Here is a 461373-nt window from a genome sequence, read left to right as displayed (position 1 = left end):
TAAACGAACACGCCTAATGAAACTAAAATAGACGCAGAGCCAACAAATGTTACAAAACTCAAAGGCTTAGTAGAAAAAGACGTAATGCCATCTATAGCAAACGAAATCATCTTTTTAAGCGGATACTTAGACACGCCAGCTTCGCGCTTGCCTCGCACATACTCAACTTTTGTTGACTTAAAACCAATCGATGGAACTATACCACGCAAGAAAAGATTAACTTCTTTGTATTCCAAAAGAGCCTTCAACGCATTCTTGCCCATAAGTCTATAATCGGCATGATTTGGCACAGTTTCTGCGCCCATCCACTTGAAAACACCGTAAAAAGCTAATGCAGTGTTACGCTTAAACCACGTGTCTGTTTTTCTAGACGAGCGAACGCCATACACAACCTCGTAGCCTTCCACGTATTTTGCAATAAACTCGTCAACAACATTAACATCGTCTTGCAAATCGGCGTCCATAGAAATTGCAGCATCGCAACCAGATTTATATGCTGTAGTTAAGCCAGCAAGCAAAGCATTCTGATGGCCACGATTATGCGCAAGCTTTACTCCGCCAAAAAGCGAAGGATTTGACTTGTGCAAATCGCAAATAATATTCCAAGTTGAATCTTTAGATCCATCGTCAACAAAAAGAATACGGCTTGAATCTGAAATAATCTTATTTTCAATAAGAAAAGTAACTTTGCTTAAAAGAATACTAGAAGTCTGCGGAAGAACAGGCTCCTCATTGTAGCAAGGAAGAACAAAATATATGCATGGACGCTTGCTGTTTTGCAATGTTTCAAGCAATATTAATCCTTTCTAAAAGCCACAATTTAGCATTAAAAATCCAGAAAAGTGACGATTTGCAATAATTATTTTAGAAAATCACTCATAATCTTGGAAATTTTGCTATTATCTCCCCAAACTGCTGGAGAATCGTACGGCCTATCTGGGAATGCGCCATATTCAAGCGAAATATCAAGATTATTCTCACGAATGTAACGCTCAACGCGATCTGCCAGCGAAACAGGCTCCCCCGTGCAGCAATTAATTACGCCATTTACTTTATCTTGCAAAACGGTTGCAGCAATTTGCTTAGCCAAAACATCTACATTAATAAAATCGTACTTGTTCTTGCCAGTAGTAAACGGGAAAGTCTTCTTTCCATCTTGAGCAGCCTGAAGAAGCTTAGAGAAAATAGAGTTTCCACGAGCGTCGTCACCAACAATGTAGTACGCGCGAATCCACTGAACAGTAGCTTCATACTCTTTACCTAAAAGCAAAGTAGCTTCACGCAAAGCATTCTTAGAAATGCCATACATGGAAGCTGGCTTGCAAGGCGTGTTCTCGTCAATAGCGCCCTCCCAGTAGCCAACTTCGTGCATAGAACCCATAACAGCAATCTGCTTTAGACCACCCTGAAGCATAAGTCGAATAAAGCGGTAATGGTTAGATAAATCTTCCATATGAGTGTCTGCAGCATGCTTAAAACCATTACGCCAAGCCATATGCAAGCAAACGTCTGGAGACCCAAGCTTTGTAAATAAATCAGCATCATCGCTAAAAATATTCGCTTCAATACGCGTTGCACGCTCGTCAACGCCGTCAAGACGCAAATCGGACGCAATTACTTGCGCACCAGCATCCAACAACGCTTTAACAACATGACGACCAATATATCCACCAGCACCGGTAACAAGAATTCGCTTACTCATAATTGACAAGTTTAGCAGTGTATAAAAACTTTCAAACATACCAAGCACAGTAAAGCTATAAACAAAAGCAACCTAACACAAAACACGTGCTAGTTATTAGCCCAAATCAATCCCCAAATGTAAACTAGAACGAAGTTGTAAGTGTGCAATACCGCTAAATTCGTAAGAAAGGCAACGATGACAGCAAAGTCTGACGCCATCTATCATCCTGGTAAAAGCAAAGGCCTGATTGACATTCCAAGATACCTTTATTTGCTTGACCTACTTGTAAAAAAAGAAGTGCGTATTCGATACCGTGGCTCTTGGCTGGGCATGGCTTGGACGTATGTGAAGCCGATTACACAATTTATAGTGTTTTACGTAGCAATGGGAATTTTCCTAGGGCTTGGCCGCGGAGGCGGAATTCAAGCCTACCCACTGTACCTTTTTAGCGGAATCATAGTAACGAACTTCTTCGTAGAAGCATTCTCTAATTGCACAAGATCCATACTTTCTAACGCTGGACTGATACAAAAAATCTACCTTCCTAGAGAGCTGTTCCCGCTTGCTTCTTTGCGCGTAGCTCTCGTACACTTCTTCCCACAAGTAATAGTGCTTATAATCGGAGCATTTTGCATGGGATGGATTCCAGATTTCGCAGGCATAATAGTTGCGATAGTCGGATTCGTATCAATATGCACTTTTGCCTTCGGATTAGGATTATTCTTTGGAGCAATTAACGTTTTCTACAGGGATGCAGAAAATATTACAGACTTGGTTGCAATGATTGCAGTGTGGTTAGCTCCATGCTTTTACACTTGGCAAATGGTGGCCATTCACGTTCCAGCGTGGGCACTGGAAGTCTACTACGCGAATCCTATTGCAATATGCGTTGAAGCATTCCACCGCGGTTTCTGGCTAAATGCCACAGATCACACGTTCCAATTTGCGGGTGCATGGTCCTTAAGACTTTGCGAAAGCCTGTTTGTTGCTTTTGCAGTTCTGCTCATTGGCGAAGGAACTTTTAGACATCTTGAAGGCAAGTTCGCCCAGGAAATTTAAGCCGCTTAGGATTAGCGAATTTACTTTTAGGGGTTACGCAGGAGTTACATATGAATAATCTTTCCAACACTCTTCCAGAAGACGTTGTGTTAGACGTTTGCAACGTTAGCAAACGATTTTCGTTACGTGCAAATCATTCAATTAAAGAATCGATAGTAAACTTATTGACACCGCCGTCAAAAAGGCACGCAACGCAAAATTTCACAGCTTTAGACAACGTTAATTTTGCTATTAAACGCGGAGAAACCGTTGGACTCATAGGCATGAATGGTTCTGGAAAGTCAACAATGTTAAAGCTGCTTTCCGGCGTTATGCAACCAGACGAAGGTCAAGTCTGCGTGCGTGGAAGAATCGCAGGATTGATTGAAGTTGGAGCTGGTTTTGCAGCCGACTTAACTGGCCGCGAAAACGTGTATCTTAACGGCGCAATTCTTGGAATGACAAAAGAAGAAATAGACGCTAAATATCAGTCAATAGTAGATTTTAGCGAAATAGAACCTTTTATGGACACGGAAGTAAAGTTCTATTCTTCCGGAATGTTCTTACGATTAGCGTTCTCTGTAGCAGTACACAGCGATCCTGATATCTTCCTAATAGACGAGATTTTAGCCGTTGGAGATGAAGCGTTTCAGCATAAGTGCATAACAAGACTTAAAGAGCAGCAAAAACGCGGACAAACAATGGTTATTGTTTCGCACAGCGAAGATCAAATTAAGCAACTTTGCTCTCGCTGCATTGTGCTTTCACATTCGCACATGATTTACGACGGCGACACAGAACCAGCGTTTAATGTAATGCGCAAAAGCTTAGCGTAAAAATCTTTCCAAGAAAGGCAGATAACAAGATATTATGGAAAATATGACTAACGCTACAAATTTTGAGCCAAAAAACATAATCGTAACCGGCGGATGCGGATTCATAGGATCTAACTTTGTGCACTACGTAGTGAACAATCATCCAGAAACTCATGTAACAGTATTAGACGCACTCACCTACGCCGGAAATATTGAAAATATTGCAGGGTTGCCAGAAGACAGAGTTGATTTTGTGCACGGCAATATTTGCGATGCAGAGCTTTTAGATAAGATCGTTCCAGGACACGATGCAATTGTGCATTATGCTGCAGAATCGCATAATGACAACAGCATTGCAGACCCTGAACCATTCCTTAAAACCAATGTTGAAGGCACTTTTAGACTTCTAGAAGCTGTACGTAAATATGGAATACGCTACCATCACATTTCTACCGATGAAGTATACGGAGACTTAGCGTTAGACGACCCAGCTAAATTCACTGAAGAAACCCCATATCATCCATCCAGCCCATACAGCTCCACAAAAGCAGCTTCAGATATGCTGGTACGCGCATGGACGCGCACTTACGGCTTGCACACAACAATCAGCAACTGCTCAAACAACTACGGACCATACCAGCATGTTGAAAAGTTTATTCCTCGACAAATCACTAACATTCTTGAAGGTATTAGACCAAAATTATACGGTCAAGGCTTAAACGTGCGAGATTGGATTCACACCGAAGATCACAGTAGCGCTGTTTGGACAATACTCACCAAAGGCGAAATAGGTAACACGTATTTGATTGGCGCAAATGGCGAGAAGAATAATATAACAGTTCTACGCATGATTCTTGAAATGATGGGCAAAGATGCAGACGACTTTGATCTTGTAAAAGATCGCCCAGGCCACGATCGCCGTTACGCAATCGACAGCACAAAATTGCAAACGCAGCTTGGATGGAAGCCAAAACACACAGACTTTACAACAGGCTTAGAGCAAACAATCAAATGGTACACGGAAAATCGAGCATGGTGGGAAGGCGCTAAAAGCGCAACCGAAGCGAAATATAAAGCACAAGGACAGTGATACAATCACCCTTATAAGTTTGTGAAGTCTATAAAATTCATAAAAGTCAGCTCTGCTTGCTTTAGTAAACGAATTTAATCACAAATAAAAGAATTTGTAGGATGCTATGGAATTTGAAAAAGAACTAAGCGTTACAAAAACTAACATTCCTGGTCTGCTAGTATTCGACCTTCCGGTACACGGAGATAACCGAGGATGGTTCAAAGAAAACTGGCAACGAGCCAAAATGACTGCTCTAGGATTACCAGACTTTGGACCAGTGCAAAACAACATTTCGTTCAACGAAAAACGCGGAGTAACCAGAGGCATACACGCAGAGCCATGGGATAAATACATTAGCATCGCAACCGGCGAAGTATTCGGAGCATGGGTTGACTTAAGACCAGGAGAAAGCTTCGGACAAGTTTATACAACTACGCTAAACCCAAGCAAAGCAATATACGTCCCTAGAGGCGTAGGCAACAGCTTCCAAGCACTGCAAGACGGCACAGCATACACTTACTTAGTAAATGCACACTGGTCGTTAGAACAAAAGAAAACATACACTTTTGTGAACCTTGCAGACCCAGAATTACACATTAACTGGCCAATACCGCTCGAAGAATCCGAGCGCAGCGAAGCAGACTTACACCATCCAATGCTAAAAGACGCAAAACCAATGGCACCAAAACGCACCCTCATAACGGGATGCAACGGACAACTTGGATGCGCGATCAAAGACTACGCTCAAAAGCATAATTTAGAAGGATTTGAATACGTAGACTTAGATAGTTTCGATATAGCAAATAAATCCGATTACAACAGCTACGACTGGGATTTATACGGCACAATTATTAACACTGCAGCATACACAGCAGTTGATAAAGCAGAAACCCCAGAAGGAAGACGCGCAGCATGGCGCAGCAACGTTACGGGAGTTGCAAATCTTGCAAAAATTGCGCAAGACCACCATATTACGCTAATACATATTTCTAGCGACTACGTTTTCGACGGAAGTGAAGAATACCACAAAGAAACAGAAGAGTTTTCACCTCTCGGCGTATATGGTCAAACAAAAGCCGCTGCCGACGCTCTTGTAGAAAACGTTTCGCAACATTACATTATTCGATCAAGCTGGATTGTTGGCGAAGGACACAATTTTGTAACCAGAATGATTGATTTTGCAAACCACTGCAATAATGGCGAAAACATAAATGTTCAAGCGCCAATAGATCAAGTTGGAAGATTAACTTTTGCCAGCGATTTAGTTGAAGGAATATTCCACCTTCTAAATACGAATGCAGAATACGGAACATATAATCTTACCTGCTCTGGAAAACCTGCATCATGGTATGAGATTGCGGAAAAAATATTCAAATTAGTCGGAGCAAACACAAGCGAAATTGAAGCGAATCATGTAGACGATTATACGAGAATATCTCACGGCTCTCCACGTCCGCATCATTGCTCGCTTGACTTATCAAAAATAGAATCTACTGGTTTTAAGCCAGAAAATTGGGAACAACTACTCGAAACATACGTAAAAAACCATAACGAGTAAAGGACTTATACGAACAATGAAGGGAATTATTCTCGCCGGCGGATCAGGCACACGACTTTACCCTCTTACTACAGTAACCTCAAAGCAGCTGTTACCTGTGTACGATAAGCCAATGGTCTACTACCCTCTTAGCGTGCTTATGATGGCTGGCATTAGGGATATTCTTGTAATTTCCACGCCAAAAGATTTACCAAACTTCGAAAAGTTACTTGGAGACGGTAAACAATTCGGCATCAACTTGTCTTATGAAGTTCAGCCATCCCCAGACGGATTAGCACAAGCGTTTATTATTGGAGAAAAGTTCATAAACGGCGACTCCTGCGCTCTTGTGCTTGGAGATAATATATTCTACGGAAACGGCCTTGGAGGTATTCTAAAGCACGCTGCACGCGTAGAACACGGAGCTACGGTATTCGGATACTATGTTGACGATCCAGAACGCTACGGCGTTGTGGAATTTGACGAGAATCACAAAGCCATCAGCATAGTTGAAAAACCAGAGCACCCTGCATCAAACTACGCTATTACAGGCTTATACTTCTACGATTCAAGAGTAACTGAATTTGCTAAGCAAGTTAAACCTTCCGCACGCGGAGAATTAGAAATAACTGATCTTAACAAAATATATCTTGAAAACGGTTCACTAAACGTAATGACGCTCGGCAGAGGCTACGCGTGGCTAGACACTGGCACAATGGATTCATTGTATGAGGCAGGCGAATTCGTGCGCACTATAGAAAAAGCTCAAGGATTGCCAATTGCTGTTCTTGAAGAAATCGCTTACGAAAATCAGTGGATTGACCGCGAGCAGCTTATGGAATCTGCTGAAAAATATGGTAAAAGCAACTACGGAAAGCATCTAAAGCAGGTTGCCGAAAATCGTATTATTATATCCAAAGATTTATTCACAGATTAGTAAAAAATAAATTAGTAACTTAAATTAATAAAAAGCACTTAATAAAAAGGCCGAGCGGTTTACGCCCGGTCTTTTTACTATATTTACTTAACTTTACTATTTTACATAAAGATTAAGAATCACACTTTGAAAGCGTAAGTCTTAGTATCTTTAAGAGTACCATCGGAAGAATAAGCTTCGAAATGAGTCCAATAGATACCAGGCTTAGGATTCCACAAAGCCCACGGACCTCTAAACTGACTAATCCACTGCTTTGCATTGTAATCGTAAATCTTTATGATCGTATAACCGTTAGGATTGTTGGTAATTGCACCCAAAAGAACGTTTCCACCACGCCATCCAGCGTAAGTACTAGAAACTACAGTATTTCCAACAAAGTCAGAAGTATTGTTGCTTCCACCAGGATTATCTTGTACAGAAGGAGCACTCTTCATAGGGTTATTAACACTGTAATGGAAAGCTATAGTTTTCACAGCTACAGCAGAATTTGTTCCAGCAACACGAACTTCGCAGTGAAGCCAATAATCACCGTTATTAGTCACCCAAGAAGCCCAATTTCCTGGAGTCCAATCAGAAATAGTTTCCCACTGCTTAGTAGTCAAATTGTATGAAAGCCAACGGTATTCCAAATTACTTGCAGCAGTATTTACTACCGAAGCACCAACAGCTATATCACTATCGCGAACAATCCAAGTGAAGTTTACTGCAGGAGTGTTGTACCTTTCGCTAGTAACAGTACCAAATTCAGAAGTACCGTTAATTTCTCCGCCATCAGCCATACCAAAAGCGTTCAAATCTACAGAACCATTAATTCCTGCAACATTCCCGCTGGAAGTGTACTGCCATCCACGCAAAGCGCTCGTAAAATTGTATCCCGTGCGCGAACCGTAGCTAGCAACCCAACTGGTACGATTATGAATGTAATGAGAATTAAGTGGGCCGCGCAAATAGTTAGAGTATGAATACACACCAAGCTTTGTATACCCAGCATAAACAAGCTGATTCCACCATGAAGCAACAATATCCTGATACACGTATGGAGAAGTTGGAGCTTCATGACCAGCCCAAGTCCATTTTTCCAAATCGTAGTAAACAGGATAAGTCAAATCTGATGGGCTAACTCCAGCACCGCGCAAAAGCTTAACCAAGCTCACGCCCTCAGAAGCACCATCTTCTGGCTTTTCAGCGTAAGAATAAAGGTAAATACCAAAAGGAATTCCTAAACGCTTACATTCATTAATGTTGTAAATGGCCTGCTTATCGTAACCATTATCCCAACCGTAGCCAATGCGAATAATAGCGCCGTCTACTCCGGAAGCTTTTACGGCATTCCAATCAATCAAATTCTGATGTTCAGAAACATCAATAACACCTTTAGCGTTTCTTACAAACGGAGTTCCATCAGATTCAAAGAATGTAGGAGTTCCATATTGATCACCCCAATAAACGCCATACTCATTAGCCGAAAGCGAAGTTTGACGAACAACTCCAGAAGGATGAGTTTGCAGAATCGGCTTAAAAGTAGAATTATTAGAACCGACCACATCCGTATTTGGCACAATATCGTCGTGAACGTTTGCTTTATTAACTAAACTTAACTTATTTTGATTGCCATTAACTTCGCTTAGTACAGACGCTACATGCTGCTTAGCAGGTATGAAATTCATACTAAAAGCGGTAGCAACAGAAATAAAACCAGCGAATAATCGCACAATAACCTGTTTCACAAGTCCTCCATATACATGTTTTCAGACTTAAACAACTAACTACCTTAGCAACATGCCACTAATAACATCACCAATAAGAAGGCATATATTAATAAAATTCTTGAAAAATTAACACAAATAACTCAGATAGCGTGTAAAAGTAAGCTAACGTATAAGCAATTTATTTTATAATCACACGAAACAAACGCGATTATTTACACATTTACTAAAAAACTATTTATATACAAGTTTTTTCACTTTAAATTACGACATATGCGCGTTATATAATCTATAAAGTTATTTGTTTTAGCTTTTTATATAAAGTGAGAAAGAGAATGTACGGGAACGATTATTATCAGGATTCACTAGCTAGGCTCGCACAAGATAACGTGCAAAATCCACAAGTGAATATGACGCAACCTATGCCGCAACAACCTATGCCACAACAACAAACGCCGCAGTACCCAATGCAGCAACAAATGACGCAACCTGCTCAACAACCACAGTATCAGCCGGATCCTTATCTTCCAGCACTATACGATCAGTCGTACTCACAACCACAAATGCCGTACGTTTACAACGCTCCTACTTCAAATCCGTCACCTATAGTTGTGCAAAATCAATCGTCAACGCCTTCAACAATATACATACAGCAGCCTGTTATAATACAACAAAACGCACCATATAGCGGTTTTGCAATAGCAGCATTATCTGTCGGCATTGTTGGAGCTATACTTTTTTGGGTTCCATATCTTGATTTAATACTTGGCGCACTTGCTTTAATCTTCGGATGCTGCGGCATGTATGTAACAAACAACCACAAAAAGCGCGGACTTGGAATGGGTGTAGCAGGATTGATTCTAGGCATAATCACGCTAGCCATAGGAATTTATATTCAGATGGTCATAGTTAACGCATACAATCAGTACAATCAGTACAGAAATTCATACGGTTATTCTGGCTACTACAATCCTTCGTACAATTCTTACAACGGATATAGCGGATACAACGGATATAACAATTACTCTAATTCCAGTGATTCTTCGAATAATGATTACAGTTCGAGTAGTGACAGTTCGAGTAGTGACAACTATAGTAGCGATGATTCAAGCAGTTCATCAGACGACACGTCTAATGATTATTCAAATGACTCGTCGAGCACTTACGACAATGACGACTGATACAAATAAGCATAATTATCAGCCAAATAAAAACTGGAAATACTTGTAAAGCTAGCAACGGCGACACTGGCAATACCGTAAATACTGGCAATAACGGCAAAAACAAAACGGAAGGTTACTATTACTATGTTCTGCGAAAATTGTGGGAAAAGAATTGCTGACATAAGTAAATTTTGTGCTTTTTGTGGAACTAAAGTAGCATCACCAAATTATGCAGATAATATACAGCAAAATGCAGAAAATGCTGCACAAAATAGGCAAGAAATCCTAGAACCAGACGAAATTTTAGAGCCAGGTGAAATTCCCAGCCAACCAAAAATCAACCAACAAAACAGCACATTCAATGCTCAACCTAACATTGCACAGCATATGTTCCAAACGAACATTCCACAAAAGCAACATACGATGAGCAGAAGTAAACGAATTGCAATAACAATAACGAGCACAATAGCAGCAATTGCCGTAATAGCATCCGGAGCAATATGGTACTTCATAACTGACCATCCAATTAATGTTCCAAAAGCCTACGCAGGAGAGCCTATATCACGCGTAGTAAAAGAAATAAAAAAACAAGGTGCGCAAGTAAAAATCATAGACGAATTTAGTGGCAAAAAAGCAGGAACCTTCCTACGCTACATAAACACAAAATCTGGAGATAAAATCTCATCCCACATACCAGTAGTAATCGCAAAATCAAAAGGGCCAGGAATACCAGAAAAAGGCGTAGTTGGCGAATCACTAAAGAAAGCCGAAAAAATCGTCAAATCAATGGGATTGCCAGTAGAAGTTAACAGAGTAATTTCTGACGACCCAGGCAAAATTATTGCATCAAGCCCTATGCCTGGATACGCAGTCACAAAAAACGACATAATACACCTAGCAGTTGGAACGTACGGCGACGGCATACCTATTAACTTGTTCGGAGAAAATAAAAACAAAGCATACGATAAGCTTGTAAGCAGAGGATACAACGTAACATTGCATCCAAAATTCTCATCACGAAGAATGCTAGGGAAAATAGTAGGTTCTAACCCATCGTTAGGAAGTCCAGTAACAAAAGGCGAAGTAACACTCTACTATGGCGTTGATGCATCACAAACAAAATCAGTATTCACAAACAAAGATGAATTTGGCACAAACGCAAAAATGGATCCACAATCTGTTCAAGGAACATGGTGCACAAAATTAGGAGATTGCGTCAAATTTGAATCTTATGATTCAGATCGAAGCAGAGATCCAAACTACACGGACGATTTATTATTACTGTCAACTGATAAACACTACTCAGCTAACACTGACGAAAACTTCTACAATTCGCTTGACTTGTGCAATGCAACACATGATCCAACAAACTGTGGAGCATCAAAAGACAGGCCTTCAGAAAACCCTATGAAAAACCATCTGCTTTTTGGTAACACAGGAGCCGTAGAAATATACAGGGGTCACGGAGCGCCTTACTGCGGAAGTGAACGCGTAGATGATTCAGTAGCATTCGCATGCGTAAATGGAAAAGTGATTGACGAATTCGAGTTACCGGAAAGTATGAAGCAGTATGGAAATCCAGAAAAAATACCGGGCTTTGCAAAAGGATCAAGCTTTAAGATGAGCGACTTCTTCGTATTAGTGCCAGTTAACACAAGATTCGATGATCTTATAAAATCCGGATATTTCGCAGGAAAAGGCGAAATAAAACCAGATTTAGACAGGCCGTTTATATTAAAACGCGATCCTAAATTATACAAAGAGACGGAAGCGAAAGCAGACAACATGGAATGGTCTGTGCAATCAAATCCGTTCGTACCAACAGTCAACCACAGGCCGGTACCATTTGCTCCAGCCCCGGATGATAGAAACGTTTACTATCTTATGGAAGAACCATTTGACTGGACTACGCTTCCTGGAGATATGCTGCAGTAAGAGACTGTGGCGAGTATATGCAGTAAGGGTATGCAGTAAGGCTCAGTTAGGAATTCAAAACTCAGTATAAAAACAAAAAGAGTGAGTAAAATTTCTAACTTTTACACCATTGATGCACTACTCTGTTATACAATTGCAATGTTTATACTCTGCGAAGAGCATTTACAAGATTGTTTAGCGAGCGAGCAAGCAATAGGGTATACATCGTAGCTCAAGCTGGCACCGCTCTTAATCCATGGAGGAAGAAAATGGAAGAAAACAACCAGCAAGACTACAATCAGTCTGTTCCACAAGCACAACCTGTACAACCAAATTACTCTGCGCAGCCTGTTCCACAGGCACAGCCACAAATGCCACAGATGCCACAGATGCCGTATGGTCAGAATCAAATGTATGCAAAGAAACCTGTAAACGGTCTCGCAATAGCAGCTATGGTTATTGGAATTGTAGGTATATTCTTCTTCTCAATTATTCTCGGACCTTTAGCTATAGTCTTAGCAGCATTCGCACTTCGTAATGGCAACGAAAAATCAGGACGAGGAATGGCAATAGCTGGATTGGTTCTCGGAATTATTGATACTGTGCTTGCTGTTATTCTTTTAATTCTTGCTCAAGCCGCAATTAATAGCTTGAAAAGCACGCTTGTTTACGGTAGTTTCGTAGTTTTCACTACTCTATTTGCGTAGTAGAACTTAAATTTTCGAAATATACTGAAATGTAAAAACTATACTGAAATATAGAAAAACTAAAAGGGCAAGTACGTAAAGTACCTGCCCTTTTTTGAAACCTAAAATATTAAGCGGAATATCATGCATATCCACTTAAGAATCAAGTGGAGCGGACGACGGGAATCGGACCCGCGTAATCAGTTTGGAAGACTGAGACTCTACCATTGAGCTACGTCCGCAATCAATCACTGACTCACACGAAACATTCATGCGCAAACAGCAACTTGTTCAAGTATACAGATACCAATGACATCAGGCAAGACACAAAACTTACTAATTAAAATTTTTGATTAAAAGCTCAAGTATTACTACTGCAGAGGCAATAGCCGTTTCGTCAGCTAAACGCCCATCGTGAGTGAGAGAAACATGCCAACGCACTACAGAATCTTTAGCAGAAAATTTCACAAGCGATTTTGTAAGCTTCTCTTCCACACTTGCACTAAGTTGTACACTTGGGCAACCATGCGAATCGTCAATAATCTCAATCTCATTCCAAGGCGTGTTGTCTAATGTGTAAGGATATTCTCCGCCACAAGCGCTTAAAGCCTCCGACCAGGCCTTTATTACAGCTTCTTTACCAGCCCAACGAGCGGCCACATGCAAAGACTCATCATCATTTTTCGCCTCAGCGCGCAAAGCACACTGACGAAGCTCACGAGTAGAAAAAAGCTTACGCCAGCCTGTAGTATCGCGCATCTGCTGAGCAAACTGCTGCACGCAAACAATATCATGCCCGAGTCCTGCAATCATGTACACCTCTTTTTAAACTGCGTACTATTACTATAACTAAGCATACCTAAGTAAAAAGTAAAGGCGGATGCACAAAACACCCGCTTTCTTAAGTACATTTTCAATTATTGCTAAATAACTACACAATTACATAAATTATTATTACAAAATTACTTTATGCAAATTTAATAGTTATAAGAACGAGAATAGCCACTCAAATTATTTACAGTATTAACAACAGCATTAATCTTGCTCACCACAGTAATTTGAATATACGCAGCAATAACAAGTGTTATAATTCCAAGAACTAATCCTGCAATAGCCATACCATGACCACGCTTAGCACCTGGAACATCAACCTTGGTGTTACGCATTGCAACAACACCAAAAATAACAGCCAAAATGCCCATAACCCACCAAATAATGGTGAAGAAAGGTACCCAAGCAAATATAACACCAAGAATTCCAAGAACTAATCCTGCAACAGCTAAGCCAGAAACTGTAGATTGCTGAGCATACATTGGTTGCTGCATATATGGTTGCTGCATATATGGTTGCTGAGCGTAATTCTGCTGTGCGTAAGGCTGTTGAGTGTAAGGTTGCTGAGCAGGCTGAGCATAATTCTGCTGAGGTTGCTGAGCATATTGCTGCTGAGCATATTGTTGCTGTTGGACTGGCTGAGCGTAAGGCTGCTGAGCCGGCTGAGCCTGAGGAACCTGTTGGTTATTTTCGTCCATTTTCCCTCCATCTGCAAAAGCAATATAAGTAATGCAATAACATGCACTATTAACGCAACAGTATGCACTATTAATGCAATAAAATCTATGTAACTTATAACGCTTTTCAAATAATTTCGATTGTCAAACAATAAGACAAACACTGCGATTATACAACATGTATGAGTCATGCAAAAATTGAGTAAGTAAGTGAGTAAGTAAGTAGGCAGGTAAGTAAGTAGGCAGGTAGGTAGGCAAACAAGAAAACAAGAAAACAAGCGCTAGTAAATAAAGCAAATGGGGGCACTAACGACGGTTTTTATGCACATTTTGTTTTTTCACCAAATCTCCCGATGAAATCGACAAAATGCAAGACGAAACTGTCGAAAACACCAAACCATTTGGTGAAATAAACAAAATGCAAGACGAAACTGTCGAAAACACCAAACCATCTGGTGAAATCGACAAAACGCGATCCAAGAATCACAAATAGCATCGCAAACCGAAGATTTCGCAATCTCCGCACTTCGTACACCACATTCTCCGTCAGCATACCAAAACAAAAGAGGCACTAACGCATTTTCGCAATACGTTAGTGCCCTATTTGCCTTTTGCACTCGCTAGTTTTAGATCGCTTACGAACGATTAGAGTGCTTTGGACAAGCTACAAACCACAACAGTCGTAAGCAGCTCAGCAGTAATAGCCGTTAGCGTTAAGACGAGCTTCAGGATTAAGCAGCATCGCCTTTTCTGCCTCGTGGCCGTCATAGCGAGTGCCGTCCGGAAGACGAGTACCATCCTTGAGCAAGTGGCGATTATCCACAGGCTCGAATAGCGCCACATGACCCATCATGCCTTCCTCAAGCCTCCTCTGTCCTGCAGCTAAGCGAGCGTTTGCTTTAGCGCGCCACTCCTCCAGCGCCTCAGAACCAGCGGTAGCAGCCACAGCCGCCTCAAACGCACCCGGATGAACCAAGGCTACAAATCCGCTAACGTGACCAAAGCCCAGCGAAGTTGCGAGCGCAGCCTTCACTACGCCAGAGCCAGATCCGCCAACAATGCGCATCGGCTCACGCAACCAAACCATGTGATCGTCGCGCGCAAGCTTAGGATCCACGCAATCAAGCGACGCATTTGCCGGAATTACGCCACTTCTAAACAGCTGCGTCAAACCGTTGATTTGGAAGATGCACGCGCCACCCTTTGCGTGACCGGTTAGCGTCTTTTGGCTGATTACGAACAGCGGATTTCCGTCCGTACGTCCGATTGCGTGCGCAAGAGTATTGTGCAACTCGGATTCGTTCGGATCGTTTGCGTTCGTGGAAGTATCGTGCTTAGAAACCACTGCAATATCGTCTGGTGTAACGCCGAGAGCTGCCAAATCGCGCACGAGCTTAGACTTAGCTCCACCCATTCCTGCAGCCAAAGCACCCAAGCCTGGAGCAGGAATAGAAGTATGGATGCCGTCAGCGTAGGAGTGAATAAACCCAACTACGCCAGCAACAGGCAAACCGAGCTTAAGCGCAATATCTCCGCGCGTAACCAAAATCGTACCGCCGCCTTGCGCTTCAAGGAAGCCTCCGCGTCTGCGATCGTTTGCGCGAGAGAAGAATCGAGGATTTATACCCTTCGCGTACATTTCTTCGCTATTGGCAGTTGCGTTCATATTGCCGAAGCCGACCACGGATTCCACGCCGATATCGTCAATTGCGCCGGTTACTACGAAGTCAGCTTTGCCGAGCGCAATCTTATCAACGCCTTCTTCGAGCGAAACTGCTGCAGTTGCGCATGCCGACACAGGCTGAACCATGTTTCCGTAACCGCCGATGTAAGTTTGCATTACGTGCGCTGCCACCACGTTTGGTAGCGCTTCTTGCAGCACGTCGGTTGGGATTTCGTGGTTAAGGAAGCGATCCAAGTATAGGTTTCGCATTGAGCTCATACCGCCAAAACCGGTTCCTTGCGTGGAAGCAACCAGCGACGGATGCACGGCTTGCAAAATTTCCGAAGGCGTGAAACCGGCGGAAATGTAAGCGTCCACTGTTGCGACGATATTCCACAACGCAATCGTGTCAACACTTCCAACCATTGAAGCTGGAATTCCCCACTTGAGCGGGTCGAAGCCCTTAGGGAATTGTCCGCCGACGGTTCTGGTCATCGCAGCCCTGCGTGGCACGCGAATCATGGAACCTGCCTTGCGCGTAACTGTCCATTCGCCAGATTCTGCATCGCGAGCAATTGCAGTATGCGCTTCGTCGAGTGCCACGTATTCGCGCGCAATCGTTTCTGTTGGTACGCTGAAGCTTACGTCGTGGTCGAGGAATATTTCTGCTTCTTCTTCGTTCGCTCCGTCCTTGTAGTCGCCGCCCATTCCGGTTTCGAATGGTCGAATACCGGAACGTGCTACTACTTCGTCGCGATATTTCTCTGCAATATCTTCTTCTGGAACAAGCGTGCCTTCAGCATCGTACCAGCCTGGCTTTGGCGAGTCTTGCCAAGTAAGCAAGCCCATATTCCAAGCCAATTCCAGCACAGCTCCTGCAGAAAGATCTACGGAACCGTCTTCCTTAATTCCAAGCTCTGCTTCGAAACGAGTACGTCCAGAACCCCATGGTCCAAGCTCGCCGACTGAGACGATTACGATTTCGTCTTCAGGACGCGCTGTTACGTTCTTCCAATCAGACAAGTTGACTTGTGGCTGAGTTGGTGCGTAAGGGGTAGGAAGAGCCTTGCTAGTTAACTTTACAGAAGATTCGACAGTTCCTTCCGCAGCAGATTGTGAAGCAGATTCCGCAGATTTTGCTGCTTCTTCCGCACGCTTCTGATCTTCCAGCGCTTCTGCACGAAGAGCGTTCAAATCGAGAGGCTCCTTGCCTAATCCGCCTGTAAAATCTACGTCCAGAGGAGCGATTGCAGCCTGCTTACGCGACTCTTTTGTGCACAACTCAAGCAAACGATCAGCCATTTCTTGCGTAGAGTATGTAGTTAATCCATGACGCTCAACTACGGCAACCAACGGATCATTACCGCCCATTAAGCCAGTTCCACGCACCCAGCCAATCTTAGGATGAGCGAATGTAACGCGATCCGACCACACACTTTCTGCATGCGCACGATTCACAATCGCATCGAAAGCACTCTTGACTTCGCCGTAAGCACCGTCGCCGCCGAACATACCGCGGTTTGGAGATCCAGGTAGCACAACGTGCATACGATGTTGCACATCCGTGTCTGCTCCAATTTGCGCAAATCCAGCAATTGCGCGCTCTACACCCCATAGCATAAGTCTTGATTGCGATTCAAAAAGCGAACCGGAATCAGCCAAAGTACCGTGAACTGGTGGAGCTGCGAACGGGAAGAACATACTAGGCTCGTAAGCAGGCTTCAAAATAGTAGTAGTTGCGCCACTGACTTTCTTTGAAACCGTTCCAACCCACTTTACAAGCGCGTCAACATCGCGGTAGCTAGACAAGTTTGCTGGCACAAGCCACAACTTTGCGCCCATTTGAGCGTTCTCGCGATAAGCTTTCTTTGCCCAAGACTTAACACTCGGCTTGAAACTGTGCGAAGTTGCAATAACTGTAGCACCGCCTTTAAGCAAGCCTGTTACTACGCGAGCAGCGATTGAATTAGGAGCAACTCCAGTAACAACCGCAACTTCTCCTGCAAAACGAGTTGCTTCAGCAAAATCAGCCGCATCAGATTCGTGCGATTTTGCAATTTTGGTGCGCGCATCACGAGCAATAGCAGAAAGAACAGTAGATAGATTGCTTAATTTGCGCGAATCAGCAAGACCAGCAAACCATTCAGCTTCTGAAGCTACTGCTTCCCCAGCACCAAGGAAACTACCAAAATCATTTAAGATTTCAGAAACTTCAGTTATCTGAATATCAACATTCTTTCCAGCATACTTGTAGTACAAGCGAGCAACGTCTTCGCGAGCAGAAGCCCAACGATCGTCGAAAAGAATCGCCTTACGCTCATCAAATCGAGGAGCAACCTGCTTTGGCCAATCAGAACCAAGCTCAGCTTCAACAGCAGCCACAACAGCCGCGTTTTCGTCGCTCTCAGTTTCTGCTTGAGGCGCCTCAACACCAAGCTTTGCTAACACAAACTTAGCTGTTGCAGCAAGTACACCATCCGCGCCAACAACCTGCTCAGCAAAAGCGTCAAGAGCTGCGGAATCAACAACAGCACCGCCCGCGCCGCCGGCAGCACCAGGCTGAGAAACGCTAACGCTGTGAGCTTGTGCAACTTGAGCGATTGCAGCGTCAATTAACGCATCCGCAGCAGCAGTATTCTTTGCTGGTTCAGTTGAAATTTGCGCAAGATTTTCGCCACGCACGCTAGCACCTTCACGCGTTTGCAAAACCAAAGCCGCAAGCACATGAGCACGCCAACCCTCACCTAACTGCCAAACTTCCAAAATACGCTTGTCGATTTGCGATGGCTTCACGCCTGCCGCACCGAAAAGCGCACGCAAACGTTCGCGCACAATATCGGAAAGCACAGCGCCAAATGCTTTATAGCGCGGAGCAACAGAATCAACTAGCTTACGAAGAGCACTCATTGGAGCTTCTGCCGCACCGTCCACACTTGCTACACCAAGCTCGGAACTAATATCCATAAGAAGCTGGTTTCTGCGTGAAGATACGCCGTTCGTAAGTGTATCCGTTGTGTCGGTATCACCAATTTGATCGAGGCGAATTTTTGCACTATAAGCAATAAGCATTGAAATTGCGTCAGATGCTTTGAATGGCAGATCTGCTACAGGCCCGCTTGCTGCAGGAGCAGAAGGAGCAGCAGTTGCGGCAGGTGCTGCAGTTGCGGCAGGTGCTGCAGTTGCGGCAGGTGCTGCAGACGGTACAGAAGCGGCAGGAGCAGCTTCAGTAGTGCTATCTTCCTCATCAAATACTTCTGGCACAAGCGAATCAGTGTCCGTCATATAGACGCGACCTTCATCTCGACCAACGTTATAAACGGTCACCTTTTCGCCACTAAACTGCGGCAAAGCGAGAGTTTTAGCACCAAGATTTGCCAAAGTTGGAGCGTTTCCTAAACCAACTTCCACGTATTCTTCAACACCAAGACCGCCGCGAGCGCGATCCGCAAACATAAGAGCCTGCGTCTCAATCCAACGAACTGGAGAAGCAAACTGCCAGGAAAGAAGTTCCGTAAGAAGCAGTCTACCAAGCTTTTGCTCATCATCTGCGTAAGATTTCCAAGTTGCCTCGTCTTCCAAAGCAGCTTCAATACGCTCGGATGGAACAACATCCAAAATCTTCTGCGCAAACTCGCGAGTAAGCTCAAACGGGCATGCTACAAGGTTTGGAATATAACGATCTACAAGAACCGAGTAGTCAATATACTCTGGCAGCAGAGAGTCAAGCTTATCGCGGAATTCCGGCACGCCTTTACGAAGAATGCGAGAATGGAACGGTACGTCAATTCCAGGAACAAACATGAACGGCGGTTTACCACCATATTCTTTTGCTCGCTTAGAAGCGTCGGCTTGCAAAGCTTTCAAGCCCTTAATAGTTCCAGCAATCGCATACTGCTGACCAGCCAAATTGTAGTTTACAATTTGCAAGAATTCGCCAGTAGCTTTAGCAATGCTATCAACGTAAGCGTTAACACCTTCATCATCCACACCGAACTGGTTTGGACGAAGTGCGCCCATGCGATAGTTTGAGCGACCTTGTGCATCTCGATCAATCAAATGATGCATTGTAGATCCGCGATGGAACACTAATTCGAGCACAGTTTCGAGTGGAATAATCTGAGCGAAGGAGCTCAAAGCATTGTACTCACCAAGCGAGTGACCGGCAAAGTATGCTGGCCAAATATCGCATCCGGCTTCACGCAGACGAGCTGTTTGCGCAAAAGCAACTGTTGCGAGCGCAACTTGCGTAAACTGCGTCAAATTCAGCAATCCTTCAGGATGACGGTAAGTTACGCCGTGAGCTGTAAGTTCCTTAGGATTATCTCGCACGACTGCGAGTATTGAGAATCCAAGCTTTTCGCGAGTAAGCTTGTCTGCTCTTTCCCAAGTGTCACGTACTGCAGGCGATTTTGCTCGCTCATCCAGCGACATTCCTTGCTTTTGAATACCCTGACCTGGGTATACGAAGGCTGCTCGTGGAGCGCGAGTAAGTGCGCTTGCTTTAGATACGATTTGTCCGTTAACTCGGCACGTAACTTCCAAAGCGAGTCCGCCGCGGCGAACTTTACCAACGCGTTCAACCGTAATTTCTACTTCATCATCAAGCTGAACCATGCCATACATGTTGTAAGACCAGCCGATTAACTCATAGCGAGCGCCCTTTTCATCAACTGCTTGAGCTACATGTTGAGCTGTTGCGGAAAGCCACATTCCGTGCACAAGTGGCGCAGAAAGACCGGAAATCGCAGCTCCCCTAGCAGAAGTGTGAATTGGGTTGAAATCTCCAGAAGTGCGTGCGAAAGCCGTCATATCGTGAGGAGCGCGAACTACTACTCTGCGCAAAGCGCGACGAGGAGTGTCTTCAATTTCGTATCCGTGCAATCCTGCCGCATCACCGTACTCTTTAGCTGGTACAGGAAGTGCCGAACTAAAGCTGCGTCCGCGAATAGCGAAACGTTCTGTTTCGTGAGCCAAACGGGTTCCATCTGCCGCAGTATGCACTACGTGAATTGTTACAACTCGTCCGGAAGCAGATTCTGCGTAAGGTTCTGCCCAGCCGAGTAAATTAATTCGCTTATCAACATACTTGCGGAGATCTTCAACATCAACGTCAAACTCAATTAGATGATCCAAATGAACGGCGTTAAGAAGACCCTCAATAATCGGGTATCCGTCAACCATTACAGAGCCTAAAGCAGAGTAAATAGTTGGCCAAGCAGGACCAACTAGCGCGTCTGGCACAATGCGAGAAGCAAGAAGTCCGTCTGGGAGTCTTCCAGCAGTAGCTGACTCGTGATCTATTCCAAGATTGCGAGAGAAAGTATAAGACGAGTGAACTAATCCAAATGGGAAATCTTTATAACCTTCTTCCAGCAAATCTTCCGGCAACTTCGCTATACTGCCATCTTCTTTTAGCGTCTCAACCTTAGGCATAGCATCAAGAACATCACCTGTAATCGCAGTATTTCCAATACCAGCGGTTGCTGCAAGCATATTGTAAACATGCTTTGGTAAGCGTTCGCGGTCGACTACTGGTATGCTTCCTGCTCGAGTTGCGTCAACTGTAAGCGGAATAACAATATCTCGTACAGCGTGCTTGCGTTTTTGAGATACTGCAGCGTTTTTGGCTGCGTGTTGCGCTTCTTGATTTTCTTGAGAATCCCAGAAAGTATCGAGTTTTATGTCCAAATCTAGGGAAATTAAGTCAGCATCTGTAGAAGTTACGTTAATAACGTAATTCTTATCGCCAATTTCAGTTCCGTAAGCTGGGTTTGTAGTTACGTGACCAACCCACGAAATATTAGGGCATGAACGAACGTAAGCTTCAACGTTTTTAGCTGCAGAAATCTGACTAAATGCAGCTTTTGTAACGCTACTTTCAGATTTATTTTCAGACTTACTCTCTGCTTTATTTTCTGCTTCTGCACGATTTAGCATAGCTGCTTCAAAACGGCCTAGAATATCCGCAATCGGCTCATCCATAGTAGTGATACCGGCCACAGAAATAGGGCCAGGTATTACGCGCACAGCATCAGCCGAATAGCGCGAATCTTCCGACTGCCAAAGCTGATCCTGACCCCACCAGCGCAACAAATCGTTGTCAATAACTGGCACGAATGGCATTGGCTTAGGGTATTCGCGCACCAAAGTTGGGAACCAAGCAGCATCCATTGGCACAACGTTAAGTTCACGAGCTTGAGGCAAAGCTTCAAGTAAAGCATCCAAGGCAGCTTGAGGATGTTCGCCAACTTGCGCACGAGTTGGCAAAATCGACGTAAACTCACCAGAATCTTGGCTCACTAAACGAGCTTCAATACGCTGCAGTAAGTGCATGTAGCGATCTGCATAAGTAGGATCTACCCACGGGTATGCCAAATCAAGGAAACGCTGAGCAAACTGAGCGTAAGTCATGCTTTCCAAGTCACCGAAATACGGTTTTGCAGTAGCATTAAGTGCTGCAATTACTTCGTCTCGGCGAGTTTCAAGCTCTTCAGGATGCTTCATCATGTGTACAAGCAGGCGGCCGCAGCGTGCAGAAGCGTTTTCAAGCTCATAAATATCCGCATGCAAATGACTTAAGCCGCTAGTTACACCACCAACAACTTTTCCAGAAGGCACCCAGCGTTCACCTAATGGCGCAAACGGATCTTCATCAAAACCTTCTACACTTGAAGCCTTAGGCATAACAATTCCTGGCGTTTCAACCAGCATGCGTTTTACTTCAGGACTTGTATGAGCCTCCTTTGCTGTCATTGCAGCCGTGCCAATCATCACAGCATCAACAGGCATATTTGGCAAACCATACTCGCGCGCCCATTCGCCGGAAATGTAGTCTGCAGCACGCTCAGGTGTACCAATACCGCCACCTGCAACAAGCACCAAATTATCACAATCGCGAACTTGTGCGTAAGTTGTCATAAGAAGATCGTCAAGAGACTCCCACGAATGGTGACCACCAGCGGCGCCGCCTTCAACCTGCACGATAATCATTGCAGGAGAAACAGCCTTAGCGATTCGCACAACTTGACGAATCTGATCAACTGTTCCAGGCTTAAACGTTACGTAAGGGAAGCCATCAGACTGTAAAGAAGCCACTAATTCTTTAGCTTCATCAAGTTCTGGGATTCCGGCAGAAATAACTACGCCATCAATTGGAGCACCAGACTGTCGCTTTTTTGGTACGATTCTCTTCGAACCAAACTGCAAATTCCACAAGTATCGATCCATAAACATGGCGTTAAATTCAACCGTTGCGCCTTCTCGAAGCTGAGAGCAAAGAGACTTCATATGACGGTCGAAAACTTCAGAAGTTACCTGACCACCTCCAGCAAGCTCAGCCCAATATCCAGCGTTCGCTGCAGCAGCAACTATTTCCGGCTCCACTGTGGTTGGAGTCATGCCAGCAAGAAGAACCGGCGCTTTTCCAGTAAGTTTGCTGAATTTTGTAAGAACTTTGCGTCCTGCAGGAGTGTCGATTACGCGAGGCGCAAAATCATTCCAGCAGCCTGTTCGAGTAGGCTCTAAGTCCATTGTGGAAAGCTCTGCACGATTGCGAACAGTTGCAGCTTCTACTACACCAGCACCTGTACCTTGCACCAGCACGCCAGTAAGTTTTCCAAGCACTTCGCTAGGTCCCATATCCATAATCCAAAGCGAACGCGCATCGTTTTGATCCAAAACTTCGCTAATTTGAGCAGACCAATCAACAGGCTTCACAAGCACAGCATTAGCTAATTCGCGAGCAAGAACTGTATTTAATCCAGCTTCTCGCGCCCAAGATTCCACCTGATCAACAGCAGTTTCAAGCATTGGCGAATGGAACGGTACTGTAACATCTAAATATTCAGCAACAGGAGCAAACACAGCACCGCCGCGCACCTTCATTTTGCGCAATTTTTGCGAGCGTTGTGCTTCTTTCTGAGCTTCGTTATCAACAGCTTCCATATCTTCTGGATAGCCTGCAATAACTACGTGATTATAAGCGTTTTTAACCGCAATTGACACTTCGCCACGAGTGCGTTCTACGCGAGAAATCAAAGCTTTTGCTTGCTTTTGCGTTACGCCTTTAAGCGAGAGCATTGGCGTACGTTCGCCGTCTCCCGTGATTTCAAGCATTCTGGATTCACGATCCCCAGCTGCGCCAATAAGATAAGCGATTGCAAGCAGTTCTTCTATTTGCGCACGAGCCTTCTGCCAAGATTTAGCTTTTATGCGCGCTTTTACCATTTCCGCTGCGATTACTCCCTGCGAGTGCCCCAATACTGCGCAAGGTTTGTTTACTTCAAAGTTGTAGCCAAGATTGGTTAAATCGCGCACTGCTCCTAGCTGAGCTAAAGTAATTCCCGGCACGCTAAAAAGCGCGTTTGCAGCGTTAATATGCTTATTTTCCAAAGCATCGAAAACGTTTACGTCTCCTCCTGCGTTTGCTAAAAGCTCAGCATATATTGGCGAGAGTAACGTTTTCGCGTTAGCTTCGTACTCGTGAAGTTCCGCGTTTAATTCTTCATCTGAACTAAGTTCACGTAAAGCTTCAACCCATGGAGTTGATTGGCCTGCAAACACAAGCGCGTGTGGATCATAAGCGAGGCGGTCGAAAAAGTATGTCGTCATGATGTTTCCTTCTCGTTGATATCCGATAAAACTATCGTTTGTTTGATTGATTTGGTTTATTTACTTGCGATCTAGTTTTATTTTCTGCACTCACTGAAATCACATTGGCTGATTTCCGTGATGCTTTCCAGTTCTCGAAACTCGCTTTTTACTTCTTAAAAGTTTTAGCGAGTTAGCTATTGCATCGCGCGTCTGCTCAGGATCAATCATTGCGTCAATCTGACCAGTTTCCAGCGAAAGATTCGCGTTTACAGTAGTTGCCTCATACTCGTCAACCAGCTGTTTTCTAAGAGCATCAACATCCTGTCCACGCTCTTTAGCTTTTTGCAAATCCTTGCGATGAATAATATTCACAGCACCTTGAGCGCCTAAAACAGCGATCTGGCTGGTTGGCCACGCGTAATTTACGTCCGCACCCATAGATTTTGAGCCCATAACAATGTAAGCTCCACCAAAAGCTTTGCGCAAAATCACTGTTACAAGCGGAACTTGAGCATTCGCGTAAGCGTAAATCACTTTTGCGCCCCTACGAATAATTCCAGCATGCTCTTGATCTGAACCAGGCTTATAACCAGGAGTATCAACCAAGGTAACAACTGGCAGATTAAACGCATCGCATAATCGCACAAATCGCGCTACTTTTTCGGAAGAATTAACATCCAAAATACCAGCGTTCACCTTCGGCTGATTTGCAACTATCCCAACAGGATGCCCTTCAATGCAAGCAAAACCAACTACTGCAGAAGCAGCATATAATTCCTGAACTTGCACAAACTCACCGTAATCAACGATTCTACGAATTACGTCTAGCACGTCGTAAGGCTGACGATCGTTATCTGGAACAATATTCGCCAACTCGCGCGCAGTTTCGCGGTCCGATCGCGTTGCAGCGTAGGCAAAAATAGGAGGCTCAGACTCGCAGCTAGATGGCAAATAAGCCAAAACTGTGCGCGTATAGTCGATTGCGTCAGCTTCATCTTCGCCCAAATAGTGAGCAACGCCGGAAGTTGCGTTATGCACAAGGCCGCCGCCCAAATCGTCCATGCTAATAGCCTCGCCGGTTGCAGCTTTAACAACATCCGGGCCGGTGACGAACATGTTTGAATGTTCGCGAGTCATAATAATCAAATCTGTTAATGCAGGGCAATAAACTGCACCACCAGCGCAAGGACCAAGAATTAGTGAGATTTGCGGAATCAATCCACTTGCTTCACAAGTTTTTTTGAAAATTCGTCCGTATTGCATAAGCGCGCTAACGCCTTCCTGAATGCGAGCGCCGCCGGAATCAATTACTGCAACAACAGGTACTCGAAGCTGTAAAGCCATGTCCAAAAGATGGCAGATTTTCTCACCTTCAGCTTTGCCTAAAGTTCCGCCGCGCACAGAAAAGTCTTGAGCGTAAACTGCAACTTTTCTGCCATACACTTCACCAAAACCAGTGATTACAGCGCATCCTGCAACATCATTATTAATATCGCCGCCGTTAAAACGACCAATTTCTTCAAAAGAGCCGGTGTCAAATAGCAAGTCGAGACGCTCGCGAGCAGTGCTTTTGCCTTTTGCATGCTGGCGCTCACAAGCTTTCTGTTCCGCGTCACGAGCAAGCTGTGCTGCGTGCTGAACTGCAGCTTTTCCACGACGAGGCTGCAAGTTGCTCTCTTCGGCAGAATTACTAGCGGCAGAATTATTGGCAGTTTTCGCTGAAGTTTCAGAAATTTCAAACTTTTCTTTTACTAAAGCGCTCATTTCTGCTCTCCTTCCGACTTTTCAGAAGGCTTTTCAGAAGATTTTTCGGAAGATTTTGCACTTTCGGAAGATTCGGAAGACTTATCCGCGCTATTATCCGCGCTTTTATCTCCAGCAAGATCAATCGTCACAAGCTTTGCGCCCGATTCCACGCCATCGCCAGGCCCCACAAAAATTCCAGTAACAGTGCCTGCCGCCGGAGCGTAAACGTAATTTTCCATCTTCATAGACTCAAGCACCACAAGCAAATCGCCCTTAGCAACCTGCTGGCCTTCAGCAACATTCACGCGCGTAATAACAGCTTGCATAGGTGCCGCAATTACGCCAGGAATCTGCTTTTGCTCTTCAGATTTGTGAGTGCTACCGCGAAGCGAACGACCGCGAAGAGGCTGCGAAGCTCTAGAAACGCTACGAACTCTAGCCGATCCAGTCAAATTATCAACAATATCTTGCGGAATCGTAAGCTTTACGCGCTTATTATCAACTTCAATAATGAAGGATTCCATTGCAGGCTGCTTATTTTCGGAATCATCCGCAGACTTTCCAGAAACAAGCGAAGCCGGCTGCCCACCCAAAGAAGCTGCAGGAACGCGGTTCAAATACTTGCGTTCCATCCACTTAGTAGACACGTCAAAACTGTGATTTTCCGCAGTAAACTCAGGGTCGTTAAAAATCTGCTCAAAAAGTTTCGCAGGAGTTGGCACGCCCTCAATACAAAGTTCCTTCAAAGCGCGACGCACGCGAGCAACAGCAGTTTCGCGACTTTGCGCAGTAATAATAAGCTTGCCCATCATCGAATCGAATTTTGGCGAAATATTGTCTCCAACTTCAACACCAAAATCGACGCGAATACCAGGGCCGGAAGGCCACTTAATCTTCGTCAAAGTGCCAGAGCTTGGAGTCAAATTCGTAGCAGGATCTTCCGAAGTAATGCGAAGCTCAAAGCTGTGTCCGCGCGGCTCCGGATCCTTAATCAACTCACCGCCGTCAGCAATATTGAGCTGCTCGCGCACCAAATCAAGTCCACTAACTTCCTCACTAACCGTGTGCTCAACTTGCAATCGCGGATTAACTTCCAAGAAGTAGACTTTATGCTGAGAAGTCACCATATATTCGCACGTGCCAAGACCAACGTAGTCAACAGCTTCAAATAGGTTACGAGAATATCGGTAAAGCTGATCTTTTTCATCGTCGGTCAAGAACGGTGCCGGAGCTTCCTCAACCAGCTTTTGGTTTCGGCGCTGCACCGAGCAATCGCGCGTGGAATATACGGTGAAATTTCCGTGAGCGTCGCGGCCGCACTGAGTTTCAACGTGCCTGGCTTTGTCAATAAAACGCTCAATAAAATATTCGTCTAAGTCGCCGCCTTGTAAAGCGTCGTGATTCATATAAAAACCGCGCAACTCGTCGTCGTTACGAACGACTGTAATGCCTCGTCCGCCGCCGCCATCCGTGCGCTTCATCATCACCGGATAGCCGTGCGTTTGCGCAAAAGTCAAAAGTTCTCGAATATCTTTTACAGGCTCCGAAATGCCTGGAACTGGCGGCACTTTCGCGCGAACTGCCACGCGACGAGCCGTAATCTTATCTCCCAAATCAATAAGCGCTTCCGGGCGCGGGCCAATCCAAATAACCCCAGCATCGTTGACTTTCTTCGCAAAAGACGCAACTTCCGAAAGGAAACCATAACCCGGGTGAACAGCATCCGTGCCGCTTCTTTTAATAATGTCAAGAATTGCGTCCTCGTTTAAATAAGTATCGCGATACGTGTCTCCAGAAAGTGCGTACGCTTCGTCTGCCATTTCTACAAACTGCGCGTTTCGATCAGTCGGCGCGTAAATTGCAACGGTAGAAATGCCCATTTCGTGAGCCGTGCGAATAACTCGCAAAGCGATTTCACCGCGGTTTGCGATGAGAATTTTTTTGATATTCGTAACCATACGTTACAAGATATTAGAAAAGTCGCGTTTGCGTATGAGCCGACATACACAAAAGCTTGCGCAAAATTTTGTACACTTCTCCAATGCAATTGATTTTTTACGCACGTAATGTGTTTAGCGAAAACGGAAACGTTTAAAAAACCGAAAGAAGGTTTATATGACTGACATGCATCAAAATAATGCTGCAACAACAAATTCTCTTGAAACTGTTGCGCATAAAGTTAAGACTGCTGCAACTTGGCTTGCTAAGCCGGTTCTTCTTACTGTGCTTTTGGCTCTTTCTACTATGGCAGGCGCAATTTATATTTATCCTATTACTCCTGTGCCAATTACCTTGCAAACTCTCGTTTTGTGCATTGCTGGTTTAACTTTGGATTGGCGCAAAGGCGTAGCCTCAGTAATTATGTATCTTGCTATTGGCGCTGCAGGCGCGCCTGTGTTCGCTGGTGGTAAGGGCGGCTGGGCTGTTTTTGTTGGCCCTACTGCAGGATTCTTGGCAGGATTTATTTTTGGCGTTGCTGCAATTGCCGCTTTGAAGCACGTATTTGACATTGCTCTCGACGCTATGATGCCAGAACACTCATTCAAGAAGACTTTCGCACGTTTCTGCACTTATTCCGTGGCTTCTATAATCGGCACAATCGTTATCTACGCATTTGGTATTTTTGGCCAAAGCTACTTAACTGGCATGCCACTTTCGACTGCTGCAGCTACTTTGATCATCTTCATGATTGGTGATCTTATTAAAGCTTTTCTCGCGAGTGTCGTTTGTTCAGGGGTATATGATATGCTCAAAGAGAAACATGCGTAAGGGTGTTTATCTTTCTACCTTTTCGTATTTTTCCCATCTTTCAGGTCGTGGTAACAATTCCCGGTTGCCACGGCCTGTCTCTTTTATATCTAGCTAATTTCTTCAACAACTTGCGCAGTCAGCGCTCAGGAAAAACGTCCTCGTCGTACGCAACAGCGTGAACATCACCGCTTTTTACAACAATATCTTCGCCTGTTTTTGCACGAATAGTAAGCGACGCATTTTTTCCAATACAAACTGCAGTACCTGTTATTACACTTCCGTCAACAGGATGTACATTTACCTCCCTACCGAGTGTCCAACACACGCAAGTTACTTCTTTAAGCAAATCTGCCACATTATTTTGATAATCTTTAACAAAATCGTATAAACGCGAGCGCAAACGCGTTACTATACTTGCTGCAATAACGTCACGCAATTCTTGAGCTTCCGGCAGTTTTGTAATGTGCATTTGTAGAGAAGTTGCTTTTTTAATTGGAAGAACTTCTTGCGGAACGTACAAGTTCATACCGATTCCAAATACAACTCCCATAAGATCTTCTCTTCCAGGAACTGCTACGAGTTCTGTTAAAATTCCACCTTCTTTGCAATCGTGCAAGAATATGTCGTTAGGCCACTTGAGTTTTAGTTTGCAATCTTCTCCATGCATAAATGAACTTTTGTACTTACTAAATACGTCTAAAAGTGCGTCTCTTGCAGACAGTCCGGCAATAATCGGAAGCCAACCGTTTATATCCGCGTTAGTAACTATTTTTTTAGGAAGAAGAGTTAAGAAAGATACTAGAAAACTTTCTCCCGGCCTGCTTACCCACTCTCTGCCAAGCCTTCCGCGACCGGCAGTTTGATCATCTGCAGCAATAGCAAAAATTGTAGGCTTTCCGTCACTTCTTTCTGATATTTCATTATTTTGCACTATTTCTCGCGCAAAATTTTGCGTTGAATCTGTGATACTAAAAAGTTTTACATAATCTGCTACTTTTGCAGTTTGTGGCATGCTAGCCACACTTTGCGAAGAAAATAAACTCATATGTATAATTTTATACACCGTGTTAAGTGATCGCTACTGCGAGACTTTGTGCAAAAAGAAAAGATTTGCGCGAAAGATCTGCGCAAAAAGATTTGCGTAAATTTAGCACGGTGACAAAGGTTGCGAAAATTTGGTAGGTGTTTACAGGTATGAAATTGGCAGAAAGCAAGGATTTCGGTAGTAAATCTAGCAAAACTGAAGCTAGTATGCTCGAATCCTTAGCGCCAAAACCTGCAGACTCTAATAAAAGCAACAAATTTATAAAAATATTAGGCGTAGTTTTTAATTATTTTCTAGGAATTCTCGTTTGTTCGCTACTAAGTTTTTGCACAAGCGTAGGATTTATATTTCGCAGCAGCTTACACACCAAACATTTAGGTTCTATTACAGATTTTGGTGTTAGTAATGCGATTATTTTTTTGATTTCCTTTATAATTTACTCTTGCATTCTTTTCTCACTTGTAATTTTTAGCAAGTCTAAAAAAGCAGTAAATTTTTTGGAAAAAGTCAAGTATTTTCTTATATCTAAATGGCACGATTTAACTGAATTAATACATACTGAAGCGCACAAGAAATTATTGCGCAGGAACGTACCTCATTTTCTTGCTAAAGCAGCTTCTGCAGCAATAGAAATATCTAATCTCGCGATACTTTGTATACGCTGGTGCGTTTTCCACCTAACACATAGGCAGCGCAATCTTTTCATCACATTCATACTAGGCTGGCTGTGGGCGCCGGTTACTTTTCTTGCAGCTTACGGAGCTGACCTCTGCTCGCAAATTCGCGAATACAGTTGGGCTTGGAATCAAATCACGGGATTAAAACAGCCATATATTGGATTCTTCAGCTTCGTACCAGCAGACATCTACCCTACTGCTCACTACTTGTGGCCATCTAATCCAACATATTTAAGCGATCAGCACAACATAGTTCTTACTGTTATTTACGGCTCTGTTGCGGCAGTTTCGCGTTATTTTACAGATTCTAACGATGCTGGAATCGTACTTCTGGCTTTTATGCAATTTGTTTTTGCAGCCTTCTGTTTTGCTGCCACAGCAAATCGTTTTCTAAATCGACCGTGGCTTATATCTAAATACAATTACGATAAAAACAATAACTTGCGAAAGCACAATAAAAAATACAAAACTTACGCAATTTACGCAAATGCAGAAACGCCGATGATAGCGCGCGTAATAGTTCTGCTTCTACTTCTGTTTAATCCTTTAGTTATTTTATCTACAATTTCACTAACAAAATCACCGCTTTTTGCATTCGCTTTTACATGGTGGGTTGGCGTCTGTTACGAAATCAATAGCATTTATTTCGATAAAAATACTTGCGAAAATAGCGACTACATAAAACGCAAAAGCCGCAGAAAACTTCCAATTCACACTATAATTGAGCTAGTTATAAGCGTATCTGTAATGCTAATCGCAGCTAAATACGCTTGGTATATTCTTACAATTCAATTCGCACTGCTACTTATAGCGCATATAAAACATTGGAAACTGTGGCTTTGTGGAATCCTACTGCCGACTGTGCTTATTCACGGATCAATCACAATGCTTATCTCAAGCGGCGCAATCATAAACGGCGACCCTATTGAAAGTCGCGGAGTACAATTACAGCAGATTGCTAGAATCGCAAAAGTAGATCCAAAAAGCATACCGCACTGCGCAAAACGCGCGATATCGCGAATTTTTAATCTAGATCAAGCAGCAGAAGCATACAAACCGAACGATGCGGATCCTGTAAAATCTTCTGGATTGCAATCAAAAAAAGTTAGTTACAGATGGAGATACGTAACTAAATCCGATATTAAACAGCTAGACAAAGCATGGTGGAAAACAATTACTAACAGTCCACTTGTAGCAACAGACGCTCTTGTAGCAAAATCTTACGGATATTTTGATATTCTCGACACGCCTTACGTTGGTCCAGAATATTATCTCAACACAGACAGCATACACAAATCTGTATGGATAAAACTATGGAATCCGCGACTTAGATCCAAAATCTCAAAAAATATTAATGAATTAAGCGAAGAAAGCACATTAAGATTCCTAATTCACGGTAATACTTATGTGATTGGAACTCTACTAATTGGAGTTGCTGAAATTATTTTGAGACGCTGGAAAACAGTGATATGGCATATTCCTCTAGCACTGTTAATGGGCGTAATGATTATGGCTCCGGCTAATAATTTTGAAAGGCATATGCTTCCGCTTACTTTTGTATTCTGTTTTGTGCTTCTAGCGTTTTGGAGAGATACGTTGAAAGCTGTTAAAAAATTATGACTCTGCGCTTAGTTAATCTGCGTTTAGTTAAATGGAGCTAGCTTCTGCAATTTATAAAAGTGGCGGGTATTAAGAAGTAAACACTAGGAGTAGACGCAAAGCGCAAATACTAAGCAGACGCAAAGCGCAAAAGCACTTGCGAGCCGCACATTTACTAGAAAGCAACTATAAGACTATAATAGAAAAGATGATTGCTAATTATTGCTGCAACTAAGGGCACAGGATGGACGAGATTAATTCAAACCAGTTTGCGCAAGCACAGAGTGCTCATTCCGATGCCGCATCCTTAAATAATACTGAAGTAAACGCTTCAGATACATATCACGCAATGGCGAGTGACGAATCAGATGCGAATCAAAAATTCACAAATCTAAATGATGATTTTCTTTCACTTTTAACAGGAGTGCAAATTTGCGCAATACAAAAGCAGTTAAAGCAGTTAGAAAAATCAGAACAATCAAATCAATCAAATGAGCTGGTAAATCAGTCGGCACTTTCCGCAACTGTTGCAACAAAAGAAGAATCTACTAAATCTTCCACAAACAACAAAGACGATGTTGAAGAAAAACGAAAGCACCATTTGTGGAGACGCAAAAATACAAATCAAGATCGCGAGAATACTACTGTAGAAGAAGCGCCACACTTTACGCCACTTCCTTGCGCACCAGCAGTTGAGCCGTTTGGGATTTTCGATACTCGCGACGGTCAAGTTTTTGACGCTGCCACTCGCCTACGCTTACACACTATTATTGCAACGTGTCTTATGAACGGCATTGCAGATCAGAGAGTAAACGCTTTAATACACCTATTGCAATGGCCTGATACGCCGAAAATAATCGTTATAGCTGGTACTTACGGCGCAAAAATTACTAAAGATGATGGCCCTACGCGCAAAAAAGACTCTCCAGTAATTCCAGATAATACAGACACATTACGCCGCAATATTTGGCCACAATTAGGAAACTGCAACGCATATGACGCAATAGTCGAACGCGCGCAAAATAGCGCTTTACAGCGTATTAACAGATCGTGGCAAACAACGAATCTATTTGCCAGTAGCACTACCGGTAGCGCAGGTAGTGAAAGTAGCGCAGGTAGCGCAAATTCAAGCGAGACTTTCTCATCACCATCCCATATAGTCTTGCTAGCAGTTCGTGAAACCCCAAGCGAGCAGTCGCTAGAAAAACTGTGTCAAATATTTACAGCATCCAAAAAGCCAGTATGCATAAGCGGAATAGTGCAGGGAGTAGATCGAGTATCATCTGCTTTAACAGCCACGCTTTCAGCAATTGCAGTAGCGCCAGCTGTTAAACATTTGCCGCAAATAATTCACGCGGATGATGTATTAGCTGAGCGCGCTCTTATTGGAGACAGCACTGCAGTAGAAAGCTTATACAACGACGTTTATCAAAGCCTAGCTCCGTATAATCGCGACGATCCGACTCTTAGTACAGTAGACATGTTCCTTAGATTTGGCGGAGCACTTGATCAGACAGCGCACGAACTTAATGTGCATCCAAATACTGTGAGATACCGTTTGCGCAAAGTAGCGCAAACAACTGGTTGGGATGCTACCGACCCTCGCGCAGCGTACGTACTGCAGACGGCCATTACCATAGGCCGCATCCGCGACGCGCGCTCGCACATTATGTAGTATCTAAGTCGCCAACTCACCAATCAAGAGACACTCACGCAAAAACCGTACTGCACGCGTGCCTCACTATTAAAAAACGCTGAGAAGCGCTCGCAAATGAGCACATTCTCAGCGTTTATAAGCTTTATACTTGATTTACTTCGCGAATCTCGCGCTTTCGCACAAGCTACGCTAGCAATAAATCAGGCAGCGATGCTTGCAATATCCACTGGAACACCAGGAGCCATTGTGGAGGTAACAGTCACCTTAGTGATGTAACGACCCTTAATGGTGGTTGGCTTCAAGCGGCGGATTTCGTCTGCAACAGCCTTGAAGTTCTCTTCAAGAGCCTTAGCATCGAAGGAGAGCTTGCCGAAGAGGAATGACAGGTTGCCCTGGCGATCCACGCGGAACTCAATCTTACCGCCCTTAATATCAGCAACAGCCTTAGCTACATCCATGGTAACGGTGCCAGTCTTTGGATTTGGCATCAAGCTACGAGGGCCGAGAACACGACCCAAGCGGCCAACCTTACCCATCATATCTGGGGTTGCAACGACTGCATCGAAGTCAAGGAAGCCACCGGCAACCTTTTCGATAAGCTCGTCATCACCAACGATGTCAGCGCCAGCTTCCTGAGCCTCAGTAGCCTTTGGGCCACGAGCGAACACCAAAACCTTAGCGGTTTTACCGGTGCCGTTTGGCAAGTTTACTACGCCACGAACCAACTGGTCAGCCTTGCGAGGATCAACGTTAAGGCGCATAACAGCCTCAACGGACTCGTCAAAAGCGTGCTTTGGCATGCTCTGCAACAAAGCGATAGCTTCAGCTGGGGTGTACAGGTTATTGCGGTCGATCTTCTCAGCCGCTTCACGATACTTCTTAGAACGCTTAGCCATTTCTACACTCCCTTTCAGTCGGTAACGGTAATACCCATCGAGCGAGCAGTACCCGCGATGATCTTCATACCGGCCTCGACGTCACGTGCGGAGAGGTCAGGCATCTTAATTTCGGCGATTTCGCGCACCTGAGCCTTGGTCACAGAACCAACCTTGTGAGTCAATGGGTTCTCGGTGCCCTTCTGAATGCCAGCAGCCTTAAGCAGCAAAGCAGCAGCAGGTGGAGTCTTCAAAATGAAGGTGAAAGAACGATCTTCGTAAACGGTGATCTCTACTGGGACGATCTGACCCATCTTGTCCTTCGTCTGGTCGTTATAGGCCTTGCAGAAGTCCATGATGTTCACGCCGTGGGAGCCTAATGCTGGGCCCAGTGGTGGGGCTGGATTTGCCTTGCCAGCCTGAATCTCGAGCTTAATAAGCGCGGAGACTTTCTTTTTCGGAGCCATAATATGGTTCTTCTTTCTTTTACAAGCGGTCCAAACGGTTGCTACAAACGCTGATACATAGACGTTACACTTAATTTTTATGCATAAACGTTGCTATAAAGCCGTTTTGAAGCTTCCTCCCGCATCTTGTATTGCTGTGCTGTGCTAGCGGATTTCTCCTCCAGTCACAAGCTTTCCTATTATGTCACATCTTCGCGACACGCTGCAGTACGAAAGCTGCAGCTATTTTCGCACATATAACTAATCGATACACGCGGTGATATTTTTGCAGTGAATAGAAAATGTCGAAAACATCGGGAGATTATGTGTTTTCGACAGTTTCAGCTCGCGTTTTGTTTATTTCATCGGTTGATTTGGTGTTTTAGACAGTTTTGCCCTACATTTTGTCTATTTCACCAAACGATTTGGTATTTTCGACAGTTTCAACTCACATTCTGTTCATTTCACCAAACAATTTGGTATTTTCGACAACTCCAGCTCACAGTCATCTTTACGCGCTTCGTATCAGCTTCGATTAAATGCCAAGCAGTATCGCTTAACTACAGTACGCGGCTTCAATGGCTGAGGTTCATCTCATTCAGTGCGAAAAATCTCAAATCTCTACCACACTAATAACAAAGCATCTTCGACCAAGCAATACCCACCCCTCACTCGTAAATTCACCCACCGTTGTTATTTAGCGTACCTGTTTTTTACAACAACGCTAGTAATTTCATGCAAATTAAACTACGAACAGGGCTGGTAGATAATGTGAGTCTAGGATTTAGTTAAGTAAACCCTAGACTCACACTTTGCTATTAGACTACAAGACCAGCTTTAGAAAGCAGATCAAGCGTTCTGCTGTTCTTCTTCCTTGCGATTGCGCACGTACATAATCACGCTCGCAACAATAAGAACCATGCCCACGACAGCGAAAATCAGTATTCCGTAAGCACCAGTTGCAGGAAGATTGAACCAGAAGCTCTTGCCATCAATGTTATGTTCTGGAATATTCGGGAATTCTACAACATAAGGATCTGTCACAGTATTTGTTGTAGCGACCGTAACTTCCTTTATAACATTAGAAAGCTTATAGCCTGTAGGAGCTTTAACCTCAACAAGATAAACAGGCACGCCAGCGCGAGTCTTGTATGCAGCCGCGAAGTTACCTTTATCATTTGTTGTAGCAGTCTGCACATCAGTAGCAGCAGCGCCAGCTGGTTGGGAAGCAGCAGCTGCTGCAGCAGCATCACCAATAAGTTGACGCAGCCTTGCACTCCTTCGGAAGCTGAGGCTCTTCATTCGCAACTCTGTCAGTGCTGTTACCATTATCTTTCGCAGAATCAACGTCTTTCTTTTGGGCACCTTTAACGTTGTTCTTTACAGCAGTCTCAGCTGACTTAGCCTTATCAACACCATTGTTAACAGCAGTCTTCGGCTCCTCAACAGACTTCGATTCCTTATTATTAGTTAAAGTGCTTGGAGAGCCAGTATTATTCTTATTAAGCTCAGCACTATTAGGTTCACTCTGCTCAGTCTGCTTCTGCTCACCCTCAGTCTTAGCAGAACCAGACTTAGTACCAGCAGTATTCTCAGTAACAGTAGCACTCTCACCAGCACTTAAAGCATAAGTTGGAGCAATCACAAAAGTAGCAAGCAACGTTGCAGATGCTACAAATAACGAAAGTAACGCTCGACTCGTGCACGAACCGCACGCTTTTCGAGACGCGTTTTTAGATGATTTTATGAACGCGTTTTTGGACGCGTTTGAGCGCAAATCGGCGCAAGAAGACTTTTGAGACTCTCTTGCAACGCCAGAGTCAATGTGACGAGCAACAAAATCTCTAATCGCACGTACACACTTTAAAAATGTATTAGATTCCGGAGCAGTCATAACATACTCTCCTTATATAATCATAAACAATTTTTAAACTTAATGGCCCAAAAATTAACGAAACCCAAAGGCTCACATTAACAATCAGGCAGAATGCGTCCCCTTTCGTAATGTACAGCTGAGAGTATACCCCCCCCCCATGGTGAGATTCAAGTAAAACTACTTACTTTGGAAATATTTATTATTTAGATTGATAAAAGCACTGCGGCTACAAGAAAATCTATCATTTTACGGCGTGTCGCAGTAAATAAACAAAACTAAGCGAAACTAAAAAACCGGAGCACGAATAACGCACCCCGGTTTGTAAAAGTTTTATAAAAGCTCAAACAATCGGCTCCACCTGATGGAATCCAAGTTCCACAGGAGTCTCTCGACCAAAGATAGAAACCAAAACTGTAAGCTTCTGAGTTGTAGGCTCCACATCGGAAACCACAGCAGCCATAGTCGCAAATGGACCATCCGTAACTGTAACCTGATCTCCAACCTTGTAAGCCACCTCAACAGTACGCTTACGAGCAGCAGCTGGCTTATCACCAGCATTCTTCAAAGCCTCAGAAGCAATCATAGGAGCCATCATAGCCACAACTTCTTTGCGGCTAAGCGGAGCTGGTTCCTTAGAAGGACCAACAAAACCAGTCACACCCTCAGTTTCGCGCACAATACGGCGAGCATTCTCGTCCGGCCACATACGAATCAGCACATAGCCTGGCACGCGCACGCGAGTAATAACCTTCTTGCCTTTCTCGGTATGCTTTTCAACTTCCTCCATCGGAACTTCAATCTGGAAAATCTTATCTTCCAAACCAAAGCTTTGCACACGAGACTCAACATTAGTTTTCACTCGCTTCTCGTAGCCGGAGTAGGTGTGCAGAACATACCACTTACCTTCCAGCGTACGCAACTTTTGCGAAAACTCTTTTACAGCCAAAGCGCCAGCATCAGTAGGATCAACTTCTGCAGTAGAAGTTTCCGAAGAGTCAGCAGCTTCAGTAGATTCTTCAGAGCCAGTGGAATCAGCAGCTTCAACCGAGCCAGCAGTCACATCTTCAGCATTCACATCAGCAGAAGTGTCTTCATCAGACTCAGCAGGCTCAACTACTGCATCATCAACTACAGCATCATCAACAGAATCAAGCGCCTCAAGATTAATCTCAGCTGCTTCATTATCAGTCATATCAGCATCAGTCATTTCTTCGTCAGTCATTTTGTAAACCCTCGAATCTCAACTCAGCCAAACATCCACATAACGGACTTGCCTAAGCCGAAGTCCATGAAAGTAACAAACACCATCAAGAAAATAACGAAAATAAATACAGAAGCTGACCATGCGAAAAGTTCCTTACCATGAGGAGCTATCACCTTACGAGTCTCGTCAATAGTCTGCTTAACGAACCTGATGATACGCACGAACAAATTTGGCTTTTTCGCTTTTTTACTATCGCGTGCCTGTGTCATGCCTAAACCCTTCGCTAACTGATTGATAAAATGAAACTGGCAGGGACGGCGGGACTCGAACCCACAACCTACGGTTTTGGAGACCGTTGCGCTACCAATTGCGCCACATCCCTAGGTGAACTTGCTAATCATACCCCAAAACAGAGAATATAGCAAAACCGCCAAATAGCTATGTTAGCGGAAGGCCACGATTTCCGCACCAAAACTTCAATTATTGAGTGTCGTAGAAGAAATTAGAAATTGAAACAGTTTAAGCTTCAACCCACTTCTTCATACGACGCATACCTTCCGCAAGCTGATCGTCAGCAAGAGCGCAAGAGAAACGCAAATATCCAGGAGCACCAAAAGCCTCTCCCGGAACAGCAGCAACATGCGCTTCATCAAGCAACATCTCAGCAAAACGAGAAGAAGTATGCGGCATCTCGCGCTTATCTCCAAGCGGACGCTCAAGCAGCGCCTCAACGTTAGCAAACGCGTAAAAAGCTCCATGAGGAAGAGGGCAAGTAACACCATCAATATTGTTCAACGCTTCCACAATCGCTTTTCTACGAGCATCAAAAGCCTCACGCATAGTGGAAACCACATCCAGCGAGCCGCCGACTGCAGCAATTGCCGCACGCTGCGAAATATTAGAAACGTTGGAAGTCATGTGGCTTTGCAACTTTACAGCAGACTTCGCCACATCTGCCGGAGCAACCATCCAACCGACGCGCCAACCCGGCATAGCGTAAGTTTTAGCAACGCCATTCAAAATCAGCAGCTGATTGCGGATCTCTGGCACCTCGACGCCAATATACGAAGTCGAAATGCCGTCGTAATGTAAGTGCTCGTAAATTTCGTCAGAAAGCACCCAAATATGGTGTTCAAGCGCCCATTTTCCGATTGCGCGAATAGTTTGCGCACTCCAAATAGCGCCCGTAGGATTGGAAGGCGAAGTTACGATGATTGCGCGCGTGCGCGGTGTGCGAGCAGCCTCAATCGCCGCAATATCTGGCTCAAAACCGCGCTCTGCACCTGCTAAAACCGGCACAGGTACGCCGCCGGCAAGCTTTACCGCTTCCGGATAACTCGTCCAATACGGAGCTGGAATAATAACTTCGTCACCATCGTTTAAAAGAATTTGGCAAGCTTCGTAAACTGCTTGCTTTCCGCCGTTTGTTACAACGACTTGATTTGGGGAAACTTCGTAGCCGGAATCTCGCTGCACTTTGCGCGCAATCGCCTCTCTAAGCTCCGGCAAACCAGCTGTGGCAGTATAACGATAGTTGCGCGGGTCTTTGCAAGCAGCTGCGGCGGCTTCAACAATGTAAGAAGGAGTAGGGAAATCAGGCTCGCCTGCGCCAAAGCTTACAACGTCGATGCCATCAGCTTTCATAGCTTTCGCCTTGCCGTCTACTGCTAAAGTCGCGCTCGGAGCGACTCGGTTAATGCGCTCGCTTAATACGCGCCAATTTTCTTGCGATGAAGTTTCTGCAATATTATCTGCCATGTATTCCAGTGTAACCTTAAGCCGAGAAACGACGAATCTGCCGGAAATTACCAGGCGCTTGCGCGACGAACTGTTTTCGCACTTAAAGCGTAGCGCGCGATGACTTGCTTTCTGCGCGAGTGTCTCATTTTGTTTGTTTTGAGACACTAGTGCAGTACTGTTACTGCGTTATTGTCTCTGTTTGGCTGTTTTCGGACATTCGCGCAGTTATCGTTCTGCAAGAGTGTCTCATTTTGCTCATTTTGAGACACTAGTGCAGTACTGTTACTGCGCGAGTGTCTCAAGACCGGCGTAGTGAAACATTTTCCGGAAAATTCCCGGCAAATGTAGTTGCAGTTAATTTACACAAGCACAAGATTGTCGCGATGCACCACCGGATGCGCATACTGCCGTCCAAGCGACTTCTCAAGCTCATCGCTCGTGCGCCCCATAATCTCCGGAATCTCCTCCGCATCAAAAGCAACCAATCCTTTAGCTAAATGATTGCCCTGCTCATCATCAATCCACACCGGATCCGTCGCCGAAAACTCGCCGCGCACATCAACAATTCCAGCCGCAAGAAGACTTGCGCGACCTCCACGAACCGCCTCCGCAGCACCAGCATCAACAACCAAAGTTCCATGCGGATAAGAAGCAAAACCAATCCAAAGTCGCCTTGAAGAATCACGCGTATTAACAGGCGCAAACGCAGTACCAACAGCATCGCCTGCAAGAGCCGGCCCAGCGTTACTCGCGCAAGTTAACACGGTAGGAATACCCGAAACTGCAGCAACGTGCGCAGCTTCAATCTTTGTGATCATTCCGCCGGTACCAACTCCAGAAACGCTTGAACCAACTTTTACTTTCTCTAAAGCACGCGTCACATCTGGCACAAAACTTACACGCTTAGCTCCAGGCTCGCTCGGAGGAGCAGTATACAAAGCATCAACATCCGTAAGCAATACCAACGCTTCCGCACGCACCACATTTGCTACAAGCGCAGCAAGACGATCATTATCGCCAAAACGAATTTCGTTACTAGAAAGCGCGTCGTTCTCGTTTACGATCGGTATTACGCCAAGCTCCAGCAAACGAAGCATTGTTCGCTGCGCATTGCGGTAACGCGAAGGCGAAATAGTAACATCCGCTGTAAGCAGCATCTGCCCTACTCTGAAACCAAATTGCGCAAACGCAGACTCATACTGAGCCATAAGCAAGCCTTGACCAACCGAAGCCGTCGCCTGCTGAGTTGGCACATCCTTAGGACGCTCATCAAAACCAAGAAGTCCAAAACCTGCTGCAATAGCGCCAGAAGAAACTAGTACTACACGCGCACCCATCATTTGCACGTGACTAATCGCAGCTACAAGCGCACGCAATTTTTGCACATCAAGATGACCTGACGCGTCAGTAAGCGAACTTGAACCAACTTTTACTACGATTGTGCGCGCCTCACGAATTGAACGCCGAACCCCTTCTTCGGTTAGCTCAATTGCAGGATTACTCATAAAATTCCTCTTGATTCTACTAGTTTTTACTCTTCACCGCGGCCGAATAAGCTATTTTCGTCATGACGATCATCGTCAACAGATGGATCTGCCCAGTGCCCCGACTTACGTTCGGCCATCATTGCGTCGCGAACAGCACTCTTAGCGTCCATCATGCTGTGATAGTCGCGTCTACGCTCCGCATTAGTACGACGAGAGTTCCTAGGATCATTCGCCTCAAGACGCAAATCCCTACCACGAGCACCCAAGCTTGCTCCATCAAGACCTTCTGCTCCAGCAGCAATACTTGGATCCCAGTCAAAGCAAACCATACGATTTCCGCGGCCAATGCGAATCTCATCTCCAGGACGAGCACCCTTCTTACGCAACTCATCCTCAACACCAAGCTTCGCAAGACGATCAGCCAAATATCCAACAGCTTCATCGTTATCAAAGTTCGTTTGAACAACCCAACGCTCAGGTTTCATGCCAGTAACGGTAAACCAAAAATCACCGTTTTTGTCTTCTTCACGTTCAATAGTGAAGTCCGCACTATTTCCACGTCCATCATCGCGGCGGCGACGCAACGCTGAAGTCTGCTGCTCAAGCGGCTGAATAACAACACGCTCTTCTTCTCGCGCTGCTTCCTCAGCAGCAAGCTTCTCACGCATCTTTTCAACCAATCGTCCGAGAGCAAAACCAAGCTCTTTCAAACCTTCATGCGATGCGGTAGAGATTTCAAATACGTCTAATCCCATCGCCTCAAATTCGCCGCGCACAAAATCAGCTAGTTCTTTAGCTTCAGGCACATCGACCTTGTTTAGCACAATAATGCGCGGACGTTCAGGAATCGGAATAGCGCCCAGCGGAAGCTCAAGCTTATCAGCATACTGCGCAAGCTCATGCTCAAGAGCGTGATAATCGCTAATAGGGTCGCGATTTGGCTCCAAAGTTGCGCAATCGATCACGTGAGCAATAATTTCAGTACGCTCAATATGACGCAAAAACTCAAGTCCCAAACCCTTACCTTCAGAAGCGCCTGGAATCAAGCCTGGAACGTCAGCAATCGTATAACGATAGTTGCCAAAACTTACAACTCCCAGATTTGGCACGAGAGTAGTAAACGGGTAGTCAGCAATTTTCGGCTTAGCTGCACTAATAGACGCAACTAAACTTGATTTTCCGGCAGAAGGGAAACCGACTAAAGCCACGTCTGCAATTGATTTAAGTTCCAAAATTACGTCACGCTCTTCGCCAGGCTCTCCTAAAAGAGCAAATCCTGGAGCACGACGAGTTTTATTAGCGAGAGCAGCATTTCCAAGACCGCCAGCGCCACCAGCAGCAGCAACAAAACGATCACCCGGTTGCTTTAAATCAGCCAAAACTTCACCCGGACGTTTTGCAGAACCAGCCGCGCCTTTAGCAGTAAAAATAACTGTACCAACAGGAACAGGAAGTACTAAATCAGCGCCCTTTGAACCGTCTTTTGTATCACCCAAACCCATTGTGCCATCTTCAGCAGTACGATGCGGCATAAAACGATAGTCAAGAAGGCTATTTGCGTTACGATCTGCTACAAAAATAACAGAACCACCATCGCCTCCGTTGCCACCATTTGGACCAGCTAAAGGCTTGTACTTTTCGCGACGCACGCCGGCAGAACCATTGCCGCCGTCGCCACCCTTCACGTGCACTGTTACGCGATCCACAAAATCACTCATATCGCTACCTTACCTGAATAGCACAACACTTAACTTCCACGTTTTAGTACTCTTAAAAACGCAAAATGAGGAGAACAAAAAAAAGCCGCACCGAACTGGGTGCGGCTAAAAAGATGATAATCGAAGCGACTCAGGCAGTCACAACGTCAACAACCTTGCGGTCGCGACGAATGCCGAACTTCACATTGCCGTCCACCAAAGCGTACAGCGTGTGATCCTTACCCAAAGCCACGTTCTGACCAGCATGGAACTTGGTGCCGCGCTGACGAACGATAATGTTGCCAGCCACCACAGCTTCACCGCCGAACTTCTTAACGCCAAGATACTGCGCCTGTGAATCGCGACCGTTGCGCGAGCTAGACGCACCCTTCTTATGTGCCATCTTGCTGTCCTTTCAGGTTTATAACACCGTCAATCAGGCAATGGCCGTGATCTTGACGAGAGTCAACTTCTGACGATGACCCTTGCGACGAGCCACGCCAGTCTTGTTCTTAAACTTCATAATGCTGATCTTCGGACCCTTGGCTTCGTCGTTTACAACTTCGCCCTTTACCGAGATCTTTGCAAGATCCTTAGCGCTTAAGATAACCTTAGCGCCGTCAACTACGAGCGCGACCGGGAATTCCACGGTATCGCCCTTCTTTGCATCGAGACGGTTCACGAGGATGGCATCTCCAACCTCGACCTTCTCTTGATGGCCACCGGCCTTCACAATCGCGTACATAATTCGTTCCTTGCTCAATTGAAAGCTTCTTGTCTAACGCGCAGCAGTCAGGAGCACGTCAAGACACCGACTATCAAAATTACACCCACCCCTGTACTTACGTCAAGAGCTTATTTTTTATAGCCAGAATAGACAATAGTCAATATTGTACTCATGCCACATACTTCATTGATTATTGTCTATTATTTCGCCGCTTTCCAACACACTTATTTTGGTTGAATTACAGGAAATTCTGTAGTTATTTCTGCAGGTTCACTAACTTTCCCGTTATCTTTCTGATTTTCAGAAATATCTGATTTAACTGACTCTTTAGCAGCATTTACAATATCAACTTCCAGCTTAGCTACAGATTCAGCAGAAATTTCCGCATGCGCAGAAGAGTCACCATTATCAGTAACGGAATCCAAAGATTCTACAGCATGCAAAGCTGCGGAATCTTCAGCAGAAACATTTACTGCAGCGCCGGAATTATTAGAGCCGGAATTATCAGCGTCAGAATTATCAGTAAATTCCGAAGACGACGAATCGTCATTATTTTTATCAGAAGAATCTACAGTAGTAGTTGCCGCAGCAATTTGCGCAAACTTAGCTCGCACATCAGCACTAGAACCCTGCTGCTTAACAGTCGCAGACTCGACTAAACTACCATGACCGTGTTTATTAGTTTTAATAAACGGATCTCCACCCTTAAGCGCATAAGGATCAGCATACTCAGAAGAAACAGTCGGCTCATCATGCAAAATAAAGCCACGCCCCTTACAAGTTGGGCACTCCTCAGAGAAAGCTTCAACCAAGCCCTGTCCTACGCGCTTACGCGTCATTTGCACAAGACCAAGCGAAGTTACTTCCGCAACCTGATGCTTAGTGCGGTCTCGAGCCAAGCACTCAAGCAGTCTACGAAGAACCAAATCGCGATTTGCTGGCATAACCATATCAACATAATCAATCATGACCATGCCACCAATATCACGCAAACGCAACTGACGAGCAATCTCTTCAGACGCTTCCAAATTGCAGCGAGTTACAGTCTCTTCCAAAGACTTACCGCGACCAATAAATCGGCCAGTATTCACGTCAATCGTAGTCATAGCCTCAGTTCTATCAATAACAATCGAACCGCCAGACTGCAAATAAACTTGACGTTCCATACCCTTACGAAGCTGACTATCAATCTGCCACTTATCAAATATATCTTTGCCCTCATGCTCAGCAGGATCCCAATACTCAATCTTGCTCAACAAATCAGGAGCCATCATCTCAAGATATTCTTTAATTCGCTGGCACACGCCTTCGCCTTCAACGATAAGCTTCTGGAAATCATCGTTGAAAATATCGCGCACAACACGAATAGCCACATCCGGCTCGCCTTGAAGCAACTTCGGACGTTTGCCGTGCAAAAACTCCTGTCGCTTTTCTTCAATACGCTCCCACTGACGCATAAGCGACTCAAGATCCTTCTGTATCGCTTCCTCAGTAGCGCCCTCAGCGGCAGTACGAATAATCACACCCATATCTTTTGGCGCAATCTTAGAAACAATTCCGCGCAAACGCGAGCGCTCGCGGTCAGAAAGCTTTCGACTCACGCCAGTCATACCGCCAGAAGGAACCAATACTAAGAATCTACCGGCAATAGTCACCTGGGAAGTTAAACGCGCACCCTTATGTCCAATAGGATCCTTCGTAACCTGCACAAGAACAGGATCTCCAGACTTAAAAGCAAGCTCAATTCTTCTAGGCTGACCTTCCAAACGGGTCATATCCCAGTTGACTTCACCTGCGTAAAGCACACCATTTCGCGCTTGACCAATATCCACAAACGCAGCTTCCATGCTAGGCAAAACGTTTTGAATACGGCCAAGGTAAATATTCCCTACTGTAGCAACTTCCTGAATATCAGAAACGTAATGTTCTACGAGAATATTGTCTTCTATAACGGAAATTTGCGTGTGACGATCACGTTCTCGCACAACCATAAGTCGCTCAACATTTTCACGACGCGCTAGGAAATCTTGCTCCATAATCATGTTCTGACGGCTGCGCTCGCGACGATTATCACGACGACGCTGACGTTTCGCTTCTAGTCTTGTGGAGCCTTCAATATCGGTGATCTCATCAATATACTGCTGCTTGCGAGAGCGGCGTGGAGAACTATCTTCAGAGCTTGCGTCTGATATTGTGCTGTTTGCAGCATCATCCGAAGATTTCGAACGGCGGCGACGACGGCGACGAGTGTAAAGCGTCTCCTCTTCTTCCGCGCTTGCTCTAAGCTCATCAGGATCTGGAATAATATCGCTATCGTCCTGAGAAATTTCTCCATTATCCTGTTTAAGAGTTGTACGAGAACGACGACGCCTGCTGCCACTGTATGTGAAGTTATCGCTGTCTTCAGAATCTTTACTTAGATTTTCGATGGCGTTATCGATGGCGTTATCTCTAGCATCATTACTTGCATCATTACTTGCATCATTACTTGCGTTATCGCCGTAATTGCCGTTATCAGCGTTTGCGCTCTCTTCTTTAGCTCTACTTCCACGACGGCGACGACGACGAATAATCATCCCATCTTCGCTGTCATTGTCATAGTTTTTGTCATTATCGCGAATGCTGCTACTGTCGCTGCTATCACGACCGTCTCGACCATCACGATCTCGACCGTCTCGACCGTCGCGCTTTCTACTGTCGCGCTCGCTTCTGCCAGTTCTTTCGCCAGTTCTTTCGCTATCAAATAAGTCGCTTATATCAAGCGTCTCTTCAACACCGCGCGTAATTGGGGCATAAACTATATCGTCATAAACTAAATCTTCCTCAATTTTTTCAACTTCCGCCGCAGCACGACGTTCTGAAGCGTTCAAGCGGCGAGAACTGCGAGATCTGGAAGAAGTTTCGTCAAGAGTACGCTTTTGACGGCGGCTAACTGCGCGAGTATCTTCAGAATCACGATAGTCTTTAGTATTTCGACTGTCTCGATTTTTACGATTATTGCGACCGTCTCTACGACTTTGATCAGCGCTACTGCTGCGAGAATCGCTACTATTACGAATATCGTCATTATTACGGCTGTCAGCATCGTCTCGATCAGCGTCATTGTTACGAGAATTACGCAAATCGCGAGAGTTACGGGAGTTGCGAGAACTCGCGCTTTCTGATAGATCATCTAGTTCGTCTGTATCAGAATTTCCACGGCTTGCGCGCCTTCCTTTATACTCTGCTTTAGAGGAAGCTCGCCTATTTTTCTCACTATTCGAACGCTCATCGAAAGAGTCAGTATCGTTCGAATTCTCAGTATTATAACTACGATTAGGCAAAACTGGTTCTTGGAAAAGAAGCGAAGTTATTGGCCTAGCTGCATACGGAGCACTTGTATCCTGAACGTGCAATTTCATCGCTTCACCGGCAGCGCCAGCAACTCTAACTACTCTACGCGATCCACGACGGCGACGCGTAGTGACATCAGAATCACTCACACTGCGCACAAACGAAGTTCCGTTTTGTGCAGTAACGCCAGAAGTATCAGACTCATTATTAGAAGTCTTATTTACAACAGTATTTTCTTTGGTATTATCTGGCTGCAACGTTGAAGACTTTTGATTGTCTTGCACATACGATGCGCCTTCCCCAGCTTCAGGCACATTGAAGCCATCTCTTGTTATTCCGGGCACTATGCTCCTCACGAAACGCTGCATCGTTTCGTATCCTTGGCTTAGCATGGTTTCACTTATGTGAATCACACTTAAGCTCTCTATAAAGTCTAGCTGCGCGACGGCGGACACCAGCCTCACTTAAACCCTTGCGAGGGGATCGACGCCATCGAATGCTTCGGCGGCTTGCAGTGCCACCGCTCTCTAGTATGCCATATTGCAACGTCAAATAACATGCAATCTATATGTGTGCACCATAGTTTTTTCTACTTTTTCGATATACTTTCGATATACTTTTTCGATATACTTTCGTGCGTTATTTAAAAGACCATTTTCATATAACGCACTATTACGCAACAAACTCACTATTACGCAACAAACTCGCGAACTTATACGCAACTACCACAATCCAATAATCAGCGCTAGAATCATGGGCATGGGTTTAATCAGCGCTATGCAAGGGTTTTGCGTAATCGGCATTGTTATTATCGCAGGCTATATCACTGCTCGCATGCGAGTTGGCGGATCGCAAGCTCAAATGGTAATGAACAGAGTAAGTTTTTTCGTTTCCAGCCCTTGTTTAATGTTTGCAATTCTTTCCAAACAGCCAATTTTTGAGATTTTTCATTCTTCAATCTTTGTTGCATTCTTTTCTGCAATGATTGTTGGCGTTGCGTTTGTGTTGCTTAATCGCATTTGTTTCCATCTTCCTGCGTCTGATTGCACTATTGGCGCGCTTAACTCGCTTTATTTGAACTCGAATAATATTGGCTTGCCGGTTGCGACTTATATTTTGGGAAATCCTGCGCTTGTTGCTCCGATTTTAGTTATGCAACAGGCTGTATTTACTCCTGTTGGCTTGACGGTTTTAGACATTACAACTACAGGAAAATTCTCGCTTAAGCGCATTGCTCAGCAGCCCCTAAAGCAGCCACTTTTAATTGGTTCACTTGGAGGAATTATTATTTCCGCAATTTCCGCAAAAGTTGGCTATTTCCCTGTTCCGAATTTTCTTTACGATCCTATTAAAATGATTGGCAATTCTGCAGTTCCAATGATTTTAATGGCTTTCGGAATGTCTCTTTACGGCAGCAAGCCTTTGCAAAAAGATTCCAATCGCGCTGCTATTGCGACAGTTGCGATTTTGAAAAACTTGATTATGCCAATTGTTGCGTTTTTGCTGGCTTATTTTGTTATGGATTTTCGCGGCGCAACGCTTTACGCTTGCGTTGTGTTAGCGGCGCTTCCGACTGGCCAGAACGTTTACAATTACGCTGCTCGTTACGATGTTGGCTTGAGTTTTGCTCGCGATGGAATCCTGTTTTCGACTGTTACTAGCCCACTTTGTATTGCCGTAATTGCCGCCGTTTTAGGGTAACTTTAGCTGCGTATTTGCAACTCTTTGCAATCAACTCGCTTACATCTACGCAATATTTTTGCAGTCAATAGAAAATGTCGAAAACATCGGGCAATTTTGTATTTTCGACAGTTTTGGCTTGCGTTTTGTTTATTTCACCAGCTGATTTGGTGTTTTCGACAATTCCAGCTCACATTCTGTTTATTTCACCAGCTGATTTGGTGTTTTCGACAGTTTTGGCTTGCGTTTTGTTCATTTCACCAAACGATTTTGTGTTTTCGACAATTTCGCCTTGCGTTTTATTTATTTCACCAGCTGATTTGGTATTTTCGACAATTCCGCCCCACATTCTGTCTATTTCACCAGTTGATTTGGTGTTTTCGACATTTTAGTAAGCTGCAAAAATCAGAGCAGACGCACTACATAGCAGTACTCAAGCAGGTCGTCGCGGTAATTCATTAAGACTTTAAAAAACTTTAAGACTTTTCAATCAGCCAATCAACCACATACTTCACGCGAATCCCATCTATTGAATCGACACCAGCATATCTGCCTGTAATAAGGAATTTCGCGTAATTATCGCGTATTTTAAGCAAATTATCTGTTTCATGCGTATTCTCTGGCAACTGCTGAGTAACCTGATAATATTCAACTACATCGCCTTTGCGCGCAATAAAATCTACTTCGCTACCCTCAACTCGAGCAACATCAACGTCATATCCTCTTCGCAGCAACTCCAAAAATACAATATTTTCTAAGCGATTACCCATATTCCCAAGACGATGACTAACTGCCTGATTCCTCAAACCGCTGTCAACAATAAAATACTTTGCATTCTGCCTCAAGTATGCTTTACCTCGAATATCGTACGGGCGAACTTCAAAGAACAGATAAGCATTTTGCAAAAGCTCTAAATACCTAGAAATAGTATGATTCGAAACTTCTATCCGCTCGTTTTTTAAAAGACTCGTAACTTTGGAAGCATTAACTAGCTGACCAACATTATCAGCCAAAAATGCAACTATTCTTTTAAGAGTAAAACTGTCTTTTATTTGAGCGCGAGCAGCAATATCGTTAAGAATAATGGAATCATATATGCCGGAAAGAATAGTGTATCTAAGCGGCTCATCCGCAAGCACGACACTAGGAAATCCGCCATATTGTTCATATTCTTTATACGCCAGATCTACTTCCCTAGAATTAACGTCGATTTGCTTCGCTCCCAAAAATTCCTTGAACGAGAACGGGTACACTGGTATTTCAACGTACCTTCCACTTAAATTAGTGGCAAGCTCGCCAGAAAGAAGTTTTGCATTAGAACCCGTTATAACAATATCGCAATTAAAACTAACTCTAAGCGCGTTAATGGCTTTTTGCCAACCATCTACAAACTGTATTTCGTCTATCAAAATGTATGTTTTTGGTTGATTTACATTTGTTTGTTGACTTTTGCCACTGTTCGAATTTTCGCCAGTGCTCGAATTTTTACCATTTTGCATTTTTGAACAGATAACATCCATAAGATTGGAATCTGTAAGCACATCTCGATATTCAAAACTTTCAAGATTTATGTATATTATGTGCGAGTCTGGCACTCCAAGCTTGCGAAGAGAATCCATGTATTGTTTAAGGATTACCGATTTTCCGCAGCGGCGTACACCTGTTATCACTTTTACAAAATCGGTGTCTTTAAAAGCAAAAAGCTTATTAAGATACTCAGTTCTCGAATACATACGTTTGCCTTTCGCAAGTTGGAAGTCTACTTCCAAGTTTAGTGCAAAATGGCAAAAGTTGGAAGTCTACTTCCAGATTACAAATCTCTTCGCGCAACTAGCGAATCTATACACGCGTTAAATATTTTTGCGGTCAATAGAAAATGTCGAAAACATCGGGCAATTTTGTATTTTCGACAGTTTTGGCTTGCGTTTTGTTTATTTCACCAGTTGATTTGGTGTTTTCGACAGTTTTGGCTCACATTCTGTCGATTTCACCAGTTGATTTGGTGTTTTCGACAATTCCGCACTACATCGCAGCACTCAAACAGGTCGTTACGCAGCTACCGTCGCGCAGCTAACGAATCGAGGCGAGCGCGGAAAGACGGCCAATCCGTGCGCATCGCCGTAAGCAACTTCAGCTTAGGCACGTCGTCAATCGGCACCCACTTAATTTCCATACTCTCGTCGTCATGCGCGCACGGATCCACACTATGCCCTGGCTTTTCAAACGCAAAAACCGTTGTGTAGCACCAATTTCCATGATCCTCGCGGTAAGCTCCAACAACTTCAATATCTCCCGAAGTAATATTTGCTTCCTCGAAAGACTCACGCAATGCGCCCTCAATCGCGCTTTCTCCGTCGGAAATTGCGCCACCAGGAATGCCCCAAGTGCCACCTTCAGCGCTCCAAAGCGCGCGATGTTGCATAACAACGTGCGTCACGCGACCAGTTTCAGCATCTCGCCTAGCAAGCAGCACGCCGGCAGCACCGTTATGACCCCAATGCCTGCGGCCACAATTGCAATGCACCCAACCATCTCCCGGCTGATGAACATTTTCTTTAGGGACCTCCGTGGAAGTAGGATCGTTCTTTTCGCCAACTTCTTCCAAACTTTTCTTATTCCACAAATCCGGCCAAGCGTATCCAAGCTCGGTAACCATACTGCGAAGCAGCGGCAAGCTGATTCCAAGAACACCGTGCGGATCTCCATTAATGCTTTCAATGAAAGCTCCGCCAAAACCTTCTAGCGTAAAGGATCCTGCAACTTCCAGAGGCTCTCCGGTTGCCACATACGCGCGAATTTCCGCGTCACTCATTTGCGCAAAAGTTACGCTTGCGTGGCTTGTTTTGCAAATAGTTTTGCCAGTTTTTGCGTCGATTAAGCAGTGACCAGTCCACAATTGTCCTGTTTTTCCGCTCATTTGCTTGATTCGCTCAAATGCCACTTCAGGAGTATGCGGCTTCCCGTAGCACTCGCCATCGAGCAGGAACATGGAATCGCAGCCAACAATCAGCACACCGCTACAATCATTAGAAGATTTATTCGTATACGCAAAATCGTGAATATCGAAAGTTTTTGTAGGAACAGTAACACCTGAAAAATCGCGAGTTTGCGCCGTATCTACGTTATGCGTTACATCTGATTGCGAATCGCTTGCTAAAGCGTTACTAGAAGATTCAGAGGATTCAGAAGTTTCAGCAGATTCAGTTTCAGCAGATTCAGCAGATCCCGCATGTTCAGCTTCCAGCGGATACCCCACAACTAAATCACCACTAGCCGAAGCCGCCGCATCTGCAACAAGTTTCCACGCATTGTACACAGCTTTAGCTTTTGCGCGAGCCAAAATAGAAACTCGCTGCTCAGCACTCAACTCTTCAACGTTTGTTCCGCGCTCACTAGCGGCATCGCGCAAAGCCGCCGGCTCATCCACTTCGCTTACGTGAATTATCGGAATCACGCCAGCAGCCGCCAAAACCGCTCTACGCGCCGGAGACTGTGAGGCCAAAATCAACGAAACTGTCATACCTTACTCTTCCTTTTACGCCTTTACAACTTCGCACAGCTTATTCGCGAGTTATTGCAACGCTGCCTGTAGCTGGCATTGTTCATTATGCATCTGAGCATCTCTCAAAATCAAAGATTGCAAATACTTGCTTTTATTTGGCATGCCATCTCTCTTAGCAGCGCGAGAAATATATTCACTCCACGATTTAGGAACACGAAAACGCTCTTGAACACTGCTTTCGCGTCTTTCTTTCGAATTTGGTCTTCCCGGTCCAGATAAAGATGCAAATATTGCAGTTGCATCAGAATCTTCAGAAAGTAAAGTTTGCATAATTTTTGCAGCTTCTTCGCCAGAAAATTGCATTACAGGAGGATTATTTGGAGCAGACACATTTTCATCAGCTAAATTCTCATACATATCCATTTTAATCACCTCATTTGCCCCATCTTTTCCAATATTTATACCATTTATCAGTAAGATGCTCTACATTAAACACGAGAAAATCTTTACCTTGAGGCCTTTTGCAAGCACTTCAATTAAATCATCTTCCCATGCGCCTGGATGCCTTAAACATATGACCAGTGCTACAACTCTTCCCCTTGAACTAGGTGGATTTGACACATCATCAGGATTAACTAAAGCAAACCATATAGGTTTAGCCATAGCCTTTCGTATCTCTTCCTCATTTAGATGATCTTCATCAAAATGTTTATACGCAGATTTGGGATCAAACCTAATAACCATTGTGTAATTGTACCACAATTTATTGACTTGCTAATTCTCAACATTTCGCACAGCTTATTCGCGAGTTATTGCGACGCCAGTAGAATCAACCGGTACGTGCAAAACGCGCCAGCCAGCACGCGAAAGCCACGGCTCAGCAATTGCGTCGATTTTTTGAGCAGCACTCTTGTTATACTCAGCGTCTCCTGCATAAAATACAGCAACGCACGATCCTGCTCCCGAAATCGCTGCCGCAAAACCATTCTCGCGCAACGTTTCCACTAACTTCCACGAATCTTTCATAAGATTTGCACGATACGGTTGATGAAGAGCATCTTGAGTTGCTGCAAAAAGTAACGCATTTCGCGAAATATCAGATTTTACTGTGTTTGATTTATTTTCAGAATCACTATTTAACTCACCAAAAGCAACCGGAAGAATTGCAGCTCGCGATACGTTAAATATTGCGTCACCGTACGGTACTTTTGCTGGAAGTGCGCGTCTAGCAAGCTCTGTAGAAAGCTCAAAATTAGGAACAAATACAGACACGGAAATATCTTGCGAAACTTTGTATCGTACCGTATGAAAACCGGTAGGAAGAGGCGCTTCACCATCTCCAGCCACGCGCACGGAACCTTTGCCTTCTCCAGCATCAAGCTTCCAGCTCATCGTCAATCCGCCAAAAACCGCAGGAGCTACGTTATCTGGATGGCCTTCAATTGCGGCCGCAATTTCGAAAATTGCTTCGCGATTAAGCTCACCTTCGTGCGCAAAAGACCAAGCAGCAGCAACTGCAGCCACAATCGCTTCTGCAGAAGATCCCATACCGCGCGCTTGCGGAATCCGATTATGCGCTTCTAACGTAAACCGTAAGTTTGGCAGACCAAATATTTTGCAAGCTTTGCGAAAAGTTGATACAACTAGATGCGTTTCATCTTTTGGAAGCGTATCCTCGCCTTCGCCGTGAATAATTACGCGCACGTTTCCAGCATAATCAAGTGAATTTTCAGACTGATTATCATCTAAAGTAAAAACTAAAGAATCCGCATAATCAAGCGCAATACCGGCTGTATCAAACCCAGAACCAAGATTTGCGCTAGTTGCTGGCACGCGCACGGAAACACTATTACATACTGGCTTCATACGATCACCTGCAGTTTTTCTACTTTATAACGCGCAAAACTAGCGGCTTTCCGCACACAACGTCCAACTTCTGCAAATCCTCGCAAATAGCTTTAACTGCAGCTTCTGAACATTCGCGCACAAGCACACGCATACTGCCAGGCCCACCAAGACCGCACTCTGGGCAATCCGAATCACCATTAGTTTGCGCATACTTAGCTTGGCATGCCGAAGCCAAACGCTCAGCCGCGACGCTATGATCTGCAAAAACATCCATAACTTCGCTGCACAAAGCCAAAGAAGTATCTTCCATATTGCAACGAATCACAAAATCTGCTCTAGTCTGCTCGCTAGAAGCAGGAACATACTTGTGGTACATTGGCACGCCAAAACCAGAGCATCCGCGTACAAGATTTCGAGCCGCGCTAACAACATCTCCCACAACAGCACTTGCAGTTGGAGCGCCGCCAGCGCCACGACCATAGAACATTAAGTCGTCAGCAGCCTTAGCTTTCACAAACACAGCGTTGAAACTGCCATGAACCGAAGCCAAAGGATGCTCATCACCAACAAGAGCCGGATACACACTAACGCTTACGCCAGCATCTGCACTTGACTCGCCGTCTGCGTTTGACTCGCAGTCACCCTGCCTTTCAACTGCCGCAAGCAACTTAATTACACGCTTTTCTGCACTCGCTGCTGCAATATCTTCAGAGTCAATCGCGCTAATTCCCTCAACGGAAACGTCATCAATACTTACTGGCATCTGGAATGCGAGAGTTGCTAAGATAGCAGCCTTATTTGCAGCGTCAAAACCTTCAACATCTCCAGTTGGATCCGCCTCAGCATAACCCTTTTCTTGAGCTGCGCGTAAAGCCGAGTCAAAATCAAGTCCGCGCACAGTCATTTCGTCAAGAATATAATTTGTAGTTCCGTTTACGATTCCGAAAATTTGCGTAATTTCGTCGCCAATAAGTGACTCACGAAGCGGGCGAACAATAGGAATTGCCCCAGCAACAGCCGCCTCAAAGTACAAGTCCACTCCGTGAGTTTCTGCACACTCGTATAATTCAGGGCCAAACTTTGCAAGCAACGCCTTATTTGCAGTAACAACAGATTTTCCGTTGCACAGTGCGCTTTTTACGAAAGTATGCGCTGGCTCAAGTCCGCCAATAAGCTCGATTACAATATCAACGTCCTCGCGAGCGCACAACGATGCCGTGTCTGTAGTCAATAAATCGCGCTTAATCCAAGGAGCGTCAACTTCTTCCGGACGCAAGCACGCAACTCCAGCAAGCTCAATATTTGCGCCAATTCTAGCCGCAAGCTCATCACTCTGTTCAACTATAAGTCTCGCTGTCTGCGAACCGACTGTTCCTGCGCCAAGCAATCCAACGCGAATTGTTTTGTCAAAAGATTGTTTGTTCGGCATAGCAATCGCTCCTTCGTTTTGTATAGATTACGATAAACGTTTATTTTTAATTTACACTCTGCCCGTACACTCTGCCCGTGTATCATTTCAAAAAACAAATTTATTGCGCAAAAAGCATCAATATTGTAAATATCGAACCAATTACGATAAAAGATATAACACTCGCAGACCCGTATAATGCTTTCGTACCACGCGAGCCACTAATCTCATTAGGAGCTTCGAAAAATACTAGATAATGCTTGCATCTTGCCAAAATAACTATGCCAAAAATAAGCATTCCTAACATAAACATTCCATAAAAACCAATTATGAGAATATTTAACGGTATCTGTGAAAGCTCGCTTTTAGCAAGTTTATTAATATTTATCATTTTCCCATTTGCATTAACAAGCTGCCGCATAATCAAAATTGGGATTACAGAACCCTGCAAATTAATAATCATGTGAAGCAATATGCTGTAACGCAAACGCGAAGTGCGCACATACATATAGCCGAACAGTAATCCGACTCCAAAAGTATAGAAGAATTGGAACAAATTCATGTGGAAAAGCGCAAAAGCTAATGCAGAAAATACTATGGCTCTTTTTTCACCGTACATTCTTAAACGGTCTAAAATCAGCTTTCTAAAAACAAACTCTTCAACAATAGGCGCAATAATTACAAAAAATAGAATATTTTGCAAAATTCCGCTAGAAAGCGCTAATTTTTCTACACGATTTAGCGAATAGCCATCCGAAAGAAGATAAGACAGAAAAGTGCCAATATAATTGCCAACAAAAATAATAGGATAACTTACAGCAAAAAATCCTATAAATTGCTTAGTTGTCATAGTAAATTGCGAGGCTTTTGCAACTGGCACATTTCTCATAATCGAAAATGAAATAGGCAAAGCTATAACATACTGGCATATGAGAGAAATCAGAATAAGTACTAAAGGAGTTTTGTACAAATTTTCTGGCATAAGTTCTTTAGCAACAGCACTTAAGAATAAGCAAGAACAAACCATTGAAATTAGAAACACAAATAACGACGTTCCTACTGTGCTTTGATTGCTGCGAGCTGTTAAGTATTCTTCGTCGTCAATCATTTCTTGCATTCTCACCCCTTGCAGTATGCGATTTAGTACTATCTGATTTAGTACTACACTTACAAAACATTACTTTTCTGATTAAAGGATTCCTTCAATAAGTTTCGTAATTAAATCACTGTAGCTTATTCCGGTTGCTTCCCACGCTTTCGGATACATGGAAATTGGCGTAAACCCAGGCATTGTGTTGATTTCGTTAAGAATTACGCGCCCGTCTTTAGTTACAAAAGAGTCCACGCGACTTAGTCCTCTGCCATCTGCCGCTTTGAACGCTGCAAGCGCAGTCTTACGCACACGCTCCAAAGTTTCCTCAGGAAGATCTGCTGGAACTTCCACGTGAGAAGCTGCAGAATCCATGTATTTGCTGTCAAAATCGTAGAACTGGTCTTCGCCAGCCTCGCGCTTATCGAGCACAACTTCTCCAGGCAAGCTAGCTTTCGGCTCTTCTCCGTCATGAGCTGCAAGAATAGCGCACTCAATTTCGCGCGCGTCAATTCCCTGCTCCACTAACACTCGCCAATCGTGCTTCGAAGCCTCAAAAATGGCTTGCGCTAAAGCTTTAGCATCGCGCATTTCCACTTTTGTAACTCCAAAGCTAGATCCTGCTCGGCTTGGCTTTACGAAAAGCGGATACTCGAGTTTTGCCCCTTCAACTTGCTCAAGAATTTCGTTTGCGTAAGCAGCAAAATGATTTGCTGAATCGCTTGCAAACTTTCGCGCGTCTAAAGCGATTCCTGGAGCAACTGCAATTCCGGCAGCCTTAAAAAGTTGCTTTGCATAATACTTATCCATGCATGCAGCCGAAGCCAACACTCCGCAACCAACGTACGGCACTTGCATCATTTCAAGTAAGCCTTGCAAAGTTCCATCTTCACCGTTTGGCCCGTGAAGTACAGGGAAAACAGCGTCAATATGACCCAAACTCGTAAGAGTACCGTCCGCCTCGCGCACTAAAAATCCGTCTGCTCCCTTGGCTGGGTCTAAAACAACATCGCGCGTTTCAGCAGTTTTTGTGATTACCGGCAACTCTCCTTCTTCCATGCGGAAGTTACGCGGATCTTCGCCACCAACAATCCACTCGCCTTTTTTAGTAATCGCAATGCGAATAATATCAAAACAACTTTCGTCTACAGCACTGAGTACTCCAGCAGCAGATATGCAAGAAATCGAATGCTCGTCTGCTTTACCGCCGTACAAGAACACTACACGCTTTTTCGTCATTTTTTTCCTTCAGATTATTATTTTGGTTATTTCAAATTATTTTGGATTATTTACGCACTTTGCTACTCTTCGCAAACGTCGTCGTCAAAAAGCATTGCAAGCATTTCTTGGCAGGAGATTCCTTCTTCAAGCACGCGAGCCATTGCGCTTGCAAGCGGAGTTGCAACACCCAATCGCTTACCCATTGCCACAACCGCGCTAGTAGTTGGCACGCCTTCCGCAACGCCATTGCTTACGGCGGTTGCTTCTTCAACGCTCATGCCTTTTCCGAGATTTGATCCAAAAGTATAGTTACGGCTTAGAGGAGATCCGCAAGTTGCAACTAAATCACCGAAGCCTGCAAGACCTGCGAAAGTGCGCGAATCTGCACCTTCTGCAACTCCCAAAGCCGTTAATTCTGCAAGCCCACGCGTTTCGATCATAGCCGCTGTATTTTCACCATATCCTGCGCCTCGAGCCATTCCAACTGCGAGCGCAACCACGTTTTTAAGCGATCCGCACATTTCTACGCCGATTACGTCGGTTGACACAAACGCTTTAAAGTAGCTATTTGAGCAGGCTTTTGCAACTACTTCTGCCTGATGCTTTTCGGCGCAAGCAACTACTGCTGCGGCAGGCTGTCGAGATGCTACTTCTTTACTTAAGTTTGGACCTGAAAGTGCAGCGAAACGGTTGCGCGGCAATTTCAAGGCTTCGCACACTACTTCGTCCATGCGTTTGCCTGTTGTGCGCTCAATGCCTTTCATAAGCGAAACTACAATCGCATTTTGCGGAATCAAATCCACAAATTCTGCTAACGCAACGCGTGCAAATTGTGCAGCAATCGCTACGACTACAATATCCGCATTCGCAACAGCTTCCGCACGATCCCCAGTTGCCGTCATGTTTTCCGGCAATTTTTCTACGCTTGGCAGGCGCACTGCGTTATGATGATGGTCGCGAATTCCTTCAACGATTTCTGGCTCTATTGCCCACATCGTTACTTGATTTCCTGCGTCCGCAAGCACTTGACCAAACGCAGTTCCCCAAGCACCAGCACCCAACACCGTAACGTTCATGTTTACGCCTTGCCTTTCGGTTACAATCTCTATTTTTGCGACTTTAGCCTTTATTTTTGATTTTTACTATTTCTAGTATTTGCGACTAATCACACTATTACGTAATTCTACACACGACGCTTTACGGCTTTATAAAACGCGAGTTTACTTATGATTATTACGCTTGTGATTATTACACTTGTGATTATTCCGCAACTCTTTTCATCTGCCTGTAGTCAAAATACCCATCTGGCGCTTTTTCGCCGCGAATTTCTTCCATAATTTGCGTCATGCGCACGCGCACTCGACGAGCTAGCTCTTCAGCAGATTCAATTGGAGGTAATTCTCCCCAATTTTCGCTGCCCTTAAGTAAGTCGGAATAATCAAGTTGGGTATCGTAGCACATTACAACGTTTTTCTTAGGCCACGGCCACCAATGATTAATGCTTGCAGCACCCCACACGACTGCACAAAATAGCGGAATCTGATGACCTAATCTACGTGATGCTTCGAGAGCAATAATTCCAATTCCTGGTTTCATGCTCATAGGCCATTTTTTAGGATCGCGTGTTAAAGTGCCTTCTGGCCAAATGCTTAAAGGTCTTCCGTTTGTGAGAATTTTAATTGATTCTTCCTCAATTTCGCGCGCTTTTCCGCTTCTTCGTGGCACTGATTGCATACCTACTAGTTGGAACCATTTGCCTAAGATCGGCCAGTGCGCAAGTTCCGCTTTTGCCATGTAACGCGGCCTACGCCCTTGATGAAACAGAGCGGTCATAGGTATGAAAACGTCAAACATTGTCACGTGCGTGCAAGCGGTTATAAACACTCCTTCTTCCGGAACGTTTTCCAATCCCCACGCGCGTACTTTGCAACGCGACCGTAGAACTCGAGAAGTACCTTCAAGTAATCTTTCTGCAGCTTTAGGATTTTGCGCATTTATTTCTGCCACATTTGGCTTACGCTTATCCGCAGGATAATAGTAGGTTGGATCCACTAAATTATGTTTTTTTGCTAAACGTTCTACCTGCTCATCGCTGAGTGGTTTTACTGCACTTCTAGGCGAAGGTTTTCCTTTTGATACCATACGTCTATTGTGCAGCATGCTATAAACTACACTTACTGCTAAGTTACTTATAACTTACTGCTCGTTGCAATTTTGGTAAAACTTTTGCTACTAACCCATGCTTAGGTGATAGAACCCAAGCAAGAATAAATAACGCTGTTGCCACAAGCACGATAGTTCCGCCAGTTGCAGTATCAAAACTCCAAGAAACGTACATTCCAACTACTGAAGAAGTGCATCCCAGCAAAGGAGCCAAAAACATCATTCTCGATAATCTATCTGTTAAAAGACGAGCAGTTGCAGCAGGAGTAACAAGAAGCGCAAGAACAAGCACATTACCAATAATCTGCACTGAAACAACTACCGCAATCGCAACAAGCACATAAAGCATGCCATCGAGAAAAGCAACAGGCAAACCCATTGCGCGAGAAGTTTCTCTATCCATAGATACGCAAACCAGCTCTTTGTGGAACATAAAAAGCAAAGTAATAATAATTAAGCCAGTAATAGCAATCAAACTAATATCAGAATCTGGAATGCCTGTAATAGAGCCAAAAAGGAACGATTCTAAAGAACCTGCATAACCTGAAGCTTTCGAAATAATCACTATTCCGAGAGCAAAAGCAGATACGAAGAATACGCCAATAAACGAGTCTTCACGAAGCCTACGATTTTGGCTAAAAATAGACACTATAAGCGCTGTAGCAACTCCAGCAATTGCTCCACCAAAAAGCAAATTTCCTTGCAGAACAAAAGCTATAGCAAGACCAGGAAACACTGAGTGTGCTACAGCATCGCCAATAAACGCCATTCCTCTAAGCACAACATAGCAGCCAACCGCTCCACAAATAACGCTAGAAAGGCAAGCAACTATAAGAGCTTTTAATAAAAACCACAGATCTGGGTTAGTTAAATCTTGAATAAACTCAATTGGAGATAACATTATCGTCGCACCTCGTTAAAAATTTCGCTACTATCACGATTTTCATATTTTTCATTACTAATAACGCGTTCCACTGCTTTTATTAGCGGATTTTGTGGAGCAACATGGAAAGTATTAACCCATTGTTCAACGTTTAACGATTCTGGCGTACCATCTCCAACAATACTTCCGTCAAATAGCATTATTCTCGAACAAGAATTAATTGAGCCGATAATATCGTGCGAACTCATCAAAATCGCCTCGCCTGAATCAGCTAAATTAAGGAACAACTCAGTAAGCAACTCCTGAGTAGGCATATCTAATCCAGTAAACGGCTCATCGAGTAAAAGCAAACGTGGCTCACCAGCAAGAGCGCGCGCAACCAAAACTCTTTGACGCTGACCTCCAGAAAGCTCACCGATAGTACGATTACGAAAATCTACCATTCCTGTACGTTCTAAAGCAGTAAGCGCAATCTCGTAATCTTCTTTTTTTGCACGACGCACATAGCCGATATGACGAATTCTTCCCATCAAAACAACGTCTAGTACAGAAAGCGGAAAATCCCAAGCAATATCGTGACGCTGCGGCACATAACCAACGTATGAAACACGACTATTTAAAGCAACACCATTAGTTCCATTAGTTTTTGGAGCTTTAACCTCAAGAGTTCCTCTGTGCGGAATCAAACCCATGATTGCACGAAATAGAGTAGTTTTACCGGCACCATTTGCGCCAAGTAAACCAACAAATTCGCCACTTTTAATTGTAAAAGAAACATTTTTAACAACATGTCTACTTCCGTAAGAAATATTCAAGTTTTGTGCGCAAATAACTGAATTCTGTTCCATAATTTTCACCTTTAAACCTACTATTTCAAACATTCTGCTAAGGAATCCGCGTTAGCGCGCATCATATCCGCGTACGAATGTACTTTTGAATCAAAAGCGTCACCATAAATTGGACACACTTTTACGTGAGATTCAGAAGCCACTTCTTTTAGAACCGACGAGCGTGATATCAAATTAGGTTCCAAAAAAACAGCTGGAATTTCCAAGTCTCGTAACACCTGCGAAAGCCTACGTCTATCTTCTATACTCGGCTCACTAGAAGGGTTGATAGTCACGAAACCTGCAATTTTTACGCCGTAAGCTTTACCCAAGTATGCGAAAGCATCGTGAGTTGTTACTAAATTGCGTCTCTCTTTTGGAATCGAGTCTACTTTTTTGCGAATGTACGCGTCCACGTCGAGAAGCTTATTAATATAACGTTCTGCATTCGCACGATATTTTTTAGCATTTTTATGATCAACTTCACACAAACGATCTGCTATAGTGCGCACATAAGCTATACCATTTTTTACAGACTGCCACAAATGAGGATCAATATCTCCGTGAACATGTTTTCCTAAAACTGCTTGAGGAAGCTGGTAAAGTTTTTCGCGAGGAGAACCTAAGAAACGATACCCTTGCTCTGCTGGAATTTCTTTTAAAGCATTAGTTGGAACTTCTACTACCACATCGTTTGGTGCGTAATAAACTCTTTTTGGCACAGTGGAATGATTTTCTTGCAAAGTGTCAACTCTGTACAAAAATCCGCGTTTTGATAAATCGTAAGCTAAATCAGCATGCCCTTGATTTAAAACTACGCTAGCTCCACGTTTTTTCGCGAGTTTCTGCGCATTAATACCGACAGCAAAACGCATACTAGTATTGCCTAAGCTAGAAATTCGCATTCCTTGTGCATCAAGTATATCAGCGTGCAAATCGAGAATGTACTCTCCTGGTTTACTAAAAGCCCAGCTTAAATGAGTGTGAGCATCCGCCGGCAGATCTACATGATCGTCGTCATTTATGCCATTTGCAGAATTAATATACGTTTCAACACTTCCAAAAGTGCCTGTTAAGTACGCAAAAAGAGAGCCAGGTCCTTTAACTTTCGTGGCAGTTAAACGAATTCTATCCGAACGTTTCATATTGTATGCGTTCGGTTTCATAACTGTTGAACGGCCTTGCTCGGTTGCGGTAGAAGGAGCATTTGATTGAGAAGACTGACCAGACTGATTTAACTTATCAGACTTTTCTTGAGTTTTCTCTTGTGCGCTATCTTTCGTGCTATCTTTCTCGCTATCTTTCGCTTCTTTAGCTTCCTCAATAGGCTGCGAAGTTTGTCGTTCTGTTGCAAGACCAAGCCAAATCGTATCTAAAGACACATCTTCAACCATAGGAATAATATCTGCAGCATGTTTCACGCTTTCTTCCGCAAGCTGAACATTCGGCACACCTTTTTTAAGATTTGCGTCTAAAGCTGTAATAACGCTATGCTCTTCAAGCATCATGTAGTTGCTAAAAGCTAAATCTGCATAAACTACGTCACGAATAGATCGAAGACGCGGCTCGTAGGAGTGTGGGTCTGCGTTATCAGGAACTATTGAAGTTACGTTTGCAGCGTCTCCTGCTACGTTAGCTACCATATCTCGCAGAATTCCGGTTGTAGTTACTACATTTATACGACCGTCTTTGTGACCTGCACGACTGTCATTGTTTATACTGCAGGCAGTAAGCGGCAAACTGATCGCAATTGCGCAAGCTGCTGCAACAAGAGTTTTACTAAATCTCCTGCTTTTACAACCCACTATTTCACACTCCTACAATTAATTTCATGCAAATAATCTCAATTTGACATATTGCACATATTGCACAATTTAGTTTTAATATCTCAGCAACCAACTTAAGTTGATCAATCCTCGCTTATACAAAATCCAGAATCCTGTTCCCAAAACGGATAGCACTAGCGAAGTTCCAACACCTAGAAGCGTATAAGCAGCTGTAGGGTTTCGTTTGAATAGCCCAGAAATACCTTTAGGCTCATCTTCTACAGAATCAACTTTTTCAGCTAACTTTTTCCTGTACGATGCTGGAGAAAGTTTGTTTTTGTTGATTTTTGATACAAGACCTTTTGGTTTTTTGTCATCACTATTCTTTTTCTCAGATTTTGGAAGGCTTTTACCAGAAACTACTTTGCCAGCAAAACCTGATACTGCGCGTGTAAATGATTTATTTGCACCACTGTTTCCACCGGAAGTTGCTAGATTCGTAATAGGATTAATTGGTTGAGAAATATTGTTTTCTTTGCCATCATCCTTTTTCTGTGAAGAAAGCGGCTTAAATGGGTTTTTTACAACATCAGTTTTGCTAGTTTCATCCGAATTGTTATTTACACTGCAAGACATTGGTGTTTCTTGAGGATCTACTCCAACAGCAACGTGAATATTGCGAGTTATTGTAGAATTTCCGTCAGAAGCCTGGAATTGCAAAGTGTAATACCCTGGTTCTGAGAAATCCCAATTCGCATGAGCGTGGGTGTTGGAAGGTATTGTATAGTCGGTTTCTCCTTGCGTGGAGAAAATCTCCTGATCTCCTCCGCCTAAGCCACCAAACATCCATACGCGCACGTCACCAGGCCCATCGACACCAGTCAAACTAAGTTGCGTTGGCTTATGTGGGTTCATGGATTGGTTGTTCCATCCCATCCATGGCACGCCATCAATTTGCGTTTGTGGAATACGGTACAAGCCGTTAGTTTTACCAGCGTCGTCTACTGCGAATACTACAGAATCTGCGTCTCGCAAAACGTGACTTCCTGTAACGTCCTCTTGTATAGCAAGATTAACTTTATTTGATTCGTCGGTGTAAACCGCTACATCCACATGCCCATGGTCAATTACAAGCTTTTCGCCTTTTATGTCTTTAAATTTGCTGCACTTTTTAGCTTTTTTCTCTGATTGTTCTTTATCAATTCTTTCTACTAAAGATAAAGATCCGTTGTTCGTATTCTTAGCATTAGTTTTTAATCCTCGCACGCTAACAAGTCCACGACCATGTTTTATAGCATCCGATGGCGTCACATACACAGTGTTATTGTTACCGTTTATAAAGAAAGCTCCGTTACTCTGCTGAAGATTAATGCCGCCACCGTAGTTAGAATCAGCATCAGAATCTTCAGAATCTTCTTCGTCTTCGCTATCTTCGTCACCGTCACCACCGTCAAACGACGGCCCGTCATAGTCAGCAAAATCACCAGCTGTTACATCATGATTAGTGACGTGGAATGTATAAATCTGCTCAGAACTTTGTTCCTCGACACCAACGGTAGCAGTAGCCTTCATTTTTAACTTGTACACACCAGGACGGTTAAAAGACCAGTACATGTGCTCGTGTTTACCTTTAGTATCAGTAATATCCACATCTTTCGGCCAGCCATCAGCAGAGCCAAGCATTTTTTCATAACCGTCACCGCTGCGAGTGTACATAAAAACTTCGCCGTTGTGAGGTGCTTCGATACCAGTTAATGACAGTTTGACTGTTGGATTAACTTCTGTAGAACCAGCTCCCTCATATAACGGTCTAGTATCTAAACCAGGCCATAATGCACCAGTATTACCAGCTCCCGACTGATCAAAGAACCAGACTACACCTTCGCGAGTTGTTGCGTAGATTTCTTTTATTACCGAATTGTTCTCATCTTTGGAAAGCTGCATGATGTTTTTGGAGCCGACTTCAAAAATAAGTCGATTCGTATCGTAACGGACGCCATTATTATCATCCTCTTCAAACGCATCACCCAAAGTGCCTAATACCATGCGCTTGCTTGTAACATCAAAGAAAGTTGCAAAAACGTCAGCATGACCTTTATACGCGTGGCACATTGCAGCTTTACTATCAGCTGCAGGCTGTGAAGCAGTTTTATCTAATTTAGCAGCTGCACACGCTTCAAAATTAGCTTTCTTTATTGCGTCAAAATCTTTAGAAGATTTCTTTCTGCTTACAACAGTTGCGTCACTACCATTGCCAGCAGCAAAAGATGAAGGAGTGCCAATCACTAAAGCGCACAAGCATACGCATGCCATAATCACTCGCGAAGTGCGCGTAATATTCTTAAGAATAGCTTGCATCGCAATCACTCATTCCCTTGATTTGGCTTAATCGGTGTCATTACAGTTGTTGGCTGATCTTTTACTAAATCTGATAAATTATTTTCAGCATTTAGTGTGCTCGAAGTATGTTGTTGCGAATAATTATCACGTGTTTTTTGCGATAAAACTTGCTTTTCTAAAGCCTGCTTACGCGCTTTTTTACTCTTAACTACAGCAATAACAATGAATAACACAATTATTACTGCAATAATCGCAACAATAATTCCAACAAATTGCAGTATTACTGCAGTATCGTCACTGTTTGCAGATTTCTTACTTGAGTGTTTCAAAGAGTGCTTTGAAGAGTGTTTTCCATTCTGATGAGCATCTTCTTCAGAAGCGTCGCCATCAGTTCCTTCACTATTATCTTCATCTTGAGATTCTTCATCTTGACCCTGATCGTCGCTATCGTCAGAAGCTTCACTCAATGCTGCATTCGGGTCAGTTCCTTCACCAACAGCAAAGTTAAGCACTCGAGTATCACTTACAGCGCGACCATTCTTCAACTTTCCGGAAAAAGTAAGCTTTACATGATAAATACCAGGCTTAGAGAATACCCAATTCACATGAGTATGCGCATTAGTTTCAATCCAAGTATTTTGTGGATAACCTTTAGTACTATCCCAAAGCTGCTGTGGAGCGTTGTTACCATTTTCTAAATAAACATGCAATTTTCCAGGACCGCTTACTGCCTCAAGAGAAAGGTTTGCACCTCGATCAAGTTCGTTGAGAACTCCGCCTTCCTGAGTGTTCCATCCAAGCCAAACTACATCAGGATTCTGCGTTTGCGGAATTACGTAAAGTTTCGTACCAGGATTTTCTCCAATAAAACTGTAGGTAGCATCATCAGGCATAGGAATAATTGAGTTATTACCTAAACGGAACACAACATTCTCAGGATCACGCCAAACAGGTTCATCTCCGGAATCATCGCGAATCTTAATCTTCCACTTGTTGTTAATAAGCGTAGGACCAAAATCAGCATGACCTGCTTGAATCATAACTGGCTGATCACTAGCAGAAGCTACTCTCACCAATGGTGACTGTAAACAGAAAGATGAAACTAGTACTACTAAAGAAAACAGAAGAGCTATAAATCTGCTAGAAAATGAGTGTTTTAATACAGAATTAGTCATATTTTTGCATTTGTGGTTCATAATTTTAGATTCCTTATAACGTATATAACTTTCGTTTTTCACTATTTACAGCATTTTGATTCGAGGTTTAATTAATACCCCGCATATTCCAGTAGCAGCACACAATCCGACACTTGCTGTACCAGCTGTAGCGGCAATAAACGTAGATGAATGATTACTGCTTGTTTCTTCGGAAGTTTGCTCATTATCGTCATTTTCTGCGCTATCTTGAGAAGAATTATTATCAGAAAGTTCAACTACAGGCTTAGCAGAATTATCATCGCTATTTTTCCCAGAAGTTTCGAAATTGCGAACAGTTTGAGAAGATCCACCTAGCTTTTGTGTTTTATTAGAGATATCTTTTTTGCTCGCTTTTTTTGCTTTATTACCTTTATTGGATTTACCGGTTTTATTCAAATTGCTTAAGCTTCTTGTAAATGAGGAACCGCTGGAATTCTCAGTTCTTTTAAAAGAACCAGAAGAAGAACCAAAGGAACCGGAAGAAGAACTTGAAGAGCTGGAAGAAGAAATCCTCTCAATAAGACTCTTCTGAGCAACATTCTGATTAATGCCGTTCTTCTGGTTAACGTTCTTTTTTACACTATGACTATTCTGTTTAAAAGATTTTGATTTTTTGCGGAATTCACTAAAGAAATTATTACTAAACTGGAAACCGTTTTCGCTTTCAGACCCAAAAATTCCAGAATCTTCATTATTAGGTATTCCGAAACCATTCATTCCGAAACCATTCATTCCGAAACCATTTCCCATATTTTGGGTTCCAAAATAATTTCCGTTACCTAAACCATTATTTGAGCTTCTGCCAAAAAGTTTATTCGCAAAACTGCCGTTTCCAGAAGCACGTTTAATGATTTTTGATTTCTTTTTGCGCTTCTTACTATGCTTTTTTGCGTGAGGATTCTCATCATCTTTTGAATCCGAACCGCTTTGATCATCATCGCCATCATTGCTATGAGAGTGAGGAACACCCTTCATCTCAATAACATAATCGCAAAACTCATCAAATTTGCTATTTCTGTAAAGCTCACCGTTCTTTAAAACTAAGGAAGGACGAATCGTTGCACCTTGCATTGATGCATCAAGCTTTAGCTCCAACTTGCTACTAACAGCACCAGGAATGCGTTTAAATTCGCTTTCCCCTTCCTTTTTCATCAACCAAACATAGTCTTTAACAATGGAAGTTACAGGATTCGTAGGGTCATCGATTGGATCACCAGTAGTAGCATCGGTTGCAACATGAGGGTTAAGCAATACTGTTTTCGCGTGTAAAGTATCCCCTGGCTTAAAACGCTTATAAGGAACAATCGCTTTTACTACAGGATGCCCATCAGAACCGTGATCTTCAACAGCGATTGTTGCAGATGCAGTATCTTTGCCAACTTGCGTTTCGCCTTCAGTTGCGTGAGCATACACCTTCATTTTGTTCATTGCAGGCTCAGCTGGAAGCTGCAATCTCTCAGCAAAAAGAGTGGTCCCATACGCGTCAGGACCTTCGTCAGCGCGCACATATCTCCACTCAATGCGAGCACCTTTTGGTTTGTTAACTACTTTTAAGTCTAAACCGCCATAGCCCTCGTATGAATGATAATGTGGGTGTTCTCCGGAATCGCGAATATTGCCGATGCGCATATCGCCGCCATCGTCTTTATCCGTGTCTTTATGTTCTTCGGAAGCTTTGTGCGCTTCTTCATCATCGCCTGGATTAATAAAATCACCGCGACGATGCAAATCAAGAGTTTCTGGGATTCCGGAAGAAGGCACTTCGCCTGAATATGTGTCTTCTACTTCAAAAGTGTATTCTGCAGGCTCGGTTGTGATCTGCTTTTTAGTGTTCTTATTTGTAATAGTTGCTGATACTTTTAGTTTGTAAACGCCAGGTTGCGTAAATCCCCAGTTTGCATGCATGTGACCAGCAGTATGTTGGTGGATTACGCCAGGTAGCATAAATCGGCTGCCTTCAGTATCAGGCTCGTCGTCTAAATCGTTCTCTTCAAATGATAATTTCTTCGAATTTTTGCCAACGCCCTCGGTAGTCCAAAGCAGAATACGCCCGTTCATAGGCCCAGTAACTTGCTGAATTGCAATATCTGCTGTTGCGTCATCTGCATGTGATGCGCCAACTAAAGTTGCAGCATAACCTGTGTCCCAACCCGGGAAGAGAGGATTTCCTTTTTGATTTCCGGAACTATCAAGATAGTAGTATTCAGTAGCGAGAGCAGGAAGTTGCGATTTTGTAGTATACGTGCTTTTTGCTACGCGCAAAGTAGTGTTTTCAGGCTTTAAGAAAGTGGCAGCGTCTTTTTCGACGGCCATAATGAATTTACCATTGTATTGAATTGGGTAAAATACGTCTGTATGACCGTGACTTAGCACTTCTCTTTTTGTAGGATCGTATTTTTCGCCAGGATTACTATTTTCTAATGCAACTGCCGGTAAAGCTGCACTAAATCCTGAAACGAGAACAGCGAACGCGACAATGGCTATACCTGCCATTGCGAACGCGCGTTTCAGTATACTCTTCATGACCTGAGTCATTATTATTTCGCTCTCTACACTTCATCTTCTTCAGTCTTATCTGCTCTCTTCTAATACAGATAATTATTGAAGATATCTTTACAACGTGTATCAATAATAATAATGATTCTCATTAATAGCAAGTCGACACTCCGAATAAACAAAAACGCCGGCAGCTAAAAGCAACCAGCGTCGATTATTTAATAACTTTTGATGATTATTTGATGATTATTTAATAATTTTAAGCAATTATCAGCCTTCTACAATATCCGCATTAAGGCAAGTCTTAAAGTGGCGCAAAGCCCATTCGTGACCTTGAGGATCAAAGCTTGCGACTGCATCTTTGTGAACCACGATTTTGAAGCCAAGATTATACGCATCAACAGCAGTGTGAAGCACGCAAATATCCGTGCAAACTCCCACCAAATGCAGCTCTTCAATATGACGCTCGCGCAGCTTAATCAGCAAATCCGTGCCATTAAACGAAGAATAGCGAGTTTTATGAATGTAATACACGTTGCTTTTATCTTTATTTGCTTCGTAAAAATCACCAAGCGCACCATATAACTTCTGGCCGTTAGTTCCGGCAATATTGTGAGGTGGGAAAAGCTTAGTTTCAGGATGATACGGGTCGTTCAAATGATGCGTATCAATCGCAAAAACTACGAACTCGCCAGCGTCGAGAAATTCCTGCGAAATCTCAGTAATACGCTTCTCTAGCTTTTGCGCAGGCTCGCCTACTGTAAGAGAGCCGTCGCTTGCAACGAAATCATTCGTATAATCAATGTTAATAAGGGCTTTATTCATACCTACTCCTTGTATGAAATTTGCAGAATAATCGCTAATACAATTACCTCTAATCGCACTATTTCTAATGCCATATTATTGCAAATAGCACTACTGTAATAGCATAATCGCTTTAGTTACAATATTCCGCATTCTTAATTGCTTGATTTTATTTCAATTGATAGCCCAATTATCAACTCAATTGCTGGCCCAATTGCAATCGGCGCAATATATTAATACTCAAAGAATACTCAAAGCTCACTTGCTTCTGCACCGACTATCATCATTTAATCACTACCTTGCGGCAAACCACTGATTACTGCTCCATTCCCGAGACAACTCTCTCGCGTTTGGAGGGTGTCGGCTTGCGTTTTGCTCCATTTGCGAGAGGACGCTCTCATGTTTGGAGGGTTTGATTCAACTGAATGCTCCAATCCCGAGAGCTTTGTCTCGCTTTTGGAGGGTGTCGGCTTGCGTTTTGCTCCATTTACGAGAGGACACTCTCGCTTTTGGAGGGTTTATTTTCGCAATACGCTCCATTCGCGAGAGGACTCTCTCATGTTTGGAGGGTTTAGTGTCAGTATTTGCTCCATTTGCGAGAGTGTGTTTGTTTACGATTTTTTTGCTGATTACTTAAAATTGTCGAAAACACATAATCAGTTGGTGAAATAAACAAAAATCATGGTGATTTTGTCGAAAACACCAAATCAACCGATATTTTCTACAAAAAGCAAGCCGAAATTGTCGAAAACACATAATCAGCCGATGTTATAAACATTTTCTAACAACTACAAAAATTATTTAATGCGCGCTCAAGCATGTTGTCGCGCCCACGTTTGGAGTTGATTCAGTTGTTTACTACTCCATTTGTGAGACTACTTTCTCGCTTTTGGAGGGTGTCGGCTTGCGTTTTGCTCCAATTGTGAGACTACTCTCTCGCTTTTGGAGGGTTTATTGTTGTGCAGTGCTCCATTCGCGAGAGGACAGTCTCGCGTTTGGAGGTTTAACTTAGACTTACTGCTCCATTTGTGAGAGGACACTCTCGCGTTTGGAGGGTTTATTGTTGTGCAGTGCTCCATTTGCGAGAGGACGCTCTCACGTTTGGAGTTGATTCAGTTGATTACTGCTCCATTTGCGAGAGAGTGTTCTCGTAAATGGAGTTGTTGATTAGATTATTTGCTCCATTTGTGAGACTACTAGCACGTAAATAGAGGATTACAAAAAAACAAGAGTAAAAAAAAACAAAAAAGCGGGGAACAATCAAGTTCCCCGCTAGAAAAATAATGCGGCAGCGTGCTAGTCTCCCACACCCTATCGAGTGCAGTACCCTCACCGTGTCAGGCCTTAGCTTCCGGGTTCGGAATGGGACCGGGCGTCTCACCTGAGCCATGACCACCGCAAAACTATATTATACACTCACAAACCAGTAAGTGGAAACGTGGCAGTCTGGGAACCGGACATGAACGCGAGCAAAAAACTTTTACCAACCAATCGTTAAACGAAACATTTAGCACTCAATACTATCACAGAAGAATACTAGTCAAGAAACTCACACACCCAACCCCCAAAAAAGGAGATCAAGAAATGTCACCATCACCCATTAGTACTAGTCAGCTCCACCCCTTACAGGGCTTCCACATCTAGCCTATCAACCACGTGTTCTACATGGGGGCTCACACACTAAAGTGCATGGAATGCTTATCTTGGAGCAGGCTTCCCGCTTAGATGCTTTCAGCGGTTATCCCTCCCGAACGTAGCTAACCGGCGGCGCCACTGGCGTGACGACCGGCATACCAGAGGTTCGTCCACCCAGGTCCTCTCGTACTATGGGCAGGCCTCCTCAACATTCCAACGAGCGCAGAGGATAGAGACCAAACTGTCTCACGACGTTCTGAACCCAGCTCGCGTGCCGCTTTAATCGGCGAACAGCCGAACCCTTGGGACCTGCTCCAGCCCCAGGATGCGACGAGCCGACATCGAGGTGCCAAACCATCCCGTCGATATGGACTCTTGGGAATGATCAGCCTGTTATCCCCGGGGTACCTTTTATCCGTTGAGCGATGCCACGTCCGTACGCCGGCACCGGATCACTATCTCCGACTTTCGTCCCTGCTCGACCCGTCAGTCTCACAGTCAAGCCCGCTTGTGCGATTACACTCAAAACCCGATTGCCAACCGGGTTGAGCGGACCATTGAGCGCCTCCGTTACTCTTTAGGAGGCAACCGCCCCAGTTAAACTACCCGCCAGGCACTGTCCCTAACACGGATAACGTGCTGAGGTTAGACGCCAGATATGGAAAGAGCGGTATTTCACTATTCGACTCCACGCAAGCTAGCGCCCACGCTTCACAGCCTCCCGCCTATGCTACACGATCCACACCTAACGACAATACCAAGGTATAGTAAAGGTCCCGGGGTCTTTTCGTCCTTCTGCGCTTAACGAGCATCTTTACTCGTACTGCAATTTCGCCGGGCTCCTGGCCGAGACAGTGGGGAAGTCGTTACGCCATTCGTGCAGGTCGGAACTTACCCGACAAGGAATTTCGCTACCTTAGGATGGTTATAGTTACCACCGCCGTTTACCGGGGCTTAAATTCACCGCTTCGCAAAAACTAACGGATCCTCTTAACCTTCCGGCACCGGGCAGGCGTCAGAGCGTATACAGCGGCTTACGCCTTCGCACGCTCCTGTGTTTTTGGTAAACAGTCGCTACCCCCTAGCTTGTGCCACCCCCAACAGCTCAACAATGTAAAACCATATCACCATCAGGGGTCTCCCTTATGCCGAAGGCACGGGAGTAATTTGCCGAGTTCCTTGGCCAGGATTCGCCCGATCGCTTCGGTATACTCTACCAGACCACCAGTGTCGGTTTAGGGTACGAGCGGAATCACACCTCACGTTGAAGCTTTTCTTGGCAAACAGGATCACCGGAATCAGCCATACAGCCTACCCATCACGCCTCAGCTTAAATATCCCCCGGATTTACCTAGAGGACAGCCCACACGCTTAGCCACGGAAAACCACCTCCGCAGCCGGCTACCTACCCGCGTCACTCCCACGCTAACCTACTACCAATACAGTCCCAAAACCAAACCAGCCAAAAACCCCGAAAGGAAATCAACCAGAATAATCAAGGTTAGTACTCTCAGATTCAGTTCGAACGGTATAACACCGGTACGGGAATATCAACCCGTTCATCCATTCGACTACGCCTGTCGGCCTCGCCTTAGGACTCGACTCACCCGGGGACGACGAACGTGGCCCCGGAACCCTTAGTCATCCAGCGGACGGGATTCACACCCGTCTCTCGCTACTCATGTCTGCATTCTCACTCCTGTAAAGTCCACGACAAGTTCACACTGCCGCTTCACCCCATACAGGACGCTCTCCTACCCCGCATGAAAAAATCACACAGTCGCGTCTTCGGTGGCGTGCTTAAGCCCCGCTACATTGTCGGCGCGGAACCACTAGACCAGTGAGCTGTTACGCACTCTTTCAAGGGTGGCTGCTTCTAAGCCAACCTCCTGGCTGTCTATGCGACTCCACATCCTTTCCCACTTAGCACACGCTTAGGGACCTTAGACGACGATCAGGGCTGTTTCCCTTTTGACGACGGAGCTTATCCCCCGCCGACTCACTGCCGTGATAAACCTAACAGGTATTCGGAGTTTGGCTGCTATTAGTACCCGGTATGGGCCCGCAAGCATCCAGTAGCTCTACCCCCTGTAAGCAATAACACGACGCTGCACCTAAATGCATTTCGGAGAGAACCAGCTATCACGGAATTTGATTGGCCTTTCACCCCTAACCCCAAGTCATCCCCCCAGTTTTCAACCTAGGTGGGTTCGGTCCTCCACACGGTCTTACCCGCGCTTCAACCTGCTCAGGGCTAGATCATCCCGCTTCGGGTCCAGGACATGCGACTAAAACGCCTTTTAAAACTCGCTTTCGCTACGGCTCCCCCACCCGGGTTAGCCTCGCCACATACCACTGACTCGCAGACTCATTTTTCGATAGGCACGCCGTCACCCCACAAAAAGGCTCCGACGGATTGTAAGCGCACGGTTTCAGGAACTATTTCACTCCCCTCCCGGGGTGCTTTTCACCTTTCCCTCACGGTACTAGTACACTATCGGTCAGACAGGAATACTTAGGCTTACCCAACGGTCTGGGCAGATTCACGCGGGATTCCACGAGGCCCGCGCTACTTGGGAATAAGCATAAAGAGACATCGCACGACAAGCTACGGGGCCATCACCCTCTACGGCTGGGAATTCAATCCCATTCACCTAGCACGACATTTTATCACTCTCCTCAACCCCGTCAGAGGCTGAACAACCAATCCCACGACCCCGAATGCGCAACACCTGACGGTTATCACACGCACCCGGTTTAGCCTGATCCGCTTTCGCTCGCCACTACTCACGGAGTATCCTTTCCTGCAGGTACTGAGATGTTTCACTTCCCTGCGTACCCCCCACAAAACTGTGGTGACCACCCATAACAGTGGCCGGGTCTCCCCATTCGGAAATCCTCGGATCAAAGCCCACTCGGCAGCTCCCCGAGGCATATCGCAGCCCGTCACGTCCTTCATCGGTCCTGTCTACCAAGGCATCCACCATACGCCCTTACCAGTGACACCCACTAGCAAGAAACCTACCAGTAAACTCCTAGACAACAAATCATCACACTAAACGATCACAAAACGATCAAGACGACTCCACCAAAATGGAGCCGGTCGAAATTGATAAAAGCAAAAAACAAGACAAAACAAAAACGAATCATCTCATCAATTACTCGCGTCCACTATCCAGTTCTCAAACCACCACAACACCAAGAACCCAAGCCAAAACCAAAAAGCCTCAACCTGAAATCCAAGAGTCAGGACCGCAACCCCAAAACAAAAGGGGGGTGGCAATCCGGGAACCCAAAAGCATGCCCACACTACAAACAGTCAACAACCATTTCCACACCAGCAAACCACACTCAACCGAGCGTGCACAAAAACTCCGTAGAAAGGAGGTGATCCAGCCGCACCTTCCGGTACGGCTACCTTGTTACGACTTAGTCCCAATCACGAGCCTCACCTTAGACGGCTCCCTCCAAAAAGGTCAGGCCACCGGCTTCGGGTGCTGCCCACTTTCATGACTTGACGGGCGGTGTGTACAAGGCCCGGGAACGCATTCACCGCGACGTTGCTGATTCGCGATTACTAGCGACTCCGCCTTCACGTAGTCGAGTTGCAGACTACGATCCGAACTGAGACCGGTTTTAAGGGATCCGCTCCATGTCACCATGTCGCATCCCGTTGTACCGGCCATTGTAGCATGCGTGAAGCCCTGGACGTAAGGGGCATGATGATCTGACGTCATCCCCACCTTCCTCCGAGTTAACCCCGGCGGTCCCCCGTGAGTTCCCGGCATAACCCGCTGGCAACACAGGGCGAGGGTTGCGCTCGTTGCGGGACTTAACCCAACATCTCACGACACGAGCTGACGACGACCATGCACCACCTGTGAACCTGCCCCGAAAGGAAACCACATCTCTGCAGCAATCAGGCACATGTCAAGCCCAGGTAAGGTTCTTCGCGTTGCATCGAATTAATCCGCATGCTCCGCCGCTTGTGCGGGCCCCCGTCAATTTCTTTGAGTTTTAGCCTTGCGGCCGTACTCCCCAGGCGGGACGCTTAACGCGTTAGCTCCGACACGGAACCCGTGGAATGGGCCCCACATCCAGCGTCCACCGTTTACGGCGTGGACTACCAGGGTATCTAATCCTGTTCGCTCCCCACGCTTTCGCTTCTCAGCGTCAGTAACAGCCCAGAGACCTGCCTTCGCCATTGGTGTTCTTCCCGATATCTACACATTCCACCGTTACACCGGGAATTCCAGTCTCCCCTACTGCACTCTAGCCCGCCCGTACCCGGCGCAAACCCACCGTTAAGCGATGGGCTTTCACACCAGACGCGACGAACCGCCTACAAGCTCTTTACGCCCAATAATTCCGGATAACGCTTGCGCCCTACGTATTACCGCGGCTGCTGGCACGTAGTTAGCCGGCGCTTATTCGAAAGGTACACTCACCCGAAAGCTTGCTCCCAATCAAAAGCGGTTTACAACCCGAAGGCCTTCATCCCGCACGCGGCGTCGCTGCGTCAGGGTTTCCCCCATTGCGCAATATTCCCCACTGCTGCCTCCCGTAGGAGTCTGGGCCGTATCTCAGTCCCAATGTGGCCGTCCGCCCTCTCAGGCCGGCTACCCGTCGAAGCCTAGGTGGGCCATTACCCCGCCTACAAGCTGATAGGACGCGACCCCATCCCATGCCACTAAACACTTTCCCAACAAGACATGCGTCAAGTTGGAGCATCCAGCATTACCACCCGTTTCCAGGAGCTATTCTGGAGCATGGGGCAGGTTGGTCACGCATTACTCACCCGTTCGCCACTCTCACCAACCAGCAAGCTGGTCAGATCCCGTTCGACTTGCATGTGTTAAGCACGCCGCCAGCGTTCATCCTGAGCCAGAATCGAACCCTCCACGAAAAAATTCAATGAAGAGCCAACAAAAGGCTCCAAAAAATAAGAAAAAGACGAGACATCCTTATAAGGAAAGGACATCCCAACAAAACCTCACCACCATTTAACCATCTCTCAGGCACCCCACAACTTGTGAGGCTGACAATGAACTGGCAATCATTAACTATATAAGTAGTACAAACACGCTCTTGAGTTCTCAAACCACCACCACACCAGCCGGCTCATCAACCCCAGAAGGAGAACCAGCCGCGCTGAGCAGCAAGAGATAAACTTACACCAAACAACACCCAAAAGCAAATCCCCCTCCAGCAAACACCACAAAACCATTGAAAACAAGCCAAAACACCGGCGTGTCGAAAACACGAAAAAACAAGACAAAAACCAACACCAAACCAAAAACCCAACCCAAAACCAACAAAAAATAAACAAAAAACACGCCACAAACCAAAAAACCGGGCGTGTCACAAACCAAAAACACAAAAACAAACCAAAAACGGAAACAAAAAACAAATATCCCGTCAAAAATTAAAAGCACAAACGCAGTCTTCTAATAAAGTAAAGAAAAAACAAAGAAAAAACTTAAGAAACTCGCATATTAAACCTATCAGCTAAAACAGCTATATTAGGCTCCCCATATTTTTCAACGAGCTGCATCCACTTTCTAGCGTTACTCTCACCAAAACGAGCCGCTTTACGCCTGTAAGAGTCTACTGTCAAAAATCTAGGCGGAATCGATTTACTATTGTACTTATCTGCAACCATAACAATTTCCTGCTCAACAGTGAGCGGCAGGTAATCAGCATAAGGCAAAGGAAGCTTTTGAGCAATCACTTGTTCTTTAGTTAAACCAACACCAGTATGATTGCGCGCAAATTGCGCAGCTTCTTCACTAACGCCATGTTTAAGTAAATAGTTATAGCCCCTAATGCCATGCAAAATGTAGCGAGGACCGTCAAAACGTAACTCGTCGTCGTCAGAACTACCATTCTTCGCAAGAACCTTATACGTTCCTATATCATGCAATAAGCCACCAATGCATGCAGCATACTCATCAACATAACGCGTAGGAGCATAACCGCCAACTACTTCAGGCAGAGGATTATCTCCTATCAAATTAATCATTCCATCTTTTGCGAGTGAAGCTCTTTTACGCAATACATCACTCATAGGAACGTCAGTTTTCGCAGCAAGCAAAACGTTTTGATGATGAGCAAGCTGCCATGAAATAGTCGCAATAACAACACAATGAGAGTGAATAAGATTGTACGCTGCAGAAGAAGGCGAAATCTCGCAATGCAAATGCTCAACTTCTGAAAAATCAGGCAGATTTACAATACGAACATCGTTGACTCGATTTTCGCACGATGCAGAAAACTCATCGTTTGCAGCGTAAACCATAATGGCACTCACTTACGAGATTTTGCGGAATTTTTCTTACTAGCTGATTTTTTATCAGAAGACTTATCTGATACAGACTTATCTGATACAGACTTATCTGATACAGACTCAGTTTCAGCAGACTCAGCTGGAGTAGACTCAGCTGGAGTAGACTCAGCTGAAACAACAGACTCAGCTGGAATAGCTTCAATAGAGGAAGACTCGTCTAAAGAATTCGCAGTATCATCCGACTCAGCTTCTTCTGTCATGCGAACCATAGCAGCAAGACGCGAATCTCCATTAATATTCGCAGGCAAAGGAGCAACAATCCTAGTCTCAACTATTGGTGAAATATTACCAGTGTTCGAAATCTTATCGTCTGCAATAATCACATTAGCTGAAGCAATATCATTCACATTCATAACAGCAGTTTGCTCTGCATCCGAATTATCGCTTACTTTGCTTACTTTGTTGCCAACAGACTGCATATTTTGCGTTTTAACAGAATCAGAATTCATATGCAAGGCATCTAAATTCTGAGTTTTCTCAACATCGCGTAATGTTCGAATTACTTCAGTAGAAGAAGTAGCAGAAGCAGAAACCTCTCCAACAGCAGCAGCTTGCTTAGAACGCACTGCCCTCGATTCATACTCTTCACGCTTAAGACGCGGAGGCCTGCGAGTAGAGACAAATAAAGGCTGCACTTCAACAATCGGATTATAAGGCGCAAGTCCAAACCACTTAACAGGCGTTCCTGCAATATGACGAATGGCATACTTCATTTTTAGAGACAAAGCCGCGCGTGCAGAAATATTAGATTCAGGCATCAAAGCTTTGTGAAGAAGAACGTAACGAATTGGACCAATATCAGGATCCGCATCTACCTTCGGATAAACAGATTTCTGTTGCGGAAGTTCACCTGTATGCGATAAATCGTGCATAATCTGATGCAAATACGCTGGTATAGAAGGCGAAACTTTAAAACCAAGTTTTATACGCACTCTAAATAGATAGTCAGTTCCGAAATTTTCTACGCAATATTCACGAGTAAACGGAGAATCATCAGTTTCAACTGACACAGCCCACCAAGCTCTAGCACGCTTAGGGTGATCCGCGAAAATTGAGAAGAAAATACCAGTATCGAGACGCTTCATTTCTCTATCAGACGTCAAATACACGATATTATCTGCAAAATACGGGATACGAAAATCTCCATGCAGCTTATCAAGCACAGGCAGAAAATCTTTAGGCTTCATGTGCAAACGCTGAGAACGCTCAATTTTAGTGCCATCATTCCACGTAATCATAATAATCAAAATGGAAGCACCGAGAAGCATAGTAAACCAGCCGCCGTGCATAAACTTCGCCATAGAAGCTATGAAGAACGTAACCTCGATAAGCAAGAATACAGCTGCAAAAATAAACGCACCAAAACGCTTACGCTGATACCACATATGCACTGCAAGAAGTGTAGTTGTAGCTAACATAGTTAAGGTAAGCGCCAAACCGTAGGCTCCAGAAATATGCTCTGAATCTTTGAATACTGCGAGCACTGTTAAAGTCGCTAGGCACAATACAAAATTAACTACAGGAATATAGAGCTGTCCTCTTGTACGAGCTGGATATCTTACCTGCAAATGAGGCATCCAATTCAAGCTTGTAGCTTCAGAAACCATTGTGTACGCGCCGGTAATAAGAGCTTGAGAGGCTATAATACCTGCAGTTACTGAAAGAACAACAGCAATATAACGCACATCAGGGCTTAGCATTTGGAAGAACGGATTTAAAGCATCAACATTCCACAGGTCTTTATCTCCCTTATGCTGAAGCATCCAAGAGCCTTGACCAAAGTAGTTAAGTAGAAGCGCAATTTTAATAAACGGCCACGTTACGTAAACATTTCCTCTACCGACATGACCCATATCAGAATATAAAGCTTCAGCACCAGTGGTTGAAAGGAAGATAATACCCATCAACGCAAGGCCTTGAACATTATTCGGACTGAACAAGAATTTTATGCCGTAAACAGGGTTAAGAGCTTCAAAAATAGTCCAGTCGCTTCCAATATTCACTATGCCGGTAAGAGCGAGGAATGCAAACCAAACCATAACTACGATTCCGAACACTTTACCAATGCGTTCTGTACCGCGCTGCTGAACTGAGAAAAGTAGCACAATGATCACTATCGTAATCATCAATGATAAGTTCTCATTTTCTAAGAAAACAGGCCTAAATGCTTCAATAGTGCGCAAACCTTCGACTGCAGAAGAAATAGATACTGCAGGCGTAAGAACAGAATCTGCTAGAAAAGCGGCTCCACCAATCATTGCAGGTATCACTAACCATGCTGCTCGCCTACGAATAAGCGAGTAGAGAGCAAAAATACCACCTTCACCATTATTGTCGGTTCGCATAGCAACAAACACATACTTCACGGTGGTAATAAGCGTAATAGACCAGAACAGTAGCGAAAGCATGCCAAATATTGCTTCGCGATTAATGTTCTGCAATCCACCTTGTCCAGCTAAAAATGTTTGAGCCGTATAAAGAGGGGACGTACCTATGTCTCCATACACAACGCCAAGAGCAACAATTGCCATGCCGAGAGTAAAACGGTCGGAGCTGGTTTGTATTTTAGCCCACCAACGTCCGAACGGTCCACTAATTGCACTAGCTACGAGTTTTTCTGCTTCTTTTACTTCTTTAGCCTGCTGCTGCGCTAAAACTTCTCGTTCTTCTCGAGTAGTAGTTTTATGCGAAACTTTCGGAGCTTTCGTAAATGAAGCTGCTCGTAAGATAGCATCTTTTTGACTCTTTGGAGTCTTCGGACTTTTCTCGGAATCTTTCGCGCCGTTGCGAGGATCCTTCAGACCATCATTCGATGGTTCGGAAACGCGTGACTTCGTCATGCTAGATTGTTCCTCCATAAGCCAAGTTTCTCACACAATACGCACGAGAAAACCTTGCCCACACCTTCACAGTTTTATTCCGTCTTGGATTATTGTATACAACTCAGGCTATATCTCGCAAAGTGGCAACGCTACGAAATCAAAAACCGTATATCTTTCGAGTATTCAAACGCGTCTCTTTAGCAACTGTTAGTAGTGGAAGATTAAGCGTATCTGCTAGTGCGCACAATGTATACGGCACCATATAAGGCGCATTAGGACGCCCTCGATACGGCATAGGCGTAAGATATGGAGCGTCAGTTTCTACTGTTATGTGACTTAATCCAATAATTCTTGCAGATTCTCGTAAATCTTCGTTTCCTTTGTAGCTTAATGTTCCTGAAAAACTTGCGTACCAGCCGTTTTCTTTTATAACTTCGGCTAGATCCACTCCTCCAGCGTAACTATGAAATACTGTTCTAGAAGGAGCTCCATCCTGTAATAATATTTTTACAACGTCTTCGTGAGCATCACGATCGTGAATTTGCAAAGGTAGATTTAACTCTTTTGCTAGAGCAATATGATCTCGAAAAGCTTCTCGCTGCGCGTTACGAGCTGCCTCTCCCGTACGAAAATAATCTAATCCTGTTTCGCCAATTGCAACCACTTCTTTTGAATTTTCTACTACTAAAGAGTGTAGATGTTGCATCGCTTCATCGAATGGAATATCGTGATAAGGCTTGTAAGCAAGAGGTAAACCATCCGGCCCTGTTGCTCCACGATGCCCGTGTAAAACAGCTTCATTAGGATGCACTGCTAATGCTGCACGCACAGAATCTTCGTGATTCTTTGCAAAAGAAATTGTTGGCTCCCAATCTGGATATTCGCAACCTACTTCTAGCATATTCGAAACTCCAGCTGAGTTTGCTTGCGCAATTAGATCTTCTGCAGTCGGCTCAACTATTAAATCACGCCCCTTTTCTTCTAGCTCTTTGTTTAGATTATGCGCGAAATCTACTACGCTAAGCATGTGAGTGTGATCGTCAGCTATTCTTATTCCTTCTTTAATAAGATTTTCCCATACTGATGATCTCGGCTCTTCAGTTACGCTTTCGCCTTCCGCAAGTGACGCTAATGCGGGTGCCCAATTATGCTCGCGATGATGTTTACTCATACTGTTTAGTTTACTCACGCAGCTTCACACTCGCGCAAACACTTACTTCACACTCGCGCAAACGCTTACTTCACGCTCACGCAACCGCTTGGCGAATTGCAGCATACTGCGATTGAACAAGACGATAATACGATCCTTTTGCGGCCATAAGTTCATTGTGTGTGCCACGTTCCATAATTTGCCCATGGTCTATTACGCAAATCAAATCAGCGTTTTCAATTGTTGAAAGTCTGTGCGCGATTACGAAAGAAGTGCGATTTTTTAGCAGCTGAGCTAAGCCAGCCTGTAATGCTTCTTCTGTGCGAGTATCGATATTGCTTGTTGCTTCGTCGAGAATCAAAATGCGTGGGTTCGCTAGTAAAACTCTTGCAAAAGATATAAGTTGCCTTTGTCCTGCAGAAAGAGTTGCTCCTCTTTCCTCGATTTGCGTATCGTAACCTTTAGGCAATTCTTCAATAAACTCGTGCGCATGAACTACTCGAGCCGCGGCTTCGATTTCTTCGTCAGTTGCGTCGAGTTTACCGTATCGAATATTTTCACGAATTGTTCCGCTGAAAATAAAACTGTCTTGCAGCATAACGCCCATTTGTTTACGCAAAGAGGCTAATGTTACTGAACGCACGTCGTGACCGTCTATGGTAATTGAACCTTCCGATACGTCATAGAATCTGGAAAGAAGACTTACGAGAGTTGTTTTTCCTGCACCTGTAGGCCCTACTAGAGCCACAGTAGTACCAGGTTTAACATGCAAATCAACCAAATTCAAAATTGGTTTTCCATCATCTTCATATCTGAATACAACATCATTTATGTCCACTTTGCCTTTAATTTTCGGCAATTCTATAGCATCATCTTTGTCGATAATATTTGGCTTGATTTTAAGCGTTTCAAAAATGCGCTCAAGATACACTGAACAAGTAACTAGCTGAGTATAAAAATTACCAATATTTACTACTGGCTCCCAGAATGTGCTTGAATACCATACGAAAGCTATAAGAGTTCCAGTGCTTACATTCATATTTCCTATGTTTGAAATTCCTACATAGTACAGTAAAGAAATTGCAGCACTTTCAATAATGAATGCTCCTGGCCATAAAAGCATTTGCACGCTTACATTACGCATCCACGCGCTACGAACATCTGACTGTTGTTCTTGGAAAGTAGCGTATTGTTCAGCTTCTCTTGCGAAAGTTTGTGTAGTTTTTACTCCCGCAATCGACTCGTGTAAGTATGCGTTTAGATTACTCTGCTTATTTGATAGTTTACGTGAAGCTTTGCGCTGCAATATTTGTAGCGTACGCGTCCATATAAGAAATAGTGGGAATAGTACAAGACTCCACAACGCCATCCGCCAGTCTATAACGAACATGGCGATCATGGTGATAATAAGTACAAATAAATCCGAAAATACGTTAATTAAACCTGACGAGAGCGTGTCAGATAACGTATTTATGTAGTTCACTATACGAATTAAGATTTTCCCATGCGGACGAGAATCAAAATAGTCAAAAGATAATGATTGCACATGCGTGAAAATATCTCGACGCATGTCTTTAATCATAAGCTGACCAATACGCGTGATTGCTAATGTTCTGTATGCTAAACCTAACTCATACAGTATGATTAACACGGCAAATACGGCGATAATTTCGTACAAGTATGTGACATTTTTGCTCGGAAGAACAACGTCTATGAGTGTTTTGGTGATCATAGGCATTGCTGTCATAATTATGCTTCCGCTAATAACTACAAGTATTACGCGCAACAACTGCCATAAGTAAGGTTTCATATATTTTCGAACTTGCAGCAGTTCTCGCACATTAACGCGTTCTTCTTGACTTTCGTCTTCTCGGAATGTGTTGCGTTTCGACACTGTTACTCCCCTTTTGTTTCAAATCCTGAAGCATTGCCGATTTGCACGCCTAATTGCTTACTGTAAATTTCCCAGTATCGTCCGTGCGCTGCAACAAGCTGCTCATGAGTTCCGCGTTCAACTATTTTTCCGTGATCTAGCACAACAATTATGTCTGCATCTTTAACTGATGAAATACGATGCGCGATTGTGATCACTGTGCGCGTACCGTCAAGTTTTTTCAACTCTTTTTGTATATGTGCTTCTGTTTCCATATCTACTGCAGAAGTAGTGTCGTCCATAATCAAAATTGCAGGATTATTTGCTAGCGCGCGAGCCAAACTCAATCTTTGTTTTTGCCCACCAGAAAGTCCTACTCCGCGCTCACCTACTACTGTTTCGTAGCCTTCTGGCATGCTCATAATAAATTCATCTGCTGCAGCTATACGTGCAACTCGTCGAATATCTTTGCTGAATGACTCATTATTTTCATTAGCAGAAGTCAATCCGAAGCTAATATTTCCTGCAATAGTATCGGAAAACAGGAATGTTTCCTGAGCAACAACACTTACTTTACTTCTTAATACTTCTAACGGCCAATCCTTAATATCTTTTCCATCTATTAATACTCTGCCTTTAGTTGGATCATAAAAACGTGAAATAAGGCTTACAAGTGTTGACTTTCCAGAACCAGTTTCGCCTAAAATACCGAGTTTGCTACCTGCCGGAACATCTAAATTAATATCGCGCAAAATAGGTGCATCTTGATCATCTGGAAAAGCGAAGTCAACATGCTCAAAACGAATTTCTCCAAGCATATCACTTTGCTTTTTTGCAGATTTGGAATCAACAATATGCGATTTTTCGGTTAGCAACTTGCGAATATTTACGCATCCTGCATTGAATCGCTGCCAATCGTTAATAAGCCATCCTGTCATTCTTACAGGCATATTAAGCATCCACAGGAAGCTATTAAATGTTACGAATGCGCCTAGAGTCATACTTCCGTTTAATACTAACCAACCGCCAAAGCCTACTGTTATAAGCTCTAGAATAAATCCCATGCCGTCAATCCAAGGCATGTATTTTTGAGTGTTTTTTGCCAGGGTAATATTTCTTTGGAAATAATCTTCGTTACGTTCATCGAATTTTTCCGTTTCGAAAGATTCTCGCACGAAAGCTTTTACTACGCGATTACCTTCGATATTTTCTTCTACCATGGAATTCATTCGTGCGAATGATTCGCGAATTGCTAAGAATTTTGGTCTAGCTTTTTTACTAAGAGCTCGTGTAAGCAAAAATAGTATTGGAGTTGTGGCAGCTAAAGCTAATGCTAGTCTCCACTCGATTGTTGTCATAATGCTTAAAGCGCATATAAACATAACAACACAATCTAATGCTTGATATGATACCCAGCTTAAAACGTGACGAATTGCATCAGTGTCGGAAGTCATGCGACTCATAATGTCGCCTGTGCGCGTGTGATTAAAATATGTAAAGTCTAGTGAATGTAATTTTTCATACTCGTCACTTACGAGTCTATACACTGCATTTTGACCAAACTTTTCCATAAGCATTTGGTACGCATAGCGAGTTCCGACTCTAAATATTGTTAGCACTATCATCAGTATGCATATGCGAGTTAGTAAATTGTGGTGACGTCCTACAATAATTTGATCGACTATGTAACCGGATAGCAGTGGCATAATCATTGCGATAGTGTCGTTTATGACAAAAAGTATAAGAGATACCCCAACTTTCCACATATCTGGTTTGCAATATTGAAGTATCCAGCGCACGTTACTTGCTTCTTTGCGTTTGGTTGGGTTTACGTACATGCGCTGTTTTCTCCTTGTTCTCTCGCGACTTTACTTTTACGACCTTGCTTTTGCGAAAAGACTAAATAATTTTATACCTTAGACAAAAATGTGTGGCGCGCAATCGTAAGATTACACGCCACACGTATACAAGATAGTTTTAGTAAAACTTTAAGTTCACATAATATTATGCAATCTTAAGATTTTACTCACTTCTGCCAACCCATATCTTCTGGGTAGACGCTTGCATATCCTGCAGGACCTGCGTTAGCAAAGCCCTTCTTGTAAATATGGTAGATTGGAGGAGCAGAAACTGGGATTGTGCCATACTCTGCGAAGGCCATAGATTCAGCCTTGTTAGCATAATCAGTCTGTTCCTTGTAATCGTAGGTCTTACCAACCTTGGCGAGGACTTCATCAATCTTCTTATTGCCAACGAGACCGAGGTTGGAATCACTATCAGACTTGTAAACCTGGCTTGCTGCAGACAAGAAGCTCAATGGTGATGTGGACTGCCATGCCAATGGAAGAACTTCGTAATTGTGAGCTGCAACAACCTTCTGGAACTTAGCAGCAGGCTGGTTTACGGTCTTGCACTTGATGCCGGCCTTCTTCATCATGGCCTGGAATGCATTAGCAAGAGCAGCCTGGAGAGAATCGTCACCGAAGAAGGTGAAGGAAACCTCAAGTGTCTTACCATCCTTAGCATAGTAGCCATCGCTGCCCATCTTATAGCCAGCAGCTTCAAGAGTCTTCTTTGCGTTAGCAACGTTGTACTTGGCTTCTGCTGGAAGATTATTCTTGTAGCCTTCCTGGAACATGGAGAGAAGCTCAGAACCTGGCTGCTCACTCTTCCAGTTCATACCCTGGAACTGAATCTTGTTGTATGTAGCTGGATCGAATGCCTGAACAACAGCCTTACGAACAGCCTTATCCTTAAGAGCACCAGCCGTACCGTTGAAGTTCAACACGCGAATCTTGGTGCTGTAGCCGTAACGAAGCTGAGCATCCTTAACACTACGAGCGGTAGTGATCTGTTCCTTAGAGCTGATGGCATCTGTTACAGCGTCAATTTCGCCATTCTTGAAAGCGTTCATAGAAGCAGTATCTTCCATACGCTTCACAACAACCTTGTCAAGCTTTGCCTTCTTGCCCCACCACTTAGGGTTACGCACGAAAACAACCTGATCTTCGGTAGCAGACTGAATCTTGAATGGACCTGCAGCCCATTCGTTGTGAGGATTGTCAACCCAGCCTTGGTTGAAGGTCTTAACATCCACTGACTTCGGGTTAACGAGTGGAGCAAAGAGCAATTCCCAAGTGGCGCATGGCTTATCGTAGGTTACAACAACCTGCTTTGGATTAGAGCCCTTCTCAACGCTCTTAATGCAGTCATAGCCTTCAGTGGAAGCCACTGAGTAATCAGGATCTGCACCGTTCATAGTTTGCCAGGTTGCCTTGAAAGCAGTCCAGTCGATGTCAGTGCCATCATTCCACTTTGCTTTTGGATTCAAGTTGTACTGAACTACGAGTGGATTATCGCTGACTTTCTTCACAGAAGTGATGTAGTCAGGATTGTACTTAATCTTTTCACCCTTTACAGTGTCGTAAGCCATAAGATTTGGCTGGTAGAAGCTCCACAAAGTAGCCATGTAACTAGAGTTACCGTCATTAGAAGCGTAATTCCAGTTTGGACCGATAGTTGGCATAGCTACTGTGTAAGTGCCGCCATCCTTAACGTTTTCACGTGGCTGTGGATTATCGTAACGCTTGTTTATATCTGGCATCGGGAGTGCACCAGTGTAGGATGTGTCAACACCAGCTGGAGACTCAGTGATTGTAGCCTTTCCAGACTTGCCAGAGCCACCGCATGCTCCAAGTAGCATTGCTACTGAAAGAGCAGCTGCAGCAAATACAGTGAGTTTACCTGCATTTGTATTTTTCATGATTCCTCTCATTCCCCGGATGATGTCCATTCTTCCGGTATGTGTGTAGAGTATAGCCAATCTTCTGACATTTTGTGTTACGAGTTTTTTAAAAAAATGTGTATATCAACTTTTGTTATTCGGTATTTACGCTAAAAAGCTACAATTCATTATTAAAAAATCAACATACAGAAAATTTTTTAGTTAAAATCATATAAAAAACAAAATATTTTACTTTTTTTGATTTTTTCAAGATTGAACGAAAAAAATCGCGCATGTCGACATGACACACGCGATTTTTCTAAACCTAAATTCTTATAAACAAATGTTTAGATAAACAAACAAATGCTAGTTCAGAATACTTGGAACATCATCAAAATTATCTTCTTCAGAAAGAATAATACGCTGACGATGCTTCTCAACAGTAGGATCTGGAATTGGCACAGCACTAATCAGAGCCTTTGTGTACGGATGCTGAGGATTATCAAACACAGCATCAGTCTCACCAGATTCCACAATTCGCCCGTGATACATAACTGCAATACGGCTAGAAATGTGACGAACTACAGCCATATTATGAGCCACGAACAAATAAGCAACACCAAGCTTATCTTGCAAATCCTCAAGCAAGTTGATAATACCTGCCTGAATAGAAACATCCAATGCAGATACAGGTTCATCGAGAAGAAGCAACTTAGGGTTCACAGCCAAAGCGCGAGCAATAGCGATACGCTGACGTTGACCACCAGAGAACTGAGTTGGGAATCTATCAACCTGATCTGGATTCAACTCAACCAACTGCATAAGCTCCGCAATACGATCACGAATCTCATCCCTTGACTTATGCTGCACATGTAAAGGCTCAGCCAAAATATCGTAAACAAGCATACGAGGATCAAGTGAGCTCATAGGATCCTGGAACACGTACTGAATCTTAGAGCGAAGAACTCGCTTTTCATCGCGAGTGAGCTTATCGTTCAGATCAGTGCCAAAAACGCGAATAGAACCAGACTCAGGCTTCTTTAAGCTCATAATCTCCATTAACGTGGTGGACTTTCCAGAACCAGACTCACCCACCAAAGCCACAGTCTCGCCTTCGCGAACTTCAAGACTTACGTCATTAACTGCGCGAACTTCACCAACTTTACGACGTAAGAAACCGCCGCCAGTTACAGGGAAAGTTTTAACTAAATGCTTTACATCCAGCACGATATCTCTCTGCTCACGAGGAATACCATCAAAAATAGGCTTAATCGGCGTTTCAGTTTCTTCACGCATCAAGCTACGAACAGTTTCACTTTCAGCCTCAAGACCAATCATGGAGCTATCGTCACCGGACTTTTCGCTTTCAACAAGCATATCCATAGTTGGTTTAGAAATTGGTGTCAAGCGACGAGTGCGCTTCTGATCAACGCGAGGAACAGCACCAAGCAAACCAATGGTATAAGGCTGAGTTGGGTGAGCAAAAATCTCTTCTACGCTATTATGCTCAACCAAATGTCCTGCATACATAACAATAACTTCATCAGCAACACCGGCGATAACACCTAAATCGTGAGTAATGAAGATCATTGCAGCACCAGTTTCACGCTGTGCTTTCTTCAAAACATCCAAAACCTGAGCCTGAATAGTCACATCCAAAGCAGTAGTAGGCTCATCAGCAATAATAATATCTGGATTGTTAGCAATAGCCATAGCAATCATAACGCGCTGACGCATACCACCAGAAAACTCATGAGGGAAAGCTTTCAAACGTTCCTCTGGTCTAGTAATACCGACCAAATTTAGAAGCTCAATAGAACGTTCGCGAATCTGCTCCGCAGTCATATGAGGATTGTGAATTACAAGAGCTTCCTTAAGCTGATCTCCAATAGAGAAAACTGGAGTAAGCGCGGAAAGAGGATCCTGGAAGACCATAGCAATATTCTTGCCACGGATCTTACTCATCTCAAGATCAGTCTTTGTTAAAAGTTCTTCGCCCTTGTAAGTCACAGAACCTTTAACTGATGAGTTCTTATCGAGAAGACCCATAACTGCCAAAGAGGTAACAGACTTACCGGAACCAGATTCACCAACAATACCAATCGTTTTACCACGGTACAAATCAAAATTCATACCTTGAACGGCATGTACAGTACCAGCTTCAGAAGCGAAGCTAACCTGCAAATCACGCACAGAAAGCAAAGGCTGATCTTCGCTCCAAGCATTTTCTTCAGATACAGAATCATCTGAACCGTCAGCTGCTTTAAGATCAACAGAATCAGCATCTTCAGAAGTAAGTTGAGACTCAGTGTTCTTATCTTCCATCTTATCTTTTTCCTTCATATCTTCATTCAACATATCTGCAGTCATAAACACACCCCCAAATATGCTTTACTCGGCCTTACCAACAGACTTGGAGTAAGGATCGATAGCATCACGAAGACCGTCGCCAATAAGCTGAACAGAAAAAGTGAGCAAAACTAGCACAACAGAAGGAGCCAAAATAATCCAAGGAGAAGTCTGCACGCTAGCCTGACCAATTTTAAGCAATGTGCCCAATGAGGTATCAGGAGCTTTAATACCAAGACCCAAGAAGCTTAATGCTGTTTCACCGTTAATAGCACCAATAACACCAAGAACTGTATTAATAATCAAAACAGATCCCAAGTTTGGCACCAAATGACGAACAATAATGCGGAAGGAAGAAACACCTTCGAACTTAGCTGCACTAATATACTCGCGCTCTCTCAAACTCAAAGTCAGAGTTCGAAGAGTACGAGCGTAACCGATCCAACCAAAAGCAGTTAAACCGAAAGTAAGCCATAGCCAATCATTGCCGTCGCTAGCAGCTCCAGTAAACAAAGCAATAAGCAAGAAGGAAGGAACAATAAGAAGCATATCCAAAATCCACATGCCAACTTGTTCGAACCAACCTTCAAAGTATGAAATTGCCGTACCAACAAGAGCAGCAATAATCGTAATAGTAATTGAGCTTACAATACCAATTGATAATGAGCGACCCAAGCCTCGCACAACCATAGCGTACATATCCGATCCACCAGTAGTTGTACCAAGCCAATGTTCCGAAGAAGGCGGCTGATCAAGAGCATCAAAATCAGGATCGTCGTAACTCCACTTAGAGAACGCAGAACCAAAAATAGCGAAAATAATCAAAATAATCAGCATAATCAAGCCGACTACTGCAGACGGGCGCCTAAAGAAACGGCGCGTATACAGCGTCATCTTGCCAGTACGCTTAAAATTCTTCCAAGGACTTGCAGCAGTTGCTTTATTTTCACTAGACGCTTTAACGTCATTATCAACCGCAGCAACAGAGCCATCAGTAATATTCAAATCTTTATTAGCTTCAAGCTCTTCTGGCTTGTTAGATTTACCAAATTTTTTCATAACAATTCACCTACTGTACTGCAATCAGCTCAAACGGATACGAGGATCAAGCCAAGCAGAGAATATATCTGCAAGCAAGGCACCAACTAAAGTACACACAGCACCAAATGCAGCAATAGCAACAGCACCATTAATATCGTTATTAGAAATAGTTTGTACGAAATAGCTTCCAAGACCATTAATTGCAAACACAGATTCGGTAATAACAGCGCCAGTGAACACACCTGCAATCGAGAATGCAACATCAACAGCAGTAGGAATTAAAGAAGTACGCAAAGCATGACGACGAATAGCCTTATTAAGTGGCAATCCTTTAGCACGAGCAGTACGCACATAATCAGCATTCATAGTATCGAGTAAATAAGTACGTTGGGTTAAGTGATAACCAACCATGCCAGGAATTGTCATAACAATAGTCGGCAAAATTAGATGCTGCAAGAAATCAGCAATATACATGAATGGATCAGAACCTTGATACGAATGCAATCCAGTCACATAGAAAATGCGAAAATCTGAAAGATCATTTAAGTTAATAGCCGCAATAACAACAAGCAAGCCAAGCACTGCAGCAGGAACAACTAGCAAGAATGTTGCAATAGAATTAAGAACACGATCTTGCCACTTGTACTGACGAATAGCAGTATAAACACCAATGCTTACACCGAAAATTATGCCAAGTATTGTAGCTCCAGTAACCAGCTGCACTGATGCGCTAATACGATAAGAAATAGCACCGGTAACAGGAGCTTGATCTGGGCTTAATCCCCAATCCCAGCGAGTAAGAATACCTTTCAACCAGCGGAAATAGCGCACAAAAATAGGAGTTTGATCGTTAATATTCGCCAAATCAAGAGAACGATTAATGGAATTAATAGGAGGATGCGGATGCCTAGACATGTAATTAGAACGCGGACACATAAAAGCACTCGCTAAGAAATACGTCATAGATGTTGCAACAAACAACATCACAACATAGTTCAGGCACCGTTTAACGATGTATCGAATCATTGTGACTCTTTTCTCCGCCTAATTTCGTTCACTAGCAAGTCGCGAATTGCGGAAAATTCGCTCATGCCGACTTATTTATACAGCAACACACGCAAAAAGACGCGCAAAACTGACCCCTTACATAAGGGACATGATTAGTACATTCTTAGACAAGCTATGTACAAAATGCAAAAACAGAAAATATTTTACTTAGCGATTTTGCGCGTATATCTCTTTTAAAAATCATTATTCAAAATATAATTCAGTAACAAGTAAGCGTAAAGAAATGGCGGAATATCAAAGTTTTAACAATATTTTTATTAGTACGAACATAGTAGTTTTTAGGCGCTAATCGAAACAAAATTGCTATTGCTATACATGAAAACGCAAAATATTAAAACCGTAAAAAATTCAAAATTTATTAAATATAATAGAATATTTACCACAATTTTACATTTTTCCCAAAATTAGTTACGCCTATTTTTATAAATGCCGTAAATGAGACAAAAACAAAACGCGCATAAGGCATTATTCGGGCTACAATAACTCTTATTCATACATTGATAATACGTCGCTGGCACTGCCAATGATCCGTACAAACAAAAGGAGTTAAGGAAAACTTATGGCTGAAAACGTCAAAGCAGTAACACTTGAACACGTAAATTCCTACTCAAAGCACTTCAACGAACAGCGCGCTAATCTTCTAGCCGCGAATGCATCTGTAGCAAACGGAGTGCTAAAAGCAGCCACTAGCTACCAAGCACAGCGTAAACTTCAACGCGAATTCTCTGTAGAGCTTAAGCAAGGAAGCATCACTAACCAGCTTCATTCAGGCCGCTGCTGGATGTTTGCTTCACTTAACACATTACGTTACGAGTTAATGCACAAGTGGAATTTAGACGACTTTGAGTTTTCAGAAAGCTATTTGTTCTTCTGGGACAAGATTGAAAAAGCAAATGCATACCTTGAAAACGTTTTAGACACATTAGATGAGCCAATTGATAGCAGACTCTTCCAAATTATCAACGAAGGACCAATCGACGACGGCGGTTGGTGGCAGATGTTTGTCAACCTTGTAAACAAGTACGGACTTGTACCAAAGTCAGCTTATCCAGATTCGCAGAATGCTACCGACTCCGACACATTCGTACAGTATATTAACAGCAAGTTGCGCGAGTTCGCTGCGGAACTGCGAGAAGCCCACAAGAATGGTACTTCTTTGGAAGAGTTGCGAGAAATGAAAGTTCGCGACTTGGAAACCGTATATCGCATGACTGCTATTGCACTAGGCGAACCACCAGAGCATTTTGATTTTATTGCGCGCACAAAAGACGACGAAGACGAAGATAAAAAAGACGGAAAGAAAGACGAAAAGTCTGAAAATAGCGAAAAGTCTGAAGATAAGAAAGATAAAAAAGAAGAAAAACCAAAGACTGGTAAAGACGATCGCCCTATGATTTGCGAAATCGGAATTACACCTCTAGAATTCGCCAAAAAGTACGTACCAGTTGACGTAAACGATTTCGTCACTTTAAGCAACTCCCCTATGGAACGCACTCCATTTAATAAGCTGTATCAAATCAAATACAGCACAAACGTTGCTGAAACAAAAGGAATGGAATTCGTAAACGTTCCAATCGATGTATTCCGAAAAGCAGCTGTAGCGCAGCTCAATGCAGGTCATCCAATTTGGTTTGCCTGCGATTGCACTCAGTTCTCTTTGCGAGAAGCGGGCTTCTTCGATCCTGCAGTTGTTCGCGTTGACGAACTTTTCGACGTGAAATTCAACTTCACAAAGGCTCAGGGACTAGAATACATGGACAGTCCAAGCAACCACGCAATGACCTTCACTGGCGTGAACATCAATAAAGATGGCGAGCCAGATCGTTGGAAGATTGAAAACAGCTGGGGTAAAGATGCTGGAGAAGACGGTTACTACGTTGGTTCTGCTGAATGGTTTGACCGCTACGTGACTGAAATAATCATCAACAAGAAGTATCTCGATGAGGAAACTCTCGAAATTCTGAAACAAGAGCCTGTAATGGTAGAACCTTGGGAACCACTTACTAAGCGTTGCAACTGAAGTAACTAAAGCGACTGAAGTAATTAAATTAACTGAAGTTTTAACATTACGAATTTAACAAAAGCGTAGATTGCGATTAGCGATCTGCGCTTTTTAATTAGTTCTAGCTAGCTTTAGTTAGTTCTATTTGATAAAAACTATTTGATAAAAAAGAAGCCCGGCGGGAAGAGATAAAACCCGCCGGGGCAGAGAGAAAGAGAGAAGAAGGTTTCAGTTATGGGGTTCGAAAACGAACCTCACTGGCAGCGAACCACCAGCATTTTTTATTATAACAACATACTTTATGAAAAACTATACTAAAACACAAAAATTTTCTTAATTTTTTTATTTTTTCTAAGAAATTCCTGCTTTTAGTTATCTTCGTCACATTTTTGCAAAGTTTCTTGCGCTTTTTCGAACCTTTCTTTTTCGACACGCCTACGCTCAGCTAATGCAGTTTCGAAACGATCAAGCTCTTCCTGCACTGCTTCCTTAGGAATTTTTGCAAAAATCGGCTCTGGCTTTGGAACAGGAGTGCCGACAACTAGCTCCTCACTCTCCCAAGGATGCACGGTCTCGCCCAAACGATAATCACCAGTAATAATCGGATAATTAAACCCAGGCTTATCGAGATCCTCAACTTCTTCAATATGAGGCAACGGCGAGAACACACCCGTACCACCAAGAGCTTCCCAAACTTTTTGCGCAGAATGAGGCAAGAATGGTGCAAGAAGATGATTAGCATCCGACACAGCTTGAGCTGCAACATGCAAAACGGTACCAAGTCGAGCTTCATCATCCTTAATCTTCCAAGGCTCAGTGGCAGAAATATACTTATTGATATCAGCTACCACTCGCATAGCTTCAGTCAAAGCATTCTTCTGACGATGACGTTCAATAAGACCACCAACTACTTCGAAGGAATCAGAAGTTTGATCAAGAAGAGCACGATCCATAAGAGTCATTGAATCTTCATCAAGAGGAGGAATAGCGCCAAAATTCTTATGTATAAGATTAGCCACGCGGTTTACCAAATTACCCCAGCTGGCAGCAAGTTCCTCATTGTTATGACGCACAAACTCAGCCCAAGTAAAATCTGCATCCGACATTTCAGGACCAGCTACAGAAATGTAGTAACGAACCGCATCTACAGGATAACGCGACAAAATATCTTTCACGTAAATCACAATTCCGCGGGAAGAACTAAACTTTTTGCCTTCCATAGTCATAAACTCTGAAGCCACAACCTGCTCAGGCATATTAAGCGGACCGTAAACTCCAACTTCTCCACCTTTAGAACCTGCACCATTGTAAGCAAGCATTTCAGAAGGCCAAATCTGAGAGTGGAAAGTAATATTATCCTTACCCATAAAGTAATAGCCAGGAGACTTTGGATCACACCACCAGTCTCTCCAAGCATCCGGCTTGCCTTGTCTACGCGCCCATTCGATAGAAGCAGACAAGTAACCAATTACAGCATCAAACCACACGTACAAACGCTTGTTAGGGTTATCTACCCAACCTTCTACAGGAACAGGAATACCCCAATCAATATCTCGCGTAATCGCACGCGGCTTAACTTCCTTGAAAAGACCAATCGAGAAATTGATAACGTTAGTACGCCAACCATCTCGAGAATTTAACCAACTCAAATTAGCATCAGCTAAAGCAGGCAAATCTAAGAAATAGTGCTCCGTTTCTTCAAAACGTGGAGTTTCTCCGTTAATTTTAGATACAGGATTAATAAGTTCGTCCGGATCAAGTTCGTTTCCGCAAGCATCACACTGATCTCCGCGAGCACCATCAGCGCCACAAAGAGGACATGTACCTTCAATATATCGATCTGGAAGAGTACGTCCTGTAGAAGGAGAAATTGCTACCTTCTGAGTGCCCTTATATATGTAGCCGTTCTTCAAGCATTGACGGAACATTTCCTGCACAACATGCTCATGGTTTCCGGTTGTTGTGCGCGTGAATAAATCGTAACTCAATCCCAAATCGCATAAATCTTTTGTAATTACTCGATTGTAACGATTCGCAAGTTCTTGAGCAGAAATTCCTTCTTTATCTGCCTCAACCAAAATCGGCGTGCCGTGCTCGTCTGTTCCAGACACCATTAACACGTCATTACCCTTCATACGCTCATAGCGCGCGTACACGTCCGAAGGTACCCCAAAGCCTGCAACGTGACCAATATGACGGGGACCATTAGCGTATGGCCAAGCAACATTCACCAAAATATGACTCATAGCCCAATATTATCTTGTTCAGCGCGGACAGTGCTACAAGATAATACTATTTTCTTACATAATTATTTAATATTTTTGAAGATAAAATGCGATTTTGCGCAGAGAAAATTAAGTTATGCACATATCCACATTTTTATAAATAAAAGTAGCGTACTCGAGAAAAAATTTTTAATCTATTACAACTAAGATTTTTTAGCCGAAATTAATTGAACGCAAAATAAACGTGATAACTAAGAAGGAATAAAACCACATGTAATAAGACGAAACATAGAGGGGGAAATTATGTTAGAAGCAAAAATAGATTCAATAATGCTTAACAGAGTACGTGAGAACATAAGCAAAACGGATACAGATATAATTCCTGCTTTAATGGACACAACTCATTTACCGGGTCCATTGTGTGTTAATAAACTTTCTAAATATGGAGCTATAAATCAACTCACATCGCAAAGTGGCTACTCATTCCAACACGCTAATTCTGTAATAGGAAGAAGCGAAATCATTATGAAAATACTTCATAACAAAGGCACAATATGTCTTTTTACTGCTGCCTGGATATGGATTGGAGGAGATTTTCCCGAAAATATAGACATTATTGCCTATAGCAACTATCGCAGAAAAACGCATGACAGATCTATACGCATGTTTCACAGAAAAATATCTGCAAAAGAGTGCAATACCGTGGGGAAATTACATATTACAACACCAATACGCACAGTGTGTGATATAGCTTTTACGCCGTCTGAAAGTCCACAAGAAGAATTATTTAGGCAGCAAACAGTTCATATTCTAATGGAACAGTACGGCATACGCTTCTACGATTGCTTGCATATTTTTCAAGAAAACCCATATTTTCCAGGAGCATCTATGGCAAAAATTTGGTTAAAAAAGGTAATGCAAGATGACTATGAAATAAATACTAAAAAGCAAGTACTGGGGGTAAAAATATGCAGAAAACACAAAATTTAAAATTAAATATTCCACCCAAGCCGCCTATAGTGCTAACTCCTCAAGTAGCATGCAATCCAGATACTCCGGCTACAATACTCTGGCATATAGCAGAAAATGTACCTTCTCTACGTAAATGGGTAATCGCTAACCCTTCTGCAGATGCTCACATGCTGGAATACATATCGCAAAAAGGCGGTCCTGATGTACGCCACAGCTTAGAAGTACTGTTTGCTGCATACGATTATGCGCAATCAAACAGTTAGGTAAAGCAAGAAAGTAATTTTAAGACTAATCGTCGCTTTTTTGAGACAAGCACTCTGCATAAACTTGCTTACGGTTAGCAAAAGAACCGTCTGAAAGTGGATGCTCTTTTACTACGCGAGTAATTGCATCTTTAATACGAATACCATTAGTTTCAGAACAGCTGATAGCAAGTTGCGCAAGCTCAGATACAGTAATCTCAGAAGAATCTTCACGTATTTCTTCATCACTAGCACCAGCGACTACCAAAACAATCTCTCCTCGAGGAGGATCTGATAGAACACCATCGTGAATTTCTTGCACAGTGCCACGCCTTATTTGCTCAAAATCTTTCGTAAGCTCACGGCACAATGCCATGCGTCTATTAGGACCAATAATAGACAATATGTCTTGCATGCTTTCGACAATTCTGTGAGGGGTTTCATACCAAACTATAGTGCGACGCTCGGCTTTACATGCACGCAAATGCTGTTGACGTTCACCTGATTTTCTAGGCAAAAAACCTTCATAGCAGAATCGATCTGTTGGCAAACCCGACAACGCAAGCGCATCTAATACAGCACTAGGTCCAGGAGCGCACGTAACAGGCAAATCCCTGTCTATTGCGCGACGAACTATTGCCAAACCAGGATCATTAATAGTTGGCATTCCAGCATCAGAAACAACTAAAACCGTGGAGCCTTGCTCAACCTCATCTAAAATACCATCTGCTTTATTGCGCTCATTGTGATCATGGTATGCGACTACTCTCCCGTTTACACGAACTCCCAAACGATTAGCCAAATCGTAGAGCCTGCGCGTATCTTCAGCAGCAACCAAGTCTGCAGTTTCAAGCAATCGTATTAGACGCGCAGAAGCATCACCCATATTACCGATTGGAGTAGCAGCCAAAACTACTTTACCGAAGCTACTGTTACTATGGTCATCACTTGAAAAATCTTTTTCTTCCCCACTTTTTTCGCTTAACGCAAATTCTCCGAAGGATTCGTTGCAATCAGGCAACTGATCAGCTTCTTCACAATGATTATCACTCATAATAATGCTTTCTAATAAAGTTTCGGAATATTTTACTTACCACAGCTAGTACGTTTACTATCAAACATAATACTTTGTGCACATTATGAGCAGCAAACTCGTAAACGATTTTATAAAACTTCGCAACACAATTTATTACGCATAAAAATATAAAAAATATAAAAATATGATTAAGTAAAAAATATATGTATATAGAAGATTATGCTTATGTATTAGCACTTAAGTACTCAAAATCAATTACGAAAGTAAAAGAAACAAAAGAGTAAAAGAGGCACACATGAAAATTATTGAGCAAAAAATACAAGGCATTGACGGAAGTTCAGCAACACTTACCGGATATGTTATTAACAATAGTGATGAGATAGATCCTGAACGCACTCGTCCAGCTGTTTTAATTCTGCCTGGCGGCGGATTTGCTATAGTTTCTGACCGCGAATCTGAGCCAATTGCATTACAATTTGCGAGCGCAGGATTCCAAGCTTTTGTTCTGAAATATTCGATTGTACCTAGCAGCCACCCAACACAGCTTCTTGAAGTAGCGCAAGCGATGAAACTAATTCGCGATAACGCTGATGCTTGGCACGTAAACCCTAATGCTGTTGCTATTCTAGGCTTCTCTGCAGGCGGACAGGTTGCAGCAAATATAGCAACTACAGCTAGTGACAGTGTGGAAGAAGAACACGGTTATAATGCAGACAGCGTGAGACCAAATGCACTTATGCTAGCTTACCCTGTAATTACTGCCGGCGAGTGGGGGCACAAGCCAAGTTTTGCAAGGCTGATAGGAGACGTAAGCGAAAAGCGTCACGAAGAATTAGTAGAAGAATTATCTATGGAAAAACATGTTGACGCTAAAACACCTCCAGTATTTGTGTGGCAGACTGTTACTGACCAGGTTGTGTCTGTTAAAAATTCAATTATGTTTATTGACGCATGCGTAAGTGCTGGAGTAAGCGTCGAAGCGCATTTATTCCCGAACGGTCCGCACGGATTGGCTCTTGCAAGTAAAGAAACAGCTAAGCCGGGAACTGAAGCTAATTTTGTACAAACTAATGTGCAAAAGTGGGTTCCTCTTGCTTGCGATTGGCTACATAGGATTTTTGAAAAGTAAAATATTAAATAATTACAGCAGAAATCAATATTTATTATCAAATAATATTGCCCGCAAGGAATTTAATCCTACGCGGGCAATATTTTTAATCACATAAACGCGTCAAATATAACGCGTCAGATATAACGCGTCACACGATTTTTGGCATTGGAGTCGTAAGAGAAGCAGTGAGATTAACCTGCACTACTCCGGCACCAGCGTGAACTTCAACTTTTTTCAAAGTAACAGTTCGTTCCTCTAGAGGCTTACGATCGTCATCTGTCATAGTTGCAGGAGATTTCACAGCTACAAGTACAAGGTCGTTAAATTCTACGCCAGCTTTTGAGCACAAATCTTCAGCTTCTTCAACAGACTTAGCAAAGCCATCCTTCTCAACAACTCGATCTTTTGGAACACCATAAGATTCTTCGCATACTAATTCGATGCGATTACGCAAATCTTTTCCACGGTAACTTTCAGGAATGCTTTTGACTGCAGGAACTTCTGATGAAATTACAGACACAAAATCATCAAGCTGATTCGCTAAACCATCGCCACCGTCGCGGAACAAATTTCCAACAATAGGACTACGGAAGCCAAGATCTTCGGCCTGTTTACGCAATGCTGGAATCTTACTATCTTCGCCCTCCCACAAATTAATAAGAGGGAATGTAGGAATATGCAAAGACTCAAGATGCTCAACATGGAACGGGTAACGCCAAGCTAAATCTGGGTCATCGCACCAAGTTGTGGCGCGCGTAACAACAACTGCAGCAGAAGGCCACTTAGCACCAAACTCGCGAGAAGCAACATCAAGCCATTTTTGTGCACCAGCATCCGTACCGTATCCTGCTTCAACTACAACAACATCATGCTCAGCACAAGCCATCTCAACGCTAACCAAGCTTGGAATTCCAAGAGAAACATTAGCAAATGGACCACAATGAATATAAATTGGAGAACCATTAACAGTGGTAGTTTTTGCAGGTTTTACAGCGTCGGAAAGAATATTAGTAATTCTCCACAAATCGACAAAATCGCCAAACTTAACAGGATTACCGTCTTTTGTTCCAGCAATCATTGAAGATACGCGACGAGAAATCTCATCCATACTGCGAGATAACACAACAATCTGCATAAGTTCGCATGTTGGAGTTAATACCATTTTCTCCGGAACAGTTCCCTTACCAAAATCAACAGCAATACTACGCAACGAGCGCGAAGGAACTTCACTTACTCGCGGAACTATAACAGTATCAAGCAAACCCTCATCAATTGCTTTTTCAGCAAACGAAACAAGAAGGTTCTGTGCGCAAGCAATAGCAGCCATTTCTCCGCACAAGCCCCAATCGATCAACTCAGGGTGAGAAAGTGAAGATTTACCGCCGCCAGAAGCGCCTCCTTTTGATCCAGCTGCTGTAATACCCATGCTCGGCTGACGCAATACTGCAGCTGCATCAATTCCACGTTCACGCAACGCATCAACAAGCGCAATTGTTGTAGTTGTTTTACCTTCACCGCGTGAAGCTTTTAACGGAGTATCTGCAGTAACAAGTACGATTTTGCCGTGTTTTCTTGGAAGCTCTGGATGCTTGTCAAGATAATCCATAAATCCGAAAGCATCAATTTTTTCAACCAATCCAAACGGTGTAGTAAATGAATCAAGAATGCTCATGTTCCCCACTTTCATAGGCATAAAACGCATAAAACGCGCGCGGATAATGTGTAAGTGAACAAGATTTATACTATACGAACGCATGGGCGCAGCATAGTCACATTAACTTATTAATATGCGCGTTATTAGTAACATCTATAACAAGATAACAAAAGATAACAAAAGTGCCTTCCGTATGAAATAAAAAGTTCATTTCTTAGGAAAGCACTTAAGTTACTAAATTATTTTCGCAAGTTTTCTGTATCAAATTAAATTATTTGCGAGAAAACTTATTTAATTACATTTCAGTGATCGGAACGATTAAAACCATTCTTCATACGCATGCTAGTGATGTACAGCACTGTGTCAAGCAAAGAATCGGTTTCTTTCTTCAACTTTGCTGCCATATCGTCGTTTGCTTCAGCCAAAGCCTCACGCACTTTGTCGTTACGAAGCTCTGCAATAATAGCTTCAGGATCGCGAACTAAATCATCGTAATCTTCGCCCTCATCACCTTCACGCTCTGGCTCGTAATCTCTCAAAGAAACGCCAAGAAGATCTGCCACGGCAGCATCCGTAGACTTAACCATTGCGTGACCAAGAGAGCCGACAACTTCCTGGTAGCGCTCAATCGCGTTTGCAGTGTCGTTAAAAGCAGCATCCGCAAGAGCTGCAATAATTCGATTCTCCCAATAGAAGTTTTCGCTTGTTACGCGAGTAGTCGTATCTTCCAAATACTTTGGAGTGCGATTTACGTTTGGATAGAACGGAATCAAAGAGTTGAAAGGATTAGAACCGTAAGTAATCCACTGAATTGCGCGCATTGCTTCCGGCACGTAAGGGCGGATTTGCATTACAGCAAGCTCGCTTTGACGATTGATTCCGATTGGTCGGAAAAGATGACGAGTATGCTCATCGCCAAGCTTGCCGTAAGGATCATACTCAGTGCCCTGATAGTGCGAGCTTAAAACGTACTTAATATCCTCAACTGTAACTTTGCGCTCAGGCTGGCGAGCCCAAGGAATATCGTTGCTATCTGGCTTATGGTCAGCGTCCTTACCATCCCACACTTCGTCATAAGGATTCAAGAAACGCTCCATAAACCATGCGCGAGGAGTGTTGTACACGTGGTCGGCATCCGAATGAGAGCCGAAAGCATCACGAGGGTTAAACGGAGAAGCGTTTTCAACCGACAAATCCAAGTGGTTTTCTTCAATAAACTCAAGCAAATCAGCCGAGCACATATGCTCTTCTTGGTCCCCCAAAGCGTCTTCAAAATCGAACTCGTCGATTCCAAGCTGGTTTGGCATAACAACATAAGCCTCATCTGGTACGCGCTTAGCAATCCAGTGGTGTCCGCCAACAGTTTCCATCCACCAAATCTCGTTTACGTCCGAGAACGCAACGCCGTTCATCTCGTAAGTGCCGTACTTTTCGAGCAATTCACCCAAACGCTCAACACCTTCGCGAGCGCTACGAATATAAGGCAAAACAAGCGTTAAGAAATCTTCTTCGCCAATTCCACCAGGCACTTCCGGCTTGTAGTCAGCATCTGAAACTTTGCCTTGTTCTTTTTGAAGCTCAACCATTGGATCTGCGCCTAACACGCGCTCGTTGGATGTAAGCGTTTCAGTTGCGCTCATTGCAACGTTTGCTTCGTTAACGCCAGCTTCTCCCCAAATTCCTTCGCGCAAGTCTGCGTTTGGCACGCTTGTGTATTGCATTGGATTATCCGGCAACTCAACTGTTACGTGGCTAAGAACAGACTTATAAACGCGAGGCTGATCTTCCGGCTTTACTACCACTAAACGCTTTGGATTAAACTCGCCATTTGCCGAGTCTTCGTTACGCGCAATAAGTGTGGATCCGTCGTAACTTGCTTTTCGACCAACAAGAATTGTTGTGCATGCCATATTTGCATCCTCTGTTTTTAGATTTTATATTTTATTTTTAGATTTGTTACTGTTTGATTCTAACGCTTAGACGTTAACTGCTAACCTAATTGGCTGCTCTCGTGCTTACGTTTAGGCTTTACCAGTAAGGAACATTCCACCAGCATCTACACCTGAAGTTACGTTTCTTACTTCGCGTAACAATTCATTCATGTAGAATCCCGGCTTAAGATTTGGCAAAGGCTTTTCTGTGCCAAAAACTTCAAACATGTATTCGTGATCTTTATCAGGAGGCTGCGGGCCGTTGTAACGCATGGTAATTGCTGGATCAGTGCAACCAATAAATCTGCTTGCTTGCGAGTTACGTCCTTGAAGCGCTTCTGGAATCATAGAAGTCATTGTGCGAGAAAAATCTTCCGGTATTTGCAAAGCGTGAGAATCGTTAAAATCAAACATTAACGCTTCAACAGGCACGTTTGCAGCAGTCCAGTGAATCCACTCAAAACCGCATACTGGAATTGCGTCGTCGTCAACAAAACGCCAATGCAAATAATGCACAAAAGATGGCATATTATCAACGTAAAACGGGAAAGAAACTACCGGAACTCCGCTGATCTTATTCTGCTCCGTCGCAGCTTTAGAATAATCATCAGGAATAGTAGTGAAATCTGTAGAAATATTCATACTTTAAGTATCTACTATTAGACAGAGCGAATCAACTTAAAATAATTATTTGCAAACTTCAATGACTATTTTTCTTAGCATTTTGCTGCTTCTGTTTAATTTCTTCCACAAACTTAGCGTGAGCTACGGCCGGCATCCAGCCTTTATTTACTACATTAACCTGCCAAACGCACGCAATAGCAAAAAATAGCAGAGCAAAAATTATCAAAGCAACAGAACCTTCAAAAGCACCAAAATTAGCAAAATTACCAACTAATGTACCAACCCAACCAAAATCAGCATCAGCAAAAGTAGAATTCGCTAAACCAAATGATCCCATAACAGTGAGCAGCATTGCCGGAAGGAAAGTAATAATAAAACCGTTAACAAAACCACCAACTAAAGCACCTCTGCGACCGCCAGTAGCATTACCAAACACTCCAGCACCACCGCCATCAAAGAAATGAGGAACCATACCAGGAAGAATTAAAGCCAAACCCCATACAGGTCCAAGCCAAACCGCAATAACTGCAAGAGCAACAAGTCCTCCAAAAAGAGAAGACAAAAAACCAATCAAAGAAGCGTTAGCAGCATACTGAAACACAATAGGAACGTCCAAAGCTGGGCGAGCACCAGGAACAACCTTTCTAGCAATACCATGGAATGCTGGAACAAGCTCACCCAAAATAATGCGAACGCCATAAAGAATAATGCTCACACCAATACCAAATTGCAAAGCCTGAGCAAAAGCAGCCATAAGAAAATCACTGTAATCCTTAGGCTTAGAAGAAAAGATTTTCAAAACTTCCTTCATCGGCAGAACTATAGAAGACCACACCGCAAACACTAAGTAGAGAACAATCATAAGCAATGTAGTTGATAGCATGGAATCACGCAAAAAACTTAAGCTTTTAGGGAAATTAATATCCTCAGTAGATTTAGACTTCTTACCAACTGCAGTGCCTACAGCTCCGGAAATTATGTAGCTTAAAGAATTAAAATGCCCAATTGCAATATTGTCACTGCCAGTTATGCGGCTCATAAAAGGCTGCGCAAAAGCAGGCAAAGAAACCATAGCGGTCGCCATAATAACAGAGCCAACAATCACAATAAGTATCTGATTGGCAGTCCCAAACCCAACAGATAGCACAACAGACATAAGAACCGACATAAATACAATATGATGGCCGGTTAAGAAAATATATTTAAGAGGCGTAAAACGGGCGGCAAGAAGCATTAAAACGAAGCTTAAAACGATCATGTAAGCAGATGTAGAACCAATATAAGCTGAACCTACACCATGCTGGTTGTAAGCTTGTGCAGTAATAACCTCGTTTGTGGGGACAACACCGTGAGCGCCAGTGCATTTGAATACTAAAGCGCCAAATGGGGAAAGCGCAGAAACCACAACTCCAGCACCAGCACCAAGAATAAGATAGCCCATAGCAGCTTTCAATCCGCCAGCAATAACTTGACCAGCGTTACGTTTCAAAGCAATCAAACCTATTGCAGCTATAATTCCAATCAAATATGCTGGAACATTCAAAATTTGTTTGCTTATGAAACACAAAATCTGAACAGCAATGTCCATATCTTGCTTCTTTCTGCTATCTTCTTACGTATACGCTTACGTAGGTAAACAGAAATTCACCTAAAGCGTTTAAGATTTCACAGCCATGCGAGCTAAGACTTTCACGTCTCAGCAAACGCATAGCAGTGAACTCATGTTAATAAAACTACTCGTAGCGCTTAAGCACTTCCTTAATCTCTTCAACATCCATAAAGTTTTCAATACTTTCTACAGGTGTTGACGTGCCTTTAAGCTCCGATGCCAACTGAGGTGAAGTCATAACCACATCATTCATGTTTGCAGTGCCTTTAGCGCTGCCAACATCTGAAGTAGTTACAGACACATCCATACCAAGGTCTTCAGCAGCAGCCTCAACACTAATCTTGAGTAGCACTGAAGTACCAATCCCGTTACCGCATACGCACAGGATATTCATATCATCCTCGTTTCTATTAACCTTTAAAACTTTTAAAAACTCTCACAATTCCATCGAGCGTACTCAGCTTTGAAGAATCGCACGAATCTTCTCCGCACTGTCGGCCTTAGACAGCGCGTCCAATTTTGCTGGTTTAGTAAGCGCAGCCGCAATCGTAGACATAACACCAACGTGCTCATTGTCATCGTGACCAGCGAGGCCAATCACCAGAGAAACTGGATCATTTGCGGCATTACCGAACTTCACTGGGCTGCTAAGCCGAATCCAACTTAAACCACTTTTTAGTACCGCCTTTGACGGCCGTGAATGCGCCAGCGCTAAGCCTGGAGCAATCACTACGTAAGGCCCCATGCTTTCCACGGTATTAATCATCTCGTCAGTGTATACATTAGTCGTAAAACCTGCTTCTCGCAAAGCATCACCTGCTAAACGAATTACACTGCGCCAATCTTTTGCTTGCACATCAAGTTTAACAGCAATATTCGGAAGCAGCGAATTAATGTCTACACTCATACATTTCCTCCATAACCTACTTATAATAGCCGCCCAATATATTTGCTAATAAACAAGAACTCTAATCTTGCATAACAGAGCTATACCACTCCCCAGAAAGCGCTGCACAAGCCTGCTCATAAGCTTGCTGCAATGTAACATTTGAAAGCTTAAAACGCACGTCATCTAAAGCAGCAGGTGTCATAGAAAGCGAAGTAACACCTAAACCTACCAAAACAACAGCGAGATTAGGATCAGCAGCAGCCTCTCCACAAACACAAACAGGCGTGTTATGTAACTTACCAGCATCAACAATCATTTTTATAGCGCGCAAAACAGCAGGATGCCAAGTAGTCTGATAGTTAGCTACAGAACCTAAAGTTCTATCAGCAGCAAGCAAATACTGAGTTAAATCGTTCGTACCGATTGAAATAAAATCAGCAATTTGAGCGACTTCATCCGCCATAAAAGCGATCGAAGGAACTTCCGCCATAATACCGACTTTTTTCAAACCTTTAGATTTTCCAAGTTTAACAAAATACTCAGTTTCTTGCTCGTCTGCAACCATAGGAGCCATAACACACAAATCAGAATTTGTTACAGAATTTGCTCGAGAAAGAGCTTCCAACTGACATTCTAAAACGTCACGATGCTTGCACAATGTGCGCAAACCACGAAGACCTAAAGCAGGATTTGGTTCGTTTCCTGAAGCTAGGAAAGGAAGCGGCTTGTCTGCTCCTGCGTCGAGCAATCGGATAACAACTTGCTTACCTTCAAATTTTGATAAAAGACTCACATATGCATCAGTCTGCTCATCGATACTAGGAGGCTTCTCGTTGCCGATAAACAAAAATTCTGTACGAAACAGTCCAACACCCTCAGCACCATATTCGCAAGCAATACCAGCACCTTCAGGAGTGCCAACATTAGCCAACAACGGAATCTTATGCCCGTCACTAGTGCAGCCGCACATACCGCGAAGATCCTTGGCACGACTTTTACGTTCTCTTGCCTCACGTAATCTTTCAAGCTCATCTTCAGTAGGATCTGCAATAACAACACCGTTTGCAGCATCAACCAAAACCATTTGATTATTTTGCAAAACTGAAGATTCTTTTACTCCAACAACTGCCACGATCCCTCGAGCACGAGCAATAATAGCCGTATGACTAGTTGGACCTCCTTCACTAGTAACAACAGCTAAAACTTTCGTAAGATCTAAAGAAGCAGTATCTGCTGGAGAAATATCTTGAGCTACTAAAACAAAAGGCTCATCACTTTCCGGTATTCCAGGAGCTTCAACACCCAACAGTATGGCAATAACTCTTTGACAAATATCATGTAAATCTCTTACGCGTTCAGCAACATATCCGCCTAAACTGCGCAAAGTTTCTTCAAAACCAGCAAAACCTTCCCATACTGCTCTAGCAGCAGTTTTTCCGTCCAATACTGAATTATTAATTGCAGAATAAAGAGCAGGATCAATTGCAATCTGAGCGAGCGCTTGCATAATAGCAGCAGCTTTCTTACCAGCTTCATCCCCTTTTAACGCTGCCCTAGCGCAAGTTTTAAGATACTCACTGACAGTGCGCAAAGCGTTCTGCACATTTTGCATAACTTCTTCAACTGATTCATCAGACGAACGTGGCGTATCGTTCGGCTCCGCTATAGGCTGACCCATTCGCAATACTTTGCCAGCAGCCATTTCGCGACCTATACCTACGCCTGTAAGCCTCATTGAAACTCCTTAATCACCCAACTCATAAAACATACATTAGTAAAATATTTATACAACTTAAACGCAACTAGATAAATTTTCGCCATATTACGCTATGTTTGGAATTGAAGTGTGAAATTAGTGATTTTGGCCGCACTCATTGCGCATGTAATGAAACCAAAATGTAATCCTCTTACTAGCGGAAATACTCAAGGAGCAGAAATGGTCACCGCAATACGAACTCTTACTATTCAAGATTCTGTCGGTATTCACGCGCGACCTGCTTCTGATTTTTCGCAAGCTTCTATACGTTCCGGATGCGAAGTAGTTATTTCAAAAGGTGACGGAAACCCAGTAAACGCAAATAGTATTCTTTCGATTATAGGGTTAGGAATTACTCGCGGAGACACTATCACGATTAGAGTTGAAGGAGAGCGTGCAGAAGAAGTTGCAGATGATTTAATATCAATACTCGCAGAATCTTAAATACGCTTTTGAATATTTCCTAATACAGAAGCGCGCAAAAAAGAGCTTCAAAAACTAAAGTAGGATTACCGTTACCTACGAGTCTTCTTCTAGCTTTAGAAATCTCATCAACACACAGTAAAGCACGTTTGATAGTGAAATCTTTAGCAAGATTATTTATATCCGCATAAAAATCTTGATTAATAATAGGCGATGACTCTTGAGCATTGTTTAATACCATAAGAATATCCCTATAAACACTTTCTACTGCGTTTAAAGCACGATTTAATACGTCTCTACTAGTACGAGTAACTTTGCGTTTAACTTCATCTTTTTTGCCAATAGCATTATATGCTGCACGCAACTTTGAAGGTATACGATCATCTTTAGTTAACCCGTTAATCCTGCGAAACTCGTCCTGCTCAGCTTCAACCCCACTCTGAACTTCAGTTTCAGCTTGTGCTTTAGAATCGTCGATAAGATTTCCGGCTAGAATTACAGCGTCTGTTGCAGCACGCATGTGTAGCAGCCCGTATACGAGTTCATTTCTACGAGACAACGCACGTTCGTCTGAGGCATAAAGCTCAGCTAATTGCAAATTACCTTGCGCTATTCTCGCAACACTATTAGAAAGACTTTTGTCGGCACCAGTTTTATCAGCAATATATTTAGAAACCGATTTTTCATCTGCCGTAGTCAGTTGCACGATTTGTGTACGAGAACGAATAGTTGGTAGAACATCCTGCACGCTGGAAGCACAAAGTATCCAAATAGTGTGTGGACTTGGCTCCTCAATTTCTTTTAAAAGCACATTTGTACTGCGTTCAAGCATCCGCTGAATGTCTTCGATAATAATTATTCGCCAATAAGCTGTACTCGGCATTTGTTCGGAAATAGAAACAATTTCTCGAACATCATCAATGCTTATAGTTACAGCATCAGTACTTAAAGTGTTAACATCCGGATGCGAGCCTGCTAAAACTTCGCGCGCCACCTGCGAAAGCTCCCCTTCGCTTTCACCATGATCTGGACTTTCAAGAGCTGCAGCAAATGCGCGAGCAAGAGTTACAGCACCAAAACCTTCAGCTCCACAAATAAGCCAGGATTGCGCTAGAGCGCTTGAATCTCCACAAGCTGCGGCACGGAGTCTTTTAACTGCTTGCTCCTGCCCTACTACGCAATCCCAAACGCTCATTTAATCACGCTCCGCAAGTAAAGAATCAACATCCTCCGCAATTAATTTTGATAACTTTTCTGGAGAACAAGAAGCATCAAGAACACGATAACGGCTGTGATCATCATCCGCTAAATCAAGAAAAGCTTCTCTAGTTCGACGCGCAAAATCCAAACCTGCAGATTCCATACGATCAGCTTTACCGTGGAGTCTTTCAAAAGCCGCTTCCGGAAGCATATCAAGTAAGTAAGTTCGCTTAGGCCACAAAGAGTCAGTCGCCCATTCGCTTAAATTGCGAACGTCTTCCATTGTTAACTCTCTACCGCCAGACTGATACGCAAGAGAAGAATCAATATAACGGTCTGTTATCACCACAGCACCACGACTAAGTGCCGGTCGAATGATTTGCGCAACATGCTGTGCTCTATCGGCCGCAAAAAGTAAAGCTTCTGCTCGAGAAGAAATAAAACCTCCGTGAAGAAGAATTTCTCTTAAAGATTTACCAAGCGAAGTTCCGCCAGGTTCAAGCGTAACTACAACTTCTTTGCCGAGATCTTCTAAATGCTTTCTTAAAGCTTCAACCTGTGTGGTTTTACCTACTCCATCAATACCTTCAAAAGATATAAACAACCCTTTGTTGGTTGATACGTGATTTGAGCAACCGCAATTTCCGCCGCATGCGCAGGCTGTGGAAAAATCTTCAGAAAAATCTTCAGAAAATCCGCTATCTTGAGATTCCATAAGTAATTACCTACTTTGCTGCAGCTGACTTCGTAGTTTTTCTTGTAGTCGATTTTGCTACAGTAGATTTTTTCGAAGATGTTTTCTTTGCTGTAGATTTAGCAGCGCTTTTTGCAGTCGTACGCTTCTTACGTTTTACAGGTCCGGCTGCACGCTTCTGAGCTAACAGCGCAAAAGCTTCCTGTGGATCAATCGATTCAGGCGTATACTGTTTTGGCAAAGTACGGTTCGTTTCACCATCTGTAATATAAGCTCCATAGAAGCCGTCTTTAATTACCACAGGCTTACCAGTTTCAGGATCCGCACCTAATTCGCGAAGAGGCGGCTTTGCTGCAGCTCTAGTACGTTTACCATACTTTGGTTGACTAAACAAATCTTGAGCTTCTTGCAAAGTGATAGAGAAAATAGCGTCCTCACTAGTAAGAGAACGAGTTTCTGGTTTTGCTGCGGAGGAATCAGAGGAAGATTCGCCCGAAGACTCATAGGATTTTGTTAAGTAAGCACCGTAACGTCCGTTATTCGCTTCAATTCGTGCGCGCTTAATATTACCTTCAGAATCTTTTTCTTCAAATTCACCAACTAATCGTGGCAAACGCAGCAACTGTAAAGCTTCCTGCAATGTTATAGTTGCAGGATCCATAGTCTTAAATAGGGAAGCCATTTTTGGTTTCTCAGCAGACTTATTTTCGCTACTTTCAGAAGAATCAGAAGATGATACTGAAGATGCTGATACGAGCGCAACGTAAGGACCAAATCTTCCGTTACGAACTTCCACACTTCCACCAGTTTCCGGATCAACTCCCAAAACTCGAGGACCTTCAGCATTATTTTCCAGCAAATCTCTAGCAACTTTAACTGTTAACTCATCAGGAGCTAAAGTTTCCGGCAATGAAGCGTGAAGAGGATTACCTTCAGAATCTAAATGTTTAGTATCTTCCAAATACGGGCCGTAACGACCAACTCGAACATTTAAACCATCGCCAATTTCAATAGTGTTGATTTCACGAGCATCAATCTCACCAAGCTCAGCAACCTGCTGCTGCAAACCGGCATGAACCTGATCTTTAGAATTCAAAGACTCGTCGCCGTCACCAAAGTAGAATCTAGTAAGCCAATCCTTACCAGCTTCCTCTCCGTGAGCAATACGATCCAAACCATTTTCCATATCAGCAGTAAACGCGTAATCAACATACTTTGGGAAATTAGATTCCAAAAGCTTAATCACAGCAAAAGCAAGCCACGAAGGTATTAGTGCACGACCGCGCTCATAAACGTATCCGCGATCAAAAATAGTCGCAATAATACTCGCGTAAGTAGAAGGGCGTCCAATTTCTTTAGCTTCCAAAGTTTTTACTAAAGAAGCTTCAGTATATCGAGCAGGAGGCTGCGTTTCGTGAGCTTCAGCAGTAACGTCAGAAGTTGACAAAATATCTCCGCGAGACATTGGCGGTAAAGCTTTAGACTCCTCATCAGATCCAGCTTTGACGCCACCATATACTTTCATAAAACCTGCGAAAGTAATAACAGTTCCAGAAGCTTGGAAAGTAGCCTCTCCAAAACTAGCAGCATCAGCATTCAGCTTAACTGTAGCAGTGAAACCAGTAGCATCGGCCATTTGAGAAGCTAAAGTGCGCTGCCAAATAAGCGTATACAACTTCAACTGATCAGCAGGAAGAACACCAGCTAAATCACTTGGATTACGGAAACTTGCGCCGGCAGGTCGTATACATTCATGCGCTTCCTGCGCACCTGCAGTAGTAGTAGTGTACTGTTTTGGAGCATCCGCAACATATTCTGATCCAAAATTCTCCGCAGCAGCAGACCTAGCTGCAGCAATAGCCTCTTGAGAAAGCGTTACAGAATCAGTACGCATATAAGTAATGTAGCCGTTTTCGTACAAAGATTGAGCTGCTCGCATAGTTTGACGAGAGCTCATAGATAAACGGTTTCCTGCAGTTTGCTGCAAAGTTGACGTAGTAAACGGCGGAAGTGGACGGCGACGATACGGTTTCGTATCCATCGAGTCAACAATAAAATTAGATTTTCTAAGTTCTTCTGCAATTTTAGAAGCTTCAGACTCATCAAGATGTAACGCAAAAGTAGAGTCTTTATCAGCAACAAGCTCTCCCTTAGAATTAAAATCTTTAGAAGTAGCTATGCGTTTACCTTTAAGAGAAGTCATACGAGCATCAAACTCAACTTCTTTACCATCCGCATCAGGAGCACGCAAAACAGCAGTCAAATCCCAATAGGATGCTCGAATAAACGCCATACGTTCGCGCTCGCGCTCAACAATAAGCCTTGTGGCAACTGATTGTACGCGACCTGCAGAAAGACCTGGGCCAACTTTTCGCCAAAGTACAGGAGAAAGTTCGTAACCGTACAAGCGATCCAACACTCTACGCGTTTCCTGCGCATCAACCATATTATCGTCTACGTCACGAGTGTTACGTAAGGAAGCGTTAATAGCATCCTTAGTTATCTCGTGAAATACCATTCGCTTTACTGGCACTTTTGGCTTCAAAGCCTCTACAAGATGCCAAGCAATAGCCTCACCCTCACGATCCTCATCAGTTGCAAGATAAAGCTCATCAGCTTGAGCTAGAGCACTTTTTAATTCAGCAACAGTTTTCTTCTTATCTGCCCCAACCACGTAATAAGGAGCAAACCCGTGATCAACATCTACGCCAAATTTACCGTACTCAGCTTTATGTGAAGCTGGAACTTGGCTTGGTTGAGCGAGGTCGCGAATATGCCCCACTGAAGCCATTACCGTGTATCCATTACCAAGATACCCGCCAATCTTACGTGCCTTAGTGGGAGACTCTACAATGACCAGCTTATTCTCTGCTGTCATATTCGCTCCTTTCATAAACTAAATTAACTAACACACTTACACAACACATCATCTACACAAGTCATCGCGTAAACCGCATCCGGCAATGCGTACGCTAAGACATGTGCTGCATTACGATCACGTATTAAAACGTAAACGCATACCAACTCATAAGTAACTCTACCGAAACTTACACTGCATACCTAACAAATACTGCCTATGTGGATACAAGCACGCGGGGTAAACAATACTTGGTATAAGCTACTACTTTGCTTGCGGAGGCATCGGCGGCGCACCGACTAAACCAATACGGCTCAGCGGCGCTGCAGTTGCCTGACGCATCACCATTAATACGCCATACACAAACAACGATACACCTGCAATAGACCAGTATGTAGCAATATACGACACGCCAACAGCCCAACGTGCAAACAAATCAACTCCAGGAAGTATTTGCCAAATCAAGTATGCAGCGTACATGCACATCATCACACCCAAAGTAATCATTGATGTACCAACGATTTGCACACTAATTGAAGAACGCCTGGAACCAGGAATATCCATTCCTGATTTTCTTGTAAAAGCGAGAACCAGCAAAGTTATAGCGCCAACGATAAGCACAGAAACAATCACATCCGAAGGCCTGTGCCAGTGACCTGCTACAAGAGAGCATGAAACCAGGAAAACAAGTGCTGAAGAAGCTAAAGCAGACCATGCTCTAAATCCACGGCTAGCGCAACAAACTATTAAAGCACAAGACGCTGCAATAATTAAAGCATGACCAGAAGGAGCAGAATTTGATGCTAAATACTCAATACTAATCAGCATTGGACGCGGAAGTATCTTTTTTAACGGTTCAGCAATAATTGAAAGCAATATAATTGCTGCGCACTGACCAACAAGCCACCAACGCTTACGCATAACAGCCAAAATCAGCGAACAAACTGTTATAACTGCCCCCAAAACCATTATGCCCATTGAATTTCTTAACGGCATAAGCACAATCGATAATGCAGAAGGCACACCGTTTACACCAAATCCTGCAATAACCATCTCCTCATAGCCTTGTCCCAAAACGGTTTGTACGGTAACCCACCACAAAAATGTTGCAATAGAAAGCATCATAACTGCTAACACAACACACCATATTCGCGTAGATAAACGAGGAAGATTCAAAAGCGGATCCTGCTGAGAAGTGTCAGGAATTTGCGCATTTTTACTCTTGCTGGCTGAAGATGATGAAGAACCGTAAAGTATAGAATCAACGTTAGTGTTATTTAACTTTTCGTAATACTCTTCGTCGTTATTTTTATCAATCGGCTTAAAACCATTAAGTCCAGAAAAAGTGTCAGAATCTGAATCGTTTTGCTCAACAGTAGCCTCTTTGAGCGCTGAATCAGAATCAGATACTTTATTTTTACTTTCGTAAGGTTTAAAAGAACTATCGTTAGTATCAAATGATGAGTCTGCACTATTTTTAGATTCATCAAAATTTTGGCTCGAGTCTTCGCGCATCTTTGCATCCTCATCCGCAGCCTTGTTAAGCGCAGCATCCATTGAAGCCGCTACACCTGAATCACTTGACGAATGTGCAGTTACGGAATTATCCTGCTGATTATCATCTTTCTGTGATGACATGAATTCTTCACTCATACTGTAGACTTTACGACAGTCTCTGCGATATCGCTAGTTTTGACATAATAAAAACCTCCACGCACCCACCAGAGGCCACTTACCCTTGCTGCATTTCTGCCCTGGGGGGATTGGGTGACGTAGTGCCACGCGGAGGCTCTATCTATATTACACTATTTTTTCTACTTGTCGAGTTTATCTAAACTACGCGCGCCAAACGCTTTTACCGTGCTCTTTAGCATTCTCAACATCTGCATCAAGTTGGGATTCATCAGCCTCAACTTTTCCAGCAATATACTGCTCTACTAATTCTCGCGCTTCACCATCTTCATGCTGAACAGCAGGAGACTTCATAAAGTAGGAGCTAGGAGCCAAAATCGGTCCGGATAGCTTACGATCTAAAGCAATTTTTGCAGCGCGAACAGCATCGATTACAATACCTGCAGAATTAGGAGAATCCCAAACTTCAAGCTTGTATTCCAAATTTAGTGGAACATCGCCAAAAGTAGTTCCTTCCAAACGCACAAAAGCAAACTTACGGTCATCTAACCAAGCCACGTAATCAGATGGTCCAATATGAACATTGTGCTCATCCATCTCATGAGGAACGATTGATGTTACTGCGCGAGTCTTAGAAATCTTCTTAGATTCAAGCCTTGAACGTTGAAGCATGTTCATAAAGTCCATGTTTCCACCAACATTCAGCTGATATGTTCTATCTAGACGTACGCCACGATCTTCGAATAATCGAGCCATAACTCGATGAGTAATTGTTGCACCAACTTGACTTTTAATATCGTCGCCAATAATCGGCACTCCAGCATCACGGAACTTTTGCGCCCACTCGGGATCAGAAGCAATAAACACTGGAAGGCAATTTACGAATGCACATCCTGCTTCCATTGCAGCAGTTGCATAAGCTTTATCTGCTTGCTCAGAGCCTACAGGAAGATAGGAAACCAAAACGTCAACATGCTTATCGCGCAAAACTTGAGCAACGTCAACAGGCTCCTTTTCTGACTCGTCAATCATTTCACGATAATAATCACCTAAACCGTCGTAAGTTGGTCCACGTAAAACTTCTACACCTAAATTAGGCACATCAGCAAAACGAATAGTGTTATTTTGAGAAGCTCCAATTGCTTCGCTTAAATCATGTCCAACTTTCAAAGAGTCAACGTCGAAAGCCGTTACAAACTCAATGTCTCTAACACGATACGAGCCAAATACAGCGTGCATCAACCCAGGAATTTTATCACCGTCATCAGCGTTCTTGTAATATTCGACGCCCTGAACCAGCGACGAAGCACAATTGCCCACGCCGGCAATGGCTACGCGGATGCTCATATAGACTCCTTGCCTGCAAAATTAGCGACACTACTTAGTGCCGTCATTACACAAATACTATACCTTTTCATAATAATCGTTAGCCAATATAGGCGTTTTATATAGTAATAGTTATTACGCTAATTTACTAAAATTTTATGCTAGTTTAGCATTCTAAAAATTCTACGATACGCGCATAAGAAGAATATATTTTGGAAATTTACTTAATTACCATATTAAATACTGTTAAATCATAATAAAATAATATAAATTCAATCTAAACTCGATCTAAACTAACTCTAAATTCAAGCCCGGGCGCTACGGTGTAAGTATGGTTGAACAAAGGGACAGGCGAAATTCTACTTCAGCACGCGCAAGAACAACGAGAAGTACAATACGACAATCGCAATCGAGCGCAACGCAAGGATCTAACTATTCAGAGTTTCAGCAGGGATACGCCACAAACTCTGCTTATGGCAGCCAATATTCCAATTCAAATCAACCAAGACACGGTCAAAGTAGAAAAAATGCAAGCGGTGCAAGAGGATCAAAAAACTCAAAAAATCGGCACTTACCTTGGCGAAAACGTCACCCAATAATATTTTGGATGCTCATAATTATTTTGACGCCTATACTTCTTGGTATTTTAACCATACTTATAATGTATGCAACTACTGAAATACCGGCTCCAGATAAAGTCGCAATGGCAGATAAAACCAAGGTATACTATTCGGACGGAAAAACAGAAATAGGATCTTTTGCTGAACAAAATCGCGAAATAATTAGCTGTGACGCACTTCCAAAATACGTTGGAAACGCAATAGTAGCATCAGAAAACCGCTCGTTCTACGAAGATAAAGGAATTGATCTTAAAGGAATCGGTCGAGCACTTATACACAACATGACTAAGCGCGGCCGTTGGGGCGGATCTACAATAACCCAACAGTACGCAGAACGCTATTATTTGGGAGAAACAAAAAGCTACTTTGGAAAGTTACGCGAAGCTATTCTTGCCGTTAAAATTGCGCAAACTCAAGATAAGAAAACAGTTTTATGCAACTACATGAACACTATTTATCTTGGCAGAGGAGCATACGGTATTCAAGCCGCTTCGAAAGCTTACTTTGGAGTTGACGCTAAAGATTTAACACTTTCACAAGCTGCACTTTTAGCCGGCATAATACCAGCTCCTAGTAAATGGGATCCTGCAGTAGGACCAAAAGAAGCAGGAATACGATTTAAGCGCGTTTTACGAATAATGAAAGAAGATCACTACATCAGCGAAAAAGAAGCGAAAGAAGCTACCATTCCGCAAACTATACAAAATAAGCAAAATAACGTTTATTCAGGACCTCACGGATATCTTCTTCGCATGGTTAGAGACGAACTAACTCGTAATGGATCTTTTACTCAAGACGATCTGGACACAGGCGGATACCGTATTGTTACGACTATAGACAAGCCTCGTCAAGACATGATGTTTAAGGTTGCAAGTCCTTCACAAGATGGTAAAAATATTGTGCCGCAAGGATTGCAAATAGGAGCAATGTCTATAAACGCAAAAGACGGCTCTATTATTTCCGTTTATGCCGGAGACGACTATCTTTCTAAACCTCTTAATAACGCTACGCAAGCACTGTACGAACCAGGATCAACAATGAAACCTTTCGCACTACTTGGAGCAATACAAGCTGGTACTAGTTTAGACACGCAATTTAATGGAAATTCTCCACAGCAGTTTAGCGGAATTACGGCTCCCGTAAGCAATTTTGCAAACGTAAGCTACGGAAATATTAATTTATACCAGGCAACAGCAAATTCAGTTAACACAGTTTACATGCAGTTACAAAATAAGCTTGGCGCAAACAAAGTAGCTGAAACTGCTGTAAAAGCTGGGTTGGATCCAAAACGTATGAACGGTAAAAACCCATTCACCGTACTAGGAAATGATCCAGTGCACGTAAGTGAAATAGCCAGAGCCTACGCAACCTTTGCAAATCAAGGAAAACTCCCAGATCTACATATTGTTGCAAGCGTAAAAAATCCGGATGGCAAAGAATTTTATCGAGCGCCTGTAGAAGGAACGCAAGTATTCAACAGTAACGATACGAATCTTGCGGCGAAAGCGTTGACTGGCGTAGTACAACAAGGTACTGCAAAAGAAGCACGCTCAGTTGGTAAAACTCTTGGCGGAAAGTCTGGTACAGCAAACGATAAAACTGCTGGAAGTTTCGTTGGATTTACTCCTAATGTTGTTACCGTATTTGCAATGTGGTACCCGGATGCAAACGGAAATCCTCAAAAAATACCAGCATTCCGCGGATATTCTGGAGGCAGCGATTACCCTATACACATGTTCACTCGTTACATGCGTCAAGCGCTTGCTGGGGAGCAAAATACTAAATTCCCTGAAGCAAAAGATGACGGAAAAGTAGGCGGATTGGACGGAACATGGGGATTAGGTCGTAAAGAAGAAGTTGACGATACTGCGGAAAATCAAGACGCAGAAGCCGATAAAGACGAGAACAAATCTGACGCCAATAAAGATAATCTTGGAACTGCTTCTGGAGCAGGTGCTGGTAGTGGAGCTGGCGCTGGATCTGGTGCTGGAAGCGGAACTGGTAGTAGTGCTGGCGCTGGCGCAGGTAGTGGCGCTGGTACCGATTTGAGCGGAGGAAGCAACCCCACTGGATCAGGTGGATCTGTCGGTTCTGAAGCTGATACAAATCAGAAAAATAGCGGCATAGGCGGAGACTCAAATGATTGAAAATCAAGCGGAGTTAGATAAGTTTCGTTCATAAAAGCGAATAAACGCAAAAAGAAAGCAAAAAAAAAACGCAAATAAAAATAACGGACGCTACAAAACGTCCGTTATAGAATTTTGCTTAAAAAATACTATTTTTAGTGATTTTTATGCATTGATTCGCTTGTAAACGTAGCCTTCCAAAACGTCTGCAGTTACGTTATTGTATCCGTTTAATTCCGCAAATTGTGGCCCGTTTTGTATGTGCGAACGAGAAAATGCTGTTTGAGCGATAGTAGTAGCACCAGAGTCTGCTGCGGCAGTAAGACCAGAAATTGAATCTTCAAGCGCAACGCAATACGCCATTTGCTTTCTAATTTCTTCTTCAGTACCAGAAATTCCCACTATTTTACCGGCTGCAATATAAGGCTCTGCGCTTGGTTTAGGAGCATAACCGTCATCGCCACAAACATAACCAGCAAAAGCGCCTTTAGGAGCTTGATTTACTATATTTTCAACCAAACTTCTCGGCGAATTGCTTACAAGAATCGAAGGAATACCGGCATCCGATAGGCTTTTTAATACGTCGAGCACTCCTGGAGTCCACGGAACATGCTCAGCTTCACGAGCAGCCACGTAATCTACCATACCCTTGCCGATTTCTTCTACAGTAAGTTTTGTGCCGCTTGGAATCATCTTATCGGCAACTGTTTTCAAAGAACCGCCTGAACATTCCCAAGCTAAATCTTCATCCCAATATCCCCCATATTTTTTCACTAAATAAAATTCCGACTCATGCCAATACGGCTCTGAATCCACAAGAGTTCCGTCCATATCCCAAAAAACTGCGCGCAATAATCTATCCGAATTATTCAATTTTGTACTTTTTACTGTCATTCACTTCACTTTATTTATTTAATTACTTACATAGTTTTATTTGACATCGTTCTATGGTACACACACTGCTTACATACGCATGTCACGAAATTTATTGCAGTAAAAACTCTTACTACTTAATGATTTTTAAAAATTAATTGCAGAGTACATAGCGCCTAAAGAAGCCACGCTCGCCATAAAACCATAGATTTTTCGTCATCTGCTTTTGCACTATTTTTAGCAGAATTTCTGCTATTACCATTCGTAGAACTGGAAGAAGGCAATTCCTTACGCACAGTTTTAATGTCACTTCGCCAATTGCGAGCGTTTCTTGAACGTTGAACTTCAAAAACATCTCCATCAGCGTTTGCGGCAAAAATATTTCTTGCAGACGACTCAGCTTCATCACGCAACCTGCGTAATTGTCTTTTAAGCTGACGGTTTTCTTCTTTTAATTCAAGAATACGCATAATTCCAGCAAGATTTATTCCTTCAGACTGACTTAAACGCTGCGTTTGCACTAATCGATCTATATCTCTTAGCGAATACCTGCGAGCGCCGCCATCGGTCCGTTGAGGCATAATTAGCTTTAGACGATCGTACTGCCTTAGCGTTTGAGGATGTGTATTAGTTAAGGTAGCTACGTGACTTACCGTAAATATTGGCAGATCTATTTCAAAACCTACTTCATCGGCACCGTCTAAAGTTGCGTTACCGCGCACTAAAGCTACAGCACACATTTCATATAGTGCTTTTGTTTCTCGCTCTATATGCACCATAATGCAACCTTTCTTACTAATAACTTGCTGGAATTAAGGTGAGTAAATACTAAACTAAAATCACTAAAGTAACGCTAGAAAACGCGTTTTTAGTTTTCTCTCATATTAGCGATACTTTCAGCGAATTCACTACCTGCAGCTTTGTCAAATTCTTTCGCCGCATGCTTAAGAATTAGACCTGGCTTTTTCGGAATTTGTATCTCAACTATTCCTACGAAATCTCCATTGGTACCCGGTACTCCCTTACCTTCGACGCGAGTTTCAGTACCGCTTGATGCTCCTGCTGGAATTTTGAAAGTAACAGATTTGCCATCTACGTCTAATACTGTAACTTTCGCACCTGCAACAGCTTCACCAAGGGTTACTGGAATGTTGGTAACTAGGTTGTTCCCTTCAAGCTTGAACTTTTTATCTTCAGCAACATGCACTTTAAGATACATGTCTCCGCTAGTTCCACCGAACTCTCCCGGTTTACCTTTTCCAGATAAGCGAATTTTTTGTCCATCTCTAACGCCTGCAGGAACGCGAGTTTTGAAGCTTTCTCCGTTAGATTTTAACGATACTGTCGCACCTTTGTATGCTTGGCGAAATGTTAAGTTTATGGATGTTGTAATATCTTCGCCACGTTTAGGAGTTTCAGGATTACCGTACGAGCCGTTTCCATATTCTGACTCTTCAAATCCTGCGGAAGCTCTGGAATTACGACCAGTCCGTGCACTTTGCGCAGCATTAAACATGGAGAAAATATCTCCCATATTTGGAACACCGCCGGTTGTACTGAAACGTACATGCGTATTTCCATTGCCCATTCCGTTCATTCCAGCACCACTAAACATGGAGAAAATGTCGGAAAAACCTGATGCGTCGAATCCGCCATTACCCGCTCCACCAGCAAAACGAGCACCACCAGCACCAAATTGACGAATAGCGTCATAACGCTGGCGAGTTTGACTGTCTTTCAGCACATCATAAGCTTCAGAAACATCCTTAAATTTTTCTTCTGCTTCTTTTGTTTTGTTTAAATCAGGGTGATATTTGCGAGCAAGTTTACGATACGCTTTAGTAATCGTTGCCTCATCTGCATCTTTGGAGACACCGAGAACCTTATAAAAATCCTTAGCTAACCATTCATTTTCAGCCATTTGTGCCTCCTTTCACATCAGCACATTGGCATATTTACGCTATATTTTTGACCCAATATAACCTACTCGTGCTGACTTATGAGATTAAAGCCAACACGAGTAAGTATGTAAATCAATTCTTAATCACTATTAACGCTTAAATTTATAATGCGTTAATTGCAATTAATTGTTATTTGGCGACGCTACTACAACACGAGCTGCGCGAATAACGCGATCTCCAATTCGGTAGCCTGCTTCGACTACAGCATCTACAGTTTCTTTGGTTGCGTTTGGATCCGGACGATGCAAAATAGCATCATGCTTAGTGGGATCGAAATCCTCGCCTTTTTGACCAAACTTTTCAACACCGAATTTTTCGAACGCTTTATCTAATTTTGCAGCAACAGCTTTAAACGAATCATCCATATCACTATGTTCGCGTATGCGATCAATATCATCTAAGGCTGGAAGTAATGCAGTTAGTACGTCGATAATTCCGTGCTGGCGGAAACGATCCTGCTCTTTCGCCGAACGATTGCGGAAGTTAATAAACTCTGCTCGTTCACGCTGCAATGCTTCTAAATATTCTGCAGCCTCTTTTTTAGCTTTTCCGAGTGGAGTAAGTGAATCATCTTTTGTAGATTCCGCACTATCCTTAGAGTCTGCATTATCAGAAGTTACGGCGTCATCTGTGTCCGAAGCGTTATCTGCTTGAGAGCTTGCTGTAGCGTTAGAAGAATCCTCTTGCTTTTTATTCTCGCCTTCGCTATGGGTAGACGAGTCAGAAAAATCGCCGGTACCGGCTGATGCTTTTTCAGCATCGCCAGTACCTGCATTATTTTTTAACGACTCAGCATCATCCATACCGTTGAGGTAATCGTTGGTGTTGAAGTCGGACATTACTTGTTGTCCTTATCGTCCTTGTCGTCGTCCACCACTTCGGCGTCAACTACATCATCGTCTTTTGCGGAAGGCTTAGCACCTGCAGCAGAAGCAGATGCAGAAGCATTATCTCCTGCAGCACCCTGCTGAGCGTAAAGCTGCTGACCAATCTTCTGAGCAGAAGTCATCAACTCGCTTTGAGCAGACTTAATCTTCTCAATGTCGTCACCCTTCAAAGCTTCCTTCAAAGCATTAACTTTGTCGGTAACTTCCTTAGAGATTTCGTCGGAAAGCTTGTCTTTATTGTCGTTCACGAGCTTTTCAGTCTGGTAAGCAAAGGCTTCTGCCTGGTTACGAACTTCAGCTTCTTCCTTACGCTTCTTATCTTCAGCTTCGTGAGCTTCAGCTTCCTTCACCATACGGTCAATTTCGTCCTTTGGAAGACCAGAACCACCGGTAATAGTCATGGACTGTTCCTTACCAGTGCCCTTATCCTTAGCGGAGACGTGCACAATGCCGTTAGCATCGATATCGAAAGTAACTTCAATCTGAGGAACGCCACGAGGAGCTGGAGCAATACCAGTCAATTCAAAAGTACCGAGAGGCTTGTTATCGCGAGCAAACTCACGTTCACCCTGGTAAACCTGAATCAACACGGATGGCTGATTATCTTCGGCAGTAGAGAATACTTCCGAGCGCTTCGTAGGAATAGCAGTGTTACGATCGATAAGCTTTGTCATAATTCCACCCTTGGTTTCAATACCCAAGGAAAGTGGAGTTACATCAATAAGCAGAACGTCCTTACGGTCTCCCTTAATAACGCCAGACTGCACGGCTGCACCAACTGCAACAACCTCATCTGGGTTCACAGACTGGTTAGCTTCCTTACCGCCGGTAAGCTCCTTCACAAGATCCTTAACAGCTGGCATACGAGTTGAACCACCGACAAGAACCACGTGATCAATCTGGCTTACTGAAATACCAGCGTCAGCAAGCACGTTGTTGAATGGAGTACGGCAGCGACCGAGCAAGTCGGAAGTCATTTCCTCAAAGTGAGCACGAGTCAAAGTCTCATCCAAATGCACTGGAGTGCCATCAGGAGTCATTGCCAAGTACTGCATAGAAATTGAGGTGGAAGTAGAAGAGCTAAGTTCCTTCTTTGCCTGCTCAGCAGCTTCCTTCAAGCGCTGCAAAGCAATCTTATCCTTGCTCAAATCAACGCCATACTTGTTCTTAACTTCGCCAACGAGCCAATCGATAATCTTCTGATCCCAGTCATCGCCACCCAAGTGGTTATCACCGTTAGTGGCCTGAACCTGGATTGTGGAGAATCCATCGTCATCCTTACCAATTTCAAGCAAGGACACATCGAAAGTACCGCCACCCAAGTCGAATACCAAAATGCGCTCATCTTCCTTGCCTTTTTCAAGGCCGTAAGCCAAAGCTGCAGCAGTTGGTTCGTTAATAATACGAAGAACGTTCAAGCCTGCAATCTTGCCTGCATCCTTAGTTGCCTGACGCTGAGCATCGTTGAAGTAAGCTGGGCATGTAATAACAGCGTCTGTTACCGGCTCACCCAAGTAAGCTTCAGCATCGCGCTTCAACTTCATCAAAACCTGTGCGGAAATCTCCTGTGGAGTCCACTTCTTACCGTCGATTTCAACAGTCCAATCAGTACCCATGTGACGCTTTACAGAGCTAATCGTGCGATCAACGTTTGTTACGGCCTGACGCTTAGCAACTTCACCAACCAAGATCTCGCCAGACTTGCTAAATGCTACAACAGATGGCGTGGTACGAGCGCCTTCAGCGTTTACAATAACGGTTGGGCTGCCACCTTCAAGAGTAGCGATGCAAGAGTTAGTTGTACCCAAATCAATACCTACTGCGCGTCCCATAATTTCTCCTTGTTTCTTTTTGCGCGTTACCGCGTAAATATTATTTTTTCGTCTAAGTTTTGTTATTACATAAGCTGCGCTTTTATTAACTTCCGTATTTATTAACTTCCGTATGGTAGCTAATAATCAGCAGCAGCTTTTTTACTTTCCAAAACCTGAGCCTACTACACTCAACTTCCCAAAGTCAACTTTTATTCCCAAAAATTATAAAAAACTTTATACCACTAGACTCAAGTTTTAAATAAAAGCATAATTTAAGGAGAAATTACGCACGTCTCACGCGCTGAATTTAAAATGACGTAAGGAATTATTAAGCGCATTGTAACGCGCTAAAACGCCAATAAGCGGCGTGCCAATACCGGTTATGAGTTTGATTGCTTCAGTTGCCATCATTGCGCCAACAATAGCTGCAGTCGCGCCTAATACAGCCGATTTTGGCACTTTTTCTTTAGGCGGAGGGCAAGCGTACAAATCACGCAAACCAGGACCTTTTCCTGGCACAAAAACGCTTACTTGACCTTCATAATAAAGTACCGAGCCGTAAACTTCCGGCGTACCAGCGCCCCAAGCAGCATCCGCAATCAAAAAGCGAGTAGAAAAATTATCACAACCATCAATTATCAAGTCGTGACTTTCTACAAGCTGTTTTGCGTTATCTTCATTAAATCTATTTACAAGGTTGATTTTTAAACCTGGAGATAACGCCTGCAAACGCTTAGCTGCAAGTTGCGCTTTAGATTTGCCGCACTGATCGACAGTATATAAAGTCTGCCTTTGCAAATTAGAAAGCTCAACAACGTCGTCGTCACAAATCGTGATTTCGCCAACTCCTGCTGCAGCAAGCGAAAGCAAGCACGGCGAACCAAGTCCACCTGCACCAACCATGCAGATTTTCGCATCGCGAAGTAACTGCTGATGCTCATGCGTAAAGCCCGGCAGGAGCAAGTGGCGGCAAGTGCGTTCCGCCTCAAGCTCCTGCAGGCTGCTATACGAATCGTCGCAAAACGTATTGCTCACAGAACCGAATCCGCCCAAGCGCGACCTTCAACAGGCGAAGAAGCGAGCGCATGTTCACGCTTAGGAATACGGCCAGCATCGTGAGCAAGCTTGCCAGCAGTAACAGCAGCAGCCATTGCGCGACCCATCTTAACTGGATCTGGGCAGCGAGTTACAGCGCTTGCAAGGAGCACGCCCGAGCAACCAATTTCGAAAGCTTTAACAACATCGGAAGCAGTTCCAACACCAGCATCCAAAATCACAGGAACGCCAGCTTCCTTGCATTCGCGCACAATCAGCTCAATATTTCGAGGATTCAGAATACCAAGACCAGTTCCAATTGGAGCACCCCCTGGCATAACAGCTTTCACGCCAAGCGACACAAGGCGACGAGCCACAATCGGGTCGTCATTCGTGTAGCAAAGCACGCTAAAACCTTCTTCAATAAGCTTTTCAGCAGCAAGCAAAACTTCGCGAGTATCTGGGAGCAAAGTATCATCGTCTGCAATCACTTCGAGCTTAATCCAGTCAGTTCCAAGCGATTCACGAGCCATTTTTGCTGTAAGAACAGCATCATGCGCAGTTTTGCAACCAGCAGTATTTGGCAAAACGTTAATATTATGGCGTTGCAACATACCGTAAATATCAACGCCAGTTTTTGCGTGACGACGTATTGCAACAGTCGCTACTTCCGCACCTGAAGCTACCAGCGTCTTTTCCATAATGTCAATACTCGTCATGCCACCAGTGCCAAGCAAAAGCCTTGAATGTAAAGTCTTACCGCAAAGCTGCCAAGTATCGGCATTTTCTTCTTCATTATTTTCTGTATTATTTTCTGACATTTTAAGCCTTTTATATAAATTTTTTGAAACTATACTCAAATTATTTGAAATCAGCCGCTTATTTGAAATCAGCCACCCTGAACTGCACTGAGAATTTCGATTCTATCCCCATCGCAGATAATGCTTGATTTCCATTGCGCGCGCGAAAGTACATCGTCGCCAATCGCAACAGCTATACCAGGACCTGCATCTGGGCCATAAAGATGCGCAACAAGATCTGCCACAGTCGACCCATCTTGAACTTGAGTAGTTTCACCATTGACGACGATTTGCATAGTTCAACCTTTATTAACGTCTATTAAAACTTGCGTTACTAGAACGCTTACTAGAAACTTGCGTAACTAGAAACTTTCGCTACTAGAAACGAGCAGGATTGCAGCTCTCCAAGAAGCCCTTTTCCTTCTCAGTCAACTCTTGCTCAAGCACAAGCTTTGTAGTCAAAGAAGAACCCAAAGCGGTGAGCAAAATGCCGTGACGGAAGTAACCGGTGGAAATCGTTGTATGCGTCTTAGGATCAATGCCAATGAATGGCAAATCATCTGGAGTTCCAGGACGGCCACCAGCGGTAACCTCAGTAATCGAGCATTCCTGAATGCCAGGAAGCACGCTTGCTGCATCGCGAAGCAAGTCGAGCACGCCGCCAACCTTTGGAATATCGCGGTCATCTTCGCGAGAAGTAGCGCCGAGCACAAGCTCGCCAGTTTCCTTAGCGCGAGGCACCAAATAAACTGGGCGGTCATGCACAAATCCACGAACCACAGAGCTCAAAATTGGACGCAAAGGCTCTGGAATAGTCATACGAATCATATCGCCCCACACAGCGCGAAGCTTAAGCTGCGGAAGCATATCCTTAGCACCCAAACCAGATGCCAAAACTGTGTCTGGACCCAAATCGTCTGGAGTGCTTGCGCGACGCTCAATAACAACACCACGCTTTTCAAGTGCATCAATCATTGCTGCAGTGAACTGACGAGGATTAATCTGATGATCATCCGGCACACTTACAGCGCCTGCAATCGTCGGCGAAAGCGCAGGCTCAATTTCACGAAGCTTACTCACAGAAATATGCTCAGCTCTACGTCCATAACGATGCTGCAAGTTTAGCAACTCGTTCACGTGCTCGTTATCTGCAGCGTCACCACCGATTACGTAAGAGCCGCACTCTAAGTAGCCAGTTGGCTTATCGGTGTACTTTGCAACCGAATCAACCAATTCCTTATACATAGTTGCAGACTCAAACATAAGAGGATACAACGCTTCTTGTTGATATTGCATTTCTGCGGTAGGAGCTAACATGCCGGCAGCATGGTGAGAAGCGCCTGAGACTGGATCTGGATCAATTATGCTAACTTTTACGCCAGCTTCCGTAAGTCTCCAAGCTGTTGCTAAACCAATAATACCTGCACCAATAATACGAATATTTCGCATAATACTCCTTCCCTACGGCGGCATTACCCGCATCAGGTTTACGGTCGGCTTTCGCCCTCTCAGCCTGTGTAGAACAAGCTCCCGCGTTTCGTAGCTTTGACTTTCAAAACTGCGATTGTAAAACGCTGTAATATTGCCAACTTTAGCGATATTACAAACGCTACAGATAGACGCAACGAAAATATGTGAGCTTCGTCACACTATCGTGCAGCATTTTAACACTTCCACAGAAAATCTGTTAATTTAGCCGGTATGCCAAATCGCAAAACTAAGCATTTTCGTTACTAACGCAGATTGTGTTCTGCATTAGTGACTCTAATCGGCTGTTTTGGGACACTCGCGCAGTACGCGTTCTGCATTAGGGTCTGATTTTGCTTATCTTCGGACACTCGTGCAGTATGCGTTCTGCATTAGTAACGTATAATTGCGTTTTTTCGTTACTATTGCAGATTGCGTACTGCGCTAGTAACGCACATTGCCTCTTTTTCGTTCTTCTTGCAGTACGCGTTCTGCGCCAGTAACGTATAATTGCGTTTTTTCGTTACTAGCGCAGATTGTGTTCTGCGCGCGTAACGATGCGCGTATTAATTGAGTTGATTTTGGTGTGGCGCGACTGTGAGATTGAGATGTGTGTGAGGAGCGCGTGAGGTGTGGGTGTTACTTGTCTCGCAGCGCTACGCTCTTATACTTTACTTGAACTTAACGGTTGCATAGTTAAGTTTAGTTTCTTACTTACTTTCCCTGCAAAAACAGTTATTAATCAACAAGATTATTAACATCGCTCCGCTTTTATATTGCTCGACCAAGCAACACCCACTCCTCACACACAACAGCCAAATCTACTCACAGTAGACTAATTGGTTTTAATCATAGGGATATTAGTGTGGTAGAGATTTGAGATTTTTCGCACAGAGCGAAATGAACCTCAGCATCTTTGATGGTGATTCATTGAGCGAAGAAGAAAAATCGAAAAATCTCTGTGATAAACCCGGTTGTTAACGAATTAGCACGCAGAAGTTTGGGGGGATTTCTCTACGAGCACTAAAAGAGGACTGAGCGAACGTAAGTACAACATAAGCAAAGTTCTTTTACGTTAATAATGTTTTGCATGACTATGTAGCGAAGGCCGGGAGGTGCGAGGAGAGAAATCCCACCAAACTCGCGCCACGTCAAAAATAACTAATAACACGGTTTAAGTGAATATTGTGCGATGTGAGGAGTGCATAGTGCATATGAAAATCCCTCGCGGATTATCGAAGGATAACCTGCGAGGGAATTTGCTTAGTTATGAGCGAAACTACTCGTTAGAGTGCTTGCGACGGCGAGAAGCTACGCCTGCAACACCAAGACCAGCGAAGGCCGCAGCAATACTTGCAAACATTGAAGTCTCAGCACCAGTCTTAGCGAGCTTCAAACCAGAAGCACCGGAAGCACCACGCAAACTATTAAGCAACGCAACCCTAGCAGCCTTAAGATTCCTCAACGCCGCATCAACCTGAGCCTGAGTAGCATTCTCATCTGCAAGCACGCGACGAGCTTCAGCCAAAGCCTTTCTATAAGCTCTAGCCTCCGCAGTGTTAGCGTTGGTCTCTACAGCATTATTAACTTCAACTTGCAAAGCAGACTTATCAACCGAAGCACTCTGAGAATCATTAGCCTCAACTGCAAAACCATTCCCAGCATTAGGGTCATAGCCGCTACCGATTCCAACACCACTGCCAGTACCAAACGGGTGATTAAGCTTATACTTAGCAGCCTGAAGCTTCCTCAAAGCCTCATCAACCTGAGCCTGAGTAGCATTAGGATCTGCAAGCACGCTACGAGCCTCAGCCAAAGCATTCTCATACGCTTCAATATCAGCCTTGTTACCAATAATGAAGTACACAGACTTACGGAACTTAGCATCATCATCCGCCTCAGACTGTAGCCCAGACTTATCCGTGCCATTCTCAGACCTAAGCTTGGCCTTAGCCTCTTGAAGCTTCTTCAAAGCCGCGTCAACCTCAGACTGCGTTGCATTAGGATCATCGAGCACAGAATTAGCCTCGTCAAGCGCGTTCTTGTACTCGTCAAGAGCCTGCTTAGACGCATCATCACCCTTAGCTTGAGCATTCTGATACTCAGGAGACTTAGTGAAGTCATCACCAGCCTCTTGACGCAAATCATACTTGATTGTGCTGTACTCGTCTTCAATCTTCTTCTTAGCAGCTTGCAATGCATCTAGAGCATCGTAAAGCTCTTTTTGGGTTGGAGCCGCAGTCATGCCTTGAGGGAAATACTTCTTGTCTTTTACGCTTCCATCGTTGCGATTGAAGGCGCCGAGAAGCTTCTTAGCAGCTTCAAGCTTGTCGTTGTAATCCTTAAGAGCTTGCTTAGACGCATCATCACCCTTAGCAGTCGCGTTTTTGAACGCAGGAGTGTTCTCGAACACGTCATCACGCTTGTCTTTATCTCCATCCTTAGACTTGTCAACTTCTTGCTGAAGCTCAGTAGGACTCGTCTTGTAGTCAGCAGTAATCTTGTCCTTGATTTCCTTCAGCTTCTTAAGAGCCTCGTCAACTTTTTGCTGGGTTGGAACATCCTTAACACCAGAATTTGGCTTACCATCCTTATCGAACTTGCCAAGCAAAGTTCTAGCATTCTTCAACGCTTCATTATAAGCAGTGATGTCAGCATTATCCTTGCCGTCATCAGTCTTCTTAGAATCAGCGTTCTTGAACTCAGTAGTAGCCTCAAAGTCATCTTTACCAACGGTAGTTACACCGTCAGCAGTAGACTTCGCAGACTCATCCTTCAAAGCCTTAGCATTGGTCGTAAAGGAATCTTTGATAGCTTTCTTTGCATCTTGCAAAGCCTTAAGAGCCTCATCAACCTTCGCTTGAGTTGGACGATCTTCTGGCTTCGCGTTCGGATCTGGATTATTCACCTTGTTAATAAGATTCTGCGCAACCTTAAACTTATCGTTATAATCTTGAAGCTTCTTGGTGGCAGAGTCATTACCAGTTGCAGCATCGCCAGTTTCGGACTGCTTCTTATACAGAGCATTCTTGTATGGAATCGACTCCTCAAATGGAGGTATTACAGGCTTGTTGTCTTTATCCTTGTCGCCAACCTCCTTTTCAAGAGGCTTTGTGTCGGTCTTGTACTCATCTTCCACTGCCTTGCGAGCTTTGCTGAGCTTATCAAGCGCAGAATCAACCTGATCCTGAGTTGGAATATCAGTTGCGTTAGCCTTCGGCTTGCCATCTTTACCAAACTTGTTGAGCATAGTCGTAACTTCAGCTAGAGCATCCTTGTATGCCTTAAGCTTAGCATTGTCACTGCCGCCTTCACCCTTCTTAGCTTCGGCGTTCTTGTACTCTGGGCTCTTAGTAAATGCTCCACCGTCCTCTCCGAGCGTTGCTTCGTCTTGGAGAGCCGTTGCATCGGTCTTGTAGCCATCGGTAATAGCTTGCTTTGCCTTCTTCAACGTTTCGAGAGCATCATCAATCTGCTTCTGAGTTGGACGCTCACTGAGATTAGTAGCGTCTTTCTTAGAAAGTAAATCACGCGCAGCCTTCAAAGCCTTCTTATAGGCATCGACTTCGTCATTGTCTACCTTATTGCCGCTATCGTCATCCTTCTTCTTGGCGTCGGCATTCTTGAACTCTGGCGTAGCTTCAAAGTCTGCATCGGCTACTGTAGCACCGTCTGCAGTAGACTTCTTCGCTTCCTCGTCAAGCTTAGAAGTATCGGTCTTGTAGGCATCAAGAGCTTTACGCTTCTTATTTAGCTCTGTCAAAGCATCGTCAATCTGCTTCTGAGTTGGCTTAGCGTCGAGAGGCGTATTAGCATCATCGTGCTTTGAGATCAACTCCTGAGCCTCGGCCAACGCCTTGTCGTAAGCGGCCTTAGCCTGCTTGGCTTCATCATTCTTCTTGGTGTCAGGCTTACCCTGATCATTCAAGAAGTGAGGATCGGAGGCGTTGCGGTATGCGTCGGAATCCTTTGTACCTTCAACAGCAGGATCTGAACCCTCTGCGTCTTTACCGTTCTTATCAACGCTTTCTTTAAGCTTGGCGACGTCGGTGTTGTACTTGTCAAGCTCTTTGCGAGCATTGTCGAGGGCGGTCTTGGTGTCGTTGATTTCCTTTTGCGTTGCATCAGGCTTCTTGAGCAAGCCCTTAGCTGCATCAAGAGCATCGTCGTAAGCAGTCTTTGCAGCAGATGCTTCACTGTTCTTATTAGTATCAGCAGTCGTACCATCTTCGCCCTTATAGTCAGGATCTTTCGTATTCTTATACGCAGGCGTCTGCTTGGTATTGTCGTCCTCGTTAATCGACTTAATCAGCTCGTCGGTCTTAGTCTTAAACTCATCCAGGCCTTTAACAGCATCATTAAGCTTTGCGAGGAGCTTTGTTACGTCCCTATTCAAAGGCTGACCCTTAGCATGGGACTGGATGTTCTTAAGATAGTCAGGGCTACTAGTGTCTCCATCCTTTACAGGAATATTATCTGTTGAGATTGCAGCACTACCAGGCTTGCCGTCGACCGTATCTTGAGGCATCTTATCATCGAAGGCATCTTGCAAAGCCTTAAGAGCATCATCGTAGGCTTGCTTGGCCTTCTTAGCATCCTCACTTGCATCAGTAGCGGACGCGTTTTTATATGCCGGGCTATTAGTAATAGCCAAGCTGTGAAGCAGCGCCGCCGAAATCTTGCTAGTGTCAGTTGCGTACTTATCGATGACTTTACGCGCGTCAAGAAGTTGTTTCTTAACCGCATCCGCCTGATCCTGCGTTACCGTGCTATTTGGCTTCTTAATATCCGTAAGCAAGTCTTTTGCAGCGTGATAAGCATCATTGTAGGCTTTGAAGTCATTAGCAGCTTGTTTAGCCTTCTCAGCATCGGCAGGATCTTTGCTTTGTGACAAATCAAATGCGTTGAAGTACGCAGGCATCAAGTAGCCGCTTACATTATCTGCAATAGCTTCAGCTAAATCAGTTGACTTTGTTTGATACTTATCAGCATGAAGTGCTGCTTCAGCGTCTTCAAGCGCTTTCTTAGCGTCCTCAACATCTTTCTTGGTGGCGTTTTTGTCTGCGAGAACATCCTTGGCTTTCTTTAGAGCGTCGTCGTAATTCTTAACAGCTTGCTGGGCATCAGGATCATTAGTCTTACCCTTGGCGTTCTTATAGAACACACTTTGCTTGTCAGGTTTGGTTGGATCAGGATTATCGAAGCTCTTTTGAACGGCAGCATCAAGAGGAGACTTGTCGGTTGCGTTCTTGTCGAGCGCAGCCTTGGCTTCCTTAAGCTTCTTGATGGCGTCGTTCACTTCCTTCTGGGAAGCGTTAGGATCTTTGGAGACCTCATCAGCTTTCTTAACAGCGTCGTCGTAGGCTTTGCGCTGTTCAGGAGTAGAATTCTGGTAGGTTGGGTCGGCAGTCTTAAGCTTCTCGTTAGGATCGGTCTTAGTCGAATCGCCCGTGTTCACCTTGCCATGCTGAGCGATGGCATTATTCAACTCATCCTTGTTGGTGGTGAAGTCGTTAAGCTTCTTGCGAGCTTCGTCCAGCTTCGCCTTGGCGTCGTCAACCTGAGTCTGCGTGGCGTTGGTGTTGTCCTTTACCTTCTTGGCTTCTTCGAGAGCCTTGTCGTAAGCTTCCTTGGCTTTCTTAGCTGCCTCATTCCTTTCGGTGTCATCAGAACCGTCGGCCTTCTTAAAGTCAGGGTCGCTCACATTCTTAAACTGGTTCGTTGCTTGCGTGCCAGACGCAGCAGTTTGACCTTCTTGAGCCTTACCATTAGCATTAATCGACTTATTCAGCTCTTCTTTCTTAGTATCATCACCATCAAGAGCCTCACGAGCCTTATTCAAAGCAATCGTTGCGTTATCAACCTCAGCCTTAAGCTCTTCAGATAACTTATCGTCTGTGGTAGTTCCAACTTTTTCAAGCGTTTCTTTGGCAGCAGCAAGTGCCTTGTCGTACGCATCTTTCTTATCGGCAGACGCGTTGTAGTACTTAGACTCAGTTGGAGTCTTCTTGTCATCAGCAAGCTTGTGCTCGCCAATCGACTTAGAAAGATCATCCTTCTTATTCTTCGTTTGCGGCACAAAGATAACGTTAATTGCCTTAGGCGTGTTGTTGATGTTCTTCCCATCCGGGAACGCGTACAAGTGCTGGTAGTACTCCATGCCATATGGTGCAACAAACAGACGCGCCCTATAAATCTTGCCACCCTTAGAAGCAAGTTTTACAGGCTGAGCTTCGTCATCCCACTTATATGTGTCAGTCTTTGCGAGCACATCACCCATATCCACATCGGTGCCTGTGATCTTAATGTCGCCTTTCCAATAGCCGCTGCTAATAACGCCAAGCGTAAGCGCGCCAGTTGGTTCGTCACCTTGCAACGCATAGTGCATGTGCGACTTGCGCGGCTTACCATCTGAGCCTTCATAGTCAAGCTTCTCGCTGCCCTTAAGCTCGCGCAAACCAGAGTTTTTGCCATTTGGCGTAGCTGTAAGCAGCTTGGTAACGTCGTCAGAATTGAATGCAGTAGCCTTGGTTGGGTCGTAGCGATAAATGATAGTCTTCTTATCTTCGCTCCATGAGAGGCCTTCGTCGGAGTCGCGACCCTTAATCTTGGACTTATCTTTCTCCCACGAAACGGTGTAATCCTTGCGAATATTTGGAAGCTTTGTAAGCTTACTCTCTTTTACATTAGAGGTAAACTTTGCAAATGCCTTATCGGTCTTGATTTTAACGGTAATAGTGTTTTCCGCCATACCGTTCGAGATACCTATATTTTCATGACCAATGACAGTATCACCTTTGACATATTCAAGCGAAATCTGACTCTTGTAATCTTTTTCACTCAGACCAAGCTTTTCATTGTCTTTATTAGCTTTGTAAATAGCTGTCTTGATTCGGTCAAGTTCGGCGCTTGAATATCCAAGCGGATTAGCCACAAAGACTGCTTTATCGCCAGTCGGAACAACAACATCACCTACAGCAACTCTTGTAAGCACTAAGTCACTCAAAGGAATCTTTGGATCATCTTGCGGACTTAAGCCATCGAAGTCGATTGTTGCAGTGCCTTTGCCGTCAAACGTAACTTTGTCGGTAGATACGCCATTAAGTTTTGCAAGATTCTTTCTGATTTGAATCTTTTGATCATCTGTAAGCCTGCTAAAATCAACTGTCTCCACAACCGGCTTCTCAATGCGAGTGCTATAGCGCACTACAGTAAGAGGTATTTCTGGAGACTTCATTCCCAAATCTGTTACCAGATACGTTTTAAGCTTTCGCTCGCCAAATGAGTAATCTCCACTATCATTCTTCTTATTGATTGCTTCGAACATAGTTCCGTCATAAGAACCCATGTCTTTCGGAATTTTTGCGTCTACCGTATCTGGAGTGTTATTAACAGTGCTTTCATCAACTCGTAAACCAACACCAGCTGACTTACTTTGAGCAACAAGCTGATCAGCTACACTACTACCAGCCTTATGTTCAGTAGGAAGATTTACTGCTTTGTGAAGTACTTCTCGTACTTTATCTGCCGACAATCTCTCGTTATACTTTAAGACGATTGATCCTGCTGTTTTTGGCGGAACAAGCGTTGCAACACGGAAGTTATTAGATGTTTGGTCATGCTGCAAATTATCCTTATCATAATACAAGAAGATTGAGCGATTTGCACAATAGCCTTGACCCGAAGATATGCCGCCATCACTGAATGGCTGCTTCATAATCAAGTCCACGCTACCGTCAGACTCATTCGTCTTTAACTCGTAAATTCCAGAATAGCTTTGGCGCCTGTCCTTTACATGCTCAGAATCAAATTCGATGATTTTCTCGTAAGCACTAGGATCATCAGTATTAATACTATCTTTTGAATCTGGAAGAATTACTACGCGTACAACCGGCTTATTATCCTTCTTTGGCAAATGGTACACGATTTCTTGCTTTTCAAGCTTCTCGTCAAACGTGTTGCTAGGAGTTGCCCAACCATAAATATTTGGCAGGTTTTTGGAAAAATCTAGCACATTAGACTTTTTCTCAGTGCCAGCGCGATTTTCTCCCTGAGGTACTGCGCTTGCAGTAGTTTCCGCAGGGGCGCTACTGGCTGCATAAGTGCTAGTTTCTACAGGACTTTCTACAGGAGTGCTATTAGTTACAGGAGTGTTAGTTTCCGAAGTAGGGTCATTAGCTACAGGAGCGCTATCTGTAGAAGCCTTCTCGCCAGTCTCATTATCTACATGCTTAGTGCCATCAGAGTTCTTATCATCAGTCTTTACTACAGTCCGCTCAGACTGCTGATTCTTCTGCTCATTCTTCTGCTCATTCTTCCGTTCATTCTTCTGCTCAGTTTCAGACTCATTCTTCTGATCAGAATCTTTATTAGTGGAAATCTGCTCCTTCTTTTCTCCCTTATCATCAGGCTTATTACCCGACTTCTTATCAATAGTTACAGGAGCTTGAGTTGAATTCGTCTTATTCGCAGCATCAGTCACACCATCATCCGCAGCCATCGCCGGAGTTGCTCCAAAAGCGAACGCCGCACCAGCCAATACTCCAGCGGCACCAACCGTAAACGCCGCCACTTTGCGCGCGTCAACAGCCTTTTCAATCGCATTATTTACTGCAGCATCCAGCGTTACCTTACGCGCGTGCTTTCTGGATTTTGATACCATGATATTCTTCTTTCACTTAGCGATTCAATACAAAGGCAGATTTGCACGCCCGCCTATGGACATGCAAAATGCAAATTTTCAACAACTATTATTTAAAATTTTCATAGCGCACATTTATAAAATCGCAGGCTATCTTTGTTAGGTTATTATAACAATTTAAAAATTTTTTTGAAGATGAATAACATGTGTTTAAATCAAAAAAGCCTATAATGCCCCCCCCCCCAAGCCATATTTTTCAACGGTTTTGGGGATTAATATTTTTTTGTAAATATTTTGAATAGGGGCGTTTTTTCACAACTTTTCATTAACCAATCTAAACATTTGTTATGATACAAATCCTGATTTTAACAATACTAATTTACTGAAAAAGAACACCATTTACTCAACCGAGCGCAGTAAAATCTCTTCAAGCACGCGCTTTACAGAAACAGGCAAAGTACAACGCCACTGCGCCCACTTCATTACAGAATCCTGATCGGTTGCTCTAGAGTTAAGCATATCCACGCTATTCCGCTGCACTAAAGCCTCTTCGTTGCTATCGTATTCAAGAGCCGCAAGCGCACTCAAAGCACTCGCACTACCGCCCGACTCACGAATCGCATCAAAAGCCATTTCCTTACCGCGGTACGGCACTTGCGCTTGAAGCAGGAATCTATAAGCATCTCCAACTTTAGGGTCAGCAGCAATCTGCAAGCCGCCATCAACAATTACGCGAACTTCTGAACGCGATGGCACATCTTTTACAGAAACCGACAAGCTCAAAGTCGATTCTTCACCTTCGTAAGAAACTGCGAACTCATTTGCATTAAGCTCTCTACTTCCAACAAACACTCGAACGTGCGAAAAATCAGGGCAAGCTACTCCCCTAAACACCACATTCCAGTCGCGAGTTTGTGGCACAGATTCTATAGCAGCATCACATCCTGCAACACCAGAAATAACAAATTGCGAAGAAGAATTACCATCTCGCCACACAAAATTCATGCGAGTATTGGCAGTATTCCCAGCAGATGCTGCAGCAAAGTCACCATTATCTTCGCGCATAACGAATTCGCCGTCAGCTCCAGGGAACGCAAGAACGCACAAAGCCCGCGGATTTTCAATACTATTCACCGATTCAGCAGCCTCATCGTTACGAGCGCAATCTTCAACACTTGGCAAAACTTGCGTTGGCACAATAGCTCCGGAGTGCGCAAATACTGGCACGCGGTCAAGCGCACGCCACGCTTCAAAGCGACGGCCATTCCAACCGCGAGACACGTATCTGCGTCCGTCAAAGAAATCGTACCAATCTCCCTCAGGCAGCCACACTCCAGCCGACCCACGCAAAGCAGCAGCATCGTTAGAAGAAACTATAGGAGACACTATCAGCTCACTACCAAACCGATATTCGTCGCGCATTTCGTAAGCAATACCAACTTCTGGAGACTGCCAATACATTGGCTCCACAATCGGACGATTCTCAAAAGCTGCGCGATAATTCATCGTATAAACGTATGGCAAAAGTTCTGCGCGCAAACGCAACATTTTTACCATAGCTTCACGAGTCTCTTGAGGGAAATTCCACGGCTCTTTGCCAGCAAACGGCGAACAGGTGGAATGTAAACGATTAATAGGACTAAACACTCCAAGTTCATACCATCGCGCTTCCAACTCGTTATCTCGCACGCCAAGCATATGGCCACCAATATCGTGGCTCCACCAACCATAACCAATATTCGAAGCAGTAGAGGTGAAGTACGCTTGAAAAGCCAGCGAATCCCAAGTAGTAACAGTATCTCCCGAGAATCCAACCGGGTAGCGATGCGAACCAGGACCAGCATAACGAGAGAACGTAAGAGGCCAGCGACCACCGCGCGCAGAATCCTCATAATGCATATGATTTAGCATCCAAAGAGGATCCAAACCAGGCTCGCGCGTCACGCCTCCCTGCTGCCAATCAACCCACCAGAATCGCACGCCTTCATCTTCCATGCGATGATGCATATTAAAATACGCTTGAACAAATTGCGGATTAGTTAAATCAAATTCCACAGCTTTACCACTTGCAGGATCAATGCCCATATCTCGCGCAACTTGCGGATAATCTCTTTCAAACGCACGCACGCCATCGCGCGGATGCAAATTCAAAGTCGCAGAAAGACCTTCCTGAGAAAGCTTCCGCAAAAAAGCTTTATGATCAGGGAAAAGCTCCTCATTCCACGTGTAGCCAGTCCAGCCGGAACCATATTTCGCATCAACATCCGTAACATGCCAGTCCATATCAATAACAGCCGTGCTAAACGGTATACCTTCACGCTTAAAACGATTATGCAATTGCAAATATTCATCTTGATGATAGCGATAATACCTACTCCACCAATTTCCAAGAGCAAATCTAGGAAGCAGAGGCTGAGAGCCAGTCAGTTTGTAAAAATCTTCAATAGCCTTAATATATTCGTGTCCGTAGCCGAAGAAATACAAATCCTCGTAGTTACCATCTCCAACTAAGCTCTTACGCGGCAGCACCCAAGCGTCGTACGGATTATGTTTTCCACGAATTTCCTTCTCTGGCACTATTACGCAGGAATTCGAATCGTCTAAAATAGCCCAACCATCTCTGGAAATAATTCCATCACCGAGTTTTACTGGGCCGTCAACCTGATCTAAAGTTCTGAAAGTGCCTAAAAGATTACCTGGGCAATCGTCACCATAATGCCAAGTGTTAAACTGCGACCATGGTACTCCACGAACCACAACACTTAAGCCTTCTTTACTAAAAGCTTCACGATTGTACGTAAGAAGTAGCTTGCTGGTTTCGATTTCAAGTAACCCATCTTCACGATTTCGCACAGAAAATTGAGGAAGATTTTTTTCGTCGTAAAAATCGCGGTACAGTACAGTCTGCGTTGGAACGTCAACAAATTTGCCTTCATCGCTCCATTCAAGACGCAGCAGCGAATCGGTAATTACCGTAATCCTCCATTTATCTCCTTGCACTATTTGCTGAGAGCAAGCTTTTGCTCTTTTAGCATTCGCAAACTTAGCAAAAATTTCAGAATTATCGCACTGCATTGTACTTATCCCCTATTCGACATTATTTTTTATTTTATTTTCACGAAATTTTGCAGAATTTAACGAAATTTTGCGGCATTTTGCGAAATTTTACAGAAATTTGCTACATTTTACAGCATAAAAATTACCGCTCAATACTGCTAAATATCACTCAATACCGCTTAAATAAATGCAAAAATTGAGCCCAACAAAAGTATCATTGGATACCACACGTACATAATCCAACGGAACTGCTTAGTTGGCTTTACTCCATCCCCATAAGGACTGCGGTAGTGAAGCACTGCAACACCAATACCCGGGCCGAGCATAGAAACTGCACCGAACATTCCTGCAGTCATCTCCATAGTAATTTCGCGCTTCTTCAAGAATTCAAAAAGAAGTACGAAAATAAGCAACGTTATGCCACCAAAGAAAATTCCGTGCTGTACAAAAACTTTTCCTAGTAAATTCCAAAGAAGGCCAGCAATTACAACTATAGTAATTGCAAAACCTTTACTGAATCCGCTGAAACGTTCTCGAATCGTATCTATACTCGAAAGTACGAATAGTGCTATAACCATTGCAAATACTGGATTTTGCGAGCGCATATCGAAGAAACATTTGGAATTAACTAAATCGTATGGCACTTCGCAAATCACTGCCAAAATAAACAGTCTCAGCATGTAAAGATTCAAGTTATGAGTGTTGTGATATCCACGCACTAGTATCCACGCATACCACGGTACAGCAGTCCAACTTATAAATTCACAGACCAATATAATTGTTAATGCGAGCATATTATCTGTTACTGTTTCGCCGAACATTCGCGCGATTACTGTGTTACTAAATGCGCCTAGCATAAGCATAAAAGCACCGAGCATTTTAAGCTTATTAAGCGTTATACCAGTTTTTATGTTGCGATCAGCACGAATTGGTTTGCCGTTTGCGTCTAGCATTTCCTTATTCGTGTTTTCGCTATCGTGCATTATCGCTTTATCACTATTAATACTCATTACACGTCCTTGTTTATTTGCGCATGCCTAGTTTATATAAAACTTTATCGATAGTTGCGTATCTACTTGACTTGTAAGCTACACTTTACATTCCAAACACTTTACATTCCAAACACTGCAAAACTTTGAGCGCCGAGTGTTAAGCAATCACCATTAACTGATGTTTCTCCAATTTTAAGTAATGGATTGTAAGCAGATTCTTGCGTAAGATTCGCTAAGGTGTTTAATTGCACAGTTTCGCTATTTACGCCCGGGTTCATAACCACAATGCTTCGTTCTGCAGCTGATTCTCCCGCGTCACCTTTTGCGCAACGCTCGTAAGCAAATCCGCGGCCGTCAACCGGAGCATACAAAACTCTCCAAGACGCGTCAGCTTGTAAAGATTTGCGATTATGACGAAGCACAATAAGCGAGCACACCCACGAAAGGAAGGAATCTTCGCAATTAATTTGCGCAGAAACAGTTGGAATTTCGCCACTTTCTACTGCTTGTTTGCGAGAGTTTGCGCAAGTTCTTCCGTCTGCTCGAGCTTCAACAGGCAAGTATAATTTAGATTTTGCAGCAGTTGAGAAGCCAAAATTCTTTGCATCATCCCATTGCATTGGCGTACGCGTGCCCGTACGAGCGTAACCGCCCTCTTTTGTTGGAATATCGCGATATTTCATTCCGATTTCGTCGCCGTAGTATACAAATGGCACGCCTGGCATAGTAAGAATCATGCCGAAAGCCACTCGACGCTCACGATCGTCAAGACGCGGAGCTAAACGCGGCGTATCGTGATTACAAGTGATGAAACTAAAGTAACCTTGGTTGCAAGTTGACTCATATTGTGGGCAATAATCGTCTAAAAATGGGCAAATACTGCCGCCGCCGCGCGCATTAAAGTAGCTGTGATCATGCTCAGGATTGCTGTCTAAAGCGTTATCAACATCACGAGCTAAACGTGCGTAGCCGTTAGGATTTCCATCCCAGCGCCAATTCAAATAGAAGTCCATGTCGAATCCGGCAGCAAGAGCCTGACGTGGCCTACCCCATTCGGAAACAAAAGCAGCCTGCGTATACTCTTCTTTTACAGCACCCAGCATCTCCTGCCATACGCGAATCGTATTGTCTTTGCCAAGACTTCCTTCGCCATTGTTGTCATCGTTTTTTACAAGCGAATCAGCCATATCAACTCGGAATCCATCCGCGCCGAGTGAAAGCCAGAATTTCATAACATCAACCATTGCAGCGCGAGTTTCTGCCGCTTCTTTGGAATCTGGAGCGGATTGCCAAGCTCGATCCCTATGCGCAAAACCGTAATTTAACGCAGGCTGGCACTTAAAGAAGTTCAGAATATACGTGGCATCACGCTCAGTTTCACCACCAATAAACGGCATAGAATAGCCGCTAAACGCACTGTCTGTCCAAATATATCGCTTGCTAAACTCGTTTTCTTCAGCTTTCGAGCTTTTCTTAAACCACTCGTGCTCTTCACTCGTGTGACCTGGCACTAAGTCAAGCAATATGCGGATTCCTCGATTGTGAGCTTCATTAAAAAGTTGCTTTAGATCTTCGTTCGTTCCGTAGCGTGCGGCTACTTTTTTGTAATCGCGCACGTCATATCCCGCATCTTTAAAAGGCGAATCATAGCAAGGATTAAGCCATATTGCGTTGCAACCAAGCGATTTTACATAGTCTAACTTTTCAATAATCCCCTGAATATCGCCTATACCATCGCCATTGGAATCACAAAAACTTTGCGGATAAATTTCGTAAAATACTGCATTTTTAAGCCACTCTGGATGGTTACCTAACGTCATAATTACCCCTCATGCCTGTACGTCTAGTCTATTTAAATTCTACGCTTAACTCAGTTAAGCCTCACGGAGGAATTATAAAATACAAATAAAATACAAAATATACTATATTTTTTAATTAAACTTGCCTAGAAAATGGCTCTATTTCAACAAAATAGTTAGCAACACTCGCGACATGATTTGCGAACAGTTTCACATTCGTGTATACTTCACATTGCTTATAAACGGATTTCTGTATACGTGACGTTGCTGAACGCAACAATAACGCGATGAGGCGCCGCGTAGAAGTCCGATGTTACGCCACCAAGAGACATGCCAAGATGGCATGAAATAGGAGGTCAAGGATGACGAATATTAAGAAGATTCTAGGAGCCGGTGTCGCTGCCGCAACTTTGTTTGGTTTCGCAGCTTGCGGTTCAAACAAGAGTGATACTCCAAAGGTCGCCGATAAGTCTGCTCCAGTTCAGCTCACTGTTTGGGCATCTCAAGAGGATCAGAAGGCTGGCGGCTGGGTTGACACAGTCGAAAAAGAGTTTACTAAGACTCACCCGAACGTTACATTTAAGAATGCTGCTGTAGAGCCACCAAAAGCTGCAGAATCCGTCAAGAAGGATGCTAAGGCTGCAGCTGATGTTTATCTCTTCCCTAATGATCAGATCGGCGACTTGGTAAAGGCAAAGGCTATCGGCACTCTTACCGATGCTGCTACAAACCAGGTTAAGGAACAGAATGAGCAGACTTTGGTAGATTCTGTTACCGCACAGGATGGAAAGTTGTACGGCGTTCCTTACACTGGTAACACTTGGTACATGTACTACAACAAGTCCAAGTTCTCTGCTGACGACGTCAAGTCCCTCGACAAGATGCTTGAAAAGGGCAAGGTTGCATTCGACATTGCTAACGCTTGGTATCTCCCAGGCTTCTACCTCGATGGCAACATGACACTCTTCGGCGAGAAGGGTTCCGATGCTAAAGCTGGAATGAAGCTCAGCGACAAGGCTCCAGAAATTACAAAGTATCTTGCAAAGCTCGTTGCTAACAAGCACTTTGTTCTCGATGAAAACAAAGCAGGTTTGGCTGGCTTGAAGGACGGCTCCGTTGATGCAATATTCTCCGGTTCTTGGGATGCTGCCGACGTTAAGGATGCTTTGAAGGATAACTACGCTGCAGCTGCTCTTCCAAGCTTCAAGACCGAATCCGGCGAACATCAGATGAAGTCCTTCGCTGGCTCTAAGGCTGTTGCTTACAATCCTCATTCTAAGGCTCCAGAGATGGCCGCCGAGTTTGCTGCATTCTTAGGCTCTAAGGAATCCCAGAAGATTGCTTATGAGAAGGAGAATGTCATTCCTTGCGATAAGTCCCTTGCTGATAGCGTGAAGGGCGATCCAGCTGCTGCTGCTCAGATGGAAACCATTGCTAAGACTTCTGTCTTGCAGCCATCGATCCCTGAAATGGGTAACTTCTGGGATCCAACAAAGACCTTCGGAACTTCTCTTGCTAACAAGGAAATTAATGAAGGCAACGCTGCAGCAAAGACCGCAGACTTTGCTAAGGATTTGAACACAGCAAAGTAATAACAAGCTGAGTTTATAAAAAAATCTTATTTAGATGTGCGGTAATTTCATTGCACATAGCGAGTAATACGCCCCAGTCCCCAAGCTGGTGAAAAGGGGCGGGGCGTATTATTTGTATACATTTCTTTTAAAATACTCATTGTTTATTTGAAAGGTATGTCATGACTGGCACGACATCCACAAAGCGAAGGAGACGCCAGAAGACGTCAACTGCAGAATGCTTTGCTCCTTCACCGTATTCTTTGAAAGAAGCTGTAAAACATGCAGACGCGCTTTCATGGATTTCTATTATCATATTTGGCTTTGGTAATTTAGTACGCAAACAATATACTAAAGGCGTTTTGTTCCTAGTATGCGAAGTAGCTATTCTCGGATTCTTGTTCAACACTGGTGCTGACTATCTTCCAGATTTCTTTACTTTAGGAACTAGAGTTACACGCACTGTTACAATCAACGGCTTCCCATACCAAGTTGATGGTGACAACTCTATAGAGATTTTGCTTTATAGTGTCATGTCTTTAGCAGCAATTGTTCTGCTTGTATATTTGGCAACTCTTGCTCTTCGCAGTGCATATAAAGCTCAGGTAGCTATAGCAAATGGGAAAAAGCCTATTAAGTTTGTTGATGATGCTAAATCTTTACTTGATGAAAAAGCTCATATAGGTTTTATGACTCTTCCAACGGCTGGAATTGTTCTATTCACAATTTTGCCATTAATCTTTATGATTTCCATGGCATTCACGAACTATGACAAGAAACATTATCCACTGTTCACTTGGGTTGGTTTTGACAATTTCTTGAGTATAGGTAGCACTGGAAGTTCAATCAGTGCTTCTACGTTCATAGATGTTCTTACATGGACGCTTATTTGGGCATTCTTTGCCACATTCCTGAACTTCTTCTTCGGAATGTTTATTGCAATGGTAATTAACAGAAAGTCCACTCGACTTAAGGGATTATGGCGCACTTGCTTCTCCCTTACAATTGCAGTTCCACAATTTGTGTCCTTGTTAATTATGAACAACATGCTTCAGCGTAATGGTGCTATTAACCGTATCTTCTTGGAAAATGGTTGGATCAGCGAACCGTTACCATTCTTCCAGGATGCGACTTGGGCACGCGTAACAGTGATTCTTATCAACCTTTGGGTTGGTATTCCATTCACCATCATGCAGATTACAGGTATTTTGCAGAACGTTCCTGCGGAACTCTACGAAGCTGCAGAACTCGATGGCGCAGGCTGGTGGCAGCGCTTTATGAATGTCACAATGCCATACATCATCTTCGTTATGACTCCATACTTGATTACCACCTTCACTGGCAATATCAATAACTTCAACGTTATCTACCTCTTGTCTGGCGGTGCACCGAACGTATCCGGTTCTTCTGCAGGTAAAACCGATTTGCTCATCACATGGCTTTACAAGCTTACAGTGGACAGGCAGTACTATGATGCGGGTGCTGTAATTGGTATTTTGACCTTCGTTGTTCTCGCTGTTATTGCATTGATTACGTATCGCAGCTCTGGATCTTATAAGAACGAGGAGGGATTCCGGTGAGTAAGAAAGATGAGACCAAGAACGAGGAAGTTGTAGTACACAGCTCTCGTACCGTTCCTCTTCTTCAGGATCAACATTTCAGGAGAGTGCTTGGAGATATATTCTCGCACCTGTTCTTGATTGTGTTGTCAATTATTTGGCTTATTCCAATCGTATGGGTTGTGCTGGAAAGCTTCAATAAGGATCAGTCTCCATTCCAGAAGACCTTCTTCCCTACTCAATACTCATTCGATAACTACATACGATTGTTTACAGAGCGAGAAGTGCTGGACTTCCCACGAATGTTCTTGAACACCTTGATTGTGTCCATTTTCGTGTGCATTATTTCCCTGTTCTTCGTATTGGCAGTATCTTTCTGCATGTCTCGCCTTCGTTTCAAGGGACGTAAGACATTCATGAATATTGCTTTGATCTTGGGTATGTTCCCTGGAATTATGGCTGTTATAGCTATTTACTTCATTTTGAAGGCATTGGGATTAACCAACGGTTCTGTAATACTCATAGCTCTGATTATTGTATATTCAGCAGGTAGTGGCGCAGGCTTCTACGTAATGAAGGGCTACATGGATACTATTCCAAAGTCTTTGGATGAAGCTGCATACTTGGATGGCTGCACAAAATGGCAAGTATTCTGGAAGATTATTCTTCCAATCTGCAAGCCAATGATTGTGTTCCAAGCTATTACCAGCTTCTTAGGTCCATGGCTTGACTTCGTTATGGTTAAGACGATTGCTAATACTCAAGATAATTACACAGTTGCACTTGGTTTATGGCAAATGCTTCAGAAGGAGTACATATTCCAGTGGTTCGCACGATTCTGCGCAGGTGCTGTGTGTGTCTCTATCCCAATCTCAATCCTGTTTATCGTTATGCAGCGCTTCTACGAAGAGTCCATGTCTGGCTCCGTTAAGGGCTGATCTCACATAAATTTGCGGGATTAATATGAAGGCCGAAACGCTTAAAAGGCGCCTCGGCCTTCACTATACTTAAATTAATTCACAAAATTAAAACGCTATTTTCACAATTTCTAGCTAACTATCTAACCAATTATTTACCTACCTAATATCTACCTAATTAAAATTAATAAGACTTATTCAAAAACGAAATAAATACAAACTAAACGAAAATAAAAATAAAAATAAAAACAAAAACGAAATAAATACACACAAAATACGAATAAAACCAAATCAACGCGCTAAAATTTTATTTATAACAACATGCATTAAATATTCGTTAAAGGCGTAAAAATACAAAGCACACTAACGCATATTAAATGCAAGAAAGAAACAGGATTTTATTTATGGCATTCTCATCTTCAGCACAATGGCCAGTATATGAAGGTCAACTAGGCTTTAAACTAAACACAAAATCTACAACTTTTACAGTATGGTCTCCTACCGCTCAAACCGTTACATTGCGCCTTTTTGAAACAGGAAACAACAGCGAAGCTTCACAAACTTACGATATGAAACCTCTTCGTGATGGCGCATGGCACGTAAACATTCGAGAACGCTTGGACGGAGTCTACTACGATTACGTAATCAAATTCCCTGATGGAAACACTAGCCGAACTAGTGATCCTTGGGGCATAGCTAGCGGAGTAAACGGCGAACGAAGCTTAGTAATTGACGAAGAGCGTGTTTCTCCTGCAGGATGGCACAATGATAAATCTCCTAAATTTGTACGCCATTCAACAGTAGTGTGGGAAACTCACGTAGCAGATTTCAGCAGCGATGTTAATGGCGGCTTCAACCCTGCACATCGCGGACAATACCTTGCTTTTACCGACGAGCACACGACTTTGCAAAATTCAGATTCTTCTGACTGCAAATTCCCTACTGGATTAGATTATTTAAAGCAGCTTGGCGTTACTCACGTACAATTAGAACCAATTTATGATTTTGCTACAGTAGACGAAACAAAAATTTACGAAGCACGCAAAAATGGTGCTAATGCTGAAGAAATGGATTCGCTATACAACTGGGGCTATGATCCTCACGCTTATAACGTTCCAGAAGGTGTATATTCTAGCAACCCTTACGATGGCACTGTTCGCATACGCGAATGTAAGGCCATGATTGCAGCTCTTCACAAAAACGGATTCCGTGTAATCATGGACGTAGTGTATAACCACATGTTTGAAGCTGCATCTAATGCTTTCGAAAAAACTGCTCCAGGATACTTCTGCAGACGCAAAGAAGACGGATCGTTTGCTAATGGTTCCGGCTGTGGCAATGAAATGGCTTCCGAACATCCTATGTTCCGCAGATTCTTTATTGAGTCTTTGTTGCACTGGGCGCGCTGCTATCATATTGACGGTTTCCGTTTTGATCTTATGGGTCTTACCGATACTGAAACTCTTAACGAAGCAAGAGCGAAATTAGATAAGCTTCCAGGCGGACACAATATTCTTATGTACGGCGAACCTTGGGGTGCTACTGCTGCTTCCGTAGAAAAAAATATTCCTACAGGAGATAAAGAAGGTCGCAGTACGCTTAACGAACGTATTGGATGGTTTAGTGATGAAAGCCGAGATACTCTTAAAGGCAACGTTATGAACCATTACGATCGCGGTTACATAAATGGCAATGAATCATGGTGCGCAGATCCAGCAAGAAACGCACTAAACGCTTGGCGCGGCACACCTTCTTCTGGTAAAGAAGCAGGTCAAATAGTGCAGTACATTTCAGCTCATGACGATTTGACGCTATGGGATAAACTCAGTATTTCTATGCACGAAAATGCTGGCAATGCTGAATATGATGCTGTAGACGAAGCACAAGTTTCCGACATCTTTAACGCAAATATGCTGGCAGCCGGAATGATCTTATGCTCTTCTGGAATTCCTTTCATGCTCAGCGGCGAGGAATTTGGACGCACAAAGCATGGTTGCGATAATTCGTTCAACTGCGGCGTAGCAATGAACCAGCTGGATTGGCAGCGAGCTAAACGATTCAAGCCTCTAGTCGACTGGTATAGTAAGCTGATTTCCCTTCGTGCTACATATAAGTCGTTATATGACGGCGAACGCAAGAATTTGGAAACTTCAAACGCTACTGTAATTGCTCAACTCGTAGGAGAAGACGTAATTATTTGCGTAAATCCTATGTACAACGAATCAGCTACTGTACAACTTCCTAATTTGCAAGACGGTAATCCTGCACGCTGGAAGTGTGTGGCAGATTCAACTGGTTATTTTGCTGAGTGGACGCACAATTCCGCTTCAGATACTGTATCTGTTGAAAATAATACTGAAACGAATACCAGTACTTTGCACATACCTAGCAGAACTTTTGTTGTGCTTAGCACCAAGTAATATTTAAAATTTACACTTTGTAGATTAAATATTCTAAAAATAAACCCAACTGTTCTTAATATTTTTTAATATTACGGCAGTTGGGTTTTTATTTTACGTATGCTGAGCATATTAACTAATCTGTTTACAAAAATTAGTTTCACGTTGTTTCATATATTGTTTCATACGCTGTTTCACAAACTGTTTCATACTGCAGTATCATTATCCTATAAATTAACCAAGTGCTCATCAGCAAACAAGTAAGCATAAAATCATTGACAAATCAAGCAAAACACGCCATCGAACACTGGCATTTCTATTTGCAAACGCTATCAGTAATCCATATAATTGAAACCTAGGGTGCATCTTAATCCAGAGATGTATGAGGATGCATGCTATATAGCATCGTTGCACGTTTGGCACGATTACGACGAAGTTAGAAATGTGCCAAATTTTAATAGAAGGAGCATTATGAGCACAACAGATGCTGGTAAAGCTGAGACTGCTAAGCCAATAGAAGAAAGCGCAGAGCGTCTTGCTCGTCCGCTGATTAAACTAGCAAAAGCATGCGGAGTTGCAACTTTTTACATTGATCAACAAGGAAGCTACACGGAAATTACCGATGAAGCTCTTGTTGGAGTGCTTGAAGCATTGGGAATGCCTGCAGACACTCCAGCAAAAATCGAAAAATCATACGAAACAGTGCTTAAGAAGCGCGAAAGTGAGCTTCTGCCGCCTACTGTCGTGTCGTTTAATGGCACAAAAACTTGCGTACACATTCACGCAGGAGATGCAAGTAAAGAGGATATTCACATCTCCCTTACTCTTGAAGACGGTACAGAATACGAAGGGGCACTAGACAACATTCAGAGCGAAAAAGATGGCGAGCTTTATGTTGAGCTTCCAGATGATTTGCCAATGGGCTACCATACTTTGCGCGCTTGCGTAAACGATTCACGCGGAAATATTAAGTTGCGTACTAAGTCTGCTCTGATTGCTGCACCTGCTCGCATACCTCTTCCTGAGAGTGTTAAGCAGCGTCACCGCTGGGGTTATATGACTCAAATGTATTCCGTTCGCTCTAAAGATTCGTGGGGCGTTGGTGATTATGGAGATTTGAAACGTCTTCTTAAGGATGCTGGCGAAATTGGTAAGGCTGATTTCATGCTCATTAACCCAATTCACGCTTGCGCACCTGTAACACCTCTTGAGCCTTCGCCATACTTGCCTGAGTCTCGTAGGTTCCTGAATGTTACTTATATTCGTCCTCAAGATATTCCTGAATATGCTGAACTTCAGGGTGAGGATCTTGCGAAAGTTGAACAGTTGCACGCTTCCGTTGCAGCACAGAATGATGATCCAAATCCTATAGATATAAACGCAGCTTGGGATGCTAAACTTCCAGCTTTGCGCATAATATTCAATCAGCCAAGATCCGCTGAACGCGAGCGCGAATTTACCGAATTCAAAGAGCGCTCTGGCGACGATTTAGACGCTTTTGCAACTTGGTGCGTAGCGTTTGAAGTTTGGGGAGCTCCTTGGGGAGATAATCTTTGGTTTGATACTACTGGAAAAGGTACTCCGCAGATTGATGCTCTTAAGCATGAACACGCTGATCTGTTTGAATTCCACCGCTGGTTGCAGTGGATTGCAGATGAGCAAGTAGCTGCTGCACACGCCGAAGCTAAGGCTGCAGGAATGGCTATTGGCCTTATGCAGGATATGGCTGTTGGTGTGCACGGCTATGGTGCTGACGTTTGGTGGAGCCCTGAACGATTTGCTAATGGCGTAAGCGTTGGCGCTCCTCCTGATTTCTACAATCAGCAGGGTCAAGATTGGGGTCAGCCTCCATTTGATCCTAATTACTTGGATGAAACTGGCTATATTGCTTACCGCGATATGGTTCATAACGTGTTCTTGCATGCAGGCGCTGCAAGAATCGACCACGTGCTTGGTCTTTTCCGCTTGTGGTGGATTCCACAAGGACAGGGTGCTAGAAACGGCGCTTATGTTTATTACAACGTCGATGCCATGCTTGCAGTACTTACAATTGAGGCCACTCGCGCAGGCGGTTTGGTTATTGGAGAAGATTTAGGTACTGTACCGAAGTACGTTTCTAAAGTGCTTGCGGCTCACGGAGTATTAGGCACTGTAGTTGAGTGGTTTACTCACGATGATGATGCTGAAGCAGCCAGCAAGAAGGCAGGCAAGAAGGAGATTATATTCGCTAATCCTTCTACTTACCGCGAGTATGCGCTTGCTTCTGTTACTACTCACGATATGCCACCTACCGCAGGATATCTTGCTTTCGAGCATGTAAAGCTTCGTGAAGAGCTTCATCTTCTCACGGATTCTGTAGAAAGCTTCCAAAAGGCTGCAACTGCTGAGCGAGATGCAATGATGAAGATGCTTCTTGAAGGAGGCTGGATCAGTAAAGCCGCTTCTGAAGATGCAGAAGGCCACGTGCAAGAGATTGTGGAGGCAATGCACGCAATTATGCGCACTTCCCCATCTCTGCTCCTACAGGTGGCTTTGGTTGATGCTGTAGGCGAGCGTCGTTCACAAAATCAGCCTGGCACAAGTATTGAATATCCAAACTGGCGTATTCCACTTGCTGATTCTGACGGTCACGTAGTACACACTGATGAAGTATTCAAGTCTCCGCGAGTACTATCAATGGCTGCAGTTATGCAGGGCAAAAATACAGAGCTGTGAGTATAATTTAGGAGTTGGTTACCTGAAAAAGTAACTCAATTCCCCCCGTAAGAAACAGGGTTTGCACAGTAGCAAATTAAAATGTTTCTTGCAATGATGTCCTAAATGAGGCGCGTATCTGTGTCGATGCGCGCCTTATTTGTTTATTTCAAATCAAAAGTTATAAGAAATTAGACTATAAGCAAATTAGACTATAGGCAAATTACTTCACGTATTTTGCAAATACTTTTTCTAGAAGAAATTCATGGAACATAATTAACGATCCCCATCCCATGAACACTAGCAGAGGAAGACCCTGCGGTAGATAAATAATTGATGCGATAATTAATATCACAAATAAAACGTCCATAATCACCATAGAAAGCGTAGTAACCCAGTACGAAACGCCAAAAATAAGAGAATTAATAATCGTTTTTCCAAGAGAATTACTAAAACGCGCCTGAAGAGCAAACACCCATTCGGCCATAATAATCCACAATATACTCAAAATAAATTTAGGAACAAGTAAAGCTATAGGCCATACTGCAATCCATAGCCAAATAATAGCAAGCAAAACTGGTCCCATTACAGCCCAAATAATGGTTGATTCCAAAAAATTACTAGCAAAAGCACGAAAATATGCTGCAGTAATATGTCCTTCACCTTGCTCTATACGCCTTGCAGCATCATGCCCGGCAGAAAGAGAAGCACCGATAGTAATCAATGGAATGCTTGTTATAACCATCAATATAGTAAGCCATACAGCGTCGGCAAACGTTTCCATGCCTTGCGAAAACTTTGAGTCTGGGCTTCCAAACGAGAAAAACATTCTTTTACTATCTCCTAGTTTTATCTACTATTTTCGCTCTACTAAATATTCATAGATACTTCTAATAACGAACTCTACCATCTAATTACAAACTAAAGTAATCATTAAAACAAAGTGGCGGTGCGCGCAAACATCATAGTCTACGCGCGCCACCACTTTTATTACCACCTGAGATTTAAGAGGGGGAGGAATCTCAGCCTTTCACCGCACCTGACATAACACCTTTGATAATGTACTTCTGGCAGATGAGGTAGAAAATTATAATTGGGATAATTGCCATAACCAAGCAACTCATCATGGCACCCATCTCAACGGATCCATAACCGCCTTGCAAATATTGAACGGCTACAGAAATAGTCTTGTATTGAGTAAGATCAAGTGTTAGGAACGGAAGAAGGAAGTCGTTCCAAATCCACATTGCTTGCAAAATCGAAACAGAGATTATAGCAGGACGCATAATAGGTACAATAATCTGGAAGAATATGCGTGGCACGGAAGCACCATCAATCATTGCAGACTCTTCCATTTCTTGTGGAATTCCCTTGATTACACCAGTGAAAATAAATACTGCAAGTCCTGCACCAAAGCCTAAGTAAATAATCCACAATCCCCATGGAGTATTCAACTTTAGAGCGGTTGTAATATAAGCAAGAGTGAACATAACCATTTGGAATGGCACAATCATGTTGAATAGGAACAACACGTAGAGCAATTTCGCAAACCAATTATTAACTCTAACAATCCACCATGCACACATCGATGTGCACAGAAGAATGAGGATCACAGAACCAACGGTTACAACCACAGTCCATAAGAAGCTCATAGGAAAATCGGTGCGCTGTGAACCTAACTCGTAATTACCCATTCCAACGAAATATTTTGGATTAAGCGAGAAAGGCTCACTAGAAATATTTACCTTAGATTTGAAAGAGTTCAATACAACCAGAGCTATAGGAAAAATCCACAATAAACTTACGATAGTGAACAGCAAGGTCCATAACGCAGGATGCTTTGCTTTCTCGTTCATGCCGCTACCTCCTTAGACCTGGTAAGCATATTTTGAATCAAAGCAATCGCAGCAACAAGTACGAAGAACATAACAGCTTTTGCTTGACCAATGCCTGCACTGTGATTACCGTTTCCATAGAATGTGTTATAGATATTAAGAGCTAACATTTCAGACTTCTTAGACGGAGCACCATTAGTTAATGCTAAGTTTTGATCAAACAGCTTGAAGCCGTTGGTAACTGTTAAGAATGTGCAAACAGTAATAGAAGGCATCATCAATGGAATAGTAATCTTAAATAAAGTTTGCCTTGGACTTGCGCCATCGACAGCTGCAGCTTCCATAACATCTCCAGGAAGAGCCTGCATACCAGCAATGTAAATAATCATCATGTAGCCAATTTGCTGCCAGCAAACTACAATTACAAGACCCCAGAAGCCGTATATTCCAGAATACGTAATCGTACGGTTGAAACAACCACGCAGCACGCCATTTATCAAGAGCTGCCAAACATAACTTAAAATAATTCCACCAATAAGATTTGGCATGAAGAACACGGCTCTGAATATCGTCGTGCCTTTGAACTTCTTGGTAAGTAAATATGCAATTGCAAAAGCAACAACATTAATAATTATTGTTGTAACAATTGCAAAAAGTGCAGTAAATACGAACGAATATACAAGATTAGGATCACGTTCGAATGCCCTATAGTAATTACGAAGACCTACGAACTTGCCATCAGTTACGGTAACGAATTTTCTGAAGCTTAAATACACTCCCATAACAAATGGCATTAAAAAGCCGATGATAAAAGCAGCAAACGTAGGCAGTGCAAATAGCCACCACCACTTACGTATTGCCTTACCGCTCATACTAATCATGACTCGCCACTTCCTCCTCTTTGAGTGCAGCATCACCTACGACACCGCTGTCTCGAATCAATACTCTTTCATATTAGCTATCTGAACAATCGATGTCAAACGTTGTCATTTTTTGCATGTCGCAACGTTTTGCGCAACATTCAGTAAATAAAAAAATCGTTATTTTCCGTTGGCAATACAACAAAAGCTGATAGAATTGAACTGTTGCAAACGTTTGTTAATAAAGAGGGAATTAACGTATTTTGCAAACGATTACGATGTGCGAATAAAGGAGTTCACATGCCGGCAAATATTCAAGATGTAGCAAATGAAGCACACGTATCTGTTTCTACCGTATCACGCGCATTTACTAGACCTGACTTAGTTTCAGCAGCTACTCGCAATAAAGTACTTGAAATAGCAGATCAGTTGAATTTTTCCATTTCACGCTCTGCAGCAGCACTAAAATCTGGTCGCACGCTGCGAATTGCAGTACTTTTAAGCGATAATTTAAGATCCTGGTTCAACGCATCAGTATTCCAAGGATTAAACAAAGTTTTTCACGAAGCCGGCTACGACTTATCTATTTTTCAAATTTCGAGTGCAGAAGAACGCCGAGAATTTTTCGAAATTTTACCAATAAGAAGAAACGCTGATGCAGTAATCGTTTCTTCTTTCGATATAAACGAGTCAGAAGTTGCTGAACTCAAAAAAACTGGCGTGCCAGTTGTAGGAATTAATTGCTTAGATCCGCAAAGCTGCGGATTTGACGCAACTATAAATATAGACGATGTACACGGCGCGCAACTTATGGCACGTCATCTTATAGGACTAGGACACAGAAATATAGTGTACGTTAGTACGTCGCGAGACGTATCTTTACGTTTTAGCATAGTGCAACGTTATAAAGCGTTTGTCAGCGAATGCAAAAATAATGGCATCACACCTATTGAAATTGGTGTTCCTGCAGGCCCAAATCGTATAAACACTATTCTTTCAGAATTGTTAAGTGAAAACGATATGCCTACAGCCATTGCATGCCAAGAAGACGGTATCGCTATTCCGCTCATGTTTCAGCTTGCTAGAAGCGGATATAATACTCCTGGAGATTTGTCAATTATAGGCTTTGACGATAGTTTTTACGCTGAAGAAACTGGATTAACTACCATACGTCAAGATCCTATAGATATGGCAGCAAAAGCTGCAGAAATGACACTTTCACTTATATCTGGCAAAGAAATTGATAATACGCATGTGATAGTTCCAGCAACTTTAGTTGTGCGCGCTAGCACTTCCTCACTTTCCTGAACTAGCAAATAATTAAATACAATATAGTTTCTCGGCACTCTTTTATAAAAATTAGTTTGCAAATTATCGCAACTACTATGCGAGTGCTGTATCTATATATATTTTGCAAAATAACGACTTTGCAAAATAATGACTTATTTGTAAATACAAAAATAGGTCTGCTGATTCTTTATGAATCAACAGACCTATATTTATTAAATTTTATGAATATCAGTCGTCATCATCTTCGTGAGCCTGAGCATACTCCTTAGCCCAGCCGTCCACGAATGCAGTCTTAACCTTATCCCACTTGCCTGTACCCTGAGCGTACTCGAGCAAAGCAGAACCAAGATCGTTCTTCCAGTTTTCAGATGGCATCATAGTGAAGTTCCAGCTTACCTGAGTCTTACCGGACTTAGCATCCTCAACAGCAGCTTGAATCAATGGGTTATCAGACTTAACATCACCGAAAGTCTTGAATGGAGTGGTGAAGCCCATCTTCTTGGAGAGAGCATCCTTACCTTCGTTAGAGGTAATGAGCCACTTCAGGAAGTCCTTCGTAGCCTTCTTGTTAGCATCCGAAGACTTCTCATTAATGCACCAGTAGTTCTCAGAACCAGTAGCCAAGCCCTGCTTCTCTTCACCCTTAGCGCCAATGTAAATTGGGAGCATGCCGAGCTGATCAGCCTTCATACCGGCCTTGGAGAGGTCAGTCCAAGCCCAAGTACCATTCTGGTAGAACACAGCCTTGCCAAGAGCAAACTCAGAATTAGCATCCTCACCAGTCTTAGAGCTCAACTGAGTTGCAGGAGTTGTGGAATCAGTAATATAAAGATCGAAGATCTTCTTATATCCATCAAGGAAGCTACCCTTTACCTTCGCAGGCTGCTTTGCAACTTTACCTTCCTTAAACTCATAGTACAGAGGAAGATTTGCAAGGTGAGTCTTGAAGCGCCAATCGGAGCTTGGATCGAAGCCTGCAGAAGTGAAAGCACCCTGCACGCCAAGTTCTGACTTATGCTTTTGAATATCATCTGCAACAGCCTTCAACTTATCGAAGGAATTAATTTCAGCAGCAGACTTTACCTTAGCATCACTAAGATCAGTATACTTCTTAAGCAAAGTCTTGTTGTAAATCAAGCCGTAGGTTTCCATTGCGTAAGGAACACCAACAACCTTGTCTCCATCCTTAAGAGCAATATCCTGATTCTGAAGCTGCTTATAAATTTCAGTATCCTTCAAATCAGCTGTGTAATCCTTCCAGTTAGCGTAGCCGACTGGACCATTAACCTGGAACAATGTAGGTGCATCGTCACCCTTGCCGATTTCACTCTTCAACTGCTGCTCATAAGTACCTGCTGCTGCAGTCTGAACCTTAACCTCAACACCAGTTTTCTTTGTGTACTCTTTAGCAACTTCCTTCCACTGATCAGCTGCTTCTGGCTTGAAGTTCAGGAAGTAAACTTTACCCTTACCATTAGAGCTGCTATTGGAAGAACCACATGCAGCAAGCGCGCCGAACGCCATTGCAGAGCATGCCACCAATGCGATTGTTGACTTAATCGTACGATTCATCATCGAACCTTTCTCTATGTCTCGACCCCACGTTGAGCCGTTGCACTTTTAAGTGCTCTTTCGACATATTTATTATGCAACAAATATGTTTTTTTTGCAAACGATGGCATTTTAATTAAAACAATGTGTGTCGCGTAACGTTACTAGCATTTGCATCGCATTAAGAAAACAACACAATTTATATCCTTAGCGAAAAGACAATGTGTACGCAACCGTTTGCCGAAAGCGCAGACAAATTAACTCAAAACTAAATTAATTAGGCTAACTCTTACTGTGAGCAATATTATATTCCTTAGCCCAGCCGTCAACGAATGCTTTCTTAAGAGTATTCCATGCATTATTAGCACTAGTAGAAGTCATACCGTCTTTTGTTGCTTGAGCGTATGTAAGCAGATCAGAGCCAACATCGTCTTTCCAACCGTTAGATGGCATGGTAACAAACACCCACGTAACAGGCACTTTGCCTTCTTTAGCAGTGTAATCAACAGCAGCCTGAACAAGAGGATTTTTTGCTTTAGGGAAATTTTTGAAAGGAGTATCAAAGCCCAGCCTATGAGCTAAAACATCCTGAGCCCAGCTGTCAGTAAGTAACCACTGCAAGAACTTATTAGTCGCCTCTTGATTCTTTTCTGAAGCCTGTTTATTAATGCACCAATAGTTTTCAGAACCGGTAGCCAAGCCCTGCTTCTCTTCACCGGGAGCACCAATGTAAATTGGGAGCATGCCAACGTCATCAGATTTTATGCCAGCATTTGCAAGATCACCCCAAGCCCAAGTACCATTCTGGTAGAACACAGCTTTACCAAGAGCAAACTCATAAACAGCATCCTCGCCAGTTTTAGTGCTTAACTGACTTACAGGGGTTGTGGAATCAGAAATATAAAGGTCAAAAATCTTCCTGAAATTATCTAAATAGCTGCCTTTTATTTCTGCAGGCTGCTTAGTGTCGCCATTAAACTCGTAATAAAGAGGCATATTTGCAAGATGGGTCTTGAAGCGCCAATCGGAACTGGAATCGAAACCAGCAGAAGTGAAGGCACCATCAACACCAAGCTCATCCTTGCGTTGTTGAATATCATCGGCAACTTCTTTCAACTTTTTGAAAGAAGTTATTTGATCTTCAAAAGATTTACCATCTTCTTCTGGAGCCAACTTTGAATTATGAAGATCCGCATATCTAGCAAGCAAAGCTTTGTTATAAATCAAGCCGTAATTTTCAGTAACATATGGCACACCAACCGGCTTACTATCTTTATCCTTAATTGCAAGCTTTGGATTAGTAAGTTGCTTATAAAGAGGGGAATTACTTAAATCAGCCGTGTAATCTTTCCATTTAGCGTAGCCAACAGGACCGTTAATCTGGAATAAGGTAGGCATAGCATCAGGATTATTTTTAACAGCATCACGAAGCTCATCTTCGTAACTGTTGCTTTGCGGAGTCTTGACATCTATATCAGCCCCCGGATGAGTTCTTTTATACTCATTAGCAACCTCTACCCAAATATCCTTGCCTTCAGGCTTGAAGTTGAAGAAAATAACCTTTCCGCCAGCAGACCTATCGGTATTTGCGCCAAAAGACTTAGAAAAACCAAAAGCAGTAAACGCGCAAGCCGCCAAAACAGCGCAAACTACTAGCGCAATAATCGACTTAACTGAACGACTCATCATCGAACCTTTCCACATACTGCTAATCTCTTATAAACTAACTAATTACCGCTATTGAATACTGTTTAAACCACAGTAGTGAACTAATAATACAGCAAATGCAAGACTCAAATATATAAACGTATATGCAATAAAAATTGTGCGAATCGCAATAAAATATCTGAAATTCTAAACCGTATTTCAGCAATTCCAATGCACGATTACATTGTCGCCTTTATATGTGCCCAATACAGAATAATGCGCAGTATCGAGACGCAACAATCGCGCAAAATCTGGGCTTACTCCAAGCCAGCGCGCAGTAAGAATACGCAATACGTGCGCGTGCGCAACAACAAGTACATCCTTACCTAATTTCAATTTAGGCATTGCCATGTCAATAATCTTTTGAGTACGATCCGAAACCTCTTGCAAGCTTTCTCCCGAAGTCCTGTGCACATCCACTGCTTCTCCACTAGGAAGTACTTCTTTAGCGTCACTAACCATGTGAGAAGGAAGAACTTTAGGACCATGTTTCCACACATCCCACGCCTCAACGCCACTTAATGCCGCAACATCACCTCTAGTGCGACCTTCAGCAGCGCCATAATCCCACTCAGCAATGTCATCACAAACAGTATATGTAGAATATCCTGCATTTTGAGCTGTTTGCCGCGCGCGACGAAGTGGGCTTACAAGCACACAATCCTGATTAAAACCTTGCGGAAATTCTTCACGCAAGCGCACACCAGCCTCTTTTGCCTGCTCAACACCTACTTCAGTAAGCGGCAAATCCGTGCGCCCAGTATGCTGGCCAGACACACTCCAAGCAGTTTGGCCGTGTCTTAATAGAATTAAGCAACCGTAATTATTACTACAGCACTCATTATTATCAACGCTTTTTACATTATTAACGTTTTCCACAACACATGCCCCCTTAAGCGCAAATTATTACGCAATCGACATTGTATGCCAATTGCCAAAAGCCTGATTCCTACAATGCATTGGCGTCGCTGCCAACATATTGTAATACTGTTATATATTACAGCTACATTTGGTATTTCGTTACCATTAACATAGATAATATGACGCAATTATCATCGGCAAATAATAAATCTGCTCACTCTCATCTTGCAGCTCAAGCTGCCGTGCAACAACTTAATGCAACAAATCGTAAAATTGATGCACTTCGCGAGCGCCGATTAAAAAATCAAAATACTTTAGGAGATTCCTTACTAAAACATGCACTACCTTCTTTTGCAACGTTTATGGCAGGACAGTTAGCGCACTTAATATGGAAAAAGAATTTTGATACTAAAAAAACTAATCTAAGATCTAATAAGCGTTCTAACAATCTTTCTAAAGAAAAAATTGCACAAAAGAAGCAAGCTAAACAAGAAGAACCATTGCTAATGGCACTAGGATTTGCAGTATTTTCTGCTATTATCACTACGCTTGTTGGGCGATTTGTAGGACGCGGAACTTCGTCTTATATTGCACACAGGCAAAGAAAGCGTCAGTTTAGAAAAAATAAATTCTAATTTTGAACAAATGAACTGAGAATACAGAAATAAGCGAAAAATAGTCGAAATAATAAGAAGATAATAAGGAAATAATAAGGGACAAGAGAAACGTGCAAAACTTACGTCATAACGAAACTATTGATACTTTACTGAACCGCCGCTCTATTCGAGCTTTTTGCAATGAAGCGATTGACGAAGATACAGTTTCCACTCTCGAAACCGTAGCACAACATGCTGCTTGCAGCCAATTTTTGAACGACTGGTCAGCGATTAGAATTACTGACGCTTCAATCAAGCAGAAGCTTGCCGAAATTGGCAATCAAACATATATTGCTACAGCTCCACTACTGTACGTTTTTATTATTGACGAGCATAGGAATGCTGTAATCGCACGTAAAAATGGTGTAGATACCAGTAGCGACGAGTTTATGCTTAAAACGCGCTACCGCTTTACTCAAGCACAAAATGACGTAGTTTTGGCACTTCATGCAATGGAAACTGCCGCAGAATCTTTAGGGCTTGGTTGCGTAATTCTCGGTTCAATTTTGAACAGTAGAACTCAGCTTATTGATATTTTGAATTTGCCTGAATATACGTACCCTGTGCTCGGCTTAGCAATTGGTAAGCCTGCGCAAAATCCGGAATTAAAGCCGCGAATGAGCGCCAGCATGCAGATTTTTGAAAACCGCTACCCTACCGATGAAGCTAAATTATTAGAAAATATTGCAGATTTTGACGCGCGCGTGCATAAATATTATGATTTGCGAAATGCCAGTCGACCAGTTGACGCTTTTAGTGCACAAATTGTTGCGCTAGCAAAGGATAGTAGCGCGAAAAAACATGAGGAAGAAGACGTTGAGCAGGTTGCAAGGCAAGGATTTAACGTCGCGTAAGTTTAGTGCGATTTTAACTTAGCGTCGTCTCGGTTTATATCCGCGTTTTCTCGATTTTGGCTTAGTAGTTTCAAAATGCGAGCGCGTATCGCAATATTTGTGAATTGCAGGATTTGAATGAGTTAAATGCCAGCAACTGCAATATTCGCATTTGTAAACCCAAAGTTGCGTTCCGCGCTCTCTAAGACTTTTATCCGCTGCAATAAGAGCCTGCCCTTTATTTGCATACATTATTTTTTGAGTAGATTCACATCTGCGCGGAGTAAAGAAATACATGTAATTCATGGTATCACTACAGCAAAATGCGCAAGTAAACCCGATAACAAAAGCATTACAAGACTATAGATTGCGCAAAATCGTATTCAAATAGATCAAAATAAGTTCAATTTAATGTCTTTTAGTTCAATTACTTAATTAAAATTCAATTCAAACTTAATCAAAATTCAATTTTTCTATTATTTTTTGAAAAACTACTGTACAAATCTGGCTCTCGTGAGTAATATTGGGCAAATAATTCAATTTAATACTTATACTTTGAACTTTGTTGTGAACTTTATTCTCAGTTTGTTCAATTTATAAACGCTGATTTTACGAGAAAGAAAGATTATGACACAGAATTTTGCTGATGAGCTTAAGAAAGCTATGAAACGCAAGGGTTACAAGCAGATTGACGTAATCGAGCTTGCAGCAAAAAATGGTCATAAACTTGGCAAAAGCCAGTTAAGCCAGTATTTAAGCGGCAAAACTGAGCCTCGCAAAGACGTGCGTAACATGCTTGCTGAAATTCTTGGAATCAGCGGCGACGGAATAAAAGGTGGGCATTCCTGCGCAAAAATCGAGCAAAACTGCCAATCTGCAGAAGAATCACAATTAAATCAGCCACAGCTTACAGAAGATGAACTTTCCGAAACCCTAAAACATAGAAACTTCAACAAATCAAGCAAACTTGAGCACGTGCTTTACGACGTTCGCGGCCCGGTTGTTGAAGAAGCAAACCGCATGGAAGCAAACGGAACGCATATTCTAAAGCTGAACATTGGAAATCCTGCTCCTTTCGGTTTTCGTGCTCCAGACGAAGTGATTTACGACATGCAACAGCAGCTTATTGACTGCGAAGGCTACTCGGATAGTCGCGGACTTTTCTCTGCACGCAAGGCGATTATGCAATACGATCAGCTTAAGGGCATTCCAGGCGTGCAAATGGAAGATATTTACACTGGAAACGGTGTTTCCGAGCTGATTAATCTTTCTATGCAAGCGTTGCTTGATTGCGGCGACGAGATTCTTATCCCAAGCCCAGACTATCCTCTGTGGACTGCGTGCGCGAGCTTGGCCGGCGGCAATCCTGTGCACTACATGTGTGACGAAAAGTCGCATTGGTACCCAGATATTGCCGACATTCGCTCTAAAATCACGCCTCGCACTAAAGCAATCGTGATTATTAACCCGAATAATCCTACGGGCGTTCTGTATAGCCGCGAAGTTTTGGAAGAGATCGTTAAGATTGCGCGCGAGTTTAATTTGATTATTTTTGCTGACGAGATTTACGACCGTCTTGTTATGGACGGCAAGAAGCATATTTCGATTGCTTCTCTTGCTCCAGACGTATTCTGCGTAACCTTTAGCGGACTTTCTAAATCGCATATGATTGCTGGCTTCCGTATTGGTTGGATGAGCCTTTCGGGAGACAAATCCAAGGCTCGCGACTACATTATGGGGCTTAACATGCTGTCTAATATGCGCTTGTGCTCGAACGTTCCTGCGCAGTCGATTATTCAGACTGCTTTGGGCGGATACCAGAGCGTTGAAAAGTATTTGGAGCCGGGCGGACGCGTGTATGAGCAGCGCGAGTATTGCTATAACGCACTTCAGGAGATGGATGGCGTAAGTGTTGAGCGACCAGACGCTGCTTTCTACATGTTTGTAAAGCTTGATCCTGCTCGCTACAACATTCACGATGACGAACAGTTTGCGCTTGATTTGCTACGAGATCAGAAGTTGCTGATTGTGCACGGAAAAGGCTTTAATTGGCAGACTCCGGGCTACTTCCGCGTAGTCTACTTGCCGCGCTTGCAGACGCTTCGTGACGCAATGAGCAAACTCTCCAACTTCCTCTCCTACTATCGCCAGTAGCCGCAACCACTGCATATAAACTGCAACAAAACACTCATTTCACTCACAGTCCAGAAAAAGGTGTATATCAAAAGGCATATATCATTCAGAATATGAAGGACATTCATAACATGAAAGAAAGAAAAAAAAGAGAAGGAAATGAACGCTGCGGCACGGATTCGCAAAACTCTTATTATTGCCGTTTTATCGCTTAATGCTTTTCTTATAACAAGCTGTAGATTTGGCGTAAGTCTATATCTTTTAATACATGTCGACTTATCTCACGCAGCGCTTAACGCGGTTTCCGTAGCGCTTATGACCTGCATAGCAGCACCGCTTGGCGGCATTATCGCAGATAAATATCCACCAACTAGATTGTTTATAGCGCTAACGTTCTGCTTTGCCTTGTTGTGTACTGGATACGGTTTCGCTTTAGTAGCACAGCATAATCTTATTGCTATTACGGTTACACTACTCGGCATAATATTCGGGTTCTTTACTGCATTTTCTTCGCCTAATCAAAAAGTATTGATGGCGTATAGCGCACCAACTGGCGAAAAAACCAAATTTTTAGCAAGCATGCGTATGTGGATTAATCTCAGTAGGCTTGCCGCACCAGCGATTACTGGCATATTTGTTGATATATGTAATCCGCTCATTTTCTTTACGAGCATTGCTGTTGTGATGATACTAGCGGCGCTACCTCTACTGTTAGTTAATCTAAACCAGCAAGCACAAAATAGCGCAAACAATACGAAAACAGGAAACAATAAAACTGCTGGTTTTGCAGCTTCTCTACACTATATGAAATCTACACCATGGTTAATAGTCTTAGGAGTAGTATCAGCATTACAATCAGGCTCATGGCTTGCTGCATTCAGACTAATGGGAGCACACCATTGTCTCACGCTTTTTCATTCGGCATCCACATGGGGATCAATAGTCAGCATATTTAACATTGGCATGATTGTAGGTTCGCTATTATGCAAATATATTGTGCTGCATTATGAGATTTTATACTCTATTTTATTACCTGGATTCCTTTCTATTCCTTTACTTATTTTCGCACTTAATAATTGGATTGCTCTTTTTCTTTGCTCTGCTTTCATTGCAGGTATTATTTTTGACGCAACCATCGTCTATGGGCAAACAGCTCTTCTCGACGGCATACCAACACACATTCTCGGCGCGACTACTACTTTTACTTCTATTATGGAGCAATGCGGCATTATCGTAGGGTATGCAAGCGTACTAGCATGGGGAAATCTAAATTCATCATTATTTATAATGATTGCTTCTGGCATAATACTTGTTTCAACAGGTATAGCCTTATGGATTATTCAAGCTCGTAAACAAACATACCCATCAATGCTTACCAAAGATTATTGGACACCATCAACATGGGTAAAAAGAAGCATATAACAAGCTATTTAGCGCAAAAGCACAATAAAGCTATACAAATGCAATTACATCACAGGACAATTAGTTTGCACATCCTGTTGGAATCCTGATGGATCTCCCAGTTTTGCTTTGCGCATGTGCTCTTTGAAAAAGTTTCGCGTTGCATCATCACAACGGTCTGGACCCATAAACGGCATGCTAGGCACTTTTTCAAGCTCATGCAAAGCTTTACTTGCCGCTTGCTCATCACTAGCATACGTGTCTAGCCATTGCCGCTCCCAAGCACACTGATAATAATTAGATGCTTGCGTATCGCCATATCCACTCTGGAACTGACTGTCTTTTTCTTCTCCAACCAAGTTTGCAGGAGCTTTATATTTTTCAGGCCAACTAAGCTTTGCAACGGACTCCTGGTATTCCTTCTCTATATGAGCAAAATCAACAGTCTCTCTAGGCGAACTATTTTGCGAGCGCGCACCACCCACACCACTCGAATTATTGTTGCCTATTCCTCCACACGCATTAAACATAAGAAGCGCACTAAGTACACCAACAATAAGAGTTGCTTTACCAATAGTATGATTATTCATTATTCCTTCTTTCTTATTTTTTGAAAATTAGCGCAATGCTAATGCTGGTTGTAAACGTGATGCTTTTATTGCCGGCACCACACTTCCAGCAAGCGCTGTAATAAAAGCCGCAATAACAGCTCCAATAGCGGCTTCATATGGGTAAACTGGCGGACTAACTGGGCTTGCTGCATCCCAAAAACTTGATGTCATAGACACAAGACCAAAAGAAACAGCGACGGCAGCAATCGAAACTATCAGCGCTAAAATAATCGCACTGCCTAACACGAGTGAAGCAATCGACCATCTAGTAGCGCCCAAAGCTCTGCGTATAAGCAGTTCATGCGTGCGCTGCTCCAACGATGCTAAACCAATATTGATTAAACCTAGCGCGGAAACAAAAAGCAATAATGCTGCTACGATAGCAAAACTTAATTGCAATACTGTTATCACATTCTCGTAATCATCACTATTATCATGTCTTCTAATTTCGTTTACTTGTCCACCGCAACAGTCGTAAAGAGCATCTGAAACATAAGATTTAATTGATTTTTGAGGACGATTTTCTTTATTCAACCAGTAGATTGAGCCTTGAGCTTCTTTTCCAGAATATTCCCAAAGAGTTGGAGCGTAACGTAATAATCCTAGAATATTCACGTATACTTTTGCTGAGTCTACTCCATCGTTCACAACTCCAACAATCCTTATAGGACTCATTTGTGTTGTTTTGCGAGAAGTAATAAATGCTACTTCACCAATCTTGTATCTTTTGCTAGCAGATTGGTTTACTACCATTTCTAATGCGTTGCTTTTAGCGCTATTACTAAACCATCTTCCACTTACAATAGGTAAGTTATAAACTTTGTTATATCCTGCCGTAGTGTAAACAGCGTCAACATATTGAAGATTGCTAGTTTTATATTCTTCGCTTATTTTTACACTCTTCGAGGCTGGCATAGAAGCACTAAACAGTAGTCCAGTGTTTGGTTGTAGCATAACATTAGCGTTACGGTTTGCGGATTCAATGCGATTTAAGAATTTGTTAAATACTGAATATTCGTCAAAATTTTGTGCTGAAAAAGTAATCTCATATGTTGGTCTACGACCGTTTAGCTGTTCGTTAGTTGCAATAAGATAGTCCTTACCAACCGTGCCGATAAGCACTGACGCAATAACGGCAATGATGCCTATAAACATTGAAAAACCTGTGAGGAAGGATCTCATAGGAGATAGGCGCAAATCTTTAAGCAGCATGATCATAAAGAACACCGCCTTCCATAGTAAAAATGTGAGAGCAAGAACGAGCCACTTTCATATCATGAGTGACTAATAGTAATGTTGTTCCAGATTCTTGAACACGATCATGCAACACTTGAAGCACTTTTTCTCCCGTACTACTATCGAGCGCACCAGTTGGCTCGTCACAAATAAGTAATTCGGGATTAGTAACGAGAGCACGCGCTATCGCGACTCTCTGCTGTTCACCGCCTGATAGCCTTCCAGGGTATTCGTTTAGTTTATCTTGCAATCCAACAGCACATAACGCTTCTTCTATCGTTTTTCTTCTTGTCTGCTTGCTTTGTTGCAGTCCTGCGTATAAAAGCGGCAACTCAACATTTTCTCTAATACTTAAATGCTTAATGAGAGAATAGTTTTGAAAAACAAAACCAATATTTCTAGCGCGCATATGCGATACTGTATTATCACTACACTTTTGGATTGACTTGCCAGAATAATAGTATTTTCCAGTAAAATTTTTATTCAAAAATCCAATAATAGAAATAAGACTTGTTTTGCCAGAACCAGACCTGCCAACTACAGCGTATGTTTCACCTTGATTAAGTAGCATAGACGTAGAGTTGACAGTGGTAAGCCATTCGCCATTGCCTAGTTTTACACGCGCTGACACGTCTTGTAGTTCAACCAGTGGAACAGGATTGTTCTCCATAATCATTGCACTCCTGGAATGAGATCAGGAGAAACACCTGCTACAACATCACCCTCATTCAAGCCAGACGTAATTTCAATATTAGCGCCGTCACTGATTCCAAGACCAACTTCTTTACTCTCCCAATTATCGCCTTTTTTGTATGAAACTAAGCCTTTTTGAACTCTTCCAGCAACAGCACTAACAGGCAGTGTTAGAACCGATTGTTTATGCTTGCCATTAAAAACAAGCGTCGCATTTTGGCCTGATTCTACTTCTGTGCTTTTATCTATTAAACACGTTAAAACTTTTGACGATACACTAGGTGTACTTTGCTCACTCGACTCATCTGTTTGAGTTGAATCAGCATTATCATTCTTGCTACTACCCGAAGCTGCAATATCGGTAGAAGTTCCACCGCTTTGTACTATTTGCAAACAATTGGTTGGCCCAACACCGTCTTCAACTTGGAAGCGACCTTTAACATCTGTAATATCCGCAGAACGAAGTAAAGCTTTTGCGTTAAGGCTTATTGAAAAACCTTCATATTTAAGAGTGAATAGTGGGAAAGATTTAGGCACGTCCGCAGATGATTCAGCTACTGACACAACTTTAGTGTCTACGGGAGCAATAATTTTGTTACCAGCATTGTAACCTAGAATGCTTCCAGCTTTTACAGCACTTCCTGCTTTTACCGATGGAGAAAAATTCCCTCTACTTACAGCAGTGATAACAAAGGCAGACGATTGTTCTATTGCTGCTTTACCCGATACAACTTGTGTTAAAGGCTGTTTTTTGACTGAAACAAGTGGAACTGAATCATGTGATGCCTGCTGTTGACTATCATCAACTGCTCTACCAGAGCATGCAGTAAGCAAATACACTGGCAGAGCAGCTAACAAGAATACTTTCGTAAACTTACGCATAACACAAAGCTCCTTACTCTCCAAACTCGTAAACGCATAGGATGCGTCGAAACAAGCCTCTCAAACTGATCCAAAATAAATAAAGGGCTCGGTAATGCTGCAATTAACGCTTTTATGATTACCACTTTATTTAGAATTTCAGCTTTTGGTTAATAGCCTATAATCGCCGTAAAGAGTTTGCATCACACTAAATGATGATTTTTATTTATGATTCTTGAAGCTTGTGTAATACCAGGGAATGATTTATTTTGCATAGAGTTTATACACTACTAAGCGACTTACTTGTGCCAAGCCTCAACCACATTGTGATTAAATCACTAAGCTTTAAGCGAACTTATTCGCTGCGGAGTAACCCCCGTAAGCTCCGCAACTACCTTTATACAATCTACTTTGTAAAGGTTTTCCTAGACAAGATATTCATCATACAAATTCAAGTACTATTATTACTTAAATAATGCTTTTCTAAAGGAGCAGTATGATAGCAAAGCGTATTACTGTTGGCATTGTTGATGATGATTGTTTTTGTCTACACGGCCTAAAAACATATATTGAACAGGTCGTTCCGTCCTGCAGTATTTGCTGGTTGTCCACGTGCGCCGATCAAGCAATTCAGTTTTGTCAAAATCAATGCCCAGACGTGCTGCTAATTGACATGTATATGTCTGGGGTTTCGGGAATTAAAATATTATACGAATTGCGAAGAAGATACTCACTCCCAATAATAATTGCTATAACTTCATTCCCTATCAACGATTATGCTTTAAAAGCATCAACAGCAGGCGCGCAAGGCATTGTTGGAAAGAACCACCCCGAAACTATTTGCGCCATGCTTAGCAGTATTATCCAAGGCGCGTTCAAGCCACAAATAATAGGCGATCTTCATTTTGACGACACGATGACAGCATTTCAACGTTTGCAAAATAAACCAAAAAAGGGACGCCTTGCTTTAACGGATCATGAGGCTGAAATTGTAAAGTTGTGCAGTAAAGGCATGACCAATGCGCAAGTCGCTAAACGTTTATTTGTTGAAACTTGTACTGTGGAAACTATCCTTCGTCGCGTGTTCAAAAAGTTGAATGTGACAAATCGTTCACAACTTATTACTACATGGTTGCATGATGAATATTTAGGAAATGATACACAATGATTATTTTCTTAATACGTCGTTTGCGAGAAAAGCTTATTGACAATAAAACATTTTTACTATTGGGATGTTTGTCGAGCGCAATGGATGCGTATATTTACTCCAATAGCGACAATAGCACAATACAACTTGTTATAGTTTACATGATTCTTGCTGCTATAAATCTGTTCCTTTGCTTGCGCCCGCATTTTATGAGCATGTGCTATATTTTTGTACATCTCAGCATTCTTGCTATTCCTAGTCTGAATCTTCCACCAGTAACTTTCGGGCTCATCATATCATTTGTTTTTATTTCGTATTTATATCCGATTCAATTTACACTACCTTTATTCTTAGTGCTAGATGCATTACACTACGTTGCATACCGATACTTATCAACTTTGTCTTTCAAGTATCTTATTGCTTACCTTTTAATAAATATATTTTGCGTTTGCACTGGTATTATTTTGCGCATTTCTCACCAAAAAATGGTTCTTTATGAAAAAGATAAGCAAACAATTAATAATCTTCATCTGGCTGTGCGAATGCACGATAAATTAACTAATAAGATTGCAGATATTGCACTACAAAGTAAAATAGCATTACTTGACAAGTCTATTTCTAAAAAGCAGCGAAGTGCTATTGAGAAAATAAATGATTTGGCAGATCAGGCTTTTGAAGAAGGTCATAATATTATCGACATTCTACGTGGAAATACTGCTAAGCAAGATGCTCGAAGCGAGTTCATTCAGCGCATTGAAGATACGCTACAAATGAATGACTCAATCAATGAATCATGTGGATTAAAAGGAAGATCCATATGCAATATATCTAGTAACGATATTCCTGAAGATATTAACGATGAAATCATCTGTGAAGTTATTGAATTAATCGAAGAACTATATTTGAACATGCGAAAATATGCTTCCTTAGTTTATCACATTAGAATTTCGATACGCGAAAAACAAATTGTTATAAAACAGTTCAATGTTCGATTTTTGGGCGGGAAAAGTAAAGATGTGATTCGCGCAGTATCTCAAAAAGGACTTCTGCTTCATCGCGATACCATAAAGCATTTAGGCGGTTCACTCTATTTTCGAGCCTTTGGTAAGTATTGGGAATGTAATGCAGTTATCCCTTTCAAAAATGAACATAACTATATAGATAGTATGCTTTACTGATTCAGTTTAAAAGATTAATGAATCTTAAGCAGTTTTAGTTAGTAATTATTTGTAAAGGTTTTCATATACAAGATATTGTTTACCTTTTAACACGCCATTAATTTATAAATTGTCAAAGTTTTATATACACAATTATTTTCTTGTATTAGAAGGAGAAGAATATGAGTAATTTAGAAGATACAAAAGCACAAATTCCGTCCGTATTTTGGACAATAGCCAATGGCGTATTTCTTGCTAGCGGAATTGCGCTGATTGTAATGCGTAATGATTATCTATGGGGAGTGCCTCAAATTACCGCTGGATTATTTGGCCTTGCAACCATGTTTCTCATTAAAAAACCGTGGTGCGCACAGCTATATTTTATCGTATCTTCACTAGCTGTAATAGCAAATGGGCTTATGGAAATATTCGGCATAATCCACGGATCTGGATACGGTTATGTTCCGCTGATTATTGGCATAATCGTGCTTCTATTTATAGGCCTTGACAAGGATGAAAGTTCAAAAGCTCTTGGCATAGCCAAAAATAAGTAAAAGCATTAGACTGCGAATTTTAATATAAAAACATATCACAATTTTCAAAGGTCAAGCTGTAGCCACACATCCTACGGCTTGACCTTTGATTATTTATCTGTTAATGATTTGTTTTGCATAGAGTTTATACGTTACCGAGTGATTGACTTGCTCAGAGGTCTAATATCACTCTATTAAATCACCGCTTAAGGCTATCCTCGTTAAGCAAAAAATCGAATAGATCCATGGTGACTACCCCACGATTATCTCTTGTAGCATGCAACCCATTTTTCGTAACTACTATCTTTTTGAAAGAATTATCAATATAGTAAAGCGAGCGCTTTTCTTGCAATGATTTTTCTTCCGTCGTCATAGCGAGCGCAGATTGTATATAATATTTTTCACTTCCCAAAGTAGCAATAAAATCTATTTCCAAAGATTTTTGCGCATAAATATCATGGTTATTTTTATCTTTTCGACCAGTATTTTCGGCAATATTCATTTCGCCAATATCCACGTTATATCCGCGATATCTTAACTCGTTGTATATAACATTTTCCATGATATGCGACTCTTCGATTTGCCTAAAATTAAGCAAAGCGTTGCGTACTCCAATATCTTCAAAGTAAATTTTGAACAAGGAATCAATGTATTTTTTGCCCTTAATATTGTACTTCTGAGCTTTGCTTACAAGAAAAGCATCACTGTAGTAGTCTATAAAACGACTAACAGTTTCTGAAGTAATTTCTCCATATCCGTGGCTAATAAACGTGTTAGAAAGTTTCCTTGTGTTAACAGGAGCGCCTATTGACGAAGCTATTACTTGCAGCGTTTCAAAAAGCGCCTGCTCTTTTCGCACGCCGTTTCGCTGAACTACATCTTTCAAATAAGTTTCTTTAACAAGATTTTCAAGGTATTTTATTTGTTCCTCAACATTTTGCATTTTAGCTACAAGCGGTATTCCGCCAGTAACAATGTAATCTGCCCAAGATTCTGAAACCGTTTTGCTAGAACTTTCCATGTATTCAGCAAAAGTAAGAGGTTGAACGTGAACTTCTGTGCTTCTCCCCTTAAATTCAGTAACAATGTCTGATGAAAGAAAACGGGAGTTAGATCCAGTAACATATATGTCTAAATTTGCGTGCCTTAAGTAACTGTTAAGTGTGCCAACAAAATTATCAAGCAATTGCACTTCGTCGAGGAAAATGTAAAACTGGTCACTATCATTTATTTGCGACGCAATGTAGCGACGGAACACTTTAGCATTTATAACGTAGCCAAGTTTTTTATCTGCGATTTTTACTGGCTCGCCATTTGCAAATGGCTCAAGACGATCAATATCTTCGTCTGCATCAAATGCAAACCGAATAATATTACTCTGCAAAACACCTTGAGAAATAAGAGAATTATAGAACAGCTCGTTAAGAATGAAGGATTTTCCCGCGCGGCGCACACCAGTAATGATTTTAACCAGGCCGTTCCAACTAAGCTGGTTCAGTTTCTTTATGCACCTTTGACGATTGAAAATCATTCACATTCCTTTTCTTTCCACTTCTATCTTCAATTTAGCAAAGTACTTTGGATTTCGCAAGATAGAATCAGCGAAAATAGGGCATATTTGGCACTTCTATCTGATATTTTCCAAAGTACTTTGGATTTTGCAAGATAGATTGGTTTTTGTGGAACTACTTTTCTTGCGCAAGTTCGATTGGCGGATGCTCCGCGCGGAAAGCATTTACGTGCGCTTCAGACGCATACCCTAACGCAAAACCAGTAATCAGCGCATACTCCGGCGGAATGTCGAATACTTCGTCAAGCGGTGAACGCCATGTAGCAAGAACGCCAAGCGGGCATGAATCTACGCCTTGCTCTTTGGCAGCCAACAGTAACGTTTGCAGCATAATTCCAGCATCCAGCGCAGCAAACGGCAGAAAATCGCGACGAACAAGCACAAATCCCATAACTGGCGCACCAAATGCCTGGAAGTTGCGTAAAGTGTGAGCATTTCGAGCAGGAAAATCTTTACGATCAATATTTAAATGTTTATACAACGCCAATCCTAAACGCGCACTGCGCTCTTTAAGTGATTGTGGATACGGAGCCATTACAGGAAAATCTCCATCCGGCTGGCTCATTTTCTGAGCTATAATGCGCTCTTCTTCGCTAAGAGTTGCGTCTTTAGTACGAAACATTGTTTTGCATTTTTGCGTATAAGCATCAATAAGCTGCTGCTTACGTTCTCCTTGAGCAATAGCAAGCATGTAGCCACGAGTGTTAGACCAACTCGGCGATTGTGCAGCTGTTTGCAAAATAGTTTCAAGGATTTTAGAATCGACTGGTTTATTTAGAAAATCACGTGCGGAAAATCGCGACTTTGCGAGTGCTTCAAAAGTTTGTGTAATCATGCTTTTTAGTATATCTCACCAAATACGTACGCAGTACTCTCTCGCGTTTGGAGGGTTTAGTGTCAGTATTTGCTCCATTTGCGAGAGTGTGTTTGTTTACGATTTTTTTGCTGATTACTTAAAATTGTCGAAAACACATAATCAGTTGGTGAAATAAACAAAAATCATGGTGATTTTGTCGAAAACACCAAATCAACCGATATTTTCTACAAAAAGCAAGCCGAAATTGTCGAAAACACATAATCAGCCGATGTTATAAACATTTTCTAACAACTACAAAAATTATTTAATGCGCGCTCAAGCATGTTGTCGCGCCCACGATTGGAGTTGATTCAGTTGTTTACTACTCCATTTGTGAGACTACTTTCTCGCTTTTGGAGGGTGTCGGCTTGCGTTTTGCTCCAATTGTGAGACTACTCTCTCGCTTTTGGAGGGTTTATTGTTGTGCAGTGCTCCATTCGCGAGAGGACAGTCTCGCGTTTGGAGGTTTAACTTAGACTTACTGCTCCATTTGTGAGAGGACACTCTCGCGTTTGGAGGGTTTATTGTTGTGCAGTGCTCCATTTGCGAGAGGACGCTCTCACGTTTGGAGTTGATTCAGTTGATTACTGCTCCATTTGCGAGAGAGTGTTCTCGTAAATGGAGTTGTTGATTAGATTATTTGCTCCATTTGTGAGACTACTAGCACGTAAATAGAGGATTACAAAAAAACAAGAGTAAAAAAAACAAAAAAGCGGGGAACAATCAAGTTCCCCGCTAGAAAAATAATGCGGCAGCGTGCTAGTCTCCCACACCCTATCGAGTGCAGTACCCTCACCGTGTCAGGCCTTAGCTTCCGGGTTCGGAATGGGACCGGGCGTCTCACCTGAGCCATGACCACCGCAAAACTATATTATACACTCACAAACCAGTAAGTGGAAACGTGGCAGTCTGGGAACCGGACATGAACGCGAGAAAAAACTTTTACCAACCAATCGTTAAACGAAACATTTAGCACTCAATACTATCACAGAAGAATACTAGTCAAGAAACTCACACACCCAACCCCCCAAAAAAAGGAGATCAAGAAATGTCACCATCACCCATTAGTACTAGTCAGCTCCACCCCTTACAGGGCTTCCACATCTAGCCTATCAACCACGTGTTCTACATGGGGGCTCACACACTAAAGTGCATGGAATGCTTATCTTGGAGCAGGCTTCCCGCTTAGATGCTTTCAGCGGTTATCCCTCCCGAACGTAGCTAACCGGCGGCGCCACTGGCGTGACGACCGGCATACCAGAGGTTCGTCCACCCAGGTCCTCTCGTACTATGGGCAGGCCTCCTCAACATTCCAACGAGCGCAGAGGATAGAGACCAAACTGTCTCACGACGTTCTGAACCCAGCTCGCGTGCCGCTTTAATCGGCGAACAGCCGAACCCTTGGGACCTGCTCCAGCCCCAGGATGCGACGAGCCGACATCGAGGTGCCAAACCATCCCGTCGATATGGACTCTTGGGAATGATCAGCCTGTTATCCCCGGGGTACCTTTTATCCGTTGAGCGATGCCACGTCCGTACGCCGGCACCGGATCACTATCTCCGACTTTCGTCCCTGCTCGACCCGTCAGTCTCACAGTCAAGCCCGCTTGTGCGATTACACTCAAAACCCGATTGCCAACCGGGTTGAGCGGACCATTGAGCGCCTCCGTTACTCTTTAGGAGGCAACCGCCCCAGTTAAACTACCCGCCAGGCACTGTCCCTAACACGGATAACGTGCTGAGGTTAGACGCCAGATATGGAAAGAGCGGTATTTCACTATTCGACTCCACGCAAGCTAGCGCCCACGCTTCACAGCCTCCCGCCTATGCTACACGATCCACACCTAACGACAATACCAAGGTATAGTAAAGGTCCCGGGGTCTTTTCGTCCTTCTGCGCTTAACGAGCATCTTTACTCGTACTGCAATTTCGCCGGGCTCCTGGCCGAGACAGTGGGGAAGTCGTTACGCCATTCGTGCAGGTCGGAACTTACCCGACAAGGAATTTCGCTACCTTAGGATGGTTATAGTTACCACCGCCGTTTACCGGGGCTTAAATTCACCGCTTCGCAAAAACTAACGGATCCTCTTAACCTTCCGGCACCGGGCAGGCGTCAGAGCGTATACAGCGGCTTACGCCTTCGCACGCTCCTGTGTTTTTGGTAAACAGTCGCTACCCCCTAGCTTGTGCCACCCCCAACAGCTCAACAATGTAAAACCATATCACCATCAGGGGTCTCCCTTATGCCGAAGGCACGGGAGTAATTTGCCGAGTTCCTTGGCCAGGATTCGCCCGATCGCTTCGGTATACTCTACCAGACCACCAGTGTCGGTTTAGGGTACGAGCGGAATCACACCTCACGTTGAAGCTTTTCTTGGCAAACAGGATCACCGGAATCAGCCATACAGCCTACCCATCACGCCTCAGCTTAAATATCCCCCGGATTTACCTAGAGGACAGCCCACACGCTTAGCCACGGAAAACCACCTCCGCAGCCGGCTACCTACCCGCGTCACTCCCACGCTAACCTACTACCAATACAGTCCCAAAACCAAACCAGCCAAAAACCCCGAAAGGAAATCAACCAGAATAATCAAGGTTAGTACTCTCAGATTCAGTTCGAACGGTATAACACCGGTACGGGAATATCAACCCGTTCATCCATTCGACTACGCCTGTCGGCCTCGCCTTAGGACTCGACTCACCCGGGGACGACGAACGTGGCCCCGGAACCCTTAGTCATCCAGCGGACGGGATTCACACCCGTCTCTCGCTACTCATGTCTGCATTCTCACTCCTGTAAAGTCCACGACAAGTTCACACTGCCGCTTCACCCCATACAGGACGCTCTCCTACCCCGCATGAAAAAATCACACAGTCGCGTCTTCGGTGGCGTGCTTAAGCCCCGCTACATTGTCGGCGCGGAACCACTAGACCAGTGAGCTGTTACGCACTCTTTCAAGGGTGGCTGCTTCTAAGCCAACCTCCTGGCTGTCTATGCGACTCCACATCCTTTCCCACTTAGCACACGCTTAGGGACCTTAGACGACGATCAGGGCTGTTTCCCTTTTGACGACGGAGCTTATCCCCCGCCGACTCACTGCCGTGATAAACCTAACAGGTATTCGGAGTTTGGCTGCTATTAGTACCCGGTATGGGCCCGCAAGCATCCAGTAGCTCTACCCCCTGTAAGCAATAACACGACGCTGCACCTAAATGCATTTCGGAGAGAACCAGCTATCACGGAATTTGATTGGCCTTTCACCCCTAACCCCAAGTCATCCCCCCAGTTTTCAACCTAGGTGGGTTCGGTCCTCCACACGGTCTTACCCGCGCTTCAACCTGCTCAGGGCTAGATCATCCCGCTTCGGGTCCAGGACATGCGACTAAAACGCCTTTTAAAACTCGCTTTCGCTACGGCTCCCCCACCCGGGTTAGCCTCGCCACATACCACTGACTCGCAGACTCATTTTTCGATAGGCACGCCGTCACCCCACAAAAAGGCTCCGACGGATTGTAAGCGCACGGTTTCAGGAACTATTTCACTCCCCTCCCGGGGTGCTTTTCACCTTTCCCTCACGGTACTAGTACACTATCGGTCAGACAGGAATACTTAGGCTTACCCAACGGTCTGGGCAGATTCACGCGGGATTCCACGAGGCCCGCGCTACTTGGGAATAAGCATAAAGAGACATCGCACGACAAGCTACGGGGCCATCACCCTCTACGGCTGGGAATTCAATCCCATTCACCTAGCACGACATTTTATCACTCTCCTCAACCCCGTCAGAGGCTGAACAACCAATCCCACGACCCCGAATGCGCAACACCTGACGGTTATCACACGCACCCGGTTTAGCCTGATCCGCTTTCGCTCGCCACTACTCACGGAGTATCCTTTCCTGCAGGTACTGAGATGTTTCACTTCCCTGCGTACCCCCCACAAAACTGTGGTGACCACCCATAACAGTGGCCGGGTCTCCCCATTCGGAAATCCTCGGATCAAAGCCCACTCGGCAGCTCCCCGAGGCATATCGCAGCCCGTCACGTCCTTCATCGGTCCTGTCTACCAAGGCATCCACCATACGCCCTTACCAGTGACACCCACTAGCAAGAAACCTACCAGTAAACTCCTAGACAACAAATCATCACACTAAACGATCACAAAACGATCAAGACGACTCCACCAAAATGGAGCCGGTCGAAATTGATAAAAGCAAAAAACAAGACAAAACAAAAACGAATCATCTCATCAATTACTCGCGTCCACTATCCAGTTCTCAAACCACCACAACACCAAGAACCCAAGCCAAAACCAAAAAGCCTCAACCCGTAATCCAAGGATCGCAAAGGACCGCAACCCCAAAACAAAAGGGGGGTGGCAATCCGGGAACCCAAAAGCATGCCCACACTACAAACAGTCAACAACCATTTCCACACCAGCAAACCACACTCAACCGAGCGTGCACAAAAACTCCGTAGAAAGGAGGTGATCCAGCCGCACCTTCCGGTACGGCTACCTTGTTACGACTTAGTCCCAATCACGAGCCTCACCTTAGACGGCTCCCTCCAAAAAGGTCAGGCCACCGGCTTCGGGTGCTGCCCACTTTCATGACTTGACGGGCGGTGTGTACAAGGCCCGGGAACGCATTCACCGCGACGTTGCTGATTCGCGATTACTAGCGACTCCGCCTTCACGTAGTCGAGTTGCAGACTACGATCCGAACTGAGACCGGTTTTAAGGGATCCGCTCCATGTCACCATGTCGCATCCCGTTGTACCGGCCATTGTAGCATGCGTGAAGCCCTGGACGTAAGGGGCATGATGATCTGACGTCATCCCCACCTTCCTCCGAGTTAACCCCGGCGGTCCCCCGTGAGTTCCCGGCATAACCCGCTGGCAACACAGGGCGAGGGTTGCGCTCGTTGCGGGACTTAACCCAACATCTCACGACACGAGCTGACGACGACCATGCACCACCTGTGAACCTGCCCCGAAAGGAAACCACATCTCTGCAGCAATCAGGCACATGTCAAGCCCAGGTAAGGTTCTTCGCGTTGCATCGAATTAATCCGCATGCTCCGCCGCTTGTGCGGGCCCCCGTCAATTTCTTTGAGTTTTAGCCTTGCGGCCGTACTCCCCAGGCGGGACGCTTAACGCGTTAGCTCCGACACGGAACCCGTGGAATGGGCCCCACATCCAGCGTCCACCGTTTACGGCGTGGACTACCAGGGTATCTAATCCTGTTCGCTCCCCACGCTTTCGCTTCTCAGCGTCAGTAACAGCCCAGAGACCTGCCTTCGCCATTGGTGTTCTTCCCGATATCTACACATTCCACCGTTACACCGGGAATTCCAGTCTCCCCTACTGCACTCTAGCCCGCCCGTACCCGGCGCAAACCCACCGTTAAGCGATGGGCTTTCACACCAGACGCGACGAACCGCCTACAAGCTCTTTACGCCCAATAATTCCGGATAACGCTTGCGCCCTACGTATTACCGCGGCTGCTGGCACGTAGTTAGCCGGCGCTTATTCGAAAGGTACACTCACCCGAAGGCTTGCTCCCAATCAAAAGCGGTTTACAACCCGAAGGCCTTCATCCCGCACGCGGCGTCGCTGCGTCAGGGTTTCCCCCATTGCGCAATATTCCCCACTGCTGCCTCCCGTAGGAGTCTGGGCCGTATCTCAGTCCCAATGTGGCCGTCCGCCCTCTCAGGCCGGCTACCCGTCGAAGCCTAGGTGGGCCATTACCCCGCCTACAAGCTGATAGGACGCGACCCCATCCCATGCCACTAAACACTTTCCCAACAAGACATGCGTCAAGTTGGAGCATCCAGCATTACCACCCGTTTCCAGGAGCTATTCTGGAGCATGGGGCAGGTTGGTCACGCATTACTCACCCGTTCGCCACTCTCACCAACCAGCAAGCTGGTCAGATCCCGTTCGACTTGCATGTGTTAAGCACGCCGCCAGCGTTCATCCTGAGCCAGAATCGAACCCTCCACGAAAAAATTCAATGAAGAGCCAACAAAAGGCTCCAAAAAATAAGAAAAAGACGAGACATCCTTATAAGGAAAGGACATCCCAACAAAACCTCACCACCATTTAACCATCTCTCAGGCACCCCACAACTTGTGAGGCTGACAATGAACTGGCAATCATTAACTATATAAGTAGTACAAACACGCTCTTGAGTTCTCAAACCACCACCACACCAGCCGGCTCATCAACCCCAGAAGGAGAACCAGCCGCGCTGAGCAGCAAGAGATAAACTTACACCAAACAACACCCAAAAGCAAATCCCCCTCCAGTAAACACCACAAAACCATTGAAAACAAGCCAAAACACCGGCGTGTCGAAAACACGAAAAAACAAGACAAAAACCAACACCAAACCAAAAACCCAACCCAAAACCAACAAAAAATAAACAAAAAACACGCCACAAACCAAAAAACCGGGCGTGTCACAAACCAAAAACACAAAAACAAACCAAAAACGGAAACAGAAACGGAAACAAAAAACAGCTATCCAATCGTAATTATTCAAATATTCAACCAACCGCAATATGTAAGTACTATATATCTATATAAAAGCTAAATATAAAATCAACCACAAAAGAAAACGAGAATAGCACTATGAGCACCATCAACAACAGTACACATAAAAACAATCACAGCCATCATATAGTAGTACTAACTGGAGCTGGCATATCTACTAGCGCAGGAATACCCGATTTTCGCGGTCCAGACGGCGTATGGACTAAGCATCCAGAGCAAATGAGCGTTTATGACATAGACGCATTCCTAAGCAGCGAAGAAGATCGCGTTTACTCTTGGCGCTGGCAAAAAGAATCACCTGTTTGGAACGCTCAGCCAGGAACAGCACACAAGGCGCTTGTAAAACTTGAGCAAGCTGGAATGCTAGATCTAATCGCCACACAAAATTTTGATGCACTTCACGAAAAAGCTGGAAATAACCCAGATATTATAGTGAACTTGCACGGCAGCATCGGAACATCACACTGCATGAGCTGCCATGCAAGCTACAAAACTGCCGATATTATGGCAGATTTGGATGCACATCCAGATCCGCATTGCAGACGCGCTCTGCCGTACAGTGGCAATATGCCTTGCAATGGCTTAATTAAAACTGACGTTGTGTATTTTGGAGAAGCACTTCCTGAAGGCGCTATGGAAAGAAGCGCGCAAGCAATAGTTAAAGCAGACGAATTGTGGGTTATTGGATCAACTCTTGAAGTATTTCCAGCTGCTTCTCTAGTACCGCTAGCTGCGCGTGCAGGAGTGCCGATTACGATAATGAATCTAGGCTCTACGCAATACGACTATTTGGCAGAGCGCATTATTCGAGAAGATATTGCGAAAGCTCTGCCAAAATTAGTAGACGAAACTATTGCAAAGTGATTATTAAAAAATAACTATTACAAAATAACTATCACAAAGTGACAGCAATACCTTCCCAAGGAGATAGTGTGCCATTTTTAAGCGATATAAGCGCGTGATTTACGTCGTAGGTTGTAACTATTACGTCACCTTCTACAAAGCTGTCAGAAGCGCTATTTTGCAATAATTGCGCACTTTCTGCGGGGATAGGAACAGTTGAGTCGGTCATATTAACCATTACGAGCATGCGTTCTGTAGAATCTTCCTGCTCTTTGCAATCAGATTTAAGCTCGCGCAAAAAAGCGTACACACACTCGTCGTCAGCATCAACCAAATTCCAAGAACCTGCGGAAACAATCGGCTCCGAATGGCGCAAAGCAATCAAATACTTGTAAAAAGCGTAAACAGAATCTGAATCTTCCATCTGCTCAGCCGCATTAATATCCGCATAGTTAGGATTCACACTAATCCATGGCTCCGCGTTATTTTTCGATGCGACATTAAAAGGCATAAATCCCGCATATTTAGAAGCATTCCACTGCATTGGAGTTCGAGAATTATCGCGACCACGCTTTGCGAGCGCATCCATCATCGACTCAGCAGACTGAATATGTGCTTCTTCTACGCGCTGCTTAAACATATTCAACGCTTCCAAATCACAATACTGCTCGAGACGCGTAAAGTGCGCGTTAGTCATGCCAATTTCTTCACCCTGATACACGTAAGGGGTTCCGCGATGCATGTGGAGAAGCATTGCAATCGCCTTAGCGGAGCGAACTCGCATCTCGTCGCTAGCCTCACTACCCCAGCGAGAAAGCGCACGTGGCTGATCGTGATTATTAAAGAACAGGCTCGCCCAACCAGCATCCGCTACAGCCTGCTGCTGTTCAGCCATCACACGCTTTAATGCCGTAAGCTTAAGCGGTACAGGATTCCACTTAGTTCCGTTTTCGCAATCAATATCCACGTGGTTGAACAGGAACAACATGTCGAGTTCTTTGTGAGCAGGATCCGTAATATATGTGTTGCGATGCGCTGAAATTCCCGGAGCCTCACCAACAGTAAGATAACCTTCGCGCCCTTCGAAAACTTCTGCACGCATCTCGCGCAAGAATTCGTCTAAACGAGGACCATCCGAGCAGAACGGAAATGGAGAAGAATAGCCGTCGGCGCCAGCCGGCAAATCTTCAATCTTGCAACCAACCTCACCCGGCAAACGGCCTTCAGAATCAACATGCTTTGAAATCTGCGTAATCACATCCATTCGGAAGCCGTCGATTCCGCGATCCATCCACCAATTCATCATCTTGTACACTGCAATGCGAACCGCAGGATTTTCCCAATTCAAATCTGGCTGCTTTGGTGAATACTGGTGAAGGAAGTATTCTCCGCGCTTTGGATCATAAGTCCACGCGGAACCACCGAAATACGAGCCCCACTTATTTGGCTCTGCACCCGGCTCACCAGGCACGCAACCTTCACGCGCAGGTCTCCACCAATACCAATCCGCATAATCACTAGAAGCATCTCTTGAAGCCTGGAACCAAGCATGTTCGTCAGAAGTGTGATTTACTACCAAATCCATCACAACTTTAAGACCGCGCTCGTGAGCTCCAGCCAGAAGCTCGTCCATATCTTCCAAAGTTCCAAAAAGCGGATCAATATCTTGATAGTCGGAAATATCGTAACCGTTATCGTCTTGTGGTGACTTGTAAACAGGGCTAAGCCAGAGCACGTCAACACCTAAATCGGCCAAATAGTCAAGGCGTGATGTAATGCCCTTCAAATCGCCAATTCCGTCGCCATTAGTATCCTGAAAGCTTCGCGGATAAATCTGATACACTACAGCATTTGCCCACCAAGGGTTTGGTGTAGCGCCGTTTGTGCGCACGGATTCTGGCAAGTTCGCTCTGTCAAAAGTAGTCATTTAATCCCCATTAATTAGCAGTTAAGTAAACAAAGATATATTAACGTTACTAGACAACACTAATGCGTCGCATAACAATATAAGAGAATCTACTTTAGTATCTCATGTTCATATTCGAAAAGTTAAATTCACTATTTTTGCGAGCACGCCTCTTCTTTCGCAAAATTATGAAAACACATAGACATACTATGATAAGCAGTACAAATAGCAACAGAAGTGTGATTATAAATACAGGTATTCCGCTAGAGGATTTATTTTCTTCACACTTTTCAACTGTAATTGTAGTTGCAGCGGAAAGATCGCCTGATTTTACTGTAATTTTATGTTTACCAAGTGAAGTACTAATAGGAATCTCAACTAAATCATCCACATACATACTCTTAGGAACCGTATAAGAACCGATGTATTTTTCATCGATAAGAATCTGCAATTTAGACTTTCTGTTGAAATATCCAGCAATAAATTTAGTATTATCACCCTGTTTAATCTTGTAATTAGATAATTTAATAAACTGATTACCTTTAGACGGCTTACCGTTAATTACAGCGATCGTATTTTTATCAATTAATTTTTCAAAACCAGGAGTTGAATCACACGCATCACCTACACCATCTTTATCCGTGTCAGATTGGCTTTGATTAGCTACAGTAGGGCAATTATCGTGAGCATCATCAATCAAATCACCATCTTTTGTAATATCAACACGAGTAGATCCTAAAGCGATCAAACCATTACTGTCAGTTATTCTCACTACTACATTCCCACCGTAAATATCACTAAAAGTATGCTTTATTGTAGGTTCAGTAGTTGTAGCATCATATTCACCATCATCGTTGAAATCCCATTCGTATTTAACAATTTTGTTTCCACTAGGAGAATATGAATTTCTTGCACTAAATTCAATAGTGGAACCAGTTTGCGCAACATAAGGACCATCTAGCCAAGCAAACGGCTTATCTAAAGATGAACCAAGCGCTGAATTTATAGACTTTACTATTTCATCAGTGTTATTTGCATTATAAATTTTACCAGATGTTTCATCTGCAACTTTTTTAAGCGTACTATCGCCGCTGAGTAAATAACCTGTATCTATAGGATATACTTCTACAGGATCAACATCATGTGAATGTTTTATGATTTTCTCAGCTGTTAGACCAGAGGCTGGTTCTGGATCTTTTGCAGGCGCATCACCAAATACTAACGCTATTTTTTTAACACCATGTGCCCAATTTAGATTTAAAGCAGTGTTTAAACCGCTGTACACAGTTTCTGCTTCATCTCCACCGCCATCAACATTCAGTGAAGCAAGTTTATTTTTAATATCAATGGCTTTTGTTGTAAAATCCTGTTCCAGCTTAGATGTGTAATCATCAGGAGAACCACCATTATTTGGATCATCCTTATAAGTGATTAAAGCAAATCTGGCATGACTCGAATGACTTTTAACATTATCAATAATGCTATTAATATTTTCGCAAACAGTTGCTATATCGTCTTGCATAGATCCTGTTGCATCAACCACAAATGCAACATCAATAGGATTAGAAGTAGTAGAATAATCATTGTCTTTCTTGTCTTTAATAATTTCATCAATATTGAGACTATTCACTAAATTTTCAGCCATTTTTTCATGACCGGTAATATTTGGATGATACCACTCGAGTTGATTAATAGAAAAACTAGCCCTTGTTTTCTCATTGCCGTTTTGTATTCCAGCAGTTTCCACTAACTCATTAATCCACCGCTTAGGATTTGATCTTAATTTTGCAATTCTAGTAGCTGCATCAACAATATTACTAATAACATGTTTTTTATCTAGAGTAACATCTGGAAGGGCAGCAAAGACACTACTACTAGGATTTGGTTCATGCTGATCCTTATCGAAAATACCAGTGTTATCTACGAAAGATACTTTAAGATTAGTTTTTTTCGCATTCCATTTTTTTACTAATTCTTTCTGTTTTTTAACAGCTTCTCTTCCAAGTTTTCTTACTTCCAAGGCTGCAGAATAGGGCTCAGTAAATAAATCTATTAACGTATTATAATCCTTCGCAATATAATGTATTCCAGAATTTATTAATGCTGTTAAAGCTGCTCCAACAAGTCCTGCAACATCAGTACATGCTCCACTACACCATTCCTTTGTTAAATCTTTAGCTGCAGAAGAACCTGAAGAAATGCCTTCTATAAAACTAGTAAAGACAGTAGAACTTGAATGAGTAAGAGTATAGTCAGTATTGGTACTTAGTAGAGGGTACCCCATGAGTACCACATGTGCTTTACGACCATTCGCAATACGATTTTCTAATTTCTCAAGCAGGTCATTTGTACTATTAATAACTTTATCAAGCTTATTATGAGCTTTTTTGACAGATTCTTTACATTTATCATAATTAGGAAGAGCAAAACAGCTAGTAACTATTTTATTAAAATCTACATCGTTGCCACCAGCTGTAAAAGCAACCAAATCAGCATCTTTAGGTAATTTATCTACTTGTTTAAGAATATATCCGTCACTTTGAGAATCTTCAGCAGTGATAGTAGAACCACTATTTGCATAATTACCATAAATAACAGAATAACCTCTGCTATTTAATAAACGAACAGCATCTTCACCATAATTTCTATGGCTTCTAAGAGATTCAGCCTTTTCATATTTATTTTTCTTATACCCTTCGCCGTAGTAACCTCCTTCATTTGCATACTCTTTAGAACCAACTGTGCCATTACCAGCAGTATATGAATCTCCTATAACATAGAATTTCAAGACATTTGGCAAACTAACTTCGGCGTGCGCAACAGGAGCCTCCTCAAAAACACAAACCGCAATACACATAAAAATACTTAACAAGCTACTTACTGCACGCCTAAAACCTATAACTACTACCTTCTTCATATAAACCCACTTATAACTAACAAAACATCTATGTATTGATTAGTATCACTGAGTAACAGAAATACACTCTCAGTTTTCAGAATACTACCGTTAAACTCAACTAACAATAAAAAGAACTGTCGGATACGTGAATAAAAAAATAAAGATACAAAAAAGCGGCTCGCAGTAAAAAACCGCGAGCCGCACCTCCTTCTCATTCATGGTACGTTCTGTAAAAAATTAAATACCGCTCATTTCTGATTATGCAGCTTGAATGCAAGTTCCGCCAAATGCACGCCGTGAGTTAAGAACTCGTGAGTGCGGCAAACATAATCGTTTTCGCGACCAAGCTTCGCAATATATCCGTTGATATAATCAACTTCCGTTTTGCGACCGCGGCTCATATCTTGGTACATAGAAGGATAATGCAAAGGATTTGCGACTCTGCTCACATAGTCAATAGCCTCCAGCTCCTGCTGACGCGTATTAACCATACGAATTCCTGCACGATCGCACACGTCGTACGCTTCGTTAATAAGCTGTCGAGCCATATCCATAGCTCCAGGATAAGAAATAAACTGACCCATCTGAATCTGATACATTGTGCACAAAGTGTTAACTACGGAATTGAAAACTACCTTAGCCATGCACGTACCCTTGAAATCTTCCGTAATTGTAGGGTTAAGTCCAGCAGCTTTAAAATCGTCTCGCATAGCAAGCTCAACATCGCTCACCTGCTCGTTCAATGCGCACATATTCATTGTGCCAACGCCAACTTTGCCAATAAAATCAACATCACCCGGGCCGTTCAAAACGGTTGCAATCATTGCAGTACCGCCGTAAATACGATCGTCCGAGAAATACTGTTGAAGCTTCTCAAAATGACCCCAACCGTTCATTGCAGCAAACACAACCTTATGCTCTTTGAACAAATGCTTACAACGCTCCAACATTTCCGCAAGCTGCATTTGCTTCATAAATACAATCCACACATCTGGATCACCGTCGTAATCTTCAGGCGTATACATATTTATTGGCACAAGATGACGGTTTTCATGGTCTCGGCTCACCATTACGCCGCCCTGTTCACGAACCTTATTCACATTTTCATCCCAGGCGTCAATGAAATCAACATGAATACCGGCCGTTTCCTGCAACAAAACGCCATAGCGATACCCCATAGCTCCCGAACCGATCATTGCATATTTCATGCCACTCATAGTGACACCTCCTTTTAGATAAAAATGTGCTTAGGCGAGATTCATGCGTTTTACAGGAATTACGTCGAAGCGACTGCAGATATAATAAAAACCAAAACGAAACCGAGACTAAATCAGCAAATATAAGAAGATTTAGAGTCGACTCATTTTTGGTTTTTATAGCATATTACACAGTTTTGGATAAATGTCAAAATTTTTATGTATTAATTTACAATTATCGGTGATTCTCAAAAAAGTTTCGCAAGAGTTGAGCACACTCAGATTCACATACTGAACCAATAACTTCCGGATATGATCCTACATGAGGATCTCGCAAAATATCCCAAACAGATCCGCACGCACCTAGTTTTGCGTCCCATGCTCCAAAAATTACACGCTTAAGTCGCGTCTGCAACACAGCCCCAGCACACATAGGGCAAGGTTCAAGAGTTACTACAAGAGTGCAGTCAGATAAATTCCAAGATCTTCGCGAAAAAGCAGCAGATTTCATAGCAAGCACTTCAGCGTGAGCCAAAGGATCAGCTTTCTGTTCTCGCATGTTTGCGCCTTTGCCAATAATATTCCCATCACCATCAAGCACAACTGCTCCAACTGGAACCTCGCCTGCAGAAGCAGATTCTCGAGCCAAAACTAAGGCTTGATTCATTGCAAATACTATCTCATCGCTCATGTTCATGAAATCACTTTACAAACTAAGAAACAAATAAAAATCGAATAAATCTACATAAACCTAAGTGAATCTCTACATAAGCCCAGAAGAAATATCGTGAGTAATAAACCATCTACGAATATCTCCGATTTCATTCATATCAACAGAATGATCGAGACCTCGGTAACGACGTTCTTCAAGCCAAGTGTGCTCCTCAAGCCATGCTGCGGCAGCTGAAAATTCGTAAGGTGGAATCACATCATCTTCTAAACCGTAACCGAAAAATACTGGAGTATTACGCTCCGCTAGATCATCATCTTTCAACACAATTTCAGACGCAAAAGCAGGAACATTAGGTGCTATAAAACCAGAAAGTGAAACAGCAGCACGATAGCGCGCAGGATTCAAACGCAAAACATGTACTGCGAGCGCAGCACCTTGTGAAAAACCAAATGGCACAATATCGCGATTCTCTGGAACATTTTCACACACCCATTCGTCTATCGCGGCGGCAGCAGCATACATATCGTAATCTAAATCTTCGCGCTGCGGCACAGCATCATGAAACCAGCTGTAAGCACCTTCCGCAAGTTTAAGCGGAGCTCGTAGTGCAATTGCATCATTGTAAGGCGCTACTACTCTCAACAAATCAAGAAGATCTTCTTCGTTGGATCCCCAACCGTGCAGCAAAAGAAGTAGCGGATGAGCAGGGTATGCCGTTGCGTTACCTCTCGAATACTTAGCACACGTTACTTCAAGCGGCTCTCCAAAATGCCCTCTAATTATGTTAGATTCGCGACCAATATGAGATTCATATGTTTTAGCAGACATGAGATTATTACTATTATTGATGCTATTCGTAGACTTATTAGTATTCATAGAATCATCAGAATTAATAGTTTCATTCATAATTTCACCAGCGTTCTTTGCTTTGTTGTGCTAAAAAAATTTAACCCCGGCGTCACGCGCCGGGGAAATAAAGGAGAGAAGAAAGAATAATTCATGTGCGCTTTTGGCGCCCATCTTTTTTGTTGATATTATTATCTAAACATATAATTCTTAACACTTCACAAAGATTATCTGTGAATTGTCTGAGAATTTCCTACTTTTCTACCGAAAATCTCGTTTTTAGAGACTCTTCTTTCCCAAATTGCAATTCAGTCATCCAAATCAGCGCGATAAAAATGCTCGTATGAACGAGAAGGTGTTGGACCACGCTGACCCTGATAGTGAGAGCCGTTCACTGATGAACCATACGGATGCACGCAAGGGGAGCTCATCTGGAAGAAGCACATTTGGCCGATTTTCATGCCAGGCCACAATTTAACCGGCAAAGTGCTCACGTTAGAAAGTTCCAAAGTAATATGACCTTCGAAACCAGGATCAATAAAACCGGCAGTAGAGTGCGTCAAAATTCCGAGACGTCCGAGAGAACTTTTGCCTTCCAAACGCGCAGCAATAGTTGCATCAAGTTTCACATACTCCCAAGTAGAACCTAAAGCAAACTCACCTGGGTGCAGAATCCAAGGCTCACCAGGTTTAACAGCAAACTCTTCAGTAAGCTCACCCTGATTTTCCGCAGGGTCAACATACGTATACGCGTGATTATTAAATAATCTGAAGAAACGATCAAGACGCACGTCAATTGACGCAGGCTGTACCATTTCCGGAGTCCACGGAGTCAAATCAATATGACCCTCATCATGAGCTTTGAGAATGTCGCGATCAGACAACAGCATAACGTCAAATCTCCTTGCAAAAGACTGTATAAAAGCAACTTCATCGTTCGCACGAAATATTTTTATAATCTATTTTGCGCGAAAATTACAATATGCACAATTGTAGCGCGTGCTGCAGTCTGTACTTGATTACAAAAAATTTTACAGAAACTAAAAACACAAAAACGCGGTACAAAACGTAGGTGATGCAAGAAAACCACGTACTGTACCGCGTATTTGAGAATTGCTATAATGCACTTATTTCGTTAAGCAGGCATTGTCAAAGCTCCTGCAGCTTTGCGTTTAGCCATAAAACGCAAAACACATTTACGCAGCTCAGAGCCAATTAGCACAACCATCGAAAGGCCTAGGCATTCGAACCATTCAGTCCAGTCAAGCGGCACAGTACCAAATGGCTCGTTCAGGAACGGTATATAAATTACCGCAAGCTGAAGTACTACAGAAACCGCTATAGCAGCCCAAAGCCAACGGTTTGCAAACAATCCCACGAACACACTCTGCAAATTAGAACGCGAAGCAAGTGCGTTCAACATTTGAGCAAACACAAGAATTGTGAAGCCCATAGTGCGCGCATGTGTCATTTGAGCAGCGTGACTCATAACTCCAACTGAACGATCCGTAAACAATCCGCCTGCCAAATGCATATCCATGCCAATCAAAGTGATAGCAGCCATCAGTACGCCAATGAATACAATATCTCCCCACATTGGTCGGTCAATAACGCTATCTGTGAGTTTTCGAGGCTTTCTATCCATTACATCGTCAGTTTGCGGATCAACACCCATTGCGAGCGCAGGAGCCGCGTCCGTAAGCAGATTAATCCACAAAAGCTGCGTTGCGAGCAAAGGCAGTGTAACGCCTGTAGAGTTTGGTTGAGTAATTCCCAACGCTCCAGCGAAAACAACGCCGCCAAAAACAGTGAATACTTCACCAACATTAGAGCTAAGCAAGTATCGCAAGAATTTACGAATATTGTCGAAAATTCCGCGGCCTTCGCGCACTGCTGCAACAATTGTAGAGAAGTTATCGTCAGCCAAAATCATCTTGGCAGACTCTTTAGTTACTTCAGTACCAGTAATGCCCATTGCAACGCCAATATCGGCAGATTTTACTGCAGGAGCGTCATTCACACCGTCGCCTGTCATAGCAACAATATTTCCTTGACGTTGAAGCGAAGAAACAATTGCCAACTTGTGTTCAGGAGCTACTCGCGCGTACACGCTAGTTTTACTGATAGCTTCATCAAAAGCAATATTATCGTCGTCGCGTGAAAGCAAATCGTCAAGTTCGTCGCCTGTAAGCGCATGCCCATCTTTTCCAATAATTCCAAGATCTCGAGCAATACGCGTAGCTGTAAGAGGATGATCGCCTGTAATCATAACAGTGCGGATTCCAGCGCGATGAGCTTGAGCTACGCTATCTCGAACTTCAATTCGCGGAGGATCAATAATTCCAACCATACCGTTCCAAATCAAATCAGATTCTAGTACGTCACTTTGTTCCGCAACGTCCGCGATTTGACCTGCAGCGTTAGAAACCATGCCATCAACTTTTGAAAGACTATCGACTCCAAGCGGCCTATAAGCCATTCCAAGCGTGCGGTAGGCTTCTCCTGAAAGACGTTCAACAGTTGCTAAAATATCTTCGCGATCGCCGTCAGTAAGCGGACGCACGGCACCAGCTACTGCAATACGCGTGCAATAAGAAAGAAGAACGTCCGGAGCACCTTTAGCGCAAACCATAAGATTGCCGGAATCCGAACCATCTTTAACAACAACAGACATACGCTTGCGTTCAGAAGTAAAAGGTACTTCCGCAACTCGAGTCAAATGAGCGTAACGTTTGTCTGCTTTTGTTTTACGCGCTGCTACTATTAGCGAAACTTCTGTAGGATCTCCCACAGGCTGCCAATTTTTAGCAGTTTCGTCATAGTGTAAATCGCCGTCGTTAGCTAAACATCCAGAGCCTAAAGCACCTAATACTTCTGTAGCAAGATTTTGCGGAACTGCCAGATCTGCATCCTCAGAACCAATTAATATCATGCGACCTTCAGGCTTGTAACCGCTTCCCGTAAGCTGAACTTCGCCGCTAGGTGTTATTACGCGCTCAACAGTCATCTCGTTTCGAGTTAAAGTGCCTGTTTTATCGGAGCAAATAACAGAAGCAGAACCAAGTGTTTCCACAGATGAAAGCTTTTTTACAACAGCATGATGTTTCACCATTCGTTGCACACCAAGAGCAAGAACCACAGTAAGAACAGCTGCTAAACCTTCTGGAACAGCAGCAACAGCTAGGGAAACAGAAAGCAGCAAAGAATCAATAATATCTTGAATAGTATGGAAACCTTCAAGAATCCACATTGATGCAAGAACTACAACAGCAATAATGCACACCGCAATTCCAAGAACTTTAGAAACGCGTACCATTTCTTTCTCAAGAGGTGTTGCTTCATCATCCGACTTTGAAAGCATATCCGCAATTTTGCCAACTTGCGTGCGCATTCCTGTAGCTGTAACTACAGCGCGGCCAGTTCCTTGCGTAACAGCGGTTCCGTTGAAAACCATATTTGTACGATCGCCTAAAGCTTTTGCAGATTGTAAAGTATCAGGTTTCTTACTTACCGCAACAGACTCCCCGGTAAGACTTGCCTCTGCTACGCGTAACGATGCTGCAGCAAGTAATCTTGCGTCCGCTGAAACCGCATCGCCTTCGCCAAGCACAAGAATATCTCCAGGAACAACTTCTGCAGTATTAATGCGCACAACGCTACCATTGCGCAAAACTGAAGTTTGCGGAGCGCTCATTCTAGCTAAAGCTTCGACTGCTTCTTCTGCTCGCGACTCTTGAATATAGCCGAGAACTGCGTTTGCAATCAAAATAATGATAATTACGATTGAATCAAACGGCAGAATCTCTCCACCACTATTGCCTTTATGTTGAGAACGCTCAACAAACCATGCTATTGCAGAAATAATAGTTGCTGCAATAAGCAAATAAACGAGCGGATCTTTAAATTGTTCAAGGAATCGTTTCCATGCTGGAATTTTAGGAGCTGCAGCTAAAGCATTTGGGCCAAATTGTTCAAGTCTACGAGCTGCTTCTTCAGAACTTAAACCTTGCGCAACATTAACATGTAAAGCTTCAGCAACAGTTTTGGAATCCTCTAAAGATGGGTCTTTCTGATAAGCACCAGAGTCTTTAATTTCGGATTGATCAATAGCGTGATCAACCATATTTTCCCCCTTGGGAATGCCGCGGAGTAGTCAATAATCGCAATGCTAACGCTATTTTTAGCGATTCGTATTGTAACTATTGCGCGGTTGTGGAATATTGCAATAGTTTGCAACAATTAAGTACCGTTCTATTATGCCATACAACTCGCCAAGCTTAGAAGCAGCAAACTTTGGACACTTCGAAAAGCTATTAATAGCAATGCCTCGGGGGCATGTGAGAATAGTAGTATGAATATGAAAAAGGGGCCGACCAAGGGGTCAGGCGGAAAACATCGTAATGCATTACGCGGAAAAGGACCTACACCAAAAGCTGAAGATCGCGTATATCATAAAGCTTATTTTGCTAAGAAAGCTGCAATTAAGCGCACTTTTGCGGATCCGCGACTAGCAGCAAGAAGAAGAGTGGATAAGCTGGGAACTGATTCAGACGAGTTGGTAATTGGACGCAATGCTGTGCTGGAAGCACTTCGAGTTGGCGTACCAAGCACACAGCTTTATGTAGCAAACCGTATAGAACACGATGATCGCACTCGCGAAATCGTTAAGTTAGCTGGCATGCAAGGGCTAAGACTTCTTGAGGCAGACCGTTTAGAAATGGATCGAATAGCTCGATCTGGTAATCATCAAGGAATTATTCTTAAAGTTCAGCCGTATCAATACCACTCTTTGCAGGAACTAGTAGATAAAGCAGAGAAAAAAGCTCGCGCTATGCAGGAAGCTGATTCTTTGGCTGCACGCATTAACGCTAGACCATTGTTTATTGCGTTGGACGGCGTTACAGATCCGCAAAATTTGGGTGCTGTTATTCGTTCTGCAGCAGCTTTCGGTGCTAATGGCGTTATCTTACCTGAGCGTAGAAGCGCTTCTGTAACTGCTGCCGCTTGGAAGGTTTCTGCCGGCGCTGCAGCTCACTTGCCGGTTGCTCGAGTTGTGAATTTAAATAAAGCTATTCAAAGCTTACGCGAGCGCGGATGGTATGCAATTGGTCTTGATGGCGGCGGCGATAAGCTCGTTGGAGAAACTGGTTTTGAAACTGATCCGCTAGTTGTTGTGCTCGGCTCCGAAGGTAAGGGAATGAGTCGCCTTACGCGAGAAGCGTGCGATGCTATTGCTGGAATCCCAATTTCTAGCACGGTTGAATCTCTTAACGCTTCAGTTGCAGCAGGTATTAGTTTGTACGCTGTAGCAAACGCTCGCCGACTAGCAGCACTTTAAAAAGTAGATTTTAGGTAGACTTTAAGTAGACTTTATCTAGTCTTTAGTTAGTCATACCAGAAATAGACTATTGAAAATAACGGCAGAAAATAAACTTTTACAACCAAGAGAAAAGTGTTTATGACCGAGAAAAAATCTTTAGCTCAACTATCATTACGTTCACGGCTTAAAGAACACCCTCGTACAGTCACTTTTTCCGCTTATCTTGCGGTAATAGTGATAGTGATGTGCTTCCATGAACCTTGGTTTGATGAGGCACAAAGTTGGCTTATTGCGCGCGACTCGTCATTTTCTGAGTTGCTTACTTTAAGACCACACTACGAGGGTCACCCTCCTTTATGGACTCTTATTCTTTCAATTCCAGCAAAAACTGGTGTTCCGTACGAGATTGGTCTTAAAAGTGTTCAATTTTTGTGCGCAATAGTTTTAGGTTCTTGGCTTATTTTCCGAGCACCGTTTAACCGTTTGACACTTACACTTCTGCCGTTTACTTACTTTTTCTGCTTCCAATACGGTGTTACTTCTCGACCATATGCTCTTCTTTGCACTACTCTGCTTATGGTTGCGTATTATTGGAGCAGAACTGATAAGAAACCGTCTGATACTTGGAAATTAACTTTTACGCTTATACTTATGTGTCTATTAAGCGCATATGGTATTGCTCTTGCAGCTGGTTTTGCTATTGTTTGGGTTCTTCAAACTATTCTAAAAGCTGGAATTTCTAAAAGCCCTAAAGCATTATTATCTTTGTTTTATGACAAGAATCGTCTTCTAGGCTGGATTCTATTAGCTATTGTAGGCGTAACATGTTTGGTCTGTATCTGCCCTTATCCGGATGCTTTTGGAGCTCGAATAACTTACGACGGAAACTCTCCTATTATGCAGTTCCTTGCTTTCTTCTTTGTTCTTCCTTCTGAAAGCATGTTTACTCAATTTGCTGGCGATGTTTCTATACGCAAAATGCCATTGCATTTCTTCCCTTCAATATTTGCTGTAATTCTTTCTATTGCTATTTGGATGTTTGCAATTCGTATAGCACGACGCAGAAAAACTCTCATAGTTTTAACTATCCCGTATTTTATCTTCTCAATAATTGCAAATAGATATTTCACACTACATCATGTAGGTCTTATTTTCGTATTCTTCGTTGCTCAATTATGGATTTGCGTTGATAAAAAACCTCTTGATGCTGACGACGTTCCAATAATTTTTACTAAATTATGGAAAGCTTTTACTAAAAATAAGAAACTTGATAGCAAGAAAACTAATTCACGACTTATCGTTCTTGTACTACTGCCAAGTCTCGTTTGGAACACGGTTGCTTGCGTAAGTGATATTTTATTTGATTATTCTGGGTCGCGCGCTATTGCTCAGTACGTCATTTCAAAAAATGCGCAGCATAAGCTTTGGATGACAACATGGCTTAAAGACAAAGCAATTTACGATAGTGACGGCAATTTACAGCAGGCTCCTGGCAACGATACTCATCAATATGCTTGGCAAATTATCAACGCAAACCCATATTTTGATAGTAATCTTTTAAGCTGCAGCTACCAGAATCGCTCGTTTATTACAAATAAGAGAGCAACAGATAAGCAGATTAAGCAAGAAATTGAAAATTGTGCAGCTAAAGGTGAACCTGATTTCTTTATTTTCGTTATAAAAGATCCGCAGTATTACTTTAAAAAGCTTAATTACAATGTTAAACACTATAATTTGCATGTTATAGCTCGCGTACTTTCAGCTTGGAAAGCTGGAGTTGGCTACACGGAAATTAAGGTTTACGAGCGGAAACCGCTTTCTGAAATAAATAAATAGAATAAATAAATAGTTATAAAAATTATTAAACAGCTGCTATATAAATAGTTACTAAATACATAACTAAATATATGCAGCTGTTTAATAACGAAACTTACGTATGATTTTTGCGAGTCTTAGCAGATTAGCAAATCTTGCAAAAATTGCACAAGGATTATGACAATTCAGCGCAAAACTAACGACGCGCAAAACCCACAGTTTATAGCTTAAGCGCTAAGCGCTAAGCTATTCTGTTTACCAGAATCCGAATGGGTCTACAATTCCGCCGTCATCACCGTCGTCGTCACCACCGCCACGCGAGAACGGAATATCGTCATCATCGTCAGATTTACCATCAGAACCAGGCTTTTTTTTCGGAGTAGAATCAGGCTTCTGATTAGCATCCTGCTTATTGTTGCCTATTACTGAAGCTTCTTCCTGATCAAATTTAACTTTCAGTTTTACAATGCTTCCGTTTCTAACCACACTAATAACAGCAGTATCGTTCAAAGCTGTAGCTCGTACAAATCCTAACAAAGCGTAATTGCTAGAAACAGGCTTATCGTTAAAAGCTACGATCGTATCTCCACTATGCATACCAGCTTTAGACGCAGGAGCACCATTGTTAACAGAAACAACCTGTGCGCCACCTCTGGTTACGCCACCAGATTCTACAGCAACACTTTTAATGGTTATTCCAAGAGCAACGTGCTTTACATATCCACGTTTAATTATTTCTGAAACTACGCGCTTTACTAAGTTAGCAGGAATTGCGAAACCTATACCAATAGAACCTGCCGTTCCGCTTTTAGCTGATGTTGCTGCAATAGAAGAATTAATACCGATTACTTTTCCAGCAGCATTGAAAGTTGGGCCACCAGAATTACCAGGATTAATTGCAGCATCAATCTGAATTGCGTTTGTTACGATTTCCGAACGGCTCTTATCATCCATAACGGACACAGGCCTATTTAGAGCAGAAACAATACCAGTAGTTGCAGTATCGTCGTATCCCAATGGGTTACCTATTGCCATAACAGGCTCACCGACTGCTAACGAATCTGAATCAGCAAATTCAGAAGTTTTAAGATTTTTCGGAGGATTGTCTAATTTCAAAACTGCTAAATCAGTAGTCTTGTCAGCACCAACTAAAGTTGCACTGCACATCTGACCATTTGCAAGAGTTACCTGAATCTGCTTAGCTCCAGAAATAACATGGTTGTTTGTAACAATATGACCATCTTTGTCGATAATCACACCGGAGCCTTTACCCATTCCTTCCGCAAGTTGCGTTTGGATTGAAACTACAGAACCAGAGACTTGCTGAGCTACGCCCTTCCAATCTGGAGCTTGACCGCCCTTAACAATAGCCGTTCCTTTTGCAGATCTCGAAGATTTACCAATATCAGCCAAAGATTCAGAACTTGGTATAGTAATAAGTCCTTGCGTAATAGCAAAACATATGACTACAACGCAAACTACTGCAGAAACAGCAGAAGATAAAATAGCAACTACAAAGTTAGGAACTTTATTGCTGCTAGTTTTACGCTCTTTGTTACCAGTTCCGTTCTGAGTACCGTTTTTAAAAGAAGAATTATTCGAATCTTGGCTAGCAGGATATGGGTTATTAAACATTCCGTAACCGGGGCGCCTTTGTAATTCTTGATTTTGTGAATTATCAGACGCATATCCAGGTTGATTCGCGAAATTGCTTCCGTTACCACCCTCAGCAGGCTGATAGGAAGGTGGCTGATTGTTAGTAGTATTTACAGGACCGTACGCACCAAATTCTGGAGCTGGACTGTAAACTTGAGTAGGTTGTGATTCTTGTCCCTGAGTTGGCTGCTCTGCTGCCTGTGCAGGTTGAAATTCCTGATTATAGGATTGATTGGCCTGATTATCATAAGCCTCTTGCTTATTAGTGCCATAAATATCTTCAGCCATTAACTCTCCTTAAAAAGCCATTCCACACAATAATAAACCATTCCGTCACAAATCAATACAGTTATTTTTACACGCAACTACATCATTTTATATGCATATGCTCTACATGTCACAATATTTTTATAACTCAACATTACTAACTATTCTTCATGCCATCTAATAAAGTAAATAATATGACAAGTCTTCTTGAGCATCCACGCGGAGCAGAACCTGGTAAACCAGGCGATCGAAGTGAATTTTATTTTACAACAACTACTCGTTTATCAAATAGTGCTGAAGGTAAGGGGCGTGACGGCGCTAGGTACGGACGCACAGGCGTAATACATACACCGCACGGAGATATTCAAACTCCTGCTTTTGTGCCAGTAGCAACTCAAGCCGCTATGAAAGCAGTGCTTCCGGAAAATATTAAAGATTTAGGCGCACAATGCATGCTTTCTAACGCTTTTCATCTTTATGAGCGTCCTGGTGAAGATATTCTTGATGAAGCAGGCGGATTGGGAAAGTTTATGAATTGGGATAAGCCAACTTTCACCGATTCCGGCGGCTTCCAAGTGCTTTCTCTGGGTGCTGGTTTCAAAAAAACTCTTGCAATGGATGTTACGGGCATGAAGTCCGACGATGTTATTGCTGAAGGAAAAGAGCGCATGGCATTCGTCGATGAGGATGGCGTAACTTTTAAGTCTCCTCTTAACGGAGCTAAGCATCGTTTTAGCGCCGAAATTTCTATGGGAATTCAGCATAAGCTTGGCGCAGATATTATGTTTGCTTTCGATGAGCTTACAACTTTGATGAATACTCGCAGATATCAAGAGGAGTCGGTTGAGCGCACCTTCCGCTGGGCAAAGCGTTGCATTGCTGAGCATAAGCGTTTAACGCAGGAGCGCTTAGGTAAACCTTATCAAGCGTTATACGGTGTTGTTCAGGGAGCAAATTACGAAGATTTGCGTAGGCATGCTGCTGAACAGATTGCTTCTCTTGATTTTGACGGAGTTGGTATTGGCGGCGCAATTGAAAAGCGTATTATTGGAGACACTTGCGCTTGGATTTGTGACGCTATGCCAGAAAATAGACCACGTCACGTGCTTGGTATTGCAGCCGTGGATGATATTTTTGCTTGCGTAGAAAACGGCGGAGATACTTTTGATTGCGTGGCTCCAGCTCGTTGCGGCCGAAATGGTGCGATTTTTACTAGACATGGTCGCTACAATGTAAAGCGTGCTGAGTTTAAGCATGATCAAGGCCCTCTGGAAGAAGGTTGTGATTGCTACACTTGCACGCATTATTCACGCATGTATTTAAATCATTTGCTTCGCGCTAAGGAAATGAACGGATACACTCTTGCAACAATTCATAATGAGCGTTTCTTTGTGAAACTGCTTGACGATATTCGTGCGTCTATTAATGGAGGCTATTTCGAAGAATTTCGAGATGAATCCTTAGCACACTACTATGAGAATGGATCGCGCGGATAATAATTATTTTTTTGAGCATTATTACTACCAACACGCTTATATTTATTTGAATATTTTATTTGCTAAATAAGCGTAAATATGGTAGTTTTATGCTCTGTATGCGAACGTGGCGGAATGGTAGACGCGCTGTCTTCAGGTGGCAGTGAGTGTATACTCGTGCGGGTTCAAGTCCCGCCGTTCGCACTCTTAAGAACGTTGATATTTCAACGTTCTTGTTTTATCTAATGAAAGTCGACTCAACGAAATATCTAAAATTTCGTAATTTATTTTCTGTGCAAATCTGAACAAGTAGCACTAATAATATTGGCTAAACCTTCCATAATGCCGTTTATTGGAGATGCAGAACGCCATTGCAAATAAAGCGATCTGTAAGGTTTAGGATCAACAAATTCTCTTAACACAACTCCAGCAGGCTGCACTATAGGCGGCAAAGTTGATAAACGTGGAAGTAAAGTTACATCTTTACTGCTAGGTATCATATAACGCAATGTTTCAAGCGAAGTTGCAGAAAATTCAGACTGATTAGCCCCAACTTTATTACAAACATCAATCATATTTCTTCGCATGCAATGCCCTTCTTCTAAAAGAAGCACGCGCTGCGAGGAAAGTTTTGAAATCTCAATAGGGCTGGTCTCGTGACCAAAAGCAGAATTTGTAGATGCAGCCAACAAAAAATCTTCGTCAAATAAGTGTTTAACACTAATAGACGCTCTAGCAAAACCTTCGCTAAAAATTGCTGCATCAATCTGACCGTCATCTAATAACTGGCGTAATTCCCCTGATTTTTCTTCAACAAATCTCACTGTAAGATTCGGCTTATATTTTCGCAAAACGGGCGCTAAACGCGGCAGAAGGTATGTGCAAAGAGTAGGAAATATTCCAATAACAATTGTTGACGACCACGGGTCTTCTGCACATCTAGCTGCTTGACGAATATGTGACATATCTGCTTGTATTCGCTTTGCGTAATACAATACTTCTCGCCCTGCAGGAGTAAGTAATTGTTTACCAGGATTTCGCTCAATAAGATCTACTCCTAGAGTTTCCTCAAGTTTTCTTATTTGAGTAGACAACGTCGGCTGGGAGACTTTCGCTCGTGCGGCTGCTTTTGTAAAACTCTCTTCTTGTGCAAAAGCTATAAGATATTCAAGCGCTCTTACGTTCACCAAAGCCTCCATTAATTTTTAACCAAATTCTGCACATATTTCATGCAGAAAGCAAAAATTTTAGTTTATTTAATTTTTCTGCGGTCTACGAATAATATAGTCAAAAGCGGAAAGTGCTGCAGTTGCACCAGATCCATATGCTGTAACTATTTGCTTATACGGCTCATTTGAGCAGTCTCCTGCAGCAAAAATACCTGGGATTTTTGTGCAGCCGCTGCGATCTGTAATAATCTCGCCACGCTTATTCAACTCTACCTGATTATTCAACCAATTGGTATTAGGAACTAAACCGATTTGTACAAATACGCCATCAGTAGTAATAACATTTTCTATATCAGATTTTTCAGCATTATCTACGCGACTGCGATATCGCACGGAAGTTACTTTTTTACCGTTACCATCAATACCGCTTACAGCAGCACTTGTGATTACGTCAATATTAGGCAAATTATGTAGAGTGTTTAGCAAAACTTTATCTGCTTTAAGAGTTTCCATAAATTCGACTACTGTGACGTGCTTTGCAATACCAGCTAAATCTATTGCAGCTTCGACACCAGAGTTTCCTCCGCCTACAACTACAACATTTTTATCTTTAAACAATGGCCCATCGCAATGAGGGCAGAATGAGACACCTTTATTGCGATATTCTTCTTCACCTGGCACTCTAAGAGTGCGCCATGTTGCACCAGTTGCAATAATCACAGCTTGAGCTTTCAATTCACCACCAGAGCGAGCGTGTACTGTGTGCAAACCGTAAGGCTTAGAAGATATATCAATAGAATCAACCCAGTCTGGAGTAAATACATCTATATCGTACTGAGAAATATGATCAGTTAGATTTGCAGCAAGTTTAGCTCCTGTAGTGTGAGGCTGAGAAATATGATTTTCAATACTCTCTGTTTCTACCACTTGCCCACCGCGATGATCCATAATCATTGCCGTGCTTAAGCCTTTTCTAGCTGTATAAATCGCAGCCGCAGAAGCAGCAGGTCCTCCTCCGACGATCACAATATCATACGGATTTTGAGAATTCATTTTTTGCGCAATAGTACGACTAGCAGGCGAATTTTCACGTGAAACACTAGCGTCGAATTTAGTTGATGAGCCGTCACTTGATTTTTCTTTCTCAAGCTGAGAAAGCACAGACACAAGTTCGTCAATACCAAGCCGCCCAGATGCAATAAGTTCGCCATTTTCGAACACTGCTGGCACACTCATTACACCTAGATTATCTACTTCTTCGCGAAAAGCGCTACCTTCTACAGCAGTGTGACGAATCGCAGGGTTAATAATAGAAATTGTGTTAAGAGATTGCACAACCTCCGGGCAATTTAAACACGTTACAGACATATAAGTAGTTAAATCATGAGAACCAAGTTGCAAAATTGCAGATTTCTGTTCTGGAGTAATTTTTGCAGCGTAACCACTCACCTGAAGCAGTGCAAGTACGAGTGAACTAAATTCGTGGCCTAAAGGCAGACCCGCGAAAGTAACTTCTATATTATTTTCTTTGTTTTGATTATTTTGTGATTCTGTACTGCGTATTACAAAACTTGGTTTGCGCATAATATTGCACGAAATACCTGCTTTTTCTCCGTCAATAACACTAATTTTTTCACTTTGTTGAGATACTTCTTTTAAAAGATTACTAACTTTTTGAGATGTTTCCGAATCGTCAAGATACGCTACAATCTCAACTGGCGATACCATTTTCTTCAATAATTGCGCCAACTGATCAGTTAAAGACGTATTCAACAAAGACATAAAACTTTACTTCTTTCAAAATTTTTTATAACAATTAATTATGGTAAAAATCATGCGCGCAGGAAATTAAAAACTTCCTACGCGCTTTTAGAAAAATCAGATCTTTCCAACTAAATCAATAGAAGGAGCCAATGTTTCTTCTCCCTGCTCCCACTTTGCAGGGCATACTTCGCCTGGGTGATCTGCAATATACTGTGCTGCTTTAACTTTGCGAAGAAGCTCATCAGCATTTCGACCAATGCCGTCGGCAGTCATTTCGAAGAATTGAATAATGCCTTGAGGATCAACCAGGAATGTAGCACGATGCGCCAAACCAGATTCTTCATTCCAAGCGTCAAAGTTACGCGAAAGAGCACCAGAAGGGTCACCCAACATTGTGTATTTTACTTTGCCAATTGCTTCAGAATCATCATGCCAAGCTTTGTGTACGAAATGCGTATCTGTTGAAACTGAATACACTTCTACTCCAAGCTTCTGCAACTCTTCGTAGTGGTTAGCTAAATCTTCCAACTCAGTTGGGCACACGAAGGAAAAATCTGCTGGATAGAAGAAGAAAATTGCCCATTTGCCGAGTACGTCAGCGTCACTTACTTCAGTAAACTCGCCATTTTTATAAGCATTTACTTTAAATGGAAGAATGTGCGTATTCATTAAACTCATAACTACTCCTAAATTCTGATTTTGCGCTTTCTTTGCGTTTATCTTTCAATATCAAAAATAGATTACATCTATTAAAAATTCTAGATTTATAGGCATTTTCTATAGTGCTTATGTGAATCATCAATAAAAATCAACAAAATAATAATTTCATATTTTGATCGAAAATAATATCAGCAATTTGTACACAAAATGCGCATCATTTGCACATTTAGCCTATTTTTAAGGCGTAAAAACAAGCCAAAAACGTTGATATACCAACGTTTTCCACGTGGAGCGGATGACGGGAGTCGAACCCGCCTCTGAAGCTTGGGAAGCTTCCATTCTACCGATGAACTACATCCGCATGTTGCACAATAAATTACAAGTGCTAAAACAAAAACACTTCAATAAATGTGCAACTTTTTAAGACTAGCACGTACTATTGAGCACTTCAGCACAATAGACGCAACTATTTATTCATTTAATGCAATCTTTACGAGATCAGCAGTAGAAACTACCTTCTTACGAGTGCGCTGCTCTTTGGCACCAGATTCACGCTCATAAGCATCAACACGTTTCCAGCCAGCATAGTCTATTGCCTTTATGCCACGAGACTCAAGTAATTTATTTATAGACTGAGTATCTCTATCTATATTTACAAAACCACTTTTTGCAAGATCTTCCAACATGTTGCCAACTATGAACAGAGCATCCGATTTTGTAGAACCGATTAATCCAACAGGTCCACGCTTAGCCCAGCCAGTAGCATACAATCGTTCTCTAACTTCACCATCTTCTGCAGCAGTTGTAATGCGTCCTTCACTATTTGCAAGCAAAGTACGTTTTTCATCGTAAGCAATGCCAGGAACTTCAGCAGGATGATAACCAATTGCATGATACACTGCTTGCACAGGATACTCTTCAAATTCTCCAGTACGAGACATTATTCCGTCTGCGCTAGTTTTAGTACGCTCAACGCGAATCGCTTTAACATGCCCGTCTTCGCCAATAATTTCTACTGGAGCTGAATTGAAGTGAATTACGTAACGTTTATTAGCAGTTTTCCCTTCAAAATCAACGTTTCCAGCATCTTCCATATCTTCAGCCATATCGCGAATAGCAAACAGTTCCTCAACCATTTGGCGAGTAAGCTTATCGTTACCAGCTACTTCTATTGTTTCTTCATCAAGCTCAAAATCATCCTCATTTATAACAATCTGAACTCCGGATAACTTTTCCATTTCACGTAATTCTTGAACTGAGAATTTTGCTTGAGCAACACCACGGCGAATAAATAAATGCAAAGTTTGCGTACTGTTTTGCTGTAATCCTTCATAAACATCATCAGGAATATCAGTATGAGCACGCAAATAATCAGGATCTCTAAGAAGCTCGCGAGCAACGTCCATTGCCACGTTTCCGCCACCAATAACAGCAACTTCCTTAGCTTCAAGAGGCCACGTGCGCTTACTAGTTGGATATCCGTCGTACCATTCTACAAATTTTGCAGCACCATAAACACCATCTAGATCAGCACCCACCACTCCTTTAAGTGGCCTATCTTCAACAGCGCCAGTAGCGAAAAGCACAGCATCGTAGCGAGCTAATAAATCTTCAAGAGTAATATCTTTACCAAATTCAACATTCGCATAAAGATGAATATTTGGATTATCAAGAGTTTTTTCTAAAGCATCGGCAATAAATTTAATACTTGGATGATCTGGAGCCACACCGTAACGCACTAAACCGAAAGGTACAGGCAATTTTTCAAAAAGATCAATGCGAGCGCTTGCACCAAGCCCTAATTCTTCTCCTTGTTTTGAAAGTTGTCGCAAGAAAATATCTGAAGAATATACCCCTGCAGGACCAGCTCCTATAACAGCAATACGCAATTCAGGCTCACTGTTAAAAGCTTTTTCATTTATATTATCTTTTTCCATTATTATCCCCATATTGAACTGTATAATACGGCAATTTTGCCGTTTTTTCGCGCATTCTGCACGGTCTTCAAGCATGGGATGCCTTCGCATGCTATCTTTAGCACTCAACAATCAAAAGCTTCCGCGTATGCTTTCATATTTAGACTAGCGCATAGTTAAGTATTAGAAAATGCTTACGAAAATAAATTTCTGCTACTATTGTTAACTATTTTCTTATTAACCATTTTCTTAATCTACTTCTTTATTTGGTCGCAAAGCTGTTAACGCCCAAGTGATAGAAATTACGTCAATAATTTCTTGCATCATGGCTCCTAGAACCGCAGGAATAAATCCAAAAGCTGCAAAAATCATACTAATAATTGCTAAACCAATTCCCAGCAAAACTGATTGAATCATAACAATTTTTGTACGTTTTGCCACGCTTATAGCACTTGCTACCGCAGAAATATTATTGTTCATAATAACAACTTGCGCACATTCAGATGCTGCAGTATCAGTTCCATCTGTAACAGCTACGCCAATATCGGCAGCCGCAAGAACCGGAGCATCGTTTACACCGTCTCCTACCATCATTGTTACTGCTGCAGGTTTACGAACATTAGAATCACTGTAATCATTTTGCTTTACGTATCTAAGCTTATCTTCAGGAAGTAAATCAGCATGTACAGAATCTATTCCAACGCTTGAAGCTATTGTTTTTGCTGCCTGCAAACCGTCTCCAGTAAGCATTGCTATAGAGCGCACTCCTAGCGAACGCAATTTTTTGATAGTTGATTTTGCATTATCTCGCGGAACATCTTTTAGTACAATGCGACCTACAAGCTTTCCATTGAACGATACGTAAGTTGCCATTTCGTCTGAAGCAAGAGGTTTTCCTGTAGCATAATTATCTTCTTGCTCTGTTACATACTTTCTGCGTCCTACACGTACTGTAATACCATCTACAATGCCTTGAATACCCTGTCCTGCTGTTTCCTTAACACTGTTAACTACAGGATATTCTCGCACGCTAGGAATCTGCGGAGTAGATGATGGATGCTCACGCTCCCATAAAACAGAACCCGCTTTTGCAATACCACCAGCGAGAATATGCTGAGAATATGTTTCCAGCACGCCAGCAAGCATAACTATGCGATTAGCTTTTTGCGTAGTATCAATTACTTCTACTGTAACAACTTGCGGCTGTTTTACAGTTAACGTGCCAGTTTTGTCGAAAAATACGTCAGTTACGCGGCTTAACTGTTCAAGTACATTTTGACTTTTTACTACGATTCCAAGCTTTGCTAAACGACCCGTACCAGCCATACAAGCTACAGGAACAGCTATCAGCAGAGGACACGGCGTTGCCAACACTAGCACCTGCGCGAATCGCAAAGGCTCTCCTGAAATAATCCAAGCTGCAGCAGCTAGCATAAACGAAAATACTGTAAACGGTACTGAAAGCATATCTGCAAATCGCACAACAGCTGCGCGAGAAGATTTAGCTGATTCGACAAGCTGCATAATTTTTTGATACTGCGAATTTTTAGACAGTTTTGTTACGCGCATAATAAGCACAACACCACCGTTTACGCAGCCTGATAGCACTGACGCTCCAGCATAAACTTCTCGAGGTACAGATTCACCATTAATAGCACTTGTATCTAAAACAGCTGAACCACTTAATAGTTCTCCGTCAACAGGAACAGTTTCGCCAGGAAGAACAATAATAACGTTGCCAATTTTTAAATCATCAACAGGAATCGTAGTGTAACGCTGTAATTTTGAGACAATAGAACTATCTGTTTTTGCTTGCAAAAATGGGCAGACATTGCGTTTATGAGCGCAATTATGGAGTTGATCATAATCTTCTGCAGAATCTGTAGCATAAGCAGTATCTGCTTTCCTAAATTCAGCATGCTGACAAAGAGCACATAAAGTTGGCTTGCATTGATTGTCATTTGCGCATGGCGGATTGTAATCTTCAATCGCATTTTGAATATGATGTGTTTCATGTTCAATACCAGGCAATGTCATAAGATGGGCTGTTTTAGGAGAAGCATTTACTAAAAGTGACAAGTTGCGTTGAGCTTTCATATTAGCAAAATCTTCAATCGCCTCTCCGGTCCAAACCATTACAACAATAAGATAGCTTGCCCAAAACTCCCCTGTACCAAGTGTTGCTAATAGTGCAACGAAAGCAAGCAAATCTATACCCAACGTTCCATTTTTTAAATCGCGAATCATGCTACACAACGAAATAACACACGTGTAGGCTACAAAAATAACGATAATAAACTGGCCAACTGTTAAATTTATTGCAATATTGTAATTGATACGTGCAAAATCGAAAATTTGCTGCAATAATTTAGAAAATTGCTTACCGAACGCTGTTAATACAGAAGTATTCGATACATATAAAACCGCAATAAACGGCAATGCAAGAGTAACAATTGTTAATTGTGGAACACGACGGCAATACGCTAAAAGTTTACGCATATACTTTCCTTACGCTGATCAGGTTAACTACGAGAAACGTTGCTAACACGATTTCACGCCTTGTTAACCCACTGAGAGCAGCAAGATCATAAGATTTAATGCACTCAATACACGGCGTAAAGATACTAATATTTATTTATTAATATTCATTATAATAACATGCCTTGATGAGAAAGATTCTCAAAAAAATTCGACACTAAGCAACAATCTATAAAATAAGGCGGGAACTGTTACATTTAACAGCCCCGCCTTTGTTTTTAAGATATTAAAGCACTACTCAGTGATCACTCATCAACGTGTGCTGGAAGAGCACCAGTGTGCCAAATGCGATCGAGGTAATCTTCGATAGAGCGGTCAGAAGAGAAGTAACCAGAGTTGGCTACGTTCAAGACTGCCATGCGAGCCCACTTCATTGGATCGCGGTAAGTTTCCTCAATCTGAGCCTGAATATCCATGTAAGAGCTGAAGTCAGCCATTGCCATGAAGTAATCATGGGTAAGCCAATCGTTAACGAGTGGCTCATACACGCTCTTGTCACCGTTGGAGAAGGTGCCGTCAGCAACCATATCCACAGCAGTCTTCAAGCGAGGATCAGACTCGTAGTACTTACGAGATCCGCCGTGATCGTAGCCTTCAGCGTAGAGCTTATCAACTTCGTCAACGGTCATGCCGAAGAGGAAGAAGTTCTCAGCGCCAACGCGCTCGCGAATCTCAACGTTTGCACCATCGAGAGTACCAACAGTCAAAGCACCGTTCAAAGCGAACTTCATGTTACCGGTGCCGGAAGCTTCCTTACCAGCCTGAGAAATCTGCTCGTCCAAATCGGTGGCAGGAATCAAGTTCATTGCCAACTCGATGTTGTAGTTTGGTGGGAAGAACACTGCAAGCTTGCCCTTGCATGCTGGGTCGTTATTCACCACGCGAGCAACATTGTTAATGAGCTGAATGGTGAGTTTTGCCATAGCATAGCCTGGAGCGGATTTAGCGCCGAAGAACACGGTGCGTGGAAGCATCTTGTCGACGTCGATTGTGCCATTCTTGATTCCAGCGTATGTGGAGATAACCTGGAGGATCTTCATGGACTGGCGCTTGTACTCGTGCAAACGCTTAACAATGGTGTTGAACATAGTGTCTGGGTTGATTTCAAAGCCATACTTCTGCTTTGCGAAATCAACGAAGGCGAGCTTGTTCTCTTGCTTAACCTTAGCAAACTTCTTAACGAAGGAAGGATCGTCAGCCAATGGCTTCAAACCTTCGAGAAGCTCCAAATCACCCTGCCATGCGTCGGTGCCCAAGCCCTCAGTAATAAGAGCAGACATGCGTGGGTTGCTCAAGCGCACGAAGCGACGAGGAGTTACGCCGTTAGTAACATTCTTGAACTTATCTGGGTAAACGCTGGAGAAGTCCTTCAAAGTGACATCCTTCAACAACTCAGAGTGAAGCTCAGCAACACCGTTAACGTAAGAGCCGCCGTAGGTAGCCAAGTAAGCCATGCGAACTACAGCACCTTCGCCATTTTCGTCAGCGTCGGTAGCGATGCGCATGCGCTCAACCTGATCCTCAGCAACACCCTTTCCGCGAAGCTCGTTGCGGAACTGCTCGCTGATGCCCTGAATAATCTCAAGGTGGCGTGGCAAAAGTTCGCCGATAAGCTTGGCTGGCCAAACTTCCAAAGCTTCTGGAAGCAAAGTGTGGCAAGTGTAGTTGAAGGTCTTGGTGGTGATACCCCAAGCGGTGTTCCAATCGTAGCCGTACTCGTCCATAAGAACGCGCATAAGCTCTGGAATGCCGATAACTGGGTGAGTATCGTTCAACTGGAAGTTGATCTTGCTTGGGAAGGTGGTGAGATCCGGCTTATCCTGACCTGGATAGAATACGCGGATAGCATCATGAATAGAAGCAGCTACGAAGAAGTACTGCTGTTCAAGACGCAAAGCCTTACCTTCTGGAGTGGAATCTTCTGGGTAAAGAATCTTAGAAATGTTTTCCGCTGCAACCTGTGGCTTTACAGCATCCAAGTACTCAGACTTGTTGAAAGTGAGCAAATCAAACTCGTCGTAAGACTTAGCAGTCCACAAACGAAGAGTGTTTACGCGACCAGAATTATAACCTGGAACCATGTAATCAACTGGTACTGCACGAACAGACCAAGCTGGCTTCCATACGCGCTTGCCGTTTTCTTCTACAACTTCACCACCGAAGTTGACGCGCTGGTCACGACCATAATCAATGTGACCCCATGGCTCTTCATTGCTAAGCCAGTAATCAGGGGTTTCAACCTGCTTACCTTCTTCATCAAAGCGCTGCTTGAAGATGCCGTAACGATACTGGATGCCGTAGCCAAATGCTGGAACGCCAATAGAGGCGAGTGAATCAATGAAGCAGGCTGCGAGACGACCCAAACCGCCGTTACCCAAACCTGGCTCATACTCAGCATCAATAACAGCTCGTGGGTCGAAACCGAGCTTAGTTACAGCCTTGTTGAACTGGTCAGTAAGACCAGCGTTCAACAAAGCGTTCTCAAGCTGCTTGCCCATCAAGAACTCTGCGCTTAAATAGCCCACAGCCTTGGTATTGCCGTTAACCATGTCATGCTGGGTCTGCATCCAAGAGTCCATCAAGTGACGACGAACTGCGGTAGCAGCGGCAACATACACATCTGCCGTAGTGGCCTGCTCTGGCGTTACACCCTGGGTGTACTTGAGGTGCTCTTGAAGTTCTTTGGCAAATGCCGTCGCAGTAGTTTTGGCTTTCGGCGCGACGTGTTTAGTCATATTTGACTCCTTGTGCCGTTTGTTATATTTCCTAAAAAGTGTGCTGCCCGAAACTTTATGTTTAGGCAATTAAACCGATACCGTGTTGTAGTTATCTACAAAAAGGCATGAAGGAATACACACGATTTCATTGTCAGATAATAGCACAACCCGAACCCTTATATTATGTGCAGTAAAACATATAGATAATATTGTAAATTGCAGAAATTATTACATAAAAATCTCCCATTTTCCGATTATTTTTGAGAAATATTGATATTTTTACTGCGACATCGACACACTTAATACTTACCTACAGGTTCGTTTGTTAAAAAAAGTAATCAAAATTTGTGCGATTACGTGCTAAAAGTGATTATTTTTAATCTAAGAAATGTTATAGAAATGGCATTACTCATTTCTAAACGCTAATGCATAATGCTTAATATGGCAGTAATTCTTGAACGAGATATGAAAAAAGGGAAAAACTCACTAAATAAGTGGAAAACGCAAGCGCAACAAGAAGCTATCAGAGGAACAAAATTCCAGGAAATAGATAGTCAGATTATGGAAGTTACAAAATCTGATGAAGCTATGGCAGTTCGATATTCGCTGTATCTACTAGAACTACGCGCTCCTGGCAATTGCGTTGAAGTTCGAGTATCCCCATGGGGAGCTGTGAAAATCTTAGAAGGTCCAGAATCTGACCCTCACAACTTAACCCCTCCAGACGTTATAGAATTAGAGCCAAGTGTTTGGTTGCGATTAGTTTGCGCAATAAGCACATGGGATGAAGAAAAAGAAGCTGGAAACATAAGCGCAATGGGTGAACGAGACAATTTGAGCGCAATATTACCGCTAGAAATATAAAATCCGGGTAAATTGCGCTACAAACTGCAACAATACTATGCAAAAAGCAAAAGTTACGTACTGCTTTTACTCACTTATCACTTTTTTTATGCATGAAACTTGGCAAAGGCATAGGAATATGATGATGTGCAGGAGTATGCGCTGCATTAGAACCTGCGTTTTCGCTACTTACAGCCTTGGCAGCAGCTTCAGCAGCCCACTTAGCATACTCGTCTAGATCATCAAGCTCGTTTGCACTATTATCCTCATGTTCTGCTGCATTATCTTGAGCTTGGTTGACGTTGACATCCGTTGGATTACCTTCAGCATCAAAGTCCTCGCTCGATGCAAACGGATCATAAGATCCCTGGCCTGGCTCATGCGCATTAAGCTCTTTAGCGAGCTCGTCATAATCCGTATCGGTCGTCAGGTACTTGAGCTTACGGGCAATTTTCTGTTGCTTTGCCTTCTGTCGTCCGCGGCCCATCTGACCCCCTCTATCTACCGTAGCAATGAATTCATCACACAAAGCGTACCACTTTGCCGCAACAGAGTGCCTTGTCTGTGTAAACTTTTACGATAAAAGCCATATTTTAAGCGCGAAATAAATGCTTTCTAAGGAGTAAATCATGGCTGAAGAAACGCAGGTAACTGCAGCAGGTAACGAGATTAGTGCAAGTTTCGTCGCAGCTCAGCAACGTTCTGATAGAACATTAGAAAAATTAAAAGCAAACCCGTCAGCATTTACTATGCTAACTGGAGATCGTCCTACTGGAAGATTGCATCTAGGCCACTACTTCGGTTCCATTAGAGAGCGCGTTGCGATGCAAAATCGCGGCGTAAATACAAACATCATTATCGCCGACTATCAGGTTATTACCGACCGAGACACTACAGAACATATTGAAGATAACGTACTGAATTTAGTACTCGACTACATGGCAGCAGGAATCGATCCTCAAAAAACCATGATCTTCACACATTCCGCTGTTCCTGCAGAAAATCAGCTTATGCTGCCTTTCCTTTCGCTTGTTACAGAAGCAGAGTTGCACAGAAATCCTACAGTTAAATCCGAAATGGAAGCTTCAGGACACGCTCTTACTGGACTTTTGTTAACTTATCCTGTTCACCAAGCTTGCGATATTTTGTTCTGCAAGGCAACAGTTGTGCCGATTGGTAAAGATAATTTGCCGCACATTGAAATTACGCGCACTATTGCTCGCAGATTCAACGAACGTTATGCAAAAAAGAATCCTATATTCCCAGAGCCTTCTGCAATTCTTTCTGATACTCCTGAAATCCCAGGCTTAGACGGACGAAAGATGAGCAAATCTTACGGAAATTCGATTATGCTGGGCGCAACTGCTGAAGAAACTGCGAAACTGATTAAGAAGAGCCCAACTGATTCTGAGCGAATGATTACATTTGATCCAATAGCTCGACCACAAGTTTCTGCACTTCTTACAACCGCAGGTTTAGTTACAGGTCGCGATCCAAAAGATATTGCTGAAGAAATTGGTAACGCTGGAGCAGGTGCATTGAAAGCTTACGTAATTGAAAACGTAAATAATTTCTTAGCTCCTCACCGTGAGCGTCGTGCAGAACTTGCAAAAGATATGGATAGCATTCGCGATATTTTACATGACGGCAATAAGCGCGCAAATGCTATTGCAGAAGAAACTCTTGCTCAAGTGCGAGACGCTATGGGAATGAAATATTAAATAAATAACAGCTCGCAAATTAGAAATTTTATAAGAATTTTATAAGAATTTTATAAGAATTTTATAAGCAAAATAATAGAAGCCGCTTGCATAATTTGTAAGCGGCTTCTAATTTTTTGATCAACAAAACGTAGTATTAAATCAAACGTCGTAACGCCAATTTTTATCAGTAATAACTCGAGCTACAGCAAGACCTAACGGCAAGCAAATAATTACCATAAAAGCTCGGAAGGTCCAATCTAAAGCCGGAAGAGTATTAAATTGGCCTAAATAGAACATTGCACGATACATATAAAGTCCCGGAACCATAATCACAATAGACGGAACAGTGAGACTAATTCGCGGATAACCTAAATATTGCGGTGCTAAACCGTGTCGAACTATCGTCCTCCAGGCGGATGCAAGCAAGCCAGCCAAAAGAGCGCCAGTAAATGCTGCTATTTCGGCAGCAACACCAAAATCAGCCATGGTAAGACGAAGCGTATCAGTAATAGCTCCAATAACACCAGCAACTAAGCACATTCTTTGCGGAGAATTAAACAGAACAGAGAAGCCCCACACGCCTGCAAAAGCAGTAATAAGTCGCAAAATAGCGTTAAGCCAAGGGTTTAATCCTAAAGGAGTGAAACCTTGAGGATTAAGCTGAACAAGGCTTGCTACCATCCATCCAGCAAGCGTTCCCATTAGAATAATCGCCATCGTGTAACATAAGCGTTGAATTCCTGAAGGAAAATCAATTTTCGCTATATCTAAACCGCCTGTAATAAGCGGGAATCCAGGAATCACGAACAAAACTGAACCAATGTACGCAGTGTTATGTTTAAGTGCTGCAGGATCAAAATATCCAATAAGTCGCAAAGAGCAAATGCAAGAAAGAGCACCTATTGCAACCGCAATAAAAGTTACTACAAACTGATTTAAATGATGCATAAACATTCGGCGACGAACATAGTGGCCAATTCCAGCTCCAATAAAAGCTCCGAGCATATCGTACGGGCCACCGCCAAGCAAAAATGCGAAGGAAGCGCAAGCAACAGCAGAAGCAAGTCCTGCAAACCAAGGCTTATAAAGCGGCTTACGGTTTTTAATTAAATCAAGCCTATCGTGTACTTCTCTAACAGTAAGCGGTTTATTTGCATTTTCAGCATCATCACCATATCCGTGATTTATATGATCGAAATGCTGTTCGTAAACGTGCTCTGGTTTAAGAGCAAAAATTCCGTGAGGCTTTTCGTTTTTAATTTTTTCTTGTAAAGCCTTATCTTTTTCAAATTTTGCAGCTTTTTCTTCAGACTGTTTCGCAGTTTGCACAATAGTTTTTTCATCATCCGAAGCGTGCAAAGTGTCAACTAATTCTTTCGAAACTGTTGCTTTTGAATGGTATAGAGAATCGTTTCCAAGCTTTACATTAAACCAATCTGCAAAGTGCTCTAAAAGCCATATACGTTCTGTATTTACGCCGGTTGTAGGCAAATCAACTACTTCAGTGATTCTCTCATGCTTGTCTGTGCAAGTTGCTTCTATGTCCGTAAGATTCACGTCTGCTCTTACATTTACACCCATAGGTTCGCCAACTCTATGCATTAGCTCTCTCACTCGGTAGCTACCAGTTCCGGCACCTAATCCGAGAGCACCTACGCGAATAATAATGCTAGATTTTGCTGCGATTCCAGCCTCCGTAACAGGCTTATCCCAGTCACGCTCAACGTCGTCCATATCGAGAGGAATGGCATGCGTATGGAATCGTCCTGACGGTTTTCCTACAATATGACCATTTGGAAGAATTTCCGGAATATTATTACTATTGCCGTCGCTTCCGTCGAAATTATTGTTTGCATTATTGTCTGCTGTGCTCACAATTTTTCAGTATACGCACTACCGTTACCTAGATCAGGTTTATTATTTAGCTCAGTTAAACCCAATTAAGCTCAATTTAGCTTGCGTATTAATTTTCAGTCCGGTGGTAGTTTAACAATTATGTTGGTATCTCGCTGGAAACAGAGGCTGTGGGCTCGCAACTTTTGACCTACATAACCGCGGAGGAGCCGCGGAAGTCAGCTGACCGAGCAACCTTATGACTGGCGTAAGGAGGTCTGATGGCTGATCAAAATCAACAGGTCAATCCAGCAGACGCCACTATTGTGACGTCTGGTTTAGGTCGAAAAGGACCAGAGGAGCGTGACCTTCCAGAATCGCTTAAGCAAGACATGGATTTATGCTTGCATATTCTTCGCGATGTTCTTGGAGAATTTGATGAAAAATTGCTTGCAGTATTCGATGAAGTACGTCTAAACGCTGTCGAAGCAAGCTCTGCACATTTTGCACAAATGGTTGATGCAGAATCTACTGCAGATGATGGTCTAAGCAAGGCTGTTGAAAAAATTAACGGCATGGAATTGCCTGATATGCAGCTACTTGCGCGCGCTTTTGCAACATACTTCCACCTGGCAAATTTGTGCGAAGAGAATTATCGCGTTTCTGTTCTGCACCAGCGTGAGTGTGAAGTAAGCGATGCAAATCCTGTAGATCCAGTTAATGAGTTGACTTGCGCATATCACAAACTTCTTACAGAAATGGGTCCTGCTGAAGCCAAGGAATTGCTTTCAAAACTTGAATTCCATCCTGTTTTCACAGCTCACCCAACTGAAGCTCGTCGTAAAGCTGTTGCTGGTAAGATTCGCCGTATTTCTAAGCTTTTAAGCGAACATGATAGACTTGGCGGATCTGATAAGCGCGAAAATTATCGTCGTTTGTATAACGAGATTGACGCTTTGCTTCGCACTTCTCCTATAGCTTTGAAGAAGCCAACTCCTGTTGAAGAAGCAGATACAATTCTTGATATTTTTGACGCAACCTTGTTCGATACAATTCCGCTGGTTTATCGCAGATTTGACGACTGGCTGCTCGGTAAGAAAGCCGGCTTGGTTCCACCTCGCTGCCCTGCTTTCTTCCACCCAGGTAGCTGGATTGGTTCCGACCGCGATGGAAACCCGAATGTTACTGCTAAAGTAAGCCGTCAAGTTGCACGCAAGTTTAGCGATCATGTTTTGACTGCTTTAGAAGCTCGTACTCGCGAAGTCGGCAAATGCTTGACTATGGAAACTCGCACAACGCCACCAAGTATAGAACTTCTTGAGTTGTGGAATCGTCAGCGTGAGATGAGCGAACAGCTCACAGAGAGCGCATCAGATGTTTCTAATAGCGAACCGCATCGCGCCGTGATGCTTGTTATGGCTGATCGTTTACATCGTACGATTAGCCGCGATACAGATTTGATGTATCATTCTTGCGAAGATTTTATTGAAGATTTACATATTGTTCAGCGTTCACTTGCTGAAGGTGGAGATCCTCGAGCCGCTTACGGTCCTTTGCAAGATTTGATTTGGCAAGCGCAAACCTTCGGATTCCACATGGTTGAAATGGAATTCCGCCAGCATTCTCTTGTACATTCTCGTGCTTTGGAAGATATTCGTGAGCACGGATTACACGGTGAGCGCGGTCCACTTCAGCCTATGACGCGCGAAGTTCTTGATACTTTCCGCGCTTTGGGAGCAATTCAGAAGCGTAACGGTATGCGCGCTGCTCGCCGTTATATTATTTCCTTCGCAAAGTCTGCTCAGCATGTTCGTGACGTTTTTGAATTAAATCGTCTTGCTTTCGCTCACCCACAGGATGCGCCAACAATTGACGTTATTCCACTGTTTGAGCAGTTGGAAGATTTGCAGAACTCTGTTAACGTGCTTGAGGAGATTATTAAGATTCCTGAAGTTCAGGCTCGTCTTAAGGCTACTGGCCGCAAGATGGAAGTTATGCTTGGCTACTCGGATTCTTCCAAGGATGCCGGCCCTACTTCCGCAACTCTGGCTTTGCACTCTGCTCAGGAGCGTATAGCTAAGTGGGCTAAGAAGCACGATATTGATTTGACGCTTTTCCACGGACGCGGTGGCGCTGTTGGTCGCGGTGGCGGTCCTGCAAACCGTGCAGTTCTTGCTCAACCTGTTGGTTCCGTCAATTGCCGATTTAAGTTAACCGAACAGGGCGAAGTTATTTTTGCTCGTTACGGTAACCCAATTTTAGCAATTCGTCACTTAGAGTCTGTTGCTGCTGCAACTTTGCTTCAGTCTTCGCCAAGCGTTGAGAAAACAAATACTGAGATGACACACAAGTATGCTGATATGGCTCAAAAGCTTGATGTTTCAGCTCATGAGCGTTTCCTTGATTTGCTTCAAACAGATGATTTCACTCCATGGTTCTCTACAGTTACACCGCTTAGTGAAATTGGTTTGCTCCCAATCGGTTCTCGCCCTGCAAAACGTGGTTTGGGCGCAAAGTCTTTGGATGACTTGCGTACTATTCCGTGGGTGTTCTCTTGGGCACAGGCTCGCATTAATCTTGCTGCATGGTACGGCTTGGGTACAGCTTGCGAAAAGTTTGGCGATTTGGAAACTTTGCGTCGCGCTTACGAAGAGTGGCCTCTGTTTAGTACTTTTATTGACAATATTGAGATGTCTTTGGCTAAAACGGATGAGCGTATTGCTCGCATGTACTTAAGCCTTGGAGATCGCGAAGATTTGAGCGATAAAGTGCTTTCGGAAATGCAGCTTACTCGCAAGTGGGTTTTGCAGATAGTTGATGATAAGTGGCCGTTGCAGCATCGTCATGTTCTCGGCCAAGCAATTCGCGTGCGTTCGCCGTATGTTGATGCTTTGTCTGTAATTCAGTCACTTGCTTTGCGCAAACTTCGCAACAAAGTAGATAAGGAAGAATTGAGCGAAAGCCAGCAGGCAGAGTTTATTTACCTTATCTTGTGCACTGTTTCTGGTGTTGCTGCAGGCTTGCAGAATACTGGATGATTTTAAAAGGTTTCAGTGTTGAGAAAGCCTTCGCATTGCTATTTGATTAATTAATTTTATTTTTCAATTTAGCTTGCGAAGGTTTTCTTATATTTGCTTATTTTATTTTCGCTTATGTTCATATTTCTAAGCATTTTATTTTTGAGTATCTTATTTTAAGCATCTTTCGCTAAACGTCTTTGTGAATATAGAATGTTGTAGGTAATAAAAAAGCTTGTTTTAGCTCCGTACTAAGAGGTTATTATGCAAGATAATTCAATTAATGAAGATTCCTTGTTAGCAACATCAATATTGAGTTCGCTTCTTGCAGGAAATCGTAGATTTGCACAGAATAAATCTTCTCACGCCGGAGTAGATAGTAAAACTCGCGAATCACTTATTAATGGTCAAAATCCGGGAACTGTGGTGCTTTCTTGTGCAGATTCGAGAGTAGCTCCAGAATTTGTTTTTGATGCAGGACTTGGGGATATTTTTTCTGTACGAACGGCTGGCGAAACCGTAGACGACGCTGTTATAGAGACTTTAGAATACGCTGTAGCTGATTTGGGAGTGAAAGTACTTATCGTACTAGGACACGAACATTGCGGGGCTGTAAAAGCTGTTTTGCAGAAAGTTTTGCAACTTGTTGATCAGTATGGCGAAGACATTGCGAGCGATATGGTTGAGTCTTCAGACTCAATCTTGGTGCGCTATTTAGGCCCAGCAGTTGTTTCGGGTATTGAAGAAGAGCTTGGAACTGATGATATTGAGCGCATCCACATTTCTAATGTTCTAGCTGATATTTGTGATAAATCTCAAATTATTCGCGAAGCTGTTTTCAACGATCAATTAATGATAGTTGGCGCAAGATACCGCATGAGTGACGGTCTTGTTGAAATGCTTTCGTGCTGACTTAAAGTTTTTAAAATAATGGGAAAACAAATGAGCGCAAGTTCTTCGCCTGTAAATTGCGCGTGTTCACAACGCAGTAAGTTTTCTAAAAAAACTCGCGAAAGTTCAGCAAATTACCTGTATCTTATAGCTGGAACGCCTGTTCTCGCTCTTCTTATTGCTATGGCTCCAGCCTTGCAAGCAAAAAATCCTTGGCTGCTCATAGATGCAACTACAAGAGGTATATCCGGATTGCTTCTTCAAGCAGTTCCTTTTACTCTTATTGGCGCTTTAGTCTCTGCTGCGGTTGAAACTTGGGTGACTTCAAAATATATTGAAAAGCATGCTCCTAAGTCTACTGCTGGCGGATTTTTGCTCGCAATTATAGCTGGAGTTTGTGTACCTGTTTGTGATTGTGTAATAGTTCCTACTTTTTCACGATTAGTTGCACGTAAACTTCCATTATCTTGTGCTGTAACGTTTTTGTGCGCTGTTCCTGTTGTAAATCCAATATCTATTTGGGCAACTTGGTACGCTTTCTACGATGTTCCCGCAATCGTAATTATGCGCATTGCTTTAGGCGTTGCCGTTGCAATACTAGTTGGATTAAGTTTCGTAATATTTCCACAGAAAACACCAGTTTTGCGAGAAAAAATAATGTCAGATGTTGATTGTGCTTGCTGTGAGCATAATAGTCCAATTCCTATAAACCGCTCGTTTATAGGCGATATTAAACGTTACGTGAAGCATTTAATGGGAGATATTCTTGTTCTTTTGCCAATAATTGTTTTTGGAGCTGCTGTTGCTTCTCTTATACGCGCGTGGCTTGGAAGCGATCCCGCATCTCGTATTAATGCCACTACCGCACTTGTAGCTATACCAGCAATGATGCTGGTTGCTTACGCAAGTTCTTTATGCTCAAGCTCTGATGCTGTTATAGCTCGTAGTTTGGCCGCTTCTCTACCCATGTCTTCTGTAATGGTATTTTTGCTTTTTGGACCTATGTTAGATTTAAAAAATACGCTTATGCTGGTTTCAGATTGCAAAGCTAAATTTGTATTAAGACTTACTTTAACTATTGCTATAATGTGCTTTTTTGCTGCCTTGCTAACAAACTTTGCTTGGGGAAGTGCACTATGGTAGAAAATAGTCACAAGTGGCCAAAGTTTGCTGATTATGTTTCAGCATTATGCTTATTTTGTTTTTCATTATCTCTTGCGATAAGTGCTTTTTCTGGAAGCTACACTGTGCTTACCACTCCTCGCGCATATTTGTATCTTTTATTAGCGTCTTTTCTTTTACTGGTTTTGTCTATATGCGCAGCTTTTGGAATATTTAATTTTAGTGCAAAAGATTCGTTTAGAATTTTTGTTGCGCTAGTAGTTCCAACTCTTCTTATAGTCATACCTTTAAGCAATGCTCAAAATTCTCGTAGTTTAGACGGTTTTGATCAATATTCTGGGGGCAGAGCTATAGCTATAAGAAAAGAAGTTGGAGTGCACAAGTTGCGCGGATTAGACGAAAAAAATCGTACTATTCGAATTAGCGACGACGATTTTGGTTTATGGTATGACGAAATTGATCATAATCAAAAAAAATATTTGGGGTACCGAATAATAGTTAATGGTTTTGTAAGTCGAAATAACACTTTGGGTGTTAGTCAATTTCGTATTTCTAGACAATTTATGTCTTGCTGCATTTTGGATATGTCACCATTTGGTTTTGTAGTTGAGTCTTCACAAAAAACGAGACTTAATGAGCATAAGTGGATTAGTCTTGTTGCCACTGTTAGTAAAGGAAATATTGGCATACCCGGCTACCAGCATTACGGCTCTGTACTTAAATTAGTGTCAGTCAGTGAAGTTAAAAAAATTCCAACAGGATATTTTTATAGACCGTAACTGTTTTTATATTTTGTTTCACAAATTATTGTATTGATATCAGCCAGAAGTCAACTAAGATAGCAAATATGGCTCTGGGTTTAAATATTGCGCTGATTTTTGTTTTTCTGCTTTTTGGTTCCGTTTTTGCGGCCACAGAGCTTGCATTAGTTAGCCTTAGAAGTTCACAAATAGATCGCATGGAATTGCAAGATTCTAGAGGTGCTAGGGTTGCGAAAATAGCTAGAGATCCTAATACTTTCTTATCAACTTTGCAAATTGGCGTAACACTTTCCGGATTCTTGTCTGCTTCTTTTGGAGAATCTGCCATAGCTCCATGCGTAGTTCCACATGTGCACGAGTGGGGTGTTCCAAAGAATATTGCTGGACCTCTTACAACAATCGTTTTAACTTTGATCATTTCGTACTGTTCTATAGTTATTTCAGAGCTTGTTCCTAAACGTATCGCTATGCAGCGCGCTGAGCAGATCGCTAGAGCCACGGTACCAGCTGTAGATATTTTCTCGAAAATTTGTAAACCTCTTATATGGCTTATTGCTAAAAATACAAATGGTTTTGTTCGACTTCTCGGTTTTGACCCGAATGAGAAAGAGAGTGAAGTTTCAGACGAGGAGCTACGAGTTCTTGTAAATTCAAATAAAAAACTTAGCCAGGATGAGCGTAACATTTTGGATGATGTTTTTGATGCTTCTGAAACTATTGTTGCTGAAGTAATGCGACCTCGTGCGGATGTGGAGTTTTTGGAAGGATCTTTAAGTCTAGAAGAAGCGGCTAAGAAGATTCGCGAGTTGCCGTACTCTCGCTACCCTGTTACTGGGAAAGATTTTGACGATGTGATTGGTTTTGTACATGTTCGAGATTTGCTTGATGTGCGTAATCCGAACGCAAAAACAGTTGCGGATGTTACTCGAGAAGGTATTAGTTTGCCTGGTACTTCTAAGCTTTTGCCTAGCTTGGAACTTTTACGTAAGCGTGGAATACATTTAGCTGTTGTTATAGACGAGTATGGCGGCACAGATGGCATTGTTACGCTTGAGGATATGACAGAAGAACTTGTTGGTGATATTCGCGACGAGTACGATTTGCCAGACGGTTATGATCAGAATCATGCCAATAAGTCAACAGTGTTTGTAAATGGCGTTGCTACTGTTGACGGTGGAATGACTATCGAAGATTTTGCTGATATTACTGGAATAGAGCTTGAAGATGGCCCTTACGAGACGGTAGCTGGATATTTCCTTGCTCACACTGGTTCTATGGGCTCTGTTGGCGCTGTTCTTCATGATGCTGATGGATATGATATGACTGTGACTGAAGTGGAAGGAAGGCGTATCGCAACTATTGAAGTTCGAAAGCAAGCAGAAAAGGAAGATGCTGAAGAAAATAAACTTTAAACGAGTAATCTTTTTCAGCTGACTCTAATTTTTTGGATGTAAAATAAAACAGTAAAGCAACAATAGTTAATCATAATTAGTAATTAAGTTGCATGTTGAAAAATAAGCGGAAGGATGTCTAAATGACTCTAATGCATGTGTTACCAGGTCTCGATGAAGTGACAAGTGAAAAAACTGTTGCTATTTTGCAGAATCGTTTAAGCCAAGAGCAGGAAGCTGCTTTATTGCTTAAGCATGCTCATTGGAACGTAACAGGTCCAGATTTTATTGCCGTGCATGAAATGCTTGACCCACAGGTTGCTGAAGTTTTAGCACAGGCTGATGAGACAGCAGAACGTATTGCAACTCTTGGTGGTTCTCCGCTAGGTCGCGCTGACGATGTTATTGGCGTTCGCACTTGGAAGCGTTTTGCTTTGACTGGTCGAAAGTCTACAAAAGAGTATTTGCAGGCTTTGATTGAATACTATAACGATATGATCGCTAACGATCGTAAAGCTATTACTCAACTTGATGAGCTTGATGTTATTAGTTCAAATATTATGCAAGATCATGTGCAGCAGTTGGAAAAGTTCCAGTGGTTTATGCGCAGCCATTTGGAGTAGTTTTTGGCTAAATACTAGTCTTTTCTGCTGTAATAATTAATTTATGAATTAAAAACCGCAACATGCTATTTTTTATTTTATGGCGTGTTGCGGTTTGACATTTTCTGTGGGTGTGCTACTGTATCTACTTGTATGTTTTAGGTATACAAGTTGGGCCCGTAGCTCAGGTGGTTAGAGCGCATCCCTGATAAGGATGAGGTCGGAGGTTCAAGTCCTCCCGGGCCCACGGTTTTGGATGGTTTTCCATTCGATACCAATGGGGCTATGGCGCAGCTGGTAGCGCATCTGCTTTGCAAGCAGAGGGTCAGGAGTTCGAGTCTCCTTAGCTCCACAAATAGGGTTTCTAGCCAATTGCTAGAAGCCCTATTTTCATATTTGTCAGTTTATAATTGGGATATAAGCTCCTTCTTACCTATAACCCCATTTATTTGCACATTATTAAAAAGGCTTTACTTCACACATTGTATGAAATAAAGCCTTTTTACTGTATTTATTTTTACTATATTTATTTATTTGCGAATCACTTAATTATAGTTTTAAGCAATTCATTATGCTTCCTATATGGGATCAGTCGTTCTTTACAGTTTCAGCAAAGCGTGGCCACAATGTGGTGCCCCAGTTGCTGATAGTGCGCTGACGAACGAGCGGCAAATCAGAACGGTTATAAACGGTACGCCATGGTTCCCATACTAAACCGGTCTTCTCTTCCAACTTAATGCGGAGATTGCGCACATTGCCCTTGAACTGAATTGTTGTGTTGAAGTGTGCAGTGCGATACTTTCCGTTACCTTCCCAAGCGCGCGAACGTACGTAAGGCGTTCCATCGATATCAGTGCCATACTCATCCCAGTAGATGTAGTAGCGAGCTACATAAGCGCCACGGTGATCCAAAGTCAAGTAACCATCGCGGTAGGAAGAAACCTTAGTCTCAATGTAGTCACTATTGGTCTGCAAGGTAGCTACTTCATTATCCTTTACGAAAGAAGTAGTGTAAGCAATTGGCACAGCTGGGCTGGAGGTGCTCATATTTGCACCTTCCTGAATCAATGACTTCAAGGTATCAACGTTGCCGGTAACAACCTTAGCTGCACCGTCTGCGCTACCGCCAAGAATTACTGCAGTAACAGAAGTATTCTGCAAAATACGATGGAACTCAGTATTTGGCTTGATTTCCACACCCTTAATAGCAGCTTCTACAGCAGCCTGGAAGTCAGTGCTCTTGCTTGTGGTGTCGAACTTTACGTACATAGAACGACCATAGGAAACGTTAGACACATATACAGGCGGATGCTTGCTGTCTACACCACGCCTCTTCAAGTTATCGGCTGTGGTGCATGGAGCGAAGAAATCTGCTGGGCTGTCTGGAGCATCAACACTTACGGTGTAGTAAGTCTGCTTGAAGTTTACAACTTGTGTTTGCTTCTCGCCCTTGTGAACTGCATCAAAATCAATCTTCAGAGGTACACCAATTTTGGCAAAGTCAGCGCCAAACTTAGCCTTAAGCTGATTCATGCTTTGAGCACTCACAGAATCGTACTGCATACGTGCTGCCACCGTGTGGTTTGCAGCGTACTGAGTGTTCCACTTATCTACTAAACCGTTAACTGCAGATGTAACAGCGCTCTTAGTAGGGCGCTGTACAGTCACAGCACTTTCACCGCCATGGAAGCCTGGCAAATCAACACTCAAAGTAATTGGAGCACGATTTGCTGAAATCAGGCTTGGCATATTGTCCATCAAATTTTGATCAGCACGGAACAGTGCACCTGGATAAACGCGGTCATCGTTTGCGGAAGTAACCGACAAGTTTGACGTTGTGTTGGTGATGTTCTTCTTTTGATGTTCAACAACAACAAACTCTCCATTCTTGCTGAAGCTATCGTTGGAGAATTTATTGTCTACACTCTCGCCATGGCGAGCGAGAATATTTGTTTTATCGTATTGCAAATCCCACAAATAATTGTTCAGTGCATCTTTACTAGCAGCGCAAGATGCCTCCTGGGTTGCAGCTTCTTTAGCAGGAGCTGCAATCGCTGGAACTGCCAAGCATTGTGGAATAATAGTTGCGCCCGCGAGCAACAACATTGCTGCATTACGGTAGAACGGTTTGTTCTTCATATGTGTCCTTCGACTATAACTTAATTATTGATAGTGAAATGTTGTTAAACTAGTGCAACAGTGCTATGATGCTTCAATGCGTCTTTAAACAACGCTTCACTAAAAGTCAGTGTATCACTGTTATTATCCGCAGAATAGCAGTAATTAATTAAAATTTATATTACTTTTTAAACGATTCTATATAATGACGAAATATCAACGTTTTTGTTTATTTTTTTAAAATTTACCAACATTTGTCCGCGTGTCGCAAAATGCAATATGTGAATTATTTGTGTTCATCTCGCGTATATTTAAAACTTATTTTTGCGAAACTTTTTAAAAATGATAATAGAACAAAATAAAAGCGACTACGCATAGCGCAGTCGCCTGTTAATAAAGTATGAAAAATTACTTAGCCGTCTCAGCTGTATCTGTAACTTCTTCTTCCTCTTCCTTATCAACACCTAAGTCAATTGGAGAAGAGCTATTTTCCCACGGCTCCTCCCAAGGATCATAATCAGGATTGTGCTGCTTATAAACATAAAGGGCAGCAAGACCTGCGAGCAATGCTCCAAAGAGCAGTGCAAAGAACTTCCAACCGCCAGAGGACTTGTTCTCCATGATGGCTCCTTTCGGGCTAAGCTGACCCGCTTATCCACGTCGACAATTAAATTAAACGATGTTAATCGTATTTACCATCATAGTGAATTTTTTCTTTTATCGCATCTTTTTTAATCGGTGTTCCTATTCTTGTACATAAATTTTAGTACTAAATCCACTCTCGTAAACAATTCATTGTATTTGGTTGCCTCAATTGGCTAATGTGTATCTATGAGCAATTTAAACGTAAAAGCTATTTTTACTAATATTCGCAGAAACTGCAAATACGCTACAGCGCTTATAGTGTACGCTTGCGTAATAATATGGGCTGTAGAAATGGTTTTGAGAGTAATCTCACTAGAAGCATATTCATCTTTTATTGGAGAAACAGCCTTTATACCTTTTTATGCTTTGAAAACTCCGTGGACTTGGTTCACTTCTATGTTTGTTCACGCTCCTAATTTCACACACATTTTCTTTAACATGTTGTGCTTGTGGATGTTAGGTTCTGAGCTTGAAAGATTCTTTGGTAAATTAAAATTCTTTGGATTATACATACTTTCAGGCTTTGGTGGCAATGTTGCATCGGTAATTTGGTGCACTATAACAAACAATTGGGAGTCTGCTTCTTACGGTGCTTCTGGCGCAATTATGGGTCTTATTGGATCTTTAGCAATAGCGCAGTGGCGATTAGGCGAAGAGATGCGTGGAACTATAGTTTGGATTCTTCTAACTCTTGCTATGCCGCTTATTATTCCTAATATCGCTTGGCAGGCTCACGTTGGAGGTCTTGTAGTTGGTACACTTATGGGATTACTTCTTGCAGTACAAAATCCTCTGTTAAGAAAAGCTTCATTTAATACGCGATTTTTAGTGTATTTTGTTTCACTTTTTGTGATCCTTTCCGCATGTTCTATATTCTGCTTAACACTTCCAGTCAGTCAAATTACAAGCTTGTAGTTTTACACAAGTGTGGATAGAAAAGTGGATAACTTGGGCATAAGTTGGGTACAACTTGAGGATATCTAATAGAGTTATCCACATTGTTATGCACAAACGTTGATAACTTAGGATTTTTTAGCTTGTGGATAAGTGTACAGAAGTTATCCACACTCATCTAACTTCTGTACACTCACTAAATTAATTGCACTTTTACATATTCTGCTTAGACCTACAATAAAGAAAATTATGCAAAACTCTTCTAACGAAAAATCAGTTCTCACGCAGCCAAATTCAGTATTACTGCCTAATGAAGAAACAAGAAAATTCATATTAGAGCATATATCTTTATCTCCTACAGAAACCGCTCTTTTAGCTCACAATAAACCAAATGTTGACGCTGTTTTCGCATTAAATCAAATAGCAGGAAAACAAATAGCAAAGCAGAAACTACCGTTATGGGCGCAATGTGAAGAAGTAATATACCCAACACATCTATCTATGGAACAATGCTCTTCTCAAGCTACAGCAAAATATAAGGCGCAACTTGCAAAAAATTTACTATCAGAACTTGAAACAAACTCTGAAAAAATACTTGTAGATCTTACAGGAGGCTTTGGTGTTGACTGCACACTAATGTCGGAGGTTTTTGATTCCGCAATATGCATAGAGCAACAGAGTGAACTATCAAGCATTTCACAACATAATATGAACGCATTATGCCATTCACGCGTAAATTGCTATAACAACAATTGCATAGAAGCTTTAGAAGCAATTGAAAAAGCAACAATAATATATATTGATCCAGCACGTCGAAATGCGAACGGCGAGCGCACATATGCTATAGAAGACTGCACGCCGAACGTACTAAATTTAAAAAATAAGCTATTGAAAAAAGCAAAAATAGTTATTGTTAAGCTTTCACCAATGCTCGACTGGCATAAAGCTGTGCAAGATTTTAAGGGAAACGTATCTTCACTACACATAATTGCATCACATAACGAATGTAAAGAATTATTGCTGGTAGTGGATTCACAAATACATGAAGATTTAAAAGTGTACTGTGTAAACGATCAGCAGATTACTAAAATACGAGCATCATATGATAGTGAAACTCAGCAAGTAAAAGCAGAATCTATAGAATATTGCGAATCTAAAGAAGATACAGAAAATTCAATCTGCGATAAAAACTCATGGCAGAATTATGCAAAATATGTTTATGAACCAAATGCTGCACTTATGAAAATTGGATGTTTTTCGCTTATTGAAAAGCAGTATCACACACTGCAATTGCAAACCAATAGTCACGTATTCGTGTCTTATACTTATAACAAAAGATTTCCAGGAAAAATATGGAAAATCGAAAACGTGTGCAGTATGAACAAAAAAGAAATCAAAAAAGCATTAGAAAATCTTACTCACGCAAATATAGTAACTAGAAACTTCCCAATGTCTGCAGAAACTTTAAGAAAACGTTTACACATACAAAATGGCGGTAATACGCGACTGATTGCTACAACAGACAGCAATAATCAACACATTCTTATTCGAGCAGCAGAAACAGAAACAGAAAAATAGACAGCAAATAAAAATAGCTGCACGAATTGTGCAGCTATCATATAAGCGTTTGAGTAAATTTAAAAACTTACGCAAACTAAATTAACGCCACCACATGGTCATTACGAATCCTGCCATAACTATTACTAAAGCAATAACTAGATTCCAAGCACCAATGCCAGGAACCGGCAAATTAGGATTCAAATAATACACAACAGCCCACAGTAAGCCAATAATCATGAGTGCACAAAACAGAGGTACAAACCAGCTTGCGTTAGCTTTAGTGCCTTTGATGCTTTCCTCAACACGGCGAGTATTTTCTGCCTGGCGCTGCATCATACGCTGCATTTGTGGCGTTAGCGTAGCTTTATCAGCCGTAGCATTCAATACTGCTTCTACCTTATCCATTGGAACACCGTAGAATGTATCATCTGTTTTATTTTCTTCAGCATCATCTGTTGCTGCAGTAGTATTTAGCGGTTGCAATTCTTCGTCAGCCATAACGTTAACTCTCCAATCAATCGGCTACACGCTATAATAGTGGTTACACTCGAACGCAGAAAGAAAATGGGAAATTATGGCAAAACGTACAGGTAAGCACAGTAGCAAACACCCATCATTGGGTAGTTTTGCTGTTGCTATTGCAGTGTGCTTAACAGGCTTTCTGTTTGTAACTAATCTTCGAGTAAATCGCACAGCTTTCGTAACTTCTAATACTGGTCAAATGGTTGAGAGAAATTCTCAACGAACAAAAACTTTGCGAGAAGATATAAAATCTTTAGACTCTAAAATTACTCTTCTTAATAAAACTTTAGTAGACAGCGGTAGTGTAGCTAAAATTTCTTCAGATACAGGAAGCAGCACAGTACTTCCTAAATTAGAAGGACCAGGAATTACAGTTACTCTTAACGACTCACCTTTGTGGAAAAATGCGGTAAACGGAACTGGCAGTACAAGCAACATTAATGATTATGTTGTTCACCAACAAGATGTTGAAGCTGTGGTTAACGCATTGTGGAAGGGTGGAGCTGAAGCGATGATGATTCAGGATCAGCGTGTACTGTTTAATTCGGCAGTTATTTGCATAGGTAATGTACTAATGTTGCAAGGACATCAGTACTCACCACCATATAGAATATCTGCTATTGGCCCGGTGGATTCTATGGATGAAGCTCTAAATAATTCACCAGCTGTACAAACTTATAAAGATTATGTGAGTACATTTGGCTTAGGATGGAAGATTGAAAAAAAGAATAAGTTACGATTCCCTGAATCGTCTGCTTTACTTCAACCTCTGCGATACGCTACAGTTTCTCAAGGTTCTGCAGGTAACACCGCGTTTTAAGATGTTATTAACAAATAAAGGGGTACATAATGCGTTCTAGCCATTCAAACGAAGAAAGCACTAAAAAAAGCAAATCAAGCTTTTTGTGGCAAACTGTTGGTGTTATTGGCGAAATATTAATTGCCTCTGCTATTGTTTGCGTGCTTTATATCGTGTGGCAAATGTGGTGGACAGGTGCTCAAGCTGAGCATATACAGGTAGAAGCACGTCAAGCCACTTCGTGGACTAACCCTCAAGGCGGAGACAAAACCAAAATCGCTATTCCACAAACAGACGATCCTCCTGCTCTTAAAGATAAGAACAATATAGGCGATCTTATAGCTCGTTTATACATACCTCGATTCGGAAATCAGTGGGAACGTAACGTTGTAGAAGGTACTTCTAACGACATCCTTAACTTGCGTGGTTTAGGACATTATCATGAGTCAGCAATGCCTGGCGAAATTGGTAACTTTGCGGTAGCAGGCCACCGTGCAGGCTATGGTCAACCTTTAGGTGATGTTGACTTGCTGCAACCAGGAGATCCTATAATTGTTCGCACAAAAGACTACTGGTTCGTATACAAGTACACAACACACAAGATTGTTACACCAGATCACGGTGAAGTTGTTGCTCCAAATCCTGAACATCCTGATGAGAAACCAACTAAGAGAATGCTTACCCTTACAACTTGTGAGCCAAAGTATTCTGTTCCAACTCATCGTTGGATCAGCTATGGTGAATTCGTTTACTGGGCTAAGATTAAGGATGGTATTCCTAAAGAGCTTTCTACTTTGGACGAAAACGGACACGTTAGGTTTATAAACAACGAACAGCAATCTCTTATTTCTAGGCTTGACTCATTAGTTCCAGTCATGCTTGTTGTAATTGCTATCTACATTGTTATTTTTGCTGCAGGTGCTGTCGCTTGGAAATGGCCAGAGCTTCGTCTCATTCGCACAGGCCGCAAAGCTAAGCCAGATGCGAGTATTTTCGGAAGTATTTTGAGATATCAGCCAGGAATTAAACCTATTCGTTGGGTTTTATCATTGCTGATTTACTTTTTTATTACACTTGTACTGCTTCAGTGGATTTTCCCTTTTGCAGCCGCAACCGTACCGTTCCTGCATCAAATGTCTAACTATACGCTTGCGTAGCTTACAAGGCGCATAACAAGGCTTATAGGGGCGCTTAAATAAATAAAGGCAATTGCGATTACGCAGTTGCCTTTATTTTTTGCTTGCTTTATAACTTTAAATAAAGTATTACGACGCAGAACAGTAAGAATAATATTATTATTCTAAAATCCTTGCTTATTATGTTGCTAATACTGATGCTATTGGCATGCTTAAGGCATTTTACTAACAGACTATTTACTAACAGGCTTCTAAATAAATTAGGCGAAAAACTTTCGCTTTCCGCCTAATCTTATTCTCATTAAAACAGTTGAACTGCTTATTATTTAGAACTTTACTACTGCTTTGATGTAGAATCAGAATCTAAATCATCAGATGTTCCAGCACTACTACCAGTACTGCTACCACTACTACCGCTAGTACTACTGCTTCCAGTCGCTGCTGCTGGTTTAGTTACAAGGGTAATAGCAGTGCCCTTGCTCACACTAGTTCCAGCTTCTTCTGACATAGAAATTACAATATCGTCATCATTAGCGATGGCAGCTGTCGTAACTCTTAATCCTTTGGCTTCAAGAGTTTGTCGAGCTTGCTTAAGTGTTACAGTACCCAAAGCAATACGAGGAATTTCTACTTTTGGAGAACCTTTAGACACATAAACCGTTATAGAACTATGTGCTTTCACGGAACTTCCAGAAGCTGGATCTAAACGTATTACTGAATCTTCTGGAACATCATCAGACTCTTCAGTTACAGTATTCGTGTTGAATCCCATATTCTGTAGCTGACTAATTACACTATCTTTATTTTGTCCGATCAGATTATCAGGAATCTTAATAATTCCAGAAGAAACGTACAGTGTAATTGAAGTACCTTTATCTGCAAACGAGTCAGAATCAGGATCAGTACGAGTTACGTGATCTTTTTTCACTTCCGCACTATCTTCAACGCGTACGCTTGCTATCTTAAAACCAGCTTTTTCAAGAATTCTTCTCGCGTCGTCTTGAGATTTACCAGTAACATCTGGAACTCTAGAAGACTGCGGTCCTACTGAGAACCAAAGTTTAACCTTTGAACCTACTTCTACTCGTTCTCCACCATTCGGGTACTGTTTAGTTAAAGCACCTTCAGGTTTAGAAGATTGATTATCATCCAATATTTCTGGAATCAATCCAAGAGCATGCAATTTTTCACTAGCAGCATCCTTAGTAGTTGTGCTACTGAACGTTGGTACAGTAACCTCTCCATTCATGCGAGCACGGCTTAGCATAAACATTATGCCAGCTAATACGAGTATTGCTGAAAGTACACCAACAATTGAACCTATAACAACACGTTTACGCCTACGAGCCTGCATTGTTGCACGCTGTGCCGCACGAGTACTTACACCAGTGTTATAAGAATCAAACTGACCTGTTATAGGATTAAAGCTCTGAGTTGCAGACACATCTTTTATGCCATTTAAAGCCATAGTAGCAGCAGTCTGTTCAGCCTGCTTCCTTGCATTCATATTAGAAAGATCATTCAGAGGATTAAAAGCCTCTGCGGTAGGTACATTCCCACTCATGAATGCCAAAATATCGTTTTTGAATTCAGCTGCAGTAGCATAACGATTTTGACGATCTTTCGCCATAGCTTTAGCACAAATCTTATCCCACATAACTGGCAGACCAGGTACCAAAGTACTTAATGGTGTAGCTACTTCAGAAACATGCTGATATGCAATAGCTACAGCAGAATCACCAGTAAATGGAGGACGTCCTGTAAGCATTTCATACAACACACAACCGGCAGAATATAAGTCGGAACGCATGTCTACTTGCTCTCCGCGAGCCTGCTCAGGAGACAAGTACTGTGCTGTTCCAACAACGCCTTGTGACTGTGTCATAGTTGTTGCAGAATCATCAAGAGCTCTAGCAATGCCGAAGTCCATCACTTTCACCATGCCCTGTTCGGAAATCATAATATTTCCAGGCTTAATATCACGGTGAATAATGCCCATGCGGTGAGAATACTCTAAAGCATTCAACACGCCAATCATAACTTGTTCAGCATCGCGTTGGTTTAAAGCACCATTCATTTTAAGAATGTCGCGTAAAGTTTTACCTTGTACATACTCCATAACTAAGTATGGAAGTCTCTCTTGCGTGCCATTGTCTACAACAACTGTTTCTTCTCCAGAATCGTAAATGTTTACGATATTTGGATTATTCATTTGTGCAATGGCGTGTGCTTCCCTGCGGAATCTGGAAAGGAAGATTTCATCATTAGCTAAATCAGAACGCATGATTTTTACAGCAACAGTACGACCTAAGCGCCTATCTGTGGCAACACGTACTTCTGCCATGCCTCCACGTCCAATAAGCTCTCCTAATTCGTATCGACCATTCGCTAACGAAGTGGGCATTGTGGTATTCATTGCTGCTCCTTGCGATTATTGGTATTAAAAATGCTAATAATATCAACTTGATTTTGAGGTATGCTTCTTACACGTCTAAGTGATCTAGATCCAGGAAGAGAAAGAACTGAAGTTTTATCATTAAACAACGTCTGCTGATCCAACAATCTTCTTTCAATTCGAGCCAAAATTTTTGAAACCACTAAAGCATCTTTAGGGCGATCTTCAGGATTTTTAGCGAGCATAGACATAACAAACTGTCTAAGCTGAAGATCTATATTTTCCGGAAGTGGAGGAACTGGATCATTTACATGAGCTGCTGCAATATCAACAGGTGTTGCTCCAGTAAATGGCCTATGTCCGCACAAACCCTCGTAGGCTACTACTCCGAGAGAATAAATATCTGACTGTGCTGTAGCCTGCTCACCTTGAGCTTGTTCTGGGGAAATATATTGCGCTGTACCAACTACCATTCCATCTTGAGTAATCTGTTCCTGATCGCTAGAATATGAAACACCAAAATCAGTTATTTTCACATTTCCTGTTTCAGAAACCATAATATTAGCTGGTTTCACATCACGATGAATAACACCATGTGAGTGTGCTACAAACAGTCCTCTGGCTGTTTGAATAAGAATCGGTAGAAGACGAGTAGGTTCTACAGCACCTTCTTTTCTGTATAAATCAGCTAAAGACTTGCTCGGAACATATTCCATTATTAGGAAACCTATTCCGTCATGCTCATAATAGTCGAAAAGTGCAGCAATATTTGGATGAGCCAAATTTGCTGAATTATGAGCTTCAGCACGTAAACGTCTTAATTTTGCTTCAACATTACTCGTATCTGTTCGTAAAGCTTTTACTGCTACTATTCGCCCAAGCTGTATATCAAAACCCTTCCAAACTTCTCCCATACCGCCTTGAGCTAGACGTTGATCGAGACGATAACGGTGATGAACTAACTGCCCTTCAACAAGTTTCATTTCGTAAGCGCCTCCTTCATTATTTGTTTCATAATAGGTCCAGCAGAATAGCTTCCATAAGTATTAGCATTGTGCACTATAACAGCTATAGCTATTTTAGGATCTTCCGCGGGAGCAAAACCAATTACCCAACCATTTACTTTTTTGCTTCTAGCACCGAGTTGTGCAGTACCTGTTTTTACGGCAACACGAATATTACCTAGCGCAAGATTAGGGTTTTCTTTTGTTACTACAGCTTGCATCATTCCGGTAAGTTTTTCTGCAGTATCACTGCTCATAACTTGTCCCATAACAGTCGGCGAAGTCTGTGAAAGTGCAGATAAATCGCTTGCTCTAACGCAATCAACAAGCGTAGGTTTCATAAGGACACCCTTATTAGCTATTGCTGAAGCGATCATTGCACCCTGAAGAGGAGTAATTTTTGAATCCCCTTGTCCAACAGATTCCAATGCTAATCTATCTGGTGTAGGTTTTATAGAGAATTTAGACGTTACCGGCCTCATAGGAAGACTATTAGAATCAGAACCGTCTAATGTAAATGATCCAAAGAAACCAAATTTCTTTGCTTGCTTAACAATCGCATCCGACCCTAAAGAAACACCAAGTTGAGCAAATGCAGTGTTAGATGAATACGCTAACGCATCTTCGAAAGATATTTGACCATCAACACCGTTTGCTAGATGATTAGAATTTATAAGAGGCGTTTTAGTGCCAGGTAAAGTGTAGCTAGCTCCTGCAGGTATTTTTGTATCCGGCTGATATTTTCCAGATTCAAGAGCTGCAGCTGCAACTACTGTTTTAAATACTGATCCAGGAGCATACAACTCAGATATGCTACGATTTAGCATAGGATTTGAAGCATCTGAAGTTAAACGCGCATAAGCTTTATTAACATTACCAATATTATGTAACGCTAATTCGCTAGGGTCATAACTTGGCGTACTAACCATAGCTAGAATACGTCCAGTTTTAGGTTCTATTGCAACTACTGCACCATCTTTACCTTTCATAAGATTGTATGCAAGAGTTTGCAATTTTGAATCAATAGATGTTTCGATAGAAGCACCTTTGTCTTCAGCACCCGTAAATAGAGATTTAATTCGTTTCAAGAAAAGAGCATCCGATTGTCCACTTAAAAGATCATTTCTTGATGCTTCAATTCCTCTATCTGCTCTCTGACTTATAGAGAAATAACCTGTAATAGGAGAATATATTTCACCTTGCGCATACATTCTTTGATATACGAAAGCATCTTTTGAAGGTTCAGATTTTGCTATAACTGTACCGTCGGAAGTTAATATAGCACCTCTAGGAGCGCCAAATTCGTGATATAAAGCACGACGATTACGAGGATCAGCATTCAACTTACTTGCATGTATAGAAGTAATATAAGTTGTTGATAATCCGAGTATTAAAAATAGAAAAACTACTGCTGTAAAAAGTTGACGTAAACATTTATTCATTTTGCTCACCTCCTTGCACTACTGGCATAGTGCTTGTTGAAGGCGATTCTTCCTCAAACAAATTTTCATTCTCGTTAGGATACGAGTTTACGTTATTATTTACTGCAAAATTCTCGTAAGAAGATTGTTCAAAAGGAATTTGTTCTTCACTCTTACGTGATTCTTTATCACTTTCTCTTTCTTTAAGCTCACGTTCACGAAGTGCCGCCAAAGCTTCATATTGGAAAGTATCAGACATGACATTAACTTCAGGCTTATTAGCAGAATTAGATATAACTATAAGAATTGCTACAAGAATATAATTTGCTACAAGAGAAGAACCTCCAGCAGCCATATAGGGCATAGTTAAGCCAGTTAGTGGAATTACAAGCGTAATACCTCCAACAACTGTAAATACTTGGAATGCCATAGTAAAAACTAAACCAGAAGCAAGAAGTTTACCAAAACCATCTTTAATTTTCATTGCTGTAATCATTCCAGAAGAAATAATTATCAAATAAAGCATAAGTACGGCAAGTAAACCAGATAAACCGAGCTCTTCACCAATTGATGCATAAATAAAATCAGAATTAGCCAACGGAGTTAGAGCAGGATGACCTTGTCCTAAACCTGTTCCAGTTGATCCACCTGCAGCTAATCCAAATAAACCTGATACAATCTGAGCGGAACCGCCTGGGAAGCGGTTATATACTACTGGATCAAACGGGTGAAGCCAAGAATCAACACGATACTGTACGTGAGCAAAAAGTTTTACTGCAGCTAAACATCCAATTACGAAAGCTACGCAACCAATTGCAAGCCATCCTTTTCTGCCTGTTGAAACATACAACATTGACACGAACATTGCAAAGAACATTAATGAAGTTCCTAAATCATGCTGAACAACCAAAACTGCCATAGAAGCTGCCCACACGATTGCAATAGGGCCCATGTCTTTGACTCTAGGCATATGCAAGCCTAATATCTTTTTGCCACCTACAGCTAATCTGTCTCGATGATTAAACAAATATGCTGCAAAGAAGAATGCTAAGAATAATTTTGCAAACTCTCCAGGCTGAATAGTGTGGCTTCCAAAACCAATCCAAATTCTAGCTCCACCAATTTCTTTTCCTAATCCTGGAGTCATTGGAGAAAGTAAAAGTATAAGACCAATAATCATACTTATATATGAGAATCGTCTTAATACTCTATAATCGTTGAAAACTGCCACAAATATGATTGTCAGAACAAGAGCTGCACAAACCCATATCAGCTGTTTCATAGCTACATTAGTATTGTTTTGCCTGTCTATGCGAGCAATCATCACAGTGCCAATAGCAGTTAGTAACACCATGCACGGGAGAATAGCTTGACTGCAATACGGCTGCTTTATAAGTAACACTCCCCACAATATTACGAACAGTAGCGTTACGAGAGATAGCATACCAATGTAATTTGTAGATATGTATCCGTCTATTCGGAAGAACATTTGAACAAATGCTATTGCACTAATAACAAGCGAAAGAAGAAGTAGCGTAGCTTGACGTATTCGCATTATTACCATACTCATGAAGCGTTACCTCCTTGAGTAGAGTTATTCTGCTGATCACTCTGTTGCTGATTATTCTGCTGCTGATTATTCTGCTGATCAGTATTAGTAGAGTTACTATTCGTACTATTTGCAGTGTTATTAGTATCAGAAGAATTCTTCTTCTGCTCTTCCTTACGTTTCTCAATCTCACGCTCACGCATTTCTTTGCGAATAAGCTTAATATGACCGCGAGCTTCTTTAAGATTTCCGAAAGTAATACCATCTTTAAGCTGATCTTGCCAAGATTTGTCTAGATTTTTAACACAAATATTTGTTTCTTCAATCTTGTGAGAAAGTTCAAAACCAAAAATGTTAGTAGGAACACCCTGATAAATAACTACATGGCTACTATCTTTACCAATGTAATACTGAGTTTGTGTCCACAAATATACACCGTAACCACCTAAAGCTGCTAATACTAAGAACATTAGTACAGCCAAAGTTATACCAATTCTTGTCCAACGTAAACGAATACGTTTAGCTTTATGAGCCTCATCTTGCTCATGTTTTACAGCGCGAGCAACATCCGGGTCTCTAGGATCAGTTGAAATTCTGCCATTTTTCTTAGTAACAATAGGTATTTCGTTAGTATCAGTATTATGAAATTCTCCTTCTTCTTCTCTAATATGCGATGGTTGTACTATTCGAGATAAAGAAGTTTTATTTTCATCATCTGATTTTTCTGACTCATTGTTTTGAGCTAAAGCTGCAGCACGCTGTGCAGGAGAATTTTTACCTTCTCTAAGTTCTGGAGTGGAAGCTACTGCTTTATTAACAATATCTGCTATTGCTTCTAAATCTTTTCCTGCAGCACCGCCTACTAATGGCGTTTGGTGAGGAAGATCAAAAGCATCTGCGTCTAACGCTAAAGTGGCATCCGCTATTACTGCAGTAACATTATCTGTACTTCCGGCTTTCAAAGCCATTGAAACTAGCTTTTGCGCGCACTCTTCTTGATTAGAAATAGTACTCAAAGTTTCTTGAATTGTTGAATCTTCTAGTACTCCACATAAACCATCTGAACATAAAAGCCAACGATCTGAAGGATGAGCAGCACGCAAAGCTACATCTGGACGAGGATCAATATCAAAATCACCAAGAACTCTCATAACAACATTACGCTGAGGATGATTGCGCGCTTCTTCTGGAGTAATATGACCTGTATCAATTAAATGCTGCACATAACTGTGATCTGATGTCATGCGCATAAGATGATTATCTCTAAGAAGATACGCTCTAGAATCACCTAAATGAGCTAAAACCCAGTAACCGTGTACTAAAGTAACAGCAGTAACTGTAGTTCCCATTCCTGCAAGTTTGCGTTCTCTTTTTGCTTTTCCAACTATTGCATCGTGAGCTGCCATAATTGAAGTTTCAAGCATAGAAGACACAATTTTTACATCATTAGGGCGAGAATCTTGCTCAATATGAGCTAATGAGCGTATTGCAATAGTAGAAGCTGTATCGCCGCCTGCATGGCCACCCATTCCATCACATATTGCGGCAAGATGTTCTCCAGCAAATGCAGAATCTTGATTATTACTTCTTACAGTACCAACATCACTCACTGCTGTTGCATACATAAAAAGCGTTGTATCAGCAATAAAATCTTTATTATTAACTAAATTAACATCATTGTTGTTTGAATCGTTTGGTGTCATATTATCACCTCAATTCAAACATTGTTGCGCCTATACGAACTGAAGTACGAGGCTCTAATACTACTGGTTCAGTTACACGAGAGTGTCCTATCATAGTTCCATTTGTGCTTCCTAAATCTTCAAGAATCCAGGATTGCACAGTTTGGTTGAAATACACTCTTGCATGATGCGAAGAAACAAACTCATCGTTTAGAACAACAGTATTTGAAGGAGCACGGCCTAAAGTAACACCTGCAGCATCCAACGGGAATGATGATCCAGCTAAAGGACCATCAATAATAACCAATAATGTAGGTCTCTCTACTGTATTAGAAGTACGCTGTTGAACCATTGGCTGAGGTGGCACAGGAGGATGTGCGATAACTGGTTGCGCTGGCATAGGCTGACGATTAGGAACAGCTTTAGATGAGTGACGATTTTTCTTCTTCCAAGAAAAAGATTTCTTTGGACTGAAAATTTCGATATCTCTGCGCAAAGATCGAACGGCACACCATACGAAAACCCAAAGTAGAATTAAAAATCCATACTTTAGTATCGCAAAAGTTAATTCAGTAAATATCATGGGTGCTTCGTCTCCTTGTGAGAAGTTTCAGTTACTCCTGCTCTTGAGAAGAAGCCCAGTAAAGAATACGAGTACGACCAATAGTAATCGTATTGCCATCAAGAAGTGTTGCTGCAGGTACTTGATGACCTTCTACGTATGTGCCATTCGTAGATCCAAGATCACGAGCTATAACGCCATCAGGAGTTATATCAATACCAAGGTGACGCCTAGAAATACCAGGATCATCAATAACAATATCGCAGCCAGAACCGCGTCCTAAAATAGTGCGATCTTTAGTCAATAAGTACTGATTTCCATTAATTTCCAACATTGGATGACTTTGAGACTGATCGTCAGTTGTAACAGGAACCGCATTACCTTGAACAGACTCAGAAGTTAAGTGGAAATTACCTTTTGTAAGCTCTAAATCTTCCTCAAAAATAACAACTACAGGACCTACAAAAGCATAATGCTGACTTTTTGCGTACTGAGTTAAATTATCAGCTAGCTCATTAGCTAACGCTTCACTACCCCACTGCTCAATACGATCGAAATCAGGAGTACTCAACTTAAAACGGTATTCGTTAGGAGCAACAGTATGATCTCTACCAATCGGCATAGCTTCAGCATCAATTTCTCTTTCCAACGCGCTGGAAAGATCAACTGGCTGCAAATCTTTGGAGCCGAATTTTGCGAAGACGCCGTTCATTGCACCTTCCACGCTCTTCTCAAATCGGTCAAACACGCTCATGATAAACCCTTTCTATCTGTTCATCATAGTACTCGTCACCGCGTACGGTATTCAACTCATGTAAGTTTCTTATTTTACTACAGTTACAATATTGCATTAATAGTTTATCAAAACTATTCATTTTTCTGTGATTTTACGTGATTTGAGTGTACTCTTGAGTGTACTCTTAAAAGTATGACGAATAATACTCAAAATAGCGGCGATGCACGTTTTTCACTACTCAGAAATATGACAACTTCAATAACGCTTATTCTTGCAGTATGCGTTCCATGTATTGGTAAGAGTTTACTTGTTTCTCCTGAAGAACGTTCTTACGAAACAACTATAGTTTCTTGGTTTCATAAGAATTCGCCATCATTTTTAGCAGGTTTTTCTAATATTCTTGCAACTGTTTTTTCTACAAAAGGTTGCATAGTATTAATAATTTTGTTAGCAATTCTCTCTTATATTCTTATTAGAGACTGGCATGTACTTTTAATACAGCTTCTTATTTCTCTGCTACCTATGGTTTATATTTTTGCAGTTAAGTTTGCTGTTCATCGCCCTAGACCATATATAGGATTGTCTTTGAAATTACCTCCTGATCCTAGTTTCCCAAGTGGTCACACTTCTGCAGCAGTTGCAGTATGCACAATGCTTATGCTAATTATTTATGTTGTTAAGCCTAAACTTACGCAAATTATGCTTATTTTGTGCGGTGTTGTTGTTATCATCGTGGCAATTTCTAGACTTATTGTTGCAGCTCACTTCCCTACTGACGTTTTAGCAGCAGCAATTATTTATCCTCTTCTTTCTGCAACTTTACTGAAAGTATTCCAAAATCACGGTTTATACATATCTAATGAAAACTAACAGATTGCGAAATCTCATATATTTATTAGAAAGAAGTAATTGTGATTAAAGGATTTAAAAAATTTATTTCAAGAGGCAGCGTTATTGATATGGCTGTCGGTGTTGTTATGGGTAGTGCAGTTACTTCCGTAGTAACAGCAATAGTAAAACATATTATTAACCCTCTTATAGCAATAATCTGCGGAAAAACGGAACTTAATGGAGTATTAACTATAACCATTAATGGCGCAACAATTTCTTTCGGAGCTGTTCTTGGTGCCATATTAAATTTTCTTATAGTAGGAGCTTCCGTATACTTCTTCATTGTTTTACCAATTAACAAATTAAGAGAAGTAAGCGCTAATCTTCTTCAAATTGGTCAAGAAAAAACTGATGAAGAAAAACGTAAAGAGCGTGAAGAAAAAACTATTATTCTTTTGCAAGAAATTAGAGATGAGTTAGTTAAAAAAGAAAAGTAAACTCATAAAAGTTTGAAATAAAATATTTTAAGCAAAATAAAGCCCCACTTAAAATGGTAAGCGGGGCTATTTTATAACCATGTAATACACTGATGATTACATGAAAATTAATTAGTGAAGATATTAATCATCACCTAAAGTTACGTGGATACCACCAACAAGAGCACCAACAACGTTATATAGAAGTGCAGTAATAGCAGAAAGAATAGTAATAATAACTATTTCTACGATAGACAAAATAGTTACAGCACTAAGCACAGTTGGAAGTGAGAAAACATCCGCAAGATTAAGACCATTACTATCAAGACCTGTTGAAGAAACAATTTGCGTAACTTGGTCGAAAACACCAACCATATTCAGGAACAACCAAACTAATCCGGATGCTATAACTTGAATAATTCCTCCTGCAACACTTAGAAGGAAAGTTACTTTTGCAACAGACCAGGCATCTACTTTAACAAGTGACAAACTCATTCTTCTAGCACGAGGATGAGTCTTAGAACGGTGAGAATTATTTTCTATTCCAGAAGTAGTTGAAGCCATACCTCCAACTGTTCTAGGAGTACTATTAGCTACTCGAGCAGAAGATGAATAAGATGATGATCTTATATCACTAAATGGTGATACTCTCAACCCTGCTGCAGACGCTCTATCTGCTTCTTCTTCTGTCATTTCTACTCTAGCAGAAGGAAAATTATATTCTGAGGAAGAACCAGATTCTTCACGATGAGGAAACACTGAAGAATTACTCTCGTTAGTTGAGTTACTCAATGGCTCAAAATTCTCACTCATCTCGATATTCCTTCTATTTTGTAGGTTATACCACGTTTGTTTATATCAATGAGAGTATCAGTAAAAACGGACTATAAACCACTTGTTTTTACTAATACTCTCATTAAATTATTTAATTTTTATTATTTTATTTAAAACTGATTTTATTTAAGCTACTGAATTATTACTAGCTTCTACAGATTCCGTAACTGATTCTGTAGAATCATTATTTTCAGATTCAGAAATATCATCAGTTGTTTCTTCGTTACGAGCGATAGAAATAATTTCATCACCCTTATCTGGCTTAGCTAAAGTCACGCCTTGAGTAGTTCTACCTGTACGCTTCACTTCATTAACGTCAGAGCGAATTACTTTACCGGACTTCATAATTGCCATTACTTGATCTGTTTCTTCAACAATCAAAGCTCCAACTAATGAGCCGCGACCTTCTGCAAGTTGAACAGCTTTAACACCATAGCCGTTTCTTCCTTGCAAACGATACTCTTCAATGGCAGTTCTCTTAGCAAAACCTTCATTAGTAACAACGAGAAGATCTTTGCTTGTTTCAGCAGAAACAACATCCATATCAAGCAATTCGTCGCCATCTCTAAACCGCATGCCTTGTACGCCTGCAGTTTGACGACCCATTGGTCGAAGTTGTTCATCATCTGCTCTAAACTTCAAACTCATTCCAAGCTTAGAAACAAGAATAATGTCATCTTCTGAATTGCATAAAGCTGCACCAATAAGTTCATCAGCAGGTTCACCTGTTTCTTCGTTTGCCATCAAGCGTACTGCAATCAAACCGCCTTGACGTGGAGAATCATATTCTTGTAAAGCAGTTTTCTTAACTTTTCCAGAACGAGTTGCCAAAACCAAATATTTAGCAACATCATAATTTGGAATTGATAACACTGCTTGAATTGTTTCTCCAGGAGTAAACTGAAGCAAATTAGCAACATGCTGACCTTTAGAATCGCGAGATCCTTCTGGAAGTTCGTAAGCTTTCAGACGGTAAACTCGACCACGATTAGTGAAGAACAACAACCAATTGTGTGTAGAAGTTAAGAAGAAGTGATCAACTACATCATCTTCACGAAGCTTTGCTCCCTTAATTCCTTTACCACCGCGATGCTGAGCACGATACTCGTCTGCTTTAGTACGCTTAATATAACCTGCGCGAGTTACGGTAACAACAACGTTTTCTTCAGCAATAAGATCTTCAACATTCATTTCACCAGAGAATGGAAGAATCTTAGTTCTACGCTCATCACCATATTTAGCAACAATTTCATCAAGTTCATCGCCAACAATTTTACGTTGGCGTTCTGGGCTTGCCAAAATATCGTTATAATCAGCAATCTTGCGCATCAAATCTTCATGCTCGTCGAGAATCTTCTGACGTTCCAAAGCTGCAAGTCTACGAAGCTGCATTGCAAGAATAGCATCTGCTTGAACATCATCAACATCAAGCAAATTCATCAAACCAGTGCGAGCAGTATCAACATCTTTAGATGAACGAATTAAAGCAACAACTTCATCGATCATATCCAAAGCTTTCAAATAGCCTTGCAAAATATGATCTCGCTCTTCAGCCTCACGCTTTAAATAACGAGTACGACGATCAATTACTTCAAGCTGATGAGTTACCCAATGACGAATAAACGCATCCAAGCTCAAAGTTCTAGGAACGCCATCAACCAAAGCAAGCATATTTGCGCCGAAAGTTTGCTGCAATTGCGAATGCTTATACAAGTTATTTAAAACAACTTTTGGAACAGCATCTCTTTTAAGAACAAGAACCAAACGCTGACCAGTACGACCAGACGTTTCATCGCGCATATCTGCAATGCCTTGAATCTTGCCATCTCGTACAGCTTCCCTAATAGAAGCAGCTAAACGATCAGGATTAACTTGGTATGGAAGCTCGGTAACAACCAAGCACATACGTCCCTTAATTTCCTCAGTATTAACTACTGCTCGCATTGTAATTAAGCCGCGACCTGTACGGTACGCTTGCTCAATTCCTTTGTGACCTAAAATGGTTGCTCCAGTAGGAAAATCAGGTCCTTTAATTCTCTGAATTAAAGCTTCAAGAAGTTCTTCTTTGCTTGCATCAGGATGATCCAAAGCCCAGTGCACACCATCAGCCACTTCACGCATATTATGAGGTGGAATATTGGTTGCCATACCAACAGCAATACCAGCAGAACCATTAACTAAAAGATTTGGGAAACGAGCTGGCAAAACAGTAGGCTCTTGAGTTTTACCATCATAATTTGGCAGGAAATCAACGGTATCTTTATCAATATCTCGTACCATTTCCATAGCCAAAGGTGCCATACGACATTCCGTATAACGCATTGCTGCTGCAGGATCGTCTCCTGGGGAACCAAAGTTTCCTTGACCATCAACAAGCATATAGCGCATTGACCAAGACTGAGCCATACGCACCAAAGTGTCATAGATAGCAGAATCACCATGAGGGTGATACTTACCCATAACATCGCCAACAACGCGAGAGCACTTGTTATATCCGCGATCAGGCCTATAACCACCGTCATACATAGCGTAAATAACGCGGCGATGAACAGGCTTTAAACCATCTCGAACATCTGGCAAAGCACGCTCAACAATAACGGAAAGTGCATAAGCAAGATATGATTCGCGCATTTCCTGCTGCAAATCCATATGCTTTACACGAGCACCCTTCATTAAGCCATAATCAGTATTATCTGCTTCCTGCGGGCTTTGAGGCTCCATTGATCCGTCCGGCAGCTGCTCTTCACCATCATTATTGACGGAATTAATTTCATCTACCAATGTAATTCCTTTTTCTTACTATATTTAAGTATTTTTAGCAACTAACAATTATTAATATTGTTAAGTTTTAGGCATCAATAAACCTTGCATCATGAGCATTTCTTTGAATGAAGAGTCTACGAGGCTCTACTTCATCGCCCATAAGCATGGAGAATGTTTCATCGGCACGAGCAGCATCTTCAATATGAATTTGCTTCAAAATACGATGTTCAGGATCCATAGTTGTTTCCCACAGCTCCTGATAGCTCATCTCACCCAAGCCCTTATATCGCTGAATACCTTCACCTTTAGGAAGTTGACGACCAGCAGCTTTACCTTCTGCCAAAACTCTGTCTCGCTCAGCATCCGTATAAACAAAGTCATGTGCTCCCTTACTCCACTTCAAACGGTAAAGAGGAGGCATAGCAACATAAACGTATCCGGCTGTAATCATAGGACGCATATAACGGAAGAATAGTGTCAAATTCAAAGTAGCAATATGAGCACCATCAACATCAGCATCAGCCATAATAATAACTTTGTGATATCGAACCTTGCTTAAATCGAAGTCTTCACCATAACCGCCACCAACAGCAGTAATCAAAGATTCAATAGTTTCAGACTTCATCATTCTATCGATTGAAGCGCGCTCAGTGTTCAAAATCTTACCGCGCAAAGGCAAAATAGCTTGCGTAATAGGATCACGACCTTGAATTGCTGAGCCACCTGCAGAATCACCCTCGACTATGAATAATTCGCATTCTTCAGGATTACTTGACTGGCAATCTTTCAACTTATCTGGCATGCCAGCAGTTTCAAAAATAGACTTACGACGAGTATTTTCGCGAGCTTTTTTAGCAGCAAGTCGAGCACGAGAAGCTTCCATAGCTTTTTGAATAATATTTTTTGCTTCACTTGGATGAGCATCAAGCCAGTCACCAAGTTTTTCAGTCATAACTCTCTGCACAAAAGTCTTAGCTTCAGAATTGCCAAGCTTTGTTTTAGTCTGACCTTCAAACTGTGGAGTTGTAAGCTTTACTGAAACAACTGCTGTTAAGCCTTCGCGAACGTCATCACCAGAAAGATTAGTATCTTTTTCTTTTAAGATATTCTTTTCGCGAGCGTAACGATTAACTAAAGAGGTAAGTGCTGCACGGAAACCTTCTTCGTGAGTACCACCTTCAGTAGTTGAAATAGTATTAGCAAAAGTGTGAACTGCTTCCGAATAAGCAACAGTCCATTGCATAGCAATTTCCGCAGAAATACCAATTTCAAGATCTTCAGCCTCAAAATCAATAACATCTGGCTCTACTGGAACAGCTTTTCGTGATTTAACCAAGTAATCAACATAGTCTTTAATACCATGCTCATACTGATAACTCACGCTTCTATGCTTTTCTTCACTAGAAGATTCAGAATCTCCAGCAACCTCATCCCCAGCTTCATCTGGCTTACGTAAATCGGTTAAAGAAATCTTCAAACCTTTATTTAAGAAAGCCATCTGTTGGAAACGAGAACGCAAGGTTTCAAAATCATAAATAGTTGTTTCAAAAATTGCGCCATCCGGCCAGAATGTTACAGATGTACCAGTAGATTCCCCTTCTTCCATTGGCTTACCTTTTGCTAAAGGAGCTGTAGGATGCTGATCTACATAAGTTTGAGTCCAGTGGAATCCTTGACGACGAACTTCAATTTCTACTCTTGTAGAAAGTGCATTAACAACGGAAATACCAACTCCATGCAAGCCACCTGAAACAGCGTAACCGCCGCCACCAAACTTACCACCAGCATGAAGCTTAGTCATAACTGTTTCAACACCTGAAACACCTTCACCTGGAACTTCATCTACTGGAATACCACGTCCATCATCAACAACTTTAATAGCATTATCTGGAAGAATAGTAACTTCAATATGAGAAGCGTATCCAGCTAAAGCTTCATCAACGGAATTGTCAACAATTTCGTACACTAAGTGATGCAATCCTCTAGGGCCTGTTGAACCAATGTACATACCTGGACGAATACGAACTGCCTCTAAACCTTCGAGTACTCGAAGATCACTTGCATCATAATGTTCAGGAGCTAATGAATCATCAAGTTGAGCATCATCAAGTTTATGTTCTTCAACAGTACTCTTCATCGAATCATCTTCAGTGTTTGACACTTTCGATCCCTTCCCGTATTACCTCATGCCAAGAGGCATTTACGAGGTTGATACACGCTAGAAAGCACAAAAAAGGCTCTTATAGCGATTGAACTACAATACATGACATTCTACACACACATAATGACCGCTCTTTAATAAGAGGCATTATTTAATTTCGATTATTTTTTAATAATTTTGCGTAAAATTACTTGATTTTTCGTAAAATTATCGTTTCCAAGAGCCTAGTTTTGTAGTCGTCGGACCAATAACTCTAATTTCACTAATAAAAATATTCGGTAATTCTTTAGATATTTTTTCTTTTAAAGAAGGAAGTAAGTAAGAAAGTTGAGTAGACCAAACTGCAGACTGCGTTCTAATATAAAGTATTCCATCTCTTATTTGCGCAATTTCGCAATGATTAGCAATCCCATCCCCCACTACACTATTCCAAGATGATCTTAGTTTTGCTATATCTAACTGCTGATTCCACTTGTTATTTGTTGCAAAAACTTGAAGAATACTAATAAAATTATTCGGATCTCTTCCAGGCTTTCCAAAGTTTTCAAAAGCTTCTTCAGCAATATTTTCCCTATTAATATCTCTAGTAGATTTTGCAAAAATTGGTTCAAAAACAATTGCAGGTAATTTTCTAGTATCAAGATGTAATAATTTATACGCAGGAATGTTCATAACACACTACTTTCACAACTACTACTATCTTGTTCTTGTTCAAGATTTTCATCATCCAAACTGTAGTTAATATTATTACGCAACTGAGCAATATTTTTAGCTATTTTAATATTTTCATCATCATCAAAATTATTTTCTTTTTTAAGAGAAGAAATATCAACTAAATTAGCTTTATCTAATATTCTACTTTCTGGAATATCTCGTAAAGAAGTTGTAGTAATAAAAACTTGACCTTGTTTAGTAGCAAAATCAAGAATTTGTTCTCTTCTGCTTTCATCAAGCTGAGCAAAAACATCATCTAAAATAATTATTGGCTTATTATTATAAGAATCTTCTAAAGCTTTAAGTAAAGCCATTTTTAAAGCAAGAGCAAGTGTCCAAGATTCACCGTTTGAAGCAAATTCTTTAGCAGGAAGATTATCTAAAGTAATAATAAAATCATCACGATGAGGGCCTATAAGATTGTATCCTCTTGCAACTTCACCTAAATACAAGCGCTGAAAATGCTCGCTAATAAGAGTATTTGCTAGCATGTTTTCAGAATTACTATTTAAATCTAATTCTTCAAATGAAGGTTTATAAGAAATATCAGAATTCTGTCCTTCAGAAAGATTGTGAACTATTTCAGAAAAATAAGGTTTAAGTAGATTAATAGTTTTGTTGCGAAGTCTAGTTAAAACTATTCCAGTTTCTATAAGTTTTCCTGTCCAAATTTCAAGAGTAGAAAGATATAACTGCTTTTCTTGAATATTATTTTCTTTAATATTTTTTAAGCAAGCTGCACGCTGTTGTGCTGTATGAACGTATTCTTGCAAATATTTAGCATAATTAGGTATTAATAATATTCCTGCTTGATTAATAAAGTTACGTCTTGAAGAAGGATCTCCCATAATAATTGATTGATCTTGCGGAGTAAAAGAAACAGATAGTAGCTTTCCAAGAATATCTCGCATATAGCAGGATTTTCCTTCATTAATTCTTGCTCTGTTAGCTCCTCTTGCAAATAAAGTAACTTCTAAAGTTGTATTTTCACTGCTATTACTATCTTTATAAAGATTGCATCGAATAGTTGCAGAAGTTTTTTCTCTTTCAATAAGAGGCAAAACTGAAGATACTCTGTGACTAGTTCCCGTAGAAAGTACTTCAATAGCTTCTACAATATTGGTTTTTCCAAAACCATTTTTTCCATATAAAATATTAATTCCATTTTCGCAGTGAAGTAAACAATTATTCCACGAGCGAAAATGATCTAAAGCAAGTCGCGAAATATACATTGTTTACTTTCTTTGAAAATATAAAATTAAATAAAAAGTCTACCAATTTTCTTGGTTTTACCTAAAATTTAAGTAAAACCAAGAAAAATATAGTAATTTTTATAAAAATCAACTGTTTAAGCGCATAGGAACTAAAAGATAACGATAATTCATTGATTCATCGCCATCACTTTCCTGTTGACCATTAAATTCTACAGGCTTTACAGCAGTAACCATTTTCATATGAACGTAAGGCTCACTAATTGCACTTAAACCTTCAATAAGATATGTAGGATTAAATGCAACAGTAATATCTTCTCCATCCATATCAATATCGAGAATTTCATGCGCTTGAGATTCGTCTACATTACCAGCGCTAAGTGCTAATTCATTTCCAGAAAAAGTCATGCGAATTGGAGCACTCTTCTCTGCAACTAAAGAAACACGTTTAATAGCATTAATAAGTGTAGATCTATTAATAACAGCATGTATTGGATAATCATCAATAAAAAGACGATCAACAGTAGGAAATTCTCCATCAATAAGTTGTGAAGTACTTGTTCTTCCAGCATTTTCAAAACCTAGTAATGAAGGATTTTCACTGTTTAAGTGAAGAGTAACGTTTTGATGTTCATCAAAAGAACGGGCAATATCACGAAGTAAAGTACCTTTAACAAGAGTTGTTGACTGAATATTATTTTGTTCAGGACTCCAAGTGAAAGTTGATCGAGATAATCTGAAGCGATCAGTTGATGTCATAATAACCGTGTCATCTTCAAATTGCATACGAATTCCTGTTAATACAGGACGATTTTCTTCATGAGAAATAGAAACAGATGCCTGATTTACAGCCTGAATAAATGTTGGAGCATCAACTTTTCCTAATGTTTCAGGAATTTCAGGCAAATCTGGGTACTCCCCTTGTGGCATTAATTGCAGTGTAAAAGTTGATTTTCCTGAAGTAATAGTAAGAGTAGTTTCGTTGCTAGTTAAGCAAGTTTTTTCGTTAGGTAAAGATTTAGTAATATCTGCCATTAATCTACCTAAAACGAGTACACTACCTGCTTCTTCTACGCCAGCTTCAATATGGTGACGACTAGAAATTTGGTAGTTAAAAGCAGAAAGTTGAAGTGAACCATCTTTTGCTTCAATTTTAAGACCTGCAAGAATCGGATTTGCAGGACGATTATCAATAACTCTTGTAGTCCAAGCTACTGCATCAGCAAGTGATGCAGAGTTAACTTCTACTTTCATGCTTCCTCGTTTCGTAATATTTCTGAATTTATCTTATCGTAAGGGCTACTTTAAATGCTTCTTTCTTTTTCAGATTTTCGTAACTTATTTTTATGAGCATTATTATTTAAAAAATAAAAATAATAGTAGTAATAAGCACTGTGAGTATGTGGATAACTCGAAAAAAGCTTTTAATAACAACGTTATGCACACCTCACACTTGTTAATAAAATCTTCAAATCAATGTGTATAACTAGCTGAGTTATCCACACTCTTAGCTATTAAAATTTTTATTAACAAAAAATCTTTATTTATCAACTACTTATTAACTTTTTTATACGGCGTTTTCCACGACTTATACACGGATTTTACCCACATTTGTTATTAACTATGTGGATAACTTTTATTTTCTTAATTAACAAAGTAAGAACAAAACTGTGGAAAACAGTAAATAATAAAAATCTAAAAATAAAAAAATTACTAAATTAAATTAAGAAAACAAAAAATTAGAAGAAAATAATATTAAGCATTATTCTTCTTAACAGGATTTTGCTTTAAGCGAACAGTTAATTCCATAACATAGTTATAAATTTCCTGCTTTTCCTGCATTTCCCCGCTTACTCGAGTATAAGCGTGCATAACAGTAGTATGATCTCTTCCACCAAAAACTTCACCAATATCAACTAGGCTCATGCTTGTCATCTCTCTAGCAAGATACATGGCAATTTGTCTAGCAAGAGCAACGTTTTTAGTGCGCTGTCTACCTACTAACTCATCAAAAGTGAGATGGAAATATTGAGCAACCTGACCAATAATATCCGTAGGACGAACCTCAATATCTATAGCAAAGAAATCTTGCAAAGCCTGCTCAGCAAGCGCTTTACTAACAGGCTGATTGCTAAGAGATGCAACTGCAGTAACGCGAGTTAAAGCACCCTCAAGCTCGCGTATATTCTCAGTAAAACGTTCAGCAATAAGATCAAAAACGTCACTAGGTATAGTAGTGTTGCTCATCATAGCCATCATTCTCAAAATAGCTATACGAGTTTCCAAATCAGGTGGCTTAATATCAACAGTTAAACCAGACTCAAATCGAGAAATTAAACGAGATTCAAAGCCCTTCAAATTTTTAGGAGCCACATCAGAAGCAATAACAATGCGCTTACTAGCCTGATATAAAGCATTAAAAGTATGGAAGAATTGCTCTAAAGTAGCTTCTTTACCACCCAAAAACTGAATATCGTCGATAAGAAGAACATCTACTTCGCGATAACGTTTGTTAAAATCAGCAATCTGTCCTTGACTCTGATTCGGATTTTGAAGAGCCTCAATAAATTCGTTAGTAAATTCCTCACTCGTAACATAACGCACTTTAAGTGAAGAATCTTTTACTAAAGCATAGTTTCCAATAGCATTTAGCAAGTGAGTTTTACCAAGGCCTGATCCACCATAAATACATAACGGGTTAAAATCACGACCTGAACCTTCAGCAACAGCCAAAGCAACAGTGCGAGCAAAACGATTAGAATCACCCGGAACAAAAGTATCGAAAGTAGCGCAAGTATTAAGATGCGTTACAGGATCTCTCTTAACAGAAATTGACATTTTACCGGTTTGATTAGGGATAGAAGAAAGCATAGTAGTTTTCTGCAAATCAGATAAACCGGTAGCGTGATCAAAATCAGGTTGTGCAGGTAAATCGTTTATTTTAGAAGAATTATTTTCCTCTAAACTTACTTTATCGGAAGAAGATGAATAATCAGAATTATTTAAATCACTTTTATTAGCGTAATTTTTATCATTTTCCGCAAAATTCTGAACATTATTATCAGAATTGCTGTTTGCATATGAATTATTTATATCTCTATTTTCTTGAACAAAAGTTTTTGCCGCGTGATTATTAGAAGAAACGTAGTTAGCATCACTTATAGCAGACTGAACATATGTAGGTTCCTGTCGTTGCTCATGTTGAGGAACGATTTTAAAAGCAGGAAACATATCTTTTCCAGTGCAAATTTTTAGAGCAGTAAGTAGCGGCGCATTAAGCTCATTTTGTAAAGCTTGCTGAGCTTCCGCATTAGAAACACATAAAACTATTGTTGTACCAAAAACCGCTTCAGGCTGTACACCTTCAAACCAGCCCTTATCTCTAGCAGTCAAGAGGGCATTATGCTGCAACACAGTAAGAGTACTCGACCAGATTATGGCAGCTTGTGCCGCTGGGTCGCCTAATGTTTCAGCCATTTCACCCCCCAAGATTATAAATATCACGCATTTAGATGATATTTTTATGTTTTGGTTTCGAAGAAAAAATTTCGCACATTTAGTGCGGAAAAATTTTTCCTTCACAATCCTAGTGCATAAAAGTAACCAGTAGAATATGTTTACTCCAACCCTAAGAAGTTATCCACAGCCTAGCGTGTTGAAAATACTCAAATGTGAATAACATGTGTGTAATTTGTGGATAAATATATTTGAGGAATACCGCTATTTTTCAAGGATTAAGTAACACTTATTTTTGTGAAGAAAATGTGAAATAGAAAAATATTTTTAATATTTAACTTCTAACTCAATTGTGTACAACTGATAATAATTTGACTCTTGGTGAGGGGTAAGAGTATTTTAGTAGAGCTTGACTCATACGGGGCCATGCTTTTGCGTGGCTGAATACAGGAGCATTAGTTATGAAGAGGACATTCCAGCCAAATAACCGTCGTCGTCACATGAAGCACGGCTTCCGCGTTCGTATGCGTACGCGTGCTGGCCGCGCAGTGATTAATCGTCGTCGCGCCAAGGGCCGTAAGTCGCTGTCTGCCTGAGTTAGGGTAGCGTCGTAAAGCATGGAAAGGCTGAAAAGCCATCGCGATTTCGTCGCGGTACTTAAAAAACGACGCAAAGTGAGTTCGCGGGATATCGTCGCGCATTATGTAATGCGTGGCGATATAGCCGTAAGTAACGCACTTAACGAGGATAGAAGCGTAAAATTAGAATCTGCCACGGGTTTAGTAAGTAGTAATCCCGCGGCTTTTTCTGATACCCTAACGCAGGAACAGCAAAAAAGTTTGGCGCGAAGGCTAGGTCTTGCTGTATCTAAATCAGTAGGTAAGGCTGTAGTTCGCAACAAAGTGAAGCGACGCCTGCGAGTGATTGCTAAAGAATTCGAATTACTTTTGCCGCAAAACTGTGACGTTATTTTACGCGCAAAGCCAACTGCAGCGGAAGTTTCGTTTGATTCGTTACGTTTACAAATCGAGAAGCTTTTCAAGAAGATAAGTAGCGTTGCGGCAGGTACAGATGAGCATAATCACAAAGAAGACGCGTCATAATCGCAGTATGGCAGCAAAAGCTGCTATAAGAGCTATTAGATGGTATCAACGCAAAATTTCTGCGAATAGGCCAGCTTGCTGCCGTTACTATCCAACGTGCTCACAATATGCGATTGAAGCTGTTTCGCGTTTTGGTATTTGCAGAGGCGGTTTACTTGCAGTGCTAAGACTTTTGCGCTGCAGACCTTGGACAAGTTGTAGTATTGACGACGTACCACAAAAATATTCAATTTTTTACCGTTGCGCTTGGTCAAAGGCGCATGAAGAGCCACGGCTAACTCCCTTGGCTGGTGAGGACAAGGAAAACTGATGTTTAATCAAGATCATTTTATGCTTGACAACGGCTTTATAGGCTGGTTCTACAAGATTTTGACGCCAATTGAGTGGTTGATGACTCAAATTATGGTTTTATTCCATAAATTCTTAACTCTTCTTGGCATGAACGAAGTTGGTGCCGCTTGGATTTTGTCGATAGTATTTTTGGTGCTAGTAGTTCACGCATGCATTTTCCCAGCTTTTATTAAAAGCATTAAGGGAATGCGACAAATGCAAGCAATCGCTCCAAAAGTAAAGAAAATCCAGCAAAAATACAAAGGTAAAAACGACCCTGCAAGCAAAGAAGCTATGCGCAGGGAAATGATGAAACTTTACCAGGATAGCAATGCTAATCCTGCAGGATCATGCCTTCCTATGATGATCCAAGGCCCAGCATTCATGAGTATTTGGTACACGCTTTCTTTAATTCCATTTATTGCTAGAGGAAAGCACGCTGCATTTGGTGCGTTTGATATTTCTACTGCAAAACAGTTTGTTAAAACGCATTTGTTTGGCGTAGGAGTCTCGGATACGTTTATGACAGTAGACGGCGGCGGAAAGGCTGTTATAGTCACGTTTGTGGTGCTTATGTGTGCTGCAATGTGGTATATGCAGTTTAATAATATTCGCAAGAATTTGCCGCCTGAATCTATGCAAGGTAGCCAGTATAAGGTTCAAAAACTTATGATGTGGGGCTTCCCGCTGATTTATGTGTTCTCTGCTTTTGCGCTTCCATTTGCAATGCTTGTTTACTGGTTAGCAAACAATATTGTTAATATGCTTCGCTCTATCTGGCAGGTTTATACCTTCCCAACGCCTGGATCTCCAGCTGCTATTGAGAAAGAGCAACGAGATTATGTGAAAGAAAATGCGCGTAGAAAGCGTGAAGGTTTGCCTTCTCTTGAGGAAGAAAAGCTTCAGAAAGCGCGTGAGGAAGCAGAACGCAGGGAAGTGGAAGGATTCCAGCGTAAGCAACCACAGCGTAAGCGTAAGGGTGCTAAAAAGTAGTTTTAATAATTGCTTGTAATAATTGCTTGTAAATACTGGCTACAGTGTTTGTTTGACTGTATTGTCAGCTACACTGTAGTTCAGTATGTGCAGTGAGAATGCGTGAATATCACGTTAAGAGTAAGTGTGGAAACGTAAGGAGTAAGCGATGGCACAAGAAGAGCAGAAAAGCATAAATCAGCTCAATGAAGAAGCTGATATCGCTGCGGACTACTTAGAGGGTTTGCTTGATATTGCCGATTATGATGGTGATATTGAGATGGGTATTCGCAATAATCGTCCTATGATTCAGATTGTTGCGGATGATGATGAAGATATTCGTCATTTGATTGGTAGAAACGGGGAAGTTGTAGACGCGCTTCAGCAGCTTAGTCGTCTCGCTGTGCAACAAAAGACTGGTGATAGGTCTCATTTAATTGTTGATGTGGATGGCTTCTTGAAGCGTAAGCGCCAAAGGCTTCGCGATATTGCGCTGGATGCTGTGGATGACGTTCGAGAAACCGGTGAAGCTGTGAATTTGAAGCCGATGAACTCGTTTGAGCGTAAGATTATTCACGATACTGTGCGTGAGGAAGGTTTGCGCTCTAGGTCTCATGGTGAAGAGCCGCATCGTTATGTGACTGTTTATATGTCTGCAAATGCCGTTGATAATTTAGATGACGATGTTGATGATGTGGACGACGTGGATGTGGATGACATTGACGTTGTTGATGACGCTGATATGAATGTTGATGATTTGTATGATGAGCGCGACGTTGACGATGATGATGTTGACGACGTGGATGACGATTATGCAGATGATGAAGATGATTCGGATGATTCAGATTTGGAAGATGCTGACTATGATGCAGATGCAGATTCCATTGATGATGAGCGATAGTAGGCAATAAGCGAAACAGAAAACGGAAAGTAAAAATAAATAGTACTCGCTACTTTTGCTGAGTTGTTTTATTTGCTTTGTTAATTTTGCTTACTTCACGGATGATATTTATAAATTTAAACAGAAAGTAACACGATAGAACAAAAATGTTTTATTATGTTACTTTTTGTTTTTGTGTTTTTGTTAAGGAGTGCATCAAATGGAAGTTAGTGAATCTGCTGAACCTATAGAAAATGTAGCTGATGAGCTAGAATCTTCCCCAATATTGCAAGAAATCTTAGGAGATGCGCTTCCGAAATGCACAATGTTCCACGTGAAACTTCAGAAAGAAGGATTAATTAGAGGTCTAGTGGGGCCTAGAGATATGGGTATTTTGTGGGAAAGACACATATTAAATTCTGCAGCAGTTGTACCTTTTATTGATGAAGTTACGAAAAAGAGTAATAAAAAACGTGTGGCAGACGTCGGCAGCGGTGGAGGTTTCCCTGGAATTGTATTAGCTGCTTGCTTACCTGAAGTACAAGTAACTTTGATTGAGCCGATGGAAAGACGAGTTGCGTGGTTAGATGAGTGCGTAAAACTTATGGAATTAAATAACGTAACTATTTTCCACGGAAGATCTGACGAAGTAATAGAAAAAGTAAAATCTCACGAAATACCTGCTTTTGATGCTGTAACATGCCGCGCTGTAGCTCCAATGACAAAATTAGCTGCGTGGACGATTCCACTTTTAAAAACGCATGGTCAGTTAGTAGCATTAAAAGGTAAATCTGCAGCAGCAGAGATCGAAAAGGCGGCGAAAATGATTCGCAAAGCTGGTGGATTAAATCCTCGTGTAGTTGAAGCTCCTGTTGGACCTGGTTTGCAATCAACGTCAGTTGTGATAGTCGACAAAGCGTAATTTGCTAAAACATTTTTAATGTACAAGATTCGTAATTTTATATTTACGTTTTGAGTATTGTTTCATGTGAAACATATCCATTTTATGCATCTGAATATTCATCAGTTTTAATGTGGTTTTGCTTTTTATTATTTTATTATTTTTTATTATGAACTTTTTCGTAAATTTTGAGAATTTATTATATGATTCTTTTCGATTTAAAAGCTGTTATTTTTATTTAAATTTATTCTGTTTCACGTGAAACAGCATGCTATTTTTACGTGTTTTATGTCCATAGAAGAATAGAAACTTGACACTACATGGTTGTAAAAAAGAGGGCGGGGGTGATACAAAATGGTGGAATCAGCTGCGGAAACCATTAAACGTATTTTTGGAGATTCACCATCTTCATTAGGTAACGAATTAGCGGATGTTACTACAAGATATCACGCTCTTGAGGGCGTAGTTTATCCAAAACCTTCTGATACGAGAATAATTGCTGTTGCAAATCAGAAAGGTGGAGTTGGTAAAACAAGTTCTACCGTGAACCTAGCTGCAGCTATGGCAGTTGGTGGTTGCAAAGTTCTCGTAATTGATATGGATCCGCAAGGCAACGCGTCTACAGCTCTTAACGTGCCGCATGCTTCCGGAAATCTCTCAGTTTATGATGTTCTTGAGGGTCGTAAAACAGTTTCGGAAGTAAAACAACCATGCCCGGATATTGATAGTATTGATGTAGTTCCAGCATCTATTGACTTAAGTGGAGCTGAGCTGGAAGTTGCGGAAATGCAGGATCGCAACAATCTTCTGAAGAATGCACTACTTGAGTTTTTAAATAATAGTGACGAACACTATGATTACGTTTTTATTGATTGTGCTCCGTCATTAGGATTGCTTGTTATTAATTCCATGTGTGCGGCGAAGGAAATGCTAATACCAATTCAAGCTGAATATTATGCCCTTGAAGGATTAGGTCAGCTTATTAATACGATTGGTCTTGTGCAAAAGCATTACAATCCTTCGCTAGTAGTTTCTACAATGTTAGTTACTATGTTTGATAGGCGAACGCTTTTGAGTCGCGAAGTTTTCCAAGAAGTTAAGCAACATTATCCGCATATTGTGCTTGAAACTACAATTCCGCGAACAGTAAAAATTTCAGAAGCGCCAAGCTTTGCGAAAACTGTAATAAGTTATGATTCACATGGAACAGGTGCTGTATCTTATAGGGAAGCTGCTTTAGAAATTGCTCAAAGATCAGAAACAGTGTTAGCAAATATTGCTGTAAGACAGAAGGGGAATGAAAAATGAGTTCAACCAAATCTCGTTTAGGTAAAGGTTTGGGTGCTCTGTTCCCAACGCTGCCAGGAGAAGACGATTTAGCTGCTGTTGCTCCTCAAGCTGAAGTTGAAACCAAGTCGACATTGCAGGAAAACGTCAATAGTGCTGAAACTGAGTCTCGTGTTTCACGTGAAACTGTAGATAATTATGATGCAGATTCTAATAGTGTATCTGCAAAAAATTCAGAAAAAATTTCTCAAAAAGCGCAACATGTTTCACGTGAAACTGTTATGCCAAGCATAAAACAAGCAATTGCTCCGCATAAAGATAAAAATGACGCAAATGGTAACAATGGTACAAATGAAGAGCAATATTCGCATGTTTCACGTGAAACGGGTGATTATTTAAGTACAAAACACACTCGATCAATTAAACGAGCAACTGTACCATCTTTCAATGATGTAGTGCGTCCAATGGATCTTTTCTTCGGCGATAATGTATCAAAAAATCAACGAAAAGAAGAAAACGAAGCTGAAGATAATAGCAACAGAAATTCACTAAATAACACGACAAATTCTGAAGCATCTGCTGAAAATGCTGATACAACTGCGGAAGATCAAGGTTTAAAGCCAATTAAAGGTGGTTATTTAGAATATATAAAGCCGTTAGATATAGTGCCAAATTCAAAGCAGCCACGTACTGTTTTTGATGAAGAAGAGTTGCGCGAACTTGCTGCATCTATAAAAGAGGTGGGTGTTCTGCAGCCAATAGTCGTGAGAAAAATCAACGACGAACAAGAAACGGCACATTACGAGCTGATTATGGGTGAACGCCGTTGGAGAGCATCGCAGCTAGCCGGATTAGAAGTGGTTCCTGCAATAGTGAAAACCACAGCCGACGAGGATATGCTCCGTGATGCACTTTTGGAAAACTTGCATCGCGTGGCGTTAAATCCGTTGGAAGAGGCTGCAGCATACGCGCAAATGATTGACGATTTTGGTTTGACTCAAGCGCAGTTGTCAAAGTCTGTTTCGAAGTCGCGTCCACAAATTGCCAACATGTTGCGATTACTAAATCTTCCAGCTTCAGTGCAAAAGCATGTTTCTGCAGGAGTATTATCTTCTGGTCACGCTCGTGCACTTCTCGGATTAGATAATCCAGAAGAAATGGAATCTCTTGCCCAGCGCATTATTACTGAAGGATTATCTGTAAGAAGCACTGAAGAAATCGTATCGATGAAAAATAATGAGGCGAGTGGCAATCAGGTGCGTTCGCGCAGACAAAGAAACGACCGCTGGGCTGCATCGCCTATACGCAAGAAACTTGAAACGAAATTCGAGACGAAAGTGTCTATAAAAGGTAGTGAGAATCACGGTCGCATAGAAATAGTGTTCTCGTCTCCTGAAGACATGAATCGAATTGTCGACATTCTTATTGGACAGTAGTGCGGTAGTAGTGATGCAGTAGTGCTCTCGTAATATTGCACTACTGCAGTAGCGTGGTGTTGCGGTGTTGCGGTAGTGTGGTCGACTGCAGTAACGTGACAGTGCTGCTGAAGTAGATGACAGTACTGCAGCACTGTTATCCCTCTCATATTCTTACTTCAATAAGTGGTACAACAAGTCTTCTGTAGTGTATTTTGAAAATTTCTTTAGATAAATTGCACCAAAATTGGTACAAAAATGTTTCTATATTATATAATGAACAATAAAAGACAATATTGAAATTGAAAAATTGTTGTAAAGCTTGTTGAAAGAGGATGTATGATTTCGGGTAATATTAAAGCGTTACGTCGCTCAAAAAAATTAACGCAGCAGGAATTTGCTAATGTTTTAGGTGTCTCTCGTAACAGTATTAGTCGTTATGAAAACGGTACGAGTGTTATTTCGACAAATTTGATAGATAAGATTTGCAATAAATTCAATGTTTCTGTTTTTGATATATTACAAGAAAAGGAATTGACATCTGAAGAGAAATACGATTTGAATATGAAAATCGAAGTTCTTAAAGAGCGTGGTGCGCAAATATTGGCTCGCATATATAAGTATGAAGACAGCATGAATATCAAAATTGACGATTCTTCTAATGCGTGGATTGCGATGAGCGATGATTTAGCTGACGTGATCAACACAAGAGTATATAAATTGCGCAATTTTGAAGATATAAATCGTTATAACGGTTATTTAGATGGTATAGAGCGTTTGCTTGATGCTGTAAATAAGAATAATCGAAAATACTTGATAAGTGCTAAATAAATAATCGATAATAACTATGTAAATGTAAGTTTTGGTGTGATGTGGCAGTAGAAAATTTTAGTGAAGAATATTTTACTCGGTGTTTGCATAGGAATTTGCGTGCTTTGCAAATAGGTAAACATGCAAGTTCGTAGCCTCAAGCCATATTGCTCGGTGGCCAGAGTGGTGCAGGCAAAAGCACCATTCACATCATAAAACAGAAAGAATTTGATAACAATATAATTATTCTTGATGCTGACAGTTATAGACCACAACATCCAAATTATTATCAATTATTGGATGTGTATGGTAAGGAAAGCGTTAAATATACTAGTAGCTTTTCTTCAAAAATGGTGAGAAGTTTAATAGAAAAGTTAAGTCTTGAAAATTACAATTTAGTAATTGAAGGTACGTTGCGTAGTGTTGAAGTTCCGCTTAATACTGCAAAATCGTTACTAAATTGTGGTTATAATGTTTCACTTGCTGTTATTGCCACTAAACCAGAATTATCTTGGCTTAGTACATTAATTCGATATAATGAAATGCGTCTTGAAAATCCTATAAGCGCTAGAGCGACGCCTAAAGAACATCACGATAATATTGTTGATCACATAGTACAAAATCTATCTGAATTGGAAAAAGCCAAAATATTCGATAGAATCCAGATTTACAGAAGAGATGAAAATTGTATATATGATTCTAACAATTACAAAAATGTTCCTGCAGAGTTTACTGCTGCCGATGTTCTTAATGAAGCGCTTTTTGGAAGAGAAACAATGGACGAATTGAAGATGATTCGTCATGCTAAAAAGAGATTAAGAGAATTATTAAAACAAGAGAGCAATAACATATGAAATTAAGTATTTAGTAATCGAATTATATAACCGAATTATATAAATTAGGATTATTGAGTTTTTGTGGTTGTGCATTGGTATTGGTGTGTACTTGTATGCCAAATCTTAATAGAACTGCTACGGTCCACTAATGGCCGTTAGGTGCTGCGCTCAAGCATGTCGTCGCGCCCGCTTTTGGAGGGTTTATCGTCGTCTGCCGCTCCAATCCCGAGAGCTTTGTCTCGTATTTGGAGGTTTTATTTACGTCATCTGCTCCAATCGTGAGAGAGTGTTCTCGTAATTGGAGCTGTCTACCTTACGTTTTGCTCCATTTGCGAGAGGTGAGTATCGTGTTTGGAGGGGGTGTCGGTGTTTCGTCTGGTATGGTTCTTGGTTTGTAGTGAATGCTTATTTATGGAAAGTATCGTGAGTTAGTATCACAAACGGTATTGTTTCAAATCTAAATAAACTAAAAATCGAATAAGAATTGATTCCGATTCAATACATAGAGACTCTTGCGAAAAGTAAAATAATGAGTATAACTTATATAGAAGAAAGTTAACACTGAGGTTTTTCTTTTATAAATTTTGTATTTTTCATAAAAGTTAAAAGATTTAAATTATTATCAAAATTTTATCAAAGGAGATTGTGATGGTGAATGAGAATGCATCTGAAGATAGTAATGAAAACAATAAAAATGAATTGCTTGATTGTTTGATTGGAAAAAGAGGTTTATTTTTTACTGGATCAGGAATCAGCATTGAATCTGGGGTTGCAAAAGTTTATGATGTCTTACAACATACTTGTAATAAATTCTTGGTGGGATTTGATAAATGTTATACGTTTGTTCCCCAATGTGTTCCCCAAAAAGAAATGTCTCGTAAAGATTATATTTGTAAAATGGTTCAACCAGAATTATTTTATTCAGTACTACTGGAATGTACAGAGGATGATCGCGTTTTAGAGATGTGGAATTGTCTTAAAAGAGACCATTTCACGAAGGACTATACACCGCAACCCAATATAATACATTATTTCATAGTAGCTTATTCGCATTTTGCAAAGGTTCCAATTTTTACCGTGAATTATGATAAAATGTTCGAATCAGCTTGCGAAAAGCTTAGGTTGCCATATCATGTTTATGTTGATCGTCCAACTGATAAATCAGTTGAATCACAAGTAGTAATCTGTAAATTGCATGGAAATTTAAGAGAAAATTCAGGGAATGCAGTAACAAGCGATGATATTGCAACAACAATGCCAGGTATTTCCAAAAAAAGCGATTTTGCAGATTATGTAAAAAGAAATATTAAGACGTATGACGTGTGTATTTGGGGATATAGCGGAAGAGACGCGGATTATTTTCCGATTTTGCAAAATAGTCATTATGAGGACAGAAAATTTTTCTGGACGATTGGAAATCCTAAAGAATCTGAAATTGATAAGCAAACAGAAGACAATGCTTCATCATTGCATAATGTAGTCAAGATAACAGGATATCCATCCAATATGAAAGATAAGTTGATGAATGTGTTATTAACTTTTAAAGGCGGCAAAGATATTGTTGATCGTATTCGTGAACTAACTAAGGACAACTCAGTTTCTGCAGAAGAAAAAGAAAAATTTTTAAAAGGAATTGAGTCACAAATTGATGCGGAAAATATATCTTTTAATAAAGAAATATTCTGGATGTTGCTTTTGCAAAGAACTGGGCAAAATAAAGATTTAGGACATATGATTAATCAATACGAAGAATTAACTAGCAAAGAAAAAATTATATTGCTAAAAGCGAAGAGTTCCTTTGCAAGAGAAAGTGCGAATTTTGATAAATATCGTCAACTTGCGAAAGAACTAAAGAAAGCAGCAAAGAAATACAGATTGCCATCTAAAGACAGACGTAAATATTTAGCAGAGTCAAAAATCGAATATGTGTCTTCGTTGCAAATGCGTGTTCCATCGAGCCTTTTTTTAAAAGTTCCGTTATTAAGAAGAAAGTACGTTTTATTGCTTTTTGTTAGGTTCCGTTTTGCACTTTTGAATAGCATGTTTATTCGTGATAAAGAATTGTATAAGAATGACGAAGTCGTTGCACAAGAATGTGAACTTAGGTCTTTGGCAATAGACTGTAAAATTCCATTTTTAAAGGAACGTACAAAAAGAAAACTTAGAAGTTTATTGGCAAGAGCTAAGGCTATAGGTAATCACGCAACAATGACTGGAGCTTGTAAGTATCTCTGCAGATTATATCCATACAATAAAGATGAGTATGATCACATGGTTAAAATCGTTGGAACTATAGGCAGTGATTTGAGTGCATTGTCTATTATTCATAGGGATGAAGATGTTAATAAATCTTTAGAAGAAGCTAAGGAAAATGGTAACACTTTGAACATCGTGAAAGCTATTTTTAAAAAGAAGTCTCTTATAAATGATTGTGCGGATTTGACAATTAGTGATGAAGAAAAAGAATTGTTATTTAATTCCATCAAAAAGATTACTCCAAAAAGTTTGAAGAAAACGCTTTTGATCATAGGAGAACGAGAGGGTTTATTTTTGAAAAATAGCAAATAAAAGTCATATATAAAATTTAAATCGGTTGCAGAAGAAGATAAATCGACAGAACGTGGGGTGGATTTGTCTAAAACACAAAATCAGCCGATGTTATCGACAAAACGCAAGTCGAAACTGTCGAAAATACCAAATCGTTTGGTGAAATCGACAGAATGTGAGTCGAAATTGTTTAAAACGCATAATCGTTTGGTGAAATCGACAAAAATCAGGGTGATTTTGTCGAAAACATAAAATCAGCCGATGTTATCGACATTTTCTATTGACTGCCAAAATTATTAATGCGCGCTCAAGCATGTCGTCGCGCTCCAATCGTGAGAGCCTTGTCTCACGTTTGGAGCGTGTCGGTGCGTGTTTTGCTCCATTTGCGGGCGCGACGACCTGCTTGAGCGCTGCGATTTAGCGCGCGAAAGCAACTCGGAGCGGAAACTCGCTTAGGTTGGAAGTCCAGTGGACTTCCAACGCGAGTTTCGTAGCGAGCGCTTATAGCGCGAGCGTCATCTCGCATTTGGAGGGTTGTCATCTGTGTTTTGCTCCATTTGCGAGAGAGTGTTCTCGCGAATGGAGGTTTTATTTACGTCATCTGCTCCAATCACGAGAGAGTTGTCTCGCTTTTGGAGGGTTTATCATCGTATGTTGCTCCAAATGCGAGAGGACTGTCTCGTGTTTGGAGGGGGTATCGGTGTGTCGCGCGAAAGTGGCGGTTTTGCAACGTTTTATGGAAGCTCGGGTAGGGTATGCGCGAGTTTCCTGAGAGTTTCCTGGGAAAAATCTTAAAATTTCTTAAAAACGTATTTTTTATAGTAAAAAACTACTTATAACAATACTTTTTACAGCATATGGTTAGATTATCGTATTTTCTTTAGCAGATTTTCGTATATTTTACTGTAGTGATGCTTAGGTTGCCTCTTGACTTTTTCAAACGGGGGGGGGGTATCTTAATTGCAGGTATCAACCAGAGTCCTAGTTTGGCTGATGCTAAACACGAATCCGAATCCTACCTAGATGGATGAGGTCAGAAAAGGTAATTCGTGTTGCAAATTTTCTTCGTGTTCCTAGCACGAAGGAGAAGAAGAAAGGAAATTATTATGTTGAATAAGAAGGCTATCGCCGCATTTGCTGCTGGCGCCACCCTCCTCTCCGGTATGGCATTCGCCGCTCCAGCTTTCGCTGAGACCGCTCCAAAGAAGCCAACTGCTGAACAGTGCAAGACTGCTCAAGACAATATTAATGATGCTAAGGCTGCTTTGCAGGATGCAAAGGATGATCTTGTTACCGCTAATGCTGCTAAGCGTCGTGCTCATGTTAAGCTTGACAAGGCTACAGCTCTTGTAGATGCTTATAAGAAGGCTCTTAAGGATTATAATGACGCTAAGGCTGAAGAGACAGCTGCAGGTAATGATAATGTTAAGAAGGCTCAGGCTGGGGTTAAGAAGGCTCAGGCTGAAGTTGCTTTTGAAGCGGCACGCAAGGCTGCAGAAGACGCTAATTCTGGTATAGCTCTTGGTGGTGCTGCTAAGACTGCAGAAACAGCAACTGCTGATGATTACAAGGATAAGCTCACTGCTCTCGATACCAAGGCTCTTGATGAGGCTGCTCAGAAGGCTGAGGATAAGGTATCTGCAGCCCAGGATAAGCTTGATCTTGCTAAGATTCATTTGACGAATCTTGGTTGCCAGGCCAGTGGTAGTGAGCAGAATCCTCCAAAGAATCCACCTGTTACCCCAGCTCAGCCAGGTTCTAAGGAAGAGGCTATTAAGAATGTTCTTTCTAAGAAGGTAGATGTTGATGCTGCTTCGCACAACTTTGCTGAGAAGAAGGAAGCTTATACTAAGGCTGCTGCTGCTTTGACTGCTGCTAAGGCTGAGCTTGATGCTGCTAATAAGGCTGCTGCTGTTGCTGCTCAGAATTTGTCTGATTTTGAGGCTTCTGGCGTGAATGATTCTGCTAAGTTGAAGAGCTTGAAAGAGGCTGTTGATCGTGCTGATGCTCATGTAGTTCGTACTACTGCTGCTTTCAACAAGGCTTTAGCTGATTTCAATGATGCTAAGACTGCTGATTTGGCTGCTCAGGCTGCTTACAATGCTGCTAAGGATGCTTATGATGAGGCTTACAATGCTGCTATCAAGCTTGGTGTGAATCCTGCTTTGCTTCCTTCTGTGACTGCTGTTGACCCATTGTCTCCTGCTTTCCCACAGCTTGCTCAGGCTCAGAAGATTTATGCTGATGCTTTGGCTGGTAAGTTCGGTGCTGCTGCTCAGAAGGCTGTTCAGAAGGCTGAGGCTGCTAAGGCTCCTGCCGCTGCTGCTGCTGATAAGAAGGCTGATAAGCAGGGTAAGATTACTGTTGAGAAGGGTAAGGATAAGGCTGGTAAGAACCTTCCTAAGACCGGTGCTGCTATTGCTTTGACTGCTTTGGCTGCTTCTGTTCTTGCTGGTATGGGTGCTGCTGTCCGTAAGGTCCGCCACTAAGCAATAGTTAAATGTGAGTATTCCAACGCGTGGCATAAAGCCCAAAGTTGTTCTGTAAGTTTTATGCCACAACTTTAATTCGATATCCGGTTTGTAACGCTAGTTGCTAGAGCATTTCCTTTTCTTGCTAGCGCGCTTGCCAGATATATGAATTTAAGTGTAGGAATGCTTAGTCTAGTATTCAGTGCTACTAGGGATTGCACCGATTGCTAGATACTTTTGTAGGGTCACCATTATGGTGGCCCTACTTTTTATCTATAACCCAAGTATTTTGGCGCCGGCTCCTGCGATATCTAACTAATGGTTTCATCAAATGTTTTTGCAGCATACAACTCATCTAGTACCCTTTGCCAGTTTTGGGATGTTTTTTACAGCATAATTTGCCAGTTTTAGGATGTTTAAGGATTATAAAACAATAACAGCTCTTTTGTTACTGCTACGACTGTGACAAAAGTAAAAGATTACGGCACAACTAAAAGTTGCGAAAGAAAACCGCTAAAATAGTGAATATGAGTGCAGTAACGACGCAATACGTTGAAGCAGCTGGTGGAATTATTTATCGCAAGCGCAATATTACAAACAGCTCAAACGCAGGTGAAGACGCAAAAACAGGTAGCAATGTAAGCAAGCCAATAAAGCCTAGTGATGACGACTTTGAGCTTTGCCTTGTTTACCGTCCTAAATATGACGATTGGAGCTGGCCAAAAGGAAAGAATGAGCAAAACGAATCGCATCGTCACACTGCAGTTCGCGAGGTTGGAGAAGAAACAGGATATTCAGTCACGCTTGGCCCGCATATCGCTAAAATAGAATATCTGCTTGATCACGAAGGCAAAAAATCCTCCAAAAACAACGCGTCAGATAGCAGTCAGAACCGCAATAGTCAACCGGAAGTAATAAAGCGAATCCACTACTGGATGATGCGTTTAATTGACAAGCCGTCCGCAGCAAAGCGTCTTCCTGCTTTCGGACCAATTAAGCCTGCTAAACCCACTGAAATCGGCAATGTACTGTGGCTTACTCCTTCTCAAGCACGAAAAAAGCTTACGCACGATAGTGACTGCGAAGTGCTAGACGCTTTCTTAGATAAGCTACACGAAGGGCAAGTCGAATATAGTACGTTGCTTTTAGTGCGTCACGGAAAAGCTGAGTCTCGAAAAACTTGGCAAGGAAGCGAAGCGACTCGACCAATCACACCTCTAGGTGCTGCTGCTTCATACGCTCTAGGCCGCGAGCTTGCCTGCTATGCGCCGAATAAAATTATATCGTCACCTTGGAAGCGTTGTTTAGAAACTCTCGACGCTTTTGCGCACGATTCTTCGCTTTCTATAGAACAGGCTGCGGAACTTACCGAAGATCATCACGAGAAAAAACCAAAATCTACATTGTCTGTTCTTGTGAACGAAATACAAAATCTTGAGCGTAATGCACAAAATGCAAGCGTTACAAACAATGCAAACTCAACTGTCATATGCCTGCACCGCCCGGTTATCGGCACTTTCTTCGATTATTTGCGAGGAATAACAAAACCTAGAGCGCACAAGCGCATACTCAGCCAAAAATCTCCATATATGCCTACAGGAAGCGCAATAGTTTTGCATATAATTAATACTCCTAAAGGCGCTCGCATTATCGATATTGAAAAGGTTCTTCCAAGTGTCTACTAGTTTAAATTCGCAATCAAGTTCTATTCATTCAAGCAGATCTGCTTTTATGCCAAGCCCAAACGGTTCAAATCGTCCAAGCAGACCTGCGCAAATGGATCCAGCTATGCTCGCACAAATAGAGGGCGGTACAGATCCGCAGGTTGTCAATGAGATTAGCCACACATCCGCTGCTGTTCTGCTTAACCGTGTGCATAAAACGCAGTCGCCAGAAATCGTTGAGCGCGTGCTGAATTTGGTTGAAAATGAGGGTATTGAAGTTATTGCAGATCTGTGGAATCATGCAGAAGCGGAATCTCTTCCTGGAATACTTTGGAGACTTTATTTATTGCGTATTTCTTTGCGTAAGAATCGTGAGGCTTACGCTGAATATTGGCGTCTTGGCGAACCTGAAGCCACAAGCGCATCAGCTATTACAGGAATTGATGAAGCTCCTACAGGAGATGATATTGCGCGACTTGCAGATTCTATTCTTTCCGGCGCTTTTACCGGCGATTTTGCTGTAGCGCTTTATCGTGCTTCAGCTTTTACTTCTATTATTTCGCACGGAATGCATGTTTACGCGAAAAAGTTGGATGAGCAAAATTCTAATTCGATTAATACAGAAAAAATTGCACATATTTTGCACACTTCCGCAAATCTTAATTCACTTTCATGCACTTTCCGTACTTGCGCAGGATTATGGCGATTAGGGAAACTTGAGTAAATTATTTGTGATTAAATTTGTGATTTGATTTGGATTCAAGTTGGATTCGAATTATGCGGCGCGCTGAAAATTAAAAACATGTATACTCGAGTTTGACGCTGGCTTGTGCTTAAGCCCCGGGCTCCATTTTTTGCCGCTGCGAGCGGCGTTTGCGCCGACAGGCGCTTTCGCAAGTCAGCGTTTTATATTTGAGATTAGAAGCTAACTACTGTTTGTTAACTGTTATTTTGTTTATATTTTGTTATAAATCTCACGGCACGCCGATAGCTTTACATGCCATGCTTGCATTAACCTAGAAGGTATGGATCTTCATGTTTTACATCATCCGCTGGTGGACCATAAGCTCACCGTTTTGCGTGATAAGAATACACCTTCTAACATTTTCCGCGAGTTGGTTTCCGAATTGGTAACCCTTGAAGCGTACGAAGCAACTCGCAATTTGGAAGTTAGCGATCGCGAGATTGAAACTCCTATTTGCAAGATGATTGGCAAGCATTTGAACCGACCACGCCCAATGGTTGTGCCGGTTTTGCGCGCTGGCCTCGGTATGCTTGACGGCATGACTCGTCTTCTTCCAACCGCTGAGGTTGGATTCCTTGGTATGAAGCGCGACGAGCAGACGCTCGACATTGTTACTTATGCCAACCGTTTGCCAGAAGATTTGACTGGTCGTCAGTGCTTCCTTCTTGACCCAATGCTTGCCACCGGCGGCACTTTAGTTGCTGCTACACATTATTTGGCTGAGCGTGGAGCTAAAGATGTTACCGCTATTAATATTTTGGCAGCTCCAGAAGGCTTGAAGCGTTTGGAGAAGGAGATTGATCCTTCTATTGATTTTAAGGTTGTTGTTTGCGCTGTTGATGAGCATTTGAACGACAAAGCTTATATCGTTCCAGGTCTTGGCGATGCCGGCGATCGTTTGTATGGTTTGATCGACTAATATACTCACCAAATCAAGCGAAAACTAGAAACTAAAAAATAGCCTGCTGATTTGCAACACTTTGCGATTTCAGCAGGTTATTTTGTATTTAACATGGACAAATTTTAGCGAGGACGACTTATGGCGACTTCGCGAGCGCGATCTGCTAATTCGTTTAGTTTCGCAAGCTCTGCACGCTGAGAGTTAGTTTGCTTTGGTGCAAATTCGCCGTAACGATTTTGCGCAGCAGTACGAATTAAAAAGTCAGCCAAACGCGGATTTTTCGGCAAAACTGATCCGTGCATATAAGTGCCGATAACGTTGTATTTGCGAGCGCCTTCCGTGTGATCTTCGCCATTATTTCCGCAATTTTCGCTGTCAACAGAGCCGAGTGGCTGAGTATCACCCTCCAAGCTTGTGCGCCCAGAATGGTTCTCGTAGCCCACAATATCGCCAAAATCGTCGCTATGCTCCACAAGATTTCCAATCATGCGTACGTCTTGACCAACAGTATGCTCGCCAAGTATGCCAATACCTTTAAGTTTTTGACCCTCAATGGTTTCGAAATACTCTCCAAAAAGTTGGTAAAGACCGCAAATCATAAGCATTGGAACGCCATCTTTTGCAAGCTCACGAATAGAATCCGCGCGCGCAAATAAATCTTCAGTAACTCTACTTTGACCATGATCTTGACCGCCACCGCCAAGAATCATATCCACGCGCTTGGGCCAAGCATCACCAACGTTGTACTCGTGGAGCACGGGCTTGTAACCGTATAATTCCGCTCGACGCATAACAGTAAGCACATTGCCATAGTCGCCGTAAATATTCATGTCTTTCGGGTACAGCGAAACTATATTCAAAACTCGATTTTTAGTTTCGTTCTTATCGCTAATAGCACTCATAGCAACTACTTTCCGATTAGTTTCCGATTACTTTCCGACTCCAACGTCTTTGACTTTTGCAAGCTGTGCTAACTTAGCTCGCACACGAAGCATAGCAGTATACGTGCAGTATATTCGTTTAGCGCGTTTAGCTCCACCTGAAAAATCGCCTTCAACGAATAAACGAACATCTTCTTCTAAATCAGTCCCAACATTCTTTGCTGAAACCTTATCGTATTCCAATCTTAACGCCATATCCCACGCGCGAGTGCCAGAAACACAATCTACTCCAGTTTTACTTAAGCAAGTAAAATCAACATCCCACAGCCAGCTCATGTCTCTTCCGTCTGCGTATTCGTCACAGATTGCAATCATTGTGTCATGATTTTCAGGCTGGTCTGAAGCGAGTGCAAGTCTAAAGCCAATAGGATTTTTAACTAAAACCAATTCAACTGGAGAACCTGAAACTTCAATTATTTCGCCTCTGCCAAAAGCAGGCGTTACTTTTTCTAGTGCTTCAACAATATTGTCATCGTTGAAAGTTTCTGCTTTACCTGTAACTTCAGCCAAAATTGCGCGAACTACAGTTGCAGCTGCGGCCGCGTTGAAAATATTGTAAGCTCCGTCAAGTTTCATAACGGCAGTTTTTCTTTTGCCTGAAAGTATGAAATCAGCTTTATGATTTTCTATTTTCGCCAAAACCACATCTGCTTCAGGAAGCTTGCGTGAGAATGAAGTATTTTTATTTTCGATCTTATTAGAATTACTGTGCAAATCATCGTCCGTTGGGAACATACTTCTAACGTCGTCGCCTAAGCCGAAATATTTTACTTTACAGGACGGCAAAATATCTTCAGAAAGTGCAGAAATTCGCGGATCTTCACGATTTAGTACCAGCACTTTCTCGGTTTCTCTAGAAACGTTACTTAACAATTTTGCAGTAGTATCTATTTCTCCAAAACGGTCTAGTTGATCTCTCATAACATTTAACAAAACCGCATATTTAGGTTTAATTTGTCGCACAAAATGTACTGCGTAGGCTTCATCAAGCTCTAGGACTGCAATATCCGCATTTAGTTTTGTGCTTACTGCGCTCATCTCTTGTACAAGTGACGCAACTACGCCACGAGTAAAGTTCGATCCAGTAGGGTTTGTGAACACTCGCAAGCCTGCGTCTCTAAGCATAGTTGTTATCATGCGCGTAGTGGTTGTTTTACCGTTCGTTCCGGAAACAAGCACAACGCCGTATGGTAGTTTTCCTAAAGTTCTTGCCAAAAAACCTGGGTCTAGTTTTTCTACTACTTTTCCTGGGAGCGCGCTTCCGCCGTGTTTCAATGCTCTTGACACTGCGCGTACAAGTTTTCCTACTCCCGGCATAAAGCAGCTAAACCAACGTTTCCTGATTTTTTCTCGCGCGTCACTATGATTCAATACGTTTTCTGAATCATCTGTACCTTCAGCGAGCGCAGTCATTGAGCGCGATTTCTTAAAATTATTTTTCACGCCCGCATCACACTCCTTGTTGCTGCATCTCTTGAGGCATATCTTTAAATTTAGATGTAGCACCCAGGAACGCTAGTTTAAACGTGTCTGTAGGGCCGTTGCGATGTTTTGCCATAATAATATCGGCTTCGCCTGGCCTGTCTTCTTTATTATAAAAATCAGGACGATGCACAAGAAACACAACGTCAGCATCCTGTTCGATAGATCCAGATTCGCGCAAATCTGAAAGCTGCGGCTTCTTATCATTGCGCATTTCAGGACCACGATTAAGCTGGCTTAAAGCTACTACCGGCACTTCAAGTTCTTTAGCAAGAAGTTTTAGTGCTCGCGAAAATTCTGAAACCTCTTGCTGACGGCTTTCAACGCGTTTTCCGGAGCTCATAAGCTGCAAGTAGTCTATAACAACAAGTTTCAAATCGTTAGTTTGCTTTAAACGGCGGCATTTTGCGCGAATTTCCATCAAACTCATATTTGGACTGTCGTCTATAAAAAGCGGAGCGTTTTGCATTTTAGTCCAGAAATTATTAAGTGTATTCCAACGATCCGGAGTAATATCTTCTGCTCTTCGCATTGCAGCAAGTGGAATATTAGTTTCTGCAGAAATAATTCTTTGCGCTAGCTCAACTTTGCTCATTTCTAGAGAAAAAACTATTGCTGTCATTTGATGATGCAAGGCTGCGGATCTTGCGAAATCAATACCCAACGTTGATTTACCCATTGCAGGACGTCCTGCAACAACTATCATCTGTCCTGGCTGTAAGCCTTGTGTAACGTCGTCTATATCCCTGAAACCAGTTGGAACGCCTTGCTCTAGCTCATGATTTTGCAGTTTATCTAATTGATCTAAAGCATTTTGCAAAACGGGACCTATAGCTACGTAATCTTGACGTACTTTACCAGCACTCATCTCATATACTTCAGATTGCGCAAGATTGACAATATCTTCAGCTTGAGCGCCTGTAGCAGAATAGCCCATTTGCGCAATCTTCGTTCCTGCTGCAATAACGTTACGAAGAATAGCATTTTGATGAACAATATCTGCGTAGTACATTGCGTTTGCTGCAGTCGGTACAGACGCTACAAGACTGTGTAAGTAATCGGCTCCACCGACTTTATCTAAATTGCCGGCTTTCATTAGTTCGTTAGCTACGAGTACAACGTCAACAGGCTGTGAGCCGGAAAACAATGTAAGAATTGCGTCATAAATAGTTTGATTCTGCGGCTGATAGAAATCAGCAGTTTCAAGCACTTGTGAGACTTCGCCTATAGCATCTTTGCTCATAAGCATTCCGCCCAAAACCGCCATTTCTGCATCAGCATCGTGCGGAGGTATACGATCAAATAATGTTGTTCCTACGCCACCTTCAGAACTATTCATGTTAGGCGTATTTGTGCCGTACGCTGTCTTTGAACTGTAAGTAGTGTTGCTACTTGCTGCCCCATTGAGTCTTGCGTTCCTGGGCGACGACTGCCACATATCATTATCTGTCATAAAAACGAGTATAAACGTTTGAGTGAATTATATGTTCGAAGCAGCATCTTTTATTTGTTACTTTGCTGAATACTATTTTCAATGGTTTACTAGCAAATTTATACAATGTTTAAAATGATCCGCAACATTATAATTTTCCTAATATTATTTGCGAAAAAATTAATTTGCTTTAACACATATTCTTAATAAATGCAAACTGCGTATTTAATTTGGAAAAGTTATCCGCAGGATATCCACAGTATTATCCCCAATATGTGGATAATTTCATGGGATATACACAAAGACACGCCTAAAATGTGGATAACTCAGCTTTTTATCCACATCGTAAACTTCGTGCGTGTCACTTTTGCGTAATTTAGTAAAATTATTGCCAAAATATGAAATTTGGTACAAAAAAGCCGTACGCTTTATAAGACGCACGGCTATTATTTTTTATTGCTATTTTCTATTATTTTGAGGCTTAGTAGGTTTCTTCTTATACGTTTTTGATGCCTTTTCATCAGTTTTTGCTTTTTTATTAGATTCAGGCTCTGTCTGGCGGTCAGCATCTGAATCTGTTTCTGTATCCGTGTCGGGTTCAGCTTCAGTCTTGACTTCAGCTTCAGCTTCTGTTTCAGGCTCAGTCTTGACTTCAGGCTCGCTATGCTCTACTTCTTCGCTATCCTCAACTTGGGCTTCAGACTGCTCCTCATACATTTCGGAACGTTCCAATGTTGCATCAGGCTCTTCAGAAGTCTGAATAGTGGATTCTTTTGCATCAGAAGCAGTATCTGCTACAGAAACAGTAACAGGAGTTAACACAGCCATTTGCGTAGAACCAGCCTCAGTATCAGCAACTTCAACCACAGCGCCGGTAACGCCTCCAGAGCGAGACTGAGCAATACTTGAGAAATCATAAGCGCGCTCACCCTGATCTACTAAGTCAACGCCCTTACGCTCTTTAGCCTCAGAAATACGCCAACCAAAAAGCTTTTCTAACGCAAACGCAATCACAGAAGTAAGAACGCCAGCATAAAGCACGCTAATAGCTACTAGACAAAGCTGTGCAAGAAGTTGATGCCAATCTCCTGTAGATAAAACGCCATTACGAGCGCCAAACAAGCCGACAGCAATAAGACCAATAAATGCTGCAACACCATTAACACTCACAATGTGCAAAGTATCATCGTATCGAGTAAAAGTGCGAGATTTCGAAATCAGCGAAGTGACAATGCCAACGATCACACCAAGCATTATTGACCAAATTGGCGCTATAACGTCAGCAGTAGCAGAGCTAGCTGCCAAACCAGCCATAACTCCAGATGCAGCACCTAAAGCACTAAAGCAGCCTGAACGCAGCCTCTCAGTCACGCCCCACGTGAGCATAGAAGAAGAAGCAGTAATTGTAGAACTCACCCATGCGTAACCTGCTACTCCGGAAATTCCAGAAGAAGAACCAATAATAAGTCCAATCCAGCCAAACCAAATAAGGAAAATACCAAACATAACAAAAGGAACATTATGAGGCTGCCTTACAGAAGTCTCAATAACAGAAGCTTTAGAAACTTTAGTTTCAGGATAAGTAACATCTTGTTCGCCAGCATTAACAGATTGCAATCTAGCTACATCAGACCATAATGCTTTAGATAAACGTCCCTTTGAACCATTTGCGCGATTTTGATTATTAGATTTTCCATTTTTGCCAGCTTTCGTAATCTTTGCAACATTAGTCACATGTGCAAAAGATACAGAAGACTGCAAAACTGCGGTTTTAGTGCGCAAAACAAAACGTTTAAGTGGGAAGTGAGCGTGGCCGCCAATAATCATAACAATTGCTAAAGCAGAAACTGCTGAAGAAATTTGTAGAACTGAAGCTCCCGCAAAATCATGAACTTGCATACCAAATGCTTGAGAAATTGCGCCATTTGGAGAAAGAAGTCCTCCACCAAACACCATGTGAGCTAAAGGAGCAAAAACAAAAGTAACCCACAATGCTACGAAAATAAGCCAAATAGCGTATCGTACACGTCCTGCTAAAGCTCCTGTAATAAGAGACACGGCTACAACAGCACATGCAAGGTGGAATACTGCTTGAATACCGCCAGTTAAACCTAAATTGCCATTTACTGACGTAAACACTCCATTATCAGAAACCATAGAGTCTTTAAATAGTAGACCTTTCATAGGGTCGCCGACGACTCCGCCAAGACTATCCTTACCAGCAAAAGCAAGAGACCATCCCCACATAGTCCACACCAATGTTGTTACAGCAATAGCGCCTGCAGAAAGCATCATCATGTTTACCATAGAAGTAGCGCGCTCGCGTCCACCGTAAAACAGTGCAATACCAGGCGTAATAATAAACACCAATGCGCTGGCAAACAATAATGCCCATTGCGGATCCATCGCAGTCATATATCACCTCAACATTTTCACTAGTAGCAAACGCATTCGTTGTGTTCACAATATGTATTGTAACTACAAACCCTACCGTTAGATTTTAGAATACTTACAGCTTATAAGCATAATTGCAATCTAAAGCAGTAAAGAGTCTAACGAAACTAGCGCTCGCTTTTAATAAATCAATCTATTATGCCATCAACAAAACTTTCAGGATCAAATGGAGCAAGATCATCTGGTCCTTCTCCAAGACCCACCAATTTTACAGGCACTCCGAGTTCGCGCTGAACGGCTATTACAATACCGCCTCTTGCTGAGCCATCAAGTTTAGTAAGTACAACTCCGGTGATTCCGATTGCTTCTGCGAATACCTTTGCCTGAGTCATACCATTTTGTCCGGTAGTAGCGTCTAACACTAGAAGAACTTCATCAACTGGCATAGTTTTTTCTACGACTCTGCGAATTTTGCCAAGCTCATCCATAAGATTAGCCTTATTTTGCAATCTTCCAGCAGTATCTACAATAAGTATGTCTGTGTTGGATTCTTTTGCTTTATCGGCTGCAATAAACGCTACAGAAGCGGGATCTGCACCATCTTTTTCAGCGCGAATAACTGGTACATTAACTTCTCCAGCCCACGTTTCAAGCTGATCTGCAGCAGCAGCGCGGAAAGTATCTGCTGCAGCGAACATTACAGAACGATTTTGAGCAACAAAAAGACGAGCCAGCTTACCAGCGGTAGTAGTTTTGCCAGTACCGTTTACTCCGACCATCATTACAACTCCTGGATGATGAGCTTCCGGCTTATCTGCGTTCAAGCGTCGATCAGTGTTTTTGCCTACCAGATCCAAAAGCTTTGTGCGTAAGGCTTCGTGAATATCCTCAATTTGTGAAGTGCCTGCAATTCTTGCATCTTTTTGCAAGGATTGCACGAGTTCTTCACTTGCTTTTGTGCCAACATCAGCCATTAGTAAAGTATCTTCTACGTCTTCCCAGTCTGATTCTGAAAGATTATCTTTACTTAAGATTTTGAATAGTGCGCGACCAAAAGGATTTGCGCTATTAGATAGGCGTTCTCGTAGACGTTTTATACGAGACGTGGCACTTTCTGGAATTTTTACAGTAGAATTATTTGACTCAAGCTTAGGCTTTTGCTCTAACTTAGGTTCAGCTTCAGAAGATACTACTTCTTCGCTATCTTCTACTTTTTTGCTTACTTCGTTTTCTTTATTCTTTTTATTGCGTTTGGAAAAGAATTTAAAATAAGCAACGCATATAAAGCAAACTGCTACAACAATTACAGCCGCGCACAGCCATGCGGAATAATTTTCTGCACTAAAAAGTCCAGCTAAACTAAACATATCAAACATATATTAAGCATATGAGACTCAAAGTACAGAGACAATATAATTAAGCTGTTTTTATTAGTTTTTTTTTATAATTTTGTTTGCAGATTATCAATTTGATTACTATATAAAAATCGGATTATTGCTGCTTTTTCGTACGTAACTTTCTTGATTAGATAACTATTTTATTGATATCGTCATAGTAGAAAATTTATTAGCACATTACTTAGTGCGTAAAAATAAGGGGGAATTATGAATTCTGATACTGAGCTAGAAAAAAGTGCAAATATTCACGTATATGGAGCCGACTGGTGTGGAGATTGCAGGCGAGCTAAAGCTGCGTTAAATCAGTACGGTGTACCATTCGTATGGCACGACATAGAATCTGAAGAGGATGCTAAGGAAAAAGCGATCGAAATTAGTGGGCAAAAGCATATTCCTGTTGTGACTTTCAGCGATAACTCGTTTATGGTTGAGCCTTCAGCTGTACAAATTAAAGTTAAGCTTCAGTCATTAGGTGAGCTTAAATAATGTATATAACACGCCAATATTGTAAATAATTTATTTCGTCTCTTAAATGTAGTACACTTATTCACTGTTGCCCCTTTAGCTCAATTGGCAGAGCAGAGTCCTTTTAAGTCTTGGGTTGTGGGTTCGAGTCCCACAGGGGGCACTTTTTTGTATCTTAATCGCGTAGCCAAGAGCGTATAAATCTGTTTATTATACGCTCATGGCTTGTGGCTTAATTAATTCAAATAATCAGTTAAACCAGATACCTTAGTTGATTCAATCATCAGTCGATGATAGATTGATCGATTTATTTAAATCATCTATAAGTTTGTCAGCATCATCGTAGCTTGCTTCACCTTGTGCTATTGTTCTTCCGAAATTTTGCATAGGATCCCAGAAGCTACACATTTCAATTATTGCTGGCTGAAGAATAGAAGTGTGTGCTATAACTTGCATTTCTGCTTCGCCTGCAGGGTTAGCTTTACTCACAAATTTACTAAGTCTTTTATCTGATGGTACTGTACCTGTTTGTTCAAAAGATACTTTTTGAGAGTTTTTTGACCCAAGAAATGTTGCAAATTTAGCGGCAACTTCTTTATAAGCAGAGTTAGGATTGAAACCAAAATCACGCGATCCAGAAAAAGCTTTCATCTGGAATTCGCCAATTTTAGTTTTAAACTTTGGAAGGCTAGTCGCAGCATAGTTAGATCCAAGAATTCTTTTCACGTCACTTGCATCCCAGGTTCCAGAAAAAATGGCGTCCGCAGAACCCTCTCTAAGGCATTGAAGATCCCTTCCATTGCCGCCTAAAACAAAATTACTGTTTTTTGTTAGATCAATAACATATTGGGTTATAGCAACGGCTTTCTTATTGAATTTTATACCTTTACTAGCATCATTCCCATTTTTACCAAAGAACGATACAGCTCCATCAGAATAGAATCCAGCAAGATACCACGCATTACTAATATCAAAAGCTACTTTGCCTTTTGCAATCATCTTATCTAAAGATTTAACATCGGCAGGTGTGAATTTTGATTTATTGTAATACATTAGCCATGAGTTGGTTGTATACGGAACACCGTATAGCTTTCCATCTGTGTAGGTAACACTACGAACAACTACATCATCATTCTGCTTTTTTACCTGTTTAACAGCGTATGGTGGAAGTTCGCCCAATTTGCCAAGTTTTAATAAATCTTCAATCATATCATTGCAGTAACTGAAAACATCAGGACTTTCGATATTTTCATTCATTTCTCTTACAGTGTCGGGAGACTCAACCGTGCTATTTTTAAAAGTTATTTTGTATTCTGGATGGATTTTCTGGAATTTTTCTTCCATTTTCGTAACCCAACTATTGTCGTCGCGAGCTGACCATACGGTTAAATTAACGTCTGTAATTTTCGTAGGTTTAATATGTTTCTTCTTCTTGTGTTTTACTATTTTCTTATTATCGCTAAAAAGTATTTTGTCACTGTAAGACTGGTTAGTACCGTCGTTACCGCACGAAGAAAAGCTTACGAGCATTACTACTGCAAAAACGCTACAAAATAGTTTCTTAAGTTTACTCATTTCATCCCTCTAAATTATCTCTCTAGATATAATTAACTTAAAACAAACAGAAATATTAAAAAATCAGCTCGCCCACACGCTATCGTCTTGATTGTTTTCGTCACCATTATTTTCTAGTGATTTCGAATACGTATATTCATCATCAATTACACCAGAGTCAGCGTCTGCGTTGATTGCAGCAAGTACACGTTTATCCATTTTGTATTGTGGTAGCACGTTTTTAATGTAACTTTCTACAGCATCTTGCATAGCAACGTCGTGACCAACTTTTTCTGCCATAAACCATCTATGATCAAGTACTTCGTGGAAGAACTGAGCTGGTTCAATTTGTGAACGGAATTCAGGAGGAATCATGCGAACAGTAGGTTCAAAAATTTCACGCATCCAGTCGGTTGCGACGATTTCTAAGTCTTCACCTTGACGCCAGGTAGCAGTACGGTAAGCGTCCAAATCGTTAAGTAATCTGCGTGCCTGATTTTCCTGCACGTCCAAACCGGTTAGTCTTAACAATTTACGCGACGCATAACCTGCATCAACAACTCGAGGACGAACCAAAACTCTACGGCCGTCTTCTGAAGTTTTCATTTCCAACTCGTCTACGTCGAAGCCAAGCTCATTAAGTCGATTTACTCTGCGCTCGATACGCCACATCTCATCTGGGCTAAACTTATCAACATCTGTAAGAGTGCTCCAAAGAGAATGATATCTTTCTACGAGTCGATTTCCTATACTAATTTCGTCTACTTCGCTAGGAAGAAGTTGGCCTGAGCTCAAATCCATAAGCTCGCCAATAATATTGGTTCGTGCTAAATCTATATCGTATTCGCGCTGACCTTGAGTAAGACTTCCATGAAGATCACCGGTTTCTGCGTCTACTAGGAACGCTGAGAACGCGTCTGCGTCTCGTAAGAATAGAACGTTAGAAAGCGATACGTCACCCCAGTAGAAGCCTGAAAGATGTAAACGTACCATTAGCACAGCTAAAGCATCTATAAGACGCTCTGCAGTATCTGGTCGAAGTGTGCGAGCAAAAAGTGCGCGGTATGGAAGTGAAAACTTTAAATGCTTAGTAACAAGCATTGCCTCGAGCTTTTCGCTGTTAGCGTCGCGTCTACCTGCAACAACTGCAATAGGTGTTACTGTTGGTAGCTCTAATTTGCGCAAACGCCTAAGAAGTTCATACTCGCGTTCTGCAATCTGGCGAGTGATTTCCTTCATAGCGTAAACTTCTTCGCCAACGTGGACGAATCTCACAACGTGTCTAGAAATACCACGAGGTAAGTTTACGAACAAGTCAGCAGGCCATTGAGCAAGCGGTAGCTCCCATGGGAGAGTAAACATTTTAGGATCTGAACTAGCAGCGGTGATTTTTAACGCTGGTGGTTCCTGTGACGATTCGCTTTCATCCTGCGCAGACACTGATGTTGCCTGTACAGCGCGCGGATCCAATTGAGGAGCTTCGTTCCATTCCATATGTTCTAATCTACCTGTCAAGCTCGGACGTAAATGGCGTAATTGCTGAAATCTCAGTTATATAGCCAATTACAGTATAAACAAATGATTAATAAATTTGCATTATTAATACAAAAGTTTATTTTAGTTGTAATTAATTTTGCACAGCATGACATGCATACTAAGCACTTATATCAAATGGCGAAAACGGGGCCTGCGATGCAAGCCCCGTAACCCTTATCGAAAGAACACTCTTAAAAATCAATTCTAAAAGTGCACAAACTTATGCTATTAGTTCAAACGCAACTCAGTAGAAGGTGCGAACAAATGCATCTTGGATGGGTCAATCTTAATCTTTACAGTGTCGCCAACCTTCGGCAAAGCACGTGGGTTCACGCGAATTGTCGTAAGCTTGTTCTGATCAGACATCATAGTTGATGCTTCTTCAGGGGAGCCATCTGTAATGATGTTGCCATAGATGTAACCATCGGAACCAAGATCCTCAACGTTCACAACCTTCAAGGAGAAGGCGTTAGCATCGTCAGAAGTTGCTAAGCAAGCATCTTCTGGACGGAAGCCGACGATAATCTGATTATTATCTTCAGCGGTAAGCTTATCTACAGCTTCAGCTGGGAGAACGATAGAATCCTCACCAATCTGAGCACGACCATCAACAACTGGATGCTGGTTGAGGTTCATGGATGGGGAACCGATGAAGCCTGCAACGAATACATTTGCTGGGTGATCATAAAGCTCAGTTGGAGCACCAACCTGCTGCAAAACGCCAAGCTTAATAACTGCAATGCGGTCACCCATGGTCAAAGCTTCGGTCTGATCGTGGGTCACGTACAAAGTAGTAACGCCGAGCTGACGCTGCAATGCTGCAATCTGCGTACGGGTCTGCACGCGGAGCTTAGCGTCAAGGTTGGAAAGAGGCTCATCCATAAGGAAGACTTTTGGTTCACGCACGATTGCGCGACCCATAGCAACACGCTGACGCTGACCGCCAGACAGAGCCTTTGGTTTACGATCCAAATATTCAGTCAAATCCAAAACTTCAGCAGCTTTTTCAACACGAACACGAATCTCTTCCTTAGGGACTCCTGCAATCTTCAAAGCAAAGCCCATGTTGTCTGCAACGGTCATATGAGGATACAACGCGTAGTTCTGGAACACCATAGCAATATCGCGATCCTTTGGCTGCATTGTAGTAACATCCTGGCCGCCAATGAGGATACGTCCTTTGTTAACCTCTTCAAGGCCTGCCAACATACGCAATGTAGTCGATTTACCGCAACCAGATGGACCAACAAGTACGAGAAACTCGCCATCTTTAATAGTCATGCACAAATCATCAACCGATGGCTTATCGTTGCCAGGGTATATACGAGTGACATGATCAAATACAACTTCTGCCATGATACGTCCTTTCATCGGCAGGTACGTGCCGAACGATCCGTAGTGAAGGGTGTGCACTCATGACCCCAAATCCTACGTCGGCGGGTATCAATCGTCCACAGTTTACTTACCTGGTCCATTGAAGGTTCTCTTCGTTGAGCCATGCCTTAATATATCATGTTTTTCTTATAAAAACAGCAAAAAATCAGTATTTTGCCTAAACTCGGCGTGTCGAAAATATAATAATGTCAAATAAAAACACACATTCTAGATACGTAAAAATTTTTAATTTTTAAGAATCTTCTAACAAAAGTTTAATTATATAAATATTACTTAATATTAAAATTTAATTTTGCTATGGTTCGCATTACCATAATGCAGTATGGAAGACCTTAGCATGTTTGATTTGCAACCTGGCGAAAACGTTGGGGGATATACGCTTCTTGATCGTCTTGGCGGCGGGGCAATGGGCTCAGTGTGGAAAGTACAAGACGATGGCGGTCAACTTTATGCAATGAAAATTTTGCGTGCAAGCATGCAAAGGAATACGAACGGCTCTTCGAGCAGTGAAGACGATGAGCAGAATAAAGCAAGAATAAGGTTACGCAGAGAAGCTTTATCTCTGCAAAAAATACATAATCCTGGTGTTTGCGGCATAGTAGACATGGAGCTTGACGCTTCAATTGCTTTTATAGTTACTGAACTTATTTATGGACATGACCTTCGTGAAGATGTGGAGGAAAATGGCCCTTATATAGCAGACGATCTTGAACGATTAGCACATAAACTCATTGATGCAGTGCGAGCAGTACATAAGGCTGGAATTATACATAGGGATATTAAGCCAACTAATGTGATGATTTCTATGACTGGACCAGTTCTGGTTGATTTTGGTATTGCTATGGGAGAAGGGGAGAGTCACGTTACTAGAACTGGTTTAGTTATGGGAACTCCAGGATTTATAGCGCCAGAAATTATTGAAGGTGGAGATTCTGACGACGTTACCGACTGGTGGTCTGTTGCTGCAGTTCTTGCGTTTGCTGCAACCGGCAAGCCTGTATTTGGTACGAAACCTATGATGGCAGTTCTTGAGCGTGCTGCTTCAGGAAATGCTGATTTGCGAGGGCTTCCGCCGCGAACTATGGAAGCTTTTAGATCTGCATTGAATCCAGATAGATCAAAACGATGTGCTCCTGAAGAGCTAGAAAAAGCTATTAGCGAGGACGCGCTTAATCCGGAATCTTGGCCAGAGGCGAACCACCCTTTTGTGCGTGAAACAGCACGTGAAACGGCACGTACTGTGTGTGAAACAAAACATGAAACACCGCTAGAGAATTTGGAAATTAGGTCTCAAAAAAAAGAGCCTGCACAAAAAATTCCTAATAATCCACGTAAATTATGGCCAGAATCTCAAAAAAATGACGAAACTATAAAACTAAACCATAAAATATCAAACTATATTACGTCCAATAATGCGCCAACTGGTACAAAATTATTACCAGCTAGCGCAACCTTTGAAACAATCCCATCGGAAGAAAATAGCACCACTCTGCTTAAAGAAACAATGCCAAAATACGATACATCAACAGAAAATAGGCAAGAATCAAATACGCCAATCGCGGCAGAATCTTCAATGGAACAAAACCAGAATGTAATACCACCTTCTTTTGAAAATCATAGAAATAGTGAAAATAAGGAAAATAGGGAAAGTAGCGAGAGCAACGAAAATGCACAAGAGGAGCAAAACAATTCTGCAGATCCACATATTTATACAAGACGCGGAACATGGGTTGCAATACCTTGCATTTTTGTTATTTCATCTATTGCTGAATTATCGGTAATAGATTCATATTCAGCAAACATAATATTTATGCTGATTACAGCTACAGCAGGATTTAATACATCTGCACAACTTCACCGTATACAAAGTAATGATGGAATTTTTTCTCGAAATTTACTTATTAGAATAGGAAGTTTGCCGTGGCATTTTATAAAAGCCATTATTTATACGCTTCCTAGATTATTAGGAATAATTTTATGCGGAATGATTTGCGCAGCAGCTTATCCATTTATTATAGGTACTTCTCCGCAACTGTTAACGATTCCTTTGTGGAATTTTAGTGTGCAACTTCCAGCATATTCTCCTGACGTTTTTTCTCCTACGTCAGCCGGATATGCAATAGGCATATTAATAGGATGGCTAATTACATCCATATCTGGAAATACGAAAATTTTCCGATTAGGTTTAGGTGCTTTGTGTGGAGCTGGAAAAGTATAAACAAATAATTGATACCTTCCCCACCTTTATATAATTAAAACTTCATTGATATCGTTGATGCCCTACATTAAACTATGTTGAAGTTGCAATGCTTTATGATAAAAGCATATTGCGTCTTATTTTTGGGCGGCACTGAAAGGGTCATAATGCCTCAAAACTTAAATAACAATGTGAATGGTAATGGTTATGCGCCAACAACAAACGAAAATATACATAAAACTGTTGTTGGAATTATCATAACGCTAATAGTTGTTAGCATGATTGCAGCTATTTGCATAGCAGCTTTTAACTCGTCGCGTAATAGCAATAATTCTAATGTTGCTAAAAAAGAAAATTACAAAGTAGTTATCAATGATTTAAGGGGAAAGGATTCTCCAGCTAATTTCAACAAAACAGGTGGAATTCTTACAAGCAAGCTTGGTTACAATAAGCCTGTTGATGGCGCTCCTACCGTGGCTTTGTATTTTGATCCACTTTGCCCAGGTTGTGGCCAATTTAGCCGTAATGTCGACAAGTATCTCATTAACATGACTAAAGCTGGTCAGATTAATTTGGAGATCCATCCTATGTCGTTCTTGGATGCTGCTTCTAGTGATCACTATTCTTCCCGCGTTTCTGGCGGTCTTGCTTATATTGCAGTAAATGATCCTGACCCGATCCACATGTTAGAGTTTATGAATAACATGTTTGCAGAAGATTTCCAGCCTGAGGAAGGTAGTGGGTATAAGCCTGTTAGTGACCAAAAGATAGCTGATCTTGCTGTAAAGTCCGGAGTGTTACGAGAAATTGCTGATGAAGCGTTCACTCGCAAATATGTTGAATGGCAAAATAGAGTTAATACAGCAGTTCCTGATTACAAGAATCTTTGGAATGTTTCCGGACCAAATAAGGGCGGCATGACAACGCCAACAGTCACTGTCAATAACAAGATTGTTGATTTATATACTGCTTCTGAAAAGAACATGGATTCTTTGGATGCCATTTTGAAATCTATTGATTTAAGCAAGGATGAAATTGGTGTTGAAGGGAAAATGCCGAAAGTAAAAGCTAACGAAGAACCTCGCGGCTTGTAATCCTTAAGAATAAAACGCAAATAATTAAGCCCTACTAAATGGTTGATATTGAACCTTTAGTAGGGTTTAATTTTAATTAAAGAGCAAAAGAAAAATACAAAATTTACAAAATATTCTGTATAAATTTTAAAAACCACACGCTGTAATGTTGTCTGGCATAGGGTGCTGATACACTGAATAACGTTCTTAAAAGCGCGCTAGTAGCGCTTGAGAATTGTGCCTCCTTAGCTCAGATGGCCAGAGCGGCCGCCTTGTAAGCGGCAGGTCGCCGGTTCGATCCCGGCAGGAGGCTCCGTGTAATCTTATGGCTGGGAAGTAAGTAAAAATCTATTTTTAAAAAATAAAATAAAAAATTTTTAATAAGATCATATAATATAGCGTATTATATACAGAAAAGCAGTTAAATGCTTACATACTTTCTGCGAGTAAGATTCTCGGGAGCCTTCCCCCAACTCAGGGTTTCCGAGACTGGGGTGGAACGTCCCCCAACCAGTTCCACTCCACGGGGGCGGGAATATCCCCTTCTCTCCCGCCCCCTTTTAACTTATTAAGACTTTTCACTACACTGATTTTTTAACAACTGAGTTAGCAAATTTTAGCGTAGTGCAAAACGTCGGTTATAATAAGTTTCAAGCTTGGTAAGGGAGTGAGCATATATGTCACGTCGATGGACTCCTCGACGCTTTGTAGTAATGCGTCGATTGCGCATTCTTATATGCGTTATATCTTTAGTTCTTTCTGGAACTGGAATTTTTATCCTTACTGCCAAGAAATCGGTTGCGTTAGTAGTAAATGGAAAGTCGCGAGTTGTAGAAACTTATTCAAGTACAATAAGTAGATTGTTAGAAGAGCAACATGTGCCTCTTAAAACTCACGATCAAGTTATTTCATCTTCTGGAAATATTATTAGTAACCACACTACAGTTACAGTTCGTAGCGCGTACCAAACTTTCGTAACCGTAAACGGAATTACCATACCTTTCTGGACTGTCGCAACTAGCGTTGATCAGCTTATTGGATTCTTCCGAGCAAATGAGCGTAATGCTGTAAAAATAACAGTAAATCTGCAAAATATTTACGATAAGCTTACTGGTGGATTATCTATTAACAAAAATGGCCCTGTAACTGTTATTGCAGACGGGAAAAAACAAGTTGCTCCAGACGGTACTCTTCCAGCTAGTTCCATACTTGATTCATTCGGTATTGTGCTCGGTAAGAATGATCGTGTAACAGTTGAGGAAGAAGATAACGTAACTGTTTTGCGAATAATTAGAATAACTCACGGAAAAGAAACGCGAACTGTATCAGTTCCTTTTGCTATTCAAACTGTTAATGATTCGTCTCTTCCAGCTGGAACTCGAGTAGTTCGTACTCGTGGAGAAAATGGAGAGCGTGAGGATGTTTATAACGTAACTTATGCGGATGGTAAGCCAGAAAGTGCTGTTTTAGCATCGCAAAACATGATAAAACCTGTTGTAAATCAAGTAGTTGCAGTTAGTACGAAAACAGTACAGCCTCCGCAGCCTAAGGTTCAACCTAAGTCGCAACCTAAGTCTCAAGAAAAGCCGCAGGAAAAGCAGCAACAAAAACCGCAGTCTAAAGTTCAGTCAGAAAACGCACAGCAGAAGAATCAGCCTAAGCAACAAGCGCAACAGCAAGCGCAGCAGGCTCAGACACAACAGCCTAACCAGCAATCACAAGCGCAACAGCAGAATCAACAGCAGTCGCAGCAGTCGCAAACTTCGCAACAAAATGCACAATCAAAAGCACAAGATTCTAAATCAGCTTCTGGATCTAAAAATCAAATAACACAGCAAAGTGCAGATCAATCTTCTAAACAACAAGATTCACAGCAGAAAGCTGCAAAAATACCAGCGGCACAGCCTGTAACACAGCCTCCTGCACCTGCTCCGGATGCGTCTGCGGATAATCCAAATGGAATGGTTCATGCAACACCAGAGCAAGCAAGAATTTACGCTCAGGCTGCGGCAGCACAAATGGGATGGACTGGAAAAAACTGGGAAGACCTTTTGTGGCTATGGAATAGAGAATCAGGATGGCGCTGGAACGCAGCAAACCCAAATTCTGACGCTTATGGAATTCCACAAGCTCTACCAGGCAAGAAGATGGCTTCTGCTGGAGCAAACTGGCATGACGACGCAAGTGTGCAGATTGCTTGGGGATTGAATTATATTAAAAACCGTTATGGAGATCCTACAGGCGCAGTAAACGCATGGCATAAGATAGGTTGGTACTAAACAAAAAGCGAGTAGAATGCTTATTTGATATAGTCCATAGTGAGATTCTTATAAAATGCGAAAACATACACAAATACAAAACAACTCGGGCGAAAATAATAAATTATGAGCATAATTAACGAAAACAATACGGAATTATCGCAAGACAATTTAGTAGCAGAAGGTCAACTTCTTGGAGCTGCGGATATTCGCCGTATTGCAGCAGAAGAAGGCATCACTCCAACAAAAAAATTTGGTCAAAATTTTGTAATTGATCCTGGTACTGTACGAAAAATCGTTAATGTCGCAAACATAAACGCAGAGAATACGGTAATGGAAGTAGGACCCGGTTTGGGATCTCTTACTCTCGCTATTTTGCAGACTGGAGCAAATCTTACTGCAGTTGAAATTGACCCAATGCTCGCAAAACGAATACCTCGCACGGTTGAAGAGTTCATGCCAAAAGCTGCAAGTAGATTTAACGTAGTATTGCACGACGCGTTAACAGTGCAACCAGAAGACGTACCAAAGCTTAAAAACGCAGAAAGTTTTACTCTAGTAGCGAATCTTCCTTACAATGTTGCGACTCCGATTGTGCTTACGTTACTAGAGAAATTCGATAATCTTACTAATTTCCTTGTTATGGTGCAAAAAGAAGTTGCAGATAGACTTTGTGCTGAGCCAGGAAGCAAAGTTTACGGAACACCAAGCGTAAAGCTAGCATGGTACGGCCGTGCGCAGCGCGCAGGTCTTATAGGTCGTAATGTATTTTGGCCTGCACCAAATGTTGATTCTGCGCTAGTTTCTTTTACAAGAGGGCAATATGCCAAAGACAATGTTGAAGAAAGAAATGTTGAAGAAAGAAAAGAAGTTTTCGAACTAGTCGATGCGGCTTTTAAACAGAGAAGAAAAACGCTACATTCTGCATTAAAAAATATAGTTCCAGATGAAGCTTACGATGCTGCTGGAATAGACCCTACTCGCAGAGGCGAAACTTTAACTTGCGATGAATTCGTAAAATTAGCGCGCGCTGTTAGACAATAAAATTTTCACATTTGTATCGGCCTACTGCAGTCATGCATGGTCAGTAAAATGCCATGTAATAGTGGCATATTTTATTAATCTACAGATCGGAAGTTAGCATGACGCAAATGCACGACGAGCGACTGGCGCGTAAAGAGTTCATGTATGAAAGAAAACGGTTTGTATTATCTGTCACATCAGCAGGCTTAGTTGTTGCTTTTATACTCGCTTTACTTGTGTTTTTCCACGCTTTTGGAATTAACAAACCGCAAGCTCCCGGAGCTAACCCTAATTATGGCATAATCGCTCCTTGCCCAATAAAAGGCAAAGAAGGAGACAAAGTGCCTTATGTTGATAGCCGATCAGTAGCTATTCGAGTACTCAACGGCACAAAATTCCATGGTTTTGCGAGAGCAGTAGGAGAAGCGTTACGAAACCGCGGATTTAATTTGATAGAGGTAAATAACAGCAAAACTAATAAAATGAAGCAAACTGTTATTTATTTTGGTAAAAATTCGGTTAATGAAGCGTACACTGTAAGCGCTAATTTCACGGATGCAATACTTCGGATGGACGATCGTCAAGACAGACTTGTAGACGTTGTTTTAGGATCAACATTCACTAATTTGAGACCAAAAACAGACGTTCCTGCAGCAGGTGCAGCAATCAATGAGATTAAGGGCTGCATTGACGTTAATTCGTTCAAATCACTGCCTAAAGCTTTCCCTCACAAAAACATATAGTAAGAAAACATATAGTAGGTAAGATAAAAGTAAACAGTAACTTTTACCTTACCTACCTACTACTTACTTATTGCTTACTTACTACTTAGTGAACTGTTCGTACCAGCTAAGCAATTCCGCAACGGCAACATCATGCTTAACAGGGCCATTATCTAATCTGTAGTCAAGCATGTGCTTATAAGCTGCGCCAACAGCTGGTCCTGGCTGTAAACTCAGCAGTTGCATAATCTCATTTCCATCTAAATCTGGACGAATAGCGTCAAAATTTTCTTTCTCTTTAAGAACTTTTACACGCTCTTCCATCTCGTCCATTGCGTGTTCAAACATAAGAGATTTGCGCTTATTTTGTGTAGTAGCATCCGCGCGAGTAAGGCGATTCAGACGTTCATACAAATGACCGGAATCTTTAACATAACGACGAACAGCAGAATCTGTCCAAGGCTCATCAACGTATCCGTGGAATCGCAAGTGAAGATTAACAAGCTCACTAACATCTTCAATCATGTGATGATCAAAATGTAAAGCTTTCAAACGCTTACGGGTCATCTTCGCGCCAACGACATCATGATGATGGAAACTTACTTTACCGCCATCTTCAAATTTACGAGTACGAGGCTTACCAATATCGTGCAGTAAAGCAGCCAATCTTAAAGTTAAATCAGGAGAAGGAACAGGTCCATCTTCGCTAGTTTCAAGAGCAATTGCACGCTCTAAAACCATCATCGTATGCTCAAAAACATCCTTATGCCTGTGATGTTCATCAATTTCTAGTTTCAAAGCAGGTATTTCTGGTAAAACTCGCTCAGCTAAACCAGAATCAACAAGAGCTTCAATGCCTTTTCTAGGACGGTCAGAAAGTAACAGTTTTATAATTTCATCACGAATACGCTCTGCGGATACGATAGACAAGCGATCCGACATAGCCAAAATAGCTTCAGCAGTATCAGCCTCAATAGAAAAACCAAGCTGAGCTACAAAACGCACAGCACGCATCATACGCAACGGATCGTCATCGAAAGATTGACGAGGATTTACAGGAGTGCGCAATATTCCCTTCGCTAAATCATTAGCACCGCCGAAAGGATCAACAAATACTAAATCTGGCACACGTAATGCCATAGCGTTAATAGTGAAATCTCGTCTAGATAGATCGCCCTCAAGAGTGTCACCATATTTCACAAGCGGTTTACGAGAATCTTCATCGTAAGCGTCAGAACGATAAGTTGTTACTTCAACTTTTACTTCCGTACCATCCGGACGGCGTCGCATGGCACCTAAAGTACCAAATTTACGTCCCATATCCCAAAAACCGTCACGACCCCAACGTCGCAAAATAGGTTCAAAATCTTCAGGATGCGCAGATGTGCAGCAATCAAGATCATGAGAAGTTCTATGAAGCAGCATGTCTCGCACAGGACCGCCAACCAAAGCAAGCTCATAGTTTTCTTGAGCAAAAAGTCGCCCTAACTCCATAGCCTCAGGCCAAACTTCAAAGTCCACAAATACCCTTTCAGCTGAAAAACAATCTGCTTTACAGCATAGCGTTACCCCAATGCACAGCGGATTGAGTATGGTTGAGAGTATGGTTACTCCCAAAGATGTACGACGCATGATCGCCAATGCTTCGGGAGAGCATACCCAAAACCAGCCTAAGCTTAAAGTAACTCCTTTAGATATAGCTCGAATGCAGCGAATGATAAGGCCTCGCGAAGACGCTAGAGAAGAGCAAGATTTCGCTGATATTTCAACCTTTTCTAACGATTATGAAGCTACTTTAAAAAGTGCAAAAATAGTAGAATCAGTAGTTACATCGCAGACTTTCGTAAGCCCTTCTCCTGCGATTATGCCGCAAAAACGGCTTGCTGATTTGCCAAAAACATTCGCTTCATTAGACGCTCAAGATCTTCCGATTGTGCGTGAATATTCTGCCGGTGGGCTTGTTTTTGACTCACTCGGGCGTGTCGCAATTATTGCTCGACACTCCAGAAGTGGGCACATGGAATGGTGTCTTCCAAAAGGGCATATAGAAAAAGGCGAAACTCCGCAACAAACTGCAGTTCGAGAAATTCAAGAAGAAACTGGAATTTTTGGTGAAATTGTTGATTCAATTGCCACAATTGACTATTGGTTTACTGGCACAAGCCAACGCGTACACAAATTAGTACATCATTTTGCGTTGCGTTACGTAAGTGGAGAGCTTACTGTTCTTGGAGATCCAGATCATGAAGCCGAAGACGCTATGTGGGTTAATTTTACAGAGCTTAACGATGTGTTAAGCTATCCAAATGAACGCAAAATAGCGTGGCTGTATGCTAGGAAAGCAAATAGGCGGTCTCAACAGTGATTAATCTTGCACGGAACGAACGAGTTTGGCTCCACTTTTTAAAAGCAAGTAGTAATGCGGTGAAATCAGTTTTAACAGTTTTTACTTACATTATTACGATTTTTGCCATAACTATTGGTGTTTGCGTAGCAAATCTAACATCTTTTGCGCAAGTTGCTAACGCTTATGAAAAATCTGCAAATAATAAAAATTCTAATAGCGGAAAAATCATAATACGAGTAAAAAACGCAACTCCTGTAGTAACCGGAACAAGTGGATATCATATTACTTTTTCAATAGAATCGCAGTCTGGCAAGCTGCCTGCAGGAAGAATTACTTTAGCAACCAACACAACGTATAAGTTTGTATCGAGTGCAGATCTACAGAATTGGGCACAAGGAAAATCTAGAATTCAAACACCACAATATCTTGGATTTACAGACGTTTCAGAATTAGCGGAAGGTAAAAGCGAAACTTTTACTATCGATATTCCAGCAGATAATGCAATATTAAGTAGTATTAAACGTTGGGGGCCAAAGCCGGTTTCGTTAATTTACCATTCTAAAAATTACAAAAAAATAGAAATACTACACACTTTTATGACTCGTAGTCAGGATGGTTTATATACAGCAGATTCCAATAAGCTTCACATAACGCCAATAATTCCGCTACTTGCGCAATCAAGCGAATGGCAAGCTAATTTAAACTATTCTGCTATAGAACCTAATATTTTATGCGAAAATCGTATAAATGATTCTGCAAACATGCGAAAAGAAAATACTGCAGCGGAAGACAACAAAACAGATAGTTCTGTAGATAAAAATAATCCTAATGCTGAAAGTAATGAAGCTGAAAGTAAAGGTGCTGAAAGTAAAGGTGCTGAAAGTAAGAATACTGATGCTAAGGAAACTGAAAAAACTGTCGAGAACAATAAATCGATTATTTCCCTCAATAAAAACGCAATAAAACGACTACACAATTTAGAAGAAGTAGTTAAAAAACATGCTCAATTGCAAACAATTGCAGAGAAAAATACTCTTAGCGCAGCTCATCTTACGATTACGCCATCTGCTTTTATGCAGCCGGCAGGTTTTGATATAAGTGCTTACGCTGACGATAACAACGATAAACTTTACGAATCTGCAGGAATTAATAAAAACGCTTGGTCTGCAAAACTTGCGTCAGAAAGTAATCCTTACGGATTGTATTGTGCAAATATAAATCAAAAAAATACTCAAAAAAATACTCAACAAAATGAGCAAAATAACTCTAAAATTCCAACATACGCTTGGCAAACTCATGGAAAATGGACGCATAACGCACTAGAAGCGGCAAAGAATAACGGATATGATGCCGTTATTGCAACGAGCGGTTTCGATACTACAGCTTCTCATACTGAAGTTAATAAAAGCGTATATGATGCTCAAACAACAAACGGATATTCTCGAGTGCTTATATCGCAAAATATTTTGAGTACACTCGCCAACGATAATCCAACATCTCAAGAAGCTGCTGCGGAAGAAACTCAATCCGGAAGAATTAGTCGTCTTATTGCACAAAGTGCTTTCTACAAAATGCAACAACCAGGCGTATCTAGAAACATGCTTATTTCTTTTGCATCTACTTCTAGTAAAGATAATGTTGATAATGTTATGAGCGCGCTGGAACAGGCTTCTTGGCTTGATTTCAGCGACATTAATTCTCTTTCGCAATCCAGTGCATACCAGTATGGCAAAAAACCAGATTTCTTACACAACAGTCTGCCTGAAATTCCTCAGTCAAGTGATATAAGCAGCAAAGACGCTGCAGCAAGAAGTCAACTTTTAAACTCTCTTAGTCAAACACGAAATCAGCTCACACGTTTCACCAAAAACATTATTGACAATAATCGAAATCAGCAAAATAGTGACGAAGGTGACGTTCAATCTTTAGCTAAACAAAATGCGAAACAAAAAGTGAAGAAAAGCAGCAAAACTTGGGGGAATGAGATAATTCAATTACATGATTATCTTTCTTCGCTAGAAACTTCCGGATACGACGGTGCAAATATCACGCAGAGCCTAAGCAATCTTTCTCACGAACTGTTTTCTGCGGTACGAATAATTCCACCCAAAGAACTTACTGCAGTAAGCGAAACAGCTAGTATGCCAGTTACGATTAGCAACAATTACCCTTATCCGATAAAAGTGTATCTTTCTGCAGACACGCACTCTATGGAAATCGTGACGACGAGAAAAACGTTAATAACAGTTGCTGCAAATAGCGAAACGCAAGTTACACTTCCGCTTAGAATTACTACTTCTAGCCGTGCGCAGGCTACTTTTGTTTTGGAAGATATGCAACATCACGCTTTTAGTGATACTCAATCAACTACTATCTCAAGTACGCTGCAAATTAGTGATAAAAGCGGTACGATTATTATAGTATTCGCCTTTGTTCTCGGAGCACTGGGACTCTGGCGACAATTCCATCGCGTAAAGGATCCGGACGAATGAGTTCAGTCGGTCGAAATTCGGTAATTATGGCCAGTGGCACGGCAGCCTCTAGAGTAACAGGCCAGATACGTACTATTCTTCTGGCAGCAGCACTTGGAACTACAGGTCTTGCTGCAAACGCATACCAAGCGGGATCTATGATTCCGCAGCTTATTTATACGCTTGTTTCCGGTGGAATTTTTAACGCCGTTCTTGTGCCGCAGATTGTTCGTACGCTTAAAAAAGAAGATGCTAAAGATCGATTAAATAAGCTTATTACTTTTGCTATTATTCTGCTTCTAGCAGTAACTGTACTAATGGCTGCAGCAACGCCGATTCTAACTCTTCTTTATGCGGGCGGCAGTCCTGAAATGATTGCCCTTACGAACTCGTTTACATTGTGGTGCATGCCTCAAATATTCTTCTACGGCTTATACACAGTGCTTGGTCAAATTTTGGCCGCCAAAGGTCGTTTTGCCATGTACGCGTGGAGTTCTGTAGCGGCAAATATTATCAGCTGCATTGGTTTTGGCATTTTTATTATGCTTTTCGGCAGAATATCGCATCAGCCTATGAGTTTTTGGAACACAAAAACAATGATGTTTACTGCTGGCTTCTGGACTTTAGGTGTTGCTGCACAAGCCGTAGTTCTATTCTGGCCGCTTATGAAGATTGGTCTACGTTACCGCCCAAGTTTTGGTATTCATGGAATTGGTTTGCGTTCCATGGGTCCTGTTGCAGCATGGAGCATGGGCATTGTTGTTATATCTCAAATAGCAACAATGATTACTACTCACATAACTACTAGCGTGCCATTTATTGCAGAAAAAACTATGCATTTGGATCAGTTTGATGTAGCAGGTAACGCAACCTACCAGAATGCTTATACCATATTCATTCTTCCATATTCGCTTGTTGCTGTTTCTGTGGCTACCGCTATTTTCCCGAAAATTTCGCGCGCAATTGCAGACCATGATATTCGTACAGCACGTATAGATTTAAGTAGATCTTTACGAAACGTAAGCGTTATCATGTGCTTCTTTATGATCACATTCATAATAATTCCTACGCCGATTTCTTTAGCGTTGCTGCCGTCGATTAGTTTTAAAGAAGCCCTGCTTATGTCAAATCCGCTTATGACTCTTGCTTTGGGGCTTCCGCTTATTAGCGCATACTTGATTATCCAGCGTACTTTCTACGCGTTTGAAGATGGAAAACATCCGTTTATTTTTACTTCTGTTCAGTTAGCTGTTCAGCTTGTATCGTTACTGTCTTGCGTTAATTTCTTGCCTCCAATATACTGGGTTACTGCTCTAGGAGCTACAGTTTCAGTAAGTTATATTCTTACATTCCCGTCACTTGTGTTGATGTTGCGTAGACGATTCCGCCAGGATCTTGACGATAAGCGCATGATATTAACTCATATAAAGATCGCTATTGCTTCGGTAGTAACTATTGTCGTATGCATGATCGTGCAAAATCCTATTACCTCGTGGATTGATTTGTCATCTCCAAAACTTCACGGTATGGTTCGTTGGTTTAGAGCTTTAGGATTGTGCGCAATAATGACAATAATTATCGCAGTAGTGTATATAAGTGTTATGTTACTGTTGCGTACGCAAGAAGTTATTTCTATGCAAGCTCCAGTATTGCGAAAACTCGCTAAAAGATTCCCGGTATTAATGCCTATGGCACGTTTTATTAACCGTTATGATACTGAACGAGAAGAATCGCAAGAAGAGAAAGTTGAGCGCAAGCCTCGAACGGTTCGCTCTCACAAGGTTGACTGAATATAAATTAAATACTATAAGGTTTACGCTATTGCGAAGTGTAAACGGTAGAATAGAAGTGTTTTAATGTGCGCGTTTGCGCATCGCAATGCACTCAGGAAGATGAGGAACACATGGAACCGCGGTTGGGTGACATCGTACTTAACAGGTACGCTTTAGTATCGCAAATACGCAGCGAAGCGGGACTGCAAGTGTGGAAAGCAAGCGATCGCGTACTAACTCACGATTGCCAGCTGTTTATTATACGAGACACGCGTTTCTTGCCTGAAATAAACTCTTTGTCATCCATGCTGGCTCTTTCTAGAAACCGCAGATTTACGCAAGTTTTGCAGCTTCATCATCAAGATAATGTTGCTATTCTTCTTACAGCATTAGATGACGGCATGAGTCTTACAGAGTATATTTCTAGAGCAGGTAAACCAACTCCATTGAGCTATGAGGCTATTCGAACTATTGTTGGCGAAACTGCAAGTGCTCTTAGCAAACTACTTCTTAATGGCATGACTCATCACGCGATTTCTACTGATGTTGTTCGTTTAACCAGTAATGGTGTAGAAATTGCGGATACTTCTATTAGCCCTATGCTTGAGGATGTCACTAATATTTCTAACAGCGAAGATAAGATTCCTGCTCAAAGTATTGAGAATATTGCTACTCGTCAGCTTTCTGCACTTTTATACTCTCTGCTCACTAGGACGCCTTCTAGAAAATGCACTTCTTATGATCTTTCGCTTATTCCACATTCTGCACCTTCAGAGTTTAGGATGATTTGTAAAAGAGGGCTTGCTGTTGCTGGAAGTAATAAATCCAATAATGTGATTCCTATGGCTTCTATAGCGGAGCTTTCTGCTTTGCTTGGAACATGCACTCCTCTTAAAAAACTTACAGATCAAGATATTCTTATTGCGCGTGATGCTGCTGAACCTTCTGTTAGTTTAGTTAAGTTGCATAATGCAGAAGATGACGTTTTGCTTCCTTTCCCTGATGATTTGGCGCAAGACGAAGAAAAGCTTGAGGCAAAATTTACGCAACAGGAGAATGAAAAAGCTAACGACAGATTGAAGAATATGTCTTCTCTTGCGTCTCTTTCTGATGCTAGTGTGCGTGGCGCAGGTGCAGGTAAAATCGGTACCGGGTTCGCAGCTGCTGGAGCTGGTATTAAAAATGCCGGAAGAACTATCGGATCTTTGCTTAAGCGCAACGCGGGCGCGGATCAAAAAAATAATTCTAATGCAGATAGCGAAACTGGAACTACTACAGATTTTGATTTCCACGATATTGCTGCAGCGGAGATGGCTAATATTCTTGCTCCGACTGAGCTTGATGCGGACGATTCGATTTTCCCTACTCTTCCTTCAACTTATACTCGTTTCCCAGCTACGTCTCGCAACGCTGATAATCGCAGTCAGCAGATTTCTGTAGATGCGCAAACTAATTCTCAATCCAATAATGATGTGGATATTGACGCTCAAAGTTTCGACTTCCAACATTTGTTGAAAGAGAATACTAAGCACACTGAGCTTATGTCTCGTCCACAAAACCTTACTTTTGAAGCTGAATCTACAGGACGAGTTCCTGTAGTAGATGCTAATGGTAGATTTGTTGCTCCTGGGGAGGAATCTGCTAGAGCGCTTCGTGAAGAACAGTTGGAAGAAGAAAGTCAAGATGGTGCTTCTTCGGATGCAGCTTCACTTCCGCCAAGCTTCCGACCGCAAAAACGCAAGGATACGACTCGACCTAATAAAAATAACTCGAATAATCCTGACGATATTGCAGATGCTAAGATTTTTGGCTGTTTTTCTACAAAAGTTATTGCTATTGGAGTTGTAGTTTTGCTTCTTATAGCATGCTTACTGCTTGCAATTAACAGCCTATTTATTCATGAAAATCCTTCTAGCTTAGGAGTAAATAGTCCTTGGAACACCGATATTCAAAGTGTTCCGTTTGGTAGTCGTGGTGTGCTTCCTAAAGAAAAGACTGCTAATAATCATGGCTCGCATAATAAGAATTCTAAGCAAGTTAAGCCTATGCTTGAGCCAAAAATGCCTGAAAATAATACTCCATACACGATTGATCGTAGGCAGTTCCTTACATATCCTGCTAAGCAGCCGGGCTATGGATACTACATGCATTTGACTGAGCCGCAGGAAGTTTACCGTTTTGTTATTTCTATACGCTCTTCTGGAGGACACGCTTATTTGCTTGCGAATACTAAAAATGATCCTACGCAAGGTGAGCAGGTTGCAGAGTTTACTTTTGATGAAAGTGGAACTACAGACGTTAAGCTTAGTAAGATTGTTAAGTCTCAAGACTTCATGCTTTGGATTCCTAAGGGCAGTATGCCAAATCACAGTTTTTACATTAATTCTGTGAAAATGTACTAGTTTGGTGTGTGCAAAATTTTGCAGGAGAATTGTATGGAAAATCAGCATAACGTAATTATTATTGGTTCCGGGCCTGCTGGATATACGGCCGCAATTTATCTTGGTCGTGCAGGATACAATCCGCTTGTTATTGCAGGAGCTTTAACTCCTGGAGGGCAGCTTGTTAACACTACAGAAGTGGAGAATTATCCTGGGTTTCCAGATGGTGTATTAGGTCCAGACTTAATGGATTCTATGCAGAAGCAAGCTGAAAAATTTGGTGCACAAATCGTGTACGATGATGTAACTTCAGTGAATTTTAATAACGATTTAAAGCGAGTAACAGTATCGGAAGGTGTAACTTATAGCTCTTACGCTGTTATTGTCTCTACGGGCTCGCTAGTGCGTAAATTGGGCGTGCCTGGAGAACAGGAGTATTCTGGACGGGGAGTATCTTACTGTGCTACTTGCGATGGTTTCTTCTTTAAAGATCAACCTATTACCGTAGTCGGCGGAGGAGATTCTGCTTTCGAAGAAGCTTTGTTCCTTACTCGTTTTGGTTCTTCAGTGACACTTATACACAGAAGAGATTCTTTCCGCGCTTCTAAAATTATGGTTGATAGAGCGCGCGAAAATAAAAAACTCGATTTCTTACTAAATAGCGTTGTAGAGTCAGTTAACGGAAATGAACAAGAAGCTACTTCTCTTACTGTAAAAAATGTGATTACTGGAGAAACTAAAGAAATTGAATCTAAAGGATTGTTCGTAGCTATTGGACACACTCCTGCTACTGGTTTCTTAAATGGCGCTTTAAAACTTAATCAAGATGGAACAATAGCAGTAGATGGGTCTTCTACATTAACTTCTGTTAAAGGCGTTTTTGCCGCAGGAGACGTTGTTGATAGTGTATACAGGCAGGCTATTTCTGCAGCTGGAATGGGTTGCCGTGCTGCTTTAGACGCGCAAGCTTATTTAAACGATCTTTTGGAACAGTGAAAAATAAAACTGTAGTAAAAGAGTTTAGCTGAGTTAATTTACAAAAAAGGCGGTAGAAAATTCTACCGCCTTTGCTCTTGTAACACTAAATTACATACAGAGCATAAAGAACTGTTTCAAGCAAAAACTACTTGAGTTCAACAGTTGCGCCAGCCTCTTCGAGGGCAGCCTTAGCCTTGTCGGCATCTTCCTTCTTAGCCTTCTCAAGAACGGCCTTTGGAGCGCCGTCAACGAGAGCCTTAGCTTCAGCCAAACCGAGGTTGGTCAAAGCGCGGACAGCCTTGATGACTGCAATCTTCTTATCGCCAACGGAAGCGAGGACGACATCGAACTCGTCCTTCTCTTCTTCAGCAGCACCGGCAGCAGCTGGAGCAGCAGCAACAGCAGCAACAGGAGCAGCAGCTTCAACGTCAAACTTCTCTTCGAAGGCCTTGACGAACTCAGAGAGCTCAACGAGGGTCATTTCACCAAAAGCTTCGAGAAGCTCTTCACTAGTGAGCTTAGCCATAATTGGCTTCCTTTCTTACTTGGCCAGGCACACCTTGTGCCTTACGACCATAAAATTTTTATTATTGGTTGGTCTCATGCAGCAAGCTGCAAGGGAATCAAGCGGCCTTTTCCTGCTTCTCGCGCAAAGCGTCGATAGTACGCACAGCCTTGGTTGGCAGAGCGTTGAACAGGTAGGCGGCCTTGGACATGGTGCCCTTGAGCGCGCCGGCCATTTCGGAAAGCAACTGTGGACGCGACTTCAAGTCGGCGAGCTGCTTTGTACCTTCGGCATCGTAAACGGTTCCATCTGCGAAACCGCCCTTAACGACGAGGGCTTTATTCTCTTTGGCAAAATCACGCAAGGTCTTAGCAGTCTCAATGAAATCACCCTTAACAAAGGTGATAGCAGTTGGACCGGCGAGAAGTTCGTCAAGACCTTCAATGCCCGCTTCTTTAGCAGCAATACGAGCAAGCGTGTTCTTCGCCACAGAATAGGAAGTATCGCGGCCTAGCTTTTCACGCAGAGCGGAAATCTGCGGAACGGTAAGCCCGCGGTACTCGGTAAGGTAGACAGCGTCAGCATTACGGAACAGTTCCGTAAGTTCGGCAACTACCGCTTCCTTTTCGGGCCTCTTCATGGCGTTCCTTCCTAAATTGGCCGTCGATTTGAAAGAAACACATCAAGCTTAATTTAAACAGGGCAACAAAAAAGCCCTGCGCACTGGCAGAGCAACATAAGAAGCACTAAAGCGTGCTTAAATTTTTGATTTACAACAAACATTTTGCAAATCATCGCTCAACCTGTGCTGGCCTGACAAATCAATTTCAGGAATTTTTCAATTCCACCAACGGTCTGTGGTTTACGTTGGGATAGTTTAATATGTATTTAAGACAATGTCAAGAAAAATACTATGAAAATAAAAAAATAAAAAGAGGGTATGTAATTTACACACCCTCTAATTTTTAATTTTTGTTTTTATATTTTTGTTTCACAAGCTCACTGCTTATTAAATGCACATTTACAGCACAGCATTAGCAACAAAATCAAGTAAGAACAGCAAAGAAACAATCCAAAGCATTGGATGAACTTCTTTAGCACGCTTCTTGCAAGTCATCACTAAGCAGTACATGATAAAGCCAGTGGCAATACCATAAGAAATGTTGTAAGAGAACGCCATGAACACTGCAGCGAAGAATGCAGGAATTGCCTCAGTAATATCATCCCAAGCAATTTCCTTCAAAGAGCTCGCCATCATGCATCCAACAACCACAAGCACGCCGGCAGTTGCAGCGGCAGGAACAGCTGAAACTACAGGGGCAAGCACTATCGAAAGCGCGAAGCAAATAGACACAACTACAGAAGTCAAACCAGTACGACCGCCAGCACCAATACCTGCAGCAGACTCTACATAAGTGGTGGTGTTGGAAGTACCGAAAATAGCGCCAACGGAAGTTGCGATGGAATCAGCAAACAAAGCACGATCCATCTTGGAGCTAAATCCAGAACCGTTTTCCAAAGCCTTTTCGTCAGCCTCAGAGAAGATACCAGTACGACGACCAGTTCCAATGAAAGTACCCAAAGTGTCGAAAGTATCAGACATTGAGAATGCAAAAATCGTTATCAAAACAAGCGGAACGCGCGAAGGGTCTGCAAACAGCGTTGGGAAGCCTTCGTTGTCAAATATTGCGCAGAAAGTAGTTGGCAAATTATTAAAAGCTTCTGAAACTGAAACAGAGTTGTTCATGGTTGTAAGTCCCATTGGAATACCGATTAATGCGGTAACAACAATGGAAATAAGCAAAGATCCACGAACATTCAACACAGTAAGAACGATTGCCAAAAGCAATCCAATGAGGAACAACCACAATACTGGGTTCTTTAAAACAGCAAGACCCGGAATTGCAGGAGTTGCACCAAAATGAGACGCAATTTTTGCAGCTTTATCATCCTTTGGAGTGAACTTAATCAAATCAACGTTCACCATGCCAACATAAGCCACGAATAAACCAATGCCACCGCCGATTGCGTGTTGTAACGAAGTCGGGATGGCACGAATAATCATTTTACGAATTTTAGTAACGGTAATAATAATGTTAATTAAACCGCATAAGAACACCATGCACATTGCATGTTGCCAGCTAAAGCCTAAGCCTTTTACGACTGTGAACGTAAAGAATGCATTTAAGCCCATACCAGCAGCCTGAGCATAAGGCACATTAGCAAACAAGCCCATAACAAGCGTGCCAATAATAGCGGCAATAATTGTTGCTAAGAACACGCCGCCCCATGGCATACCAGTTTCGCTTAATACTTTTGGATTTACGATGATAATGTACGACATTGCGAAGAATGTAGTGAGACCTGCAGTGATCTCCGTTGATACATTCGTGCCGTTTTCTTTGAGATGGAAGAACTTTTCCATAAACTCTCGGTTCCTTGGTTTACAAGCGCAAAAGACCAGAAAAAGCGTAGCGAAAGCACTTGAGCAATCGCGCACGCAATTACATTTGGGCATTCACGCAGAGGTTACTGCGACTCGTCGGCAAGAAAAGGCATTGTGAATTGTCATGAAAAACATGAAATTCACAAAGGCTCTGAACAACCGAACAGGTCTGACCTTACGCGCACGTACTGACCAACGCACCAAGGCAAAATTTTTAAAAATTCAGCAAAATAGCTGAAAGCACAGCTGAAAACTCAGCTTAAAACTCAGCCAAAACGGCCGGAAATATAACGCTCAGCTTCAGCGTTGTGCGGATTGTTGAACATGGTAGTCGTATCTGCGAAATATTCCAGATGACCTGGTTTCCCGACAGCCTTCAAATTAAAGAAGGCAGTATAATCAGCAACGCGCGCAGCCTGCTGCATGTTGTGAGTCACAATCACAATCGTGTAATCGTTTTTAAGCTCGTTAATCAAATCTTCTACAGCCAACGTAGAAATAGGATCAAGTGCCGAGCAAGGTTCATCCATAAGTAAAACTTGCGGATGCACAGCTACAGCTCTAGCAATGCAAAGTCGCTGCTGCTGACCGCCAGAAAGACCAATTCCAGGCTTATCCAAACGATCCTTAACCTCATTCCACAAGTTCGCGCCTCGCAAAGCCCACTCAACTAAATCGTCAGCATCCGATTTTGCTATACGACGATTATTCAAGCGAACTCCCGCAAGCACATTTTCGCGAATAGACATTGTTGGGAAAGGATTTGGACGCTGGAAAACCATTCCAACATCGCGGCGGACAGCCACAGGATCCACATCTTTGCCGTACAAATCGCGGCCTTCAAGAAGAACTTGTCCTTCTACTCGCGCGCCCGGCGTAATCTCATGCATTCGATCAAGAGTTCGCAAAACTGTTGATTTTCCGCATCCGGAAGGGCCGATAAAAGCTGTAACCTTATTCGGCTCAATATTAATATTCACGTCTTCTACTGCAAGAAAATCACCGTAGTAAATATTCAAATGTTTTACGTCTATGCGTTGACCCATTTCACAAACTCACTTTCTAATCCAATTCGCATTGTATTTTGACTCATGCTTTCAGGCTTACTTCGTTTTTACAGAGCACACTCGAGCCACAATCCTGCCGATAATATTCAGCAAAAGAACGATAATAATCAACGTTAATGCCGCGGCCCACGCGCGTTCCATTGGGATTGACGTTACGCAAGAAGCAGGAGCATTAGCTGGGCAATTTGCCGAAAGTTTTGAATATTCCTGATAGACATAAACCGGCAAAGTCGTCATCTGACCGTCAAAAAGATTGAAATTAGTAGACGAAATGAAACCTGCAGCCATAAGCAGAGGAGCAGTTTCACCAATAACGCGAGCAACTGCCAAAATACAGCCGGAAACTATACCAGGTAAAGCAGTTCGTAAAACTATTTTCGTAATCATACGCTGCTTAGTTACGCCTAAAGCTAAAGCAGCTTCTCTTAAATCGTTAGGAACAATTTTTAGCATTTCTTGCGAAGATTTCACAACAGTTGGCAACATTAGCAGCGAAAGAGCAACCGAACCTTCAAAACCATTAATAGTTCCAGGACCACAGATGATAGTAAAACTTGAGAATGCAAAAAGTCCGGCAACAATAGAAGGAATGCCGCTCATAACATCAACAAGAAGATTGATAATGCGCGCAATCCTACTTCCACGTGCATACTCTATAAGATAAACTGCGCACATAACGCCAACTGGAATTGAAATCAGCATAGAGCCAAAAGTGATCTCAAGAGTTCCAATAATAGCGTGCAAAATACCGCCGTAACCGCCGCTAACTGTAGCGTTTCCGCCGATTACGTACGTCATATTATGCGTCAAAAAATCAAAATTAAAACGCTTTAAACCATTAAAAATAGTAGTTAGAAGCAGAGAAACTAAAGGTATAAGAGCAACAACAAACGAAAGGAAAATAAGCGTTCGCATAAGCATATCCTTACGTTTTCGTGCAGCAATCGAGGATCGCGTTGGTCGGAATTTATTAAAATCAATTACTGGAGCAGTTTTTGTAGTTGCAGTAGTTTTTGAGGTTTCTGTATCTACAGTATTAGCGAGTTGGTGATTTTGATTTAGCATCACGCACCAACCTTATCTGTAATTTTGCGTGCAATCAGGTTCACTGCAAAGGAAATTACAAAGAGTACTAATCCGGTAGCTATAAGCGCACTAACGCCTAAACCATTCGCTTCAGGATACTGTGCGGCAATATTCGCAGCAATAGTTTGATTTTGTGAAGCCTGCAAAATATTAAATTTGAAAGTAAAACCAGGAGAAAGAATCATCAAAACTGCCATTGTTTCTCCAAGCGCACGTCCTAAACCAAGCATAGAAGCAGAAACTATTCCAGATTTCGCAAATGGAAGGACAGCAAGCTTAATCATCTCCCATTTTGTAGCTCCGAGAGCCAAAGCACCTTCTTGCTGCAATCGCGGAGTTTGCTGGAAAATATCCCTAGCAATAGAAGTAATAATTGGCAAAATCATAATTGCTAATACAAGACTCACAGATGCAGAAGATCTAGAAGGCATAGCTACAGGTCCGGCAAAAATAGGTATCCATCCAAAAACTCTAGAAACCCATTCCCAAAGCGGATATACAGCTGGCACAAGTACAAGACCACCCCATAAACCGTATATTACAGAAGGAATTGCTGCGAGCAAATCAACTACACCACTTAGCAATGGAACTATTTTTTTCGGAGCATAATGAGATATAAACAGCGCAATACCAATAGCTACAAAAAACGCAACAGCGAGCGCCAAGGCAGATATAAGTACAGTTCCAAACACGAGAGGAATAACGTACCCCCAAAAATCATGTGCTTTTCCGCCTGTAAAGTCGGAAAATACTTTGCTTACTTGATCTTTGTTTCCGCCAATAAGTGGCCATGCGCGAAACAGCAGAAATACTGCTACTGCTGTTAGTACTAGCAGAATTATCATTCCGCAGGCTGCGGCAGCGTTTTTGAAAACGCGATCCGCTACATGCCCTCTAACTTTAGTAGGCTGTGTGCCTGCAGCTACTGCTGTTCGCTTGCTGGGACTCACTCATGCTCCTTTGATACGTATTTTTATGTTATCAAATTACAGGTATTGCGCTGATTTATATCTATTCTATTTACTTAGTTTTTATTGCACTAATAGATTTTTTAATTTCATTAATCATATCGTACGGAAGAGGAGCAGTTCCTGCAGCGTTGGAAGCCGCGCCCTGACCTTCTCCACTTACAACGTAACTAAGCCATGACTTTACAAAATTTGCTGTTGCAGCATCTTTATACGCTGGGCAAACAATATCGTACGAAACTAGCACAATAGGATACGCGCCTTTAATTTGCGTTGCGTGATTTATTTTGACTACCACGCGGTGATTTGACTTTTCTGTAGCAGCTGAATCTATTTCAGAATCTTCTAAAGTTTTTGTGCCGCCTTTTGCGGAAATCTCATTGTATGAGTCTCCAACTTTTACGGCAACCGTACCTAACTTGCCAACCTGCGAGAAATCAGCATAGCCTATAGCGCCATCTGCCATGCGAATAGTAGAAACAACGCCTGAAGTGCCTTTAGCGCCTTGACCAACACTATTTGGCCAATTCTCTGAAAGATCATACTTCCAATCTTCTGGAGACACATCTTTCAGATAGCTAAGGAAGTTCTGTGTAGTGCCTGATTTATCTGAACGGTGCACGACTGTAATCAAAGTATCTGGAAGTTTTAATTTAGGATTTTGTTTCTTTATAGCGTCGTCGTTCCAGCGCGTAATCTTTCCGTCGAAGATTTTCGCAATCGTGGAAGCGTCCATGTTGATGTGTTGACCAGCATCCGATACGCCTTTAAGGTTGAAAACAACAGCTATTGGTGAAACGTAAACTGGTACATCAAAAGCAGATGTGTTGTTTGCGCATACTTTTTTAGACTGTGAAATTTCGTCATCGCTTAAAGATTTATCTGATCCGGCCCATGCTGTTGCGCCTGTTAGGAAGGTTGTAATTCCAGCTCCGGAACCGGTAGGGTTATATGCGATTTTTGCGCCGCTATTTTTTGTTTGGAATCCTGCTATCCATGCTTCTACAGCAACTTGCTGAGAGGATGCGCCGGAACCTTGGAAATTGCCAGAAATACGCGCGCCTGAAGCGCTAGAAGAATCGTGCGATGCGCCTGCTGGAGTATTATCTCCGCAAGCCGCCATACTTGCGCACAAAGAAACCGCAGTGATAACCGCGGCGGCAATACGAATATTATGATTATTTGCATTAGACATTATTTTATTTTTGCGCATATTCTTCTTTCCTTTCGCGAAGAATTGCCTTGCGCCCCACCACATTTTCGCGTTCCTATAGCCGTATTTGCGAATTGGGCGCATTTTCTTATTTAATTCCTATCTTTTTTTATTAACGCAATCATCATAAATAGGTGGGTTAAACCTCACCGGCAAAAATAAAGCGGGTACCAAAAATGGCGGTATTTGGCGCTATATTTGATGCGACTTGCGTGCGAAGTAAGTCGGCGACATCCTCAGCGTGTCGAAATGTCACAAATTATACCGAAAATATCATAAATTTCGCACAATATTAATAGTCATTTTTGCAGCAGTGTCGGCATATTCTGAAATGTCAAATGTGTGGAAAGTTTCGTATTCAGTGTCAGCATTATCGCTCATAGCGCGAACTACCAGCGCTGGAATATCGTTTCGTGCAGCTACGTGCAAAACTGCTGCGCCTTCCATCTCTACTGCATCTGCATGAGTTTGTTCAATTACTTCCGCAACTTTTTCAGGAGTATCTACAAAATATCCTCCAGATGCGATAGTTCCTTCAATATGCGCAATGCCCATTTTATTAAGCGCTTCGCTTGCTACTTTTAGCAAATTCTCATCGGAATGAAACTCATTAGTAAACGGCTTCCACTGACCGATTAAACGCATATCTGTATCTAAATATCTTAAAGTTTTACCTAACACTATATCGTTAATATGTAGATTTTTGTTAAGATTTCCTGCAATACCAGAGAAAATTACAGCTTGCGGATTGTATTTGTCAATTAAATACTGTACTGTTGCGGCCGCGTTAACCAAGCCCATGCCACCAACTGTTGCGGCAACTTCGATTTTGTTACCATTTACCGAGTCAAGAGTTCCACAGGATACGTCAAGACTTGCAGACTTATCGTGAGTCACGTTTTCAAGCGCGCTAGCAATATGTGCAACTTCTTCTTCCATAGCGCCAATAATGGCAACTCGTGAAATTTCTGACATTACTATCATCCCCTTTAATTATTAATTATTAATTATTAATTATTATCTAATTACTTTTCGCATATTTTTCGGATACTTTTTAATTTGATGTAAATAAATTTTCCGAAGTTTGCATAAAGTTACGAAAGTCACGCGAATTACGTAACTTTCGCGAATTACGTTAAATACAATTACGTCTCGCAGCTACAGATTTAGCTAAAGTTTTTAGCAAATCGGCAGTATCTTCCCAAGAAATGCATCGATCCGTAATCGACTTTCCGTACTCAAGCTCGCTAAGAGGAGCAGGATCTTGATTGCCGCCTTGCAAAAAGCTTTCCATCATTACGCCAGTTATATCACTTTCGCCAGAAGCGATACGATCTGCAATTTCCCTAACAACTTGTGCCTGGCGGAACTCATTTTTACCTGAATTTCCGTGTGAGCAGTCAACTACAACACCATTAGATGCCATACAGTTAGTTCCAAGATGTAAACGTACTGAAGCTACAGCAGCAGCAACAGAAGCTGCATCATAATTTGGGCCGCTGCTTGAACCGCGGAGTACCACGTGACAGTCAGGATTGCCAAGAGTTTGAACTGCGCACGCACGTCCAAGATGGTCAATTCCAAAGAAAGTATGATGCTGGCTTGCGGCCAAACAACCGTTTACTGCGGCAGTAACAGAACCGTCAGTCGCGTTTTTAAAACCGACTGGCATAGAAAGACCGCTAGCAAGCTGACGATGAATCTGAGACTCAGTATTACGTGCGCCAATTGCTCCCCAGCTAACAGCATCCGCAATAAACTGAGGGCTAGTAGGCTCTAAAAACTCGGTTGCAGCAGCCAAGCCAGTATCTAACACGCCAAGAAGTGTGCGACGAGCGAGAAGTAAACCTTTGTGAATATCATGAGTGCCATCAATATCAGGATCGTTAATCAATCCCTTCCAACCAACTGTTGTGCGTGGTTTTTCAAAATACACGCGCATAACAATCAAAAGCTCACCTTCGAGTTTTTTGCGAAGTTCTGAGAGCCGAGAGGCGTAATCTAAAGCAGCTTTCGGATCGTGCACAGAACAAGGACCTACGATTACTAAAAGGCGATCATCTTCGCCGTTTAAGCAACTGCGTATTTCATCGCGAGACTCAGCAACAATATCCTGCGCATACGGCGACAACGGCAACTCGCCAAGCACCTGAGCAGGAGTTGGAAGTGGCTCAAGCTCAAGCACGCGGCGGTTGATAATGCGATCTACACCAACCTGGTCTTCCCAGCGCTGGAACTTCGCAGAGTTAAGAGGGTTGCGCCCCTCCTCAACCTCCTTCTTTACCGCGCGAGAAGTACGCTGCTCAGCCGTAGAAGACATTTGTTCACCATCCTATAAAACAAACCGCGCACCGCCGCGCTTGCGTTGGAAGTATAACCTAACTTGGTGTGGTCCGTTTGTGCCATTTGGCGGCACAAACGACCGAACTCGCGCAGAGAATCCACCCAACTTAATGTGGCCGGTGTTCTCGTCTTAAGATAAAGACGAGAACACCGCCGCGCTCACGCGAAAAGCACACCGTGCTTTTCACAATAGTGAGCGCGGCGCACTCGAGTAGGCTAATTTCCCTGTGAAATTAGCCTAAGCGAGTGCGCCCATTGGGTCCCACGCCGGCAAAACAATTGCTGGTTCTTCCAGTGCTTTCTTATATTCCTCTGGCAAAAGCGCCTTAGGTACCGCAACCTCATACACATACTCAGTAAACCAATCGTCGCTCATTGTGAAGTAACCCTTATCGGCAATATCGGAGCCCCAAGAGTTCTCTACGCGCCAACGGCGAGTAGTAGTACCATCTTCAGCAACATCTACACCAGCAAAAGCCATTGCATGGTTCATAGCGGAATCAGCAAAACGTACACGCTCTTCCTTATTTAAGTTAAAATCAACGCCGTAAACGCGACCATACTCAAACAAATCAGTAGCCCAAGCGCCATTTTCGCGATCCATCATAGGATGGCAATCAGCTCCAAACCATACAGGAATACCCTGCTCAACAAGAACCTTACGCACGCAATCCTTCATAAACTGATTTGGTACGTTCAGATATTCGGTAGCGTCACCTCCAGCAACATTACCCAAGTGCTCAATAGCAATCTTCTTGCCCTTTGGGTGCTCTGCTCGAGGATCATCCACTAAGCAAACATAATCTTCTAAACCAGCTGTAACGTACTTTTTCCAAAACTCAACTGGAGTAATTTCGCCATCGCGATGGAACTTTCCGTCCTTATCAGTCCACTCCCAGTCGAAACTCTTTGGAGGTTCGCCCAAGTGAATAGTCAAAATCCTGTGGCCTGCAGCAGTGGTATCAGCAATAATTTCGTCAATTTCAGCGGCGTTAGTGTACATATGCGCTACAGCAGTATGTAAAAGAGCGCGAAGCTGAGTATTCATGTCTCCAGTATCCTTAGATGAGGCGGTTTCTGGGAACAAATCTTTTGGCACAGCACCATACTTTTTGTAAACGTTCATTGCCATAGTCCACTGGCCGCCATCGCCCATAACGTCTTTCAGGAGATGCTGCACAAGACGAGAATCCGAAGGTTCTCCTGCACGTACGAGAGCAGCAACATCCTTCAAAAAGTAGTTCACGCGTTCAATCTTGTCATAGTACATTGCGTAGTTTTGTGAAAACTCAAATTCCTTCAAACCAAGCGATTTTTTAGCAACAAAGCGAGCAACGTTCAATGAGCTAAACAGCCAGCAACGTCCAGAATGATCCTGATGTGTGGCATCGCCATTATCTACAATCGTTGAAAAACGACGCTGTAAAAGTCGAGCACGATCATAGTTGCGAGCAACTTTATCAATGCCAGCAGCAGTTACGCCGTTCATTGCTAGACGATTTAATGGATTAGCTTCAAAATCTTCACGTAAGCTTTGTAATGCTTCTGGAGTTAAAGCAGAAATTTCAGCCACTATACTACCTTTCCTAATTTTAGCCTTATAACTTCAACTATCTTAATAAACCTATTTAACTATTCGAATTTAGTTAAGATATTTTAGTTGCAAAAGTTATCTTTTATTATTTCCTTTGCCGGATGCTTCTTCTGCTAGTGCTTTCTGCACTTCGCGCTGAGCTTTTTTAGCATCGTTTTCGCTCATTTCTGATGCGTTAGCGCCTCTTTCAGCATTATAAGCATCTGAATCTTCATCACTACCATCAGAGACGGAACTAGATCCAGCTTCCTGCTGTGCTGCGTCACCGAAGTCAAATCCAGAGAATGCGTTTGCGAACAAAGATCTTAATTCGGTTACTCGTTGCGTAATAGTTGCTTCGCGATGCTGTAATTGGCTTAATCGTGCTGTCATTCCGTCTAATTCTTGTTGAGCTGCAGCTCGACGCTCTTCTACCTGTGCAGTAGCATCTTGCATTGCTTTTCGCACAATCTTTGCAGCTTGTTCGTCGGCATTCTTGTGTGTTTGTTCAGCATAATCATCAGCATCTTGATGAATAGTTTTTGCTCGAGCTACTAATGCGTCAGCTTCTTCTTGTGCAGCTGCTTCGCGCTCTTTAAGACCAGATAGAAGTGCGTTTACTTTCTTGGTTGCTTCTTCCTGCTGTGCAGCTATGTCTGCTCGAATCTGCTCAACTTCTGCACTAACTTGGCTTAATGTTCGAGTGCGTTCAACTTGCGCTTCGTCGGCTATTTCCTGCGCTTTTGCTGCTGCAGCGTCTGTTATTTCTCCAGCTTTGCGCTGTGCATCTGCCATCATCTTAGATGCGTGCTCTCGCATGTCGGCGAGCTTCTTATTTGCTTCTCCTAATGCTGATTCGATCTGATCATTAGTTTCTGCTTTTGCGCGCGCGATTTCTTCGTTTGCTGCTGAACGCTGTTCTGCAATTTTTTGTGCTGCTTCTGATTTAAGCTCTGCGATTCCTCGCTCTTGTTCTGCTTTCTCAGATGCCATGCGCTTTGTATGTTCTTCGTGAGCATTATTTAGAGCCAGTGTTGCAGCATCTTTTTGTGCTGCAATATCTTTTGCAGTTGTGTCGCGCAAGCGTTTTGAATCTTCTTGCGCTGCTTGCATCATTTGTTGCGATTGTTTTGTGGCACTTGAAAGCATTGTATCTGCTTTTGTTTGTGCTTCTTGTAGTAGATGCTCTGCATCAAGTTTTGCGTTGTTTAGCAGCGTTCCTGCTTGTGCTTGTGCGCTCTTTTTGATTGATGCTGCATCTTGTTTTGCTCGTTCTAGCAACTGCGCGCTGGTTTGTTCAGCAGATGCCAGAAGCTGTTGTGCGTTCGCGCCGAGGGATGCGAATGTGTTGCCACTTTTTGCACGTTTTACATTGTTCTTTTCTTCTTGTAATTGTGCTTGTAATTGTAGAATTGATTCGTCGCTGGAACGCACTTGTTCGCGCAAACGTGATATTGTACGCTCGTAATTTGCAAAGGCTTCATTTACCTTGTCTTTGTCGTACCCACGCAGCGCGGTTGGGAATAACTCCGTTACCATAATTTTCCTTTCAGACCCCCGCACAGCATGTAGCCGCCGCCGTGCACTTATTATCAGCAACAACGCTATCACTTGCACGCGTTAAACACTCTCAGCGGTTGTAAGTTTTCGCGAAGCTTACACAAAAAAGTAGAGATAAGTCAATTTATTGTTGTTACCTTTTTGTTGAAGATAATGAAGGTATTAAAAATGATGTGCAAATCGAATGCAAAAAGCCAGAATCATATTATTGACTCTGGCTTTTGTTTTTAATTTATTAATTACTACTTAGTCACTTAATTACTTGCGTTTAATTTGCACCGCGAGGCTTACGCGTGTGCGTGCGAATTAAGTAAGCTTGACTGTCAACTAGAGGACGGCCTTCCTTATCGCGAGAATGCAGCGTGTATGTGCCATCGCCATCCATCCACCACGAGACAGTAGAATCAGCCATTTGCAAATCAATGTACTGAATCAACGCTTCAATCTGATCTGGCGAACTTATGCGAACCAAAGTTTCAACGCGGCGATCAAGATTACGGTGCATCAAATCAGCCGAGCCAATCCACACTTCTGGACCGCTTGCAGGACCGTCACCAATCTGCGGGCCGCAAGAATTAGCAAACGCATAAATGCGGCTGTGCTCAAGGAATCGGCCAAGAATAGAACGAACGCGAATATTCTCACTCAATCCTTCAATACCAGGCTTAAGCGAGCAAATTCCACGCTCAACAATATCGATTTTCACGCCAGCTTGAGATGCGCGATACAATGCGTCAATAGTCTGCTCGTCGACGACAGAATTAACCTTAATCTTAATCCACGCTTCCTTACCAGCAAGAGCTGCAGCTTCCTCACGACGAATGCGAGCAATAATGCCAGTTCGAACTGTGCGAGGAGCTACAAGCAGACGATGGAAACTAGACTTTGGAGCGTAACCAGAAAGCTGATTAAACAGGCGAGTCAAATCTTGACCGACTACAGGATCGCAAGTAAGCAAACCCAAATCCGTGTAAAGACGAGCAGTCTTAGGATTGTAATTACCCGTGCCAACGTGGCAGTAGCGGCGTAATCCTTCTGCTTCCTGACGAACCACAAGAGAAAGCTTGCAGTGAGTCTTTAAACCAACAATGCCGTACACAACGTGAACGCCTGCGCGCTCGAGTTTACGAGCCCAAGCAATATTTGCGTCCTCGTCAAATCGTGCCTTAATCTCAACCAACGCAAGTACCTGCTTGCCAGCGTGAGCTGCGTCAACAAGAGCGTCAATAATTGGCGAATTGCTAGACGTGCGATACAAAGTTTGCTTAATTGCAAGCACTTTTGGATCTGCAGCGGCTTGAGCGAGGAAAGCTTGTACAGAAGTAGAGAACGAATCGTAAGGATGATGAAGCAAAATATCATGCTCACGAATCGAAGCGAAAATATCCTGCGCGTGGCTAGTCTCAACTTCTGCAATTTGACGGTTAGTAGTAGGAATAAACGGACGATACTTCAAATCTGGGCGATCGAGTGCCTGTAATTCGAATAGCACCGTCATATCAAGTGGAGAAGGCAAACGGTAGACTTCCTCAGGACTTACGCGCAACTGATTAGCAAGAAGCTGCGATAAGAATGGGCTAGCTTCGTCGGAAATTTCCAAACGAATTGGCGGTCCAAAACGACGACGAAGAAGTTCCTTTTCCATAGCGTTCAGAAGATTCTCTGCATCGTCTTCCTCAACGTCAATATCTTCGTTACGTGTAACGCGGAATGAGCGCGCTTCTTTAATAATCATGCCTGGGAAAAGCGATTCCAAGTGTGCTGCAATCAACTTTTCCATAGTAATGAATCCGTAACGCTCTTCGCGACCTTCCTCATCAGTTAAATCGTCAACTGGTACAAGACGATTCAAATTATCTGGAATTTTTACGCGAGCAAAATGAGACTTTCCGGAATTTGGATTTTCGACGATAACCGCCAAGTTAATGGACTTTCCGGAAATATACGGGAACGGGTGTGCAGGATCTACTGCAAGAGGAGTAAGAACTGGAAATACTTGCTTTTTATAGTAATCAGACAAACGTTCTTTTTCTGATTCTGTAAGCTTATCCCAGCTGAGCAAAACAATACGCTGTTTTGCAAGCTCAGGAAGAATATGGTCGATTACGTAATGTGCGTGTTCGTCTTGGCGACGATGCGTAACTTCGCTGATAGCTCGCAACTGTTGACGTGGACTTAATCCGCTTGCTGCAGTTACTGCTATGCCGGAATCAATTCGGCGCTTTAAACCTGCAACTCGAACCATAAAGAATTCGTCGAGATTTGACGCAAAAATAGCTGCAAAATTAGCGCGTTCGAGAAGTGGTAAATCAGTATTCTGAGCCAGCTCAAGCACGCGTCGATTGAACTTCAACCAGCTTAATTCACGGTCGAAGAAACGATCTTTTGGCAACGGTAGCTCACCCTCACGAGCTTCACGTTTTTCTGCCTTTTCGTCTTCGGCGATATGCTCTGCAATTTGACCACGCAGAATCGCCTTTGAGGGAGCGTCAAAAATCTGTACCATAATCCGTAATTGTATGCGTTAGAAGGGATGTATGCGAATGAGTGTCGCCTTTGCGTAGTGTTTTTCTGATCGCAAAATCAGTCTGCGACACGCCGATGATTATTGCATATGAACGTAAGTGCACAATACGGTGGCTGCATGTTCACAAAACAGTGCAAGTTACGTGATTTTTTGCGTGCGATTGAACAGTATTGACAATATGTGAACAAAGGCTATTTTGAGCTTTACTATTAAGCAAAAAGCAGAGATAATAAAAGTACAAAAACAAAAAAGAGTTAGCGGTAACCCACAGAAGTGTATGGATATGAAATCCGTGGACGTTGGACGGAATACTTAAGACTTTAACCGTTGCAACGAGGATGTTGTGCAGATGAAACCGCTGAAGTTGTTTTTGTAGACAAGAGGCTCGCCAAAGTGACGAGCCTCTTTTGATATGGGGGGTGATTTTACTGCTAGTGCAGACTGTCGCTCTCATAGTGGAAACTATCAAAGAATAATCGTTGGAATTCATTTTCTTAGCTTCTTTGAAAATGAGAATATATTGTGTTCCATGCTGTGCTAAGCGCAATTGCGAGTTGTTGAACGATTGTTAAGCGACGAGTCGTTAAATTTTGGCGAGTGATTACGTGTGCGGAGTTTGAAACAGGTAAGAAGGATCGAAGGACCATGCAATATTCGTTTATGACGAAGTTGGCTGCAGAATTTATTGGCACTGCTATTCTCATGATTTTTGGAAACGGTGCTGTAGCAAACGTTGAATTAAAAAATACTAAAGGACACCATGCCGGATGGCTCAACATTGCAATGGGTTATGGTTTTGGCGTAATGTTCCCGGTACTAATGTTCGGCGGGATTTCAGGTGCGCATATCAATCCTGCTATGACGATTGCGCAAGCTGCAAATGGAATGTTTGAGTGGCAAAACGTTGCGCCTTATATTGCAGCTCAGCTTTTGGGCGCGTTGGTTGGTCAGCTTATTGTGTACGTAACTTATTTGCCGCATTACAACGAAACTGAGGAGCCGGGAGCTATTCTTGGCACTTTCTGCACTACTGATGCATATAACAACAAGCTTAACTACTTCCTTAACGAATTCTTCGGCACACTCGTGCTTGTTCTGACTGCGCTTTGCTGCATTGAGTCTCCATGGAGTAAGGGTAATTTGGCCGGTGCCGCAATCGTTGTTGGCTTCGTTGTTTGGGGATTGGTGACTTCTATGGGCGGCCCAACTGGTCCTGCTTTGAATCCTGCTCGAGATCTTATGCCGCGTTTGCTTCACGCAATTTTGCCAATCCCACACAAGGGATCTTCTCGTTGGGGTGAAGCGTGGATTCCAGTTGTTGCTCCTACAGCTGGAGCAATCCTGGGTGTTCTTATGTATAAGGTCTTGTTTGTATAAAACATTTGCTTTTGATTGCTTTTGATTACGATTGATTGCGATTGTAAGAAGCGCGTAATGCTAGTATGAATGCGTTGCGCGCTTTTTATTTTGCAAGTTTATGCTTATTAAGAAGGGTATTAGGAAAGATATCAGGAAAGATATTAGGAAAGACGAAATCATGTTTTCTAAGTCAACTATTGCAATTGGTCGTTTTGCGCCGACTCCATCCGGACGCATGCATATTGGAAACATGGTTGCTATGCTTGCGGCTTGGCTTTCCGCAAAATCGCAAGGCGGCCAAATGCTTTTGCGCTTGGAAGATCTTGATATTGCGCGAATGCCGAAAGATGCCAGCGCGCGAGTTATTGAAGATTTGAAGTGGGCCGGCCTTGATTGGGTAGGAGAGCCGACTTATCAGCATGAGCGCACGGCAATCTACAAAGAAGCTCTTGAATCACTAGAATTTTTGAAAGATAGTGACGGAAATTCGTTAATCTACCCTTGTTTTTGCTCGCGTTCCGATATTCGCGCAATCGCAGCTCCGCAAGAAGGCGATGGTTTTATACGCTACCCAGGTACGTGCAGAAATCTTCGTAAAAACGCGGAAGGTTTGGCACAAATCGAAAAGCGTTTGCAAAATAATCAGCAACATTCTTTGCGACTTGCGGTACCGTCGGCTGATTCGCCGCAAGCAAATGTGAGTTTTGAAGACGCGATTTTTGGTGTGCAATCTTTTAATATTGATCGCGATTTGGGGGACATGGTGATTCGCCGCGCGGATGGCGTTTTTTCTTATCAACTTGCGGTTGTTGTTGACGACGTGCTTTCGGGAGTAAATGATATTGTGCGCGGCCGTGATTTGTTGCGCTCTGCTGCGCTTCAAATTTGGATTGGTGAATTGCTTGAAAAATCTGGATTTTTTGCGGCTCACGGTACGCATTACGTGCGTCCGCAATTTGCGCACTTGCCGCTGATTGACAACGCTCAAGGCGAGCGACTTGCAAAAAGTAAGCATTCACTAGACGTTGGTGCACTTCGAGAATCTGGCTGGAGCGCCGAGCGCATGATTGGCTACTGTATGTATCTTTTGGGATACAGAAAGCCTGGGCAAAATAAGCCGGTAGATATGAGTGCTGCCGATGCACTCGCGTTATTTAAAAGCCTTGACACGCCGTGGGATTCTGTTCGCGTAAACCTAGCCGACAAATCCGTGCCCTTCCTCGACTAAACTATGTAGTTAGGTTTGATAGATTGGGGCAATAAATGGCATATATGACGCAAAAAGATTTAGCGAATACTGAGGTCGATTGTATTCGCGCGCGTCAAATTGCCGACGGTGTACACAGCGTACAAGACGCTATTGCTCAAGCCGAATCGCATTACGGACGCAAATCTGGATCTGTTACGTTACTAGCTGCAACAAAAACGCGAGATGTTGGCGAAATTATGGCAGCGCTTCGTGCTGGAGTGCGAGTAATTGGGGAAAATCGCCCGCAAGAAATTGTTGCGAAAGCTGAAATTTTACGCGCGCAAGCAGCTCGCGAGAATTTAAGTATAGGAATAAACGGCGAAATTCCGCTCTACTTAATCGGCCAGCTGCAGAGCAATAAAATAAACAAAGTCTTGCCACTTGCGAATGGAATTCAGTCAGTCGATAGTATTGAGCTTGCGCAAAAAATATCTACTCGTGCGCAAAATTTGGGACTTTGCGTAGACATTATGCTGGAAGTGAACGTTTCGGGAGAAGCTACAAAATCGGGGTGTGAACCAGAACGCGCGATTGACGAAGCACTCGCTATATCTAGTCTGCCAGCGCTTAATTTGCGCGGATTTATGACGCTTGGAGCGCGCGTAGATGATGAAAAGATAGTAAGAAGCGGTTTTGCAGCATTGCGAGAAATTAGAGATTCTGTAAGTAAACAACTCGTGCAATACTCTGCAAAATTAGAGCTTTCGATGGGAATGTCTGGCGATTTGTCGTGGGCGATTGCCGAAGGTTCGACGATGGTTCGAATCGGTTCGGCAATCTTTGGCCCACGCGCATTTGTGTAGTCTTAAGTTAAATCGATGATTTTAGTTACGCATGCACAATCACATTGTGCAACGAACCGATGCCATCTACGTGTACGATAGCCTCGTCGCCGGCGCGTAAAGTTCCAGCTGGGTATGGGGTTCCTGTCAAAATCACATCTCCTGGAAGAAGTGTCGAGAAGCTTGAAATTGCAGCAATTTGTTCAGGAATATTGTGAATAAGTCGAGCTGTAGTACCGTCAGCTTCCTGTACATTTTCGCCATTAAGAGTAAACGAAATATGTGCATCGCGCCAATTTAGCTCGGTTGTAATCCAGGGTCCAAGTGGGCAAGAAGTGTCGAAACCCTTTGCGCGCGTCCACATTGGGTCGCTTCCTGCACAATCTCGTAAAGTTACGTCGTTTACGCACGTAAAACCAAATACGTAATTCATTGCGGTATCTGCAGTTACATTTTTGGCGATTTTACCAATGATGACTGCCACTTCTGGCTCAAAATTCATGTCGTTTGAGAAAGCAGGAATTACAATCGGATCGTCTGGGCCAATTACAGAAGTGCTCGGCTTTGTAAAAATCACCATATCTGCAGCAGTATGCGAAGATGCCGCAGGAGAAGTAGCGCGCTCGTCGTCAGAACGCGTATCGTAATTTTTTGCCAATCCGTAAACTTTTGAAGGAATTACAGGCACAAGCAAGCGAACACCATCGGCGTCCAACGCGTAACGCTTACCAGTTGGCTTGACTCCTTGCGGGCTTAAAGGATGCCCTTCAAGCGCTACTAAATAATCTTTACCGTCGGTTTCGTCTTTTTGAACGAAAGCGTATTGCGGAACTTCATTATACGAAAAACGTGCAATTCTCATGTTTTTAAGATTACGACATATTTGCTACTTAATTAAACCTTGTTTACTACTTAACCGAACTTTGCTGGCTGCTTAATTAAATTATTTGCGTAAATTATTTGCGATTAAAAATTCTTGAAAACAAAACTTGAGTCTAGTACACTCAAGTTTTAGGAATAAAGTTATAGAAAATCTGTTATACGTATCAGATACATGAAAGTGAAAGCTCGTTAGAACTCGAAAGTATTGTCAAAAAGCTTGAAATTGCAGTGAAAATTGCAGTGAAAGTTGCAGTGATTTGACTTAACTGAAATGTGTTTTAGAGCTTTCGTGGAAATGAGGTAGATATGGAACAAAAGTTTACAACCTTAGCACAAGACGCATTAAGTGATGCTGTGCAAAGTGCAGCGGCTGCTGGCAATGCGCAAGTTGACACTTTGCATTTGGCGGATGCTTTACTTCGCCAAGAGCAGGGCGTCGTTCGCGCGCTTATTGCGCAGGCTGGTGCAGATGCGCAACAAATTGGTGCTGAAATTCGTAATGCATTAGTGGCATTGCCTTCATCTACTGGCTCAACTACAACTAAGCCAGACGCAAGCCGTCAGCTTTTGGCTGCGCTAAGCCAGGCAGAAAAAGAAATGCGTGCAATGGGAGACGAATACGTTTCCACTGAACATATGCTTGTTGGCATGGTTGCAAGTGCGCCAAATGCTGTTGCGGATATTTTCAAAAAGCACAACGTTTCCGCAGACGCGTTGCGCAAGGCTGTGCCAACTGTACGCGGAGGGGCGAAAGTTACAAGCCCAGACGCGGAAGGCAACTACAAAGCGCTTGAAAAGTATTCTGTTGATATGACTGCGCGCGCTCGTGAAGGAAAGCTTGACCCAGTGATTGGACGAGACCAGGAAATTCGTCGTGTGATTCAGATTCTTTCTCGCCGCACGAAGAATAATCCTGTGCTAATTGGCGAGCCGGGCGTTGGTAAAACGGCAGTTGTGGAAGGCTTGGCTCAGCGAATTGTTGCCGGAGATGTGCCTACGACTTTGCAGAACAAGCGTCTTATCAGTCTCGACTTGGCTTCGATGGTTGCAGGTTCGAAGTATCGCGGTGAGTTTGAGGAACGCTTAAAGGCAGTGTTGAAGGAAATTCAGCAATCAGACGGTCAAATTATTACGTTTATTGATGAGATTCACACTGTTGTTGGCGCAGGCTCTGCAGAAGGTTCAATGGATGCTGGCAATATGCTTAAGCCAATGCTTGCGCGCGGTGAGCTGCGTTTGGTTGGCGCAACTACGCTTAACGAGTATCGCGAGCATATTGAAAAGGATTCGGCGCTTGAGCGCAGATTCCAGCAAGTGTTCGTTGGTGAGCCTTCTGTTGAAGACACAGTGACGATTTTGCGTGGACTTAAGCAACGTTACGAAGCGCACCATAAGGTGACTATTAGTGACGATGCAATCGTAGCTGCAGCAACGCTTTCGAACCGTTATATTACCGGAAGGCAGCTTCCAGATAAGGCGATTGATTTGGTTGACGAAGCTGCTGCTCACTTGCGTATGGAGCTCGATTCTCAGCCAGAAGAGATTGACGAATTGCAGCGCAAAGTTACGCGTCTTGAAATGGAAGAAATGCAATTAAAGAAAGCGGAAGATGCTGCTGCTAAAGAACGCTTAGAAAAGTTGCAGGAAGAATTGGCAAACTCGCGCGAAAAGCTTGCTGGTTTGAAGGCGCGTTGGGATGCAGAAAAGGCCGGTCACAACAAAGTCGGTGATTTGCGCGCGCAACTCGACGCTAAGCGCGTAGAAGCCGACAAATTCACGCGCGAAGGCAACTTGGAACAAGCAAGCCGTATTTTGTATGGCGAAATACCAAGCATTCAAAAAGCTTTGGAAGAAGCAGAATCTCAAGCTGCTAATGCTAAGAGTGAAGCAAAAGAGCCGATGGTTCCAGACCAGGTTGATGCTGATTCTATTGCTGGAGTCGTTAGTGAATGGACTGGTATTCCTGTTGGTCGCTTGATGCAAGGCGAAAACGAGAAGCTGCTCAACATGGAAAAGGAGCTTTCTAAGCGCGTTGTTGGTCAAAGCGAAGCAATTCAGGCTATAGCGGATGCTGTGCGCAGAAGCCGTGCTGGAATTGCAGACCCTAATCGTCCGACTGGTTCGTTCCTATTCTTGGGTCCTACTGGCGTTGGTAAGACGGAGCTTGCGAAGGCTCTTGCCGACTTCTTGTTTGACGACGAGCGTGCAATGGTTCGCATTGATATGAGCGAGTACATGGAAAAGGCTTCTGTTTCTCGTCTTATCGGTGCTGCTCCTGGTTACATTGGCTATGAGGAAGGTGGTCAGCTTACTGAAGCCGTGCGTAGACGTCCGTATTCTGTAGTGCTTTTTGACGAAGTTGAGAAGGCGCATCCAGAAGTATTCGACGTTTTGTTGCAGGTTTTGGATGATGGTCGTTTGACTGACGGACAAGGTAGAACGGTTGATTTTACGAATACGATTTTGATTATGACATCAAACTTGGGCTCGCAATTCCTTGTGCAAGAAGGCTTGGACGATGCTGCTAAACGCAAGGCTGTTATGAACGCTGTTCACGCTGAGTTTAAGCCAGAGTTCATCAACCGTTTGGATGAGCTTGTTATGTTCCATCCGTTGAGCCACGAAGAGCTTGGCGGAATTGTGGATATTCAAGTTCGTCAAGTGGCTGCACGCTTGAGTGATCGCCGTATTAGCTTGGATGTGAGCGATTCTGCTCGAGCTTGGCTTGCGGAGCATGGCTATGATCCAGTTTACGGCGCTCGTCCGTTGCGTAGATTGGTTCAAACGGAAATTGGCGATCAGCTTGCGCGATTGCTGCTTTCTGGAAAGGTGCATGATGGTGCTCGCGTAGTTGCGGATTGTGAGAATACTAGCGACCATGTGACTCTCAAGATTGCGTAGTGCTGCATTCTTCAATGTAGTCAAATAATGTAGTCAAATAAAACAAAGCGTGCTGTTTATTGGATTATTTTCCAATAGATGGCACGCTATTTTTGTATTAGATAATGCACGTGTTTAATTATGTTTTAAAAGTCAACTCAATAGTGTTTAATAGAACGTATGTTCGATAATATTGTGATGTTTGTTTTAATGGTGGTTGCTGTTGTAATAACCGCCATTGTTGTGCTGGCTATTGTTAAGCACAACTCTGGAACGCAAGGCGCTAATGGCGTAAACCAGCGCGAATTTAACGAATTGCGCTCGCAGTATGAGCAAGCGCGCGCTCAAGCGCAAGAAAATGGCAATCAGGCTATACGATATCGCACACAAGCAGAGCAGCTCGCTGAGCGATTGAAATTTGTTGAGACGGAGCTGTTAAAAGCGCAGCAAGCAGAACAATTGCGAGTGAATCGTGAAGAGCAATTGCGCACAGAGCGAGAAGAACGCGAACGATTAAATCGTGAAAAAACTTTGAAAGAGCAAGGTAAAGTCTTGGAAGCGCTTGCTCCAGTAAAAGACAATCTCGAAGCATTGAAGAATAAAGTTTCGCAAATTGAAGAAGGCCGCAAGCAAGAAATGGGCGTGCTAAGCACTCAGCTTAAAGGCCTAAGTGAGCAGCAAACAAGGCTTGACCGCGAAACAAGTTCGCTTTCTGCAGCATTGCGAAATAATAAGGTTCGCGGAGCTTGGGGAGAGGCTCAGCTAAAGAATATTGTGGAATCTGCAGGCTTGCTTGAGCATGTTGATTTTGATACGCAAGTTGTTGTAACGGGAGTAAATGGCGAACAGCAGAGACCGGATATGGTTGTGCATCTGCCAGGAGGCAAAACAATTCCAGTTGATGCAAAAGTTCCGTATGCGGATTATCAGCGCGCTTGCGAAATACCAGATAATGCAAGTGACGAAGAATTAGCTAGAAGGAGTGAACTTCTAAAAGCGCATGCTAAGGCTTTGCGAGAGCACGTTAGAGTATTGGGAGCTAAAGCGTATTGGCAGGCTTTTGAAACAGCACCAGATTTTGTAGTTGCATTTATTCCAAACGAAGCGTTGCTTCAGGCAGCTCTTGAAGCGGATCCAACGCTTATGGATGATGCTTTTGCGCAAAAAGTAGCTCTCACTTCTCCAGTTACTTTGTGGGCTGTGCTTAAGTCTGTTGCGTACGCATGGCAGCAGCAAAGTCTTACAGATGATGCAAAAGAACTTTTCGATTTATCTAGAGAATTGTACGATCGCTTTGCAGTTCTTGGAGAAAATGCTTCAAAACTTGGCGTATCTTTGGCAAGAACGGTTGCAGCTTACAATAAGTTTGCTTCTTCGCTTGAGTCGCGAGTGTTGGTAACGGCGCGTAAACTTCAGAAGTTAGATCAAAGTAAAGTTATTGCTTCAATAGATCTTATAGATTCTGATAAAGCTGATGTTAAAGAGCTGAGTGCTCCGGAAGTATCAGTGGAAGATCGTTAAGCATAAAAACATTAAAGCATCAAAAATTGAAGAACTTTAAACGCTAAGGAGCGTAACAATGGCAGAATTGCAAGAAGAACGTGCTGAGCTTGAACGCATGCTTTGTGCGGATATGAGTGCGAAACCATTTAGCGAACTGTTTTCTGTTACTTTTAATCAGCGCGGTTCTAAGCTGGTTGGTGACGTTCTTTTTGATGCAATTGAGCGAGCTGGGTATTCGTTAGAGCGCGATGTTGACGCTGTTGGTGCGTTAACTGCTGCTGCAGTGCCGATGGTTTTTGCGCTTATTCATGCTGCAGAACGTAAAGGAATTGCGCTCGATGGATTTGTTATGGATTTTGTTTTTCCTGCAACAAAAGGTCCGTCAGTTAAAGGCAAGCGAGTATTGTTGCTTGACTCTTGGCTTTCTGAAAAGTCGTATATTCAAACTTCTTCGCTTGTGACTTTACGACACGGCAATGAATTAAGTCTTGATTTTGGCATTGTTAAGCAGCAAGGAGCGCAAATTCTTGCTATAGTTGCATTAATTGGTGGTGTTGACGCCGACGAACAAGGCATGAGGCATCTTCAATTAGTAAATCCAATAAGTGAGGAGCATACTAAAATGGCATTTGTTCAAGCTTTCGGTGAAGAAGAATTACGTGCAGATGCAGAACACGAAGATTGCTGCAACGATCATTGCTGTGGTGGTCATTGTGAGGTTAAATGCACTGGTGATTGCAAACATGATGGTTGCACTGAGCCTTGCTGTGAAGACAACTGCTGTGGCGGTCACTGCAAGGTAGAGTGCACTGGTGATTGCAAGCATGACGGTTGCACTGAGCCATGCTGTGAGGATGATTGCTGTGGCGGTCATTGCAAGTCAGGTTGCACAGGTGATTGCGCAACTGACGGCTGCCAAGATTAGTTTGCCCAGATTAATCGCAAATTAATACTTTAAGTGGAGTAAAACTCACACATGCACGAACCGAATCCAATTACTTTGGCTGCAAAAGCTTCCGATGAGCCAGAATTCCGACCTATAGGAGTTGGCCCGTGGGAAGAAGAACACCCAGGTGAGCCTCGTCCAGATAATCCAGAATCGCCAAATTACGATGCGCGGTTTAGCACTGAATTACTAGACGAAGGCGATCAGCGTAACGTTCTAGACCGTTACAGATACTGGAAAGTGGAAGCAATAAAAGCGGATCTCGATTCTAAAGGTCGTCATGAGTTTGAAGTAGCAGTAGAAAATTGGACTCACGATTTCAACATAGGCTCTATGGTTCGCACTGCAAACGCGTTTACTGCGAAAAAAGTGTATATTGTAGGGCCTCATAAATGGAATCGCAAAGGCTCGTTAATGACTGAGCTATACCAATACGTTGAGTGCTGCCCAACTATTGAAACTCTGGTAACTAATTGGCGCGAAAATATAGCACGAGAAACAGAAGAAGCGCATCAACTTTTACTTAAAGCGCAAGAAGAAGGCAATAAAGAAGTCGAAAAAATTGCAAATATCAAGGAACAAGACGCTAAAAACGCTCGCATTATAGCTCTAGATATTATTCCAGGCGCAGTTGCTATGGAAAACTACAAGTTCCCTAAACGTTGCCTTATGCTTTTTGGTGCGGAAGGTCCGGGTCTTTCTAAAAAAGCACTAGAAATGGCGGACGATGTTGTTTATATTTCGCAATTCGGATCTGTTCGCTCACTAAATGCAGGAGCCGCTGCGGCTGTTTCCATGCATGCGTGGATTGCGCAACATGCAGCACCAAACTGCTGAATCTTAATCAAAATCTTAATCAAAATGCATTAGCTTGTACTCATAAACGTTTATATTTGATGTTTATTTTTTTTTATTTGTGATACTGTTAATTTATGTTAGAATTTCAACATATTACAAAGCGTTTTGGCGCAAAAACAGTGCTTAAAGACGTTTCTTTTGTCGCTGAAGACGGTAAAGTCACGGGCTTTTTGGGTCCTAACGGCGCTGGTAAATCTACCACCATGCGTTGTGCATTAAATCTTATTCATGCAAATAGTGGCACTTCTCTTATTGACGGAAGACCTTACGCAAAAATCGTATCTCCAATGACAGAAGTTGGCGCAGTTCTTGATGCAAAGTCTGCTCACAGGGGTCGTTCCGCTTACAATCACCTGTATTCACTGGCTTTAACTCATGGAATATCAAAGAAACGTGTTGATGAAGTCATTGATATTACTGGTTTGACTAGTGTAAAAAAACGCAAGGCTGGTTCGTTCTCGCTTGGCATGGGTCAGCGTCTTTCAATCGCTGCAGCTCTTTTAGCAGACCCGCATAATCTCATACTTGACGAACCGGTTAACGGTTTGGATCCAGAAGGCGTTAAGTGGGTTCGTGAATTATGCAAGTATTACGCAAGTCAAGGTCGTGCAATACTGCTTAGTTCTCATTTAATGAGCGAAGTTGCTCTTACTGCAGATAATCTTGTGATTATTGCGCATGGAGAAATTTTGGAGCGCACGACGGTACAAGATTTTGTTAATGCGCATTCTCAACATGCTATACGTTTAGTGACACCTGAAGGCGAAAAACTAAAGTCTGTGCTTACTCAAAATCGTCCGGAATGCAAGATTTTGCCAGATAGCAGAACTCCACAAGATGTCCAGGAAGGTGAGCTTTTTAAGATAACAGGTTGTGAGCTTAATCAGCTTGCTCGGGAAATTGCAGATAATCAAATTATGGTTTACCAGCTAAATCAAGAGCACGCCTCGCTTGAGGAAGCATATTTGGCTCTTACGCACGGTCAAGAGCAGTACGCAACAAAAGCATTGCCAAATGCTGCTGCTGCGACTGGAACGCAATATGCAGATGGAGGAAGCGCAAAATGAGTGAGCAAATTAATCAATCTGTTAATCAATCTGTTGATCAAGAAACAAGCAACTCTTACAAAACCGGCAGAAGTATGAACTCTCAGCACTTGCGTCTTACATTTATGCACTCGCTTAAATCCGAGATGGTTAAGTTGCGTGGGCTTGCATCCACTTGGTGGTGCGTGGCATTAGCCATTATTTTGCCTGCAGTTTTCAGCTTTATAATCGCGATTGTGCAAAAAGCAATATCTAAAGTTGACTTTACTAAAGAGGGTGCAGCTGGTAGCAAATCAAGCGGTGCAGTCACCATGGGGCCGAGCGATAAAAGCAGCCTTATTACATCTCAAGAAGGTATTTTCAGCTTAGTTATTAGTTTTGCTTCTATATCTTTGATTGTTATTGCGATTTTTGCAGTGCTTTCTATAACAGCTGAGCATTCCACAACTTCAATTCAAGCTTCGCTTACGTCTGTACCACGCAGGGGTATGTTCTTTACTGCTAAGTTTGTTGCAGTTGCAATCTACGTTTTTGTGGTGCAGCTTATTGCGATGGCAGTTTCGCTAGTTGCTGCAGAATTAGCATTTATGGGTGAGAATATTTCAGGCTTGTCTGGAAGTAGAACATGGCAATTACCTCTTACGCTGTTCCTTGGATCTCCTGTAATTATGGTTGTTGTGGCAGCAATGGCGTACGGTTTCGGCATGATCTGCAAGTCAACTGCTGGCGGAATTATGTGCGTTATTGGAGCCGTAATGATTTTGCCTACTGTTCTTAGCATTATTGTGCTTTCAAGTGGTTTTGCGAAGTGGACTTTAGTTCTTACTCAGCTTTTGCCTGGCACAGCTGTAAGTCAGTTCTTGGGTGATTCTTCTAGTTCTAACGGAAGATTCTCATCAAGCGCAAATGTTGCTTTTGAATGGTGGCAGTCCGGTTTAGTGGTTCTAGCCTGGGCTGTGGTTATGTATGCAATCGGATACATGCTTGAAAAGCATCGCGATATTTGATCTAAAACTAGTTAAATAAAAAATAAGTAAACCCCATCCAATTTCGTTTCATAATGATTCGAAGAACGGATGGGGTTTAATTAAACGTGTTCGCACAACACAAATTGAGTGAACAGCGCAAGCTATTTCATAACGTTCCTGCTTCTTTCTATAGCGTGTCCAATGCCGTATAAAATAGCTGCCAAAACAAGCATGTACATGAACGAAATCATGAAGTTTGGTATAAACGCATTCGTGGTACTAGTGTGCAATTCTGCGTCAGACAAGAAATTATTTGCAGCGTTTGAAGGTAAGAATTGCAGAATGTTTAAAAGAGGAGATATTGCAGGATCTGAAGTAATGAAATTAGTAACAGAAGCGGAAGAGGCAAAGATATTACTTCCTCCATACATAATTGCAATATGTGTAAGTTCAGAGATGGAACTGCAAATAAATGATACGATCATAGTTATCCAGATAACGTACTGAACTATCAATAGCCATAGAGTTCCGGCAGCTGCAGACTTGCATATCATTCCAACGCCGTATCCCATAATTGCAAAGAAAACCATGCAAATTGCCGAAAGTATCATCATATTAATAGACACATTGAAGAAGTGAACTTGTTGTCCTTGCCATAGTAAGAAGCAGTCGGAGAACATTGTTGATGATGCAATATTTAATATAATCATAGAGATTATTTGCATAATGAATGCATAAATTATTACTACAACTAATCTTGCTACTATAAGCAAATTGCGACGAGGCACAGCAATAATAGAGCCTTTTAAGGATCCATTCTTACGATCTCGTGTAGCAGCTTTTGCAGCAAAAACAATAAATACTATAGCGGCAGACAAAATAGCAGTAATAAATATTGACGTGGTTATATTTCTTACAGTATTGAGCGGTTCCTGAGGGTTACATCCAGCTTCTGCCGTGTAATTCATGAACATGCTACTTGGGGTGCAAGGTATAACAGCTTTTGATCCTTGTAAGCCTTGTGCTAAAAGAAATATTGGATTCATTCCCTTAGGAACAATACCGTGAACAAAAGTAGAAATAATTGATGAGGTGAAAATTGGAATAACAATAATCAGTGCTGTGCACCACCATGTAAACTTTGCGCATGCCAATTTAATTGTTTCAGATTTTAATACGTTTATGAAAGTTAAATTGTATCGTGTGAGTTTTCTTGGAGCTACTGCAGCAGTAGTTTTGTGTCTAGGATCACCCGTCATTGTATTTTCACCATTAATAGTTGATGCGTTCATCTTGCCCCTCCCTGAATATTATGTTGCAACTGCGGAGTGTTTTGTGATTGCTGCACATATTGCATTCGCTCAGGTTGTGCATATTGCATTTGATTTGCTTGTTGATTCAAATACTGTTCTTGAAGTGCTGCTTGATCTCGAGTTTTATTGAAGATGTACGGTGGCTTAGATACATACTGAGTGTGTCCGCTGGTTATTGCCATATACGCATCTTCAAGTGAAGAGCACTCTCTATTTAACTGGTATGTAACTAGTTGCTGATCCGCGAAATATTGCGCTAATTCTGAAATATTTACATTAGTTATTACAAAAGCTGCTCCGTCTTGTACGTCTTCGGTTTTGTAAGGAACAGGTGTAACAGTACAATTGCTGTACTTTGATTGCATAATATTCAAAAGTTTTTCTGGATCAGGTGTAATTACGCGAACTGCTGAATACTGAGAATAAGCTGCAGTAAAAGCTTCAACGCTTGTCCTCTGCAAAATATCTCCGTGAGCAATAATAACAAGATTATCTGCAGTGAGAGCAACTTCTCTAATCGAATTTGAACTTAGCAAAACTGCTCCGCCTCTACTTGCATAGTATCGGCAAAGTTCTCTCACCCATCTAATACCTTCTTGATCTAATCCATAAAATGGTTCGTCAAGAATAAGATTGTGAGGGTCTGCAAGAATAGCAGTAGAGATAGCAAGTCGCTTACGCATGCCTAGTGACATTGCGCCAATCTTAACATTTTTAGCAGAATTAAGGCCGGCCATGTCTATAACTTCTTGTACACGACTTTTTGGAATTTTATAAACTGCTGCGAAAGCATTTAAGTGATTTAATGCACTTATGCTTTCATCTTCAGTTTTGGTATTTAATACAATTCCTACTGTTTCAATTGGAGATGGAAGACTTTCATACGGCATGCCGTCAAAGAATCCGCTGCCGTTATTAGATTTCATAAGTCCGACTGCGCAATATAGTGCAGTAGATTTTCCGGAACCGTTAGGTCCGACAAAACCAGTAACTTTACCATCTTCTGCTACAAAAGAAACATTTTTTAGTACTCGCTTATTATCGTAGTACTTAGATATATTTCGTATCTCTAACATAGTTGAATTTTACTTCGTGGCACAGAACAAAATTTATGTTTATTAATGCTTCTACGAGTATTTTTACTTAGTGGAAAGGTCACGCATCACACATATAGTTGGGATTATGCCTACATTCACACGTGAAGAAATTGAGCATTTGGGTGTTCTATCCCAGATTGCCTTAAGCGACGAAGAAATCAGTCGCTTGCAAGGCGAATTAAACGTCATTGCAGAATCTATTAATAAAGTGCAGGAAGTTGCTGGCGAAGATGTGCCACCTACTGCAAATCCAGTGCCTTTGGAGGCTTATTTGCGTCCAGATGAGCCTGCTACACCTTTGACTCAAGAAGAAGCTCTTTCTGGTGCTCCTAAAAGTGAGTCTGGCATGTTTGTAGCGCCTCGAATTTTGGGGGAGGAGTAAAACATGACTAATACTCAAGATTTAGTAAAGCTTTCTGCTGCCGAGATGGCAAAGGCTGTGAAATCTAAAGAAGTTTCTAGCCGCGAACTTGTTGAAGCTCACTTGTCAGTTATTGAGTCTGCAGAACCAGAAATCAAGGCATTCTTGCATGTTTCTGCAGATATTGCTCTTGAGCAGGCAGATGCTTTTGATGCTAAGAATGCTAAGGGTGATACTGAAGGATTGCCTGAGTTGGCTGGTGTGCCAATTGCAATTAAGGACATGATTGTTACTAAGGGCATTCCTACTACTGCAGCATCTAAGATTCTCGAAGGCTGGGTTCCACCTTACGATGCTACTGTTATTGAAAAGCTCAAAGCAGCTGGCATGCCAATTTTAGGTAAAACCAATTTGGATGAGTTCGCTCAAGGTTCTTCTACAGAACATTCTGCTTATCAAACTACTTGCAATCCTTGGGATACTGAGCGTGTTCCAGGCGGTTCCGGCGGCGGCTCAGCTGCAGCGGTTGCTGCGTTCGAGGCTCCTATTGCTTTGGGCACAGATACTGGTGGTTCCATTCGCCAGCCAGGTGCTTTAACTGGTACAGTTGGTGCGAAGCCAACTTATGGTGGTGTTAGCCGTTTTGGTGCAATCGCTATGGCAAGCTCCTTGGATCAGATTGGACCTGTTTCTCGTACCGTTCTTGATTCTGCGCTTTTGCAGGAGATTATCGGCGGAAACGATAGGCGCGATTCTACTTCGATTCCAGCTCCTGTTCCTCCAATGGCTCAGGCTGCTCGTGAGGGCGCTCGCCGTGATTTGAAGGGCTTGAAGGTTGGTTTAGTTAAGGAGCTTAGTGGCGACGGATTCCAGCCAGGCGTTGAAGCGCGCTTTAATGAAGCTGTGCAATTGCTTAAGGATATGGGTGCAGAAGTAACAGAAGTTTCCTGCCCTCATTTCCCTTATTCTTTGGCTGCTTACTACATTATTATGCCTTCAGAAGTTAGCTCTAATTTGGCTCGCTACGATGGTATGCGCTACGGTTTGCGCGTGATGCCGCCAGCAGACAAGCCTCAGACTGCTGCAAATATGATGGCTGCAACTCGTGAAGCTGGTTTCGGTGACGAGGTAAAGCGTCGTATTATTCTCGGTACTTATGCACTTTCCGCTGGCTATTACGATGCGTGGTATGGTTCTGCACAAAAAGTTCGTACTCTTATTATTCGCGATTTCGAAGAAGCCTTTAATAAGGTAGATGTTCTTATTTCTCCAACAAGCCCTACAACGGCATTTAAGTTTGGTGAGAAGATGAACGATCCGCTTTCCATGTACATGAACGATATTGCTACGATTCCAGCGAACATGGCTGGCGTTCCAGCTTTGAGCCTCCCAGCTGGCTTAAGTGATGATGGTTTGCCTGTTGGTATTCAGATTATTGCTCCGCAATGCCATGATGAAAAGATGTACAAGCCTGCAGCAGCGTTGGAAGCAGCGCTTGAAGAGCAGTGGGGCGGCCCAATTTGGAAGTCGCTTAAAGCTGGCTGGCTCGATTCATTGGCTAAGTAAAGTGAAATAAAGCTTAAGTAAGAAGGATTCTCATGGCTGAAAAACTTATGAAATACGCCGATGCTGTGGAGCAATTTGACCCAGTTTTCGGCTTGGAAACTCACGTTGAGCTTAGCACTCGTACGAAGCTGTTCTGCCCAGCAGAAGTATCTTTTGGCGGCGAACCAAACACTCAGCTAACTCCTGTAAGCCTTGGTTTGCCAGGCTCTTTGCCAGTTGTAAACAAGACTGCGGTTGATTATGCTATTAAGCTCGGTTTGGCATTGCATTGCGAAATTGCTGAGTGGAGCCAGTTCGCTCGTAAAAACTACTTCTACCCAGATATGCCTCGCGATTACCAGATTTCCCAGTACGATAAGCCTACTAATGGCAACGGCTACTTAGATGTTGAGCTGGAAGATGGCACTGTGTTCCGCGTTCCGATTGAGCGTGCTCACATTGAGGATGACGCTGGTAAGAATACTCACGTTGGCGGCGCTGACGGTCGTATTGAAGGCGCAAATCATTCTTTGGTTGATTACAATCGTGCAGGTGTGCCTTTAATCGAGATTGTAACTAAGCCAATCGAAGGCGCAGGAAGCCGCGCTCCAGAAATTGCTGGCGCTTATATGCGTGCTATTCGCGATATTGTTCGCGCTCTCAACATTTCCCACGCTCGCATGGAGCAGGGCAATATGCGAGCTGACGTAAACGTTTCGCTCCGCAGAAAGCCAACCGATCCATTTGGTACGCGTTCAGAAACTAAGAATGTGAATACATTCCGCGGTATTGAAAAGACGCTGCAATATGAGATTCGTCGTCAGGCTGCTATTTTGAGCGAAGGTGGCGAGATTTTGCAGGAAACTCGTCACTGGGATGAGGCAACTCAGACTACTGCTGGTGGTCGTGTGAAGTCGGATGCTGACGATTATCGCTACTTCCCAGATCCTGATTTGGTTATGCTTCATATCACTAAAGAGCATATTGAGCGTATGAAGGCCGAAATGCCGGAAATGCCTCGCGAGCGTCGTAACCGTTTGCAAAGCGAATGGGGTATTAGCGATCTTGAAATGCGCGATATTTTGAACGCGGATGCTCTTGATTTGGTTGAAGAAACCGTTAAGTCTGGTGCAAGTGCGGCAGGCGCTAAGAAGTGGTGGCTTGGTGAGCTTGCTCGCGAAGCAAATACTCGTGGCGTGACTTTGGAAGAATTGCCTATTACTCCGCAAGATGTGGCTGAAGTTGAAAAGCTAATTGCAGATGGCAATCTTAACGATAAGCTTGCTAAGCAAACTGTTGCATGCGTTTTGGCTGGCGAGGGTAAGCCTGATGAAGTTGTTAAGAAGCACGGCTTTAAGGTTATGAACGACGACGGCGCTTTGGAAGCTGCTGTTGACGCTGCTCTTGCTGCTGATCCTGAAGTTGCAGAAAAGCTTAAGGCTGGAAATATGAAGCCGATGGGCGCAATTATTGGTGCTGTTATGCGTGCGACTAAAGGTCAGGCTGATGCTAAGGCTGTTACTAAGATTGTGATGGCAAAAATCAAGGCCTGAAATTTAAAATAAATTCTGCGCGTTCATGCTTATGAATGGAATATTCATGTGCGTGTGCGCGCAGATTTTTATATTTTTCTAAATTTTTAATAGTAGTAGCATTGAAAGTTGTAGTTTGTTATAACCTTTCTGATAAAATCTTTGTTTGTGTGTGTGGCTCGTAACTTATAGTGCGGGCTGCAAAAAGTTATTGTGTTGCAAGTGGGTGAGTATGAAGGAAACCAACGACGGTGATATCAGCTCTCGCAAGCTGCCTGAAAGTGTGATTATCCCAAATATTAAGGGAGAGATGGCTTATTTGCGGCCAGCATCCCTTAGTGATTTGCCGAAAATGGATGAGCTGCATGCCTTTGATAATTCGTACGTTATAACAGGTAAAGATTCCCAATGTGAAAGAGCAATGGTTCATGCCTGGGTGCAGCGTTCTAATCAGTGGTCAACAGGTTCTTGTGCATACAATGATTTATCTCAAGAGCGTTACGTTGACGATCCGCAGTGCCGTCCTACTATGGCTTGGGCTATAGTTCCCGAAGTTATCGACGATGCTGAAAACACTAGTGGAGATATTATCGGAATGATTTTTCTGATTGATATTGATGGCTGGTCGCGTTCTGCAAGAATTCAGGTTGTTCTTGGAAAAGATTATCGCAGTCGTGGATACTCTAGAGACGCTATGCCGCGAGTTATGACTTACGGTTTTGCTTCTGCACCTTCAGGTCTTGGTTTACACCGTATTTGGGTTGGTGTTCCTTCATCAAATTCTCGTTCGCTTTCTGTATATCAGTCTCTCGGCTTTGTGAAAACTGGTACTGCTCGCGATGCTTTTTGGGATTCTCAGAACAATAAATATCAAGACTTTGTTGTTATGGATACTCTTGCGGATGAGTATGATGCAATACGTTCATTAGATGCTTTTGGTTTGCATGTTATTGAAGAAAATCCTGGTGTAAAAGAAGCTTTAAGTTCTCACCAACATTCTATAGCAATACCTGTTAAGCGTGATAATACTGATGAGAAAACTTGGCCGTATGATTCGCGCGAAGCAGCAGAAACTTCTTCAAAGAAAGCATGGTGGCGTATTATAGGTCGTGGTCGTAAACGTGAGACAGAAGGGAAGCAATGAGCGCCGAAGATCTCGACAACTACGAAACTGATGCTGAACTTGCGTTGTACAAAGAGTACCGTGATGTAATTAAGCTTTTTACTTACGTAGTTGAAACGGAGCGTCGATTTTATTTAGCAAATAAAGTCGATTTTAATGTACGTTCAGCAGGTCAAGATGTGTATTTTGATGTGCAGCTTACAGACGCTTGGGTTTGGGACGTATATCGTCCTTCTCGTTTTGTAAAGAATGTTCGTATTGTTACTTTTAAAGACGTAAACGTAGAAGAAGTACAAAAAACTGATATTGATATTCCTGAGTCTATCGCGTGATACGCGTATGATTAGCTAGGATATGCATAAAAATTTGGCATAGCTTAGTAGTTTTGTGCCAAATTACGTATTGAGGTATGGAGGACAAGTGACGGAAGCGCAATCCCAAAAAGAATCTGTGGTAATCATCGGCGGAGGGCCGGCAGGGTTGACGGCAGCTTGGGAGCTTGTGAAGGACGGCGGTGCTGAACGCTATGATGTGACCGTACTTGAAGCTACTCGTGAATTCGGTGGTATTTCGCGTACTGTGAAATATAACGGGAACCGTATGGATATTGGTGGACACCGCTTCTTCTCTAAGGATGATCGAATCATGCAATGGTGGCGTGAAATGTTGCCTTTGCAGGGTTCCCCTTCTTATGACGATAAAAAGCTTGGTCGTCATCATGATTTGGAAGCAGGTGGCCCAGATCCTGAAGTTGAAGATGAAGTTATGTTGAAGCGTCATCGTGTTTCCAGAATTTTCTGGAATCACCATTTCTTCGATTATCCGATTTCTCTTTCTGCAGCTACTTTGCGTTCTATGGGCTTTATTTTGACTATGAGGGTTGGTTTTAGTTACTTGTGGTCTATGATTCATAAGTTGCCGGAAACCAATCTTGAGAACTTCTACATTAATCGTTTTGGTAGGAAGCTTTATTCCATGTTCTTCGAAGGTTATACTGAGAAGCTTTGGGGCAGGCATCCAAGCCAGATTTCTGCTGATTGGGGTGCTCAGCGTGTTAAAGGCTTGAGCATTGTGGAAGTTTTGAAGAATGCTTTCTCTAAGCTTATGCCAAAGAAGAAGGGCAAGAAGAAGGAAGTAGAGACTTCTCTTATTGAAGAGTTCTGGTATCCAAAGCTTGGCCCAGGCCAGTTGTGGGAGACTGTAGAACGTAGATGCCGCGAGAATGGTGCTACAGTTCGCACAGATGCTAAAGTTGTGGCAATTAAACAGTCGGAAGGTAAGATTTCTGGCGTTGTTGTTGAAGATGCAAATGGTGAGCGTTCTGAATTGCATGCTGATCAATTCATATCTTCTATGCCGATTAAGGATTTGGTTGCTGCACTTGAACAGGGTGCAAATGGCAACAAGAAGGCTGAAGTTCCAGCAGAAATGCAACGTGTTGCTAAGGGCTTGCCTTATCGTGATTTCGTAACTGTTGGTCTTTTGGTAAAGCGTTTACGCTTGCGCAATACGACTACAATCCCAACTCTTGGAAATCCTCCTATTGTGCCAGATTGCTGGATTTACGTTCAGGATCCTGGCTATAAGGTCGGTCGTTTGCAGATTTTCAACAACTGGAGTCCTTACCTTGTTAAAGATGTTGATAATACTGTTTGGATTGGTCTCGAATACTTCTGCGAAGAAGGCGATGATTTCTGGAATATGAGTGATGATGAGGCTCGCAAGATGGCTATTGACGAGTTGACTCGTATGCAGGTTATCAACGGTGAGGAAGATGTTCTTGATTCTCATCGTGAGCGCGTGCCAAAGGCTTATCCAGCGTACTTCGATACTTATTCACAAATGCCTGAGCTGATTGATTACTTGGATGGTTTTGGTAATTTGTATTGCGTTGGACGTAACGGTCAGCATCGTTATAATAATCAGGATCATTCCATGGCAACTGCAATTGAAGCTGTTGAGAATATTCACACTGGAGCAACTTCTAAAGCAAATGTCTGGTCTGTTAATACTGAAAAGTCTTATCACGAAAAGAAGTAAGTTTAGTCACTTTTAAATAATTTAATTTCAGAAAAGTAGTTTACTAAAAGCGCTAAGTTTAGTCGGCATGAGCTGATTTTCTTAGCGCTTTTTGCTTTTTATGAAGTGTAAAATTTTTACGCATATACGAAACACTCTGTAAGAAACTTATTTGTGCTGTGAGTCGCGTACATATGATATCTTTACAAAAGTTCACATGCTACACATTGTTATGTGTGAGCGTGAATTCGTAGCGGATTTTCCGCAATCTTCCACACAAAGCTCTCCGGAGTTCTATTCCGCGTGAGTCAAGGAAAGGTATAATAGTGGCAATAAGCCAGAATCTTAAAGATATGAAGCTTCCTGAGCTTAGGGATCTTGCTAAGCAGATGGGTTTGCGTGGTACATCTACTATGCGTAAACCTGATTTGGTTGCAACTATAACTGCTGCTCGAAATGGGGGAGAAGCTCCAGCTGGTGTAACGGTTCGTGTGCCTAAAGTTACGGGCTATGACATTGAGTCGTTGGAAAATCTTGTTCCTGATGATAAGTCGAAACGCCAGTATATGGAATCTGATGCATCGCGTAATGCGTTAGATGATATTGAAATTTCAGATGCAGATGTTAACAATCGGGAAGATAAACCGCGGTATCGTGAATCTTTACGCGGAAATGAACGAGACAATGGCGTAGAAAACGATTTTGAGCGTCGCAGGTTTGTGCAAAATCATGATGATAATAATGGTGCTGAGAATGTCTCTCGCGATCTTGATCAGATTTTAGCGTTGCTTCCTGGTGATGAAGAAGACGAGGAATCTTCTCGCCGTTCTTCTGATAGTAGAGATGCTGATTTGCGTCGTCAACGCGGCGGAAGAGATTATAATCGCGGTGATTACAACGATAGAAACGAACGTTCGGATCATTTCCAGCGTCGTATGCGCGCTCGTACTCGCGATTACGATGAAGAACACGATGATAGATCTGATCGCGATGAACGTTCAGAGCGCTCAGAACGCGGTGATCGCAGCGAACGCATGAGTAGAGCAGAGCGCATGAATCGTTCAGAGCGCATGAATCGCGCAGAGCATAATGATAGATCTGATAGATCTGATCGTAATGCTGATCGTGAGTCTCATCGCGAAGAACAAGCTGAAGAGCTTGTTCCAGTCGCAGGAATTATAGATGTTCTTGAATCTTATGCCTTTGTGCGCACGTCAGGATATTTGCCTGGACCGAATGATGTTTATGTGTCTATGAGCCAAATCAAAAAGTATGGTTTGCGTAAAGGTGACGCAGTACAAGGCTCTATTCGTGCTCCTCGTGAAAGCGATCGCCGCAATCAGCGTCAAAAGTTTGTTCCTTTGCAAAGTGTCGATACTATTAACGGTATGAGTGTTGAGGATGCTCAGACTCGTCCTCAGTTTGCTAAGCTCACGCCTTTGTATCCGCATGAGCGTCTTAAGCAAGAGACTACTGCAAATCGTATTCTTGGCAGAGTTATAGATTTGGTTGCTCCTATTGGTAAGGGTCAGCGTGGATTAATAGTTTCGCCTCCAAAAGCAGGTAAAACTATTACTTTGCAGAATATTGCAAATGCTATTACTACCAACAATCCTGAAGTGCATTTGATGGTTGTTCTTGTTGATGAACGCCCTGAAGAGGTTACTGATATGGAGCGCACGGTTCAGGGTGAAGTTATTTCTTCCACCTTCGATCGTCCTGCAACAGATCACACTACTGTTGCCGAGCTTGCTATTGAGCGCGCTAAGCGTCTGGTTGAGCTTGGTCAGGATGTTGTAGTTTTGCTTGATTCTATGACTCGTCTTGCTCGTGCATACAATATTGCTGCTCCTGCTTCTGGACGTATTCTTTCCGGCGGTGTGGATGCTCAGGCTTTGTACCCTCCAAAGAAGTTCTTTGGCGCTGCTCGAAATATTGAGGACGGTGGTTCTCTTACTATTATCTCTTCTGCTTTGGTTGAAACTGGTTCCAAGATGGATGAGGTTATTTTCGAGGAGTTCAAGGGCACTGGCAATATGGAGTTACGCTTGAGTCGTGACTTGGCAGATAAGCGTCTCTTCCCTGCAGTTGATATTAACGCGTCTGGTACTCGTCGTGAGGAGCTGATCACTCCTGCTAATGAGCTTCCGATTATTTATCGTTTGCGTCGTTTGTTTGGCGGTCTTGATGCTGAGCAGGCGTATCAGACTTTGGTGCCGCGTTTGAAGAAAACTGCTTCTAATCGTGACTTCCTAACTGCTATTACTCAGCAAGCTGGTGCTGCAGTTAATAATGGTGCTTCTGCACAGTCTGCTGTTTGATTTTAAGCAGATTCGTTAGTTGCGCACATTAGTTTAATTGCGTGGATTATCGCATTTATCTTATAAGTAAAGTCGCCCTGTACTTGTTATTTAAGTAAGGGCGACTTTATTTTTACTCTAGTATTATCTATTTATCTGCTAATTTGTAACGCAACTTAAGTAAATTGTGTTACTTTTGTTGAAAATTATTTCTGTTTATCGTTTTGCTTAGAAATCGCAAAACGTCGCATACGAACTACTCCCTCTTTAACGTCCTCAGGTTTTCCTGCGTACGATAATCTAACGAATCCGGATCCTTCTGATCCAAATGCTTCGCCTGGAACTACTGCTACAGATTCTTCTTCTAATAGTTTTCTACTAAATTCTTCGGAACTAAGTCCTGTAGGACGTACGTCAACGAATGCATAGAATGCTCCTTGCGGTTCTACTAGTCGTAGAGCGGAACAATCTGAAAGATTTTCCATTACTATTTTGCGCTTTGATCTGTATTCTTCGCGCATTGCTTTTACGTGATCTTGAGGACCATTGAAAGCTGCGATTGCGCCGTATTGTGCTGTTGAATTAACCGAAGAGTGCATCATTTCTGCGACTTTGCTGGTTTGTTCAATTATATTTTCTGGAGCTAGAATGTAGCCTATGCGCCAACCAGTCATTGCGTAAGTTTTTGATAAACTTTCTACGATTATTGTTCGTTCGTGCATGCCTTCTGCTGCGGCTATTGATGGAGCTACAAACTTTCCTTCTGGCTCACTTGATGCATCGCTTGAGAATATAAAAGGATGATAAACTTCGTCTGAAATTACCCACAAGTCGAATTCGTTACAAAGTTTTGCTACTTCCGCTAGCTCTTCTGCTGTAGTTACGGCACCTGTTGGGTTTCCTGGAGAGTTGATAATTATTGCGCGCGTACGAGGTGTAATCGCTTTACGGATCTCATCAGCGTTTACGTGCATTCCGTGTTCTGGTTTGAGCGCTACTGTTACAGGAATAGCGTCGCACATAAGTACTTCTGCATCGTATGAAGTGAAGTATGGTGAAGGTATTATTACTTCGTCTCCTGGATCTACTACTGCTTTAATTGCTAAGTAAAGCCCTATAGTAGCGCCGTCTACTGCTTGTATTTCTGTATCTGCGTTGTATGTTAATCCCTTTACTCGTTTCGTATAAGCTGCTGCGGCTTTTCTGAATTCTTCTATGCCTAATACGTCTGTGTATTTTGTTTTTCCTTCGCGCAATGAATCGCATGCTGCTTCTACTATGTGCTGTGATGCTGTTTCGCCAGGTTCGCCCAGACATAGTGATATTGCGTTTGGTATTTTTTCTACTCGGTCGAATACGTCTCTAATACCGGACCTAGGTATTTTTATTGTGTGTTCTGCAATTTTTGTCATCTGGAACTCCTTGGGTGCGGGCTAATAAATTTTGTAAAACGGACGGTAGTAATAATTTTTAGTATTTATTGATAGTACATTTTATTGATGTACGCAACGTTTGAATTAAGTTACGAAATATAGAAAGTTCTGTAAATTTTTTCAATTACGTAAAATAATTCTATAATCTTTTCGAGTATTTTGGTTTTATTGTTCAATAAATTGCGTATTCTTAAAAATTCTAAGCATGTGCTTATATAGATAAACATATGATTTTTTTCTGTAGAAACAAAATTTTTTGTATAATTTGATTCTTTTTCGTTAAAAAATACGGTACTATAAAATCGACTGCAGGATACATAATCGCAGTTTGGTCTATCGTCTATTTCGAGAATGGAGGCCGCATGACGAACAACTCTAATAAAGTTGAAGCGAGCACGGTCATGGATTCTACCGATGCAATAATAGTAGACATCCTTGAGCATGATGGACGTGCAACGTTGACGCGGTTAGCAAAAGCTTCGGGATTGTCAGTTTCTGCAGTACAGTCGCGTGTGCAAAAACTGGAGCGTAAAGGTATTATTACTGGTTACCGTGCCCTCATAGATTACGAGCGCCGTGGTTTGCCAGTAAGCGCATTTGTGTCAGTTACGCCACTAGATTTTGAACAGGAATCTACTGTACCGACGAAGCTTCGTGATATTGAAGGCATCGAAGCCTGCTATTCTATTACTGGCAGCCCTAGTTTTATGCTGGTAGTGCGCGTTGCAACTCCAAGCAAATTGGAAGAATTAATCAACACTATCCACAAGGTCGTTCCGGTTATTACTGAAACAACTATGGTTTTGCAAACATATTTTGATTAATTTATTCTAGATACCACATGTGTGATTTTTCTAAAATAACGGTTGGCGCTCGTGAGGCTCTCAACAATTCCAGTCACGAGGATTGTGCCAATGAGATTCTCGCTTTGCGCCAATCGATTGACAATATTGACAATGCTGTTATTGCGCTTTTGGCTGAGCGTTTCAAATGCACGGAAAAAGTTGGTGTAATTAAAGCGCGAAATCATATTTCTCCAGAAGACAAAGTGCGAGAAAAATCACAAATAATACGCCTAAAAGAAGTCGCAAAAAACGCAGGATTATCAGAAGATATAGCTTTGCAATATCATAATTTTGTTGTTACTGAAGCAAAAAAGCGACATAAAGAAATAGCTAATAGTGATAATCAAGAAAAATAGCGAGAATAGCACTTCTTGTTAGAATTTTGCTCTAAGCGGTAAAAGTTGCGTATTTGCGTACAAAACAGAGTGTGTTTTATTTTTAAATAATATTATTGAGGACGGCAAAATGACTATCGCAACTGTTGAACGTTATGCGCAAATGCTTGATTCTGCAAGCCGTGGAGCATACGCTTATCCTGCTATTAACGTTACGAGTACGCAAACTCTTAATGCTGCGCTTCAAGGATTTGCTGAGGCTGAATCTGATGGTATTATTCAAATTTCTGTAGGCGGGTCATCGTACTTTTCAGGACAGTCTGTAAATAATCGTGTAGTTGGCTCCTTGGCTTTCGCAAGTTTTGCGCACGAAGTTGCATCACATTACCCTAATATCACTATCGCACTTCACACAGATCACTGCGCTGAACAGTATTTAGACGATTGGATTCGTCCGCTACTTTTACGCGAAGCAGAGCAAGTAAAAAAAGGTGAGGAACCGCTTTTTCAATCACATATGTGGGATGGTTCAACTATTCCTTTAGATCGTAATTTGCGCATTGCTGAAGAGCTTCTCGAGGCATCACAGAAAGCTCGTACAATTCTAGAAATTGAAATTGGTGCAGTAGGCGGCGAAGAAGACGGCCAAAAAGCAGATATCGATGAGCGTCTCTATTCAACAGTGGAAGATGCAGAGAAAGTTGTAGAAAGTCTTGGCTTAGGCGAACGCGGAAGATATATGGCTGCTTTTACTTTCGGCAATGTTCACGGCTCATATAAACCGGGAGTTGTGAAACTGCGCCCAAAGCTTCTTCAAGAAATTCAGCAGAATGTGTACGAAAAGTATAAAGAAACTTGCGATTCACGTGCTTTTGGTACGTCTAAAAAACCATTCTTACTAGTATTTCATGGCGGTTCTGGTTCTAAACCTGAAGAGATTGCTGAAGCCGTTAATTATGGCGTAGTTAAAATGAATATTGACACTGACACGCAGTACGCTTTTACTCGCGCTATAGCTGGTCATATGTTCCGAAATTATGATGCAGTTTTGAAAATAGACGGTGAAGTTGGTGAAAAGAAACTATACGATCCTCGTTCTTGGGGCAGAGAGGCTGAAAAAGCTATGGCAAAGCGCGTTGTACAAGCTTGCGTGGAGCTTGGTTCAGCCGGCAAAGCGTTGAAATAATAACAGTTTTACGCAATTCTGCCTATTGTTATTATTTCGGTAGGGGCATAGCGCTAGGCTATTACCCGGTAGGGTTGTGAAATTTGAGCAATGTTAGCTCAAAAAATGGAGGTGCGGCATGCCTGGAATTGTGCTTATAGGTGCTCAATGGGGTGACGAAGGTAAAGGCAAAGCGACAGATTTAATTGGCTCTAAAGTCGACATTGTTGCACGCTTTAACGGCGGTAATAACGCTGGACATACAGTAGTAGTTGGCGATAAGTCTTACGCTTTACACTTACTGCCAAGTGGTATTATTAGTCCTAATGTGACACCTGTTATTGGAAACGGTGTTGTAGTAGACCCTGAAGTTCTTCTTGAAGAAATTAACGCATTGCAATCTCGTGGAGTTGATTGCTCTCGACTGTTACTAAGTGAAGCTGCGCATATTATTACGCCGTATCATCGCGTAATCGATAAAGTTACCGAGCGCTTCCTTGGAAAGCATAAGATTGGTACAACTGGTCGTGGTATTGGACCTACTTATGCGGATAAAATTAATCGTGTTGGTATTCGTGTGCATGATTTGTTCAACGCTGAACATTTGCGCGATAAAGTTGAAGCTAGCTTGCATCAAAAGAATCAGATGCTTGTGAAATTGTACAATCAGCATCCTCTAGATGTTGATGAAGTAACTGCTCAACTTGTGGAACTTGGAAAACGCTTAAAGCCATATGTTGCAGATACGTCATTGATATTGAACAAGGCGATGGATGAAGGAAAAACTGTACTGTTTGAAGGCGGACAAGCTACCATGCTCGACGTTGATCACGGCACATATCCTTTCGTAACATCATCAAATCCTACGGCAGGTGGAGCTTGCACAGGTACTGGCGTAGGCCCTACACGCATTAATCGCGTAATTGGTGTGGCTAAAGCTTATATAACTCGAGTTGGTGAAGGCCCATTCCCAACTGAACTTTTAGATGAACAAGGTGACTGGTTAAGAGAACAAGGTCACGAGTATGGTGTGACAACTGGTCGCCCACGTCGTTGCGGATGGTTTGATTCTGTAGTAAGCAGATACGCTACTCGCGTGAATGGTTTAACCGATATTGTTCTTACTAAACTTGACGTTCTTACCGGCTTAAAAGAAATTCCTGTATGCGTAGCTTACGACGTAACTTTAAGCGACGGAACAGTAAAGCGCGTAGATGAGATGCCAGTAGATCAATCTATGTTCGCTTCAGCAAAACCAGTTTATGAGATGCTTCCAGGCTGGAGCGAAGATATTTCACAAATTCATAAGTTTGAAGATTTACCAGCTAATACTCAAAACTACGTTAAGCGACTTGAAGAGCTTTCGTATTGTCGTATTTCTGCCATAGGCACAGGCCCTCAGCGTGATCACATTATTAGCGTTCATTCATTGATTGACTAATGTGATTTACTAGAGGTTTATTATGAATTGTTGAGTATTCCAGGACGGCACTTTTGTTTATAGAAGTGCCGTTTTGGTTTATGCAATGCAGTTAGTGGGTATTTATAACGGCTTGTGGATAGAAAAATTTACGATTTGCAAAAATTTGGTGGTGTGATTAATGGACGCAAAAGAAAATAAATCTCATCATAATCATAAACACTTCGATTTGATAATTTACGCGGTTGTGTTTATTGGAGGAGTTTTTGGAGTACTGGTGCGTACTGGTATTTCTGCTTTTTCGCGCATTATTCACACTTCTGAAGGTCATTCTCTTATATTCGGTCATATTACTTTAGGCACTTTTATTTCAAATATGCTTGCATGCTTTATTTTTGCTGCAGTAAGTTCGCTGGTAGTTGCAATAGCATCTTCTAGGCGCAAAGAATTATGCAAATATGCGTTGGGAACGGGTTTTTGCGGCGGATTGTCAACAATGTCTACTTTTGCTTTTGAAGGTATGGCTTCTCTTATTTTTCCGTGTGGTATATTTGCTTTGCTTCTTATGATATTGTCAATTGTTTTAGGTGTTTTTAGCGCTTTAGCAGGAAGTTTATTAGGTAGCAGTATTGCCGAAAAAATTAGCTTAAAACGCAAGGAAAATATTGATGAGAATAGTATGACTTCCGAGGCGGTGGAATAGTGGAAACTTGTATTTTGCCTATACTAATTCCATGCGTGTGTGGTGGACTTGGAGCAGTATGCAGATGCGCTGTTACTCGCGGAATTTCAAATATTTGGAAACGTAATTTTCCTATTGCGACGCTTATTATAAATGCGTTTGCTTCTTTTGTTATGGGAGCAGTAATGTTTGCTTCGCAATGTTTAATATATGATTTTGTTCCTTTGCGCGGATTGTCTTTATGCGCGATAACTGGATTTTTGGGTGGATTTTCTACTTTTTCTACAGCAATTTTTGAGGGCGTTGAGTTTATGCAAAAGAAAGATATAAGAAATTGCATTAAGATTCTCAGTTTGGAATTATTTATACCGTTATTCTGTGCTTTGGCTGGGTTTGTGTCGGTTCAACTGTTTATATTCTCTATTGCAAGAATATAGCGTTTTTCATCTTCGAAGTTTATTGATTAGAGATCAGAGTGAATAAGGATCGATTTGTGATTTTAAAAAGCATGAATAACGTTTTACGTGCAGTTTCCGCTCGTTTTAGGGAAACTTTTAGACTTCTTCGCTGGAAAAAAGTGTGCGCTGGTGCTCTTGTTGGTATTATTTCTGGTGCTTTAGTAGTTTTGTACCGTCTTGGCATTGAGTATGGTACTGATTTTGCTCTTTGGGCGTATGTGAAAATTCAAACGTACTGGCTTTGGGTAGTACTGTGCATTGTAGGAGCAGTGTTTATTGGTTTGTTCATTGGTTGGATGAGCAGACGTGAAAGCATGGCTTCAGGAAGTGGAATTCCGCAGGTTGTTGGTTATGAAAAACACGGCCTTGATATGAAATGGAACACTATTCTACCAGTTCGTTTTGTTGGTGGCTTGCTTGGTTCTTTATTTGGTTTATCTCTTGGACGTGAAGGCCCATCTATTCAGATTGGAGCTTGCGGCGGTCAAATGCTTTCGCGAGTTTTGCGAGGTAAGAAGACTTACGGCGATGAGAATGAACATTATATGGTAACTGCTGGTGCAGCTGCTGGTCTTTCTGCAGCATTTAGTGCACCACTTTCTGGTCTTATGTTCGCTTTGGAGGAAGTTAGGCACAGTCTTTCTTCTACTGTGCTTATTACAGCAGCTACTGCATCTTTATGTGCTGATTTTATTGCTCAAACTTGTTTAGGTCTTAAACCGGTTTTAGATTTTGGTATTATTCCAGATTTGCCTATTGAACTTCATTGGTGGCTTATACCTTTAGGTATTTTTTCCGGAATAGTTGGTTCTTTGATGAACCGTTCTCTTCTTGGATTGCAAACTTTGTATAAGCATTTGCCTTCTTGGATGCCAGTTTCGCTAGCCTGCTTAATAGCAATTCCAGTAGGTTTGTTCTTGCCGGAAGTGCTTGGAGGTGGAGCCAATCTTATACGTATTTCTGAATATGGAAGAATTAGCATACTGTTTTTGTGCGTACTGTTTGTTGCAAAAATGATTTTTACTTCTACTAGCTTTGGCTGTGGTGCTCCTGGCGGAATTTTCATGCCAATTCTTTCAGTTGGTGCTCTTGCTGGCGGCGTTGCTGCTCGTGCTATTACGGATACGTCAATATTTGGGGTTGATAAAAAGTTTATTGCAGTGTTTGCGGTTTGCGTTATGGCAGGAACATTGTCTGCTTCCGTTAAAGCACCATTGACATCTATTCTGCTTACTGTTGAAATGTCAGGAACGTTACTTCATACTTTGCCGGTTGCTGCATCAGCGTTTATAGCTTTACTCGTGTCTGATATGCTGCGCACTAAGCCTATTTATGGTGAATTGCTTAATCGTTATATGAAAGATCATGGTGATCTTGTAGTCACAAGCAAGTAATGTGCATAACTTTTTGGCATAATTTCAACCTTTATTGAGGCTGTATCCACATTAGTAAAAAACTATTGCAATGATTTAGTGTTATGCGTTTCAATAGGCGCATGAATGTTAATACTGATACACGAAGTGATTTGCCTGTTCAACAGCGTAGGCAAATATATACCTACCCTCCGCAGCTTTCGCAGAGTAAAGATATTAGAACTCAAAATGTTGGTAGTGAGATTGCTGTAAAAAATACTGCTGTAACTTCTTGCATAAACGCTGATAGTGCGTTTGAAAATACATTTTCAAAATATGAGGATGTAAATGATGCGAAAGATTTTATTACAGATTCATATGAATCTTATGAGGAAAAAGATCTTAAAGAATTTCCTCATAATATAGTAGTTGGTTCTGCTGCTTGCGATGGTATAGGCTTAAGTACCACTCTATCCATGCTCGCAAAATATTTAGCAGATCAAGATTTAAGTGTTGCATTAATTGATGCCGATATGGATAACGGTGGCATAGATGTTTTATTAGGTCTTGAATCTGATGAAGGTAGAAGACTGCAAGAAGTAGAAGCACCATTGGGACGTTGCGATGGCAATGTTTTGAAACATGAAATTCTGCACTGGGATGGTGTGGACGTGTTGGCTTATGCTCCTTGGCATGGAGATGCTCCTAAACCGTGGGTTGTTGAAGCTGCTATACGCGCACTCGCAGATGTTTGTGATGTTGTGATTATAGACATAGGTTCTGGTGCTGCAGCAAGGAAACTACTAGAAAATACTCCTATGCTTTCTTTAGTTCCAACAATTTTTGCTACTGAACTTTCTGTATTGTCATTAGCTAGACTTCGTATGCATTTAAAAAGATTATCCGAAGAAAATGAACTATTCTCTGATGAAGCTAATTTAACTGTTATTGGGTTAGATCCTAGAGGTCTTTCATCTAGAGCAGCAGTACTGAATACAAATGAAGCAGCTGAATATTTAGAAACTTCAGTATCTGGAAGAGTAGTTCATAACTCAAAACTATATGCAGATATTATTGGCGGATATGGCATCAAATGTATACCAAAATCTTCAGAAGAAGCAATGAAACAGTTGTATGAGTGGCTTTTTGGAGATCAGAAAGCAAATACTTCTCGACGTTATCGTCGTCACGCAACAAAATCAAAGGGGAATCATGCTACTAAAAGATTTTGATCGAGCAAAAATTGAAGCACAATCATGCTATGAAAAAAGGAAATGCGATATAGATTTTGGAATATTGCAAAATTTTGCAGAAAACTGTTCAGTAACAGATATGGTGGTTACGGAAGATGGTCGCGTTTGGGTAGATAAAGGTGAAGGTCTTAAAGAAAAAAGTACAAGAGTGCCTTTAAGTAATCCTTCTGTTTTGCGAGAGTATTCAGTTTGGCTGTGTGCGCAATTAGGTAAACGTTTAGACGACGCATGTCCTATTGCAGACGCTTCTAGTGAATCAGGTATACGAATTCACGCAGTTATATCTCCAATTGTGTCTAAAGGGGCTGCGCTATCTATACGATTTCCAGCATTGCAACATTACGATTTAGCTACATTAAGTGATATAGGAATGATGCCAAAAGAAATCCTATTAGTGTTGGAAAAACTTGTAAAAATGCGGGCAAATATACTTATTACGGGTAGCACAGGATCTGGAAAAACAACGTTGATGAAAGCGCTACTTGCTGCTGCGAATGCTCAAGATCGTATTGTGTCTGTAGAAGAAGTAAGAGAATTAGGAAATATTGCAGTTCATCACGTGTCATTAAGTGTTAGAGAAGCAAATGTAGAAGGTGCTGGGGCTGTAGGATTGCCGCAACTAGTGAAAGCAACTTTGCGAATGAGACCAGACAGAATCATACTAGGCGAATGTAGAGGCGAAGAGATAGCAGATTTGCTTAGAGTTTTCACATCTGGTCATCATGGTGGAATGACAACTTTACATGCTGATGAGGTTGATAGAGTACCAGCAAGACTTATGGCATTAGGTTTACTTGCGGGGCTTAAGCCAGAAGCATTGTGTTCTTTATCTGCAGGAGCTTTTGATGTGATTATTCACGTCCAACGAGCCATTGACGGTAAACGTTATATACGTGAATTGGGAGTATTGCAATCTATAAACGGCGGTGAAGTATTGAAAGGAATTTCAATACTGAGAGTAAATAAGGATTCTAAACATATGAGTATAGAAATTTTTCCGGAATGGAACATTTTTGCAAAAAAATGGGGTTTGTGTAAATCTTCCAACTCAGTTTGCAAAGTATGAAATAGTGTGAGAGAAAATGTGGGGAGAATATGGATATTGAAGAAGCACTTGCTGCTTTAGTTGCAGCGTTAAGATCTGGGGCTTCATTTGAAACGATTATGCAAAGAGAACAAGTTGAAGAGAGTGGAGAGAAAAAAATAGTTATTTTACGAAATAAAAATTTTTCGCAAAATAATTTAAAAACGCGTGTAAAAAAGTGTAATTGTAATTCAGTAAGCATTGTTTCTATTCAAAAGTGGTTAGAAAAACGATGCCTTAGTGAATATAAGAAAATTAACGCTAGAAAACGTTCTGTGATTGAGAAAAATATTCGTGAAGTTTCAGAAAATTTAATGGCTGCATACACTTTGAGCAATACTCTTGGCTGCGCAATTGCAGAGTGCGTAGAAGCAACTATGTCATCTTATCACGCAAAACGTAGGGCAGAAGATTTGCGTGCAGACGTTGCTGCTATGCCACAAGCAACTATTAAATTACTTTCTGCGCTGCCGGCATTAGCTTTAGTTGCTGGAGAATTCTTAGGTGGTCATCCTGTGAATATGTTGATAACAAATTCTTACGGTTGGGTGTTTCTTGCAATTGGATTATCTTGCTACGGTTTTGGGGTTTTGTGGATAAAAACAATTATTCGTTCTTCTAGGATCGCAATGTTAAAAGCAGTATCGGGGGTGTGATTTGGAATATTTACATCAACTATGGCTTATTTTTCCATTTTTTATGATTTTTGTATGGCAGTGCTGCAATGTTAGTGAAGAAGCGTGTGCTTTAGGTGAGCGCTCGCTGTTGCCGTTGCAAAGGATGAGTTTAAAGTATGAAAGAAGATGCAGTAATTCAGAAGATATTGACCCAATTCTAGGACTGCATATGATTATGGTTGCGCTTCGAAGTGGGGTGTCTATTCCACGAGCATTAAACACTGTTGGAGCTGCTATGCCTGGAGGAAGAGGTTTGTGGATGGAATCTGTTTCTAAAGCGCTTCTTTCTGGATGCACATGGCGTGAAGCTTGGTCTGCTCCGTACAGTGTTGATTATTCTACTAAAAGCGGAAGCAACTCTTTGATGCTGTCCCACTGGCTTTCTACTTCTTTGGAAGAATCGTGGTGTTGCGGTGCTTCTCCAGTTCCTGTGCTTCGCGCTCTTACAAATAATTATGAGCAAAGTTTGCGTAATGTTGCTAGGCAAGAAACCGCAAGATTATCAGTGCGTTTGCTGCTGCCAGTTGGTTTGTGTTTTCTTCCAGCTTTTCTTTGCATAGGTATTTTGCCAACAATAGTTTCAATGGTTCGTTAATTTTTTAATTAATTTGTTGGGAATATTCTACATTTCCGCATAATGCCGCCGTTTTTGCGGTGTTTATAGCCTGTATCCACAATGCATATTTTTTCTTTGTAAGAGATTGCATTGTTGCAAAAATAGTTTTATCCGAAAATTTCGGATGCCTTAAATTGAAAGGTGGATTAATTATGGTTGGGATTGCACAAGAGTTGTCGTCTCGGTGCATTGTTGTTGGGATGCAATGCAACGAACGACTTATCGCAGCCGAACAGGCTGTAGAAAAGTGGCATGCGAAGCTAATCAAATTAACTCATAAAAGTGACGAAGGTGCAGTAACAGCAGAATATGCTGTTGTACTTATTGCTGCTACTGGTTTTGCTGCGCTTCTAGTCGCTATTTTGAAATCAGATGATATTCGCAAAACGCTTACTGATGTAGTGAAAAAAGCGCTCAAAATTGGCTAATAAATCGTAAGAAAATTGTATTAGTTTTATGAAATGAGCCTATTATGCAAAATCGGTTGTTAGAAAATGTGCAGAAGTATCTGAAATATAATCTTAAGCACAATAATTTAAAAGCTTTTGATGACGGTGCTGTAACTGCAGAATTTTCTGTTGTTCTTCCAGCTGTTGTACTTCTTGCTCTTGTACTATTTGGTGTTGGTAGAGCTGTTGTATGCAGTATGAATTGTCACGATGCTGCAGCTCAAGTGGCATATTATATTGTTACTCATCGCAATACTCGTGATGTTAATAATATTGTTACTAAAGTAGCTGGTCCGGGCGCTTCTGTGCGTGTGACTAAAAACAATAATTTTGCAGATATTGTTGTACGTTGTCAGGTGTTCCCAGATCCTTTGCATATTCTTCCTACTGTTGTTGAAAGCAGAATATCGCAGGTAGTGTCATGAAGCATTCGCTGCAGTGTAACCGTTTTGCTATTTTATTTCGACGCGCATGTAAGAAAGCAGATTGCGGCGCTGGCACAATGCTTGGCATTATGCTAGTGCTAGCAATCTGCGCTATGCTAACGTTTTCGGCAGTTTTAGGATCAGTTTTAATTGCAAAACATCGCGCTCACGCTGTTGCAAGCGTTGCTGCTCTTTCTGGTGCAGCTACTTTGCAACGTGCGGAAGGTGATGCGTGTGATGTTGTCGCAAGTACAGTAAGTGCTAATAATGCAATAATGGAATCCTGCAAAATTATTAATGATGATGTTACCGTGAAAGTTAGTGTTCCTTTAAATTTTCCGTTTGCTAGTAACGTAAGTGTAATAGTGCGTGCAGGTTTAGAAGATTGCGCAAAAGTTCGGTAAATTTTGTAACTTGAAGTTCGTCAGCTTTCAAGGCAAAGGATACTGCTAATCTGGAGTAAGTTATATTGGGGAAATAGTTAGGTGGCGGTAGGTTAGAAATCATGGCACTTGCACTATATCGACGTTATCGTCCGGACACGTTTGATGGGGTTATTGGACAGGATCAAGTTACCGTTCCGTTGTGTAGAGCCTTAGATAAAGGTCATATTACGCACGCGTATTTGTTCTCTGGACCGCGCGGATGCGGAAAAACGAGTTCTGCGAGAATATTGGCTCGTTGTATTAATTGTGAACAAGGGCCTACTTCTCATCCTTGCGGAAAATGCCAAAGTTGTAAAGATTTAGCAACTGGTGGTCCTGGTTCTATAGATGTTGTAGAAATAGATGCTGCAAGTCACAACGGTGTTGATGATGCTCGAGAGCTTCGCGAGCGTGCAGGTTTTGCACCTGCGCGAGACCGTTACAAGATTTTTATTCTTGACGAAGCTCATATGGTAACTCCTCAAGGCTTTAACGCTCTTTTAAAAATTGTCGAAGAGCCTCCAGAGCACGTAATGTTTATTTTTGCCACAACTGAGCCAGATAAGGTGATTGGTACTATTCGTTCTCGTACACACCATTATCCGTTTAGGCTTGTTCCTCCAGAAGTAATGTCTCCATATTTGGAAGATATTTGCAAGAAGGAGGGCATTGAGCCTGCTCCTGGAGTGTTGCGCTTAGCGATGCGAGCTGGTGCAGGTTCAATGCGAGACACTCTTTCAGTATTAGATCAATTAATGGTTGGTGCTGAAAATGGTGTTATTGCCTTAGACTCTGCAGTAGCGTTACTAGGATTTACTCCTAGTTCGCTAATAGGAGAAGTTGTTGATGCTCTTATTAACGCCGACGGAGCTGCAGTTTATGACGTTGTAAGAAGAGTTATTGTTGGTGGATTTGATACGCGTAAATTTGTAGAAGATTTGCTTGGTCGTCTCCGTGATTTACTGCTTATAGTATCTGCTGGTCAAAAAGCATCAGCTGGTTTCTTTAACGATATGGCGCCTGAAGATTTGGAAGATTTGCGTAAACAAGCAGATAAGTTAACTTTGGTTGATTTATCTCGTATGGCGCAAACTGTGAATAATGCATTTGCTGGTATGGCAAGTGCAGTTTCTCCTAGAATGAATCTTGAAATTTTGATGGCAAGATTATTAGCTGAGCGTGACGAAAAGATTAATGAATCTTCTTCTAACACAGTTTCATCTAATTCTACTTCGCATAATTCTTCAGTAAAGCAAACTAATAGTAGTGAAACTCATGAAAAACCTGCTGTAAGTCATTTTATTGGTTCAAAATCTAATTCCGATAATGCAAAAATAGAGCAGGAAGTTTCGCAAACTTCTACTAGTACTGTTAAAAAGCTAAGTGTTGACGAAAAGTGGGATCTAGTAGTAAAAGGACTTCCGGAAGACGTACGTGAGTATGTTACGCGCAATAATGTGCCGGAAGTATCTCTCTCTAGCGACCAAAATGGTAGACAAAAATTAGTTTTAACTTTTGATCAGCCTATAAGTCAGCATGCTTTTGCGCTCGCTTTGTGCGCAACAAGTCCTTACGAAGGTAAGAAAGTTCCTGTTGTTGTTATGCAAGCAGTAAGAGAAATTTTTGGTGCAGATACAATGATTGCGCCTGCTCCTGTTGCTGCAAACGGGGAAAGAGTTGAATCTGTGTCTCGAATGAGTCAAGAGGCACTTTCAAAAGTTAAACGCGAAGTGCTATTGCGAAAAACCGGTATTTCTACAGGAATAAATCTTAAAGAAAAAGCTAAAACGCAAGAAAAAAACGAAAATCTGAAAGAGAATAACACAACAACTTCTGATTCGGATTTTCTTCACTCTGATGGCTCCGCAGCATCAGTAGTTAATCATCAAACTGCGGAAAGTGCTGCTACTAATGCTCAAATATCGAGTGTAGATGATGATGCTTGGGCAGATATGTCATCTGTGCCGATGTCTGATGTTATGAGCATGCCGTTTAGTGAGCAAAAAGCTTTTAGTTCTAAACAAGAGCAAGAAAGCGTTGTAGCTAAAAACACTGTAGAAAATGCTTCTTCTGCAAATTACCACTCTAATATCCGTAATTTTAATAACGATGCTGCTAACAGTGGAGTGAATGAATCTGAAGTTGACTCATCCAAGCTGCAGGAAACTTCTTCAGCTAAAACCATATCTACAGGAGCTGAAGAAGACGAATGTTCTATGGATGACGATTCGTTAGATATTTCAGCGAATGTAAACGTTGACGAACTAAAGCAGATTTTTGAAGTTAAAGCGGTAGAAGAATTTGCTGCAAGTGATCCAAAAAATCCAAAAAATATGGTTTTGGCAGCAAAAAAGAAGCAGGAGGAGTAATTCGTGCATAATGCATCGTCTTATGATGGCGCTATAGGTCGCCTTATTGACGCTTTTTCTAGTCTTCCTGGAATTGGGCCTAAAGGTGCGCAGCGAATCGCTTTTTATATTCTTTCTGCCCCAGATTCTGATGCTCAAATGCTTATAGAAGCAATTAATGATGTAAAAGAGAGCGTAAGATTTTGTGAAATATGCGGTAACGTGTGCGAGCAAAGCCCATGCGTTATTTGCGCAGACCCACGAAGAGACCATACAAAAATTTGTGTAGTAGAAGAGCCTAAAGATATTATGATCGTTGAGCGCACGCACGAGTATAAAGGTGTGTATCATGTGCTTGGTGGCGCTATTAATCCAATGGCAAATATCGGTCCAGGTGATTTAACAGTTACTAAACTTTTAGAAAGACTAAAAGATACGCAAATTAAAGAAATTATTCTCGCTCTTGACCCGAATATAGAAGGTGAAGCTACAGTTACGTATTTAGCTCGTTTACTTGAACCGCTTGGGGTTAATGTTACTCGTTTAGCAAGTGGTCTTCCTGTGGGAGGAGATTTAGAGTATGCGGATGAGATAACACTAGGTAGAGCTTTTGCTGGAAGACAAAGCGTTTAATTTAACTCAAACTTATGAAAGTGTTTTATGCGTATCTGAAACTTTATTAAAATAGGGCATAGTTGGTAATCTAATTTTGATATTGGTTGGTAAGCTTGTAACTCGTTTTGCGCGTTACCCGAGCTTAAGGGGTGAAAATTGGCGCTTATTGTACAAAAATACGGCGGCTCGTCAGTGGCAGATACTGAAGCAATACAGCGCGTAGCTAAGCGGATTCTTGACACTAAAGCTGCAGGCAATGATGTTGCGGTAGTTGTTTCTGCTATGGGAGATACCACAGATGATCTTATAGATCAGGCAATGAGTGTTAATGCTAACCCTCCTGCTCGAGAAATGGATATGCTGATGACTGCTGGCGAGAGAATTTCTATGAGCCTTCTAGCGATGGCAATTCATGCTCAGGGTTCTCACGCCTACTCTTTTACTGGTTCACAAGCTGGTTTTATGACCGATACTCAATTCGGTGCAGCTCATATTCGTGCTGTTAAACCAGATCGCGTACGTAGAGCACTAAACAAGGGTAGTGTCGCTATTGTTGCCGGATTCCAGGGTATTAGCGAAGTTGGAGACGATACTACACTTGGCAGAGGCGGTTCCGATACTTCTGCCGTTGCGCTCGCGGTTGCTTTAGGTGCGGATGTTTGCGAAATATACACTGATGTTGATGGCGTTTTTACTGCAGATCCGCGTATTGTTCCTACAGCTAAAAGAATTCCAGTTATTGATTACGATTCAATGTTAGAGATGTCGTCATGCGGTTCTAGAGTTCTTGCACTTCGTTGTGTAGAGTATGCGCAACGTTTTAACATGCCTCTTCATGTGAGAAGTTCTTTCTCTCATCGCAATGGCACATTAATTGTTCCTAAAGGCACAGATTTAAATAGTTTGCCGAATTTGGGTTGAATCTAAAACAAAGTTAAACGCAAAATAAAACGAAAATACGAAAATTAAAACTAATTAAGACGTACTCAACAAATAAGGGCGGTAAAAATGGTAAGTCAAGATATTCGTTCTACCATGGGTGACTTGTTCCCGGATTTGGGTCCGGAAGCACCTGTTATTTCAGGTGTTGCTCACGATCGTAGCGAATGCATGATTACGGTACGCGGAATTCCTGATATGCCTGGTATGGCTTCTAAAGTGTTTACTGCTCTTGCGAAAGCAGGAATTAACGTCGATATGATTGCGCAAGCTAGCGCGTCTACCGGTACTGCTGATATTTCTTTAACAGCTCCAAGTTCATCTTTGGAAGATATGCGTCGAGTGCTTGAAGAAGCACATGGTGAGTTGCAATTCACTTCTATGGACGTAGATCCAACTGTAGGGAAAGTTGCGGTTGTTGGAGTTGGTATGAAAACTCAATCAGGTTTGGCTGCAAAGTTCTTTAAAGCACTTAGTGAACACAATATTAACGTGTTGATGATCTCCACTTCTGAAATTCGTATTGCTGCTCTTGTGCCAATTGAGCAGCTTGATGACGCTGTTCGCGCTTTGCACACGTCTTATGGATTGGACGCAAGTAAAATAGAAGCCGTAGTTTATGGCGGAAGCGGTCGCTGAAATTAGTCGAATCGCATATTTTGAAAGTTACGTAGAGAGTTTTATAAAGGTGAGATAGAGATGACAATTATCAATGAAATCGGCGTAAATGTAGCAGTTTTGGGAGCTACCGGTCAAGTTGGTATGGTAATGCGTCGCGTACTTGACGAGCGTGATTTTCCTGTTCGTGACTTGCGTTTTATGGCTTCTGCTCATTCCGCTGGCACTATTTTGCAATACCGTGGTAAAGACGTAGTTGTAGAAGACGTGGAAAAAGCTGATTTGCATGGTATTGATATCGCTATTTTTTCTGCTGGTGGTGGTACTTCCAAAGTGTGGGCTCCTCGCTTTGCTGAAGCTGGCGCAATCGTAGTAGATAATTCTTCTCAATGGCGTATGCATAATGACGTGCCGCTGGTAGTTTCTGAAGTAAATCCGGAAGATCTCGATAATATTCCTAGCGGAATAGTTGCTAATCCTAACTGCACAACTATGGCATGCATGCCTGTATTAAAGCCACTTTCTGATGCTTTTGGTCTGAAGCGTTTGATTGTATCATCGTATCAAGCTGTTTCTGGAGCTGGTCGCGCTGGTGCTTTGCAGCTTATGAATGAAGCTCAGGCTGCGCTAGATCAGGGTGCAGATAAGCTAGTTTTTGACGGAAGCGCGATTAATTTCCCTGAGCCTACAAAAGTTGTTCGAACTATCGCTTTTAACGTAGTTCCGTTTATTGGCGCAATCGTTGATGACGGTTCAGAAGAAACAGACGAAGAGCAAAAGTTGCGTAACGAAAGTCGTAAGATTTTGCATTTGCCTAATCTTGCAGCTTCTTGCACTTGCGTGCGAGTTGGCGTTTTTACAGGCCACGGTATGAGCGTTAATGCTGAGTTTGAGCGCGATGTAACTCCAGATATGGCTCGAGAAGTATTGCGGAATGCTGCAGGAGTTGAACTTAATGATATTCCAACTCCACAGTTAGCTGCTGGTAAGTCAGCAAGTTACGTTGGTAGAATTCGTCAAGATCAAGCTGTAGAAGGTAAACGCGGATTATCTTTGTTTATTTCGAACGATAATCTGCGTAAGGGAGCAGCTTTGAACGCTGTGCAATTAGCAGAAATAGTAGCTAAAAAGCGACATTTTGTAGATTAATTTCCATATTGTTATGCTCGCGATTGTGTAAATCTTTGCGTAAACTGGAAACATGTCAATAGCATCAGAAGTAGTAAAGCAGCAGTTGAACCGCATTGTAGCTCTCGGATATCCGGATGTTGCGGATATGAGTGAATCGGATTTCAGAATTCTTGCTAATCCTCTGCTTAATGCGCTTGATAGTAGTAATCTTGGCGAGAATATTCTTCTTGTTCCTACTCGTAAACTTGTGTCTCCGGAATCACTTATTGCTAGAACTAGCATAAACCGTATGGCAGGTTTTACTACTATGCCGCCTAGAGATATTCTAAGTTTTCTTCCGCGAGATGATTTTGATTTCCAGAACGAGTCGTTTTATTTGGTAATTGAACCGCATATGGGCACTTCGTATTTGAATCGTGAACCAGATGTTGCTTTGAAACTAATTGATTCAGATGAGCGTTTGCCTCTTACTCTTGAAGAGGGATTGGCAATGGTAACGCAGCACACTGATTGTTTAGAAAGCAAGAATGGTTTTAACTTGCTAGGTTCACGTAGTGCAGATGGTAGAGTTCCTAGTATTTGGATGAGCCAGGGTGCTCCTAGATTAGGATCGGTTTGGCCTAATTCTCGTCACACTTGGCTTGGCAATGCCTATTGTATTAAACGTTGCGGTGTATCATCTTTGGCTAATCTTTAATATGCCAGCAAAAATATGTTGCACATAACGTGTCTGCTTGATGCGGTGCAAGAATAATTCTAGTAATATTGTTTTATAATTATTTGCATAAGTTGGGTACTTGTTCAGTGGTAAAGAGAGTGCATCGTGGCATATATAACGTTTGATCATGTGGTAAAAGAATATCCTTCTGGTTCTGGAGTCGTTCGTGCTCTTGATGATGCGAGTTTTACTGCAGAACTTGGTCAGCTTACAGTGATTTTAGGTGCTTCTGGCGCTGGAAAAACCACTGCGTTAAACATTTTGGGTGGCATGGATACGGCAACTAGCGGCAAAGTTATCGTAGGCGATTGTGACGTTACTAAATTAAGCGGACGCAGTTTAGTGCGGTATCGTAGAGAAGACATAGGTTTCGTTTTTCAGTTTTATAATCTTGTTCCAAATCTAACTGCTTTAGAAAATGTTGAGCTTGCTTCACAGATTTGTGCAGATCATTTTGATCCTGCACAAACGTTAATTGATGTTGGTTTAAAAGATAGGCTTCATAATTTTCCTGCTCAACTTTCTGGTGGAGAGCAGCAGCGTGTGTCTATTGCGCGAGCTCTTGCTAAAAAACCGAAATTGCTGCTTTGCGATGAGCCTACCGGAGCTTTAGATTACGAAACTGGTAAAGCTGTTTTGCAACTTCTGCAAGATATTTGTCGTACAGAAGGAATGACAGTTCTTATTATTACTCACAACGCTGCTATAGCTCCTATGGCTCATAAAGTTGTACGTTTCCGTTCGGGTAAGGTTGTAAGCGAAACTGTGCAGGAACATCCTAAGGCAATTGCAGATATTGAGTGGTGATGTGCTATGAGAGGCGGTAATCGAGTTCATAACAAGCGTACTCACTCTATACTTCCGATTGTATTTATTAGCGCTGTGAGAATGTGGGTTCGTGAGTGGCGAAGATTTTGCGTATTAGCAGTTATAGCGATGCTTGGCGTTGCTGTTATGACAGGCATTTATGCTGGCTGCAACGATATGCTGCTTGGCGCGAATGATATGTACAATAATCTCCACTCTTACGATTTGCAAATTGCATCAACTCTTGGTTTAACTAAGGATGATGTTGACGCAATTAAAAAACTTCCGGGCATAAGTGAAGTTAGTGCGGAACGTTCGTGGAAGTCAACTGCGCATCCTCTGAATGATGAAAATTCGTCTTATGCGATGAATATGGTTCAGTACAATCATTCAGATAACAAGTTAAATCGTTTGCATTTGTTACATGGTAGAATGCCAGCAAAATCTGGTGAAGCTGTTGTAACGCAACGATTTTTGCACGATAGTGGATTGCGTATTGGCAGTACTGTAGTAGTTAGCGTGCAGAGAATTTTTCAAGATGCTAATTCTAAAAATTTTGAGTCTAAAAATTCTGAATCGAAAAACGAAAGTAATTCAAAAAGTGTTGAAGAGAATACTGAGGAAACTTATACTTTGCGAATTACTGGAAGTGTTCTAGACAGTAAAGATTTAAATAATCCTGACGGATACCAGTCTAAAGCTTTTAGAAATTCTGTTACGTCGCGTTATCCGATTTTTACTTCTGCGGCCCCGAACAATGTAGAAAATCTTCCGTATACTGCAATATCTGTTCGTTTAAGCGATGCTCAACATGTGAATACTTTTTCACAGAAATACCGAGGGATTGTTGCTGAAGCATCTGAGCAAATTCGCAATAGTGTGCAATTTACTCGCGAAAAAGCTCGTCGTGAGCAGGTTATTAGCGAAAAGATTAATAGTGTAGTTAACGGCATTATTTCCGCAAATCCTGCGCTAAATAAAGCACCTGAATCTGTGTTAAAGAAAGCTCGTGAACAGATTCGAGAAAGCGTTGAGCCAAAAATTCAAAAAAGTGTTCCTCAAGCGAGATGGTATATTTCTACTCGCATATCAAATGACAGTTACGCTAGTTTGCGTTCCGACGTTTCCTCAATACAGTCACTTGGCTATGCTTTCCCGGCAGTTTTTCTTGTAGTTGCTATGATGATGAGTTTAACTGCTATGGCTCGCATGGTAGAAGAAGAACGAGGATTGATTGGTACTTACTTAAGTTTGGGTTATGGTCGTTCCGCTGCAGTAACAAGGCACGCTTTCTTTGCAATATTCGCTTGTTTTATTGGCGGCGGAATTGGCGATATTTTGGGCTTCTTGGCTATACCATCTTTGCTGCTTAAGATTTTGCGCGGATTATACGCTGTTCCTGGTGTAGCTTTACGATACGACTGGCTTTATGGCTCGCTGTGTGTGCTCGCTTTTGTTATACCGGTTGCAATATGCACAATTGTTGTAAGTTGGAGAGAGACAAAACAGGTTCCAGCAGCGTTACTGCGGCCTAAATCTCCAAAAGCTGGAGCCAGAGTATTTTTGGAAAGATTGCCATTTATTTGGAATCGTCTCAGCTTCTTAAATAAAGTTGCGATACGTAATTTGGCTCGCTTTAAGGGTAGACTTTGCATGACTATTGGCGGAGTTGCAGGATGCACTGCGCTTATAGTATGCGCATTAGCATTAAACGATACTGTAGCAACCTTAGGATTACGACAGTATGAGGGAATTTACAAATATGATGCTATTGCAATTGCGGCTCCTGGCTCTTTCCAGAGTTTGAAGGAAAGTGTTGAGAAAGATAAGTCCAATAAGATTGTTGAATCAATGCTTCCGTCTTTTGTAAGTTCTGGAGAAATTTCTAAATATCAGGGAAATCAATCTAATAATGCATCTAAGCAACATAATGTTGAAGATTCTGAAAGCGTACAGATGATCGTCGTCAGAAATACGGATGCCTTATCTAAAATGGTTAGATTGCAAGATATTAATAATAATCTGAAAGAAATTAAATTAGACGACGAAGGCCCTCTTCTTTCACAAAGTGCAGCTACTTCTTTAGATATTTCTCGCGGTAATGAAATTACAATAACAAATACAAGTTTTAAGCGTGCAAGAGTGAAAGTTCGCGCTATAGTACGCAATCTTATTGGATCTAATATGTACATGACTTTGCGCTGCTACGAGCGTTTATTCGGAAGTAGTGGCGGTAAAGTATTGCAACCTAATGCACTTATGCTACGTTTTCGTGGAAACGACAAATTTAAAATCAAGTATGCTAATCAGATTGCAGACAGAGATGGTGTTCTAGCGGTAATGAATATTACTCGCATGAAATGCTCATTTAGCTTTGATCTGATGAATGCTGTTGTGGCTCTTATAGTTACGCTTGCTGCTGGCTTGGCTTTAGCGGTGCTTTTCACTTTGGCTAGTACGAATATTTCTGAGCGAACGCGAGAAATGGCAACTCTTAAAGTGTTAGGTTTCTACCGTAGAGAAGTGCATTTGTATGTTCATAAAGAGATGCTTACACTCACAGTAATTGGCATACTTGTTGGTTTGCCATTGGGTAGACTTATTGCTGGTTTGCTTACTGGTGCTTTACGCATGCCGTCACTATATTTCGAGGTTGAAGTTGCACCATTAAGCTACTGTATTGCAGGTTTTGCTACCTTAATATTCGCTTTAATAGTGCAGTTTGCAACGAACCCTGCGCTAGATCGTATTGATCCGGTTAGTTCGCTTAAAAGTGTCGAATAGTGAATATCAAAAGTTAGTATTTATGAGAGTTTAACTGAATAGTTAAGGGTTCCTATAAAATTGAAGGTTCGTGGTCGTTAAGAAACGGAGTTGTAGTTATGAGTAAAACAGTCAATAGCGGCGTAAATGCAGATTCTGAATTTGTGGAATCTACTGAAGCAGCTGGAAGTGACACTTCTCATAGCCAAAATTCTGAAGATAACTTTTGCGAAGATAGTGGCAACCAAGCGAACAAAATGGAGCGTAGTTTAACTAAGCGTCACGTGCAATTTATTGCTATTGGCGGAACTATTGGTACCGGTTTATTCCTTGGATCTGGAAAATCTATTAGCTTAACTGGCCCAAGTATTGTATTCGTTTACATTATTGTCGGTCTTATTATGTTTTTGCTTATGCGTGGCATAGGTGAACTCATGTATAGAGATCCAAACCAGCACACGTTTATAAGTTTTATTACGCGCTATCTTGGTAGAGGTTGGGGTAATTTTGCTGGCTGGTCCTACTGGATTGTACTAGTTCTTATAGGAATGAGTGAGATTACAGCCGTAAGTACTTACTGTGTTACATTTTTCCAAACTTTTAATATTGACGTAAGTCATTGGAAATGGCTTATAGAAGTTGTTTTCTTGGCTGCGCTTGTAGCGATAAATTTGGTTGCTGTTAAGCTTTTTGGAGAAACAGAATTCTGGTTCTCAATGATTAAAATTACGCTTATAGTTGCGCTTATTGTTACTGCTGCGGTTATGGTTGTTATTGGATATAACTATCCTGCAACTGTTATGCATGATGGTTCTTTGAGCCCAGCTGGGCATGCCGGCTTTGATAATATTTTCAACAGTTTCTCTTTGATGCCAAATGGTTGGCTTGCGTTTTTGATGAGTTTCCAAATGGTTTTCTACGCTTATCAGCTTATTGAGTTTGTAGGTGTTACTGTTTCTGAAACGAAAAATCCTCGCCAAGTTTTGCCAAAAGCTGTAAACGAGATTATTATGCGAATTTTAATATTCTACGTTGGTGCTCTTGTGGCAATTATGCTAATTGTTCCATGGCAGCAGTTTAAGGCTACGAACGCTGAAGGCTCATTCATGTCGCCATTTATTATGGTCTTCCAGTATGCCGGATTGCATTGGGCATCTGCGCTTGTTTTCTTCGTTGTGATTACGGCTGCATCTTCTGCGCTTAACTCTCTTCTTTACTCTGCTGGAAGACATATGTATCAGATTGCTCTTGAGTCTCCGTCTCCTTTGTTGGGTAAGTTGCGTAAGGTTTCTCATGCTAAAGTGCCTGCTCGCGCAATCTTATTCTCTTCTTCTCTGATACTTTTATCTCCAATTATTAATTCAATTCCTGGAGTGCATGGAGCGTTTATAGTTTTTGCTTCTGCATCTTCTGCTGTAATTATTATGATTTACATACTTATTATGGTTACGCATTTAAAGTATCGTAAATCTGCTGATTTTATGCCTGATGGTTTTGTAATGCCTCATTACAAGCTTCTTAATTCCATCACAATTGCTTTCTTTGCGTTTGTGTATATGACTTTGTTTATTAGTGATGATACGCGTGCTTCTGCAATAGGTGGTTTAATATGGCTTGTGCTTTTTGGAGGATACTGCGCATTGCATGAGCATTGGCAGAATCGTGATTTAGCAGCAGCTTTAGGTAAATAGCAAATTTGAGTATTTTTAAATTTTGCTTTTAAACAAACTTTTGCAACTCCGTCTCACTACATACTTGCAATTTCTGTTATGCTTTTTGTGTGCGAATTATTGTTGCAGATTGTAGTGCTGAATATACAGGTAGATTAAATGCTACGCTTCCACTAGCTAAGCGTGTTCTTCTTATTAAAGCTGATGGCAGTGTTCTGATCTTTTCGGAACTTGGAGCGTATAAGCCGCTTAATTGGATGGTTGCTCCTTGCACTATGCGCATACTTCAAAAAGAAAATGGAGAAGAGTCTGCTTCCAGCGAGCTTGCTGATGGTTGCGTTCTTCGTGTTGCTGCAGAAAAAAGTGATGATTTACTAAAGATTTCTTTAGAACATGTATATAGTGACAGTACTTATGACTTGGGTGAGGATCCGGGTCTAATTAAGGATGGCGTTGAAGATCATTTGCAGCGATATTTGGCTGAACAGATTGAGCGTATTGGAGATGGCGCAAAGCTTATTCGTCGTGAGTATCCGACTGCTATCGGCCCGGTAGATATTATGGCTCAGGATGCTGAAGGCGTACATGTTGCGATTGAGATTAAGCGTCATGGTGGTATTGACGGTGTTGAGCAGCTCACTAGATACTGCGAGTTATTGAATAGGGATCCACTTTTGAAGCCTGTTCGTGGCATTTTTGCTGCACAAACAATTAGCCCGCAAGCGCGAGTTTTGGCGGAAGATCGTGGTTTTACTTGCCTGATTCTTGACTATGATGATATGCGCGGTGTTGAGTCCAACGACATTCTTTTGTTCTAAATCTTCGTGATTTTTCACCGTTTCGTAATTATTATTACATGCGTAATTAGTACATACGCAATTAGTACATGCTTACTTTGTATTAGAACGCTTTTGTTTTATATTTTTTAGATGCATAATCAAAAACCCCTCCATAAGGAGGGGTCTGCCATTCGCGAATTGCTAGTTAAAGCATTTTGCAAATACTTTGAAATTTGTGAATCTCACGAAGCGTAAAGAATATCAATTACGAAATAAAGAGTTGAATTTGCAGGAATTATTACGTTTCCTTGCGCATCCTTCTTGTCTTCCTTACCGTAACCATCTTCTGGTGGAATTACCAAAAGAACTTGTGATCCCACTTTCTTTCCGGCTAAACCTTTAATCCATCCTGGAATTACTTGTCCGTCGAGTGAGAAATCTGCAGGTGTTCCGCGTGTCCATGACGAATCAAACTGATGCAGCTTGCCGTCCTTATCTGTAGTCCATCCAGCGTAATGAACGGTGACTGTGCTTTTCGCGCTCACTTCTTTGCCAGTTCCTTCAATCAGAGTCTGAGAAACAAGCTTTCCATCTGGAACGTAGTTGTTCTTATCTAAGGATGGGGCTCCAGATTTATCAAGAGTTACCTTCGGCAAATTTGCAGGAATGTTAGTTACAGCTTTACCAGTTGCTTTAGTTATTGTCTTTTCGACAGAAAGAAGAGTTAAAGCCATAACATACGGATCATCTTTACCTTTTGCCGGAATTCCAAGTGCAATAGTAGTTCCAGTAGGTTTTTTATTTATAACTGCGTAAGTCTGTTTAGTCATATTTTTCTTATTTATGACTAGAGTGCAATCGGGCTTATTTTTATCCCAGGTATTCATAACCTCTTTGCCGGTTTTAGCATTATAGATAATGCCGTGAGAGCATACTCTTTCACCGTCTTTTACCTCTTTACCGTTGCCTCGCTGCAAAATTGCGTAAGAGTTATCAGGAACTTTTAGAGGAGCTTTGAAAGTAATCTTTGGTTTTTTAAATAAATCACCAGATGCGCTTATACCTTCGATCAATTTCATTCCGGCTTTTTCGGCAGCATCGTCTTTCATAGAGTTGTTGTCATTGCCACAAGATGCAAGTCCTGCGCATAATGCTATTGCGCTTAAAATTGCTAATAATCGTGCTGTAAATTTTGTTTTTTGCATACGCTTACATTACCGCTTGATACTGATTTTATAGAAAAATATCATTGGTGTGAAAAGATTGTAGAATAGTAAATGTTATGACCAAAAATGTGACTTATAGTATAAGCAAAAATGATAGTACTCAGCATGAGGAGAGAATTTGCATGCAGCAATCTTCTAAACGTTCTCGACGTGTGCGCTATATTATAGCCTCAATATTTGGAATATTGGCAGTGCTGAGTGCGACGTTGGGTGTAATGAATGCAACTGTTTGGAAACCAGAGCAGGTCATTATAGCTCACGCTCGTGTGAGTGGGGCACAGTATATAGTAACCGACCCAGGTGTTATGAATCTTGTAGATAGTCGTGTTCGTATTTCTGCTGCAGTAGAAAAATCTCGCAAGCCTGTTTGCATAGCAGTCGGTTTAACAAAAGATATTAAAGGTTGGACTTCTGGGTCTTCTGTTCAGCATATTACTGGACTTAAAGATTGGAAAACTCTTTCGGTAAAACTTGTTAAATCTCAAGAAAAAATGAAAACAGATAAGCCGGAAGATCCAGACGTACCGTTTAAAGAATCCGATATGTGGTCGGAAGCAAACTGTCAGCTTGGATTAGCGAAACTTTCTGCGGACGTGTCTGATTTTGTGCAATCTAGTAATGCTGCATCTTATGATCATGCTGTTTCTATGGGAAATGTGGACAAAACTGGTAAAAACAAGAATGTTCATAATGATGATAAAGGCGCAAACAATCAAGCTTCAGAAGCTGCTCGTTCACAAAAATTAAATCATGCAATAATTATTGATCTTGGTTCTAATAATCGTGTAGCGCACATTGAAATGCGCTGGAGACGACACAGCATACCTGATTTTGTAACGCCATGGTATTTGACTGCAGCATTATTTGCAGTACTTATGGTTTTAGCAGCTACAGTATTTGCAATGTCGCCGCATCGCAGAAGAAATCAGCGTATTGTTGCAAAACGTAACGGTTCTTTGCGCGTAACTTCTGAGCGTCGTGAAGAAGTTAGTTTCTCAGAAGCCTTTGCTGGAACTATGGTTGGTTTATTCGGAAAATCCAATCACCACAAGGGTTCTGCTGGGGCTCATGCGCGTCACGGAACTAAACGCCATGTGTATTCACAATCTGATATCAATAACGCAAATACTGTTTCTATTTCAGTACGTACAAATGAGAATTCAGATAGCAATTCTGATAATAATTCCGAGCATAGTTCGTCTAATTCTCTTGAAGATACTACAGTAATTTCTCCTGACGAACTTAAAGCATACTTTGCAAGATTAGCTAAAGAAGATGGAGTTAGTTTAACTGTCGACAATGCTGCTGAAAAGTCTGATTCTTATAAAGATTCCAGCTTTGATAGTAAGAAGAATAATGACGAAAATGATATGCGCTCTAACGACTTTAAGAATAAGAAAACTCGCAAAACTAGCGCGCATGCTGTTCGTAAAAGTTTCGACAATAAACACAAAACTCAGGTAAATAGCGAAAATCAGCAAAATTCGTATGATTCTTCTAAAAACGTGACTGAAAAGGACGAAGAGAAGAAAAATCATAATTCCAGTGGGAAAAATAATGAAGGCCGCAATACTCGCGAGTTTTCAAAGCGTAGACTGAACGATGGCAATAATCGCAATTCAGGTAGCTCAAAGCGTGGCGAAAATAATACTAAAAATGGCAATGGGAATGCTAGTGAAACTGCTAACGGAACTAGTCGCGGAACTACTCATGGAAGAAATCGCCGCAATTCAGGGAAATCTTACGCTAAAAGCGATGCGCGCGAACGCTCAAATAATCAAAAATCTGATTCGAACGAATATGGCTACTATCGAAAAGGTGCTCATCGTCAGGATAAATCCTATAGGCGCAACGAAAATTCAAAGAAAAATAGTGCCATTAATTCTATGAATAATCACTCAAAAAATAATTACGATAACCAAAGCAAAAGTAATCAAAGTGACAGTAAGCAAAATAGTAAAACTAATCAAAATGAAAATACGCGTTATGGTCAGAGGAAACAAGATACTTCTGCTGATATGCAACGCGATAAACGCAAGAAAACAGTGCGAAACAGCAACACAAACGGACAGAGGAAGGCGTGAAAATATGCGTAGTAAAGTGCGTGGAATGTTTCGTAAAACAGTGTCCTGCTTGTCTATTTGTTTAGTTTCTACTATGACTTTGAGCTTAACCGCATGTAATGGTCAAGTACCAAAACCGTCTGAGCCTCACGCTTCTAAAGAAATTCCAGACGTAACGCTTTTTAAAGAAAAAGATATTCGTCTTGGAATATTGCGAAATTTGGAGAAAGCTAGCGAAACTCGCAATATTTCTGATTTAAATCGTTATTTGAGCGGTCCAGCTTTAGATATTAGGGCTAGTGAATTAACTGTTGCTGCCGCTACAGGCAATCTAGATCCTAAAACTACAATTCCTAAAGCGGTAGCGCAGTCGATTGTGCCTGTTAATTCAGACTGGCCGCGCGATGTAATAACTATTACTACAACAACAAAAGATCAGCAATCTAGGCGTTTGCTTGTTATAAGGCAGCAGAGAGCTAAAACTAATTACAAATTGTGGGCTGTAGCTAGACTTTTCCCAGGAGTTCATCTTCCAAAGTTTGCTGTGCCATCTATAGGTTCAGTAATGGGCAAGGTTGACGATAAGGGCTTGATTATGACCCCTAAAGATGCTGTTAGTGCATATGCTGATGTTCTACAGCATGGGAATAATAGCAAGTTTGCAAAAAACTTTGATAAAGATTATTTGCGTTCGAAACTTGAAGAACTTAGCAAAGCTGTTCAAGAAGGATTAGAGCGAAACAATGGTTCGCAAGAGCAAATTTTTACACCTTCTGAAAATCAAATAAGTTCCATGAGAGCTAGTGATGGAAGTGAACTTGTGGTCGCGCGCATTGATTCCGTGTGGACTCGTGTTGCTGGAAGTGGGCGTCAATCTCGTCCTGCTTCTGATGAAGAAAAAGCTCTTTTTGGAGACTCTCAGGCAAAAGGAACTATAAAAGTTACTTATGCGAATGTTATTGCGCTAGTAATTCCTCCTGCAGGATCAAATATGAAAATTATGCCTGTTGGCGCAGAACGGCAGCCAATTAAAGTTGAAGCGCTGTGATTAATAAATAATTTGTGTTTCTTAACGTAATTAGTAATCATTAACAAGTGAGGTAATAATGGTAAATGAAAATCGACAAACTATGAATCCAGGAGGGTTTTCTCTTGCTGGAGCAGTCGATTTGGAAGGCGTAAAACGTCGTGTAGAAGCACAGGCTAAGCAGTCAGCAAAGTTAGCTTCTGGCGAAAATGTTCCTCGCGCGCCTAAAGCTGGTGGTTACGTTATTGATGTTAATGATCAATCGTTCCAAGCCATGGTTCAGACTTCAGTTAGTTTCCCTATAGTGTTACTCGTATGGCAGTCGAATGATGAAACTTCGTTTGATGTTGCTACAAAATTAGCCGAAGCTGTTAATTCACTTGATGGGCGTATGCAGCTTGCGCGTATAGATGCAGATTCTAGTCCTTCAATAGCTCAAGCCTTGCGTGCTGAGCAATTTCCTGCAATTTATGGTCTTATTGGTGGTAGGCCTATGCCTATATCGCAAGGTTTGCCAAGTGATGATGAACTGAATCAGATTTGCACTGCGATTTTGCCTCAACTAGTGCAGGTTGCTGAACGATCTGGAGTTGCTGGGACTGCGCCTTTTGTAGAAAAAAATGACGATTCTGATTCTAATTCGAGTACTTCTGACGATATTGAGAATAAATCTGAAGAAATTCCTCCTGCTCACGAACGCGCTCATTCGCTTGCTTTGCAAGGAGATTATGCTGGAGCTGCTGCTGAGTATGCGAAAATTGTTGAGGAAGATCCTCATGATGTTCTTGCTGTGCGCGAGCATGCGAAAGCATTACTTCTTGCTCGCAATTCCGATACGGATGTAGCTGCTGTTCGTAAAGCTGCTGGAGATGACCCGAATAGTGTTGAAGCGCAGCTTGCTGTTGCTGATGTAGATATGATTGACGGTCATATAGATGATGCGTTCAGTCGTTTGCTTGATTTCCTGGCTGCAGGACATCGTGCTGATGCGGAAACTGTTCGTTCTCGCATGCTTGAGTATTTTGCTATGCTACCTGCAGGAGATGAGCGTTTAGCTCGCGCTCGGCGTCGCTTGTCTGTGCTTCTTTACTGAATTATATTTTTACTGAGTTTGTAAGGGCGACGGTTAGTTTATAACGATATCTCAAAAGACAATGAAAAAAGCCAAGAACCACAACAATCGTGAGAATTTTGTGTGATTCTTGGCTTTTTAGTAGCGGGGCATGGATTTGAACCATGGACCTCTGGGTTATGAGCCCAGCGAGCTACCGAGCTGCTCCACCCCGCGTCGGCTACTTTTAGCAGCTCTATCTACAATAGGTATAAATTATAATTTGTCAACTTCGGCGTGTCTTTTATCTCTATAGGTATCTGATAACTTCCTCTTTTTTAAAGTTGCCGTGCGTGTGAATATAATAATCACATGCCTATTAAGATTCCTGAAGGTCTCCCAGCTCGAGACATACTTGATGATGAGCGTATTTTTGCACTTGAACGTCCAGAAGCAGAACAGCAGAGAGTGAGACCACTCAGGATTCTGATTTTGAATCTTATGCCAAAAAAAATCGAGACAGAAACGCAACTTTTGCGTCTTATATCAAAATCGCCTTTGCAGGTTGATGTCGATTTTATGAAAACTTCTACGCATACGTCTACTCATGTTAGTGCTGATCATTTAGTGAAGTTTTACGAAAATCTCGATGCGCTGAAAAACAATTATTATGACGGTTTTGTTGTTACAGGTGCTCCAGTTGAACATATGAAATTTGAGGATGTTGATTACTGGCAGGAATTTACGCAGATTCTTGATTGGGCTTCTACTCATGTTTTTTCAACGATGTATTTGTGTTGGGGAGCGATGGGTGCTCTTTATTATCGATACGGCGTAAAAAAGCATGTATTAAGTGAGAAAATTTTTGGAGTATTTCCGCAATATTTGCAAGACGAGTATTGTTTTCTCACTAACGGTTTTGATGAGATAGCGTTACAACCGCATTCTCGTGTTGCAAGTGTTGATATTGACGATATTGCTGCAAATAGTCAGCTTCAGGTGCTTACTTGTGGTCCTGAGTCTGGTCCTGGATTAGTTGCTACTCGTGATTTTTCTGAAGTTTTTGCATTAGGACATTGGGAGTATGGGAAGATGACACTTGCTCAGGAATATGAGCGAGATATGGCTAAAGGATTAAGTAATGTTCCTTTCCCTAAAAACTATTTTCCTCATGATGACGCAAGTTTGGAACCGCTTTTTGCATGGCGTGCGCATGCGAATTTGCTGTGGCGTAACTGGCTTAACTGGGTATACGAAACTACGCCTTACAATTTAGTTGATATTCCTCAGTTGCGTTCTACTGGAAAGTTGGGTACAGATAGATCTATACGTCACGAGCCTGTACCTGCGCGCTCTGATGGTTTTTCTCCTTTTATTGAGTATGGTTACGGTGTGCAAAAATAGTGCCTGTACTGTTAATAATTATTAATAAATCTCTATTAAATTACTAAAAAAGCGTTATAAGAGTGTCAAACATTTTCAGTATTTTGTTTCTTTATTTTAAAAAGTAAAGGAATTTTCAATAACTTTTACAGTGTTTGCCTTAATATGATGAAATTTTTTTGTTTTTTGAGATTTTATTTGGATATAAGCTATTTTGAATCAAAAATATGTACAAGCACAGAGTAAAATCAGCTTTTGGATATAGTTTTTCGTTTCGTGCCCCGCGCCTTGCGAAGAAAATTTGTTGGTAGATAGTTTGTACATTGCTACGTGCAATAAGCGGTACTGTTAAAGGCGTGTGAACGAGATATTTAAGGAGGCACCATGAATGGAATGCTTGAAGCTTTGACGAAAACCACAGCGGTAGCTTCGTCTGTAGCTTCTTCTAGGCCAGAATTACCTAATATTAGTGAGTTTTTGCCTCCAGAGATTTTATTCCAAGGCACACCTTTTGCCATGAATCGAATTGTTATGGTGCGTCTTATTATGGCCGTAATCGTTATGATTGTTTTTGGCATTGGTGCTGCTCGTGCAAAAGTGGTTCCAGGAAGATTCCAGAGCGTGCTGGAAATCCTGATGGACTTTGTGCGCTACAACATTGTTTACGAAATGATTGGCGAGGAACGCGGCAAGCGCTATGTGCCAATGATGTCCACGTTATTCCTCACTATTTTCTTCTTTAATCTTTGTTCTGTGATTCCAGGATTAAATATGGCTGCAACCGCAACCATTGCTTGTCCGTTGGTATTTGCTTTGTGGGTTGTTTGCCAATATCTTATTGCTGGCATTCGCGAAAAAGGTTTTTTGCGATTCTTCCGCGAAGCATTGTTCCCAGCGGGTGTGCCATGGCCGATTTACTTTATTCTTTCGCCATTGCAGCTCATAGAATTAATAATTGTGCGACCACTTTCGCTTACAATTCGTTTGTTTGCGAATATGATTGCTGGCCATTTGCTGGTGGCCACTTGTTTAGTATTCACCAATTTCTTCGTGGTGGATTCCAGCAATAAACTCCTTGCCTTAGGCGGTGCTTTGTGGCTGCTTGGTGGCATTCTGTTTACCCTATTCGAAATTATGGTAGCTGGCTTGCAGGCATTTATTTTTACAGTGCTTGCATCTGTCTATATTTCGGAAAGTTACCCGGAAGAAGAAGATAAGACTGCAGTAGCAGTTGCGTAAAAGATCGTTTATTCTTTTACTAATCGTACGGGTTTATACTGGTTACTGTTTCAACAGAAAGGAAACCAATGAATAGTATTATCGCTCTTGCAGGCCTTACCGGCAATTTGAGCATTCTTGGCTTTGCTATCGCAACTATTTCGCCTGCACTTGGCATGGCAATAGTTGTTGCTAAGGCTATGGAATCCACTGCACGTCAGCCAGAAGTTGGCAACCGCATTCAGCTCTTCATGTTCGTAGGCTTGGCATTTATCGAGGTTCTTGGTTTGCTTGGCTTCGTCTCCTACATCATGGGCAGCTGAGCTGAACGAAAAATATTGTTCAGCAACACAAAAGTGTTGAAAAGGATAGAAAGGACAAGCCATGGCGCATGCAGCCGGAAGTGATAAATTGGCATTGTTCTTGCCTGAGCCTTACGACGTATTGTGGTCGCTGGTTGTTTTAGTTATTCTTGCGGTTTTCTTCTACAAGCTTGTGCTACCAAAATTCCAGGCGATTTTTGATGAGCGTGCAGAAAAAATTGAAGGTGGAATAGCTAAAGCGGCTAAAACGCAGCAGGAAGCTGATGAGTTGAAAGCTGAGATTGAAAATGAACTCGCTCAAGCTCAGACAGATGCTGCGAAGACTCGTGAGCAGGCTCGTGCAGAAGCTTCGAAGATTGTCGATGAAGCTCGACAGCGTGCTGAAAAAGATGCTGCAAAAATTATTAGCGAAGCACAGCACTCAATTGAAGCTCAGCATAAGCATGCCATGTCCAGCCTCCAAGGAGAAGTATCGGTACTTGCCGCAGCATTGGCAGGTAAGATTTTGGCTTCAAAGCTAGATGACGATACTGTAGGCTCCAAAGTTATCGATCATGTGATTGATGAAGTAGAAGGCAGTAAGGAATCGGGACAAAACAAGTAAGCTGAGTAGAAATATAAAAACTGATCGAAATTCGTAAGTTTTAATTTCAACTCAATCACAATGTGAATTGTGTACTTGCTGTGTTTTGTTTACAACGAGGAGGTAAAGATGCCGGTAAAGGCATCGCGGGTAAGCGAAAACTTGTCGCGCACGTCATTGTCGCAAGCTCTTAGTGATGCGCATGATGAGGCGCAGCGTATTGCTGATGAGTTATCGTCGCTGATAGACACACTTAATCAGTATCCCGAGCTTTCTGACGCAATGACCGATCCAAATAGGTCTTCTGAAGATAAGTCTCGTCTAATTGACGAACTTATCGGAGGTAAAGCGCACCCTGTAGTGCTGCGAATTATGCATTATCTTGTAGGAACCTGGCACGGTGGTGAAGAGTCAGGTAAAACCGGTAGCTTCGGTGGAGCTTGGTCTGGTTTCCAGCGTGAAGCTGGCGAGACTTTGGTAACAGTTACTACCGCTCAGCCTCTTACAGATAAGCAAATCAAGCGTTTGATTGAGATCTACAGTAATAAATTGGGTCATCGTGCATACATTAACCCAATTGTGGATCCTAATGTGCTTGGCGGCATGCGTATTCAAATCGGTGACAAGATTACCGATCGTACCATGCTAATGCAGTTAAAGCAGTTGCAGCGTTCTGCTCGTAACGGTGCTTGGACACAGGAAATCAAATAAAGCTCGAGGCAATGCGGCTGTTATTGAATCAGCAGTCGTAAGTTTTATTTCATCTTTTTAAGATGAACGTATGCTAGGAAGCATACATACAGTACATAAGGAGAATTATGGCGGAACTATCTATTGATCCCGCCCTGATACGCAAGGCACTCGATGGGTTTGTCGACTCCTATGAGCCTACAGATATGCCGACTCAAGAAGTCGGCTATGTCGTGACTGCTGGCGACGGTATTGCACACGTTGCTGGTTTGTCTGGCTGCATGGCTAACGAGTTGTTGACATTCGAAAACGATACTTTAGGTCTTGCGTTTAACCTTGATGCCCACGAAATCGGCGTTGTTATTCTCGGCGATTTTACTGGAATTGAGGAAGGGCAGGAAGTATACCGCACCGGTGAGGTTTTGTCCGTGCCGGTTGGTGACGCCTATCTTGGTCGTACAGTAGATCCTTTGGGTCATCCAATTGATGGTCTTGGTGCGATTGAGTGCAAAGAGCGCCGTATTCTTGAAGCGCAGGCGCCAGACGTTATTCACCGTCATCCAGTAGACGAGCCTTTGTCTACCGGTTTGAAGGCAATTGATGCAATGACGCCAATCGGTCGAGGTCAGCGACAGTTAATCATTGGTGATCGACAGACTGGTAAAACAGCAATCGCAATAGATACGATTATTAATCAACGTACAAATTGGGAAAGTGGAGATCCTAAGAAGCAGGTTCGCTGCATTTATGTAGCAATCGGTCAAAAGGGTTCTACTATTGCTGCAGTACGTCAAAGCCTTGAAGAAGCAGGCGCTATGAAGTACACCACTATTGTGGCAAGCCCGGCTTCTGATTCTGCAGGTTTTAAGTACATTGCACCTTACACTGGTTCTGCAATCGGACAGCATTGGATGTATAACGGCAAGCATGTTTTGATTGTTTTCGATGATTTGTCGAAGCAGGCAGAAGCATACCGTTCAATTTCCTTGCTTCTTCGTCGTCCGCCTGGGCGTGAAGCTTATCCAGGTGACGTGTTCTACTTGCATTCTCGTCTGCTTGAACGTTGTGCTAAGCTTTCTGACGATTTGGGCGGCGGCTCTATGACCGGCCTTCCAATTATCGAGACTAAAGCAAACGATGTTTCTGCATACATTCCAACCAACGTGATTTCTATCACAGATGGTCAGATCTTCTTGCAGTCTGATTTGTTCAACGCAGGTCAGCGACCAGCAGTTGATGTCGGTATTTCCGTGTCTCGTGTTGGTGGTGCTGCTCAGGCTAAGGCTTTGAAGAAGGTCTCTGGCATGTTGAAGATTTCTTTGGCTCGTTACAAGTCTTTGGAATCCTTCGCAATGTTTGCTTCAGATTTGGATGCAGCTTCTAAGGCTCAGTTGACTCGTGGTGCTCGCTTAACAGAGCTTCTTAAGCAGAAGCAGTTCTCTCCTCGTTCTATGGAACAAGAAGTGGTTTCTGTTTGGGCTGGTACTCACGGAAAGCTTGATGATATTCCTGTAAAGGATGTGTTGCGTTTTGAAAGCGAATTGTTGGACTATTTGAATAATGCTACTGACATTTTGCAGGTAATTCGCGATACGGAAGACTTTACTAAGGAAACAGAAGCAAAGCTTGACGCTGCAATCGATGATTTCCGTAAGTCTTTCAAGACTTCTGCTGGTAAGCCATTGGTGGTGAAGGATTCTTTGCCTCCTGCAGAAAATCCAGCTCCTGTCGAAAAAGAGAAGCTTGTAGCTAAGCCGAAGTCCGACGCTCGCGAGTCTGGGGAGAAGTAACGTATGTCCTCCCAACTTGCATTGAAATCGAGGATTATTTCTACGCAGTCCTTGGGTAAAATCTTCAAGGCTCAGGAAATGATTGCGTCCTCACATATCGCCAAGGCGCGAGATATCGCTTTGAACGCGAAGCCGTATAGTGACGCGATTTTCGATGCCGTGCAGGCGTTGGTAGCTCATCATGAGGCAAATATTAAGCATCCTATTTTTGGTAAGGAGCATTCCGGCAATCGCGTAGCGGTTCTTGCACTTACTTCTGATCGTGGAATGGCAGGTGCTTTTACGTCTTCGATTATTCGTGAGACTGAGGCACTTCTTGCCAAACTAGATTCTGAAGGTAAGCACGCGGAGCTGTATGTGTACGGTCGTCGTGGAGCTACATACTACAAGTATCGTAATCGTGATGTGGCTGGAACTTGGGAAGGATCTACAGATCATCCTGATGTCAGTATTGCAGAAAAGATTTCAGATACTTTAATGGATGCTTATATGACATCAGAAGAAGACGGTGGCGTTTCAGAACTGTACATAGTTTTCACTGAATTTATCAACATGGTCAGGCAGAAGGTGCGTACGTTGCGTATGCTTCCTGTAGAGCTGGTTCCGTTGAAAGACGGTGAAGAATTTGCTATGCATCGTCCTGATTATGAGGCTGCTTCTGGCCCTTCAGCGTCACTGTCGTCTACGAGTGCAGTTTCAGCTCGTGAAGAGGCTGTGAGTCGCAGCAATCCTGACGCTGTTGAATATTGTTTCGAGCCAAGCTCTGATGAAGTGCTTGATGCGGTTTTGCCTAAGTACATTCAGTCTCGTATTCATGAATGTTTGCTTACTTCGGCTGCTTCTGAGACTGCAAGTCGACAGAATGCTATGCACACGGCTACGGATAACGCACGCAATTTGGTGGAAGATTTGACAAGGAAGCTTAATGCTTCTCGTCAGGCGTCCATTACTCAGGAACTTACCGAGATTATCGGCAGCGCTGACGCGCTGAATAACGAGGAGGAATAGGAGCATATGGTTGAGAATAAAACCACAGCACCTCCACAAGATGAAAAGGATGCTGATCCAACAGCTGGTCATGTAACTCGCGTTCAGGGTTCCGTGATTGATGTTGAATTTCCAGTAGGCTATTTGCCTGACATTTACAATGCTCTTAAGGTAGATATTGCTACTGTGGGTAACACAGAAGGCGATACTGTACATGAGATTACGCTGGAAGTTGAACAGCATCTTGGTGATTCTACCGTGCGTGCAGTGGCTTTAAAGCCTACAGACGGCTTGGTTCGTGGAGCTTTAGTACGAGACACTGGCGGCCCTATATCGGTGCCTGTTGGTGATATCACTAAAGGTCACGTTTTTGATGTCACTGGCAATATTTTGAATGCTAAGCCTGGTGAAAAGCTTGAAGTAACCGAGCGTTGGCCAATTCATCGTAACCCACCTGCTTTCGATCAACTTGAGTCTAAGACTCAGATGTTCGAGACCGGTATTAAGGTTATCGATTTGCTTACACCTTACGTTCAGGGTGGAAAGATTGGTCTGTTCGGTGGCGCAGGTGTTGGCAAAACCGTGTTGATTCAGGAAATGATTCAGCGCGTTGCGCAGAATCACGGTGGTGTTTCTGTATTCGCTGGCGTTGGTGAACGTACTCGTGAGGGTAACGATTTGATCGGCGAAATGGCTGAAGCTGGTGTTTTGGAGAAAACAGCACTTGTCTTCGGTCAGATGGATGAGCCTCCTGGGACTCGTCTTCGTGTGCCTCTTACCGCTTTGACCATGGCTGAGTACTTCCGCGACGTGCAGAATCAGGATGTGTTGCTGTTTATTGATAACATATTCCGCTTTACTCAGGCTGGTTCTGAGGTGTCCACTTTGCTTGGTCGTATGCCTTCCGCAGTTGGTTACCAGCCAAACTTGGCTGATGAAATGGGTGCGTTGCAGGAGCGTATTACTTCTACGCGCGGCCATTCCATTACGTCTCTTCAGGCTATTTACGTGCCTGCAGATGATTACACTGACCCGGCACCTGCAACAACATTTACGCACTTGGATGCTACTACTGAGCTTTCGCGTGATATTGCTGCTAAGGGTATTTACCCGGCTGTGGATCCTTTGGCTTCTACTTCTAGAATTTTGGATCCGCGCTACGTTGGACAGGCTCATTACGATTGTGCAAACCGCGTGAAGGCTATTTTGCAGCGTAACAAGGAGCTTCAGGATATCATCGCTTTGATTGGTATTGATGAGCTTGGCGAAGAAGATAAGACCACAGTGAGCCGCGCTCGTAAGATTGAGCAGTTCCTTGGTCAGAACTTCTACGTTGCTGAAAAGTTCACTGGTCGTCCAGGTTCTTACGTTCCAGCTGATGAGACTATTGAGGCGTTCACTCGTATTTGCAATGGCACTTACGATGAGATCCCTGAACAGGCGTTCTCTGGAATTGGCGGTATTGATGATCTTGAGCGTCGTTGGCACGATATGAAGCAAGAGTTTGGTGAGTGATTATGTCAGAAAAGCAAGTAAAATCGCTGCACGTAAGTGTGGTGGCAGCCAGGCATCCTGTGTGGGAAGGTGATGCAAAGTTTGCTATTATTCCTTCGGTGAATGGCTCTATGGGCATTCTTCCTGGGCATGAGGCTGTGCTTGCGTTGATTGATCACGGTTTTGTTAAGGTCGACGATTTGAAGGGTGTGCGTCACGTTTTTAAGGTTACGGACGGATTCTTTTCTGTTGACTCTGACAATATTACGATTGCTGTTGAGCACAGTTGCAACGTTGATAAAGACGGCAATGTGTTGCCTAACGCTAAAGTGATTTAGGCTTACGTATAAGTAAAAGTAAGCTGCTGAAAAGGCAGAAGTTTTGGGTATTCTCAAGCTTCTGCCTTTTGTTTTTATTGCGCTCTTGTAAAGAAAATAGATCTCAGTGGCGAAACACTGTTACTAATTCAGTTAACGAACTGAGAAAGTAACGGTAATCACTCAAACACCGTTACTAACTCAGTCAACGAACTGAGAAAATAACGGTAATTGGCAAAACACCGTTAAAAATTCAGTTAACGAACTGAGAAAGTAACGGTAAAACGCAAAATACTGTTAAAAACTCAGTTAACGAACTGAGAAAATAACGCTCACAAGCGAAGCGCCGTGTTTGTTTCGAGCAGCCACTGCTGCGTTGCTTACGCTGAAACGAGTGGCGTGATGTTGCCGATGTTTGTTGCGCTTGCGTGGATTCGTCAAATCGCAAAGTGTGCTGTGAATGAAATGTGGCGTAAATAAAGTGTTCCGTAACGGAAATGTTTAGTAATCAAAATGTATTGCGCATAGTAAAATAGTGCATAGTTGTTTTTGATTTGTGTGCGTGTGTGTGGTAGGGAGAAGAAATGATTGATAAAGAAATGCAACGTAGACGTCAAGAAAATTTGGGTCTTGCAATAGCTTCAGGCAGGCTTGAAGGTAATTCGCCTTCAAAAGAGTTTCTTTATGACGCAAATCAATATGCTAAAGGTTTTATAACCAGTGACGAATTTGTTGATAGAATGCGTTCTAGGTATAATGTAACGGATTAAGTTATTGGGTTTTGTGCGTAATGGAAAGAGTTTTTGATCCATATCTTATTCCTCACACAAGTGTATTAAAGAACAAGTCTAATATAGATAATCAGATTGAATTAGATAAATATGAGAACGATGCTGTTCTTACAAGATGCTCTATTTTGTACGAAAACTTGCCACATGCTGAAGGAACTGTTAAGCAATTGCAGTGGATTCATCATTATCTTTTTCAAGATGTTTACGATTGGGCTGGTCAGATTCGCACTATAGATATGACTAAAGGCGGCGGCGAGCCGTTTCATCCGCTTGAATACATGGGCGTTGGGATTCGTTACTGTGAGCAGACGCTTAAAAATGATAATTTATTGCAAGGTTTATCTATTGATGAGTTTATTAGTAAGCTAAGCGTAAATTACAATAATTTTAATGTTTTACACCCATTTCGTGAGGGCAATGGTAGAACGCAGCGCGTTTTTTGGGATATAGTTGCGCGAGATGCTGGATACCATTTCGATTGGGGATTAATAACGCAGCGCATCAACGACAAAGCTTCAATCCAGGCCAAAGATACTAACGATACAAAGCTTCTTGAAGACATGTTTCACATTATTACAAAGCCTTTGCAGGTTGAGCTTTTAGCTCAGCAGCAGTTTGTGCATCTTGTTGAAGAGGAATACGAATATTTGCCGAATGTGGCTAGTGTTTTGCAAGATAGGGATTATGCGGCGTATAAAACGCGTTATGGCATAGATTGATTAGAGCTTTCGTTCGCGTTCGCTTGTTTGCGTTCGTGCGTGAAGGCTCTTTTCTTTTGTGTTTTGCGGATTTTTGTGTGAGCTACATGCAATATCATTCGCGTTTTGCTCAGTTTGCGTTAAGCAGCCACTGCGCTATGTCTATTACGCGTATTCCTTCAATGTCGTAAGAATCGTGGCGAGTATTTGCAAGTAGGATTTTAGGGTAAGCATCTTTTATTGCTTTTAGTGGCGAAAGCTCTCGCTCTAACGTTGCATCGTCACTAATGTTGTCTGAAACTTGAATATAAAGCTTCTCGCTCGCTTTTACTGCCACAAAATCTACTTCTTTTTGGTAAAGTTTACCAACGTAAATTGAGTATCCTCTTCGCATAAGCTCAAGTGCCACAATATTCTCGTACGCTCTTCCGTAATCCATATTGCGAGTTCCCAGAATTGCGTAGCGAAGTGCAGTGTCTGCTAAATAGTATTTTTCGTTTGTTTCTAAATATTTTTTGCCTCGAATATCGTAACGTTTTACTTTATAAAACATGAACGCATTGCATAAATATTTTAGATAATTTCCTACTGTTACGTGCGTTGTTTCAATCTGATTCTGCTTAAGTATTGAGCTTACATTGTTTGCAGTTGTGAGATTTGCAATATTATCCATTAAAAATTCGCATATTGAGTCAAGAAGTGACACTTCTGATATTGCGTATTTGTCTACTAAATCGCGTTTAACAAGAGTTGTATACACGTTTTTTATGTACGCTTGCGCATCGTCTTGGTTAGCGTAAACGTATGATCCTGCAAGTCCGCCATGTTGTAAATACCTTTGCAAAGCATCGTTAAAGTTGCTTGTTATTTCAAAGTATTCGCAATATTCTGCAAAGCTGAAAGGGAATATTGGTATTTCAATAAATCTTCCGCTAAATAGTGTTGCAAGATCCGAGCTAAGCAAGAATGCATTAGATCCCGTTAAGTAAATATCGTATTTATTACTATTGTGAAGGCTATTAATCGCAAGCTCAAATTTTGGGCATAATTGCACTTCGTCGATCATAAGAACGTTGTACGCTTCGTGTATGTAACGGCTTTCAACATACGCAAAAAGGTTTTTGTAATTTTTCAGATTTTCGTAATTTAGGTTATTGAAGTCAATGCTGATTATGTTAAGTTCTTGGTTATTTGACGTACCTTGCTGTTGTAGCGTGTTTGGAAGTTGCGCGTGCTTTGCCGACGCGTAAAGTTTGCTACTTTGATTACTGTAAGTGTTTTCTAAATACGTGCGGTAAGCGCGCAGTAACTCTGATTTTCCACTGCGTCGGATTCCGGTAATGATTTTTATATCTGGTGTGCCTTTAAGCCGCTTTAGGCGATTTAAGTAATCCGTTCTCTCAATGAGTTTCATTTCAATCGCCTTTCGTATTCAAAATCGTAGTATTTTTCGCTTTTGAAAGCAGATTCGTTTTTTAACTTTCAATACTTTAATTTTATTTTACTTTTGAAAGTATTATATCATTTTCACTTTCAGAACTGTAATATTTTTTCACTTTTGAAAGTGGATCGTCTTGTATAAAGTCCAAAGTTTGAGTTATCGATGACTTAAACTTCTAAAAATCCAAAGTTTAGGTCATGAATGACTTAAACTTGTAAAAAGTGGATTTTGTTGCGACTTCTGCTTCCGAAAAGCTTTATATTCAAGTAACTGAAAGTATGATGGATGAGTCTGTGCGCGAGCGAGAGTTAAAGCCGCTTCGTAAGATTCAGAATAATTACGAAAAGCTGGTTATTACTTTGAGTAAGGCTTTAGATGATGATTATGATGGCATTCGTGTTGAAAACATTGTTGATTGGCTGCTTAAGTAGCGTTGTTGGTTGGATGCTTGGCTAGTCGTTATAAGTAGGCATTAAAACGCATAAATCATGCTACTCCGAAACGAGTGGCGTAATGTTGCCGATGTTTGTTGCGCTTGCGTGGATTTGTCAAATCGCGAATCTTTACTTTTAAGTATGCGAAATCGCAATTATCTTTACTTTTGATGTTGATTATGGGAAAATAAGTAAAGATTTTAGTGAGTGAGTATTTAGATTCGTCATAATTCATATCAATAAAAACTATGCAAGCAGAAGAAAGAGAAGCGTTAAAAATGTATGATTACTCGGGATTGAACAAAAGGCTACAAGAAAAAGGCGTTAAGAAATCTCAGTTAGCAGCCGAGTTGCATATTTCTTCTCGTACGATTGCGAAAATCTCAAAAGGCGAAAAATTATCAAATTTAGTAATCGCGAAAATTAGCAACTATTTACAATGCAAGCCTAGCGGATTGTATCGCGTAATTTCAGGTAATCCTATTTTGCAAAGACTTAGGGAAGAGAAGGAGCATCGTATACCGGGTGGAATTTATCATGAGCTTCAAATTCGTATGACGTACAACTCGAATCATATTGAAGGAAGCCAGCTGAGTGAAGATCAAACTAGGCGAATTTTTGAAACTAATACTATCGGTTCCGAAGAAAAAGCGGATGGTGTAGTCGATAGCGCGGATTCAAGTGTTGGGGTAGTAGAGAACACGAGTATTAAAGTTGACGATATTGTTGAAACAGTGAATCATTTTCGCGCGATCGATTACTGCATTGATGTTGCTGAAGAGCCTCTTAGTGAAGACATGATTAAGCATTTACATTTGTTGCTTAAACGCGGAACAAGCGACGAGCTTCTGCCTTGGTTTCGTGTGGGTGATTACAAGTTGCGTGCGAATGTTGTAGGTGGTGTGCAAACTTGCGAGCCGAAAAAAGTGCATGATGAAATTAGCAAGTTGTTGGCAGAATATCTTTCTAAAACTGATTTGTGCCTAGAGGATATCGTTGATTTTCATTACAGGTTTGAGCGGATACACCCATTTCAGGATGGTAATGGCAGGGTTGGGCGTTTGATTGCTTTTAAGGAATGTTTAAAGCATAATATTGTGCCGTTTATTATTGAGGATCGAAAGAAATATTACTATTATCGCGGTCTCAAAGAATATGATAATGAGCGCGGATCCCTAGTTGAAACTTGCTATGATGGTCAAGATACGTTCCGCGCGCTGTTGAAGCTTTTTGGGCTGTAACGTGAGCTTTTGTAAAGAGACTGTATTGTGTAACGTATGTGCAGCGTGGTAGCGTGTTTCATACGATTTGAAAACGAAAGTTTTGCGGGAGATGCATTTATGCGTCGTCCGATTTTTTCATTTACAATCAGCTACGCCGAAACGAGTGGCGTGATGTTGCCTATGCTGGATTCGTCAAATCGCAGAATATGCTGTGAATATCGTTTCATTTCGCAAAATTAAAAAATTTTCAAATTTGCGAAGTGGGATTTGCTCTGTTTTAGTTATAATAGAAACATTGGGAGGTGTGCTATGAAGCTAATTGACAGGGATTTTTACTTAAGTAGGCTGCAGGAACTTAAAGATGTACCAGACATAAAGGTCATTACGGGAATTCGTAGAAGTGGTAAATCTAAACTGTTAGATGCTTTTAGTTCACGTATCCAACAAGATGCTAATGCGAATGTAATTCGAATAAATCTAAATCAGAAAAAGTATCAAAAACTTTTAGAAGAGGATGCTTTATATAACTATATTGAAGAACATTGTGTGGATGGTAAATCGAATTATCTTTTTGTAGACGAAATTCAACTTTGCAATGGCTTCGAACGTGTGATTAATAGCATTCATGATGAAGAATTATGTGACATATATGTTACTGGCTCTAACGCTTTTCTGCTTTCAAGTGATCTTGCTACTTTGTTTGGCGGTAGAGTGTTTGAAATTAGCATGTACCCATTTTCTTTTGCTGAATTTTGTAAATATTATTCAAAAACAGATAATGATGAAAGTTATATTGATAAGAGTGATATAGATAAGTATTTCGATGAATACTATGTACGTGGCGGAATGCCTGGATCTTACTTATATAACAAAGATTACGATGCGCGAAAGTATGTTGAAGGAATATATCGTACAACTATAGTAAAAGATATCGTGCAAAAATATCGCATAGAAAACGAAGATCTACTTGTTATGATTGCGAATTTCCTTATGGACAATGTTGGTAATTGTACTTCGATTCGCAATGTTGCTTCTGTGCTAACGTCAAAAACTTATAAAACTAATGATAAAACAGTTGGTGCTCATATTAGTTATTTATGTAAATCATTCATGTTCTACCCAATACAACGTTATGATATTAAAGGCAAAAGGTACCTTGAGTCAGATAAAAAGTATTATCTTGCCGATTTATCATTTAGGTTTTCGGAATTAGGTACTAGATATTCTGATGTTGGACATTTGTATGAGAATCTAGTGGCTATTGAACTTTTAAGACGCGGGTATGAGGTGTATGTTGGCAAGCTTTATACTAAGGAAATCGATTTTGTGGCAAAGAAGGACGGAAAGCTGACTTATATTCAAGTTTCTGACGATATTTCGCGCGAGGAGACTTTTGAACGAGAAATTAGTCCGTTGTTATCTATAAAAGACGCTTACCCAAAGATGATTATTGCTCGTACTCGTCACGATGAGATGGAAAAAGACGGTGTAAAAATAGTTGATATAGCGCGATGGTTGTATGAGCGATGATTTGGACTGAATGCGCGTAATAAGGCTATTTTGTTCTTGTACTATTCTTCTCTTTCGCATATGGTTTAGATTATTAGGAAGGTTCATTTCGCAAAATTAAAAAATTTTCAAATTTGCGAAATGAGATTTGTGTGGTTTGCGAAGCGGGATTTGCTTGGTTTTAACGCGCGCAAATCATGTTACGCCGAAACGATAGGCTTGATGTTGCCGATGCTGACTATGTTTCTATAGTGCGTTTTTGCGAAAATGTCGGTATAGATGAGTATTTTTTGCGTGCTATGCCTTCATTTTGCGAAAATGTCGGTATAGAATGCGACTTTCTGTAAGCTATGTCGACATTTTGCCGTTTTTGTCGTTTTGTTGCGGATTGTGACGAGTAACAGAGAGTTTTGACTTAGGGAGTGAGGCAAGCGATGTTTAGGAATGTTACTGCGTTTGAGCGCGCGCTTGGCACGGGGATTATTGTTTCTAGCAGCAAACCGATTCCGCAGCGCGTGCAGAAGCGAATTCGTGCTTTTATTGACGAGTATGAATGTACACTTTCTAGATTTCGTGCAGATTCGCTAGTTTCGCGTATGGCTCGCGCGGAGCATGGCGGCGATTTTGAGTTCCCTTCGTGGGTGCAACCGCTTTTTGCAATTTACGACGAGTTTTATGCTGCAACGCACGGAGCTTTTGACGCTTGTATTGGTGCAGATCTGCTTGCGATTGGCTACGATAATTCTGTGCAATTCGTTCCGGAGTCTGCTATTAGCGCGAGTGAGAATGAGAATAGCAGTAGTGACAGTTGGGCTAATTATCGTCGTTCGTTGCCAGTTAAGTGGGCAGATATTTCGCGAGATATTGACGACGGCACGCTTCATACGAATCAGCCAGTACAACTTGATTTTGGGGCAGCTGGGAAAGGTTATTTTGTAGATCTTTTAACGCAGATTATTAAAGAGGAGCTTGGTGGCAATTCGCCTGCGGATAGCGATTCGCCTGCGGATTTTGATTTTTTGGTTAACGCTGGCGGTGATATGCGCGCTTGCTTTAGCGAAGAGAATAGTCAAATAAAAGTTGCGTTAGAAAATCCTTTTGACACAACGCAAGCAGTTGGAGTGGCATCAATCGCAAGCGGAGCGTTGTGTGCGTCGTCTAGTGCAAGAAAGCGTTGGAAAGTAAGAGACGCGAATTGTCTTGCATCTAATGCTTTTGAATCTAATTTAATTGCAACTCACCTTATCAACGCTTTAGATGGAGCTCCTGCGCAAAAGCTCTCTGCAAGCTGGGCGTATATTCCTGCTAAAACTTGCGATTTTCCAACTGCTTACGCCGATGCGCTCGCAACTGCGTTGTTTGTATCGCAAGAAAAAAATTTGCAAAAAATCGTGCAAACTACCAGCGCTGAGTTCGCTGTAATGCTGCCAAATCGCGCGGCTCGCAAAACGCGTGATTTCCCCGCGCACTTTTTTGCCGAATAATGACTATGAAAAAGCTGTTTAATGAGTTTGTTGGACTTATTGGCTTCTCTCAAAACGAAAGATAATTCTCGTTATCAATATCATTTTTGATATATAAGCATATTTTTTACTCCGAACTATATCAATCTAGTTGATATATCGATATCATATTCATGTGGGGCCTTTGTAATGGCAAGTTTTAGTTGGGCTGCTCAACTGGGGTAGAGCGTAAGAAAACATTAAGAAGTATGCATCAGAAATATGCATAAAGGTGCGAGGAGATGTTATGTGCGCGTTATTAGCAATGCGCAAGATTGTACGAAGTGCTGCGTCTTTAATTATGGCACTCATGATTGCTATAGCTTGTTGCCTTGGATTTTTTGCTCCTACGGTTTCGTATGCTACAGACGCTGACAGAGTGTACCAAAGTTGGAATGCTGTTTCGCAAGCTATAGATGATCAGTTTGAACAAGGACAGAGCAACTACAAAAACGGAAATATAGCTGCAGCTGCAACTAGATTCCAAGATGCATACAATTCTGTGTACGTTGCTTCTAATTTTATTACGGTTGTTCGAGACACTATTGGTCAAGATAAAGTTCAATCGCAAACTGATAAGTTTCAACAATTACAAACGTTGGTATATCAACAAAATCAAGAATCTCAAATTAATGCAGTTGTTGTAGAACTAAAGTCTGATTTGGAAAAAACGGCAGAACAATTAGACGCAAACTCATCATTAGACAAACCTGACGTGTATGCGAAAAAATTGCGTGCTCAAATCAAAGCAGAGCGCAAAAAACTTGACGCTGCAAAAAAGAAGAATCTTGGCCGAAATGGTAGAACATGGGGTCAAGTAGCGCAAGAAATGAGCGTAATTCTTGATAAAGCGGTAAAAACTTACGCTCAGGGCGGCAAAAATGCTGGGTATCAAGCTGTAGATCTTATTAATGAAGCGTACTATCAGCATTACGAAAAGCTCGGTTTTGAGAAAAACGTTATGAACGCTATTAGCGGAAGCCGTGTATCTGAAGTTGAGTATCAATTCAAAGAGTGCCGTCAAACAATGAACAACGGTGGTTCTATTGATCAAGCTCGTGAACTTGTTAAAAATTTGAAATCAATGCTATCTGTAGACGCAGCAAAGCTAGACGGAGGAGCATCTGCAAACGCAAATCCTTTCATGCAGTTTATAACAAGTTCTTTCGGCCAAGCCTTCGTTATCCTGCTTCGTGAAGGATTAGAAGCGCTGCTTGTTGTTGCGGCGATTATCGCTTACCTTATTAAATCCGGCCATAAGAAAATGGTTAAGTACATTTATCTAGGCGTTGTTGTTGGTATTGCTGCATCTCTTGCTGTAGCAGCACTGTTTGGTGTGCTATTTAACGGCTCTGGTCCGCAGCAAGAAATAACAGAAGGCGTAGTAGCGCTTTTTGCTATGCTAATGCTTCTGTATACCAGCAATTGGATGATTTCACGCTCTTCTGTACAAGCATGGAATTCTTATATTCGCAAGCAAACCACGGCTGCAGTTTCTAAAGGAAGTTTAATATCGCTTTCTCTCTTAAGTTTCCTCGCAGTATTTCGTGAAGGTGCTGAAACTGTAATATTCTATCAAGCTATTTTTGCAGTTTCCGACGGAGCTGATTCCATGATTTGGACAGGTTTTGCGTCTGCTGCAGCTGTGTTGGTAGCAATATTCCTTCTTATACGTTTTGCTTCAGTGCACATTCCAGTAAGACCATTCTTTGCAGGCACAAGTGCACTTATGTCGATTCTGGTAGTAATTTTTGCCGGCGGCGGCATGCACGCGCTTATAGAAGGCGATGCTGTATCGGGAATATATATTCAAGGCTTGCCAACTAACGATTGGCTTGGATTCTATCCGTATGTGGAAACGATTGTTGCGCAAATCATAGCTGCAATAGTTGTTATTTCGCTACTATGCGTATCTATTGCGCGAAGCCGCGGAAAACGTACAGATAAGACTCCTATAGAGACGTCCGAAGATAGTAGTTCACAAGAAATTGCGGAGTCTTCTTCGGCAAAATAACAAGCATAACGAAAGTAATAATAACCAATAGAAAAGGTTAGATATGAAGAATAAAAAAATAATATCAATTGCCGCTTTAGTTTTAGCTGGTGTGCTTGCATTTGCTGGCTGCGGTACGAATGGTAGCAATAGCGGTTCTTCAAAGAAGCCGCAAGCTTCTGAACAAAAGGCCGATGATAATGGTGGAGACAAAGGTTTCGAGGAGATTCAAGTAGGACCTCACCAAGATCAGAACATTGGACCTCTTATGATTGGTGCTGTTTACTTCCAGCCAGTTGATATGGTTCCAGCAGGTATGGGCTTGAAGGCAAGCGAAGCAAGCTTCCACCTTGAGGCAGATATTCACGCCAACCAGGAAGGTACGAAACTTGGTTACGGTAAGGGCGAATTCATTCCAGATTTGACAGTAAATTACGAAATTATTGACAAAGCTAGCGGCGCTTCTGCTGGTAAGGGTACGTTTATGCAGATGAACGCTTCAGATGGCCCTCACTATGGTGCAAACGTTAAGCTAGACAAAGCTGGTTCTTACAAGTTGGTTCTTTCAATCGAATCCCCAGAAAAGCGCGGCTGGATGTTGCATGTCGATCCTGCTACCGGCGTAACCGGTCGCTTCTGGACTGAGCCAATCAAGGCAACATTCGATGATTGGAAGTACACTCCACGTCAGTGGTAAATTCTCAGTAATTTTATGTGGTTATTCGTTTAGTTTTTATAACTGAGTGTTTTAATCGATAGAAAATAACTGATAATCAAATTATTGATAATAAAATTATTTATTTAACAAGCAGTAAAGGAGGGAGTTATGCTCCGATTGTTTATAGCAGTAATGCCGGGGCTACTCCCTCTTACACTACTTGCAATGGGCTTAAGCGTTTCTCTAAACGTTGGAGAAGGTCGCGACAAGCCTGTGAGCGCACGCTGGAGACTATATGGTCTTACAGTTGGAACTATTGCTGCGTTAATTTTCGCAACTCTTCGTGCAGCAGTTATTATTAACCAGCGTAACTTTGTGAATATGCCGGTATTGTGTGTAGCTGTTCCTTGTGATGTAGCGGCGATTGTTACCGTAGCTTTTTCTCATAAAATAGTTTCCTCTTGGCGAAAACATCCGTTAATAATGCATATTAGTAATGCTATTGGTGCATTATGTCTTGCTCTTACTGTCTTTTATGCTTTACCAGATGTTATTTTGCAGCTCACTATTTTTGTTGACTCTAGCACGCCGCCGTTTACTTCCGATATGCTTCTTCGTGCTCTCGGATTAGTTCTTGGTGTTATAGTTGCAATCTGCTTGAGTCTTATGGTTCGTTCGCTTCGCGTAACTTCAGATAAAATATCCTTTACTATTGCAGTGCTGCTCAGCATGTTTATTCTTTTAGTGCAGCATATTACTTCACTTCTGCAAATTATGCAGGGAAGTATTCTTTTATATATTGACGATTTTTCCTTTAGTATTCTTGTTTGGTTGATTAATAACGCGCCTCTTTTGATTATGGCGCAAATATGCGTATTCGTTATACCAGTTTTATCTTCATTAATAATTGGATTGCGTACTGCTGCAGTTGGTCAAAATACTGCAGAAATACGTTCAAAGCGTGCTTTTAAGCGCAAATCGCGTAAGTCTGCACTATCTGCAATTCTTGCCGCGCTAACAGTGATTCTTACCCTTACTGTCGGCGTGGATGTTATGAATAGTAAGCCTACGCTCACTCCTCCTGAACCTTATGAACTGCATGATGGTATAGCTACGATTAATTTTGTGCAAGTTTCAGATGGACATTTGCATCGTTTCCAATACAAAGCAAAAGATGGTACCGTAATGCGGTTCATAATTATTAAGAAAAATGGTGGAGCTTACGGAGTTGGTTTGGATGCTTGCGAAAATTGTGGAGACGCAGGATATTACGAAAAAGATGGGAAGATTATTTGCAGAAAGTGCGATGTTGCTATTAATTTAGCAACTATTGGTTTCAAAGGCGGTTGCAATCCAATTCCTTTCCCATATAAAGCTGGTCACGGAAAAATCACCATTCATACGTCTGATTTAGACGTGTTAAGTTCGCATTTTAAGTAAGGAGACGGGCAGATGTTTTTGATTCGCATGGTTGCCCGATCCTTGGTGCGACAAATAAAAAAGCGCGTAATGATTGCTCTAGTAGTATGTTTGAGTACTTGCGTAAGTGTAGCTATGCTTAGTGTTGTTTACGACGTGGGAGATAAACTTAACGCTGAGCTTAGCTCTTACGGATCTAATATTGTAGTTCAGCCAAAATCGAGTGCCGTAGTAGACGACTTATACTCTTCTCGTGAGCAAGGGTCTTTTGAAAGTGCGAATAACCTAACTGACGCAGAATCAAGGGAAGCTACATCATCATTAAAAGAGTCGGATGTTTCTAAAATAAAAATGATCTTCTGGGCGTTTAATATTACTAATTTCGCGCCGAAATTGACAGTTCACGCACTTTTAGGATCACAGTACTCTAATAATTCTGCTAATAAAGTGGTTCCGATAGTCGGAACGTGGTTTAATCGCAAACTTGCGCTCGCTTCTGGAGAAACTACTGTAGTTGGTGTTAGGGGCTTGCGTTCTTGGTGGAATATTTCATCAGGTCGTTTTGCGCAAGATAACAAATCTGAAGCGATGGCTGGTTCGAAACTTGCGAAAGAACAGCATCTAACTGTTGGTAAACGCGTATATTTGCATCGTGACGGTAAACAAATTTCCTTGCGAATAGTGGGAATATACGAGTCTGGAGACGATGACGATAACGCTTTATATGTAGATACTAGTAAAGCTCAGTACCTTTCAAATAAGCAAAATAAGATTGACACTATTGAGGTTAAAGCGTTAACTACACCGGAGAATGATTTAGCACGTAAAGCTGCAAAAAATCCTGCTGCACTAAGCCAGGAAGAGTGGGAAACTTGGTATTGTACAGCTTACCCAAGTTCTATTACCTACCAGATTGAGGAAGTAATTCCTGGAGCTGTAGCGAAACAGGTTCGTCAGGTAGCAGCTCTTCAAGGAAACGTATTAAATAAAACTCGTGCGGTTATGATGCTAATGACTGCTTTAAGTTTGATTGCAGCAGCTGTAGCAGTTGCAAATCTGATGGCAGCTTCTATTTCAGAACGTTCCGGGGAGTTGGCTTTGCTTAAAGCTTTGGGCGCTCGCGATGGTGCTGTTGCGCGTTTGATGCTTTTTGAAACTTCTGTTATAGCTTGTGTAGGAGCATTATTGGGAATGATATCTGGATTTGGTGTAGCTCAAATTATTGGGTTTACAGTATTTAAATCTTCAATAGCATTTAGACCAATGGTGTTCGTTTTAGTGTCTGTGCTTATTGCTTTGACTGTTTTGGCTGCTGCCGGCTCGTCGATTCGTTCAATTCTGCGAGTACGTCCTGCGGAGGTGCTTCATGGCAGGTAAATCTTATAAAACTTCTAATAGCGCCATGTTTGCTACTATGCTTTTTGGCGCAGTATTTCGACGTAAGTCTCGCGCTATGATGGCTGTTATTGCAACTCTTGTTGGTGCTGCTACTTTATTCTGTTTAGCTGCAATCTGCCTGGTCGTTCCACAGCAGATGAGTGATGAAATGCATTCTTATGGTGCGAATATTATTGTGACTCCACTTGAGGGTGAGTGGAAGAACGGTATTGATCGTGCAATGGTTTTGCATACTAACGATATGGTTCTTGCTAAAGGTGCTATGCGTTCGGCTACGTATCGTTATGAGAATGTACGAATTAATGCTGCTCCTTATGTGCTTGCTGGTATTGATGTTAGTTCTGTTAAGTCGCTGAATAAGCATTGGAATGTTGACGGTAGCTGGCCAAGTGCTGGGAATGTGATGGTTGGGCGAGATGTTGCTCAAGCTATGAGTTTGAAAATTGGCTCTCGTATTGCTATCGCTTACCGTTCAGGAGATAACACGGATGGTTCGCATAAGGCTGCAGAAAAATTAGATAAAAATTCAGTTTCAAATTCAACCAATAATCCTACTAATTCATCAAAATTAGTAGAAGGTCGTGTTTCTACAGATATTATGGATACGCACGGAACTACTTTCCGCGTTTGTGGAATTTTGGATACTGGCGGCGCTGAAGATGCTATGCTTTATGCTCTTAATGGAGATGTGAATACTCTTACTGGAGTTAAGCGTGGAGCTGATGTAATCGCTTATTCCTCTTCTGCACCTAGTGTCGACGCGGTTGTTAGAAGTATTAACGATATGACTTCAATGCGTGTGCGTGCTCAGCAAGTAACCAAAGTAACTGCAGCAGATAAAGGTATTGTCACTATGCTCCGTAGCCTGTTTTGCATTGTTTCACTTGTTGTGCTCGTTTTGATGATGGTGGGCGTGAGTACTACTATTTCTTCGATTGTGCAGCAGAGAAGGAATGAGATTGGATTGCGTAAAGCTTTGGGTGCTAGCGCATCGAGTATTGGTATTGAATTTACTGTAGAATCCGGCTTGTATGGTTTGGTTGGCGGTTGTGTTGGTACAGCAGTAGGTTATTTATTCGCTCGATTATTGGCATCTATGGTTTTTGCGAGAGAATTAGGAATCGACTGGCTGCTAGTTTGTTTTTCTATATTGTTTAGCGTAATAGCTTCTTGCATAGCATCTTTGCCGCCTGTTTTGCGTGCTTCAAAAATTGATCCTGCGGTGGTTTTGCGTGAAGAATAATTTCATATAAGCGATTTTGTAAGTAGTTTATTTAGGATTTTAGTGAGGTTTTAATATGACAGAAACTGTTCAAGAGAATGCAGCAGATAGTAAGCCAAAAATGCTGTTGACTTTGGATCGCATTTCTAAAATTTATGGTTCTCTTCGAGCTGTAGATGATTTGTCGCTTACTGTTCCGGAAGGAGAGTGGCTTTCAATAGTTGGTTCAAGCGGATCTGGTAAAACTACGCTGATGAATATTATTGGCTGCATGGATTCTCCATCTAAAGGCTCTGTGTCTTTGCAGGGGCGCAAACTTGAAGATTTGAATGCTGGTCAGCTTGCGGATGTTCGCAAAAATGTGATTGGACTTGTGTTCCAGAAGTTTTATTTAGTTTCACATTTAACTGCAGTTGAAAATGTGATGGTTGCGCAATACTATCATTCCGTTGTTGATGAAGCTCAAGCGATGGATGCTTTGGAACGAGTTGGCTTGAAGGATCGTGCACATCATTTGCCGAGCCAGCTTTCCGGCGGTGAGCAGCAGCGTGTTTGTGTTGCTCGCGCGCTTATTAACTGCCCGAAATTGCTTCTTGCGGATGAGCCGACTGGTAATTTGGATGAGAAGAATGAGCAGATTGTGCTTGACTTGTTCAAGCAACTTCATGAGCAGGGTACTACGATTATTGTGGTTACGCATGATTCGCTTGTAGCACAGTGTGCTGAGCGCGAGATTATGCTAAATCATGGTGTGCTTGTTGGAGAGCGTTGGAATAGTGAGGAAGCGCGAAAAGCGTACGAGGCGATTGGTGGCAAGCCTGCGTTTACGAGTGCTCACGTTGATGAAAGCGTTGCGGAAGCTTTGCAAGACCATGAGCCTACTAAGTCGCCTAAATTAGCGAATTTAGATGATTAGTTGCGCAAGATTTTAAAATATATAAGATTTGAAGGCGATGATTTTATGGTTTCAGATAATATGTTTCACAGTATTTCACATGATGATTTGAAATCCAAAAAAATTGCAAAAAGTGTTGCTGCGCTTGCTGTTTTAGCTAGTACTTCTGCAATGTTTGCTGCTTGCGGTGAACCTAAAGCTGTTCCTATGAATGATGAGTTCGCTGGAAATTCTGGTCAGAATGCAGATGATGCTGGAAATCCTTCTGGCAAGTATGATTCTGGTGCTCAACAATCTCAGTCTTCAGCTCAAAGTGAGGATTCAAAAATCCTTTCAAAAACAAATACTGGTGATTATCGTGATGGAAACTATTCGATTAAAGCTACGTACGGCCCTGCTGGGGAAGATAGTATAGATGTACATTTAAGCGTTGCAAGTGACAAAGTAAGTGATGTGCAAATTGTTGAACATCCGTTTACGCCGATTTCAAGAAAACACATGGATGCGTTTTCTAATGCGATTACCGGTAAAATCGTTGGAAAACCGTTGAAAGATTTGCATATTTCGGTTGTTGCTGGAGCAAGTTGGACTAGCGACGCATTCAACAAAGCGCTTGATGTTGCTCGCCAAGAGGCTTCAATTCAATCCGCGCAATAATCTTGAACCACCTTAATCTTTGACTTCAAAAATAGTGCCTTCGTTGCGAATCATTGTTGCTGTCATGGCTCCGCTTACTGCTATAAATGGAATAATAGCATTACTGTATTCGTGCATGAACTGTGCAAAATCATGATTCCAATAAATAATCGTAACGTACAAAAGAAGAAATTCGATTGCGGTAAATATTGCCCACTTAAGAATACAAATAAGCGTTTTTTTAATAACTTTTATAGAGTCCTTGCTCATGAGTTGTTCCCTTACAATTTGCTGTTTTGTTTGTGAGCATTGTAGCTAATTCATGTACATTGCTTATCGTTCGTATGCATTTTGTATTTCTAGTATAAATGCTGCAAGTCTTCGAGAAATACTATGTACTCAGAACTTAGTACTCAAGATTGCACGGAAAATGTTTGTAATTAGACTTAAAGCAACGCACAAATGTGTTGCACAAATATGTTACAAATACAAGGAGATACAAACATGAACAGCGCAAATATGGGTAGTGTAAGCAGTGATTTTGGTATAAACTCTTGGCTGCCAGAAGATAGCGTAAACAAAATAGGAAACGCTAGTGAAAATAGCATTAATCAAATTCAAAAGCAGGAAGATGACTTTGCGGAAAATAGTAGCGAAGAACTTTCACAAGATGAAATTGATGAATTAGCTAAGCAATTAGAAGAATTCTTTACAAAATATATTGTGCTAGAAAATGGCTCTTTTGTTGTAAAAGAGGATGCTATTATTGCAGACGGTTATGGCGATCAAATAGAATATTTTCGCAATGCTGCAAAAGGATTAAATCTTTCAATGGAAGATCAACAATAATCTTAAATCCTTAAAAATCGCTTTTATCCGTAGGGTGACCTTGTGGGCGCTTTATGACTCGCCACAAAATCACTAATGCTAAGACACCATTTGCAATTCCGTAGTAATAAATCCAAGGAACGTGAATAAGGCCACAAATAAAGCATGTAATAATATTTGCTAAATTATTTGAGTAATTGTTGAGTATCTGCTTATTTTGCAATTCGACTTTTTTGCGTTTTAGTGCGACAACTTTGTTTTCTTCGGTACTTTCGCTTTTGTTGTTTTCTGAGCCGTAGCTGTTTTTAACATTGTTGTCATAGTTATCGCAATTATCGCAGCTATCGTAATTTTCAGTATCGCAAGCTTTTTCGCTGCCTGTGCTCTTAAGTTCACTATCTCTACTTATACTGCTAGTGTTACCGCTATCAAGCTCAGCTATATTACTTGTGTTACTTGCATTTTCACCTTCAAGAACATTTTTGCGCAAGAAAAAATATGCATAAGAATACATTGCAACAGAAAGAAGTCCTAGAACAAGCCACAAAGCGAAAAAGTCAAAGCTACGCATAAAAGCAGCTGCTGAGGCAAACGCCATCGCAGCTACTTCTGCGGAGTGTAATACTACTAGTCGTTTTGTCATATAATCCTGCTGCAATCATTATTAAAAATGAATTTTCAACGCAACCAAAAGTTGCATACTGTCACTTATTATAATCACATTTGATTTACATGCATTACTTGTAATCATTTCTTGCTACACAATTTGCTCTATTTTGCACGCGCTTATAAAGTAGAATGTAAGAAAAGTAGCATAAGATTGCAAGAAAGCCATTATGCCAAAAACGTATGCAATAGTAGATAACGACCCATTAGTTTTAGCGGTTATGCGAAACGTGCTCAGCAAGCTTTTGCCGAGTGAGTACGCGTGCAAATGGTGTGTAAAATCAGGCGTGCAAGCTTTGAAATATTGCCAAGTAGCAAAAACTACTCCAGATTATATTTTGATTGATATGTCAATGAAAGACATGCCTGGAGTAGACGTAATACGCGCAATTCGTGAGAAAAACAACAGCATTATTTTAATTGGCATGACTTCTTACGATTGTAGATCCTACGCTTCGATGGTTTCGCAAGTTGGTGGGCAAGCGATGGTTGCTAAAGACAATTTCAAAGGGCTAGCAGAAGCTTTGCAATATTGCGATAATCAGCACGTGTATGGCTGCCGATGTGTTAAAGATGTTGCTTACGATTTTGCTACTCCGCAAGAATCTTTTATTAGGCTTTCTAAATCAAGGTCGCGCAGCGTTTTGCCGCCTCAAGAACTAAAAATTATGGATCTGCTTGCTAAAGGTTACACAACAAATCAGATTGCGGCTCAACTTGGTCTTATGCCAAACACTATTAATACGCATATTCATAGGATTTACAAAAAATTGCATGTTTCTAATCGCGTGCAAGCAATATCAGCATTTGCTGCAATGCAAAATCGTGGGCAAGATAGAAATCTGCAATATGCTTATAATTTGCCGCAGAATCATCCGAATCTTTTGCAAGAAATGGATAACGCATGTTAATGAAAACATTTTCGCGCGTTATTGAGTTGGTTAAAAGCTGGAAAATTCAGCGAACTTTATTCATAATATTGGCGATTCTTGTAGTGTCAATGGATGTGCAATCTTGCAATACAGCTGGTTTGTGGCATAACCCGCAGCAATCTGTATGCCAATACGTTTGGATGTTCATAATATTTCTTTTGATTGCTTTTCCGCGTCAAATATCCCTCGTAACTCCGATTTTGTATTGCGTAACGCTAGCAGTACCAGGTGTAAACGCAACTTGCGTGTTTTTTGCGCTGCTCGCTAGCATGCTTGTTGCAGGTTTTTACGATTCGTGGAAGTATTTGCTTTGTGTATACATAGTTTCGCTGAATATTATGTACTTTGCAAAAATGGCGTACATTCCGCTTACTTTCCCTTGTTTTATTCTTATTTCTATGATTTGCGGTTATACTTTGCGCAAGTATTTGAACATGTTGGAAGAAAATAATCGCGCAAAAATGGATATTGTACGGAGTAAGTTCCAGTCTTATATTGCGTCTGTTGCGTTGCAATTGCACGACGATGTGAACAATGAGATTACTGATATTACGTTGCTTGCAACGGATGCTTTATATGCTGAGAACAATGAACATACAAAAGAATCGTTAGAGCAGATTATTGAACATTCTCGTAATGCGCTTTCTAAAACGCGACTTGTTATTAATCTACTTGAGCAAGCTGAGCATAAGTATGATGATTCTTTAGATTCAAATATTGCTAGTATTGCTGGCACGCAGTTTATTTATGGTTCTAATGGTAATAATTGCATGACTTTGGCTGATTTTCTATGCAATATTCGCGCGCGCTTGCAGGCTGAACGTAAGATTTGTGAGCAGCTTGGGTACTATGGCTCTCTAACAGTAAATGATGAAAGTTCGGGAAGTAACGATTGTGCTGTATCTGCAATCGTTAATGGCGAAAAAGCTCAATGTGCTATTCGCATGTGCAGTGAGTTGCTTACTAATATTCGCAAGCATTGCAATACTAGCGTTGATTTTTCTATGAATGTTACGGTTGATGAGCGAGAATGCAAAATAATGTGTATGAATTCGATTTCAATGTTGAACAAGTTTGGCGAAAGGCTTGTTTTTGGCAAAGGACTACTGTTCCACAAAAAATCTGTGGAACGTTTAGGTGGATCTTTAAGCGCTCAAAAAGATGATGATGCGTGGCTGGTCAATGTTGTTATTCCACTAAACTAGCATCACTCAAATCGCGCATTATCGTGGCAAAAATTGCAAATTTAGCGAAATCTGCCGCGATAACTCGGTAAGTACGCGGATATTTAAAAATAATTCCAAAACGGAAATATTCTTAAATATTGATTGTTGGGAACATAACTGCTAATAGTAAAAGTTTTTTAAAAGTTTTCTAAGAGCACTATCGTTAAAAATAGGTACGCCTATTTGTGTAGATAAAATCTGCACGTTAGTATGTTGGTAATTTACAAAACAAGAATCACAAGGAGGTGCTTATTATGACCAATCCTTTGCGCGGTATACGAGAAGAAGATATCGTCAAGTACTTTAAAGATCACAATCTTTCAGTTGATAAGACGTATGTATTTACCATGAAATACAACCCTTGGTGGAAAGATTTAATCAAACTATTTTTATTACCTAAATTATTCTATGTAGCGCAAGGCGTTGATGCGCGTATTGTTGCTGCCACTAATAATGAGTTTATTGTTGTTAATCCGAATGTTATTTTAGGCTCGGGTAATCTAGCTAAATTAGACGATAAGCATCTTCGTTGTATTGCGTGGAATCAACTCACTAATTTTGAAGTTATAAATAAGCCAACAACTCAAATAATTCGTTTTACTGCAAATGGTAAAACTGAAGAATGGAGTGTGCCAACGGAAAGTGCTAGCGTATGGCACTTTAATGTGTACAATCTTGATAATTTGAGAAAAACAGTACAATCGCACATCTCTTGATAATCGGATTCCAAAACAAGATACCATATATTGTATGAACACCACTTACGCAATTGTTGATAATGACACGCTTGTATTGCGATATATGCAACTTCTTCTAAAAAGTCGTTTGCCTGAAAATTTTGTTTGTGCATGGATGTGTTCTTCTGCAAAACAAGCTATTCATCATTGCGTTACAGAAAATACTCCTGACGTACTTTTAGTAGATATGTCAATGAGAGAAATGAGTGGTGTTGATGTAATTAAAGCAATTCGCGAGCGCAATAGCAATATTGTTTTAATTGGCATTACTTCCTACATGCTGGATGAATACGTATTGCAAGTTGCTAAGTCGGGTGGTCAAGCGCTAGTACATAAAGACAATTTAGCAGACGTAGTTGCAGCCATCCAATCGCGCGCAACAAGCTACGGTTGCCCAGAATTGCCACAATATATTGACTATTTTCACACTCCGCAAGAATCATTTAATATGATTTCTCAACTTCCGAAGACTTCAGTTTTGTCTCCTCAAGAATCGGAAATTATGCACTTGTGCAAACAGGGGTATTCTACGAAAGAGATTGCAGATCAGCTTAATGTGAAAGTTTCAACAGTCAACACGCATTTACGGCGTATTTATGGAAAACTTCAAGTTAAAAGTCGCATGCAGGCGCTCGCTGCGCTCGCAAAATACTCGCATGACATATAACGCGTAAGAAATTAACGTGTAAGAGTAGGTAGTTATGAAATTATTAACGCGTATGATTAATTTTTTGCCGCATGATGCTTGGCAGAAAATTGGAATTGGTGCAATCATAAGTTGTACTTTGATTCTTGAAATTTGTTCCTATAATAATCTTCATTACTACTCTAATTGGCATGCAATTACAGTTGAAATAGTATGGATTGTAATCTGCTTATGCATTGCAATATGGCCACGTAAGGCATCTTTTATTGTGCTCATTTGGATGCCGTTGGTAATTATTGCGCCCAATATCAACTATTCATCTATGATGCTTACCATATTGATTTGTTTGGCAATTGCTGTAATTACTCAACCTTGGTACACCGTGCTTTCTTCTTGCGGAGTATCTTCATGGTTCTTTATTATATGCAATTTTCAAAACGCTTATGTGTTAGCGTGGTGGCTTCTTATCACTCTTATTTCTAGCGCAATCGCAAAATATTATATTTCTACTATTCACCAACAACAGGAACAGTTATTTGCACAGCGTTATAACGTTTTTCAAAAATATGCCACTATTGCAGCAATTCGCATGCATGATGAAGTAACTAATGAGCTTTCCAGTATTATGATGATGGCTCAACAATCTATTGAACCTCAAACAACTCATGACCAAGAGCATGAAAATTCGCGAGAGATTCTTCAACGTGCTACTACAACTGTTCATAGAGCGCGTAATATCATTTCTCTTCTTGACAATGCTACAACTGCAAGCACTGGCGATGTTATGCAATCGACTACATGTTATAAAGATTTTTGCACAGGCTTACGTGTTTTATTTGACGGTGAACAAAAGTCTTTTGAAAAGCTTGGCTATATTGGTTCCATTGATTTGAGTAGTGATTTAACTGCTGAAGATTCTCGGTCAATCCATTTGCCTTTTGAAGAATGTGCTCAAATTGAATATATTTGCAGAGAACTGCTTGCGAACGTAAAAAAGCATGCTGCAAAGCCTAAAGAATACTCTATGAATGTAATGCTTAATGACCATGAATGTCATATTACGTGTATAAATAGTGCGCAACGCGGTATTCTTGCTAACTTGCAATTAGGATATGGACTGCGTTTCCATAAGATGCTTGCGGAACATGCTGGTGGAACTTTTAAAGTTATTGAAGATGGCGATTCGTGGATTATTAATGTACACGTTCCTCTTCATGCAGAGAAATAGTCATTGTGCAAGAATAAATTATTGTGCTTTCTTGCGCTTTAATCGAGTATTTGGACGTATTTCGACCGAGTATTTGGATGAACCTTTGCGTAGCAAACGCAAATAAGAAGTTAATCTGCGATGCAGAATAGTGTTTCGTTGCTATGTTATACACGTTATCGTGGCAAAAATTGCAAAATTAGCAAAAACTGCCACGATAACTCCATAAGTACGCGGATATTTAAAAATAGTTTCAAAATGTAAATATTCTTAAATAATTAAATAAAAAAAGAGGTTGCTTATGAAAAGTACATAAGCAACCTGACTGATTAACTAATTAACGAAGCAATGAAGCAACTAAGTGACTAGAAATCCCAATCATCGTCGTCGGTTTCAACCGACTTGCCCATAATGTAGCTGGAACCAGAGCCGGAGAAGAAGTCGTGATTTTCGTCGGCTGCAGGAGAAAGAGCTGCGAGAATTTCTGGGCTTACGTGAGTTTCTTCTTCGCTGTACTTAGCTGGGTAGCCAAGGTTCATCAAAGCCTTGTTAGCGTTGTAACGAACGAAATCAAAAACGTCATCGTGGAAGTCAAATCCTTCGTAAATCTGACCAGAATACTCAACTTCCAAATCATACAAAGTATCAAGCAAGTTCATAGTGAACTTTTCAAGATTCTTCTTGTCGCTCTCGCTTCTAAGCTCCAAACCGCGCTGGAACTTGTAGCCAGAATAGTAGCCGTGAATCGCCTTATCGCGCAAAATTAGGCGAATCATATCGGCAGTGTTCATCATCTTGCCGCGAGAAGCAAAGTAAAGCGGAAGATAGAAGCCCGCGTAAAGAAGCAGAGAAGAAAGCATAGTTGCTGCAATCTTACGCTTAAGCGGATCTTCGCTCTCGTACTCGCAAAGCACGGTGGTAACGCGCTGCTGCAAAACGTCGTTTCCAACAGCCCAACGGTAAGCCTCGTCAATCTCCTCGCTAGAACAAAGAGTGGAGAAAATAGAGGAGTAGGAGCGAGCGTGAATTGACTGCATAAAAGCAATATTCGTGTAAATAGCCTGCTCATGCTCAGTGCGAGCGTGCTCAATCTGGCAAAGCTCGCCAATAGTTGCCTGGCTGGTATCAAGCAAAGTCAAGCCTGTAAAAACGCGAGTAGTTGTCTTGCGCTCAAGATCGGTGAGGGAACGCCAAGAAGGAATATCGTTGCTCAGTGGCACTTTTTCAGGAAGCCAGAAGTTAGCAATAAGACGATTCCAAACGTCCAAATCCTTGTCGTCAACAATATTGTTCCAATTAACTGGGCGCACGCGAGATCCGTGATGGTAGCGGTATTGAGCTGGAGTGATGGAATCTGTCATCATAGCGTCGTCTGCGATTACGCGGTTCGTGCCGAAAGGCTTATCGAGGCTACTGCGCAGTTCTGTTGGATCGAGTTCTGTCATAATTACTCCTGATCTTGTGTTTACGTTTTATAAAATTTTTAAGTTTTTGATTTAATTTGTGGAAGATTTGCAACCATAAGGTTTACAGCGTGCAGCTTACGCAACCATCGATTTCCGTACCTTCCAAAGCCTTCTGGCGAATACGAATGTAGTAAAGAGTCTTAATACCCTTACGCCACGCGTAAATCTGAGCTTTGTTCAAATCGCGAGTAGTCGTAGTATCTGGGAAGAACAAAGTAAGCGACAATCCCTGATCTACATGCTGAGTTGCTTCAGCGTAAGTGTCAATAATCGCCTTCCAGCCAATCTCGTAAGCATCCTTAAAGTACTGCATATTGTCATTCGTCATGTAAGCGGCAGGGTAGTAGACGCGGCCAACTTTGCCCTCTTTGCGAATCTCAATGCGAGAAGCAATCGGGTGAATCGAACTCGTGGAATGGTTGATGTACGAGATGGAACCAGTTGGAGGAACAGCTTGCAAATATTCGTTGTAAATGCCGTCGCGCAAAATCTCGTCGCGCAGTTGCTCCCAGTCCGAAACAGTTGGAATCGCAACGTTAAAACGAGCAAACAAATCGCGAACCGCTTGCGTTTTAGGCTCAAGAGAGCGGCTGCCGTCCGTATACTTATCGAAATAGTTGCCTTTGCCTGCAGGCTTAGCGTAAGCGCTAGTCTTAAAGCTTGCAAAAGCGCGGCCGCGCTCCACAGCCAAAGCGTGAGAAGCCTTATAAGCGTGGTAAGCAACCGTCATAAAGTACATGTCTGTAAAGTCAATAGCTTCCTCGCTTCCGTACTGCATGTGCTCGCGAGCAAGGAAACCGTGCAAATTCATTTGACCCAAGCCAATAGCGTGGCCTTCTTCGTTACCGCGACGAATCGAAGGTACGGAATCAATCGAAGTATGCTCTGAAACAGAAGTGAGAGCGCGCACAGCAAGCTCAACGCTTGTACCCAAGTCGCCATCCATCGCCTTAGCAATATTAAGCGAGCCAAGATTGCAAGAAATATCGCGACCAACGTGACTATAAGATAAGTCGGCATTATAAGTGCTTGCTTCTTGAGTTTGCAAAATCTCGGAGCACAAGTTGCTCATAGTAATGCGACCCTCAATAGGATTCGTGCGATTTACAGTATCCTCAAACAAAATGTAAGGGTAGCCAGACTCAAATTGAATCTCCGCAAGCGTCATAAAGAATTCGCGAGCGTCGATGTACTTCTTGTGAATGCGAGGATTTGCAACCATCTCATCGTAATGTTCGGTAACAGAAATATCTGCAAAAGGTTTGCCATACTCACGCTCAACGTCGTAAGGGCTAAATAAAGCCATCTTTTCCTTACGCTTAGCAAGCTCGAAAGTAATATCTGGAATCACAACGCCCAAAGAAAGCGACTTAATACGAATCTTCTCGTCCGCGTTCTCGCGCTTAGTATCGAGGAAACGCATAATATCTGGGTGGTGAGCGCTAATATACACGGCACCAGCGCCCTGACGAGCGCCAAGCTGATTAGCGTAAGAGAATGAATCTTCCAAAAGCTTCATAACAGGCACAACACCGCTCGACTGGTTCTCGATGCGCTTAATAGGAGCGCCAAGCTCGCGCAAATTCGTAAGCAAAAGCGCCACGCCGCCGCCGCGCTTAGAAAGCTGCAAAGCAGAATTAATTCCGCGCGCAATAGACTCCATATTGTCTTCCAAACGCACAAGGAAGCAGCTTACTGCCTCGCCGCGCTGAGCTTTACCAAGATTCAAGAACGTTGGTGTAGCTGGTTGGAAGCGGCCTGCAAGCATCTCGTCCAAATAGTTTAGCGCTGCTTTTTCGTCGCCGTCTGCGAGTTCCAAAGCGACTGCAGCTGCGCGCTGAGCGAAGTTTTCCAAATACTGCTTGCCGTCGAAAGTCTTCAAAGCGTAAGAAGTGTAGAACTTAAAAGCACCCAAGAATGTACCAAAAGTGTGGTGAGCAGCTTCAGCGTGCTCGTAGAATTTATCGAGAAACTCGTCACTATACTTTCCGAACACGTTGCCGTTGTAATAGTAGTTGTTAATCAAATAATTTAAGCGCTCGCGAGTAGAAGCAAACTTCATGCTGTGCTCTTGCACGTAACCCGAAACGTAAAGCTTTTCTGCTTCCTGATCTTTATCGAACTGAATGCCTTTTTCTGGGTCGAAAAGACCGAGCATAGCGTTAAGAACGTGGTAGTCGCGGCTATTTCGAATACGTTCTGCTGTGCTGCTGGCAGCTGCGTTTGCAGTTTCGCTGGCGTCGTCAGTGTGATCAAGATTAAGCGCAGTAGATTCGCTCATCGGATCCGTGCTGTTCATGGGTTTTATTCCTTTCCTCGTGCGTTATTTTTGCTTTTCAAACGCTGGTTGTTTTTGTTGCTTATGTGCTTTTTGTTTATTTCGTTTCTTCTGTTTCTTTTAATTGCCTTAAAAATCTCGGTATGCCTTGCGCTACTTTTTCAATATCTTCTTGAGTTCCCGTGAGCTCAAACGAGTACATATTTGGGATGCCGCACTTTCCTGCAATTTGACCGCCTGCAGCGCAATATGCTTCTCCAAAATTCGTATTTCCGGAAGAAATTACTCCGCGAATAAATGAACGATTTTCGCGATTATTTAGGAATTTTCGCACCTGCATTGGTATTGCTTTAGAAATATTTCCGCCGCCGTAAGTTGGCACAATCAAAACGTATGGCTCGCGAACGTGCAATTCTGGCTCTTTTGGTCGAAGTGGTATGCGATATACGTTCACATTGTTGCTTGGAAAATCGCAATTTTTTACGAATCGTAGTGTGTTTTCGGAGACGGAAGAAAAATAGACTACAGCTCCGATTGATTCGCCTTGTGCGCGCGCTTCTGGCTCGCTTGGTTGTGACATATTTTCTTGATCACACATTTTTATGCTTCTTTTGCTGTTTCTGCGGAAGATCCGAGTTTATCCGCAATTTGCGCAATTAAATCTGGACGGTACCCACTCCAGGATGCGTCTGGAGCAATTACTACAGGCGCTTGACGGTAACCTGCATTTCGTAACTGTTCGAGTGATTCAGGGCTTTTTGACAAATCTACAGTTTCGAAGTTCACGCCAAGTTTTGTGAACTGTCGCTTAGTGGCATCACACTGCGGGCAATGAGGTTTAGTAAACACTGTAATAGTCATTTCAATCTCCTCTGGTGATGGGGAATTTCTGTAATTCCTTGTTGTATCGACAAAAGCCAAATAGTTAGCTTACTCCGAATAAGCACTATTTATAGTGGTGTGTCGATTATGCAAACACTACATATAGTTATTGTTTAAAATATCTAAAAATAGCGTGTTTGTAAGCGTGTCGTGCTGATAAAAAGATTTTGGATGATATTTATGCTGTATGAAAATGTAATTTATATCACAAAATTTATTAAGAATTTTCACATATCTTCGCAATATACTTCCTTGTGCATATAGGTAGATAAAATTAAAAAGTGCGTTTCTTGAAGGGGCGTAACGCTAAGTAAAAATTGTGCATTTTATATTTAATGCAGATTGCTTGAGTACGCAAAGCGTGCGTGCAAATATAACAAGATAAAAGATAAGAGGTGTCATTATGACGGAAGCCCAGGCAAATATTGGCGTTGTTGGTTTGGCGGCTATGGGGTCGAATTTAGCGCGTAATCTTGCGCATCACGGCAATACAGTTGCTGTTTACAATCGTCATTATTCACGCACTGAAACTTTGATGAATGAGCACGGTAGCGAAGGTGCTTTTGTGCCGGCTAAAACTGTCGAAGAATTCGTTGCTTCTCTGAAGCGTCCTCGCACTGCAATCATCATGGTAAAAGCTGGCGCTCCTACTGATGCTGTTATTGAAGAGCTTGCAAATGCTATGGAGCCGGGAGACATTATTGTCGACGGTGGAAACTCTTACTTTGAAGATACGATTCGCAGAGAGCGCGACATCCGCGCGCGTGGACTTCATTACGTTGGTTGCGGTGTTTCTGGTGGTGAAGAAGGTGCGCTTCGCGGTCCTTCGATGATGCCTGGTGGCACTGAGGAATCTTGGAAGACTCTTGGCCCTATTTTGAAGTCGATTGCGGCTGTTGCAGAAGGTGAACCTTGCGTAACGCATATTGGTACTGATGGTGCTGGCCACTTTGTGAAGATGGTTCACAATGGTATCGAGTACTCGGATATGCAGCTTATCGCTGAAAGCTACGACTTAATGCTTCGCGGTTTGGGAATGAAGTCCGACGAAATTGCGGACGTGTTCAGCGAGTGGAATAAGGGCGAACTTGATTCTTATTTGATTGAAATTACAGCTGATGTGCTTCGTCAGAAGGATGCTAAGACTGGTAAGCCTTTGGTTGAGATGATGGTGGATCACGCTGGCATGAAGGGTACTGGTACTTGGACTGTACAGTCTGCACTTTCGCTCGGAATACCAGTTACGGGTATCGCTGAAGCCGTGTTTGCTCGCGGACTTTCCAGCCAGGTTGCTTTGCGAGAAGCTGCTGAAAATCAGGGTTTGACTGGTCCAGATATGCATTTTGATTTGAACGATGCTGAGCGTAAGGCGTTTATTGAGGATATTCGCCAAGCTTTGTACGCTTCTAAGATTGTTTCTTACGCTCAGGGCTTTGACGAGATTGCCGCTGCTGCGATTGAACATGATTGGAAGATTGATCAGGCTGCGGTTGCTCGCATTTGGCGTGGTGGATGCATTATTCGCGCTCAGTTCTTGAATCGCGTTTCTGAGGCTTTTGAGTCTGGTGAAGCAAGCGTTTCTTTGCTTTTTGCTCCTTACTTTAAGGCTGCTATTGAGAAGTCTCAGGCTGCGTGGCGTAGGGTTATTGCGCGCGCAGTGGAGCATGGTGTGCCTGTTCCAGCATTCTCCAGCTTGCTTGCGTACTACGATGGCTTGCGTTCCAAGCGTTTGCCAGCTTCACTTATTCAGGCTCAGCGCGATTTCTTCGGTGCACACACTTACGGTCGCATTGACGAGCCAGGCGTATTCCACACTTTGTGGGCAGATCCTAATCGCCCAGAAGTAAAGCAAGACTAAATTAAAATAATATTTACAACTAACAGGCCTCTGCATAACAATGCAAAGGCCTGTTTTTATTGTTCTGAATATTATGCAGATTATTGGATTGCAGCTTGCAAAGTTTCTGCTGTAGTAAACCAGCAGATTTCGTCAGTTCCGTTTGCAAAAGACGCAGGGTATTCTGGATTATTATCACCAGAAAGTACATTCATTAAAGCAACTCCCTTTTCTTCTCCTGCAGTTAAGAACCAAGTACGTCTACTGTGAGCTAATACAGGAACGGTAAGAGTTAAGCGCATAGGCGGCAACTTAGGGGAGTGATTTACTCCAAGAACTAAACGATTTCGATTTTCTACCTGTGGCAAACCTGGGAAAAGTGAAGCCATATGAGCGTCAGGCCCCATTCCGAGTACAGCTAAATCAAACACAGGTTCCTTTCCAAGCAGCCCCGTAATTTCTTCCTCATACTCGCGTGCTGCTTCATCAAGAAGAGCAGCATTTTCAACATCACTTGCGTTAACTACTTCATCAACTCTTCTATCGTCAGCTGGCATTTCGTGAACATGTGATTCAGGCAAAACTTTGTTGGAAGTAAGCATATCAAGAATAATTTCACGAGCTTTTCTTGCGTTACGCTCATCGCTGTCATATGAGACAAATCGTTCGTCGCCCCACCAAATATGTACTAAATTCCAATTAATTGCTGGCAAAAGTGGGTTACTAGCAAGCATCTGGAACATTCTAATAGAGTCAGTGCCGCCAGTAAGTAATAAATGAAATGGCTTATTCAGATTTCGCACATCATTCTGTGATTCCATAATAAGAGTCACCAAGCGTTGTGCTGCAACAGCTGCCAGTACATCTCGATTATCATAGCCGTAAACTACAGCGTTATGCGCAAAGGTGACTTCATTATCTACCATATTCATTTCCTCAATTTCTTATTTTTAAACGATTAATTTCGCTTTAGTTTCCTAGTGTTTCATTTACGTATTACTTTACTTATGTAATGTTTCACGTAATGTTTCACGAATTTTCGGTTGGATTATCTAGTACAAGTTGTGCATAAATCTCGTCGGGATCAATTCTACGCAACTCTTCACTTAAACAATCATCCAAAGTTCGTATAGGAAGCGCAATAGGCTGAGCAGTCTGATAGGGAAGACTAATCAAAGCTTGATCTCCACCAGCAGGGCGAGTAAGGGACAATGTTCCGTCCTCGCGCTCTAAAGTTACGGAAGTAATTGCTTGAGCATTAGGATTTTCAACTACTTCAACCGGTACGTGCAAACTGCTCTTCAACCAAGCTGCAAGCAAATGCAAAGACACATAGTGAGTAGGGCCAGTAACTTTCGCACTAATAATAGGTAAATGAGGTGGCTGATCAAGCATAGAAGCAAGTAGTGCACGCCAAGGAGTTAAGCGCGTCCAAGATAAATCAACATCTTTAGGAGACCAGTTTTTGCGCAAGTTTTGTACAGTTTTAAGAGTATCGCTTGCTCGCTGAGCGTCAGTGATTCTGCTACTTGCCATAGCTCCAAGCAAATCGTGAGCAGGATCCTCAGGAGCATCAGTTGGCCACCATGCTACAATCGGTGCATCTGGCACAAGTAGCGGAATAACAAGCGTATCCGGGTGGCGAACTAAACCATTATGCGGATACAAAATAATGATTTCGCCAGCGCCAGCATCCGCACCAAAACGCACTTGAGCGTCAAGATTTGGCACGATTTCACCACGTTCAGCTGCGTGTTCACTAGACCAGTCACGAACCATGGCAATAACTCGGCACGGATGCTCGCGGCTTGCATTATTCGCAGCTTCAAGCGCATGTTCTAACTCTTTAAAAGTCGTATCGATAAGTAAAGTAAGCACGCGGCCAGTAGCAGATTCACCACGCTCTTCGTGCAACTCGTCGATTTTAGCTGCAATTTTGCTGGTATTAGTATCAGAAAGATTGATAATCATGGCAGCCTCCAATGGCGATTATCGCGAGCAAGCATGGCATCAGCTTCTGCAGGCCCCCACGTTCCAGCGCGGTACGGTTGAGGTTGTGTGCCAAGAGAACTCCAGAATTCCTCAATAGGATCGAGAATTTTCCAACTCAAATCAACTTCTTCAGTAGTCGGGAACAGTGGAGGCTCTCCAAGAAGCACGTCAAGAATTAATCGCTCGTAAGCTTCAGGGGAACTTTCTGTAAAAGAGCGTCCATAACTAAAGTCCATAGAAACGTCACGCACTTCCATAGCAGTTCCTCCAGGAACTTTCGCGCCAAAGCGCATAGTAACACCCTCGTCCGGTTGAACTCGAATCACAATAGCGTTACTTCCAAGTTCTCTTACAGCAGTAGACTCAAACGGCAAATGCGGAGCGCGCTTAAAAATAACAGCAATTTCTGTGACGCGCTTACCTAAACGTTTGCCTGTACGCAAGTAGAACGGAACTCCAGCCCAACGGCGAGTATCAACATCCAGTCGCACTGCGGCGTACGTTTCAGTAGTGCTTTTAGGATCAATACCTTGTTCTTCTAAATATCCAACAGCTTTATATGATCCTTGCCAGCCGGCTGCATACTGTCCTCGAGCAGTATTAGCAGCCAAGTCTTGAGGAAGTCTGATTGCGGATAAAACTTTCGTTTTTTCAGCAGTCAAATCGCTAGCGCGGAAACTTACAGGCTCTTCCATAGCAGTAAGAGCCATAAGTTGAAGCAAATGGTTCTGAATAACGTCACGAGCAGCACCGATTCCGTCATAGTATCCAGCTCTTCCGCCAATGCCAATATCTTCAGCCATTGTAATTTGCACATGATCAACGTAATTTGCGTTCCAAATCGGCTCATACATTGCGTTAGCAAAGCGGAAAGCTAGCAAATTTTGCACAGTTTCCTTACCTAAATAATGGTCAATTCGGAACACAGAATTAGGATCAAAAACTTCAGAAACAACGCGATCTAATTCTCTCGCGCTCGCTAAATCGTGACCAAAAGGCTTTTCAATAATTACGCGTCGCCAAGCATGTTCAGAAGAGTGCGAAAGACCGGATGCTGCAAGCTGTTGTGCAACAACTGGGAAGCTGGAAGGCGGAATAGACATGTAAAAAGCGTGATTTCCGCGAGTGCCTCGGTCTCTATCTAGCTCGTTAACAGTTTTGCTTAAACGCTCAAACGCGGATGCATCGTCAAAAGTACCACGTACGAAACGTATGCCTTTAGCAAGATTAATCCAAGTTGATTCACGAAATGGCGTTCTGCAATGCTGCTCAATATTTTCGCGCACAAAGTTTACAAAATGCTCATCCGTCCAATCGCGTCTTGCAAAACCAGTTAAACCAAATCCTGGAGGCAAAAGCCCGCGATTAGCCAAATCATATACGGCTGGCATAAGCTTCTTGCGCGCTAAATCTCCAGTAATTCCGAAGATTACTAAACTGCACGGTCCTGCAATACGAGCCAAACGCAAGTCTCGTGGATCGCGTAACGGATTTGTCCAATTAGGCGTATCCGCCCCAACGCCTTGCGAATCACATGGTGTCCTCAACTCAGTCATAAATACTATCGTAATATTTCGCTGCTATTTTCACCACGCGAAACGCGATTTAATACGGTCAATCTAGTATTAAAAAGTTTTTTTAGCGCGCTATTGAAGCTTTAAATTTCACCCTCCGCACACTGCTAAACGAATCATTCGAGCATACTGTGGACCGCCAACTGGCGTTAAGTGAACTCCGTCATCAGTCAAATATTCTGAATGACCGTTGCTTAGCCCATGCCAGTCTATGATACCAACGTTAGGGTGTTTGGCAGCGAACTTGCGCAAACGATCGTTAGTAGTGTCTTGCCATGGTTGCGGCACGCGAGTAGTGACGAAATACACTGGTCTACCTTTGGCAACATCAACCATGTGCTGCAAAACGCTTTCGTCGTGAGGTGGACCATTCGTTCCAAGTGCGTAAACAACAATCTCACCAGGGTGACCATTATTAATGTCTTGTACATAGCTTTCTGCTCCGTGGAAAATTTGCCTACTAACTTTTCCGTCGACAAAAGCGTTAGGAAGAGAACGCAGCAAATAAGGTTTTGCGCCTTCAGTAATAGAATCGCCAACCATTGTGAATTTTGCTGAGCAAGTGCCTTTAGTACTGTCAATACTTGAGTGTGAAGTTATAAGATTTTCTGGAACTTTTTCAGCAATCGCGTTTAAAATACGGTGTTTTGAAGGTGCAGGAGGCGTAGCTATTTTTGAAGTATCTACCACTTTACCTGTGAATTTCTTGCGATGCGCTTTGGCAGTAGCCTTTCCATTTTTATTTGCCAAAGCACCGTTAGGATTCTGTAATCCAGGCAATGGTGCTTCTTGTACAGGCGCAGCCAATTCTGGACGAAGCTGAATTGCGCGATCCTGAGCGATTTGTTTCCAATTTAGAGGAACAAAAATAAGAATTACAGTTAGTGCTGCACATAAAATAGTTGCTGTTTGTCGTAGTGCGGAAGGAGTGCGTACTGCTCTACTTAAAACATTTATACTGCTGTTATCAATACCGTATTCTGATGTATTTTCTGCAGTATTTTGACCCATATTTTGTGCAGTATCATACGCTTGCGTAGCAGGAATAACAGAACTGTTAATTTGATTATCGTAAGCAGTTTCGTTTTGATCAAACTTGAGCATACTAAGAGAGAACTGCTTATGAGTTACAGGCATCTCAAATATTCTGTAGAAACATTCTGCAACAATCAGTGATAAAACAAATTGCGCGACTTGTTCCCACCATGGAGCGAGAGTTGTTCTAGTTGCAGGATTGCAGACTTCTAGAATTGGGAAGTGTACTAAATATAAAGCGAAAGAGCGTTTTCCGAGATATGCAAAAGGCGCGAACGCAAAAATCTTAGAGCACAAGTTATCTTCATTTTTGCATACAGAAAGTATTACAGCGCATAATATTGCAACAGCAGTGTACCCTCCGCGTGGAAGCCATAGTGAGGTTCCATCTTCTTTTACAAAAAGCCAGCATAATACTGCTACTGCTGCAATGCCTATAATAGAACGCTGCCATGCAGGAGAAGGAGCGTAATTGCGTTCTTTCTCCCGATTAAATACGTCATCTGGAAGTTCCACAATATCTGATTCGTATGTGGAAGGATTGTTCTGATTTGCGACAGCAGCATAATTTTGTGAGCTGTTTTCGTAATACTCACCTTGACCTTTGCCATCGTACATATCAATCTGTAATCCTGCTCGCAAATCTTCAGGAATATTATCAGCAAAATTGCTATTAGTTACGTTAAAACTGTTAACAGCGTTGACGTTGTTAGTGCCGTTAATACCGTTAGTGCTATTTACATTCTGATATTTAAGCTGCTCGCATAGTAAAGCGTGCTGATCTAACTGCTTTATAACAGTTTTTAGTTGCTGCTTTTTTGTAATTACGTCAAAAATATTTCCAAAAAGTGCTCTTATAGGATAGTTTGCAAACCAAGTGCTACACATGGCAACAAGAGCGCCCACAAGAAACTCGGATGCTCTAGTATCAAGAGCATAGTAAACGCGTGCAGGTGTCATATAATCACTGCTAGAGCAGGAGATAAATGCACAAGTTGCGCTAGAAGCTAAAGTTAATAAGAGAGTAACAAATACTCTTATTGTTTTCGATTTAAATACTTTTACAATAATCCACAAAAGTAGTGGCCATATCACAAAAGCTTGCATAATAATGCCGAGATACCATAAGTGTTTAATTGGAGAAGGTAATCCAGCTTGTTCAAAATATGAAAGCTTACGAACTATGTAAGAGATATTGCTAGTAAAACTTGCCCCATATAATGCGTCTGACTGTAATTTTGGTAGCAGGCTAGGAGACATAAGCCACATGACCGGTGCAAAAACTGCAATAATTCCCAGAGTCGAAGGGAATATTCTAATAATCCTATGCCACAAATATTTCCAGTAGTGCATCCTAGAGTCGCCGCTATTGCCGCTAAGCGAACGAAGAATTGTGCTAGTGCAGAAGTATCCTGCTAAAACTAGGAATAACGTAACTCCAAGAAAACCACCTTGAAGTCCTACTGGCCTCATGTGGAAGCAAACAATTCCCACAATAGCCAATGCGCGTAAACCGTCTATTGCAGGATTTCTACGTGATGATTGCGTATTTTGATTCTGATTATTAGACGTGTTTAAATTGCCACTTTCATTTAGATTGCCATTAGTAGAAATCATTGTTTCGCTTTGATATTCAGGGGCGGTTGAACCCTGTGAAACAGCGGTAACGGCTGCTAATTTCTTCTGTGACATAATGCCTGCATTTCGCTGGTATCTGCTTTTGTTTTATAGCATTTTTTGAATAAATCATGATGATAATAACTGCGTATTGAGACAGTCTTGAAGTGTAGAGCGTGTCTTATTTTTACGTGTTTATTTTACTTGTAAAACATTGTTATTCTGTTAATATTGCTTAGCTTATTTTGTGTTATTTTGTGCGATTTTACGACTTTATTTTATTGGGTTAATTATTCTCCTCTTTGGCGCGCGGTAAAGTGAAATAGCAAAGTTTATGACTTGTTATTAAAGGAGCCAAAATGGCAGAAACTTTTAACGTCGTGGTAGAGATTCCACGCGGTTCTAAGAATAAGTATGAAGTGGATCACGAAACAGGTCGTGTGTTCTTGGATCGTACCCTTTTCACAGCTATGGGTTATCCAGATGATTACGGTTATATTGATGGCACTTTGGGTGAAGATGGCGATCCACTCGACGCTCTTGTTATGATTCCAAATTCTGTGTTCCCAGGATGCGTTGTTGAGTGCCGCGCTGTTGGCTTGTATCACATGGTTGATGAAGCTGGCGGAGACGATAAGGTTTTGTGCGTTCCAGCAGATGTTCGTTTCGACGACATCAAGGATATTGATGATGTGAACGAGTACCACAAGGCTGAAATCAAGCACTTCTTTGAGCAGTACAAGGCTTTGGAGCCAGGCAAGGAAGTTCTTCCTGGTGACTTCTGGGCTGGTGTAGAGCAGGCTGAGAAGGAAATCGTCGCAGCTCGCAAGCGCTTGGAAGAAAGCGAAAAGTAAAATATTAAACTATAAGATTCTGTAAGTAATAAATTAAGTAATATTACGTTGCGAGAATTTTATTAAAGTAAAAATAAAGTGGCAAGAAAATCCGTAAGATACATAAAGTGCATACGGAATTCTTGCCACTTTTTATTTCAAAAATTAAGCAACTAAAAGCATTCCTAAACCAACTGCGTATATAACCAATCCGCACATCATAATCGGTACAAGTGCTATGCCAATAGAAGGTAGCGGAATATTTGAATCATGGTCAATTCCTTTCGACCACAAGTGCGATAGTGCAGAAAGTACGATTACTGCTAGTGCTCCAGAAGAGGCAACGAAAATCCCGTAATTAAAATTACGTAATGATGCAGTAAATTTGATAATAGAAGGCAAAAACATCCACCCTGCGGCTGCAGCGCAAGATACGCAAGCAGTTAATGTGTGTGAAAGATTTCGTACTAAATTTGTTCTTTTTTCACGAAGCATTTGTCTAAAGAAACTAACAAAAGTCGCTACAACTAGTATTAAAGCAAACGACACAGCCCAGCGCTCGTATGGTCGCATTGCTGCAACGAACTTGTGCATGCAAACAGTTTCATTATCTATAACGCTACTTGGAAGTAATCCTTTTAATGAGAGCGTAACGCACCAAAGAGAAACGCAACCAGAGGCTGCCGATATTGCCCTATCAATAATGCTACTTTTAAACGGCCAAAATATTACAAGAAGCGCAATCATAATCGCACAAAGAACAATAATCACCTTGTGTGTTGAAGTATTTAGCAAGGCTGCTGTAACAAGAAGCACAACTGTAATCAGTTGCGTTGCAACAATTAATGCAGGATTGTAACTAGATTTACGTTCTGTCTCGTTGTTGTTTCCTACAACGTTGGCATGCGTTGGCATTTCTGTATGCTCGTTGTTGTTGCTGATCATTCATTCTCCTGTCTGTATTGACAGTCTTATTGGGCTTCTTTATGCCTTACTTATAACTAATGTAGTCCTCAGCGTCCACTTTGTGATTATTTGGTTAATTAAAAAATTATTTACAGCTTAGTAATAGTATTTAATTTTGTAAAAAATATTGTTTTAAGACATTTAGTTGTCGATTCTTCTTAAGCATGGACTACAATGCCCTTAACGGCTGAATTTGTCGCTTAATATCAATCGTTCAACCGGCTGGAGGCGTCATATGACCGATATCACGTTGATGACCTCGTGCGCATCGCCTGCGCTAGTGTTACCATCGTTGACATTGCTTTCTCATCGTGTGCGCGTACTACCTATGGATGCTTCGAGTTTAGTGAAACTTCCGGAGCAGACAGTACTTCTTATAGACGCACGCGAAGATTTGGCCTTAGCGAAATCATTATGTGGACTAGTTAGAGCTTCTGGATTACAAGCTTCTGTAATACTTGTTCTTACGGAAGGTGGATTTACTGTAGTAAATTCTACGTGGGGAGTATCTGACGTTGTACTTTCTAGTGCATCTCCAGCAGAAGTTGAAGGAAGGTTGCGTTTAGCTGCTCAACACGGTCGTTTCGATGATTCGCATGCACCTTCTAAAGGAATTATTTCTGAAGATATAAACGTTCTTGACGATGGAAAAATTTGTTCTGGAGATTTAGTAGTAGATACTCGCGGATACACAGTAAGTTTGCACGGGCATCCTATAGATTTAGCTTACAAAGAATTTGAGTTGCTGAAATATTTTATTCAGCATCCTCGGCAAGTTTTCACTCGTGCACATTTACTTCAAGAAGTGTGGGGCTACGATTATTACGGCGGTACTCGTACTGTTGATGTTCATATTCGTCGTTTGCGCGCAAAATTAGGTGTCGAATATGAGCAGATTATTGGCACTGTAAGAAATGTTGGCTACCGTTTCGATCCTCCAGAATCAGCTGAAGATATTTCAAAAGATGCTGACTCGGAAGATAATTCGAAAGAAAATAGTCAAAGTGTTAATTCTGACGATGATTGCGTATGAGTAAAAGTGAGTTTCGTAAAGAATCTCGTAATGATTCTTATGAAGAATCTCATGAAGACAAAATTAAGCGCATGCACGCACAGTATGAACTTTTATGCGAAGAAATACCAAATCCAAAGTGTGCACTTAACTTTAGTAATCCTTTTGAGCTTTTAGTTGCAACTGTACTGAGCGCACAAACTACAGATAAACGAGTAAATAGCGTAACGCCGGAACTTTTTGCTACTTTTCCGGGAGCATATGCACTTGCTAATGCTCCTATTAGCAGAGTGGAAAATATTATACGTCCACTCGGATTCTATAAAGTAAAAGCTCAGCACTTAGTTACTTTATCAGCGCAAATAGTTGAGAAATTTAACGGGAATGTTCCTTCCGATATGAAAAATCTCATTTCTCTTTCTGGAGTCGGTAGAAAAACGGCCAACGTTGTTCTAGGAAACGCTTTTCACATTCCTGGATTTCCTGTAGACACTCACGTTATTAGAGTAACTGGCAGACTACGTTGGCGGTCTAACTGGAATGATGATAAATCAAAAGTAAGTCCTGAATTAATTGAGCGTGAAATAACTTCGTGTTTTGATAAAAAAGATTGGACTGATTTATCGCATAGGCTTATCTTGCATGGGCGTAACATTTGTAAAGCTGTAAATCCTAAATGTGATTCATGTCCTCTACGTTTTACGTGTCCGTATGTGAATATGTAGCATAATATGCTTTCTAAGTTTATTAGACTATTGCTCAATTAGTGTGTTGTTTGCAATTCATCTCTTGATATACACTGTAAGATATGTCAAGAATGAACAGAGATGCGTATAGTGGCTATGCACGTCATCGTAATAGGGGATTAGCGCCGTGGATTTTGTTCGTTATTGTTTCTGCGGTAATGATAGTAGCTTTGTGGTTTGGGTGGCAAATATATAAGGGGCGTTCTCCTCTTGCAATTCTTACTAAGCCTTCTGGTAATTCGGTTGTAACTGTTGGTTTGCGCACAGCTCCTAAATCTCTTGATATACGACAAGATGATAGTGATGCTTTGCAGCAAGCGTTACTGGGAAACGTTTATGAGACTTTGGTAAAGCGAGATGATAACAACAATTTACAGCCTGGTTTAGCTAATTCTTGGGAAATTTCATCTGATGGGTTGAACTATAAGTTTAGTTTACAAAAAGGAGTCACTTTTAGTAACGGTGACAAGATGACATCAAGTTCTGTGTTGCGTTCTTTGCAGCAGGGAATTACGAAAAATTATCCAGGTTATGCAAAGCTTGAAAATATTAAAACTGTTACGAATCCTGATATGTACACAGTTACCATTGCTTTGCGAGCTCCAGATCCTCTACTTTTGAGGCGTTTAGCTGGTCGTGCTGGAATCGTGTACGACGTAGACGCAAGAGTTGATTATGCTAACAGTGCGTTAGGAACTGGTCCTTTTACTGTTAATAATTACGACGCTGGTAAGAGTATAGAGCTTTCTAGAAATAACAATTATTGGTCTGATCCTGCTAAATGTTCAGGAATTACTTTGCAATACTATCCTTCTGATTCAGCGCTTGCTGAAGCTATGGAACGTAATGAAGTGCAGATGGCTGTTCCTAAAGAAGGTACTGAAAATGGTCGTTTAGCTAAGATAGCTAATACTAATATGGTTGAAGGCCAATCTACTCGCGTTGTTTTTATAGCTTTTAATAGCAATACTGTTGATTCTATTTTTGAAGATCAGTGGGCTAGAAAAGCAGTTCGATCTTCTTTAGACGCTAAGATTGCTATTGCTGATGACGGTAACGGCGGCGTGCAATTAGGCGGACCTATTGATCCACTATCTCCAGGTTATGAAGATTTAAATAATATATTTCCTTACAGTGCTGAGCAGGCGCGCGCAAAGTTCCGTTACTTTGGTGGAAGATACCTTAAAACACTTGATTTCCTAGTTCCTAAAGGTTACGAGAAGCTAGGTAAACAGTATTCTGATCAGATTATTGCATTTAGTGGCGCGAAAATTAACCTAGAAGTACTGGATGAAGATACTATTGCTCAAAGAATTAAAGAAAATAAGTATCATTTGGCGCTTACAACATTTACTCATACTTTAGATGAGGGCAGTTTTGCTGAGAATGGTTCTGCCTTCTTGTTCCAGAATGCTGCTGCTCAACAATATTGGGCTAATGCTGCAAGAGCAAAGAATGCTGATGAGTACAGGATTAATGCTAGCAAATATGCAAGGGCTCTTAGTGAAAATGCTGGAGCTCACTGGCTTTACGCGCGTAAAAGCATTATGGCTGTGAAGTCTAATATCAGCGGTTACACAAAGAACATGACTGATCAGTTGCTTCCATTACATGACTTAACTGTTAAGTAGAAAGCATAAGATTTGCGTTGTCGCGCTGAGTTTCTAATATTCAGTTCATGAGCGAACAGGATAATAACACAGTAAAATGCGCACATTTAACGCCTCTTCCAAACAAAGTTGGCGTTGATGGTCTTGAAGACAAGTGGCGTAGCAATTGGGACGAAGCTAAGACTTACGCATTCCATAATTCTCGCGACCGTAAGGCCGTATATTCTATCGATACTCCACCTCCAACCGTTAGTGGTCATTTGCATGTTGGTCACGTATTCTCTTATACGCATACTGATGTGATTGCGCGATATAAGCGCATGAAAGGCTTTGACGTGTTCTACCCAATGGGTTGGGACGATAACGGCTTGCCAACAGAGCGTCGCGTACAAAACTATTACGGAGTTAGAGTAGATACTTCGTTGAAGTATGACCCTGATTTTAAGCCGCCTTTTGAAGGCACTGAAGGCAAGAAGATTGAAGCTAAAGATCAGGTTCCTGTAAGCAGACAGAACTTTATTGAGCTTTGTGAGCGCTTGACTTCCCAAGATGAGAAGCTTTTTGAAGCATTGTGGCGCAGACTCGGTCTTTCTGTAGACTGGTCGCAAACTTATCACACTATTGGCGAGCAGCCTCGTCGAGTTGCGCAAAAAGCATTCCTTCGTAATCTTGCTCGCGGAGAAGCTTATCAGAAAGACGCTCCTGGCTTGTGGGATGTGACTTTCCAAACTGCAGTTGCACAAGCTGAGCTTGAATCGCGCGAATATCCTGGTTTCTACCATAAGATTGCGTTCCGTTTCGAAGATGGTACGCCAATTTATATTGAAACCACGCGACCAGAATTACTTGCTGCTTGCACATCTTTGATTGCAAATCCAGATGATGAGCGTTACAAGAAGTACTTTGGCCAGGAAGTTTACTCACCGCTGTTTAAGGTGAAGGTTCCGATTTTGGCTCATTCTGCTGCTCAAATGGACAAGGGTGCTGGCATTGCAATGTGCTGCACTTTTGGTGACGTAACAGACGTTGAGTGGTGGCGTGACTTGAATTTGCCAACTCGACCAATCATTCAGCGTAACGGTCGCATTGTAATGACGACTCCTGATTGGATTACTGATGAGTCCGGTCGCGAAATGTTCGAGAAAATTGCTGGCAAAACCACGTTCTCTGCTCGTAAGGAAGTTGTTGAAGCTTTGCAAGCAGCTGGAGACATGGAAGGCGATCCAAAGCCAACAAAGCGTATGACGAATTTCTACGAAAAGGGCGATAAGCCTTTGGAAATCGTCACTTCTCGCCAGTGGTACTTAAAGAACGGCGGTACGGACGAAAAGCTGAACGCTGAGCTTATTGAGCGTGGTAAGGAACTTAATTTCCACCCAGACTTTATGCGCGTGCGCTATGAGAATTGGGTTCATGGCTTGAATGGCGACTGGCTTATTTCTCGTCAGCGCTTCTTTGGTGTTCCATTCCCACTTTGGTATCCAGTAAACGAAAATGGGGAAGTGGATTACGAGCATCCTTTGACGCCTAGCGAAGATCGTTTGCCAATCGATCCAACTATTGACGTTCCAGAAGGATTCGATGAGTCTCAGCGAGACCAGCCAAACGGCTTTACAGCTGAGCAAGATATTATGGACACTTGGGCTACATCTTCCTTAACTCCACAAATCGTGACTCGTTGGGAAGAGCCAGGTGAGGAAAATCAGGCTTTGTTTAAGGCTACTTTCCCAATGGATTTGCGTCCACAAGGCCAGGATATTATTCGTACTTGGCTGTTTAGTACGGTTGACCGCGCGCATCTTGAAAACGGCTGCTTGCCTTGGAAGCATGCTGCGCTTTCTGGCTGGATTCTTGATCCTGACCATAAGAAGATGTCTAAATCTAAGGGCAACGTGGTTGTGCCAAATAAGCCAATCGAAGAGTTTGGTGCGGATGCTGTGCGCTACTGGGCGACTTCTGCAAAACTTGGCTTGGATGCAACTTACGACGAAGGCCAGATGAAGATTGGCCGCCGCCTTGCGATTAAGCTTTTGAACGCTACGAAGTTTGCGCTCGCAATTGGTCGAGAAGACGAGGAGCATCAGGTTCTTGAGTCTGCTACCGCGGACTGGGATTTTGCAGACGTTACGGAAGTTTTGGATCGCTCTGTTATGGCAAAGCTCGCATCCGTTATTCGTACCGCAACTGATGCGCTTGAATCTTACGAGCATTCCAAGGCTTTGGAAGCAATCGAAACCTTCTTCTGGGAATTCTGCGACGATTACATTGAGCTTGCAAAGAATCGTGCTTATGGTACTGCAGAATCCACTGGACGCACTCCAAGCGAAACTGCTGTAAAGTCTGCTCGCACAACTCTTGGTCTTGCACTCGATGCTTTGGCTCGCTTGCTTGCTCCTTACTTGCCTTACGCTACTGAAGAAGTGTGGAGCTGGATGCATGACGGAGAAGGTTCCGTGCATCGCGCTAGCTGGCCATGCGCTAAGGCGTATGAGGCTGCTGCAAACGGTGTTTCTGCAGATACTTTGGCTTATGCAGGTGAAGCTTTGGCTACTTTGCGAAAGATTAAGTCTGAAGCAAAAGTTTCTATGAAGACTCCTATTTTGCAAGTGACTTTGAACGTAGCAGAAAACGCTTACAAAGCTGTTGAGGAGACTTTGGATGATGTTGCTGAAGCTGGACGTGTTACTGGAGAAGTAAAGCTTAACGCTGTTAAGGCGGCAGTTGCTGAGGATTCTTCTGATTCTGAATCTGCGGAGTCTGATGCTGCTAACGTGAACGTTTCAGTTGCTCAAAGCGAACTCGGCGAAGCTCCTGCAAAAAAGAAGTAGTTGCCGGTAATCGCAAGTAGTCGAAAATAATTAATCGCAAAACAAAAGCGCTGGAAGTCAATCTTCGACTCCAGCGCTTTTTGTGTATTGTAAATACTAAGCATCGCGCGGTAACGCTAGACTGTAAACCATGAATCCAGAAAGCTTAAGTGAATTAATTGAAAAAATTGCTAAAGATTTAGTAGCAAGCGGTAAAGCTGGAAATCTAACAGAAGATTTGATTCCTGCTGCCGAAAAACTTGCAGTTATGCGACCAAAAGATCGCGCACACGGCGATTGGGCCACGAATGTTGCCATGCAGCTCGCTAAAAAAGCTGGTATGAAGCCTCACGATTTAGCTGAACTTTTTGCCGAGCGTTTGCAAGAAGCAGAAGGTATTGCGTCTGTAGAAGTTGCAGGCCCTGGCTTTATTAACATAACGCTTGATTCTGCTTCTGCGGCGGCTGTCGTAGACGAGGTCTTAAAGCAGGGTGCTAATTTTGGCAAGAATACGCACTTAAGCGGCAAAACTTTGAATCTTGAGTTTGTTTCCGCAAACCCAACTGGTCCAATCCACATTGGCGGTACTCGCTGGGCTGCAGTTGGTGATTCTATGGCTAGAGTCTTGGAAGCGAACGGCGCAAAAGTTGTACGCGAATACTATTTCAACGATCACGGTGAGCAAATCAACCGTTTCGCAAAGTCTTTAGTTGCTGCAGCTCACGGCGAAGAAACGCCTGCAGACGGCTACAAAGGCGCGTATATTAACGAAATTGCGGACGCTGTTATAAAAGAAGCAAATGCGGATGGTGTTGACGTTCTTTCTTTGCCACGAATTGATCTTGGAAAAGACGAGGAAGGATTGCCGCTTGGTGAAGGCGATTCCGAGCAGCGCGAAGAGTTCCGCAAGCGTGCAGTGCCAATGATGTTTGCTGAAATTCGTAAATCAATGCGCGATTTTCGCGTTAGTTTCGACGTGTGGTTCCATGAAAACAGCCTGTACGAGGATGGCGAAGTTGAGCGCGCTATTGCAGACTTGCGTTCTCGCGGAGACATTTTCGAAAAAGATGGTGCAACTTGGTTTGAATCCACTAAGCATGGCGACGATAAGGATCGCGTAATTATTAAGTCTGACGGCAATTACGCTTACTTTGCTGCAGATATTGCATACTATCGTAACAAGCGTCATCGCGAACAGAATCCTGCAGATGTAGCAATCTACATGCTCGGCGCGGATCATCACGGATATATTGGCCGAATGATGGCAATGTGCGCGGCTTTTGGAGACAATCCTGGCGAAAACATGCAGATTCTTATTGGTCAGCTTGTAAACGTTATGAAGGACGGCAAACCGGTGCGCATGAGCAAGCGCGCAGGAAACGTTATTACTATCGACGATTTAGTTGATGCAATTGGCGTTGATGCTTCACGCTACTCGCTTGCTCGCACAGACTACAACACAAGCGTTGACATTGATTTGGATTTGCTCGCTTCTCATAGCAACGATAATCCTGTGTATTACGTGCAATACGCTCACGCCCGCAGCTGCAATGTGGCTCGCAATGCTGCAGACGCTGGAATTACACAAGATGGCGCTGATTTAAGCTTGCTTAATACCGAGGCTGACGGCGAAGTGTTGGCTGCTTTGGCTCAATGGCCTGCGGCTCTTGCTCAAGCTGGTGATTTGCGCGCTCCTCATAGGGTTGCGCATTATCTTGAGGATTTGGCAGCAAGTTACCACAAGTGGTACAACCTTGAGCGAGTTGTGCCAATGGAGTTAACTGACCCAGAAAATCGTATGACAGAAGCCGAACGTGAGGCAACGCGCATTGCAAAGTGCCCAGAGCCTGCGCGCGCTGCAGCTCGCTTAAAGCTTAACGAAGCTGTGCGTACAGTAATTGCATCTGGACTTGATTTGCTTGGAGTTTCCGCTCCGGAAAAGATGTAACTTTTTGCTATTATTGAGCATTTAAGATTTGTTTAGGACGCTAGCTTTTATGTTAGCGTCCTTTTATTTTTTGAAATTAACCCAAATTATTTCTTATTATTTTTTATTATTTTTGATTATTCTCTGACATTTTTATGAGAAGACACGCGCGAAATTGCAAATTTTTGTCGATTAAGTACATGTGATTTATTAATATACCCCCTAATATTATTTTCGCTTTAAATCCACAATATAAAGTCAGAGATTTAGCTGAATAGTATGTAAATACAAATTTATCCTTATAGGAGGTGTAAGCATGAGCGTCACAACACAAAGTGTCAGCACAGACAGTGCCCCGAAAAAAAGGAACCTGACAATTATTGAGTCCGCGTACGTGGCGGTCATGTTGTTTGGTATGTTCTTTGGCGCTGGAAACCTGATTTTCCCTGTGTTTCTTGGTGCTAATGCAGGAACTAATTCTGCGCCTGCAGCGTTAGGTTTTATTGTTACTGGCGTTGGTTTGCCATTGCTTGGCGTTACAGCACTCGCAATGAGTCGCGCAAATGGCCTTTTTGAGCTTTCTAGCAAGCCGAGCAAAAAATACGGCATGTTTTTCACATGTGTGCTGTATTTAACAATTGGCCCATTCTTTGCAATTCCTCGCTGCGCAACAACTTCATACACTGTTGGCTTAGAGCGCGTTGTTCCACAAGACGGAAACGGTCAGCTTTACTTATTCTTGTTCTCAGTAGTGTTCTTTGCACTTGCGTTCTTCTTTGCTATGAAACCAAGCGGCATATTGACTTGGGTTGGTAAAGTTCTTACGCCAATCTTCCTTGTGTTCCTAGCGATTTTAGTATTTACAGCACTATTTTCTCCTGTAAGCGGCGCTTCTGCGGATGCTGCTCCTATAGGAAATTACGTTAATAAGTCATTCTTTACAGGATTCTTAGATGGCTACAACACAATGGATGCTTTAGCTAGCTTGGCATTTGGAATTGTGGTTGTTAGCACCATTCGTCAGTTTGGTGTGAAAGATCCTAAAGATGTGGCAGTGAATACTGCTCGTTCTGGTTTCTTTAGTTGCTTGCTTATGGCGTTGATTTACGTCGCAATTGTTATTGTTGGTGTGCGTAGCCGTGCAATGTTCCCACCTGCGAAAAATGGTGGCGTAACTTTGGCGCAAGTTGCACGCTACCATCTTGGAAACGTTGGCTTGTTTGTGCTTGCTGCAACTGTAACGCTTGCCTGCTTAAAGACTGCGGTTGGCTTAATCGTAAGCTGCTCGGAAACCTTCTCTAAGTTATTCCCTAAGGGTCCTAGCTATCGCGTTTGGTCTGTGTTGATTACGCTTGTTTCGTTTGGTCTTGCAAACTTTGGTTTGAGCGCAATCATCGAATACGCGGTTCCAGTATTGATGTTCTTGTATCCACTGTCAATCGTTCTGATTCTTTTGGCTTTGTGCGGTCGACTTTTTGACAATTCCAAAGTTGTATATGCTTGGACGCTTGGTTTTACTGGTGTTGCAGCGGTATATGACTTTTTGAATAGTTTGCCAACAGCTTTGCGCGACGCATTGCATATGAACGATATGTTGATAGTTGCTCAAAACTGGCTGCCGTTCTCAGAATTTGGTATGGCTTGGGTTTGCCCTGCTGTTGTTGGATTTGTTGTTGGATATGTTCGCATGGTTCTATTTGACAACAAGGATATGAAAGAGATGGTTGAAAATACTGTTGCTCCTACTGCTGAGGGGAGTGTTCTAACTGAAGTAGAAAATGAGTAAATTTATTTATCTGATATAAAATTATAAAACTCGCTATCTTCTTTAGAATTATTACAATATTTTCATAGCAATAGCGCGGATATTTTATTTACTAATTATTTAGTAAGTAAACGTATCCGCGCTTTATTATTTGTGCATAAAATTTAACGTTAGAAGTTGCCGCCGTTCCAACCCCAGTCAGTTGTTGCAGTGTAACGAATATAAGTACGGTCTTGAGGCACGCCAAGCTCGCGCTCTAAAGCTGCCATAATCTGCTCTGTCAACTTTTCCCAAGCTGACCCTGGTACGCTGGATCCAAACACATTCACTTCAACGTAAGCTGCAGGCTTAGTATTGTCTCCCGCAAAATAAATTGGCATATTGTCCTCGAATGGGCACATAAGCCAGCGTTCGCTTTTTCCTGGAACTGCGCTAATCGCCTTGCCGTAAGCAGCTTTTAAAGCTTCGCGCTGCTCTGGCGTAGTGCTTACAGAAACATGAGTATGAATAACTGGCATAATCGCTCCTTTGCTAAGTTCAGTAAGTTTTATTACTACACAATTATATGTTATTTGTTAGCAGTCGCGTGTTTAATGGAGATTATGAAGAAACTTATTGAGCAGGTTGTTAAATTCGGAATCGTAGGCATTATTGCGCTTATTATTGATGTTGCGTTACTAAATTTATTAATGCTTGCGCACTTAAATAACGTGATCGCTGGTACTATTTCTTTTGTAATTTCACTAATCTTTAACTATATTGCCAGCATGAAATATGTTTTTAAGCATCGCGAAGATATGGCAAAGTGGATGGAACTTCTGATTTTTGTTATTTCTGCAGTCATAGGTTTGCTTATTAACGATTTAATTATTTGGGCTAGTACGCTTGGGTTAGCTGAAAGCTTACGTGGATCTGCAATCTACGTGCTGCGCACAAATATAGGAAAGCTTATAGCAACTGTTGTTGTTGCTGTATGGAATTTTATTATACGAAAGTGGTTGCTTGACGATACTAAGTCTCAGAAACCTGGGTATGTGGCCGAAGAAGATACGAGTTTTGCTCATCGCTTAGGAATGTGGTCGCTTAAACATACAAAAAATTGCAAGTAAGTTGAATTTTATAAGCAGAAAGTAGAGCGCAATGCCAGCTACAACAATTCATTTTGTGCGACATGGTGAAGTAGATAATCCTAAGCACGTGTTGTATGAGCGTCTTCCGGGATTTCATCTCTCGGCTCGCGGAGTGAGGATGGCACAGGCTACTGCAAAATATATAGCTACAGTTCCACAAATGCGCGGAATAACGGAAATATACTCTTCTCCACTAGAGAGAACCCGTGAAACAGCGCGTGAAATAGAAAATGCGTTGCGGAATATTCCAGATTCTGCTTACGTAAAAGCTCACTGTGATGAAGATTCTACTCAATCTAAAGAGAGCGACATCATTTTAGATAGACGTTTAATTGAAGCTGGAAATAATTTCCGCGGAAAACGAATAGGTTACGGTGAAGGCGCTCTGTGGAAAAACAATAATTGGAAGCTCGTTGCGAATTTGTGGAAGCCAAGTTGGGGAGAAAGCTACAAAAGTATTGCTACTCGCGTAAGTGATTTTGCTCGTGAACAAGTTCGTAAGCATCCAGGAGAACAGATTATTGCTGTAACTCATGAATCTCCAATATGGTCTTATCGCCATTTGCTTGAAACTGGCCACGCTGAGCATAATATGCTACTTCGTCACACTGCACTAGCGTCAATCACTTCTATTACTTACGATTGTGATACTTTGCGCGTGCTTTCTGTAACATATGTTGATCCCGCTGCGAATGTGAAATAAATAGTTGAGTGTGCAAAGGAGCGTTGAAATGATGAATACTGATGAAGTAACTAAAGATACTGAAAGTATTTCATCTTTAAATGAGGCTGCTGAAGCTGCAATAAAATTAACTGCATTGTGGCCTCTTACAGAAGTGCGTCATCTCGATAACGATGCGAAATATGCTGAAAATCTTGAAGTACGCTCAATGCGAGCGATTGCTCGTATGCTTACTGGCCTAGATGTTACAGTGCCGGATGCTGAATTTGTTTACGAAGGTGCGGATGAAATTCCAGGGAGACCTCAAGAAATAGTGGACGCTCTTCTTGCAGCTGCTGATGCTTATGACAATATGGATTCATGCTATGAGCCTCATTATGATGATGCGGAAGAAGAAATTTTAGAATCTAATAATCGCAATATAGATTCTATTTTTAAGAAACTTACAGCTCACATTTCTGAAGATATTGACGCAATTAACAATGCTGCAAATACGCTGGGAGTTAAGGGAAACTGGGGTAGTGAGAATTTACAAACTGCAGTAAATTGCGCAAAACAAGAGTCTTATCTGTATAAATCAGAAACTATAGAAGTGCAAAAAATCACTGCAATATTAAGTATTCTAAGTAATCTTATTTTGCAAACTAACGATATTCGCGAAACTTTACCGATTTTTCTTTATATTAACGAGGTGTGTGAGTGTGCTAGCGTTCCGCGAATGATGTTTAAAGATTCTCAGTGGCGTGAGCTTGTTGATTGTGTGCGCAATTCTAGCGATAACTGCAATTGTGATAACTGCAATTGTGATATAAGTACGTTGGTTAATTTTATCTCGCCTCTGCTTATTTCAGAGTGGGAAAAGCATCGTGAAGATGTGCTGTGGGATCCTGAAGTTGCGAAGAAGCTCGCTAAGGAAGAGGATGATAGAAAGTCTCGCGAAGCTCTTGCGGCGAAGTTTGCGCATGTTGAAGGCAATAAAGAATCTACTCAATCTTTAGATTAAAAGCTTTTGATTTTATAAACGTGGATTCACGTCCGTAACGCGCGGCACAATGGAACCTATGACTGATATCGAGGAAACTCAAGAAGTTGCTAATAATGCAACAAAATCCACAAAGCCTGAACTTCCAAAGAATGTTCGCGTGCGCTTTTGCCCTTCCCCAACTGGTACACCTCACGTAGGTATGGTTCGTACCGCGCTATTTAACTGGGCTGAAGCTCGCCATACTCACGGCAAATTGCTGTTCCGCATTGAAGATACTGATAATGAGCGCGATAGCGAGGAAAGCTATCAGCAGATTATTGAGGCTCTTCGTTGGCTCAATATTGATTGGGATGAGGGCATTGATGTTGGTGGAGATAACGGCCCATATCGCCAGTCACAGCGTATGGAAATTTATAAAGACGTAGCGCAAAAGCTTTTTGAAGCAGGATACGCTTACGAATCCTTCTCTACTCCTGAAGAAATTAAAGAGCGTAATGTTGCTGCAGGTCGTCCAGCTGAGTTTGGCTACGATGGTTACGATCGCAACCTTACTGAGGAACAGAAGCAAGCTTTCCGCAACGAAGGTCGTAAGCCTGCACTTCGTTTGAAGATGCCGAATGAAGACATTACTTTTAACGATTTAATTCGTGGCGAAATCACTTTTAAAGCTGGATCTGTTCCTGATTATGTGATTGTGCGTCCGAATGGCGATCCGCTTTATACTCTTACGAACCCTGTTGACGACGCGTTAATGGATGTGAATGTGGTTTTGCGCGGTGAGGATATTTTGAGCTCCACGCCTCGTCAGATTGTGCTTTACCGTTATCTTATGGAAATGGGTATTGCTAAGGAAACTCCGCTTTACGGACACATGCCTTACGTTATGGGCGAAGGTAAGAAGAAGCTTTCTAAGAGAGACCCTGAATCTAACTTGTTCTTGCATAGGGATAACGGTTTTATTCCAGAAGGCTTGCTGAATTACTTGGCTTTGCTCGGCTGGTCTATCGCTCCTGATCGTGACGTGTTCACTATGGACGAGATGATTGAAAAGTTCGATGTTCGCGATGTTAAAGCAAATCCTGCACACTTCGACTTGGATAAAGCAATTTCTATTAACGCTGAGCATATTCGTATGCTCGATCCGCAAGATTTCTTGAATCGTTCTGTGCCTTACTTGCATAAGGATGGCGTAGTAAGTGCGGATTCTTGGGATGCGTTAACTGACCGAGAACGTGAAGTGCTCACCGCTGCTGCACCTCTTGTACAGCCTCGTGTACGCTTGCTTGGCGAAGTTGCTGGCATGGTTGGTAGCCTTCTTAGCGAAGACGGCTATATTGAGCCAGATGACGACGCTCGTAAACAGTTGAAGGAATCTGCAGGCGAAGTTCTTGATGCTGCGCTCGCTGCTTTGAAGGGTGTTGATACCGCCGATTGGCATACTGATTCCCTGCATGAGCTTTTGAACAAGAAACTTGTTGAGGAAGCTGGTTACAAGCCGCGCTTGGCATTTGGCCCTGTGCGAGTTGCACTTTCTGGCCGTCGCGTTTCTCCGCCACTGTTTGAGTCCATGGAAATCGTGGGCAAAGATGTGACTTTGGCGCGTTTGGCTGGATTGCGTGAGCATTTGTAAATCGCAAATAGCTTTTAAATCTTAAGTAGATTTTGTATAAAGCGGGGATGTAGTTAAATGCTATATTTCCGCTTTTTATTTGTTTTCTGCTACTTTTAATATATTTTCGACACGCCGCGGTTGCGTGTTGAGCTGTTATGTTGTAAAGTCGTCATTTGTTGCGTCAAGAGGCGTAGCTGATAAATGAAAGCCCCCGTCGTCTAGCGGTCTAGGACTACGCCCTCTCACGGCGCCAACACCGGTTCAAATCCGGTCGGGGGTACAAAGACGGAACGGTTCCAAGAGCCGCGAAGCCTGCCAATTGGGGTATGGTGTAATTGGCAACACAGGTGATTCTGGTTCATCCATTCTTGGTTCGAGTCCAGGTACCCCAGCGAATAGCTCTCGTAGAACGAGGGCTTTTTTGTTATTTGTGTTATTTTGGCATATAGTCCGTTATGCTACTTACCCGACTTTTGGAATTAAATCTGATTAGAAATCAATAATTAGGATTAGAAATCAAAAACCCCGGTTCAAGACCGGGGTTAGAGAGAAGAGAAGAAGAGAAGTTTAATTATCTAAACCAAACTATCTTTTGCGATAGTTTCTTTCGTTGATGTCTCTATTTTAAACATATGATTCTTAAGGTAAGTATGTTGTTTCCTGTGAGTTTTCTGTAAATTTCAAATATTTTTACTGTTTTTGAAGCTTTGTACAATTTTTCTCAAAATGCTTATGAGTTTTGCGGTTACATACTAAGTGCATGTGCCGTATGCTTGAAGTATGACAGATTCTGCACAGTCTGAAGTTGATAATGCAACTTCCACACTACCTTCGTCAATTTCAGCACGTTTAGGGAGATTACAATTTCACCTTTCTGGAAAGTTTCGTGTGCTGCAGTGTGCAGACGTACAGGATGTAGCGCATATTTCTAAAGACACAATCAGCCTTATAAGCGCGGCCTGTGATGCAGTGCGCCCAGATATAGTGATTTTTACAGGTAATCAAATTGCTGGTTACGAAAAAGATTTTTCACGCACTTTCCGCCGTCGTAACGTTCAAAAAGAAAACGGCAGCAGTGAAATTACGTATTCTATAAATTCTAAAGACAAAGAGAATCTTATTTCGCAGGTTAAATCTCATATTTCGCGCATGGTAGAGCCTCTAGAAAAACGTAATATTCCATGGGTTGTCACTTATGGTAATCATGATTTTCAGTGTGGTCTTAGCAATGCTGAACTTGATAGCTTGTATCAAGAATTTTCTTGTTGTATGAACAAAAGTACAGTTCATAAAGAAAGTTTCGGTACTGTACAATGCGTTAATTCTATTCTGCCAAAACAGTTAGCTGTTCCGTGCGAACCAGGTACTTTTGCATTGCCTGTTATGGATGTGCAGCAGGAACGTAACGTTTTTTCGCTAGTTTTAGTTGATTCTGGAGATTACGCGATTGAAGGTGGGTATGGTTCTCCGTCTAAAAAAGCGCTTAATTTCCTTGAGAAATTACCAACTTTAGTTAATTCACCTCTGTGCGTTTTTCAGCATTTTCCACTTCCTCAGTATTACGATCTTATGCGCGAGGTTCCGAAAGAGTTTGCGGCTCAAGAACATGCGATTGAAGGGTATCGTAAGTTTAGTGAGCATTATTATGCTTTGGATGAGTCTAAAGTTTTGCCAGATGGATACCTTGGGGAAGGTATTAGCTGTCCAGATGAAGACAGTGGTGAGTTTGATATTCTTTCAAATTCTGAAACATTCGCTGTTATAGCAGGACACGATCACAGGAACGCTTTTGCTGGAAAAGTAAGTAAAGATGGTATTCTGTTTGTCGCTACTGCCACATGCGGTTTTGGATCTTATGGTCCGGAACCTGCAAAAAGAGGGGTACGACTTCTCGAATTTGATATCCGTCACCCATTTGAGCCTCGTACGCAAATGCTTGAATTTGGCGATTTAGTGGGAAAATCTTCTTCTAAAAAACCTTATACTTATGGTCTTACTGCAGAATCTGAGCATGAGCTTCCTGAGGTCGATTTATTGCGTAAGCCTTCACTTTTGGCTCGCATCGTCCATCATTGGCGTAATAAATCTTCACGTTATTAAAACTATGTTCTAATTGAGGGTTACAAGCATTTTGGCAACTCTTACAGTATGATAGTGATAGTTTGTGAAGTGTGAACGAAAGAGGTAAGTGTGTCCGCACAGAATACGTCTGAGCATAATAGCAACACTGGTATCAATGATGAGGATGTGTTGCATGTAGAAGGCGGAAAGCCGCTAAATGGCACTATTAAAGTGCGAGGAGCTAAGAATTTTGTGAGTAAAGCGATGGTTGCTGCTCTTCTTGCTCCTGGTAAGTCCGTACTAAATAATGTTCCTGAAATTCGTGATGTACACGTGGTTTCTGACTTATTGCGTTTGCATGGGGTTGGCGTTGAAGTAAATGGAGCTGAAGGCGTTGTTACTATTGACGCTAGTAGAGTGCAGCTAGCTGATGTTGCGGACGTTGATACGCTTTCTGGATCTTCAAGAATACCTATTCTTTTCTCGGGTCCTCTTCTCCACAGGCTGGGTGAAGCTTTTATTCCTGCGCTTGGAGGATGTAATATTGGTGGCCGTCCAATCGATTTTCATCTTGAAACTCTTCGAAAACTTGGAGCAAATGTAGATAAAGATCATGAAGATGGTATTCATATTACTGCTCCTAATGGTTTGCATGGTACTAAGATTCATTTACCTTATCCGTCTGTTGGTGCTACTGAGCAGACGCTACTTGCTGCAGTTTTAGCAGAAGGTCGTACGGAACTTTCAGGTGCTGCTATTGAACCTGAGATTATGGATTTGGTTGCTGTTTTGCAAAAAATGGGAGCTATTATCTCGGTTGATGTTGATAGGACCTTCAGAATTGAGGGTGTTAAAGAGCTTCAAGGATACACTCATACTGCTTTAACAGATAGGATAGAAGCGGCATCTTGGGCTTCTGCAGCTTTAGCTACTCACGGTGACGTGTTTATTAAGGGTGCTACACAGCCTGAAATGATGACTTTTTTGAATGTGTTCCGCAAAGTTGGTGGAAAGTTCGACGTTACGGATAAAGGAATACGTTTCTGGCATCCAGGTGGAGATTTACATCCTGTTGCTATTGAAACAGATGTTCATCCTGGGTTTATGACAGATTGGCAGCAGCCGCTTGTTGTTGCTCTAACTCAGGCTAAAGGTTTGAGTATTGTGCACGAAACTGTTTACGAGAACCGTTTCGGTTTTACTAAGCCTCTTGTGCAGATGGGCGCTATGGTTCAGTTGTATCGTGAGTGCTTAGGTTCTCTTCCATGCCGTTTTCAGCAGCGCAATTATAAACATTCTGCTGTTATTTTTGGGCCGACTCCGCTTACTGGACAAGATATTGACGTACCAGATTTGCGAGGTGGTTTTAGCCATTTGATTGCTGCTTTAACAGCTAAAGGTCCTTCTAATGTTCACGGTATTTCATTAATCGATCGCGGTTATGCAGATTTTCGTGGAAAACTTCTGGCTTTGGGAGCTGATATAGATTAGTTTTATTTTTAATAATTTTTCTATAGTTTTCTACTAGAGTTTTTCTACTAGAGTTTTTAAGGCGCTGGGACTTTACGTTTCAGCGCCTTTTTTATTAAATTTAACTTATTAACATACTAAAATCCTTATTTTTCTAGGGTTTGTTAAGCCTGTATCCACAATGTTGAAAAAATCTTTTTTTAAAATTTTTTATTGTGTAAAGTGGTCGCAACTATTAGTTTTACGTAAGTTTTGCTAATCAAAAACGTTTAAAAACTTTTAGTTAACTTAAGTATTTTAAAAATAATTGTGCTTAACGCGTAATTGGGGAGGTGTTTAGTATGGCTTTGGTATCAGGTAGATATCAGTTGCTAGGGCAACTTTTTTCAGATGATGCTGCTGTTTTTCTTGCTTCAGATACAATATCTCGTAAAAAACGTGTTCTTGTAGCATTATTTCCACTTACGCAAGATGATCGTAATAAACTGTTTTTGCGTCGAAATAGCATACTAAACGCTTTACATAAAGTACAGTATTTATCTTTTCCAAATATTGTCGATGTTGTTGAAGAAAACGGTAATGCTTATCTAGTTAGCGAGTATCTGTGCGATTCTATAGATCAATATCGAAATCATGAAATTGCAGCAATAGCTTTGCGTTCTTGTTTACTTAAAGCAGACGGATTGCAGAATATTTCTGCAAGTTCTGAGGAATTAAATGCAGATAATAATACTAAAGCCGTAAAAAATAATTACGGAGTTTTATGCAGAGCTAAGGAAACGCGTTCGGATTCAAGCAACCGTAATAGCTTACGTGCAAAGCATGGAAACACTGTTAACAAATTTACTGGATTTTTTGCTCGTAAACAAAAATCTGCACATTTATATGAATCTAATAATATTTATGCAGAAAGCGGAGAGATTCTAGCCAAGCGCACTGCTGTAGTAATTTGCTCAATGCTTGCTCTTGTTGCGTGTTTTATTATGTCACTGCATTTTTTGCGATCTTGCGGAGCAGAAAGTAGAGGAGCCGCTAATAAGACTGCTTCGAAAAATATTGCAAATAGTGAACATAGCGTACAAGCTCAAATGATTTCTGATGACAAATTATGTGCTTTAGATAATGAAGATGTAAGAACCTCTTATAGAGCATGCTTAAGAGAAATAAGAAAAACTGGCAATGCTAATAAAGTGTTTTCATATGTTGAGCGTTCGATGAATTTGCAGAAAAGTATGTTAAAAAAACATGAGATTGCTAAGATTTCTCCAGAACCGCTATTACAGCTTCTGAAATATCAGATTGCAGATAAACGTTGGGATTCTGAGGAAGAACAGTCGTTTATGAAAATTATGGCTGACTATGAGCCATTAATGCGAAAGAATGCTGACGGTTGGACGCGCTTTACTTATGCAGTTGGCCAAGCCTACTGGTATTACTTCGCTGGATTTTCTGGTGAAGTATTGGATGAGGAAAGACAGTCAAGAATTAATGTTGCTTCCGTATGGATGGAGGAAGCAAAAAATAGTGAAAAAGATTCTACTGCTGCAGAAGATATTAAATCAAAAATAACACTGTATTGCGAAGTGGCAGATTTATATTCGCTACTTAATAATACGGATAGTAATAATAACTCCTCATACTATGTAGATTATATTGAAAAAATTAGCTCACTTCTTAAATTATCGGAAGAAAATAATAACGATATGATTCGTTTAGATTCCAGCGAACTTGTTATGGAATCTGTGCAATCTTGGGCACCTGCATTTAAGTGGAGTGGAATTAGTTCACAAAAAGTTTTGGAATTAGTGAATAACGCAGTAAGCTGCGCTCGCGAAACAAATGTAACAAATGAAGAATGTATGAAACGAAAGCAGCATATTTTGGATATAGAAAATGCTGTTAAACAGTATGTACAAACTACACTAACTTAACTTTTAATAATTAAAAAATTGGGGATATAAAACGAGCAAATATGTAAAAAAATAAGATATTTGTTCGAATAAAAAAGGGGGAATCATGGTTTCAAATAACAAATGCAAGCAGTCTAATAATAGACGAAATCAGCATATGCAAAGAAAGCAAAGTGAGTGTAAAAAGAACATAATTATGCTCACAATGCGAATGCTAGTATTCGTTGTTTTTGTGTCTGTTGGTTTGAGTGTGCTGTGCAATATAAATGAGCGTGGTAGTGCAAAGACTACTAGGTCTTATTCTGTTCAACAGCACACTGTTTACTCTGCGGTGAATAGAGTAAATAGAAAAGATGCAAGGAAACGCGATAAATCTAATGAAAGTCAAACTCGTAAGCCTAACGGACTTTTTGTAAAAGATGTAGTTTTAGTTTCGAATAAATCATTAGTTCATAGTGTTAACAACTACGGTTTTACAAATAAACCTATTGTTGTGCGCGTTAATATAGGAGGTTTCGATATTAACGCTGCTAAATTAATTCGTAGCGTTGAAGTGAGTATGAAAACTTATCGTGTTTCTCGAAATGGAGAAAAGCTGGTAAGCAACGGTATGTTGAAAGAAAGTACTAATTTTTACTACCAAAGTAATCCTTTAGCTGGCTTTGCTGTTGTACCGCTTAATCGTGAAACAATATATGATTTTGATACAATCTCAATTAAAGTTGATACATTGTATAAAAATTCGCGGAAAAACCAAGAAAATAAGCAGATTTTATCGTTAAAGTCGCTTGACGAAGTAAATAAGAATTTAGTTAAATCTGTATCGTATGTGCAAAAGCCTGTTCGCTTTGTAAATCCTAAAATTAATTTTATTTCCACTGACGGTACTGCTTTACCTCATATTGTTATTGTTGACTATACGGAGCCAATAATAAGCGTTAAATATGCTAATTCTGCTGCAAAGCACGACAAATACTACAGAACTTATATGCATGCTCGTATAACAATTAATGAGGCAAATTTCGCGTTCTTGCAATACTCGCATAGTGATATTCCTATTGCAATAATCATGGCAGATAATAAACCGTTTAATATTACTCCAGATAAATTCACTAACAGTTCAACTGAGAAGAATACTTGGTATACAGATGTAGATTTTAATAAAGATGCGCAATGGAAAGCAGTGTATTCTGTACAAGATTTATCAGGTAATATGTCTGAACCAATAAAAGATGAGTTTGTTATAGATACTACAGCTCCAAAAGTAGAAGTTATAGGAGTTCGTAATTCGGGATCTTATGCTGGAAAAGTAGAACCAGAAATAATTTTCAAAGATTCACTACTTGATTCTTCAAGCATAAAGTACAGTTTGCGTGCCTCAAAGCATACTGCGCTCGCAAAGCCTGTAGTAACTCAAAATGACGGAAATGTTTGTGTAAAATACGGGAATTTAAGTCGTAGTCCTGCTGATGATGATTTTTATACTTTGCAATGGAGTGCTCAAGATTTAGCTGGCAACTCTGCGCAAGGTAATTTAAGTTTTTCTGTAAACAGAGGAGGATCAATTTACAGTTTTGATTCTCCAACCACTTCGTTGAATAATCATAATGTAAAAAGCGCTCCAAGTGTTTATATTGAAGAGATTAATCCTAGTGGTTGGCGCGATGCTCCAACTGTCTCGTTAATACAAGATGGGCATTTTAAGGCTTTAGATTCTAAAGATTTTTCAGTTACAACTAATAGAGAGAATGGTTGGTATCGCAGAATTTATAAGATTCCTGCGAAAAATTTTCAGAAAAATGCGTCGTATCATGTAAGAGTTTCTTCTATAGATAATGCTGGTCATTATTCGTCGAACGATAATTTAGTAAAAAGTGGCGCAACTGATGCTAAGCCAGCATCCTTAAGTTTTTCTGTAGATTCAGCAGCTCCAACTGTAAGCATTCTCAATCTGAAAGATAATACGTCGTATCAGGAGGAAGGTGAGGGTCGTGTACTGCGAATGAATGCGAAAGATAATATGGGTTTACAATCTGTAAAGCTTAGTATAGATGGGAAGTTGGTTCGACAGTGGTCGGATAAAAATGCTTCTGCTACTTCTTTTTCTCACACTCTTAAGGCCGATGATAAGAAACATAATGTGAAGATTGAAGCTTGCGATCGCGCCGGTAATGTTACTACTTCTGAATATAAAAATATTGCCGTTTCTACTATAGATAAACGAGATAAGAAAGGTAAAAAAGGTAAGAAAGATAAGAAAGAAGATGAACAAAAAGATAAACAAAAAGATAAACAAGATAAGAACGGTGAAGACAATAAGAGTACTGATAAGAAAAGCACGCTAAAGAAAAACGCTGCAAAAAAAGAGGCAGAGAAGAAAGATGCTGCAAAGAAAGACGCTAATGAAAATAGTGAAATAAGAACTGAAGAATCTACGCAATCTGCAGATGATGGTGATAGTTCAGATAACCAAGAAACTAATAGTTCTACAGATAGTGAAGATGATTTAGTAATAAACGAAGAGCCTGTTTCTAAATCTATTTCTGCTTATCAGACGCACAAAAAATCTGCATTATCTTCAGAAGTACTTATATATGCAGGAATTGTTGTGATAGCTGTTGTAGCAGCTTTGCTAGGTGTTGGATACTATATGAAAACTAGAGGAAGGTGAATAAAAAATCTCTGCTGTTAAAGTAAAGTCTGTTGAAATAAAAAAGCCCACTGCGGTGGAATGAATGCAGTGGGCTTCGTGGAGCTAATGGTAATCGAAACCACGACCTCTTCGATGCGAACGAAGCGCTCTACCAACTGAGCTATAGCCCCAATGTGTGTCTTACGACAACTCTGCACACTGTACTACAAATCTTGTATAAAAACAATATTTCTTATAGTGCAGTGTGCTTGAGTGTCGAAATTTATTTATTTTTTCGGATTTATCAGTTATTTTGTTGCTTTATCTGATTCAGCTGCTTTAGCTGATTTAGATGTTTTCTTTGCTTTATGCGCTTTGTATAGCCCAATAAAAGTAGGAACGAGTGAAATGAGCAAAATCGCAACGATTACTAACTCAAAATTATTCTGTACGAAACTAATATTACCGAAGAAATATCCAAGAAGAGTAAACAAAGTAGACCATACAATGCCGCCAAGGATAGAGAAAGGAGTAAAACGAGACCATTTCATTCCTGAAATTCCAGAGATAAACGGCATGAAAGTGCGAATAAATGGGAAGAAACGTCCTAAGAACACCGCTAAAGGTCCCCATTTGTCAATCATTTTTTCTGTTTTAGCGACTCGATCTGGAGTTAAAGCTTTAACTTTGCCGGATTCTACAATTTTGCGACCGAAGAAATGACCAATAAAATAATTGCACTGATCACCAATAATAGGTGCTAGCCAAACTACAACAAGTAGAAGAGGCAGAGGAAGTGGACTGTGCCCAGTAGAGTCTTTTGCGGCGAAGAATCCTGATGCAAAAAGAAGTGAATCTCCCGGAAGGAATGGGAAGAAAACTACGCCTGTTTCTATAAAAATAATAAGGAAAATAAGTCCGAGTGCTGGGGCTGTGCCCATCGCAATCCAGCTGGCTATGGCCGAGCGAGGATCTTTAAGCAGGTGAAGAATAAACTGAACAAATCCCATGAAAATTCCTGTCATAAATGCGCGTGGAATGTCTGCAACATGTACGATTAAGTAAGTATTGCAACACATTCGTAGCTGTAACTGTATGTATAAGAGAGTAGCAGTCAGTATAAACGGATACATGGTTGAGTATCATGTTTTAAAATAGATAAAAAGCACGTAAATGTTGGAAGTATATTTCGTGAAACGTCTTTAAAATTATTTCAAATTTTGAGACGTTCAAAAGGAGTGAGTAAATGACAGCGAAGGGTAAGGCTGTAACCTCTGAGAATCTTGATTGTAGCGATAATGCGCATAAAGATGCGGAAAATGTAGAGAAGGATCACGCAAAAAACTCAGATATAGCGTGCGCTGACGAACATTTAGTTGCAAGTAACGACGAAGTTGCTGTTAAGAAGCAAGTAAGCGTAAAAAAATCAAAAAAAGATGTGTATGAAAGCTATGAAACTGAATCTTTCGAATCAGATTTGTCGATAGCGGATATTTCTAGAAAAAACGCAAGACCAAAACGTTGGGTAGTGTACTTAATTGTGTTACTAATGGCAATAGTTCTTCCTTATTGGGCTGGACGTACTCTTGCTTTGCGCAGTACTTATTCAGTTATAGATTGCTGCTCACATTTTTCTTCACAAGGTATTGTATTCATATCTTGGATGATCACAGTACTAGTGTTTACTAGCATTGCAATGGCGTTAATAGAGTCAAGCAAATGGTTTTGGAGATTGCTACTTCTTGTTTTCTTATCTTTTGAACAGTTTATTGCAGGATTATGCTTGCTTAATATGAACTTCTGGTACGGCACGTACGTTATGTACGGGTCTGCAAGCGGTCAGGCAAATGCAGCAAATTTGGGTATTATCTCTGCAGGTTCTGGCGTAATAATTTATTCGGTACTTTTTGTTGGTTTGCTTGTTCTTATACCAAAACGTTCCCGCCTAAATGTACTTACAAAAAGTTGGGCATCTTTTATTATGTTCTTCTTTATTGAAGTTATGTCTTTAATTGTTGTTTTATTTGGTGGATTTATAACAGCAATGTGAGAATCACTAGTATCAGTTGCTGCTAGTAGGTATGTATGTAGGTATGAGGAAAGTTGTGGAAAATTATTTAATTATGTTGCAGAGAGTTTTGTTCTACATGTGATGTAACATTGACGTTTGGCGTGTAACGCCCGCGGATTCAGAGCGCTACAACATAAGGTTGTGGCACCGCGCAGCGATTTAAGGAGGACGCCGTGGCATTGACGGCTGAAGATAAGCAGAACATCATCAACGAATTCGCGACTCACGAGGGTGACACGGGTTCCCCAGAAGTGCAGGTCGCATTGTTGAGCAAGCGCATTGCTGACCTTACTGAGCATTTGAAGGAGCACAAGCATGATCACCACTCTCGTCGTGGCATGATGCTCATGATTGGTGATCGTCGTCGTCTTCTTGACTACTTGAAGCGTGTTGACATCAATCGTTATCGTTCTTTGATTGAACGACTCGGCTTGCGTCGATAGTTTTGTAGCCCGGGCATAAGCTCGGGCTTCTGTATTTTTATAACTAAATACTTCTGTTATTTTATAAAGTTTCGCTTTATATTTGTGTAATTTAGCAGTAAAAATTACGTTGTGGTAAGCGCAATTATCAAGTGAAGAAAAGTATGAAAATTGGTAAGTGAGTAGCCAATCAATTATGCGAGTACGATAATAAGTGCATTAAAGTTGCATGTAAATCGCAATAAGAGTTTATAACTGAAGAAGAAAAACACATCATCGGATGTGAATATAACTGAATACGGATGATTGAAGTAACCGAAACAAAAAACACTACGAAATGAAATGTTGGCGTTTGCGCAAATGTTGCAAATGTTGCAAATAGTCGCATGGATGGTAATGATGCGAAGTCGCCAATGTTATTACGCATGTTGGTTGATTAGGTAAGTTAAGAAAAGGAGGAACCCGTGGAGGGTCCCGAAATTAAGGCTGTAGAAGCCGTTATTGATAATGGTTCATTTGGTAAGCGCACATTGCGCTTTGAAACTGGTCGACTTGCGCAACAAGCAGATGGTGCTGTTGCTGCATATTTGGATGACGATTCCATGATTTTGTCGACGACGACTGCAGGTTCTAGCCCGAAGGAAAATTACGACTTCTTCCCATTAACTGTTGATGTGGAAGAGAAGATGTATGCAGCTGGTAAGATTCCAGGATCTTTCTTCCGTCGTGAAGGACGTCCTTCTAACGAAGCGACGCTTGCATGCCGTATTATTGACCGTCCGTTACGTCCATTGTTCCCACATACTTTGCGTAACGAAGTACAAGTTGTTGAAACAATTTTGGCAATTAATCCGGATGATGCCTACGATGTTATTGCTTTGAACGCAGCTTCTGCATCTACTATGATTTCTGGTTTGCCATTTGAAGGTCCAGTTTCCGGTGTCCGTCTGGCTTTGATTGACGGCCAGTGGGTTGCATTCCCACGCTGGAGCGAGCGCGAGCGTGCAGTATTTGAAATTGTTGTGGCTGGTCGCGTTATTGAAAACGGTGATGTTGCAATCGCAATGATTGAAGCTGGTGCTGGTAAGAACGCTTGGAACTTGATCTACAATGAGGGTCAAATTAAGCCAGATGAGGAAGTTGTTGCCGGTGGTTTGGAAGCTGCTAAGCCATTTATTAAGGTTATTTGCGACGCTCAGAATGAGTTGAAGCGTATAGCAGCTAAAGAAACTAAGGAATTCCAGCTTTTCCCAGAGTATACTGACGAACTTTACGCACGTATTGACGAAATCGCGCATAAAGATTTGGATGAGGCTCTTTCAATTGCAGAAAAACTTCCACGCCAGGATCGCATTGCAGAAATTAAAGAAGGCGTGCGTGCTGCAATAGCCGAAGAGTTCACTGATATGGACGAAGCCGAAAAGGAAAAGGAACTTGGCAACGCATTTAAGGAATTGCAGCGTCAGATCGTTCGTCGTCGCATTTTGACTGAAGACTATCGTATTGATGGTCGTGGTTTGCGCGATATTCGTACACTTTCTGCAGAAGTTGATGTTGTTCCTCGCGTTCACGGATCTGCTTTATTCCAGCGCGGTGAAACCCAGATTTTGGGCATAACTACTTTGAACATGCTTAAGATGGAGCAGCAGGTTGATGCGCTTTCTGGTCCACAAACCAAGCGTTATATGCACAACTACGAGATGCCTCCATATTCCACTGGTGAAACTGGTCGTGTAGGTTCTCCAAAGCGTCGTGAAATTGGTCACGGTGCCTTAGCAGAGAAGGCTTTGGTTCCAGTATTGCCTGGACGCGAAGAGTTCCCATACGCTATTCGTCAGGTATCTGAAGCTATTGGTTCCAACGGTTCTACTTCTATGGGTTCCGTTTGCGCTTCTACGCTTTCTTTGCTTGCAGCTGGCGTGCCTTTGAAGGCTCCAGTTGCTGGTATTGCTATGGGCTTGGTTTCTGGCGATGTTGATGGAAAGCATATCTTCAAGACTTTGACTGATATTCTCGGCGCAGAAGATGCTTTCGGAGATATGGACTTCAAGGTTGCTGGTACTTCCGAGTTCATCACTGCTTTGCAGCTCGACACTAAGCTTGATGGTATTCCAGCTGATATTTTGGCTGCCGCTTTGCAGCAGGCTCACGAAGCTCGTGCAACGATTCTTGAAGTTATTAACGAGTGCATTGATTGCCCAGCTGAGATGAGCCCGTTCGCTCCACGCATTATCACAACCACAATTCCTGTAGATAAGATCGGTGAAGTTATTGGTCCTAAGGGCAAGATGATTAACCAGATTCAGGAAGAAACTGGTGCTGAGATTGCTATTGAAGATGATGGTACAGTTTACATCTCTTCTGAAGGTGGAGAAGCTGCCGAAAAGGCGAAGGAAATCATCGATTCTATTGCAAATCCTCGCGTGCCAAAGGCTGGCGAAACTTTCACCGGTAAGGTAGTTAAGACCACTAGCTTTGGTGCTTTCGTAAATTTGACTCCTGGAACTGACGGTTTGCTTCATATTTCGCAGATTCGCAATTTAGCAAACGGCGAACGTATTGACACTGTTGAGGATGTTCTTAAAGAAGGCGATAGCGTTGAAGTTATCGTACAAAGCGTAGATGAGCGCGGAAAGATATCCTTAGCAATTCCAGGTTTTGAGAATCAAGAATCAGCTCCAGCAGATCGCAATGATCGTCGTTCTCGCGATGATCGCGGTGAGCGTTCTGATAATTCCGATCGTCGTTCTCGTTCAGATCGTGACGATCACGCTGATCGTGATGAGCGTCCTCGTCGCCGTATGCGTGACGACCGTCGTGAAGATGATCGTGATGAGCGTCCTCGCCGTCGCATGCGCGATGAACGTCGTGACGACAGATATTCTGATCGCGACAGCCGTTCTGATCGTTATGAAGATCGAAACGATGATCGCGGTGAGCGTTCGGATCGTGCTGGTCGTTATGATGACAATGATTTTGATGAGCGTCCTCGCCGCCGTTCTAGTGACGACCGTTATGACGGTCATAGAGATGACCGTTCTAATCGTTCCGATCGCGATGAGCGTCCTCGCCGTGGTTCGGGAGATCGTCGCTTGGATCGCAACCCACGTTACGCAGCTGACGATGATCATTATGACGAGTATCGCGCAGCTCGAGAAGAACGTACTGAGCGTCCTCGCCGTCGTGTTCGCCGCGATTTTGATCCATTTGAAGAGGACTAATCGCATAAAACTTATCGAAAAAGCTAAATACTAATCGATAGTTAATAATTAAATAACTTGTAGAAATGCCTTCAAATTGCGTCTGCTTTTGAGGGCATTTCTAGTAAATAATGCTTTATGCAATCTCTGCAATAAAATATTATAAAAACATAGGTTAAAATAAGAAATTTTAATTACCGTCAAAGTAGGGGTGACTTATGGTTATGCATCGTGCGTTAGGTTCATTTGATACAACTGCTATTGGTTTTGGCGAAATGCCTTTAACAATAGAAAACAATCTTGGCCATGACATGGGTATTGAAACAATTCATGCGGCTCTTGATGCAGGTTGTACGCATATTGACACAGCTTGGGCATATTACTGCTCTGGCGGCGAGGAACAAACTGGTGAAAAACTTGTTCGTGAGGCTTTAGAAAGCTGGAAGGGTGACAAATCTTCTATTCTGGTTGCTACTAAAGTCGGTCACTTCCGTAACTTTACCGACGGACGACCAACATGGGGTAAGGATGGCAAACCAGAGCATTTGATTGCGCATGCCAAAGAGTCCGCAATGGCTTTAGGAGTTGACACTATTGATCTTCTTTACTTCCACAGACCAGATCCAGAAGTTCCATACAATGAGTCTATTGAAGCAATGCAGCAGTTGCTTGATGAAGGCGTTGCTCGAGAAATCGGTATTTCTAACGCTTCTGTAGAGCAAATCGATATCGCTCGCAACATTTTAGGAGAAAAGCTAGTAGCAGTACAAAATCAATATTCTCCAGTTCATTTAGAGAATGAAGATACTTTGCAATATTGCGAAAAGCTTGGAATTGCTTTTGTTTGCTGGAGTCCTCTTGGTGGATTCCGTCACCCTTATGATGAGCATCTTTTCGATCCATTCCGCAAAGTTGCAGAAAATCATAACGTAAGTTATCAGCAAGTAGTTTTGGCTTGGGAACTCGCTAAAGGCGATCACGTATTTGTAATTCCTGGAGCACACAGACCGGCCACAATTTTAGATAGTTTGAAAGCTTCAGATTTGCAATTAAGTAATGAAGAGTTGGCTTATTTAGGCTGAAAGAAAACACTAAAATGCAAGAAACAAGCGTAACAGGTATGCCACTTCCGCATGAGGATGATAAAGGACTACCAATACCAGTAACAATCCCAGTAGCCTTAGGGTCTCGCACACAAGCAGTTTTTACTACGAGACTAGGAGGTATATCTGAAGGTTCATTTGCTTCACTTAATTTAGGTGGACGCGCAGGCGATAGCGTAGAAGCAGTCGCCAGTAATAGAGCCGCATTGCAGAGAGCTATAAAAGCAGATTTATGCTTAGTTAGCCAAGTTCATGGCAGGAACGTATTTGATGCAGACACCATAGTTGATTCATTGAATACAGGCTACGGTTTTGACGCAACAGGTTTCGCAGATTCTACATTGAGAATTAATGCGGATGCACAAGTTTCTACAGCCTGCTCGCTTGCTTTAGGAATGTTTGCTGCAGACTGTTTACCTGTTTTGCTTGCTGATGATGAAGCTGGAATTATTGCAGCAGCGCATTGCGGACGAAAAGGATTGATGGCTGGCGTGCTTGATTCTTCTGTTGACGCAATGTGTGAAAAGGGAGCTGAGCGTTCTCGCATAACAGCAGTGCTCGGTCCATGCATTTGCGGAAATTGTTACGAAGTTGGTGATGAAATAGCACGAGACTTTGAAAAAAGATATCCGCAAACTGTAACACAAACGCGTTTTGGTGGAATCGGTATTGATATTGCTGAAGCTGCGAGAATAGATTTAGCGCTCGCAGGAGTAGCGAATATTGTTGATGCTTTACCGCGAGTTACAGCTGCAACGCAATATTTATCTGAAGATGAGGAATTGCGAACAATTTGCGAAGTAGATGGAGAGGGACAATCTTTATCCAATCGTATGCGTGAATTGCAGAATGCAATGTGTACTCTTGAAAATCCACTCTGGTATTCTCATCGGCGCGCTAGTTTAGCTGGAAAATCTCACGAGGGTAGACTTCTTGCTCTTGTGTATAAAATCGATAAAAACTAGCGCAATATACATAAAGCATGACACAATAGTAAGTAGTGTGTTTTTTGAAGGGAGCAGGTTAGGTGAGTGAGAGACAAACCGTGCAGCGCTGGATGATTACCGTGGGCGGAGTAGAGCAAGCACGAGTAGGTGCTGGTGAGTCAGTAGAAATAGGTAGAAAGCCTATACGTCCTTTGCGCGAAGATGGTTTCAAGCGCATAGACATAGTAGATAACAAGCGTTCTATGTCTAAGCGTCACGCACTACTTATTGTAGATAAAAAGGGAGTTGCGACTATACGCGATCTTGATTCTACAAACGGCACTTACGTAGTTGGCAATAATGGTAATTTGATGCGTTTGGAATCAGGAGTGGACTTCCATCTTCCAGATACTCTTATGCGAATGCAATTCGGTGATGTTCCTATAGATTTCGTACGTATCGAAGAAGATGCTGATTCTGGAGAGCATGTAAAAGATTTGTTCTCCTATGCTACTGATTCAGCGCGTAAGGAACCGGATGCTTCTGATCTTTCTGTAGATCAAATACTTGATTTGCGAGCTGGAGAACCTACGGGAATATTCCACGCGCAGTCTGTTTCTCAGCCGGGATTGTCGTGGAATCATAATAATGGTGCAGATTCTGCAGTAAATGCGGCATTGAATTCTGGAGCTTTATTAGAAAATAATAATGTAACTCTTCCTGTAGTTATGGAACAGAAAGAGGAACCTGTTGAGCCTCGTAATCTTTTTGATGATGCTCAAGCTGAGATTTCTCAGGATAAGTCAGAGCATACTGAATCTGTTGAAAACACTTACAGTAATCAGAATGATAACGTGGAAGATGAGCATATGATGCAAGCAGCAATGTTTGCTAATTCTGCAATATCTCAGTCTGAATCTTTGTACGGTCAAAATGATGACAATCAGTATGAAGGAGATAATAATTCTGAAGTAAATACTGAAACGGGTTCTGAAGTAAACGCTGAAGTAAATGCAGAAACTACTCCGGAAGCAAACGCACAAGTAAGTGACGAACAAGTTGAGCTAGAAGCGCAAATGTCTCAGGCATATCCAGTATCTCAAATATCTCCGGAATCTGTAGAAATTGCAGAAATTGCTGAAACTGCAGAAACCGCAGGAATCGTTGATAGTGAAGATATTGATACAGCTTATAAACCAGCTTTTGAACCAGGATCTGTATTTGATAAAGTTTCAAAAGGCGAGTTTGATACTCATCAAGATTTAGTTGAAGCAGGAGGATTTACTTCTGAAGAAGCTAAAAATAGTGCAGATTTTTCGGAACAGTTTGAGATGGCAAAATATCGCGAACTACTTCCATTCCTTGCAGAAAATACAGGATTATACGATGATTTGTATGCTTGGCTAGCAGCTTCCGGTAACAGTGATGTAGAAAAAGCATTAGCCCACAATGAGGGATATAGTGCTTACCGTAAAGCTATAGGCCAGTGATTCGTGGATATTATTAAAACTAGACGATTACAAGTGACGATGAGTGCAACAAAGTGAGAGAATCAGTATGAGCAATATTAATGGTATGAACGAAGCAAAAGATTTGAATAATTCTCCACAAGATTTGCAGGATAGAAATGCTTCGCCAACAGAACGCAGTGTATTTCTAAGCAGGGATGAGTCTAACAGGCAGTCAGTGTCTGCCGCTAGAGCTGAAGCGTTGCAGCGCATACAAGAGTGGCGTAAACAGTACCAGTTGCAACTTACGCCTTCTCCGCTAGAAGATATTACAAAACTGCAGGCACAGTTGGAATTAACTCACGCTCATCCATCTGGTATAGCTCAGCTTTTTGCAAGCGGAAAAGTGACATTAAAAGCGTTATTCAGAGATGCTGGAATGTTGCGAGCTGCAGGAAGAAGACTTGAGAGAGTTTTTGAAGATAGAGATGCAAAAGCGCATGAAAGCGGCGTTTCTGAACTATCGCTTGTGGTTGGCGTAGCTTCTTGGAATGGAAATCACGTTCCTGTACTTACGTATCCAGTGCACGTAGTAAGAGATACTGCAAAAGATGAGACTGCTGCAACAATCTGCTTCTCTGGCAACGTTGGTCTTAACCATTCGCTTGTAGTAAGGCTAAAAGAGCGTGGAATTGATTTGCGAGAAGAAGTACTTTTTGACGGCTCTAATTACGAAAGTGGAACGCCAGAAACTTCAGTAGTTTTTGAAGCAATCTGCCAGCAGGCTCGTCGTGCGTTCCCAGATTTTGATATTGAAAGAGATATTATTCTCGGCTGCTTTACAGACGCAGGTTCAAGATTCCTTTCAGAAAGTGACAAAATTTTTGAAGCGTTACAAGCTGGAAGTGTAGGTAACACAGTAATTGACGCTTTAGCTGGTGATGAGTACGCTGCAAATGAACTTAAGGCGGAAAATAAACAAGAATACAGCCCGTTCGATGCGGATCCTCACAATGAGTACGAAGTCGGAGATGTTGATAACAGTGTGCGTTACGCCGCGGATCTTGTTGCAAAAGGAACTTCGCTTTTTATTGATGTTGATGCAGGATCGGATTCCACTAATGTTGCTAGTGCAATAGCATCACATTCGGCTCTTCTCGGACGTTCTGTGCTTTACGTGCCAAATGTTATAGAACAGCAACGCAGATTTAGGCGTACTTTAAGCGATAACGAAATTTCTTCTCTTTCTCTTGACGTATCTGACGGTCATGCTGCAAAACATATTGATTCACAGCTTATTGCTGCAGTAGGTGCGCGGCAAAGTGTAGCAACATCTCGTTTTGAGCAGGTTGCTGATGAGCTTGTAGGAGTTCGCTCTCGATTAACAAGATACCTTGGTGATTTGCATGGAGTAAATGAGAGCTGGGGTGTTTCCGCATACCAGACTATGCAAAATTTGGCTGCTATTGCAATGCTCCCTTCACATCCTTCTACTCATGTGCGTTTAGATGTTGACGCTGCTAGGTCTCTTGCTAATGATCTTGACAAGTGGGTACAAAAACTTCATGAAGCTGATGAGCTTGGTGAGTTTACGGTTCAGCCTGATGATACACCTTGGTTTGGTGCGTCTGTTTTTGATGAAGGCGAAGCTGTAGCAGTTTATCAGCGTGTAGTTGATTTGCTTCTTAAACTTCTTCCTGCAACTAGAGAACAAGTAAAAACTACTGTACAAAGCTGTGGATTCCCAGTTCCTTCTACTGCTCGGGAATGGGGAAGGCAGGTTAGTGTACTTAAAAATTTGCGTAGAGTTCTGGACGTTTTCCAGCCTGAAATTTTTGAGCGTGACTTAGACGCTATGATAGAGGCAAGCAAGCCTAAAGCTGTGCGAAAAGCTGAGGGTACTGTTATGGGCTTCTGGCAGCGTAGACATTACGTTAAAGAAGCTCGTAATATGCTACGAGTTGGAGCAAAAGTCGACGATCTTCATGAAGCACTGAAAATCGTGTCACAGCAGGCAGATCAATGGCGCATGTTCGTACCTCATGGAGGCTGGCCTGTACTACCACCAAAATTAGACGAAATAGTTAGCACTCAAGAAATGCTTGCTCGTCACCTTGTAGCACTTGATACAGTACTTGCAACTACAAAACTTGGTGCAGATCTTGAAAATATTGAGTTTGCTCAACTCGATAACCGTTTGCAAGACCTACATGATGATCGCGCTGCTTTAGATACTTTACCTGGACGCTGCAAGCTCGAAAGTGAGTTTAAGAGCGTCGGTTTATCTGATTTAGTAAACGATTTGCGTCATCGTAAAGTAACTGGTGAAGCATTGGACGGAGAAATTCACTTAGCATGGTGGACTACTGTTTTTGAAGATATCGTTAGTTCTTCAGCGATTATTTCTAATCAAGATGGTTCTGCTTTACAAGATGCTTCTGACCGTTTCGTACAAGTCGATACTGAGCATGTTCGTTCTGTTGGTCCTATGATTCAACAGGAAAGCATGAAGAAACTTTGTGATTTGCTATTTTCGCGTACACAAGAAGCTAATCAGCTTCATACTATGCTCGCAAGTAACAGAGCTGGTATTACTCTTAAAAATCTACTTAAAAATCACAAAGATATTGTGTTAGCAGCTAAGCCAATTCTTGTTGCTATGCCGTCTACTCTTGTAATGCTCACATCGTGCAGTCCAATTGTTGACACGGTTATAATAGATGCAGCAGAACATATGAATAATCTTGAGCTTCTTTCTATTCTTGCGCGCGCTAAGCAAGTAGTTGTGTTAGCTCATAAAAAGACTGTTAGCTCGCAAAGTTTAAATGCGCTGATTAATATTCTTCCGAATGTTACAGTAGAATCTCGAGCATCGAGGCGTTCGCTGCGTTTAGCTAATTTCCTTGAAGAACACGGATATGGTTTACTTCGACACGATATTCCTGTTGAGCGTTTGCAAGGAAAAGTTCGTTTGCATCAGATTGAAGCTACTGGTGTGCCAGTAATGTCAACTGGTTTGATTGAAAGTAGTCAACGAGAAATAGATGAAGTTGTTTCACTCATTGAACAACGTGCGAAAACTTTCACCGTGGTTCCATCAAGCTACGTTCTTGCAGTAGTAACACTTACAAACGTGTTCCGTAGTCGACTAGGAGCAGAGTTAAAGTCTCTTGCTATTAAAGATGACAACATGGCTCGCTTCTTACGCCATGTGCGACTAGTGAGCATTCATGAGGCTCCAGGAGCTGTAGCAACTGATGTAATACTTTCACTTTGCTACGCAAAAACATCTCACGGAAGACTTTTGCAACAGTTTGGCATTTTGGAAGAAGAAGGCGGCAGTGGAATGCTTCTTGACGCTTTGGCTTTAGCTAAACGTCACTTGGATATTGTATGTGCCTTTACTTCTAAAGATATGGAAGATGACAGAATTCATCAGGAAGGTCCAAAACTTCTTAAAGAATTGCTTATTTGGGCAGAACAGCTTGGTGATGATCCTCTTAGACCAGAAGATGAAGAAGGATTTGCTGCAGTAACTGCTAAAGCTGAAGCCGCAGCTGTAGGAAACGTTCTGTTCTCAGATCTAGCGGAACGTATACGCGCTCGCGGATTGAAAGTTGCGTTAAATTACGGTTTTGATCGTGGACTTCGTATACCGCTGGCCGTTGGTCTTTCAAATAAACCTTTTGCTGTAGCGATTTTGACTGACGATGCGCAGTTTATGAGCGTGCAATCTACTCGTGAACGTCACCGCATAATGGTTCAGGATTTGGAATCACTCGGATGGTCTGTTATGAACGTGTGGAGTGTTGGAGCATTCGTAAATCCTGAAAAAGAAGTAGATCGAGTAGTTTCTAGACTCGGAGAGCTTTACGGTGACGAGCAGTGAGTGGTTATAATCCAAATCGACGTTCACCTCGCGAACATACTCGCGTAGTGCGCAAAGGTTCTGAACGTTTCGACGCAGATGGCGTAAAGCTCGAGCCTTCCGATATGCAAACTGTTGAGCAAAAACAGAGTGATGACGATAATCGAATATTAGGCGAACTACCTCCTCACTGGGCTGTGTTTTCTGAGCGAGGAAGATAATTCTGTACTTGAGTATTGAGTGGAAAGCTGATTTTTAATATTGCTTTTACTCTCGTATTGCAACTATAGATAGCGAACTGTTTATTGCTTGCGCATTTAGCACTTTAAGAGCATCTTTAGCTGGCATAGCAAGAGTTGCTTGACTATGATGCTGCTGGTAGCTTATTGAAACTACAAGAGCGTGACGTATTGTTTCAACATACCTTTCGTCTATGCTGTTGCTTTCGTCATCCATGCTTTGATTATCTTCCTCATGCTCTTTAAAATCGTCGTCTTGATCATCCTCAGTATTGCCGTTTTTTGCTTGAGATGTATCTGTAGTTACTTTGCTAAAAGCAATAGTTATACGTTTTCCAGGTACAAGAGAGTGATCTGCGCTCGCCAAATTTAAGTCAAGTGCTGTAAATCCTTTCGGTATTTTTGGAGATCTACTTGTGGTGTTTCTAAAAAGCGGCATCCCAGATTTAATATCGCAAGTTGCTACCAAATCCTTATAGCTATCTTTTTCGGAAAGAACATTATTAAAAACGGAGTGTTGTGGTACTTGTACATACTGTATGTCGCTTTTACTTATGTGTTCTCCCTGTGCAATATGACGAATTGCAATTGGTATAGTTTGTGTAGCTTGAGAAGAGATAATAGTTGAGATAACAAGTAAACTCATAATTCCTGCACAAAATACGATAATTATTTTGCGAAGAAAGGCACGTTGCCGTCTACGCGCAAGTCCATTTGTTTTCAGAGGACTAGTTTCTGCTGTAAATAAAGAAAAATTCATACTCATGCAAGCATCTTCTCGTATGTTTCGAGCTATTGCAATAAAAAATATGCATTGTGGATACAGGGTATTTATACTAAAAAACGCTTATATTGCAATCCTTTTGCGGATCAATATAAGCGTTCTTAAAAAAATTATTTTTTATTACTTATTTTTATTATTTATCAGTGCGATAGAATCCACTACCTTTGAAATTAATAGGAGGTGCTGAATAAATCTTACGCACTGTTTCTTTGCCGCATTGTGGGCAAATAGTAATAGGGTCATCTGAAAAATCCTGATGTTCCGAAAAATCGTATCCACACTGCTTGCAACGGTAATGATAAGTAGGCAACGGTTCCTCCGATATGCATTTATAATCAAAAAATCAGTTACGACTTTGCGAAATGTTTTAACTAACAAAAGCAAAATCTGTAAGTATTAGTAACTTTCTATTCCTTCAAATATCCTAGTCAATAATAAGACAGCTTATACGTTCGGCACGCTTAAAGATGATATAAATTGCGACACGCCGATTCCTATTACAGCTTGCACATCCCGCTCACTACTTATATTTGTATCTATGGGTTATGAATCGGTCAGTGCTTTGCTTGTGTTGATCATCCTCGTAGCCTTATGGTTTGGGTGGTTGCCTAAGCACACGGTTAATGGTATGAAAAGCATACTTGAACATCGCGAGGATAGGTACTCGCCTTCACTGCATCTTGTTGATGAGTGGAGTGCCACTCGCGTGTGTGATGGAACCAGGACTACGGCGAAAGGGGTTGATATGCAACCTACTGAGCAAAAAACAGAGCGTAAACAAAGATTTACAAAAGAGTATATAAATCATATTCGTAGTTTAAGGCGTGCTGCTGTGCGCCGTCGTTGCATGCTTGTGTTGGCTTTATCAGTTCTAACTTTTCTCGTTGCCTTGGTTGGTTTTGGAGGATTGTATTCTCCAGCTTTTGCGCTTATACCGTTAGCATTTTTAGCGATTGTGTTGGTTTGTGGCGCTCGTGCTTCTAAACATGCTCGTGCTTGGGAAGCGCGCGTGGCAAGTATGCGAAAAAAAGACGCTGATGGTGTAGTAACAGCAAATGTTACTAATGTTAGTGAGCAAGTTATAACCAAGAATGATGATCGTTTTGGCATGGTTAATAGCTTTGTGAACACGGTAAAAGCTATTACTGCTGGTGCTTCTGATTTTATTGATGCAAAGAAATCTGAATACGGCAAGACTATTAATAAAACTAATTCCGTAAAAGAAAATCGCGAAGATTACAGTAGTGGAAATACTGGCTACCATAATGCTTCATACGAAAATTCTTCTTATAGCAATCAGAATTATGTGCAAGATTGCCAAGCAGTAAGAGACAGCACAGAAACTTCTATTATGGAAGCGCGTGAGATTCGCGTTGCGTTGCGTCGCACTATGAAAGATCGCGAAGAAGCGCTTCGTAAGCGTGGACTTTCTATGCGTAGCGATGAAAATATGGAAGTAATTGACGTTGCTGACGCGGCAAAATCAAATGAAGTGCCTGTTTCTAATCTTTCTACTTCTGAGTCTAATGATTCTTCGTCGTTGAAGGATTCTACTCAGAGTAGTAATAAAGATGAGGTTGAGCAGGTTGAGCAGACTAAGAATGTTGAGCAGTCTGAGAAGACTTCATATGATGACTCAACTAACGAGATTAGTGAAGTTAGAGCTTCTAAAGCTTTAGACGCGTTTAATTTAGCAGCTTCTGCGCAATCTGAAAAGCAGGATTTAATATCTTTCTCTCTGGGTTCAAAGTCCTCCACCAATTCTTCTAAATCTGCTGAAAATTCAGAGAAAACAGAAAAATCAGCAGCAAGTAGTGCTCCAGAAAGCTTAGAAATTAAGTCAACTAAGCAAGTTGCAAAAGCTGTTCCTAGTAAGCCTGTAGCTGTGTCTGCAGCTAGTTCTGCAGATAAGTCCGTAGAAGAGTTCCATAATAGCGAAAAACAAGCTAAGGTTGAGGCTCCAGATAGTTCTGCAGATTCGCTCGGAGTTGCCAATTTACGTGAGGTTTTAGCAAGCCGCCGCAGGTAGCGTAAATAAATAATATAAATTTCTTAATAAAAAATTAGCACTCTAGTTGGCAGAGTGCTAATTTCGCGGTACCATGAGACACAGAGCGTAAATATGAAGTAGATGTGATCGTCAGCCTCATCGAGTTTGTGTTTGCGCGAATGGATTAATCTCTCGTAAGAAAGAGGTGGCGACAGTGTCGATTAAACTCACACCGTTGGAAGATAAGATTATTGTTAAGCAGGCTCAGGCGGAGACCCAAACTGCTTCCGGTTTGTATATTCCAGACAATGCCAAGGAAAAGCCACAGCAGGGCGAAGTTCTTGCTGTAGGACCAGGTCGTCGCGACGACAAGGGCGAACGAATTCCTATGGATGTTAAAGTCGGCGATAAAGTTCTTTACTCCAAGTACGGCGGAACAGAAGTGCACTATGAAGGTGAAGATTATTTGATCGTCTCTTCGCGTGATGTGCTCGCTATTCTTGGCTAATTAAAATAGTTTTGTTAGTTGCCTTTTCGCTTTCTTTTCGCTTTCTATTTAAGATAGTTGTTTAGGCTGCGAACGTTAACTTATTACGCTGGAAATTACGATAATGTAGTTTCCAGCGTTTTCTTTATGCGATGCGCTTTATTTATTACACGATTCGTGAGTATCATAGAGAAGTATGACATACAAACACAGAAGCGTAATAGATACTATCCCTAGTTATAAGCAGGGTCGTCCGGCTCCTAAATTAGATGGTATTCGCGCATATAAAATCTCAAGTAATGAAAATCCATTCGAACCATTAGATAGCGTTAAGCAAGCAATAAGCAAAACGGCTCTTAATACTATTAATCGATATCCAAATATGCGCGGTATAGATGTAGTTGAGCGCATAGCTAAACTCTATAGCGTTACTCCTGACGAGGTAGTACTTGGCTGTGGATCTACCGAAGTTATTACTCAGCTTGTAAATTTGGTTGCTGGTCCTGGCGACGAAGTCGTGTATCCGTGGAGAAGTTTTGAAGCATACCCGATTATTGTATCTGGCTCAGGCGCTACGAGTGTTAAGGTTCCAAATCTTGCAGATGGTTCGCATAATATTGATGGAATTATCAATGCTGTAAATGAGCACACGAAGCTTGTTATTCTAAATAATCCAAATAATCCAACTTCCAATGCTCTTAGCGATGCAGATGCTCGCAGAGTGCTTGAAGCGGTACCAAAAGATGTACTTGTTCTTATGGATGAAGCTTATGTACAGTTCAACACTTCAAAAGGCACAGCTGACGGCATAAAACTGTATAAAGAGTATCCAAACGTTGTAGTTGCACAGACATTCTCTAAAGCTTATGGATTAGCAGGATTGCGTATCGGTTACGCTGTTGCAAATGCTGAAGTTGTAGAAGGTATGCGTAAAGTTGCTGTTCCGTTTGGTGTAAGCCAGATTGCGCAGGTTGCGGCTTTGGCGTCTTTGGAAGAAGATGCTACTTGCGAGATGCATAAGCGTGTAGATGCAATTGTTGGCGAGAGAGAGCGTGTAGTTAAGTCCTTGCGAGAGCAGGGGTGGAATATTGCTGATCCTTACGCAAACTTCTTCTGGATGCCTTTCGGCGCAGATACTGAGCGTGCAAATGAGTATTTCGTGCAGTCTGGATTATCTGTTCGAGCATTTCCTGGAGACGGTATTCGTATTTCTCTAGGAGAAGTTGAGGCGAATGATCGAGTAATTAAAGTGTGCCAAAAACTGAAAAATGACGGTTTTTCGCTAAAATAATTAAATTATTTTTCAAGGGATTGTTGAAAATAGTGGGTTTATGTGCGTCTATCGGCGTGTCTTAGACTTGCATTAGTCGCGTTCTCGTGGCAAAATAACAAAGTTGCCGTTTGAAGTTCACTTCTTACGGAGACTGCTGGCGGGTTTCCCAAGTGGTCAAAGGGAGCTGACTGTAAATCAGCCGCTTCGTGCTTCAGTGGTTCGAATCCACTACCCGCCACGCCTCGATAGCTCAGTGGTAGAGCACTTCCTTGGTAAGGAAGAGGTCGTGAGTCCGATTCTCACTCGAGGCTCTCTGGCGGGGTAGCTCAGCTGGCTAGAGCGTACGACTCATAATCGTAAGGTCAAGAGTTCGAGTCTCTTCCTCGCTACAACGGCCAGTAGGAGACTGGCTGGCCAACAATGAATTGTAGAGGTGAACGAAATGGCAAGCAAGAGCGCCGATATCCGTCCGGGCATTACGATGGCATGCACGGAGTGCAAGGAGCGTAATTACATCACGACGAAGAATCGTCGTAATACGCCGGATCGTCTTGAGTTGAATAAGTTCTGCCCACGTTGCGGTAAGCATACGCTTCATCGCGAGACCCGCTGAAACTTTCAGCTTACTGCGTAGAGCTTAAACCGCTTCAGTTATATTTCTAGTTAGGCGGTTCGCAGATAGAAACTTATTACCCCGCTTTGTGCGGGGTTTTTGTTATTTAGTGCTGTTAGGATTGAATCCATGGCTATGCAAGAATCTTCTGGTAAGAATCCAACTTTTGCAGATTTAACAACTATTGGTGTCGGCGGTAGTATTGCGCATTTTGTGGAACCAACAAGTAGAGTCGCAGTAATTGAAGCAGTAGAATCAGCAGATGAATCTGGTTTACCATTATGCGTTATTGGCGGTGGCTCTAATATGCTCGTCAGTGATGATTCGTTTAACGGAGTAGTAGTAAGAGATGCTCGCAGAAATATAAGCGTATTAGACGAAGCGTTACCTGCAGAAGACAGAATTGATGCAAAAACTGGTGCTTATATTGTGGAAGTTAATGCGGAAGCTGGATGCAATTGGGATGATTTTGTATCTCACACAATAGAACTTGGTTTAGAGGGAGTTGAAGGGCTTTCTGGAGTGCCAGGAACTGTTGGTGCGTCTGTGGTGCAGAATATTGGTGCATATGGCCAAGAAGTGTCTCAAAGTGTTGTTTCTGTGGAAGTTTGGGATCGTAAATCAAAAGTTACGTGCGAAATGTCTAGTGAAGATCTCAAATTTGGATACCGCACTTCGAGTCTTAAACAGAGTATGTATAAGACACCTGGTGTGCCAAATAATGAGTATTTTCCTACACCGCGCTACATTGTGTTATCAGTAACATTCCGTCTGCGTCATAGTCAAATGGGCACAGTGGCACACAGTCAACTTGCGCGAGCGTTAGGAGTAGAAGTAGGCTCACGAATGAGTACAAATTCAATCCGTCGTGAAGTTTTGCGTGTTAGAGCTTCAAAAGGAATGCTAGAAGATGCTACTCGTTATGAAAATGAATATATGCGTGGTGCTAAAAGTAAGTTGGGTGTAGAAAACGCTATTAAACTTCAAGAAGAGGATTATGTAACTGGTGTATGGCATGAGGGTGATGATATTTATAGTGATCGTCACAGTTGCGGCAGCTTCTTTATGAATCCAATACTTAGTGCTGCTGAAGCCGATGCTTTACCAGAAGATGCTCCAAAATTTGATGCAATAACGCAAGATGGTTCTCATGGAATAAAAACTTCTGCAGCTTGGCTTATCGACCACGCCGGATTCCATAAAGGATTTAGGCTTGAATCTGATGAGGATGATGCTAGTTGTCAAAAACACGTCTGTGGTGTTTCTCCTGCAGGATTATCTTCGTTGCACACTTTGGCTTTAACAAATAGATCGTGTGCGTCTGCAAAAGATATAGAAAATTTAGCAAATATAATTATTTTCGGAGTTAAGCGAGTTTTTAACGTAACATTAGTGCCAGAACCCGTAATAATAGGTATGCAATTAAACATAAAAAAGGATAATACAAAATAATTTAAAGTTAAATACTTAATATTTTTCTGATAATTTTCGTATAATTAGTTGTATATTTACGGTTATCACAGTAGTATGCATATTTAATATCGTAAAAATTACGGCACGGGCGCTACTTTGGTGCCCGTGTTTGTATTTTTCGGTTAATCTTATTAAAAACCCTATATACCACTTATCCTTAACGAAAGTGCAAGCTTATGCAAATATTAAGAAAAAAGTCTGTTGAACAGACTATCGCAGAGACGATGGATGGCGATCGTCATCTGAAACGAACTTTAAACGCTTGGGATCTGGCAGTTATGGGTGTTGCTGTTGCTGTTGGTGCCGGTATCTTCTCGGTTGGTGCACAAGCAGCTGCGTTCCATGCAGGTCCTGCTGTAATTATTAGCTTTATTATTGCAGGTATTGTGTGTGGCGCTGCAGCAATGTGCTATGCGGAATTTGCTTCAATGATTCCGGTAGCTGGATCTGCTTATACCTTCACTTACACTACAGTTGGCGAGCTTATTGCATGGATTATCGGCTGGGATATGATCCTGGAAATGCTGATGGCCGGCTCAGTAATCGCAAAATACTGGGGTGTTTATCTTAACGATTTAATGAAGCTATTTGGATTAAATATGACTACCAGTTTTAATTTAGGTGGTTTTACTATTGATCTGGCTCCAATCATAATCGTTGCATTCTTTACAACTATGCTTGTTATCGGCACCAAGCTTTCTGCACGCTTCGACGGCGCTTTAACAATCTTGAAGATTGGTATTGTTCTGTTCGTGGTTGTTGTGGGCTTCTTCTACATTAAAGCTTCTAACTTCACTCCATTCGTGCCTCCAGCTCAAGATCCAGCCAGTGTTAAGGGAATAGAAGTTTCTGGTGTTATGAGCCAGCCTTTGTGGCAGTGGATAACTGGAATGCAGCCAGCTGTTTATGGCATTCCAGGTATTCTTTCTGGTGCTGCACTCGTGTTCTTTGCATTCATTGGTTTTGATGTAGTCGCTACTACTGCAGAAGAAACTAAAGATCCGCATAAGAACATTCCACGAGGTATCGGCCTTGGTTTGTTTATTGTTACTGTTCTTTACATTCTCGTCGCAGTCGTAACAACCGGTATGGTTTCCTACAAAGATTTAGCAAATCAGCCTTCTCCATCGCTTTCAACAAGCTTCGAACTTGTAGGAGCTACTTGGGCTGCAAAGATCATTTCCCTAGGTATTGTTATTGGTTTAACAACCGTTGTAATGGTTCTTCTGCTTGGTCTTACTCGTATTATTTTCGCCGTAAGTCGTGATGGTTTGCTTCCACGCAGCTTCTCTAAGGTAAGTAAGCGTGGTATTCCTGCAAGACTTCAGATTGCTTCTGGTATTGTTGTGGCAGTTGTTGCTTCCACTCTCGATATTGGCATTCTTTCAGATATGGTGAATATTGGTACGCTTTCTGCATTCTTGCTTGTTTCTGCAGGAGTTCCGATTATGCGTATGCGTAGGCCTGATTTGCACCGTTCGTTCAGCGTTCCAGGCAATCCGTGGCTTCCGCTGTTTGCAGCACTTTCCACATTCTGGCTCATGCTTAACTTGTCGGTATTGACTTGGATTCGTTTTGCAGTGTGGCTGGCAATTGGTTTTGCTGTGTACTTCGGATACTCTTACCGCAATTCCCTGCTTGGTAGGCAAATACGAAAAGCTAAGCAACTTGGTGTTCCTGTAGAAACATTGTTTGCTCAAGATGCTGCCGCTGCAGAAAAGGTAGCTGAAGGAGAGACAGAAGAGCAGGCTCGTGCAGAAGTTCAAGCTGAGGTGTCTGCTGCGTCCTCGCAAAATAATCAAAATTAATAAATTATTTATTTAGCAAGAAGTCGGCATACGGTTATATTCGTATGCCGACTTTTTGTGTTATAGACTTTTAAAAAATGTTCTATAATAGGAAAGTTGCATAAAAATAAAAGCAGAAAGGAGGGCATTTATGCCATACGTTATTGCAGAACCGTGTGTTGACGTAAAAGATAAGGCATGTGTGGATGAGTGCCCAGTTGACTGCATTTATGAAGGAGATCGCACGCTTTATATAAATCCTAACGAGTGTGTTGATTGTGGAGCTTGTGAACCTGCTTGTCCTGTAGAGGCTATTTTTTACGAGGATGATGTGCCTGAAGAATGGGCATGGTATAAAGATGCTGCAGAGGACTATTTCGACAAGCTTGGTGATCTTGGCGGAGCATCAGATGCAGGACCTTCTGGTTGGGATGAAGATCGTGTTGCTGCATTGCCTAAACGTAGTAAAGAAGATAAGTAATATAGTTTCGTTCGGTGGCTTTGTTTAGTGACTGTTTAGTTTGAAAAATTGCAAATTTACTAATTTTGTGCAAAATATCTAATACTGCTTTTATTTGATTGTGTAATTAAATACCAAGCTGAGCTATTTTTTCTCCGTATTTTTCTTTTACTGCGTCTAGTGCGTGTTCAGCGTTTCTCATGCGCGTAGTTGAATTAAGTGCAGTTGCGCTAACTAATGCACTAGCATCAGATTTAGTACTTCTATCATCTTCTTCAAGAATATCGTTCAATGAAGGTTGTATAAGTGTAGTTTTGCTTGAAACTAAATTGCTTGCTGTTATTCCTGCAAGTCTTACAGGGCTTAGCAAACATTTGCTATCGCCTCCGATAGCATAATTATGTACAACAGGATTTGCGTCGTTTAGAAGTGCGCTAGCCCGTTTATACATTTCATGTGCAATATCGGTAGGATTGCGCAAAGTCTTTGAACGAGTTACATAATGTAAATCGCTAAAGCGTATTTTTAATGTTAAAGTTCTAGCCATAAGCTCGCGTTTTCGTAATTGTTGAGCCACATCATTGCAGCAGTGTCTGATCAGTCGCTGCACTGCTGCAATGTCTGTTGTGTCAACTTCTAAAGTTTGTTCTGTGCCTATTGATTTTTCTTGTGCGTAGGGCATGACTTGTCGGTCGTCGATACCACGTGAAATACAATAGAGTGTTCGTGCGGTAATTTTTGACCCAACAATACGCATCAATGTTGTCTCATCGGTATTTCGCAAATCTTCAATACTGTTAATACCCCATGTGGCAAGTGTTTTAGTTAATGATGGTCCAATTCCCGGTATTGCTTGCAATGGCATTAACGACACAAAGTCGGAGTTGCGACTTTGGGGGATAAGTAGCATGCCGTTAGGCTTTGCGTTTGTAGACGCCATTTTTGCAATAAGTTTATTGGAAGCGATCCCCACTGAACAAGTGATATGAAACTTTCGCGCGACTTCGTTTCTTATCCACTCCCCAATGGCGACGGGCGTATGCCAGCGCAGTAGTGCTGAGCGTACGTCCATGTAACACTCGTCAACCGAAACCTGCTCAATTTTGTCGGTTATAAGAGAGAGAACTTCCCGAAAAATTTTGTAGGAAACGGCACGGTAATACGGCATATCTACCGGTAAAAAAATGCCGTTTGGGCACAGGCTTTTAGCTCTTACTGTAGGCATAGCTGAATTTACTCCGTATTTTCGTGCTTCGTAACTAGCAGCTGATACTACAGAACGATTACCTGTTCCAATAATCAAGGGCTTCCCTCTAAGCCCAGGGTTTCGCGCAGCTTCGAGAGACGCGTAAAACGCATCCATATCGATGTGGAGTATTGTGCAGCCAGTTGTGTCATGCCCCCAATCACGTTTTGCTGCAGATACTCGAGGTGCTGTGCTCATATATTGAGAATAGAACAAACGTTCGATTTTGTCTACTGCGTGTTGCAAAACTTTTAGAAAATTTATTACGTAACAACCGATTCTTAGTAAAAGTATTGACTTCGTGTACTGTATTCAGTATGAAGCGAATGGTAGTTAGCATACTAAATCGCATGCCGGTATTACTTATAGTTGTTGTTGAAGCTGCTATGGTTTATTTAGCGACATCGGTAGCGAAAGTTGCGTTTAGTCAGCTTGATCCACTTTACTCAGTGTGGTACCGAGTTGGATTTATGTCGTTACTTTTACTCGCATGGAGAAGACCATTTTCTAAGAATAAGCGTAGTTCTTTGCCGAAAACTATTAAAGAATGGGCTATTGTAGTTGCGGTCGGTATTTCATTAGTAATGATGAATACTATGTTTTATCTTGCTATAAGTTGCATGGCAGTAGGTGTTGCAGTAACAATCGAATTTGTGGGTCCACTTATGGTGGCTGTTATTACTGGAAAAAGTTGGAGAGAAAGACTAGGCATAGTTATTGCTGCATGCGGAATTATTGTGCTTGCTAGCGCGTCTGTGAATGATAAATCTAACGCTAATTTTTTGATCGGTCTTGTGGCAATACTTATAGGCGGATCTATGTGGGGAATGTATATAGTTTCTGGACGTATGCTTGCAAAGGGAAGTAATGCAATTGATCGTGTAAGTATTGCTGCGTTTATAGGATGGCTTCTTCAAACTACTTTTCTTGGAGTGCCTGCAGTGCAGCACGTTATATGGCCTAAGCAGAGTGCAACCTGGGCTGCTGAACCTGGTGGAGCGTTGAAACTGATTGGTTTAATGATAATTATTGCTGTGTGTGCTTCATTCTTCCCAGCATTATTTGATCAGCTTCTTTTAAGAAGAGTTTCTTCAGCAAAGTATTCTGTAATGCAAGCATTATACCCGGCTATCGCTGCTCTTGTTGGTATTAGGTTTGGTGAAATGCCTACTTGGATTGATGTTCTCGGAATGGCTTTAGTAATGTGTGCTGTTTTCATTACATTCTCGGGTGATAAAAATCCTGCTTAATATTTTCGAAATCTACGTATTTGTTTTGTGTAGATACCGTATAAGGTGTGTTGCGTAGGTCTTTTCACAGTCCGCAAGAGGTGCTATAGTTGCAACCTGTTGCGTTATCTCGCACATGTGTTAGATGAAGCAACTGGAGTCATGCCTGAGTGGCCGATAGGGGCACCCTGCTAAGGTGTTAGTCGTGTAAGCGGCTCGAGGGTTCGAATCCCTCTGACTCCGCGATTTTGATGTCTCAGCGGATATGTCCTCATATTCCGCTGAGATTTTTTATTTTTCATCATAGACTTAAGTGCATATTGCCGCTTTGCAGCGCGCGCAGAATACGTAATGTGCTAATGCTCATTTTGGTAATTAACACTTATTTTGATTATTTTCGGACACTGGTGCAGTATGGTTTCTGCGCGAGTGCCTCTGATTATCTATCTTCGGACAATATTGCAGTACAGTTTCTGCAGCAGGGTCTGTTTTGGCGATTTGCTGCGACTTATCAACATAGATTTATATAAAAATGTGGATAACTTAGGCTGTATCCACAATGCAAAAAATATATTTACACATCTTAAATCTTTTTCCATAGTTGACTCATGAGCTCTAAGTATGGTGCTCAGCACACGGAATTTATTCGTAGTGAACAGGTTGGGATAAGGAGATTTAGATGAGACAACATGTAATAAAGCATTGTTCTTATCATGCTCGAAGTAAAAAAATAAGTAGTAAGTACGAAAAAATTACAAGTATTACATCTTCAATAATTGTATTTGTATTTACATTAGTTGCAATGATGAACTGCAATCTTTCTTCTGCATCAGTTGTAGGCGGATATGGATATATGTATAAATCTGGGCATGGAGATTTATATGACGTTAAAGAAGAGTGGCTAGGCGCTGATGATAGGTTTGTAGAATCAGGACGAACGTATTCTATGGAATCTGGGAATACTTCAATAGAGTTAGAACTTGGTACTTGGAAAGAGATGAAAGGAGTAAATGCTCAGGTTGCTGCAACTATGGTGCATAAATACTACTTGGGTGAAGATAATTTAATACACGCTGCTATGGGTTATGCTATTCATGAAAAATTTGATATTAATAAAGATCTTTGGAGAACCATACGAAATATTGGATTTGATGGAATTGAAACAAATGTCGTTGAAAAAGAATCGAAAAGATTGTGGAATGAAGCATATCAAAATACGCCTATTAGGGTCTACGCCAAGCCAGAATATACTGCAGGAAAGGGTAGAGGTGTACTTCATTTAGGCTTACTTAATCCTTCGCAAGGAAGAGCAGCTGGAATATTTGTAACAGTATCATCAAATAACAATTCCTTATCGTTCGCTAATGCTGAGGGAACTGTGACTTTCACTACAACCGATAAAGACACGGATATTTGGTGGACTGCTAAGGAGGATGGAGTTGCTGATATTAGTGTTCAATATAGGGTTGCGATTCCGCAACGTCTCGAGAGCGAACACTACAAGGATGTTTTTAGAGCTCCATTAACTAGA

343 protein-coding genes, 16 tRNA genes, 6 rRNA genes, 1 other RNA gene and 5 pseudogenes (2 of these 371 only partly in view) are annotated in these 461373 nt (G+C 42.1%); 195 read left to right on the top strand and 176 right to left on the bottom strand.

Annotated features, from left to right (window positions below; translation table 11 throughout):
- A protein-coding gene (locus ACPFYS_RS04730; RefSeq protein WP_427876297.1) for a glycosyltransferase family 2 protein crosses the window boundary here: on the bottom strand, positions 1–794 show its 5' portion. The gene continues 178 nt to the left of window position 1, outside the view; the window shows 794 of its 972 coding nt (coding positions 1–794); the start codon lies at positions 792–794; the stop codon falls past the left edge of the window.
- A 65-nt stretch (positions 795–859) separates the two neighbouring features.
- Positions 860–1702, bottom strand: coding sequence for an NAD-dependent epimerase/dehydratase family protein (locus ACPFYS_RS04725; protein WP_427876296.1), 843 nt, complete (start codon positions 1700–1702; stop codon positions 860–862).
- 177 nt (positions 1703–1879) lie between these two features.
- On the opposite strand from ACPFYS_RS04725, the gene ACPFYS_RS04720 reads away from it, so the two are divergent.
- From ACPFYS_RS04720 to rfbA, 5 genes are all read left to right on the top strand, one after another.
- Positions 1880–2743, top strand: a complete 864-nt coding sequence (locus ACPFYS_RS04720; protein WP_427876294.1) for an ABC transporter permease — start codon at positions 1880–1882, stop codon at positions 2741–2743.
- 50 nt (positions 2744–2793) lie between these two features.
- Entirely contained in the window at positions 2794–3558 is a 765-nt protein-coding gene (locus ACPFYS_RS04715; protein WP_427876292.1) for an ABC transporter ATP-binding protein, read from the top strand.
- Between the two features lie 34 nt (positions 3559–3592).
- Entirely contained in the window at positions 3593–4627 is a 1035-nt protein-coding gene (gene rfbB, locus ACPFYS_RS04710) for a dTDP-glucose 4,6-dehydratase (RefSeq protein ID WP_427876290.1), read from the top strand.
- Positions 4628–4733: 106 nt separating this feature from the next.
- Positions 4734–6167, top strand: coding sequence for a sugar nucleotide-binding protein (locus ACPFYS_RS04705; RefSeq protein ID WP_427876288.1), 1434 nt, complete (start codon positions 4734–4736; stop codon positions 6165–6167).
- 16 nt (positions 6168–6183) lie between these two features.
- Positions 6184–7083 (top strand): glucose-1-phosphate thymidylyltransferase RfbA, encoded by a 900-nt coding sequence (rfbA, locus tag ACPFYS_RS04700; protein WP_427876286.1) that lies wholly within the window; start codon positions 6184–6186, stop codon positions 7081–7083.
- A gap of 119 nt (positions 7084–7202) precedes the next feature.
- On the opposite strand, the gene ACPFYS_RS04695 is transcribed toward rfbA, so the two are convergent.
- Positions 7203–8750 carry a glycoside hydrolase family 25 protein gene (locus tag ACPFYS_RS04695; protein ID WP_427877661.1) on the bottom strand — a complete coding sequence of 516 codons (1548 nt, stop codon included), beginning with the start codon at positions 8748–8750 and terminating at the stop codon, positions 7203–7205.
- Positions 8751–9112: 362 nt separating this feature from the next.
- Here ACPFYS_RS04695 and ACPFYS_RS04690 point away from each other — a divergent pair, with 362 nt between their 5' ends.
- The 3 genes from ACPFYS_RS04690 to ACPFYS_RS04680 all read left to right on the top strand — a co-directional run bounded on the left by ACPFYS_RS04690 (position 9113) and on the right by ACPFYS_RS04680 (position 12573).
- Positions 9113–9970, top strand: coding sequence for a DUF4190 domain-containing protein (locus tag ACPFYS_RS04690; RefSeq protein ID WP_427876284.1), 858 nt, complete (start codon positions 9113–9115; stop codon positions 9968–9970).
- A 126-nt stretch (positions 9971–10096) separates the two neighbouring features.
- A complete protein-coding gene (locus ACPFYS_RS04685; RefSeq protein WP_427876282.1) occupies positions 10097–11887 on the top strand; it encodes a PASTA domain-containing protein in 1791 nt (596 codons plus the stop codon).
- A gap of 248 nt (positions 11888–12135) precedes the next feature.
- Positions 12136–12573: a DUF4190 domain-containing protein gene (locus tag ACPFYS_RS04680; protein WP_427876280.1), complete on the top strand. Its 438-nt coding sequence runs from the start codon at positions 12136–12138 to the stop codon at positions 12571–12573.
- A 147-nt stretch (positions 12574–12720) separates the two neighbouring features.
- Here the strand turns inward: ACPFYS_RS04680 and ACPFYS_RS04675 are convergent.
- The 3 genes from ACPFYS_RS04675 to ACPFYS_RS04665 all read right to left on the bottom strand — a co-directional run bounded on the left by ACPFYS_RS04675 (position 12721) and on the right by ACPFYS_RS04665 (position 13892).
- Positions 12721–12794: transfer RNA gene (locus ACPFYS_RS04675), tRNA-Gly, on the bottom strand.
- Between the two features lie 94 nt (positions 12795–12888).
- The gene (locus ACPFYS_RS04670) at positions 12889–13365 is read right to left on the bottom strand and encodes a holo-ACP synthase (protein WP_427876278.1); all 477 of its coding nucleotides are present in this window, start codon (positions 13363–13365) and stop codon (positions 12889–12891) included.
- 164 nt (positions 13366–13529) lie between these two features.
- Positions 13530–13892, bottom strand: coding sequence for a DUF4190 domain-containing protein (locus ACPFYS_RS04665; RefSeq protein WP_427876276.1), 363 nt, complete (start codon positions 13890–13892; stop codon positions 13530–13532).
- Here ACPFYS_RS04665 and ACPFYS_RS04660 point away from each other — a divergent pair.
- Positions 13880–14113, top strand: a complete 234-nt coding sequence (locus ACPFYS_RS04660) for a hypothetical protein (protein WP_427876274.1) — start codon at positions 13880–13882, stop codon at positions 14111–14113. The two genes, ACPFYS_RS04665 and ACPFYS_RS04660, sit on opposite strands and share 13 nt — an antisense overlap.
- Positions 14114–14366: 253 nt before the next feature.
- Here the strand turns inward: ACPFYS_RS04660 and ACPFYS_RS04655 are convergent, their stop codons facing one another.
- The 4 genes from ACPFYS_RS04655 to ACPFYS_RS04640 form a co-directional block, all read right to left on the bottom strand.
- Positions 14367–14540 carry a hypothetical protein gene (locus ACPFYS_RS04655; protein ID WP_427876273.1) on the bottom strand — a complete coding sequence of 58 codons (174 nt, stop codon included), beginning with the start codon at positions 14538–14540 and terminating at the stop codon, positions 14367–14369.
- 211 nt (positions 14541–14751) lie between these two features.
- On the bottom strand, positions 14752–24333 hold the full coding sequence (locus ACPFYS_RS04650; RefSeq protein ID WP_427876271.1) for a fatty acid synthase subunit beta domain-containing protein: 9582 nt from the start codon (positions 24331–24333) through the stop codon (positions 14752–14754).
- 99 nt (positions 24334–24432) lie between these two features.
- A complete protein-coding gene (locus ACPFYS_RS04645) occupies positions 24433–26079 on the bottom strand; it encodes an acyl-CoA carboxylase subunit beta (RefSeq protein WP_427876269.1) in 1647 nt (548 codons plus the stop codon).
- Positions 26076–28019, bottom strand: a complete 1944-nt coding sequence (locus ACPFYS_RS04640) for a biotin carboxylase N-terminal domain-containing protein (RefSeq protein ID WP_427876267.1) — start codon at positions 28017–28019, stop codon at positions 26076–26078. The genes ACPFYS_RS04645 and ACPFYS_RS04640 overlap by 4 nt, the downstream gene beginning before the upstream one ends.
- A 157-nt stretch (positions 28020–28176) precedes the next feature.
- Between ACPFYS_RS04640 and ACPFYS_RS04635 the strand changes: the two genes are divergently transcribed.
- On the top strand, positions 28177–28830 hold the full coding sequence (locus ACPFYS_RS04635) for a biotin transporter BioY (RefSeq protein WP_427876265.1): 654 nt from the start codon (positions 28177–28179) through the stop codon (positions 28828–28830).
- Between the two features lie 118 nt (positions 28831–28948).
- Here ACPFYS_RS04635 and ACPFYS_RS04630 read toward each other — a convergent pair whose 3' ends face one another.
- A complete protein-coding gene (locus ACPFYS_RS04630; protein WP_427876263.1) occupies positions 28949–29857 on the bottom strand; it encodes a biotin--[acetyl-CoA-carboxylase] ligase in 909 nt (302 codons plus the stop codon).
- 206 nt (positions 29858–30063) lie between these two features.
- Between ACPFYS_RS04630 and ACPFYS_RS04625 the strand changes: the two genes are divergently transcribed.
- Positions 30064–32154 (top strand): DUF6020 family protein, encoded by a 2091-nt coding sequence (locus tag ACPFYS_RS04625; protein WP_427877660.1) that lies wholly within the window; start codon positions 30064–30066, stop codon positions 32152–32154.
- A 223-nt stretch (positions 32155–32377) separates the two neighbouring features.
- Entirely contained in the window at positions 32378–33808 is a 1431-nt protein-coding gene (locus ACPFYS_RS04620) for a PucR family transcriptional regulator (protein WP_427876261.1), read from the top strand.
- Between the two features lie 182 nt (positions 33809–33990).
- Here ACPFYS_RS04620 and rplA read toward each other — a convergent pair whose 3' ends face one another.
- The gene (rplA, locus tag ACPFYS_RS04615; protein WP_427876259.1) at positions 33991–34686 is read right to left on the bottom strand and encodes a 50S ribosomal protein L1; all 696 of its coding nucleotides are present in this window, start codon (positions 34684–34686) and stop codon (positions 33991–33993) included.
- 14 nt (positions 34687–34700) lie between these two features.
- The gene (gene rplK / locus ACPFYS_RS04610; protein ID WP_004118588.1) at positions 34701–35132 is read right to left on the bottom strand and encodes a 50S ribosomal protein L11; all 432 of its coding nucleotides are present in this window, start codon (positions 35130–35132) and stop codon (positions 34701–34703) included.
- 383 nt (positions 35133–35515) lie between these two features.
- On the opposite strand from rplK, the gene ACPFYS_RS04605 reads away from it, so the two are divergent.
- Positions 35516–35650 carry a hypothetical protein gene (locus ACPFYS_RS04605; RefSeq protein WP_427896775.1) on the top strand — a complete coding sequence of 45 codons (135 nt, stop codon included), beginning with the start codon at positions 35516–35518 and terminating at the stop codon, positions 35648–35650.
- Positions 35651–35960: 310 nt separating this feature from the next.
- Here the strand turns inward: ACPFYS_RS04605 and ACPFYS_RS04600 are convergent.
- The 10 genes and pseudogenes from ACPFYS_RS04600 to ACPFYS_RS04555 all read right to left on the bottom strand — a co-directional run bounded on the left by ACPFYS_RS04600 (position 35961) and on the right by ACPFYS_RS04555 (position 47519).
- A pseudogene (locus ACPFYS_RS04600) lies at positions 35961–37005 on the bottom strand (SpaA isopeptide-forming pilin-related protein).
- 322 nt (positions 37006–37327) lie between these two features.
- Positions 37328–38209 carry a transcription termination/antitermination protein NusG gene (nusG, locus tag ACPFYS_RS04595; RefSeq protein WP_427876253.1) on the bottom strand — a complete coding sequence of 294 codons (882 nt, stop codon included), beginning with the start codon at positions 38207–38209 and terminating at the stop codon, positions 37328–37330.
- 23 nt (positions 38210–38232) lie between these two features.
- Positions 38233–38460, bottom strand: coding sequence for a preprotein translocase subunit SecE (gene secE / locus ACPFYS_RS04590; RefSeq protein WP_427876251.1), 228 nt, complete (start codon positions 38458–38460; stop codon positions 38233–38235).
- Positions 38461–38497: 37 nt separating this feature from the next.
- Positions 38498–38573 (bottom strand) — tRNA-Trp (locus ACPFYS_RS04585).
- Between the two features lie 137 nt (positions 38574–38710).
- Complete coding sequence (locus tag ACPFYS_RS04580) at positions 38711–39949, bottom strand: pyridoxal phosphate-dependent aminotransferase (protein WP_427876249.1); 1239 nt, start codon at positions 39947–39949, stop codon at positions 38711–38713.
- 341 nt (positions 39950–40290) lie between these two features.
- Entirely contained in the window at positions 40291–41436 is a 1146-nt protein-coding gene (proB, locus tag ACPFYS_RS04575) for a glutamate 5-kinase (RefSeq protein WP_427876247.1), read from the bottom strand.
- A gap of 26 nt (positions 41437–41462) precedes the next feature.
- Positions 41463–43136: a GTPase ObgE gene (gene obgE, locus ACPFYS_RS04570; protein WP_427876245.1), complete on the bottom strand. Its 1674-nt coding sequence runs from the start codon at positions 43134–43136 to the stop codon at positions 41463–41465.
- A gap of 130 nt (positions 43137–43266) precedes the next feature.
- Entirely contained in the window at positions 43267–43518 is a 252-nt protein-coding gene (gene rpmA, locus ACPFYS_RS04565) for a 50S ribosomal protein L27 (protein WP_004106248.1), read from the bottom strand.
- A 33-nt stretch (positions 43519–43551) separates the two neighbouring features.
- Positions 43552–43860, bottom strand: coding sequence for a 50S ribosomal protein L21 (gene rplU, locus ACPFYS_RS04560; RefSeq protein WP_427876241.1), 309 nt, complete (start codon positions 43858–43860; stop codon positions 43552–43554).
- 206 nt (positions 43861–44066) lie between these two features.
- Positions 44067–47519, bottom strand: coding sequence for an Rne/Rng family ribonuclease (locus ACPFYS_RS04555; RefSeq protein ID WP_427876240.1), 3453 nt, complete (start codon positions 47517–47519; stop codon positions 44067–44069).
- A gap of 415 nt (positions 47520–47934) precedes the next feature.
- On the opposite strand from ACPFYS_RS04555, the gene ACPFYS_RS04550 reads away from it, so the two are divergent.
- Both ACPFYS_RS04550 and ACPFYS_RS04545 read left to right on the top strand, forming a co-directional pair.
- The gene (locus ACPFYS_RS04550; protein ID WP_427876238.1) at positions 47935–48876 is read left to right on the top strand and encodes an AEC family transporter; all 942 of its coding nucleotides are present in this window, start codon (positions 47935–47937) and stop codon (positions 48874–48876) included.
- Positions 48877–48950: 74 nt separating this feature from the next.
- Positions 48951–49247, top strand: a complete 297-nt coding sequence (locus ACPFYS_RS04545) for a hypothetical protein (RefSeq protein WP_427876236.1) — start codon at positions 48951–48953, stop codon at positions 49245–49247.
- A gap of 84 nt (positions 49248–49331) precedes the next feature.
- Here the strand turns inward: ACPFYS_RS04545 and ACPFYS_RS04540 are convergent, their stop codons facing one another.
- Entirely contained in the window at positions 49332–50588 is a 1257-nt protein-coding gene (locus ACPFYS_RS04540) for an ATP-binding protein (protein ID WP_427876234.1), read from the bottom strand.
- Between the two features lie 143 nt (positions 50589–50731).
- Between ACPFYS_RS04540 and ACPFYS_RS04535 the strand changes: the two genes are divergently transcribed.
- Complete coding sequence (locus ACPFYS_RS04535; protein WP_427876232.1) at positions 50732–50929, top strand: hypothetical protein; 198 nt, start codon at positions 50732–50734, stop codon at positions 50927–50929.
- Here ACPFYS_RS04535 and ACPFYS_RS04530 read toward each other — a convergent pair.
- The 29 genes and pseudogenes from ACPFYS_RS04530 to ACPFYS_RS04390 all read right to left on the bottom strand — a co-directional run bounded on the left by ACPFYS_RS04530 (position 50912) and on the right by ACPFYS_RS04390 (position 92365).
- Positions 50912–52375 (bottom strand): Maf family nucleotide pyrophosphatase, encoded by a 1464-nt coding sequence (locus ACPFYS_RS04530; protein WP_427876230.1) that lies wholly within the window; start codon positions 52373–52375, stop codon positions 50912–50914. The genes ACPFYS_RS04535 and ACPFYS_RS04530 overlap by 18 nt on opposite strands.
- Before the next feature lie 51 nt (positions 52376–52426).
- Positions 52427–52780 carry a toxin-antitoxin system protein gene (locus tag ACPFYS_RS04525; RefSeq protein ID WP_427876229.1) on the bottom strand — a complete coding sequence of 118 codons (354 nt, stop codon included), beginning with the start codon at positions 52778–52780 and terminating at the stop codon, positions 52427–52429.
- Positions 52781–52840: 60 nt separating this feature from the next.
- On the bottom strand, positions 52841–53020 hold the full coding sequence (locus tag ACPFYS_RS04520) for a hypothetical protein (protein ID WP_427876227.1): 180 nt from the start codon (positions 53018–53020) through the stop codon (positions 52841–52843).
- A gap of 135 nt (positions 53021–53155) precedes the next feature.
- A complete protein-coding gene (thrB, locus tag ACPFYS_RS04515; RefSeq protein ID WP_427876225.1) occupies positions 53156–54223 on the bottom strand; it encodes a homoserine kinase in 1068 nt (355 codons plus the stop codon).
- 19 nt (positions 54224–54242) lie between these two features.
- Positions 54243–55634: a homoserine dehydrogenase gene (locus ACPFYS_RS04510; protein ID WP_427876223.1), complete on the bottom strand. Its 1392-nt coding sequence runs from the start codon at positions 55632–55634 to the stop codon at positions 54243–54245.
- A 100-nt stretch (positions 55635–55734) separates the two neighbouring features.
- The gene (locus ACPFYS_RS04505) at positions 55735–56730 is read right to left on the bottom strand and encodes a CPBP family intramembrane glutamic endopeptidase (protein ID WP_427876222.1); all 996 of its coding nucleotides are present in this window, start codon (positions 56728–56730) and stop codon (positions 55735–55737) included.
- Positions 56731–56802: 72 nt separating this feature from the next.
- The gene (locus tag ACPFYS_RS04500; RefSeq protein WP_427876220.1) at positions 56803–57942 is read right to left on the bottom strand and encodes a D-alanine--D-alanine ligase family protein; all 1140 of its coding nucleotides are present in this window, start codon (positions 57940–57942) and stop codon (positions 56803–56805) included.
- Positions 57943–58004: 62 nt separating this feature from the next.
- Positions 58005–59000 (bottom strand): NAD(P)H-dependent glycerol-3-phosphate dehydrogenase, encoded by a 996-nt coding sequence (locus tag ACPFYS_RS04495; RefSeq protein WP_427876218.1) that lies wholly within the window; start codon positions 58998–59000, stop codon positions 58005–58007.
- A gap of 184 nt (positions 59001–59184) precedes the next feature.
- Positions 59185–60066, bottom strand: coding sequence for a lysophospholipid acyltransferase family protein (locus tag ACPFYS_RS04490; RefSeq protein ID WP_427876216.1), 882 nt, complete (start codon positions 60064–60066; stop codon positions 59185–59187).
- Between the two features lie 43 nt (positions 60067–60109).
- A complete protein-coding gene (locus tag ACPFYS_RS04485) occupies positions 60110–60988 on the bottom strand; it encodes an anchored repeat-type ABC transporter permease subunit (protein ID WP_427876214.1) in 879 nt (292 codons plus the stop codon).
- Positions 60988–61818: an anchored repeat-type ABC transporter ATP-binding subunit gene (locus ACPFYS_RS04480; protein WP_427876212.1), complete on the bottom strand. Its 831-nt coding sequence runs from the start codon at positions 61816–61818 to the stop codon at positions 60988–60990. The genes ACPFYS_RS04485 and ACPFYS_RS04480 overlap by 1 nt, the downstream gene beginning before the upstream one ends.
- A 20-nt stretch (positions 61819–61838) precedes the next feature.
- Positions 61839–63602: an anchored repeat ABC transporter, substrate-binding protein gene (locus ACPFYS_RS04475; RefSeq protein ID WP_427876210.1), complete on the bottom strand. Its 1764-nt coding sequence runs from the start codon at positions 63600–63602 to the stop codon at positions 61839–61841.
- Between the two features lie 75 nt (positions 63603–63677).
- Complete coding sequence (locus ACPFYS_RS04470) at positions 63678–65921, bottom strand: choice-of-anchor M domain-containing protein (protein ID WP_427877659.1); 2244 nt, start codon at positions 65919–65921, stop codon at positions 63678–63680.
- 5 nt (positions 65922–65926) lie between these two features.
- Positions 65927–67099, bottom strand: coding sequence for a TIGR03773 family transporter-associated surface protein (locus ACPFYS_RS04465; RefSeq protein WP_427876208.1), 1173 nt, complete (start codon positions 67097–67099; stop codon positions 65927–65929).
- 789 nt (positions 67100–67888) lie between these two features.
- Positions 67889–69634 (bottom strand): annotated as a pseudogene (locus tag ACPFYS_RS04460) (choice-of-anchor M domain-containing protein); the annotation flags it as partial.
- Between the two features lie 231 nt (positions 69635–69865).
- Positions 69866–70420 carry a cysteine hydrolase family protein gene (locus tag ACPFYS_RS04455; protein WP_427876206.1) on the bottom strand — a complete coding sequence of 185 codons (555 nt, stop codon included), beginning with the start codon at positions 70418–70420 and terminating at the stop codon, positions 69866–69868.
- 1262 nt (positions 70421–71682) lie between these two features.
- Positions 71683–71799 (bottom strand): 5S ribosomal RNA (rrf, locus tag ACPFYS_RS04450).
- Positions 71800–71980: 181 nt separating this feature from the next.
- Positions 71981–75041 (bottom strand): 23S ribosomal RNA (locus tag ACPFYS_RS04445).
- Positions 75042–75414: 373 nt separating this feature from the next.
- Positions 75415–76940 (bottom strand): 16S ribosomal RNA (locus ACPFYS_RS04440).
- Together the 16S, 23S and 5S rRNA genes form the textbook arrangement of a ribosomal RNA operon.
- A gap of 265 nt (positions 76941–77205) precedes the next feature.
- The gene (locus tag ACPFYS_RS04435) at positions 77206–77469 is read right to left on the bottom strand and encodes a hypothetical protein (RefSeq protein ID WP_427876204.1); all 264 of its coding nucleotides are present in this window, start codon (positions 77467–77469) and stop codon (positions 77206–77208) included.
- Between the two features lie 44 nt (positions 77470–77513).
- Positions 77514–78332, bottom strand: a complete 819-nt coding sequence (locus tag ACPFYS_RS04430) for an HD domain-containing protein (RefSeq protein ID WP_427877658.1) — start codon at positions 78330–78332, stop codon at positions 77514–77516.
- A 380-nt stretch (positions 78333–78712) separates the two neighbouring features.
- Positions 78713–81220, bottom strand: a pseudogene (locus ACPFYS_RS04425) (KUP/HAK/KT family potassium transporter); the annotation flags it as partial.
- Between the two features lie 139 nt (positions 81221–81359).
- Positions 81360–82373, bottom strand: a complete 1014-nt coding sequence (locus tag ACPFYS_RS04420) for a TatD family hydrolase (protein ID WP_427876202.1) — start codon at positions 82371–82373, stop codon at positions 81360–81362.
- 76 nt (positions 82374–82449) lie between these two features.
- Positions 82450–84246 (bottom strand): ABC transporter ATP-binding protein, encoded by a 1797-nt coding sequence (locus ACPFYS_RS04415; RefSeq protein WP_427876200.1) that lies wholly within the window; start codon positions 84244–84246, stop codon positions 82450–82452.
- 2 nt (positions 84247–84248) lie between these two features.
- The gene (locus ACPFYS_RS04410; protein WP_427876197.1) at positions 84249–86063 is read right to left on the bottom strand and encodes an ABC transporter ATP-binding protein; all 1815 of its coding nucleotides are present in this window, start codon (positions 86061–86063) and stop codon (positions 84249–84251) included.
- 188 nt (positions 86064–86251) lie between these two features.
- The gene (locus tag ACPFYS_RS04405) at positions 86252–87988 is read right to left on the bottom strand and encodes an ABC transporter family substrate-binding protein (RefSeq protein WP_427876195.1); all 1737 of its coding nucleotides are present in this window, start codon (positions 87986–87988) and stop codon (positions 86252–86254) included.
- Positions 87989–88315: 327 nt separating this feature from the next.
- The gene (locus tag ACPFYS_RS04400) at positions 88316–90319 is read right to left on the bottom strand and encodes an ABC transporter ATP-binding protein (RefSeq protein WP_427876193.1); all 2004 of its coding nucleotides are present in this window, start codon (positions 90317–90319) and stop codon (positions 88316–88318) included.
- Between the two features lie 21 nt (positions 90320–90340).
- A complete protein-coding gene (locus ACPFYS_RS04395; protein WP_427877657.1) occupies positions 90341–91303 on the bottom strand; it encodes an ABC transporter permease in 963 nt (320 codons plus the stop codon).
- Positions 91304–91381: 78 nt separating this feature from the next.
- Positions 91382–92365: an ABC transporter permease gene (locus ACPFYS_RS04390; protein WP_427876191.1), complete on the bottom strand. Its 984-nt coding sequence runs from the start codon at positions 92363–92365 to the stop codon at positions 91382–91384.
- 601 nt (positions 92366–92966) lie between these two features.
- Here ACPFYS_RS04390 and ACPFYS_RS04385 point away from each other — a divergent pair.
- Complete coding sequence (locus ACPFYS_RS04385) at positions 92967–94427, top strand: aminopeptidase C (RefSeq protein WP_427876189.1); 1461 nt, start codon at positions 92967–92969, stop codon at positions 94425–94427.
- Between the two features lie 350 nt (positions 94428–94777).
- Here ACPFYS_RS04385 and metG read toward each other — a convergent pair whose 3' ends face one another.
- Complete coding sequence (gene metG, locus ACPFYS_RS04380; protein WP_427876187.1) at positions 94778–96655, bottom strand: methionine--tRNA ligase; 1878 nt, start codon at positions 96653–96655, stop codon at positions 94778–94780.
- 282 nt (positions 96656–96937) lie between these two features.
- Between metG and ACPFYS_RS04375 the strand changes: the two genes are divergently transcribed.
- Both ACPFYS_RS04375 and ACPFYS_RS04370 read left to right on the top strand, forming a co-directional pair.
- On the top strand, positions 96938–97624 hold the full coding sequence (locus tag ACPFYS_RS04375; RefSeq protein WP_427876185.1) for a hypothetical protein: 687 nt from the start codon (positions 96938–96940) through the stop codon (positions 97622–97624).
- On the top strand, positions 97603–97869 hold the full coding sequence (locus ACPFYS_RS04370; protein WP_427876183.1) for a hypothetical protein: 267 nt from the start codon (positions 97603–97605) through the stop codon (positions 97867–97869). Before ACPFYS_RS04375 ends, ACPFYS_RS04370 begins: the two co-directional genes overlap by 22 nt.
- Positions 97870–97894: 25 nt before the next feature.
- Here ACPFYS_RS04370 and rsmI read toward each other — a convergent pair whose 3' ends face one another.
- A complete protein-coding gene (rsmI, locus tag ACPFYS_RS04365; RefSeq protein ID WP_427877656.1) occupies positions 97895–98734 on the bottom strand; it encodes a 16S rRNA (cytidine(1402)-2'-O)-methyltransferase in 840 nt (279 codons plus the stop codon).
- 445 nt (positions 98735–99179) lie between these two features.
- Between rsmI and ACPFYS_RS04360 the strand changes: the two genes are divergently transcribed.
- Complete coding sequence (locus tag ACPFYS_RS04360; RefSeq protein WP_427876181.1) at positions 99180–100013, top strand: alpha/beta hydrolase; 834 nt, start codon at positions 99180–99182, stop codon at positions 100011–100013.
- Between the two features lie 130 nt (positions 100014–100143).
- Here the strand turns inward: ACPFYS_RS04360 and ACPFYS_RS04355 are convergent, their stop codons facing one another.
- The 7 genes from ACPFYS_RS04355 to ptsP form a co-directional block, all read right to left on the bottom strand.
- The gene (locus ACPFYS_RS04355) at positions 100144–101667 is read right to left on the bottom strand and encodes a formate--tetrahydrofolate ligase (protein WP_427877655.1); all 1524 of its coding nucleotides are present in this window, start codon (positions 101665–101667) and stop codon (positions 100144–100146) included.
- A gap of 284 nt (positions 101668–101951) precedes the next feature.
- A complete protein-coding gene (locus ACPFYS_RS04350; RefSeq protein ID WP_427876179.1) occupies positions 101952–103559 on the bottom strand; it encodes a C69 family dipeptidase in 1608 nt (535 codons plus the stop codon).
- Positions 103560–103670: 111 nt separating this feature from the next.
- Complete coding sequence (locus tag ACPFYS_RS04345) at positions 103671–104222, bottom strand: YbhB/YbcL family Raf kinase inhibitor-like protein (RefSeq protein WP_427876177.1); 552 nt, start codon at positions 104220–104222, stop codon at positions 103671–103673.
- Positions 104223–104280: 58 nt separating this feature from the next.
- Positions 104281–105792: a PTS ascorbate transporter subunit IIC gene (locus tag ACPFYS_RS04340; protein WP_427876175.1), complete on the bottom strand. Its 1512-nt coding sequence runs from the start codon at positions 105790–105792 to the stop codon at positions 104281–104283.
- A 145-nt stretch (positions 105793–105937) separates the two neighbouring features.
- Entirely contained in the window at positions 105938–106207 is a 270-nt protein-coding gene (locus ACPFYS_RS04335) for a PTS sugar transporter subunit IIB (RefSeq protein ID WP_427876171.1), read from the bottom strand.
- Positions 106208–106270: 63 nt separating this feature from the next.
- On the bottom strand, positions 106271–106720 hold the full coding sequence (locus ACPFYS_RS04330) for a PTS sugar transporter subunit IIA (protein WP_427876169.1): 450 nt from the start codon (positions 106718–106720) through the stop codon (positions 106271–106273).
- 61 nt (positions 106721–106781) lie between these two features.
- The gene (gene ptsP, locus ACPFYS_RS04325) at positions 106782–108437 is read right to left on the bottom strand and encodes a phosphoenolpyruvate--protein phosphotransferase (RefSeq protein ID WP_427876167.1); all 1656 of its coding nucleotides are present in this window, start codon (positions 108435–108437) and stop codon (positions 106782–106784) included.
- Positions 108438–108638: 201 nt separating this feature from the next.
- Here ptsP and ACPFYS_RS04320 point away from each other — a divergent pair, with 201 nt between their 5' ends.
- Entirely contained in the window at positions 108639–108902 is a 264-nt protein-coding gene (locus tag ACPFYS_RS04320; protein ID WP_427877654.1) for an HPr family phosphocarrier protein, read from the top strand.
- A gap of 19 nt (positions 108903–108921) precedes the next feature.
- Here the strand turns inward: ACPFYS_RS04320 and ACPFYS_RS04315 are convergent, their stop codons facing one another.
- The 6 genes from ACPFYS_RS04315 to ACPFYS_RS04290 all read right to left on the bottom strand — a co-directional run bounded on the left by ACPFYS_RS04315 (position 108922) and on the right by ACPFYS_RS04290 (position 116611).
- Entirely contained in the window at positions 108922–110076 is a 1155-nt protein-coding gene (locus ACPFYS_RS04315; protein ID WP_427876166.1) for a DNA polymerase III subunit delta', read from the bottom strand.
- Positions 110077–110796, bottom strand: a complete 720-nt coding sequence (gene tmk, locus ACPFYS_RS04310; protein ID WP_427876164.1) for a dTMP kinase — start codon at positions 110794–110796, stop codon at positions 110077–110079.
- Between the two features lie 10 nt (positions 110797–110806).
- Entirely contained in the window at positions 110807–113653 is a 2847-nt protein-coding gene (gene topA / locus ACPFYS_RS04305) for a type I DNA topoisomerase (protein ID WP_427876162.1), read from the bottom strand.
- 243 nt (positions 113654–113896) lie between these two features.
- Positions 113897–115285, bottom strand: a complete 1389-nt coding sequence (locus ACPFYS_RS04300) for a phosphatase PAP2 family protein (RefSeq protein WP_427876160.1) — start codon at positions 115283–115285, stop codon at positions 113897–113899.
- A gap of 45 nt (positions 115286–115330) precedes the next feature.
- Positions 115331–115427: signal recognition particle sRNA small type (ffs, locus tag ACPFYS_RS04295), an RNA gene on the bottom strand.
- Positions 115428–115468: 41 nt separating this feature from the next.
- Positions 115469–116611 (bottom strand): inositol-3-phosphate synthase, encoded by a 1143-nt coding sequence (locus ACPFYS_RS04290; RefSeq protein WP_427876158.1) that lies wholly within the window; start codon positions 116609–116611, stop codon positions 115469–115471.
- A gap of 452 nt (positions 116612–117063) precedes the next feature.
- On the opposite strand from ACPFYS_RS04290, the gene ACPFYS_RS04285 reads away from it, so the two are divergent.
- Positions 117064–117189 carry a hypothetical protein gene (locus ACPFYS_RS04285; protein ID WP_427896774.1) on the top strand — a complete coding sequence of 42 codons (126 nt, stop codon included), beginning with the start codon at positions 117064–117066 and terminating at the stop codon, positions 117187–117189.
- Positions 117190–117251: 62 nt separating this feature from the next.
- Positions 117252–119357 (top strand): transglycosylase domain-containing protein, encoded by a 2106-nt coding sequence (locus ACPFYS_RS04280; protein ID WP_427896773.1) that lies wholly within the window; start codon positions 117252–117254, stop codon positions 119355–119357.
- Positions 119358–119501: 144 nt separating this feature from the next.
- Here ACPFYS_RS04280 and ACPFYS_RS04275 read toward each other — a convergent pair whose 3' ends face one another.
- The 13 genes from ACPFYS_RS04275 to ACPFYS_RS04215 all read right to left on the bottom strand — a co-directional run bounded on the left by ACPFYS_RS04275 (position 119502) and on the right by ACPFYS_RS04215 (position 142683).
- A complete protein-coding gene (locus tag ACPFYS_RS04275) occupies positions 119502–120230 on the bottom strand; it encodes an HAD family hydrolase (protein WP_427896772.1) in 729 nt (242 codons plus the stop codon).
- A 155-nt stretch (positions 120231–120385) separates the two neighbouring features.
- Positions 120386–120988: a heat shock protein transcriptional repressor HspR gene (locus ACPFYS_RS04270; protein WP_427876153.1), complete on the bottom strand. Its 603-nt coding sequence runs from the start codon at positions 120986–120988 to the stop codon at positions 120386–120388.
- Between the two features lie 89 nt (positions 120989–121077).
- Positions 121078–122130 carry a DnaJ C-terminal domain-containing protein gene (locus tag ACPFYS_RS04265; protein ID WP_427876151.1) on the bottom strand — a complete coding sequence of 351 codons (1053 nt, stop codon included), beginning with the start codon at positions 122128–122130 and terminating at the stop codon, positions 121078–121080.
- Between the two features lie 162 nt (positions 122131–122292).
- On the bottom strand, positions 122293–123009 hold the full coding sequence (gene grpE / locus ACPFYS_RS04260; RefSeq protein WP_427876150.1) for a nucleotide exchange factor GrpE: 717 nt from the start codon (positions 123007–123009) through the stop codon (positions 122293–122295).
- A complete protein-coding gene (dnaK, locus tag ACPFYS_RS04255) occupies positions 123009–124889 on the bottom strand; it encodes a molecular chaperone DnaK (RefSeq protein WP_427876149.1) in 1881 nt (626 codons plus the stop codon). Before dnaK ends, grpE begins: the two co-directional genes overlap by 1 nt.
- A 276-nt stretch (positions 124890–125165) precedes the next feature.
- Positions 125166–125906 carry a HesA/MoeB/ThiF family protein gene (locus ACPFYS_RS04250; RefSeq protein WP_427876147.1) on the bottom strand — a complete coding sequence of 247 codons (741 nt, stop codon included), beginning with the start codon at positions 125904–125906 and terminating at the stop codon, positions 125166–125168.
- Positions 125903–126727: a thiazole synthase gene (locus tag ACPFYS_RS04245; protein ID WP_427876145.1), complete on the bottom strand. Its 825-nt coding sequence runs from the start codon at positions 126725–126727 to the stop codon at positions 125903–125905. Before ACPFYS_RS04245 ends, ACPFYS_RS04250 begins: the two co-directional genes overlap by 4 nt.
- Before the next feature lie 68 nt (positions 126728–126795).
- On the bottom strand, positions 126796–127002 hold the full coding sequence (gene thiS / locus ACPFYS_RS04240; protein ID WP_427876144.1) for a sulfur carrier protein ThiS: 207 nt from the start codon (positions 127000–127002) through the stop codon (positions 126796–126798).
- 82 nt (positions 127003–127084) lie between these two features.
- The gene (thiO, locus tag ACPFYS_RS04235; protein ID WP_103085092.1) at positions 127085–128155 is read right to left on the bottom strand and encodes a glycine oxidase ThiO; all 1071 of its coding nucleotides are present in this window, start codon (positions 128153–128155) and stop codon (positions 127085–127087) included.
- A 1297-nt stretch (positions 128156–129452) separates the two neighbouring features.
- Positions 129453–136835, bottom strand: coding sequence for an LPXTG cell wall anchor domain-containing protein (locus tag ACPFYS_RS04230; protein ID WP_427876142.1), 7383 nt, complete (start codon positions 136833–136835; stop codon positions 129453–129455).
- A gap of 378 nt (positions 136836–137213) precedes the next feature.
- On the bottom strand, positions 137214–139889 hold the full coding sequence (locus ACPFYS_RS04225) for a TIM-barrel domain-containing protein (RefSeq protein WP_427876140.1): 2676 nt from the start codon (positions 139887–139889) through the stop codon (positions 137214–137216).
- 161 nt (positions 139890–140050) lie between these two features.
- The gene (locus tag ACPFYS_RS04220; protein WP_427876138.1) at positions 140051–140881 is read right to left on the bottom strand and encodes a TraX family protein; all 831 of its coding nucleotides are present in this window, start codon (positions 140879–140881) and stop codon (positions 140051–140053) included.
- 101 nt (positions 140882–140982) lie between these two features.
- Complete coding sequence (locus ACPFYS_RS04215; protein ID WP_427876136.1) at positions 140983–142683, bottom strand: alpha-amylase family glycosyl hydrolase; 1701 nt, start codon at positions 142681–142683, stop codon at positions 140983–140985.
- A gap of 341 nt (positions 142684–143024) precedes the next feature.
- Here ACPFYS_RS04215 and ACPFYS_RS04210 point away from each other — a divergent pair, with 341 nt between their 5' ends.
- From ACPFYS_RS04210 to malQ, 5 genes are all read left to right on the top strand, one after another.
- Positions 143025–144254, top strand: coding sequence for an extracellular solute-binding protein (locus tag ACPFYS_RS04210; protein ID WP_427876134.1), 1230 nt, complete (start codon positions 143025–143027; stop codon positions 144252–144254).
- Between the two features lie 161 nt (positions 144255–144415).
- Positions 144416–145813 carry a carbohydrate ABC transporter permease gene (locus ACPFYS_RS04205; protein WP_427876132.1) on the top strand — a complete coding sequence of 466 codons (1398 nt, stop codon included), beginning with the start codon at positions 144416–144418 and terminating at the stop codon, positions 145811–145813.
- Positions 145810–146730 carry a sugar ABC transporter permease gene (locus ACPFYS_RS04200; protein ID WP_427876130.1) on the top strand — a complete coding sequence of 307 codons (921 nt, stop codon included), beginning with the start codon at positions 145810–145812 and terminating at the stop codon, positions 146728–146730. Before ACPFYS_RS04205 ends, ACPFYS_RS04200 begins: the two co-directional genes overlap by 4 nt.
- Before the next feature lie 383 nt (positions 146731–147113).
- A complete protein-coding gene (gene pulA / locus ACPFYS_RS04195) occupies positions 147114–149129 on the top strand; it encodes a type I pullulanase (RefSeq protein WP_427876128.1) in 2016 nt (671 codons plus the stop codon).
- A gap of 450 nt (positions 149130–149579) precedes the next feature.
- Positions 149580–151823 (top strand): 4-alpha-glucanotransferase, encoded by a 2244-nt coding sequence (gene malQ / locus ACPFYS_RS04190; protein ID WP_427876126.1) that lies wholly within the window; start codon positions 149580–149582, stop codon positions 151821–151823.
- A gap of 202 nt (positions 151824–152025) precedes the next feature.
- Here malQ and ACPFYS_RS04185 read toward each other — a convergent pair whose 3' ends face one another.
- The 3 genes from ACPFYS_RS04185 to ACPFYS_RS04175 form a co-directional block, all read right to left on the bottom strand.
- Positions 152026–152631 (bottom strand): beta-carotene 15,15'-monooxygenase, encoded by a 606-nt coding sequence (locus ACPFYS_RS04185; RefSeq protein WP_427876124.1) that lies wholly within the window; start codon positions 152629–152631, stop codon positions 152026–152028.
- A 193-nt stretch (positions 152632–152824) separates the two neighbouring features.
- Positions 152825–153658 (bottom strand): carbohydrate ABC transporter permease, encoded by an 834-nt coding sequence (locus ACPFYS_RS04180; protein ID WP_427876122.1) that lies wholly within the window; start codon positions 153656–153658, stop codon positions 152825–152827.
- On the bottom strand, positions 153655–154518 hold the full coding sequence (locus tag ACPFYS_RS04175) for a carbohydrate ABC transporter permease (RefSeq protein ID WP_427876120.1): 864 nt from the start codon (positions 154516–154518) through the stop codon (positions 153655–153657). The genes ACPFYS_RS04180 and ACPFYS_RS04175 overlap by 4 nt, the downstream gene beginning before the upstream one ends.
- Before the next feature lie 279 nt (positions 154519–154797).
- Between ACPFYS_RS04175 and ACPFYS_RS04170 the strand changes: the two genes are divergently transcribed.
- Positions 154798–155805, top strand: a complete 1008-nt coding sequence (locus ACPFYS_RS04170; protein WP_427876119.1) for a LacI family DNA-binding transcriptional regulator — start codon at positions 154798–154800, stop codon at positions 155803–155805.
- Positions 155806–156015: 210 nt separating this feature from the next.
- Here ACPFYS_RS04170 and ACPFYS_RS04165 read toward each other — a convergent pair whose 3' ends face one another.
- The 3 genes from ACPFYS_RS04165 to ACPFYS_RS04155 all read right to left on the bottom strand — a co-directional run bounded on the left by ACPFYS_RS04165 (position 156016) and on the right by ACPFYS_RS04155 (position 159924).
- Positions 156016–157362, bottom strand: coding sequence for an ABC transporter substrate-binding protein (locus ACPFYS_RS04165; RefSeq protein WP_427876117.1), 1347 nt, complete (start codon positions 157360–157362; stop codon positions 156016–156018).
- 258 nt (positions 157363–157620) lie between these two features.
- Positions 157621–159027, bottom strand: a complete 1407-nt coding sequence (locus ACPFYS_RS04160; RefSeq protein ID WP_427877653.1) for an ABC transporter substrate-binding protein — start codon at positions 159025–159027, stop codon at positions 157621–157623.
- 177 nt (positions 159028–159204) lie between these two features.
- The gene (locus tag ACPFYS_RS04155) at positions 159205–159924 is read right to left on the bottom strand and encodes a histidine phosphatase family protein (protein ID WP_427876116.1); all 720 of its coding nucleotides are present in this window, start codon (positions 159922–159924) and stop codon (positions 159205–159207) included.
- A gap of 161 nt (positions 159925–160085) precedes the next feature.
- Between ACPFYS_RS04155 and ACPFYS_RS04150 the strand changes: the two genes are divergently transcribed.
- Both ACPFYS_RS04150 and ACPFYS_RS04145 read left to right on the top strand, forming a co-directional pair.
- Positions 160086–160541 (top strand): DUF4235 domain-containing protein, encoded by a 456-nt coding sequence (locus ACPFYS_RS04150; protein WP_427876115.1) that lies wholly within the window; start codon positions 160086–160088, stop codon positions 160539–160541.
- 92 nt (positions 160542–160633) lie between these two features.
- Positions 160634–161416 (top strand): nitroreductase family protein, encoded by a 783-nt coding sequence (locus ACPFYS_RS04145; protein ID WP_427876114.1) that lies wholly within the window; start codon positions 160634–160636, stop codon positions 161414–161416.
- Between the two features lie 18 nt (positions 161417–161434).
- On the opposite strand, the gene ACPFYS_RS04140 is transcribed toward ACPFYS_RS04145, so the two are convergent.
- A complete protein-coding gene (locus tag ACPFYS_RS04140) occupies positions 161435–161692 on the bottom strand; it encodes a hypothetical protein (RefSeq protein WP_427877652.1) in 258 nt (85 codons plus the stop codon).
- A 330-nt stretch (positions 161693–162022) separates the two neighbouring features.
- Between ACPFYS_RS04140 and ACPFYS_RS04135 the strand changes: the two genes are divergently transcribed.
- Complete coding sequence (locus ACPFYS_RS04135; protein WP_427876112.1) at positions 162023–163549, top strand: aminotransferase class I/II-fold pyridoxal phosphate-dependent enzyme; 1527 nt, start codon at positions 162023–162025, stop codon at positions 163547–163549.
- 138 nt (positions 163550–163687) lie between these two features.
- The gene (locus tag ACPFYS_RS04130) at positions 163688–164950 is read left to right on the top strand and encodes an MFS transporter (protein ID WP_427876110.1); all 1263 of its coding nucleotides are present in this window, start codon (positions 163688–163690) and stop codon (positions 164948–164950) included.
- 44 nt (positions 164951–164994) lie between these two features.
- Here ACPFYS_RS04130 and ACPFYS_RS04125 read toward each other — a convergent pair whose 3' ends face one another.
- Genes ACPFYS_RS04125 through ACPFYS_RS04110 form a run of 4 tightly spaced genes read right to left on the bottom strand, consistent with a single transcriptional unit; the run spans position 164995 to position 168351 of the window.
- Complete coding sequence (locus ACPFYS_RS04125) at positions 164995–165519, bottom strand: hypothetical protein (RefSeq protein ID WP_427876108.1); 525 nt, start codon at positions 165517–165519, stop codon at positions 164995–164997.
- A 27-nt stretch (positions 165520–165546) separates the two neighbouring features.
- On the bottom strand, positions 165547–166758 hold the full coding sequence (locus ACPFYS_RS04120) for an ABC transporter permease (RefSeq protein ID WP_427876106.1): 1212 nt from the start codon (positions 166756–166758) through the stop codon (positions 165547–165549).
- Positions 166742–167452 carry an ABC transporter ATP-binding protein gene (locus tag ACPFYS_RS04115; RefSeq protein WP_427876104.1) on the bottom strand — a complete coding sequence of 237 codons (711 nt, stop codon included), beginning with the start codon at positions 167450–167452 and terminating at the stop codon, positions 166742–166744. Before ACPFYS_RS04115 ends, ACPFYS_RS04120 begins: the two co-directional genes overlap by 17 nt.
- A complete protein-coding gene (locus ACPFYS_RS04110; RefSeq protein ID WP_427876102.1) occupies positions 167449–168351 on the bottom strand; it encodes an efflux RND transporter periplasmic adaptor subunit in 903 nt (300 codons plus the stop codon). Before ACPFYS_RS04110 ends, ACPFYS_RS04115 begins: the two co-directional genes overlap by 4 nt.
- A gap of 475 nt (positions 168352–168826) precedes the next feature.
- Here ACPFYS_RS04110 and ACPFYS_RS04105 point away from each other — a divergent pair, with 475 nt between their 5' ends.
- From ACPFYS_RS04105 to ACPFYS_RS04095, 3 genes are all read left to right on the top strand, one after another.
- Positions 168827–169498 (top strand): response regulator, encoded by a 672-nt coding sequence (locus tag ACPFYS_RS04105; protein WP_427876100.1) that lies wholly within the window; start codon positions 168827–168829, stop codon positions 169496–169498.
- Entirely contained in the window at positions 169495–170655 is a 1161-nt protein-coding gene (locus ACPFYS_RS04100; RefSeq protein WP_427876098.1) for a histidine kinase, read from the top strand. The genes ACPFYS_RS04105 and ACPFYS_RS04100 overlap by 4 nt, the downstream gene beginning before the upstream one ends.
- Positions 170656–170816: 161 nt before the next feature.
- Positions 170817–171188 carry a hypothetical protein gene (locus tag ACPFYS_RS04095; protein ID WP_427876096.1) on the top strand — a complete coding sequence of 124 codons (372 nt, stop codon included), beginning with the start codon at positions 170817–170819 and terminating at the stop codon, positions 171186–171188.
- A 178-nt stretch (positions 171189–171366) separates the two neighbouring features.
- On the opposite strand, the gene ACPFYS_RS04090 is transcribed toward ACPFYS_RS04095, so the two are convergent.
- The 5 genes from ACPFYS_RS04090 to ACPFYS_RS04070 form a co-directional block, all read right to left on the bottom strand.
- On the bottom strand, positions 171367–172698 hold the full coding sequence (locus ACPFYS_RS04090) for an ATP-binding protein (RefSeq protein WP_427876094.1): 1332 nt from the start codon (positions 172696–172698) through the stop codon (positions 171367–171369).
- A gap of 154 nt (positions 172699–172852) precedes the next feature.
- On the bottom strand, positions 172853–173572 hold the full coding sequence (locus ACPFYS_RS04085) for a nitroreductase family protein (RefSeq protein WP_427876092.1): 720 nt from the start codon (positions 173570–173572) through the stop codon (positions 172853–172855).
- A 767-nt stretch (positions 173573–174339) separates the two neighbouring features.
- Positions 174340–174456, bottom strand: a 5S ribosomal RNA gene (rrf, locus tag ACPFYS_RS04080).
- 182 nt (positions 174457–174638) lie between these two features.
- Positions 174639–177699, bottom strand: a 23S ribosomal RNA gene (locus ACPFYS_RS04075).
- A 377-nt stretch (positions 177700–178076) separates the two neighbouring features.
- A 16S ribosomal RNA gene (locus tag ACPFYS_RS04070) occupies positions 178077–179602 on the bottom strand.
- Positions 179603–180229: 627 nt separating this feature from the next.
- Between ACPFYS_RS04070 and ACPFYS_RS04065 the strand changes: the two genes are divergently transcribed.
- Complete coding sequence (locus ACPFYS_RS04065; protein ID WP_427876091.1) at positions 180230–181015, top strand: SIR2 family NAD-dependent protein deacylase; 786 nt, start codon at positions 180230–180232, stop codon at positions 181013–181015.
- 31 nt (positions 181016–181046) lie between these two features.
- On the opposite strand, the gene ACPFYS_RS04060 is transcribed toward ACPFYS_RS04065, so the two are convergent.
- The 7 genes from ACPFYS_RS04060 to ACPFYS_RS04030 form a co-directional block, all read right to left on the bottom strand.
- Positions 181047–182921, bottom strand: coding sequence for an alpha-glucosidase (locus ACPFYS_RS04060; protein ID WP_427876089.1), 1875 nt, complete (start codon positions 182919–182921; stop codon positions 181047–181049).
- A 94-nt stretch (positions 182922–183015) separates the two neighbouring features.
- Positions 183016–185817 carry an SGNH/GDSL hydrolase family protein gene (locus tag ACPFYS_RS04055; RefSeq protein WP_427876087.1) on the bottom strand — a complete coding sequence of 934 codons (2802 nt, stop codon included), beginning with the start codon at positions 185815–185817 and terminating at the stop codon, positions 183016–183018.
- A 230-nt stretch (positions 185818–186047) separates the two neighbouring features.
- Entirely contained in the window at positions 186048–187016 is a 969-nt protein-coding gene (locus ACPFYS_RS04050) for a ketopantoate reductase family protein (RefSeq protein ID WP_427896771.1), read from the bottom strand.
- Positions 187017–187230: 214 nt separating this feature from the next.
- Entirely contained in the window at positions 187231–187692 is a 462-nt protein-coding gene (locus tag ACPFYS_RS04045) for a nucleoside deaminase (RefSeq protein WP_427876083.1), read from the bottom strand.
- A 66-nt stretch (positions 187693–187758) separates the two neighbouring features.
- Positions 187759–188496: an alpha/beta hydrolase gene (locus tag ACPFYS_RS04040; protein WP_427877651.1), complete on the bottom strand. Its 738-nt coding sequence runs from the start codon at positions 188494–188496 to the stop codon at positions 187759–187761.
- A 326-nt stretch (positions 188497–188822) separates the two neighbouring features.
- A complete protein-coding gene (gene dcd, locus ACPFYS_RS04035) occupies positions 188823–189404 on the bottom strand; it encodes a dCTP deaminase (RefSeq protein WP_427876082.1) in 582 nt (193 codons plus the stop codon).
- Positions 189405–189649: 245 nt separating this feature from the next.
- Complete coding sequence (locus ACPFYS_RS04030; protein WP_427876080.1) at positions 189650–192637, bottom strand: cation-translocating P-type ATPase; 2988 nt, start codon at positions 192635–192637, stop codon at positions 189650–189652.
- Between the two features lie 228 nt (positions 192638–192865).
- Between ACPFYS_RS04030 and rlmB the strand changes: the two genes are divergently transcribed.
- Both rlmB and ACPFYS_RS04020 read left to right on the top strand, forming a co-directional pair.
- Complete coding sequence (rlmB, locus tag ACPFYS_RS04025; RefSeq protein ID WP_427876078.1) at positions 192866–193852, top strand: 23S rRNA (guanosine(2251)-2'-O)-methyltransferase RlmB; 987 nt, start codon at positions 192866–192868, stop codon at positions 193850–193852.
- Positions 193853–193972: 120 nt separating this feature from the next.
- Positions 193973–195670: an ABC transporter ATP-binding protein gene (locus tag ACPFYS_RS04020; RefSeq protein WP_427876076.1), complete on the top strand. Its 1698-nt coding sequence runs from the start codon at positions 193973–193975 to the stop codon at positions 195668–195670.
- Positions 195671–195904: 234 nt separating this feature from the next.
- Here ACPFYS_RS04020 and ACPFYS_RS04015 read toward each other — a convergent pair whose 3' ends face one another.
- On the bottom strand, positions 195905–197593 hold the full coding sequence (locus ACPFYS_RS04015) for a S1C family serine protease (RefSeq protein WP_427876074.1): 1689 nt from the start codon (positions 197591–197593) through the stop codon (positions 195905–195907).
- Positions 197594–197742: 149 nt separating this feature from the next.
- Between ACPFYS_RS04015 and tgt the strand changes: the two genes are divergently transcribed.
- Positions 197743–199068 (top strand): tRNA guanosine(34) transglycosylase Tgt, encoded by a 1326-nt coding sequence (gene tgt, locus ACPFYS_RS04010; protein WP_427876072.1) that lies wholly within the window; start codon positions 197743–197745, stop codon positions 199066–199068.
- Positions 199069–199168: 100 nt separating this feature from the next.
- Positions 199169–199251 (top strand) — tRNA-Leu (locus tag ACPFYS_RS04005).
- Between the two features lie 80 nt (positions 199252–199331).
- Here the strand turns inward: ACPFYS_RS04005 and ACPFYS_RS04000 are convergent.
- The 7 genes from ACPFYS_RS04000 to ACPFYS_RS03970 all read right to left on the bottom strand — a co-directional run bounded on the left by ACPFYS_RS04000 (position 199332) and on the right by ACPFYS_RS03970 (position 209829).
- Positions 199332–200234 (bottom strand): LysR substrate-binding domain-containing protein, encoded by a 903-nt coding sequence (locus tag ACPFYS_RS04000; RefSeq protein WP_427876070.1) that lies wholly within the window; start codon positions 200232–200234, stop codon positions 199332–199334.
- Between the two features lie 69 nt (positions 200235–200303).
- Positions 200304–201998 carry an alkyl hydroperoxide reductase subunit F gene (gene ahpF, locus ACPFYS_RS03995; RefSeq protein WP_427876068.1) on the bottom strand — a complete coding sequence of 565 codons (1695 nt, stop codon included), beginning with the start codon at positions 201996–201998 and terminating at the stop codon, positions 200304–200306.
- Between the two features lie 96 nt (positions 201999–202094).
- The gene (gene ahpC / locus ACPFYS_RS03990; protein ID WP_427876067.1) at positions 202095–202658 is read right to left on the bottom strand and encodes an alkyl hydroperoxide reductase subunit C; all 564 of its coding nucleotides are present in this window, start codon (positions 202656–202658) and stop codon (positions 202095–202097) included.
- A gap of 269 nt (positions 202659–202927) precedes the next feature.
- A tRNA-Gly gene (locus ACPFYS_RS03985) sits at positions 202928–203001 on the bottom strand.
- A gap of 109 nt (positions 203002–203110) precedes the next feature.
- Complete coding sequence (locus tag ACPFYS_RS03980) at positions 203111–204577, bottom strand: FAD-dependent oxidoreductase (protein ID WP_427876065.1); 1467 nt, start codon at positions 204575–204577, stop codon at positions 203111–203113.
- A 228-nt stretch (positions 204578–204805) separates the two neighbouring features.
- The gene (locus ACPFYS_RS03975) at positions 204806–207055 is read right to left on the bottom strand and encodes a heavy metal translocating P-type ATPase (RefSeq protein ID WP_427876063.1); all 2250 of its coding nucleotides are present in this window, start codon (positions 207053–207055) and stop codon (positions 204806–204808) included.
- A 284-nt stretch (positions 207056–207339) separates the two neighbouring features.
- Positions 207340–209829 (bottom strand): glycogen/starch/alpha-glucan phosphorylase, encoded by a 2490-nt coding sequence (locus ACPFYS_RS03970; RefSeq protein WP_427876061.1) that lies wholly within the window; start codon positions 209827–209829, stop codon positions 207340–207342.
- Positions 209830–210252: 423 nt separating this feature from the next.
- Here ACPFYS_RS03970 and ACPFYS_RS03965 point away from each other — a divergent pair, with 423 nt between their 5' ends.
- The gene (locus ACPFYS_RS03965; protein ID WP_427876060.1) at positions 210253–210675 is read left to right on the top strand and encodes a sterol carrier family protein; all 423 of its coding nucleotides are present in this window, start codon (positions 210253–210255) and stop codon (positions 210673–210675) included.
- Between the two features lie 70 nt (positions 210676–210745).
- Here the strand turns inward: ACPFYS_RS03965 and ACPFYS_RS03960 are convergent, their stop codons facing one another.
- Positions 210746–211141 (bottom strand): DUF3073 domain-containing protein, encoded by a 396-nt coding sequence (locus ACPFYS_RS03960; RefSeq protein ID WP_427876059.1) that lies wholly within the window; start codon positions 211139–211141, stop codon positions 210746–210748.
- Positions 211142–211283: 142 nt separating this feature from the next.
- On the opposite strand from ACPFYS_RS03960, the gene trpS reads away from it, so the two are divergent.
- Complete coding sequence (gene trpS, locus ACPFYS_RS03955) at positions 211284–212375, top strand: tryptophan--tRNA ligase (protein WP_427876057.1); 1092 nt, start codon at positions 211284–211286, stop codon at positions 212373–212375.
- Between the two features lie 141 nt (positions 212376–212516).
- Here trpS and ACPFYS_RS03950 read toward each other — a convergent pair whose 3' ends face one another.
- Complete coding sequence (locus ACPFYS_RS03950; RefSeq protein ID WP_427876055.1) at positions 212517–214232, bottom strand: threonine/serine ThrE exporter family protein; 1716 nt, start codon at positions 214230–214232, stop codon at positions 212517–212519.
- A gap of 239 nt (positions 214233–214471) precedes the next feature.
- On the opposite strand from ACPFYS_RS03950, the gene ACPFYS_RS03945 reads away from it, so the two are divergent.
- The 8 genes from ACPFYS_RS03945 to ACPFYS_RS03910 all read left to right on the top strand — a co-directional run bounded on the left by ACPFYS_RS03945 (position 214472) and on the right by ACPFYS_RS03910 (position 222326).
- The gene (locus ACPFYS_RS03945) at positions 214472–217228 is read left to right on the top strand and encodes a phosphoenolpyruvate carboxylase (protein WP_427876053.1); all 2757 of its coding nucleotides are present in this window, start codon (positions 214472–214474) and stop codon (positions 217226–217228) included.
- A 243-nt stretch (positions 217229–217471) separates the two neighbouring features.
- The gene (locus ACPFYS_RS03940; protein WP_427876051.1) at positions 217472–218119 is read left to right on the top strand and encodes a carbonic anhydrase; all 648 of its coding nucleotides are present in this window, start codon (positions 217472–217474) and stop codon (positions 218117–218119) included.
- Between the two features lie 30 nt (positions 218120–218149).
- Complete coding sequence (locus tag ACPFYS_RS03935; protein ID WP_427876049.1) at positions 218150–219241, top strand: permease; 1092 nt, start codon at positions 218150–218152, stop codon at positions 219239–219241.
- Positions 219235–219999 carry a TIGR03943 family putative permease subunit gene (locus ACPFYS_RS03930; RefSeq protein ID WP_427876047.1) on the top strand — a complete coding sequence of 255 codons (765 nt, stop codon included), beginning with the start codon at positions 219235–219237 and terminating at the stop codon, positions 219997–219999. Before ACPFYS_RS03935 ends, ACPFYS_RS03930 begins: the two co-directional genes overlap by 7 nt.
- 68 nt (positions 220000–220067) lie before the next feature.
- Positions 220068–221393 (top strand): hemolysin family protein, encoded by a 1326-nt coding sequence (locus ACPFYS_RS03925; protein WP_427876045.1) that lies wholly within the window; start codon positions 220068–220070, stop codon positions 221391–221393.
- 122 nt (positions 221394–221515) lie between these two features.
- Positions 221516–221995, top strand: a complete 480-nt coding sequence (locus ACPFYS_RS03920; RefSeq protein WP_427876043.1) for a Dps family protein — start codon at positions 221516–221518, stop codon at positions 221993–221995.
- A 152-nt stretch (positions 221996–222147) separates the two neighbouring features.
- Positions 222148–222221: transfer RNA gene (locus tag ACPFYS_RS03915), tRNA-Ile, on the top strand.
- 32 nt (positions 222222–222253) lie between these two features.
- Positions 222254–222326 (top strand) — tRNA-Ala (locus ACPFYS_RS03910).
- A 236-nt stretch (positions 222327–222562) separates the two neighbouring features.
- Here the strand turns inward: ACPFYS_RS03910 and ACPFYS_RS03905 are convergent.
- Complete coding sequence (locus tag ACPFYS_RS03905; protein ID WP_427876041.1) at positions 222563–224113, bottom strand: thiol-activated cytolysin family protein; 1551 nt, start codon at positions 224111–224113, stop codon at positions 222563–222565.
- Positions 224114–224500: 387 nt separating this feature from the next.
- The gene (locus ACPFYS_RS03900) at positions 224501–224713 is read right to left on the bottom strand and encodes a hypothetical protein (RefSeq protein ID WP_427876040.1); all 213 of its coding nucleotides are present in this window, start codon (positions 224711–224713) and stop codon (positions 224501–224503) included.
- 210 nt (positions 224714–224923) lie between these two features.
- Here ACPFYS_RS03900 and ACPFYS_RS03895 point away from each other — a divergent pair, with 210 nt between their 5' ends.
- Entirely contained in the window at positions 224924–225652 is a 729-nt protein-coding gene (locus ACPFYS_RS03895) for a rhomboid family intramembrane serine protease (protein WP_427876039.1), read from the top strand.
- A gap of 228 nt (positions 225653–225880) precedes the next feature.
- Positions 225881–227209: a THUMP-like domain-containing protein gene (locus ACPFYS_RS03890; protein ID WP_427876038.1), complete on the top strand. Its 1329-nt coding sequence runs from the start codon at positions 225881–225883 to the stop codon at positions 227207–227209.
- Positions 227210–227290: 81 nt separating this feature from the next.
- Here the strand turns inward: ACPFYS_RS03890 and crgA are convergent, their stop codons facing one another.
- Positions 227291–227689 carry a cell division protein CrgA gene (gene crgA, locus ACPFYS_RS03885; RefSeq protein ID WP_427876037.1) on the bottom strand — a complete coding sequence of 133 codons (399 nt, stop codon included), beginning with the start codon at positions 227687–227689 and terminating at the stop codon, positions 227291–227293.
- 76 nt (positions 227690–227765) lie between these two features.
- Here crgA and ACPFYS_RS03880 point away from each other — a divergent pair, with 76 nt between their 5' ends.
- The gene (locus ACPFYS_RS03880) at positions 227766–228533 is read left to right on the top strand and encodes a DUF881 domain-containing protein (protein WP_427876035.1); all 768 of its coding nucleotides are present in this window, start codon (positions 227766–227768) and stop codon (positions 228531–228533) included.
- A 26-nt stretch (positions 228534–228559) separates the two neighbouring features.
- Entirely contained in the window at positions 228560–229669 is a 1110-nt protein-coding gene (locus ACPFYS_RS03875; protein ID WP_427877650.1) for a class E sortase, read from the top strand.
- 316 nt (positions 229670–229985) lie between these two features.
- Here the strand turns inward: ACPFYS_RS03875 and pknB are convergent, their stop codons facing one another.
- From pknB to ACPFYS_RS03840, 7 genes are read right to left on the bottom strand one after another with little or no spacing between them, the layout of a single operon-like run.
- On the bottom strand, positions 229986–232064 hold the full coding sequence (gene pknB / locus ACPFYS_RS03870; protein WP_427876033.1) for a Stk1 family PASTA domain-containing Ser/Thr kinase: 2079 nt from the start codon (positions 232062–232064) through the stop codon (positions 229986–229988).
- Positions 232061–233026, bottom strand: coding sequence for a serine/threonine-protein kinase (locus tag ACPFYS_RS03865; RefSeq protein ID WP_427876031.1), 966 nt, complete (start codon positions 233024–233026; stop codon positions 232061–232063). The genes pknB and ACPFYS_RS03865 overlap by 4 nt, the downstream gene beginning before the upstream one ends.
- Positions 233023–234489, bottom strand: a complete 1467-nt coding sequence (locus ACPFYS_RS03860; protein WP_427876029.1) for a peptidoglycan D,D-transpeptidase FtsI family protein — start codon at positions 234487–234489, stop codon at positions 233023–233025. Before ACPFYS_RS03860 ends, ACPFYS_RS03865 begins: the two co-directional genes overlap by 4 nt.
- Positions 234482–236038, bottom strand: coding sequence for an FtsW/RodA/SpoVE family cell cycle protein (locus ACPFYS_RS03855; protein WP_427876027.1), 1557 nt, complete (start codon positions 236036–236038; stop codon positions 234482–234484). Before ACPFYS_RS03855 ends, ACPFYS_RS03860 begins: the two co-directional genes overlap by 8 nt.
- Positions 236035–237720, bottom strand: coding sequence for a PP2C family protein-serine/threonine phosphatase (locus ACPFYS_RS03850; RefSeq protein WP_427876025.1), 1686 nt, complete (start codon positions 237718–237720; stop codon positions 236035–236037). The genes ACPFYS_RS03855 and ACPFYS_RS03850 overlap by 4 nt, the downstream gene beginning before the upstream one ends.
- 4 nt (positions 237721–237724) lie before the next feature.
- On the bottom strand, positions 237725–238282 hold the full coding sequence (locus tag ACPFYS_RS03845; RefSeq protein ID WP_427876023.1) for an FHA domain-containing protein FhaB/FipA: 558 nt from the start codon (positions 238280–238282) through the stop codon (positions 237725–237727).
- Positions 238283–238313: 31 nt separating this feature from the next.
- The gene (locus tag ACPFYS_RS03840; protein ID WP_427876021.1) at positions 238314–239015 is read right to left on the bottom strand and encodes an FhaA domain-containing protein; all 702 of its coding nucleotides are present in this window, start codon (positions 239013–239015) and stop codon (positions 238314–238316) included.
- 174 nt (positions 239016–239189) lie between these two features.
- Here ACPFYS_RS03840 and ACPFYS_RS03835 point away from each other — a divergent pair, with 174 nt between their 5' ends.
- On the top strand, positions 239190–239867 hold the full coding sequence (locus ACPFYS_RS03835; protein ID WP_427876019.1) for a phosphatase PAP2 family protein: 678 nt from the start codon (positions 239190–239192) through the stop codon (positions 239865–239867).
- A 41-nt stretch (positions 239868–239908) separates the two neighbouring features.
- On the top strand, positions 239909–240325 hold the full coding sequence (gene mscL, locus ACPFYS_RS03830) for a large conductance mechanosensitive channel protein MscL (protein WP_427876017.1): 417 nt from the start codon (positions 239909–239911) through the stop codon (positions 240323–240325).
- Between the two features lie 123 nt (positions 240326–240448).
- On the opposite strand, the gene ACPFYS_RS03825 is transcribed toward mscL, so the two are convergent.
- From ACPFYS_RS03825 to dnaA, 7 genes are all read right to left on the bottom strand, one after another.
- On the bottom strand, positions 240449–240934 hold the full coding sequence (locus tag ACPFYS_RS03825; protein ID WP_427877648.1) for a DUF3566 domain-containing protein: 486 nt from the start codon (positions 240932–240934) through the stop codon (positions 240449–240451).
- A gap of 330 nt (positions 240935–241264) precedes the next feature.
- A complete protein-coding gene (gyrA, locus tag ACPFYS_RS03820; protein ID WP_427876015.1) occupies positions 241265–243919 on the bottom strand; it encodes a DNA gyrase subunit A in 2655 nt (884 codons plus the stop codon).
- Positions 243920–243986: 67 nt separating this feature from the next.
- Complete coding sequence (gene gyrB, locus ACPFYS_RS03815; protein WP_427876013.1) at positions 243987–246062, bottom strand: DNA topoisomerase (ATP-hydrolyzing) subunit B; 2076 nt, start codon at positions 246060–246062, stop codon at positions 243987–243989.
- A 207-nt stretch (positions 246063–246269) separates the two neighbouring features.
- Complete coding sequence (locus ACPFYS_RS03810) at positions 246270–246734, bottom strand: DUF721 domain-containing protein (protein ID WP_427876011.1); 465 nt, start codon at positions 246732–246734, stop codon at positions 246270–246272.
- Entirely contained in the window at positions 246731–248008 is a 1278-nt protein-coding gene (recF, locus tag ACPFYS_RS03805) for a DNA replication/repair protein RecF (protein WP_427876009.1), read from the bottom strand. The genes ACPFYS_RS03810 and recF overlap by 4 nt, the downstream gene beginning before the upstream one ends.
- Positions 248009–248116: 108 nt before the next feature.
- Complete coding sequence (dnaN, locus tag ACPFYS_RS03800; protein ID WP_427876007.1) at positions 248117–249241, bottom strand: DNA polymerase III subunit beta; 1125 nt, start codon at positions 249239–249241, stop codon at positions 248117–248119.
- A 501-nt stretch (positions 249242–249742) separates the two neighbouring features.
- Positions 249743–251464, bottom strand: a complete 1722-nt coding sequence (gene dnaA, locus ACPFYS_RS03795; protein WP_427876005.1) for a chromosomal replication initiator protein DnaA — start codon at positions 251462–251464, stop codon at positions 249743–249745.
- Positions 251465–251904: 440 nt separating this feature from the next.
- Here dnaA and rpmH point away from each other — a divergent pair, with 440 nt between their 5' ends.
- From rpmH to upp, 15 genes and pseudogenes are all read left to right on the top strand, one after another.
- The gene (gene rpmH / locus ACPFYS_RS03790) at positions 251905–252039 is read left to right on the top strand and encodes a 50S ribosomal protein L34 (protein ID WP_004106067.1); all 135 of its coding nucleotides are present in this window, start codon (positions 251905–251907) and stop codon (positions 252037–252039) included.
- A gap of 21 nt (positions 252040–252060) precedes the next feature.
- On the top strand, positions 252061–252546 hold the full coding sequence (rnpA, locus tag ACPFYS_RS03785) for a ribonuclease P protein component (RefSeq protein WP_427876003.1): 486 nt from the start codon (positions 252061–252063) through the stop codon (positions 252544–252546).
- A gap of 7 nt (positions 252547–252553) precedes the next feature.
- Entirely contained in the window at positions 252554–252856 is a 303-nt protein-coding gene (gene yidD / locus ACPFYS_RS03780) for a membrane protein insertion efficiency factor YidD (RefSeq protein ID WP_427877647.1), read from the top strand.
- On the top strand, positions 252856–253869 hold the full coding sequence (gene yidC / locus ACPFYS_RS03775) for a membrane protein insertase YidC (RefSeq protein ID WP_427876001.1): 1014 nt from the start codon (positions 252856–252858) through the stop codon (positions 253867–253869). Before yidD ends, yidC begins: the two co-directional genes overlap by 1 nt.
- Before the next feature lie 148 nt (positions 253870–254017).
- Positions 254018–254581, top strand: a pseudogene (locus tag ACPFYS_RS03770) (protein jag); the annotation flags it as partial.
- A 367-nt stretch (positions 254582–254948) separates the two neighbouring features.
- Positions 254949–255650, top strand: a complete 702-nt coding sequence (rsmG, locus tag ACPFYS_RS03765; protein ID WP_427875999.1) for a 16S rRNA (guanine(527)-N(7))-methyltransferase RsmG — start codon at positions 254949–254951, stop codon at positions 255648–255650.
- A gap of 333 nt (positions 255651–255983) precedes the next feature.
- A complete protein-coding gene (locus tag ACPFYS_RS03760) occupies positions 255984–256937 on the top strand; it encodes a ParA family protein (RefSeq protein ID WP_427875997.1) in 954 nt (317 codons plus the stop codon).
- Positions 256934–258352 (top strand): ParB/RepB/Spo0J family partition protein, encoded by a 1419-nt coding sequence (locus ACPFYS_RS03755; RefSeq protein ID WP_427875995.1) that lies wholly within the window; start codon positions 256934–256936, stop codon positions 258350–258352. The genes ACPFYS_RS03760 and ACPFYS_RS03755 overlap by 4 nt, the downstream gene beginning before the upstream one ends.
- Positions 258353–258670: 318 nt before the next feature.
- Entirely contained in the window at positions 258671–259162 is a 492-nt protein-coding gene (locus ACPFYS_RS03750) for a helix-turn-helix domain-containing protein (RefSeq protein WP_427875993.1), read from the top strand.
- 146 nt (positions 259163–259308) lie between these two features.
- Positions 259309–259995, top strand: a complete 687-nt coding sequence (locus ACPFYS_RS03745; protein ID WP_427875991.1) for a zeta toxin family protein — start codon at positions 259309–259311, stop codon at positions 259993–259995.
- Between the two features lie 630 nt (positions 259996–260625).
- Positions 260626–262545 (top strand): SIR2 family protein, encoded by a 1920-nt coding sequence (locus tag ACPFYS_RS03740; RefSeq protein WP_427875989.1) that lies wholly within the window; start codon positions 260626–260628, stop codon positions 262543–262545.
- Positions 262546–263630: 1085 nt separating this feature from the next.
- Positions 263631–265013, top strand: a complete 1383-nt coding sequence (locus ACPFYS_RS03735; RefSeq protein ID WP_427875987.1) for a hypothetical protein — start codon at positions 263631–263633, stop codon at positions 265011–265013.
- 509 nt (positions 265014–265522) lie between these two features.
- Entirely contained in the window at positions 265523–266680 is a 1158-nt protein-coding gene (locus ACPFYS_RS03730) for an NUDIX hydrolase (RefSeq protein ID WP_427875985.1), read from the top strand.
- Between the two features lie 46 nt (positions 266681–266726).
- The gene (locus ACPFYS_RS03725; RefSeq protein WP_427877646.1) at positions 266727–267383 is read left to right on the top strand and encodes a thymidine phosphorylase; all 657 of its coding nucleotides are present in this window, start codon (positions 266727–266729) and stop codon (positions 267381–267383) included.
- Positions 267384–267684: 301 nt separating this feature from the next.
- Complete coding sequence (gene upp, locus ACPFYS_RS03720) at positions 267685–268323, top strand: uracil phosphoribosyltransferase (RefSeq protein WP_427875983.1); 639 nt, start codon at positions 267685–267687, stop codon at positions 268321–268323.
- A 104-nt stretch (positions 268324–268427) separates the two neighbouring features.
- On the opposite strand, the gene ACPFYS_RS03715 is transcribed toward upp, so the two are convergent.
- The 5 genes and pseudogenes from ACPFYS_RS03715 to ftsY all read right to left on the bottom strand — a co-directional run bounded on the left by ACPFYS_RS03715 (position 268428) and on the right by ftsY (position 275921).
- Positions 268428–269207, bottom strand: a complete 780-nt coding sequence (locus tag ACPFYS_RS03715) for a type 1 glutamine amidotransferase (protein WP_427875981.1) — start codon at positions 269205–269207, stop codon at positions 268428–268430.
- A 27-nt stretch (positions 269208–269234) separates the two neighbouring features.
- A complete protein-coding gene (locus ACPFYS_RS03710) occupies positions 269235–270563 on the bottom strand; it encodes a MurT ligase domain-containing protein (RefSeq protein WP_427877644.1) in 1329 nt (442 codons plus the stop codon).
- A 133-nt stretch (positions 270564–270696) separates the two neighbouring features.
- Positions 270697–272067, bottom strand: a complete 1371-nt coding sequence (gene dnaB, locus ACPFYS_RS03705; protein ID WP_427877642.1) for a replicative DNA helicase — start codon at positions 272065–272067, stop codon at positions 270697–270699.
- Between the two features lie 978 nt (positions 272068–273045).
- Positions 273046–274575: pseudogene (locus ACPFYS_RS03700) on the bottom strand (ammonium transporter); the annotation flags it as partial.
- A 167-nt stretch (positions 274576–274742) separates the two neighbouring features.
- Entirely contained in the window at positions 274743–275921 is a 1179-nt protein-coding gene (gene ftsY, locus ACPFYS_RS03695) for a signal recognition particle-docking protein FtsY (RefSeq protein ID WP_427877640.1), read from the bottom strand.
- Between the two features lie 237 nt (positions 275922–276158).
- Between ftsY and ACPFYS_RS03690 the strand changes: the two genes are divergently transcribed.
- Both ACPFYS_RS03690 and ACPFYS_RS03685 read left to right on the top strand, forming a co-directional pair.
- Complete coding sequence (locus ACPFYS_RS03690; protein ID WP_427875979.1) at positions 276159–276437, top strand: mycoredoxin; 279 nt, start codon at positions 276159–276161, stop codon at positions 276435–276437.
- 69 nt (positions 276438–276506) lie between these two features.
- Positions 276507–276579: transfer RNA gene (locus ACPFYS_RS03685), tRNA-Lys, on the top strand.
- Between the two features lie 113 nt (positions 276580–276692).
- Here ACPFYS_RS03685 and ACPFYS_RS03680 read toward each other — a convergent pair.
- From ACPFYS_RS03680 to ACPFYS_RS03670, 3 genes are all read right to left on the bottom strand, one after another.
- Positions 276693–277991, bottom strand: a complete 1299-nt coding sequence (locus tag ACPFYS_RS03680; protein ID WP_427875977.1) for an extracellular solute-binding protein — start codon at positions 277989–277991, stop codon at positions 276693–276695.
- A gap of 63 nt (positions 277992–278054) precedes the next feature.
- Positions 278055–279464, bottom strand: coding sequence for a DUF4032 domain-containing protein (locus tag ACPFYS_RS03675; protein WP_427875976.1), 1410 nt, complete (start codon positions 279462–279464; stop codon positions 278055–278057).
- Positions 279465–279734: 270 nt separating this feature from the next.
- The gene (locus tag ACPFYS_RS03670; protein ID WP_427875974.1) at positions 279735–280862 is read right to left on the bottom strand and encodes an ABC transporter ATP-binding protein; all 1128 of its coding nucleotides are present in this window, start codon (positions 280860–280862) and stop codon (positions 279735–279737) included.
- Positions 280863–281223: 361 nt separating this feature from the next.
- On the opposite strand from ACPFYS_RS03670, the gene ACPFYS_RS03665 reads away from it, so the two are divergent.
- The 6 genes from ACPFYS_RS03665 to ACPFYS_RS03640 all read left to right on the top strand — a co-directional run bounded on the left by ACPFYS_RS03665 (position 281224) and on the right by ACPFYS_RS03640 (position 288195).
- Positions 281224–283119 carry a serine/threonine-protein kinase gene (locus tag ACPFYS_RS03665; protein ID WP_427875972.1) on the top strand — a complete coding sequence of 632 codons (1896 nt, stop codon included), beginning with the start codon at positions 281224–281226 and terminating at the stop codon, positions 283117–283119.
- Positions 283120–283265: 146 nt separating this feature from the next.
- Positions 283266–284192, top strand: a complete 927-nt coding sequence (locus ACPFYS_RS03660; RefSeq protein ID WP_427875970.1) for a DsbA family protein — start codon at positions 283266–283268, stop codon at positions 284190–284192.
- A gap of 218 nt (positions 284193–284410) precedes the next feature.
- Positions 284411–284484: transfer RNA gene (locus tag ACPFYS_RS03655), tRNA-Thr, on the top strand.
- 364 nt (positions 284485–284848) lie between these two features.
- Positions 284849–286450, top strand: coding sequence for a G5 domain-containing protein (locus ACPFYS_RS03650; RefSeq protein WP_427875968.1), 1602 nt, complete (start codon positions 284849–284851; stop codon positions 286448–286450).
- Positions 286451–286555: 105 nt separating this feature from the next.
- Positions 286556–287473 carry a 16S rRNA (adenine(1518)-N(6)/adenine(1519)-N(6))-dimethyltransferase RsmA gene (gene rsmA, locus ACPFYS_RS03645; protein ID WP_427875966.1) on the top strand — a complete coding sequence of 306 codons (918 nt, stop codon included), beginning with the start codon at positions 286556–286558 and terminating at the stop codon, positions 287471–287473.
- A gap of 98 nt (positions 287474–287571) precedes the next feature.
- Positions 287572–288195 carry a LytR C-terminal domain-containing protein gene (locus tag ACPFYS_RS03640; RefSeq protein WP_427875964.1) on the top strand — a complete coding sequence of 208 codons (624 nt, stop codon included), beginning with the start codon at positions 287572–287574 and terminating at the stop codon, positions 288193–288195.
- A gap of 81 nt (positions 288196–288276) precedes the next feature.
- On the opposite strand, the gene ACPFYS_RS03635 is transcribed toward ACPFYS_RS03640, so the two are convergent.
- Positions 288277–289695 carry a CCA tRNA nucleotidyltransferase gene (locus ACPFYS_RS03635; RefSeq protein WP_427875963.1) on the bottom strand — a complete coding sequence of 473 codons (1419 nt, stop codon included), beginning with the start codon at positions 289693–289695 and terminating at the stop codon, positions 288277–288279.
- An 82-nt stretch (positions 289696–289777) separates the two neighbouring features.
- On the opposite strand from ACPFYS_RS03635, the gene ACPFYS_RS03630 reads away from it, so the two are divergent.
- From ACPFYS_RS03630 to trxB, 5 genes are all read left to right on the top strand, one after another.
- On the top strand, positions 289778–290539 hold the full coding sequence (locus ACPFYS_RS03630) for an NUDIX hydrolase (protein ID WP_427896802.1): 762 nt from the start codon (positions 289778–289780) through the stop codon (positions 290537–290539).
- Positions 290540–290598: 59 nt separating this feature from the next.
- Positions 290599–293013, top strand: a complete 2415-nt coding sequence (locus tag ACPFYS_RS03625) for a DUF6049 family protein (protein ID WP_427875961.1) — start codon at positions 290599–290601, stop codon at positions 293011–293013.
- Complete coding sequence (gene murJ / locus ACPFYS_RS03620) at positions 293010–294782, top strand: murein biosynthesis integral membrane protein MurJ (protein WP_427875959.1); 1773 nt, start codon at positions 293010–293012, stop codon at positions 294780–294782. Before ACPFYS_RS03625 ends, murJ begins: the two co-directional genes overlap by 4 nt.
- 113 nt (positions 294783–294895) lie before the next feature.
- Positions 294896–297166: a kinase gene (locus tag ACPFYS_RS03615; RefSeq protein WP_427875958.1), complete on the top strand. Its 2271-nt coding sequence runs from the start codon at positions 294896–294898 to the stop codon at positions 297164–297166.
- Positions 297167–297199: 33 nt separating this feature from the next.
- A complete protein-coding gene (trxB, locus tag ACPFYS_RS03610; protein ID WP_427875956.1) occupies positions 297200–298141 on the top strand; it encodes a thioredoxin-disulfide reductase in 942 nt (313 codons plus the stop codon).
- 127 nt (positions 298142–298268) lie between these two features.
- Here trxB and rplL read toward each other — a convergent pair whose 3' ends face one another.
- The 12 genes from rplL to ACPFYS_RS03550 form a co-directional block, all read right to left on the bottom strand.
- On the bottom strand, positions 298269–298649 hold the full coding sequence (rplL, locus tag ACPFYS_RS03605) for a 50S ribosomal protein L7/L12 (RefSeq protein ID WP_427875955.1): 381 nt from the start codon (positions 298647–298649) through the stop codon (positions 298269–298271).
- Positions 298650–298746: 97 nt separating this feature from the next.
- Positions 298747–299268 (bottom strand): 50S ribosomal protein L10, encoded by a 522-nt coding sequence (rplJ, locus tag ACPFYS_RS03600; RefSeq protein WP_427875954.1) that lies wholly within the window; start codon positions 299266–299268, stop codon positions 298747–298749.
- 381 nt (positions 299269–299649) lie between these two features.
- Positions 299650–301053 carry an NCS2 family permease gene (locus ACPFYS_RS03595; RefSeq protein ID WP_427875953.1) on the bottom strand — a complete coding sequence of 468 codons (1404 nt, stop codon included), beginning with the start codon at positions 301051–301053 and terminating at the stop codon, positions 299650–299652.
- A 287-nt stretch (positions 301054–301340) separates the two neighbouring features.
- Positions 301341–302120, bottom strand: a complete 780-nt coding sequence (gene pstB / locus ACPFYS_RS03590; protein WP_427875952.1) for a phosphate ABC transporter ATP-binding protein PstB — start codon at positions 302118–302120, stop codon at positions 301341–301343.
- A gap of 57 nt (positions 302121–302177) precedes the next feature.
- On the bottom strand, positions 302178–303206 hold the full coding sequence (gene pstA / locus ACPFYS_RS03585) for a phosphate ABC transporter permease PstA (RefSeq protein WP_427875951.1): 1029 nt from the start codon (positions 303204–303206) through the stop codon (positions 302178–302180).
- Complete coding sequence (gene pstC, locus ACPFYS_RS03580) at positions 303206–304177, bottom strand: phosphate ABC transporter permease subunit PstC (protein ID WP_427875950.1); 972 nt, start codon at positions 304175–304177, stop codon at positions 303206–303208. Before pstC ends, pstA begins: the two co-directional genes overlap by 1 nt.
- A gap of 70 nt (positions 304178–304247) precedes the next feature.
- Positions 304248–305453 (bottom strand): phosphate ABC transporter substrate-binding protein PstS, encoded by a 1206-nt coding sequence (pstS, locus tag ACPFYS_RS03575; RefSeq protein ID WP_427877636.1) that lies wholly within the window; start codon positions 305451–305453, stop codon positions 304248–304250.
- A 228-nt stretch (positions 305454–305681) separates the two neighbouring features.
- On the bottom strand, positions 305682–306383 hold the full coding sequence (gene mtnN, locus ACPFYS_RS03570; RefSeq protein ID WP_427875949.1) for a 5'-methylthioadenosine/S-adenosylhomocysteine nucleosidase: 702 nt from the start codon (positions 306381–306383) through the stop codon (positions 305682–305684).
- Positions 306384–306543: 160 nt separating this feature from the next.
- On the bottom strand, positions 306544–307728 hold the full coding sequence (locus tag ACPFYS_RS03565) for a 3-deoxy-7-phosphoheptulonate synthase (RefSeq protein ID WP_427875948.1): 1185 nt from the start codon (positions 307726–307728) through the stop codon (positions 306544–306546).
- A gap of 261 nt (positions 307729–307989) precedes the next feature.
- Entirely contained in the window at positions 307990–309324 is a 1335-nt protein-coding gene (locus ACPFYS_RS03560) for a C1 family peptidase (RefSeq protein ID WP_427875947.1), read from the bottom strand.
- A 96-nt stretch (positions 309325–309420) separates the two neighbouring features.
- Positions 309421–310863, bottom strand: a complete 1443-nt coding sequence (locus ACPFYS_RS03555) for a cell division protein (RefSeq protein ID WP_427875946.1) — start codon at positions 310861–310863, stop codon at positions 309421–309423.
- 289 nt (positions 310864–311152) lie between these two features.
- Positions 311153–313390 (bottom strand): RNA degradosome polyphosphate kinase, encoded by a 2238-nt coding sequence (locus ACPFYS_RS03550; RefSeq protein WP_427875945.1) that lies wholly within the window; start codon positions 313388–313390, stop codon positions 311153–311155.
- A 666-nt stretch (positions 313391–314056) separates the two neighbouring features.
- On the opposite strand from ACPFYS_RS03550, the gene ACPFYS_RS03545 reads away from it, so the two are divergent.
- The 3 genes from ACPFYS_RS03545 to ACPFYS_RS03535 all read left to right on the top strand — a co-directional run bounded on the left by ACPFYS_RS03545 (position 314057) and on the right by ACPFYS_RS03535 (position 316822).
- Complete coding sequence (locus ACPFYS_RS03545; RefSeq protein WP_427875944.1) at positions 314057–314788, top strand: MIP/aquaporin family protein; 732 nt, start codon at positions 314057–314059, stop codon at positions 314786–314788.
- A gap of 160 nt (positions 314789–314948) precedes the next feature.
- On the top strand, positions 314949–315998 hold the full coding sequence (locus tag ACPFYS_RS03540; RefSeq protein ID WP_427877634.1) for a glutamyl-Q tRNA(Asp) synthetase: 1050 nt from the start codon (positions 314949–314951) through the stop codon (positions 315996–315998).
- 35 nt (positions 315999–316033) lie between these two features.
- The gene (locus ACPFYS_RS03535; protein WP_427875943.1) at positions 316034–316822 is read left to right on the top strand and encodes a YggS family pyridoxal phosphate-dependent enzyme; all 789 of its coding nucleotides are present in this window, start codon (positions 316034–316036) and stop codon (positions 316820–316822) included.
- Positions 316823–316847: 25 nt separating this feature from the next.
- On the opposite strand, the gene ACPFYS_RS03530 is transcribed toward ACPFYS_RS03535, so the two are convergent.
- The gene (locus ACPFYS_RS03530; protein WP_427875942.1) at positions 316848–317663 is read right to left on the bottom strand and encodes a fumarylacetoacetate hydrolase family protein; all 816 of its coding nucleotides are present in this window, start codon (positions 317661–317663) and stop codon (positions 316848–316850) included.
- A gap of 326 nt (positions 317664–317989) precedes the next feature.
- On the opposite strand from ACPFYS_RS03530, the gene clpB reads away from it, so the two are divergent.
- The 6 genes from clpB (at position 317990) to ACPFYS_RS03500 (ending at position 325923) form a co-directional block, all read left to right on the top strand.
- Positions 317990–320584, top strand: a complete 2595-nt coding sequence (gene clpB / locus ACPFYS_RS03525) for an ATP-dependent chaperone ClpB (RefSeq protein ID WP_427875941.1) — start codon at positions 317990–317992, stop codon at positions 320582–320584.
- Positions 320585–320743: 159 nt separating this feature from the next.
- Entirely contained in the window at positions 320744–322084 is a 1341-nt protein-coding gene (gene rmuC, locus ACPFYS_RS03520) for a DNA recombination protein RmuC (protein WP_427875940.1), read from the top strand.
- Between the two features lie 58 nt (positions 322085–322142).
- Positions 322143–322991, top strand: coding sequence for a hypothetical protein (locus tag ACPFYS_RS03515; RefSeq protein ID WP_427875939.1), 849 nt, complete (start codon positions 322143–322145; stop codon positions 322989–322991).
- A 51-nt stretch (positions 322992–323042) separates the two neighbouring features.
- Positions 323043–323849: a TrmH family RNA methyltransferase gene (locus ACPFYS_RS03510; RefSeq protein WP_427875938.1), complete on the top strand. Its 807-nt coding sequence runs from the start codon at positions 323043–323045 to the stop codon at positions 323847–323849.
- 95 nt (positions 323850–323944) lie between these two features.
- Positions 323945–324937 (top strand): ATP-binding cassette domain-containing protein, encoded by a 993-nt coding sequence (locus tag ACPFYS_RS03505; protein WP_427875937.1) that lies wholly within the window; start codon positions 323945–323947, stop codon positions 324935–324937.
- Positions 324934–325923 (top strand): ABC transporter permease subunit, encoded by a 990-nt coding sequence (locus tag ACPFYS_RS03500; RefSeq protein ID WP_427875936.1) that lies wholly within the window; start codon positions 324934–324936, stop codon positions 325921–325923. The genes ACPFYS_RS03505 and ACPFYS_RS03500 overlap by 4 nt, the downstream gene beginning before the upstream one ends.
- A gap of 122 nt (positions 325924–326045) precedes the next feature.
- Here ACPFYS_RS03500 and ACPFYS_RS03495 read toward each other — a convergent pair whose 3' ends face one another.
- Positions 326046–327176, bottom strand: a complete 1131-nt coding sequence (locus ACPFYS_RS03495) for a hypothetical protein (RefSeq protein ID WP_427875935.1) — start codon at positions 327174–327176, stop codon at positions 326046–326048.
- Entirely contained in the window at positions 327173–328273 is a 1101-nt protein-coding gene (locus tag ACPFYS_RS03490) for an ABC transporter ATP-binding protein (RefSeq protein ID WP_427875934.1), read from the bottom strand. The genes ACPFYS_RS03495 and ACPFYS_RS03490 overlap by 4 nt, the downstream gene beginning before the upstream one ends.
- A 106-nt stretch (positions 328274–328379) precedes the next feature.
- Here ACPFYS_RS03490 and gatC point away from each other — a divergent pair, with 106 nt between their 5' ends.
- The 7 genes from gatC to rho all read left to right on the top strand — a co-directional run bounded on the left by gatC (position 328380) and on the right by rho (position 337195).
- Positions 328380–328676, top strand: coding sequence for an Asp-tRNA(Asn)/Glu-tRNA(Gln) amidotransferase subunit GatC (gene gatC / locus ACPFYS_RS03485; protein WP_391496148.1), 297 nt, complete (start codon positions 328380–328382; stop codon positions 328674–328676).
- Positions 328677–328679: 3 nt separating this feature from the next.
- Positions 328680–330221 carry an Asp-tRNA(Asn)/Glu-tRNA(Gln) amidotransferase subunit GatA gene (gene gatA, locus ACPFYS_RS03480; protein WP_427875933.1) on the top strand — a complete coding sequence of 514 codons (1542 nt, stop codon included), beginning with the start codon at positions 328680–328682 and terminating at the stop codon, positions 330219–330221.
- Positions 330222–330253: 32 nt separating this feature from the next.
- The gene (gatB, locus tag ACPFYS_RS03475; RefSeq protein ID WP_427875932.1) at positions 330254–331753 is read left to right on the top strand and encodes an Asp-tRNA(Asn)/Glu-tRNA(Gln) amidotransferase subunit GatB; all 1500 of its coding nucleotides are present in this window, start codon (positions 330254–330256) and stop codon (positions 331751–331753) included.
- 211 nt (positions 331754–331964) lie between these two features.
- A complete protein-coding gene (locus tag ACPFYS_RS03470) occupies positions 331965–332876 on the top strand; it encodes a GNAT family N-acetyltransferase (RefSeq protein ID WP_427875931.1) in 912 nt (303 codons plus the stop codon).
- Positions 332873–333187 (top strand): DUF2469 domain-containing protein, encoded by a 315-nt coding sequence (locus tag ACPFYS_RS03465; protein ID WP_004105898.1) that lies wholly within the window; start codon positions 332873–332875, stop codon positions 333185–333187. The genes ACPFYS_RS03470 and ACPFYS_RS03465 overlap by 4 nt, the downstream gene beginning before the upstream one ends.
- A gap of 88 nt (positions 333188–333275) precedes the next feature.
- A complete protein-coding gene (locus ACPFYS_RS03460) occupies positions 333276–334895 on the top strand; it encodes an NAD(P)/FAD-dependent oxidoreductase (RefSeq protein ID WP_427875930.1) in 1620 nt (539 codons plus the stop codon).
- 305 nt (positions 334896–335200) lie between these two features.
- A complete protein-coding gene (gene rho, locus ACPFYS_RS03455; protein ID WP_427875929.1) occupies positions 335201–337195 on the top strand; it encodes a transcription termination factor Rho in 1995 nt (664 codons plus the stop codon).
- A gap of 185 nt (positions 337196–337380) precedes the next feature.
- Here rho and ACPFYS_RS03450 read toward each other — a convergent pair whose 3' ends face one another.
- Entirely contained in the window at positions 337381–338586 is a 1206-nt protein-coding gene (locus ACPFYS_RS03450; protein ID WP_427875928.1) for a pyridoxal phosphate-dependent aminotransferase, read from the bottom strand.
- 383 nt (positions 338587–338969) lie between these two features.
- On the opposite strand from ACPFYS_RS03450, the gene ACPFYS_RS03445 reads away from it, so the two are divergent.
- The 24 genes from ACPFYS_RS03445 to nucS all read left to right on the top strand — a co-directional run bounded on the left by ACPFYS_RS03445 (position 338970) and on the right by nucS (position 362220).
- Positions 338970–339431, top strand: a complete 462-nt coding sequence (locus tag ACPFYS_RS03445) for an Lrp/AsnC family transcriptional regulator (RefSeq protein ID WP_427875927.1) — start codon at positions 338970–338972, stop codon at positions 339429–339431.
- 17 nt (positions 339432–339448) lie between these two features.
- Positions 339449–339808 carry a chorismate mutase gene (locus ACPFYS_RS03440; protein ID WP_427875926.1) on the top strand — a complete coding sequence of 120 codons (360 nt, stop codon included), beginning with the start codon at positions 339449–339451 and terminating at the stop codon, positions 339806–339808.
- 109 nt (positions 339809–339917) lie between these two features.
- On the top strand, positions 339918–340973 hold the full coding sequence (gene fbaA, locus ACPFYS_RS03435; protein WP_427875925.1) for a class II fructose-bisphosphate aldolase: 1056 nt from the start codon (positions 339918–339920) through the stop codon (positions 340971–340973).
- Positions 340974–341091: 118 nt separating this feature from the next.
- The gene (locus tag ACPFYS_RS03430) at positions 341092–342393 is read left to right on the top strand and encodes an adenylosuccinate synthase (RefSeq protein ID WP_427875924.1); all 1302 of its coding nucleotides are present in this window, start codon (positions 341092–341094) and stop codon (positions 342391–342393) included.
- A 160-nt stretch (positions 342394–342553) separates the two neighbouring features.
- On the top strand, positions 342554–343075 hold the full coding sequence (locus ACPFYS_RS03425; protein ID WP_427875923.1) for a FluC/FEX family fluoride channel: 522 nt from the start codon (positions 342554–342556) through the stop codon (positions 343073–343075).
- Entirely contained in the window at positions 343075–343491 is a 417-nt protein-coding gene (locus ACPFYS_RS03420) for a fluoride efflux transporter FluC (protein ID WP_427875922.1), read from the top strand. The genes ACPFYS_RS03425 and ACPFYS_RS03420 overlap by 1 nt, the downstream gene beginning before the upstream one ends.
- A 71-nt stretch (positions 343492–343562) precedes the next feature.
- On the top strand, positions 343563–344906 hold the full coding sequence (locus ACPFYS_RS03415; RefSeq protein ID WP_427877632.1) for a ClC family H(+)/Cl(-) exchange transporter: 1344 nt from the start codon (positions 343563–343565) through the stop codon (positions 344904–344906).
- A gap of 101 nt (positions 344907–345007) precedes the next feature.
- Positions 345008–346096: a hypothetical protein gene (locus ACPFYS_RS03410; protein WP_427896770.1), complete on the top strand. Its 1089-nt coding sequence runs from the start codon at positions 345008–345010 to the stop codon at positions 346094–346096.
- 100 nt (positions 346097–346196) lie between these two features.
- Positions 346197–347183: a CpaF family protein gene (locus ACPFYS_RS03405; protein ID WP_427896801.1), complete on the top strand. Its 987-nt coding sequence runs from the start codon at positions 346197–346199 to the stop codon at positions 347181–347183.
- 29 nt (positions 347184–347212) lie between these two features.
- Positions 347213–347857, top strand: coding sequence for a pilus assembly protein TadB (locus tag ACPFYS_RS03400; protein ID WP_427875919.1), 645 nt, complete (start codon positions 347213–347215; stop codon positions 347855–347857).
- A gap of 43 nt (positions 347858–347900) precedes the next feature.
- The gene (locus tag ACPFYS_RS03395) at positions 347901–348473 is read left to right on the top strand and encodes a type II secretion system F family protein (protein ID WP_427875918.1); all 573 of its coding nucleotides are present in this window, start codon (positions 347901–347903) and stop codon (positions 348471–348473) included.
- A 173-nt stretch (positions 348474–348646) separates the two neighbouring features.
- Complete coding sequence (locus tag ACPFYS_RS03390) at positions 348647–348922, top strand: DUF4244 domain-containing protein (protein ID WP_427875917.1); 276 nt, start codon at positions 348647–348649, stop codon at positions 348920–348922.
- Between the two features lie 44 nt (positions 348923–348966).
- Positions 348967–349368, top strand: coding sequence for a TadE/TadG family type IV pilus assembly protein (locus tag ACPFYS_RS03385; RefSeq protein WP_427875916.1), 402 nt, complete (start codon positions 348967–348969; stop codon positions 349366–349368).
- Entirely contained in the window at positions 349365–349772 is a 408-nt protein-coding gene (locus ACPFYS_RS03380) for an Rv3654c family TadE-like protein (RefSeq protein WP_427875915.1), read from the top strand. Before ACPFYS_RS03385 ends, ACPFYS_RS03380 begins: the two co-directional genes overlap by 4 nt.
- A gap of 101 nt (positions 349773–349873) precedes the next feature.
- The gene (dnaX, locus tag ACPFYS_RS03375) at positions 349874–352162 is read left to right on the top strand and encodes a DNA polymerase III subunit gamma/tau (protein WP_427875914.1); all 2289 of its coding nucleotides are present in this window, start codon (positions 349874–349876) and stop codon (positions 352160–352162) included.
- A gap of 3 nt (positions 352163–352165) precedes the next feature.
- Positions 352166–352774: a recombination mediator RecR gene (gene recR / locus ACPFYS_RS03370; protein WP_427875913.1), complete on the top strand. Its 609-nt coding sequence runs from the start codon at positions 352166–352168 to the stop codon at positions 352772–352774.
- A 138-nt stretch (positions 352775–352912) separates the two neighbouring features.
- Positions 352913–353677 (top strand): aspartate kinase, encoded by a 765-nt coding sequence (locus tag ACPFYS_RS03365; RefSeq protein ID WP_427875912.1) that lies wholly within the window; start codon positions 352913–352915, stop codon positions 353675–353677.
- Positions 353678–353764: 87 nt separating this feature from the next.
- The gene (locus ACPFYS_RS03360) at positions 353765–354334 is read left to right on the top strand and encodes an ACT domain-containing protein (protein WP_427875911.1); all 570 of its coding nucleotides are present in this window, start codon (positions 353765–353767) and stop codon (positions 354332–354334) included.
- Positions 354335–354394: 60 nt separating this feature from the next.
- Positions 354395–355462 carry an aspartate-semialdehyde dehydrogenase gene (locus tag ACPFYS_RS03355; protein ID WP_427875910.1) on the top strand — a complete coding sequence of 356 codons (1068 nt, stop codon included), beginning with the start codon at positions 354395–354397 and terminating at the stop codon, positions 355460–355462.
- Positions 355463–355514: 52 nt separating this feature from the next.
- Positions 355515–356141, top strand: coding sequence for a DUF5701 family protein (locus ACPFYS_RS03350; RefSeq protein ID WP_427875909.1), 627 nt, complete (start codon positions 355515–355517; stop codon positions 356139–356141).
- 126 nt (positions 356142–356267) lie between these two features.
- A complete protein-coding gene (locus ACPFYS_RS03345; protein WP_427875908.1) occupies positions 356268–356969 on the top strand; it encodes an ABC transporter ATP-binding protein in 702 nt (233 codons plus the stop codon).
- Positions 356970–356975: 6 nt separating this feature from the next.
- Positions 356976–359753 (top strand): FtsX-like permease family protein, encoded by a 2778-nt coding sequence (locus tag ACPFYS_RS03340; RefSeq protein ID WP_427875907.1) that lies wholly within the window; start codon positions 356976–356978, stop codon positions 359751–359753.
- A gap of 236 nt (positions 359754–359989) precedes the next feature.
- Positions 359990–361423: an amino acid permease gene (locus ACPFYS_RS03335; RefSeq protein WP_427877630.1), complete on the top strand. Its 1434-nt coding sequence runs from the start codon at positions 359990–359992 to the stop codon at positions 361421–361423.
- Positions 361424–361512: 89 nt separating this feature from the next.
- Entirely contained in the window at positions 361513–362220 is a 708-nt protein-coding gene (gene nucS, locus ACPFYS_RS03330) for an endonuclease NucS (RefSeq protein WP_427875906.1), read from the top strand.
- Positions 362221–362423: 203 nt separating this feature from the next.
- On the opposite strand, the gene ACPFYS_RS03325 is transcribed toward nucS, so the two are convergent.
- Positions 362424–363386, bottom strand: a complete 963-nt coding sequence (locus ACPFYS_RS03325; RefSeq protein ID WP_427875905.1) for an FKBP-type peptidyl-prolyl cis-trans isomerase — start codon at positions 363384–363386, stop codon at positions 362424–362426.
- 77 nt (positions 363387–363463) lie between these two features.
- Between ACPFYS_RS03325 and ACPFYS_RS03320 the strand changes: the two genes are divergently transcribed.
- The 3 genes from ACPFYS_RS03320 to ACPFYS_RS03310 are packed head-to-tail and all read left to right on the top strand — an operon-like array spanning position 363464 to position 367590.
- Positions 363464–365491, top strand: a complete 2028-nt coding sequence (locus ACPFYS_RS03320) for a hypothetical protein (protein ID WP_427875904.1) — start codon at positions 363464–363466, stop codon at positions 365489–365491.
- Between the two features lie 25 nt (positions 365492–365516).
- A complete protein-coding gene (locus ACPFYS_RS03315) occupies positions 365517–366518 on the top strand; it encodes a hypothetical protein (protein WP_427877628.1) in 1002 nt (333 codons plus the stop codon).
- 58 nt (positions 366519–366576) lie between these two features.
- On the top strand, positions 366577–367590 hold the full coding sequence (locus ACPFYS_RS03310) for a tetratricopeptide repeat protein (protein ID WP_427875903.1): 1014 nt from the start codon (positions 366577–366579) through the stop codon (positions 367588–367590).
- Positions 367591–367711: 121 nt separating this feature from the next.
- Here the strand turns inward: ACPFYS_RS03310 and ACPFYS_RS03305 are convergent.
- A tRNA-Met gene (locus ACPFYS_RS03305) sits at positions 367712–367785 on the bottom strand.
- 135 nt (positions 367786–367920) lie between these two features.
- On the opposite strand from ACPFYS_RS03305, the gene ACPFYS_RS03300 reads away from it, so the two are divergent.
- The 11 genes from ACPFYS_RS03300 (at position 367921) to ACPFYS_RS03250 (ending at position 377843) form a co-directional block, all read left to right on the top strand.
- Positions 367921–368952: a homoserine O-succinyltransferase gene (locus tag ACPFYS_RS03300; protein WP_427875902.1), complete on the top strand. Its 1032-nt coding sequence runs from the start codon at positions 367921–367923 to the stop codon at positions 368950–368952.
- 363 nt (positions 368953–369315) lie between these two features.
- Positions 369316–370170, top strand: coding sequence for a F0F1 ATP synthase subunit A (atpB, locus tag ACPFYS_RS03295; RefSeq protein ID WP_427875901.1), 855 nt, complete (start codon positions 369316–369318; stop codon positions 370168–370170).
- Between the two features lie 68 nt (positions 370171–370238).
- Positions 370239–370472, top strand: a complete 234-nt coding sequence (gene atpE, locus ACPFYS_RS03290; protein WP_427875900.1) for an ATP synthase F0 subunit C — start codon at positions 370239–370241, stop codon at positions 370470–370472.
- A 61-nt stretch (positions 370473–370533) separates the two neighbouring features.
- A complete protein-coding gene (locus ACPFYS_RS03285) occupies positions 370534–371076 on the top strand; it encodes a F0F1 ATP synthase subunit B (RefSeq protein WP_427875899.1) in 543 nt (180 codons plus the stop codon).
- A gap of 108 nt (positions 371077–371184) precedes the next feature.
- Positions 371185–371766 (top strand): F0F1 ATP synthase subunit delta, encoded by a 582-nt coding sequence (locus ACPFYS_RS03280; protein WP_427875898.1) that lies wholly within the window; start codon positions 371185–371187, stop codon positions 371764–371766.
- Between the two features lie 107 nt (positions 371767–371873).
- Positions 371874–373535 (top strand): F0F1 ATP synthase subunit alpha, encoded by a 1662-nt coding sequence (atpA, locus tag ACPFYS_RS03275; RefSeq protein WP_427875897.1) that lies wholly within the window; start codon positions 371874–371876, stop codon positions 373533–373535.
- 3 nt (positions 373536–373538) lie between these two features.
- Entirely contained in the window at positions 373539–374543 is a 1005-nt protein-coding gene (locus tag ACPFYS_RS03270; protein ID WP_427875896.1) for a F0F1 ATP synthase subunit gamma, read from the top strand.
- Between the two features lie 6 nt (positions 374544–374549).
- The gene (gene atpD, locus ACPFYS_RS03265) at positions 374550–376037 is read left to right on the top strand and encodes a F0F1 ATP synthase subunit beta (RefSeq protein ID WP_427875895.1); all 1488 of its coding nucleotides are present in this window, start codon (positions 374550–374552) and stop codon (positions 376035–376037) included.
- Positions 376038–376039: 2 nt separating this feature from the next.
- Positions 376040–376354 (top strand): F0F1 ATP synthase subunit epsilon, encoded by a 315-nt coding sequence (locus ACPFYS_RS03260; protein WP_427877626.1) that lies wholly within the window; start codon positions 376040–376042, stop codon positions 376352–376354.
- A 563-nt stretch (positions 376355–376917) separates the two neighbouring features.
- Complete coding sequence (locus ACPFYS_RS03255) at positions 376918–377103, top strand: antitoxin VbhA family protein (protein ID WP_427875894.1); 186 nt, start codon at positions 376918–376920, stop codon at positions 377101–377103.
- A 20-nt stretch (positions 377104–377123) separates the two neighbouring features.
- The gene (locus ACPFYS_RS03250; RefSeq protein ID WP_427875893.1) at positions 377124–377843 is read left to right on the top strand and encodes a Fic/DOC family protein; all 720 of its coding nucleotides are present in this window, start codon (positions 377124–377126) and stop codon (positions 377841–377843) included.
- 109 nt (positions 377844–377952) lie between these two features.
- On the opposite strand, the gene ACPFYS_RS03245 is transcribed toward ACPFYS_RS03250, so the two are convergent.
- Positions 377953–379236, bottom strand: coding sequence for an ATP-binding protein (locus tag ACPFYS_RS03245; RefSeq protein ID WP_427875892.1), 1284 nt, complete (start codon positions 379234–379236; stop codon positions 377953–377955).
- Between the two features lie 248 nt (positions 379237–379484).
- Here ACPFYS_RS03245 and ACPFYS_RS03240 point away from each other — a divergent pair, with 248 nt between their 5' ends.
- The 11 genes from ACPFYS_RS03240 to ACPFYS_RS03190 all read left to right on the top strand — a co-directional run bounded on the left by ACPFYS_RS03240 (position 379485) and on the right by ACPFYS_RS03190 (position 392173).
- Entirely contained in the window at positions 379485–379694 is a 210-nt protein-coding gene (locus ACPFYS_RS03240) for a hypothetical protein (protein WP_415684427.1), read from the top strand.
- 251 nt (positions 379695–379945) lie between these two features.
- Entirely contained in the window at positions 379946–380938 is a 993-nt protein-coding gene (locus ACPFYS_RS03235; RefSeq protein WP_427875891.1) for a Fic family protein, read from the top strand.
- 291 nt (positions 380939–381229) lie between these two features.
- The gene (locus tag ACPFYS_RS03230) at positions 381230–382450 is read left to right on the top strand and encodes an ATP-binding protein (RefSeq protein ID WP_427875890.1); all 1221 of its coding nucleotides are present in this window, start codon (positions 381230–381232) and stop codon (positions 382448–382450) included.
- Between the two features lie 413 nt (positions 382451–382863).
- Positions 382864–383913 (top strand): FAD:protein FMN transferase, encoded by a 1050-nt coding sequence (locus ACPFYS_RS03225; protein ID WP_427875889.1) that lies wholly within the window; start codon positions 382864–382866, stop codon positions 383911–383913.
- A 265-nt stretch (positions 383914–384178) separates the two neighbouring features.
- On the top strand, positions 384179–385945 hold the full coding sequence (locus ACPFYS_RS03220) for an FTR1 family iron permease (protein ID WP_427875888.1): 1767 nt from the start codon (positions 384179–384181) through the stop codon (positions 385943–385945).
- Positions 385946–385988: 43 nt separating this feature from the next.
- On the top strand, positions 385989–386621 hold the full coding sequence (locus ACPFYS_RS03215; RefSeq protein WP_427875887.1) for an iron transporter: 633 nt from the start codon (positions 385989–385991) through the stop codon (positions 386619–386621).
- A gap of 129 nt (positions 386622–386750) precedes the next feature.
- The gene (locus ACPFYS_RS03210; RefSeq protein WP_427875886.1) at positions 386751–388022 is read left to right on the top strand and encodes a Fe-S-containing protein; all 1272 of its coding nucleotides are present in this window, start codon (positions 386751–386753) and stop codon (positions 388020–388022) included.
- 12 nt (positions 388023–388034) lie between these two features.
- Positions 388035–389378, top strand: a complete 1344-nt coding sequence (locus tag ACPFYS_RS03205; protein WP_427875885.1) for an ABC transporter permease — start codon at positions 388035–388037, stop codon at positions 389376–389378.
- Entirely contained in the window at positions 389368–390642 is a 1275-nt protein-coding gene (locus tag ACPFYS_RS03200; protein WP_427875884.1) for an ABC transporter permease, read from the top strand. The genes ACPFYS_RS03205 and ACPFYS_RS03200 overlap by 11 nt, the downstream gene beginning before the upstream one ends.
- Before the next feature lie 100 nt (positions 390643–390742).
- Positions 390743–391537, top strand: coding sequence for an ABC transporter ATP-binding protein (locus ACPFYS_RS03195; RefSeq protein ID WP_427877624.1), 795 nt, complete (start codon positions 390743–390745; stop codon positions 391535–391537).
- Between the two features lie 45 nt (positions 391538–391582).
- Positions 391583–392173 carry an FMN-binding protein gene (locus ACPFYS_RS03190; protein ID WP_427875883.1) on the top strand — a complete coding sequence of 197 codons (591 nt, stop codon included), beginning with the start codon at positions 391583–391585 and terminating at the stop codon, positions 392171–392173.
- Between the two features lie 12 nt (positions 392174–392185).
- On the opposite strand, the gene ACPFYS_RS03185 is transcribed toward ACPFYS_RS03190, so the two are convergent.
- Entirely contained in the window at positions 392186–392422 is a 237-nt protein-coding gene (locus tag ACPFYS_RS03185) for a hypothetical protein (protein WP_427875882.1), read from the bottom strand.
- A gap of 234 nt (positions 392423–392656) precedes the next feature.
- Here ACPFYS_RS03185 and ACPFYS_RS03180 point away from each other — a divergent pair, with 234 nt between their 5' ends.
- Entirely contained in the window at positions 392657–393001 is a 345-nt protein-coding gene (locus ACPFYS_RS03180; RefSeq protein WP_427875881.1) for a hypothetical protein, read from the top strand.
- A gap of 10 nt (positions 393002–393011) precedes the next feature.
- Here ACPFYS_RS03180 and ACPFYS_RS03175 read toward each other — a convergent pair whose 3' ends face one another.
- On the bottom strand, positions 393012–393623 hold the full coding sequence (locus ACPFYS_RS03175) for a hypothetical protein (protein ID WP_427875880.1): 612 nt from the start codon (positions 393621–393623) through the stop codon (positions 393012–393014).
- A 193-nt stretch (positions 393624–393816) separates the two neighbouring features.
- Between ACPFYS_RS03175 and ACPFYS_RS03170 the strand changes: the two genes are divergently transcribed.
- The 5 genes from ACPFYS_RS03170 (at position 393817) to ACPFYS_RS03150 (ending at position 398415) form a co-directional block, all read left to right on the top strand.
- Positions 393817–394557 carry a response regulator transcription factor gene (locus ACPFYS_RS03170; RefSeq protein ID WP_427875879.1) on the top strand — a complete coding sequence of 247 codons (741 nt, stop codon included), beginning with the start codon at positions 393817–393819 and terminating at the stop codon, positions 394555–394557.
- A complete protein-coding gene (locus ACPFYS_RS03165; protein WP_427875878.1) occupies positions 394551–395783 on the top strand; it encodes a histidine kinase in 1233 nt (410 codons plus the stop codon). Before ACPFYS_RS03170 ends, ACPFYS_RS03165 begins: the two co-directional genes overlap by 7 nt.
- 275 nt (positions 395784–396058) lie before the next feature.
- On the top strand, positions 396059–396520 hold the full coding sequence (locus ACPFYS_RS03160; protein ID WP_427875877.1) for a hypothetical protein: 462 nt from the start codon (positions 396059–396061) through the stop codon (positions 396518–396520).
- Positions 396521–396554: 34 nt separating this feature from the next.
- Positions 396555–397208 carry a LuxR C-terminal-related transcriptional regulator gene (locus tag ACPFYS_RS03155; RefSeq protein ID WP_427875876.1) on the top strand — a complete coding sequence of 218 codons (654 nt, stop codon included), beginning with the start codon at positions 396555–396557 and terminating at the stop codon, positions 397206–397208.
- A gap of 34 nt (positions 397209–397242) precedes the next feature.
- On the top strand, positions 397243–398415 hold the full coding sequence (locus tag ACPFYS_RS03150; RefSeq protein ID WP_427875875.1) for an exodeoxyribonuclease V: 1173 nt from the start codon (positions 397243–397245) through the stop codon (positions 398413–398415).
- Between the two features lie 344 nt (positions 398416–398759).
- Here ACPFYS_RS03150 and nrdF read toward each other — a convergent pair whose 3' ends face one another.
- The 4 genes from nrdF to nrdH all read right to left on the bottom strand — a co-directional run bounded on the left by nrdF (position 398760) and on the right by nrdH (position 402999).
- Complete coding sequence (gene nrdF / locus ACPFYS_RS03145; protein WP_427875874.1) at positions 398760–399839, bottom strand: class 1b ribonucleoside-diphosphate reductase subunit beta; 1080 nt, start codon at positions 399837–399839, stop codon at positions 398760–398762.
- A gap of 82 nt (positions 399840–399921) precedes the next feature.
- Positions 399922–402159 carry a class 1b ribonucleoside-diphosphate reductase subunit alpha gene (gene nrdE, locus ACPFYS_RS03140; RefSeq protein ID WP_427875873.1) on the bottom strand — a complete coding sequence of 746 codons (2238 nt, stop codon included), beginning with the start codon at positions 402157–402159 and terminating at the stop codon, positions 399922–399924.
- A gap of 76 nt (positions 402160–402235) precedes the next feature.
- Entirely contained in the window at positions 402236–402736 is a 501-nt protein-coding gene (gene nrdI / locus ACPFYS_RS03135) for a class Ib ribonucleoside-diphosphate reductase assembly flavoprotein NrdI (RefSeq protein ID WP_427875872.1), read from the bottom strand.
- A 2-nt stretch (positions 402737–402738) separates the two neighbouring features.
- Positions 402739–402999 carry a glutaredoxin-like protein NrdH gene (nrdH, locus tag ACPFYS_RS03130; RefSeq protein WP_427875871.1) on the bottom strand — a complete coding sequence of 87 codons (261 nt, stop codon included), beginning with the start codon at positions 402997–402999 and terminating at the stop codon, positions 402739–402741.
- Positions 403000–403423: 424 nt separating this feature from the next.
- On the opposite strand from nrdH, the gene gndA reads away from it, so the two are divergent.
- Positions 403424–404878, top strand: coding sequence for an NADP-dependent phosphogluconate dehydrogenase (gene gndA, locus ACPFYS_RS03125; protein ID WP_427875870.1), 1455 nt, complete (start codon positions 403424–403426; stop codon positions 404876–404878).
- 80 nt (positions 404879–404958) lie between these two features.
- Here gndA and pgl read toward each other — a convergent pair whose 3' ends face one another.
- From pgl to ACPFYS_RS03105, 4 genes are all read right to left on the bottom strand, one after another.
- Entirely contained in the window at positions 404959–405783 is an 825-nt protein-coding gene (gene pgl, locus ACPFYS_RS03120) for a 6-phosphogluconolactonase (protein WP_427875869.1), read from the bottom strand.
- Between the two features lie 103 nt (positions 405784–405886).
- Entirely contained in the window at positions 405887–406828 is a 942-nt protein-coding gene (locus ACPFYS_RS03115) for a glucose-6-phosphate dehydrogenase assembly protein OpcA (RefSeq protein ID WP_427875868.1), read from the bottom strand.
- The gene (zwf, locus tag ACPFYS_RS03110; protein ID WP_427875867.1) at positions 406825–408405 is read right to left on the bottom strand and encodes a glucose-6-phosphate dehydrogenase; all 1581 of its coding nucleotides are present in this window, start codon (positions 408403–408405) and stop codon (positions 406825–406827) included. The genes ACPFYS_RS03115 and zwf overlap by 4 nt, the downstream gene beginning before the upstream one ends.
- Positions 408406–408513: 108 nt before the next feature.
- Positions 408514–411075 (bottom strand): acyltransferase family protein, encoded by a 2562-nt coding sequence (locus ACPFYS_RS03105; RefSeq protein WP_427877622.1) that lies wholly within the window; start codon positions 411073–411075, stop codon positions 408514–408516.
- A 359-nt stretch (positions 411076–411434) separates the two neighbouring features.
- Between ACPFYS_RS03105 and ACPFYS_RS03100 the strand changes: the two genes are divergently transcribed.
- Complete coding sequence (locus ACPFYS_RS03100; RefSeq protein WP_004105658.1) at positions 411435–411929, top strand: inorganic diphosphatase; 495 nt, start codon at positions 411435–411437, stop codon at positions 411927–411929.
- A gap of 144 nt (positions 411930–412073) precedes the next feature.
- Here ACPFYS_RS03100 and ACPFYS_RS03095 read toward each other — a convergent pair whose 3' ends face one another.
- Positions 412074–412853 (bottom strand): beta-carotene 15,15'-monooxygenase, encoded by a 780-nt coding sequence (locus tag ACPFYS_RS03095; protein WP_427875866.1) that lies wholly within the window; start codon positions 412851–412853, stop codon positions 412074–412076.
- Positions 412854–413109: 256 nt separating this feature from the next.
- Between ACPFYS_RS03095 and ACPFYS_RS03090 the strand changes: the two genes are divergently transcribed.
- The 6 genes from ACPFYS_RS03090 (at position 413110) to brnQ (ending at position 422762) form a co-directional block, all read left to right on the top strand.
- A complete protein-coding gene (locus ACPFYS_RS03090; protein ID WP_427875865.1) occupies positions 413110–413907 on the top strand; it encodes a winged helix-turn-helix domain-containing protein in 798 nt (265 codons plus the stop codon).
- Entirely contained in the window at positions 413904–414611 is a 708-nt protein-coding gene (gene nth / locus ACPFYS_RS03085) for an endonuclease III (protein ID WP_427875864.1), read from the top strand. The genes ACPFYS_RS03090 and nth overlap by 4 nt, the downstream gene beginning before the upstream one ends.
- 83 nt (positions 414612–414694) lie before the next feature.
- Positions 414695–416263 carry an ABC transporter substrate-binding protein gene (locus ACPFYS_RS03080; protein ID WP_427875863.1) on the top strand — a complete coding sequence of 523 codons (1569 nt, stop codon included), beginning with the start codon at positions 414695–414697 and terminating at the stop codon, positions 416261–416263.
- 47 nt (positions 416264–416310) lie between these two features.
- Entirely contained in the window at positions 416311–419070 is a 2760-nt protein-coding gene (gene valS, locus ACPFYS_RS03075) for a valine--tRNA ligase (protein WP_427875862.1), read from the top strand.
- 130 nt (positions 419071–419200) lie between these two features.
- Entirely contained in the window at positions 419201–420997 is a 1797-nt protein-coding gene (gene argS / locus ACPFYS_RS03070) for an arginine--tRNA ligase (RefSeq protein ID WP_427875861.1), read from the top strand.
- Between the two features lie 295 nt (positions 420998–421292).
- Positions 421293–422762: a branched-chain amino acid transport system II carrier protein gene (gene brnQ / locus ACPFYS_RS03065; protein WP_427875860.1), complete on the top strand. Its 1470-nt coding sequence runs from the start codon at positions 421293–421295 to the stop codon at positions 422760–422762.
- A gap of 149 nt (positions 422763–422911) precedes the next feature.
- Here brnQ and ACPFYS_RS03060 read toward each other — a convergent pair whose 3' ends face one another.
- Complete coding sequence (locus tag ACPFYS_RS03060; RefSeq protein WP_427875859.1) at positions 422912–423259, bottom strand: phenylpyruvate tautomerase MIF-related protein; 348 nt, start codon at positions 423257–423259, stop codon at positions 422912–422914.
- An 84-nt stretch (positions 423260–423343) separates the two neighbouring features.
- Between ACPFYS_RS03060 and ACPFYS_RS03055 the strand changes: the two genes are divergently transcribed.
- From ACPFYS_RS03055 to ACPFYS_RS03010, 10 genes are all read left to right on the top strand, one after another.
- A complete protein-coding gene (locus tag ACPFYS_RS03055; RefSeq protein WP_427875858.1) occupies positions 423344–423850 on the top strand; it encodes a GtrA family protein in 507 nt (168 codons plus the stop codon).
- 31 nt (positions 423851–423881) lie between these two features.
- A complete protein-coding gene (locus tag ACPFYS_RS03050) occupies positions 423882–424574 on the top strand; it encodes a histidine phosphatase family protein (protein WP_427875857.1) in 693 nt (230 codons plus the stop codon).
- Between the two features lie 28 nt (positions 424575–424602).
- On the top strand, positions 424603–425556 hold the full coding sequence (locus ACPFYS_RS03045; protein ID WP_427875856.1) for a hypothetical protein: 954 nt from the start codon (positions 424603–424605) through the stop codon (positions 425554–425556).
- Positions 425557–425605: 49 nt separating this feature from the next.
- Positions 425606–427168 carry a glutamate--tRNA ligase gene (gene gltX, locus ACPFYS_RS03040; RefSeq protein ID WP_427875855.1) on the top strand — a complete coding sequence of 521 codons (1563 nt, stop codon included), beginning with the start codon at positions 425606–425608 and terminating at the stop codon, positions 427166–427168.
- A 189-nt stretch (positions 427169–427357) separates the two neighbouring features.
- Positions 427358–427430 (top strand) — tRNA-Glu (locus tag ACPFYS_RS03035).
- Between the two features lie 40 nt (positions 427431–427470).
- Positions 427471–427542: transfer RNA gene (locus ACPFYS_RS03030), tRNA-Gln, on the top strand.
- Positions 427543–427930: 388 nt separating this feature from the next.
- Positions 427931–429250: a metallophosphoesterase gene (locus tag ACPFYS_RS03025; RefSeq protein WP_427875854.1), complete on the top strand. Its 1320-nt coding sequence runs from the start codon at positions 427931–427933 to the stop codon at positions 429248–429250.
- 90 nt (positions 429251–429340) lie between these two features.
- On the top strand, positions 429341–430702 hold the full coding sequence (murA, locus tag ACPFYS_RS03020; RefSeq protein WP_427875853.1) for a UDP-N-acetylglucosamine 1-carboxyvinyltransferase: 1362 nt from the start codon (positions 429341–429343) through the stop codon (positions 430700–430702).
- Positions 430703–431022: 320 nt separating this feature from the next.
- On the top strand, positions 431023–432612 hold the full coding sequence (locus ACPFYS_RS03015) for a hypothetical protein (protein WP_427875852.1): 1590 nt from the start codon (positions 431023–431025) through the stop codon (positions 432610–432612).
- Between the two features lie 85 nt (positions 432613–432697).
- Positions 432698–435262 (top strand): hypothetical protein, encoded by a 2565-nt coding sequence (locus ACPFYS_RS03010; protein WP_427875851.1) that lies wholly within the window; start codon positions 432698–432700, stop codon positions 435260–435262.
- 79 nt (positions 435263–435341) lie between these two features.
- Here the strand turns inward: ACPFYS_RS03010 and ACPFYS_RS03005 are convergent.
- Positions 435342–435414, bottom strand: a tRNA-Ala gene (locus ACPFYS_RS03005).
- A 117-nt stretch (positions 435415–435531) separates the two neighbouring features.
- On the bottom strand, positions 435532–436233 hold the full coding sequence (locus ACPFYS_RS03000) for a DedA family protein (protein ID WP_427877620.1): 702 nt from the start codon (positions 436231–436233) through the stop codon (positions 435532–435534).
- 428 nt (positions 436234–436661) lie between these two features.
- Between ACPFYS_RS03000 and ACPFYS_RS02995 the strand changes: the two genes are divergently transcribed.
- The 8 genes from ACPFYS_RS02995 (at position 436662) to ACPFYS_RS02960 (ending at position 448482) form a co-directional block, all read left to right on the top strand.
- The gene (locus ACPFYS_RS02995; protein WP_427877618.1) at positions 436662–437273 is read left to right on the top strand and encodes a teichoic acid transporter; all 612 of its coding nucleotides are present in this window, start codon (positions 436662–436664) and stop codon (positions 437271–437273) included.
- Positions 437274–437467: 194 nt separating this feature from the next.
- Entirely contained in the window at positions 437468–437737 is a 270-nt protein-coding gene (gene rpsO / locus ACPFYS_RS02990; protein ID WP_427875850.1) for a 30S ribosomal protein S15, read from the top strand.
- A 443-nt stretch (positions 437738–438180) separates the two neighbouring features.
- Complete coding sequence (locus ACPFYS_RS02985) at positions 438181–440937, top strand: polyribonucleotide nucleotidyltransferase (protein ID WP_427875849.1); 2757 nt, start codon at positions 438181–438183, stop codon at positions 440935–440937.
- Positions 440938–441134: 197 nt separating this feature from the next.
- Positions 441135–441998, top strand: coding sequence for an aldo/keto reductase (locus ACPFYS_RS02980; protein WP_419398878.1), 864 nt, complete (start codon positions 441135–441137; stop codon positions 441996–441998).
- A gap of 14 nt (positions 441999–442012) precedes the next feature.
- The gene (locus tag ACPFYS_RS02975; protein ID WP_427875848.1) at positions 442013–442984 is read left to right on the top strand and encodes a polyphenol oxidase family protein; all 972 of its coding nucleotides are present in this window, start codon (positions 442013–442015) and stop codon (positions 442982–442984) included.
- Positions 442985–443046: 62 nt separating this feature from the next.
- Positions 443047–444435, top strand: a complete 1389-nt coding sequence (locus ACPFYS_RS02970; protein ID WP_427875847.1) for an FHA domain-containing protein — start codon at positions 443047–443049, stop codon at positions 444433–444435.
- Between the two features lie 67 nt (positions 444436–444502).
- Positions 444503–448282, top strand: a complete 3780-nt coding sequence (locus tag ACPFYS_RS02965) for a helicase (RefSeq protein WP_427875846.1) — start codon at positions 444503–444505, stop codon at positions 448280–448282.
- Complete coding sequence (locus ACPFYS_RS02960; protein WP_427875845.1) at positions 448279–448482, top strand: hypothetical protein; 204 nt, start codon at positions 448279–448281, stop codon at positions 448480–448482. The genes ACPFYS_RS02965 and ACPFYS_RS02960 overlap by 4 nt, the downstream gene beginning before the upstream one ends.
- A 46-nt stretch (positions 448483–448528) precedes the next feature.
- Here ACPFYS_RS02960 and ACPFYS_RS02955 read toward each other — a convergent pair whose 3' ends face one another.
- Together ACPFYS_RS02955 and ACPFYS_RS02950 are read right to left on the bottom strand one after the other, a co-directional pair.
- On the bottom strand, positions 448529–449266 hold the full coding sequence (locus ACPFYS_RS02955; protein WP_427875844.1) for an SAF domain-containing protein: 738 nt from the start codon (positions 449264–449266) through the stop codon (positions 448529–448531).
- A 151-nt stretch (positions 449267–449417) separates the two neighbouring features.
- Positions 449418–449594 (bottom strand): FmdB family zinc ribbon protein, encoded by a 177-nt coding sequence (locus ACPFYS_RS02950; protein WP_427875843.1) that lies wholly within the window; start codon positions 449592–449594, stop codon positions 449418–449420.
- 228 nt (positions 449595–449822) lie between these two features.
- Between ACPFYS_RS02950 and ACPFYS_RS02945 the strand changes: the two genes are divergently transcribed.
- From ACPFYS_RS02945 to fdxA, 10 genes are all read left to right on the top strand, one after another.
- Complete coding sequence (locus ACPFYS_RS02945; protein WP_427875842.1) at positions 449823–451313, top strand: hypothetical protein; 1491 nt, start codon at positions 449823–449825, stop codon at positions 451311–451313.
- A gap of 175 nt (positions 451314–451488) precedes the next feature.
- Positions 451489–451782: a co-chaperone GroES gene (groES, locus tag ACPFYS_RS02940; protein WP_004114319.1), complete on the top strand. Its 294-nt coding sequence runs from the start codon at positions 451489–451491 to the stop codon at positions 451780–451782.
- A 175-nt stretch (positions 451783–451957) separates the two neighbouring features.
- The gene (hisC, locus tag ACPFYS_RS02935) at positions 451958–453052 is read left to right on the top strand and encodes a histidinol-phosphate transaminase (RefSeq protein WP_427875841.1); all 1095 of its coding nucleotides are present in this window, start codon (positions 451958–451960) and stop codon (positions 453050–453052) included.
- A gap of 138 nt (positions 453053–453190) precedes the next feature.
- Positions 453191–453272, top strand: a tRNA-Tyr gene (locus ACPFYS_RS02930).
- A gap of 1 nt (position 453273) precedes the next feature.
- A tRNA-Thr gene (locus ACPFYS_RS02925) sits at positions 453274–453345 on the top strand.
- A gap of 4 nt (positions 453346–453349) precedes the next feature.
- Positions 453350–453423: transfer RNA gene (locus ACPFYS_RS02920), tRNA-Met, on the top strand.
- Between the two features lie 53 nt (positions 453424–453476).
- On the top strand, positions 453477–453647 hold the full coding sequence (gene rpmG / locus ACPFYS_RS02915) for a 50S ribosomal protein L33 (RefSeq protein WP_004105548.1): 171 nt from the start codon (positions 453477–453479) through the stop codon (positions 453645–453647).
- A 129-nt stretch (positions 453648–453776) separates the two neighbouring features.
- Entirely contained in the window at positions 453777–455099 is a 1323-nt protein-coding gene (locus ACPFYS_RS02910) for an FAD-binding protein (protein ID WP_427875840.1), read from the top strand.
- A 197-nt stretch (positions 455100–455296) separates the two neighbouring features.
- Positions 455297–456928, top strand: coding sequence for an APC family permease (locus ACPFYS_RS02905; RefSeq protein WP_427875839.1), 1632 nt, complete (start codon positions 455297–455299; stop codon positions 456926–456928).
- Positions 456929–457058: 130 nt separating this feature from the next.
- Positions 457059–457388, top strand: coding sequence for a ferredoxin (fdxA, locus tag ACPFYS_RS02900; RefSeq protein ID WP_427875838.1), 330 nt, complete (start codon positions 457059–457061; stop codon positions 457386–457388).
- Between the two features lie 106 nt (positions 457389–457494).
- Here fdxA and dinB read toward each other — a convergent pair whose 3' ends face one another.
- Positions 457495–458811: a DNA polymerase IV gene (dinB, locus tag ACPFYS_RS02895; protein ID WP_427875837.1), complete on the bottom strand. Its 1317-nt coding sequence runs from the start codon at positions 458809–458811 to the stop codon at positions 457495–457497.
- Positions 458812–458930: 119 nt separating this feature from the next.
- On the opposite strand from dinB, the gene ACPFYS_RS02890 reads away from it, so the two are divergent.
- The 3 genes from ACPFYS_RS02890 to ACPFYS_RS02880 form a co-directional block, all read left to right on the top strand.
- Positions 458931–459863 carry an EamA family transporter gene (locus tag ACPFYS_RS02890; protein ID WP_427875836.1) on the top strand — a complete coding sequence of 311 codons (933 nt, stop codon included), beginning with the start codon at positions 458931–458933 and terminating at the stop codon, positions 459861–459863.
- Between the two features lie 135 nt (positions 459864–459998).
- Positions 459999–460085, top strand: a tRNA-Ser gene (locus ACPFYS_RS02885).
- A 559-nt stretch (positions 460086–460644) separates the two neighbouring features.
- Positions 460645–461373, top strand: the 5' end (the start) of a protein-coding gene (locus tag ACPFYS_RS02880) for a hypothetical protein (RefSeq protein WP_427875835.1). 2853 nt of this gene lie beyond the right edge of the window; only the first 729 of its 3582 coding nucleotides appear in the window; its start codon is at positions 460645–460647; its stop codon lies off the right edge, out of view.

This window comes from Gardnerella sp. 2492 (assembly GCF_050320365.1).
Taxonomy (GTDB): Bacteria; Actinomycetota; Actinomycetes; order Actinomycetales; family Bifidobacteriaceae; genus Bifidobacterium.
This window is presented reverse-complemented; position numbering and strand designations above follow the sequence as displayed.

Coding starts and splice junctions, on each gene's coding strand:
- ACPFYS_RS04725 (WP_427876296.1), bottom strand. CDS start 1,702: ATGAGTAAGCGAATTCTTGTTACCGGTGCTGGTGGATATATTGGTCGT.
- ACPFYS_RS04720 (WP_427876294.1), top strand. CDS start 1,880: ATGACAGCAAAGTCTGACGCCATCTATCATCCTGGTAAAAGCAAAGGC.
- ACPFYS_RS04715 (WP_427876292.1), top strand. CDS start 2,794: ATGAATAATCTTTCCAACACTCTTCCAGAAGACGTTGTGTTAGACGTT.
- rfbB (WP_427876290.1), top strand. CDS start 3,593: ATGGAAAATATGACTAACGCTACAAATTTTGAGCCAAAAAACATAATC.
- ACPFYS_RS04705 (WP_427876288.1), top strand. CDS start 4,734: ATGGAATTTGAAAAAGAACTAAGCGTTACAAAAACTAACATTCCTGGT.
- rfbA (WP_427876286.1), top strand. CDS start 6,184: ATGAAGGGAATTATTCTCGCCGGCGGATCAGGCACACGACTTTACCCT.
- ACPFYS_RS04695 (WP_427877661.1), bottom strand. CDS start 8,750: ATGAATTTCATACCTGCTAAGCAGCATGTAGCGTCTGTACTAAGCGAA.
- ACPFYS_RS04685 (WP_427876282.1), top strand. CDS start 10,097: ATGTTCTGCGAAAATTGTGGGAAAAGAATTGCTGACATAAGTAAATTT.
- ACPFYS_RS04680 (WP_427876280.1), top strand. CDS start 12,136: ATGGAAGAAAACAACCAGCAAGACTACAATCAGTCTGTTCCACAAGCA.
- ACPFYS_RS04670 (WP_427876278.1), bottom strand. CDS start 13,365: ATGATTGCAGGACTCGGGCATGATATTGTTTGCGTGCAGCAGTTTGCT.
- ACPFYS_RS04660 (WP_427876274.1), top strand. CDS start 13,880: ATGGTTGCTGCATATATGGTTGCTGAGCGTAATTCTGCTGTGCGTAAG.
- ACPFYS_RS04665 (WP_427876276.1), bottom strand. CDS start 13,892: ATGCAGCAACCATATATGCAGCAACCAATGTATGCTCAGCAATCTACA.
- ACPFYS_RS04650 (WP_427876271.1), bottom strand. CDS start 24,333: ATGACGACATACTTTTTCGACCGCCTCGCTTATGATCCACACGCGCTT.
- ACPFYS_RS04645 (WP_427876269.1), bottom strand. CDS start 26,079: ATGAGCGCTTTAGTAAAAGAAAAGTTTGAAATTTCTGAAACTTCAGCG.
- ACPFYS_RS04640 (WP_427876267.1), bottom strand. CDS start 28,019: ATGGTTACGAATATCAAAAAAATTCTCATCGCAAACCGCGGTGAAATC.
- ACPFYS_RS04635 (WP_427876265.1), top strand. CDS start 28,177: ATGACTGACATGCATCAAAATAATGCTGCAACAACAAATTCTCTTGAA.
- ACPFYS_RS04630 (WP_427876263.1), bottom strand. CDS start 29,857: ATGAGTTTATTTTCTTCGCAAAGTGTGGCTAGCATGCCACAAACTGCA.
- ACPFYS_RS04625 (WP_427877660.1), top strand. CDS start 30,064: ATGCTCGAATCCTTAGCGCCAAAACCTGCAGACTCTAATAAAAGCAAC.
- ACPFYS_RS04620 (WP_427876261.1), top strand. CDS start 32,378: ATGGACGAGATTAATTCAAACCAGTTTGCGCAAGCACAGAGTGCTCAT.
- rplA (WP_427876259.1), bottom strand. CDS start 34,686: ATGGCTAAGCGTTCTAAGAAGTATCGTGAAGCGGCTGAGAAGATCGAC.
- rplK (WP_004118588.1), bottom strand. CDS start 35,132: ATGGCTCCGAAAAAGAAAGTCTCCGCGCTTATTAAGCTCGAGATTCAG.
- nusG (WP_427876253.1), bottom strand. CDS start 38,209: ATGACTGACGAAGAAATGACTGATGCTGATATGACTGATAATGAAGCA.
- secE (WP_427876251.1), bottom strand. CDS start 38,460: ATGACACAGGCACGCGATAGTAAAAAAGCGAAAAAGCCAAATTTGTTC.
- ACPFYS_RS04580 (WP_427876249.1), bottom strand. CDS start 39,949: ATGGCAGATAATATTGCAGAAACTTCATCGCAAGAAAATTGGCGCGTA.
- proB (WP_427876247.1), bottom strand. CDS start 41,436: ATGAGTAATCCTGCAATTGAGCTAACCGAAGAAGGGGTTCGGCGTTCA.
- obgE (WP_427876245.1), bottom strand. CDS start 43,136: ATGAGTGATTTTGTGGATCGCGTAACAGTGCACGTGAAGGGTGGCGAC.
- rpmA (WP_004106248.1), bottom strand. CDS start 43,518: ATGGCACATAAGAAGGGTGCGTCTAGCTCGCGCAACGGTCGCGATTCA.
- rplU (WP_427876241.1), bottom strand. CDS start 43,860: ATGTACGCGATTGTGAAGGCCGGTGGCCATCAAGAGAAGGTCGAGGTT.
- ACPFYS_RS04550 (WP_427876238.1), top strand. CDS start 47,935: ATGGGTTTAATCAGCGCTATGCAAGGGTTTTGCGTAATCGGCATTGTT.
- ACPFYS_RS04545 (WP_427876236.1), top strand. CDS start 48,951: ATGTCGAAAACATCGGGCAATTTTGTATTTTCGACAGTTTTGGCTTGC.
- ACPFYS_RS04540 (WP_427876234.1), bottom strand. CDS start 50,588: ATGTATTCGAGAACTGAGTATCTTAATAAGCTTTTTGCTTTTAAAGAC.
- ACPFYS_RS04535 (WP_427876232.1), top strand. CDS start 50,732: ATGTCGAAAACATCGGGCAATTTTGTATTTTCGACAGTTTTGGCTTGC.
- ACPFYS_RS04530 (WP_427876230.1), bottom strand. CDS start 52,375: ATGACAGTTTCGTTGATTTTGGCCTCACAGTCTCCGGCGCGTAGAGCG.
- ACPFYS_RS04525 (WP_427876229.1), bottom strand. CDS start 52,780: ATGGATATGTATGAGAATTTAGCTGATGAAAATGTGTCTGCTCCAAAT.
- ACPFYS_RS04520 (WP_427876227.1), bottom strand. CDS start 53,020: ATGGCTAAACCTATATGGTTTGCTTTAGTTAATCCTGATGATGTGTCA.
- thrB (WP_427876225.1), bottom strand. CDS start 54,223: ATGAAGCCAGTATGTAATAGTGTTTCCGTGCGCGTGCCAGCAACTAGC.
- ACPFYS_RS04510 (WP_427876223.1), bottom strand. CDS start 55,634: ATGCCGAACAAACAATCTTTTGACAAAACAATTCGCGTTGGATTGCTT.
- ACPFYS_RS04505 (WP_427876222.1), bottom strand. CDS start 56,730: ATGCAAGAAATGATTGACGACGAAGAATACTTAACAGCTCGCAGCAAT.
- ACPFYS_RS04500 (WP_427876220.1), bottom strand. CDS start 57,942: ATGACGAAAAAGCGTGTAGTGTTCTTGTACGGCGGTAAAGCAGACGAG.
- ACPFYS_RS04495 (WP_427876218.1), bottom strand. CDS start 59,000: ATGAACGTTACGGTGTTGGGTGCTGGTGCTTGGGGAACTGCGTTTGGT.
- ACPFYS_RS04490 (WP_427876216.1), bottom strand. CDS start 60,066: ATGGTATCAAAAGGAAAACCTTCGCCTAGAAGTGCAGTAAAACCACTC.
- ACPFYS_RS04485 (WP_427876214.1), bottom strand. CDS start 60,988: ATGTTATCTCCAATTGAGTTTATTCAAGATTTAACTAACCCAGATCTG.
- ACPFYS_RS04480 (WP_427876212.1), bottom strand. CDS start 61,818: ATGGAACAGAATTCAGTTATTTGCGCACAAAACTTGAATATTTCTTAC.
- ACPFYS_RS04470 (WP_427877659.1), bottom strand. CDS start 65,921: ATGCAAGCTATTCTTAAGAATATTACGCGCACTTCGCGAGTGATTATG.
- ACPFYS_RS04465 (WP_427876208.1), bottom strand. CDS start 67,099: ATGAACCACAAATGCAAAAATATGACTAATTCTGTATTAAAACACTCA.
- ACPFYS_RS04455 (WP_427876206.1), bottom strand. CDS start 70,420: ATGAATAAAGCCCTTATTAACATTGATTATACGAATGATTTCGTTGCA.
- ACPFYS_RS04430 (WP_427877658.1), bottom strand. CDS start 78,332: ATGGTTTACGCTGCAAACGATGAGTTTTCTGCATCGTGCGAAAATCGA.
- ACPFYS_RS04420 (WP_427876202.1), bottom strand. CDS start 82,373: ATGAGTAAACATCATCGCGAGCATAATTGGGCACCCGCATTAGCGTCA.
- ACPFYS_RS04410 (WP_427876197.1), bottom strand. CDS start 86,063: ATGTACGTAAACCCAACCAAACGCAAAGAAGCAAGTAACGTGCGCTGG.
- ACPFYS_RS04405 (WP_427876195.1), bottom strand. CDS start 87,988: ATGAAAAATACAAATGCAGGTAAACTCACTGTATTTGCTGCAGCTGCT.
- ACPFYS_RS04400 (WP_427876193.1), bottom strand. CDS start 90,319: ATGACTGCAGATATGTTGAATGAAGATATGAAGGAAAAAGATAAGATG.
- ACPFYS_RS04390 (WP_427876191.1), bottom strand. CDS start 92,365: ATGATTCGATACATCGTTAAACGGTGCCTGAACTATGTTGTGATGTTG.
- ACPFYS_RS04385 (WP_427876189.1), top strand. CDS start 92,967: ATGGCTGAAAACGTCAAAGCAGTAACACTTGAACACGTAAATTCCTAC.
- metG (WP_427876187.1), bottom strand. CDS start 96,655: ATGAGTCATATTTTGGTGAATGTTGCTTGGCCATACGCTAATGGTCCC.
- ACPFYS_RS04375 (WP_427876185.1), top strand. CDS start 96,938: ATGTTAGAAGCAAAAATAGATTCAATAATGCTTAACAGAGTACGTGAG.
- ACPFYS_RS04370 (WP_427876183.1), top strand. CDS start 97,603: ATGCAGAAAACACAAAATTTAAAATTAAATATTCCACCCAAGCCGCCT.
- rsmI (WP_427877656.1), bottom strand. CDS start 98,734: ATGGGTGATGCTTCTGCGCGTCTAATACGATTGCTTGAAACTGCAGAC.
- ACPFYS_RS04360 (WP_427876181.1), top strand. CDS start 99,180: ATGAAAATTATTGAGCAAAAAATACAAGGCATTGACGGAAGTTCAGCA.
- ACPFYS_RS04355 (WP_427877655.1), bottom strand. CDS start 101,667: ATGAGCATTCTTGATTCATTTACTACACCGTTTGGATTGGTTGAAAAA.
- ACPFYS_RS04350 (WP_427876179.1), bottom strand. CDS start 103,559: ATGGCATGCACAACAATTCTTGTTGGTCGAAAAGCAAGTTACGACGGA.
- ACPFYS_RS04345 (WP_427876177.1), bottom strand. CDS start 104,222: ATGAATATTTCTACAGATTTCACTACTATTCCTGATGATTATTCTAAA.
- ACPFYS_RS04340 (WP_427876175.1), bottom strand. CDS start 105,792: ATGGACATTGCTGTTCAGATTTTGTGTTTCATAAGCAAACAAATTTTG.
- ACPFYS_RS04335 (WP_427876171.1), bottom strand. CDS start 106,207: ATGAATATCCTGTGCGTATGCGGTAACGGGATTGGTACTTCAGTGCTA.
- ACPFYS_RS04330 (WP_427876169.1), bottom strand. CDS start 106,720: ATGAGTGTAGACATTAATTCGCTGCTTCCGAATATTGCTGTTAAACTT.
- ptsP (WP_427876167.1), bottom strand. CDS start 108,437: ATGAGGCTTACAGGCGTAGGTATAGGTCGCGAAATGGCTGCTGGCAAA.
- ACPFYS_RS04320 (WP_427877654.1), top strand. CDS start 108,639: ATGGTCACCGCAATACGAACTCTTACTATTCAAGATTCTGTCGGTATT.
- ACPFYS_RS04315 (WP_427876166.1), bottom strand. CDS start 110,076: ATGAGCGTTTGGGATTGCGTAGTAGGGCAGGAGCAAGCAGTTAAAAGA.
- tmk (WP_427876164.1), bottom strand. CDS start 110,796: ATGGAATCTCAAGATAGCGGATTTTCTGAAGATTTTTCTGAAGATTTT.
- topA (WP_427876162.1), bottom strand. CDS start 113,653: ATGACAGCAGAGAATAAGCTGGTCATTGTAGAGTCTCCCACTAAGGCA.
- ACPFYS_RS04300 (WP_427876160.1), bottom strand. CDS start 115,285: ATGAGTGAAGAATTCATGTCATCACAGAAAGATGATAATCAGCAGGAT.
- ACPFYS_RS04290 (WP_427876158.1), bottom strand. CDS start 116,611: ATGAGCATCCGCGTAGCCATTGCCGGCGTGGGCAATTGTGCTTCGTCG.
- ACPFYS_RS04285 (WP_427896774.1), top strand. CDS start 117,064: ATGGCAGCCAATATTCCAATTCAAATCAACCAAGACACGGTCAAAGTA.
- ACPFYS_RS04280 (WP_427896773.1), top strand. CDS start 117,252: ATGTATGCAACTACTGAAATACCGGCTCCAGATAAAGTCGCAATGGCA.
- ACPFYS_RS04275 (WP_427896772.1), bottom strand. CDS start 120,230: ATGACAGTAAAAAGTACAAAATTGAATAATTCGGATAGATTATTGCGC.
- ACPFYS_RS04270 (WP_427876153.1), bottom strand. CDS start 120,988: ATGGTGCATATAGAGCGAGAAACAAAAGCACTATATGAAATGTGTGCT.
- ACPFYS_RS04265 (WP_427876151.1), bottom strand. CDS start 122,130: ATGGCTGAAAATGAATGGTTAGCTAAGGATTTTTATAAGGTTCTCGGT.
- grpE (WP_427876150.1), bottom strand. CDS start 123,009: ATGTCCGACTTCAACACCAACGATTACCTCAACGGTATGGATGATGCT.
- dnaK (WP_427876149.1), bottom strand. CDS start 124,889: ATGGGACGCGCAGTAGGTATTGATTTGGGTACAACTAACTCTTGCATC.
- ACPFYS_RS04245 (WP_427876145.1), bottom strand. CDS start 126,727: ATGTCAGAAAATAATACAGAAAATAATGAAGAAGAAAATGCCGATACT.
- thiS (WP_427876144.1), bottom strand. CDS start 127,002: ATGCAAATCGTCGTCAATGGTGAAACTACTCAAGTTCAAGATGGGTCG.
- thiO (WP_103085092.1), bottom strand. CDS start 128,155: ATGCGAAATATTCGTATTATTGGTGCAGGTATTATTGGTTTAGCAACA.
- ACPFYS_RS04230 (WP_427876142.1), bottom strand. CDS start 136,835: ATGGTATCAAAATCCAGAAAGCACGCGCGTAAGGTAACGCTGGATGCT.
- ACPFYS_RS04225 (WP_427876140.1), bottom strand. CDS start 139,889: ATGCAGTGCGATAATTCTGAAATTTTTGCTAAGTTTGCGAATGCTAAA.
- ACPFYS_RS04220 (WP_427876138.1), bottom strand. CDS start 140,881: ATGAGTATTAATAGTGATAAAGCGATAATGCACGATAGCGAAAACACG.
- ACPFYS_RS04215 (WP_427876136.1), bottom strand. CDS start 142,683: ATGACGTTAGGTAACCATCCAGAGTGGCTTAAAAATGCAGTATTTTAC.
- ACPFYS_RS04210 (WP_427876134.1), top strand. CDS start 143,025: ATGACGAATATTAAGAAGATTCTAGGAGCCGGTGTCGCTGCCGCAACT.
- ACPFYS_RS04205 (WP_427876132.1), top strand. CDS start 144,416: ATGACTGGCACGACATCCACAAAGCGAAGGAGACGCCAGAAGACGTCA.
- pulA (WP_427876128.1), top strand. CDS start 147,114: ATGGCATTCTCATCTTCAGCACAATGGCCAGTATATGAAGGTCAACTA.
- malQ (WP_427876126.1), top strand. CDS start 149,580: ATGAGCACAACAGATGCTGGTAAAGCTGAGACTGCTAAGCCAATAGAA.
- ACPFYS_RS04185 (WP_427876124.1), bottom strand. CDS start 152,631: ATGTTTTTCTCGTTTGGAAGCCCAGACTCAAAGTTTTCGCAAGGCATG.
- ACPFYS_RS04180 (WP_427876122.1), bottom strand. CDS start 153,658: ATGAACGAGAAAGCAAAGCATCCTGCGTTATGGACCTTGCTGTTCACT.
- ACPFYS_RS04175 (WP_427876120.1), bottom strand. CDS start 154,518: ATGATTAGTATGAGCGGTAAGGCAATACGTAAGTGGTGGTGGCTATTT.
- ACPFYS_RS04170 (WP_427876119.1), top strand. CDS start 154,798: ATGCCGGCAAATATTCAAGATGTAGCAAATGAAGCACACGTATCTGTT.
- ACPFYS_RS04165 (WP_427876117.1), bottom strand. CDS start 157,362: ATGATGAATCGTACGATTAAGTCAACAATCGCATTGGTGGCATGCTCT.
- ACPFYS_RS04160 (WP_427877653.1), bottom strand. CDS start 159,027: ATGATGAGTCGTTCAGTTAAGTCGATTATTGCGCTAGTAGTTTGCGCT.
- ACPFYS_RS04150 (WP_427876115.1), top strand. CDS start 160,086: ATGACGCAATTATCATCGGCAAATAATAAATCTGCTCACTCTCATCTT.
- ACPFYS_RS04140 (WP_427877652.1), bottom strand. CDS start 161,692: ATGTATTTCTTTACTCCGCGCAGATGTGAATCTACTCAAAAAATAATG.
- ACPFYS_RS04135 (WP_427876112.1), top strand. CDS start 162,023: ATGACACAGAATTTTGCTGATGAGCTTAAGAAAGCTATGAAACGCAAG.
- ACPFYS_RS04130 (WP_427876110.1), top strand. CDS start 163,688: ATGAACGCTGCGGCACGGATTCGCAAAACTCTTATTATTGCCGTTTTA.
- ACPFYS_RS04125 (WP_427876108.1), bottom strand. CDS start 165,519: ATGAATAATCATACTATTGGTAAAGCAACTCTTATTGTTGGTGTACTT.
- ACPFYS_RS04120 (WP_427876106.1), bottom strand. CDS start 166,758: ATGATCATGCTGCTTAAAGATTTGCGCCTATCTCCTATGAGATCCTTC.
- ACPFYS_RS04115 (WP_427876104.1), bottom strand. CDS start 167,452: ATGATTATGGAGAACAATCCTGTTCCACTGGTTGAACTACAAGACGTG.
- ACPFYS_RS04110 (WP_427876102.1), bottom strand. CDS start 168,351: ATGCGTAAGTTTACGAAAGTATTCTTGTTAGCTGCTCTGCCAGTGTAT.
- ACPFYS_RS04105 (WP_427876100.1), top strand. CDS start 168,827: ATGATAGCAAAGCGTATTACTGTTGGCATTGTTGATGATGATTGTTTT.
- ACPFYS_RS04100 (WP_427876098.1), top strand. CDS start 169,495: ATGATTATTTTCTTAATACGTCGTTTGCGAGAAAAGCTTATTGACAAT.
- ACPFYS_RS04095 (WP_427876096.1), top strand. CDS start 170,817: ATGAGTAATTTAGAAGATACAAAAGCACAAATTCCGTCCGTATTTTGG.
- ACPFYS_RS04090 (WP_427876094.1), bottom strand. CDS start 172,698: ATGATTTTCAATCGTCAAAGGTGCATAAAGAAACTGAACCAGCTTAGT.
- ACPFYS_RS04085 (WP_427876092.1), bottom strand. CDS start 173,572: ATGATTACACAAACTTTTGAAGCACTCGCAAAGTCGCGATTTTCCGCA.
- ACPFYS_RS04065 (WP_427876091.1), top strand. CDS start 180,230: ATGAGCACCATCAACAACAGTACACATAAAAACAATCACAGCCATCAT.
- ACPFYS_RS04060 (WP_427876089.1), bottom strand. CDS start 182,921: ATGACTACTTTTGACAGAGCGAACTTGCCAGAATCCGTGCGCACAAAC.
- ACPFYS_RS04055 (WP_427876087.1), bottom strand. CDS start 185,817: ATGAAGAAGGTAGTAGTTATAGGTTTTAGGCGTGCAGTAAGTAGCTTG.
- ACPFYS_RS04050 (WP_427896771.1), bottom strand. CDS start 187,016: ATGAGTGGCATGAAATATGCAATGATCGGTTCGGGAGCTATGGGGTAT.
- ACPFYS_RS04045 (WP_427876083.1), bottom strand. CDS start 187,692: ATGAACATGAGCGATGAGATAGTATTTGCAATGAATCAAGCCTTAGTT.
- ACPFYS_RS04040 (WP_427877651.1), bottom strand. CDS start 188,496: ATGTCTGCTAAAACATATGAATCTCATATTGGTCGCGAATCTAACATA.
- dcd (WP_427876082.1), bottom strand. CDS start 189,404: ATGCTGTTGTCTGATCGCGACATTCTCAAAGCTCATGATGAGGGTCAT.
- ACPFYS_RS04030 (WP_427876080.1), bottom strand. CDS start 192,637: ATGGTTGATCACGCTATTGATCAATCCGAAATTAAAGACTCTGGTGCT.
- rlmB (WP_427876078.1), top strand. CDS start 192,866: ATGAATATGAAAAAGGGGCCGACCAAGGGGTCAGGCGGAAAACATCGT.
- ACPFYS_RS04020 (WP_427876076.1), top strand. CDS start 193,973: ATGACCGAGAAAAAATCTTTAGCTCAACTATCATTACGTTCACGGCTT.
- ACPFYS_RS04015 (WP_427876074.1), bottom strand. CDS start 197,593: ATGGCTGAAGATATTTATGGCACTAATAAGCAAGAGGCTTATGATAAT.
- tgt (WP_427876072.1), top strand. CDS start 197,743: ATGCCATCTAATAAAGTAAATAATATGACAAGTCTTCTTGAGCATCCA.
- ahpF (WP_427876068.1), bottom strand. CDS start 201,998: ATGTCTTTGTTGAATACGTCTTTAACTGATCAGTTGGCGCAATTATTG.
- ahpC (WP_427876067.1), bottom strand. CDS start 202,658: ATGAGTTTAATGAATACGCACATTCTTCCATTTAAAGTAAATGCTTAT.
- ACPFYS_RS03980 (WP_427876065.1), bottom strand. CDS start 204,577: ATGGAAAAAGATAATATAAATGAAAAAGCTTTTAACAGTGAGCCTGAA.
- ACPFYS_RS03975 (WP_427876063.1), bottom strand. CDS start 207,055: ATGCGTAAACTTTTAGCGTATTGCCGTCGTGTTCCACAATTAACAATT.
- ACPFYS_RS03970 (WP_427876061.1), bottom strand. CDS start 209,829: ATGACTAAACACGTCGCGCCGAAAGCCAAAACTACTGCGACGGCATTT.
- ACPFYS_RS03965 (WP_427876060.1), top strand. CDS start 210,253: ATGGCAGTAATTCTTGAACGAGATATGAAAAAAGGGAAAAACTCACTA.
- ACPFYS_RS03960 (WP_427876059.1), bottom strand. CDS start 211,141: ATGGGCCGCGGACGACAGAAGGCAAAGCAACAGAAAATTGCCCGTAAG.
- trpS (WP_427876057.1), top strand. CDS start 211,284: ATGGCTGAAGAAACGCAGGTAACTGCAGCAGGTAACGAGATTAGTGCA.
- ACPFYS_RS03945 (WP_427876053.1), top strand. CDS start 214,472: ATGGCTGATCAAAATCAACAGGTCAATCCAGCAGACGCCACTATTGTG.
- ACPFYS_RS03940 (WP_427876051.1), top strand. CDS start 217,472: ATGCAAGATAATTCAATTAATGAAGATTCCTTGTTAGCAACATCAATA.
- ACPFYS_RS03935 (WP_427876049.1), top strand. CDS start 218,150: ATGAGCGCAAGTTCTTCGCCTGTAAATTGCGCGTGTTCACAACGCAGT.
- ACPFYS_RS03930 (WP_427876047.1), top strand. CDS start 219,235: ATGGTAGAAAATAGTCACAAGTGGCCAAAGTTTGCTGATTATGTTTCA.
- ACPFYS_RS03925 (WP_427876045.1), top strand. CDS start 220,068: ATGGCTCTGGGTTTAAATATTGCGCTGATTTTTGTTTTTCTGCTTTTT.
- ACPFYS_RS03920 (WP_427876043.1), top strand. CDS start 221,516: ATGACTCTAATGCATGTGTTACCAGGTCTCGATGAAGTGACAAGTGAA.
- ACPFYS_RS03905 (WP_427876041.1), bottom strand. CDS start 224,113: ATGAAGAACAAACCGTTCTACCGTAATGCAGCAATGTTGTTGCTCGCG.
- ACPFYS_RS03900 (WP_427876040.1), bottom strand. CDS start 224,713: ATGGAGAACAAGTCCTCTGGCGGTTGGAAGTTCTTTGCACTGCTCTTT.
- ACPFYS_RS03895 (WP_427876039.1), top strand. CDS start 224,924: ATGAGCAATTTAAACGTAAAAGCTATTTTTACTAATATTCGCAGAAAC.
- ACPFYS_RS03890 (WP_427876038.1), top strand. CDS start 225,881: ATGCAAAACTCTTCTAACGAAAAATCAGTTCTCACGCAGCCAAATTCA.
- crgA (WP_427876037.1), bottom strand. CDS start 227,689: ATGGCTGACGAAGAATTGCAACCGCTAAATACTACTGCAGCAACAGAT.
- ACPFYS_RS03880 (WP_427876035.1), top strand. CDS start 227,766: ATGGCAAAACGTACAGGTAAGCACAGTAGCAAACACCCATCATTGGGT.
- pknB (WP_427876033.1), bottom strand. CDS start 232,064: ATGAATACCACAATGCCCACTTCGTTAGCGAATGGTCGATACGAATTA.
- ACPFYS_RS03865 (WP_427876031.1), bottom strand. CDS start 233,026: ATGAAACTTGTTGAAGGGCAGTTAGTTCATCACCGTTATCGTCTCGAT.
- ACPFYS_RS03860 (WP_427876029.1), bottom strand. CDS start 234,489: ATGAATAAATGTTTACGTCAACTTTTTACAGCAGTAGTTTTTCTATTT.
- ACPFYS_RS03855 (WP_427876027.1), bottom strand. CDS start 236,038: ATGAGTATGGTAATAATGCGAATACGTCAAGCTACGCTACTTCTTCTT.
- ACPFYS_RS03850 (WP_427876025.1), bottom strand. CDS start 237,720: ATGACACCAAACGATTCAAACAACAATGATGTTAATTTAGTTAATAAT.
- ACPFYS_RS03845 (WP_427876023.1), bottom strand. CDS start 238,282: ATGATATTTACTGAATTAACTTTTGCGATACTAAAGTATGGATTTTTA.
- ACPFYS_RS03840 (WP_427876021.1), bottom strand. CDS start 239,015: ATGAGCGTGTTTGACCGATTTGAGAAGAGCGTGGAAGGTGCAATGAAC.
- ACPFYS_RS03835 (WP_427876019.1), top strand. CDS start 239,190: ATGACGAATAATACTCAAAATAGCGGCGATGCACGTTTTTCACTACTC.
- ACPFYS_RS03810 (WP_427876011.1), bottom strand. CDS start 246,734: ATGAACATTCCTGCGTATAAATTATTACATCTTGATACTAGAAAATTA.
- recF (WP_427876009.1), bottom strand. CDS start 248,008: ATGTATATTTCGCGACTTGCTTTAGATCATTTTCGCTCGTGGAATAAT.
- dnaN (WP_427876007.1), bottom strand. CDS start 249,241: ATGAAAGTAGAAGTTAACTCTGCATCACTTGCTGATGCAGTAGCTTGG.
- dnaA (WP_427876005.1), bottom strand. CDS start 251,464: ATGGCTGAAACATTAGGCGACCCAGCGGCACAAGCTGCCATAATCTGG.
- rpmH (WP_004106067.1), top strand. CDS start 251,905: ATGAAGAGGACATTCCAGCCAAATAACCGTCGTCGTCACATGAAGCAC.
- rnpA (WP_427876003.1), top strand. CDS start 252,061: ATGGAAAGGCTGAAAAGCCATCGCGATTTCGTCGCGGTACTTAAAAAA.
- yidD (WP_427877647.1), top strand. CDS start 252,554: ATGGCAGCAAAAGCTGCTATAAGAGCTATTAGATGGTATCAACGCAAA.
- yidC (WP_427876001.1), top strand. CDS start 252,856: ATGTTTAATCAAGATCATTTTATGCTTGACAACGGCTTTATAGGCTGG.
- rsmG (WP_427875999.1), top strand. CDS start 254,949: ATGGAAGTTAGTGAATCTGCTGAACCTATAGAAAATGTAGCTGATGAG.
- ACPFYS_RS03760 (WP_427875997.1), top strand. CDS start 255,984: ATGGTGGAATCAGCTGCGGAAACCATTAAACGTATTTTTGGAGATTCA.
- ACPFYS_RS03755 (WP_427875995.1), top strand. CDS start 256,934: ATGAGTTCAACCAAATCTCGTTTAGGTAAAGGTTTGGGTGCTCTGTTC.
- ACPFYS_RS03750 (WP_427875993.1), top strand. CDS start 258,671: ATGATTTCGGGTAATATTAAAGCGTTACGTCGCTCAAAAAAATTAACG.
- ACPFYS_RS03740 (WP_427875989.1), top strand. CDS start 260,626: ATGGTGAATGAGAATGCATCTGAAGATAGTAATGAAAACAATAAAAAT.
- ACPFYS_RS03735 (WP_427875987.1), top strand. CDS start 263,631: ATGTTGAATAAGAAGGCTATCGCCGCATTTGCTGCTGGCGCCACCCTC.
- ACPFYS_RS03730 (WP_427875985.1), top strand. CDS start 265,523: ATGAGTGCAGTAACGACGCAATACGTTGAAGCAGCTGGTGGAATTATT.
- ACPFYS_RS03725 (WP_427877646.1), top strand. CDS start 266,727: ATGCCAAGCCCAAACGGTTCAAATCGTCCAAGCAGACCTGCGCAAATG.
- upp (WP_427875983.1), top strand. CDS start 267,685: ATGGATCTTCATGTTTTACATCATCCGCTGGTGGACCATAAGCTCACC.
- ACPFYS_RS03715 (WP_427875981.1), bottom strand. CDS start 269,207: ATGAGTGCTATTAGCGATAAGAACGAAACTAAAAATCGAGTTTTGAAT.
- ACPFYS_RS03710 (WP_427877644.1), bottom strand. CDS start 270,563: ATGCCGGGAGTAGGAAAACTTGTACGCGCAGTGTCAAGAGCATTGAAA.
- dnaB (WP_427877642.1), bottom strand. CDS start 272,067: ATGAATAGTTCTGAAGGTGGCGTAGGAACAACATTATTTGATCGTATA.
- ftsY (WP_427877640.1), bottom strand. CDS start 275,921: ATGTTTAGTTTAGCTGGACTTTTTAGTGCAGAAAATTATTCCGCATGG.
- ACPFYS_RS03690 (WP_427875979.1), top strand. CDS start 276,159: ATGAATTCTGATACTGAGCTAGAAAAAAGTGCAAATATTCACGTATAT.
- ACPFYS_RS03680 (WP_427875977.1), bottom strand. CDS start 277,991: ATGAGTAAACTTAAGAAACTATTTTGTAGCGTTTTTGCAGTAGTAATG.
- ACPFYS_RS03675 (WP_427875976.1), bottom strand. CDS start 279,464: ATGGAATGGAACGAAGCTCCTCAATTGGATCCGCGCGCTGTACAGGCA.
- ACPFYS_RS03670 (WP_427875974.1), bottom strand. CDS start 280,862: ATGGCAGAAGTTGTATTTGATCATGTCACTCGTATATACCCTGGCAAC.
- ACPFYS_RS03665 (WP_427875972.1), top strand. CDS start 281,224: ATGGAAGACCTTAGCATGTTTGATTTGCAACCTGGCGAAAACGTTGGG.
- ACPFYS_RS03660 (WP_427875970.1), top strand. CDS start 283,266: ATGCCTCAAAACTTAAATAACAATGTGAATGGTAATGGTTATGCGCCA.
- ACPFYS_RS03650 (WP_427875968.1), top strand. CDS start 284,849: ATGTCACGTCGATGGACTCCTCGACGCTTTGTAGTAATGCGTCGATTG.
- rsmA (WP_427875966.1), top strand. CDS start 286,556: ATGAGCATAATTAACGAAAACAATACGGAATTATCGCAAGACAATTTA.
- ACPFYS_RS03640 (WP_427875964.1), top strand. CDS start 287,572: ATGACGCAAATGCACGACGAGCGACTGGCGCGTAAAGAGTTCATGTAT.
- ACPFYS_RS03630 (WP_427896802.1), top strand. CDS start 289,778: ATGGTTACTCCCAAAGATGTACGACGCATGATCGCCAATGCTTCGGGA.
- murJ (WP_427875959.1), top strand. CDS start 293,010: ATGAGTTCAGTCGGTCGAAATTCGGTAATTATGGCCAGTGGCACGGCA.
- ACPFYS_RS03615 (WP_427875958.1), top strand. CDS start 294,896: ATGGAACCGCGGTTGGGTGACATCGTACTTAACAGGTACGCTTTAGTA.
- trxB (WP_427875956.1), top strand. CDS start 297,200: ATGGAAAATCAGCATAACGTAATTATTATTGGTTCCGGGCCTGCTGGA.
- rplL (WP_427875955.1), bottom strand. CDS start 298,649: ATGGCTAAGCTCACTAGTGAAGAGCTTCTCGAAGCTTTTGGTGAAATG.
- rplJ (WP_427875954.1), bottom strand. CDS start 299,268: ATGAAGAGGCCCGAAAAGGAAGCGGTAGTTGCCGAACTTACGGAACTG.
- ACPFYS_RS03595 (WP_427875953.1), bottom strand. CDS start 301,053: ATGGAAAAGTTCTTCCATCTCAAAGAAAACGGCACGAATGTATCAACG.
- pstB (WP_427875952.1), bottom strand. CDS start 302,120: ATGGGTCAACGCATAGACGTAAAACATTTGAATATTTACTACGGTGAT.
- pstA (WP_427875951.1), bottom strand. CDS start 303,206: ATGCTAAATCAAAATCACCAACTCGCTAATACTGTAGATACAGAAACC.
- pstS (WP_427877636.1), bottom strand. CDS start 305,453: ATGTGGTGGGGCGCAAGGCAATTCTTCGCGAAAGGAAAGAAGAATATG.
- mtnN (WP_427875949.1), bottom strand. CDS start 306,383: ATGTCAGAAATTTCACGAGTTGCCATTATTGGCGCTATGGAAGAAGAA.
- ACPFYS_RS03565 (WP_427875948.1), bottom strand. CDS start 307,728: ATGTCTTCTACGGCTGAGCAGCGTACTTCTCGCGCGGTAAAGAAGGAG.
- ACPFYS_RS03555 (WP_427875946.1), bottom strand. CDS start 310,863: ATGGTAACGGAGTTATTCCCAACCGCGCTGCGTGGGTACGACAAAGAC.
- ACPFYS_RS03550 (WP_427875945.1), bottom strand. CDS start 313,390: ATGGTACAGATTTTTGACGCTCCCTCAAAGGCGATTCTGCGTGGTCAA.
- ACPFYS_RS03545 (WP_427875944.1), top strand. CDS start 314,057: ATGCAATATTCGTTTATGACGAAGTTGGCTGCAGAATTTATTGGCACT.
- ACPFYS_RS03540 (WP_427877634.1), top strand. CDS start 314,949: ATGTTTTCTAAGTCAACTATTGCAATTGGTCGTTTTGCGCCGACTCCA.
- ACPFYS_RS03535 (WP_427875943.1), top strand. CDS start 316,034: ATGGCATATATGACGCAAAAAGATTTAGCGAATACTGAGGTCGATTGT.
- ACPFYS_RS03530 (WP_427875942.1), bottom strand. CDS start 317,663: ATGAGAATTGCACGTTTTTCGTATAATGAAGTTCCGCAATACGCTTTC.
- clpB (WP_427875941.1), top strand. CDS start 317,990: ATGGAACAAAAGTTTACAACCTTAGCACAAGACGCATTAAGTGATGCT.
- rmuC (WP_427875940.1), top strand. CDS start 320,744: ATGTTCGATAATATTGTGATGTTTGTTTTAATGGTGGTTGCTGTTGTA.
- ACPFYS_RS03515 (WP_427875939.1), top strand. CDS start 322,143: ATGGCAGAATTGCAAGAAGAACGTGCTGAGCTTGAACGCATGCTTTGT.
- ACPFYS_RS03510 (WP_427875938.1), top strand. CDS start 323,043: ATGCACGAACCGAATCCAATTACTTTGGCTGCAAAAGCTTCCGATGAG.
- ACPFYS_RS03505 (WP_427875937.1), top strand. CDS start 323,945: ATGTTAGAATTTCAACATATTACAAAGCGTTTTGGCGCAAAAACAGTG.
- ACPFYS_RS03500 (WP_427875936.1), top strand. CDS start 324,934: ATGAGTGAGCAAATTAATCAATCTGTTAATCAATCTGTTGATCAAGAA.
- ACPFYS_RS03495 (WP_427875935.1), bottom strand. CDS start 327,176: ATGAACGCATCAACTATTAATGGTGAAAATACAATGACGGGTGATCCT.
- ACPFYS_RS03490 (WP_427875934.1), bottom strand. CDS start 328,273: ATGTTAGAGATACGAAATATATCTAAGTACTACGATAATAAGCGAGTA.
- gatC (WP_391496148.1), top strand. CDS start 328,380: ATGCCTACATTCACACGTGAAGAAATTGAGCATTTGGGTGTTCTATCC.
- gatA (WP_427875933.1), top strand. CDS start 328,680: ATGACTAATACTCAAGATTTAGTAAAGCTTTCTGCTGCCGAGATGGCA.
- gatB (WP_427875932.1), top strand. CDS start 330,254: ATGGCTGAAAAACTTATGAAATACGCCGATGCTGTGGAGCAATTTGAC.
- ACPFYS_RS03470 (WP_427875931.1), top strand. CDS start 331,965: ATGAAGGAAACCAACGACGGTGATATCAGCTCTCGCAAGCTGCCTGAA.
- ACPFYS_RS03465 (WP_004105898.1), top strand. CDS start 332,873: ATGAGCGCCGAAGATCTCGACAACTACGAAACTGATGCTGAACTTGCG.
- ACPFYS_RS03450 (WP_427875928.1), bottom strand. CDS start 338,586: ATGACAAAAATTGCAGAACACACAATAAAAATACCTAGGTCCGGTATT.
- ACPFYS_RS03445 (WP_427875927.1), top strand. CDS start 338,970: ATGACGAACAACTCTAATAAAGTTGAAGCGAGCACGGTCATGGATTCT.
- ACPFYS_RS03440 (WP_427875926.1), top strand. CDS start 339,449: ATGTGTGATTTTTCTAAAATAACGGTTGGCGCTCGTGAGGCTCTCAAC.
- fbaA (WP_427875925.1), top strand. CDS start 339,918: ATGACTATCGCAACTGTTGAACGTTATGCGCAAATGCTTGATTCTGCA.
- ACPFYS_RS03430 (WP_427875924.1), top strand. CDS start 341,092: ATGCCTGGAATTGTGCTTATAGGTGCTCAATGGGGTGACGAAGGTAAA.
- ACPFYS_RS03425 (WP_427875923.1), top strand. CDS start 342,554: ATGGACGCAAAAGAAAATAAATCTCATCATAATCATAAACACTTCGAT.
- ACPFYS_RS03415 (WP_427877632.1), top strand. CDS start 343,563: ATGAATAACGTTTTACGTGCAGTTTCCGCTCGTTTTAGGGAAACTTTT.
- ACPFYS_RS03410 (WP_427896770.1), top strand. CDS start 345,008: ATGAATGTTAATACTGATACACGAAGTGATTTGCCTGTTCAACAGCGT.
- ACPFYS_RS03405 (WP_427896801.1), top strand. CDS start 346,197: ATGGTGGTTACGGAAGATGGTCGCGTTTGGGTAGATAAAGGTGAAGGT.
- ACPFYS_RS03400 (WP_427875919.1), top strand. CDS start 347,213: ATGGATATTGAAGAAGCACTTGCTGCTTTAGTTGCAGCGTTAAGATCT.
- ACPFYS_RS03395 (WP_427875918.1), top strand. CDS start 347,901: ATGATTTTTGTATGGCAGTGCTGCAATGTTAGTGAAGAAGCGTGTGCT.
- ACPFYS_RS03390 (WP_427875917.1), top strand. CDS start 348,647: ATGGTTGGGATTGCACAAGAGTTGTCGTCTCGGTGCATTGTTGTTGGG.
- ACPFYS_RS03385 (WP_427875916.1), top strand. CDS start 348,967: ATGCAAAATCGGTTGTTAGAAAATGTGCAGAAGTATCTGAAATATAAT.
- ACPFYS_RS03380 (WP_427875915.1), top strand. CDS start 349,365: ATGAAGCATTCGCTGCAGTGTAACCGTTTTGCTATTTTATTTCGACGC.
- dnaX (WP_427875914.1), top strand. CDS start 349,874: ATGGCACTTGCACTATATCGACGTTATCGTCCGGACACGTTTGATGGG.
- ACPFYS_RS03360 (WP_427875911.1), top strand. CDS start 353,765: ATGGTAAGTCAAGATATTCGTTCTACCATGGGTGACTTGTTCCCGGAT.
- ACPFYS_RS03355 (WP_427875910.1), top strand. CDS start 354,395: ATGACAATTATCAATGAAATCGGCGTAAATGTAGCAGTTTTGGGAGCT.
- ACPFYS_RS03350 (WP_427875909.1), top strand. CDS start 355,515: ATGTCAATAGCATCAGAAGTAGTAAAGCAGCAGTTGAACCGCATTGTA.
- ACPFYS_RS03340 (WP_427875907.1), top strand. CDS start 356,976: ATGAGAGGCGGTAATCGAGTTCATAACAAGCGTACTCACTCTATACTT.
- ACPFYS_RS03335 (WP_427877630.1), top strand. CDS start 359,990: ATGGAGCGTAGTTTAACTAAGCGTCACGTGCAATTTATTGCTATTGGC.
- ACPFYS_RS03325 (WP_427875905.1), bottom strand. CDS start 363,386: ATGCAAAAAACAAAATTTACAGCACGATTATTAGCAATTTTAAGCGCA.
- ACPFYS_RS03320 (WP_427875904.1), top strand. CDS start 363,464: ATGACCAAAAATGTGACTTATAGTATAAGCAAAAATGATAGTACTCAG.
- ACPFYS_RS03315 (WP_427877628.1), top strand. CDS start 365,517: ATGTTTCGTAAAACAGTGTCCTGCTTGTCTATTTGTTTAGTTTCTACT.
- ACPFYS_RS03310 (WP_427875903.1), top strand. CDS start 366,577: ATGGTAAATGAAAATCGACAAACTATGAATCCAGGAGGGTTTTCTCTT.
- ACPFYS_RS03300 (WP_427875902.1), top strand. CDS start 367,921: ATGCCTATTAAGATTCCTGAAGGTCTCCCAGCTCGAGACATACTTGAT.
- atpB (WP_427875901.1), top strand. CDS start 369,316: ATGAATGGAATGCTTGAAGCTTTGACGAAAACCACAGCGGTAGCTTCG.
- atpE (WP_427875900.1), top strand. CDS start 370,239: ATGAATAGTATTATCGCTCTTGCAGGCCTTACCGGCAATTTGAGCATT.
- ACPFYS_RS03285 (WP_427875899.1), top strand. CDS start 370,534: ATGGCGCATGCAGCCGGAAGTGATAAATTGGCATTGTTCTTGCCTGAG.
- ACPFYS_RS03280 (WP_427875898.1), top strand. CDS start 371,185: ATGCCGGTAAAGGCATCGCGGGTAAGCGAAAACTTGTCGCGCACGTCA.
- atpA (WP_427875897.1), top strand. CDS start 371,874: ATGGCGGAACTATCTATTGATCCCGCCCTGATACGCAAGGCACTCGAT.
- ACPFYS_RS03270 (WP_427875896.1), top strand. CDS start 373,539: ATGTCCTCCCAACTTGCATTGAAATCGAGGATTATTTCTACGCAGTCC.
- atpD (WP_427875895.1), top strand. CDS start 374,550: ATGGTTGAGAATAAAACCACAGCACCTCCACAAGATGAAAAGGATGCT.
- ACPFYS_RS03260 (WP_427877626.1), top strand. CDS start 376,040: ATGTCAGAAAAGCAAGTAAAATCGCTGCACGTAAGTGTGGTGGCAGCC.
- ACPFYS_RS03255 (WP_427875894.1), top strand. CDS start 376,918: ATGATTGATAAAGAAATGCAACGTAGACGTCAAGAAAATTTGGGTCTT.
- ACPFYS_RS03250 (WP_427875893.1), top strand. CDS start 377,124: ATGGAAAGAGTTTTTGATCCATATCTTATTCCTCACACAAGTGTATTA.
- ACPFYS_RS03245 (WP_427875892.1), bottom strand. CDS start 379,236: ATGAAACTCATTGAGAGAACGGATTACTTAAATCGCCTAAAGCGGCTT.
- ACPFYS_RS03235 (WP_427875891.1), top strand. CDS start 379,946: ATGCAAGCAGAAGAAAGAGAAGCGTTAAAAATGTATGATTACTCGGGA.
- ACPFYS_RS03230 (WP_427875890.1), top strand. CDS start 381,230: ATGAAGCTAATTGACAGGGATTTTTACTTAAGTAGGCTGCAGGAACTT.
- ACPFYS_RS03225 (WP_427875889.1), top strand. CDS start 382,864: ATGTTTAGGAATGTTACTGCGTTTGAGCGCGCGCTTGGCACGGGGATT.
- ACPFYS_RS03220 (WP_427875888.1), top strand. CDS start 384,179: ATGTGCGCGTTATTAGCAATGCGCAAGATTGTACGAAGTGCTGCGTCT.
- ACPFYS_RS03215 (WP_427875887.1), top strand. CDS start 385,989: ATGAAGAATAAAAAAATAATATCAATTGCCGCTTTAGTTTTAGCTGGT.
- ACPFYS_RS03210 (WP_427875886.1), top strand. CDS start 386,751: ATGCTCCGATTGTTTATAGCAGTAATGCCGGGGCTACTCCCTCTTACA.
- ACPFYS_RS03205 (WP_427875885.1), top strand. CDS start 388,035: ATGTTTTTGATTCGCATGGTTGCCCGATCCTTGGTGCGACAAATAAAA.
- ACPFYS_RS03200 (WP_427875884.1), top strand. CDS start 389,368: ATGGCAGGTAAATCTTATAAAACTTCTAATAGCGCCATGTTTGCTACT.
- ACPFYS_RS03195 (WP_427877624.1), top strand. CDS start 390,743: ATGCTGTTGACTTTGGATCGCATTTCTAAAATTTATGGTTCTCTTCGA.
- ACPFYS_RS03190 (WP_427875883.1), top strand. CDS start 391,583: ATGGTTTCAGATAATATGTTTCACAGTATTTCACATGATGATTTGAAA.
- ACPFYS_RS03185 (WP_427875882.1), bottom strand. CDS start 392,422: ATGAGCAAGGACTCTATAAAAGTTATTAAAAAAACGCTTATTTGTATT.
- ACPFYS_RS03180 (WP_427875881.1), top strand. CDS start 392,657: ATGAACAGCGCAAATATGGGTAGTGTAAGCAGTGATTTTGGTATAAAC.
- ACPFYS_RS03175 (WP_427875880.1), bottom strand. CDS start 393,623: ATGACAAAACGACTAGTAGTATTACACTCCGCAGAAGTAGCTGCGATG.
- ACPFYS_RS03170 (WP_427875879.1), top strand. CDS start 393,817: ATGCCAAAAACGTATGCAATAGTAGATAACGACCCATTAGTTTTAGCG.
- ACPFYS_RS03165 (WP_427875878.1), top strand. CDS start 394,551: ATGTTAATGAAAACATTTTCGCGCGTTATTGAGTTGGTTAAAAGCTGG.
- ACPFYS_RS03160 (WP_427875877.1), top strand. CDS start 396,059: ATGACCAATCCTTTGCGCGGTATACGAGAAGAAGATATCGTCAAGTAC.
- ACPFYS_RS03155 (WP_427875876.1), top strand. CDS start 396,555: ATGAACACCACTTACGCAATTGTTGATAATGACACGCTTGTATTGCGA.
- ACPFYS_RS03150 (WP_427875875.1), top strand. CDS start 397,243: ATGAAATTATTAACGCGTATGATTAATTTTTTGCCGCATGATGCTTGG.
- nrdF (WP_427875874.1), bottom strand. CDS start 399,839: ATGACAGAACTCGATCCAACAGAACTGCGCAGTAGCCTCGATAAGCCT.
- nrdE (WP_427875873.1), bottom strand. CDS start 402,159: ATGAACAGCACGGATCCGATGAGCGAATCTACTGCGCTTAATCTTGAT.
- nrdI (WP_427875872.1), bottom strand. CDS start 402,736: ATGTGTGATCAAGAAAATATGTCACAACCAAGCGAGCCAGAAGCGCGC.
- nrdH (WP_427875871.1), bottom strand. CDS start 402,999: ATGACTATTACAGTGTTTACTAAACCTCATTGCCCGCAGTGTGATGCC.
- gndA (WP_427875870.1), top strand. CDS start 403,424: ATGACGGAAGCCCAGGCAAATATTGGCGTTGTTGGTTTGGCGGCTATG.
- pgl (WP_427875869.1), bottom strand. CDS start 405,783: ATGGTAGATAATGAAGTCACCTTTGCGCATAACGCTGTAGTTTACGGC.
- ACPFYS_RS03115 (WP_427875868.1), bottom strand. CDS start 406,828: ATGATTATCAATCTTTCTGATACTAATACCAGCAAAATTGCAGCTAAA.
- zwf (WP_427875867.1), bottom strand. CDS start 408,405: ATGACTGAGTTGAGGACACCATGTGATTCGCAAGGCGTTGGGGCGGAT.
- ACPFYS_RS03105 (WP_427877622.1), bottom strand. CDS start 411,075: ATGATTTCTACTAATGGCAATCTAAATGAAAGTGGCAATTTAAACACG.
- ACPFYS_RS03100 (WP_004105658.1), top strand. CDS start 411,435: ATGGCAGAAACTTTTAACGTCGTGGTAGAGATTCCACGCGGTTCTAAG.
- ACPFYS_RS03095 (WP_427875866.1), bottom strand. CDS start 412,853: ATGATCAGCAACAACAACGAGCATACAGAAATGCCAACGCATGCCAAC.
- ACPFYS_RS03090 (WP_427875865.1), top strand. CDS start 413,110: ATGACCGATATCACGTTGATGACCTCGTGCGCATCGCCTGCGCTAGTG.
- nth (WP_427875864.1), top strand. CDS start 413,904: ATGAGTAAAAGTGAGTTTCGTAAAGAATCTCGTAATGATTCTTATGAA.
- ACPFYS_RS03080 (WP_427875863.1), top strand. CDS start 414,695: ATGTCAAGAATGAACAGAGATGCGTATAGTGGCTATGCACGTCATCGT.
- valS (WP_427875862.1), top strand. CDS start 416,311: ATGAGCGAACAGGATAATAACACAGTAAAATGCGCACATTTAACGCCT.
- argS (WP_427875861.1), top strand. CDS start 419,201: ATGAATCCAGAAAGCTTAAGTGAATTAATTGAAAAAATTGCTAAAGAT.
- brnQ (WP_427875860.1), top strand. CDS start 421,293: ATGAGCGTCACAACACAAAGTGTCAGCACAGACAGTGCCCCGAAAAAA.
- ACPFYS_RS03060 (WP_427875859.1), bottom strand. CDS start 423,259: ATGCCAGTTATTCATACTCATGTTTCTGTAAGCACTACGCCAGAGCAG.
- ACPFYS_RS03055 (WP_427875858.1), top strand. CDS start 423,344: ATGAAGAAACTTATTGAGCAGGTTGTTAAATTCGGAATCGTAGGCATT.
- ACPFYS_RS03050 (WP_427875857.1), top strand. CDS start 423,882: ATGCCAGCTACAACAATTCATTTTGTGCGACATGGTGAAGTAGATAAT.
- ACPFYS_RS03045 (WP_427875856.1), top strand. CDS start 424,603: ATGATGAATACTGATGAAGTAACTAAAGATACTGAAAGTATTTCATCT.
- gltX (WP_427875855.1), top strand. CDS start 425,606: ATGGAACCTATGACTGATATCGAGGAAACTCAAGAAGTTGCTAATAAT.
- ACPFYS_RS03025 (WP_427875854.1), top strand. CDS start 427,931: ATGACAGATTCTGCACAGTCTGAAGTTGATAATGCAACTTCCACACTA.
- ACPFYS_RS03015 (WP_427875852.1), top strand. CDS start 431,023: ATGGCTTTGGTATCAGGTAGATATCAGTTGCTAGGGCAACTTTTTTCA.
- ACPFYS_RS03010 (WP_427875851.1), top strand. CDS start 432,698: ATGGTTTCAAATAACAAATGCAAGCAGTCTAATAATAGACGAAATCAG.
- ACPFYS_RS03000 (WP_427877620.1), bottom strand. CDS start 436,233: ATGGGATTTGTTCAGTTTATTCTTCACCTGCTTAAAGATCCTCGCTCG.
- ACPFYS_RS02980 (WP_419398878.1), top strand. CDS start 441,135: ATGGTTATGCATCGTGCGTTAGGTTCATTTGATACAACTGCTATTGGT.
- ACPFYS_RS02975 (WP_427875848.1), top strand. CDS start 442,013: ATGCAAGAAACAAGCGTAACAGGTATGCCACTTCCGCATGAGGATGAT.
- ACPFYS_RS02965 (WP_427875846.1), top strand. CDS start 444,503: ATGAGCAATATTAATGGTATGAACGAAGCAAAAGATTTGAATAATTCT.
- ACPFYS_RS02955 (WP_427875844.1), bottom strand. CDS start 449,266: ATGAGTATGAATTTTTCTTTATTTACAGCAGAAACTAGTCCTCTGAAA.
- ACPFYS_RS02945 (WP_427875842.1), top strand. CDS start 449,823: ATGGGTTATGAATCGGTCAGTGCTTTGCTTGTGTTGATCATCCTCGTA.
- hisC (WP_427875841.1), top strand. CDS start 451,958: ATGACATACAAACACAGAAGCGTAATAGATACTATCCCTAGTTATAAG.
- rpmG (WP_004105548.1), top strand. CDS start 453,477: ATGGCAAGCAAGAGCGCCGATATCCGTCCGGGCATTACGATGGCATGC.
- ACPFYS_RS02910 (WP_427875840.1), top strand. CDS start 453,777: ATGGCTATGCAAGAATCTTCTGGTAAGAATCCAACTTTTGCAGATTTA.
- ACPFYS_RS02905 (WP_427875839.1), top strand. CDS start 455,297: ATGCAAATATTAAGAAAAAAGTCTGTTGAACAGACTATCGCAGAGACG.
- fdxA (WP_427875838.1), top strand. CDS start 457,059: ATGCCATACGTTATTGCAGAACCGTGTGTTGACGTAAAAGATAAGGCA.
- dinB (WP_427875837.1), bottom strand. CDS start 458,811: ATGAGCACAGCACCTCGAGTATCTGCAGCAAAACGTGATTGGGGGCAT.
- ACPFYS_RS02890 (WP_427875836.1), top strand. CDS start 458,931: ATGAAGCGAATGGTAGTTAGCATACTAAATCGCATGCCGGTATTACTT.